Annotated in this window: 442 protein-coding genes, 5 tRNA genes, 1 other RNA gene and 6 pseudogenes (2 of these 454 cut by a window edge); 219 read left to right on the top strand and 235 right to left on the bottom strand. The window is 57.3% G+C overall.

Features of this window, described 5'->3' with window-relative positions:
- From cutA to thpR, 4 genes are all read right to left on the bottom strand, one after another.
- Positions 1–312, bottom strand: partial view of a divalent-cation tolerance protein CutA gene (cutA, locus tag ABWH92_RS04180; RefSeq protein ID WP_375572423.1) — the 5' portion only. 27 nt of this gene lie to the left of the window's left edge; 312 of the gene's 339 nt are visible here — the first part of the coding sequence; its start codon is at positions 310–312; the stop codon falls past the left edge of the window.
- Positions 313–653: 341 nt separating this feature from the next.
- Positions 654–1,076 carry a YkvA family protein gene (locus ABWH92_RS04175; protein ID WP_375572421.1) on the bottom strand — a complete coding sequence of 141 codons (423 nt, stop codon included), beginning with the start codon at positions 1,074–1,076 and terminating at the stop codon, positions 654–656.
- A gap of 65 nt (positions 1,077–1,141) precedes the next feature.
- A complete protein-coding gene (locus tag ABWH92_RS04170; RefSeq protein ID WP_375572419.1) occupies positions 1,142–1,426 on the bottom strand; it encodes a 4a-hydroxytetrahydrobiopterin dehydratase in 285 nt (94 codons plus the stop codon).
- Between the two features lie 12 nt (positions 1,427–1,438).
- On the bottom strand, positions 1,439–1,975 hold the full coding sequence (gene thpR / locus ABWH92_RS04165) for an RNA 2',3'-cyclic phosphodiesterase (RefSeq protein ID WP_375572418.1): 537 nt from the start codon (positions 1,973–1,975) through the stop codon (positions 1,439–1,441).
- Between the two features lie 831 nt (positions 1,976–2,806).
- On the opposite strand from thpR, the gene ABWH92_RS04160 reads away from it, so the two are divergent.
- A complete protein-coding gene (locus ABWH92_RS04160) occupies positions 2,807–3,532 on the top strand; it encodes a protein tyrosine phosphatase (RefSeq protein ID WP_375572416.1) in 726 nt (241 codons plus the stop codon).
- Between the two features lie 61 nt (positions 3,533–3,593).
- Here the strand turns inward: ABWH92_RS04160 and ABWH92_RS04155 are convergent, their stop codons facing one another.
- Together ABWH92_RS04155 and ABWH92_RS04150 are read right to left on the bottom strand one after the other, a co-directional pair.
- Positions 3,594–3,878 carry a hypothetical protein gene (locus tag ABWH92_RS04155; RefSeq protein WP_375572414.1) on the bottom strand — a complete coding sequence of 95 codons (285 nt, stop codon included), beginning with the start codon at positions 3,876–3,878 and terminating at the stop codon, positions 3,594–3,596.
- 142 nt (positions 3,879–4,020) lie between these two features.
- Positions 4,021–4,356 (bottom strand): hypothetical protein, encoded by a 336-nt coding sequence (locus ABWH92_RS04150; RefSeq protein ID WP_375572413.1) that lies wholly within the window; start codon positions 4,354–4,356, stop codon positions 4,021–4,023.
- A gap of 169 nt (positions 4,357–4,525) precedes the next feature.
- Here ABWH92_RS04150 and ABWH92_RS04145 point away from each other — a divergent pair, with 169 nt between their 5' ends.
- The 3 genes from ABWH92_RS04145 (at position 4,526) to ABWH92_RS04135 (ending at position 8,319) form a co-directional block, all read left to right on the top strand.
- The gene (locus tag ABWH92_RS04145; protein ID WP_375572411.1) at positions 4,526–5,737 is read left to right on the top strand and encodes a cupin domain-containing protein; all 1,212 of its coding nucleotides are present in this window, start codon (positions 4,526–4,528) and stop codon (positions 5,735–5,737) included.
- A gap of 234 nt (positions 5,738–5,971) precedes the next feature.
- Complete coding sequence (locus tag ABWH92_RS04140) at positions 5,972–6,607, top strand: hypothetical protein (protein WP_375572410.1); 636 nt, start codon at positions 5,972–5,974, stop codon at positions 6,605–6,607.
- Positions 6,608–6,630: 23 nt separating this feature from the next.
- Positions 6,631–8,319, top strand: coding sequence for a methyl-accepting chemotaxis protein (locus ABWH92_RS04135; RefSeq protein ID WP_375572408.1), 1,689 nt, complete (start codon positions 6,631–6,633; stop codon positions 8,317–8,319).
- A 136-nt stretch (positions 8,320–8,455) separates the two neighbouring features.
- Here ABWH92_RS04135 and ABWH92_RS04130 read toward each other — a convergent pair.
- Positions 8,456–8,530, bottom strand: a tRNA-Gly gene (locus ABWH92_RS04130).
- Positions 8,531–8,774: 244 nt separating this feature from the next.
- Between ABWH92_RS04130 and ABWH92_RS04125 the strand changes: the two genes are divergently transcribed.
- The 4 genes from ABWH92_RS04125 to ABWH92_RS04110 all read left to right on the top strand — a co-directional run bounded on the left by ABWH92_RS04125 (position 8,775) and on the right by ABWH92_RS04110 (position 11,280).
- Positions 8,775–9,308 (top strand): prolyl-tRNA synthetase associated domain-containing protein, encoded by a 534-nt coding sequence (locus ABWH92_RS04125; RefSeq protein WP_375572406.1) that lies wholly within the window; start codon positions 8,775–8,777, stop codon positions 9,306–9,308.
- A 76-nt stretch (positions 9,309–9,384) separates the two neighbouring features.
- Positions 9,385–10,308: a thioredoxin gene (trxA, locus tag ABWH92_RS04120; protein WP_375572404.1), complete on the top strand. Its 924-nt coding sequence runs from the start codon at positions 9,385–9,387 to the stop codon at positions 10,306–10,308.
- A 46-nt stretch (positions 10,309–10,354) separates the two neighbouring features.
- Positions 10,355–11,041 carry an LON peptidase substrate-binding domain-containing protein gene (locus ABWH92_RS04115; protein ID WP_375572402.1) on the top strand — a complete coding sequence of 229 codons (687 nt, stop codon included), beginning with the start codon at positions 10,355–10,357 and terminating at the stop codon, positions 11,039–11,041.
- Positions 11,042–11,058: 17 nt separating this feature from the next.
- The gene (locus ABWH92_RS04110; RefSeq protein ID WP_375572400.1) at positions 11,059–11,280 is read left to right on the top strand and encodes a Trm112 family protein; all 222 of its coding nucleotides are present in this window, start codon (positions 11,059–11,061) and stop codon (positions 11,278–11,280) included.
- A 57-nt stretch (positions 11,281–11,337) separates the two neighbouring features.
- Here the strand turns inward: ABWH92_RS04110 and ABWH92_RS04105 are convergent, their stop codons facing one another.
- Entirely contained in the window at positions 11,338–12,582 is a 1,245-nt protein-coding gene (locus ABWH92_RS04105) for a ubiquinone biosynthesis hydroxylase (protein WP_375572398.1), read from the bottom strand.
- Positions 12,583–12,696: 114 nt separating this feature from the next.
- On the opposite strand from ABWH92_RS04105, the gene tesB reads away from it, so the two are divergent.
- The 7 genes from tesB (at position 12,697) to ABWH92_RS04070 (ending at position 21,621) form a co-directional block, all read left to right on the top strand.
- A complete protein-coding gene (gene tesB, locus ABWH92_RS04100) occupies positions 12,697–13,596 on the top strand; it encodes an acyl-CoA thioesterase II (RefSeq protein WP_375572397.1) in 900 nt (299 codons plus the stop codon).
- A gap of 374 nt (positions 13,597–13,970) precedes the next feature.
- The gene (locus ABWH92_RS04095; protein WP_375572395.1) at positions 13,971–14,309 is read left to right on the top strand and encodes a P-II family nitrogen regulator; all 339 of its coding nucleotides are present in this window, start codon (positions 13,971–13,973) and stop codon (positions 14,307–14,309) included.
- A 27-nt stretch (positions 14,310–14,336) separates the two neighbouring features.
- Positions 14,337–15,710, top strand: coding sequence for an ammonium transporter (locus ABWH92_RS04090; protein WP_375572393.1), 1,374 nt, complete (start codon positions 14,337–14,339; stop codon positions 15,708–15,710).
- A 176-nt stretch (positions 15,711–15,886) separates the two neighbouring features.
- Positions 15,887–17,134, top strand: a complete 1,248-nt coding sequence (locus tag ABWH92_RS04085; protein WP_375572392.1) for an aminotransferase class I/II-fold pyridoxal phosphate-dependent enzyme — start codon at positions 15,887–15,889, stop codon at positions 17,132–17,134.
- A 14-nt stretch (positions 17,135–17,148) separates the two neighbouring features.
- Entirely contained in the window at positions 17,149–19,956 is a 2,808-nt protein-coding gene (locus ABWH92_RS04080; RefSeq protein ID WP_375572391.1) for a DNA translocase FtsK 4TM domain-containing protein, read from the top strand.
- Positions 19,957–20,061: 105 nt separating this feature from the next.
- Entirely contained in the window at positions 20,062–20,721 is a 660-nt protein-coding gene (locus tag ABWH92_RS04075) for an outer membrane lipoprotein carrier protein LolA (protein ID WP_375572390.1), read from the top strand.
- Between the two features lie 69 nt (positions 20,722–20,790).
- Positions 20,791–21,621, top strand: coding sequence for an exodeoxyribonuclease III (locus ABWH92_RS04070; RefSeq protein ID WP_375574180.1), 831 nt, complete (start codon positions 20,791–20,793; stop codon positions 21,619–21,621).
- Positions 21,622–21,631: 10 nt separating this feature from the next.
- Here ABWH92_RS04070 and ABWH92_RS04065 read toward each other — a convergent pair whose 3' ends face one another.
- A complete protein-coding gene (locus tag ABWH92_RS04065) occupies positions 21,632–22,084 on the bottom strand; it encodes a Crp/Fnr family transcriptional regulator (RefSeq protein ID WP_375572389.1) in 453 nt (150 codons plus the stop codon).
- Between the two features lie 40 nt (positions 22,085–22,124).
- Positions 22,125–22,808: a response regulator transcription factor gene (locus tag ABWH92_RS04060; protein WP_375572387.1), complete on the bottom strand. Its 684-nt coding sequence runs from the start codon at positions 22,806–22,808 to the stop codon at positions 22,125–22,127.
- A 199-nt stretch (positions 22,809–23,007) separates the two neighbouring features.
- Here ABWH92_RS04060 and ABWH92_RS04055 point away from each other — a divergent pair, with 199 nt between their 5' ends.
- Complete coding sequence (locus ABWH92_RS04055) at positions 23,008–23,526, top strand: L,D-transpeptidase (protein WP_375572385.1); 519 nt, start codon at positions 23,008–23,010, stop codon at positions 23,524–23,526.
- Between the two features lie 5 nt (positions 23,527–23,531).
- Here the strand turns inward: ABWH92_RS04055 and ABWH92_RS04050 are convergent, their stop codons facing one another.
- Positions 23,532–24,221 (bottom strand): YggS family pyridoxal phosphate-dependent enzyme, encoded by a 690-nt coding sequence (locus ABWH92_RS04050; RefSeq protein ID WP_375572383.1) that lies wholly within the window; start codon positions 24,219–24,221, stop codon positions 23,532–23,534.
- A 137-nt stretch (positions 24,222–24,358) separates the two neighbouring features.
- Between ABWH92_RS04050 and leuS the strand changes: the two genes are divergently transcribed.
- From leuS to holA, 3 genes are read left to right on the top strand one after another with little or no spacing between them, the layout of a single operon-like run.
- Entirely contained in the window at positions 24,359–26,983 is a 2,625-nt protein-coding gene (leuS, locus tag ABWH92_RS04045; RefSeq protein ID WP_375572381.1) for a leucine--tRNA ligase, read from the top strand.
- Positions 26,976–27,521, top strand: a complete 546-nt coding sequence (locus ABWH92_RS04040) for a hypothetical protein (protein ID WP_375572379.1) — start codon at positions 26,976–26,978, stop codon at positions 27,519–27,521. Before leuS ends, ABWH92_RS04040 begins: the two co-directional genes overlap by 8 nt.
- Entirely contained in the window at positions 27,521–28,555 is a 1,035-nt protein-coding gene (gene holA / locus ABWH92_RS04035; RefSeq protein WP_375572377.1) for a DNA polymerase III subunit delta, read from the top strand. Before ABWH92_RS04040 ends, holA begins: the two co-directional genes overlap by 1 nt.
- Before the next feature lie 16 nt (positions 28,556–28,571).
- On the opposite strand, the gene ABWH92_RS04030 is transcribed toward holA, so the two are convergent.
- From ABWH92_RS04030 to hemE, 8 genes are all read right to left on the bottom strand, one after another.
- Positions 28,572–29,459, bottom strand: a complete 888-nt coding sequence (locus ABWH92_RS04030; RefSeq protein WP_375572375.1) for a ParB/RepB/Spo0J family partition protein — start codon at positions 29,457–29,459, stop codon at positions 28,572–28,574.
- Between the two features lie 16 nt (positions 29,460–29,475).
- Positions 29,476–30,324 (bottom strand): ParA family protein, encoded by an 849-nt coding sequence (locus tag ABWH92_RS04025; protein ID WP_375572373.1) that lies wholly within the window; start codon positions 30,322–30,324, stop codon positions 29,476–29,478.
- Between the two features lie 4 nt (positions 30,325–30,328).
- The gene (rsmG, locus tag ABWH92_RS04020) at positions 30,329–31,045 is read right to left on the bottom strand and encodes a 16S rRNA (guanine(527)-N(7))-methyltransferase RsmG (RefSeq protein ID WP_375572371.1); all 717 of its coding nucleotides are present in this window, start codon (positions 31,043–31,045) and stop codon (positions 30,329–30,331) included.
- Between the two features lie 56 nt (positions 31,046–31,101).
- Positions 31,102–32,979, bottom strand: a complete 1,878-nt coding sequence (gene mnmG / locus ABWH92_RS04015) for a tRNA uridine-5-carboxymethylaminomethyl(34) synthesis enzyme MnmG (RefSeq protein ID WP_375572369.1) — start codon at positions 32,977–32,979, stop codon at positions 31,102–31,104.
- A 179-nt stretch (positions 32,980–33,158) separates the two neighbouring features.
- Positions 33,159–34,514: a tRNA uridine-5-carboxymethylaminomethyl(34) synthesis GTPase MnmE gene (gene mnmE, locus ABWH92_RS04010; RefSeq protein WP_375572367.1), complete on the bottom strand. Its 1,356-nt coding sequence runs from the start codon at positions 34,512–34,514 to the stop codon at positions 33,159–33,161.
- Between the two features lie 50 nt (positions 34,515–34,564).
- Entirely contained in the window at positions 34,565–35,830 is a 1,266-nt protein-coding gene (rho, locus tag ABWH92_RS04005; RefSeq protein WP_375572365.1) for a transcription termination factor Rho, read from the bottom strand.
- A 282-nt stretch (positions 35,831–36,112) separates the two neighbouring features.
- The gene (hemJ, locus tag ABWH92_RS04000; RefSeq protein WP_375572363.1) at positions 36,113–36,646 is read right to left on the bottom strand and encodes a protoporphyrinogen oxidase HemJ; all 534 of its coding nucleotides are present in this window, start codon (positions 36,644–36,646) and stop codon (positions 36,113–36,115) included.
- Positions 36,646–37,695: a uroporphyrinogen decarboxylase gene (gene hemE / locus ABWH92_RS03995; protein ID WP_375572361.1), complete on the bottom strand. Its 1,050-nt coding sequence runs from the start codon at positions 37,693–37,695 to the stop codon at positions 36,646–36,648. Before hemE ends, hemJ begins: the two co-directional genes overlap by 1 nt.
- 464 nt (positions 37,696–38,159) lie before the next feature.
- Between hemE and ABWH92_RS03990 the strand changes: the two genes are divergently transcribed.
- The 5 genes from ABWH92_RS03990 to dnaQ all read left to right on the top strand — a co-directional run bounded on the left by ABWH92_RS03990 (position 38,160) and on the right by dnaQ (position 41,865).
- Entirely contained in the window at positions 38,160–38,999 is an 840-nt protein-coding gene (locus ABWH92_RS03990) for a pyruvate, water dikinase regulatory protein (protein ID WP_375572359.1), read from the top strand.
- Positions 38,996–39,631, top strand: coding sequence for a Maf family protein (locus tag ABWH92_RS03985; protein ID WP_375572357.1), 636 nt, complete (start codon positions 38,996–38,998; stop codon positions 39,629–39,631). Before ABWH92_RS03990 ends, ABWH92_RS03985 begins: the two co-directional genes overlap by 4 nt.
- Complete coding sequence (locus tag ABWH92_RS03980) at positions 39,628–40,491, top strand: shikimate dehydrogenase (RefSeq protein WP_375572356.1); 864 nt, start codon at positions 39,628–39,630, stop codon at positions 40,489–40,491. Before ABWH92_RS03985 ends, ABWH92_RS03980 begins: the two co-directional genes overlap by 4 nt.
- A complete protein-coding gene (gene coaE / locus ABWH92_RS03975; protein WP_375572354.1) occupies positions 40,492–41,073 on the top strand; it encodes a dephospho-CoA kinase in 582 nt (193 codons plus the stop codon).
- Between the two features lie 81 nt (positions 41,074–41,154).
- Positions 41,155–41,865 (top strand): DNA polymerase III subunit epsilon, encoded by a 711-nt coding sequence (gene dnaQ / locus ABWH92_RS03970; RefSeq protein ID WP_375572352.1) that lies wholly within the window; start codon positions 41,155–41,157, stop codon positions 41,863–41,865.
- A 55-nt stretch (positions 41,866–41,920) separates the two neighbouring features.
- On the opposite strand, the gene secB is transcribed toward dnaQ, so the two are convergent.
- Together secB and ABWH92_RS03960 are read right to left on the bottom strand one after the other, a co-directional pair.
- A complete protein-coding gene (secB, locus tag ABWH92_RS03965) occupies positions 41,921–42,511 on the bottom strand; it encodes a protein-export chaperone SecB (protein ID WP_375572350.1) in 591 nt (196 codons plus the stop codon).
- Between the two features lie 144 nt (positions 42,512–42,655).
- On the bottom strand, positions 42,656–43,156 hold the full coding sequence (locus ABWH92_RS03960; protein WP_375572348.1) for an FxsA family protein: 501 nt from the start codon (positions 43,154–43,156) through the stop codon (positions 42,656–42,658).
- A 228-nt stretch (positions 43,157–43,384) separates the two neighbouring features.
- On the opposite strand from ABWH92_RS03960, the gene ABWH92_RS03955 reads away from it, so the two are divergent.
- From ABWH92_RS03955 to ABWH92_RS03935, 5 genes are all read left to right on the top strand, one after another.
- On the top strand, positions 43,385–44,062 hold the full coding sequence (locus ABWH92_RS03955; protein WP_375572346.1) for a Tim44/TimA family putative adaptor protein: 678 nt from the start codon (positions 43,385–43,387) through the stop codon (positions 44,060–44,062).
- Positions 44,063–44,171: 109 nt separating this feature from the next.
- The gene (locus ABWH92_RS03950) at positions 44,172–44,918 is read left to right on the top strand and encodes an MltA domain-containing protein (RefSeq protein ID WP_375572344.1); all 747 of its coding nucleotides are present in this window, start codon (positions 44,172–44,174) and stop codon (positions 44,916–44,918) included.
- Between the two features lie 18 nt (positions 44,919–44,936).
- The gene (locus tag ABWH92_RS03945; protein WP_375572342.1) at positions 44,937–45,257 is read left to right on the top strand and encodes a 3D domain-containing protein; all 321 of its coding nucleotides are present in this window, start codon (positions 44,937–44,939) and stop codon (positions 45,255–45,257) included.
- Positions 45,254–45,925, top strand: coding sequence for a Smr/MutS family protein (locus ABWH92_RS03940; protein WP_375572340.1), 672 nt, complete (start codon positions 45,254–45,256; stop codon positions 45,923–45,925). The genes ABWH92_RS03945 and ABWH92_RS03940 overlap by 4 nt, the downstream gene beginning before the upstream one ends.
- 9 nt (positions 45,926–45,934) lie before the next feature.
- Positions 45,935–46,378 (top strand): helix-turn-helix domain-containing protein, encoded by a 444-nt coding sequence (locus ABWH92_RS03935; RefSeq protein WP_375572339.1) that lies wholly within the window; start codon positions 45,935–45,937, stop codon positions 46,376–46,378.
- Here the strand turns inward: ABWH92_RS03935 and hslU are convergent, their stop codons facing one another.
- Genes hslU through hslV form a run of 4 tightly spaced genes read right to left on the bottom strand, consistent with a single transcriptional unit; the run spans position 46,379 to position 49,912 of the window.
- Entirely contained in the window at positions 46,379–47,695 is a 1,317-nt protein-coding gene (gene hslU / locus ABWH92_RS03930) for an ATP-dependent protease ATPase subunit HslU (protein ID WP_375572337.1), read from the bottom strand. It abuts the gene before it with no gap.
- 23 nt (positions 47,696–47,718) lie between these two features.
- On the bottom strand, positions 47,719–48,231 hold the full coding sequence (locus ABWH92_RS03925) for a GNAT family N-acetyltransferase (protein ID WP_375572335.1): 513 nt from the start codon (positions 48,229–48,231) through the stop codon (positions 47,719–47,721).
- A 3-nt stretch (positions 48,232–48,234) separates the two neighbouring features.
- Positions 48,235–49,341: a hypothetical protein gene (locus tag ABWH92_RS03920; protein WP_375572333.1), complete on the bottom strand. Its 1,107-nt coding sequence runs from the start codon at positions 49,339–49,341 to the stop codon at positions 48,235–48,237.
- Positions 49,342–49,351: 10 nt separating this feature from the next.
- Positions 49,352–49,912 (bottom strand): ATP-dependent protease subunit HslV, encoded by a 561-nt coding sequence (gene hslV, locus ABWH92_RS03915; protein WP_375574179.1) that lies wholly within the window; start codon positions 49,910–49,912, stop codon positions 49,352–49,354.
- Between the two features lie 171 nt (positions 49,913–50,083).
- On the opposite strand from hslV, the gene hisB reads away from it, so the two are divergent.
- The 9 genes from hisB to coaA are packed head-to-tail and all read left to right on the top strand — an operon-like array spanning position 50,084 to position 55,509.
- The gene (gene hisB, locus ABWH92_RS03910; RefSeq protein ID WP_375572331.1) at positions 50,084–50,677 is read left to right on the top strand and encodes an imidazoleglycerol-phosphate dehydratase HisB; all 594 of its coding nucleotides are present in this window, start codon (positions 50,084–50,086) and stop codon (positions 50,675–50,677) included.
- Positions 50,678–51,157 (top strand): DUF2628 domain-containing protein, encoded by a 480-nt coding sequence (locus tag ABWH92_RS03905; protein ID WP_375572329.1) that lies wholly within the window; start codon positions 50,678–50,680, stop codon positions 51,155–51,157.
- Between the two features lie 11 nt (positions 51,158–51,168).
- A complete protein-coding gene (hisH, locus tag ABWH92_RS03900; RefSeq protein WP_375572327.1) occupies positions 51,169–51,825 on the top strand; it encodes an imidazole glycerol phosphate synthase subunit HisH in 657 nt (218 codons plus the stop codon).
- A gap of 10 nt (positions 51,826–51,835) precedes the next feature.
- Positions 51,836–52,564, top strand: coding sequence for a 1-(5-phosphoribosyl)-5-[(5-phosphoribosylamino)methylideneamino]imidazole-4-carboxamide isomerase (gene hisA / locus ABWH92_RS03895; protein WP_375572326.1), 729 nt, complete (start codon positions 51,836–51,838; stop codon positions 52,562–52,564).
- Positions 52,564–52,890 carry a hypothetical protein gene (locus ABWH92_RS03890; RefSeq protein ID WP_375572324.1) on the top strand — a complete coding sequence of 109 codons (327 nt, stop codon included), beginning with the start codon at positions 52,564–52,566 and terminating at the stop codon, positions 52,888–52,890. Before hisA ends, ABWH92_RS03890 begins: the two co-directional genes overlap by 1 nt.
- A gap of 34 nt (positions 52,891–52,924) precedes the next feature.
- Entirely contained in the window at positions 52,925–53,407 is a 483-nt protein-coding gene (locus tag ABWH92_RS03885; protein ID WP_375572322.1) for a YtoQ family protein, read from the top strand.
- 6 nt (positions 53,408–53,413) lie between these two features.
- On the top strand, positions 53,414–54,190 hold the full coding sequence (hisF, locus tag ABWH92_RS03880) for an imidazole glycerol phosphate synthase subunit HisF (protein ID WP_375572320.1): 777 nt from the start codon (positions 53,414–53,416) through the stop codon (positions 54,188–54,190).
- The gene (locus ABWH92_RS03875) at positions 54,187–54,507 is read left to right on the top strand and encodes a phosphoribosyl-ATP diphosphatase (protein ID WP_375572319.1); all 321 of its coding nucleotides are present in this window, start codon (positions 54,187–54,189) and stop codon (positions 54,505–54,507) included. Before hisF ends, ABWH92_RS03875 begins: the two co-directional genes overlap by 4 nt.
- Before the next feature lie 42 nt (positions 54,508–54,549).
- Positions 54,550–55,509, top strand: coding sequence for a type I pantothenate kinase (coaA, locus tag ABWH92_RS03870; protein ID WP_375572317.1), 960 nt, complete (start codon positions 54,550–54,552; stop codon positions 55,507–55,509).
- Between the two features lie 195 nt (positions 55,510–55,704).
- On the opposite strand, the gene pnp is transcribed toward coaA, so the two are convergent.
- The 22 genes from pnp to hppD all read right to left on the bottom strand — a co-directional run bounded on the left by pnp (position 55,705) and on the right by hppD (position 79,031).
- Positions 55,705–57,831 (bottom strand): polyribonucleotide nucleotidyltransferase, encoded by a 2,127-nt coding sequence (gene pnp / locus ABWH92_RS03865; protein WP_375572315.1) that lies wholly within the window; start codon positions 57,829–57,831, stop codon positions 55,705–55,707.
- A 375-nt stretch (positions 57,832–58,206) separates the two neighbouring features.
- A complete protein-coding gene (rpsO, locus tag ABWH92_RS03860) occupies positions 58,207–58,476 on the bottom strand; it encodes a 30S ribosomal protein S15 (RefSeq protein ID WP_375572313.1) in 270 nt (89 codons plus the stop codon).
- A gap of 264 nt (positions 58,477–58,740) precedes the next feature.
- Positions 58,741–59,655: a tRNA pseudouridine(55) synthase TruB gene (gene truB, locus ABWH92_RS03855; RefSeq protein ID WP_375572311.1), complete on the bottom strand. Its 915-nt coding sequence runs from the start codon at positions 59,653–59,655 to the stop codon at positions 58,741–58,743.
- Complete coding sequence (gene rbfA, locus ABWH92_RS03850) at positions 59,656–60,054, bottom strand: 30S ribosome-binding factor RbfA (RefSeq protein ID WP_375572309.1); 399 nt, start codon at positions 60,052–60,054, stop codon at positions 59,656–59,658.
- A 54-nt stretch (positions 60,055–60,108) separates the two neighbouring features.
- On the bottom strand, positions 60,109–62,682 hold the full coding sequence (gene infB / locus ABWH92_RS03845; protein WP_375572307.1) for a translation initiation factor IF-2: 2,574 nt from the start codon (positions 62,680–62,682) through the stop codon (positions 60,109–60,111).
- Complete coding sequence (locus tag ABWH92_RS03840; protein WP_375572305.1) at positions 62,679–63,365, bottom strand: RNA-binding protein; 687 nt, start codon at positions 63,363–63,365, stop codon at positions 62,679–62,681. The genes infB and ABWH92_RS03840 overlap by 4 nt, the downstream gene beginning before the upstream one ends.
- 43 nt (positions 63,366–63,408) lie before the next feature.
- Entirely contained in the window at positions 63,409–65,028 is a 1,620-nt protein-coding gene (gene nusA / locus ABWH92_RS03835; protein ID WP_375572303.1) for a transcription termination factor NusA, read from the bottom strand.
- 33 nt (positions 65,029–65,061) lie between these two features.
- The gene (gene rimP, locus ABWH92_RS03830) at positions 65,062–65,685 is read right to left on the bottom strand and encodes a ribosome maturation factor RimP (RefSeq protein WP_375572301.1); all 624 of its coding nucleotides are present in this window, start codon (positions 65,683–65,685) and stop codon (positions 65,062–65,064) included.
- 134 nt (positions 65,686–65,819) lie between these two features.
- Positions 65,820–66,530, bottom strand: coding sequence for a tRNA (guanine(46)-N(7))-methyltransferase TrmB (locus ABWH92_RS03825; RefSeq protein WP_375572300.1), 711 nt, complete (start codon positions 66,528–66,530; stop codon positions 65,820–65,822).
- Positions 66,520–67,716: a methionine adenosyltransferase gene (metK, locus tag ABWH92_RS03820; protein ID WP_375572298.1), complete on the bottom strand. Its 1,197-nt coding sequence runs from the start codon at positions 67,714–67,716 to the stop codon at positions 66,520–66,522. Before metK ends, ABWH92_RS03825 begins: the two co-directional genes overlap by 11 nt.
- 189 nt (positions 67,717–67,905) lie before the next feature.
- Entirely contained in the window at positions 67,906–68,346 is a 441-nt protein-coding gene (locus ABWH92_RS03815) for a helix-turn-helix domain-containing protein (RefSeq protein ID WP_375572296.1), read from the bottom strand.
- A gap of 124 nt (positions 68,347–68,470) precedes the next feature.
- On the bottom strand, positions 68,471–70,111 hold the full coding sequence (gene lnt / locus ABWH92_RS03810) for an apolipoprotein N-acyltransferase (protein WP_375572294.1): 1,641 nt from the start codon (positions 70,109–70,111) through the stop codon (positions 68,471–68,473).
- Positions 70,112–70,120: 9 nt separating this feature from the next.
- On the bottom strand, positions 70,121–71,299 hold the full coding sequence (locus tag ABWH92_RS03805; RefSeq protein ID WP_375572292.1) for a hemolysin family protein: 1,179 nt from the start codon (positions 71,297–71,299) through the stop codon (positions 70,121–70,123).
- Between the two features lie 35 nt (positions 71,300–71,334).
- A complete protein-coding gene (gene ybeY / locus ABWH92_RS03800; protein ID WP_375572290.1) occupies positions 71,335–71,838 on the bottom strand; it encodes an rRNA maturation RNase YbeY in 504 nt (167 codons plus the stop codon).
- Entirely contained in the window at positions 71,835–72,899 is a 1,065-nt protein-coding gene (locus tag ABWH92_RS03795) for a PhoH family protein (protein WP_375574178.1), read from the bottom strand. The genes ybeY and ABWH92_RS03795 overlap by 4 nt, the downstream gene beginning before the upstream one ends.
- 5 nt (positions 72,900–72,904) lie before the next feature.
- Positions 72,905–74,314, bottom strand: coding sequence for a tRNA (N6-isopentenyl adenosine(37)-C2)-methylthiotransferase MiaB (gene miaB, locus ABWH92_RS03790; protein WP_375572288.1), 1,410 nt, complete (start codon positions 74,312–74,314; stop codon positions 72,905–72,907).
- A gap of 91 nt (positions 74,315–74,405) precedes the next feature.
- Positions 74,406–75,224: a lysophospholipid acyltransferase family protein gene (locus ABWH92_RS03785; protein WP_375572286.1), complete on the bottom strand. Its 819-nt coding sequence runs from the start codon at positions 75,222–75,224 to the stop codon at positions 74,406–74,408.
- Positions 75,221–75,661 (bottom strand): Fur family transcriptional regulator, encoded by a 441-nt coding sequence (locus ABWH92_RS03780; RefSeq protein ID WP_375572285.1) that lies wholly within the window; start codon positions 75,659–75,661, stop codon positions 75,221–75,223. The genes ABWH92_RS03785 and ABWH92_RS03780 overlap by 4 nt, the downstream gene beginning before the upstream one ends.
- A gap of 30 nt (positions 75,662–75,691) precedes the next feature.
- Positions 75,692–76,228, bottom strand: a complete 537-nt coding sequence (locus ABWH92_RS03775; protein WP_375572283.1) for a GNAT family N-acetyltransferase — start codon at positions 76,226–76,228, stop codon at positions 75,692–75,694.
- 10 nt (positions 76,229–76,238) lie between these two features.
- Entirely contained in the window at positions 76,239–76,967 is a 729-nt protein-coding gene (gene tsaB, locus ABWH92_RS03770; protein ID WP_375572281.1) for a tRNA (adenosine(37)-N6)-threonylcarbamoyltransferase complex dimerization subunit type 1 TsaB, read from the bottom strand.
- Between the two features lie 137 nt (positions 76,968–77,104).
- Positions 77,105–77,668, bottom strand: coding sequence for a NifU family protein (locus ABWH92_RS03765; RefSeq protein ID WP_375572279.1), 564 nt, complete (start codon positions 77,666–77,668; stop codon positions 77,105–77,107).
- A gap of 244 nt (positions 77,669–77,912) precedes the next feature.
- Positions 77,913–79,031, bottom strand: coding sequence for a 4-hydroxyphenylpyruvate dioxygenase (gene hppD / locus ABWH92_RS03760; RefSeq protein WP_375572277.1), 1,119 nt, complete (start codon positions 79,029–79,031; stop codon positions 77,913–77,915).
- A 138-nt stretch (positions 79,032–79,169) separates the two neighbouring features.
- On the opposite strand from hppD, the gene ABWH92_RS03755 reads away from it, so the two are divergent.
- Entirely contained in the window at positions 79,170–79,622 is a 453-nt protein-coding gene (locus ABWH92_RS03755) for an Lrp/AsnC family transcriptional regulator (RefSeq protein ID WP_375572275.1), read from the top strand.
- A 35-nt stretch (positions 79,623–79,657) separates the two neighbouring features.
- On the opposite strand, the gene ABWH92_RS03750 is transcribed toward ABWH92_RS03755, so the two are convergent.
- The 7 genes from ABWH92_RS03750 to mutS all read right to left on the bottom strand — a co-directional run bounded on the left by ABWH92_RS03750 (position 79,658) and on the right by mutS (position 89,608).
- Positions 79,658–80,401, bottom strand: coding sequence for a metallophosphoesterase family protein (locus tag ABWH92_RS03750; RefSeq protein WP_375572273.1), 744 nt, complete (start codon positions 80,399–80,401; stop codon positions 79,658–79,660).
- Entirely contained in the window at positions 80,401–80,640 is a 240-nt protein-coding gene (locus ABWH92_RS03745) for a DUF2164 domain-containing protein (RefSeq protein WP_375572271.1), read from the bottom strand. Before ABWH92_RS03745 ends, ABWH92_RS03750 begins: the two co-directional genes overlap by 1 nt.
- The gene (locus ABWH92_RS03740) at positions 80,637–81,131 is read right to left on the bottom strand and encodes a universal stress protein (RefSeq protein ID WP_375572269.1); all 495 of its coding nucleotides are present in this window, start codon (positions 81,129–81,131) and stop codon (positions 80,637–80,639) included. The genes ABWH92_RS03745 and ABWH92_RS03740 overlap by 4 nt, the downstream gene beginning before the upstream one ends.
- A 148-nt stretch (positions 81,132–81,279) precedes the next feature.
- A complete protein-coding gene (trpS, locus tag ABWH92_RS03735) occupies positions 81,280–82,314 on the bottom strand; it encodes a tryptophan--tRNA ligase (protein ID WP_375572267.1) in 1,035 nt (344 codons plus the stop codon).
- A 56-nt stretch (positions 82,315–82,370) separates the two neighbouring features.
- The gene (gene murJ, locus ABWH92_RS03730; RefSeq protein WP_375572265.1) at positions 82,371–83,957 is read right to left on the bottom strand and encodes a murein biosynthesis integral membrane protein MurJ; all 1,587 of its coding nucleotides are present in this window, start codon (positions 83,955–83,957) and stop codon (positions 82,371–82,373) included.
- Positions 83,958–83,960: 3 nt separating this feature from the next.
- Positions 83,961–86,876 carry a [protein-PII] uridylyltransferase gene (locus ABWH92_RS03725; protein ID WP_375572263.1) on the bottom strand — a complete coding sequence of 972 codons (2,916 nt, stop codon included), beginning with the start codon at positions 86,874–86,876 and terminating at the stop codon, positions 83,961–83,963.
- Positions 86,877–86,878: 2 nt separating this feature from the next.
- Positions 86,879–89,608 carry a DNA mismatch repair protein MutS gene (gene mutS, locus ABWH92_RS03720; RefSeq protein WP_375572261.1) on the bottom strand — a complete coding sequence of 910 codons (2,730 nt, stop codon included), beginning with the start codon at positions 89,606–89,608 and terminating at the stop codon, positions 86,879–86,881.
- A gap of 183 nt (positions 89,609–89,791) precedes the next feature.
- Here mutS and ABWH92_RS03715 point away from each other — a divergent pair, with 183 nt between their 5' ends.
- Positions 89,792–92,098, top strand: coding sequence for an NADP-dependent malic enzyme (locus tag ABWH92_RS03715; RefSeq protein ID WP_375572259.1), 2,307 nt, complete (start codon positions 89,792–89,794; stop codon positions 92,096–92,098).
- A gap of 111 nt (positions 92,099–92,209) precedes the next feature.
- Here the strand turns inward: ABWH92_RS03715 and ABWH92_RS03710 are convergent, their stop codons facing one another.
- The 3 genes from ABWH92_RS03710 to dnaJ all read right to left on the bottom strand — a co-directional run bounded on the left by ABWH92_RS03710 (position 92,210) and on the right by dnaJ (position 95,674).
- Entirely contained in the window at positions 92,210–93,439 is a 1,230-nt protein-coding gene (locus ABWH92_RS03710) for a GNAT family N-acetyltransferase (protein ID WP_375572257.1), read from the bottom strand.
- Between the two features lie 124 nt (positions 93,440–93,563).
- Positions 93,564–94,325 (bottom strand): extensin family protein, encoded by a 762-nt coding sequence (locus ABWH92_RS03705; RefSeq protein WP_375572255.1) that lies wholly within the window; start codon positions 94,323–94,325, stop codon positions 93,564–93,566.
- Between the two features lie 218 nt (positions 94,326–94,543).
- Positions 94,544–95,674: a molecular chaperone DnaJ gene (dnaJ, locus tag ABWH92_RS03700; protein WP_375572254.1), complete on the bottom strand. Its 1,131-nt coding sequence runs from the start codon at positions 95,672–95,674 to the stop codon at positions 94,544–94,546.
- 302 nt (positions 95,675–95,976) lie between these two features.
- Between dnaJ and ABWH92_RS03695 the strand changes: the two genes are divergently transcribed.
- Complete coding sequence (locus ABWH92_RS03695; protein ID WP_375572252.1) at positions 95,977–97,200, top strand: class I SAM-dependent methyltransferase; 1,224 nt, start codon at positions 95,977–95,979, stop codon at positions 97,198–97,200.
- 52 nt (positions 97,201–97,252) lie between these two features.
- On the opposite strand, the gene ABWH92_RS03690 is transcribed toward ABWH92_RS03695, so the two are convergent.
- From ABWH92_RS03690 to rsmI, 9 genes and pseudogenes are all read right to left on the bottom strand, one after another.
- Positions 97,253–98,176, bottom strand: a complete 924-nt coding sequence (locus tag ABWH92_RS03690) for an FkbM family methyltransferase (RefSeq protein ID WP_375572250.1) — start codon at positions 98,174–98,176, stop codon at positions 97,253–97,255.
- Between the two features lie 121 nt (positions 98,177–98,297).
- Positions 98,298–100,220, bottom strand: coding sequence for a molecular chaperone DnaK (gene dnaK / locus ABWH92_RS03685; RefSeq protein WP_375572248.1), 1,923 nt, complete (start codon positions 100,218–100,220; stop codon positions 98,298–98,300).
- 272 nt (positions 100,221–100,492) lie between these two features.
- Positions 100,493–101,179: a nitroreductase family protein gene (locus ABWH92_RS03680; protein ID WP_375572246.1), complete on the bottom strand. Its 687-nt coding sequence runs from the start codon at positions 101,177–101,179 to the stop codon at positions 100,493–100,495.
- A gap of 14 nt (positions 101,180–101,193) precedes the next feature.
- The gene (locus tag ABWH92_RS03675; protein WP_375572244.1) at positions 101,194–102,198 is read right to left on the bottom strand and encodes a GNAT family N-acetyltransferase; all 1,005 of its coding nucleotides are present in this window, start codon (positions 102,196–102,198) and stop codon (positions 101,194–101,196) included.
- Positions 102,199–102,396: 198 nt separating this feature from the next.
- A complete protein-coding gene (locus ABWH92_RS03670) occupies positions 102,397–104,145 on the bottom strand; it encodes an ATP-binding protein (RefSeq protein WP_375572242.1) in 1,749 nt (582 codons plus the stop codon).
- Positions 104,146–104,204: 59 nt separating this feature from the next.
- Positions 104,205–105,733: pseudogene (locus tag ABWH92_RS03665) on the bottom strand (YifB family Mg chelatase-like AAA ATPase).
- A gap of 445 nt (positions 105,734–106,178) precedes the next feature.
- Positions 106,179–107,120 (bottom strand): glutathione synthase, encoded by a 942-nt coding sequence (gene gshB / locus ABWH92_RS03660; RefSeq protein ID WP_375572240.1) that lies wholly within the window; start codon positions 107,118–107,120, stop codon positions 106,179–106,181.
- A gap of 16 nt (positions 107,121–107,136) precedes the next feature.
- On the bottom strand, positions 107,137–107,523 hold the full coding sequence (locus ABWH92_RS03655; protein WP_375572238.1) for a YraN family protein: 387 nt from the start codon (positions 107,521–107,523) through the stop codon (positions 107,137–107,139).
- On the bottom strand, positions 107,516–108,427 hold the full coding sequence (gene rsmI / locus ABWH92_RS03650; protein ID WP_375572236.1) for a 16S rRNA (cytidine(1402)-2'-O)-methyltransferase: 912 nt from the start codon (positions 108,425–108,427) through the stop codon (positions 107,516–107,518). Before rsmI ends, ABWH92_RS03655 begins: the two co-directional genes overlap by 8 nt.
- Before the next feature lie 155 nt (positions 108,428–108,582).
- Between rsmI and ABWH92_RS03645 the strand changes: the two genes are divergently transcribed.
- Complete coding sequence (locus ABWH92_RS03645; protein WP_375572234.1) at positions 108,583–109,821, top strand: penicillin-binding protein activator; 1,239 nt, start codon at positions 108,583–108,585, stop codon at positions 109,819–109,821.
- Between the two features lie 9 nt (positions 109,822–109,830).
- Here ABWH92_RS03645 and hemW read toward each other — a convergent pair whose 3' ends face one another.
- The 3 genes from hemW to rph are packed head-to-tail and all read right to left on the bottom strand — an operon-like array spanning position 109,831 to position 112,394.
- Positions 109,831–111,024 carry a radical SAM family heme chaperone HemW gene (gene hemW / locus ABWH92_RS03640; RefSeq protein ID WP_375572232.1) on the bottom strand — a complete coding sequence of 398 codons (1,194 nt, stop codon included), beginning with the start codon at positions 111,022–111,024 and terminating at the stop codon, positions 109,831–109,833.
- A gap of 2 nt (positions 111,025–111,026) precedes the next feature.
- Positions 111,027–111,674: an RdgB/HAM1 family non-canonical purine NTP pyrophosphatase gene (rdgB, locus tag ABWH92_RS03635; protein WP_375572231.1), complete on the bottom strand. Its 648-nt coding sequence runs from the start codon at positions 111,672–111,674 to the stop codon at positions 111,027–111,029.
- A gap of 3 nt (positions 111,675–111,677) precedes the next feature.
- Positions 111,678–112,394 carry a ribonuclease PH gene (rph, locus tag ABWH92_RS03630; protein ID WP_375572229.1) on the bottom strand — a complete coding sequence of 239 codons (717 nt, stop codon included), beginning with the start codon at positions 112,392–112,394 and terminating at the stop codon, positions 111,678–111,680.
- 150 nt (positions 112,395–112,544) lie between these two features.
- On the opposite strand from rph, the gene hrcA reads away from it, so the two are divergent.
- From hrcA to ABWH92_RS03615, 3 genes are all read left to right on the top strand, one after another.
- On the top strand, positions 112,545–113,633 hold the full coding sequence (gene hrcA, locus ABWH92_RS03625; RefSeq protein WP_375572227.1) for a heat-inducible transcriptional repressor HrcA: 1,089 nt from the start codon (positions 112,545–112,547) through the stop codon (positions 113,631–113,633).
- A 144-nt stretch (positions 113,634–113,777) separates the two neighbouring features.
- Entirely contained in the window at positions 113,778–114,458 is a 681-nt protein-coding gene (gene grpE / locus ABWH92_RS03620) for a nucleotide exchange factor GrpE (protein WP_375574177.1), read from the top strand.
- An 81-nt stretch (positions 114,459–114,539) separates the two neighbouring features.
- On the top strand, positions 114,540–114,935 hold the full coding sequence (locus ABWH92_RS03615; RefSeq protein WP_375572225.1) for a VOC family protein: 396 nt from the start codon (positions 114,540–114,542) through the stop codon (positions 114,933–114,935).
- 10 nt (positions 114,936–114,945) lie between these two features.
- On the opposite strand, the gene ABWH92_RS03610 is transcribed toward ABWH92_RS03615, so the two are convergent.
- On the bottom strand, positions 114,946–115,581 hold the full coding sequence (locus ABWH92_RS03610; RefSeq protein ID WP_375572223.1) for an alpha-ketoglutarate-dependent dioxygenase AlkB: 636 nt from the start codon (positions 115,579–115,581) through the stop codon (positions 114,946–114,948).
- Positions 115,582–115,714: 133 nt separating this feature from the next.
- On the opposite strand from ABWH92_RS03610, the gene ABWH92_RS03605 reads away from it, so the two are divergent.
- The 8 genes from ABWH92_RS03605 (at position 115,715) to ABWH92_RS03570 (ending at position 121,636) form a co-directional block, all read left to right on the top strand.
- On the top strand, positions 115,715–116,347 hold the full coding sequence (locus tag ABWH92_RS03605; protein WP_375572221.1) for a YceI family protein: 633 nt from the start codon (positions 115,715–115,717) through the stop codon (positions 116,345–116,347).
- Positions 116,348–116,374: 27 nt separating this feature from the next.
- Complete coding sequence (locus ABWH92_RS03600; RefSeq protein ID WP_375572219.1) at positions 116,375–117,640, top strand: cytochrome b/b6 domain-containing protein; 1,266 nt, start codon at positions 116,375–116,377, stop codon at positions 117,638–117,640.
- A gap of 157 nt (positions 117,641–117,797) precedes the next feature.
- Entirely contained in the window at positions 117,798–118,427 is a 630-nt protein-coding gene (locus tag ABWH92_RS03595) for a class I SAM-dependent methyltransferase (protein ID WP_375572218.1), read from the top strand.
- A gap of 18 nt (positions 118,428–118,445) precedes the next feature.
- Positions 118,446–119,009: an NADPH-dependent FMN reductase gene (locus tag ABWH92_RS03590; protein ID WP_375572216.1), complete on the top strand. Its 564-nt coding sequence runs from the start codon at positions 118,446–118,448 to the stop codon at positions 119,007–119,009.
- The gene (gene pyrF, locus ABWH92_RS03585) at positions 119,006–119,725 is read left to right on the top strand and encodes an orotidine-5'-phosphate decarboxylase (protein ID WP_375572215.1); all 720 of its coding nucleotides are present in this window, start codon (positions 119,006–119,008) and stop codon (positions 119,723–119,725) included. Before ABWH92_RS03590 ends, pyrF begins: the two co-directional genes overlap by 4 nt.
- Positions 119,709–120,107: a hypothetical protein gene (locus tag ABWH92_RS03580; protein WP_375572213.1), complete on the top strand. Its 399-nt coding sequence runs from the start codon at positions 119,709–119,711 to the stop codon at positions 120,105–120,107. Before pyrF ends, ABWH92_RS03580 begins: the two co-directional genes overlap by 17 nt.
- Before the next feature lie 78 nt (positions 120,108–120,185).
- Complete coding sequence (gene dapB / locus ABWH92_RS03575) at positions 120,186–120,995, top strand: 4-hydroxy-tetrahydrodipicolinate reductase (RefSeq protein WP_375574176.1); 810 nt, start codon at positions 120,186–120,188, stop codon at positions 120,993–120,995.
- A 23-nt stretch (positions 120,996–121,018) separates the two neighbouring features.
- Complete coding sequence (locus ABWH92_RS03570) at positions 121,019–121,636, top strand: 2,3-bisphosphoglycerate-dependent phosphoglycerate mutase (protein WP_375572211.1); 618 nt, start codon at positions 121,019–121,021, stop codon at positions 121,634–121,636.
- A gap of 94 nt (positions 121,637–121,730) precedes the next feature.
- Here ABWH92_RS03570 and ABWH92_RS03565 read toward each other — a convergent pair whose 3' ends face one another.
- Positions 121,731–122,621, bottom strand: coding sequence for a methylated-DNA--[protein]-cysteine S-methyltransferase (locus ABWH92_RS03565; protein ID WP_375574175.1), 891 nt, complete (start codon positions 122,619–122,621; stop codon positions 121,731–121,733).
- Between the two features lie 108 nt (positions 122,622–122,729).
- Positions 122,730–123,242, bottom strand: coding sequence for a DUF2244 domain-containing protein (locus ABWH92_RS03560; protein ID WP_375572209.1), 513 nt, complete (start codon positions 123,240–123,242; stop codon positions 122,730–122,732).
- 86 nt (positions 123,243–123,328) lie between these two features.
- On the opposite strand from ABWH92_RS03560, the gene nth reads away from it, so the two are divergent.
- Positions 123,329–124,075 (top strand): endonuclease III, encoded by a 747-nt coding sequence (gene nth / locus ABWH92_RS03555; RefSeq protein ID WP_375572207.1) that lies wholly within the window; start codon positions 123,329–123,331, stop codon positions 124,073–124,075.
- Here the strand turns inward: nth and ABWH92_RS03550 are convergent.
- The 3 genes from ABWH92_RS03550 to ABWH92_RS03540 are packed head-to-tail and all read right to left on the bottom strand — an operon-like array spanning position 124,072 to position 126,038.
- Complete coding sequence (locus ABWH92_RS03550) at positions 124,072–124,947, bottom strand: copper resistance D family protein (RefSeq protein ID WP_375572205.1); 876 nt, start codon at positions 124,945–124,947, stop codon at positions 124,072–124,074. The genes nth and ABWH92_RS03550 overlap by 4 nt on opposite strands.
- 8 nt (positions 124,948–124,955) lie before the next feature.
- Complete coding sequence (locus tag ABWH92_RS03545) at positions 124,956–125,315, bottom strand: copper resistance protein CopC (protein ID WP_375572204.1); 360 nt, start codon at positions 125,313–125,315, stop codon at positions 124,956–124,958.
- A 45-nt stretch (positions 125,316–125,360) separates the two neighbouring features.
- Positions 125,361–126,038, bottom strand: a complete 678-nt coding sequence (locus ABWH92_RS03540; protein WP_375572202.1) for a sulfate transporter family protein — start codon at positions 126,036–126,038, stop codon at positions 125,361–125,363.
- A 130-nt stretch (positions 126,039–126,168) separates the two neighbouring features.
- Here ABWH92_RS03540 and ABWH92_RS03535 point away from each other — a divergent pair, with 130 nt between their 5' ends.
- Positions 126,169–127,197, top strand: coding sequence for an adenosine kinase (locus tag ABWH92_RS03535; protein ID WP_375572200.1), 1,029 nt, complete (start codon positions 126,169–126,171; stop codon positions 127,195–127,197).
- A 3-nt stretch (positions 127,198–127,200) separates the two neighbouring features.
- The gene (locus ABWH92_RS03530; protein ID WP_375572198.1) at positions 127,201–127,692 is read left to right on the top strand and encodes a YbaK/EbsC family protein; all 492 of its coding nucleotides are present in this window, start codon (positions 127,201–127,203) and stop codon (positions 127,690–127,692) included.
- Here the strand turns inward: ABWH92_RS03530 and ABWH92_RS03525 are convergent.
- Positions 127,689–128,135 carry an Lrp/AsnC family transcriptional regulator gene (locus ABWH92_RS03525; protein WP_375572197.1) on the bottom strand — a complete coding sequence of 149 codons (447 nt, stop codon included), beginning with the start codon at positions 128,133–128,135 and terminating at the stop codon, positions 127,689–127,691. The genes ABWH92_RS03530 and ABWH92_RS03525 overlap by 4 nt on opposite strands.
- Positions 128,136–128,216: 81 nt before the next feature.
- On the opposite strand from ABWH92_RS03525, the gene ABWH92_RS03520 reads away from it, so the two are divergent.
- The gene (locus tag ABWH92_RS03520; protein WP_375572195.1) at positions 128,217–128,831 is read left to right on the top strand and encodes a LysE family translocator; all 615 of its coding nucleotides are present in this window, start codon (positions 128,217–128,219) and stop codon (positions 128,829–128,831) included.
- Here ABWH92_RS03520 and ABWH92_RS03515 read toward each other — a convergent pair.
- Positions 128,828–129,808 (bottom strand): aldo/keto reductase, encoded by a 981-nt coding sequence (locus tag ABWH92_RS03515; protein ID WP_375572193.1) that lies wholly within the window; start codon positions 129,806–129,808, stop codon positions 128,828–128,830. The genes ABWH92_RS03520 and ABWH92_RS03515 overlap by 4 nt on opposite strands.
- A 159-nt stretch (positions 129,809–129,967) precedes the next feature.
- On the opposite strand from ABWH92_RS03515, the gene ABWH92_RS03510 reads away from it, so the two are divergent.
- On the top strand, positions 129,968–130,810 hold the full coding sequence (locus ABWH92_RS03510; protein WP_375572191.1) for a LysR family transcriptional regulator: 843 nt from the start codon (positions 129,968–129,970) through the stop codon (positions 130,808–130,810).
- A 23-nt stretch (positions 130,811–130,833) separates the two neighbouring features.
- On the opposite strand, the gene ABWH92_RS03505 is transcribed toward ABWH92_RS03510, so the two are convergent.
- From ABWH92_RS03505 to mutM, 19 genes are all read right to left on the bottom strand, one after another.
- The gene (locus ABWH92_RS03505; protein ID WP_375572189.1) at positions 130,834–131,826 is read right to left on the bottom strand and encodes an aldo/keto reductase; all 993 of its coding nucleotides are present in this window, start codon (positions 131,824–131,826) and stop codon (positions 130,834–130,836) included.
- Positions 131,827–131,909: 83 nt separating this feature from the next.
- Positions 131,910–134,369, bottom strand: coding sequence for a DNA topoisomerase (ATP-hydrolyzing) subunit B (gene gyrB / locus ABWH92_RS03500; protein ID WP_375572187.1), 2,460 nt, complete (start codon positions 134,367–134,369; stop codon positions 131,910–131,912).
- Between the two features lie 201 nt (positions 134,370–134,570).
- On the bottom strand, positions 134,571–135,305 hold the full coding sequence (locus ABWH92_RS03495) for a TIGR03862 family flavoprotein (protein WP_375574174.1): 735 nt from the start codon (positions 135,303–135,305) through the stop codon (positions 134,571–134,573).
- Complete coding sequence (locus tag ABWH92_RS03490) at positions 135,256–135,777, bottom strand: NAD(P)/FAD-dependent oxidoreductase (RefSeq protein WP_375572185.1); 522 nt, start codon at positions 135,775–135,777, stop codon at positions 135,256–135,258. Before ABWH92_RS03490 ends, ABWH92_RS03495 begins: the two co-directional genes overlap by 50 nt.
- A 52-nt stretch (positions 135,778–135,829) precedes the next feature.
- Positions 135,830–136,453 (bottom strand): FMN-binding negative transcriptional regulator, encoded by a 624-nt coding sequence (locus ABWH92_RS03485; RefSeq protein ID WP_375572183.1) that lies wholly within the window; start codon positions 136,451–136,453, stop codon positions 135,830–135,832.
- A 105-nt stretch (positions 136,454–136,558) separates the two neighbouring features.
- Positions 136,559–136,891, bottom strand: a complete 333-nt coding sequence (locus ABWH92_RS03480) for a hypothetical protein (protein WP_375572181.1) — start codon at positions 136,889–136,891, stop codon at positions 136,559–136,561.
- Between the two features lie 9 nt (positions 136,892–136,900).
- Positions 136,901–137,686, bottom strand: a complete 786-nt coding sequence (locus tag ABWH92_RS03475; RefSeq protein ID WP_375572180.1) for an SDR family oxidoreductase — start codon at positions 137,684–137,686, stop codon at positions 136,901–136,903.
- A 10-nt stretch (positions 137,687–137,696) separates the two neighbouring features.
- A complete protein-coding gene (locus ABWH92_RS03470) occupies positions 137,697–138,629 on the bottom strand; it encodes a DUF5996 family protein (protein WP_375572178.1) in 933 nt (310 codons plus the stop codon).
- Between the two features lie 3 nt (positions 138,630–138,632).
- On the bottom strand, positions 138,633–139,046 hold the full coding sequence (locus ABWH92_RS03465) for a GFA family protein (protein ID WP_375572176.1): 414 nt from the start codon (positions 139,044–139,046) through the stop codon (positions 138,633–138,635).
- Entirely contained in the window at positions 139,043–139,657 is a 615-nt protein-coding gene (locus ABWH92_RS03460) for a LysE family translocator (RefSeq protein ID WP_375572174.1), read from the bottom strand. Before ABWH92_RS03460 ends, ABWH92_RS03465 begins: the two co-directional genes overlap by 4 nt.
- A 122-nt stretch (positions 139,658–139,779) precedes the next feature.
- The gene (locus ABWH92_RS03455; RefSeq protein WP_375572172.1) at positions 139,780–141,093 is read right to left on the bottom strand and encodes a PepSY-associated TM helix domain-containing protein; all 1,314 of its coding nucleotides are present in this window, start codon (positions 141,091–141,093) and stop codon (positions 139,780–139,782) included.
- A 74-nt stretch (positions 141,094–141,167) separates the two neighbouring features.
- On the bottom strand, positions 141,168–141,587 hold the full coding sequence (locus tag ABWH92_RS03450) for a hypothetical protein (protein WP_375572171.1): 420 nt from the start codon (positions 141,585–141,587) through the stop codon (positions 141,168–141,170).
- A gap of 54 nt (positions 141,588–141,641) precedes the next feature.
- Positions 141,642–142,769, bottom strand: a complete 1,128-nt coding sequence (gene recF / locus ABWH92_RS03445) for a DNA replication/repair protein RecF (protein ID WP_375572170.1) — start codon at positions 142,767–142,769, stop codon at positions 141,642–141,644.
- A 9-nt stretch (positions 142,770–142,778) separates the two neighbouring features.
- Positions 142,779–143,894, bottom strand: a complete 1,116-nt coding sequence (dnaN, locus tag ABWH92_RS03440; RefSeq protein WP_375572168.1) for a DNA polymerase III subunit beta — start codon at positions 143,892–143,894, stop codon at positions 142,779–142,781.
- Between the two features lie 294 nt (positions 143,895–144,188).
- The gene (gene dnaA / locus ABWH92_RS03435; RefSeq protein ID WP_375572166.1) at positions 144,189–145,688 is read right to left on the bottom strand and encodes a chromosomal replication initiator protein DnaA; all 1,500 of its coding nucleotides are present in this window, start codon (positions 145,686–145,688) and stop codon (positions 144,189–144,191) included.
- Positions 145,689–146,470: 782 nt separating this feature from the next.
- Entirely contained in the window at positions 146,471–146,947 is a 477-nt protein-coding gene (locus ABWH92_RS03430; RefSeq protein WP_375572164.1) for a hypothetical protein, read from the bottom strand.
- Positions 146,948–147,384: 437 nt separating this feature from the next.
- Positions 147,385–147,660: a 30S ribosomal protein S20 gene (gene rpsT / locus ABWH92_RS03425; RefSeq protein WP_375572162.1), complete on the bottom strand. Its 276-nt coding sequence runs from the start codon at positions 147,658–147,660 to the stop codon at positions 147,385–147,387.
- 211 nt (positions 147,661–147,871) lie between these two features.
- On the bottom strand, positions 147,872–148,645 hold the full coding sequence (locus ABWH92_RS03420) for an enoyl-CoA hydratase (RefSeq protein ID WP_375572160.1): 774 nt from the start codon (positions 148,643–148,645) through the stop codon (positions 147,872–147,874).
- A gap of 35 nt (positions 148,646–148,680) precedes the next feature.
- Positions 148,681–149,628: a bifunctional DNA-formamidopyrimidine glycosylase/DNA-(apurinic or apyrimidinic site) lyase gene (mutM, locus tag ABWH92_RS03415; RefSeq protein ID WP_375572158.1), complete on the bottom strand. Its 948-nt coding sequence runs from the start codon at positions 149,626–149,628 to the stop codon at positions 148,681–148,683.
- Positions 149,629–149,781: 153 nt separating this feature from the next.
- On the opposite strand from mutM, the gene ubiE reads away from it, so the two are divergent.
- The 15 genes from ubiE (at position 149,782) to trxA (ABWH92_RS03340) (ending at position 169,695) form a co-directional block, all read left to right on the top strand.
- A complete protein-coding gene (gene ubiE, locus ABWH92_RS03410) occupies positions 149,782–150,561 on the top strand; it encodes a bifunctional demethylmenaquinone methyltransferase/2-methoxy-6-polyprenyl-1,4-benzoquinol methylase UbiE (RefSeq protein WP_375574173.1) in 780 nt (259 codons plus the stop codon).
- A 3-nt stretch (positions 150,562–150,564) separates the two neighbouring features.
- Positions 150,565–152,112 carry a 2-polyprenylphenol 6-hydroxylase gene (gene ubiB / locus ABWH92_RS03405; protein ID WP_375572156.1) on the top strand — a complete coding sequence of 516 codons (1,548 nt, stop codon included), beginning with the start codon at positions 150,565–150,567 and terminating at the stop codon, positions 152,110–152,112.
- 11 nt (positions 152,113–152,123) lie between these two features.
- A complete protein-coding gene (locus ABWH92_RS03400) occupies positions 152,124–152,315 on the top strand; it encodes a hypothetical protein (RefSeq protein WP_375572154.1) in 192 nt (63 codons plus the stop codon).
- Positions 152,309–153,559 (top strand): bifunctional phosphopantothenoylcysteine decarboxylase/phosphopantothenate--cysteine ligase CoaBC, encoded by a 1,251-nt coding sequence (gene coaBC, locus ABWH92_RS03395; protein ID WP_375572152.1) that lies wholly within the window; start codon positions 152,309–152,311, stop codon positions 153,557–153,559. The genes ABWH92_RS03400 and coaBC overlap by 7 nt, the downstream gene beginning before the upstream one ends.
- On the top strand, positions 153,552–153,998 hold the full coding sequence (gene dut, locus ABWH92_RS03390; RefSeq protein ID WP_375572151.1) for a dUTP diphosphatase: 447 nt from the start codon (positions 153,552–153,554) through the stop codon (positions 153,996–153,998). The genes coaBC and dut overlap by 8 nt, the downstream gene beginning before the upstream one ends.
- A gap of 178 nt (positions 153,999–154,176) precedes the next feature.
- On the top strand, positions 154,177–155,166 hold the full coding sequence (gene cysK, locus ABWH92_RS03385; protein ID WP_375572149.1) for a cysteine synthase A: 990 nt from the start codon (positions 154,177–154,179) through the stop codon (positions 155,164–155,166).
- A gap of 192 nt (positions 155,167–155,358) precedes the next feature.
- Positions 155,359–156,120 (top strand): alpha/beta fold hydrolase, encoded by a 762-nt coding sequence (locus ABWH92_RS03380; RefSeq protein ID WP_375572147.1) that lies wholly within the window; start codon positions 155,359–155,361, stop codon positions 156,118–156,120.
- A gap of 115 nt (positions 156,121–156,235) precedes the next feature.
- The gene (gene ahcY, locus ABWH92_RS03375; protein ID WP_375572145.1) at positions 156,236–157,627 is read left to right on the top strand and encodes an adenosylhomocysteinase; all 1,392 of its coding nucleotides are present in this window, start codon (positions 156,236–156,238) and stop codon (positions 157,625–157,627) included.
- Positions 157,628–157,839: 212 nt separating this feature from the next.
- Positions 157,840–160,383, top strand: coding sequence for a PAS-domain containing protein (locus ABWH92_RS03370; protein WP_375572143.1), 2,544 nt, complete (start codon positions 157,840–157,842; stop codon positions 160,381–160,383).
- Positions 160,384–160,406: 23 nt separating this feature from the next.
- Positions 160,407–161,906: a tRNA (adenosine(37)-N6)-threonylcarbamoyltransferase complex ATPase subunit type 1 TsaE gene (tsaE, locus tag ABWH92_RS03365; protein ID WP_375572141.1), complete on the top strand. Its 1,500-nt coding sequence runs from the start codon at positions 160,407–160,409 to the stop codon at positions 161,904–161,906.
- Positions 161,906–162,616: a nucleotidyltransferase family protein gene (locus tag ABWH92_RS03360; protein WP_375572139.1), complete on the top strand. Its 711-nt coding sequence runs from the start codon at positions 161,906–161,908 to the stop codon at positions 162,614–162,616. Before tsaE ends, ABWH92_RS03360 begins: the two co-directional genes overlap by 1 nt.
- 23 nt (positions 162,617–162,639) lie before the next feature.
- Positions 162,640–165,252 carry a double-strand break repair protein AddB gene (addB, locus tag ABWH92_RS03355; protein ID WP_375572137.1) on the top strand — a complete coding sequence of 871 codons (2,613 nt, stop codon included), beginning with the start codon at positions 162,640–162,642 and terminating at the stop codon, positions 165,250–165,252.
- Positions 165,179–165,733 carry a PD-(D/E)XK nuclease family protein gene (locus ABWH92_RS03350; protein ID WP_375572135.1) on the top strand — a complete coding sequence of 185 codons (555 nt, stop codon included), beginning with the start codon at positions 165,179–165,181 and terminating at the stop codon, positions 165,731–165,733. The genes addB and ABWH92_RS03350 overlap by 74 nt, the downstream gene beginning before the upstream one ends.
- Positions 165,730–169,263: a double-strand break repair helicase AddA gene (gene addA, locus ABWH92_RS03345; protein ID WP_375572134.1), complete on the top strand. Its 3,534-nt coding sequence runs from the start codon at positions 165,730–165,732 to the stop codon at positions 169,261–169,263. The genes ABWH92_RS03350 and addA overlap by 4 nt, the downstream gene beginning before the upstream one ends.
- A gap of 111 nt (positions 169,264–169,374) precedes the next feature.
- Complete coding sequence (gene trxA, locus ABWH92_RS03340) at positions 169,375–169,695, top strand: thioredoxin (RefSeq protein ID WP_375572132.1); 321 nt, start codon at positions 169,375–169,377, stop codon at positions 169,693–169,695.
- Positions 169,696–169,793: 98 nt separating this feature from the next.
- On the opposite strand, the gene ABWH92_RS03335 is transcribed toward trxA (ABWH92_RS03340), so the two are convergent.
- Positions 169,794–170,603, bottom strand: a complete 810-nt coding sequence (locus tag ABWH92_RS03335; RefSeq protein WP_375572131.1) for a hypothetical protein — start codon at positions 170,601–170,603, stop codon at positions 169,794–169,796.
- Positions 170,604–170,713: 110 nt separating this feature from the next.
- On the opposite strand from ABWH92_RS03335, the gene ABWH92_RS03330 reads away from it, so the two are divergent.
- Positions 170,714–170,790 (top strand) — tRNA-Arg (locus ABWH92_RS03330).
- A gap of 62 nt (positions 170,791–170,852) precedes the next feature.
- On the opposite strand, the gene ABWH92_RS03325 is transcribed toward ABWH92_RS03330, so the two are convergent.
- The 10 genes and pseudogenes from ABWH92_RS03325 to ABWH92_RS03280 form a co-directional block, all read right to left on the bottom strand.
- On the bottom strand, positions 170,853–171,278 hold the full coding sequence (locus ABWH92_RS03325) for a hypothetical protein (protein WP_375572129.1): 426 nt from the start codon (positions 171,276–171,278) through the stop codon (positions 170,853–170,855).
- Positions 171,279–171,382: 104 nt separating this feature from the next.
- Positions 171,383–171,652 (bottom strand): hypothetical protein, encoded by a 270-nt coding sequence (locus ABWH92_RS03320; RefSeq protein ID WP_375572128.1) that lies wholly within the window; start codon positions 171,650–171,652, stop codon positions 171,383–171,385.
- A 97-nt stretch (positions 171,653–171,749) separates the two neighbouring features.
- A complete protein-coding gene (locus tag ABWH92_RS03315) occupies positions 171,750–172,253 on the bottom strand; it encodes a DUF1772 domain-containing protein (RefSeq protein ID WP_375572127.1) in 504 nt (167 codons plus the stop codon).
- A 98-nt stretch (positions 172,254–172,351) separates the two neighbouring features.
- On the bottom strand, positions 172,352–173,194 hold the full coding sequence (locus ABWH92_RS03310; RefSeq protein ID WP_375572126.1) for an NmrA family NAD(P)-binding protein: 843 nt from the start codon (positions 173,192–173,194) through the stop codon (positions 172,352–172,354).
- A gap of 204 nt (positions 173,195–173,398) precedes the next feature.
- Positions 173,399–173,686, bottom strand: a complete 288-nt coding sequence (locus ABWH92_RS03305) for a DUF1330 domain-containing protein (RefSeq protein WP_375572124.1) — start codon at positions 173,684–173,686, stop codon at positions 173,399–173,401.
- 120 nt (positions 173,687–173,806) lie between these two features.
- Entirely contained in the window at positions 173,807–174,811 is a 1,005-nt protein-coding gene (locus ABWH92_RS03300; protein WP_375572122.1) for an AraC family transcriptional regulator, read from the bottom strand.
- 144 nt (positions 174,812–174,955) lie between these two features.
- Positions 174,956–175,650, bottom strand: a pseudogene (locus ABWH92_RS03295) (alternative oxidase).
- A gap of 159 nt (positions 175,651–175,809) precedes the next feature.
- On the bottom strand, positions 175,810–176,706 hold the full coding sequence (locus ABWH92_RS03290) for an SDR family oxidoreductase (protein ID WP_375572121.1): 897 nt from the start codon (positions 176,704–176,706) through the stop codon (positions 175,810–175,812).
- Between the two features lie 25 nt (positions 176,707–176,731).
- A complete protein-coding gene (locus ABWH92_RS03285) occupies positions 176,732–177,322 on the bottom strand; it encodes an NAD(P)H-dependent oxidoreductase (RefSeq protein ID WP_375572119.1) in 591 nt (196 codons plus the stop codon).
- A gap of 29 nt (positions 177,323–177,351) precedes the next feature.
- Positions 177,352–178,056, bottom strand: coding sequence for a hypothetical protein (locus ABWH92_RS03280; RefSeq protein ID WP_375572117.1), 705 nt, complete (start codon positions 178,054–178,056; stop codon positions 177,352–177,354).
- 126 nt (positions 178,057–178,182) lie between these two features.
- Here ABWH92_RS03280 and ABWH92_RS03275 point away from each other — a divergent pair, with 126 nt between their 5' ends.
- Positions 178,183–178,785: a TetR/AcrR family transcriptional regulator gene (locus tag ABWH92_RS03275; RefSeq protein WP_375572115.1), complete on the top strand. Its 603-nt coding sequence runs from the start codon at positions 178,183–178,185 to the stop codon at positions 178,783–178,785.
- Between the two features lie 353 nt (positions 178,786–179,138).
- Complete coding sequence (locus ABWH92_RS03270) at positions 179,139–179,666, top strand: GNAT family N-acetyltransferase (RefSeq protein WP_375572114.1); 528 nt, start codon at positions 179,139–179,141, stop codon at positions 179,664–179,666.
- 353 nt (positions 179,667–180,019) lie between these two features.
- On the opposite strand, the gene ABWH92_RS03265 is transcribed toward ABWH92_RS03270, so the two are convergent.
- From ABWH92_RS03265 to ABWH92_RS03235, 7 genes are read right to left on the bottom strand one after another with little or no spacing between them, the layout of a single operon-like run.
- Entirely contained in the window at positions 180,020–181,282 is a 1,263-nt protein-coding gene (locus tag ABWH92_RS03265; protein WP_375572112.1) for an ABC transporter substrate-binding protein, read from the bottom strand.
- Between the two features lie 8 nt (positions 181,283–181,290).
- On the bottom strand, positions 181,291–182,265 hold the full coding sequence (locus ABWH92_RS03260; RefSeq protein WP_375572111.1) for a branched-chain amino acid ABC transporter permease: 975 nt from the start codon (positions 182,263–182,265) through the stop codon (positions 181,291–181,293).
- Positions 182,262–183,176: a branched-chain amino acid ABC transporter permease gene (locus ABWH92_RS03255; protein WP_375572109.1), complete on the bottom strand. Its 915-nt coding sequence runs from the start codon at positions 183,174–183,176 to the stop codon at positions 182,262–182,264. The genes ABWH92_RS03260 and ABWH92_RS03255 overlap by 4 nt, the downstream gene beginning before the upstream one ends.
- Positions 183,173–183,895, bottom strand: coding sequence for an ABC transporter ATP-binding protein (locus ABWH92_RS03250; RefSeq protein ID WP_375572107.1), 723 nt, complete (start codon positions 183,893–183,895; stop codon positions 183,173–183,175). Before ABWH92_RS03250 ends, ABWH92_RS03255 begins: the two co-directional genes overlap by 4 nt.
- Positions 183,892–184,659: an ABC transporter ATP-binding protein gene (locus ABWH92_RS03245; protein ID WP_375572105.1), complete on the bottom strand. Its 768-nt coding sequence runs from the start codon at positions 184,657–184,659 to the stop codon at positions 183,892–183,894. Before ABWH92_RS03245 ends, ABWH92_RS03250 begins: the two co-directional genes overlap by 4 nt.
- Positions 184,656–185,753, bottom strand: a complete 1,098-nt coding sequence (locus ABWH92_RS03240; RefSeq protein WP_375572103.1) for an aldo/keto reductase — start codon at positions 185,751–185,753, stop codon at positions 184,656–184,658. The genes ABWH92_RS03245 and ABWH92_RS03240 overlap by 4 nt, the downstream gene beginning before the upstream one ends.
- Positions 185,750–186,124 (bottom strand): TIGR04076 family protein, encoded by a 375-nt coding sequence (locus tag ABWH92_RS03235; protein ID WP_375572101.1) that lies wholly within the window; start codon positions 186,122–186,124, stop codon positions 185,750–185,752. The genes ABWH92_RS03240 and ABWH92_RS03235 overlap by 4 nt, the downstream gene beginning before the upstream one ends.
- Positions 186,125–186,297: 173 nt before the next feature.
- On the opposite strand from ABWH92_RS03235, the gene ABWH92_RS03230 reads away from it, so the two are divergent.
- Positions 186,298–187,752 carry an aldo/keto reductase gene (locus ABWH92_RS03230; RefSeq protein WP_375572100.1) on the top strand — a complete coding sequence of 485 codons (1,455 nt, stop codon included), beginning with the start codon at positions 186,298–186,300 and terminating at the stop codon, positions 187,750–187,752.
- A 637-nt stretch (positions 187,753–188,389) separates the two neighbouring features.
- Entirely contained in the window at positions 188,390–188,608 is a 219-nt protein-coding gene (locus ABWH92_RS03225; RefSeq protein WP_375572098.1) for a hypothetical protein, read from the top strand.
- 267 nt (positions 188,609–188,875) lie between these two features.
- Here the strand turns inward: ABWH92_RS03225 and ABWH92_RS03220 are convergent, their stop codons facing one another.
- The gene (locus tag ABWH92_RS03220; protein ID WP_375572096.1) at positions 188,876–189,553 is read right to left on the bottom strand and encodes a GntR family transcriptional regulator; all 678 of its coding nucleotides are present in this window, start codon (positions 189,551–189,553) and stop codon (positions 188,876–188,878) included.
- Positions 189,554–189,740: 187 nt separating this feature from the next.
- Between ABWH92_RS03220 and ABWH92_RS03215 the strand changes: the two genes are divergently transcribed.
- From ABWH92_RS03215 to ABWH92_RS03140, 16 genes are all read left to right on the top strand, one after another.
- Positions 189,741–190,544, top strand: coding sequence for a transporter substrate-binding domain-containing protein (locus ABWH92_RS03215; RefSeq protein WP_375572094.1), 804 nt, complete (start codon positions 189,741–189,743; stop codon positions 190,542–190,544).
- Between the two features lie 68 nt (positions 190,545–190,612).
- Entirely contained in the window at positions 190,613–191,275 is a 663-nt protein-coding gene (locus ABWH92_RS03210) for an amino acid ABC transporter permease (RefSeq protein WP_375572092.1), read from the top strand.
- A gap of 16 nt (positions 191,276–191,291) precedes the next feature.
- Positions 191,292–191,957, top strand: coding sequence for an amino acid ABC transporter permease (locus ABWH92_RS03205; protein WP_375572090.1), 666 nt, complete (start codon positions 191,292–191,294; stop codon positions 191,955–191,957).
- Positions 191,954–192,676: an amino acid ABC transporter ATP-binding protein gene (locus tag ABWH92_RS03200; protein ID WP_375572088.1), complete on the top strand. Its 723-nt coding sequence runs from the start codon at positions 191,954–191,956 to the stop codon at positions 192,674–192,676. Before ABWH92_RS03205 ends, ABWH92_RS03200 begins: the two co-directional genes overlap by 4 nt.
- Positions 192,677–192,766: 90 nt before the next feature.
- On the top strand, positions 192,767–193,726 hold the full coding sequence (locus ABWH92_RS03195) for a dihydrodipicolinate synthase family protein (protein WP_375572087.1): 960 nt from the start codon (positions 192,767–192,769) through the stop codon (positions 193,724–193,726).
- A 24-nt stretch (positions 193,727–193,750) separates the two neighbouring features.
- Positions 193,751–195,013, top strand: coding sequence for an NAD(P)/FAD-dependent oxidoreductase (locus ABWH92_RS03190; protein WP_375572085.1), 1,263 nt, complete (start codon positions 193,751–193,753; stop codon positions 195,011–195,013).
- Complete coding sequence (locus ABWH92_RS03185) at positions 195,013–196,014, top strand: 4-hydroxyproline epimerase (protein ID WP_375572083.1); 1,002 nt, start codon at positions 195,013–195,015, stop codon at positions 196,012–196,014. The genes ABWH92_RS03190 and ABWH92_RS03185 overlap by 1 nt, the downstream gene beginning before the upstream one ends.
- 25 nt (positions 196,015–196,039) lie before the next feature.
- Positions 196,040–197,140 (top strand): cis-3-hydroxy-L-proline dehydratase, encoded by a 1,101-nt coding sequence (locus ABWH92_RS03180; protein WP_375572081.1) that lies wholly within the window; start codon positions 196,040–196,042, stop codon positions 197,138–197,140.
- A 2-nt stretch (positions 197,141–197,142) separates the two neighbouring features.
- Positions 197,143–198,171 (top strand): proline racemase family protein, encoded by a 1,029-nt coding sequence (locus ABWH92_RS03175; protein ID WP_375572079.1) that lies wholly within the window; start codon positions 197,143–197,145, stop codon positions 198,169–198,171.
- A 42-nt stretch (positions 198,172–198,213) separates the two neighbouring features.
- On the top strand, positions 198,214–199,734 hold the full coding sequence (locus tag ABWH92_RS03170) for an aldehyde dehydrogenase (NADP(+)) (protein ID WP_375572077.1): 1,521 nt from the start codon (positions 198,214–198,216) through the stop codon (positions 199,732–199,734).
- Positions 199,735–199,805: 71 nt separating this feature from the next.
- Positions 199,806–200,201, top strand: coding sequence for a Cu(I)-responsive transcriptional regulator (gene cueR, locus ABWH92_RS03165; protein ID WP_375572075.1), 396 nt, complete (start codon positions 199,806–199,808; stop codon positions 200,199–200,201).
- A 146-nt stretch (positions 200,202–200,347) separates the two neighbouring features.
- Positions 200,348–201,982, top strand: a complete 1,635-nt coding sequence (locus ABWH92_RS03160) for a hypothetical protein (protein ID WP_375572073.1) — start codon at positions 200,348–200,350, stop codon at positions 201,980–201,982.
- Positions 201,979–203,613: a hypothetical protein gene (locus ABWH92_RS03155; protein ID WP_375572071.1), complete on the top strand. Its 1,635-nt coding sequence runs from the start codon at positions 201,979–201,981 to the stop codon at positions 203,611–203,613. The genes ABWH92_RS03160 and ABWH92_RS03155 overlap by 4 nt, the downstream gene beginning before the upstream one ends.
- Complete coding sequence (locus ABWH92_RS03150; RefSeq protein WP_375572069.1) at positions 203,570–205,246, top strand: hypothetical protein; 1,677 nt, start codon at positions 203,570–203,572, stop codon at positions 205,244–205,246. Before ABWH92_RS03155 ends, ABWH92_RS03150 begins: the two co-directional genes overlap by 44 nt.
- 122 nt (positions 205,247–205,368) lie before the next feature.
- Positions 205,369–206,025, top strand: coding sequence for an outer membrane protein (locus ABWH92_RS03145; protein WP_375572067.1), 657 nt, complete (start codon positions 205,369–205,371; stop codon positions 206,023–206,025).
- A gap of 148 nt (positions 206,026–206,173) precedes the next feature.
- Positions 206,174–206,839: an outer membrane protein gene (locus ABWH92_RS03140; RefSeq protein ID WP_375572066.1), complete on the top strand. Its 666-nt coding sequence runs from the start codon at positions 206,174–206,176 to the stop codon at positions 206,837–206,839.
- A 9-nt stretch (positions 206,840–206,848) separates the two neighbouring features.
- Here ABWH92_RS03140 and ABWH92_RS03135 read toward each other — a convergent pair whose 3' ends face one another.
- Positions 206,849–208,171: a GH1 family beta-glucosidase gene (locus ABWH92_RS03135; protein ID WP_375572064.1), complete on the bottom strand. Its 1,323-nt coding sequence runs from the start codon at positions 208,169–208,171 to the stop codon at positions 206,849–206,851.
- 288 nt (positions 208,172–208,459) lie between these two features.
- Between ABWH92_RS03135 and ABWH92_RS03130 the strand changes: the two genes are divergently transcribed.
- The 5 genes from ABWH92_RS03130 (at position 208,460) to ABWH92_RS03110 (ending at position 215,368) form a co-directional block, all read left to right on the top strand.
- Positions 208,460–209,818: an ABC transporter substrate-binding protein gene (locus ABWH92_RS03130; RefSeq protein WP_375572062.1), complete on the top strand. Its 1,359-nt coding sequence runs from the start codon at positions 208,460–208,462 to the stop codon at positions 209,816–209,818.
- Positions 209,819–209,916: 98 nt separating this feature from the next.
- The gene (locus ABWH92_RS03125) at positions 209,917–211,149 is read left to right on the top strand and encodes a carbohydrate ABC transporter permease (RefSeq protein ID WP_375572060.1); all 1,233 of its coding nucleotides are present in this window, start codon (positions 209,917–209,919) and stop codon (positions 211,147–211,149) included.
- Positions 211,149–212,300, top strand: coding sequence for a carbohydrate ABC transporter permease (locus ABWH92_RS03120; RefSeq protein WP_375572058.1), 1,152 nt, complete (start codon positions 211,149–211,151; stop codon positions 212,298–212,300). The genes ABWH92_RS03125 and ABWH92_RS03120 overlap by 1 nt, the downstream gene beginning before the upstream one ends.
- A 79-nt stretch (positions 212,301–212,379) precedes the next feature.
- Complete coding sequence (locus ABWH92_RS03115) at positions 212,380–213,483, top strand: ABC transporter ATP-binding protein (RefSeq protein ID WP_375572056.1); 1,104 nt, start codon at positions 212,380–212,382, stop codon at positions 213,481–213,483.
- Between the two features lie 91 nt (positions 213,484–213,574).
- Positions 213,575–215,368, top strand: coding sequence for an ABC transporter ATP-binding protein (locus tag ABWH92_RS03110; RefSeq protein ID WP_375572054.1), 1,794 nt, complete (start codon positions 213,575–213,577; stop codon positions 215,366–215,368).
- Between the two features lie 23 nt (positions 215,369–215,391).
- On the opposite strand, the gene ABWH92_RS03105 is transcribed toward ABWH92_RS03110, so the two are convergent.
- Positions 215,392–217,056: an alpha-glucosidase gene (locus tag ABWH92_RS03105; RefSeq protein ID WP_375572052.1), complete on the bottom strand. Its 1,665-nt coding sequence runs from the start codon at positions 217,054–217,056 to the stop codon at positions 215,392–215,394.
- A gap of 301 nt (positions 217,057–217,357) precedes the next feature.
- On the opposite strand from ABWH92_RS03105, the gene ABWH92_RS03100 reads away from it, so the two are divergent.
- Both ABWH92_RS03100 and ABWH92_RS03095 read left to right on the top strand, forming a co-directional pair.
- Complete coding sequence (locus ABWH92_RS03100; protein WP_375572050.1) at positions 217,358–217,948, top strand: hypothetical protein; 591 nt, start codon at positions 217,358–217,360, stop codon at positions 217,946–217,948.
- Positions 217,949–218,045: 97 nt separating this feature from the next.
- The gene (locus ABWH92_RS03095; protein WP_375572048.1) at positions 218,046–218,978 is read left to right on the top strand and encodes an AEC family transporter; all 933 of its coding nucleotides are present in this window, start codon (positions 218,046–218,048) and stop codon (positions 218,976–218,978) included.
- 12 nt (positions 218,979–218,990) lie between these two features.
- Here ABWH92_RS03095 and ABWH92_RS03090 read toward each other — a convergent pair whose 3' ends face one another.
- Together ABWH92_RS03090 and ABWH92_RS03085 are read right to left on the bottom strand one after the other, a co-directional pair.
- Positions 218,991–221,036 (bottom strand): M3 family metallopeptidase, encoded by a 2,046-nt coding sequence (locus ABWH92_RS03090; protein ID WP_375572046.1) that lies wholly within the window; start codon positions 221,034–221,036, stop codon positions 218,991–218,993.
- An 86-nt stretch (positions 221,037–221,122) separates the two neighbouring features.
- Positions 221,123–221,797, bottom strand: coding sequence for a DsbA family oxidoreductase (locus ABWH92_RS03085; protein ID WP_375572044.1), 675 nt, complete (start codon positions 221,795–221,797; stop codon positions 221,123–221,125).
- Positions 221,798–221,957: 160 nt separating this feature from the next.
- Between ABWH92_RS03085 and ABWH92_RS03080 the strand changes: the two genes are divergently transcribed.
- Positions 221,958–222,935, top strand: a complete 978-nt coding sequence (locus tag ABWH92_RS03080; protein WP_375572042.1) for a PfkB family carbohydrate kinase — start codon at positions 221,958–221,960, stop codon at positions 222,933–222,935.
- Here ABWH92_RS03080 and ABWH92_RS03075 read toward each other — a convergent pair.
- Positions 222,897–226,658: an EAL domain-containing protein gene (locus ABWH92_RS03075; protein WP_375572040.1), complete on the bottom strand. Its 3,762-nt coding sequence runs from the start codon at positions 226,656–226,658 to the stop codon at positions 222,897–222,899. The two genes, ABWH92_RS03080 and ABWH92_RS03075, sit on opposite strands and share 39 nt — an antisense overlap.
- Before the next feature lie 226 nt (positions 226,659–226,884).
- On the opposite strand from ABWH92_RS03075, the gene pgi reads away from it, so the two are divergent.
- On the top strand, positions 226,885–228,516 hold the full coding sequence (gene pgi / locus ABWH92_RS03070) for a glucose-6-phosphate isomerase (RefSeq protein WP_375572038.1): 1,632 nt from the start codon (positions 226,885–226,887) through the stop codon (positions 228,514–228,516).
- Between the two features lie 46 nt (positions 228,517–228,562).
- The gene (folD, locus tag ABWH92_RS03065) at positions 228,563–229,465 is read left to right on the top strand and encodes a bifunctional methylenetetrahydrofolate dehydrogenase/methenyltetrahydrofolate cyclohydrolase FolD (protein WP_375574172.1); all 903 of its coding nucleotides are present in this window, start codon (positions 228,563–228,565) and stop codon (positions 229,463–229,465) included.
- Here the strand turns inward: folD and ABWH92_RS03060 are convergent.
- From ABWH92_RS03060 to ppk2, 4 genes are all read right to left on the bottom strand, one after another.
- On the bottom strand, positions 229,462–231,990 hold the full coding sequence (locus tag ABWH92_RS03060) for a diguanylate cyclase domain-containing protein (protein WP_375574171.1): 2,529 nt from the start codon (positions 231,988–231,990) through the stop codon (positions 229,462–229,464). The two genes, folD and ABWH92_RS03060, sit on opposite strands and share 4 nt — an antisense overlap.
- Before the next feature lie 134 nt (positions 231,991–232,124).
- Positions 232,125–233,729: a peptide chain release factor 3 gene (locus ABWH92_RS03055; RefSeq protein WP_375572036.1), complete on the bottom strand. Its 1,605-nt coding sequence runs from the start codon at positions 233,727–233,729 to the stop codon at positions 232,125–232,127.
- A 35-nt stretch (positions 233,730–233,764) separates the two neighbouring features.
- Positions 233,765–234,799, bottom strand: coding sequence for a Gfo/Idh/MocA family oxidoreductase (locus ABWH92_RS03050; protein ID WP_375572034.1), 1,035 nt, complete (start codon positions 234,797–234,799; stop codon positions 233,765–233,767).
- 10 nt (positions 234,800–234,809) lie between these two features.
- A complete protein-coding gene (gene ppk2 / locus ABWH92_RS03045) occupies positions 234,810–235,676 on the bottom strand; it encodes a polyphosphate kinase 2 (protein WP_375572032.1) in 867 nt (288 codons plus the stop codon).
- Positions 235,677–235,896: 220 nt separating this feature from the next.
- Here ppk2 and ABWH92_RS03040 point away from each other — a divergent pair, with 220 nt between their 5' ends.
- The 8 genes and pseudogenes from ABWH92_RS03040 (at position 235,897) to phoB (ending at position 244,309) form a co-directional block, all read left to right on the top strand.
- The gene (locus ABWH92_RS03040) at positions 235,897–237,333 is read left to right on the top strand and encodes an ATP-binding protein (RefSeq protein ID WP_375572030.1); all 1,437 of its coding nucleotides are present in this window, start codon (positions 235,897–235,899) and stop codon (positions 237,331–237,333) included.
- A gap of 155 nt (positions 237,334–237,488) precedes the next feature.
- The gene (locus ABWH92_RS03035) at positions 237,489–238,508 is read left to right on the top strand and encodes a substrate-binding domain-containing protein (RefSeq protein WP_375572028.1); all 1,020 of its coding nucleotides are present in this window, start codon (positions 237,489–237,491) and stop codon (positions 238,506–238,508) included.
- Between the two features lie 150 nt (positions 238,509–238,658).
- Positions 238,659–240,044: a phosphate ABC transporter permease subunit PstC gene (gene pstC / locus ABWH92_RS03030; RefSeq protein ID WP_375572026.1), complete on the top strand. Its 1,386-nt coding sequence runs from the start codon at positions 238,659–238,661 to the stop codon at positions 240,042–240,044.
- Positions 240,037–240,534: pseudogene (locus ABWH92_RS03025) on the top strand (DUF3333 domain-containing protein); the annotation flags it as partial. The gene pstC and the pseudogene ABWH92_RS03025, both read left to right, overlap by 8 nt.
- Before the next feature lie 522 nt (positions 240,535–241,056).
- Positions 241,057–241,875: pseudogene (gene pstA / locus ABWH92_RS03020) on the top strand (phosphate ABC transporter permease PstA); the annotation flags it as partial.
- A gap of 167 nt (positions 241,876–242,042) precedes the next feature.
- A complete protein-coding gene (pstB, locus tag ABWH92_RS03015) occupies positions 242,043–242,789 on the top strand; it encodes a phosphate ABC transporter ATP-binding protein PstB (RefSeq protein WP_375574170.1) in 747 nt (248 codons plus the stop codon).
- A gap of 65 nt (positions 242,790–242,854) precedes the next feature.
- Positions 242,855–243,574, top strand: coding sequence for a phosphate signaling complex protein PhoU (gene phoU, locus ABWH92_RS03010; RefSeq protein WP_375572024.1), 720 nt, complete (start codon positions 242,855–242,857; stop codon positions 243,572–243,574).
- 18 nt (positions 243,575–243,592) lie between these two features.
- Positions 243,593–244,309 carry a phosphate regulon transcriptional regulator PhoB gene (gene phoB, locus ABWH92_RS03005; RefSeq protein ID WP_375572022.1) on the top strand — a complete coding sequence of 239 codons (717 nt, stop codon included), beginning with the start codon at positions 243,593–243,595 and terminating at the stop codon, positions 244,307–244,309.
- An 86-nt stretch (positions 244,310–244,395) separates the two neighbouring features.
- Here the strand turns inward: phoB and ABWH92_RS03000 are convergent, their stop codons facing one another.
- A complete protein-coding gene (locus ABWH92_RS03000) occupies positions 244,396–244,941 on the bottom strand; it encodes a GcrA family cell cycle regulator (protein WP_375572020.1) in 546 nt (181 codons plus the stop codon).
- A gap of 528 nt (positions 244,942–245,469) precedes the next feature.
- Between ABWH92_RS03000 and ABWH92_RS02995 the strand changes: the two genes are divergently transcribed.
- The 5 genes from ABWH92_RS02995 (at position 245,470) to ABWH92_RS02975 (ending at position 253,880) form a co-directional block, all read left to right on the top strand.
- Positions 245,470–246,705 carry an aspartate aminotransferase family protein gene (locus ABWH92_RS02995; protein WP_375572018.1) on the top strand — a complete coding sequence of 412 codons (1,236 nt, stop codon included), beginning with the start codon at positions 245,470–245,472 and terminating at the stop codon, positions 246,703–246,705.
- Positions 246,706–246,759: 54 nt separating this feature from the next.
- Entirely contained in the window at positions 246,760–247,674 is a 915-nt protein-coding gene (gene argF, locus ABWH92_RS02990; RefSeq protein ID WP_375572016.1) for an ornithine carbamoyltransferase, read from the top strand.
- A 132-nt stretch (positions 247,675–247,806) separates the two neighbouring features.
- Entirely contained in the window at positions 247,807–248,862 is a 1,056-nt protein-coding gene (locus ABWH92_RS02985) for an Hsp33 family molecular chaperone (protein ID WP_375572014.1), read from the top strand.
- Between the two features lie 159 nt (positions 248,863–249,021).
- Positions 249,022–250,386 (top strand): efflux RND transporter periplasmic adaptor subunit, encoded by a 1,365-nt coding sequence (locus tag ABWH92_RS02980; RefSeq protein WP_375572012.1) that lies wholly within the window; start codon positions 249,022–249,024, stop codon positions 250,384–250,386.
- An 11-nt stretch (positions 250,387–250,397) separates the two neighbouring features.
- The gene (locus tag ABWH92_RS02975; RefSeq protein ID WP_375572010.1) at positions 250,398–253,880 is read left to right on the top strand and encodes an efflux RND transporter permease subunit; all 3,483 of its coding nucleotides are present in this window, start codon (positions 250,398–250,400) and stop codon (positions 253,878–253,880) included.
- A gap of 55 nt (positions 253,881–253,935) precedes the next feature.
- Here the strand turns inward: ABWH92_RS02975 and ABWH92_RS02970 are convergent, their stop codons facing one another.
- Positions 253,936–255,387: a TrkH family potassium uptake protein gene (locus ABWH92_RS02970; RefSeq protein WP_375572008.1), complete on the bottom strand. Its 1,452-nt coding sequence runs from the start codon at positions 255,385–255,387 to the stop codon at positions 253,936–253,938.
- Positions 255,388–255,404: 17 nt separating this feature from the next.
- Complete coding sequence (apaG, locus tag ABWH92_RS02965; RefSeq protein WP_375572006.1) at positions 255,405–255,797, bottom strand: Co2+/Mg2+ efflux protein ApaG; 393 nt, start codon at positions 255,795–255,797, stop codon at positions 255,405–255,407.
- Between the two features lie 166 nt (positions 255,798–255,963).
- Between apaG and ABWH92_RS02960 the strand changes: the two genes are divergently transcribed.
- On the top strand, positions 255,964–256,572 hold the full coding sequence (locus ABWH92_RS02960) for a CDP-alcohol phosphatidyltransferase family protein (RefSeq protein WP_375572004.1): 609 nt from the start codon (positions 255,964–255,966) through the stop codon (positions 256,570–256,572).
- Here the strand turns inward: ABWH92_RS02960 and metZ are convergent.
- Positions 256,569–257,759: an O-succinylhomoserine sulfhydrylase gene (gene metZ / locus ABWH92_RS02955; protein ID WP_375572002.1), complete on the bottom strand. Its 1,191-nt coding sequence runs from the start codon at positions 257,757–257,759 to the stop codon at positions 256,569–256,571. The genes ABWH92_RS02960 and metZ overlap by 4 nt on opposite strands.
- Positions 257,760–257,919: 160 nt before the next feature.
- Between metZ and ABWH92_RS02950 the strand changes: the two genes are divergently transcribed.
- Positions 257,920–259,026 carry a 2'-deoxycytidine 5'-triphosphate deaminase gene (locus ABWH92_RS02950; protein ID WP_375572000.1) on the top strand — a complete coding sequence of 369 codons (1,107 nt, stop codon included), beginning with the start codon at positions 257,920–257,922 and terminating at the stop codon, positions 259,024–259,026.
- 145 nt (positions 259,027–259,171) lie between these two features.
- Here ABWH92_RS02950 and ABWH92_RS02945 read toward each other — a convergent pair whose 3' ends face one another.
- A complete protein-coding gene (locus ABWH92_RS02945; RefSeq protein WP_375571998.1) occupies positions 259,172–259,993 on the bottom strand; it encodes an ion transporter in 822 nt (273 codons plus the stop codon).
- Positions 259,994–260,170: 177 nt separating this feature from the next.
- On the opposite strand from ABWH92_RS02945, the gene ABWH92_RS02940 reads away from it, so the two are divergent.
- Positions 260,171–260,884: a cytochrome c biogenesis CcdA family protein gene (locus ABWH92_RS02940; protein WP_375571996.1), complete on the top strand. Its 714-nt coding sequence runs from the start codon at positions 260,171–260,173 to the stop codon at positions 260,882–260,884.
- 17 nt (positions 260,885–260,901) lie between these two features.
- Positions 260,902–261,324 (top strand): thioredoxin family protein, encoded by a 423-nt coding sequence (locus tag ABWH92_RS02935; RefSeq protein WP_375571995.1) that lies wholly within the window; start codon positions 260,902–260,904, stop codon positions 261,322–261,324.
- 76 nt (positions 261,325–261,400) lie between these two features.
- Here the strand turns inward: ABWH92_RS02935 and ABWH92_RS02930 are convergent, their stop codons facing one another.
- Positions 261,401–261,874 (bottom strand): YHS domain-containing (seleno)protein, encoded by a 474-nt coding sequence (locus tag ABWH92_RS02930; RefSeq protein WP_375571993.1) that lies wholly within the window; start codon positions 261,872–261,874, stop codon positions 261,401–261,403.
- 193 nt (positions 261,875–262,067) lie between these two features.
- On the opposite strand from ABWH92_RS02930, the gene ABWH92_RS02925 reads away from it, so the two are divergent.
- A complete protein-coding gene (locus tag ABWH92_RS02925; protein ID WP_375571991.1) occupies positions 262,068–262,643 on the top strand; it encodes a TetR/AcrR family transcriptional regulator in 576 nt (191 codons plus the stop codon).
- Between the two features lie 34 nt (positions 262,644–262,677).
- Positions 262,678–262,751 (top strand) — tRNA-Gly (locus ABWH92_RS02920).
- Positions 262,752–262,823: 72 nt separating this feature from the next.
- On the opposite strand, the gene ABWH92_RS02915 is transcribed toward ABWH92_RS02920, so the two are convergent.
- Positions 262,824–264,593, bottom strand: a complete 1,770-nt coding sequence (locus ABWH92_RS02915) for a glycosyltransferase family 2 protein (RefSeq protein ID WP_375571989.1) — start codon at positions 264,591–264,593, stop codon at positions 262,824–262,826.
- Between the two features lie 108 nt (positions 264,594–264,701).
- On the opposite strand from ABWH92_RS02915, the gene ABWH92_RS02910 reads away from it, so the two are divergent.
- A complete protein-coding gene (locus ABWH92_RS02910) occupies positions 264,702–265,739 on the top strand; it encodes a transporter substrate-binding domain-containing protein (protein WP_375571987.1) in 1,038 nt (345 codons plus the stop codon).
- Here ABWH92_RS02910 and ABWH92_RS02905 read toward each other — a convergent pair.
- Positions 265,699–266,514: a sterol desaturase family protein gene (locus ABWH92_RS02905; RefSeq protein WP_375574169.1), complete on the bottom strand. Its 816-nt coding sequence runs from the start codon at positions 266,512–266,514 to the stop codon at positions 265,699–265,701. The two genes, ABWH92_RS02910 and ABWH92_RS02905, sit on opposite strands and share 41 nt — an antisense overlap.
- 171 nt (positions 266,515–266,685) lie before the next feature.
- On the bottom strand, positions 266,686–267,096 hold the full coding sequence (locus ABWH92_RS02900) for a MarR family winged helix-turn-helix transcriptional regulator (protein WP_375571985.1): 411 nt from the start codon (positions 267,094–267,096) through the stop codon (positions 266,686–266,688).
- A 111-nt stretch (positions 267,097–267,207) separates the two neighbouring features.
- On the opposite strand from ABWH92_RS02900, the gene ABWH92_RS02895 reads away from it, so the two are divergent.
- Both ABWH92_RS02895 and ABWH92_RS02890 read left to right on the top strand, forming a co-directional pair.
- Positions 267,208–267,654 carry a hypothetical protein gene (locus ABWH92_RS02895; protein ID WP_375571983.1) on the top strand — a complete coding sequence of 149 codons (447 nt, stop codon included), beginning with the start codon at positions 267,208–267,210 and terminating at the stop codon, positions 267,652–267,654.
- 24 nt (positions 267,655–267,678) lie between these two features.
- Positions 267,679–268,335, top strand: coding sequence for a CDGSH iron-sulfur domain-containing protein (locus ABWH92_RS02890; RefSeq protein WP_375571981.1), 657 nt, complete (start codon positions 267,679–267,681; stop codon positions 268,333–268,335).
- A gap of 58 nt (positions 268,336–268,393) precedes the next feature.
- Here ABWH92_RS02890 and ABWH92_RS02885 read toward each other — a convergent pair whose 3' ends face one another.
- Positions 268,394–268,876 carry an SRPBCC domain-containing protein gene (locus ABWH92_RS02885; RefSeq protein ID WP_375571979.1) on the bottom strand — a complete coding sequence of 161 codons (483 nt, stop codon included), beginning with the start codon at positions 268,874–268,876 and terminating at the stop codon, positions 268,394–268,396.
- A 104-nt stretch (positions 268,877–268,980) separates the two neighbouring features.
- Between ABWH92_RS02885 and ABWH92_RS02880 the strand changes: the two genes are divergently transcribed.
- The gene (locus tag ABWH92_RS02880) at positions 268,981–269,319 is read left to right on the top strand and encodes a winged helix-turn-helix transcriptional regulator (protein ID WP_375571977.1); all 339 of its coding nucleotides are present in this window, start codon (positions 268,981–268,983) and stop codon (positions 269,317–269,319) included.
- 33 nt (positions 269,320–269,352) lie between these two features.
- On the opposite strand, the gene ABWH92_RS02875 is transcribed toward ABWH92_RS02880, so the two are convergent.
- Positions 269,353–270,243 (bottom strand): LysR family transcriptional regulator, encoded by an 891-nt coding sequence (locus ABWH92_RS02875; protein ID WP_375571975.1) that lies wholly within the window; start codon positions 270,241–270,243, stop codon positions 269,353–269,355.
- Between the two features lie 95 nt (positions 270,244–270,338).
- On the opposite strand from ABWH92_RS02875, the gene ABWH92_RS02870 reads away from it, so the two are divergent.
- The 4 genes from ABWH92_RS02870 (at position 270,339) to ABWH92_RS02855 (ending at position 272,295) form a co-directional block, all read left to right on the top strand.
- A complete protein-coding gene (locus tag ABWH92_RS02870; protein WP_375571973.1) occupies positions 270,339–270,623 on the top strand; it encodes a DUF2218 domain-containing protein in 285 nt (94 codons plus the stop codon).
- 28 nt (positions 270,624–270,651) lie between these two features.
- Positions 270,652–271,548 carry an MBL fold metallo-hydrolase gene (locus ABWH92_RS02865; RefSeq protein ID WP_375571972.1) on the top strand — a complete coding sequence of 299 codons (897 nt, stop codon included), beginning with the start codon at positions 270,652–270,654 and terminating at the stop codon, positions 271,546–271,548.
- A 67-nt stretch (positions 271,549–271,615) separates the two neighbouring features.
- Positions 271,616–272,110: a nuclear transport factor 2 family protein gene (locus tag ABWH92_RS02860; protein WP_375571970.1), complete on the top strand. Its 495-nt coding sequence runs from the start codon at positions 271,616–271,618 to the stop codon at positions 272,108–272,110.
- 35 nt (positions 272,111–272,145) lie between these two features.
- The gene (locus tag ABWH92_RS02855; RefSeq protein WP_375571968.1) at positions 272,146–272,295 is read left to right on the top strand and encodes a hypothetical protein; all 150 of its coding nucleotides are present in this window, start codon (positions 272,146–272,148) and stop codon (positions 272,293–272,295) included.
- A 17-nt stretch (positions 272,296–272,312) separates the two neighbouring features.
- Here ABWH92_RS02855 and ABWH92_RS02850 read toward each other — a convergent pair whose 3' ends face one another.
- On the bottom strand, positions 272,313–272,723 hold the full coding sequence (locus ABWH92_RS02850; protein WP_375571966.1) for a tellurite resistance TerB family protein: 411 nt from the start codon (positions 272,721–272,723) through the stop codon (positions 272,313–272,315).
- A gap of 130 nt (positions 272,724–272,853) precedes the next feature.
- On the opposite strand from ABWH92_RS02850, the gene ABWH92_RS02845 reads away from it, so the two are divergent.
- From ABWH92_RS02845 to ABWH92_RS02830, 4 genes are read left to right on the top strand one after another with little or no spacing between them, the layout of a single operon-like run.
- Complete coding sequence (locus tag ABWH92_RS02845; RefSeq protein WP_375571964.1) at positions 272,854–274,497, top strand: lysine--tRNA ligase; 1,644 nt, start codon at positions 272,854–272,856, stop codon at positions 274,495–274,497.
- 2 nt (positions 274,498–274,499) lie between these two features.
- Positions 274,500–274,910 (top strand): nuclear transport factor 2 family protein, encoded by a 411-nt coding sequence (locus ABWH92_RS02840; protein WP_375571962.1) that lies wholly within the window; start codon positions 274,500–274,502, stop codon positions 274,908–274,910.
- 12 nt (positions 274,911–274,922) lie between these two features.
- A complete protein-coding gene (locus ABWH92_RS02835) occupies positions 274,923–275,825 on the top strand; it encodes a rhodanese-related sulfurtransferase (RefSeq protein WP_375571960.1) in 903 nt (300 codons plus the stop codon).
- Between the two features lie 7 nt (positions 275,826–275,832).
- Positions 275,833–276,573 carry a sulfite exporter TauE/SafE family protein gene (locus ABWH92_RS02830; RefSeq protein WP_375571958.1) on the top strand — a complete coding sequence of 247 codons (741 nt, stop codon included), beginning with the start codon at positions 275,833–275,835 and terminating at the stop codon, positions 276,571–276,573.
- A 27-nt stretch (positions 276,574–276,600) separates the two neighbouring features.
- Here the strand turns inward: ABWH92_RS02830 and ABWH92_RS02825 are convergent, their stop codons facing one another.
- The 4 genes from ABWH92_RS02825 to ABWH92_RS02810 form a co-directional block, all read right to left on the bottom strand.
- Positions 276,601–277,047 (bottom strand): ABA4-like family protein, encoded by a 447-nt coding sequence (locus ABWH92_RS02825; protein WP_375571957.1) that lies wholly within the window; start codon positions 277,045–277,047, stop codon positions 276,601–276,603.
- A gap of 110 nt (positions 277,048–277,157) precedes the next feature.
- A complete protein-coding gene (arfB, locus tag ABWH92_RS02820; RefSeq protein WP_375571955.1) occupies positions 277,158–277,586 on the bottom strand; it encodes an alternative ribosome rescue aminoacyl-tRNA hydrolase ArfB in 429 nt (142 codons plus the stop codon).
- A gap of 12 nt (positions 277,587–277,598) precedes the next feature.
- Complete coding sequence (locus ABWH92_RS02815) at positions 277,599–278,216, bottom strand: thermonuclease family protein (RefSeq protein ID WP_375571953.1); 618 nt, start codon at positions 278,214–278,216, stop codon at positions 277,599–277,601.
- Complete coding sequence (locus ABWH92_RS02810) at positions 278,217–278,867, bottom strand: helix-turn-helix transcriptional regulator (RefSeq protein ID WP_375571952.1); 651 nt, start codon at positions 278,865–278,867, stop codon at positions 278,217–278,219.
- 281 nt (positions 278,868–279,148) lie between these two features.
- Here ABWH92_RS02810 and ABWH92_RS02805 point away from each other — a divergent pair, with 281 nt between their 5' ends.
- From ABWH92_RS02805 to ABWH92_RS02795, 3 genes are read left to right on the top strand one after another with little or no spacing between them, the layout of a single operon-like run.
- A complete protein-coding gene (locus ABWH92_RS02805) occupies positions 279,149–279,499 on the top strand; it encodes a DUF952 domain-containing protein (RefSeq protein WP_375571950.1) in 351 nt (116 codons plus the stop codon).
- 10 nt (positions 279,500–279,509) lie between these two features.
- On the top strand, positions 279,510–280,565 hold the full coding sequence (locus ABWH92_RS02800) for a quinone-dependent dihydroorotate dehydrogenase (protein WP_375571948.1): 1,056 nt from the start codon (positions 279,510–279,512) through the stop codon (positions 280,563–280,565).
- Between the two features lie 41 nt (positions 280,566–280,606).
- Entirely contained in the window at positions 280,607–281,977 is a 1,371-nt protein-coding gene (locus tag ABWH92_RS02795) for a glutamate--cysteine ligase (protein WP_375571946.1), read from the top strand.
- 115 nt (positions 281,978–282,092) lie between these two features.
- Here the strand turns inward: ABWH92_RS02795 and purD are convergent, their stop codons facing one another.
- A complete protein-coding gene (gene purD / locus ABWH92_RS02790) occupies positions 282,093–283,343 on the bottom strand; it encodes a phosphoribosylamine--glycine ligase (RefSeq protein ID WP_375571944.1) in 1,251 nt (416 codons plus the stop codon).
- 80 nt (positions 283,344–283,423) lie between these two features.
- Here purD and ABWH92_RS02785 point away from each other — a divergent pair, with 80 nt between their 5' ends.
- A complete protein-coding gene (locus ABWH92_RS02785) occupies positions 283,424–283,693 on the top strand; it encodes a DUF6460 domain-containing protein (RefSeq protein ID WP_375571942.1) in 270 nt (89 codons plus the stop codon).
- A 53-nt stretch (positions 283,694–283,746) separates the two neighbouring features.
- Here the strand turns inward: ABWH92_RS02785 and ABWH92_RS02780 are convergent, their stop codons facing one another.
- Positions 283,747–284,667, bottom strand: coding sequence for a histone deacetylase (locus ABWH92_RS02780; RefSeq protein WP_375571941.1), 921 nt, complete (start codon positions 284,665–284,667; stop codon positions 283,747–283,749).
- Positions 284,668–284,926: 259 nt separating this feature from the next.
- On the opposite strand from ABWH92_RS02780, the gene ABWH92_RS02775 reads away from it, so the two are divergent.
- The 4 genes from ABWH92_RS02775 to ABWH92_RS02760 all read left to right on the top strand — a co-directional run bounded on the left by ABWH92_RS02775 (position 284,927) and on the right by ABWH92_RS02760 (position 291,292).
- The gene (locus tag ABWH92_RS02775) at positions 284,927–286,957 is read left to right on the top strand and encodes a putative bifunctional diguanylate cyclase/phosphodiesterase (RefSeq protein ID WP_375571939.1); all 2,031 of its coding nucleotides are present in this window, start codon (positions 284,927–284,929) and stop codon (positions 286,955–286,957) included.
- Positions 286,958–287,292: 335 nt separating this feature from the next.
- Positions 287,293–288,984: a BCCT family transporter gene (locus ABWH92_RS02770; RefSeq protein ID WP_375571937.1), complete on the top strand. Its 1,692-nt coding sequence runs from the start codon at positions 287,293–287,295 to the stop codon at positions 288,982–288,984.
- 343 nt (positions 288,985–289,327) lie between these two features.
- Positions 289,328–289,894 (top strand): cytochrome b, encoded by a 567-nt coding sequence (locus ABWH92_RS02765; RefSeq protein WP_375571935.1) that lies wholly within the window; start codon positions 289,328–289,330, stop codon positions 289,892–289,894.
- Positions 289,895–289,912: 18 nt separating this feature from the next.
- Positions 289,913–291,292, top strand: coding sequence for an MATE family efflux transporter (locus tag ABWH92_RS02760; protein ID WP_375571933.1), 1,380 nt, complete (start codon positions 289,913–289,915; stop codon positions 291,290–291,292).
- On the opposite strand, the gene ABWH92_RS02755 is transcribed toward ABWH92_RS02760, so the two are convergent.
- Entirely contained in the window at positions 291,262–292,008 is a 747-nt protein-coding gene (locus ABWH92_RS02755; protein WP_375574168.1) for a 16S rRNA (uracil(1498)-N(3))-methyltransferase, read from the bottom strand. The genes ABWH92_RS02760 and ABWH92_RS02755 overlap by 31 nt on opposite strands.
- Before the next feature lie 55 nt (positions 292,009–292,063).
- On the opposite strand from ABWH92_RS02755, the gene xseA reads away from it, so the two are divergent.
- From xseA to ABWH92_RS02740, 3 genes are all read left to right on the top strand, one after another.
- Positions 292,064–293,647 (top strand): exodeoxyribonuclease VII large subunit, encoded by a 1,584-nt coding sequence (gene xseA, locus ABWH92_RS02750; protein WP_375571931.1) that lies wholly within the window; start codon positions 292,064–292,066, stop codon positions 293,645–293,647.
- Between the two features lie 462 nt (positions 293,648–294,109).
- Positions 294,110–295,090, top strand: coding sequence for a LuxR C-terminal-related transcriptional regulator (locus ABWH92_RS02745; protein WP_375571929.1), 981 nt, complete (start codon positions 294,110–294,112; stop codon positions 295,088–295,090).
- Between the two features lie 217 nt (positions 295,091–295,307).
- A complete protein-coding gene (locus tag ABWH92_RS02740; protein ID WP_375571927.1) occupies positions 295,308–296,198 on the top strand; it encodes an adenylate/guanylate cyclase domain-containing protein in 891 nt (296 codons plus the stop codon).
- 24 nt (positions 296,199–296,222) lie between these two features.
- Here the strand turns inward: ABWH92_RS02740 and nudC are convergent, their stop codons facing one another.
- Positions 296,223–297,182, bottom strand: coding sequence for an NAD(+) diphosphatase (gene nudC / locus ABWH92_RS02735; RefSeq protein WP_375571925.1), 960 nt, complete (start codon positions 297,180–297,182; stop codon positions 296,223–296,225).
- Positions 297,179–297,589 (bottom strand): HIT family protein, encoded by a 411-nt coding sequence (locus ABWH92_RS02730; protein ID WP_375571924.1) that lies wholly within the window; start codon positions 297,587–297,589, stop codon positions 297,179–297,181. The genes nudC and ABWH92_RS02730 overlap by 4 nt, the downstream gene beginning before the upstream one ends.
- 80 nt (positions 297,590–297,669) lie before the next feature.
- Here ABWH92_RS02730 and ffs point away from each other — a divergent pair.
- From ffs to ABWH92_RS02690, 8 genes and pseudogenes are all read left to right on the top strand, one after another.
- An RNA gene (ffs, locus tag ABWH92_RS02725) (signal recognition particle sRNA small type) lies at positions 297,670–297,767 on the top strand.
- A gap of 38 nt (positions 297,768–297,805) precedes the next feature.
- Entirely contained in the window at positions 297,806–299,614 is a 1,809-nt protein-coding gene (locus ABWH92_RS02720) for a DNA polymerase III subunit gamma/tau (protein ID WP_375571922.1), read from the top strand.
- On the top strand, positions 299,602–299,925 hold the full coding sequence (locus ABWH92_RS02715; protein ID WP_375571920.1) for a YbaB/EbfC family nucleoid-associated protein: 324 nt from the start codon (positions 299,602–299,604) through the stop codon (positions 299,923–299,925). Before ABWH92_RS02720 ends, ABWH92_RS02715 begins: the two co-directional genes overlap by 13 nt.
- A 97-nt stretch (positions 299,926–300,022) precedes the next feature.
- Positions 300,023–300,628 (top strand): recombination mediator RecR, encoded by a 606-nt coding sequence (gene recR / locus ABWH92_RS02710; protein WP_375571918.1) that lies wholly within the window; start codon positions 300,023–300,025, stop codon positions 300,626–300,628.
- 64 nt (positions 300,629–300,692) lie between these two features.
- Positions 300,693–301,862 carry a DUF418 domain-containing protein gene (locus ABWH92_RS02705; protein WP_375571916.1) on the top strand — a complete coding sequence of 390 codons (1,170 nt, stop codon included), beginning with the start codon at positions 300,693–300,695 and terminating at the stop codon, positions 301,860–301,862.
- A gap of 3 nt (positions 301,863–301,865) precedes the next feature.
- A pseudogene (locus ABWH92_RS02700) lies at positions 301,866–302,057 on the top strand (recombination protein RecR); the annotation flags it as partial.
- A 75-nt stretch (positions 302,058–302,132) separates the two neighbouring features.
- Complete coding sequence (locus tag ABWH92_RS02695) at positions 302,133–303,206, top strand: hypothetical protein (protein WP_375571914.1); 1,074 nt, start codon at positions 302,133–302,135, stop codon at positions 303,204–303,206.
- 23 nt (positions 303,207–303,229) lie between these two features.
- Positions 303,230–303,496 carry a DUF6161 domain-containing protein gene (locus tag ABWH92_RS02690; RefSeq protein ID WP_375571912.1) on the top strand — a complete coding sequence of 89 codons (267 nt, stop codon included), beginning with the start codon at positions 303,230–303,232 and terminating at the stop codon, positions 303,494–303,496.
- A gap of 40 nt (positions 303,497–303,536) precedes the next feature.
- Here ABWH92_RS02690 and ABWH92_RS02685 read toward each other — a convergent pair whose 3' ends face one another.
- Entirely contained in the window at positions 303,537–304,679 is a 1,143-nt protein-coding gene (locus ABWH92_RS02685; RefSeq protein WP_375574167.1) for a DNA recombination protein RmuC, read from the bottom strand.
- Positions 304,680–304,865: 186 nt separating this feature from the next.
- Here ABWH92_RS02685 and def point away from each other — a divergent pair, with 186 nt between their 5' ends.
- A complete protein-coding gene (def, locus tag ABWH92_RS02680) occupies positions 304,866–305,396 on the top strand; it encodes a peptide deformylase (RefSeq protein ID WP_375571910.1) in 531 nt (176 codons plus the stop codon).
- A gap of 7 nt (positions 305,397–305,403) precedes the next feature.
- Here def and ABWH92_RS02675 read toward each other — a convergent pair whose 3' ends face one another.
- Positions 305,404–305,796, bottom strand: coding sequence for a HigA family addiction module antitoxin (locus ABWH92_RS02675; protein ID WP_375571908.1), 393 nt, complete (start codon positions 305,794–305,796; stop codon positions 305,404–305,406).
- A 104-nt stretch (positions 305,797–305,900) separates the two neighbouring features.
- Entirely contained in the window at positions 305,901–306,491 is a 591-nt protein-coding gene (locus tag ABWH92_RS02670) for a TetR/AcrR family transcriptional regulator (protein WP_375571907.1), read from the bottom strand.
- 70 nt (positions 306,492–306,561) lie between these two features.
- Here ABWH92_RS02670 and ABWH92_RS02665 point away from each other — a divergent pair, with 70 nt between their 5' ends.
- Positions 306,562–306,987 (top strand): VOC family protein, encoded by a 426-nt coding sequence (locus ABWH92_RS02665; RefSeq protein ID WP_375571905.1) that lies wholly within the window; start codon positions 306,562–306,564, stop codon positions 306,985–306,987.
- A 55-nt stretch (positions 306,988–307,042) separates the two neighbouring features.
- Here ABWH92_RS02665 and ABWH92_RS02660 read toward each other — a convergent pair whose 3' ends face one another.
- The 6 genes from ABWH92_RS02660 to ABWH92_RS02635 all read right to left on the bottom strand — a co-directional run bounded on the left by ABWH92_RS02660 (position 307,043) and on the right by ABWH92_RS02635 (position 315,717).
- Positions 307,043–308,659 (bottom strand): ABC transporter ATP-binding protein, encoded by a 1,617-nt coding sequence (locus tag ABWH92_RS02660; RefSeq protein ID WP_375571903.1) that lies wholly within the window; start codon positions 308,657–308,659, stop codon positions 307,043–307,045.
- Positions 308,656–309,843 (bottom strand): ABC transporter permease, encoded by a 1,188-nt coding sequence (locus ABWH92_RS02655; protein ID WP_375571901.1) that lies wholly within the window; start codon positions 309,841–309,843, stop codon positions 308,656–308,658. Before ABWH92_RS02655 ends, ABWH92_RS02660 begins: the two co-directional genes overlap by 4 nt.
- A complete protein-coding gene (locus ABWH92_RS02650; RefSeq protein ID WP_375571899.1) occupies positions 309,843–310,892 on the bottom strand; it encodes a microcin C ABC transporter permease YejB in 1,050 nt (349 codons plus the stop codon). Before ABWH92_RS02650 ends, ABWH92_RS02655 begins: the two co-directional genes overlap by 1 nt.
- Positions 310,774–312,819: an ABC transporter substrate-binding protein gene (locus ABWH92_RS02645; RefSeq protein WP_375571897.1), complete on the bottom strand. Its 2,046-nt coding sequence runs from the start codon at positions 312,817–312,819 to the stop codon at positions 310,774–310,776. Before ABWH92_RS02645 ends, ABWH92_RS02650 begins: the two co-directional genes overlap by 119 nt.
- Positions 312,816–314,885, bottom strand: coding sequence for an extracellular solute-binding protein (locus tag ABWH92_RS02640; protein WP_375571895.1), 2,070 nt, complete (start codon positions 314,883–314,885; stop codon positions 312,816–312,818). Before ABWH92_RS02640 ends, ABWH92_RS02645 begins: the two co-directional genes overlap by 4 nt.
- A gap of 271 nt (positions 314,886–315,156) precedes the next feature.
- Complete coding sequence (locus tag ABWH92_RS02635; protein WP_375571893.1) at positions 315,157–315,717, bottom strand: c-type cytochrome; 561 nt, start codon at positions 315,715–315,717, stop codon at positions 315,157–315,159.
- 189 nt (positions 315,718–315,906) lie between these two features.
- Here ABWH92_RS02635 and ABWH92_RS02630 point away from each other — a divergent pair, with 189 nt between their 5' ends.
- The 3 genes from ABWH92_RS02630 (at position 315,907) to ABWH92_RS02620 (ending at position 318,579) form a co-directional block, all read left to right on the top strand.
- Positions 315,907–316,659 carry a 3-deoxy-manno-octulosonate cytidylyltransferase gene (locus ABWH92_RS02630; RefSeq protein ID WP_375571892.1) on the top strand — a complete coding sequence of 251 codons (753 nt, stop codon included), beginning with the start codon at positions 315,907–315,909 and terminating at the stop codon, positions 316,657–316,659.
- A gap of 61 nt (positions 316,660–316,720) precedes the next feature.
- Positions 316,721–317,599, top strand: coding sequence for a prephenate dehydratase (locus tag ABWH92_RS02625; RefSeq protein ID WP_375571890.1), 879 nt, complete (start codon positions 316,721–316,723; stop codon positions 317,597–317,599).
- Between the two features lie 2 nt (positions 317,600–317,601).
- Positions 317,602–318,579, top strand: coding sequence for a 2-hydroxyacid dehydrogenase (locus tag ABWH92_RS02620; RefSeq protein WP_375571888.1), 978 nt, complete (start codon positions 317,602–317,604; stop codon positions 318,577–318,579).
- Here the strand turns inward: ABWH92_RS02620 and ABWH92_RS02615 are convergent.
- From ABWH92_RS02615 to ABWH92_RS02605, 3 genes are all read right to left on the bottom strand, one after another.
- Positions 318,576–319,415 (bottom strand): C40 family peptidase, encoded by an 840-nt coding sequence (locus ABWH92_RS02615; RefSeq protein WP_375571886.1) that lies wholly within the window; start codon positions 319,413–319,415, stop codon positions 318,576–318,578. The two genes, ABWH92_RS02620 and ABWH92_RS02615, sit on opposite strands and share 4 nt — an antisense overlap.
- On the bottom strand, positions 319,415–319,798 hold the full coding sequence (locus tag ABWH92_RS02610; RefSeq protein WP_375571884.1) for a MarR family transcriptional regulator: 384 nt from the start codon (positions 319,796–319,798) through the stop codon (positions 319,415–319,417). Before ABWH92_RS02610 ends, ABWH92_RS02615 begins: the two co-directional genes overlap by 1 nt.
- Positions 319,799–319,865: 67 nt before the next feature.
- Positions 319,866–321,302, bottom strand: coding sequence for a M17 family metallopeptidase (locus ABWH92_RS02605; protein WP_375574166.1), 1,437 nt, complete (start codon positions 321,300–321,302; stop codon positions 319,866–319,868).
- Between the two features lie 176 nt (positions 321,303–321,478).
- On the opposite strand from ABWH92_RS02605, the gene ABWH92_RS02600 reads away from it, so the two are divergent.
- A complete protein-coding gene (locus tag ABWH92_RS02600; protein ID WP_375571882.1) occupies positions 321,479–322,291 on the top strand; it encodes a tetratricopeptide repeat protein in 813 nt (270 codons plus the stop codon).
- 147 nt (positions 322,292–322,438) lie between these two features.
- Here the strand turns inward: ABWH92_RS02600 and ABWH92_RS02595 are convergent, their stop codons facing one another.
- The 9 genes from ABWH92_RS02595 to ABWH92_RS02555 all read right to left on the bottom strand — a co-directional run bounded on the left by ABWH92_RS02595 (position 322,439) and on the right by ABWH92_RS02555 (position 331,332).
- Positions 322,439–323,422: a type II secretion system F family protein gene (locus tag ABWH92_RS02595; protein ID WP_375571880.1), complete on the bottom strand. Its 984-nt coding sequence runs from the start codon at positions 323,420–323,422 to the stop codon at positions 322,439–322,441.
- A gap of 19 nt (positions 323,423–323,441) precedes the next feature.
- Positions 323,442–324,452: a type II secretion system F family protein gene (locus tag ABWH92_RS02590; RefSeq protein ID WP_375571878.1), complete on the bottom strand. Its 1,011-nt coding sequence runs from the start codon at positions 324,450–324,452 to the stop codon at positions 323,442–323,444.
- Positions 324,453–324,467: 15 nt separating this feature from the next.
- On the bottom strand, positions 324,468–326,033 hold the full coding sequence (locus ABWH92_RS02585; protein WP_375571876.1) for a CpaF family protein: 1,566 nt from the start codon (positions 326,031–326,033) through the stop codon (positions 324,468–324,470).
- Between the two features lie 3 nt (positions 326,034–326,036).
- The gene (locus ABWH92_RS02580) at positions 326,037–327,356 is read right to left on the bottom strand and encodes a CpaE family protein (RefSeq protein WP_375571874.1); all 1,320 of its coding nucleotides are present in this window, start codon (positions 327,354–327,356) and stop codon (positions 326,037–326,039) included.
- On the bottom strand, positions 327,353–328,078 hold the full coding sequence (locus ABWH92_RS02575; protein WP_375571872.1) for a CpaD family pilus assembly protein: 726 nt from the start codon (positions 328,076–328,078) through the stop codon (positions 327,353–327,355). The genes ABWH92_RS02580 and ABWH92_RS02575 overlap by 4 nt, the downstream gene beginning before the upstream one ends.
- A 31-nt stretch (positions 328,079–328,109) precedes the next feature.
- The gene (locus ABWH92_RS02570) at positions 328,110–329,519 is read right to left on the bottom strand and encodes a type II and III secretion system protein family protein (protein WP_375571870.1); all 1,410 of its coding nucleotides are present in this window, start codon (positions 329,517–329,519) and stop codon (positions 328,110–328,112) included.
- Positions 329,520–329,575: 56 nt separating this feature from the next.
- Entirely contained in the window at positions 329,576–330,382 is an 807-nt protein-coding gene (cpaB, locus tag ABWH92_RS02565; RefSeq protein WP_375571868.1) for a Flp pilus assembly protein CpaB, read from the bottom strand.
- 169 nt (positions 330,383–330,551) lie between these two features.
- Positions 330,552–331,058 (bottom strand): prepilin peptidase, encoded by a 507-nt coding sequence (locus tag ABWH92_RS02560; protein ID WP_375571866.1) that lies wholly within the window; start codon positions 331,056–331,058, stop codon positions 330,552–330,554.
- Positions 331,059–331,164: 106 nt separating this feature from the next.
- On the bottom strand, positions 331,165–331,332 hold the full coding sequence (locus ABWH92_RS02555) for a Flp family type IVb pilin (protein WP_375571864.1): 168 nt from the start codon (positions 331,330–331,332) through the stop codon (positions 331,165–331,167).
- A gap of 298 nt (positions 331,333–331,630) precedes the next feature.
- Between ABWH92_RS02555 and ABWH92_RS02550 the strand changes: the two genes are divergently transcribed.
- The 5 genes from ABWH92_RS02550 (at position 331,631) to ABWH92_RS02530 (ending at position 335,676) form a co-directional block, all read left to right on the top strand.
- Complete coding sequence (locus ABWH92_RS02550) at positions 331,631–332,446, top strand: pilus assembly protein N-terminal domain-containing protein (RefSeq protein WP_375571862.1); 816 nt, start codon at positions 331,631–331,633, stop codon at positions 332,444–332,446.
- Between the two features lie 165 nt (positions 332,447–332,611).
- Complete coding sequence (locus ABWH92_RS02545; RefSeq protein WP_375571860.1) at positions 332,612–332,959, top strand: TadE/TadG family type IV pilus assembly protein; 348 nt, start codon at positions 332,612–332,614, stop codon at positions 332,957–332,959.
- Positions 332,904–333,227 (top strand): hypothetical protein, encoded by a 324-nt coding sequence (locus ABWH92_RS02540; RefSeq protein WP_375574308.1) that lies wholly within the window; start codon positions 332,904–332,906, stop codon positions 333,225–333,227. Before ABWH92_RS02545 ends, ABWH92_RS02540 begins: the two co-directional genes overlap by 56 nt.
- Before the next feature lie 11 nt (positions 333,228–333,238).
- On the top strand, positions 333,239–333,826 hold the full coding sequence (locus ABWH92_RS02535; RefSeq protein WP_375571858.1) for a TadE/TadG family type IV pilus assembly protein: 588 nt from the start codon (positions 333,239–333,241) through the stop codon (positions 333,824–333,826).
- Positions 333,827–333,978: 152 nt separating this feature from the next.
- A complete protein-coding gene (locus tag ABWH92_RS02530; RefSeq protein WP_375571856.1) occupies positions 333,979–335,676 on the top strand; it encodes a hypothetical protein in 1,698 nt (565 codons plus the stop codon).
- Positions 335,677–335,682: 6 nt separating this feature from the next.
- Here the strand turns inward: ABWH92_RS02530 and ABWH92_RS02525 are convergent, their stop codons facing one another.
- Positions 335,683–336,678 carry a phosphate/phosphite/phosphonate ABC transporter substrate-binding protein gene (locus ABWH92_RS02525; protein ID WP_375571854.1) on the bottom strand — a complete coding sequence of 332 codons (996 nt, stop codon included), beginning with the start codon at positions 336,676–336,678 and terminating at the stop codon, positions 335,683–335,685.
- 105 nt (positions 336,679–336,783) lie between these two features.
- Between ABWH92_RS02525 and ABWH92_RS02520 the strand changes: the two genes are divergently transcribed.
- Positions 336,784–337,413 (top strand): HAD family hydrolase, encoded by a 630-nt coding sequence (locus ABWH92_RS02520; RefSeq protein ID WP_375571852.1) that lies wholly within the window; start codon positions 336,784–336,786, stop codon positions 337,411–337,413.
- Here ABWH92_RS02520 and ABWH92_RS02515 read toward each other — a convergent pair.
- The 8 genes from ABWH92_RS02515 to ABWH92_RS02480 form a co-directional block, all read right to left on the bottom strand.
- Positions 337,390–338,439, bottom strand: a complete 1,050-nt coding sequence (locus tag ABWH92_RS02515) for a histone deacetylase family protein (protein ID WP_375571850.1) — start codon at positions 338,437–338,439, stop codon at positions 337,390–337,392. The two genes, ABWH92_RS02520 and ABWH92_RS02515, sit on opposite strands and share 24 nt — an antisense overlap.
- Positions 338,440–338,453: 14 nt before the next feature.
- On the bottom strand, positions 338,454–339,977 hold the full coding sequence (locus ABWH92_RS02510) for a phosphomannomutase/phosphoglucomutase (protein WP_375571848.1): 1,524 nt from the start codon (positions 339,975–339,977) through the stop codon (positions 338,454–338,456).
- A 91-nt stretch (positions 339,978–340,068) separates the two neighbouring features.
- Positions 340,069–340,584 carry a TIGR02281 family clan AA aspartic protease gene (locus tag ABWH92_RS02505; protein ID WP_375571846.1) on the bottom strand — a complete coding sequence of 172 codons (516 nt, stop codon included), beginning with the start codon at positions 340,582–340,584 and terminating at the stop codon, positions 340,069–340,071.
- 116 nt (positions 340,585–340,700) lie between these two features.
- Positions 340,701–341,750 carry a phenylalanine--tRNA ligase subunit alpha gene (gene pheS, locus ABWH92_RS02500; RefSeq protein ID WP_375574165.1) on the bottom strand — a complete coding sequence of 350 codons (1,050 nt, stop codon included), beginning with the start codon at positions 341,748–341,750 and terminating at the stop codon, positions 340,701–340,703.
- A 210-nt stretch (positions 341,751–341,960) separates the two neighbouring features.
- A complete protein-coding gene (gene rplT, locus ABWH92_RS02495) occupies positions 341,961–342,317 on the bottom strand; it encodes a 50S ribosomal protein L20 (protein WP_375571844.1) in 357 nt (118 codons plus the stop codon).
- 36 nt (positions 342,318–342,353) lie between these two features.
- A complete protein-coding gene (gene rpmI / locus ABWH92_RS02490; RefSeq protein ID WP_375571842.1) occupies positions 342,354–342,554 on the bottom strand; it encodes a 50S ribosomal protein L35 in 201 nt (66 codons plus the stop codon).
- 165 nt (positions 342,555–342,719) lie between these two features.
- Positions 342,720–343,217, bottom strand: coding sequence for a GNAT family N-acetyltransferase (locus tag ABWH92_RS02485; RefSeq protein ID WP_375571840.1), 498 nt, complete (start codon positions 343,215–343,217; stop codon positions 342,720–342,722).
- Between the two features lie 63 nt (positions 343,218–343,280).
- Positions 343,281–343,889 (bottom strand): NAD(P)H-dependent oxidoreductase, encoded by a 609-nt coding sequence (locus ABWH92_RS02480; RefSeq protein WP_375571838.1) that lies wholly within the window; start codon positions 343,887–343,889, stop codon positions 343,281–343,283.
- 105 nt (positions 343,890–343,994) lie between these two features.
- On the opposite strand from ABWH92_RS02480, the gene ABWH92_RS02475 reads away from it, so the two are divergent.
- A complete protein-coding gene (locus ABWH92_RS02475; protein WP_375571836.1) occupies positions 343,995–344,570 on the top strand; it encodes a TetR/AcrR family transcriptional regulator in 576 nt (191 codons plus the stop codon).
- Between the two features lie 131 nt (positions 344,571–344,701).
- Positions 344,702–345,286, top strand: coding sequence for a hypothetical protein (locus tag ABWH92_RS02470; RefSeq protein WP_375571834.1), 585 nt, complete (start codon positions 344,702–344,704; stop codon positions 345,284–345,286).
- Between the two features lie 130 nt (positions 345,287–345,416).
- Here ABWH92_RS02470 and infC read toward each other — a convergent pair whose 3' ends face one another.
- The gene (gene infC, locus ABWH92_RS02465) at positions 345,417–346,028 is read right to left on the bottom strand and encodes a translation initiation factor IF-3 (protein ID WP_375574164.1); all 612 of its coding nucleotides are present in this window, start codon (positions 346,026–346,028) and stop codon (positions 345,417–345,419) included.
- 144 nt (positions 346,029–346,172) lie between these two features.
- Entirely contained in the window at positions 346,173–347,282 is a 1,110-nt protein-coding gene (locus tag ABWH92_RS02460) for a glycosyltransferase family 4 protein (RefSeq protein ID WP_375571833.1), read from the bottom strand.
- Positions 347,283–347,373: 91 nt separating this feature from the next.
- Between ABWH92_RS02460 and ABWH92_RS02455 the strand changes: the two genes are divergently transcribed.
- Positions 347,374–348,162: an alpha/beta hydrolase gene (locus ABWH92_RS02455; protein WP_375571831.1), complete on the top strand. Its 789-nt coding sequence runs from the start codon at positions 347,374–347,376 to the stop codon at positions 348,160–348,162.
- 106 nt (positions 348,163–348,268) lie between these two features.
- On the opposite strand, the gene ABWH92_RS02450 is transcribed toward ABWH92_RS02455, so the two are convergent.
- The 5 genes from ABWH92_RS02450 to ABWH92_RS02430 form a co-directional block, all read right to left on the bottom strand.
- Entirely contained in the window at positions 348,269–348,919 is a 651-nt protein-coding gene (locus ABWH92_RS02450; RefSeq protein ID WP_375571829.1) for an ATP-binding cassette domain-containing protein, read from the bottom strand.
- Positions 348,920–348,921: 2 nt separating this feature from the next.
- The gene (locus ABWH92_RS02445; RefSeq protein ID WP_375571827.1) at positions 348,922–350,610 is read right to left on the bottom strand and encodes an ABC transporter permease; all 1,689 of its coding nucleotides are present in this window, start codon (positions 350,608–350,610) and stop codon (positions 348,922–348,924) included.
- Positions 350,611–350,633: 23 nt separating this feature from the next.
- The gene (locus tag ABWH92_RS02440; protein WP_375574163.1) at positions 350,634–351,860 is read right to left on the bottom strand and encodes an ABC transporter substrate-binding protein; all 1,227 of its coding nucleotides are present in this window, start codon (positions 351,858–351,860) and stop codon (positions 350,634–350,636) included.
- Positions 351,861–352,039: 179 nt separating this feature from the next.
- Positions 352,040–353,188 (bottom strand): LacI family DNA-binding transcriptional regulator, encoded by a 1,149-nt coding sequence (locus ABWH92_RS02435; protein ID WP_375571826.1) that lies wholly within the window; start codon positions 353,186–353,188, stop codon positions 352,040–352,042.
- Between the two features lie 110 nt (positions 353,189–353,298).
- A complete protein-coding gene (locus ABWH92_RS02430; RefSeq protein ID WP_375571824.1) occupies positions 353,299–353,574 on the bottom strand; it encodes a hypothetical protein in 276 nt (91 codons plus the stop codon).
- A 122-nt stretch (positions 353,575–353,696) separates the two neighbouring features.
- Between ABWH92_RS02430 and hrpB the strand changes: the two genes are divergently transcribed.
- The gene (hrpB, locus tag ABWH92_RS02425; protein ID WP_375571822.1) at positions 353,697–356,144 is read left to right on the top strand and encodes an ATP-dependent helicase HrpB; all 2,448 of its coding nucleotides are present in this window, start codon (positions 353,697–353,699) and stop codon (positions 356,142–356,144) included.
- Positions 356,145–356,154: 10 nt separating this feature from the next.
- Here the strand turns inward: hrpB and ABWH92_RS02420 are convergent, their stop codons facing one another.
- The 3 genes from ABWH92_RS02420 to ABWH92_RS02410 all read right to left on the bottom strand — a co-directional run bounded on the left by ABWH92_RS02420 (position 356,155) and on the right by ABWH92_RS02410 (position 358,616).
- Entirely contained in the window at positions 356,155–357,183 is a 1,029-nt protein-coding gene (locus ABWH92_RS02420) for an ROK family protein (RefSeq protein ID WP_375571820.1), read from the bottom strand.
- A 57-nt stretch (positions 357,184–357,240) separates the two neighbouring features.
- Complete coding sequence (locus ABWH92_RS02415) at positions 357,241–357,648, bottom strand: methylglyoxal synthase (RefSeq protein WP_375571818.1); 408 nt, start codon at positions 357,646–357,648, stop codon at positions 357,241–357,243.
- Between the two features lie 65 nt (positions 357,649–357,713).
- Complete coding sequence (locus ABWH92_RS02410) at positions 357,714–358,616, bottom strand: LysR substrate-binding domain-containing protein (RefSeq protein WP_375571817.1); 903 nt, start codon at positions 358,614–358,616, stop codon at positions 357,714–357,716.
- Between the two features lie 527 nt (positions 358,617–359,143).
- Between ABWH92_RS02410 and ABWH92_RS02405 the strand changes: the two genes are divergently transcribed.
- From ABWH92_RS02405 to ABWH92_RS02350, 12 genes are all read left to right on the top strand, one after another.
- On the top strand, positions 359,144–360,148 hold the full coding sequence (locus ABWH92_RS02405) for a BMP family protein (protein WP_375571815.1): 1,005 nt from the start codon (positions 359,144–359,146) through the stop codon (positions 360,146–360,148).
- A gap of 71 nt (positions 360,149–360,219) precedes the next feature.
- A complete protein-coding gene (locus tag ABWH92_RS02400) occupies positions 360,220–361,818 on the top strand; it encodes an ABC transporter ATP-binding protein (protein WP_375571814.1) in 1,599 nt (532 codons plus the stop codon).
- Positions 361,815–362,723, top strand: a complete 909-nt coding sequence (locus ABWH92_RS02395) for a hypothetical protein (RefSeq protein WP_375571812.1) — start codon at positions 361,815–361,817, stop codon at positions 362,721–362,723. Before ABWH92_RS02400 ends, ABWH92_RS02395 begins: the two co-directional genes overlap by 4 nt.
- 28 nt (positions 362,724–362,751) lie before the next feature.
- Complete coding sequence (locus tag ABWH92_RS02390) at positions 362,752–363,894, top strand: ABC transporter permease (protein ID WP_375571810.1); 1,143 nt, start codon at positions 362,752–362,754, stop codon at positions 363,892–363,894.
- A gap of 5 nt (positions 363,895–363,899) precedes the next feature.
- The gene (locus ABWH92_RS02385) at positions 363,900–364,871 is read left to right on the top strand and encodes an ABC transporter permease (protein ID WP_375571808.1); all 972 of its coding nucleotides are present in this window, start codon (positions 363,900–363,902) and stop codon (positions 364,869–364,871) included.
- Positions 364,872–364,873: 2 nt separating this feature from the next.
- The gene (locus tag ABWH92_RS02380) at positions 364,874–365,305 is read left to right on the top strand and encodes a cytidine deaminase (RefSeq protein ID WP_375571806.1); all 432 of its coding nucleotides are present in this window, start codon (positions 364,874–364,876) and stop codon (positions 365,303–365,305) included.
- 1 nt (position 365,306) lies between these two features.
- A complete protein-coding gene (locus tag ABWH92_RS02375) occupies positions 365,307–366,110 on the top strand; it encodes a purine-nucleoside phosphorylase (protein WP_375571805.1) in 804 nt (267 codons plus the stop codon).
- Positions 366,111–366,121: 11 nt separating this feature from the next.
- The gene (gene deoA / locus ABWH92_RS02370) at positions 366,122–367,450 is read left to right on the top strand and encodes a thymidine phosphorylase (RefSeq protein WP_375571803.1); all 1,329 of its coding nucleotides are present in this window, start codon (positions 366,122–366,124) and stop codon (positions 367,448–367,450) included.
- Positions 367,450–368,691, top strand: coding sequence for a phosphopentomutase (locus tag ABWH92_RS02365; protein WP_375571802.1), 1,242 nt, complete (start codon positions 367,450–367,452; stop codon positions 368,689–368,691). Before deoA ends, ABWH92_RS02365 begins: the two co-directional genes overlap by 1 nt.
- The gene (add, locus tag ABWH92_RS02360) at positions 368,688–369,695 is read left to right on the top strand and encodes an adenosine deaminase (protein WP_375571800.1); all 1,008 of its coding nucleotides are present in this window, start codon (positions 368,688–368,690) and stop codon (positions 369,693–369,695) included. Before ABWH92_RS02365 ends, add begins: the two co-directional genes overlap by 4 nt.
- Before the next feature lie 45 nt (positions 369,696–369,740).
- Positions 369,741–370,370, top strand: coding sequence for a uracil phosphoribosyltransferase (upp, locus tag ABWH92_RS02355; RefSeq protein WP_375571798.1), 630 nt, complete (start codon positions 369,741–369,743; stop codon positions 370,368–370,370).
- A gap of 290 nt (positions 370,371–370,660) precedes the next feature.
- Positions 370,661–371,143: a flavodoxin family protein gene (locus tag ABWH92_RS02350; protein WP_375571796.1), complete on the top strand. Its 483-nt coding sequence runs from the start codon at positions 370,661–370,663 to the stop codon at positions 371,141–371,143.
- Positions 371,144–371,156: 13 nt separating this feature from the next.
- On the opposite strand, the gene ABWH92_RS02345 is transcribed toward ABWH92_RS02350, so the two are convergent.
- Positions 371,157–372,038 (bottom strand): patatin-like phospholipase family protein, encoded by an 882-nt coding sequence (locus tag ABWH92_RS02345; RefSeq protein ID WP_375571794.1) that lies wholly within the window; start codon positions 372,036–372,038, stop codon positions 371,157–371,159.
- Between the two features lie 55 nt (positions 372,039–372,093).
- On the opposite strand from ABWH92_RS02345, the gene ABWH92_RS02340 reads away from it, so the two are divergent.
- Complete coding sequence (locus ABWH92_RS02340) at positions 372,094–373,044, top strand: DMT family transporter (protein ID WP_375571792.1); 951 nt, start codon at positions 372,094–372,096, stop codon at positions 373,042–373,044.
- Between the two features lie 9 nt (positions 373,045–373,053).
- Here the strand turns inward: ABWH92_RS02340 and ABWH92_RS02335 are convergent, their stop codons facing one another.
- From ABWH92_RS02335 to ABWH92_RS02325, 3 genes are read right to left on the bottom strand one after another with little or no spacing between them, the layout of a single operon-like run.
- The gene (locus ABWH92_RS02335; protein WP_375571791.1) at positions 373,054–374,490 is read right to left on the bottom strand and encodes an MATE family efflux transporter; all 1,437 of its coding nucleotides are present in this window, start codon (positions 374,488–374,490) and stop codon (positions 373,054–373,056) included.
- On the bottom strand, positions 374,491–376,365 hold the full coding sequence (locus ABWH92_RS02330; protein WP_375571789.1) for a monovalent cation:proton antiporter-2 (CPA2) family protein: 1,875 nt from the start codon (positions 376,363–376,365) through the stop codon (positions 374,491–374,493). It lies immediately after the preceding gene.
- Positions 376,366–376,419: 54 nt separating this feature from the next.
- Positions 376,420–376,926, bottom strand: coding sequence for an invasion associated locus B family protein (locus tag ABWH92_RS02325; protein ID WP_375571787.1), 507 nt, complete (start codon positions 376,924–376,926; stop codon positions 376,420–376,422).
- 382 nt (positions 376,927–377,308) lie between these two features.
- On the opposite strand from ABWH92_RS02325, the gene coxB reads away from it, so the two are divergent.
- The 8 genes from coxB (at position 377,309) to ABWH92_RS02285 (ending at position 383,813) form a co-directional block, all read left to right on the top strand.
- Positions 377,309–378,199, top strand: a complete 891-nt coding sequence (gene coxB, locus ABWH92_RS02320) for a cytochrome c oxidase subunit II (protein ID WP_375574162.1) — start codon at positions 377,309–377,311, stop codon at positions 378,197–378,199.
- A gap of 66 nt (positions 378,200–378,265) precedes the next feature.
- Positions 378,266–379,876 carry a cytochrome c oxidase subunit I gene (gene ctaD / locus ABWH92_RS02315; protein WP_375571785.1) on the top strand — a complete coding sequence of 537 codons (1,611 nt, stop codon included), beginning with the start codon at positions 378,266–378,268 and terminating at the stop codon, positions 379,874–379,876.
- A gap of 69 nt (positions 379,877–379,945) precedes the next feature.
- Positions 379,946–380,941: a heme o synthase gene (locus ABWH92_RS02310; RefSeq protein ID WP_375571783.1), complete on the top strand. Its 996-nt coding sequence runs from the start codon at positions 379,946–379,948 to the stop codon at positions 380,939–380,941.
- 2 nt (positions 380,942–380,943) lie between these two features.
- Positions 380,944–381,165: a hypothetical protein gene (locus ABWH92_RS02305; RefSeq protein WP_375571782.1), complete on the top strand. Its 222-nt coding sequence runs from the start codon at positions 380,944–380,946 to the stop codon at positions 381,163–381,165.
- The gene (locus tag ABWH92_RS02300; RefSeq protein ID WP_375571780.1) at positions 381,165–381,752 is read left to right on the top strand and encodes a cytochrome c oxidase assembly protein; all 588 of its coding nucleotides are present in this window, start codon (positions 381,165–381,167) and stop codon (positions 381,750–381,752) included. Before ABWH92_RS02305 ends, ABWH92_RS02300 begins: the two co-directional genes overlap by 1 nt.
- 48 nt (positions 381,753–381,800) lie before the next feature.
- The gene (locus tag ABWH92_RS02295) at positions 381,801–382,634 is read left to right on the top strand and encodes a cytochrome c oxidase subunit 3 (RefSeq protein WP_375571778.1); all 834 of its coding nucleotides are present in this window, start codon (positions 381,801–381,803) and stop codon (positions 382,632–382,634) included.
- Positions 382,635–382,712: 78 nt separating this feature from the next.
- Positions 382,713–383,105 carry a DUF983 domain-containing protein gene (locus tag ABWH92_RS02290; RefSeq protein ID WP_375571776.1) on the top strand — a complete coding sequence of 131 codons (393 nt, stop codon included), beginning with the start codon at positions 382,713–382,715 and terminating at the stop codon, positions 383,103–383,105.
- 6 nt (positions 383,106–383,111) lie between these two features.
- The gene (locus ABWH92_RS02285; protein ID WP_375571774.1) at positions 383,112–383,813 is read left to right on the top strand and encodes an SURF1 family protein; all 702 of its coding nucleotides are present in this window, start codon (positions 383,112–383,114) and stop codon (positions 383,811–383,813) included.
- 12 nt (positions 383,814–383,825) lie between these two features.
- Here the strand turns inward: ABWH92_RS02285 and ABWH92_RS02280 are convergent, their stop codons facing one another.
- The 6 genes from ABWH92_RS02280 to ABWH92_RS02255 form a co-directional block, all read right to left on the bottom strand.
- Entirely contained in the window at positions 383,826–384,305 is a 480-nt protein-coding gene (locus ABWH92_RS02280; protein ID WP_375571773.1) for a GNAT family N-acetyltransferase, read from the bottom strand.
- Positions 384,306–384,381: 76 nt separating this feature from the next.
- Complete coding sequence (locus ABWH92_RS02275) at positions 384,382–386,025, bottom strand: cisplatin damage response ATP-dependent DNA ligase (RefSeq protein ID WP_375571771.1); 1,644 nt, start codon at positions 386,023–386,025, stop codon at positions 384,382–384,384.
- Positions 386,022–387,065 carry a ligase-associated DNA damage response exonuclease gene (locus ABWH92_RS02270; protein ID WP_375571769.1) on the bottom strand — a complete coding sequence of 348 codons (1,044 nt, stop codon included), beginning with the start codon at positions 387,063–387,065 and terminating at the stop codon, positions 386,022–386,024. Before ABWH92_RS02270 ends, ABWH92_RS02275 begins: the two co-directional genes overlap by 4 nt.
- A gap of 39 nt (positions 387,066–387,104) precedes the next feature.
- Complete coding sequence (gene sbmA / locus ABWH92_RS02265; RefSeq protein ID WP_375571767.1) at positions 387,105–388,409, bottom strand: peptide antibiotic transporter SbmA; 1,305 nt, start codon at positions 388,407–388,409, stop codon at positions 387,105–387,107.
- Positions 388,410–388,458: 49 nt separating this feature from the next.
- Positions 388,459–389,079 (bottom strand): 2-hydroxychromene-2-carboxylate isomerase, encoded by a 621-nt coding sequence (locus ABWH92_RS02260; protein ID WP_375571765.1) that lies wholly within the window; start codon positions 389,077–389,079, stop codon positions 388,459–388,461.
- Positions 389,080–389,231: 152 nt separating this feature from the next.
- A complete protein-coding gene (locus ABWH92_RS02255; RefSeq protein ID WP_375571763.1) occupies positions 389,232–389,672 on the bottom strand; it encodes a MerR family DNA-binding transcriptional regulator in 441 nt (146 codons plus the stop codon).
- Between the two features lie 324 nt (positions 389,673–389,996).
- Between ABWH92_RS02255 and ABWH92_RS02250 the strand changes: the two genes are divergently transcribed.
- From ABWH92_RS02250 to ABWH92_RS02235, 4 genes are all read left to right on the top strand, one after another.
- Entirely contained in the window at positions 389,997–394,487 is a 4,491-nt protein-coding gene (locus ABWH92_RS02250; RefSeq protein WP_375571761.1) for a peptidoglycan-binding protein, read from the top strand.
- Positions 394,488–394,652: 165 nt separating this feature from the next.
- Positions 394,653–395,573, top strand: a complete 921-nt coding sequence (locus ABWH92_RS02245) for a sulfite exporter TauE/SafE family protein (protein ID WP_375571759.1) — start codon at positions 394,653–394,655, stop codon at positions 395,571–395,573.
- Entirely contained in the window at positions 395,570–396,379 is an 810-nt protein-coding gene (locus ABWH92_RS02240) for a TIGR02186 family protein (RefSeq protein WP_375571757.1), read from the top strand. The genes ABWH92_RS02245 and ABWH92_RS02240 overlap by 4 nt, the downstream gene beginning before the upstream one ends.
- Before the next feature lie 21 nt (positions 396,380–396,400).
- On the top strand, positions 396,401–396,865 hold the full coding sequence (locus ABWH92_RS02235) for a DUF3429 domain-containing protein (protein ID WP_375571755.1): 465 nt from the start codon (positions 396,401–396,403) through the stop codon (positions 396,863–396,865).
- 10 nt (positions 396,866–396,875) lie between these two features.
- On the opposite strand, the gene pdeM is transcribed toward ABWH92_RS02235, so the two are convergent.
- Positions 396,876–397,613: a ligase-associated DNA damage response endonuclease PdeM gene (gene pdeM / locus ABWH92_RS02230; RefSeq protein WP_375571753.1), complete on the bottom strand. Its 738-nt coding sequence runs from the start codon at positions 397,611–397,613 to the stop codon at positions 396,876–396,878.
- A 28-nt stretch (positions 397,614–397,641) separates the two neighbouring features.
- Complete coding sequence (locus tag ABWH92_RS02225; protein WP_375571751.1) at positions 397,642–400,167, bottom strand: ligase-associated DNA damage response DEXH box helicase; 2,526 nt, start codon at positions 400,165–400,167, stop codon at positions 397,642–397,644.
- Between the two features lie 94 nt (positions 400,168–400,261).
- Between ABWH92_RS02225 and ABWH92_RS02220 the strand changes: the two genes are divergently transcribed.
- Entirely contained in the window at positions 400,262–400,735 is a 474-nt protein-coding gene (locus tag ABWH92_RS02220) for a hypothetical protein (RefSeq protein WP_375571749.1), read from the top strand.
- Here the strand turns inward: ABWH92_RS02220 and ABWH92_RS02215 are convergent.
- Positions 400,729–401,607: a thioesterase family protein gene (locus tag ABWH92_RS02215; protein ID WP_375571747.1), complete on the bottom strand. Its 879-nt coding sequence runs from the start codon at positions 401,605–401,607 to the stop codon at positions 400,729–400,731. The two genes, ABWH92_RS02220 and ABWH92_RS02215, sit on opposite strands and share 7 nt — an antisense overlap.
- Positions 401,604–402,575: an alpha/beta hydrolase gene (locus tag ABWH92_RS02210; protein WP_375571746.1), complete on the bottom strand. Its 972-nt coding sequence runs from the start codon at positions 402,573–402,575 to the stop codon at positions 401,604–401,606. Before ABWH92_RS02210 ends, ABWH92_RS02215 begins: the two co-directional genes overlap by 4 nt.
- Positions 402,576–402,688: 113 nt before the next feature.
- On the opposite strand from ABWH92_RS02210, the gene ABWH92_RS02205 reads away from it, so the two are divergent.
- Together ABWH92_RS02205 and ABWH92_RS02200 are read left to right on the top strand one after the other, a co-directional pair.
- On the top strand, positions 402,689–403,021 hold the full coding sequence (locus ABWH92_RS02205) for a DUF1475 family protein (RefSeq protein WP_375571744.1): 333 nt from the start codon (positions 402,689–402,691) through the stop codon (positions 403,019–403,021).
- A gap of 197 nt (positions 403,022–403,218) precedes the next feature.
- Entirely contained in the window at positions 403,219–403,896 is a 678-nt protein-coding gene (locus tag ABWH92_RS02200; protein WP_375571742.1) for a response regulator, read from the top strand.
- A 154-nt stretch (positions 403,897–404,050) separates the two neighbouring features.
- On the opposite strand, the gene ABWH92_RS02195 is transcribed toward ABWH92_RS02200, so the two are convergent.
- Entirely contained in the window at positions 404,051–407,572 is a 3,522-nt protein-coding gene (locus ABWH92_RS02195; protein ID WP_375571741.1) for a PAS-domain containing protein, read from the bottom strand.
- A 308-nt stretch (positions 407,573–407,880) separates the two neighbouring features.
- On the opposite strand from ABWH92_RS02195, the gene mscL reads away from it, so the two are divergent.
- From mscL to ABWH92_RS02165, 6 genes are all read left to right on the top strand, one after another.
- Entirely contained in the window at positions 407,881–408,294 is a 414-nt protein-coding gene (gene mscL, locus ABWH92_RS02190; RefSeq protein WP_375571739.1) for a large conductance mechanosensitive channel protein MscL, read from the top strand.
- 144 nt (positions 408,295–408,438) lie between these two features.
- On the top strand, positions 408,439–409,653 hold the full coding sequence (locus tag ABWH92_RS02185) for a pyridoxal phosphate-dependent aminotransferase (RefSeq protein WP_375571737.1): 1,215 nt from the start codon (positions 408,439–408,441) through the stop codon (positions 409,651–409,653).
- 79 nt (positions 409,654–409,732) lie between these two features.
- Positions 409,733–410,953, top strand: a complete 1,221-nt coding sequence (locus ABWH92_RS02180) for a sensor histidine kinase (protein ID WP_375571735.1) — start codon at positions 409,733–409,735, stop codon at positions 410,951–410,953.
- Complete coding sequence (locus ABWH92_RS02175) at positions 410,953–411,588, top strand: response regulator transcription factor (RefSeq protein WP_375574161.1); 636 nt, start codon at positions 410,953–410,955, stop codon at positions 411,586–411,588. Before ABWH92_RS02180 ends, ABWH92_RS02175 begins: the two co-directional genes overlap by 1 nt.
- Positions 411,589–411,762: 174 nt before the next feature.
- Complete coding sequence (locus ABWH92_RS02170) at positions 411,763–412,101, top strand: response regulator (protein WP_375571733.1); 339 nt, start codon at positions 411,763–411,765, stop codon at positions 412,099–412,101.
- Positions 412,102–412,383: 282 nt separating this feature from the next.
- Positions 412,384–413,124 carry a Crp/Fnr family transcriptional regulator gene (locus tag ABWH92_RS02165; RefSeq protein ID WP_375571732.1) on the top strand — a complete coding sequence of 247 codons (741 nt, stop codon included), beginning with the start codon at positions 412,384–412,386 and terminating at the stop codon, positions 413,122–413,124.
- Between the two features lie 92 nt (positions 413,125–413,216).
- Here the strand turns inward: ABWH92_RS02165 and hemN are convergent, their stop codons facing one another.
- Positions 413,217–414,569 (bottom strand): oxygen-independent coproporphyrinogen III oxidase, encoded by a 1,353-nt coding sequence (gene hemN / locus ABWH92_RS02160; RefSeq protein WP_375571730.1) that lies wholly within the window; start codon positions 414,567–414,569, stop codon positions 413,217–413,219.
- Positions 414,570–414,884: 315 nt separating this feature from the next.
- Between hemN and ABWH92_RS02155 the strand changes: the two genes are divergently transcribed.
- The 6 genes from ABWH92_RS02155 to ABWH92_RS02130 all read left to right on the top strand — a co-directional run bounded on the left by ABWH92_RS02155 (position 414,885) and on the right by ABWH92_RS02130 (position 418,073).
- Complete coding sequence (locus ABWH92_RS02155; RefSeq protein ID WP_375571728.1) at positions 414,885–415,931, top strand: AbrB family transcriptional regulator; 1,047 nt, start codon at positions 414,885–414,887, stop codon at positions 415,929–415,931.
- 89 nt (positions 415,932–416,020) lie between these two features.
- Positions 416,021–416,575: a PleD family two-component system response regulator gene (locus ABWH92_RS02150; protein ID WP_375571726.1), complete on the top strand. Its 555-nt coding sequence runs from the start codon at positions 416,021–416,023 to the stop codon at positions 416,573–416,575.
- A 125-nt stretch (positions 416,576–416,700) separates the two neighbouring features.
- Complete coding sequence (locus ABWH92_RS02145; RefSeq protein ID WP_375571725.1) at positions 416,701–417,129, top strand: TIGR02594 family protein; 429 nt, start codon at positions 416,701–416,703, stop codon at positions 417,127–417,129.
- A gap of 26 nt (positions 417,130–417,155) precedes the next feature.
- Positions 417,156–417,650: a hypothetical protein gene (locus tag ABWH92_RS02140; RefSeq protein WP_375571723.1), complete on the top strand. Its 495-nt coding sequence runs from the start codon at positions 417,156–417,158 to the stop codon at positions 417,648–417,650.
- Positions 417,647–417,859 (top strand): hypothetical protein, encoded by a 213-nt coding sequence (locus ABWH92_RS02135; protein ID WP_375571721.1) that lies wholly within the window; start codon positions 417,647–417,649, stop codon positions 417,857–417,859. Before ABWH92_RS02140 ends, ABWH92_RS02135 begins: the two co-directional genes overlap by 4 nt.
- Before the next feature lie 40 nt (positions 417,860–417,899).
- Positions 417,900–418,073: a hypothetical protein gene (locus ABWH92_RS02130; protein WP_375571719.1), complete on the top strand. Its 174-nt coding sequence runs from the start codon at positions 417,900–417,902 to the stop codon at positions 418,071–418,073.
- A gap of 5 nt (positions 418,074–418,078) precedes the next feature.
- Here the strand turns inward: ABWH92_RS02130 and ABWH92_RS02125 are convergent, their stop codons facing one another.
- From ABWH92_RS02125 to ABWH92_RS02040, 18 genes are all read right to left on the bottom strand, one after another.
- On the bottom strand, positions 418,079–418,270 hold the full coding sequence (locus tag ABWH92_RS02125) for a beta-lactamase hydrolase domain-containing protein (protein ID WP_375571717.1): 192 nt from the start codon (positions 418,268–418,270) through the stop codon (positions 418,079–418,081).
- Positions 418,271–418,298: 28 nt separating this feature from the next.
- Positions 418,299–418,484 carry a beta-lactamase hydrolase domain-containing protein gene (locus ABWH92_RS02120; protein WP_375571715.1) on the bottom strand — a complete coding sequence of 62 codons (186 nt, stop codon included), beginning with the start codon at positions 418,482–418,484 and terminating at the stop codon, positions 418,299–418,301.
- Between the two features lie 257 nt (positions 418,485–418,741).
- A complete protein-coding gene (purU, locus tag ABWH92_RS02115) occupies positions 418,742–419,605 on the bottom strand; it encodes a formyltetrahydrofolate deformylase (RefSeq protein WP_375571713.1) in 864 nt (287 codons plus the stop codon).
- A 55-nt stretch (positions 419,606–419,660) separates the two neighbouring features.
- Positions 419,661–421,163, bottom strand: a complete 1,503-nt coding sequence (locus ABWH92_RS02110) for a CoA-acylating methylmalonate-semialdehyde dehydrogenase (RefSeq protein WP_375571711.1) — start codon at positions 421,161–421,163, stop codon at positions 419,661–419,663.
- Positions 421,164–421,227: 64 nt separating this feature from the next.
- Positions 421,228–422,127 carry a hypothetical protein gene (locus ABWH92_RS02105; RefSeq protein WP_375571709.1) on the bottom strand — a complete coding sequence of 300 codons (900 nt, stop codon included), beginning with the start codon at positions 422,125–422,127 and terminating at the stop codon, positions 421,228–421,230.
- Positions 422,127–422,609 (bottom strand): DUF2165 family protein, encoded by a 483-nt coding sequence (locus tag ABWH92_RS02100; RefSeq protein ID WP_375571707.1) that lies wholly within the window; start codon positions 422,607–422,609, stop codon positions 422,127–422,129. The genes ABWH92_RS02105 and ABWH92_RS02100 overlap by 1 nt, the downstream gene beginning before the upstream one ends.
- Positions 422,610–422,702: 93 nt before the next feature.
- A complete protein-coding gene (locus ABWH92_RS02095) occupies positions 422,703–423,491 on the bottom strand; it encodes a tellurite resistance TerB family protein (RefSeq protein WP_375571705.1) in 789 nt (262 codons plus the stop codon).
- A 183-nt stretch (positions 423,492–423,674) separates the two neighbouring features.
- A tRNA-Phe gene (locus ABWH92_RS02090) sits at positions 423,675–423,750 on the bottom strand.
- Between the two features lie 163 nt (positions 423,751–423,913).
- On the bottom strand, positions 423,914–425,920 hold the full coding sequence (locus tag ABWH92_RS02085) for a methyl-accepting chemotaxis protein (RefSeq protein ID WP_375571703.1): 2,007 nt from the start codon (positions 425,918–425,920) through the stop codon (positions 423,914–423,916).
- Between the two features lie 114 nt (positions 425,921–426,034).
- Complete coding sequence (gene yacG / locus ABWH92_RS02080; protein WP_375571701.1) at positions 426,035–426,262, bottom strand: DNA gyrase inhibitor YacG; 228 nt, start codon at positions 426,260–426,262, stop codon at positions 426,035–426,037.
- A 24-nt stretch (positions 426,263–426,286) separates the two neighbouring features.
- Positions 426,287–426,940, bottom strand: a complete 654-nt coding sequence (locus ABWH92_RS02075) for a Maf family nucleotide pyrophosphatase (RefSeq protein WP_375574160.1) — start codon at positions 426,938–426,940, stop codon at positions 426,287–426,289.
- Positions 426,941–427,016: 76 nt separating this feature from the next.
- Positions 427,017–427,235: a translation initiation factor IF-1 gene (gene infA, locus ABWH92_RS02070; RefSeq protein WP_375571699.1), complete on the bottom strand. Its 219-nt coding sequence runs from the start codon at positions 427,233–427,235 to the stop codon at positions 427,017–427,019.
- 188 nt (positions 427,236–427,423) lie between these two features.
- Complete coding sequence (locus tag ABWH92_RS02065; protein ID WP_375574159.1) at positions 427,424–427,843, bottom strand: low molecular weight phosphatase family protein; 420 nt, start codon at positions 427,841–427,843, stop codon at positions 427,424–427,426.
- A gap of 72 nt (positions 427,844–427,915) precedes the next feature.
- Entirely contained in the window at positions 427,916–428,437 is a 522-nt protein-coding gene (locus ABWH92_RS02060) for a UPF0262 family protein (RefSeq protein WP_375571697.1), read from the bottom strand.
- Between the two features lie 45 nt (positions 428,438–428,482).
- A complete protein-coding gene (gene hisD / locus ABWH92_RS02055; protein ID WP_375571696.1) occupies positions 428,483–429,778 on the bottom strand; it encodes a histidinol dehydrogenase in 1,296 nt (431 codons plus the stop codon).
- A 30-nt stretch (positions 429,779–429,808) separates the two neighbouring features.
- Positions 429,809–430,276, bottom strand: a complete 468-nt coding sequence (locus ABWH92_RS02050) for a DUF2948 family protein (protein ID WP_375571694.1) — start codon at positions 430,274–430,276, stop codon at positions 429,809–429,811.
- 6 nt (positions 430,277–430,282) lie between these two features.
- On the bottom strand, positions 430,283–431,572 hold the full coding sequence (murA, locus tag ABWH92_RS02045; protein ID WP_375571692.1) for a UDP-N-acetylglucosamine 1-carboxyvinyltransferase: 1,290 nt from the start codon (positions 431,570–431,572) through the stop codon (positions 430,283–430,285).
- Positions 431,573–431,695: 123 nt separating this feature from the next.
- The gene (locus ABWH92_RS02040; RefSeq protein WP_375571690.1) at positions 431,696–431,896 is read right to left on the bottom strand and encodes a hypothetical protein; all 201 of its coding nucleotides are present in this window, start codon (positions 431,894–431,896) and stop codon (positions 431,696–431,698) included.
- Between the two features lie 173 nt (positions 431,897–432,069).
- On the opposite strand from ABWH92_RS02040, the gene ABWH92_RS02035 reads away from it, so the two are divergent.
- The 3 genes from ABWH92_RS02035 (at position 432,070) to ABWH92_RS02025 (ending at position 434,753) form a co-directional block, all read left to right on the top strand.
- A tRNA-Thr gene (locus ABWH92_RS02035) sits at positions 432,070–432,144 on the top strand.
- Between the two features lie 100 nt (positions 432,145–432,244).
- The gene (locus ABWH92_RS02030; RefSeq protein ID WP_375571688.1) at positions 432,245–434,014 is read left to right on the top strand and encodes a hypothetical protein; all 1,770 of its coding nucleotides are present in this window, start codon (positions 432,245–432,247) and stop codon (positions 434,012–434,014) included.
- Positions 433,983–434,753 carry an abortive infection family protein gene (locus tag ABWH92_RS02025; RefSeq protein WP_375571686.1) on the top strand — a complete coding sequence of 257 codons (771 nt, stop codon included), beginning with the start codon at positions 433,983–433,985 and terminating at the stop codon, positions 434,751–434,753. The genes ABWH92_RS02030 and ABWH92_RS02025 overlap by 32 nt, the downstream gene beginning before the upstream one ends.
- 157 nt (positions 434,754–434,910) lie before the next feature.
- Here the strand turns inward: ABWH92_RS02025 and ABWH92_RS02020 are convergent, their stop codons facing one another.
- From ABWH92_RS02020 to ABWH92_RS02005, 4 genes and pseudogenes are all read right to left on the bottom strand, one after another.
- Positions 434,911–436,389: a hypothetical protein gene (locus ABWH92_RS02020; RefSeq protein ID WP_375571684.1), complete on the bottom strand. Its 1,479-nt coding sequence runs from the start codon at positions 436,387–436,389 to the stop codon at positions 434,911–434,913.
- A gap of 8 nt (positions 436,390–436,397) precedes the next feature.
- Positions 436,398–436,862, bottom strand: a complete 465-nt coding sequence (locus ABWH92_RS02015) for a hypothetical protein (RefSeq protein WP_375574307.1) — start codon at positions 436,860–436,862, stop codon at positions 436,398–436,400.
- 228 nt (positions 436,863–437,090) lie between these two features.
- Positions 437,091–437,309 (bottom strand): annotated as a pseudogene (locus ABWH92_RS02010) (HTH domain-containing protein); the annotation flags it as partial.
- A 117-nt stretch (positions 437,310–437,426) separates the two neighbouring features.
- Positions 437,427–438,062, bottom strand: a complete 636-nt coding sequence (locus tag ABWH92_RS02005; protein WP_375571682.1) for a recombinase family protein — start codon at positions 438,060–438,062, stop codon at positions 437,427–437,429.
- A 547-nt stretch (positions 438,063–438,609) separates the two neighbouring features.
- Between ABWH92_RS02005 and ABWH92_RS02000 the strand changes: the two genes are divergently transcribed.
- A complete protein-coding gene (locus ABWH92_RS02000; RefSeq protein WP_375571680.1) occupies positions 438,610–440,316 on the top strand; it encodes a hypothetical protein in 1,707 nt (568 codons plus the stop codon).
- 2,317 nt (positions 440,317–442,633) lie between these two features.
- On the opposite strand, the gene ABWH92_RS01995 is transcribed toward ABWH92_RS02000, so the two are convergent.
- Positions 442,634–442,978 (bottom strand): hypothetical protein, encoded by a 345-nt coding sequence (locus ABWH92_RS01995; protein WP_375571679.1) that lies wholly within the window; start codon positions 442,976–442,978, stop codon positions 442,634–442,636.
- The gene (locus ABWH92_RS01990) at positions 442,975–443,376 is read right to left on the bottom strand and encodes a hypothetical protein (protein WP_375571678.1); all 402 of its coding nucleotides are present in this window, start codon (positions 443,374–443,376) and stop codon (positions 442,975–442,977) included. Before ABWH92_RS01990 ends, ABWH92_RS01995 begins: the two co-directional genes overlap by 4 nt.
- 418 nt (positions 443,377–443,794) lie before the next feature.
- On the opposite strand from ABWH92_RS01990, the gene ABWH92_RS01985 reads away from it, so the two are divergent.
- The 4 genes from ABWH92_RS01985 to ABWH92_RS01970 all read left to right on the top strand — a co-directional run bounded on the left by ABWH92_RS01985 (position 443,795) and on the right by ABWH92_RS01970 (position 446,071).
- Positions 443,795–444,148, top strand: coding sequence for a hypothetical protein (locus ABWH92_RS01985; RefSeq protein WP_375571676.1), 354 nt, complete (start codon positions 443,795–443,797; stop codon positions 444,146–444,148).
- A 97-nt stretch (positions 444,149–444,245) separates the two neighbouring features.
- Positions 444,246–444,962, top strand: coding sequence for a L,D-transpeptidase (locus tag ABWH92_RS01980; RefSeq protein WP_375571674.1), 717 nt, complete (start codon positions 444,246–444,248; stop codon positions 444,960–444,962).
- A gap of 168 nt (positions 444,963–445,130) precedes the next feature.
- Positions 445,131–445,511, top strand: a complete 381-nt coding sequence (locus tag ABWH92_RS01975) for a hypothetical protein (RefSeq protein WP_375571672.1) — start codon at positions 445,131–445,133, stop codon at positions 445,509–445,511.
- Positions 445,511–446,071: a DUF3833 family protein gene (locus ABWH92_RS01970; protein ID WP_375571670.1), complete on the top strand. Its 561-nt coding sequence runs from the start codon at positions 445,511–445,513 to the stop codon at positions 446,069–446,071. Before ABWH92_RS01975 ends, ABWH92_RS01970 begins: the two co-directional genes overlap by 1 nt.
- Here ABWH92_RS01970 and ABWH92_RS01965 read toward each other — a convergent pair.
- The 9 genes from ABWH92_RS01965 to ABWH92_RS01925 form a co-directional block, all read right to left on the bottom strand.
- Positions 446,068–447,408, bottom strand: a complete 1,341-nt coding sequence (locus ABWH92_RS01965; protein ID WP_375571668.1) for an FAD-binding oxidoreductase — start codon at positions 447,406–447,408, stop codon at positions 446,068–446,070. The two genes, ABWH92_RS01970 and ABWH92_RS01965, sit on opposite strands and share 4 nt — an antisense overlap.
- Positions 447,409–447,523: 115 nt before the next feature.
- Positions 447,524–447,745 carry a hypothetical protein gene (locus tag ABWH92_RS01960; protein ID WP_375571666.1) on the bottom strand — a complete coding sequence of 74 codons (222 nt, stop codon included), beginning with the start codon at positions 447,743–447,745 and terminating at the stop codon, positions 447,524–447,526.
- A gap of 230 nt (positions 447,746–447,975) precedes the next feature.
- Entirely contained in the window at positions 447,976–448,311 is a 336-nt protein-coding gene (locus tag ABWH92_RS01955) for a hypothetical protein (protein ID WP_375571664.1), read from the bottom strand.
- Positions 448,312–448,460: 149 nt separating this feature from the next.
- Positions 448,461–449,996: an NAD(P)H-hydrate dehydratase gene (locus tag ABWH92_RS01950; protein WP_375571662.1), complete on the bottom strand. Its 1,536-nt coding sequence runs from the start codon at positions 449,994–449,996 to the stop codon at positions 448,461–448,463.
- A complete protein-coding gene (locus ABWH92_RS01945; protein ID WP_375571660.1) occupies positions 449,996–450,637 on the bottom strand; it encodes a regulatory protein RecX in 642 nt (213 codons plus the stop codon). The genes ABWH92_RS01950 and ABWH92_RS01945 overlap by 1 nt, the downstream gene beginning before the upstream one ends.
- A gap of 104 nt (positions 450,638–450,741) precedes the next feature.
- Complete coding sequence (locus tag ABWH92_RS01940; RefSeq protein WP_375571658.1) at positions 450,742–451,362, bottom strand: L,D-transpeptidase; 621 nt, start codon at positions 451,360–451,362, stop codon at positions 450,742–450,744.
- A 57-nt stretch (positions 451,363–451,419) separates the two neighbouring features.
- Positions 451,420–451,851, bottom strand: a complete 432-nt coding sequence (locus ABWH92_RS01935; RefSeq protein ID WP_375571656.1) for a hypothetical protein — start codon at positions 451,849–451,851, stop codon at positions 451,420–451,422.
- A 125-nt stretch (positions 451,852–451,976) separates the two neighbouring features.
- Positions 451,977–452,315 carry an EscU/YscU/HrcU family type III secretion system export apparatus switch protein gene (locus tag ABWH92_RS01930; RefSeq protein ID WP_375571654.1) on the bottom strand — a complete coding sequence of 113 codons (339 nt, stop codon included), beginning with the start codon at positions 452,313–452,315 and terminating at the stop codon, positions 451,977–451,979.
- Positions 452,312–453,820 carry a hypothetical protein gene (locus ABWH92_RS01925; protein WP_375571653.1) on the bottom strand — a complete coding sequence of 503 codons (1,509 nt, stop codon included), beginning with the start codon at positions 453,818–453,820 and terminating at the stop codon, positions 452,312–452,314. Before ABWH92_RS01925 ends, ABWH92_RS01930 begins: the two co-directional genes overlap by 4 nt.
- 351 nt (positions 453,821–454,171) lie before the next feature.
- Between ABWH92_RS01925 and ABWH92_RS01920 the strand changes: the two genes are divergently transcribed.
- Complete coding sequence (locus tag ABWH92_RS01920; RefSeq protein ID WP_375571651.1) at positions 454,172–454,675, top strand: MmcB family DNA repair protein; 504 nt, start codon at positions 454,172–454,174, stop codon at positions 454,673–454,675.
- A gap of 65 nt (positions 454,676–454,740) precedes the next feature.
- Here the strand turns inward: ABWH92_RS01920 and ABWH92_RS01915 are convergent, their stop codons facing one another.
- Positions 454,741–454,862, bottom strand: partial view of a BA14K family protein gene (locus ABWH92_RS01915; protein ID WP_375571649.1) — the 3' end only. 208 nt of this gene lie beyond the right edge of the window; the window shows 122 of its 330 coding nt (coding positions 209–330); its start codon lies beyond the right edge, outside the window — the gene reads right to left on this strand; the stop codon is at positions 454,741–454,743.

The following is a 454,862-nucleotide window of genomic DNA, read 5'->3' as shown; positions in this document are numbered from 1 at the left end:
TGCATAGCCGTTGCTGGCAGCAACTGCGGGTATGACGAGAAACTCCGGCTCATCGTACGGGTGATTGGCGTGGATGTAGTCTTCCAGATCACGAGCGCGCTGCATCGTGGTTTTGATGGTGAGCAGATGTTCCGCCTCTTCTTCCACCGCGCCTTCCCAGACGTAGGTCGATGAAATGCGCACTTGCTGCACGCAGGCGCCAAGTCGCTTCTCAACAATCTCTTTGGCAACCTGGCGGGCCTGTTTGGCATCAGCATAGGTCACCTGCACACAAACCAAGCGCTCGGGTGACTCATCTTGCATCAGTTTCATCGCATTTTCTCCCTTGCCAAGGCGTTGATTCGGCACCACTCTCATCATGTTTTCAACAACCGAAAGGAGGTGACTGATGTCGAGCGATTTTTATGGCCAGGTGAAAACTGGTGGTGAAGCGAGCGGGTCAGAGCAGCCTCTGAGCGCGCGCTAATCCATTACCTTGGCGGCGCGCCCGGTTGGGTTTGCCGTCATGACAGGTTCGATCCTGGATAAAAAACGCGGGGGTTGGCTCTATCTGGCCAACCCCTTTTTTTGTGGCCATGCCAAAGCCGTCATCCCTACCTTAGGCCGGGACCCATGCCCCAGCGCTGTAAGGTGACGACAGCAGGAAAACGGGCCTATCTCTTTTCTTTCAAAAGAGCCTTACGCGCTGCTTCGCGATGCTCATCGGTGATGTGCGCACGCATCAAGGCCAGAACACCCATGATAACCGCAGCATCATCGGTAAATCCGAGCCCAAGAATGAAGTCAGGAATACCGTCGAGCGGCAGCACAAAATAGGCCAGGGCGCCCAGCAGCGTACCGCGCACCCGCATCGGCGTTTCTCGGTCCAACGCGCAGTAATACGCCGCCACAAGCTCGTCCATAAAGGGAATGCTGCCCGCGGCTTTGCGCGCCGTCACCCAGAAATCACGGCGTACACGCGCCTCGTCCTGATCGAACTGGGTCCGTTCATCATCGCCAAGCACATCGCCATCAAGGCCGGACGAAGCTTGGCCAGGTTGTTCATCAACAGTATCGGAGACGGTCTCAGCGCTCATCGAATGTTTCCTGGTCGTTCCATGATGGGTGGCATGTGGGGATCAGAGCCGCCCAGAACAACGCCTTACGCGCACGCATCGAACGCTTTGGCCAAGGCAATATCCTTTTCGGTCAACCCGCCAGCATCGTGTGTGGTAAGCGCAACATCGACAGTTTTGTAAACGTTCGACCATTCAGGATGATGGTCGGCCTTTTCCGCTTCTAGGGCACATTTGGTCATGAAACCAAAGGCTTGCACGAAATTGGCAAACACGTAACGCTTGGCGATAGCCTTCTCGTCATTGACCAATACCCATCCCTCCAGCGTGGCAAGGGCGGAATCACGGTCAACATCAGACAGCAGTGGCATGAAGAGGCTCCTTTAGGCGACCAGGGGGTAATCTTCCTCCACCACATAGGGTCCGCCGCCGACAGAGTCCCGTGAAGAGTACAAAACAAAGCGTTCAGCCTCGAACGAAAGATCCATGATACCGCCACGCAGTGACAGCCAATGCGCCACCGCGCCAGGCTGCAGACCGCGGCAACGCGCCAGTGTGATGTGAGGAACAAACGTGCGCCGCTCGGCTTTAAGACCGAGGCGCTGAGCAACACGCTCCTGCTCGCTTTGTAAATCAATCAGCTCTTGCGTTGGAGCGATGCGCGCAAAAACCGAATGCGGCTTGTTTCCGCCAAACGACCCCAGCCCATCCAACGTCAGAGTCAAAGGGCCGTGACGCACCCTGTCCAGCGCGCTGACAACCTCACGGGCAACCCCATGATCAACATCGCCGATAAACCGCAAGGTGATATGGAAATTGTCTCTGTCGATCCAACGAGCCCCATGAAGCCCGCCCTGTAGCAAAGACAATTGGTCTGCAACGTTTCGCGGCAGCTCCAACCCGGTGAACAAGCGCGGCATTGTCCCTCTCTCCATCGGACGCGCGATCAGACAAATCAGCGCGTGCCATCAACCTGCAATCTGTTTGTTAATCTGACACGACAGTGACGGTATCGAGTTGGGGATACCCGCGGGCACGCGCAAGATGTGCTGACAAAGCTTTGGCAAGATTCAAGATTTTTTCCATACGCCCGTTGACTCAATCAGTAAGCTGAGTCGCACAGCAAGAAGAACAAAGGCGGACCATTTACTTGCCGTAACGTCAAGAAACAAACCACAAACGTTAATGTATCGAGGCCCCGGACCGAGCCAAGCTTAGCTGGCAAAGCGGTACACACGACCAGACATCAGATCCGAAACGCCAACATCCAAACCAAGGCATCTCGGTCAGGCGGCTGTCCCATTTTGGAACGGAAAACGATGTTGAGCAGCTCAGCGGTCATAACGGCGCTGTAACAACGCCTGGAACCAATGCCCTTCGTCAACTGGTTGGTTAAGAAGATCATACGCCTGTGCAGGCGCAGGGTTTACGCGTTGGTAAGGCGGCTACTGAGCGGGAACAAATTGAGGAATTATTCCGTCAAACAGAATGAATGTGAGTCCAAGAGGAGTCCAAGTATGAATCAAAATGCGAACAAAGCCGCAACGGCTGCAAGAATCGCGATTCGTTCCAGACACTGATTCTGCCAGGCGTCAGCGGTGATTCTCACGCAGATCGTTTGATTCTCGTCGGCCACCTCTCCATCTGAAACAAGCATTGCCCCCCGCACCGTCAGGCCGATTGCACTTGGTGCAGGTCCCCGATAGGAACGGGCCGTCTTTCGCTTTTGATCACCAGATACAGACAGCTGCGTGCCACCAACCCTCAAAGCCCTCTACCGTCGCGTCTTCCCATCCCGTCTTCAGGAACGCACGGCGTATTTTGAGCCACCCTTGATCGGTTGGCAGAGGCGCTGGCACGCCTGGTTCGATATGTTGGCGATGGATCACGGCTTCATCCGCTATTTTTACACCAACTTCCATAAGGTGGACGATCAGCTCTACCGCTCGTCACAGCCATTGCCGCATCAGGTCCGCAAGTGGCAGCGGATGGGTGTCAAGACGATCATCAATTTGCGCGGTGGAATGCAGTATGGCTCCTACCCGCTGGAGGTGGAGGCCGCTGAACAAGCCGGTATTGCCTTTGAAGGTCTTCAGCTTCGTTCTCGCGCTTTGCCCGATGTGGCACAACTGGAGAAGCTGGAAGCGTTGCTGAAATCCATCACCTATCCGGCGGTCATTCACTGCAAAGCCGGCGCAGACCGGGCAAGCCTTGGCAGCGCACTCTATTTCCTCATCCTGCACAATGATCACGAACGCGCACTGAGCCAGATGACGTTGAAATACGGCCACATCAAAGGCTCCAAAACCGGCGTGCTGGACGCAATGGTGGAAACCTATGTGCGGGACGGCGTGCCAAAGGGCCAATCATTTATGCAGTGGGTGCGTGATGGGTACGACCCCGATGCGATTGCCGCAGCCTTCAAGCCGAAGTTTCTAAGTTCGTTCTTTGGCGACACGGTTCTGCACCGCGAGTAGGCCAACAAAAAAGGCACGGGGGATATCCCGTGCCTTATGCATCTTGTCGAAAAGATCAGTTCTAGCAGTAAGGTGCGCCGCGCCCATATCCTGCTGAATCGGTGATATTGCCATTATCGGAATCGGTAAGATTGGTGTAGGCGCCACCATTGCCGCGAGGGCAGCTGCCCGAATCTGTCCAACTGCCATTGTCGATATCAGCCGCAGCCGCCTGCGTCGGCATCAAAGCCGCACCGACAGATCCTGCCGCCATGATGCCCAGAAAGGCCCGGCGACCCAAGCGGCGCTTGGTGGTGATATCAGTCTCACTAAGTGTTTTGGTGGGCTGCTTGGTCATCTTTGTCATAGGAAATCCTTATGGCGCCCGAAAGGGCAAGGGGCGGCAGATAGCAAAACCACGCAGCCGCATAAGAAAGGTCGCAGCTGAAAACTGCGCTGCGACCGCTGAAAATGAGAAAAGTCTGTTATGAACTGCTTAAGCAGATCGCTTAGCAGTAGGGCGCGCCGCGACCTCGGCCACCAATGTCGGTGATGTTGCCATTGTCCTGATCGGTGTAGCCCGTGTAGGTGCCGCGACCCGCTGGATCGGCACTCGCGCCGCCATCAGCATCCGTCAAGCCGCCTGCACGACGCCGTGGGCAGCTGCCAGAATCGGTCCAAGTACCGTTGTCCACATCGGAGGCTGCGACCTGTGTTGGGGCCAACGTGGCACCGACTGAACCAGCCGCCATGATTCCCATAAACATCCGCCGACCAACACCGCGCTTGGTGGTAATATCTGATTCCACCAGCGTTTTGACGCTGGATTTTGTCGTGTCAGCCATAGGCGTGACTCCCCCGATATGTTCATTTGGCTTGTCCGAGCCGGTGGCGATCCTAATCCCGTCAACCTCCAAGCGTCAATGCAAGCCTTTACATCGTGGCGTTGCATGACGGCTTCCAAGGGGCTACGGCTGCAGGCCGGACAACCAAAACAAAAAATCGGGGAATGCGATGCAGCACGCAACGCTGGACTTCGACTGGTCAATCGCACCGGTCTCTCGTGAGGCTTTTTTCTCAGACAGTTTTGAAAAGAAGCATCTGGTCGTGCATCGCAACGACCCAGCCTATTACAGCCAACTCGTTTCGGTGGACGATATTGATCGTGTGGTCACCACGATGGGCCTCAGCGTACCTGAGGTAAACGTTGTCCAAGCCAACGCCTCCATCACGCCCGAAGACTTTGCCTATGAGTCAGGGTTTGTGGACGCTGTGCGGGTGAATCAACTGTTCGCCGACGGCGCGACAATCATTATGTCCAACTTGCAGGAACGGTTGCCGACATTGGCGCGCTTCTGCCGCGCTTTGGAGAACGTTTTTTCCTCGCGCATTCAGACCAACATTTACCTGACACCTGCCCACTCCCAAGGTTTCCGAGCCCACTACGATAATCACGATGTGCTGGTGCTTCAGGTCGAGGGCACCAAGGAGTGGCGGATCTATGATCATCCAGTGGAGCTGCCACTGAACACGCAAGCCTTCGATCCGCACGCCGTGCCCATTGGCGAGCAAACCGATAGCTTCATCTTGGAACCCGGGGACATGTGTTACGTGCCACGCGGTCTCACCCATGATGCCGTGGCGACGGACCAAACCTCATTGCACATTACCACTGGCCTTATGACCCGCACATGGGCCGATCTTGTCACCGAAGCCGTGGTTGCCGCCGCTCACAAGGACCCTGCCTTCCGGGCATCCTTGCCACCCGGTCACGCTGGTGGCGATTTTGATGCAGCTGGCGGATTGGCAAAGATGGAAGAAACCTTTGCCGACCTGCTCAAACGCCTGCAGGACCAAGCCAGTCTGCCGGAACTGGTCGAGGACATTCGATCCGAGTTTATCGGCAACCGCGTCCCACGCGTGCCCGGTCAAATGCGCCAGCTTGCTCGCTTGGCGGAATTGACAGCAAGTTCAGACGTCGGTGCGCAGCCTCAGCTTATCTTCCAGCTGGCCGATCGCACCGATGCAGACGGCAACCCTGTTGTGCAGGTGAGCTGTCAAGGCGCCGAGATTTTCTTGCCGGCCCACACCAAGCCAGCACTAGAAGTCTGCTTGGCAAAGCCCCGCTTTACCGTGCGCGATCTACCAGGCGATCTGGACGAAGATGGCAAGTTGGTTCTCGTGAAGCGCCTCATCCGCGAAGGCTTGATGATCAGCCACGCCTAGATCAGAGCGACAACGCGGGCATGCGCTTTCGGCGACACCGTTAGGGCAGTCGAATGCGGTGACTGCAAAGCGTCGCAGGGTCGATCACCAACCTATTGTACTGAAACAGAACGAAAAGCCTATATTTTATAGATGCTTAGAGAAAATTCATTAGAGTTTGATCATTTAACGTCATCGTAACCTTAGCGCCCGAATAACTACGTACCGATAGGTTTACGTTTGGGGCAGGAGCCGATGATGGTGAGACGAACAGCAAGTGCATGGGCGATCGCCCTGGGGTTTTTGAGTGTAACGCAAGCATCGGGCGTGGCGATGGCCAACGATGCCAGTACACCGCCCAACCCACAGCGATTGATCAATGCGGCCTTTATCGCCGAAACGCGCGAATGGCTCGCCAATCCCATTGTCCCCATGATGGTCAGCGCGCAGTCTGAGCGGCACGAAGCGCTCACCCAAGCGGACATTGACGCGCTGGATCAGCAGTGGCGAGCGGAACGCGAAGTCGCCAATCAGCCACTCATCTCAGCGACGCTCTCAACACCGCTCTCCAGCTATCTTACCCGCATTCAGGCCGGCGCACTTGGCCTCTACACCGAGATGTTCATCGTTGATGCCAAGGGGCTGAACGTGGGTCAAAGCGCCATCACCGGCGACTATTGGCAAGGGGATGAAGCCAAATACGAAAACACGTTCCTCGTCGGCCCAGATGCTGTGTTCATTGATGAGGCCGAGTGGGATGAGGACTGGCAGATCTGGCGCGCCCAGCTCAATCTCAGCATTCCCAATGAAGATGGTACGCAGGCCATTGGCGCGGCGACAATCGAAGTCAACCTTACCGAACTGGCACGTCGCCAGGGCGCCCAAAGCTAAGCGCGACAGAAAGGATAAATGTGATGTTGAACAGTCTTTCTGTTTCGAAAAAAGGTGCCGTCGCTTTCCTTGGCTTGGCTGTTATCAGCATGCTGTGTGGCCTGGTGGTCTTCAACAGCGTGTCACAAGGCAGCCAGACCTCAAGCGCTTTGGCACAGTCCAATGCCTACGAAAAAGAGGTTGAGAGCGTACGAATTGACATTCTCGATCAGGTCCTCGCCGCACGGTCGTTCGCACTCACCGGCAATCCAGAAATGGTGCAAATCAGCAATAACTTCACGCCTGTCATCGAAGAAAAGCTGAACCAGCTTGAAGCGCAAGCAGCTTCCATTGAGCCTTCTTTTGCCGCACACGTCGGTGAAATCAGAGATGGCTGGCACAGCTGGCTTAGCCAACACACGCACGTTCAGTTTCGCCTTATGCGCAGCCCGCTAACCTTTGATCAGGCCCGCGCGATGGAGGTTACCGGCCAAGGCGATGCACTTCTGCAAGATGTTTTCACCGCCTTTGACAATTTCAAAGCCGAAGCCGCCGGACGCACAGCACAGCTCTTGGAATCCAAAAACGCGACGCTGTCGCGCGCTGAGTTTGTTGCGATTGGCGGCGCAGCTCTGGTCACACTGTTGGCTGTGCTGTTCGGATTCTTGAACCACACGCTCATCTCGGCACCGCTCAACCGCTTGGCGATCACCACCAACGAGCTTGCCGCTGGTGATACCGAGCAAGCGATCGACATGGGCAAGCGCAGCGATGAAATTGGCGCTCTAGCAAAAGCACTCGATGTTTTCCGCGTGAACATTCAGCGGACCCGTTCGCTGGAGGCAGAAACCGCTTCAGCCCGCGAACAGGCCGAGCAAGAGCGCCAAAACGCGATGGCTGACATGGCAGAGCGCTTTAAATCAACAGTGCTTTCTGTAACCGAAGCGATGATCTCTGAGTTCGATCAACTCAATGAATCAGCCACGGAGATGTCGAGCCTTGCCGAAGCGACCGCAGAGCGTTCGCAAAGCGTCGCCGACGCATCGGCGCATGCAACCGGCAACGTCAACACGGTGGCGAGTGCCACGGAGGAGCTGACAGCCTCCATTGCTGAACTCAATCAGCAGGTGCATGGCGTATCGACCGCCGCTGGCGATGCAGCAGGCGGGGTGGACCGCTCCAACCAGTCGGTGGCTCGCCTGCAAGATGTTGTGGCCCGTATTGGTGACGTCACCAAGTTGATCACCGATATTGCCGAACAAACAAACCTCCTGGCCCTTAATGCCACCATTGAGGCGGCACGCGCAGGTGAGGCTGGCAAAGGCTTTGCCGTTGTTGCAACCGAGGTAAAGGCGTTGGCAGAGCAAACGAGCAAAGCCACCGAGGAAATCGACGCTCAAATCTCTGAAATGCGGTTGGCCGCCGACGATTCCATCGAGGCAACCGCATCGGTCGCCGACATGGTCAAAGACATCGCCGAGCGCACCTCAGCCATGGCAGCGGCCACCGAGGAGCAAAATGCGGCAACGGCAGAGATTGCCCGCAATGTCACCGAGGCCGCCGATGGCACCTCAACGGTGACCAATGCCATGGGTGAAATGAGCGAGGCAGCGGCCAACACGGGCCAAATGAGCACAACGATGAGCACCTCGATCCAAGATCTGCATGAACGCTCACGCACCATGCGTGAAGCAATGGGCGAGTTTCTCTCAAAGGTGCGCACAGCTGCTTAGGAAGAACCGAAAAGTCTAACAGGGCAGTTGCGACGCTCTGGCGCTGGTAGAACCGATGGTCGGCCAGCTTCGGGGCGTCGTGCTTTTTTCAGCACCCGTACAACAGGCACAATATCAAAAACCAGCTTGGGAAAAATGGAGCGGGCGATGGGATTTGAACCCACGACCCCAACCTTGGCAAGGTTGTGCTCTACCCCTGAGCTACACCCGCTCATGAGACGACCAAGGGGTATCCCTCAACGAGGGCATTGCCGTCTGCGAGGCGCTTCTATGCAACAACCAAATGGCTTTTGCAACCATGTTTGTGGGGCGTTGATGCATTCAACGGATCGATAACACCACCCTAGGTTTGAACCCTGCGACCACCGCCAGCAAAACCGCCTTGTGGCGCCTGGTTTCAGCGTTTACCACCAAACAGATTTCTCGTCCCACCTCTGCTTTTGTGACCGTTTGCCATGTCTGCTGCCCACCACACCCGCGCCACACTGCTTGCTCAGTTGGAGGCGTGGAACATTGTGAGCAAGACGGTCGATCACGAACCGCTCTTCACCGTTGAGCAGTCGACCAAGGTCCATCGCGAAGTAGAGGGCGCTCATACCAAGAACCTCTTCTTGAAAGATAAGAAGGGCCGATTTTTCCTTGTCACCGCCGAGCACGCGACACAGGTGAATCTGAAGAACCTCCACAAGAAGCTTGGATGCGGACGTTTGTCATTTGCCAATGCCGACCTGATGCAGGAACACCTGGGTGTCACGCCCGGTTCGGTCACAGCATTGGCTGTCATCAACGATGTGGATCACACAGTAACGTTCGTGCTCGATCAAAACCTGAAGCAGGCCGACATCATCAACGCTCACCCGCTGGAGAACACGGCAACCACATCCCTTGCCCGCGATGACCTGCTGCGTTTCGTTGAAAAAACCGGTCATGACGTAAAGATCGTCGACCTTGAGAGCGATCTGGTCGACAGCACTCAAACTGCCTTGTAGAACGCGGGCGAAAGCCCATCTGAGATGGCAATGCCCATTATCGAGGCACGAAGATCGCAACGCGTAAGGACATCCCATGCTGATCGGAACCGGCTCGACGCCTCAATCTTCCCCGAGCTCTGCTGCCGGGGGCGGCGACATCATTGATGTTACGACCGCTGATTTCATGGCGCAGGTGATCGAAGAATCCAAAACGCGCCCAGTGCTGGTGGATTTCTGGGCCCCGTGGTGTGGCCCTTGCAAGCAGCTGACGCCAGCATTGGAAAGTGCTGTTACAAAGGCTGGTGGCAAGGTCCGTCTTGCCAAGATGAACATTGATGAGCATCCCGAAGTGGCTGGTCAAATGGGTGTACAGTCTATTCCAGCCGTTTTTGCGTTCGTTGATGGCCGCCCAGCCGACGGTTTCCAAGGTGCTCAGCCAGAAGCCCAAGTGCAGGCTTTCATCGAAAAACTCATTGGCCCACAAGGCCCGAGCCAAGCCGATGAGATGCTGACAGCAGCCGATGAAGCTCTCAGTGCAGGCGATCTGCAGGGCGCGGCCAACATGTACGCGCAGATTCTACAGATTGAGCCAGAAAACGCTGGCGCGATGGCTGGCATGCTCAAAGTCTATGTTGCCGCAGGAGAGCTGGAAACCGCACGCCAAGCGCTTGCCAGCTTGACCGATGAGATGAAGGCTAATCCCGCCATCCAAGCTGCGGAAGCAGCGCTTCATTTGGCCGAAAAAGCGGCAAGTCTTGGCGATGCCGAAGAGCTGACCGCACGCTTAGAAGCCAACCCCGATGATCATCAGGCGCGCTTCGATCTGGCGCTTGTTCACAATGCGAAAAACCATCGCGAAGCAGCCGCGGCAGCCCTTGTCGAGATCGTCAAGCGCGATAGGTCATGGGAGGATGATGGCGCCCGCAAAGAACTGCTGCGCTTGTTCGAAGCTTGGGGGCCGACCGATCCGGCCAGCATAGAGGGCCGCAAGAAACTGTCCCGGGTCCTGTTTTCTTAAAAAGCGCCGAGCCCGCGCCTGAACGGACAATGTATCAAAGGTTCTTATGGCACCCTCGCACAGCTCATTAGCGCAACGCATTCCGGCGATCATCCCAGTGTTTCCGCTCTCCTCGGCACTGCTGTTGCCACGTGGACAGATGCCACTGAACATTTTTGAGCCGCGCTATCTGGCCATGGTCGACTATGCCCTGGGTCATGAACGGCTGATCGGCATGGTGCAGCCAAAGTTTGAGCGTGATGGCTCGCCTGTGATGGGGCTTGACCCTGACACACCGCCGCTCTGCGATATCGGATGTCTGGGGCGCATCTCTGCCTTCCAAGAAACCGACGATGGCCGCTATTTGATGACGCTAACTGGTGTCTGCCGCTTCAAGATTGAGGAAGAGGAAACCGCCATCACCCCGTTTCGCATGTGCCGTGTGATGACCGAGCAGTACCACCAAGACTTTGAGCAAGGCGCAGGCGAGAAGCTCGTTGACCGCGACACGCTGCTCACCACCTTCAAAGCCTATCTAGAAGCCAACGATCTGGAAGCTGATTGGTCAGGCGTAGAGAAAGCCTCCAATGAGGCTTTGGTGAACGCGCTTTGCATGATGAGCCCCTATGGTCCACCGGAAAAGCAGGCTCTGCTTGAAGCTGATGATCTGCGCGCACGTGCTGATACACTGATTGCCATCACGGAGCTGTCACTGGCCCGGGACAATGATGGCGACCGCACAAGCTTGCAGTAGCACGAGGACGTTCACCGATGGCTGAAATCACCAAACGCCTGACGATTGATCGCAAGCTGCTCGACATCTTGGTCTGCCCGGTGACCAAGTCGGTGCTGCACTATGATCACGACAAGCAGGAGCTTGTCTCCTACGCAGCTAAGGTCGCCTACCCGATCCGCGACTCCATCCCGATCATGTTGATCGAGGAAGCCCGCGAGTTGGACGATGCGGAGCTAGCAAAGATCAAAGGCAGTTGACCCCGAAGCCGCACTTCCAAACCCCTCGTGGCCAAAGGTGACGGTCGGCGCCCAAAGCTAAATCGCCTCGCCTGACATCAACCTTGGACGGTCCTTGGCGATGCCCGCTGCCTCGTTGATGAAATAGCTTTTCAGCTTCGGCAGCCGATCCACGACGCCCAGACCAAAAGAGCGCGCCATACGCACAGGCGTCAAATCGTTGGAAAACAGACGGTTCAAAACATCGGTCACCACGCCCATCTGAGCGGTGTCGAACCGCCGCCAGCGCTGGTAGCGCTCCAAAACATCCACCGATCCAATATCAAGCCCAAGCCGCGCAGCATCGACCACTGCCTCGGCAAGCGCGGCCGTATCGCGGAAACCCATATTAAGGCCCTGCCCCGCAATCGGGTGCATACCGTGCGCTGAATCTCCAGCCAGCGCCAACCGCGGCGCGATGAACGAACGGGCAAGCTTCAGGCCCAGCGGATAGGCCACGCGGCGGCTTTCCAGTTTGAGCTCGCCAAACTGGGCCCCGAACCGACGTTCCAGCTCGAGCATGAACGTGAACTCATCGCCGTTGACCAAGGCATCGGCCGTTGCGGTTTTCTCCGTCCACACGATGGATGATCGCTTGCCAGGCAAGGGAAGCGTTGCGAACGGCCCTGCGGGCAAGAAATGTTCATACGCAATGCCCTCATGATCGCGTTCATGGCTCACCGTGCACACAATGCCCGACTGACCATACATCCAGCCAACCGTCTCGATGCCAGCCAGATCGCGCAAGCGAGACCGCACGCCATCGCAAGCCACGAGAAGACGAGACGACACCTGCCGCCCATCGCCCAGTACGATGTTCACATGTCCAGAGTGGGCCTGAAAATCTTCCACCGTCTGCGGCGCCTCGATAAAAACACCTTCTTCTTGGCATCGCGCGCGCATGCTTTTCGTCATCGCGCCATTAGGCACCATATGCGCAAACGGCTCGCCGTGTTTGGTTTCGCCATCAAAGGTCAAAAACACCGGGCGCACCGGATCACGCGTCTCTGAATCGGTAATAATCATCTTGTTGATCGGCTGGGCTTGATCCTCCAAACCCTGCCAGGCGCCAAGCGTCGTCATCATGGTGCGCGCGGCACTGGCAATCGCTGATGCACGGCCATCCTTGTCGGCAACGTCAGGCTCGCGCAAATCGACCACGGCAACGCTCAGATCGCTTGCCCCAACCTTGATCGCCAAAGCCAGCGACAAGCCGACATACCCGCCACCTGCGATCAGCACATCAACGGTTTGAGGAACTTGGGAAAGATGCGCGCGCGCCATTTGGGAAACCATAAGCTTGTTGTGATGGCGCTAGCATGATCCAACGGCAACAAAACACAAGCACGCACACTGTCTCACCCGGCCAGTGGCCGGGAGCAGAGAAAGGTTTTGACGATGACATCAGAGAAGGGCCATGCCTCCATGCAGGCGCTGATGCGCGTGCTTGATCTGGAAGTTCTCGAACAGAACCTCTTTCGCGGCATCTCGCCAGATGCTGGCTGGCAACGCGTTTTCGGCGGCCAAGTCATTGGCCAAGCCTTGATGGCCGCCTGCAAGACCGTGGACGTCGACCGCCACCCGCATTCGCTTCACGGCTATTTCATGAGGCCCGGCGATCCGTCTATCCCGATCATCTACGAGGTGGATCGTATTCGCGATGGGCGCTCCTTTACCACCAGACGCATTGTGGCGATCCAGCATGGCAAGGCGATTTTCTCCATGTCATGCTCGTTTCACGTCACCGAAGAGGATGTGTTTGAGCACCACAGCGCCATGCCAGACGTGCCGCCACCGGAGGATCTGGCCGATGAGTCCGATATGAAAGCGACATTCATGCAAGTCGCGCCGGAACCCATCCGCAAATACTGGGAGCGTGAGCGCCCCCTGGAATTACGCCCAACCAGCTTTGACCACTACACGTCCGATCAACCCCAACCGGCGGAGCAACATGTCTGGCTGCGCTCCACCGCTCCGGTACCAGAGCCGTTCGCCGATGATCCACGCGTCCACGCAGCCATTTTGGCCTATGCGTCAGATATGACGCTGCTGGACACCGCCCTCTTTCCCCATGGCCTGTCGATCTTCTCACGCGCCATCCAAGCAGCAAGCCTTGATCATTCCATGTGGTTCCACAGGCCGTTTCGCATCGAGGACTGGCTTCTCTACGCCCAAGACGCGCCATCGTCCCATGCTGCACGTGGGTTTGCGCGCGGCGCGATCTACAACCGTGCCGGAGATTTGGTCGCTTCCACGGCGCAAGAGGGGCTGATCCGTCCAAACAAGCCCAAGCCTTAAGCAAAGTCGGCCGTGAGATAAGCTGTCAGATTGGTATGCCTATTTCTTAGGCATTATGTTGCACTGCAACCTGCACAAAAAGCAGGCATGTCTTACCGATTTTTAAGACTCTGCTGTGTGCCTGTTCATAGCAGCTTACTAGCGAATCATTTTTTTTATATATTTCAATATTTTACACGAAAAATCTGAATCTGGCACGAAACTTGGATGAATTGTGGCGTTCGCAAGGCAGCGGCGTGCCAGCCCAGCCCTTGCGGCCCGGATCGTCTCCCCCTGGTGTCATCCGGTTTTAGCTTGCGGGCGGCGGGTGCTCATCACAGCAGCGCACATCGTTCGTGCAAGGCCAACGTGTAGAAGAATAGGACGACACGCGTATGAAAATCGTCATGGCCATTATCAAGCCGTTCAAGCTCGACGAAGTTCGTGATGCCCTGACCGCCATTGGCGTGCAGGGCCTGACTGTCACGGAAGTCAAAGGCTATGGCCGGCAAAAAGGCCACACAGAAATCTATCGCGGCACAGAATATGCCGTTTCCTTCCTGCCCAAACTGAAGATTGAAGTCGCCGTTTCGGCAGACCTCATCGACAAGGTGGTGGAAGCCATCTCCTCGGCAGCCAAAACCGGCCAGATCGGTGATGGCAAGATCTTCGTTTACGGCCTCGATCAAGCCATCCGCATCCGCACCGGCGAATCCGACGCGGCAGCGCTGTAAATCTCTCCCCAAGCAAAGGGTAATTTCATGTCCAAGCGTTATCTTCAGGTCGGGATGGCAGCCTCAGCTGCGCTTCTCGCCCTTTCAGCGCCGGCGCTGGCGCAAGACGCCACCGAAGCGATGGCCTCCTCGGAAGTGCCTGAATATTCGGTCTTCGTCTTCAACACGACCTTGTTCCTCATCGGCGGTTTCCTCGTCATGTGGATGGCCGCTGGCTTCTCCATGCTCGAAGCTGGCCTGGTGCGTTCCAAGAACGTGTCCATGCAGTGTACCAAGAACATCGGCCTCTTCTCCATCGCCGCTGTTGCTTACTATCTGATCGGCTACAACCTGATGTATCCGCTGGGTTCCTGGTCCATTGGCACCGACGAAACCGGCGGTTACCTCGGCGCGTTCGCCTTGGCGGCGCTTGAAGCTGTTGGCGTCTCCGCTGATGCCGCTGATGACATCGGTTATGCCTCCACTGGCTCCGACTTCTTCTTCCAGCTGATGTTCTGCGCCACCACGGCATCGATCGTGTCCGGTACACTGGCTGAGCGCATCAAGCTCTGGCCGTTCCTGATCTTCGTGCTCATCCTGACCGCGCTCATCTACCCAATCCAGGCATCCTGGAAATGGGGCGGTGGTTTCTTGGACAGCCAGTTCGGCTTCCTGGATTTTGCTGGTTCAACAGTTGTGCACTCGGTTGGTGGCTGGGCCGCTCTTACCGGCGCGATCATCCTGGGTGCCCGCAAAGGCAAGTTCGGTGCTGGTGGCGAAATCCACCCAATGCCTGGCTCGTCCATGCCGCTGGCAACGCTTGGCACATTCATCCTGTGGCTCGGCTGGTTCGGCTTTAACGGTGGTTCCCAGCTTGCTCTGGGTTCTGTTGGTGATGCCGCTGATGTCTCACGCATCTTCTCCAACACCAACACAGCCGCTGCCGGTGGTGCGATTGCCGCCCTGATCCTCACCCAGATCCTCTACAAGAAGGTCGATCTGACGATGGTTCTGAACGGCGCGCTGGCTGGCCTGGTTTCGATCACAGCTGAACCGCTGACTCCAGGTCTTGGCGCAGCAACTCTGATCGGTGCCGTTGGTGGTGTGATCGTGGTGATCACTGTGCCACTGCTCGACAAGCTGAAAATCGACGACGTTGTCGGTGCCATCCCAGTTCACCTCTTTGCAGGTATCTGGGGCACGCTGGCTGTGTTGCTCACCAACTCCGATGCGACGCTGGTCGGCCAAGTTGTGCCAATCATCATCGTCGGCGCCTTCGTGGTCGTCACCTCGGCAGTTGTCTGGTTCATCCTCAAAGCCACCATGGGCATCCGGGTGTCTGAGGAAGATGAGATGCTGGGTCTCGACAAAGCCGAGATCGGCGTCGAAGCCTATCCCGAGTTCGGTGCCGGCAAAGCCTAAACCGAGCATTTGTCTCCCAAAGCGGCTGTTTTCCCGCCGCATGAACTGGGCCCGGAGATCACTCTCCGGGCCCTTTTTCGTGGGCCGATTGTGAAGGCGAACCCCCACCAAACGTCCCATGCGGATACCCTCTTGTGACACTCCCCTTAAGCCAGATTTAACCATCCGGTGCGACGGTGAGCGCACATGTTTTGCGTTCCATCATCCGCCGAACGCTGGGGGTCTGCATCGTGATTGCGCATGCTGACATCCGGCGGTTTGTTTATGAGACAGGCTCACCGTTCAAACGGCTTGAAGCCCTGCTGGCACCCGTGCGTCCCAACCCTGATCTTGAACCGATCACCATGACGGTTGGCGAACCGCGCCATGCACCGCCCAAGGGCATGCTTCAAGCACTAAGTGCTGCCCAAGCCGGCTTTGCCAAATACCCAGCCAGCACAGGCATACCGGAGCATCGCCAATCCATCGGCGAATGGCTGATCCGTCGCTATAACCTGCCACGCGACCGACTTGATATCGACGCACAGATTTTGCCGCTCAATGGCTCACGTGAGGGGCTGGTTTTGGCCGCACGCACCGCACGCGACATGCGCCATGATGTCGAACGGCCCGTGATTGTAATGCAGAACCCGTTCTATCAGGCCTACGCGGCGGGCGCCTTGATGGCCGAGTGCGATGTGGTTCTGCTGGATGAAACCGACACGCGCGGACAGGGCATTCCAGAGGCTGTTTGGCGGCGTACCGTAGCCGCTTACATTGCCTCGCCAACCAACCCGCAAGGTCAAATACTCTTACACAGCGACTGGCATGCCTGGATTGAGCTTGCACGCCTGCATGGCTTCTACCTTTTCGCCGACGAGTGCTATTCCGAGATCTACCGCCACGATGCACCGCCGGGTGTGCTGGAAGTGGCTGCGCGTAGCGCTGGCGGGTTCCGCCATGTTGTGAGCTTCAACTCACTGTCCAAACGCTCCAATCTGCCAGGGCTTCGCACCGGATTCGCCGCAGGGGATGAGGCCTTTATGGCGACGTTCCTGAAGCTGCGAACCATGGGTGGGCCCCAGGTTCCTATCCCCTTGCAAGCCGCTGCAACTGAGGCCTGGAAAGACGAGGCTCACGTCATGGCGAGTCGCACGCTTTACGTCAAGAAATGGACTTTGGTCGAAGACACCCTTGGTGCCCATCTCAGCGAGGCCACACCGGGCGCAGGTTTCTTTCTTTGGCTGAAACTGCCTTCAGGACTCACGGATGTGGATGCAGCCCTACAGCTCTGGGAGAACCAGGCCCTGCGCACGATTCCTGGCTCTTATCTCGCCTATCCAACAACACCAACCACATGCCAAGACCGATTAAGGCTGGCCCTGGTTGACGACGAACCCACCACGGCCGAGGCGCTCTCCCGTCTTGCCACCTTGTTTGCGTAAGAACGGAAACCATCATGCGGACCAAAAACATCCGGACCATGCGCACTTTTGATACGCCCTTGCTCGACACGAGCTTGATCAAAGCGATGATGCGGCGCCAAGCGGCAACACTATCGGGCTTGGCACTGATTGCCTGTGCTGCTTTGGCGGTGCTTGCGCTTGCCACGTGGTCGGTGGCGGACCCAAGCCTCAGCCACGCCACCGCAGCGCCTGTGACCAACATGTTGGGCAGCCCAGGCGCGGTTTTTGCCGATCTTGTCATGCAGATTTTGGGTCTTGGTGCGGTCTTCTTTTTGGTTCCGGTGGTCATCTGGGGCTGGCACCTCATGACCTATGGTGGTTTGGAAGCCAAACCGCGCCGCATTGCCTACGCACTCGGCTTTACGGCGGCGTGCTGCGCTCTGTTGGCCTTGTTACCTTTGTCAGGCGCTTGGCCCCTGCCCATCGGCCTTGGCGGTTTGGTTGGCGATGGACTGATCGCCTTGCCACACGGCTTGATCCCCGTGCCCTTTATCCCGGGCCTTATCGTCGCCACCCTTGCGATCCCAGCGGCCATCATCACGTTCCGCCAAACAGCTGCAACGCCCGTTCTGCCAACCCCGCCTTCACCTGCCGACATGCGCATTGAACCACGCCGCGTGCACCGCGCCGACGGCGTGGAGGAAGAGTATTGGGAAGACGAGGACGAGGATTTTCAGGACGAAGATCGCCCTGGTCGCATGCAATTGGCCATGGGACATGCAACCCATCTGGGCTACTCGAGCCTCGCAGCGGTGAAACGCCTGCTGCCAGGCAGTCGCCGGGCCTATCCGCCGGTTCGCCCCGACCTTGGCACGCTCAACGCACGTCTGCGCGCCTCCGAAGAACCCGAGTTCGCGCAGGATGAGCCGGGCTATGCTGAGCAAACACCGCAAGCAGCTTGGGACCAACCGCAACTTCAGCCTATCGCGGCCGAACCTCAGATGGCGCATATGCAACAGGTTGCTCCCCACTCTGCACCGATGCCGGCGCAACAGCCCGCACCCATGGCTGAAGACGATTGGTCACAATTTGAACCAGCACCGCCTTACGAGGCAGCCATACCGGCCAACATGCCGCCGCTCGACAGTGAAAATCCCGCCGCATGGGTGGATCAACCGCGCCAAGCAGAGCCTGCATATGCACCACAGCCAGCACCAACGCGCGGCCCGGCTTCGCGATCCAACGCGCGTGTGGCTGAAGTTGCAAAGCCGAAACCTGGCAAGCGCGCTGCGCGCGAAGCGCAAGCCTCGCTGATCAAAGATGGCGAAGACTTTGAGCTGCCGCCGCTCCATCTTCTCTCTGAAGCCCCTTCAACCGGCCAGAAGGCACTCTCGCCACAAGCTCTGGAGCGTAACGCCGGGCTTTTGGAAGGCGTGTTGGAAGATTTCAGGGTAACGGGCGAAGTCATCAATGTGTGCCCAGGTCCTGTGGTCACGCTTTATGAGTTTGAGCCTGCACCAGGCGTGAAATCGGCCCGCGTCATCGGTCTCGCCGACGACATTGCCCGCTCCATGAGCGCGATCTCTGCCCGTGTGGCTGTGATCCCAGGGCGCAACGCCATCGGCATCGAACTGCCGAACAACACCCGCGAGACGGTCTATCTTTCAGAGATCCTGGCCTCGCAAAACTTTGAAAAAGCCAAAGGCAATCTCCCTCTGGCCATGGGCAAGACCATCGGCGGCGAACCGGTCATTGCTGACCTCGCACGCATGCCACACTTGCTGGTGGCTGGTACCACCGGTTCGGGTAAATCGGTGGCGATCAACACTATGATCCTGTCGATCCTCTATCGCTGGACACCCGAAGAATGCCGTTTGATCTTGATTGATCCAAAAATGCTGGAACTCTCGGTCTATGATGGCATTCCTCATCTCCTGACGCCGGTCGTGACCGATCCCGGCAAGGCTGTGGTCGCACTGAAATGGGCGGTCAAGGAGATGGAAGACCGCTACCGCAAAATGTCCAAGCTCGGTGTGCGCAACATCGATGGCTTCAACGCTCGCGTCAAAGAGGCTGAAAAGAAAGGCGAAATCATCAGTCGCACGGTTCAGACCGGCTTCGATGAGAACACTGGAGAGGCGGTCTACGAGCGCGAGGAACTGTCTTACGAGCCGATGCCTATGCTGGTCATCGTGGTCGATGAAATGGCCGACCTGATGATGGTTGCAGGCAAAGAGATCGAAGGCGCTATCCAACGTTTGGCGCAGATGGCGCGCGCTGCTGGTATCCATATCGTTATGGCCACGCAGCGCCCATCAGTCGATGTCATCACCGGGACGATCAAAGCCAACTTCCCAACACGCTGTTCTTTCCAAGTGACCTCGAAGATCGATTCACGCACCATTCTGGGCGAACAGGGCGGTGAGCAGCTGCTTGGCCAAGGCGATATGCTGTTTATGGCAGGTGGCGGGCGCATCCAGCGCGTGCATGGACCTTTCGTGTCAGACGAAGAAGTCGAACTGGTTGTCGATCACCTCAAAGCTCAAGGCGTACCGGAATATCTGCACACCATCACCGAAGAGAGCGATGATGACGAGGATCCGAACGCTGACCCAACGGAGAAATCGATCTCGCGGCTAGAAAAGTCTGATGACCCGTACGAACAGGCCATTGCTGTTGTCATGCGCGACAAGAAAGCATCCACCAGCTACATTCAGCGCCGTCTTGGCATCGGCTACAACCGGGCCGCCTCGCTCATCGAACGCATGGAAAAGGAAGGGCTGATCGGTCCCGCCAATCATGCTGGCAAACGCGAGGTTCTCATGCAGTTGGGTGAAGACGATGATCGGTTCGCCGATTAACGGACCGCTCAGCTGGCGTTAAGGTTGGGTTTGCCACACTCCGGTCGCAGTGATTCGCTTGTTCTGCGCCAACATCACTGATGGACCACCTTTAAGGATATGCCCGTGCCCGCCTTTTCATCCCGCCTCACATCAGGCCTTGCCGTTCTTGCCACATCAGCCGCGCTGACATTGGGTCTGTTCGCAGCGGTGCCTGCCAGCGCTGTGAACACTTTCCCAGGGGCTTTAACCGAGGAAGACATTGGCGAAGTGGAACGCCTTTCCGGTCACATCAATTCCCTTGAGACCATGCAGGGCCGGTTCATTCAAGTTGGCCCAACCGGTGAGCGCACCGAAGGCTATTTTGTTCTTCATCGCCCTGGGCGTCTGCTGTTCCGCTACCTGCCGCCATCACGGTTGGAAATCGTTTCCGATGGGACAGGCCTCGTGGTCCGCGATGCATCGGTGGGAACCCACGACCTCTACCCGATTTCCCAGACACCTCTGCGCTTCCTGCTGGAAGAACGGGTTGATCTGGTCGGTGATGGCAATGTTCTGGATGTCTCAACCTCAGAAGACACAGTTACCGTCATGATGCAGGACGAAACGCCGATCGGGCGTGGACGTATTGCGATCACGGCTACGCAGGAACCTCTGGAAATTCAGCAATGGACAGTGACGGACCCACAGGGGTTTGAAACCACGGTTGCATTGTTCGAGGTGGAGTATGGCCGCCCAACCGATCCAAACTGGTTTTACATCGACCACCTCAATCGCGGCGAGTAGAGCCAATAACAAGGGGATGGGTCGACGTCATTGCTTGCTCGACCCTCTCCACGAGCTTAAGCCTGCATGATGACCAAAGCTCACTCTGCTGCCTTCCGCCTAGCAACCTGGAACATCAACTCAGTGCGCCTGCGCATTGAGCAAGTGACACGTTTTCTCGACGAGCATCAGCCTGATGTGCTGTGCTTGCAGGAAACCAAATGTCGCGAGGAAGAGTTTCCGGCCAAAGCAATCCGCGCAGCGGGCTACGAGCACATGGCCATTCATGGCCAGAAAGCCTATCACGGCTCAGCTATCGTTTCGCGCTTGCCGCTCAGCGACATCGATCGGGTCGACTTTTGCGCGATGGGCGATGCACGCCACGTGGCAGCAACAGTGGCTTTGCCAAAAGCGCTGAGCAATGCCGACGCTGTTCGGGTTCATTCACTCTATGTACCCGCTGGTGGCGACGAGCCGGACGTTGTCACCAATCCGAAATTCGATCACAAGCTGCGTTTCGTCGCCGAGATGGGTGACAAACTTCAAGCCGATGCGTCTTTGCCCACCCTGATCGCCGGGGATCTCAACATCGCGCCTTATGAAGAGGATGTTTGGTCGCACAAACAGCTCTTGAAAGTGGTGTCACACACGCCTGTTGAGACAGAGCTGTTTGAGGCAACGCGCGAAGCGCTGGGATACACCGACACCATGCGTCGGCACGTCGCGATGGAAGAGAAGCTCTACACCTGGTGGAGCTACCGCGCCAAAGACTGGGCCGCCTCCAACCGTGGCCGCCGCCTAGACCATGTGTGGACGTGCCAAAAGTGGTCTGAGCGCTCAACGGGCATATCGGTGTACACCGACGCACGAAGTTGGACGAAAGCCTCTGACCACGCCCCAGTTATCGTCGACTACGCGTAAGGTTGGCCTGTCAAAGTGGCCGACGGCCGCTCACAACCACAGAAGCGCGCCCCGTAAGGGTGCGTAGCTCATCAGACATATCCGCATAAAGCTGAGCTGCCAGATCGGGAAACTCTGAGAGCATCCGCACAAAGAGCGACCGGCGGATCAACAGCACTTCCACGCGGGAAACAGCAATCGCGGAATGGCGACGCTTCGTGGGTGCAAGAAGCGCACGCTGCCCAAGCAAAGTACCAACCTTAAACCTCTCACCCTCGTCATCAGGGCTACCATCCGTCAGGCGAATCTGGCCGGAAAGGAGGACATAACCGCCTTCGGTTGGATCACCGACACGAAAAAGCGTCGCGTCGGCGTCGTGATGCTGGTTCTCGCCGCCAAAGGCGAGCAGGCGCAAATGCTCATCGCCAAACCGTTCAAAGAACGGGACGCGCCGCAAAACGGCAATGTCGGAGGCGAGGCTCATATGGCATCCCAAACAATCGCAGAGGTCCAGCTAGCATGGATCAAGAGACCAGCTTGTAACCACCCGCTTCGGTCACCAGGAGATCAGCACGGCTGGGATCGCTCTCGATCTTCTGCCGCAGGCGGTAGATATGGGTTTCCAGCGTGTGCGTTGTCACCGCAGCGTTGTAACCCCAAACTTCAGAGAGCAGCACATCGCGCGCCACCGGTTTGCCGCCAGCACGATGAAGAAACTTCAAGATCGAAGTCTCTTTCTCCGTCAGGCGTACTTTCTTGCCCTCACCATCCTGCAAGAGCTTGGCTGCTGGCTTGAACGTGTAGCGCCCCATCTGAAACACAGCATCTTCGCTCTGTTCGAACTGACGAAGCTGCGCGCGAATGCGCGCCAGAAGAACGGCAAAGCGAAATGGCTTGGTGACGTAATCATTGGCGCCAGCTTCCAAACCCAAAATCGTATCGGAATCGGTGTCATGCCCGGTGAGCATAATCACCGGCGCCTTGAAATCATTCTTGCGCAACAAGCGCACCGCCTCGCGACCATCAAGGTCAGGCAAGCCGACATCCATAATCACAAGATCGATATCATTGGCGCGAGCATACGCAATGCCCGCTTGTGCGCTGTCACAATGATGCGTGGCAAATTCATCATAGAGCGCAAACTGCTCCTGAAGAGCGCCTGCAAGCTCGGTATCATCGTCCACGATGAGCAACATACGTCGGCTCATAACCCTACCTTCAGTTTGGCTGACATCCAAAAGATGTGCGTCAGACCCCCACACGTGCTTTACGGCAAGGCCGCGCTTGCGCGCAAGCGCGCCAGACCGCACACTCGCGCGTATGCTAAACAGGCCAAGGTATAGAAAAGGTTGGGCAAAGCGACATTTTCATGCCGCAGCACCACGACCGAAGCGCTTCGCCATTGTGGTGCGTGCACCGCAAAGCCCGGCCACGCGGCACCTTGGTCGGTTTTTGCTGGATCGCAAAGCCTATGCCTGCGCCTTGGGAAAAGCGGGGATCACAGGCAACAAACGCGAAGGCGACAGCGCCACACCTCGCGGTCCATTGCCTATTGTAAGTGGGCGATTCCGGGGTGACAGGGCGCACAAACCTTTCGGCTACGAATCGTTCTGGCAGCGAATCAAACCGGAAGACGGTTGGTGCGATGCTGCTTTCACACCAACCTATAACACCCCAGTTTCGTTGCCCCACCCACACGCGCACGAGGTTTTGACGCGCGAGGATCATCTTTATGATCGTCTGATCATTCTTGATTGGAACATCTCGCGGCGCGCGCATAGGCGCGGTTCAGCCATTTTTCTGCACCAGGCCCGCATCGAGGACCATCAAATGCGCGAGACCGAGGGCTGTGTTGCTTTGGAAGCCAGAGTGTTTGCAAAACTGGCACCACGCTTGGCGCAGCTTACCGCTGTTCACGTGGTGTGATCGGCTTAAGCCACCGGCGCACGCGCCCCAAAGATAGCGCTACCCACCCGAACGTGGGTGGCACCGCAGCCAATAGCGACCCTGTAGTCTCCACTCATTCCCATCGACCGGACTGGTAGGTGGCTTTCATTAGCGAGCTTACCAAGCAAATCAAAATGGTTGGCAGGGTCTTGATCCACCGGAGGAATACACATCAAGCCTTCAATGGTGAGACCGTGAACCTCGCGGCAACGCGTCACGAAAGCGGTTGTGTCCTGAGGGGCGATACCGGCTTTTTGGGGTTCGAGGCCCGTGTTCACTTGGATGAGGCAGGGCAGGGCACGTCCTTGCTTGGCCATCTCGTTGGCCAAAGCTCCAGCGATCTTGTCCCGGTCTATGCTCTCGATGACATCGAAAGTGGCAACCGCCTCTTTGGCTTTGTTAGACTGTAGCGGTCCAATGAGATGAAGGACCAAAGGGTCGTCAGACTGATGTGCCCAGCGCTCGCGCAAGGCCGGCCATTTGCCCATCGCCTCTTTAACACGATTTTCGCCAAAAACGCGCTGTCCGGCGTCGATCACGGGCCAGATAGCATCACCGTCATAAGTTTTGGACACGGCAACAAGGGTCACATCCCCACTTGGCCGTCCGGCCATGCGCTCGGCCTCTTGGATTGTTGAGCAGACCGCCGTCCACCGTGTTACTGCTTCACTCACCCTACGCTCCTAGCTTTTCAGGCACGGTTGACCACATCCGCGCTTTCTGGTGAAGGTCCACCACCCAAGTTCTAAGCAAATCGTGGACGCACGACGTCCCTACCACCCCCCAAGTTTCCAGAGCGACGATTGCCTTCATGACCGGTCCTTCACGCCAAAACGCGCCTGAGCGCTACAACCCGCAAGCTGTAGAGCCGCACTGGCAGGCCAAATGGAACGAAGCGGCAGTGTTTGAGACGCAAAACGACGATCCGCGTCCCAAATATTATGTACTGGAGATGTTTCCCTACCCCTCTGGGCGCATCCATATCGGCCATGTACGCAACTACACGATGGGCGACGTGGTGGCGCGCTACAAACGCGCACGCGGTTTCAATGTGCTGCACCCAATGGGGTGGGATGCTTTTGGCATGCCAGCGGAAAACGCTGCGATGCAACACAAGGTGCACCCGCGCGACTGGACCTATCAGAACATCGACGCGATGCGCAGCCAGCTCAAAGTCATGGGCTTATCCCTGGATTGGACACGCGAGTTCGCAACCTGCGATGTTGAGTACTACCATCGCCAGCAGATGCTGTTCACCGATTTCTTGAAAGCTGGTTTGGTGACTCGCAAAACCAGTCGAGTGAATTGGGATCCGGTGGATCACACCGTGCTTGCCAATGAGCAGGTGATCGATGGGCGTGGCTGGCGCTCGGGCGCATTGGTCGAACAGCGCGAACTTGCGCAATGGGTGTTTAAAATCACCGATTACGCGCAGGACTTGCTCGATGGCCTCGATGAGCTCGACAATTGGCCGGACAAAGTCCGGACGATGCAGCGCAACTGGATCGGTAAGTCCCGCGGGCTTCACATGGGCTTCACGCTGACCGAAGCAACCCATGGCTTTGAAAGCATTGATGTTTTCACCACTCGGCCCGACACGCTGGCGGGCGCGAGCTTCATTGCTATTGCACCAGAACATCCGCTGGCCCAAGCATTGGCGGAAGACAACAAAGAACTGGCAGCCTTCAACACAGATGTGCGCCGTGCCGGGACATCGGAAGAGGCTTTGGAAAAGGCCGAAAAGCGCGGCTTTGATACGGGCCTGACCGTCCAGCATCCGGTTTACTCTGATCAAACACTTCCGGTTTGGGTCGCCAATTTCATTTTGATGGATTACGGCACCGGCGCAGTGTTTGGATGTCCAGCGCACGACCAACGCGACCTTGATTTTGCGCGCAAATACGATCTGTCCGTCACTGACACTTATTACGCATTGGACGACGATACGCCGGTGGCCAATGAGGCGTTCGTACCGCCAAAATCACAGAAAGTACGGTATGTGAACCAACCTGCTGGGATTGAGATAGCCACAGGCGACGAAGGCGTGGATGAGACCATTGCTTGGGCCGAAGAGCAAGGGTTCGGCAAGGGCCAGGAGCAGTTCCGTTTGCGGGATTGGGGCGTTTCACGCCAACGGTATTGGGGCTGTCCAATCCCGGTGATTTACTGCGAAGACTGCGGCGCGGTACCTGTTCCCGCTGGTGATTTGCCGGTTAAGCTTCCTGACGATGTGTCGTTTGATAAACCAGGCAACCCGTTGGATCACCACCCGACGTGGAAGCACACAAACTGCCCAAACTGTGGCAAAAAAGCCGTGCGCGAAACGGACACGATGGATACGTTCGTGGACTTATCCTGGTACTTCGCAAGGTTTACCGACAGCTCCGCGGAAAGCCCGACCATTCCAGGCACCGCTGAAGCCTGGCTGCCTGTTGATCAATACATTGGTGGCATCGAGCACGCGATCTTGCACCTGCTCTACTCTCGCTTTTTTGCTCGTGCGATGAAGGCCACCGGCCACATGGATGTGCGCGAGCCGTTCAAGGGTCTCTTCACCCAAGGCATGGTGGTGCACGAAACCTACAAAGGAGCCGATGGTTGGATCGAGCCAGCCAAGGTTCTCATTGAGGGCGAAGACTCAGCTCGTATCGCCAAACATATCGACACCGGCGAAGTGCTTGAAATCGGCTCCATCGAAAAGATGTCGAAGTCGAAGAAAAACGTCGTCGACACCGATGAGATCATTGCCAGCTACGGCGCCGATACAGCGCGCTGGTTCATGCTGTCAGATTCCCCGCCCGAGCGCGATGTAATATGGTCCGATGCAGGTGTAGAGGGGGCACACCGCCATATCCAGCGCGTCTGGCGTTTGGTGAACGATGTGGTAGCCGCAACACCGGATGGTTTCAGCGACGCCAAACCCAATGTGTTTTCCCAAGACGCGCTTGGCTTACGCAAAGTGATGCATCGTATGCTGGCCGCCGTTGCCGACGATGTGGAAAAGTTGGCCTTCAACCGCTCCGTTGCCCGCATCTATGACGCAACCAATGCGATCAGCAAGGCGCTTTCCAAGAAGAGCAACGACGCAGACATGATCTGGACGCTCCGCGAAGCCGTGTCTCTGCTGGTCGAAGCCATGCAGCCCATGACCCCGCATTTGTGCGAGGCGTGCTGGGCAGAACTGGGCAACGAACAGATGCTGGCAACCAAACCGTGGAGCGAGGTTGACAGAACCCTGCTTGACGATGACACAGTGGTGCTGCCCATTCAGGTGAACGGCAAAAAACGCGGCGACATCAGTGTTGCCAAGGATGCCGACAAATCTGAGGTCGAAGCCGCGGTTCTGACTGACACCACGGTGCAAAAGCTTTTGGATGGCCAGTCACCGAAAAGGGTGATCGTTGTCCCACAAAGGATTGTGAACATCGTTGTCTGATACAGCTTCCCCGTTGCGACATATGATTTCCCGCCGAGCTCTGCTTGGGGCGTTCGGAGTCGGGGCGCTTGCCCTTACCGGATGCCAGGTCAGCCCGCTTTATGGTGACCAATCGCCAGCCACCGGAGGTCGTTCGGCCACCGCATCCGCGCTAAGCGCGATTGCTATTGATGCACCGTCTGATCGCACAACCCAGCTTGTTCGCAACGAACTGTTTTTCGGTCTTGGGAGTGGTTCGACCACACCGCAATACCGTTTGGCTCTACGCGCTTCCAGCGGCGCGCAAACACTGGGTGTCGGTGGGACAGGGGCCGCCTTTGCACGCACTGTGCGCGTAACGGCAAGCTATCAGCTTTTTGTTATAGGGGCCGAAAGGCCAATCGCAGAAAACACAGTAATTTCAACAGCTTCCTATGATTCAGTCGATCAGCGGTTTGCCAACCAGAGAGCTTTGATTGACGCTGAAGCGCGCGCGGCGCGCGATGTTGCGCGGGTAATTGAAGCACAGCTTGCAGCGGCTTTTGCTGCTGGCCGTTGATGGCTGAAGTAAAGGGCCAAGCCATCGAACGCTTCCTTGAGCAGCCTCCAGCAGACCAACCCATCATTTTGATCCACGGCCCGGACCGCGGACGGGTTTCTATGCGGGCAAAGCAGCTTGTTGCCTCTTTGACCGGTCCCAATCCCGACCCGATGACGCTTGTCGACCTCGACGCCTCATTGCTGAACGAAGACCCGGCAAGGTTGGCCGAGGAAGCGGACAGCGTGGCGATGTTTGGTGGACAAAAAACAGTGGTAGCCCGACTTGATGATCCCAAAGGCCTGATGAAGCCAGTTGAGGCTCTTTTGGCGACACCACCGGCCGACGCGACCGTGGTTATTGTCGCAGGAGACCTGAAAAAGACGCACCCGTTGCGGAGCCGAATCGAAAAATCTGGCTCTGGCGCTGCGATCGCTTGCTATGCGGCCGACCGTCGCGACGTTGCCGCTCTACTGGTTAAAATGGTGAACGACCATGGGCTGAGTATCGATCGGGAAGCCCAAGATGATGTGCTTGCAATGCTCGGCGCTGACCATGCCATGTCACAGTCTGAAATCGAGAAGCTCTGCCTTTTCGCTCGTCATGATGGCACGATCACAACCGAACACGTACACGCTATTCTCGTCGATGGATCGGCGCACGCCATGAGTGATGTCAGCGATGCAGCCTTTGCAGGCCGCCGCAGCAGTGCGCTTGAAGCACTTGCGCGAGCCCTGGCCGAAGGCCTTGAACCGTCCGTCATCACGCAGATACTGCTACGCCATGGCCAAACACTGGAAAGGTTGAAAAGCGAGATTGAGCGAGGGGCATCACCAGACCGGGCACTGTCATCGGCGCGCCCACCGATCTTTTTCAAAAGGCGCGCAGCTATGGAACAAGCGCTTTGCCGATGGACCGCGCCTGGGTTGCGACGATGTGTTTCTTACTTGGATGAAGAACTGGTCGCTACGCGTCTCGATCAAACGCTCAAAGCCACGCGTTTGGAGCGCCAAGTTCTGCGTGTTGCCTCTGAAGCGTCGCGCGGCGCTCGCTGATCCCTAGGTTCAAGCGTTAAACAGCACCAATACGGCGCAGCAAATCATCAAGTTGCTCAAGGCTTTTGTAGGAAACGCTCAATGTTCCTGATCCATTGGCCTTGGCCTTCAAACGAACATCCAGCCCGAGATGTTCGGAAAGTTTTGCTTCAATCGCCCGCGTATCTGCATCGGCCAAACCGGTACGATCATCAGGCGCGCTGGCATGAGGCAGCATTCCATCCGAGAGCGGCTTGTCTTGAACCAGACGCTCCACATCGCGAACCGAAAGACCATCGTCGATAATCTTACGCGCAAGCTCCGCTGCATCATCGCGCCCAACAAGTTGCCTTGCATGCCCAGCGGAAAGGGCTCCCGAAGACACGAAAAGCTGCACGCCTTCGGGCAAGCGAAGCAAACGCAGCGTGTTGGCAATGTGACTGCGACTTTTGCCGATCACCGAGGCTAAATCTTGCTGAGTGTAGTCAAAACTATCGATAAGACTTTGATATCCTTGAGCTTCTTCCAAAGGATTGAGATCTGAGCGCTGCACGTTCTCAATGATAGCAAGCTCAAGCGACTCCTTGTCATCCACCTCGCGAACGACCACAGGCACCATATCAAGCCCTGCTCTCTGCGCGGCACGCCAACGCCGTTCACCAGCGATAAGCTCGAAGGCGCCCTCGCTCATCGGGCGAACCAAAAGCGGCTGAACAACACCTTTTTCACGGATAGACTTTGTCAGATCGTCCAGCGCGTCTTCGGCAAACGTCCCACGTGGATTGCGCGGATTGGGCGCTATTTGCTCAATTGGCAACCGTCGCGTGTTGCGGGATTGATCAACAGCAACACTTTCTGGAACCGCATCGCCCATCAGGGCGGCAAGTCCTCTGCCCAACCGGCGCTTGGATGCATCGTCCGCCATATCGATGTTCCTCACACTACGCGGCAACGGCGCGCAGCGCCCGCTCGCGCTCGATAATTTCCTGGGCGAGCTTGATATATGCTTGACTTCCAGCACATTTGAAATCGTACAAAATTGCTGGACGTCCATAGCTCGGCGCCTCTGACAGGCGGACATTGCGCGGGATCATGGTCGAATAGACTTTGTCACCCATGACCTCGCGCACATCTTCGACAACCTGGCTGGACAGATTGTTGCGCGCATCAAACATAGTCAGTGCGATGCCATGAATGATCAACTCTGGATTCAATGCGCCACGAACCTGATCCACTGTCCGCAGCAGTTGTGAGAGACCTTCCAGCGCGAAAAACTCGCATTGAAGCGGCACCAACACCGCATGCGACGCCGCCATGGCGTTGACCGTCAACAGACTAAGTGATGGCGGACAATCAATCAGAATGTAGGAAAGCCGTTTTGCATTCGGCAGTTCCATCTGCTTGGACTGGTAAGTGTGCAACGCAGACCGCAACCGCATCGCGCGCTGGGGATCCGACGCGATCTCCATTTCCAAGCTCGAAAGATCAACCGTTGACGGCACGATGGAAAGGTTTGGAACCGCCGTCGGCAAAACCGCCTCTGCAAGACCGGCCTCACCGGCCATCACTTCATAACTTGTGATGGTGCGATCTTGAGGACCAATCCCCAAACCGGTTGAGGCATTGCCCTGCGAATCGAGGTCCAAAATCGCAACTTGCTCGCCGATAGCAGCAAGAGCTGTGCCCAAATTGATGGCCGTCGTCGTCTTGCCAACACCACCCTTTTGATTGGCCACAGTGATAACCCGCGGGCGAGGATGGATGGGCGGTATGGGGGGCGTATGCATCATGGTGCTAGCCTTGGTCTCTGCGCATCCTTTTCGTGATCTGAAGGATGCGACTGTTTGGATCAACGACACTGACATGCTCTACCACGTCAAAAGCATCAGCGTCAGTCCATTCCTCGAGCTCCCGGGCATACTCCCCACCTTTATGAAAAAAAGCGGTTGCGTTCACGTCCAACCAGGGTTTGGCAAGCTCGATCAGTTTGGAAAGGGGTGCCAACGCGCGCGCGGTAACAAAGTCGGCAGGGATCGGAGCATCGCTATGAAGGGCTTCAATACGGTGGTTCAGGACGGCTACTGGGACCTCTGTTTCACGTGAAACCGTGCGCAAAAACGAAGCTTTCCGACCGTTCGCTTCAACCAACGTCATGTGCAGAGGACCTGGGGGTTGATGTTTGCGGTACAGTCCTTCTTCGCCGACCTTTGTTGCGCCTTGTCCGAGTGCCACAATCATGCCCGGCAAACCCGCGCCTGACCCGAGATCAACGCCATGCAAATCTTGATGGTCGCGCTCGGGACACCAGGCACCGATCAATGGTAGCAACTGCAACCCATCGGCGACGTGGCGGGTCCACACGTCATTCAGGGTATCTTTTGAAACAAGGTTTTTGGCGTTTTGCCAATTCCGCAGAAGTTCAACATACCGTACCAACTGACGCCGAGCGACATCTGGCACATGAACACCCGCCAGCTCTTCAGCTGTTTCGAGTCCGAATCGATCATCCATAGAACTAGTCTTGTACCTGAAGCGCCTTGCCGCGACCTAATAGAGTAGCGAAGCAGCTAAGCTGCGCGCTTGCGGACATGAACCAAAAGCAAAGCAAGAGCACTCGGGGTCATACCTTCAAGCCTGCGTGCTTCAGCCAACGTAGCAGGACGTGCAGCTTTCAGTCTCTGTTTCAACTCATTCGACAAACCAGGCAGACCATCGAAATCAATGTCTGCTGGGATAGCCACCGAACTTTCTTTGTTCAACGCCACAACCTCAGCATCCTGCCGATCCACGTAAACTGCATAGTGCGCATCAACGGCAACCTGCTGAAGAGTCTTCGTCCCGTGTTGTGTTAGCGATGGCCAAACACGCAGCACATCGTCCAATGATGTTGTTGGGAACCCCAAGACCTCAAACGCCGACCGCACACGCCCGTCTTGCTTAACGCTCAAGCCATGCCGGGCCAGCTCATGAGGCGAAGCTTTCACAGTCTCAAAGTCTGCGCGCGCATCGGTAAGCAAATTGATCTTGGTTTCATAGGCCTGGCGACGACCCTCGCCGACCAACCCAAGATCAATACCGATCTGTGTCAATCGCTGATCAGCATTATCGGCACGAAGCCGCAATCGATACTCGGCACGGGACGTGAACATGCGATAGGGCTCAGTGACCCCGCGCGAGGTCAAGTCATCGATCATCACGCCCAGGTAGCTCGTTTCACGTCCGAATCGAACCAAATCACTGTCATCGGTTCTTCGTGCAGCGTTCAGTCCAGCCAGAAGACCTTGAGCCGCAGCCTCTTCATAACCTGTCGTTCCGTTGATCTGGCCAGCCATGAACAAACCTGGCAAAGCGCGACACTCCAGCGTCGCATCCAGCGCCTGGGGATCGATATGATCATATTCGATCGCGTAACCTGGCTGTTCGATGATTGCCTCTTCCAGACCTGGAATTGAAGCCAACAACTCCCGCTGCACATCTTCCGGGAGGCTGGTTGAGATACCGTTGGGGTAAACGGTATCAACGTCTAGGCCTTCCGGCTCCAAGAAAATTTGATGGCTGTCGCGGTCCTTAAAACGAACGACCTTGTCTTCGATGGATGGGCAATAGCGAGGCCCACGGCTATCAATCCGACCGGAATACATCGCCGAACGGTGAATGTTGCGCCCAATGATCGTGTGCGTGTCAGCCGTTGTCCGCGTGATGTAACACGACACTTGGGGAGTGGTAATGGCTTCTGTCAGTGCAGAAAAAGGTACTGGGACCTCATCACCAGGCTGCTCTTCCAACCGATCCCAGGCAATAGTACGGCCATCAAGACGCGGCGGTGTGCCCGTCTTCAAACGCGCCATGGGAAGCTCCATAGCGCGTAGACGTTCTGCCAGTTTTTGCGCCGGCTCTTCGCCATGGCGTCCCGCTGGCCAACTCCTGTCTCCAAGATGGATAAGGCCGCCCAGGAAAGTTCCCGTCGTCAAAACCACTGCGCCAGCGGCCAAAGATCGTCCATTGGCCAGCATCACGCCAGACACTGCGCCACTACCAGCCAAGCACAGATCTGCAACCTCACCTTCCAAAAGATGAAGGTTCTCTATGCTTCGAAGAGCATTCTGGATCGCCGCCCTGTAAAGCTTGCGATCCGCCTGTGCCCTAGGACCTTGAACCGCGGGGCCTTTACGGCGATTGAGAAGGCGAAACTGAATCCCAGCTGCGTCAGCTGCACGGCCCATCAGCCCATCAAGCGCATCCACTTCTCGAACAAGATGACCTTTGCCCAGACCACCAATGGCTGGGTTGCAACTCATAACGCCAATGGATTCCACCTTAAGTGTCACCAAAGCCGTTTGCGCACCAAGACGTGCCGCTGCTGCTGCCGCCTCACAGCCTGCATGGCCACCGCCAACGACGATGACGTCAAACTGAGTGGTTTGATTGTCCAGTGATAACGCCATAGCGCGTTGACCCGTTTCAGTACGCGTGATTTTCCAAAGTGCTTGGTGACTCAGTTTGACCGACGGTTCAAGTCGCAGACATGAGCAAAACCAGAGGTGATCTGAAACGACGAAGGTGATGATGGGGTTTTGATTGAGTCACGTTTCACGTGAAACGCATGACAACGGAATGATCGACGTTACTTTCCAATACAGAACCGAGAGAAAACACGGTCCAACAACTGCTCGGCATCCACATCGCCCGTTATTGATCCCAAGGCACGCTGAGCCAAACGCAGTTCCTCAGCTGAATGATCAAGGGACCACGCACCATGTTCCAATCGGGCCAGGCCAGCCTCAAGGTGTCCGCGCGCAGATTGCAAAGCAACGCGTCGGCGCGCATCTAGCGCAAGACGGCCAACGCCAGCTTTCGTCATCTCGGTTAGCCCGTACTCCGTACGAAGAGCATCCGCGATAGCGCTTTTTAAGACACTGAGACCCTCGCCAGTCTTCCCAGATACCACCACATCTGCGTCGCCTTTTTCGATATTCATCTCAGGCAATAGATCTAATTTGGATCGGACCCGAATCGTTTTTGAGTCCGAACCGCCCTTGTTCAGCACCGAATTACTGTCGCCCCCCAAAAGCCAGACGACACAATCAGCCCGCTCAACCGCATGTTGCGCCCGTTCGATACCCATAGACTCGATATGATCGTCCGTCTCTTCATGAGCACGAAGTCCAGCCGTATCTGTCAGAATGACAGGTAGTCCCTCCAGATCTATGGACACATCAATCTGATCACGCGTGGTGCCCGCGATTGGAGACACCAGGGCGGCCTCTCGTTCCAGAAGAGCGTTTAAGAGCGTTGACTTACCGCTGTTCGGTGCACCGGCCAAAACGACACGAAAACCGTCTCGCAATCTTTCTGCAATGAAGGACGACAGTTCATTGTCCATCTCCACCAGTATCGCCTTTAGCTGTTCCGGTAGTGAATCGATCACTGATCCAGGAACGTCATCTTCATCGGAGAAATCAAGGTCGGCTTCGATCATCGCTCGCGCATCAGCGATTGCATCTTTCCAACCCATCAACTTACGACCGGCCCCACCACCCAGCTGATCTAAGGCTTGATCCAACTGGAGCGCCGTCGAAGCATGGATGAGGTCACCAATCGCTTCAACTTGTGTGAGATCCAGTTTCCCGCTGGCAAACGCCTGACGCGTAAAGTCTCCTGCCTCCGCGGGCCGAATACCGTCAAGCGACCACAAAGCCTGCAACAGAGCGCCAACAACTGCGCGACCGCCATGACAGTGGAATTCAGCAACATCCTCTCCGGTAAAGCTGTTCGGCTTTGGGAAAAAGAGGACCAAACCTTTGTCGAGAACGCGCCCTGTATCTGGATCCCGGAAAGGTCGAAGCGTTGCCAACCGCGCGTCGCTAACACCACCAGCGATCCTTTCGAGGGCGAATCGAACTTGAGGGCCAGATACGCGGATAACGGCAACGCCGCTTGGCACCAGTCCAGAGGAGAGCGCCGCAACCGTATCAGCCATCGTTTCTTATCCGAATCGATTCACGTGAAACATTCGGCCAAGACGTGCGCCTAGGTGTTCATCGTATCGAAGAAATCAGAGTTGGTTTTGGTTGCCTTCAGCTTATCAAGCAAGAACTCAACCGCATCCACGGTTCCCATTGAGGACAGAATTCGACGCAATACGAACATCTTGGCGAGATCACCTTTCGGAACCAGCAGCTCTTCCTTACGCGTGCCTGATTTCAAGATATCAATCGCTGGGAAGACGCGCTTATCAGAAACCTTGCGATCAAGAACAATCTCGCAGTTGCCGGTTCCTTTGAACTCTTCAAAGATAACCTCGTCCATGCGGCTACCGGTGTCGACAAGCGCCGTGGAGATAATGGTCAGCGACCCGCCTTCTTCGATATTACGGGCAGCACCAAAAAAGCGCTTCGGTCTTTGCAACGCGTTTGCATCCACACCACCGGTCAAAACTTTACCGGACGACGGCACCACGGTGTTATAGGCGCGGCCAAGACGAGTGATGTTATCAAGCAGGATAACGACATCGCGGCCGTGCTCGACCAACCGCTTAGCCTTCTCAATCACCATCTCAGCGACTTGAACGTGACGTTGCGCAGGCTCATCGAATGTTGAGGAGACCACCTCGCCGCGAACAGATCGCTGCATATCGGTAACCTCTTCTGGTCGTTCATCGATCAGAAGAACAAGCAAAAAACATTCAGGATGATTTGTCGTGATCGAGTGCGCGATGTTTTGCATCAACGTCGTTTTACCGGTACGCGGCGGCGCGACAATCAACGCACGCTGTCCTTTACCGATCGGCGCAACCAGGTCGATCACGCGCGCTGAACGATCTTTGAGCGTCGGATCATCCACTTCCATCTTGAAGCGCTCATCCGGGTAAAGCGGCGTCAGATTGTCAAAGTGAACTTTGTGGCGCGCTTTCTCTGGCTCTTCAAAATTGATGGTGATCAGTTTCACCAACGCGAAGTAGCGCTCACCCTCTTTCGGGCTTCGGATAATACCTTCAACCGTATCACCGGTGCGCAGAGAAAATTTTCTGATCTGCGTGGGCGAGACATAGATGTCATCGGGCCCCGGCAGATAGTTCGCCTCGGGTGAGCGCAAAAAGCCAAAACCATCTTGCAGAACTTCAAGAACACCTTCGCCGACGATCTCAACATCGCGTTCGGCATAACGCTTGAGGATCGCAAACATGAGCTCTTGCGTTCGCAGAGCGCTGGCGCCTTCCACCTCCAACTCTTCGGCCAAAACCAAAAGATCGGTTGGGGATTTTGCTTTAAGGGCCTGAAGCCGGATTTCTTCCATGAAAATACTATTTAGCCTGTGGAGGTCTGCTGGTCTGGTTCAAGCAGAAAGACGGAAAAAAGATCAGAAGTGATCGAGAAGGGGTAGGGAACGCCAGAACGCGAGGTGGTGAGAAACCTGCTTGAGCGCTGCCACGTATCACAATGATTCGCCACACCAGATTTGAGTAGATCACTCATGGTGCGCTGCAGCGCCCGCCTACCCTGCCGCATGTAAGACAGGTTTGTGGCTTTGACAAGACACCACAAGCCAACCGACGCACCAAGACAGCAAAAACCGGCTCTAGAACGGCTGCACGATCACAAGAACAACGATGCCAATCATGGCAAGTGTGGGCACTTCGTTCATGAACCGCCAGTAGCGACTGGATCTCTGATTGTTATCGCCGGCAAATCGGCGCACCGACGCCGCCAAATGCCCGTGCATGGCAAAAAGCACGACAATCAGCACCAATTTGGCGTGCAGCCATCCGCCCTGAAACCCATGCACAGCGATGGCAATCCAAAACCCGGTGATTGTGGATACAATCATCGCCGGTGTCATGATCGCTTTCATGAGCCGACGCTCCATGACTTTGAACGTCTCCGACTGAACCGAACCAGTCTCGGCATCCACGTGATAGACAAAGAGGCGCGGCAGGTAGAGCAGTCCGGCCATCCAAGCGATCACCGCGATCACATGCAAAGCTTTCATCCAGAGATATGCGCCAGTCGGCAACACATAGACCAGTCCGGCAACGACAAGCGCTAAAATCGCCAGGGCCAGCGCATGTCCACCATACTGTTTCAAAGCAGAAGGTTCAGCCAACGATGCCATTAGCCGTTCCCAGAGCGTACACGCTCAATGAAACGATGCACCTGGTCAATCTGCCCATCAGGCGTGATCCCGTGACCAAGATTAGCAACATGCGGCACACCAACAGCGCCCTCCACCATGCGATCCACAGCCTGTTCGAGCGCCATCGGCCCAGCCGTCATCAGCAGAGGATCAATATTGCCTTGCGTCACCATTGTTTCAGGCACCTGCTGACGCGCCGCGTCGACATCAATCGTCCAATCAAGACCAACAGCATCGATGCCCGTCGCTTCGCTGAACCTACCAAGAGCGTGCATCGCGCCTTTAGCAAAGCCTATAACTGGCGTCTCGGGATGTAAGGGGCGCAGCCCGTCTACGATCTGAGCGATCGGTGTCACGCTGTACCGAGAAAACCCAGCCGGGCTCAGTGATCCGGCCCAACTGTCAAAAACCTGGACCGCATCAGCGCCGGCTGTGATCTGTCGCGAGAGATAACGCACTGAAGCCCTAGCAAGACAGGACAGCAAGCGATCAAAAACCTCGGGCTCTTTCAACGCAAACTTCCGAGCGGCTGCCTGGTCTGGGCTGCCACGTCCGCCCACCATGTAGGTTGCAACGGTCCAAGGTGCTCCGCAGAAGCCAAGCAGAGTCACCTCTTCAGGTAATCTGGACCGCAACAGCCTGACGGTCTCAATCACCGGATCAAGATGCGCATCAAACTGCTCTGACTCTGATTCAAATCGATCGATCAACGCATTGATCTCAGAGCTATCAAGGGGTGGCAGAACTGGCCCCACACCTTCTTCAAACCGCACATCTTGGCCCAGCGCATGCGGCACAACCAATATGTCAGAAAACAAGATCGACCCGTCAAAGCCAAAACGGCGAATGGGCTGCAGTGTCACCTCGCACGCCAATTCTGGGTTGTAACAAAGGTCGAGAAACGATCCCGCTTCCGCGCGCGTGGCCCGATATTCAGGCAGATATCGACCAGCTTGGCGCATCATCCAAATCGGCATCTGTGGGCCCACTTTGCCCTTCAATACATCCAACAACAGCCGATTGCTCACGCTACATCATCCTTTGTACAGCCCTCAGGGCCTTAAATCGCTGATCATCGCCAGCGGGAAAACATGAGAAGGAAAAAGGAATCTCTTAGAGATTTTTTCTCTTCTTTTTTTTGCGCGTGGAAAAGACTCATAAGCCTCTGCCCGCCAGCACTGCATAACCCTATCCAAGGTCATTGCCATCAGGAACGCCACGCAGACCTCAAAGAGATCTTCCGCTCCCGTCTTCACCATTTGTAAACCTTAACAAACCGTTAACACTTCAAACGAGACGAAGGCAGCTCCATCATCAGCTCATACAACCCACCGACCATCCTTTTTTTTTCACACCTCATCAACAAGCTGTTCCCAATGGCCACCCCTTGGACAGTTTCGGCAAAACCGACCATAAGGCCTGACACATCATGCTTCCCGCGCGCATCACACCCACTTTGTCCACATAAGCGCGCACCAAAGGACACAGCCCGTTGACAACCGCTGCCTCGCGCTTCTTCCACCTACATCTTGTGTCTGACTCAACCGGCGAGACCTTATCGACCGTCGCTCGAGCGGTTGCTTCTCGCTATCCAAGTGCACGGGCTATCGAGCACAGCTATGTCATGGTGCGTGACCAAGCGCAGATAGAGCGGATCGCTGCCGCCATCGAACAAGCGCCAGGCATCGTGCTTTACACCATCGTTGATCCTGATTTAGCGGCCCGCTTGGCTGAGCGGTGCCGGGACCATGGCGTGCCGGCCATCTCAGTTCTTGATCCGGTGATCAACGTTTTCCAATCCTACCTCGGTGACTCCGCTGCTCTCACCATTGGTGCACAGCACGTGCTTGATGCTGACTATTTCCAGCGTATTGAAGCGCTCAACTTCACCCTCGCCCATGATGATGGCATGTTGCCGCCAAACCTTGATCAGGCCGACATTGTGATCATTGGCGTCTCTCGGACGTCCAAGACCCCAACCAGCATTTACCTTGCCCATCGCGGCTATCGCACGGCGAACTATCCTTTGGTGCCGGGCGCACCGATCCCCAAAATTCTAACCAAACCCACCAAAGCCTTTGTTGTGGGTCTGATCGCCAGCACCGATAGGATTGTGCAGATCAGGCTCAACCGCGTGTTGAGCGACTACAATGAGAACGCCGACACCGACTACACCGACAAGGCCCTTGTTGCCGCTGAGATCGCTGAATCCCGTCGGCTTTGCACCCGTCAAGGTTGGCCCACCATTGATGTCACGCGCCGGTCCATCGAAGAAACAGCAGCGGCGATCCTTTCACTTTATCGGCAACATCGCGAGGCGCAGGCCTCATGAGTAACCCAATGAACCCCGCTAAGCTTGTTCTGGCTTCTGGCTCGTCTGTCCGGCAATGGATGCTCAAAGGAGCAGGGCTCAACTTTCAAGTTCTAACCGCCGACATTGATGAGCGGGCCTTAGAGGCAGAGCGTGGTGGTCTGTCTCCCGAGGTCCTTGCTCAAGAGTTGGCAATTGCCAAAGCGCAAGCGGTCAGCGCTGTTGTTTCGCAAACGAATCCAAACGTTCTGGTCATTGGTGCCGACCAGGTTCTCGAGCATGACGGCGTGTTGCTTCACAAAGCGGCGAACAGCCAAGAGGCTGAGGAAAAGCTCAAACGACTTCAGGCAAGCACCCACCATCTGATCGCAGCTACGGCCCTGGTTCGCGATGGACAAACGCTTTGGAGCGGATCTGACCGAGCTAGCCTCACTATGCGCGCTCTCTCCGACAAAGAGCGCGCCGCCTATCTTGATCGAGCTGGTGATGCCGCAACGCAAAGCGTCGGTGCCTATAGGCTGGAAGAGCTTGGATCGGCCCTTTTTGAGCGTATCGAAGGTGACTATTTCACCATCCTTGGCCTCCCGCTTTTACCGCTGCTTTCGGCGTTACGCGCGCAAGGCATCGATCCACTGTTGGATACATCATCATGACCACGCATGCTGCCGTTCTTGGCTGGCCAATCAGCCACTCCCGCTCGCCTCTGATCCACGGCACATGGATTGCTGAACATGGATTGGACGCGACCTACACCGCCATCGCTGTTGACCCTGACGGGGCATCCCTTTGGTTTGAAACCTTTGCTGAGCATGGTCTTGTTGGCGCCAATGTCACCATCCCGCACAAAGAGACTGCGTTGTCAGCGTGTGATCACGTGGCCGACCACGCAGCTCGCCTCGGTGCGGTGAATACACTTTGGCTTGAAGAGGGAAAGCTACACGGGACGAGCACGGACGGCGAAGGGTTTATGGCCAATCTCGCCGATCAAGCACCGGATTGGGCCAAGCACGCTAAGGCAGGCACCGCTTTGGTGCTGGGCGCAGGTGGGGCCGCGCGCGCGATCGTTGATGCGTTGCTCATGGCAGGCGTTGATCGCGTCATCCTCCTCAATCGTTCTGTGGATCGCGCGGAGGCGCTCGCATCACACTTTCAGCGTCACTTTGGCAGCAGTCGGATCGTCCCTGGGCCGCTCTCACGCTTTGCTGATCATGCTGGCGAGGCAGGGCTTCTCATCAACACCACAGCGCTTGGCATGGAAGGCCAACCTCCGCTCGATGTTCCTCTCCAGAGTTTGGCGGGGGGCGCAACTGTTGCCGATATCGTCTACACGCCCCTCCAAACTCCACTGCTTCTTGCGGCGAAAGAACGTGAGCACCCAATTGTCGATGGGCTTGGCATGCTGCTTCATCAGGCGGTGCCTGGCTTTGAACGCTGGTTCGGCGTACGCCCGAAGGTGACCGACGATCTGAGGCAAAGTGTTCTTGCTGATATTCAAGAAAAATCAATATCTTAGATGATAAAACTCGGTCTCACCGGATCCATTGCCACTGGCAAATCGACCACTGCGAAACTCTTCGCTGAGGAGGGCATTCCGGTTCATGACGCCGATGAGGCTGTGCACCTTATCTATCAGAATGAGGGAATCGCTCTCGTCGGCGACCTTATTCCTTCTGCCATCCAGGACGGGATTGTGGACCGCAAAGCCTTGAAAGCAGCGCTCGCCTCTGACGCATCCCTTTTCCCCAGGCTTGAAGCCATTGTGCACCCGCTCGTTCACGCCCGCGAGGACGCAGCTTTCCAGAAGGCAAACGCTGCCGGCCATGCTGTCATGGTGTTCGACATCCCCTTGCTCTTTGAGACCGGTGGTGACGCACGTATGGATAAAGTCGTTGTCGTCCATTGCGAACCGGAAACCCAGCTGACCCGGTTGCTCGCTCGCTCAGACATGGATGAAGCGACGGCGCGCATGCTGATGGACCGACAAATGGCCCAAGAGGAAAAAAAGGCACGCGCTGATTTTTTGATCTCCACCGATCATGGCGTTGAAACGGCTCGCGTCGAGATCCAGCGCATCCTCCGGGAAATACGTGCATAAGACGCACAGCGCCGATTCCATCCGTCGCGCAACTGGTGCATGATTCCTCAGAACAAAGGGATCAAGCAGAAGGGGCCAAGTATGCGTGAAATCATCTTCGATGTTGAAACCACCGGCCTGCGCGCCAAAGACGGCGACCGCATATGTGAGATCGCGGGCGTGGAAATGGTGGACTATGTGCCAACTGGCGTTGAGTTCCACGAATATGTGAACCCAACCATTCCAATGCCGGCCAAAGCTGAAGAAATTCACGGGCTTTCCGATGCGTTCCTTGCCGACAAGCCGCTTTTCGATGCTGTGGCTCAGAAATGGGTCGATTTCATCGGTGATGCGCGCCTTGTTGCCCATAATGCGATGTTTGACTTCGGTTTCGTCAATGCCGAGTTGGAACGCTGCAATCTCGCAACCATGTCGTTTGAGCGCATGATCGACACGGTGGCCATCGCGCGTCGCAAGTTTCCAGGATCGGACAATTCTCTTGACGCGCTCTGCAAGCGTTTCGGGATCGATCTGTCGGCTCGCGAAAAACATAACGCCTTGCTTGATACGCAGCTTCTCGCAGATGTGTATGTCGAACTGATTGGAGCCCGCCAAAAAGCTATGAGTTTTGGCGACACCAGCCGCCAGCGGCGTACGCAGACAACGATTATCGAGCCGCGACCGTCTCCGCTTGGCAGCCGATTAAGCGAAGAAGAAAAGGCAGCGCATGCAACCTTTGTGGCGACTCTGGGTGAGGACGCGGTTTGGTCGCGCTATTCACACCTGGTGCGCAACACGACCGATGAAACGTAAAAAGCCGCGCTCTCTTCAGAGCGCGGCTTTCTAATTATCTTAGTGTTGGAAGCGCTTAGCTGGCGGCAGCTTGAGCGGCTTGTGCCTGGGCTGCACGCTGACGGTAAAGCGCCAGGAAATCCACTGGATCAAGCATAAGTGGCGGGAAGCCAGCCTGACGCGTGGCATTGGCGAGAATTTCGCGCGCAAACGGGAAGAGAAGGCGAGGGCCTTCAATCATAAGCGCGACCTGCATTTGCTCTTGCGTCATGTTCTCCGCGCGGAAAAGGCCAGCATAGGCCAGTTCCACGGCAAACATCATGTCTTTGCCCGAGCCTGCTTTGGCATCCAGCTTCAGCACAACCTCGTTGGTGCCTTCTGGTTTCGCGTTCACGCCAACCGAAACATTGATGTCGATCTTCGGCTGCTTGCCCGCACGCATCGACTCTGGGGAGTTTGGATTCTCAACCGACAAGTCTTTGATGTACTGACCAAGAGCTTGGAAGCGCGGCGCGGCACCGGCTGGTTTGGCAGCAGCCGCTGCGGCTGCCGCAGCAGCTGCGCCGCCGCCATTGGTTGCGGTGGTATCAGCTTTGGTCTCTGCGGCAGCGTCGTCAGCTTTTGTTTCCTCAGCTGCCGTCGTCTCAGATGCCTTCTTGCTTGCCATGGGGCTCATTATTCCTTGAGTTTGGGGATGTCTTCAGTGGCGTGCATGGGCTCATGCGCGCAAAACGTGGGCGGTGGCTACCATTTTGGTTGCTGGGCGGCAAGCGATGCACCCACAATAGGGCTTGCGAAACGACTCTTAGCCTTAAGAGCCCCAGGGATTGCGTTCTTTCTGCGAGCGATTGGGAGAACCATCATTGGGCTCAGCCTCCGCATCGATCACCACCGTGTCGTCCATGGACCGATGGTCCTGATTGGGCGATTGCCAGTGTCCGCCTCGGCCTACATTGGGCATGCGACCGGCCATCTGGCGACCATAGCGTGGCCAAACCAGCATCTGAATGGGCTTGATCAAAAAAGCAATGCCGATGAGGTCAGTAAGAAACCCCGGGACGATCAGCAAAACACCGCCCAAGAAGCCCAGAACCAGACCACCGAGCTCCTGGCCGACGGTCTCACCGTCTTGAGCGCGCTGTTGCATGCGCTGCACGCTGGCAAGGCCAATGGTGCGAATAATGAAGGCACCGGCAACGATGCCCAGCACAATAAGCGCAAAAACCCCCAAAAGGCCGACCGCTTCGGCCATTGCGACGAAGCCGGCAACTTCCAGGAAAATGAACAACAAAAAGATCAAAGCAAAAGGCATGATGGCCAACATGGGGCCATGATAGGGTGGTTACAAGCGCCAATCGGGGCAACTATGGCGACAGATGCGACGATGGGAGCGTTGCAGAACACGCTATCGTGCTTGCGCAGACCCCTGGATGCTGCTTGAAACGCACCTACATATGAGTACCAATTGAACCAACCCAACAAGAAGGTTCGGCCCGCGCGACATACTGTGCTTTTCCCAAGGGCTGAAACGTGGAAACCGGTGGATATTTATACCCTCTTCTTTCTGGCCATTGCGGTGGTCATCTTTTTCCGTCTGCGCTCGGTCCTAGGCAAGCGCACCGGCGAAGAGCGTCCGCCGTTTGATCCTTACACAGCCCGCGAGGAGGCTGAGACTGGCGGCGACAAGGTCGTCACATTACCAACAGCGCGCGCTCGCCAGGCAGCTGATCCCGATGATCAAATTGGCGGTGTGGTCAAACCTGGGTCTGCTGTTGAGGGAGCTCTGAAAACGCTGCTGTCTGCCGACCCCAGCTTCCATGCGCGTGAATTCGTCGATGGTGCCCGCCTTGCCTATGAGATGATAGTGACGGCCTTCGCCTCCGGCGACAAAGCGACGTTGCAGCCCCTGCTTGATGAAGAAGTTTATCAGGGCTTTGTTCAGGCTATTGATGAGCGCAATGCCGCTGGTGAAACCGTTGATTTCACGTTCATCGGTTTGGACAAGTCTGACATCATGGAAGCCGAGCTGGCGAACCAGATCGCGCAGATCACCATGCGCTTTAAAAGCCAGCTGATCTCGGTGACCAAAGACTCCGATGGCCGCGTCATCGATGGCGATCCGACCGAAGTGACGGAAATGACCGATATCTGGACCTTTGCCCGCGATGTCAGCTCCGGCGATCCCAACTGGAAGTTGGTCGCGACTGAAGCGACCTAAGCACCGGTTATCGATGCGATGGGCTGGCCTACACCATGCCGACAGACTGGCTTTGTTGGTGGTGGGCCTTTCCCTGGTCCTCGCCAATGCATGGATATCCCCGCAGGCGATGGCAGATAGTTTTCCCGCACATCTCACCCCCCTTGCCTTCGACGATCTGGAGGGCTGGGCCGATGATGATCATGCCGCTGCACTGATCGCTTTCCGACGCACCTGCGTGCAAAGTGCCGAGCGCGCGCCGCGCACGCGATCCAGCGGTGTTGACGGACAAGCGCTTGCGGCTGTCTGTGCGTCACTCCAAGACAATGCCACAGTCGATGCGCGCGTGTTTTTTGAAACGCATTTCACGCCTCATCGTGTTGAAGCCCAAGGATTGCTGACGGGCTACTTCGAGCCGCAAGTGCGCGCCTCGTTTGAGCGAACCGGAGCATTCCAGCACCCACTCTACGCGCGGCCGGTTGATCTGGTGGAGCTGAGCAGTTCCCCAGAGAGCCTTGGAATCGACGACGATGTCACCTGGGGCAGATCGACCGACAGCGGGTTTGAAGCTTTCCCTGACCGTGCCGCCATCATGAACGGCGCGCTGGATGGACAAAATTTGGAACTGGTCTATCTGCAAGACCCCATCGACGCGTTTTTTATCCACATTCAAGGGTCCGCCAGATTGGCTATGACCGATGGGTCGGTGCAACGCATCAACTTTGCCGGCAAATCAGGTCATCATTACACACCCATTGGGCGGACGCTGGTAGACTGGGGTGAACTGGCGCTGGAAGATGTTACGATGGACAGTTTGCGTAGCTGGCTGGCAGCCGCAAGCCCAGACGATCGCGATGCCGTTCTGGCAACGAATTGATCTTTCATCTTCTTTGCCATGGCCGAAGACTTTGATCCGTCAGCTGGTCCTGTTGCGGCTGCGAACGTCCCTTTGACACCCGGCCGAAGTCTAGCGGTGGATCGGCATTTGCACACGTTTGGCACACCGGTCTTTGTCCAGTCCTATGAGCGGTTGCCTGGTGACGAAGAAAAATTAAGCCGACTTATGATCGCTCAAGACACCGGTTCTGCCATTGTCGGCCCAGCACGTGGCGATATTTTCATTGGATCTGGGAACGAAGCCGGACGCATAGCTGGTGCGGTCAATCAACCTGTGAGCTTCACGATTCTTATGCCCAATGGCGCTGATGACTCATGAGCAAAAAGAAGGCCAAACCCGACGCCAACCAAGGAAGCGGTGAACCTGGCCTTTGGGATCGGGTGAAGCGTACTGTTGACCCGCTGGATGCCAAGCAGCGCGCACTCTACTCGCAAGCGTTAGCTGAGTATTTGGAAAGCGGTCATATCAACACGGGATCTGCCAGTCCTCAACCGGTGCATCCAAGCAGGGGCGCGATGAAGCACCACGCGCCAGGCCACCCCCAGGCCAGGAAAATGAATGCAACGCCTGTGCCTCAAACCCGGTCAAAGCCATCAGGTGCGGGCCAGCCTCCAATGGTGGACTTGGATCGCAAAACGCGCAGCCGGATTGCGCGGGGCCGCACGCCTATTGATGCGCGCCTGGACTTGCACGGTCTTCGTCAACACGAGGCTCATGACGTGCTGCGGTCTTTCATTTGGCGATCGCATGCCAACGGACATCGCACTGTGCTGGTCATCACCGGAAAGGGGACGCGGGTTCGCGATCCGCATCCCGATGCGCCCCCTTGGGCAGTGGGATCAGGCATTCTGCGCAAAGCCGTTCCAGGCTGGCTCTCTGCGCCGGATTTGCGCGCCGCCGTCCTCGGCATTGAGCCAGCCCATGCAAGCCATGGTGGTGAAGGTGCGCTTTATGTTCGCTTGCGCGCCAAGAAGACCAAGCTCTAGGATTGCGCGATGAAGGCGACGACCTTAACACCGCTGGGCGAAAAGCTCCGTCAGTTGCGCGATGCACGTGGCGTGACCCAGGCAGAGATGGCCGAAGCGCTTAGCGTATCCAGTGCCTACCTGTCGGCTTTGGAACACGGAAAGCGCGGCCTGCCCAATTGGGCTTTTGTCCAGCGTATCGTCGGCTATTTCAATCTGATCTGGGATGATGCGGATGAGCTGGAAACACTGGCGTTTTTGTCTCATCCCCGTGTTATCGTCGACACCGTTGATCTCAGTCCCAATGCCACACGTCTGGCCAACCTGTTCGCTCAGCGAATTGGTGACCTGTCGGCGGACGATTGTATCTACTTAGAAAACATCATCGCAATGCTGATTGAGGGCACTGCGCCAGCGCTCCAGCCTGCCACGCGCAACAGCGCGGGGCAGGTCGATGAATCCGAATCCAGCTAACTAAAGAATAAACTTCGACAAGTCGGTGTTTTTGGCCAGCTCGCCAATGTTCTCCTGAACGTGATCAGCGTCGATAACGATCTCTTCGCCAGCACGATCCGGCGCGGTGAAGGAAATCTCATCCAAAATCCGCTCCATCACGGTTTGCAGGCGACGCGCTCCGATGTTTTCCACCGAGCCATTTAAATCGACGGCCACATCAGCAATCGCGTCAATGGCATCATCGGTGAAGGTGATCGTCACATCCTCTGTGCCCATCAGCGCTATATACTGTTTGATGAGGCTCGCCTCTGTGTCGCGCAAAATTTGACGGAAATCCTCACGCGTTAGCGCTTTCAACTCCACTCGAATAGGCAGACGACCCTGAAGTTCCGGCAACAGGTCAGATGGTTTGGCCACGTGAAACGCGCCCGAAGCAATAAAGAGGATATGGTCGCTCTTCACCGGCCCATACTTGGTTGAAACCGTTGTGCCTTCCACCAGCGGCAACAGATCGCGCTGCACACCTTCGCGAGACACATCACCGCCACGCCCAGCGCTGGAGGCGATCTTGTCGATCTCATCAAGGAAGACGATGCCGTGGTTTTCGGTCAGGGCGATCGCTTCCTGCGTGATTTCCTCGTCATCCAGCAGTTTGTCTGACTCTTCGGCGAGCAGCAGATCATGGCTATCGGCAACCGTGACGCGGCGTTTCTTCGTCTTTTGCTGGCCAAAGGCTTTGCCAAGCATGTCGGACATGTTGATCATGCCCATATTGGCGCCCGGCATGCCGGGAATTTCGAACATCGGTGCGCCACCGGCATCACGAATATCGATCTCGATCTCCTTGTCGTTGAGATCACCCTCGCGCAGCTTTTTGCGGAAACTATCACGGGTCGCGGGAGACGCGTTTTCGCCCACCAAAGCATCGAGCACACGATCTTCAGCAGCGATATGTGCCTTGGCTTCTATCTTTTTACGGCGTGTTTCGCGCACCAAACCAATGGCCGCCTCCACCAGATCGCGCACGATCTGCTCCACATCGCGACCGACATAGCCGACCTCTGTAAATTTGGTCGCTTCGATCTTGATAAAAGGCGCATTGGCAAGCTTTGCCAGGCGACGAGAGATTTCGGTTTTACCGACACCGGTCGGACCGATCATCAATATGTTTTTCGGCATCACCTCTTCACGCAAGGCATCGTCCAGCTGTTGGCGTCGCCAACGGTTGCGCAAAGCGATGGCCACAGCGCGCTTAGCGTCATGTTGGCCAATGATGAAACGATCGAGTTCAGAGACGATCTCGCGGGGCGAGAAGGTTGCAGCAAGGTTGCTCATAAAAAGGGTGTGTCCAAAAAAGGTTAGGGTTGCGGCGGAAACATCTCCATCAGCAGCGTGATGGAGCCATCCGCGTTGGTGTATTGGTCGAAACGGGAGAAGCCCGCCTTTTCGTAGGCGCGCACGGCGCGTAAGTTTTTGGCATCGGGATCGATGATGAGGCGTGGCGCTCCTTCGGCGAAGAGCTTCTGGCAGAACTGCCGCACCACTTCGGTCCCAAGTCCTTTCCCAAGCAGATCGGGTCGACCGATGGTGATATCAACCCCTAAAGTTCCGACAGACTGTTTGGCGACCCAGGGTTCGTCTTTGATGGCCTCGGCTGGCTGCTTCTCGCATGGCCAAGATTGAATGTAGCCGAATGGTCCATCGTCACCGTGAACTATGTAGCCGCTCGATTCGCCGGTTTTTTCACCGTCAAAGATCAACCCGATCTCATGGTCAGGATCACCCCACCATTCGCGTGAACTTGGCGTGCTCAGCCAGTTGCGCAGCATGGGTGTATCGTCAGCTGTTACGGAAACGAATCGAAACTTCATGACCTAGCCGCCCAAGGTATCCGGACCAGCGGGATTGGGCAGGCGCGACGACAAACCGTTGGGCAACATGGCCAAAAAGGCCCTGCGAAGAGGTTGCCATCCAAGGGCAAGGCCAACCACAAAGAGGCCCAGCAAAAGAGCTGTCACGGCAAACTGAACGTTGGCAGGCATCCCTGATTGGCTGATTGTGTAGGCAATGGCTCCGGCCAGATAAAGCAGCGCAGCGACAATAAACGCCCGGCGGTCGATCATCAGTGCCACCAAGCCAAGAAAGAATACGATGGCAAACATCCAAACCGCAGAAGATGTCGACTGGATGGCCGCCTCATTCAGCCCGCCCGTCAATGCGAACACGATTAAGGGCGCTGCGATCAGATGGAGCCAAAATGCGTTTTCTGCCAGTCGAGTTGACCGCGTGGGATCCTTCAACTCGTAGATAAGGGCTGCGCAAAAAATCACGAAGCCGCTCGCGCCAGCAAAAATCTGCAAGGCCAGCGCGTTTGGTGCACCCAGCATAGCGCTGCTGATGATCTGGAAGACGTTGAGCGTTAGTCCCGCGGCCACAAGAAACAGAGCTGCGGGCAAGCGAAACCGAGCGTAAAACAACAATCCGCCAAGGGCAAACAACGCCGGTGCTAGCGTATCCAATGCAACAACCGATGTCGGGATCACTTGGCTGCGCTCTATGGCGGCAGCGAGCATCGCCATGAACGCCCCACTGAACGCGACGGCCAAAATCAGACTGGCCAACGGCATGCGGAGCCTTCGGGTTACCCACTCAGCGACCGCCCATGCGATGAGAGCCAAAACGGCCGCCATCGCCACATCGTCCCAACCAATGCGCAAATCAAACCGAAGGCCAAAAACTTCGCCGGCCACTCCGCCCAATCCGATGGCGAGCACGATGAGACCAAGTGCGAGAAAAACGTCGCGGAAGCCACGAAACAGCGCGAAGGGCTCATCGCGGGTTGAAACCGTGGAGAAGCGTTCCGGCCCCGAATCCAAAGGAAGCTGCCGCAATGCCAGCGCTTGGTCAGGGGTAATGATGCCCGCATCCACACCAGCGCTGATACGGTCATGCGTTTGTGGCATGGGGGGTGGCATAGCCATGGCCGTCATCCTAGGCTTCGTCGATGCACTCCAGCACCACATTGTGGTTGGTGTAAACGCAAATATCACCTGCGATCTTAAGTGCCCGCCGTGCCACTTCTTCGGCGTCATGATCGCTGTCAGCCAGCGCGCGTGCCGCCGCCAAAGCGTAGTTGCCGCCTGATCCGATGGACATGATGCCATCTTCTGGCTCCAGCACGTCGCCTGTGCCGGTTAAAATCAGGCTCTCATCCTTGTCAGCAACGATCATCATGGCCTCAAGGCGGCGCAGATAGCGATCTGTGCGCCAGTCTTTAGCAAGCTCAACCGAAGCACGTTTCAGCTGGCCGGGATACTGTTCAAGCTTGGCTTCAAGCCGCTCGAACAGAGTGAAGGCATCGGCGGTGGCACCGGCGAAACCGCCGATAACATCACCGCTGGCCAGACGGCGGACTTTGCGGGCATTGCCCTTGATCACGGTTTGGCCAAGGGAAACCTGCCCATCACCTGCAACCACAACTTTGCCGCCCTTACGGACAGTAACGATGGTGGTTGCGTGCATTGAAGGCAGAGCATTATCGGATGAATGCATGAGAATATCTTCGCTTTCAAAAGTTGTCTTTTTGCGCATGTAAGCGTCCGCGTGCCGATTGCAAAGCAATGGCTGGGTCTTTGGTGTTCACCAGGCGACAGTTCGGCGCTTGGATCGTAGCGCCCAGCCTGTTAGAGGGAAGCATCTTCCAGTGATGAGATAAGATTGACCATGCCTCGCACAGCCACGCTTGAGCGCACCACCAATGAGACGTCTGTCAAAGCGACGGTGAACCTTGATGGGACCGGCGCATCGCAGATCACGCTCAATGGGGCCGGGTTCTTCACACATATGCTTGATCAATTGGCCAAGCATTCGCTGATCGATATCACCGTCGAAGCGACCGGTGACATCCACATCGATGACCACCACTTGGTGGAAGATGTTGGCATCACGCTTGGCCAGGCATTGAACGATGCGCTGGGCGACAAGCGTGGCATCCGCCGCTACGCCTCTGCAGATCTGCCAATGGATGAAACGCTGTCACGTGCCGCCATTGATGTGTCCGGCCGACCCTTCCTGGTCTGGCGAGTTGAGTTCACAGCAGAGAAAATCGGTACGTTCGACACCGAACTGGTTCGAGAGTTCTTCCAAGCTTTCGCCATGAACGCTGGCATCACTTTGCACGTTGAAAGCGTCTATGGCGCCAACAGCCATCATATCGCCGAAAGCATTTTCAAAGCTGTCGCTCGGGCGTTGCGCGATGCGCTGGCTGTTGATCCGCGCGTTGCAGGTGATTTGCCGACGACAAAGGGAGCGCTCTAGATGCGAACCTATTCTGTCTTTGCGCCGCCTAGGATGGCCGGCACCCTGGAAGAAGATGCCCAAAGCCTGGTGTTCGTGCGCCATGGCTGGTCGTTGGCTGCATTGTTCGTGCCGCTTATTTGGATGATTGTTCGCCGCCTTTGGTGGGTACTGCTTGCCTACGTGATCGTGGTTGTCGCCATCCAACTGCTCAGCTTGGCCGTACCGGAATTGGTCACGACAGGACTGTCGGTTGCAGTTGCGATCATCGTGATGGTTGAAGCAGGACAATTGCGGCTGGAAAGCATGGCAGCCAAGGGCTTTCGAGAGATTGCTGTGCTTGAAGCGCGCAACCGCAATGAAGCAGAGCATATGTTTTTCGCTCAATGGCTGGCTGATCGCGATGCAATCGAGCCTGTTGATCGCCCGCGACCTTCACGCGGACCACTGCATCGGCCTTCCAGCGCTGCACCCCCTGCTCTTCCAGGTTTCTCTAGCTAACGAACTGTTTCATGAGCGAATCGATTGCCATCATCGACTATGGCTCGGGCAATTTGCGCTCGGCCAGCAAAGCCTTTGAGCGTGTTATCCGCGAACAAGGTCTGTCGGCAGACGTACATGTGACCGCTGATCCTGACCTTGTGCGCGCCGCTGACCGTGTCGTTTTGCCAGGCGTCGGCGCGTTTGCTGATTGTGCAGCGGGCCTTTCGGCTGTCGCCGGCATGCGCGATGCTCTGTTTCACGCGGTTACGCAGCGCGGCGTTCCGTTTCTCGGGATCTGCGTCGGCATGCAGCTCATGGCGACGCGCGGATTGGAGCACGGCACAACGCAGGGGTTTGATTGGATCTCTGGGGATGTCGTTGCCATCGAGCCGAAAGACCCGACGCTGAAAATCCCGCACATGGGCTGGAATGTGCTGGAAACCCTCAGCGATCATCCGATTTTGGATGGCATCGCCACGGGAGAGAATGGCCTGCACGCTTACTTCGTGCACTCCTACCATCTACAAACGGCCAATGAGAGCGATGTTATCGCGCGAGCCGACTATGGTGGGCCCGTCACGGCCATTGTCGGTCGCGACAACCTAGTTGGCACACAGTTCCACCCCGAGAAGAGCCAGACGCTCGGCCTGGCCCTTATTGGCAATTTCTTGCGGTGGAAACCGTGAAGGGCGCGCAATGATCCTTTTTCCCGCCATTGACTTGAAAGACGGTGTCTGCGTTCGCCTCAAAAAAGGCGAGATGGATCAGGCCACCATCTACAACACCGATCCGGGTGCACAGGCCGCTGACTTCGAAGCGATGGGGTTTTCCCATCTGCACGTTGTAGACCTCAATGGTGCCTTTGCCGGATCCAGCCAAAACAGCGCTGCGGTCGATACCATTCTTGCCAATGTCACCATGCCGGTGCAGCTGGGCGGAGGCATTCGCGATCATGCCGCCATAGACGCTTGGCTCGACAAAGGCATTGCCCGCGTGATCCTTGGCACCATCGCTGTGCGTGATCCAGAGCTGGTACGCGAGGCTGCAAAGCGCCATCCCGGTAAAATCGTTGTTGGCATTGATGCTCGTGGTGGAAAGGTGGCCGTTGAAGGCTGGGCAGAGACCTCCGATATGTTGGCGGTGGACCTTGCCAAAGCCTTTGAGGACGCCGGTGTCGCCGCTATCGTTTATACCGATATTGATCGTGATGGCGTGCTCACGGGTATCAATTGGGGCTCCACGATTGATTTGGCCAAAGCTGTTTCTATTCCAGTGATTGCCTCCGGTGGTTTAGCATCGTTGGATGACATCACCCGGATGATCCAGCCTGATGCTGCGATCCTAGAAGGTGCTATTTCCGGACGCGCGCTCTATGATGGGCGTATTGATCCGGCCGAGGCGCTGGCAATCCTGAAGGGCAAGTGATGGGTTTTCGAAGGGGCTCCAAAGAGCGGCTAAGCGAGGCTGAAGCAAAACGCTGGGCCTGGCGCTGGTCGATTGGCCTGGTGCTGGTGATAGGCCTTTTTCCGCTCGTTGGCGCTCTTGTCGGCGAGCTGATTGCTATCCTGCTTGGCTGCACCGTTGATATGCCCAATTTGAGCGACTGCACGCGGCCCAACGCGTTTCTTGAAAGCTTTTCGGCTTCGCTGATGAGCATGATCAACTGGGCCATCCTGACGGTGCCCTTAGCGATCGCCACGCTGGTTGGGCTTGCGATCACTTACACGATTATGAAAAAGCGCGGCGCTTAGCCCAACGCAACCTGCATCTGCAGAGGATATCTCGATGAAAACGTGGAATGTTTACCTGTCTGGCGAAATTCACACCGAATGGCGCGAAGATATTGAACGCGCAACGACAGCCGCTGGTTTGCCCGTGCAGTTTTCAGCTCCGGTCACAAACCACGAGGCCAGCGATGATTGCGGTGTTGCGATTCTTGGGGCCGAAGCGGACAAGTATTGGCACGACCATAAAGGTGCTATGATGAATGGCATCCGCACCCGCACGCTGATCGGTGACGCGGACATCGTGGTGGTGCGGTTTGGCGAGAAGTACCGTCAATGGAACGCGGCGTTTGACGCGGGTGTTGCATCCGCGCTGGGCAAGCCGATGATTGTTCTGCAACGCCCAGAGCATGACCATGCGCTGAAAGAAGTTGATGCCGCTGCCTTGGCTGTCGCCCGTGAACCGCGCCAAGTGGCTGAGATTTTGGCCTATGTGATCAATGGATCATTGCCAGGCGCGACCGCTGCTCAAGCAGCTGAGTAACGTCTGATGTCGCTGAAACCCCGTGTGATCCCTTGCTTGGACGTGAAAGACGGTCGTGTCGTCAAGGGCGTGAACTTTGTCGATCTGGTGGATGCTGGCGATCCGGTGGAAGCTGCACAAGCCTATGATGCCGCCGGTGCGGACGAGCTGTGCTTTCTCGATATCACCGCAAGCCACGAGGATCGCGGTATTCTGCTGGATGTTGTGCGGCAAACCGCTGAACACTGCTTCATGCCGGTGACCGTTGGCGGTGGCGTGCGGACGCTAGAAGATATCCGCGCCTTGCTGAAAGCTGGTGCTGACAAGGTCTCGATCATGACGGCGGCGGTGCATGATCGTGATTTCGTGCGCCGCGCCGCTGAAAAGTTTGGCTCGCAGTGCATCGTCGTGGCGGTTGATGCCAAGCAGTCGACGCGAGAAGACGGGTCAACCTGGTTTGAAGTGTTCACCCATGGAGGGCGCAAGCCGACGGGCATAGATGCGGTGGAATACGCCAAAGAGGTGGTGGAACTGGGCGCAGGCGAAATTCTGCTCACAAGCATGGATCGTGACGGCACCAAGATCGGTTTCGATTTACCGCTTACCCATGCCATCGCCGATGCTGTTTCGGTTCCTGTTGTTGCGTCAGGCGGCGTTGGCGCGTTGGATCACTTTGTAGAAGGCGTGCGCGATGGTCACGCAACCGCCGTCCTGGCCGCGTCTGTGTTCCACTTCGGTACCTACTCGATCGGTGAGGTCAAAGACCACATGATGCAGGCTGGCATTCCGATGAGACCAGCATGAGCGATTTCTCTCTTTCTGATCTGGAAGCCATTTTGGCTGAGCGTGCCAAGGCACCAAGTAGCCAAAGCTACACCGCCTCATTGGTTGAAGCCGGTATGCCCAAAGCCGCCCGCAAACTGGGCGAAGAAGCAGTTGAATCGATTGTCGCCGCTTTGGAAGGCGACAAAGACGAGCTGACCAAAGAAGCGGCCGATGTACTCTATCACCTGTTGGTCGTCTTGCGAATTGCAGAGATTCCGCTCGATAATGTGTTGGCTGAGCTTGCACAGCGTACGGGACAGTCCGGTCTGGCCGAAAAGGCCTCACGCGGCGCATAGTCGCCCGCAAATGGCGCAAAGAAGCATGAGAAGGCGGTCGCCATGGATCAGATGAACCGTTCCAATCTTTCTCCCTATCGCAGTTTTACCCGAGATGAGTGGGCAGCCCTGCGTGAAGGTGAGCCGATGGTCCTGGGTGTCGATGAGATTGATCGCCTGCGCTCGCTCAACGACCGGCTTTCCATGGAAGAGGTTGAGGCGATCTACCTGCCGCTCTCGCGTCTGCTTGCCATGTATGTTGCGGCCACGCAGCAGCTGTTCAAAGCCACCCGACGATTTTTGGGCTCCAACGGCAGCAAAGTACCCTTCGTTATCGGCGTGGCCGGCTCGGTCGCGGTTGGCAAGTCCACCACGAGCCGCGTGCTTCAAGCTCTTCTCAGCCGCTGGCCCAACACGCCGAAGGTGGATCTGATCACCACCGACGGGTTTCTCCTTCCCAATGCTGTGCTGGAATCTGAAGGTCTTATGAACCGCAAGGGCTTTCCGGAAAGCTATGATGTGAAAGCGCTTTTGACGTTCCTCTCAGATGTCAAAGCTGGCCATGAGCATGTTGAAGCACCGATCTATTCACACCTTACCTATGACGTGAAATCTGGCGAAACGGTCTCGGTTGATCGGCCTGATATTTTGATCGTCGAAGGCCTCAATGTTCTGCAAGCGCGCCAGCCATCTCCTTCTGAGGCAGACCGAGCCGTCCCCTTTGTCTCTGATTTCTTTGACTTTTCAGTCTATATCGATGCCGCTGAAGATACGCTGCGTACGTGGTACATTCGTCGTTTCATGCGTCTGCGTGAAACGGCCTTTACCGACCCACAAAGCTACTTTCACCGCTATTCAAAGCTGAAAGACGATGAGGCCATCGCTACCGCGACGCATATCTGGAATGGCATCAACCTGCCAAACCTACGCACCAACGTGCGCCCCACCCGCGCTCGCGCCGATTTGGTCCTCACCAAGGGTGAAGATCATATGATCGAGCGTGTGGACTTGCGGAAGGTTTAACCGAGCTGAAGCGGTCGGGCCGTAGGCTCGGAGCGAAACGTGAAAGAATCAGATACTGAAGCGGTCGGGTCGCGGGCTCGGAGCGAAGTGAATCCAGAGAATTTTGATTTCTCAGGAACCAGCCGCGCCTCAACCAAAAAGGGCGCTCAAGCAATATGCTGAGCGCCCTTCCTATTGGTTTAAAGAGTCAACGACTTAGTCGTCGTCACCCTCGGTGATTTCTTCACCGGTTTCCTGGTCGACCATCTTCATGCCGAGGCGGACTTTACCGCGATCATCAAAGCCAAGAAGCTTGACCCACACCTTGTCGCCTTCTTTGACGATGTCGGTGGTCTGCTTCACGCGCTCCGGTGCCAGCTGAGAGATGTGCACCAGGCCGTCTTTCGGACCAAAGAAATTGACGAAAGCACCAAAGTCGACGGTTTTAACAACCGTGCCTTGATAGATCGCGCCTTCTTCCGGATCATCGGTGATCGATTTGATCCACTTGATAGCAGCTTCGATCGATTTGCCGTCGGAAGACGCCACCTTCACGGTGCCATCATCTTCGATGTTGATCTTAGCGCCGGTTTTTTCAACGATCTCACGGATCACCTTACCGCCGGAACCGATCACATCACGGATCTTGTCGGTTGGGATGGAAAGCTGCTCGATGCGTGGAGCGAACTCGCCAAGCTCAGCGCGGGCTTCACCCAGCGCTTTGGCCATTTCACCAAGAATGTGCATGCGGCCGCCTTTGGCCTGATCAAGCGCGATCTGCATGATTTCTTCGGTGATGCCATCGATCTTGATGTCCATCTGAAGCGAGGTGATGCCGTTGGCCGTACCGGCCACTTTGAAGTCCATATCGCCAAGATGATCTTCATCACCCAGGATATCGGACAAAACAGCAAACTCATCGCCTTCCTTGATGAGACCCATGGCAATACCGGCAACCGGTGCTTTCAGCGGAACGCCCGCATCCATCAGTGCCAGCGATGTGCCGCAAACGGTTGCCATCGAGGAGGAACCGTTGGATTCGGTGATCTCCGACACCACGCGCAGCGTGTACGGGAACTCCGTTTTCGCTGGCAGCATCGGATTGATCGCACGCCAGGCAAGCTTGCCGTGGCCGATCTCGCGACGACCCGGCGAACCGATGCGGCCAGCTTCACCAACCGAGAATGGTGGGAAGTTGTAGTGCAGCATGAAGTTGCCATAGTGCAGGCCATCCAGCCCGTCGATCATCTGCTCATCATCGCCGGTGCCGAGTGTAGCGACAACGATCGCCTGTGTTTCGCCACGGGTGAACAGCGCAGACCCGTGTGTGCGAGGCAGAACGCCTACTTCACTTTCGATCTGACGCACCGTGACGAGGTCACGGCCATCAATGCGGCTCTTGGTTTTGAGGATGTTGCCGCGAACGGTTGCCGCTTCAACCTTTTTGAACACGGTTTTGACCTGCGTTTCGGTCCAAACCGGTGCGTCTGCCCCTTCTGGGAAGAACGTGGCCATCACCTTATCGCGTGCTGCGCCAACGGCAGCCTGACGCTCCACCTTGGTGGTGATCGCATAAGCAGCGGCCAGATCGTCAGAAACCATGCCGCTAACAGCGTCATAGAGTTCTGAGAGATCTTCCGGCTGGAAGTCGCGTGGTTCTTTGGCGCACTTTTCGGCCAGCTGGATGATCGCGTCGATCACCGGCTGGAAGCCTTTGTGACCAAACATCACAGCTTCAAGCATGGTGGCTTCGTCCAGCTCTTTGGCTTCGGATTCCACCATCAGAACGGCATCGGATGTACCGGCGACGACCAGATCAAGCTCGGTGTCTTCCATCTGATCGATGGTTGGGTTGAGCACGAACTCACCGTTGAGGCGGCCAACACGTGTGCCACCGATTGGCCCCATGAACGGCACGCCGGACAGCGTGAGCGCAGCAGAAGCTGCCACCATGGCCAGCATGTCTGGATCGTTTTCCATGTCGTAGGACATGCAGGTACAGATCACTTGGGTTTCGTGCTTGTAACCGTCCACAAATAGCGGACGGATCGGACGGTCGATCAGGCGGGAGACGAGCGTCTCTTTTTCAGTCGGACGACCTTCGCGCTTGAAGAAACCGCCAGGAATGCGGCCGGCAGCGTAATATTTTTCCTGATAGTTCACCGTCAGCGGGAAGAAATCGAGGCCCGGCTTGGGTGCGTGCGCCGAGACAACGGTCGCGATCACAGTGGTTTCGCCATAGGTGGCGATAACAGCGCCGTCTGCCTGGCGGGCGACCTTGCCCGATTCCAGCGTTAGTTCACGGCCGCCCCAATCGAGGCTGATTTTATGATGATTGAACATTCATCGTTCCTTGTGTCGGACGCCAATCCCTTTGGACGGACGTCCCGGTCAAATGGCCTGTTCCCCCATGGAGCAGACCCGGTAGAAGCCGTAAACAAGAAAGCGAAGGCCGCACGGTCGCCGATGATGGCGAACGAACTTGACCGCAAAGCGTACCAAGCTCCGTGAGATTACCGTCTGTGCCAATCTGGTGGCTCTTATGCCATCAGCAAGACGACGGACCATTGGGATGTTCCCACAAAGGGACCAATGCTCGGCAATCCTGCCAGTGACCAACGCGAAACCAAAAGTTGGCGTTTGGGTGGCCTTCGCCGCTTACCTACCGGCGAAAGAATAAAAGCGCGCCGAGAAGCTCTGGGCGCGCTTTATGTGGACTTAGCGACGGATACCCAGGCGCTCGATCAGCGAGCGGTAGCGGGCGTCATCACCACTTTTGACATAGTCCAGCAGCTTGCGGCGCTGGCTAACCATTTTCAGAAGACCGCGGCGGGAGTGATTGTCCTTACCGTGGGTTTTGAAGTGACCAGTCAGATTGTTGATCCGTTCGGTCAAGATGGCGACCTGGACTTCGGGCGAACCTGTGTCGCCGTCTTTGGTGCCATACTCTTTGATAAGCTCAGCTTTGCGCTCAAGCGTAATCGACATCGGGTTACTCCTTTTACGAGACTGGAGAAAACGGCCTGCCCGGGATGTCGTCCAGTGCAGGTCAGAAAAAGCGGTTGTGCCCCAGGCGGTTGTTCCAAAGGAAATGCAGGACAGAACCACGTCATTGCTCATCGATCTAACAACCAATGATGCCGGGGCTATAGAGGGTTTTGGAATGAATGGGAAGGGGTTCGACTGGTGTTACAAAAACACACCGGTCTCAGTGTTGTCGCTATCCCTTGCACCGACGAGGCGGGCGGCTCGTCAATCCGCCGACACAATCACGCGTTTAGGCAAAAACTTGCCATAGTCCATCACGCCGATGGCGATCAGTTCATCGCCATCCATCGCATAGGCTTCTTCGCCATTGGCCGGCGCGGTTGGCCCTCTAACGAGCAAGCTCATGCCCCGGCGAAGCTTGGCTGCATCGCCCGATACCACCTGAATTTCGTGCAGCTCGCCCAGAGCATCGGCCATGGGTGTGAGCAATGCATCACAATCCTCGGGGCTCTCCATGGCTTCCAATTGATCCAATGTCACGGTGCCGTGTTCATCGAACGGGCCAACCTGCGTGCGGCGCAGGCTGGTCACATGCCCACGTGTGCCCAATGCTCGGCCGAGGTCGCGGGCAAGAGCGCGCACATACGTGCCTTTGCCGCAATGCGCTTCAAACAGGGCGCGATCTTCATCCGGCGAGCCAAGATAGGCCAAATCATGGATTGTGATTTGGCTCGGTTCCAGCTGCACCACTTCGCCATCGCGCGCCAGATCGTAGGCCCTCTCGCCATCCACTTTCTTGGCGGAAAAGGCAGGCGGAACCTGATCAATGGTCCCTACAAAACGCGGCAGGATCGAAAGAATAGCCTCCTCATCGGGGCGCATATCGCTTGTTGCGACCGGCTCACCTTCGGTGTCATCCGTGGAGGTTTCAATGCCCCAGCGCACGGTAAAAAGATACCGCTTCTCGCCATCCATCACATAGGGAACGGTTTTGGTGGCTTCCCCTAACGCCAGCGGAAGAACGCCAGATGCCAACGGATCAAGCGTGCCAGCGTGACCTGCTTTCTGCGCGTCAAACAACCGACGCACGCGGCCCACGGCATGCGTTGAGGTCACGCCAACTGGCTTATCCAGGATGATCCAGCCGGATACTTTCCGGCCCTTTTTCCGTCTGCCCACTTAAGTCTCGTCCTCATCCTTCCCCCGGTGGGGGTCGGTGTCGCGGGCAACGTCAGGCGAACGCAGAATTTCATCGATGCGGCCGTAACTGTCGAACGACGTGTCGGGTTTGAAGCGCAATGTCGGCGTAAACCGAAGATTGAGCTGGCGACCAATCTGCATGCGCATATCACGCGCGCCCGCAGCAAGTTTCTTGGTCAGCTCTTTGGGATCTCCGGGCCCGATGGGCGTCACAAAGCACGTCGCGATTTTGAGATCGGGTGACATGCGCACCTCTGATACAGAAACAAGCGTGCCACCCAAATCGAGCCCGTGCACATCGCCGCGTGTCAGCACGTCCGACAGCGCGTGCCGGACCAGCTCACCAACCCGCAATTGCCGTTGAGAGGGAGGGTTCATGAAAAAACCTTCGTGAAAACGTGCCGATCAGAGCGGCGCGCTGCAGGTTGGAGCCTACAGTTTGCGCGCCACCTCTTCCACGCGGAAGCACTCGATCACATCGCCCTTGCGAATGTCTTCGTAGTTCTCAAACGCCATACCGCACTCTTGGCCAGTGGTGACTTCGGCCACCTCGTCCTTGAAGCGCTTGAGCGTTTTCAACTTGCCTTCGTGGATCACGACGCTGTCACGGATCAAACGCACGCCTGAGCCGCGCTCCACCTTGCCGTCGGTGATCGTACAGCCAGCCACCTTACCGACCTTGGTGATGTTGAACACCTCCAAGATTTCGGCGTTGCCAAGCATTGTTTCGCGACGTTCGGGGGAGAGAAGGCCTTCCATGGCCGCTTTGATGTCATCCACCAGATCGTAGATGATGTTGTAATAGCGGATTTCGATGCCTTCGGCCTGAGCCGTGTCACGCGCCTGCTTGTTGGCACGCACGTTGAACGCGATGATTGGCGCCTCAGATGCTGCGGCGAGCGCAATATCACTCTCCGTGACACCGCCAGGCGCTGCGTGAATAACGCGGGCTGCAACCTCTTCATTACCAATCTTTTCAACGGCTTGCACGATGGCTTCAACAGAGCCTTGCACGTCGCCTTTGACCAAAATCGGGAACTCGCGCAGGTTGGATTCCTGCAAACGTGTCATCATCTGTTCCAGCGAACCACGAGCTGTGCCGAGACGCGCAGCTGTTGTCTCGCGCAGCTGACGCTGACGATACTCGGTGATCTCGCGAGCGCGCGCTTCCGTTTCGACCACAGCAAACGGATCGCCTGCCGATGGCGTGTCTTGGAAGCCAAGCACCTCAACCGGTGCTGATGGACCAGCTTCATTCACCTGCTTGCCATGATCATCGATCAGCGCGCGAACACGTGCCCAAGCGCCGCCAGCAACAAGAATGTCGCCTTTTTTCAGCGTGCCGCGTTGCACCAGAACGGTGGCTACAGGGCCGCGGCCCTTATCAAGCTGGGCTTCAATCACAACACCTTCAGCCGCCCGATCTGGGTTGGCTTTGAGTTCCATGATCTCAGCTTGCAGCAGGATGGCATCGAGCAGATTATCCAGGCCCTGTCCGGTCGTGGCAGAGACTTCGACATCCTGCACTTCACCGCCCATGCCTTCCACTTGCACTTCATAGCGAAGCAAGTCGGTGCGCACGCGGTTCGGGTCAGCTTCTGGCTTGTCCATCTTATTGATCGCGACGATCATCGGCACTTCGCCTGCGCGTGTGTGATTGATCGCTTCAACGGTCGTTGGCATCACACTGTCGTCAGCCGCAACCACAAGGATCACAATATCTGTGGCCTTGGCACCACGGGCACGCATGGCCGTGAACGCTTCATGGCCCGGCGTATCGATGAACGAGATCTGCTGACCGTTCTTTTCAACCTGATAAGCGCCGATATGCTGAGTGATGCCACCGGCCTCGCCCTGCACAACATTGGCATTGCGGATGGCATCAAGCAGTGACGTCTTACCGTGATCGACATGACCCATGATCGTGACAACTGGTGGACGAGGCGCACCTGCTTCATCATCATCGGCGCTGTCAGTGGAGAAGAGACCCTCTTCCACATCGGCTTCAGACACGCGTTTGACCGTGTGGCCAAGTTCTTCGGCAATCAATTGAGCCGTATCGGCATCAATGATGTCGTTCACCGTCAGCATCTGGCCTTGCGTCATCAACACCTTGATCACATCCACAGCGCGCTCGGCCATACGGTTGGCGAGCTCTTGAATGGTGATCGCGTCCGGAATTGTAACCTCACGCAGAACCTTCTCGCGTGGACCACTTTGCTGTTGACCGCGACGGGCTTTTTCCTGGCGGCGACGCATTGCGGCCATAGAACGACCACGCTGGTTTCCATCATCATTGAGGGCACGATTGATGGTTAGCTTGGAACGGCGCCGCTCATCGGTACGTGGTGTGGGTTTGGCAGGCGACGGCGTTTCAGCGCGTTTGCGCGAATCGCCACCGCGTCCGCCGCGTGCTGGCGCGGCATCGTCGCTTGCACCGCGTTTGGGTGCAGCAGCGGCCACCGGCTCGTCTTCAACGACCGGTTTTTCTTTGACCTTTGGCTTGCGTGCTTCTTCCTCAGCGGCCCGCTTGGCTTCCTCAGCCAGACGTGCGGCCTCTTCTTCGGCTTCTTTCTTCAGGCGCGCTTCTTCTTCGGCCCGCCGCTTGGCTTCCTCAGCTGCAGCTTTGGCTTCTTCCACCTCGCGTTGCTGTGCCAGCTTCAACGCGTTCAAACGCGCTTCCTGTTCAGCGTTGGTAGCGCTGCGGGCGGTTTCTGTTTTCGCAGAACTTGCCCCCGCTCCCGCACCTGGTTTGATCACCCGGCGTTTGGTCTGGGTGACGACCTTTGGCGTTGGCTTGGGAGCCTCAGCACTTGTTTCCGCCGGCGCAGGTGTATCACCAGGCATGACAATACGGCGCTTGCGCTTCTCCACCACGACCGAATTGGATCGGCCATGGGAAAAGCTCTGCCGCACCGTCCCTGCGGATGGCTTCAACGACAGGGTGCGTTTTCCGCTTGCGCCTTCGCTTGCGCCTTTTTCGTCGGTTGTGTCTTGATCACTCATACTGTCGTCTTGTCTCCTAACACCGAGCCTTCCGCTCGCTGCGTTGATCCTTCAATGCTGTCACCTGACGTATCGTCGCCATAGCAATAGGCTTCAAGCCGCCGAAAGGGGGCGAGAAACCGCGCAGCACCCGGACCGTCTAGAAGGGCCGCATGTATCACATGTTCCAGCCCCAATGCCAAACCCATTTCGCCGTGTGGTAAAACGCGTAAAACCGGCACACCCACATGGCCTGCGAGCCGGTTCAGTTTCTTTACACCGTCAGCGCCAGCATCGGTGGCATGCAGAAGCGCCAGCACCTTGCCGTTTTTCAGTGCGCTTTCCACTTTTGAAAAGCCGTTTGTAATCAGCCCCGCCTTACGCGCCAGTGCTAAGGCACCGCGCGCTTGATGGCGCAGAACATGTTCTGTTCGCTCGATAATATCATCAAGTCCACCCGGCGCCATATCGGTTTTAAGCGCGCGACCAAAAGCTTTGCGCTTCACTGCCTCAGCAAGCACATCGCGACGCGCTGAAACCCAAGCCCCACGGCCTGGTAGCACGGCTTTTACGTCGGGAACTAGGACCCCATTAGGGTCCAGCACATAACGGATCAGATCAGTGTCATCGGCGCGTCGACGCGTGACGATGCACATGCGCTCGCGCGCAGCCTCGCCTGTCTTGGTCGCCTTGGCATTTGCCATTCTGTGATCTGAACCTTTGTGCTCATCACCGAAAGAGGCCCGCTTACGCGGGCGCTCCTTCTTCTTGGGTCTCTTCGCCCACATCCTCATCGTCGGCGTTCTGCGCCATCAACTCTTCGGCGGTGATCCAACCGGCAGCGACGCGCGCCTGCATGATCATGGCCTCAGCATCAGTTTTCGACACATCAAAGTCCGACAGTGCGCCGGGGAAGCGAACCACTTCACCATCCTTGCGCTCACTCCAACCCACCAGGTCATCGGTGGCACAGCCGGCAAAGTCTTCGATGGTCTTCACCTCATCTTTGCCCAGCGCAACCAACATGGGCGTCGTTAGCCCATCGATCTGGCGTAGCGTATCTTCAACACCAAGTTCACGGCGTTCAGAGTCAGCCTTGGCTTCCAGCTCTTCCAGATACTCGCGGGCACGTGCTTGAAGTTCGTCAGCCGTTTCATCATCAAAGCCTTCAATGGTCGCGATCTCATCGCGTTCCACATAGGCGATTTCTTCCATCGTCGCGAAACCTTCGGACGCCAGAAGTTGACCGACCACTTCATCGACGTTGAGAGCGCCAACAAACAGCTCAGAGCGTTCAGCAAATTCTTTTTGGCGACGACCGGACTCTTCGTCCTCCGTCATAATGTCGATATCCCAGCCCGTCAGCTGCGAAGCAAGACGCACATTCTGTCCACGCCGTCCAATCGCGAGTGACAGTTGGTCTTCCGGCACCACAACTTCGATGCGCTGCGCATCTTCATCAAGAACCACCTTGGCAACTTCAGCAGGCTGAAGCGCGTTCACAAGGAAGGTTGCCTCGTCTGGCGACCAGGGAATGATGTCGATGCGTTCACCTTGAAGCTCCTGCACCACGGCCTGCACGCGGCTGCCGCGCATACCGACGCAGGCGCCGACTGGATCGATAGAAGAATCGTTCGAAATCACACCAATCTTTGCGCGTGAACCAGGATCGCGGGCGACGCGTTTGATCTCAATGACGCCATCATAAATCTCTGGCACCTCCATCGTGAACAGCTTCACCATGAACATTGGGTGGGTACGTGAGAGGAAAATCTGCGGGCCGCGCTGTTCGCGACGCACATCGAGCACATAAGCCCGCACCCGGTCGCCATACTTAAAGATCTCGCGTGGGATCAGCTCATCACGGCGCAGCATCGCCTCGCCACGACCCAGGTCGACAATGACGTTGCCGTATTCAACGCGCTTGACTGTGCCGTTGACGATTTCGCCAATACGATCTTTGAATTCTTCAAACTGGCGATCACGTTCGGCTTCGCGCACCTTTTGCACGATCACTTGTTTGGCGGATTGTGCAGCAATACGGCCGAAATCAAGTGGTGGAAGAACCTCAGAAATCACGGACCCAACTTCAGCGTCCGGCAAAGTGTGCTTGGCATCCTCAACGGTCATTTGTGCGTCGGGGTTCTCCACCTCTTCAACCACATGAATGAGACGCTGCAGTTTCAGCTCACCAGTCTTCGGATTGATCGTGGCGCGGATATCGGTCTCTGACCCATAACGGGCGCGGGCCGCTTTCGCCATCGCCTCTTCCATGGCAGAAATCACGATCTCACGGTCAATCGACTTTTCCCGCGCAACCGCATCGGCGATTTGCAACAGTTCCAGTCGGTTAGCACTGACGGCCATGGGCCTTCTCCTTAGATCACCGGTGCGCCAGCTTTAGGCGCCATCTCCAGCGTTGCTGTCATTGTCATTTGTGTCGGCTGTTGCCGCGTCTTGGGCTTTTTGCGCCGCTTCAATCAAAGCGTCGGTCATAACCAATCGCGCATCTTCTATCGCATCATAGGGTAGAGCCACGGTAAGCGCTCCGCCCGTTGCATCGATGGTCAGCTCCACTGTCTCATCAAGCGCTGCATGGATGATACCACGATACCGCCTACGCCCTTCTCCGGTTCCAGTGTCAATGGGCCGTGACAGTTCAATTTTGGCCTCGTGGCCAACTGCTCGAACGAAATCAATGGGCCGTACAAGGGGGCGGTCGATGCCAGGCGAGGATACCTCAAGATGATAAGCCGTTTTCACCGGATCATCGACATCAAGAACGGGCGAGATGTCTTTGCTAACGAGTTCACAGTCTTCAATGGTGAACGTGCCATCGGCGCGCTCAGCCATAATCTGCACCGTGCAACCGTTCTGTCCAGAAATCTTCACTCGAACCAGGCGATAGCCCAAGCCTTCAATGGCCGGTTCGACAACGGCCGCAACACGGGCTGCAAGGCCCGTTTCACGCACCACACGGGCGGTGTGCGCATCGCTGGTTGTGTCGATATCAGTGGCTGTCATCACGATCCGATTGAGAATGCTTGCGCCAAACGAAAAGGGCGGGTCCGCAAAGGACCCACCCTAATCAGATGTCTGACGATGAAGGTGTTGTCGATAAGATAGGTCAAAAGGGCGCTTGGCGCAAGAGCTTTGTGTTATTGGGGCAACACTTTGGCAAAAAATGAGAAGTAGGCCGGTGTGCGGTCTTCGCGGATCGCTTTGGCTTCATACCGCGTTCGGGCCCAATCTTCCCATGGAACAGAGGTCTTACGATCGCTGGGTTCAAAGCCAGGGTGCTCGCGCGTAGCCTTCAGTGTGGTGGCTTTGTAAACATCGATATCGCTTGCGACCCGCAATTCGGCACCAAGCTTCATCTTGGGATGCAGCAAGTCCAACGTATCAGGCCCCATGAACCGTCGCTTTTCGTGCTTCAGTTTTGGCCAGGGGTCCGGATAGAGCAGGTAGACCATGTCCAAACAGCCTATGGGCAACCACGCAATGACCTCTCGCGCATCGCCTTCGTAAACCCGCAGGCGGCCTTGACCTTCATGCTCCTTGGCATCGTCCAGCAGCCGCGCCATTCCGTTCACGAATGGCTCGCAGCCTAAGAACCCTGTGTCGGGTTGACGGTCCAGTTGGTGCAGCAGGTGTTCACCACCGCCAAACCCGATTTCAAGTGCAAGCTTGCGCACCGGCACATCAAACAATGCGTACGGGTCGCCGCATGGCTCCGAAAGATCTAAGGCGTGACGTGCAAGGCCTGCCTCATAGGCTCTCGCACGAGCATCACGCAGTGTTTTGCCCTTGCGCCGACCATAAAGCAGGCCACGTGTGCGATCTTTGGGGGTGTTGGTGTTAGCCTGCAACGGCCGCCTTCAACTCATCAACCAGATCAAGTTTCTCCCAGGAGAAACCACCATCATTGTCGGTGTTGCGCCCAAAATGGCCATAGGCTGCGGTCCGCGCATAGATGGGTTTGTTGAGATCAAGATGAGCGCGAATCCCGCGGGGCGAGAGGTCCATAACCTGACCAAGAGCTTCTTCGAGCTTGGCTTCATCCACATTGGCAGTACCACCGGTGTCAATGTAGATCGACAAGGGTTGCGCAACGCCGATGGCATAGGAGAGCTGGATTTGCGCCCACTCAGCCAGTTCAGCGGCGACAACATTTTTGGCCAAGTAGCGCGCCGCATAAGCAGCCGAGCGGTCCACTTTTGTTGGGTCTTTGCCAGAGAAAGCGCCACCGCCATGGGCTGCCGCACCGCCATAGGTATCCACGATGATCTTGCGCCCCGTAAGGCCGCAATCGCCGTCGGGGCCGCCAATCACGAACGCGCCTGTTGGGTTCACGTGCCAAACCGTTTCGTCGGTAATCCAGCTATCTGGCAGAACCTCCCGGACATAGGGCTCAACAACCGCTTGCACGTCAGCAGACGTCATCGACGCATCCAAATGCTGCGTCGAAACGACGATGGAGGTCGCCCGAACGGGCATCCCGTTTTCATAGGCCAGCGTTACCTGGCTTTTCGAGTCGGGACCAAGCACAGCCGCTTCACCGGATTTGCGCGCCTTTGCCAGACGCTCCAGGATCTTGTGGGCGTAATATATCGGTGCTGGCATCAGGTCAGGCGTTTCGCGGCATGCATAGCCAAACATGATACCTTGGTCGCCCGCACCCTCGTCTTTGTTGCCGGACGCATCAACGCCCTGCGCAATATGAGCCGATTGGCCGTGCAGCAAGACTTCTACATTGGCCATGTTCCAATGGAACCCGTCTTGCTCGTAGCCAATGTCTTTGATCGCTGCCCGCGCTACGTCTTCAACCAGTTCTCGGCCAATCGATGCTGGGCCACGCGTTTCACCGGCAATGACCACTCGATTGGTGGTGGTAAGCGTTTCCGCAGCAACCCGCACTTGCCAGGGATCCATGCCCTCAGCGAGAGCGGTGCGAAAGAAAAGATCCACAATCTCATCGGAGATGCGGTCGCAGACTTTGTCTGGGTGGCCTTCAGAGACCGATTCACTGGTGAAGAGATAAGAGGAGCGCGCCATACACAAGACATCCCACGACAAGAGGAAGGGAAAGGGCGCAGCAAAATTCTGCGCCTGTGTTTTGCTAGAAAGCGTTCGATAAAACAAACGCTCGTTCGTCAAAACGGATCGGCGGTGTCATGCCATTCGGGCCGCTTGAAATCAAGAGATGAAGCCGTCGCGTAGGGCGCAGAAATCGTCAGATCAGTATCATCCGCCGTTAGACGCAGGTTTTTGGGCCACAATGCCGTCGCCATCCTGTCCAGCAATGGATTTTACCAAGTCGACGATCCGACGGCGCACCGAAGGGTCTTTTACCCTTAAAAAGGCGCGGGTTAGCTCCACTCCGTCCGATGATGTGAGCAGTTCTGAAACATAACTCATACCGGTTTCGGCGAAGCCCAAAGAAGGCTCTTCTCCGGGCAAATCATCGTAGAAGTAGGGAATGGGAACCTTCAGCTCATTGGCAATATCGCGCAAACGTCCAGCGCCGATTCGGTTCGTGCCTTTCTCGTATTTCTGGATTTGCTGAAAGGACACGCCAAGAGCTTCACCAAGTTTTTCTTGGCTAATCGAAAGCATCATACGACGCATACGCAAACGCGTGCCAACGTGCACATCAACCGGGTTAGGCGCTCGTTTATTTGCCATAGGGAGGATTTTAACCTTACACCTGCACGCCCTAACGGAAAGTGCCGGGCCTTTCTTTACAGATTCGCATCAATCACAACTGATTTGCGTGACACTATAAATGTATAAAGCAAGTCGCTTTGACTCAAGCCAAAACCGGTTTTTGCTTTCTTTGGTAGTAGAAACAAAGGCTTAAAACCAAAACGAGTATGCACAAAAAAGGTGCATCGCCAAAATGAACATAATATGACGGTGATTGTGCTTGTGGCAGAGGTGCATCCACGATGCCTTGTTGGTCAATGCCAAGCTCAGCAATAACCCGACCGTAAGGGTCAATTACAGCGCTAATGCCTGTATTGGCCGCACGTACCAAAGGCAGTCCTGTTTCTACTGCGCGAAGACGCGCTTGAAAGAAATGCTGGCGAGGGCCTGCGCTTGTCCCAAACCAGGCGTCATTGGTGAGATTGAGCAAGTAATCCGGCTCATGCTCGCGAACGCCAGCGCGCACAAAGCCGGGAAAAATCGCCTCATAGCACACCAATGCCAGGCCAACCGGTCCGCCGGACCCTTGCAATACGCCAGGGCCTGAGCCGGGCTCAAAGCCGGCTGGTGCTGAGACCAGTGGTCGAAGCCCAAGCCGATCAATTATGCCGTCAAATGGCAGCATCTCGCCAAAAGGCACCAGTCGGACCTTGTCGTATGCGTCGGTGATTTCACCACGATCATTGAGAGCATAGATCGCGTTGTAAAAGGCGCGATCTTGAGGCCCGCGTGGTTCAGCGCGAACAGCACCGGCAAGCATTTGAGCGCCAAGTGGCAAAGCAGAACCGATTGCAGCCAAAACGTCTGGGCGTTGCGTGAGCAAGAAAGGGAAGGCTGATTCGGGCCACACCACATGGCTGACGCCCAAAACGCCCAGTTGGTCTGCGCCGGCTTGCCGCGTTGTGAGATCGAGCAACGTTGCGACATGGTCTTCGCGCAACGCTGGGTCCCATTTGTCAGCCTGCGCGATATTGGGTTGAACAATACGGATGGCAACGCCGTCGACCATGGTCACGTCGGCGCCACCAAGGCGAAGAATGCCGAAGCCAGTCCAAAGCCCAAAAACCAAGAGAGAGACAAGCGCTGCAACCCGCGACCCGCGACCGGCCATTGCGCGAGGCCAAAGTGCTGCCGGTATCATAGCGACCAACAGCACCATAAAGCTGGCGGCCAGCGGACCAAACAACGACAAGCCTTGCAAAAACGTATCGTGAATTCCAAGCGCGCTGTGGAACCCGTTCCATGGAAACCCAGTGAAGAGCACGCCGCGAAGGGCTTCAGAACCGACAAGAAGGCCTGCAAGCAGGCCGACGCGACCAAATCCAGTGCTCCAGAAGCGCGCCGCAAGAGCGCAAGGAAGCGCGATAAACAGCGCCAAGCCGCCTGGTATCAGGATCAGAGCAAACGGAATCAGCCGAGCATGGGCGCTTGCATTGACGAGCAACGCCTCCACGATCCAATAGAGTCCAGCCAGAAAATAGCCAAAGCCAAACCACCAGCCAACTGCAAAGGAAGGCCCTAGGAACGCAAACACGTGTCGTCGTTTTCTTGCCGGTCTGGGGTCGGCATCAGCGCCGTCAAGCAGCAGCACAAGCACGGGCAGTGTAACTAAAAGAACCGGCGCAAGAAAAACCGGCGGCATTGCCAAAACGCTGGCCGCACCTGCAAAGAAGGCAACGCTCCATCGACGCCAGCCATGCAACAAAACAAGACTATCAGCCAGGGCGTGCAATCGACCTGTCATAGCCTGTTTCTAGGTTCCGGTGGCTTGGTTTAGCGGCTCATTCTGAGCGTCAGCTGAAGGTTTCTCATCCTCGTTGGCTGCGCCTGGTCGAATGGGGCGGCGTGGGGTTCGCGGATCACGCCGTCGTAGGCCAGCCGGATAGACCTTCACACGCTTGATGCGACGCGGATCAGCGTCAGTCACCTCGATATCAAGCCCGTCAACGGCATCAATTAGCTCGCCGCGGACTGGAATCCGGCCAAGTGCGGTAAACACCAGCCCGCCCATCGTGTCGATCTCTTCAGCATCTTCCTTGTCGATCTCAAACAGATGGCCGAACACTTCCTGAACATCCTCAATCGGCACACGCGCATCGGCGATGTAGCCCCCATCACCAATGGCATCAAAATGCGGCGCAACCTCATCATCATGCTCATCCTCGATGTCGCCAACGACCGTCTCGATAAGATCTTCCAGGCTGATCAGCCCATCGGTCCCGCCATACTCATCGATCACAAGGGCCATTTGCACGCGATTGGCTTGCATCTGCGCCATTAGGTCCGTGGCCGACATGGATGCCGGCACAAACAATAAGCGGCGCATGATGTCAGCGTTTTGCAAGCTCGTATCGAGATCGATTTTATGCAGATCGATACCGGCCGCCTCTGCGGTTTCGGCCGCGCGTCCGCTGCCCTTTTCCACCGCAGCTTTGCGCGCCTTCGCGCGTTTGCGCGGGGAGGTGTCTTCATAGCGAGCGCGATCAATCAGGTGAGACACCACATCTTTGATGTGCACCATTCCGACGGGGTGATCGAGCGAGCCGTCAAAAACCGGCATACGTGAGTGGCCGGAGCTGCGCAGCTTTTCCAGCACCAAGCCAAGCGGTGTTGTTTGGTCAATCGCAACAATATCGGCTCGCGGCACCATCACATCCTCGGTGCGCGTCTCACGAAGGCGTAAGATGTTGCGCAGCATGGCACGCTCTTCAGGTGAGAAGTCGTGTCCTGGACCTTGCTCTTCAGCCAGAGCGTCTTCCAAATCGGTGCGCAGATCATTGCCGTTTGTCGATGGTTTCAGCCAACCAAACACGCGATTCACCCATGTGGCGTCCGAGGGCGTCACACCGCTGGTGTCAGATTTGGGAGTGGAAGAGGCCGTCATCTGACGGCCCGTACTAGAGGGCTCTAAGCTCGAAGCGTCGTCGTTCATCAGCGTGCAGCTGATTTTGCCAGCTGCGATCCTTGTTACACGTTCGTTTGCGCACCGTTCCGATAAGGATCGGCGATACCAAGCGATGCTAGAATGCGCGTTTCCAGCGCTTCCATAGCCTCTGCCTGCAAATCTTGGTCATGATCATAGCCCAGAAGATGCAAAAAACCATGAACAATCAGGTGGCTCATATGGTGGTGAAGGCTGATTTGGCCAGCCTCGGCCTCCCTCTTCACCGTTTGCAGGGCGAAAACAAGGTCGCCGAGCAAAAATGGGCGCTTACCATCCAGCCCAGCAAGCATCGATGATTCAAGCGCTGGAAACGAAAGCACGTTGGTTGGCTTGTCTTGGCCGCGATGCTCTTTGTTGATCGCTTGCATGGCCGCATCATCGGTCAGAACGACACTGATTTCGCCGTGACGCAGGTTGAAGTCGGTGGTCAATGCGGCGCCTTGAATGGCCACCTCAAACCAACTGGTCAGCAGGGCCTCGTCAGGCCAATCGCCAGCCTCAATCACCAAATCAATGGATGGGTTCACTGGTCTCCGCCTAGAAGAGGAGCTTGTCGTTCGGCGGCTGCGCGTACGCGCCGCCGTGCCGCGTCATCATAGGCGGTGACAATCTTGGTGACCAAGGGATGACGCACAACGTCTTCCGCTCGAAACTTCAAGTGCACGATGTCATCGATATCACGGAGCATCCGATAGGCTTCGGCCAAACCGGACACTTGGCCAGGGGGCAAATCGACCTGACTAGGGTCTCCGGTTACGATCATCTTCGATCCTTCACCAAGCCGCGTTAGAAACATTTTCATTTGCATGCTGGTCGTGTTTTGCGCCTCGTCTAGAATCACCACCGCATTGGAAAGTGTACGTCCGCGCATGAAGGCCAGGGGTGCAATCTCAATGATTTGATTTTGCAGCCCTTTTTCCACTTTGTCAGCAGGCATCATATCGTAGAGCGCATCGTAAAGTGGGCGCAGATAAGGATCGATTTTTTCTTTCATATCACCCGGCAGAAACCCAAGACGCTCACCGGCTTCAACCGCGGGGCGCGACAGGATCATTCGTTCAACATCGCCGCGCTCGAGCAGGGCAGCGGCATAAGCCACCGCCAGATAGGTTTTACCGGTACCGGCTGGGCCAGTCCCAAACACAAGCTGCGCCCGATCCAGCGCGCGGATGTATGCGTCCTGTGCGGGATTGCGGGCGGTGATGGTTTTCTTGCGTGTGCCGATGGTTGCCAAGGCCAGCTTGCCACCGCGAGGTTCGATATCAGGCAAGTTCAACTGCGCTGAGGCTGTTTCTGCCATACGCACCGCGCCATCCACATCGCCTGGATGCAGCGTGTGCCCTTGCTGCAAACGTTGATACAGACTGTCCAACACCTGGCGAGCAAGTGCGCAGGCATCAGGCGTGCCTTTGATGGAAACCTTGTTGCCACGTGCAGCAGCATCAACACCGAGCTTGTGCTCAATGATTGCGAGATTTTGGTCAAACTGACCGTAAAGATCACCGACCAGCCGGTTGTCATCGAACTCCACCACGATGTGCGCCAAATCAGACGCGTGACCTTCCACGGGGGGTTGGGTCTCGGTGATATCGTTCAAGAGGCGGCCTCCAAGAGCGGTTCAACAGTGGAAGTTTGACCCGATTCGGTCAGGTCTGCGAACAAACTATTTGTGCCAGTGTGCGTAATTGTGACCGTTTGCATTGTCCGCAACATGGAGTCTGGCGCCTGCACATTGACCGGTTGTAGCCAAGGCGAGCGCCCAACCAACTGACCTGGATTGCGTCCCTTCTTCTCAAAAAGAACTGGGAAGCTGAGGCCGACGCGGCTTTGTTGAAACGCCTGCTGTTGAGAGGTGATAAGGGCCTGAAGTGCATGCAGGCGCTGCGTCATGACATCCTCCGGCACATGATCGTCCATCAACGCTCCAGGTGTGCCAGGGCGCGGTGAGTATTTGAACGAAAACGCGGCCGCATACTCGACATCGCGGATCAGCTGCATCGTGTCTTCAAAGTCTTGATCGGTTTCACCAGGGAACCCAACGATGAAATCGCCTGACAATGCCAAATCAGGTTGTGCTTGGCGGATACGGTCGATCAGGCGGCGGTATTCATCGCCCGTGTGACGTCGGTTCATCGCTTTCAAGATCCGATCTGAACCTGACTGCACTGGCAGATGAAGGTAAGGCATCACCTGCGGCAGATCGCGATGAGCATTGATGAGATCATCATCCATGTCGCGCGGATGACTTGTGGTGTAGCGCAGTCTCCAGAGACCATCGATCTCGGCGAGTGCGTGAAGCAACTTCGCCAAAGACCAAGGCTCACCGTCTGGCCCCAAACCATGATAGGCATTCACATTCTGGCCAAGCAGGGTGATTTCATGCACCCCAGCTTCCGCCATGGCGCGAGCTTCGCCCAAGATTTTTGCCACATCGCGTGAAACCTCAGCGCCACGTGTGTAAGGCACCACGCAGAAGGTGCAGAACTTATCGCACCCTTCCTGCACGGTCAGAAAGGCAGTCGGTCCGCGGCTGGCAAGCACCTTTTTTGGCGTCATGCCAATGGCATCAAACTTGTCCTCGTCAGGAAACTCCGTGACGACCACGCGCTCGCCTTGGCTGGCGCGAGCGACCATGTCAGGCAGGGCCTGATAGCTTTGAGGGCCAACAACCAGGTTCACAACGTCGGCGCGCCGGGCAATTTCTTCGCCCTCAGCCTGCGCCACACAGCCAGCAACACCAATCATCGTCTCCTTGCCCAGAGCTGCGCGCTCGCCCTTCACTTTGCGAAGACGGCCAAGCTCTGAATAGACCTTCTCCGCAGCTTTTTCGCGGATATGGCAGGTGTTGAGCAGGATGAGATCAGCATCGTTCTGATCCTGGGTCGCCGCATAGCCAGCCGGTGCCAGCGCATCGGCCATGCGATCAGAATCGTAAACGTTCATCTGGCACCCATAGGTCTTGATGAAGACCTTTTTGGTGGCGAGGGGTTTGTTCGAGCTCATGCGGGTGCGGTGACCTAAAAAGGGATTGGATCGGCGGTCTTTAGCGAAAAAACGCTGCTCCGCCTAGGGTTCGAACCATCACAGGTTGGCTCTAACTATCGCGCCCGCGCAACTTGACGGCCAGCGTTTGCCGCACTGTCTCTTCCATGGCCCTGGCTGCGCGCTTACGCCCACCAATTTCGGCAACGTTCATCGGCTTACCGAGCACCATCACCACATCCAGCGGACCACCGTGAATGATATCGAGCAGGCTCGGCAACAGATCAAGATCACCATACCAGCCCAAGGTTGCCCGTTGGCCACGCGATATTGGCAGACCATCGCGCCGCAGGTAAGCAATCGTGAAGGGCTGAACCATCACATCTTTGGCCTCATCGACCAGTGCGCCAAACAGGGCAGGACGAAACGGCAGCACCTGTCCGCCATCGCTGGTCGTGCCCTCAGCAAACAGCACCAGCCGATCGCCGTTGGCAAGCGCCTCACGCATGGTGTCGGTCATCTTGCCGGTGTCGGTCTTGCGCGTGCGGCTCACGAAAAGCGTGTTTTGCAGCCGGGCAAGCGTTCCAAACACAGGCCAGTCAGCCACATCATCTTTGGAGATGAAGCGAAACCGTCCACGCGCTCCGATCATCACAATATCAAGCCAGGACACATGGTTGCCAGCCAGCACCACCGGCCCCTTGGCCAAGGGTTCGCCTTCAAAGCGCACCCGAACGCCCATGCACCAAAGCGCGATGGCGTGGAACGCGATGGGCAAACGAGAAGAAACAGCTTTCAACCGCAACAGATTGGCCAGCCATTGCAAGGGCGCCAGCACGATGAGCGCGATGATCAGTGGGATCATCTTGATCGTTGCGCGAACGATGTCCCAGGTGCGTGGCCGCTCACCTGGGTGCAGATCGGCCATCATGATTGTTCTCGTTTTAAAGGCCGTCCGAACAATTCCAGCCGATGATCGACAAGCTTAAACCCCAGCCGTTCGGCGATCTTCTCCTGCAAAGCTTCAATTTCGGGATCTGAGAACTCGATCACTTTGCCGGTTGTCACATCGATGAGATGATCATGATGTTCATCCGGTGTCTGTTCGTACCGTGCACGGCCATCACCGAAATCAAGCCGGGCGACAATGCCGGATTCTTCAAACAGCTTCACTGTGCGATAGACCGTCGACATGGAAATGTTCGCGTCAATGGCCGACGCGCGCGCATAAAGCTCTTCCACATCAGGGTGATCATCGGCTGCATCAATCACCCGCGCAATCACACGGCGTTGATCGGTCATGCGCATGCCCCGCTGGGCGCACAAATCTTCCAGCGGCACGTCAGGATGGCGAGCGTTTTGCGGCATCAGAACTCCATCAAACCGGTGCCCGGCTGGCTACCCGTATTCGCGGCGCATGACAAGCGCGCGGCCCTTCGATCCATCGGCCAAGGTGGCGTAGGCGGGCCGTTCGCCAACTTGCGCAAATCCGCGTCGCCTGTAGAGCGTGATAGCGCTCTCATTGCCATCAGCAACCTCCAAGAACACTGCGCGCACCCCTTTTTGGCGCAGCGCCATCAGAGCGTCATCCAGCAGTCTGGTCCCATAGCCACGACCTTGGCAGTGTTGCGCAACAGCAAATGTCAGCACTTCGCCCTCGTCGCTGGCTTGGCGCACCATCACAAAACCCTCCACTGGACCGCGGCCAAACCAACTGAGCGGTCGGATCATACGTGTTGTGACAGCAGGATCGTCGATGAGGCTTGAAAGGTCTTGAGCATTCCAGCCGATGGGAAAGGCCGCATCATGCAGGTCTGCCAGAGCTTCTGCGTCTTCTGCGCTTGCATCCTCGACGATCCGCAATCGGCTAACGCTGGCGCGTAGCGGATCAACGGCCCAGTGGTACCAATCATCAAACGTGGAAGACTGCGACATGCGTTGAAGGTTACACCGCGCTGGTGTCCAGTCCAATACGTAACCCGGCGGGTTTGGCGGCTATGGCGTCGGCCGGTTTGAGATAAAGCGGTTTGGGTTTCTCGGTTACGTCACCGATGGCGGCCAGCTCAGCCAATGCCGCAGCGCTCGGTACCTGCGCTGTGTCACCAAGGGTAATGCGCTTGCCTGCTGAACGGGCCAAGGCGGCAATGATCGAGGTTGCCGGGCCAACCAGGCGGGCACCGTTGGTCACAGATGCGGCAAAAACCAAATCGGCCATCACATTGGCGGGCTCAAGCGCCACACCGTCAGCGCTAAAACGCTGGCCGTAGACCAACCCATTGCGGGCATCGATGGCAACGCATCGGACCGCATTGATACCACTCTCACGTTGATCAGACCGCGCCATGGCTTCAAGCGTGCCAATCCCAACCACGGGAATATTGAGCGTCGCTGAGTATCCGCGGGCTGCGGCCAATCCAACCCGCATGCCGGTGAAGGATCCTGGTCCGACCGTGACGCCAATGCGATCCAGGTCGTCATAGGTGATCGAAGCGTCGGTCAGCACCTGCTCAATCATCGGGACCAGTGCCTCCCCATGACCACGCAGCATCGCAACGGACTGTGCACTGATGACACCAGGCCCATCAGAAACCACCGCCTGGCAGGCTGGGCCAGCGGTATCAAGGGTCAAAATCAGGTGGGACGTTTCGGAAGGCATGGGAGGTTCAGTCGACATGCCTTCTACCTAGGCGGGCAAAGGCCGATACGGGCAGTCGGGGAAACCTCTAATCACGCGTCGATGGTGCAAAGTCTTTCGCACCATCTGTTCCGGCAGGGAAACAATAGCAAGGTCGAGACGTTGGTCTGTCTGCGTTAACTTGCGCGTACTTCTTCAACGCCAGGCACAAAGTGCCGCAGAAGATTCTCAATGCCGTTCTTCAGCGTCGCGGTGGACGATGGGCATCCTGCGCAAGCGCCGCGCATATTCAGATAGACCACGCCGTCTTGAAAACCTTTGAAGGTGATATCACCACCGTCCTGCGCAACAGCAGGGCGAACGCGAGTTTCAAGCAGTTCTTTGATCGTATCAACCATGGCACGGTCGTCCTCAGCAAAGAACTCAGAGCCATCATTCTCATCGGCTTCTTCGGCATCCTCAACGAGGATGGGCATCCCGGTGACGAAATGCTCCATGATCCCACCCAAGATTGCAGGTTTGATGTGAGACCAGTCTTCCACATCGGCCGTGACGGTGATGAAATCCTGACCGAAGAAAACACCGGTTACGCCGGGAATCGCGAACAGGCGCTGCGCCAGTGGTGATTTTTCGGAGCCCGTAGACGAGCGGAAATCAAGCGTGCCTTCTTCCAGCACAGTTTTGCCGGGCAGGAATTTCAACGTCGCAGGGTTTGGCGTCGACTCAATCTGAATGAACATGAAAACCTCCAAACGGGATGGCGCTAACCCTCATATGGGGGCGATCCACCACAAAGTCACGCCCCGCTCGACCGCTTTCTCAAAACGTTTTCGTTCGGGGCGTTCTTTGAGACCTGTTATGGCGCAAAAGCACTAGTTTGGAAAGGTTCTAAGTTGAGTTTTGGGGCAAAGTCCCACGCGCTGATGGCTTGATCACCAGTCTCAAGGCAACGAACAGGCTCAAGCCAAAGGAAGAGCGGAATGTCTAGGCGTCCACCACCAGTTCACCGGTGCGGAGCTGTTCTTCCTCAATGCTCTCAAACAGTGCACGGAAGTTGCCTTCGCCAAACCCTTCATCACCTTTGCGCTGAATGAACTCAAAGAAGATCGGGCCGATGACTGTTTTTGAGAAGATCTGCAACAAGATCTTGGTCATCCGGTCGCCATCGGCATCATCAAACACGCCTTCGCCATCGATGAGGATGCCATGCTTTTTCATCCGCTCAATCGGCTCACCGTGACCGTTCACCCGTGCTTGTGACATCTCGTAGTAGGTGTCTGGTGGGCCTGGCATGAAACGTAGGCCATTCTCGGCCAGGCTGTCGGTGCCGTCATAAATGTTTTCGGTGCCGACAGCGATGTGCTGAATGCCTTCGCCCTTATATTTGTGCAGATAGGTTTCGATCTGGCTTTTGTCGTCGGTGGATTCATTGAGCGGAATGCGAATCTTGCCACAGGCCGACGTGATGGCGCGGCTGACAAGCCCGGTCATCTTGCCCTCAATGTCGAAGAAATGGATCTGAGTGAAGCCGAACAACTCGCGGTAGAAGTCCCACCAGGTGTCCATGTTGCCGCGATAAACATTATGGGTGAGGTGATCGAGATAGTAGAAGCCGAGACCTTCGGGTTTCGGGTCGCGTTTGCCGAGCCACTCGAACTCAGCATCATAGGCTGAGCCCTTTTCGCCATACTGGTCGACGAAATAGAGGATCGAGCCGCCAATGCCGACAATGGCAGGCACATCCAGTGTGCGATCATCTTCCAGGTAAGGTGTAGCGCCTTTGGCAACGGCGTGATCGAAGGCGTGCTGCGCATCGACAACCCGCCAGGCCATTGATGGCGCGCAGGGCCCATGCTTATCCACAAAACGCATGGCATGGCTGCCAGGCTCCGCATTCACCACATAGTTGATGTCGCCTTGCCGCCAGATCGTGATGGCTTTGGTTTTGTGGCGCGCGACGGGCGTGTAGCCCATCTGCGTGAACAGAACGTCGAGCTTCTCCGGCTCGGCATGCGCAAATTCGACAAACTCAAACCCATCGGTGCCGGCAGGGTTGGTCGGTGTGATCTGTGCGGCAGGCGCATCGTGTGGAAACGGACCCAAAGCAGTTCTCCCGTATCATTTTTTTGAAGGCCAACGATATCACGGGAGCGATGCAAGGTTCTTGCAAATCATTCACAGATTCAAGAATCTATGCAGATTACTTGCATCAAGAAACAATAAAGCGCATGGAAATGAGAAATGAACGATAGTGATCGAAGAATTCTTGCAGCGCTGCAACGCGATGCCAGACTCACCAACAATGACCTTGCTGAAACCGTTGGGCTCTCACCCTCACAGTGTTCGCGTCGGCGTGCACAGCTGGAGGAGGAGGGATTGATCACCGGCTATCACGCGAAGTTGGATCGCGAAAAAACAGGCTTTGGATTGACCAGCATTATCTCCGTCACGCTGGCCACGCACAGTGAGGACAATTCCAAGCGCATCCGTGACCTGTTTGCGGCCCTGCCTGAAGTGATGGAAGCCCACGCCATGACCGGTGACATGGATTATTACGTCAAAATCGTCACCAAGGACCTGAAGTCACTGTCAGAGTTCATCAACGACAAGCTTCTTGCTCATCCCGCGGTTCAGCAGGTGAGAACAGCTGTTTCTCTTCAAACGTTGAAAGAGACGAACAGTCTTCCGGTGTAAGGCGCAGATGTGTTGATGGCGGACCACGACTCTCGTCAGAGCCAGCCGCTTTCCAGCCCCTTTGCCCAGCTCTCTCGGTTGTAGCCGCGCGCTTGGGCGGCAGCGCCATCGTGATCATAGGGAACTGAGCGAAAGGTAACGTCCCAAACACCGTTTGTTTTTTGCAGAATGGCGTAGCTGGCGTTGGGCGTTCCTGTCTGCATGACATGAGGTACGGGCACGACATCATCATAAGCAGGACAACCCACCGAGCCCGGATTAACCAGAAGAGCGCCGCTGGACAGTCGAACCAAACGCGGAATGTGTGTGTGCCCGCAAAGAAGAAGACGTGCTTCTGAAGAAAAGCCATCCAACTCAGCATGCAGTTCCGCCAAGGTCGCCTGCCGGATCATGCCGTCAGGTTCAACCCGCTCCATCCAATAGCGCTCGTCGGTCAGTGGTGTCGCGTGGCAGGCAAACACGCCTTCAAAAGGCACCAAACTGAATGGTAGCGTACGCAACCAATCGAAATGAGCAGGCGCTAGGGCTTTGTGGGTTACGGCGTCGGTTGGCCCCATCTGTGACGGGTTTTGCTCAAGAAGGTAGCGATCATGATTGCCACGCACCGTTGGCCAACCGAGCGGGATCAGTCGCTCGGCGACAGTGTGCGGGTCGAGGGGACCAGAAAGCACGTCGCCCAAATTGACAACGTCGGTGATGGCCTGCCGTTCAAGATCAGCAAGAACAGCTTCAAGTGCCAACGCGTTGCCATGAATGTCGGCAAGAGCGGCAAAGCGCATCACGTACCCTCATCAAGGGAAAATTCGATGTCGAGATCATCAAGCTTGTCAGAGAGAAAAGCCCGCGCATCCTGGATACCGGCATTGTAGAGTGAAGGTCCCAGCTCTTTCAGCATGAAGGTGAGCAGTTCCTCAGCGCGAAAGGCGCTCAAGGGTTCATCAAACTCATCGGAAAAATAGGCCTGGAGCCTTACGACCAGCTCGGCACGTCTTTCTGGCGAAAGATCAAGTTTGGTCATGCAATCGCTTCGATTGTTGCATCGTCCATATCGCCTGGAACGATCGTCACTGGGACTGGAAACCCGCCGCCGCGTGCGGCAATGGCGCTGACCAGGGGCCCCGGCCCCTCTTTGCCAAGCCCTGCTCCGAGCACCAGGATCGCGATGTCCTCATCATCATGAATGAGCTGGGTGATCTCTTCCAACGCTGTGCCTTCTCGCACCAGGCGTTCCGGCGTCAGCGACAGCCCGCGCGCGCGCAGTAGGCCAACATAGCGATCGACGGTTGCATCGGCCTCTGCCTGTGCTTCGGCGCGCATGATCTCTTCCACGCCCAGCCAGTGCTGAAACTCAGACGGCGGTACGACATAGAGCATTGAAAGCCCACCGCCGGTTCGCTCTGCCCGGCGTGCTGCATAGACAACCGCACGCTCGCACTCAGGTGTATCATCCAGAATGACCAGAAACTTGCGCTGGTGGCCTTCATCAAAGGCGCGGCGGGCCTTCAGCATGGGAGTCTCCTGCCATCGTACAAGCGGTCGGGCTCTGACCTGAAGCGCGTGTGCACGAACCAACAACGTACAAATGGCCAACAACAGGTCGGAGCGCGTACGCCGGGATCAAGATGTCAATCACGTTGGCTCAGCGCAAGGTCTGTTGTTAGCGGACCAGTCCAAGAACATCGTAGACCTCATCAAGCACCGGTGCAGCCACGGCCTGCGCTCGCTGTGCGCCCTTATGAAGGATCGAATCAATCTCCGCTGGGTCAGACAGAAGACGTTCCATTTCGTCGCGTAACGGTCCAAGCTTTCCAACCGCAACCTCCGCCAAAGCTGGCTTGAACGTTCCGAAACCTTTGCCGCCGAACTGAAGGATTACATCCTCTTTCGAGATGTCGGCCAATGCAGCAAAAATATCGACCAGGTTCTGCGCTTCGGGTCGGCCTTCCAGCCCTTCAACGGTTTCTGGCAACGGTTCGGGATCAGTCTTCGCTTTTTTGAATTTCTTGGCAATGGTATCGCGGTCATCGGTGAGATTGATGCGTGAAAGGTCCGACGGATCAGACTTTGACATCTTCTTCGTCCCGTCACGCAGGCTCATAACACGCGTGGCATCGCCCAAAATCAGTGGCTCGGTTATCGGGAAGACCTCCTTGCCCCAGTCGTGGTTGAACTTCTGCGCGATATCGCGGGTCAGTTCCAAATGCTGCTTCTGGTCTTCACCAACCGGCACGGCGGTCGCTTTGTAAAGGAGGATATCGGCTGCCATAAGCGTCGGGTAAGCATAGAGACCGACGCTTGCGTTTTCTTGATCCTTCCCAGCCTTCTCTTTGAATTGAGTCATCCGGTTGAGCCAACCGACACGCGCAACGCAGTTAAACACCCAGCCAAGCTGGGCATGTTGAGGAACCAACGACTGGTTGAACAAAAGGGACTTGTCCGGATCTACCCCGGCTGCCATGAACGCCGCCGCTACCTGGCGTGTTGCGTGTGCCAACTCTGTCGGGTCTTGCCATTGCGTGATCGCGTGCAAATCCACCATGCAGTAGATGCAGTCATGTGTGTCTTGAAGCGGCACGAAATTGCGTATCGCACCAAGATAGTTGCCCAGCGTCAGCTGACCAGAAGGCTGAACACCAGAAAAGACGCGTGGTTCGAAGGTCGTGCCAGCTGGGGTCCCAGATGGTTCACTCATGACGGTATGTCCTGCTTGATTGAGAAGCGGCCCGCCTTATCGCGGGTCTTCAGCCCCTAATCAAGATGGCCATCGTTGGCGACAGGTTTGCGCGTCAACAACCGTTTCATTTCGCTAAGCTTCGCCGCACCCGTTACGTGTGCAAGTCCGAAGAAAGTAATGATACCGGCAAACACTAGTGCGCCTAGCGCAATGACACGCACCCAAAGCGGGGCGGTAACCACGAGTTGCGGCTCCAAAACACCTGCCAGACTGATCAAAAGCGCACCCATCGCGATGGCGCACGCGAAAAGGATTGCAACTTTCAACAGAAGTGCGCGCTCCAAATGCCAATAGCCCCGTTTGGCAATGAGGTAGTAAAGAACCAATGCGTTAACCCAGCCTGCGATGCTCGTGGCCAGAGCTATCCCGACATGGCCGATAAGCGGGAACAGCGCCAACGAACAGGCAATGTTAACCGCGACCGAGAGACCACCAATGAGCATCGGCGTTTTGGTATCTTCGCGGGCAAAGAAGGCCGGTGAGAACACTTTGATCAAAACAAAGCTCGGTAGACCGATTGCGAAAGCTTGCAAGGCCGCTGCGGTTCCAAGGCGTGCTTCCTCTCCGAAAGCACCGCGTTCAAAAAGCACCGAAACCAAAGGAATTGGTATCGCAGCCAGCGCCACTGCAGCTGGCAGGGTGAGCAGCATGGCAAACTCTAGCGATCGCTCGCTTGCATCCTTCACACCATCGTCATCACCCGCTTTCAAACGTCGTGACAATTCCGGCAGCAACACCACACCAATCGCGATACCGACCACACCGAGCGGCAATTGGTAGAGCCGGTCGGCGTAGTAGAGCAAGGACACCGCGCCCGCCTGAAGCGAGGCAATCATGGTCCCAACCACGATGTTGATTTGCGTGATACCACCAGCGATCACCCCAGGCACACCGAGGGAAACCAGTCGTTTCATGCGATCCGACCAGCGCGGGCGCACAAGCTTTAACAAGAAGCCCGCGCGGTGCAGATCACCGATCACCATCGCGAGCTGCGCAAACCCGCCTATCACAACGCCGATGGCGAGCCAGATACCGGCTTCAGCTTCACCGGCCAAACCAGCGGCAAGCAGTACCCATAACACACCAATCAGGACAACATTCAGAAGTGTCGGCGCAAAAGCCGCCGCTGCAAAGCGTCCGAGCCCATTCAAAACGCCAGAAATCAAAGCCAAAATGGAGACAAGCGTCAGATAGGGAAAGGTGATCCGCGTGAGGAAAACCGTCAGATCGAACTTGTTTGAATCGCTGATGAAACCTGGCGCAAGTACCAGCATGAGGATCGGCATCGCAATCATGGCGACAGCGGTCACCAAAGCTAGAACGGTCAGCAATCCGGCCATTGCCTCTTGGGCAAATGCTTTAGCGCTCTCCTTGCCGTCGCCTTCCAACGTGCGCGCAAAGAGCGGCACAAAGGCAGAGTTAAAGGCCCCTTCGGCAAACAAACGGCGGAAAAGATTGGGAAAGCGGAACGCAACCACAAAGGCGTCAGCTACTGGCCCGGTGCCAAGAGCCGCCGCCATGAGAATATCGCGAACGAACCCAAGCACCCTGCTGGTCAGCGTTGCACCGCCAACAGTTGCAAAATTGCGCAGCAAACTCATCGGCTACGTGCGGGCTTTGGATTTGGAACGCCGAGCAGGACGCGGCGCGGGTGTGGATGGTGCATGTTCTGAGGATTCCGGCACAGCCGTGTTGCCGCGACCACGACGCGCTAAGGCAGCTGGCCGCGGTTTGGCTGGCGTCCCACCCAAGACCTCTTCCAGTCTCTGCTTAATGGTGTTCAGCTTGGCGCGACTGGTGACTTTTTGACCCATCAGATCGGTCACGTAAAAGACGTCGACCGCCCGTTCGCCAAAGGTTGCCACATGGGCTGAATGCGTGTCGAGGGAAAGATCCGATAGTGCGCTTGCCAAATCGTGCAACAGGCCGGGGCGGTCGCGTCCAGCCGCTTCGATCACTGTGAAACGCTCCGACCCCTGATTGTCGATCATCACTTCGGCAGGCACCTTGAAGGCGCGGACGCGTCCCTTTGCCTTTCCTTTTTCGGCCATCATCGGTGGCAGATGAACATCACCCGTCATGGCGCTTTCCAGCGTGGCGGCAATACGATCGGCCCGCCGCCGCTCATCAGCTTCTTGCTCGAACTCCTGCCGTATGAGGATGGTATCAAGCGCCTTACCAGTTGACGTTGTGTGGATTTGCGCACCGACAATATCAGCTTTGGCAGCCACGCACGCCGCTGCAATGGTGGAAAGAAGACGTGGGTGATCGGGTGTATAAAGCACGATCTCTGTCACACCCTCAAAACTGTGCACTGCCGACAGTGAGGCAAAGGCTTTTCCTGCTTCGTCAGCATCTTTGATCAGATGCGCATGAGCAATTTTGCGATCCAGATCAGTTCGCAGCCAGTAGGGAGCGTAATGCATGGCGGCATACGTCTTGCGTTCATCCTCGCTCCAATCCGGCAGAGCTTCGAACAGCATGGACTGCGCCCCTGCAACCCGCTGTTCACGTGCGCCTTCAGAGTGACCGCCGGTCAGGATGATCTCTGTTTCATAGTAGAGCGTGCGCAGAAGCTGACCTTTCCAACCGTTCCAAACGCCTGGACCGACCGCGCGAATATCGCAGACGGTAAGAATGAGCAGCAGCTTCAGCCGTTCCAACGTTTGGACACGGGCGGCAAAGGTCTCGATGGTGGTTGGATCGGAGAGATCACGCGACTGCGCGGTCATCGACATGACCAGATGGTCTTCGATCAGCCAAGCCACCAAAGCCGTTTCACTAGGGGATAGGCCAAAACGCGGGCAGAGGCGGCGGGCTATCTTCGCGCCTTCGGTTGAGTGATCCTGTGGGCGGCCTTTGGCGATATCGTGCAGAAACAGAGCCACATAGAGGGCCCGCCGGTTCTGGATGGTTGGCAACAGAACAACAGAAAGCGGGTGCTCTTCCTTCAGATGACCGGTTTCGATTTGCGCAAGGACGCCAACGGTGCGCAGCAGATGCTCATCCACCGTATAGTGGTGGTACATGTTGAACTGCATCATCGCTACGACCTTGCCGAAATCAGGCACAAACCGACCAAGAAAGCCGGTTTCATTCATGCGGCGCAGCGTTGCTTCAGGTCTATTTTTTGAGCAGATAATCTCCAGGAAAATCGCGTTGGCATCCGGATCGGTTTTCAAGGCCGGTGTGACCAGCTTCAGCGACAGGGTAACCAGTCGCGTGGCATCGGGGTGCAGCGCCAGCCCGTATTTGTCGGCCAGCTGAAAGAAACGCAGAAGGTTGACCGGATCTTCTGAAAACACCGTCTCGCGCGCGACATTCAGGCGCGATGTGTCCACCACAAAGTCACTGTTGGCCGGCAGCTTTTTCACATTGCGGCGACGCAGCGGTCCTAGCATCCGATCAAGGATCGGTGTCTGCTTGGCTTCATTTTCCTCAAGGCGTGCACACAGGATACGCGTCAGGTCACCAACATCTTTGGCCACCAAGAAATAGTGCTTCATGAAGCGTTCCACCGGCTGCATGCCTGGATGGTCGGTGTAGCCTAGGCGCTGCGCGATATCGCCCTGGAGATCAAACGACAGACGATCATCAGGACGGCGCATCAAGAAATGGATGTGACAGCGGGTAGCCCAGAGAAAGTCGCTGCCTTTGACAAAGGCGTTGTATTCGCGCCGCGTGAAAACACCTTTGGTGACCAATTCGGCTTCGGTGTCGACTTGGTAGACATATTTGCCGATCCAAAACAGCGTGTTGAGATCACGTAACCCGCCTTTGGACTCTTTCACGTTGGGCTCGACGACGTAGCGCGATGACCCTTGTTTTTTGTGACGCCCATCGCGCTCACCGAGTTTGGCGGACACGAACTCGGCAGCTGAACCTTTCACCACCTGGTCTTGAAAGGCGGTTTGAAAGGTTTCGAACAGCGGCTGATCGCCAAGAATGAAGCGCGTTTCAAGCAAGGCAGTACGGATGGTCATGTCCGTTTTGGCAAGCTTCACGCATTCATCCACAGTGCGGGTGGCGTGACCAACTTTGAAACCACAATCCCAAAGGAAATAGAGCAAGCTTTCGACCACCTGCTCGCCCCAAGGTGTCTGCTTGGCGGGCCGCAAAAAGAGCAGATCGATATCCGATTGGGGCCCAAGCGTGCCACGGCCATAGCCACCGACCGCACAGACCGTAATGCGTTCGCCTTGCGAGGGGTTCACTAGGGGATAGCGGTATTCAGTCACCACACGATAGAGCGTCTTGATGAGCGTGTCTTCGGCCAGAGAAAGACGTTGCGCGCACGCAAGGCCACCGCGATCCTCTAAAAGCAGTGCTTCGGCCGTCTGCAGGATGTGCACGACAGCGGCTTTTACGATGGGGATCAGCCGGGCGTGCGCATCATCGTAGGAGCCAGCCTCTTCGATCGTGTCGCGCATCTCCACATAGAGCGTTTCACTGTCCAAAAGCGGCGGAGCATCATCGCGGCGTACCAATTTGGGCATTGTGCGGGGGCGTCTGGCAGGCATGATCAGGCGGAATCTTTCAGCTGTTTGGCAAGATCATAGACGAAATCGAGCGCTTGGCGTGGGGTCATTTGGTCCGGGTCATGCCCTTCAAAAAGCGCCGAAAGCTTGGCATGAGCCGCTGCCTCTATCTGCTCTGGCGTTGGTTCTGTGCTGGCAGCGACCGGTTTTGCAGCGGAAAAGAGCGGAAGACCCTCAAACAAGCCGTCATCGCTGGAGGCTCTTTCGCCACTGTCTTGGCGTGTCTCCAGGTGATCAAGAACCGCACGGGCCCGTGCGATCACCGGTGATGGCAGACCGGCAAGCTTGGCCACTTGGAGCCCGTAGGAACGATCTGCCGCACCTGGCACCACCTCGTGCAGAAAGATCACATCGCCTTCCCACTCTTTGACCTTCAGGGTGCGATTGTCGACCCGGTCCAAACGTTCAGCTAGCACAGTTAGTTCATGATAGTGCGTGGCGAAGAGTGCGCGACATTGGCTTTGATCATGCAAATGCTCCACACACGCCCAAGCAATTGAAAGCCCATCATAGGTGGCCGTGCCGCGACCTATTTCATCAAGAATCACCAGGGAGCGCGGGCTGGCTTGGTGCAAGATGGCTGCCGTCTCCACCATCTCGACCATGAAGGTGGAGCGCCCACGCGCCAGATCATCGGCAGCTCCGACACGGCTGAACAACGCATCGACAATGCCGATGGTGGCCGAGGTCGCAGGCACAAAAGCGCCCGCCTGCGCCAAGACTGCAATCAAGGCGTTCTGCCGCAAAAAGGTGGATTTGCCGCCCATATTGGGGCCGGTAACCAGGTGAACGGCGCCATCATCCAAGGCGCAATCATTGGCAACAAAGCGTTCTTTGCCGTCTTGCTTCATCACCTTTTCAACCACCGGATGGCGACCCGCCTCAATCGCGAAGCTTTGATCATCGCGCATCTGCGGGCGAACATGGTTTTCGCGCACCGCTGTTTCCGCCAGTCCGGCAGCGACATCAAGTGTTGAGAGTGCATCAGCCACGCCTTGGATAGCGAGCCGGTTGTCTTTCACCGCCTCGCACAGTGCCTCAAAGCGTGCCACTTCGAGCGCTACCGCTCGCGCGCCTGCACTGGCGATCTTCGCTTCGAGCTCTGCAAGTTCCTTGGTGGAGAACCGCATGGCATTGGCCATGGTTTGGCGGTGAAAAAAGGTTTCCGCCTGATCCTGCAAAGGGCCAGCTTGTAGCGTGGGCACTTCGATGAAATAGCCAAGCACGCCGTTGTGCTTGATTTTCAGCGACTTGGCCTGCGTTTGGGCACTGTAGGTAGATTGCAGCCCGGCAATCACTTTGCGTGCATCATCGCGAAGAGATCGCGCCGCATCGAGATCTGGATCAATGCCCTCAGCGACAAAACCGCCATCACGGGCGAGCAAGGGCGGGCTATCGGACAGCTCGTCAACCAAACGCCCAGCAAGCGCGTTAGGGCGTTCAGCAAGTGCTTTTCTGGCCTCTGCGGCAAGAGACGGCAGTTCCTCACCAAGCAGGTCATGAACCATACCCGCCTGATCGAGCGCTGCACCCATCGCGACCAAATCGCGTGGCCCGGCCCGACCAAGCATGACCCGTGACAGCGCGCGTGAGATATCTGGTGCGCCCCTGAGGCTTGTGCGGATATCGGCGCGAATGGCCGGGTCGTCCGCCAACCATGCGATGGCATCGTGACGGTCGCTGATGATGCCCAAGTCTGTCAAAGGCGCAGACAGTTGGTCTGCCAGCCGACGCGTTCCAGCAGACGTTACGCAGGCATCAATGGCACTCAGCAATGTCGTGGCATTTTCACCAGAGCGTGAACGCACCAAATCAAGGCTGGCGCGTGTGGCTTCATCAATGGCCATGGTGCCGCCCGAACGCTCGCGTTGCGGCGCCTGTAGACTGGCAAAAGCCTGCTTTTGTGTGCGCTCCACATAGCCGATCAGGGCTGATGCTGCGCGCAGCTCACATCGTGAGAGTTCACCGAACGCGTCAGCTGATGCGACACCAAAGGCACGGGCGACTTTCTCGCCGGCCTGTCCACCGTGAAACACAGCGCCAGGTTGCGGCGACAGTGCGCCACCCAATCGGTGAAGCGCGTCTTGAAGAGGTCCGTCGGGATCAATTGTGTCGGGATAGAGTGTCTCCGCTGGTGCCAAGCGAGCAAGTTCTGCCTCGATGCGATCAGTTTCCATAGCGCTCAAACGGAACGTGCCGGTGGAAAGATCAAGCCAAGCCATACCTATGGTTTGACCACCCGCATCTGGAGCCAGCGACACCAACCAATTGGAGGCGCGTGGTGGTAAAAGCGTGTCTTCGGTTAAGGTTCCAGGCGTGACCAGCCGCACGACGTCGCGTTTGACCACCGCTTTCGAGCCACGCTTTTTGGCCTCTGCCGGGTCCTCGATTTGTTCGCAAACGGCAACTTTGTTTCCCGCAGCGATCAACCTTTGCAGATAATCGTCGGCGGCGTGCACGGGAACACCGGCCATCGGAATGTCTTGGCCTTGATGCTTGCCGCGCTTGGTAAGGGCGATGCCAAGCACCTGCGCAGCAATGGCCGCATCATCAAAGAACAGCTCGTAAAAGTCCCCCATACGGAAGAAAAGCAGGCTGTCCGCGTTCGCCGCTTTGATCTCCAGATATTGCGCCATAACGGGTGTTGCACCGGCCGTATCGGGCATGGTGGCAGTGTTCGCGTCTGCGCTGGAAGGAGGTGTGGCGGCGTCCATGGGTCTTTTCTAGCAAATGGGCGGTCAAACACCACAACCCGCCGTACCGAAAGCCGTGTATAGCCTTTGGGCGAAAGCTTCCGGTTTTTTGCTGCACTGCACTTCCTCTTCGCGCCAACCACTCCTAAGGTCCGTGCCCACCAACAACAAGAAACAAGACTTTCAAGGTAGGAACGCGCGCCAATGGCGAAAGAACCGATCAAAGATCCGCACAAATCTCGCAGTACATTTGGCAGCAAACGCCCAGCGATCACCGATCAAGATGCGCTTGATTTTCACGCCCAAGGCCGCCCTGGAAAACTGGAAGTTGTCCCCACAAAACCCATGGCCACGCAGCGGGATTTGTCGTTGGCGTATTCGCCAGGCGTAGCGGTGCCAGTGGAGGCTATTGCCGCCAACCCAGATGTTGCTTTTGACTACACCTCGCGTGGCAACATGGTTGCAGTCATTTCGAATGGCACGGCGATCTTGGGTCTTGGCAATCTTGGCGCGCTCGCTTCCAAACCTGTGATGGAAGGCAAGGCGGTGCTCTTTAAGCGCTTTGCTGATGTCGATTCCATCGATTTGGAAGTCGACACCGACGATGTGGAAGAGTTCATCAATGCGGTGAAGCATCTCGGCCCGTCGTTTGGCGGCATCAATCTGGAAGACATCAAAGCCCCGGACTGTTTCATCATTGAAAGCCGTCTGCGCGAAGAGATGGATATACCGGTCTTTCATGACGATCAGCATGGCACAGCCATCATCGCGATGGCGGGCCTCATCAATGCGTTGGACCTCACCAACCGTGACATCAAAGACACCAAACTTGTCTGCAATGGTGCAGGTTCTGCAGCCATCGCCTGCATTGAGCTGATCAAAGCCTACGGTATGCCAGCAGAAAACATCACGCTCTGCGACACCAAGGGCGTGATCTATCAGGGCCGCGAAGCCGGGATGAATCAGTGGAAAGCAGCCCATGCGGTGGCCACCAAAGACCGGACATTGGAAGAAGCTGTGAAGGGCGCCGATGTGTTCTTCGGCCTCTCAGTCAAAGGCGCGCTGACGCAGGACATGGTGATGACCATGGCCGACAATCCGATCATCTTTGCGATGGCCAACCCCGATCCAGAAATCACACCAGAGCAAGTGGCCGAAGTACGTGATGATGCCATCGTTGCAACAGGTCGATCGGACTACCCCAATCAGGTCAACAACGTTCTTGGCTTTCCTTACATCTTCCGTGGTGCGTTGGATGTGCGAGCGACAACGATCAACGATGACATGAAAATCGCGGCAGCCAACGCGCTTGCCGAGTTGGCACGCGAAGACGTACCCGATGAGGTGGCCTCAGCCTATCAGGGGGCTCGGCCGAGGTTTGGGCCGAACTACATCATCCCCGTTCCCTTTGATCCGCGCCTGATCGCAGCGATCCCAGCTGCGGTTGCCAAAGCTGCCGTTGACTCCGGTGTTGCCCGTCGCCCGGTGGTCGATGAGGGCGAATACCGCGCCCAGCTTTCCGCCCGACGTGATCCTGTGGCTGGCGTTCTCAACCGCATCTATGAGCGAGTCAAACGCCTGCAAAAGCACGTCGTTTTTGCAGAGGGCGAAGAAGAGCAGGTGATGCGCGCTGCTGTTTCGTTCACCAATCAGGGCCTCGGACAGGCGATTTTGGTTGGCCGTGAGGATGAAATCAAACGTGTCGCTGAAGAGGCTGGTATTGATCTGGCGGGCCTAACCATCGCCAATGCGCGTACCTCGCGTCGCCAGGAAGACTATGCTGAATTCTTGTATCAGCGCCTGCAGCGCAAAGGGTTCCTCTATCGCGATTGCCAGCGCATGGTGAACACAGACCGTAACTATTTCGGTGCGGCTATGGTGGCGATGGGCGAAGCCGACTCCATGATCACTGGCACCACGCGCAACTATTCGGTGGCGTTGCAAGCGGTGCGCCGTGTTGTTGATGTGAAGCCTGGTCACCGCGTCATTGGTGCTTCGCTGGCCTTGTGCCGCGGTCGGACGGTGCTGATTGCCGACACGGCCGTACACGACATGCCGACGTCAGAGGAACTGGCTGACATCGCCGAAGAGGCTGCTGGTGTTGCCCGTCGTCTTGGCTATGAGCCGCGCGTTGCGATGCTGGCCTACTCCACTTTTGGGCACCCATCAGGCGAGCGCTCGGATCGGGTGCAGGAAGCGGTGCGTATCTTGGACAAGCGCCGTGTCGATTTTGAGTATGATGGTGAGATGAACGCTGATGTGGCGCTCAATATGGATGTGATGGAGCAGTACCCGTTCTGCCGCCTTACCGCGCCTGCCAATGTGCTTGTGATGCCAGCGTTTCACTCGGCATCCATCGCCACAAAAATGCTTGAGGAACTGGGCGGATCAACGGTGATTGGCCCGCTGCTGGTTGGCCTTGATAAACCGATCCAGATTGCCCGCCTCGGCGCGCGCGATACCGAGATCGTCAACATGGCAGTGCTGTCGGCCTACAATGTGAGTGTATAAACCTGACAAGTGGTTGTGCCTGAGACACAGAGCGGGCTGGAAAGTTGATCATGGTTCACGCGCTTGTTCCGAAGGAACGAGCGCGTGCCAAAGACGGGAATGGCCCGCCCGCTAGCCATTTCCGATGGATTTGAGAACCAAGCCTCGCAGCGAGGCTGGCATAGCAAGCAAGGCCGACTTCATGGCCGGCCGCATCTTGCGCAGATAAAGAGACCGATAGAGACGACCCCAAGCGCTCGTCGGGACCATGTAGTCACAAACGCCAATGGTTGTATTGGACCACTCACGTTTGAACTGCGCCATCGGCGCTAACATGTCATAGGTGGTCCAACCCTCAGCAAATCCATGGCTAGCGGTTGATTCAACGCGAACTTTCCCGACGCTTGTTGCCTCAAGAGCTGGGTCGTAAGTGCCAATATACATCGCATTGCCAACTGGGCCGACCAGTCCAATCTCAATCGCGGCTGGTTTGCCATCGATATGCTGTACAAAGACTTGAAACGGGTTTGTTGAGGCTTCTTGGCCAACGGCAGCCTTCAGGCAATCGAGCGCACGTTTGTCCATAAAGGCGCGGCTGGACAGCTTGCGGGCATCCAGCCAAGCAAACTTCCATTCCAACGCCAAGGAGCAGAGGGACTCAGCTTTCGCGCCAGCTTTCACGACCTCAAAGGACAGATCGCCTGTTTTCTCCAGATTCTTGCGATTGCGGCGTCGATTGCTCCGCGTTTTTCGAGATTGAGACGCGAAGTAATCATCCACGGTCTCAAAGTTGGAAAAGTCGATGGCTCCGGCTTCACGCGCTTCTCCGACCATCGCGCCGCCTAAGTCCAGCACCTGCCCGATCCGGCTATCGGCCCGAATGTTTCGCAAGTGAAGCCCGTGGGTTTTCCATGACCGCAAAGCGTCTGAAAGCGCAATTTTCGTTGCCGTTTTGTCGGCAAACGGATGCATAAGAATGTCGCCGTATTGAATAAGCGGCTCGCCAACCCATTCAACGGTTTTCACCAAGCCACCGGTCTTCTGGGCAAAAGGAGCCAGGGCGACCAACACGCCTGCCTCATCGTAAAACGTGATAATCTGAGCACGATGTGTCGGTGTTTCGCAGAACACATAGGCATCGAACCACGGCATGCAGACATCAAAGGCTTGAAAAACAGCGGTTCCCTCGCAGACCTGCTCCAAACGTTGCCATTCGTCTTTGAGGGCCAAAATGGCCTCTCGCGTGCTCAAGCTGGCAGCTGAATAGCGGGGAGTTGCAACGGTGGTCTGAGAGGCGGCGTCAGATAGGTCACGCGGTGCAACGACGCTATCATCAAACGAAAGTTCTGCATTGAGACTCATTAGGGTGCCCTTGCGCGGCCAGATTGGAAACGAACTGCAACCCTAGGTCTACTTCTTTAAAATTCGAACAAACCGCAGCCTTTTCAGAAGGTTAATGCGATCGTTCAAAGCCTATCGTTTTCTCCTATCGGCAGTAAGTGCTGGACCTCAGCGCATTGTCGAAATGGATATGGTCCTGGTGGTGACCATCAGAGCCTGGTCCCAAAATGGTGTTGAATGGCCCGCAAGCCGCTTGCCGGATGGCGCGTTGAAACCGAGCTGCAGGATCATCCGAGCCCTGCGCATGCGGTTGAACCGACCATGTTTGACCATCTTCAAGGGAGATCGCTCTGATATCGATGGCACGACCAAAACCATGCTCACTCAGTCGAGCACCAGCGACATTGTTGCGCCCACGGCAGGCATAGGATGCGGCGACAAAAATCCGCTCAGCATCTGAACCAAAAGCGGATCGTGCTTCAGGCGCCATGGTTCCTGACCAAAAGCGAGAGAAGGCTAACGCTGTTGGGCACGTCAGAAGCGCACCGGGCTGCAAAGGCACACCACCAATAGCGGTGAGCTCCACCGCATCATCGATGCCGCACCGACCAGACCCTTCATGGCGACCGCGAACCTCAAACATCGCGCCGGCGGCTCGCAGATCCGCCAGACAGGCTTGGTCATTCATACCTGAAGGGATATCTGCCGCTGTTTCTCTTTCAGGCCGCACCGTTGGGTTCGGCGGCAGAACCACTGCACTCGGATCGGCTGATTCAACCGTCGGCGTGCGGACATCAACACTGGGTCGAGCTGACGGATTGGGAGGTAGGACAATGTCGCTGTTGTCTTGCGCAAAGACAGGCAACGACCAAGAGGTCAGAAGAAGCAAAGCGGAGAGAAGTCGCACAGGTCATAGCCCTTGAAGACAACGATGTGGGCCCGTGCCGCAGCTTCGTGGTCAAAAGGTGGCGCCCATGCGCCCCCTGATACCAATGGAGGCTCGTCCGCCGAAGAAGTCTTTGACCTTGGTGAAGAACCCACTCATCTCAGGGTGCCGGTGTTGCCCGCAGCGCCAGTTGGCGTGAGGACACGCGATGAAAGGCGGATCACCCCGAGGTAAACTTGTTATCCGCCGAAGAAGTCTTTGACCTTGGTGAAGAACCCACTCATCTCAGGGTGATTATGCTCGCCACCTTCGGCTTCAAATTCTTCAAGAAGCTCACGCTGGCGTTTGGTCAGTTTCTGTGGCGTTTCCACCTGAACCTGCACATACATGTCGCCGAAATCACGCTGCCTAAGGATTGGCATGCCTTTGGTTTTAAGGCGGAACTGTTTGCCGGTTTGCGTGCCCTCAGGAACTTTCACCCGCGTGCGTCCACTGTCGAGCGTTGGCACTTCAAATGAGCCGCCCAGCGCTGCTGTCACGACAGAAATAGGCGCGCGGCAGAACAGGTCCGCGCCATCACGCTGAAACAGCTCGTGCGGCTTGATTGAAACAAAGATGTAGAGATCGCCGGCTGGAGCGCCACGCATACCGGCTTCGCCTTCCCCAGCCACGCGGATGCGATTGCCATCATCAATGCCCGCTGGAATGTTGACCGATAGCGTGCGCTCTTGAGTTACGCGGCCAGCGCCTGAACAGGTGTCGCATGGATCTTTGATGACTTCGCCACGACCACCGCAGGTTGGGCAAGTGCGTTCCATGGCAAAAAAACCTTGGCTCATGCGCACTTTGCCCATACCGCCACAGGTCGAACAGGTCGACGGGCTTGTGCCGGGTTTCGCACCGGAGCCCGAGCACGTATCGCAGGCAACTGATGTGGGCAGAACCAAGTCGACGGTTTTGCCCTCAAAGGCTTCTTCGAGCGAGATCTCCAAATTGTAGCGCATGTCGGAGCCACGCTGCGCCCCACCGGAAGAGCGACGGCGACCGCCGCCCATGAACTCGCCAAAAATTTCTTCGAAAATGTCGCCCATTCCGGCGCCACCCGCCCCAGCTCCGCCAAAGCCGCCGCCGCCCATACCGCCTTGTTCAAAGGCTTGATGTCCAAAGCGATCATAAGCCGCGCGCTTTTGCTCATCACGCAGCACTTCATAGGCCTCATTAACGGCCTTGAAGCTTTGCTCGGCTTCCGCATCATCGGGATTGCGGTCTGGATGATATTGCATCGCCTTCTTGCGGAAGGCGCTTTTCAGCGTTTTCTCGTCAGCATCACGTGAAACACCGAGAAGCTCATAAAAATCGGGCTTGGCCATAAATCACGGACTTCTTTGAGATGCGAACTGCTTTGCAACGGGTGATCATTGGCGGCGCTTACCTTATCCTTGAAAAGGCAAGTGCTGCGGTGGAGTGCGTTGGCAGCTTGACCGCGGTCTGTCAACCGAACCAACGAGCCAGGGTAGAGCATCGCACCAGGTGACGATGCCAACGCATGGCAGCATGTAGGAAACGTGTGACCGCATTGCCAGGGCCTGTTCAGCTTGCCGTGGTGTTCTTTTTCAAGGTGCGCTAGAGAGCGCCGGGGCAATGGCGCGTTTGATTGTGTTTGTGAGGATTCATGCGTCTCTTATCGGGCTTGTTGAAGAAGTTTGTGCGCAAAGGCACGCTGCGCGTAACGCATGCCAACGGACAACAGGTTGTCTATGGCGGTCAGGAACCGGGCCCTGACGTTAGCCTGCGTTTCCACGATGCCACCGCCGAGCGCGCGATTTTTTTCAATCCTGAACTGGCCGCAGCAGAAGCTTACATGGATGAAAAATTGAGCTTTGAAGATGGCTCAGACATTCATCAGTTTCTGACGCTGTTTTCGGTCAACCGCGCCCCCCTCTCCCAACATCGCGTGCAGGGTCTTCTGCGCCGAACCTGGAAAGCGATGCGCCGCCGCCAGCAGGCCAATGATGTGGCAAATGCTAAAAAGCAGGCGCGCAGCCACTATGATTTGTCCACCGAGCTTTATCGTCTCTTTCTCGATGAGGGGATGAACTACTCATGTGCGCTCTACACCGATGAACATGAGAGTCTGGAACAGGCGCAGGTCAACAAGCTTATCCATATCGTTGCCAAGCTGAAGCTTAAGCCAGGTATGCGCGTGCTTGAAATTGGCGGCGGCTGGGGATCGCTGGCTATCATGTTGGCCCGAGCGGGTGCTCAGGTCACCTCGCTCAATGTTTCACCTGAGCAGGTGAAGATCGCGCGTGAGCGTGTGACCGCTGCTGAGCTGGACGACAAGGTTGAGTTTGTCATCGAAGACTATCGCGAGCATCAAGGAACCTACGACCGCATCGTCTCCGTCGGCATGATGGAACATGTCGGTGTCTTCAACTTTGATGACTATTTCAACGTCGTGCGCGACCGGTTGACAGATGACGGGTTCGCTATGATCCACTCGATCGGTCGCATGACGCAACCGGGCACAACTGGCCCGTTCTTCCGCAAGTACATTTTCCCAGGCGGTTATGTGCCGGCGTTGTCAGAAACATTCGCGTCTCTGGAGCGGTGCGGTCTTTGGGTTTGCGACACTGAGATCCTGCGCCTGCACTATGCATACACGTTGCGAGATTGGCGCGTGCGTTTCCAAGAGAACCGTGAGCAGGCCAAAGCGTTGTACGACGAGCGCTTCTGCCGCATGTGGGAGTTCTACCTTTCAGCTGCCGAACTGGGCTTTGTCGATGGCTCCAACATGGTGTTCCAGCTGTTACTCTCCAAAGAGCGCGATACTGTGCCTCTAATCCGCGACTACATCACGACCGATGGAAAGAAGCTGAAAAAGAAACTCAGCTAGAGCGCGTTGAGCAAACGTGGGCACGGGTTTTAGGTCCGAACGCGCGATAAAACTAACGCTCAAACACGGTGTCCGATCGCCCATGATGGGTGACGTGATAACCAGCGGCAATGATGAGCGCTGCAAGCTTCGCATTCGTGTCGTGTTTGGTCTCTGCCAAAATCATGCGGGGCAACAGATGAGCTGGTGCTTCACGCAAAAACGGCGCAAGCGCTGGAATCTCATGGCCTTCAATATCAATCTTGAGCAAGTCAATTCTGTTAAGGCCTACCTCGTTGACGATTGAGGACAGGGGGCGTGCTGGTACGCTAACAACTGTCTTTTGCATTTGGCCAACACGTGCATCGGTCACCTTGACCGACCCAAGATTCCATTGGCTGGTGTCCAGCATCACGCTGCCCGGCGCATTGCTCACGGCGCACGCTACCAAGTGCGAGCAATGCTCCAAGCCGCTAAAGTGCAGATTTTCCGCCAGCCGAGCTTGCGTTTTTGGATTGGCTTCAATGCAGACAAGGTTTGTGCTCTTACCAATACGACGTGCGAGATTGGCAGCAAGCACCGAGTAAGTGCCAGTGTTGGCACCCACATCGACAACAATGAATTGATGGTCTGGGCTGGAGACAGCGCAGCGCGCAATAGCGCGCTCTTCAGGCAGGTCACAGAGGGCTGCACGCGAGAAGCATTTTGTGTCTGCATGGTTTTCAAGCGGGTAAAGCCTAAGACGAAAGCCAGGGAAAGGCTCAAGATCCACTGCCCCCGGGCGACCAAGCAGCGACAAACGCCAGATCGGCCAAGTGATGATGGAACCCAAGCGCGGATAGCGTCGCGGGTAAAGCCGTGGCCCCAATGATCGACACGCCTCGCGCCAAGGGCTCAGCGTATAGTGACCAAAGGGAGCGTAACGGGCGTCAGCATCGTCGTCCCAGACGGGGTGGGTAGGCGCGTTGCGCGAATCGTGAACGGACAGATCAGCCATGGCTGACAGGCTATGCGCACTGTTCTTTGCGGTTTCATGACACCAAAGCGGTGATTTCTTGCAAAGAAAAAGCCCGACGCGAGGCGCCGGGCTTTTTACAATGCGTTGTCAAAGGAAAGGTCTAGGACGCTTTCTTCTGGTCTTCGTCATCGACATCTTCAAAGTCGGCGTCGACAACATCGTCGTCCTGAACAGGCTCTGCGCCGTCATCCATGTCCATTTCTGGCTCGCCTTCAGCTTGGCTGTCGGCGTACATAGCTTCGCCCAGCTTCATGGATGCCGTTGCGAGGGCCTGTGACTTTTCTTCGATGGCAGCTTTGTCGTCGCCTTCAAGAGCAGTCTTAAGCTCAGCGATAGCGCCTTCGATGGCAGCCTTGTCCTCATCGCCAACCTTGTCGCCATAGTCTGACAAAGCTTTCTCCGAGGAGTGGACCAGAGCTTCGCCTTGGTTTTTGGCTTCCACCACTTCGCGGCGCTTCTTGTCCTCATCAGCATGGCTTTCAGCGTCTTTGACCATCTGTTCGATGTCATCGTCGCTGAGACCACCAGAGGCCTGAATGCGGATCTGTTGCTCTTTGTTGGTGCCTTTGTCTTTCGCCGACACGTTCACAATACCGTTGGCATCGATGTCGAAGGTCACCTCAATTTGCGGCATGCCACGCGGTGCCGGTGGGATACCCACCAGATCGAACTGGCCGAGGATCTTGTTGTCCGCCGCCATTTCGCGCTCACCCTGGAAGACCCGGATGGTTACAGCTGACTGATTATCATCAGCGGTCGAGAACACCTGGCTCTTCTTGGTCGGGATCGTCGTGTTACGGTCGATAAGGCGCGTGAACACGCCGCCCAGCGTTTCGATACCTAGCGACAGCGGGGTCACGTCGAGCAGCAGAACGTCTTTAACGTCGCCCTGCAAAACACCAGCTTGAACGGCAGCGCCGATGGCCACAACCTCATCGGGGTTCACACCCTTATGCGGTTCTTTGCCAAAAAACTCTTTGACCGTTTCCTGCACCTTCGGCATGCGGGTCATACCGCCGACCAGAACAACCTCGTCAATGTCACCGGCTTTCAGGCCGGCGTCTTTGAGGGCTGCTTTCATCGGGTCAACCGTGCGCTTCACCAGATCATCGACCAGGCTTTCAAACTTGGCGCGCGTCAGCTTCATAGTCAGGTGTTTTGGACCAGACGCATCAGCGGTGATGAAGGGCAGGTTGATCTCGGTCTGCGTGGCCGAGGACAGCTCGATTTTAGCCTTTTCAGCGGCTTCCTTTAGGCGCTGAAGCGCAAGCTTGTCGCCCTTCAGGTCAACGCCCTGCTCTTTCTTGAACTCGTCAGCCAAATAGCCAACCAAGCGCATATCGAAGTCTTCACCGCCAAGGAACGTATCGCCATTGGTGGATTTCACTTCGAAGACGCCATCGCCGATCTCAAGCACCGACACGTCAAACGTACCGCCACCAAGGTCGTAGACAGCAATCGTCTTGCCGTCATTTTTCTCAAGCCCGTAGGCGAGGGCAGCAGCCGTTGGCTCGTTGATGATGCGAAGCACTTCAAGACCGGCGATCTTACCGGCATCTTTCGTTGCTTGGCGCTGCGCGTCGTTAAAGTAGGCAGGAACGGTGATCACCGCTTGTTCAACGGTTTCGCCAAGGAACGCTTCAGCGGTTTCCTTCATCTTCTGCAGAATGAAGGCCGAAATCTGCGAAGGGGAATAGTCGGTCTCTTCAACCCGAACCCAGGCGTCGCCGCTCGGCGCCTGAACAATCTCGAAGGGAACGAGCTCTTGGTCTTTCTTCACCGCTGGATCATCAAAGCGACGACCAATCAGGCGTTTGACAGCGAAAAGCGTGCCCTCTGGGTTGGTGACAGCCTGGCGCTTGGCTGGCTGGCCAACCAGGCGCTCACCATCATCGGAAAACGCAACCATCGACGGCGTCGTACGCGCGCCTTCGGCGTTCTCAATCACTTTTGGGGTTGAGCCGTCCATAACGGCTACGCAGGAATTGGTGGTTCCCAAATCAATACCAATGACTTTCGCCATGGACGATACCTCATTCAGTTATCGGCAGATCGCCCGGACCCGATTCGTATCGGCGTTCCGGCGAAGCGCGCGCTTATAGCAAATAGAAAGCCGCGCTGCGATCCCCTTAGGGGGGTTGGAGAACAAAATTCGACAGACAACCCACAGATAGGGCGTCCCGATGGCGGCTATATAAGAAGCGCATTTGCGCCCTGCAAGGCACAGCCTAAACTTGCCCAACGACAGGCAGGAGCATGAATGAGCGTAGGACGTCCCAACGGCAGCGACCAATCCTACTCGACAAAGGAGAGAATGGTCTCCAGTGGTTTCTTCATCTTCGCCGCTGCCGGTACAGTGGCACTCTCAGCCGGATGACCGACTGCGATGATCATGATGGGCTTTTCATTGTCGGGGCGGTTCAAAAGACCGTTTAGAAATTTCATCGGATTGGGCGTGTGAGTCAGGGACACCAGACCGGCATGATGCAGCGCCGTTAGCAGAAAGCCTGTCGCAATACCGGTGCTTTCAGGCACATAATAGTGTTTGAAACGCGTACCATCCTCATACTCTCCCCATCGCTGTGCGAACACGATGATCAGCCAGGGCGCATCCTCTAGATGTGGTTTGCTGGCACCTGTGCCAATGGGCTCCAATGCTTTGAGCCATTCATCACCGGCGGCGCCATCGTAGAAGCGCTGCTCTTCTTCTTCTGCGGCCTTGCGCACCTTCTTCTTGGTGGCTGGGTCAGAGATGGCCACGAAGTGCCAGGGTTGGTGATTGGCACCTGAAGGCGCCGTACCTGCTGCACGGATGCACTGCTCAATAACCTCGCGCGAAACAGGACGGGGCGCATAGTCGCGCACCGAGTGGCGGCGCTTCATTCGATTAACAAACGCCATGGCCTCGGCAAGCATCTGAGCATCGGTGAGCTCAGAACGATCTGGCAGGTCGAGCGGTTGATAGGAGACGTTTTTATGCATGAGAGGGTTTGACGCTAATTCGCGCGGCGCGAGGCGTCCTCGCCATAATAGCTGATGTAGCGTTTGGAGATTTTTTCAACGGGTAAGAGAATTAGAACATCGGTTGTGCCGAATTGATGATCCACCACCGCACCGTCGCCAATCATGCCGCCCAAGCGCAGATATCCTTTGATCAGTGGAGGCAGAGACCGCAGAGCTTGCTTCTGATTGATCTGATCCTTCGCAATCAAGTTCATGGGCGCGTAGCGTTCATCCACAGCTCGCACACTCCAGGCAGGGTCCGCGCCTGCAAAGTGATGAAGGAACGAAAGCGGCAGTGCCAGTGCTTCCGGGTCCGTTCCATCAAGGCTGGCGCAGCCGAACAGCACGTCGATCTTGCGCTGCACCACATAGCTCCAGATACCATGCCAAAGCAGCTCTACCGTGCGTTTGGTACGGTACGGCTTCAACACGCATGAGCGGCCAAGTTCCAGAAACTTTAGATCAGGTCGCGCCGATACCAGCTTGTCGATCTGATATTCGCCAGCGGTGTAAAAACCACCATTGGCCTGGGCCACATCCTGACTGAGCAACCGATAGGTACCGACGATGGCTGGACCGCCGGTGCGCGGGTCAGGGGGCGCATCATGATCGAGAACAAGCAAATGATCGCAGATCGCATCATAGCGATCAAAATCGCGCCGCAGCACTTTGTGCATCACGGTCGGTTTGGCCGACATTTCCTGGTAAAAAACAGCGTACCGCAATCGTTGGGCGCGGTGAATATCGCGTTGGTTTGATGCGAGCCGAACTTCAAGCGACCCAATAGCCCCCAATGTTGTCGACTGATCAGAGGTCGGGGCTGTGCTTTCGGGCAGATAAAGCGGGGTTCCAGGCAGAGGCGCTACGCTTACACTGCGCGTAAACGGGAAGACCTGTTCCATCACACGTCTAGCGGCACTCGGTACGGTTGCCGAACGCCCAGCCCGCTGATGATCAGCATCGGCCCAACGTTTGTCAGACATGTCATGGTCAGCCATTCAACCCTCTTCTCAGCGGCCCGTCGTGAGCGTGCCACATGTATTAGCGCCAGCTTGACCTGAGCGTCGAACACAGTTTGACGACGCTTGCATGACACCCGCTTTGACAGGCCCGCAGAGCAGCTTGGGTAGCCTATCACGCCCAGTCTCAGATGGCATGTCGCCAGACTGGCCGCAAGGGCAGTGCGGTGCGGAGGCTTAGGCAGCCGGAGGGTCGGTGACCAGCGCCTGCAGTGCGTCAGGGGCTAACGGTTTGTGGGCGAACCCGTCGAAACCGGCGGCTTTCACCTGATCGATCAGAGCAGGATCGGTGTTGCCAGAGTAGGCGATGAGACGTCCACCAAACCCGGCATCACGAAGTTGGCGCGCGGCTGCAAAACCATCAAGAACGGGCATGGCAAGATCAAGCAGTATGAGGTCGAACGGCGTCTGGGCGGTTTGAGTGTCGCCAGCCAATGCGATGGCGCGCGCGCCATCGCCAACAACGGTTACGTCATGGCCTTCTCGTTCCAAAGCGGCCTCTGCAAGGCGGGCATTCACCGGATTGTCTTCGGCGATCAGAATACGTTTGCCGGGGTTTGGCTGTTCAGCGCGCTCAGTGTCGGCCGGATCGGCCAAAAAGAGCGTATCCACATCATCATCGAAGCGATGGGTAAGCATCGCGACCAAGGATGACTGCCGCAGGGGGCGGATCAGGTAGCCAGAAAAACCAGCTTCGCGAAGATCCTCCAAGAGGCGGCGATTGTCCGGCCGAAGCAAAATCACAGGGCGCAAACCCACTTGCGGCAGACAAAGGCGCGACCAAAGCATGGCATGGTCAAAACCCGCATCAACCAAAACGTGATCGATGTTTTCAGGGGCGCCGTTGAGTTCATCAGGTGCGCTCAGAAGCCGTGTTTGTGCGCCCAGTTGGTGCAGCGTAGACGCAAGAGCGTCAGCTTCTGGCGAGTTTGCAAGCGACGCGTCGAGCACCATGAGAACACGTTGACCTGCCAGTGGCAGGTTGTCCTGATTGGAGCTTCTCTCAACCAACCCTTCAGGCAGCGGAAGCACCAGACGCATATGCGTGCCTTGATTGGGTATGGAGCTGACCAGCTCAAGCGAGCCTCCAAGCGCTTGAGCCAGACCACGGGAGAGCGGTAGGCCAAGGCCGGTGCCTTCGGTTGCAGAAACCTGCGCCGTTTTTGTTCGACCAAAAGGTTGAAACACCAAAGCATGGTCCTGTGGCGCGATGCCATGGCCGGTATCTCGAACATCAAAAACCAGCTCAGTCTTGGTCACGGGTGCGCCTGTCGGCGCGTAGGGGGCCAAACCGCTTGCTTCCACGGGAGCCCGCAAGCCAACCGATAGCTGGACGCCGCCGATATCAGTGAATTTAATGGCATTGGAGAGAAGGTTGGTCAGGACCTGCCGCACCCGTGCGGAATCTAGCTCGAGCAATGGCCGGTCCTTTTGCCAAGCGCAAAGCAACGGGTCGATCACAGCTCCGACGGCAAGGCCTTTGGCATGCGCCCGTGGGGCCGCAAGTTCGATCGATTGATTGACCAAGTGGGTAACATCTGTCGGCCCGGTGTTGGGCTCAATCGCTCCATTTTGAAGGGCGGTCAGGTCAAGAAGATCATTGACGAGCGTCAGCAAAACCTCGCCGCTGCTCGATATGCCATCAAGATAATTGCGTTGTGTGCTATCAAGCTGCGTCTCGCCCAGAAGATAGGACATGCCGATGATGCCATTGAGCGGGTTGCGCATCTCATGGCTTACGGCTCCGATAAGCTTGAAGGCCGATCCGTCCTGGTCATGAGACAAAGACCGGTCGGCAATTGAAGATGCAGCCGGGGGGAATGGGCCTGCCGTTCGTGGTGCACCCGATTCAGGTGCACCTCCAGACAACAATTCGCCAGTAACGTCTTGCACAAACTGGCCTTGGGAAAGTTTGGTGTTTTGCATGGCGCTGATCATACGCCTTGGCCGTTAACAACCACTCACCGCGTTGATCACAAAGCCTTTCAGGCAGCCATCAGTGTGGCTGCATCCATACCACGATAGGTCAACGCTTCGGCAAGATGAGCCCGTTCTACCCCGTCTGTTCCTGCAAGATCAGCAATGGTACGTGCTACGCGCAAAACTCGAAAATAACCTCGCGCTGACAAGTTGGCTGTGCCCGCCACTTGCGACAGAAGGGCGAGCGCACCTTCATCAAGCGCACCATGTTGCTCGATAGAGCTTTGATCAGCGCGGGCGTTGAGCGGAGCGTTTTGGTCTTTGCTATAGCGTCGCTGTTGACGATTGCGTGCTTCTGCAACCCGTGCGGCCACGTCGGCGCTTGTTTCCCTGGGTGATGGGTCTGACAGATCACGCGCCGTGACAGCTGGGACGTCGATCCGCAGGTCAATGCGGTCCATCAGAGGCCCGGAAACGCGTGCCTGATAATCGGCCGCGCAACGCGGGCCACGGCTGCAGACATGACCAGGCTCGCCGGCATGACCGCACCGGCAAGGGTTCATTGCGGCCACCAATTGGAAGGCAGCTGGATAGGTCACGTGATGATTGGCGCGGGCAATGTGGCACTGGCCGGTTTCCAGGGGTTGCCGTAAACTGTCGAGCACTTGGGGGAGAACTCCGGCAGTTCGTCTAAAAACAGCACGCCGTTGTGTGCCAAGGAGATTTCACCGGGTTTGGCGCGTATCCCGCCGCCGACCAACGCAGCCATTGAGGCCGAATGGTGAGGTGCGCGGAAGGAGCGTTTGTCCGACAGGGCTCCGGCCTCCAATTCGCCAGCAAGCGAGCAAACAACGGAAAGATCCAGCATTTCTCGGGGGGAGAGTGGTGGGAGCAACGATGGGAGACGGGCTGCCAGCATGCTTTTGCCCGACCCAGGCGGTCCAACCATCAGAAGATTGTGACCACCGGCTGCCGCGATTTCCAGTACTCGCTTGGCGCTTTCCTGGCCACGCACATCCACAAGATCGGGCAGACTAGGTCCGCGCGCCAGATCCACACCAGGTCGTGGTGGTGTGAGCATCTGACGACCGGCAAAATGATTGGTCAGTTCCAGCAGTGAGCCTGGCGCCAACACATTCAGCGTCTCGCCTGCCCAGGCTGCTTCGGGCCCACAGTCCTTTGGACAAATCATGCCCTCATCGCGGCTAACCGCCATCATCGCAGCAGGTAGAACGCCAGAGACGGGTGCCAATTGGCCGTCGAGCGACAGTTCACCAAGAACCACGTGACCGGCAACACTATCAGCAGAGATCGCGCCCATAGCGGCCATGACCCCAAGAGCAATGGGCAGATCAAAATGGCTGCCTTCTTTGGGCAGATCGGCGGGAGCAAGATTCACCGTGATGCGTTTGGCGGGCATCGCCATACCAGAGGCAACAAGCGCTGAACGCACACGTTCGCGACTTTCAGCAACCGCTTTGTCCGGTAACCCAACGATGGAAAACCCAACCAGACCCGGTGTGATATGCACCTGAACGTCCACAGGTCGCGCTTCCACGCCTTGAAAAGCTACCGTCGTGACCCGCGAAACCATAATGCGCCCTCTTTTCCACAAAAGAGGCAAGCATATTTTGAGTTTAAAATCTAGAACAAAAAAAGAACAATCAGTTTAGACGTCTATGTAACCACCGTCCTATGTCCAATCCCAAGAAAACGACGCCTATTCCAGCCAGTAGTAACGGAATTCCTGTAAAAACACTCAAATAAAGGATGGTGAGCCCAAAGTCGGCGATAGTTTGAAGTCCGACGCTGTCACAGGCGATACCTGGTCCGTTTGAGCGGCAAAGGTCAGATGCGGGCAGCCCGAACGCTACCAAGAACCCGCCAATGACGATGAAGAGACAAAGATAGCCAATCAGTCGCAAGGGAAGCAGAAGCCAACCAAAAATGCCGCGCCGCTTTGTTGCAACGACGGTTGGCTCTGGTGGCGATGGGTGAGGAAGGTCCGGTGGTCTGGTCATCCTCGCCTCACTATCGTGCTAGTGCAGCTTGCTTTCAATAGCATCCCACATCGCCGCTGCGGCGTTGCCTCCGCCTAGCTTTTCAAGAGCGCGAATGCCCGTCGGCGAGGTCACGTTGATCTCGGTGATGTAGGGTCCGATCACGTCAATGCCGACAAACAGGAGGCCAAGTTCCCGCAAGGTCGGTCCGATGGCTGCGCAAATCTCACGATCACGCTCTGTCAGCGCAGAAGCTTCAGCGCGGCCACCCACCACCATGTTGGAACGCACATCACCTTCGGCGGGCACACGGTTGATCAGTCCAAATGGTTCGCCCTCGACCAAAAGAATGCGCTTATCTCCCTTGGCGATATCAGGCAGGAAGGCTTGAGCAACCCAAGGCTCGGGGTAAAGGTCGCGGAAAAGACCAACCAGTGAGCCAAGATTTTGATCCTGTTCGCGCAAGCGAAACACACCTTTGCCGCCGTGGCCGTAGAGTGGCTTCAGCACAATGTCTTTGTGCGCAGCGCGGAAGGTTTCAATGGCTGATACATCCTCGCTGATCAGCGTTGGCGGCATGAGATCGGCAAACTGCATCACCAATATCTTTTCCGGCGCGTTGCGCACAGCGGCCGGATCGTTGATCACCAGCGTCTTACCACCAATGCTTTCCAGCATATGCGTGGAGGTGATGTAGCGCATGTCAAAAGGCGGATCCTGGCGCAGCAGGATGACATCGAAGCTTGCAAGATCAAGCCGCTCGGCTGAGCCTAAGTTCACGTGGTCGCCGACAACATCGCGAACCTCTGCCGATTGAACGCTGGCGGTAACCACGCCGCCCTCCAATGCCATAGACTGAGGTGTGTAAACCGACAATGCAAACCCTCGCGCCTGTGCTTCCAGCATCATGGCGAAGGTGGAGTTGCCGGCAATGTTGATGGATTGGATCGGGTCCATCTGGACGGCGACATTCAAGGTCATAGCGTGTCTCTATCAGCTAAAAGCCACCATCCTCGGCGGCAGGAAAGGCGTTGGGGATATGGAGCGGATCATGACCAGGCGCAACCACGATCACATCGCAACGCACACTCTTGGTCGCCATGCGCTGGCCATCGCGATCATGAGCTGAAAGCCAGGCGCGCAAGCCTGAACGGATGCGAGCTTGTTGCCGGACACTCACCGCTTCCACGCCATCGGTCAGGGTCGCACGCGCCTTCACTTCCACAAAAACCAGTGTTTCGGCGTCCTCAACCACCAGATCGATCTCACCACCGGGCATGCGCGCCCGTCGGTCGACTTCGTCCAGGCCAAGCGAACGCAGGAAGCGTGCGGCAAGATCTTCGGCGTCCAAGCCTAGCTGATAGGCCTGTCTGCGGTCAGCCATCCTTGGAAAGCTCCAGTGCGCGCTGGTAGAGATCGCGCCGCGAAAGTCCGTAAGCTTCAGCAACCAATCCTGCGGCATCTTTCACGCGCTCGGTTTTCAGCGCCGTGCGTAAGGCTTCATCCACATCATCTTGCGTTGTGGTTGCTTGCTCAGCCGGCCCCAGGATGATCACGATCTCTCCGCGAGGTTCTTCGGTTTCGCTATAGTGCTGGCTGAGCTTGGTCAGCGTGCCCGATTGAACAGTTTCAAAGCGTTTTGTGATTTCGCGGCAGACGCTTGCTTGGCGTTCTGGCCCCAGCCCATCGGCCAAGGCTTCCAAAGTGTTTGTGAGACGTGACGGTGCCTCATAGAGACATACGGTGCCTGGCAGCTTGGCAAGATCGGCAATGGCGTCGGCGCGTGCCTTGGACTTACTGGGCAAGAAGCCGGCAAAGGAGAAGTGGTCGGTCGGGTGCCCGGCGATGGAAAGTGCAGCCACCACCGCGCTCGGCCCAGGAATGCTGACCACGCTGTTTCCAGCCTCGCGGGCGGCAACGACCAGCTTGTAGCCAGGATCCGCGATCAGTGGCGTTCCTGCATCGGAGATAAGCGCCACTGCCTCGCCCTCAGCGAGTTTCTCTAGGATGATCGGGCGCGCCTGCGGACCATTGTGATCATGATAGGCCATTAGCTGGGTTGAGATGCCATACCGATCCATCAAGACCCGCGAGTTGCGTGTGTCTTCACAGGCAACAACGTTCGCTGCTGCAAGCGTTTGCAAGGCGCGCAGCGTGATGTCGGCCAGATTGCCGATGGGTGTGGCGACCACGTAAAGCCCTGGCACCAGGGTCGGTGCTTGAAAGCTTTGTCCATCGATTGAGTACCGCGTGTTGATCTCGCGATCTGGCAAGCTTCTGTTAATCATGTTTTTAACCCTCGCCCGTCATCATGACGGTGTAACGGTGTTTTGTCGCTGATGCCCACGCGCTGGCTGTTTTTTTCCTGCGTTTCCAGTTAAAGACCAGATGGGATGGGTGAAGACTATATGTGCGGATGCGTAAGCTGAGGAGGATCGCGATCATGAAAGCGATCACGGGGACGAAAACAACACAGGGCCAAACGCCTGCTAAAAACCAAGGTTTGGGCCGCCGCAAGGTGGTACAGGGCCTGGGCGTAAGTGGTCTACTCGGCCTCTCAGCCTGTGGCCCGCAAGGTTTTACAACCATTGGTGGACCATCGCTCTCGGTCAACACGCCGAGCATTCAGCCACAAGGTGAAACCCTCGGCACTGGCGCAGCACGTGTTGCGCTGCTTTTGCCTTTGTCGGCAACCGGCAATGCCGGTCAAGCCGGGCCGAGTTTCCGCAACGCTGCTGATTTGGCCGTGGCCGCCTTAGGCGGATCGGACATCACGGTCATCATCAAAGATACGCGCGGCACGCCAGAAGGGGCGGCGGCAGCGGCCAGTCAAGCGCTGTCTGAAGGCGCGCAGATGATTTTGGGACCTATATTTGCAGCTGAGGTGCGCTCGGTTGCTGCTGTGACTCGTCCGGTTGGTGTTCCGGTTATTGCCTTTTCTTCAGACGCGAGCGTCGGTGGCCAGGGCGTTTACCTGCTTTCCTTCCTTCCATCTTCCGATGCGCGCCGGATCATCACCTACGCAGGTCAACAAAACCGCACGACGCTTGGCGCGCTGCTGCCAAACAACGCCTATGGGCAGATCATGGAAGCGGAAATGCGCCAAGCCGCAGCCACCGCTGGCCTGCAAGTCGCGACGGTTGAGCGCTATGATCTCACCACCATCGCCATCCAGGCGGCCGCCAGCGAGCTTGCCACGCAGCGTGCGCAGTTCAACGCGCTCTTTGTGCCTGAGGCTGGTGATGTGATGGTGTCCATTGCACAAGGCTTGGCCGCTGGTGGTCTGACACCGCAGAACACGCTTTTCCTCGGCTCCGGCCAATGGGAAGATGCCCGTGTGCAGAATGCGACCGAGTTGCGTGACTCGGTTTATCCAGCGCCACCGCGGGCCCAATATCAAGACTTTGTCAGCCGCTACCGTGCCCGCTATGGCGGTGAACCGGTGCGGATTTCTTCGCTTGGTTATGATGCCGTGACCTTGGCAGCCGCGCTTGCCCGCGCAGGCTCTGGCCGCATTGACCCTCAAATGCTGGCGGCCTCGTCCGGCTTCTCCGGCATCGATGGGATCTTTCGGTTCTTGTCGAATGGCGTCTCACAGCGCGGTTTGGCGGTTTATCGCGTGACGGGCTCAGGAACAGAAGTTGCCTCAGCTGCGCCGCGGTCATTCCAGGGCATCTTTTAGGCCACCGGACTAGGCCGCCAAGTCGGCCACCACGGCGTCCAGAAGAAACGAGCCTTCGCGTGTTGCGCGCAGGCTTGACCCATCGCTATCCGTTTCGATGAAACCCTGCTCCACCATCAATGCCACCTGCTTCTCAGCGAAGGTGCGCCCCGAAAGGGCCTCATAACGCGCGCGAGAAATCCCCTCGCGCAGACGTAGGCCCATCACCAGATATTCATCGCCCATCTCTTCCAGCGTTAGCGGGTCGTCAGCGACAAGCCCGTGACCAGTGGCCTCAACGCGCTCCAACCACTTTTCTGGATAGCGCTCAGTGGATGTTGCAAAGCGCTGGGCGTAGGGGCTCGCTTGGTCGACCAAGCGCCCATGGGCACCTGGGCCAACGCCGACATACTCGCCGTAGCGCCAATAAACGAGGTTGTGCTGACACACGGCATCATGCGCGGCATGGTTGGAAATTTCGTATGCCGCCAGATCACGTCCAGTGGTCATCGCCTGCGTTGCTAGGAACATATCGGATGCGACTTCGGGGTCCGGTACTTCCAGGCGTCCGGCTTTGTGCAGAATCTCAAACTGGGTGCCTGGCTCGATGGTCAGCTGATAGAGCGAGAGATGATCGGCGGCGAAATCAAGCGCCTGGCCGAGCTCATCCTGCCACTGAGCAACGCTTTGGCCTGGTCGCGCGTAAATAAGGTCAAACGAGATGCGCTCAAATGCGTCACGGGCGATCTCCACCGCGCGCAGAGCATCAGCGACCGAATGCGTGCGCCCGAGTGCCTGCAAATCTTCATCTTTCATCGCTTGGACACCGAGTGAAACCCGGTTGATGCCTGCTTTGCGAAAACCTTTGAAGCGGTCGGCTTCAACGCTCGTTGGGTTGGCCTCCAGTGTGATTTCAGCGCCGGGCGCGATCTCCCAATGGCTGCCGATGGCATTGAGGATGGCGCCGACCGTTGCTGGTTCCATCAAGCTTGGTGTGCCACCCCCAAAGAAGATGCTGGACACAGTGCGTCCCGGCGTACGCCTCGCCATGGTCGCAAGTTCTGCCTGAAAGGCTCTCACAAAGCGTGGCTGATCAATCGGCGCCTTGCGTACATGGGAGTTGAAGTCGCAGTAGGGGCATTTGGAGGCACAAAACGGCCAGTGCACATAGATGCCGAACCCGGCCTCTCTATCAGACGTTACTGGCGCAAACGCGTGATCCAAAGTCAGGCCGGTCCTGCGGATACGATGGCGTTGAAGAATTTCTCAAACGCCCGTGCCCGATGGGAAAGACCAGTGCTTTCTCCATGTGTCCAGCCGTGTTTCTCATCCGCCACCATCTCTCCGAACGTGATGTCGTATCCGTCAGGCTGGAAGATGGGATCGTAGCCGAAGCCTTTGTCGCCGCGTGGCGGCCAGACAAGTGTGCCTTCCACTTCACCGCGGAAAGTCTCTTCTGATCCATCGGTGTGAATAAGACCAAGAACGGCGACGAATTTGGCGCGACGTGCATCAGGCGAGTTCGCGCCAGCAGCTTGGAGTTTCTCTTCTACCGTGCGCATGGCCATGGCGAAATCCCGATCTGGGCCTGCCCAGTCCGCGGTGTAAACGCCGGGGTCACCATTCAAAGCCTCAACGCATAGGCCTGAATCATCGGACAAGCTGGCCAGCTTGGTCGTCTCGTGGCCGGCGCGGGCTTTCAGAAGGGCATTGGCTTCAAAAGTTGTGCCGGTTTCCTCTGGCACATCCAGTTCAAGGTCCGCAGCCGACGTGACAGGCATGCCAACTGGCTCCAGTAGCGCGCGCAACTCATCGATTTTGCCGCGATTGTGGCTTGCGATGAGCAAGCGATCACCGAAACCTTTCAGCTGCATGCCTTATGCTCCCACCGCCTGGTTTTGCAGGTCGAGCAGTTCGCCAATGCCTTTTTTGGCAAGGCCCATCATGGAGGCGAGCTCATCCTCGCTAAAGGGCGCGCCTTCAGCCGTGCCTTGAATTTCGACCATGCCGCCAGAGCCGGTGAGCACGAAATTGGCATCGGTCTCGGCGGCGGAGTCTTCCAGATAGTCCAGATCCAGCACGGGCTTGCCCTTGTAGATACCGCAGGAGACAGCAGCGACTTTGTCTTTAAGCGCAGGACCTTTAAGCATCGACCGGCCTTCCATCCATTTCAGCGCATCGTAAAGTGCAACCCAAGCGCCGGTGATGGAGGCAGTTCGGGTGCCGCCATCAGCTTGAATAACATCACAATCGACAGTGATCATCACCTCGCCAATGGCTTTCAGGTCCACCACAGCACGCAGAGACCGGGCGATCAGACGTTGAATTTCAAGCGTGCGGCCAGACTGCTTGCCTTGGGTAACTTCGCGGCGCATACGCTCATGGGTGGAGCGGGGCAGCATGGCGTACTCAGCAGTCACCCAGCCAGAACCCTTACCGCGCATCCAGCCTGGCACGCGATCCTCCACGCTTGCTGCGCACAACACTTTGGTGTTGCCAAAGGAAACCAGACAGGAACCCTCGGCGTGGCGGGCAAAACCACGTTCAAGAGTGACGGGGCGCAGTTGATCGTTGGCGCGATTGGATGGGCGCATGAGAACAAGCTTTCTTATCACGAGAGATTTGGCTCTGGTTACGCTGGGCTTTCGCAGCATGCAAGGGATGTTCGAGCCAGAAGTCGCGCCCGCGAGCCCTCAAAAAGGATAAAGGTGGAATCCGCAGCGAAGTGATTTTAGATAGTGTCTATGAACGCGCCAACGCCTCGGCTTGATGATCTTGATGTGCGAACCCGCGACATTTTTCGTCGCGTGGTCGATCACTACCTCACGCAAGGTGAGCCGCTTGGCTCAAGGACGCTTTCGCGCGATCTAACACAGTCTAACGCCATGCCCACGCTGTCACCGGCCACGATCCGCAACGTGATGAGTGATCTGGAAGCGTTGGGTTTGGTGTTTGCCCCTCACATCTCTGCCGGTCGTCTGCCAACAGAGCTCGGCCTGCGCTTCTTTGTCGATGCTTTTATGGAAGTGGGCGCCATACCACCAGAAGCGCGAGCAGCCCTTGACGACAATCTTGATCCGGCACGCCAAAAGGGGTCGGTTGAGGACACGTTGACGGAAACATCTTCGCTCCTATCCGGGCTCACATCGGGCGCCGGACTTGTTCTTGCTTCCAAGAGTGACACGCGGCTCAAGCACATTGAATTTATCCGCTTAGAGCCAACCAAAGGGTTGGTCGTGCTTGTCGGTGAAGATGGCAATGTTGAGAACCGGTTGATTGACTTGGCAGATGGTCTGCCTGCCTCAGCGTTGACGGAAGCGGCCAACTTTCTCAATGCGCACCTACGCGGCAAAACACTTGGTGAGGCGCAAAAAGCGTTGGCCGAACGCGAGCAAGCTGTTGCCGCCGAACTCGATCGCCTAACTCGTCAAGTAGTTGATGCTGGTATCGCCAGCTGGGCGGGCGCCGAAGAGGGCAAACCAAAACAGCTGATCGTGCGTGGCCGTGCCAACCTCTTGGAAGACGTGTCAGCGCAAGAAGATCTTGAACGCATTCGCCTGCTTTTTGAGGACTTAGATTCCAAGAAAGAGCTGGCAAGGCTTCTCTCAGCCACAGAAACAGCCGAAGGTGTGCGCATCTTCATTGGGTCTGAGAATAAGCTTTTCTCACTGTCTGGGTCGTCAATGATCGTGGCCCCCTATCATGATGATGCCGGCTTGATCGTTGGCGCCGTTGGCGTCATTGGTCCAACGCGGCTCAACTATCAGCGTATTGTGCCGGTGGTGGACTACACCGCCAGCCTGGTGAGCAGGCTGGTTTCTCCGAGCAGATAGCCTTGATTTTTGGCCCAAAGGCCCTGATATGCGCATCACGAATTTGTCCCCCCACATCCTGTATGAGGTTTGACCATGTCCGGTGCTGGCAAAAGTGCTGAAGAAATGGCTGCAGAAGACGCAGCGGCCGCCATGGAACGTGAAATGCGCGCCGAGGAAGAGGCCGAAGCCGCCGAAGGCGCTGGCGAAAGCGAAGGTGACGCAGCAAGTGCTTGGGAGAACCCACCCGAAGGTGAAGGTGAGCCCAACTATGAGGCTGTGATCGGTGCTCTGCAGGACGAGTTGGAGCAGGCGCGCGATCAACGCATTCGTGCCGCTGCTGAGATGGAAAATCTGCGCCGCCGCACGGCCCGTGAAGTGGCTGATGCCAAGAAGTTCGCCGTTTCATCTTTCGCGCGTGATCTGCTGTCTGTTTCGGACAATCTCACACGCGCTTTGACCGTTGTGACAGACGATGAAAAAGCCGCCGCTGGAGAGGTCTGGAAGAATCTTCTTGAAGGCGTGGAGATGACGGAGCGCGAGCTTCTCTCCGTATTCGACAAGAACGGTGTGAAGAAGATCAACCCCCAGGGTGAGCGCTTCGATCCTAACCAGCACCAGGCGATGTTCGAAGTGCCCGACCCAAACCAACCCTCTGGTTTGGTGGTGCAGGTGGTTGCACCGGGCTTTATGATCGGTGAGCGTGTGCTGCGCCCCGCTATGGTTGGCGTCACAAAAGGTGGCCCTAAGCCAGCCAAGCAAGAGGACGCAAAACCAGAAGGTGCAAAGCCGGCAAACGATACCGTTGAAGCGGAGCCTGGCGAGAGCATCGACAAAACGGCCTAGTCTGGACTCGTAGCCGAGCCAGAGTCATCATTTCCGTCTTGAGCGTTTCGGGGGTAAACGCGCTTTTCGGGAGATAGCAAGATGACGCCACATGGCCACTTCCATTGGAATGAGTTGATGACCCGCGATGTGCCGGGTGCGCAGAAACTTTATGCTGAGTCACTCGGCTGGACGTTTGAAGAGATGCCCATGCCTGATGGGACCCTCTACCATCTCTGCAAGTCTGGTGGAGAGATGGTCGGCGGCATGTTCGACATCTCTAAAAGCCCGCAGTTTGCTGAGGTTCCGCCAAACTGGATGGCTTACATCGCTATAGACGATGTGGATGCGGCGCTTGAAAAAGCCAAAGCCAACGGTGCCATTGTGATGGGCGAGCCTTTTGACGTTCAAGGCGTTGGCCGCATCGCGATGGTGCAGCAGCCCGACGGTGCAATGGTCGGCTGGATGACGCCCTCCGACGAGCCTATGGAGAACTAGGGCTGCTGTCCTAGGGATTGACCCGGCGCAGTGTCAGATTGATCCGCCCTGGCGCGTCGAGCAGCGTCGATGTGCCGGGGTAGATGTGCGTGACACCGTGATAAGCAAGGCGTGCTTTACCGCCGAGAACCAGCACATCGCCGGATGCTAGGCGGATGGTTTGGGTCTTGCCGCCACGCTCTACACCACCCAAACGAAACAAGGCTTCATCGCCGAGCGAAACTGAAACAACCGGCGCGTCGAAGGTCTGTTCGTCACGGTCTTGGTGCAATCCCATTTTGGCGTTTGGGCCATACCAGTTGATGAGACAGGCCTCAGGCTCGCGAGCATTGGGGGCTACCAGTCTCCAAAGCTGCGTGAGAGCCTCTGGGATGGGCGGCCAAGGATTGTCTGTGACAGGATGGTTCGGCTGATAGCGATAGCCTGCTTTGTCCGCCACCCAACCCAATGGCCCGCAATTGCTCATGCGCACAGAAAGCGGTTTGCCTGTGCGCGGCATGACCGGTTGGAACAGCGGTGCTGTCGCCAGAACGCCGCGAAGGTCTGCCACCAAGTCCTGTTGAAACGCGGCATCCAATGCTTGCGGGTAGAGCACTGCCCCCTCTTGACCCAGTGGCACTGGGTTAAGGGCAAAACGATTGTTCATGCACACTCCAAGGGGCATTGATCACAAATATCGAACGATATGTTTGGCACAAAGGGGCCTCTCACCGCGCACAAACCTGCCTACTTCTTCGGTCATCATTTCCAAGCATTCATCGTTCATCCGGAGAAAACCCATGACACTCACCAAAGTCATCGCAGGTCTAGCCCTATCCACTGCCCTTATCGGTTCTGCTGCCGCTGAAGATCTTTCCATTGGGTCTGGTACCTATCAGTTGGATCCAACGCACGGGTCTTTGTTCTGGTCCGTCAACCACTTCGGTTTGTCGCAGTACACAGCGCGCATCAATACGTTCGAGGCCACCATCGAGCTTGATGCCGACGACATCAGCCAGTCCACGCTGACCGCCACCATCGATATGGCCAGCGTCGATACTGACTTTCCCAACCCAGATGCTCACGATTTCAACGCCGAACTACGTGGTGAGAACTGGCTGAACACCGATGCCTTCCCACAGGCAACCTTTGTTTCAACCGGTATCACCAAAACCGGTGATACGACCGCTGAGATCGAAGGTGATCTGACTTTCCTGGGTGTGACACTGCCCGTTACACTCGATACCACCCTGATCGGTAGCATGGGCAAACACCCGTTCGCCGACGGCGCAGCCTTCGGCATTCAAGCTGTCGGCACAATTGACCGCACTGAGTTTGGGTTCTCGACGTTTGCGCCAAACGTCGGTGCTGAAGTCACCATCGAGATCAACGCTGAGTTCATCGGCGACGCCTCGACGGCCAACCCCTCCTAAACAGCGCAAAGCGTCGGGCTGATCATCATGACGACCCTCCCTGTCGATAGCATCGATACGTCTGCAGCCCGGCGCTACACCACCGTCGCAATTGTCCTCCACTGGGTGATTGCTGCGGCGATTGCCTTTCAACTGATCGGCGGCAAGTGGATGGTGTCCGCCGGTGCAGCCGCAACGGGTTCTGTTTTCACGGTTTTTCAGATCCATAAGACCGTCGGCCTTACGATCTTAGCGCTCACTTTGGCGCGCATCATCTGGCGCGTGGCCAATCCGGCGCCCGCGCTGCCAGAGGGTATGAGCCGGTTTGAGCGTCTCGCTGCAAGTGTCACGCATCTCGGGTTTTACGCTTTCCTCATCGCTGTGCCGCTCTCAGGCTGGGCCATGGCATCGGTGTCGCCGACCGGAGTTCCGACCTTCTTTCTGCTTCTGGAAAGCCTGCCGTTCGCCCATTTGCCTTTGCTAGGCGATGCGGGCCTCACCGAACGTCATACCGCTGAGGCGTTTTTGAAAGGCGTGCATGACAATCTAGCGTTGGCGATGGGCTTGCTGATTGCACTGCACATCGCAGCCGCGCTGAAGCACCAGTTCATCGCCAAAGATAACTTGATCGCTCGCATGCTCATCTCTGCGCGAACCGCACCCAACTCCATCGCCAAGGCAAGTGTTGCTGGTTTGGCGGCTGCGGCATCGCTGATGTTTCTGATCGGTGGCATCGCATGGGGCATTAATCAAACCGTCAGCTATCAAACGGCGAGCACCGAGCCCAACGTCACTCAGAGCGATGCGCCAGCGCCAGATGGCGCTTGGGTGATCAATCACGAAGCATCGACGCTGGGTTTTACCATCACTTACACTGGCAATGCTGTTGAAGGCAGTATCGGTAGCTGGACAGGTGATGTGGTTTTCGATCCTGAGGATCTGGGCAATGCAAGCGCGGCAATCACCGTTGATATGACCAGCGTGACGCTCGGCGATGCCACTTTGCAGGCGCAATCATCGGGCGGTGACGGCTTCGATCTTGCCAATCATGCCACCGCTACCTACCAAGCCGATGGCTTTGATCGAATGGACGACGGTGGTTTCATCGCCAATGGAACGCTGACGTTACGCGGAACGACTGTGGATGTTCCTCTCACTTTCACGTTCGACGAGGCCGATGGGAGCGCGACCGTTGTCGGGCAAGGGTCTCTCAACCGCTTGGATTTCGGCATCGGCGCTGTGGGAGCTGCCAATGAGGCTTGGTTGCTCTACGATGTTTCCATTGCCTTTCAAATTTTCGCCACACGTCCCTAAAAGTCATGTCTCGTCTTTGAAACCGGTTGTCTTGCGACGGTGGCGAGAAAACACGCTATTGGCGTTGCAGCATTTGACCAATCCTGTCATCTCCCTGTCATTCTGACGCGTAGGAAATTGCGCAGTGTTTCTTGGCTCACCAAAGGATGCCCGTTTCGTGACGCCTTCCCGGTATTCCAATCATGAGCCATCAGCGCCGAGTCCGGCCCGACAGTCGTTTCTCTCCAAAGTGATGGATGAAGGTCGGTTTTTGCGTCAATGGGCTGGCAATCCGCTTGCCATCGGCGCCATAACACCTTCTGGCCCACAGCTCGCACGTGCCATGGCGAGTTACCTTGACCCAGAACGCGCTGGACCTGTGGTTGAACTTGGCCCGGGAACCGGTGTGGTGACGCAGGCCATTCTAGAGCGCGGGATCGCGCCGGAAAACCTTACATCCATTGAGTATTGCAACACCTTTGCCGGTTTGTTGCGGACCCGGTTTCCAGACATCAAGGTCGTGCAGGGTGATGCCTATGATTTGGCAACAAGTCTCGGCGATCATGAGCCTCTGGCAGGTCTTGTTTCCAGCCTTCCGTTGTTCACTAGCCCAAGTGAAAAACGACGCGCCCTGATCCTCAGTGCTTTGGATCGCTTGGTGCCCGGCGCACCCTTCATTCAGTTTTCTTATGCTCTGGTCCCGCCTGTGCGCGAGGAGGCCGGGTTGTTTTCACTCTCCAGAAGTGGCTGGATCTGGAACAATGTGCCGCCGGCGCGCGTTTGGGTTTATCGCAAAGCCTCCCCCTAAAACCCCCAAAGGCCCCATATGTCCGCTGTCAAACTTCTCATTTTTTCAGGATCGACCCGTCAAGGGTCCCACAACACCAAGCTCGCCACGGCGGTTTCAGCCCTGGCGCGCGATCTAGGAGCCGACGTTACGCATATCTCGCTCTCGGACTACTTAGCCCCTTTGTTTGATCCCGACTGGGAAAAAGAAAATGGTGTCCCGCAGACCATCATCGATTTGGGCGCGCTGATGACCGATGCTGATGCAGCCTTCATTGCCTCACCGGAATACAATTCCGGGCAGACGCCGCTGCTGAAAAACACCATTGATTGGCTGAGCCGCCTGAAACCGCACCCCTTTAAGGAAACTCTGTTTTCTTTGGGCGGTGCATCTCCTGGCGCTATGGGCGGTATCCGCGGCATGTTTTCCTTGCGGACCACTTTGGTCGGTCTCAATGCCATTGTGATGCCTGAGCAGTTAACGGTCGGTGGTGCAGCGTCCGCCTTCAATGACGATGGCAGCTTTGCCAATGAACGCTCGGCTGACTTTGCGAACGTGCAACTCGCAAGGACATTGGACGTTGCAAGAAAGCTACGCGCATGAGGGGTAATCTCAGTGCAAAGGATCGGTTGGCGGTTGCCCTAGACGTAACGGGGCGTGACGCCGCCATGCGCATGCTGGATCTGGTGAGCGATGAGGTTGGTGTCATCAAGATTGGCCACCGACTGGCCTATTCCGGTGGTTTTGGCTTGATCGAAGAGCTGGCCAAGGCAGGCAAACAAGTTTTCGCCGATCTCAAGCTGCTGGACATCGATCAGACGGTTGCAGAAGGCGCCCGCAGCGTGGCGGCCACTGGCGCGGCCTATTTGACAGTTCATGCCTATCCAAAGGCCATGCATGCTGCGGTTGAGGCGCTTGGAGCTGATCCAACCATGAGGTTGCTGGGCGTCACGGTGCTCACCTCGATGGACGATGAAGATTTGCAAGAAGCAGGATACGCCGTCCCGGCCGATCAACTGGTGATGACGCGCGCATTGCAGGCCCAACAAGCAAGCATGCCCGGGCTTATCTGCTCGGCTTTGGAAGCATCGTCTTTGCGGGCCGCACTTGGACCAAACATGCTTTTGGTCACGCCGGGCATTCGGTTTGCTGGTGGCGAGGCGGGTGACCAAAAACGTGTCGTCACACCGCAAAAGGCCATCGCCGATGGCGCGGATATTCTCGTTATGGGTCGGCCGATTACAGCAGCAGATGATCCCAGAGCCGCTGCGCGCCGTGCAGTTGAGGAGATTGAGGCAGGCCTTGCCGAGCGAGGCTAGCATTCGTGCCATCACTGCTGACGATCTTTCATCGCTTGCCGCCCTCGGGCTCGATCAAACAGTGGCTATGCGTGCCATGGCGCAGGATATGGGCTGGGTGCTTGCCGATGGCGAGACTTTTGTGGGTGCCGCAACTGCTTATCTGGCCGATGGCACCGTGTTTCTTGATAACGTTGTTGGTGATGAGCGCGCCCAACTCGCCCTGATTGATCACGCCTTAGCCTACGCACGCTGGAGTTACGCTCCGGCCCTCACTGTACTTGAAGGCTCGCACAGCGAGGCCCTTCAGGTTCTTGGTTTCGTTGGCATTGACCCTGAACGATTGCCACCAGGTCTTCGCGATGCGGCTGGCGACACCAAAGTTTTGATGCGTCGGCTTTGATAGGCCACCGACAGTTGCACGCAGGCGTTGCGCTGGGCTAGATGCGGACAACGCAGAGGAGGCGAACAAGTGGCAGACGTGCGCATCGCAGTTGTTGGAGCTTCGGGTCGGATGGGCAAGGCATTGATTGCCGCCATTCTTGACACTGATGGCGCTACACTCAGCGGTGCTATTGAGCGCGAAGGCGCAGCAGCGCTTGGCCAGGATGCTGGGAGCTTGGTTGGTCAGCCCTCTATGGGAATCGCGCTCACCGACGACCCCCTGCCTGTTTTTGCCGCAAGTGACGCTGTATTGGATTTCACGGCGCCCGAGGCAACACTCCACTATGCCGAATTGGCCGCGCAGGCCCGCATCGTGCACGTGATCGGCACTACCGGTATGAGCGAAGATGACGACCAAAAACTCAACGCCGCCGCGCGCCATGCAGCCATCATCAAATCGGGCAACATGAGCCTTGGCGTTAATTTATTAGCCGTCTTGGTAAAACAGGCCGCGAAAGCGCTAAGCGCTGATTTCGATATCGAAGTTTTGGAGATGCACCACAAAGCCAAGGTGGACGCGCCCTCCGGTACCGCCCTGTTGCTGGGGGAATCGGCTGCCGATGGCCGGGGCTTGAACCTTCAAGAAGATGGGGTGTTTACCCGCCATGGCATCACGGGGCCACGACCTGAGGGTGCCATCGGTTTTGCGACAATGCGCGGTGGTTCAGTGGTTGGCGATCATTCGGTGCTGTTTGCTGGCCCGGCTGAGAGGATCACGCTTTCGCATCACGCCGAAGATCGCAGCCTGTTTGCCCGTGGCGCTGTGAAAGCTGCATTGTGGGGTTACGGAAAAAAACCAGGTCGCTACACCATGCAAGATGTTCTTGGTCTTGCAGACTCAAACTAATTATCCGGCAAAGGAAAAACCTTATGGAACGCCTTCTCGTCCTGGTCCGTCACGGACAAAGCGAATGGAACCTGAAAAACCTTTTCACCGGTTGGAAGAACCCTGACCTAACCGAACAAGGTGTGAAAGAGGCCCGCACGGCCGGGCAAACGCTCAAAGAAATGAAGCTTGAGTTTGACGAGGCCTTCACCTCGGATCTGCTGCGCGCCCAAAAAACGCTGGACCTGATGCAGGAAGAGATGGGCACCGATCTGCCGATCACCCGCGACCAGGCGCTGAACGAGCGTGACTACGGCGATTTGACGGGCATGAACAAGGATGAGGCACGCAAACAGTTCGGTGAGGAGCAGGTGCATATCTGGCGCCGTTCATTCGACGTACCTCCACCAGGCGGTGAAAGCCTGAAAATGACAGCTGAGCGGGTGCTTCCCTACTTCGATACGGAGATTTTACCGCGTGTCTTGGCAGGCAAGCGCATCTTGGTCTCCGCACATGGCAATTCACTGCGTGCCCTGATCATGCAATTGGAGGGTTTGACCCCTGAGCAGATCTTGAAGCGTGAACTGGGCACCGGCACACCCATCATCTACCGCTTGGACGAAGAAGGTGGCATCGTCGAGAAGATCGATCTGGCGGAGTAGCGCTCCAAGTTCCCGATAAGCGCTTTGCGCGACCGGGACCTTAAAAACAGACCATGAAAAGCCCCGGATTCTGTCCGGGGCTTGGTGTTTGGTTCTACTCAAACAACTCAGTCTGTGCTTCTGGCTTAACCTTACCAATGCTTGCCGCTTCCCAGCCGAGCATTGCGCGCTTGCGGGTCAAGCCCCAATGGTACCCCGTGAGAGCGCCGGTAGACCCAACGGCCCGATGGCAGGGCACAACGAACGAAATCGGGTTCTTGCCCACAGCAGCGCCAACGGCACGTGACGCCTTGTGCCGACCTATCGAATCAGCAAGCTTTCCATAGGTCGTGATGCCTCCAAGTGGGATCGACAGAAGCGTCTCCCACACCTGTACCTCGAAGTCTGTCCCGATCAGCGTAATACGCAGCGGAGTGTCCGCTTGCCAGTGCGTCGGGTCAAAAATGCGCCGCGCGGTCAATGCTGTTTTTTCAGGCGTGCTCACATAGTGGGCATTGGGCCATCGCCCAGCCATATCTTCAAAGGTTTCAGTCTCTTGGCCGGGGTCACAAAAGGCCAAACCCACCAAACCATGCTCGGTTTCCATCACCAAGGCGGTGCCAAAAGGCGACGGATGGAACCCATAATCGATTTGCAAACCTGCACCTTTGGCGCGGTAGGCGCCCGGTGGCATGGCGTGATGGGTCACAAAAAGGTCGTGCAGACGGCCGGGCCCGGAGAGCCCAGTGTCCAATGCCGCGTCCAAAACGGGCTCGCCATGCTCCAAAAGCATCTTGGCCTTATCGAGCGTGACGGCTTGCAGAAAGGCCTTGGGTGTGAGCCCGGCAAAGGCGCGAAATTTTCGCGTTAGAATGGCTGGGTGCTCGCCAACAGCCCTAGCAATCGTATCGATGTCTGGCTGATCGAGATAGCGCTCTGAGATGTAGGCAATCGCCGCGCGCACGCCATCATAGGCATCGCATCGCTCTTCATAGGGCGCTGTCATTGCTGGTTGAAGGGGAGCGGGTGTGGTGTTTGTCTGTAGCATCATGGTGCCAGTCTTACCCAAAGCAGGAGGTGGCGACACCCGAAACCGGACCGGAACTGTGGAGTGTCAGGCTGGCGCGCCGCGTTTCAGCCGCGCCAGAACCTCGCCAAGAGCGTTGGCAAAGCTTTCCTTATCATCGGGGTTCATGAACGCCCCAACTGGCACTTGTTTGCCCTTGCTTTCCAACTTGATGGCCAGCACGCGTTCCTCTTCTTCGTCATAGGCCGTTTTCAGCCGTGTCCAGACAGGATGCAATTGATCAACCGATACCCGACCCCACGGACTGACCCGTCTGATGGTGAGCAGGTCAGGGGTAACAGTCACTTCCTCATAGGCCCGGCCTGAGCGATAGGAGAGGTGAAAGGCCAGAAAAACAATCGTGACATCAAGGATCAGGAACGCCACAATGGGCCAAGCACCGATGGCCAGGAACATGAGCCCGGTGGAGATGGTCAGGCCTCCAATTAGCAGCATCAGCAAGACGAACCCATTTCTGGGCAGCGAGCGATGTGGCGTCAAACGCGCAGCAAACAGCGGCTCTTCATCTTTCAGGTTCGTGATCGGGTTGTTGTCACTCATGGCTCTCTATAGGACTGAAACCATGGATTGGATGACCGGTTCGGGCACCAATTGAATGTGACAAAGCAACGCTGCATTTGAGGGTCATGGCTTCAAAATCTTCCAAACCTGCTCCAAAAAAACGTGTTGGCCGTACGCGCCTGAAGCGAGAAGAGATAGAGCAGCTGTTCGCCGCATTCCATGCCATCGAGCCTGAGCCTAAGGGCGAGCTTGAGCATGTGAATGCTTACACGCTTCTTGTGGCGGTCGTGCTTTCTGCCCAAGCCACCGATGCTGGCGTGAACAAAGCAACGCGCGGCCTTTTCTCCAGAGCTGACACGCCAGAGGCTATGCTGGCACTGGGCGAAGATGCCGTCCGCGAACAGGTCAAAACAATCGGTCTTTACAAAGGCAAAGCCAAAAATGTGATGGCCTTGTCCAAGCGTCTTCTTGATGAGCACCCAGAGCTTGCGCCCGGCGATGTGCCCGAAGATCGCGATTATCTGGAAAGCTTACCCGGTGTTGGACGCAAGACCGCCAATGTGGTGATGAACATGGCGTTCGGCCACCACACCAATGCTGTGGACACCCATGTGTTTCGTGTTTCCAACCGCACAGGCTTGGCGCCGGGCAAAACCGTGGATGCGGTTGAAGCTATCTTGGATCGCGTGGTGCCCGAGCAGTATGGCCTGCACGCGCATCACTGGCTCATCTTGCACGGCCGCTATCTTTGCAAAGCACGAACACCTGAGTGCTGGCGTTGCCCGGTGATCGATATCTGTAAGTTCAAGGACAAGGTGCCCAATCCAGCCGATACGCCGAAGAAAAAGGCAAGATCAGCCAAAGCGGCTTAGTGTGCTGTGCCAGGTATTGCCGTCAGCGTGGTGAGCACAGCCGTTGTTACAAAAATCAACGCAAAACCAACAGCTTCCCAACCAATAGAGCGGCGTAGTTTTGCGGCTGATCCGAAGGTTCCAGCAAGCATTGTAGGAACGATTGCGCGCCGGTTTTTCAGCGCCAGAGCAAGCAGGCCTGTGACAATCACGAGCTTGATGGCAAGCATCCAGCCATAGGGCGACGTCAGAAGCGCAGAGACTGGGTCGATGCGCAGAACCGTGAACAGCGTGCCAGCGACCAGCAATGTTGGAACCACGAGCATCGCTTGATTGCCGAACCGATGGGCGAGGTCAGCCGCATTGCCCGGTGTTGAAAGGCGTGTTGCCTGATGAAGCGGCCAAAGGGCGCCAATCCAAAAGCTGATGCCCAGTACGTGAAGCATGATAGCGGCTGACAACACCAAGCGCGGATCCGCAGTCGCGTGGCCGGAAAGGGCAAAAGAGGCGGCAACCAACAGAGCGCCAAGCAACGTACCTGGCACCTTGAGCACTGGTACAGCCAAAGCAAGACCAATCAGCACCAATCCGACAAGGCGAGCAGCTGCCGCATGACCAAGTGGTCCATCAACAACCAAGTTCAACGCGAACGGGTCAACCATACCGGCCAACCCATCATCCATCAGATATCCAGCTTGAAGCAGAACAAAGAGGGCCGTGGCCATAGCCCCGATGGCTCCGGCGATCAGTCCAGCGCGCCGCGCCTCTGCCGCAACGCTGGGTTCAGGGCGAAGGGCTACCAAAAAAAGCGCTGATCCAGCAGCTACCAAACTGCCGCCATAGATCAGCGTCTTGGCGGCAACAGCCAGAACGCCCCAAAGGTCGGCCTCCATCGCTTTGCCTAGTTGCCGGTAACCGTGAAGGAGAAGCTGCCATTCACCGCATGGCCGTCAGCGCTCATTGCGCGCCATTCTACCGTGTAGAGCCCTGGACCAAGATCGGGTGCGTCCAAATGGGTCATGTCCATCGCTTCGCCAGGAGGCATGAGGCGGGTTTCTTGCGTTTCACCCTCATTGCTGTGGACTAGTTCAACCCGGGTCAGTGTTGCTGGCTCATCAAATTGGATCATCACCTCGCTCGGCGCTGCATCGAGTGAAGCTCCATCCTCCGGCACGGTGGCTTCCTTCGTGGAGTGAGCCAACGCGCTACCGAGCCCGAGAATGCTTGCGAGCAACAAACTGCCGAGAAAACGAACCATCATCTTTCCTTTGTTGGTATCAGAAATCAGCCGACCAGGCACGCAACGTCAAGCATGAGGAGCGCGTTCTGCTTGCGAGATGCTCTTATGCAGATGCACCATCAATGCGGTTGCAAACAAAGGGGTCAACAGGTTGATGATGGGGATGGCAACAAGCCCCGCGATCACCAATCCAGCCAGGAACACTCGTCCACCATGACGGCGGCGCAGGGCTTTCACCTCTGATTTTGGGCGAAACCGCAGCGCGGCAAGTTCAAAATACTCTCGACCCAGCAAATAGCCGTTCGCAATCAAAAAGATGATGGCGTTGATACCAGGCACCAGCAACAGCATCAAAGCGCCAAGGTTCACCACGATCACCACCAATGTGAAGCCAATCGCCTCTTTCAACGCCATCAGCATCGGCAAAGGACGACCGGTTGGCTCTCCCGGATAGTGTGTGGCTTCCACCACTTCGGCGATGTCATCAAGGAAGAGGCTGGCGACCAGCGCGGTAACAGGTACCACCAGGAAAACCGCCCCGACCAATAAGGCAACGCCTGAAATGACCTGCACCAGGTCATCAAGCCATCCGCGCTCCAGCGTGACAAAGGTATCGATCAGCCATTCCAGACCAAACCACACAGCGATCAACGCAAGGATTGTCAGGCCGAGTGACTTGAACAGCACGCCGCGAAACGGGGGTGAAAGAACATCACGGGCGGCTTGGCGCACAAGAGCAAACATTGCAGGCAGGGTTTCCGGTGATTGTGGGCAATGGCTTGGCTGAGATAGGCAGTTGATGGTGCCTTCACAATGGTCCAAGAGGGTCTTCGGAGATTTTACCCTTTTCTACAGCCCGCCGTGAAAGCCATCCATGACCAACACGCCCCTTGCTTCACCACGCTATGACGTGGTTGCCATTGGCAACGCCATTTTCGACATTCTTGCGCATGTGGAAGACGATTTTCTGGTGCATGAGAAGCTCGCCAAGGGCTCCATGCGTTTGGTTGATGTTACCGAGTTGGCGCGACTCTACAATCGTATTGGACAGGCCACGCGTATGTCGGGTGGGTCAGCTGGCAACACAGCTGCTGCCATCGCATCGTATGGCGGCAAGGCCGCCTACATCGGCAAAGTCTCCGATGATGACAATGGTCGCGCCTATGCCCACGATATGCGCGGAATTGGCGTGTTTTTTGATGTCTCGCCGCTGCCGCGCACCCAGGATGTGCGCACGGCAACGTCCATTATTTTGGTCACCCCCGATGGCGAGCGCACAATGAACACCTCGCTGGCGGCCTGCCAGGAGCTGACGGTTGATGATATCGATATCGACCTCATCCGCGATTCTGCCATCACCTATATGGAAGGCTATCTTTGGGATCCGGCCAAGGCGAAGGAGGCATTTCGCCTAGCAGCCCAGATTGCCAAAGAAGCCGGGCGCAAGGTGGCGCTCACGCTGTCAGATTCATTCTGTGTTGATCGCTATCGCGGTGAATTCCTTGACCTGATGCGAACCGGCAAAGTCGACACGTTGTTTGCCAATGAGCATGAGCTGCGCTCCCTTTATGAAACCGCTGACCTGCCGACAGCTTTGGATGCTCTGGCCAAGGATGCCGAACTGGGCGTGGTGACGCTGGGCGAAAACGGGTCAATCACGGTATCAGGTGATCAACGCATCGAGGTTGGCACACCGAAGGTGGATGACATCACCGACCTGACGGGCGCTGGAGATGTGTTTGCTGGCGGCTATCTTTATGGGCTTGCCAATCAGATGCCGCTTTCCACATGCGCTGAGCTGGGCCATTTGGCAGCTGCCCATGTCATCGCACAAATGGGCCCGCGTCCGCAGACCTCGCTGAAACAATTGGCGTTTGACGCTGGGATCTTGGTGGAGGGCTGACACGTGTCCATCAAGCCCAAGCCTGGTTCTTCGATGGCGCGCGTTGTCGATGCAGCTGAAGCGATGGGCCTGCCCATCACGCTGAAAACGATGGACCAATCCACCCGTACAGCTGAAGAGGCCGCTGCCGCGTGCCGATGCACGGTTGGTCAAATCGTCAAATCATTGGTTTTTCGCGATAGGGAGCGCGATGCCCTGGTGCTGATGTTGGTCAGCGGTCAACACAATGCTGATCTCGACCACATTGCACAAACGTATGGGCCAAAACTGGAACGCGCTGATACCCGCCGGGTGCGTGATGAGACCGGCTTCGCAATCGGTGGTGTGGCACCGATTGGCCATAAGCAAACACTGCCGATTTATATGGACGAGGCACTGCTGACATATTCTGAAGTGTGGGCGGCCGCTGGCCGCCCTGACAGCGTGTTTTGCACCGATCCAAAAGCGCTTGGGGCAGCGATCAACGCCACACACATTGCAGTGCGCAAAGACTAACCCCGCTCGTCCTTTGGGCTTCCCATAACGAAGTAGCTTGTTATCGACGCCACCTGTTCCACGGTGCCCAGCACTTCGGTGTGGAAGTATTTGTAGGCCGCAAGGTCGGCGACTTCCACATGGAGAAGGTACTCAATGGTGCCTGAAACATTGTGGCACTCGCGCACCTCACGCGCTGTCTTCATGGCACGCTCAAATGCGTCCTGGTCTGCCTTAAGGTGGCGCGAGAGGCCAACAGCCACATAAACCTTCAGGCCACGACCAAGCTTGCTGCGATCGAGCACCGCACGATAGCCTTTGATGACACCGGATTCTTCAAGCGCTTGCACACGCCTCAGGCAAGCCGATTGGGATAGGCCAACCTTGTCGGCCAGAGCTGTGTTGGAAAGCCGTCCATCCAGTTCCAAAGCGCGCAAGATCGTGTGATCCATTTCATCTAACATGGTGAAATCTTGCTCATTCGTGATCCAAAACACAAGAAAAGCAAACTTCTTGCGAGGAAAAGTCAATAGCTTTGTGTGGCTATGACCGATCTGATCCTCACTCTTGCCGCTTTTGCTTTTCTGTCTGCGGGTACGCCTGGCCCGAACAATGTGATGCTGATGACCTCTGGCATGAACTATGGGTTCCGCCGTTCTCTCGGCCACATCACCGGTGTTGCCTATGGCTTTCCGTTGATGATTGTGGCGGTCGGTCTTGGCCTCTCGCAGCTTTTCGCCTTGGTCCCGTTGCTAGAGCTAGCGCTGAAATACATCTGCGCAGCTTATCTGATCTATCTGGCCTATAAGATCGCCACCGCCCGACCCAAGATTGCTCAAAGCGGCGACTTGGAAGTTTCCGGCAAGCCGCTCACATTTCTGCAGGCGGCCGCTTTTCAGTGGGTGAACCCCAAAGCCTGGGTTATGGCGACGACGGCGCTGACGGTCTACGCTTTGCCGCTCTCAAGCACGGTCAACGCCTTTGCGGTGGCGGCTGTTTTTGCCTTCGCCGGCACGTTCACCGCCACGGGTTGGACAGCGCTGGGTGACTATCTGCGCCTTTTCTTTTCCGATCCAACACGCTTGCGCGCTTTCAATGTCGTGGCCGCGATCTTACTGCTTGCCACGTTGATCCCGGTTTTCTGGCCAAACGTGCTTTAGCGCTCACGCGGGGGACCTTCAGCTGGTCTGGTAAGGACTGTCTCTATCTCTTCTATTGCGGACGCAGGCAGCGGACCGAAATCCAGGGCTCTTGCATTGTGCGTGGCTTGCTCGACGGTGCGAGCCCCTGGGATCGGAACTGTGTTGGGAGATTTGGCAAGCAGCCAACCCAAGGCCCCTTGTGTAGGGGAGCGACCCCCAACAGTTAGCAGATCGCGCACGGCCTCCAGCATCGCCACGAAGCTCGGCTCTACTTTCCCGTCTTTGAAATAGTCCATCCAGCCAAAACTGTTATGGCGGATATCATCGGGCGCCATGGATTGGCCAGCGGTGAATTTTCCGGTCAACAGGCCCATTGCGAGCGGTGATCGATTGAAACTGAGAAGACCATGTTGGCGGGTCACATCCATCATGGATGGCGCGTCAAAGAAGACGTTCATCGCGTGCTGAACAGCGACAAAACCCTCACGTTTGGCCATGGCACGGGCGCTTTGTGGAAAATCAGTCGACCAGCCATAAGCGCTTATGATGCCTCGTGTTCGCGCATCCTCAAGCGCATCGAACAAGGGGGCAGCGAGCTGTGGCGGCAGGCTGTTGAGATGCAAGAACACGAGGTCGAGCACATCGCGATCAAGCCTCTTGCGAGACGCATCGAGCGCCATCTCTACATCGGCCGCATCAGTGCGTTCACCGATCACCTGCTTGCTTGTTTCATCAAAACCAATCCCGAACTTGGTTGAAATCACGACATCGTCGCGACCTTTAAGCGCTTGACCAAGCAGGCGTTCAGAGTGCCCCGCGCCATAAACATCGGCCGTATCGAACAGCCGAATGCCTGCCTCATAGCTTGCTTCGATCGCAGCCAGTGATCGAGCATCATCAGTGTTGGCGTAACCGAGCGGACCGTCCCCGGCGAAGAACGGCCCACCAATGGCCCAGCACCCCATGCCGACACGTGATTTGGGTTCAAAACGCATGATTGTCGGCCTCTTTTGCGGCGACCAGCTGTCGGTATTGCATCTCTATTGCTTTATCCTATACCTATGCACATCGTTGCACTATCGTGACAATAGATTTGAAAAACGATAGAAAAGAATAGATTAGCCTTTTCAAATTTGAAAAGAGAAGATAATTCAATGAACTGGGATGACCTTCTCGCGTTCTTGATGGTTGCTCGTCACGGCGGCTTATCGGGGGCCGCACGGGCCTTGAAAACCAGCCCGGCCACGCTTGGCCGCCGTATGGATCGTTTGGAACAAGCTCTCGGCGCACGTCTGTTTGAACGCTCGGGAAAAGGCTACACGGTCACGGATGATGGCAAAGCGCTTGTCGTGCGAGCTGAAGCGATGGAAGAGGCCGCGCTTGGCGTTGATCGGTGGCGCGCCGGGCTGCAAGAGGCCCAAACCGTGCGACTCTCGGCAGGCAGCTGGATGAGCTTCTTTTTCGCTCACCGAATTGAGGCTTTGGTGGGTCCGCGTGACCCGTTTCGCCTTGATTTTGTCAGCGGTGAAGCTCAGCTGGATATTGCTCGCCGGGAGGCTGATATCGGCATTCGCAATGCACGTCCCGTCGAGGCCGGCCTCGCCGGAAAGGCCTTGGGTGAGTTTGCCTTTGCGGCCTATCGAGCACGGCAGAGCACAGTAAACAGGTGGATACGCAGCGCGGCCAACACACCATCGGCACGCTGGGTGGAGAGCCACCATGCCAACGAGATAGCGGTGGAAGCGAACAGCCCCCGCCTGGTGATGGATCTTTGTGAGGCAGGCGCTGGTCTTGCCGTTTTGCCGTGTTTTGTGGGCGACATGAATTCACGCTTAGAGCGGGCGTCCGGACCGATTGAAGCCCTCACCCACCGGCAATGGTTGGTGCTTCACCACGAAACCCGCCACCAGCGACACATTCGTCTGGTGGTGCGAAGGCTCGAAGCATTGCTCCAGGAAAACCGCGAGCTGTTCGGCTGGGGCCAGATCCGCACTTAAGAGAACGTTGCGACTGAACTCTTCTACCAGCGATGGTGGACGAGTGGTGCGATGCGTTCCTGATACAGTGCCCGCACACTTTGCATGGTTGTCGCGCTAAGAGGCTCAAGGCTGCTGGCAGCCGCGTTGGCCGTGGCTTGTTCGGGCCTGCGGGCACCTGGGATGACCACGGACACCGTGTCTTCCATCAAGATCCATTTCAGTGCGAACTGTGCCATCGTCGCGCCACCTGGTACCAGTGCGCGAAGTTCCTCCACGGCACCCAAGGCAACGTCAAAAGGCACACCGGCAAACGTCTCCCCGACATCAAAGGCCTCACCATGACGGTTGAATGCGCGGTGATCATCCTGCGCGAACTGTGTGTCAGCTGTAATCTTGCCAGTCAGCATACCGCTTGCCAGCGGCACCCGGACGATAACGGCGACGTTGCGCTTCTTGGCTTCAGCGAAGAACAGATCTGCCGGTCGTTGGCGAAAGATGTTGTAGATGATCTGGACCGACGCAACGCCTTCATAGTCCAGCGCTTTCAGACCTTCTTCGACCTTTTCAACTGAAACCCCATAGTGCTTCAGCTTGCCTGCACGAACCAACTCGTCCAGGCCGCCAAACATTTCAGGCTGATAATAAACATCGGTTGGCGGACAATGCAGTTGAACCAGATCCAGACAATCAACGCCCAAATTCATCAAGCTGCGATCAACAAAGGCTTCGATGTTGGCTTTGGTGTATCCTGACGCGATATGCGGATCGAGCCGCCGCCCGGCTTTGGTTGCAACGACAGGCCGTGAGCCCGATCGCTCGGCCAACACGTCACGGATCAGGCGCTCTGAGCGACCATCACCATAAACATCGGCCGTATCGAGAAACGTAACGCCAGCATCAAGGCCTGTGTGAAGTGCGGCTTTGGCTTCACTATCATCAACATCACCCCACGAGCCGCCAATAGCCCAGGCGCCGAAGCCGATCTCGGAGACTGGCCAACCGGTTTTGCCAAAGGTACGCGTGGATAGGGTCATGGAGGCATGGTCCTTGTTGGGCGAGGGGATCTTGGAAACCAGTATGGAGCTTTCATGGCCGAGTTTGACCCGGCCATGAAGGCTTAGATATCCAAGTTTCCAACAGTCAGCGCATTGTCCTGAATAAAGGCGCGGCGCGGATCGACATCATCGCCCATCAGGTCAGAGAAGATCCCATCGGCCTCATCGGCTTCTTTGATCTTCACTTGCAGAAGAGTGCGCACATTGGGGTCGAGTGTCGTTTCCCAAAGTTGATCGGGATTCATCTCGCCCAGACCTTTGTAGCGCTGAAGCGACACACCTTTGCGGCCCATCTCCATCAGCGCGGCCACCAGTGCTCGCGGTCCGCGGATATGCAATTCGGTGTCCTTGCGCCGAAGCACAGCTGCTTTCCCATAGATCTCTTGCAGATGCGTGGCAAAGCCGTCCAAACGCAAAGCATCAGCACTATCAAGCAATGCCGTATCAATGGTCACCACATCGGTGACGCCGCGCAATGTGCGGGTAAAGCGCAAATCGCCAGTGTCAAGGCGCCTGCCTTCCCAGCCCTTTTCAAACTCATCGGCCAGAATATCGATCCGCCGCGCGACATAGGCGGCAGCCTCTTCAGCCTGCTCAGCGTTGGAAAGCAGAGCAGCATTCAGCGCACCAGCGATGGCGGCTTGCTCCACCACGTCACGGTTGTAGCGGTGATGTAGCCCGTCCAGAACGGAATTGATCCGTCGCGCCTCATTGACGGTGGCTAGAAGATCTTGGCCGGAGAGAACTTCCCCTGACGCAAGCGTAAGGCTTGCGCCCTCCAAACCGCCGTCCAGCAAATAGTCCTGCAAGGCTGCTTCGTCTTTCAGATATTGCTCAGAATTGCCGCGCTTCATTTTGTAAAGCGGCGGCTGCGCAATATAGAGGTGCCCACGTTCTATCAACTCTCGCATTTGGCGGAAGAAGAAGGTGAGTAGCAGCGTGCGGATGTGCGAACCGTCCACGTCAGCATCGGTCATGATGATGATCTTGTGGTAGCGCAGCTTGTCCGGGTTGAATTCTTCAGCCCCAATGCCCGTGCCCAGCGCGGTGATCAGCGTGCCGATCTCATTGGATGACAGCATCTTGTCAAAGCGCGCTCGCTCAACATTCAGGATCTTACCGCGCAGCGGCAGCACAGCTTGAAAATCGCGCACACGGCCCTGTTTGGCTGAACCGCCAGCGGAGTCACCCTCCACGAGGAAAAGCTCAGACTTAGCCGGATCGCGTTCCTGGCAATCGGCAAGCTTGCCTGGCAGGGAAGCCACGTCGAGCGCGCCTTTGCGGCGGGTCAGTTCGCGAGCTTTGCGCGCCGCCTCGCGGGCCGCAGCGGCTTCAATAACCTTCGACACGATGCTCTTGGCGTGGGCCGGATTTTCTTCAAACCAGATGGAAAGCGACTGATTGAGCACGTTCTCAACCACGGGACGCACTTCGGAGGAAACCAGCTTGTCCTTGGTCTGCGAGGAGAACTTCGGGTCTGGCACTTTCACTGAAAGCACAGCAGTAAGGCCCTCGCGGCAATCATCACCGGTTGGGTTCACCTTCTCTTTTTTTGTGAGGCCTGACGCATCCGCATAACCTGTCACCTGACGCGTTAGCGCCGCGCGGAAGCCTGCTAGATGGGTGCCACCATCGCGTTGCGGAATGTTGTTGGTGAAGCAGAGCACATTCTCGTGGTAGCTGTCGTTCCACCACATCGCCACTTCCACTGTGATGCCGTCTTTCTCCGCCGTCACGAAGATCGGTGCTTCCAACACGGGCTTCTTCTTGCGATCCAGGAAGGCAACAAACTCCTTCAGGCCGCCTTCATATTCCAGCGTCACAACGCGATCTTCCACACCGCGCTTGTCGGACAGCAAGATCTTCACGCCGGAGTTCAAGAACGCCAACTCGCGCAGGCGGTGCTCTAAGGTGTCGAACGAAAATTCAATGTTCGTGAAAGTGTCTGGGGACGGTGTGAACGTCACTTCAGTGCCGGTCTGTCCACCGGCATTGCCAACTGTTTTCAACGGCCCATCGGACACGCCATGCGAAAACGACATCCAGTGTTCCTGGCCAGCGCGCCAAATGCGCAGTTCCAGTTTGGTGGAAAGCGCATTCACGACCGAAACACCCACGCCATGCAGGCCGCCGGAGACCTTGTAGGAGTTCTGGTCAAACTTTCCGCCCGCATGTAGCTGGGTCATGATCACTTCAGCGGCAGAAATGCCTTCTTCGGTGTGGATATCGGTCGGAATACCGCGTCCATCGTCCCGCACCGTCACCGATCCATCGGCGTTGAGCGCAACTGTGACTTCACTTGCATGGCCAGCAAGAGCCTCATCGATGGCGTTGTCGACCACCTCATAGACCATGTGATGCAGACCAGACCCATCGTCGGTGTCACCAATGTACATGCCAGGGCGCTTACGCACCGCATCCAAGCCTTTGAGAACCTTAATGGAATCGGCGCCATAGTCGGCGCCATTGGCCACTTCAGGATCATCGGATGAGGTCGGTTCACCAGCGGGCGTATCGGTCAAGGTGAAATCCTTTGGTCATGGTCGATAAGGCGTATCGGAAAAAGGGCGCTAAACCCGGAGAATCACTCTGGTTTTTATATCACCAAAGGAGCGGGAAAAGCGAACCGCTGGGCGGCATTCGTTCACAGCTTCATATGGGGATGAGGATGCAGGAATCCCAGGGCGAAACTCTGTTCTGAAGTCGCTTCAGTATAGTTGTTTTTAACGGCTGTGCTCTGTCGCAAGCGACAACCGCTTCAGCGCGTGCTCACCGGCCCATTTGCCCGTGGCAAGACATCCGGTGATCAAATAGCCGCCGGTCGGGGCTTCCCAATCCAGCATTTCTCCCGCGCAGAACACGCCTGGCTGGTTACGCAGCATAAGCCCCTCATCAACAGCATCCCACGCAACGCCGCCTGCTACAGAGATCGCTTCATCCAAGGGTCGCGGACCTTGATGAACAATCGGCAAACGCTTGATCAAGCGCGCCAACTCGTCTGGGTCATTGGGCAAAGGTCTCCCAAACTCCATCAACAACGCGCGCTTCACAGGACCAAGTTTCAGAGCTTTGCGCAAATGGTTGGCCATGCTGTTGCCGCCACGCGCCTTGGAAAGACGCAGAGCCGCCTGCTCATGCTTGGTAGCGGGTAGGAGATCAAGATGCAGTGGCGCGCCATCGCGCACAGCCCGTGAAACGGCGTAGATACCGCTGCCCTCCAAACCATGTTTGGAAACCACACACTCTCCGACAATCCGCTCCTCACCCGCAACAAAGGCAACGCTCTTCACTGGTGTGCCAAAGTGCGGCTCCATGTGTGAGGACCACTCAACCGACAAACCCATGTTGGCTGGCTTAAATGGGGTGACTACTACGCTATGATCGGCCAGGATATTGGTCCAAGCTCCATCAGAGCCGAGCCGTGACCAGCTCGCTCCGCCAAGGGCGAGAACCGTGATGTCCGCGTGCAGAGTTCTGAAGGCCTTCTGGTGTTTCGAAGTGCAGATTTTTCAGGGACTCGCAGGCTCCGTTCCCGTCGGAACGATCGCTTGGGTCCTCGACTTCTTGAAACCCTATCCATCGCCAACGGGTTCGTACCTCCACATCTTTTTCGGCCAGGCGCGCCAGCCAAGCACGCAACAGTGGAGACGCTTTCATCGCTTTGGGAAACACGCGACCGGACGACCCGGTAAAGACCTCCTGGCCGAGATCGCGTGTGAACCGCTTCACCGCACTGGGGCCCATCCCAGCCAACATAGGTGCCATCTGTGGTGCTGCTTCATAGAACCCGCGCAGAAAGGCCGCATCCGGCTCGTCTTTGGTGAGGTTGAGGCCGGACTTACCGGCCATCAAAAACTTCCGACCGACGGATGGCTTTGCGTCAACAAGTATGACCTTTACGTCCGCGTCAGCTATGACATCGGCAGCCATGAGCCCAGCCGGACCGGATCCAACTACTACCGCAACAGGTCGAGACTGGGTGTTAGGCATCATCCGGGTGTCGCATCATCGCGCTTAGGGGTGTTGTTTCAAGGCCGAGGCCAGCCTCCGCAACCCCATCGGCAGCGCGAAGACGCACATCGTCGGGTTTGTTCTGTGACAGTTTCCACGTGCCATCGATATGCGCCACATCAAGCATCACGGGCACGATTTGCCGCTGCATCTTGGTGTAGATGTCCTGGTTCATCTTGTCAGATGTCCATGGCGTCTTCGGCAGCAACTTGGTTTCCTGATGCGCTGAAAGCCGCGTCAACACGCCATGCAGATCCTCTTGCGGCAAACGCCTCAGCGTGCCGCGGACGTGGACAGCGACATAGTTCCAGGTCGGCACCTGATCATCGACAGCGTACCAATCCGGCGACACATAGGCATCACCGCCTGAGACCGCCACCACAGCAGCCAGAGGCGTTTCCAACGCGCGCACAATGGGGTTGGAGCGCACCAGATGCAGTTCGGCTTGAGAACCATCATCGCTGAGCACCAGAGGGATATGACTCATCAGTGGTCCGTCATCGGCATTGACAGCCAAGACACCGAAAGCCCGCTCACGGACAAAGGCGATGTTGCGGGCGGTGCCCGGCTTGCGAAAAGTGCGGTTGGGATGCATGGCAACAGGTCTCAGGGTGAGGCTTGATCCGAGGGGACCAGCAGGACGCGGCGTTTGTGCCTCAAAACACGCCCAAAAAATGGCCGAGACCTCGGTTTCAGGACCTTAGAGGCTTTGCACGAAGCGACGGGCCTCATCGGCGAGCTCTTCGCAAGCATCCGGCCGGTGACAGGGAACAGCAATCCATTCGCGCATTGTACGCCGCTTCTCGCCCTCCCCCATCGTCATCCGCTCACCAACACCATCGCTGACCAATTCATCAATGCGTTCTTTGGGAAGCTTCATCACAATCGTATCACCGGTTGCGAATGCAAAACCCTTGCCGGCAACGCGAAGCGCCTCAGCGTGAAGCATCTTGCCGATGTCCACTTGCGGCTTGTCGCGTTGCTGGCTGATGAGTCTGGAAAACACAGCCTTTGCGGTTTCGCTAACGCCCATGGCTGATGCCTACTGCCCTGGTGAGGCCGACGACCCAGCCAGAATGCCACCGTCGATGGTGAGCTCCGTGCCAGTCATGAAGGTGGCTTCGTCCGATGCCAAGAGAACGCACAAAGCGGCAACCTCTTCAGGTCTTCCGAAACGGTGCAAAGGTGTGCCTTGTGCAACCTTCTTCTTCTTCTCCTCAGCCTCATCGCCATGACCAATCATGGTGTCCCAAATGTCGGTCCAAACGGCGGCTGGGTGAACGGAGTTGCAGCGAATTTGCAGGCCTTCCTGAGCGCAGTGCAGGGCAACGGTCTTGGTGTGGTTGCGGATGGCAGCTTTAGACGACGCATAGGCTGCAGCGCCTGGAACCCCAACAATACCTGAGCGCGACGACATGTTGATGATCGAGCCTTTGCCATCATTTTTGCGCATCGCTTTGATGGCGTACCGACAGCCAAGAAACGTACCATCAAGGTTCACAGCATGAACACGCCGCCAATCGACCAGATGCGTACGTTCAGGGTCATGATGCTCATCCCCACGCTCATGGCCTGTGATGCCTGCATTGTTCACCAGGACGTCGATCACCGGATAGCGCTCTTCCAAAGCGCGCCAATCTTCTTCATCAGCGACATCGAGATGAAAGTAGTCAGCGCCAATCTCCTTGGCGAAGGCTTCGCCAACAGCATCATTGACATCCGTCACCACCACATTGGCGTTTTCAGCGGCGTAGGCACGGGCAATGGCCGCACCAATGCCTTTGGCGGCGCCGGTTACAATACAGGTTTTATCGATCAATCGGTTCATCAGGTCTCCGTCACATAGCGATAGGTTTGAGGAATTGGTGTTCGAAACTCGGTTTGTCCCAGTCTGCCTTTTCAGCCGCGCCGTCATAGACACTTTGAAGAAAGCTCAGAATGGCGGTTTGCGGATCGCTTTCAGCACGCATTGCCTCATAGGTGAGGACGGCCAACGCACCGTTGCGATCCACCCATTGCGCTGATGTTGGCTGAAGCGCGACCGTGTTCAATCCGGCAGGTTCCGGATAGGCGTAGGCATAAAAAGCTGCGTGAGGAAACGCATCATCGCCGGGCCAGAACCCGAAAGAGATAACCTCATGCGAATAGGCTTCCTTGTCCGATGCTGTCCCACCTTCCAACGGTGCGGCTTTGCCGGAAAAACGGGTCGTCACAAGATCGAACGAGTGCCAGTAAAGTTGCACCGGTGTCTGCTTGCCGACAAAGCGTGAGCGGAAGGTCTCAAACACGGAGGCAATGGCGCACAAAGCACGCCAAAACTGTGTGACTGCCGTCCCATCATAAGTGCGCTTCGCGTGATCGTTCGGGAAAGGCGTGGTTGACTTGTTCTCGTACGGCTTGGCGACAATCACCACGTCGATATCAAGCGTTTGAAGCGCTTCGAACAGGGCGTTGTAGAACTGCGCAACCGTCTTGGCTGTTCCATCCGGGCCCGTCACCGCAAAGGCTTTTTGCCCGCCATCATTGGTGGTGACGTGCACAACATGATCAACCATATCGTAGTCGATCTGAAAGGATCGTCCCTGATAGGGTATTCGACCCGTCGTCAGTCCGCGCGTGTCGAGATAAAGCGTGACGTGCCACCAATGGTTCAGCTTGGGATGCGCCTTCATGCGCACCTTACCAATGATCTGCAAAAACAGGTGCAGCGTGTCGCGGGTCTCGACCCAATCGCCATACGGCAGTGGCGGATAAAGGTCGTCAGCGCTCATCGGTCAGTCCTTCTGCGGTAGATCATCGGTGGTGGCGTAATAATCGCCCTTATCTGCGACAAAGATATGTTTCTCCAACCGCAGACCCGTTGGGCTGTTGAGCGATCCTAAGGAGAAGGACGTTTTGCCTTCGCCATCCAAAGCCCAAAAAAGGAAGGATCCGCAGGCCGAGCAAAAGCCGCGCTTGGCCGTCGGCGATGATCGATACCAGGAGAGGGTGTCACCAGTGATGATGAGATCGTCATCCTTGCACTGAGCCGAGGCCCATTGATGGCCTGATTGGCGTCGGCACTGGGTGCAATGGCAAACCGAAAAACTCTCCGACGGGCCTTGCATTTGGTAGTGGATCGAACCGCAAAGGCATTGGCCCTGCAATGTTTTTCCCGATGAAGGTGCGCCTTTAGAAGCCTGGCTCATCGTGTGGCGACGAGGCCTGCCGCTCCGGCCAGACCAACCGCACAGGCCTTGTTGATACGGCTCATGCCAAATGTGCCCAGCAGCGCGCCACGTGCCCGATCAAACACCAATGCATAAACCATCAACACCGCTGGCAGGCAGGTGGCAATCACCAGGCCAATCTCGATAAAGCCCAAAGTGGTGAGCGTTGCCAAATCCACCACAGTTGGCAGGATGGCGAGGAAAAACACCATGGTTTTGGGGTTGGACAGAGTCAGAGCCAACCCAGCCAGCAGCATCGACCCATTGGTATCAGCTGAGAGTTTGGGCGCTTTCGCATTTGGGTCAGCAGGCGCGGTCCAAAGCTTGTAAGCAAGATAGAGCAAATAGGCGACACCGGCATATTTGATCACCAGGAACACCCCTTGCATGGTCTGCGCGATCACCGCCAGACCCGCTGCCGCGAGCGTGAACCAAACAAGATCACCAATCGCACAGCCAGCGATGAAGCCGACAACACCTTGCTTTCCACGTGCCAACACACGCGCCGTCAGGGCCAGAACGGCAGGTCCAGGGGAGGCGACGGCAGCAATGTAGATGCCGGCGAAGAGTGCAAGTGCGGTAAGGGTCATGGTTTCAATCCTACCGAAAGTGCGCCGCCAGACAATCAAAATCGGAAGTGATACCGATCCAAGAGCTGCGCTGAACAAAACTGTCCAGCGCAGCGCAGTCTCGGCTCTCAAGGAGCCGGGCTTTAGTGCCTGTCGGCAGGCTCAAACCATCCCAGATGCCGGAGGATCAGCCAGTCGAGAAGCAAGACAAGGATCAACGAGGCACCCATCAAAGGAAAGAGGATAGCCAGAACAACGATAAGAACACCAAGACCCCAGCCCACCGAAAAACGCTCCGGTACCTGGGGCACGCCCAGCGAACCTTTGGGACGTCGCATCCACCAGGCAACAAATCCGGAGACAGCCAGCAGGACGCCAAGCGTTGCCGCAATGAGGTTTTGCACCAGGTTCAGCGTCCCGTAGAGGCGACCCTCATGGAAGGCGATGCCGCCGGAAATCAATGCGGCCAATGTCGGATAATCCTCAAAGCCAACACGGCTGAGCACGGCGCCTGTGTACTGATCAATATGCACTTCCACCCGCTCCATCGGCACGTCTTGGCGTGAGCGAATGAAGTAGACACCATCGGCTCCACGCGGTGGGCGCACCTCTATCGGCCCTTCAACGCCCTGTGTTGCCGCCATCGCCAGGGCAGCTTCAACGCCAATCGGTGTGCCTTCACCGGCCGATGATCGGATCGGAGGGCCGCCAAAGGCGCGCGAGGGCGACTCTTGGTTTGTGAGGCTTTGAACCTGAGAAAGGCCACCGCCCCAAACATCTGTCCAAGGAAGGCCGGAGATTAGGATCGGTGTAATGAGGATCGCTGCAAAGATCCCAACCGTACGGTGGATGTCACGCCAAAACGCCCGGCCTCTTTGTGAGAAATCTGGCCATAGCGCACGTGCCAGCGAGCGGTTGCCACGCGGCCACCAGAGATAGACGCCTGTGATCAGCAGGACGACGGTCCAATGAGCTGCCAGTTCGACAACTTTGGTGCCGGTCGAGCCAAGCAGAAGCTCGCCGTGAAATTTCCGCACCATGCGCATCAATGTGGAGTCGCGCTCCTCCATCGCCAGAACGGTCGGCCCATAAGGGTTCACCCAAACATAAGAGCGCACCCGATCAGCGTCCTGTACTTCAAAGACGGTGGCGCGGGTTTCATCGGTGGGCAGAAGAAAGGATCGAATGCGTCCGCCATCAAGCTCTGCCTCGACGAGCGCGCTTTGCGCTTCAAAGCTTGCCGGCTCCCCGATAGGGGTCACGTTGAGGCGATCCTCGTAGATGACCTCTTCGATCTGGCGATCAAAGAGATAGATGCCGCCGGTCAGCGAGAGCATCGCCATGAAAGGCAGGACAAACAGGGCAGCGAAAAAGTGCCATTTCCAAACGGCGCGATAAAGGCCGCTGGCGCGCGGCGAGGCAGACGCGGAGGCGCCTGAAACAGTGATATCGGTCATGAGTCACCTGACAATAGGTCCGCAGCGCACGAATATGTTTGGCAGCGCTCGGACGATAACAAAATGTTGGAAATTCAGGCTGTCAGATGAGGGGGTGCACGCTGGCCAAGACTGGTCAGGAAGGTCAGTTCGTTGGGGCGGTCGGCATGCGCGACCGGCTGAAAAGCCGTTGAGCGCTTCTCAGCCAGCCAGGCCGGCTCTGGCGCTGTCGGCCCGATGGAAAGCGCAAAGCCAACGCAGCCCGGGCAATCCCGGCTCGGTTCTGTGCCATCGCCCAATGCGTTGATGCACAGCCACATCAGCGAGCCATCGACAAAACGCACGCCGCGCAGCCACTGGCCATCCGCGTTCTGTGTGGTGGAGATTTCATTGTCCAAGGCCACACCAAAAGCACCATGCGCTGAGCTATGGACAAGCGTTGAGGCGAGCAAACCCAACGTGAAAAGCAGGCAAACGGCCAGCCGAACATCAAAAAGGCGCAGAACTTGGAACATACGTTGGGCAAACCAGGCTTGCTGAGGCGATGCAAGTCTTACGTGCATAGCCCTTTACGTAAATGACCATGGTGTCGCAGTTCCATCGCGCACCTCAAACTGGTCAGCATCATCAGGCAGGCTCTCGAACAAGGCTCTGTCGGTGCCTGTCATGAAGGTCTGCCCGCCCAGATCGGTGCAAAGAGCAAACAAGGCCGTGCGCCGACGTTCATCCAGATGGGCCGCAATCTCATCAAGCAGCAAAATGGCCGCGCGTCCGGTTTCGCGCTTTACCAGGCGCGCTTGGGCGAGAACCAGCCCGATCAACAGCGCTTTTTGTTCACCTGTAGATGCGAGCTTGGCCTCAACATCTTTCGGCCCATGGCGCACGAGAAGATCTGCCCGGTGTGGTCCCTCAAGGGTTCGTCCAGCGGCCCGATCCCGGTGGCGCCCCTCTGCCAGTCTGGCGCGATAGACTTGCTCATCACTGATATCAAACCCCGCCAGATCAAGCACCGCGTGGGGGAACGCCGAAACGGCCCCGCGTGCCTCCTCGATTGCCTGTTTGAGCAGGCTGAGCGTGGAAAGCCGGGCTGCTTGCATGGCCGCTCCAGCTTCGGCCATCTGAGCCTCAACACCCTCGAACCACACCGGATCGGTCACCCCTTCATCCATCATCTTGTTGCGCGCGCGCATGGCCGTTTCAAAACGCGTTGCTGTGCGCCCATGGGTCGGGTGTAAGGCCATGACCATGCGATCATAAAAGCGCCGCCGATCACTCGTCCCACCGGTAAAAAGGCCGTCCATCGCTGGTGTTAGCCACAGACAGATAAGATGCTCCAACAAAGCATCGGATGATTTGGCCGGCACCTTGTCGATACGCACCTCGCGGCTGCTTGTATCGGGCGCAGTGATCCCGGTTCCGATGGTGATCGGATCATCACCTTCTTCATGATCCATCGGTACCAACTCAGCCGAAACCGCAAAACCACCAGCGCCGTCCGATGAACACATGTCGGCAAGCTTCGCCCGGCGCAAACCTCGGCCAGGCGAGAGCAGGCTTATGGCCTCAAGAATATTGGTTTTGCCCGCGCCGTTAGGCCCGGTGAAGGCGACCAATGGTTCTGTGAAACGAAGATCGGTACGCGCGTGATTGCGAAAGCTGGTCAGCGTGAGCCGCGTGATCCGCGGCCCGGCCTGCATGATAGGGCCCTAAACGCGCATGGGCATCAGAACGTAAAGCGTGTCTGACCCATCAGCATCTTGGACCAGGGTCGGCGCGCCTGCATCGGCAAGCATGAAACGCGCATTGTCAGTTTCAAGCTGCCCAGCAATGTCCATCAGGTAACGCGCGTTGAAGCCGATCTCCAGCGGATCACCGGAATAATCGACCACCAGTTCTTCGGTCGCCGAACCTGAATCCGGATTGGTGACTGTCAGGGTCAGCTTGCCATCGCCCATGGCCAGTTTCACCGCACGACCACGTTCGGAGGCAACGGTCGAAACGCGATCCACCGCTGCGGAAAAGGCAGGACGATCCACGTCCAGCGCCTTGTCATTGGCCTGCGGGATCACGCGCGCATAATCGGGGAACGTCCCGTCGATAAGCTTAGAGGTCAGCACGACGGCATCGATGGTGACGCGGATTTTTGTCTCGGAAAGCTCAACGGAGGCTTCGCCGTCATGCCCTTCCAACAGCTTGAGCAACTCGCCCACTGTTTTGCGTGGCACGATAATGCCAGGCATCCCATCAGAGCCGGACGGCGCTTCGGTTTCGGTCTTGGCCAAGCGGTGACCATCGGTTGCAACGGCGCGTAGCTTCAAGCTGCCATCGACATCAATCGAGTGCAGGAAAATGCCGTTCAAATAATAGCGCGTTTCTTCGGTTGAGATCGCAAACTGCGTGCGCTCGATCAAGCGGCGCAGATCACCCGATGCGACCTGAAACACATGGGTGAACTGGCCCGCGGTCAAATCGGGGAAGTCAGACTTCGGCAGAGCCTGGAGTTCAAAGCGCGCCCTGCCCGCTTGAACCAGAAGCGTGGTTTCGCCGCGCATATCCACTTCAACCTGCGCCCCATCTGGCAGCTTGCGCACAATATCATAGAGCATGTGCGCGGGCACGGTGGTGGCACCAGCCTGCTCGACCATGGCGGGCAGGCTTTCTGAAGCTTCGAGGTCGAGGTCGGTAGCCTTTAGCCGCAGCGCGCCATCAGCGGCATCCAGCAGGACGTTGGCAAGAATGGGGATCGTGTTGCGGCGTTCCACCACACGGTGAACACGCGCCAGCGCGCGCAAAAACGGAGTGCGATCAAGAGAGAACTTCATAGCCCGGACCCATCATACCAACGAAAGCAACACACGATGTGTCTGGGCCGGAGCAACGAACGCTCAGCTCACCAGACACCAAAGCCCTCGCTGCCCGAGAGGATCCAAAGCGCATCCATCCCAAATCAAGCGAAGGGCCTTGCGCCTATATGGGAGCGCTTCAGGCCACATTGCAAGCCAAACGGGCCGTTGGGCAGGCTGGCTTGTCCACTCTTGCACAGATGCTGGCCGTACATCGGTTGGGACAAGCGCACACAGTGCACATCCGCCAGCGGATGGCGGGAGAACTGAGCTCTAGCTTTGCGATAGAATCGCACTTTTGAGCGCTTCAACCACCTTTTGCAGGCTTGCATCGGTTTGCAGTTCTTTTTCGATCTTGCGCACCGCATGCAGAACGGTCGTGTGGTCTCGCCCGCCAAACCGGCGCCCAATGTCGGGCAATGAGCGCACGGTCATCACCTTGGCAAGATACATCGCAATTTGACGCGGCCCGACGATTTGCTTGGTGCGGCGGTGGGAGAGCAGGTCGGTCTTGGTCAGACCAAATTGTAAGGCGGTGGCTCGCTGAATATCTTCGATTTTCACTCTTGGCGTTTCAGCGTTGGAAAGCAGAAAGCCAATGCAGGAGGCCACGCTTTGCTCTGTAACTGGCGCGTTGTTGAGGCCGATTTCAGCGATAATTCGATTGAAAGCTCCCTCAAGGTCGCGTCCATTGGTGGTGATGAGATCGGCAACTTTGTCCAGCACCGCATCGGCGATATCGGCCTGACCGCCCTCGGCCTGGTAAGTGGCGCGACGGCGGTCAAGCAGCGCTCGGCGCACAGCGCGGTCCATGGAGGCTATTTCAACCACAAGCCCTGAAGAAAGGCGCGACTGCATGCGCACATCAATGCTGTCGAGGGCTGCCGGCGCCCGGTCGGCAGCCACCACAAGAGTCTTGCCCGCATCGATCAGCGTGTTGATCACATGACAGAATTCACCTTGGATCACCGGACCGGAGAGAAATTGAATATCGTCCACCACCAGCACATCAATGGCCGCCAGCGCTTCTTTGTAATCGACGGCTGACCGTGATTTCAGCGAGATGACGAAATCTCGCATAAACTGCTCAGCTGTTAGATAGAGCGTGCGTTTGCCACAATCATGCAGTTCAGCGGCCACGGCCTGGCAAAGGTGTGTTTTACCAAGACCAACGCCACCGCGTACAAACAACACCTTGCAGCCAAGAACCGAACCTTCACGCGCCAATTCGCGGGCCGCCCGGAACGCAAACTGGTTGCTTTCGCCAACGGCAAACGAGGCAAACGTGTAGCGCGTGTCGAGCGGTGTGCCATTGGCGCCATGATCACCTGTCTCATTTACGCCAGCATCGCCCACAGGTCGTGTTGTTGATGTCAGTGTCGCCCGTGTCGATGTTTTGCCACCAAAGCCACCATCGCTGGCGGTGGTTTTGGTGTGCTGAGTGCCCATGTGCCCCGATGCTGTCAGCTCGGCAGACGAATTTGGGGCAGCGGAGCCACCCTGCGCAGCCTTTGTTTCAGCGGTGGAGCCAAGCTTGGCAATCCGCCGGGCGCCATTGGTGCGCACGTGAATGGTGTAGCGTTCAATCGCCTCGTCTTCGATCGTCCAAAGTTCCAGCAGGCGTTCGCCGAAATTGTGCTCAATCCAATGCTTCAAAAACCGTGTGGCGACCGACAATTCCACGTGACCGTTTTTGGCCGACTCGAACATCGCACTGGAAAACCACGACGAGTAAACATCCTCACCTAACTCAGCGCGCAAGCGCGCCTGCACACGCTGCCAGTGACGCTTGCCTCGCTCATCCTGCTCACGCGCATTAGATGAGTTCAGGCAAAACGGTCATGGATTGAATGTCCTTTTGATTGAGATGGTTTTGGGAGGCGACGCTAGCAGTCGGCGACAGCAAAGACGCATTTGATGAGGTGGAAGAGTGAGAGGATGGCAGGGTCATCGGTCGGTAAAGTCCAGCGTAATCATGGTCGTTGACGTTGAGTGCAGACGGTCTGGGCGCGCTGCACTCGCAAACAACAAGGGGGGGGGAGTATCGGAGAGGGGGGTGATCAGGTCACCGCAGGCTTTGCGCAAGCAGGCTATCGTGCCGCGAGCAAGCGGCCTGCAAGCCGTCCCTGCGGTGCTCTGCTTGCATGCGTATCATCGGGAGGCACACTGTTGATGTGGCTGGCGACGCGATGGTTGGCTGCTGCACAAGGTGATGTCGGGAAGAACGAACACGTAAGCGCCGGCGAGGCGCTAAGACAGGGTGTCGGGATAGAATTTTGAACACAGAGTTCCATGCATGCCATCGTTAAGGTCCCTCCATCGGCCGCCGCGGCCTTGTTGTTCAAGACTTGCCGCGCCGACAACCGATGGAACGTTTGAAAGCATGGTGGCCACATAACCACCTGCCTCACCTCACGCACACACCGGCCAAACGATACCGCCAAGCCAGGTCTTCAGGTTAGGACATGAACATCAGAAGGCCTTCATCAGCGAGCACCCCTCATGGTGCTTCTGCTCAGACCTTCTTACTCACGCCCCTTGTCGCAGCCGTGCCCCTACGGCCAGCGACCAACCCATCGACAGTTCTTCGCTGATTGTTTTTTTCGCCATCCGCTCACCTTAGAAAGATGCGCTTTGGTCCCTGACCGTGTTTTGGACGATGTGTTGGCCCAGTCCTCGGTCATTGCTGCGAGCATAGTTTCTAAGGCATCGTCTTGTTCACCTTCACCTAAATTGCCACTGACATTCAGTCGAATGACCAATTTGGTCGAGGTTAGAACAAAGGAATATAGCCTCAAAATTACTGCACGCAGCAGGTAAACAATCACGACAACCGCAAACATATATTTTGGCAATAAAGTATCATTCTTCGAACCGGAGTTTGAAGAGCAGCAAATCATTGCTTTGTTCTGCGGATGGTCTTCGGCGAGTGCCGTCGATAAAACTTTTCTAGACCTTGCTAGGGCTCCAGCGCAAGGCTGAAAAAATGACTCTTTTCGCTTGACTCGTCTGGCTGCTGGCGTTCCAGGCAAGCCTTTTTCAGGCCATCATTTGCAAACGCTTTGACTCTACGTCTTTTTTTCCTGGCAGGGTCTTCGAAGGAGTTTTTTCGGCGATTGGCAGAGGGCCCTTTTTTTCTCAAAAATGGTGCTGAATCAGCCTTATATTACACTTTTGTGATGAAAAACAAAAAAGGGTCTATGATTCATCATATTGAAATTAATGAAAAAAAATCTAGAGTTGGTCAAAACGTTGGAGGTTAAACGCCAACAAAAGTTAAAAAGCCGGCTTACGAAATTTTGCACTCCAAACCGGTTTTTACTGACAGGCAGCCTAGAACACAATCGACATGGCGTTGCGTCAACCAAAAGGGTCATAGAATGAAAAAAGGGGCCGCTTGTATTAAGCGACCCCTTATTCTCGTCAAAAGAGCAAAAATGCATTCAGAACAACCTAAGGATGTTGTCCTTTACGCGTCCGCCGATCCCATCGCTTTTACTTGTTTGGCGAGGCGCGAAACTTTGCGTGACGCTGCGTTTTTATGAACGATCCCGCGATTGGCAGCACGCATAATCAAAGGCTGTGCGTCCTTCAGGGCCGCTTCAGCAGCAGCCTGGTCGCCAGCGGCGATGGCTTCATCAACGCGGCGGATTTGGGTGCGCATGGCGCTTTTACGGTCACGATTGATCGCTGTTTTGCGCGCGATCTTGCGCACCGCCTTTTTGGCGGAAACGGTGTTGGCCATACTGTCCTCGTGTTTGGCACGGTGTTGCGCTGAAAATCCCGGCTGGCTCTTGCTGTCCATTGCGGGGGACGCGGCTAATAAAGCTCACATCCAGCGATCCCGAGGCGGATGTGCCAAGGGATGCGGGCACCTACGGCTTTGAGGGAGAGAAGTCAAGAGAACGGCCGTTGTTCGGCAGGAATGGAGCCAACGCGTATGGTTCAAACAAGGTTTAGCGTTGTTTGAATTGCGCGGAACGCTTTTCGATGAAGGCCTCCATACCTTCTTTCTGATCCTCAGTGGCAAAGAGGCTTTGGAAAGCGCGACGCTCAAACCGTAATCCTTCTGCCAATGGCACCTCAAAAGCGCGGTTCACGGCCTCCTTGGCCATCATCGTGGCAGCGTTCGACATCTCACCGATCTTTTCAGCCGCGTCCAACGCTGTGTCGAGCAGATCGTCGACGGGCACCACACGGGCAACCAAGCCTGCACTTTCAGCCTCCTCGGCTTCCATCATTCGCCCGGTCAGCACCAAATCCATTGCCTTGGCTTTGCCCACCGCGTGTACCAGGCGCTGCGTGCCGCCAATGCCGGGGATAATGCCGAGTGTAATCTCCGGTTGGCCGAACTTTGCGGTGTCAGCGGCAATAATGATGTCGCACATCATCGCAAGCTCACAGCCCCCGCCCAACGCATAGCCCGCAACGGCTGCGATGATGGGCTTGCGGGTCTGCGCGATGGCCTCGTAGCTGGCGGCATAGTCTTCCACGAAGCTTTGCGGGAAACTCAGCTCGGCCATTTCTTTGATGTCGGCACCAGCTGCAAAAGCGCGCTCTGAGCCAGTGACCACGCTGGCCCCGATACGCGGATCCCCATCGGCCTCAGCAAGAGCCGCTGATATCTCACCCATCATTTGTGCATTCAGCGCGTTGAGCGCCGAGGAGCGGTTGAGTGTGATCAGCAGAACATGGTCGCGCTTGTCGACGAGAATGGTCTCATAGGCCATGGATGGGTCCTTGCGTGATGGTGGAAGCAGGTTCGTTAGCGCTGGCAGGTTGGGCAATAAAAGGTTGAACGTCCTGATTGAACAATACGTTTGACTGTCCCGCGACAGGTGGGCGTTGGGCAGGCGGCATGCTCGCGGTCATAAACCGAGAAGCTGTGTTGGAAATAGCCCAAAGAACCGTCAGTTTGTTTGTGATCGCGCAAACTCGACCCTCCGGCGTCTATTGCCTCGCCAATAACATCGCGGATGACTTGGGTCAGGGTCACCAGCCTTTGGGTTGGCACGCCCTTCTTGGTGACAAGCGTTCCTGCCAGTCTTTTGGGCGACAGATGCGCGCGCGACAGCGCCTCGCAGACATAGATGTTGCCAAGCCCAGCAATGTTCTTCTGGTCAAGCAGGGCAGCTTTAAGTGGCGCGCGCTTACCAGCGAAACGGTCCGCCAGGTGCTCGGGTGTCAGCGCGTTGCCCAGCGGCTCTGGTCCAAGATCGGCCAGAAAAGGGTGTTCATGAAGCTGCGCTGTGGGCGCTGCGAGCACAAAACCAAAGCGACGTGGATCATTGTAGATCACCTCTGCTGGGCTAACGGCTCCGCCCTCGACCTCAAGCACAAGATGGTCATGTGCGCCAAGCGTTGAGCGCTCGTGATGGAAGATGCCAGGTATAAAATCCTTCTTTCGCGCGTCCGCTCCGTTCCCCATCTTTCCAATGTCTGAAGGAACGACCGCTTGACGCGCGACCACCCTATAACTCCCCGACATGCCCAGATGCGCGATCAGCGTGGTGCCACGGTCCAACTCGATTAGAAGATACTTTGCGCGTCGCGTGAGTGCGGTGATCTGCGCGCCTTCAAGGAGAGCTTTCAAGCCATCGGGAAAGGGGAACCGTAGGTCCGGCCGCCGCACGTCGGCTGATATGATCCTGGCACCTTCCAGCGCCGGAGCGAGGCCCCGGCGAACGGTTTCAACTTCGGGCAATTCAGGCATACATCACCAGGCGATCGGACAGCTGACAGAGTAAGGATTCATCATGCGGCAATTGAGCCATCTCTTGGCATAGCGCTCGCCAGCGCCCTTGGGTATGAAGTGGTGGAGTATAGTCTTTGAGCGGTCGTTCCAAGAGAACGGGGCGAAAAGACCATCGCAACAGTCAAGGAAACAGTCGTGAGCGATATAGGCTCAAGCTTCGGTCACCGCCACGTTGAGGTGGATGAAAAACAACCACTCGTCGACGAAGTCTTTCACAAGGTCGCCGGTCGCTACGACCTGATGAACGACCTGATGTCGGGCTTTCTTCACCGTGCCTGGAAAGATGCGATGGTGGCGCGCATTCGTCCACGCAAGTCCGGCCGCCCTTGGCGCAGCATCGATGTTGCTGGCGGCACAGGTGATATCGCGTTTCGCTTGGTTGAAGCCTCCCGCAAGCATGCACAGGTCGATGTCGTTGATATCAACGCCTCGATGCTGGACGTCGGGCGCGAGCGAGCACAGAAGCGTGGGCTGGCCGACAATGTGACCTTCCTTGAAGGCAATGCTGAGGAACTCGCCCAAGAGTCCAGCGCTTACGACGCGTACACAATCGCTTTTGGCATTCGCAACGTGCCACGGATCGACAAGGCCCTTGCTGAGGCCTATCGCGTGCTCAAGCCAGGTGGGAAGTTTGCGTGTCTGGAGTTCAGCAAGGTCGATGTGCCCGGTTTGGATGCGATTTACGACGCCTACTCCTTCAATGTGATCCCCAAGCTGGGCGGTCTCGTGAGCGGAGACCAGGAAAGCTATCAATATCTGGTGGAATCGATCCGCAAGTTCCCCAACAAGGTGCGCTTTGCTCGCATGATTGAGGATGCTGGGTTCGCGAAGGTCGAAGCCACGCCCTATTCCGGTGGCATCGCCGTCTTGCACACAGGTGTGAAGCTCTAGCGTATGTTTGGCACTGTTGCAGCCCTTTACCGCCTTGCCCGCGCTGGGTTCGTTATGGCGCGCGAAGGCGTTTTTTCCGGCATGGAGATCGAGCTAACGCCGCCGCCCGCGCACCTGCCATTGCGCTTGGCCAATATGATCGCGCGTCGCAATCAGGCGGCCACCCGCGCCGATCGCATCTCGACCGCTCTGGCACGTCTCGGCCCCTCTTACATCAAGCTCGGCCAGTTCTTGGCGACCCGTCCCGATTTGGTTGGGATGGCCGTCGCCCGCGATCTGGAAACCTTGCAGGATCGCCTGCCGTCCATTCCGCTCGACGAAGCCAAGGCACGCATCACCGAAGCGTTGGGCCGACCGCAAGATGAGGTTTTTGAAAGCATTGAGCCTGCGCTTGCTGCTGCTTCCATTGCGCAAGTGCACAAGGCGATGATCCGTGATCCAGATACCGGCAGCATCAAGCCCGTCGCCGTCAAAGTGCTGCGCCCAAGCGTCCAAGCCCGGTTCGCCCGCGATCTTTCCACCTTCTATGTCGCCGCAACATTGCTGGAACGCACCACGCCCGCGCTGCGCCGCCTTCGACCCGTCGCGGTGGTCGACACATTGGCTGCGTCGGTGCGGTTGGAGATGGATTTGCGTCTGGAAGCCGCGGCGCTCGCCGAAATGGCCGAGAACACCAAAGATGACGAAGGATTCCGCGTTCCTTCGGTCGATTGGGATCATTCCAGTTCGCAGGTCATGACCATTGAATGGATCGAGGGTCGCAAGCTTTCCGATGTCGATGGCATTCGTAATGATGGCCATGATTTGGAAAAACTCGGCGCATTGGTGATGCAGTCTTTCTTGCGCCACGCGATGCGCGATGGGTTTTTTCATGCCGATATGCATCCCGGCAATCTGTTCGTGGAACCCGACGGCACGCTCGTCGCGGTGGATCTTGGCATCACCGGACGCCTTGGCCAAGCAGAACGCCGGTTTTTGGCCGAGATTCTTTTTGGCTTCATCACCCGCAACTACCGTCGCACAGCCGAGGTTCATTTTGAGGCTGGCTATGTGCCTGCCCATCACGATGTCGACAGCTTTGCGCAAGCTCTCAGGGCAATTGGCGAACCGATCCATGGTCGCAATGCGTCGCAAATTTCCATGGGTCGCCTTCTGACCCAACTCTTTGAGGTCACCGATCTCTTTGACATGCGCACCCAGCCGCAACTGATCTTGCTTCAAAAAACTATGGTGGTGGTTGAAGGTGTGGCGCGATCTCTCGATCCGAACCTTGATATATGGAAAACCGCCGATCCTGTGGTTTCCGGCTGGATCCGCAGCAACCTTTCACCGGTACGCCAGGCTGAGAATGCCGCCAAAGCAGTCTCGACCTTAGCGCGCCTGGCGACCGATGCACCCGATGTGCTGCATCGGGTGGAGCGGGTGTTAAAAGCACTTGATCCAGCTGACCCAACCACAGTCGCGACCCATGCCAAAACCAAAGTCGATGCTTGGCCGATCATCGTTACGCTTGGCATCATCGCCTTCACGATCGTGGCCATCGTGGACTGAGGCTTGTCGTCATGGCCGGTGACAACACCAAACGATCTGGCTACACCTCACCTATGCTGATTGATCAAACCCTTTCTGGCCGGACCATTCTCCTTGTCATCACCGGTGGCATCGCCGCTTACAAGACACCGGACCTGCTGCGTCGGATGCACGAGCCCTGCGGTTGTTCCAAAGGAACAGAGCAAAAAGACAACCCATGCTAGTTGAACAAACCCTTTCTGGCCGGACCGTTCTCCTTGTCATCACCGGTGGCATCGCCGCCTACAAGACACCGGACCTGGTGCGTCGGATGCGCGAGCGCGGCGCTCGCGTGCGCGTGGTGATGACCAAGGGGGCCGCCAGCTTCATCACCCCTATGACACTCGGCGCCATTTCCGGCGAGCCTGTTTTCACCGAGCTTTGGGATCGCGACGCCGAGCAGGATATCGGCCATATCCGTCTGGCCCGCGAGGCTGACCTGGTGGTTGTTGCGCCCGCCACTGCTGACTTCATGGCCAAGATGGCGCATGGCTTGGCCGACGATCTGGCAAGCACCGTGCTGCTCGCAACGACCGCTGATGTGCTGATTGCCCCGGCGATGAACCCCAAAATGTGGGATCACCCCGCCACCAGGCGCAATACCCAAACGCTTCAAAGTGATGGCATCGCTTTTATCGGCCCCGAGGCCGGCGAAATGGCTGAGACCGGTGAAAGCGGTGTTGGACGCATGGCCGAGCCGATGGACATCGCCATGGCTGTTGAAGCGCACTTTGCGCCTGACCGTTCCAAAGGGCTGCTTGCTGGCAAACATGTGGTTATCACGGCTGGCCCGACCCATGAGCCGATTGACCCGGTGCGCTACATTGCCAATCGATCCTCAGGCAAACAGGGATATGCGCTCGCCAAAGCCGCCTATGAGGCCGGGGCAAAGGTGACGTTGGTCTCAGGGCCCACCAAACTTGAAGCGCCCACGGGCGTCGACCGGGTGAGTGTGCAAACGGCGCAAGAAATGCTGAAGGCCACCCAGGCCGCTCTGCCTGCTGATATCGGCATTTTCGCCGCTGCCGTCGCCGATTGGGGTGTTGCGGAACCCAGCAACGGCAAAATGAAAAAAGATGGGTCAGGCCCGCCAGCACTGAAACTTGTCGAAAATCCTGACGTTTTGAAAACCATCGCGATGGGCGCCAACCGTCCGCGTTTGGTGATGGGCTTTGCCGCCGAGACCGCCGACATGGAGACGCATGGGCGTGACAAGCTGGTGCGCAAAAACGCCAACTACATTGTCGCCAACAATGTCGCGCCACCCGAGGGCAAGGCATTGGGTGGCGTGATGGGAGGCGATGCCAACACCGTCACGCTTCTTACCCGCGATGGCTCTGAACCCTGGCCAACCATGAGCAAACACGATGTGGCGAAGAAGCTGATTGCGCGTTTGGCAGACGATTTGACAGGCATCGTTCATGCCTAACGTTCTCGTTCAGCGCTTGCCGCATGCACAAGACTTACCTCTGCCCTCCTATGAAACCTCACTGGCCGCCGGTGCTGATCTACGGGCCGCTGTTGAGGCCGAGCATGTTATCGCGCCTGGTGCACACGCCCTCATTCCAACGGGGCTGCAGATCGCTTTGCCCTCAGGGTTTGAAGCGCAGGTGCGTCCACGCTCAGGTTTGGCTGCCAAACATGCCGTCACCGTGCTCAACACGCCGGGGACTGTGGATGCCGACTATCGCGGTGAGATCCACGTTATCCTCATCAATCATGGTGCCCATCCCTTCACCGTTGAGCGGGGTATGCGTATCGCTCAGATGGTTGTTGCGCCGGTGGTGCAGGCTGTTTTTGAATCTGCGGATACGCTGACACAGACAGACCGTGGTGCTGGCGGGTTTGGGTCGACTGGCACCCAATAAAGTGCACTTGGCAGCCACAATCTCCCTATCGCGCGCAGTATCGTTTTGCGCATTAGGCGTTCGGCAGAATGATCTTCTAAGGCTGTTCTTAGCCATGCATGGCTATCCCTCGTAGCAAGGGATCAGCGACGGTATATTGCGGCCAATCGAATTCAGGATAGCTGCGAAGGAACCCGTCATGAGCGTGACCGCACTGAAAACCAACGAAACTGAAAGCCACACACCCGGTCGGGGCCGCATTTTTGGCTCCATCACCGACACCATTGGCGATACGCCGCTGGTGCGCTTGGATAAGCTTGCTAAGGACAAAGGCGTTGGCGCCAACATTTTGGCCAAGCTTGAATTCTTCAATCCCATCGCCTCGGTGAAAGATCGTATTGGCGTTGCCATGCTCGACAGCCTTGCTGAGCAGGGCAAGTTGAAAGACGATACGGTTCTGGTGGAACCAACGTCTGGCAACACCGGCATCGCACTGGCCTTTGCTGCGGCGCAGCGTGGTGTACGGCTGATCCTGGTGATGCCAGAATCCATGTCTATTGAGCGTCGCAAAATGTTGGCCCTGCTCGGCGCGGAACTGGAACTGACCGAAGCGGCCAAGGGCATGAAGGGCGCCATCGCTCGGGCTGACGAATTGGCAGCTGAAATCCCTGGGGCGCTCATTCCGCAGCAGTTTGAGAACCCGGCCAATCCGCAAATTCACCGTGAAACGACGGCTGAAGAAATCTGGAACGACACCAAGGGTGAGATCGACATCCTGGTCTCAGGTATCGGCACCGGCGGCACGATCACTGGTGTCTCCGAAGTGCTGAAACCACGCTTGCCCAACCTGCATGTCGTTGCCGTTGAACCGGAGGATTCTCCAGTGCTTTCCGGCGGCAATCCTGGCCCGCACAAGATCCAGGGCATCGGCGCTGGCTTTGTACCAGGTGTGCTCAACACCAGCGTCTATGATGAAGTCGCCACTGTTTCCAACGATGAAGCGCTTGAAACCGCGCGCCACGTTGCGCGCCTGGAAGGCCTGCCGGTCGGTATATCCTCTGGCGCTGCTCTGGCCGCCGCCATTCGCCAGGGGCAGAAGCCAGAAAACGCTGGCAAGAATATTGTGGTGATCATTCCAAGCTTTGCAGAGCGCTACCTATCGACGGCGCTCTTTGATGGCCTAGCTTAAACCCCAGCGATCATCGCGGCGGACCTGAAATCAGCCCGCGCTCTGGAAACGGAGCGCGGGTTTTCTCTTGAACATGGGCTGAACAAGTACAGCGCCGTCATTATCTGGCGGTCGCCATCTATGGGCGTGGCTGCTCCCAAAAAAGCCCCAATGTCATCGCCAAGGAGGCCAAAGATGTAAGGAGCCAAACGCGTGCAAACCGACAGCGTTGTGATCGACGGGGTAAAGCAATCAACGGCCTCTTCCCCTCTGTTTGCTTACCCCAGCATTTGGCTACATGGAGCGGGTATGTCGGCCTCCACCTTTCGATATGTTGTCAAAGGGCTTCCAAAGGCAATCGCACTTGATTTGCCTGGCCATGGATCAGCCGCCCCCGTTTATCCGCCCCGTGTTGAGAGCTACGCAGATCAGTTGGCCCCGCACATACCAAGGGGCAGTGTTTTGATCGGACATTCGCTGGGTGGGATGGTCGCGTTGGAGCTAACGGCACGCCGCGAGCTTCAAGTCGCTGCTCTGGTGATGGTCGAATCTGTGCCAACAGTGCGAGACCGGATTTCAGGTAGGCTAACCGCAATGCTTGCCAGTGGACTTATGCGTGTCTTGCCAATGTCGCTTCTAACCTCGCCTGCAGGCCAAAGCCAGAAAGCTGCCACCAAACAAGAAGTCAAAAAGCAACTGAGCCAACATAGCCGCGCGGGATTGATCGCGGCTATGCAAGCAGCCGGGCACTATGACGGGCGCCGTCATTTGAACACAGTGCTGGTGCCGACGCTGGTTGTTGTTGGTCAAGACAATCGCGCCACGCATCATGGAGCCAAGCTTGCGGCCCGCCATATTGCAGGCAGTGAGTTTGCAACGCTGCCCGGTGGACACATGTTGCATTTTGACAGCCCCGACTTGCTGCGCGAGGCGATTGATCGGTTCCTTAAACATCGACTAACCACGCCAGGCTGATAATATAAAGACATCTTTATATCTGCATTGCATCGGTAAGGGCTTGGTGCTACACGCTCGCCATGATGGCTCGTCAAGCGGGCCGTGCCGATTTCCATCACCTGCAGGATTCTCCATGACCGATTACATCGTCAAAGACATCAGCCTCGCCGATTGGGGCCGCACCGAGCTCGATATAGCTGAAACCGAGATGCCGGGTCTGATGGCCTGCCGCGAGGAGTATGCCGACGCGCAGCCGCTGAAAGGGGCGCGCATCGCAGGTTCGCTGCACATGACGATCCAGACGGCAGTTTTGATCGAAACGCTTGTGGCGCTTGGCGCTGAAGTTCGCTGGGCTTCCTGCAACATCTTCTCCACCCAGGATCATGCGGCCGCCGCCATCGCGGCGAAGGGCATTCCGGTGTTTGCGACCAAAGGTGAGACCCTGGAAGAGTATTGGGACTATGCCGATCGCATCCTCGACTGGGGCAATGGCGAAACGGCCAATATGATCCTCGATGATGGCGGCGATGCCACCATGCTGGTGCTGCTCGGCGCGAAGGCTGAGAACGACCCATCGGTGCTCGATAACCCGCAAAGTGAGGAAGAAGAGTACTTCTTTGCCCAGATCAAGAAGCGTCTTGCCAAGGAGCCTGGCTTCTACTCCAAGGTCAAAGCCAACATTCAGGGCGTGTCGGAAGAGACCACCACTGGCGTGATGCGTCTTTATCAGCTCCAGGAAAAAGGCGAGCTGCCTTTCCCGGCCATCAACGTCAATGACTCGGTCACCAAGTCAAAATTCGACAACAAGTATGGCTGTCGCGAGAGCTTGGTGGATGCCATCCGTCGCGGCACCGATGTGATGTTGGCAGGTAAAGTGGCCATCGTCTGTGGCTATGGCGACGTCGGCAAAGGCTCTGCCCAGTCACTAGCTGGCGCTGGAGCCCGTGTTCTGGTCACAGAAGTCGACCCGATCTGTGCTCTCCAGGCCGCTATGGACGGTTTTGAAGTGGTCACCATGGAAGATGCGGCCCCACGCGCTGATGTTGTGGTGACGGCCACGGGCAACAAAGATGTACTCACCGTCGATCACATGCGCGATCTCAAAGATATGGCCATCGTCTGCAACATCGGCCACTTCGACAATGAGATTCAGGTGGCGGGTCTGAAGAACTTCAAATGGAAGAACGTCAAGCCGCAGGTTGATCTCATCGAGTTCCCCGATGAGAAACGTATGATCCTGCTCTCAGAAGGCCGTCTGGTGAACCTCGGCAACGCGACGGGCCATCCAAGCTTTGTCATGTCGGCCTCGTTTGCCAACCAAACGCTCGCTCAGATCGAGCTTTGGACGCGTGGCGATCAATATGAAAACAAAGTCTATGTGCTGCCGAAGCACCTCGACGAGAAGGTGGCCAAACTCCACCTCGGCAAGCTCAACGCGGAGCTGACAAAGCTTTCTGACGAGCAAGCCGAATACATCGGCGTGAAGCCTGAAGGTCCGTTCAAAGGCGAAGCCTACCGGTACTAAAGTTCACACCTGACCTAAGCGTCAGCACGATGGAATACAAAATCCGTCGCCACTTTTGTGGCGGCGGTTTTTTTGTTTTTGCTTTGTTCACTCCCCACAGGAGTCCACCTGCTTGTACCTTGTCAGTGATTCGACGGCACATGCCGTGGGTCACGAGGGCTGAGGCGGGTCTTTAAGACAGCCAGAACGAGACAGGCCAAGACAGGACAAGCATGGCGGGTCAACACACCAGTGCAGGGATTTTGCGGTCAGCAACTCTGCGTGCAACCACGGCCATGTCCACTGTGCTCCTTGCTCCAATTGGCTCTGCTCTTGCGCAAACGCCCAATCTGGATGGTGTTCCCCATACGCATGCCTTTGACGGCCTGACGACCGCCCCGATGCTGGCCATTGGCGGTGCGGTCATCACGGGCTTATCTCTGTTCGTCGGCGTCATGCTGATCTCGGCATTCGTCAGCCTTCGCCGCGCCCGCCGCAAGGCCAATGAGAGCCAAGCCGTGGTTGCCCGTTTGCGCGCTGAGTTGGATGTTACCCAAAGTCTGGTCGATACCTCTGGCGACGGGCTCTTGATGCTCAGCGAGGCTGGTGTCCCCATCGTTCTTCACTGTCCAGCAGATCAGTCGGCCATGCCTGAGCATCCCGACGACTTGCCCAACTTCGACCGTTGGGTCGAAGAGGGTGATCTGGCAGAGCTTAACGTGGCTGTTGACCAGTTGCGCCAAACGGGCAAACGCATTGATCTGGATGTGCGTACCAAGGGCGGCACGCTGATCAATGTGCATGGACGGCCGATTGGTGCTCGGCTGGTTATCCGCCTGCGCGATCTCTCGCGCCTGCAGCGCGATTTTGCCGATGCTCTGCACCTTTGCGCCAATTTGGAAGCTGAAAGCGATCATCTGAAACAGCTTCTCAATGCGGTTGATTTTCCCGTTTGGACGGCCGATCAGGTGGGCTTGGTGTCATGGTCGAACGATGCGTTTAAGCAGCGCGGCGTGAAGTCAGCCGCTGATGGCATCGTTTCGGCGCGCAGCGTTGTGGGCAGTAAGACACAATGGAGCGCTGTCGATGACATTCATGCCAATGGCGCCCGCATCGCTGACAGTCTTCCTGCCGATGCTGGGCAAACCAGCGACGGCGACCGTTTGGTCCATTTGCGCTCAACCACGAAAGCTGGAACGATTGTAACCGCTGGCTACGCGATGCCGCTCAGCGATCAGACCCGCTTTGAGCAAGCCTTGCAAAATGTGCACGCGATCCAAGGCCGCATGCTGAACGCTCTCAACACCGCCGTGTGCGTGTTCAACGCTGAACGGCATGTGGCGTTCTACAACGCAGCGTTTGCCGAACTCTTTGGTTTTCAGCGTCGCGTCTTGGATGAGCACCCCCATGAATCCACCGTGCTCACCTACATCAAATCCACGCGCCAGATGCCCGAAAGCGGCAATCATCGCGGTTGGCGCGAGCAGTTCACCTCCGCTTACACGGCCAGCGAACCGATCACCGATGATTGGGAATTGCATGATGGCAGGTTCTTGCGTGTGATCACGGCGCCCAACGCCGATGGCGGGGCTATCTGGTTGTTTGAAAACGAAACGGAAAAGGTGGAGCTAAAGTCACGCTTCACCGCGCTTACCCAGGTTCGTGCCGCCACGCTGGATGCTTTGCGCGAAGGCGTTGCCGTGTTTGGGTCCAACGGACGGCTTCAGCTGGTAAACCCCGCCTTTGGCCAGCTTTGGCAACTCTCCCCGGACGAGGCCAAAATCGGTGCCCATGTGAAAGACATCACCGGGCCAATCCGCGACCTGGCGCGCGACCGTCGCGTGATCGATCAATTGGTGGGGCTGGTGGGATCGCTTGGTCAGCGACGTGAAGGTATCATCAGTCGCATGAGCCTTACCGATGAGCGGGTGATCGACCTGGTGGCCACGCCGTTGCCTGGCGGTGCCACAATGCTGACAGCCAACGATGTAACCGCCTCGGTCGCGATTGAAGACACGTTGCGCGAAAGCAATGCGGCGCTGGAAGAGGCTGCACGCATCAAAACCACGTTCATCAAGCATGTGTCTTACGAGCTGCGCTCTCCGCTGACATCCATCATCGGCTTTGCTCAGCTGTTGGATGACAAAGAAACCGGGCCACTGAACGAACGCCAGCGCGACTACCTGAACTTCGTGCTCTCTTCCACCCAATCGCTGGTCGCGCTGGTTGACTCCATTCTCGATCTGGCGACGGTCGATGCGGGCATCTTGGCGCTGTCGCTCGATACCATCTCGCCGATGAAGCTGGTCGAAGATGCTGAGCTGGGTCTGAAAGACCGCTTGCTGGACGCTGGCATCACCATCGATCATGCGCTTGATCCAAACGTGGCAACACTGGTGGTTGATGAGACGCGCATGCGTCAGGTGCTTTACAACTTGCTTTCCAATGCGGTGGCGTCATCGCGCCCGGGCAGCAAGGTGCGCGTCAAAACCCGCCTTGAAAGGGGTGGCGAGAATGGCCGCGTCGTCGTTTCGGTCATTGACCAGGGCAGGGGCATGAATGCCGCGCAGGCCAAAGCGGCGTTTGAGCCGTTTGAAACAGGACAAAACACGGTCGGCAGCGGCGCTGGACTTGGCCTGACACTGTCGCGTGCGTTGGTCGAACTTCATGGCGGCACCATGCAGCTTTGGTCACGCGAGGGCATCGGCACCGTGGTGCGTTGCGTGCTGCCGCTCGACCCGGAAGAAACCGCACCGCTGGACCAGGCTGCCGAGTAAGCAGCCGTGATAAGTGATCTGGCATGATTGGCCCTCTCACGCTTATCGGCGACACCGCAACCGAGCAATTGGCGCAGGACATCGCGATGGTTGCTGCGCCTGGCTGGGTGATCCGGCTTGAGGGTGATCTGGGCGCCGGTAAAACAACGTTCGCTCGCAGTTTCATCCGGACGCTGGCCAAAGATGTGAGCCTGGAAGTTCCCTCACCCACTTACACGCTTGTCCAGCGCTATGATGAGGCCGATCCAGCGGTGCTCCACGCCGATCTCTATCGTCTCACCGATCCTTCAGAGATGGTGGAGCTGGGTCTGGATGATCCCGATGATCCTGCCATCCGTTTGGTCGAGTGGCCTGGGCAAGCCGGAGAGGGTGCGTTCTCAGGCGCAATCACACTGACATTTGACATGCGAGGCGAGGCAGCCCGCCAGGCGACGCTATCCGGGCCGCAAGACATGTTGGATCGACTCAGTCGCAGCCTCGACATCCGTGCATTTCTGACGGCTGCCAACCATCAAAGCGCCGATCGCCAACGCCTGCTCGGCGATGCATCCACCAGACGCTATGAGCGATTGATCGACACGCCTCTGATTGTCATGGATGCGGCCCGCCAACCCGATGGTCCCATCGTGCAGCCAGACACCGGAGCGTTGAAGCAGGATGCTAAACCCTACAGCCAGTTGGTGCATCTGGCCGAAAGTGTCCACGCCTTTTCCGCCGTCGGCACGGCCTTGCGCCAAGCAGGCTTTGCGGCACCGGTCACGCATGCCTCTGATCTCGACTATGGCTTGCTGCTGATTGAGGATCTGGGTGGTGACACCATCCTGCATGCTGATGGCTCGCCTGATTCAGAGCGATATCAGGCGGCAGCTGAGTTGCTTGGCGCACTTCATGATGTTGATTGGCCGGAAGAACTATCGGTTCCTGGTGGTGGCACCCATCACCTTCACCGCTATGACACCGGCGTTCTTCTCACCGAGATTTCGCTGTTGCCAGACTGGTACGTTGCGCATCGCGGCGTTGAGGCCGCCGATTTTGACAGGGCAGGCTTTTTCGCCGCCTGGCAAAGGGCCTTGGCATCGCTGGAAGAGGAACCGACCACGCTTACACTGCGCGATTATCACTCACCCAACATCATCTGGCGCGATCAGGAAACGGGCTTGGCGCGTCTGGGTCTCATCGATTTTCAGGACGCGCTGCTTGGTCCACTGGCCTATGATGTTGCAGCCCTGGTGCAGGATGCCCGCGTGACCATCCCCGCCGATCTTCAGGAGCAACTGATCAAGGCCTACATCCGAGCCTCTGACGCGAACACTGACTGGCTGCGTGCGCGGGTCGCGCTGATGGGCGCCCAGCGCAACTCGAAGATTCTGGGTATCTTTGCCCGCCTCAACGCCCGCGACGGCAAGCCTGGCTATCTGAAACACTTGCCGCGGGTAGAAAACTATATGCGCCAGTGCCTTGCACACCCATCGCTGGCCGAGCTGAAGCCTTTCTACGATCAGCTTTTGCCGGAGGTGGCGTGATGTATCCGGTGATGGTGCTCGCCGCCGGCCTTGGTACGCGTATGCGCCCTATCACCGACACCTTGCCCAAGCCGCTGGTGCAGGTCGGCGGTCAAACCATGCTGGACCGCGTGCTCGACACCTTTGTCAACGCGGGCATCAGTCAAGCGGTGATCAACACGCATTACCTGCCTGAACAGATTGAAGCCCATTGCAAAGCACGCCGAGGTGCACCTGAGATCACCTTGTCACCAGAGATTGACGAGCGGCTGGAAACCGGCGGCGGCATAGCTCGCGCCTTGCCACTGCTCGGTGAGACCTTTTTCTCAACCAATGCTGACAGCTTTTGGGTTGCGGACGATAACGCCGCCAGAGCGATGCAAGCCGCGTTCGATCCCTCCGCCATGGATATGCTGCTCTTGGTGGCACCGTGCGAGAAGAGCGTTGGCATGGGCAGCCATCCTGGCGATTTCTCATGCAACGAAGCAGGTCAACTCGCTCGCCGGGGTGCGGAACCTGCGCCTTACAATTACACCGGAACGGCCATTATGAGCGCGTCTATCTTCACGGACCTGCCCGATGGCCCTTTTTCGCTGAACCTGTTGTTTGATCGTGCCATCGCCTCAGGTCGCCTTTACGGGCACGTGCTGGAGGGACTTTGGCTGACCGTAGGCACGCCGCAGGCCATCACCGAAGCTGAAACAGCGCTCAAACAGGCTGGACACATCTAACGGCCTCGCGCCACATGGCGCGCATGACGTCACGCGTGAATCTCTTCACCATCGGGTCGCATAGGCCCTTTCTGGCGCAGCTGGCACAAAGCTGGCTGGCCGGTGATTTGGGTATCGGACCCATGGATGATCCGCTGGCGCGCATCGACACCACGTTCTATCTGCCCACCCGCCGGGCGGCCCGAGCCTTCGCCAATGTGTTGACCGCCGAACTTGGCGGAACGGCGCTTCTGCCGACCATCCGTACCCTGGCCGATGCAGATGAAGATGAGTTTTTGGTTCCCGAAGGTCTGGATCCCGAGCAATTGGCCGTCCAGCCCGAGGCGCTGGAACCACCAAATCTTGCGACAATGCCCAGCCTGAAACGCCGTTTGATCCTCATCCGGCTTGTGGGTGCGGCAGGCGAGGCGATGCGCCGGGCCATGACAGCCACCGAAGTGTCACAGCAACCTGTCTTCCCGCAATCTGTGGCCGAGAGCGCCCATCTGGCCAAAGCCTTGGCCGAGCTTATCGATCAGGTCGCGACCGAGGAAAGCGATTGGCAAGCACTGTTCGAGTTGGTGCCCGATGATCACGCCGCCTATTGGCAGCTCACGCTCACTCTACTGACGCTGGTCACCCAGAACTGGCCTGCAATCCTAAACGAAGAGGGCGTTGTCGATCCGGCCACCCGCCGCCGTTTGCTGCTCGATGCCCGCACGGCACGCATTGTGGCGGGCTGGCACACTGGCCCCGTTGTCGCGGCGGGCTCGACAGGTTCGATCCCGGCCACTGCGCGGCTTCTTTCAGCCATTGCACGAGCTGACAACGGGGCTGTTGTATTGCCGGGGCTCGATGTCGCGCTGTCAGATACGGCGTTCGCAACACTTGGTGAGGATACGCCGGAAAGCGCCAGCCACCCCCAGCATGGCCTGTTCAAGCTGCTTGATGTGATGCAGGCGAGCCGCGCGGATGTCACCGATCTCAGCGGCGAAATCCCAACGCGCCAAACGCTGATCTCTGCGGCCTTTCTGCCTGCCAGCGCCACCGGCGCTTGGCCAAGCCTCCGCCCTCAAGACACCGAAGCTTTCGAGAACGTCACAGTACTTGAGGCGGGCAGCGAGGGCGAAGAAAGTTTGGCGATCGCCATGGCCATGAAAGCCTCGCTGGCGAGCGATGAGACGGTCGCGCTGATCACACCGGACCGCAATCTTGCCCGCCGGGTTCAACTTGATCTGGAGCGCTTTAATCTCACCAGCGATGACAGCGCGGGCACGCCCTTGCGCGAAACAAGCCCTGCCCGTTTGATGCTGCTCGCGGCAGATGCCTGGCAGAGTGGCTTTGCTGCCATCCCACTCTTAGCGCTGCTGAAACATCCGTTGACGGCTCTATCACTGACACCGGCGGTCACGCGCGCGGACGCGCGCCTTCTGGAACGTTTGGCCTTGCGTGGTTTGGCGTTGGCCCCTGGTTTCCAGGCGCTGCGCGAGGTCATCCATCAGCGGGCGTTAGAACGGGACGATGAAGCAATCCGGGTGCCCGCAATCCGGGCAAATCTCGACCCCAGCGATGATACACGTGCGTTGGCTTTGATCGACCGGCTGGAAACCGCCTTTGCCCCGCTCGCTGTACTTCCGCCCAAAGACACGCCTTTCACCGCTTACACCGAAGCGCTGTTTGCTGCCTGCGAGGCGCTTACCGAGGCCGGCGATCCAACCGGTCCCAATCCGCTCTACGCGGGTTCTGCCGGAGATGCCGTGGCCGCACTGCGCTTGCAATTGCGCGAGGCTGACGATGTTGGCCTCACGACACCCATGGCCGAGGCGCCAGCTCTTCTTGAAGCCTTGCTGGCTGAAGCTGTCGTGCGCCCAGATCGGCCCGCCGATCCGCGCTTGCACATTTGGGGGCCGTTGGAGGCACGCTTACAGGCGGTGGATCATGTGATCCTAGGTGGTCTCAATGAAAAAGCTTGGCCAAGCCTGCCATCGGCGAGCCCGTTCCTTTCCCGTGCGATGATGGCAGGCATGGCGCTTGAAATCCCTGAGCGCCGCATCGGTCTGTCTGCCCATGATGTGGAACAGGCGCTTGGCCAACCGAAGGTGATGCTCACCCGCGCCCAAAAGGTGGATGGTGCACCAACCGTTCCCTCGCGCTGGCTGCAAAGGCTCTCGGCTTTTTTGCCCGAAGAGACCGGCCAGCAGATGCGCCAGCGCGCAACACCGCTTTTGGCCGCTGCAAGCACATGGGAAACCCCGCCAAAGATTAGCCCGAGACGACGCCCTGAGCCCAAGCCGAAACATCCGCCCAAGCGGCTTTCGATCACAGACGTCGAAACGCTGATCCGAGATCCCTACACGGTCTATGCCCGCAGGATCTTGAAGCTGGAAGAAGCGCCGCAGCTTGGCTTGCCACCAGGCCCAGCCGAGCGCGGTACGCTGTTCCACGCTTTGTTTGAGGCAATCGCCCCAACGCTCAATGACACACCACCTGAAGAATGGCCCGCAGCGATGCAGGCTGAAGCCACCCGCCAACTGCAAGCGCTTGATCCCTTCCCGGACATTCAGGCGCTTTGGGCGCAGCGCATTGCCCGAGTTCACACCACCCTATTTGGAAGCCGAGCGGAACTGGTCAGAGGGTTTAAGCACGCGCGTTCCTGAGCGCGGTGGCTCTTTGGATATCAGCATTGCTGGCCATGAGTGCCGCCTGACGGGTCGGGCGGACCGTGTCGATCTTTATGCCGATGGCACGGCAGCGATCCTGGATTTTAAAACCGGCAATCCGCCAAGCCTTGCTCAGGTGAAGACTTTCGCGCCGCAACTTGCCTTAAGCGTGGCCATGCTGCACGCTGGGGCTTTCCAAGATGTCGACCCGCATCCAGCGCGCGCCGCGAGCTATGTCCAGACCGGCGGCAACCGCGATCCGTTTAAGATCACGGCGCTGGATGACCCCAATGAGTTGATCGAGCTGGCGAACGAGGCGCTGGCTCAGCTTCAAGCGCTTTGGGCAACGTTCTTGATGGGCGCACCGTTTACGCCGCTGCTGCGGCCTGAGCGTGCCCGCGATCAAGGCCCCTACCACCAATTGGCCCGTGTCAAAGAATGGCGCGCTGCTGATGAAGCTTCCGGTGAGAGCACATGAGTACCCAAGCACAGGTGCCAGAGGCAACGCAGCTTGCCCAAGCCAAAGCGTCCAACCCTCGGGGGTCAGCCTGGGTGGGGGCGAATGCCGGTTCCGGCAAGACGTTCGTCCTCACCCGCCGCGTGCTGCGCTTGTTGCTGGATGGTCAGGATCCAGCAAGCTTGCTTTGTCTCACATTCACCAAGGCTGCCGCCGCCGAAATGGCAAGCCGCGTCTTCAGCGAGTTGGCGCGCTGGACCCGCCTGGATGACACTGATCTCGCCGAAGTTCTTTCCGATCTTCAAGGCCGTGTAACGGCTCGTGATTTGGCCAATGCCCGCAGCCTTTTTGCCCGGGCTCTGGAAACGCCTGGCGGCCTCAAAATTCAGACCATCCATGCGTTCTGTGAGAGCTTGCTGCATCAGTTTCCTCTTGAAGCAGGCGTCGCTGCCTCGTTCACCGTGCTGGATGACCGCGATGCCGATGCGTTGATGCAGGCGGCCCGCGCCGATGTCATTGCGCGCGCCGCGCGGGGCCAAGACCCAGCGCTCACCCAAGCTTTTGAGGGTATGGCCGCCCGCTTTGCCGACAGCACGGTGAGTGATCATCTCGATGCTGTTCTGCGCGCCCGCCACGCACTTATCCGAGCTTTTGATGCGGCAGGCAAAGAAGGGTTGCAAGCGCGTCTCGCCCACCTTACCGATCTGCACGCAGCCATGCTGGGGTTGGATGATGGCGATGTCAGCACGGCCCGAGCGGTCCTTGCCGACCCGATCAAATCCTCTTTTACCTTGCCCCAAGGCCGCGTTGAGACCATCGCCCAAACCGCTCTGGATATTGGCACCGCCAAGGATGCTGAAAAAGCCGAGTTGCTGGTCCGCGCTTGGAAGGAAGCGGACTCGGACGCTGCACGGGCCCTCTGGGACGAGGCCTTTCTCACCAAGCAGGGCAAGCCACGCAAGGTGGAGGGCAGCTATTTTGCCGCCAAGGTACGCGCGGAGCTTCCTGATATTGGTCTTTGGCTAAAGGCCGAACAGGAGCGCGTGTTGGCCCTGCAAACCCATGTTGGGTTCGCTGACCTTATGCGTGTGGCGCTTGCCGTGTTGGAGCGGTTTGAAGCGTTGAAAACCCAGCGCGGCGCGCTCGACTTTGGCGATCTCATTGCCCGCACAGCCGCCCTTCTCAACCGCTCAGAAGCGCAGGCTTGGGTGCGTTACAAGATCGATCAGCGGATCGATCACATCCTGGTCGATGAGGCTCAGGACACGTCGGCTCAACAATGGGCGATTATCCGTGCGCTGGCCGATGATTTCTTCGATGGCGAAGGTCGCCGCCCGGACGGTGCCACGCCGACCTTCTTCGCCGTCGGTGACGACAAGCAGTCGATTTACTCGTTCCAAGGTGCCGACCCGCGCCAGTTTGATGGCACGCGTCGGGCGCTCGAAACCAAGGCAGTGCAAGTCGGCGGCGCTTTTGAAGGGCGGCTCTCTCTGCTGCTTTCTTTCCGCTCCACGCGCGACATCCTTTCCGCTGTCGATACGGTCTTCTCGCGCAACGAAGCGCTCCAGGGCGTTACGGGTGATGAAGGCTTGGTGCATGAACCTTATCGCGCAGATCGCGGGCAGGTGGAGCTATGGCCTGTCATCAAGGGCAAGAAGGAGCCGGAACCAGAGGACTGGACCGCGCCGATTGATGCGCTGCCCGCGCCGCATTTGCAGCTTGCCGAAGCCATTGCGAGCCGTGTTGAGGGCCTGGTGGCAGCGGGTCAGAATCCCGGCGATATTCTGATCTTGTTGCGCACACGCGGCGCTATGGCCGATGCGATCAATAAGGCACTCAAAGCCCGCGCTATCGCTGTGGCTGGTACGGACCGGCTGCTGCTCACCGAACACATTGCGGTGGAAGACATGATGGCGCTCATGCAAGTCGTGCTGTTGCCAGAAGATGATCTGTCGCTGGCCTGTCTCCTCACCTCGCCACTGGTTGGGCTGTCCGATGAGCAGCTGGAAAACCTGTGTGCTGACCGGCCTGGCTTGCTGATCGATGCGCTGAATGCCTCAACCGACGATGTGACGATCCATCAAGCCGCGCAGGATGTGCGGCATTGGCGCGCGATGGCTGATTTCGCCTCGCCCTTCACCTTTTTGTCCACCGTGCTCGGTCGTGATGGCGGCCGCAAAAAGATGCTGGCGCGTTTGGGTGAGGATGCCCGCGATCCGCTTGATGAGTTACTCCGCCTTGCCCGCGCTGAGGAAACGCGCGCCGGGTCTGGCCTTGCCAATTTGGAAGCCTTTCTCGACACGCTACGCCGCCTGAAACTCGACATCAAACGCGATATGGAAGCGCGCGCCGACAAGGTGCGGATCATGACCGTGCATGGCGCTAAGGGGCTGGAGGCAAGCACGGTGTTCTTGGTCGACACCTGCCGGGTGCCGCGCGCACCGTCTGGTATCGTTGAAACCGTGCCGGAGGAGGGGTTGTCCAACACCGCAATGCCACCACTGGTGCTGCTTGCCGGCGACACCCACGCCCCGGCCTATCAGGAGATCAAGGAGGCTGGCAAAGCCCGTCAGCTCGAAGAGTATCGCCGCCTGCTTTATGTGGCGATGACCCGCGCTCGCGATCAGCTCATCGTCACCGGTCACATGACCAGCGAGGCCGATGCGCCTGAGGGGAGTTGGTATAATCTGATCGACAAAGCGCTTGGACCAAATGCGCGCGATGTCGGCGATCTGGATGGTTTGGCCAAAGGAGAGCCGGTGCGCGTTTGGCGTGCTGACCCTTGGCCTGATGAGGGTATCGCCAAGCAGACGGAGCAAGAGAACCAGTCACCGCCTATCGACACAGCGCCCTTGAAAGCCCTGCTCGCCACGCCGACGCCCGCCCCTCAAGTCATCGCGCCGCTGCGTCCTTCCAAGGCCCATGCGGATATCGCGGTGGGTCCAGAAGCCTGGCAGCAGCAAGCGGAAGTCGAGCGCCATGCCAAAACCGTGGAGCAGTTGGAAGAGAGCGATGAAAACCGGGCGTTGCTGTTCGGCACCCTGGTCCACTGTCTTTTGGAACCAGCCCAACTGCCGAATTTTGACCAAGCCGAAGCCATCGCAAACGCGCTCGACCCCCTGATTGATCCAGCTCTCGTCAGCAAAGCCCTCGATCAAGCCAACGCCGTTCACCAGATGGATGTGGCGAACACACTTTTTGGACAAGCGTCACGCGCCGAAGTGCCGTTGCGCGGATCGATCACCGATGCCGAAGGCAACCAGCGGATTGTCAGCGGGTCGATCGATCGGCTGGTGATTTTGCCGGACGAGATCTGGGCAATCGACTTCAAAACCAACGCAACCGTTCCGGAACTTGGCAGACTACAGGCGGACGGTCTGCATTATTTGGCGCAAGTTTCGCTCTATTCCGCTCTTTTGAGCAGACTGTTTGCGGACCGTCCGCTGCGTTCTGGCCTGCTTTGGACATCCAAGCCGCGACTGGACTGGATTACATCGGGCGATCTGCGGGTCGCTGAGGAGAGCCTAGGCCTCTCGATCAGCAAAGCGTGATGGCCGCTCTGGTTGACGCACCTCGCCACCGTTCATACGTTCAATCCATGAAACCTATCTGATTCCGCGTGAGCTCAGAGAGCCTGCGGATCACAACCGGAGAAAGTGCCAATGGCCACCGTTACCGTCACCGATGCGACCTTCGAAAGCGAAGTGTTGCAGTCCGATGTTCCTGTTATTGTTGATTTTTGGGCTGAATGGTGCGGCCCGTGTAAAATGATCGCGCCACACCTGGACGCCATTTCTGAAGAGATGGCCGACAAGGTCAAAATCGTTAAAGTCGACGTCGACAACAACCAGCAGACCGCTCAAGCGCTGCGCATCATGTCGATGCCTACGCTGGTTGCCTTCAAGGATGGTCAGCCTGTCGCACAGAAAGTTGGCGCTGGTTCCAAAACTGATCTTTCCAATTGGATTTCGAGCGCGATTTAGCGCCACGGACCAGATTCAGTTCGCATAGTCACGCCGCATTGGGCCACCAATGCGGCGTTTTCTTTTGGGCTCGAACCCATAGTGAAAAAGCCTGGCCATCACATTGTCAGCAGAAAAAACAATGGGATGGGTGCGACCGCTATCAGCAATGTGGCGAAGAAGGCGGGGAAGCGAAACAGACCGCTCATGCCGGCTGCGAGAGCTAGCCCACCACCACCTCCGACCAACGAGTTGCCCGGCAGATTGAGCAGCAGCATCAGCGCCAGATAGCGATTACGCAGAAGCATCGGCACCCATCGTGGCGGCGCATTCTCCATCAGATAAGCAATGCGGCTTTCACGATTTCGCACCGCCAGCTCTTCAACCATTTGGGTTGCTTTGCTGAACCCCAGATAGCGAAAAAACTGAACGATCCATGCCGACGGAACCAGCGCTCCGACGAGATAAGAAAGCGTCAGCGCGCTCACCATCGCACCGTACACCAAGAGCGCCACCTTGCTGCCAAAGATGACCATCAGCCCGAAGCCGATCTCCGCGCCGGGAATGAAGGGTATGGCCGACGTCAGAACGAACACGATGAGAGCAACAGCGATGATTTGAAACATCATCGCCGGGTCCATCGCGCTGACTTGCGTATCCTCAAGCCGCTCCCATTGCATACTGATCCACCAGCCCAAAAGAATAAGGCCGCCATAGAGGCAAAGCACAACGAGCCGATGTCGGTGGCGCGAGCTCAAGGGCAAGGGTGCATGCTCAACAAGCGAACAAAAAAGCGGGTAAGGCGTGGCGTCATAGAAATTGCGGATCTGTCGATCCAAGCCAAGATGCGCGGTGCGAAGCATCCAGTTTGGACCCGAAGGAGAAAAGATTGCACCCTCTAGCACACCCAGCGCCGTGCGCACATGCATAGCGAGTGGTCGATGATCAAGCGGTTGATCGGCCTTTGTCGGCGGCAGGAATAAAGGGATTGCCAGCGCTGTTGAACGCCTTTGGAGGATCAGCTAAATACGATTCCGCTGCACCCGTAGCTCAGCTGGATAGAGCGCTGCCCTCCGAAGGCAGAGGTCAGAGGTTCGAATCCTCTCGGGTGCGCCATTTTGCACTCTGGAGTGCAAATATCTCCTAAAACCTTGAAGAGCAAAGTGGTTTTTGGCGTTCTATAACCGTTGTTTCGGGAATAGGCCAAAGGCTCGCAAAACACCAATCTCAGCACTGTTTTCTTCAAGGTTAGATCGCCTGAAGCCCATACTTTGCGGGGGCTTGCGAGGAAGGTCAGGCAGAGTTCCAGCATCTGCTCGGAGGTCGCCTTTGGATGGGTCTGTTTTTCCAACTTTTCGGCCAGCAAAAAGCCGCTCCTTTTCAAGCCGCTCGATCTTACGCTCATGGGCAGCAACCGTGGCCGTGCTGGTGGACTCCACGATGCGGCCGAGCAATAGATCGATTTGCTCGTCAATCTTCTTCGCGCTTTGCTTCAGCGCCTGACGCATTTCACAGGCTTGTGCAATTCGCTGGCCCCAGGCATTGCACAGTATGTCTTTGACCACGACAAAGAGGCTTTTGGTCGGCGAGAGCTGCTTGAGCATCGCGGCGAAGCCCTCTTCCAGATCATCAGGTCGTGCCCATCAAATCCGTAGCCCGTGATGGAGATGAACGCTGAATCCTGCGACACCCGCCAGATGCCGACATGCTACTTGCCATCAACCTCATAGGCACAGGTCCAAAGGCCCTTCAGAAAACGGCCGCGATGATAGAGCGCCAAGAGCGCACTGGAGCTGGTGATCACCCAGTAGACCAGAACGATGAGGATGCGGAACAGGCCAACGCTTGTCAGGAAGGTGATGAACCAGCGCATCTGGGTGGGCAGGTCGCTGAAACCGGCCAGCACTTTATCGATGGCGATGACGTAGGAAATGGTGGCCAGAAGGATGGCCATGTTGATCTTTTCCAGGGCGTTCATGGCTCGGCTCCTTTCCTTTGACGCGCGGCGCTGTGGGGGTGGAAAAGCGGCGGGGCATGTCGCCATGCCCCGCTGTCGCGTTGGTGAGTGACCGGGTTTACTGGTGCTGGCCCTGGGTCAGCCAAAGCAGGCCGAACATCAAAAGCGCGGAGGCAAGGGCGGCAGCGCCGGAGCGCACGGAGTTCCAGAACGTCCAGCGCGGCACATAGGTTTCCAGCCAGTAGGTCCGCGTAACCTCCGAGGCGAGTTCCATGTTCGCCAGCGCCTGGTTCATCGGCACGTTGAAGCCAACGGTCACGCCGAAGCAGCCGAACAGATAAACCAGCGCGCCGAGCATGATCATCGTGCCTGCCGGGCTATCAAGGTTCACCCAGGCATAGCCGGCGATCAGCAGTGACAGGGCGGCCATGCCGAGGAAGAGCGCCATGAACACCCAGCGGAAGACTTCGCGGTTGATGACCTGCATGGCCTCCACACCACCGACACCGCCGGTGAGCGCCAGCGAGCGCATGATGAAGTCGGAGAAAGCGAGGAACACGCCCGCGACAAGGGCGTAAGCGAGGATGGAAAGTTGCAGAAACAGTGAGAAGGCGATCGACATGAGAGTGGTCCTTTTGAGGTTTGAGAGAGGGGTCGCGGGAGGCGGGAGCCTCCCGGACCTTTCCGTGATGGTTGGTGTGTGAGGGGAGACGCGAGCCGTTAGGCAGCGACCGTCCAGGCGCCGGATTGGGCAGCCTTGCGGGCATACTCAGCAAAGCTGCGTGGCTGACGGCCCAGAGCGCGCTGAACGCCATTGGCGAGGTGCGCGTTGCGGCCATCCAGTGTCTCACGGGCAATGGCCGTGAAGACATCGGCAACAAAGCTGCCGCCGGACTGCGCGACGTTGGCGTGGAAGTCGTCAAACGAGATGGGCAGGTGCTGGATGGGGCGGCCTAGCTCGGCGGACAGAATGCCGGCCATATCGGCGAAGGTCAGAAGCTCTGGACCCGTCACCTCATAGACTTCGCCAAGGTGGCGGTCGTCTGTCAGTGCGGCCACCACGACATCGGCAATGTCATCGGTATCGATGATGGGCTCGACCATGTTGCCGCCCGGCATGGGCAAGACACCGCCCAGGATCGGGTCGCGCAGATAGCCTTCGGAAAAGTTCTGGGCGAACCAGGCCGCACGCACGACCGTGAAGGGGATGCCGGAGGCTTTGATGACGTCCTCGCCGCGGCCGGCATGGTACTCGCCACGGCCCGACAGAAGGACGATCTTCTTCAGGCCAACTTCTTTGGCCGTCTGGGTCAGCGCTTCCAGCTTTTCAACCGCGCCGGGGAACGCAAGATCCGGGAAGTAGGTGACATAGGCCGAGGCTACGCCTTCAAGAGCCGGCGCCCAGGTTTCTGGGTTTTCCCAGTCAAAGGGAATGTCCGCACTGCGCGAGCCGCGATGAACGGGCAGACCCAGCGCTTCAAGCTGGGCGGCAACGCGCGATCCGGTTTTGCCGTTGGCGCCGATGACGAGGATGGGTTGGGTGTCGGATATCTGGGTGATCATGGAAGTTCTCCTTGGTTTGTAAGACACCCAAGGAAGTAGCCAGCCTGCCGACGACGGTATTGACCTGTTCAGCCAGCGTTTTGACCGTTGTTGCCAACCTGATCGGCCAGAGCTGGTAGGGCCATCAGACGACAAAAAGGGCGGCGCCGGATGAACCGGCACCGCCCTTTGTTTGGGACTAGCTGTGGTTTGGGTGCTGGCCGCTCAAGCCGCTTCAAACAGCGCAAAATCCATGTCGGCAGCAGAGGACCGCATGTCCTTCAGGGCCTGATATTCGGGCGAGCGGTACCAGGTGCGGGCGGCATCGACGCTCGGGAAGCGAACCATGGCCACGCCTGGAACGGACCACTCGCCCAGCAGGGTTTCTGTGTGGTTGGCGTGCATGATGAACTCGCCGTCATAAATGTCGAGCGTGGGGCCAGCAGCGGCCGCATAGGCCTCCATCTTTTCAGCATCCCGGATGGTAATGTTAGCGATGAGATAAACGGTCATGTTGGGTCTCCTGATTGAGCTGTGCGTTTCAAGTGCAAGACCCAATTCGCATTCCCACAGCGCGGAAGCTTGACCGTCCTCGCCAGGCTTTTGACCCTCGTCGCCAAACAGCGGCGACCTCTAAAGACCGGCAGCGGTCTTGCGATAGCTCGCAGGTGTGTGGCCGACCCAGCGCTTGAACGCGCGAGTGAAGGAGCTTTGCTCCGAGAACCCTGTCAGGAAGGCGATGTCGGCCAACGAGTATTGCTGGTCGCGCAACAGACCCTCGGCCAGCTCGCGGCGGGTCTCTTCAGCCAGCATTTGAAAGGACAAGCCGTGATCGGCCAGGCGGCGGTGAAACGACCGCGCGCTGAACCCGAGCCCGCGGGCAATGTCCTCCATCTTCGGCGGACCTTCGCTGAGCGCCTTGGCGATGGCCTCTTTGGTTCGATCACCGAGGGAGGGTTCATCACGAAGGCCCTTCAGCTCGCCCTCAAGATGAGGCATCAGGAACTGCGTGATGCCTTCATCGCCCAGCTTGTTGGGCTGATCGAGCGCCTCGTTGGAAATGAGCAAGGCATCATGCTCGCAGTTAAAGTGCACTGGGCAGCCGAAATAGGCCTCATGATGCTGAAGCGTTGCTGGCGCCTTGTGCTTGAAGTAGACCGCATCGGGCTGAAACGGCACTGGCGAAACCTGGCAGCTTATAGAGACCGCACTTGCCATGTCGGCCTCGACGGACAAGCGCATGCCCAGCCGCCGTTCCCCGGCGCGATGTTCGATCCATAAGATGCCGCCATCCCGCGGCTCAATTTCATAGGCGACGATGCTGGTCCAAATGCGGGCAAACCGTTCTACCCGCATGTAGGATCCGCGAAGCGTCGGTGCGGCCTTCCAGGCCAGGCCTAGGGCACCATACTCGTCGCAGCGCATGGAATCGCCGACCCGCAGCGGCAGATCGGTGATGTCGATCTCTTCGCCCATCCTCTCAAGCAGGTCGTAATAAGCCTCGTCGCTTATCATCTGCTTGGGATCCCATTGGCCGTCGGGATCGATGCCGACAGACCTTAGATAGGCCGCCCCATCAATGCCGGGTTCCGCACCGGCGACCATTTTGCGAACGAAGAGAGATGTTACCGAGCCCATCAGGCTAGCTTATCGTCAGCTAACCCAACGTAAAGCCTCGATGGCTTCCACTTGGCGGGTACATTCACACGCAGTCGTTCGAATGGCTCTGTGAACGCAAATCTGAAAAGACAAAGGCTGGCGGCGTTGAAGACTATAACCACGTCAGACAGCCCAAGGAGTACGCGAGGAATACGCCCACTCGTACCAGACGCTTGAGCTTTGGTTTGTCAAACCAACTCCTGTGTTGGATTGGGCGTCAACGAAGCCACCGTCAGCGGTCAGCGCGTCGGCCATCCCGTGGTTGCAGTCGCGGTGGCCGGCTTCATCCTTGCGGACAACCTTAACGACATCTCGTAGTTGGGCGTCCGGTTCGAGCTTCCAGTAATCAGTGGCGATCTGTGAGGCGGGGACGTTCTCGAGCTCCTTTCGTTGATGACTGCAAGGTACTGGGTGTAGCTGACGACCGCTTCTTCCTCGAGATAGCCAACGACCCTGTGCGCAGTCTTCAGCGCGAAGAGGTAGAGCAGGAAGTGCAGGTTGAAGAGGACCCCCTGTGCGACCAAATTAAGAATGCGCTCAAACACGGAAGGCTGTGCGATGTTGACAAACGTCATCAGGTGCATGCGCTCGTTTTCTGCTTCGTCAAGCAATTCAGCCTTCATCGTCCCGGATATGCCAAATCGATTTGAGGTGCTGTAGCAGGCCACCGACCATGCGGGGACGGCTGCCACCATTTCCAACACTACGGCCCGCTGACCGTAGCGCTTACGGAAGAAGGCATCGGCAAACATCCGCATGAACTTAACGAGACAGTAGGCGAAACGATCGCCGAAGTTTTGTGGTTCACGGTGTTCCACGGCGCGATCAGGAATGTTGGCTTTGCGCGTAAACACGGCTTCGAACTCCTCTTAAAACCCGAAAAACACTCACGACCGAACATGGTTAGGAAGAGGGTCAGAGCGAAGGGGCAGGTGCGCCGTATGCCGCAGCGCGCGACGTTTTGGTCCATCCCCGCGTTAGGCAGCAGCGCCGCTTGGCTCGGCCCGTGCCGTGCTTTCGCCGATACCAGTGGAAAGCGTGCAAAAGTGATCTCCGAGGCGGTGCTTGCCGTACGCCTCGCCTACCATGTCGATCCCCAACGCGGTTAGGAAGAACTGGGCTGGTCCATGCACATGGATCGGAGTGACGTGTGGCAGCACCGCGATCGCTGCTTTGCGTATCCAGTCTGGCACATGGCAAATCTTGGCAGGCGTCCCGAGGACTTCAAAGGCTAGCTGTGCGAGCTCAGCCTGTGTGAAGGTGTCAGGGCCACCCACATCGAGCCAGGCTTCTCCGCGCTCAATCGCATCAGCGGCTGCTGTGGCGAGGTCAGCACCATGGATCGGGTTGAGGCGCTTGGACCCATAGCCGAACACCCAAGCCCGCCTCGCTTTGGCGCTGTTTAGGATCTCGGCCATATCGGAGAAGTAGCCCGACGGTGCGATGATGGTTGAAGGAATTGGCGAGCACTCAAGCTGATCGACAAAGGCTTGCTTCGCCTGCACCAACGGGACGCCCATCATTTGGCGGGCACCCAGCACATGAACATAGGCGAAGCGCTTGACCTTGGCTCGTTCGGCTTCCCGGAGCAGGTTGAGGTTCGCTTGATAGTCTACAGCGCGGTAGGTGAGCCCATCCTTCTGGCGGGTGATACCCAAGGCAGAAATCACCAGATCAGCGCCCTCCATGCACCCTTTCAGCGTATCAGGCTGTGTTGCTTCGGCGGTCACATAATCATGCGCACCCAGGCCTGATGCTGTTGCGCTCTCAGCGTTGCGGACAAGCGCCCGCGCATGCCAGCCGCGCTGGGCGTACTCTTTGACAAGATGGCGGCCGAGATAGCCGGTGGCGCCGGCGATGAAGACGGTTTGCATTTGTCTGTTCCTTTCAATGTGTGCGTTACGCGCCAAGGGTGCCCAGACGCTCCATGCGCCTGAACCAGCGGTCGAGGGTTTTGAGTTTGGGGTGGCTTGCGCCGATCAGGTGCGTGATCTTCGTCGGTGAGATGCCGACAAAGCTGAAGATCTGAGAGCGGACCTGCCGAAACAGGGCATTGCCATACAGACAATGCATGTAGAGGCCAGGCGTGTCGGACGTCAGAATGAAGCGCCCCGTGCGCCCGGCCAGCATTGGCTGAGGGAAGCCCAGCCAGGTCTTGCCGCGCGTTGAGAACGTGCGACCTGGCAGAAGGATACGATCGAACAGCCCCTTCAGCTTGGCTGGCAAGCCGCCCCACCACATTGGCGCGGCAAGCACCACATGCTCCGACCAGTGAAGGTCGTCGAGGAACTGCTCGAGCGCAGGTTCAAGCGGCTTGGTAGCTTGATAACCACCCTCGCCAAAGTCGCTGTCGAAGCGCAGGTCGGGCAGGTGCGCTATACGGACCTGGTGTCCGGCCCTCGTGGCCGCATCCGCGTAACGCTCGGTGAGGTCTTTAGAAATCGACGCCGTGCCGGGGTGACCATTGATGATGAAGATGCGCTTGGTCATCGTCTTCGCTTTCCTTCGGAGCGTCTGGGTCAGCGAGCTACTTGAGCGACGACCATCTGCGTTGCCGCGGCATAGGGCTCTTCTTGGACGGCGTGGCCCAGGACCATTTTTATGAAGAGGGCGGGGATGACCCATTCAAGGCCGGTTCCCAGCGGCAACCAGATCTGATGGACGAGGATCGCCACCATCACGAGCGCGGTGGCCGCGGCGCGGCGCAGATAGAGCGGAGCCGCAAGGGTCAGCCAGACGGCCACTTGAAGCGCCAGGTACCAAATCACTGAGTTGGACAATGATCCACCCAGCGTTGCTGCGATAATGATCGGGTGGACATGGATGCCGGTGAAAACGCGAGCGTCCTTCAAAGCGGCCAGTAGTGGGCCTTCTGTTGGCTTACGCGATGAATGGTAAAGCCGCTTGCAGGAGTTGAGCATGTTAGCAACCGCGCCACCGGCGATATCATAGGCAAAGAAGGCGAGGATGCCGATCTGCCACCATGTGGCGGCCAACGAGCTGCCACGCATCATGTCCGCGCCGACAATGATCGTCGTCAGTAAAAGCGCCGTGCCGTAACCCATGAGCCGTTCGGCGTTTGTTGCACCTGTTCCGACCAGCCCATCGGTGTGACCTTCGTAATGCCAGGTCACAGTACTCGCTCCCATCGCGTCGGCTGTGCGCGCGGTTTGTGGGCCTTGTACGAGAGTTCGAGCTTGGGATGTATCGGTGGTGAAGGTCATGGCTTGGTTCCTTTCATTAGAGCCTATTATATATGACCGAACGGTCAGTCATATATAAAGAGTATGACTGGACGTCCAGTCAAAAAAAGCCTACGACGTTAGAAAAGTAGTCAACCAGGAACGCGCATGCCCAAGATTGTCGATCGAGAAGAGATGCAAAGCGGGATACTCGATGCCGCGATGCAGGTATTCACCGCGCGCGGCTATCACGCCGCCACCATCGCCGATGTCGCTAAAACGGCCGGCCTCGGCAAAGGCACGCTCTATCTGTATTTCAAGAACAAGGAGGCGATGACAGAGGCTATGATAGAGCGGCACTTTGCTGGCCTGGAGACCGCCTTCATGGACGCTGCCATGCCCGATACTCTTGAGACGTTCACGGCTTCCCTAGACGCAACAATGAATGTGCCCGACGAGCACGCGAAATTCATCCCGGTGTTCTTTGAGGTGTTCGGCCCAAGCTTTGCCTCAGAGAGCTTCAGCCAAAAAGTCGCAGCCTTCTTCGAGCGGCTAGGCGTGCACTACTCTAAGTGCCTCAGCAATCTACAGGAACAGGGTGAAATACGCCGGGACATCGATACCAAGCTGTTTGGCCGCATGCTCGCCAGCACCATCGACGGCATGATCCTGCACCGCGGTCTTTTCGGCCTGTCAAAGGCGCGCTACGCCAAGATGCGTAAGCAGATGCTTTGTATGATTGCAGAAGGGTCAAGACTCCACAGCCAATAACCTTCCCGCTCACTCGTTGGGTTGAGGACCAGCGGCGAACCTTATTGGGTTCGGCATTTCTGTAATTGGTCGCAAAGCGTGCATATCCAGCAAGTCAGCAACTTGGCTAAAAACGGCCGTTGTTGGAGTGTCCAAAAAAGTACGTTTCTGGCGCTTCTTGCCCGTGATGGGCGGCATGTTACTAAGAGCGTGCTTTGCGAGGCCCACATTTGAGCAGCAACGCGCTCAGTCCAAAGGTGCGTATCCAGAGGTTCACGATGGACTAAAGCTGGACCAAGGCGAAGCTGTAACCGCGGCTATCCACAGATGTAAGCCCACCCTGAATACACTTAAAAACAAGGCTAGCGGGGAAGATGCAAGAGACCGGTAAGCACATTTCGGTTCGCCGGGGGCATACCGATGAAGCTACAGCACTCGCCAAACTTCATGTCGATGTTTGGAGAGCGACGTATCGCGATTATGCGCCGAAGGCGGCTTTCGAACTTCTGGATGAAAAAAAGCGACGACCTTACTGGAACGGTGCTTTGGCCATAACCGAGCCCGGGCGAGGTGTTTGGGTTTCAATGGGCGCTGAATCCATTCTCGGTGTTGTCAGCATAGGAATGTCAGATCACCCGGCCTTCGAGGGTCGGGCTGAGATTGAGCACCTCTATGTTTCACTTCGTGCGCAGGGCCACGGCATCGGAAAACGCCTTTTGCATAATGCTATTGATGAAAGCAACAAAGCTGGTGTCCGGGGTTTGGGACTCGCCGTTGTGCGACAGAACGAACGGGCACGGGAGTTCTACCGAAAAATGGGTGGTGTGGAACTAGGAAGTTTCATCGATCCGGGGCCTCTATGGCGTTCAGACAACATTTTAATGGCGTGGGATTTTGCTTAAGCCACTTCCATAAAGCTGTCGCTCATTCATGGTGCATTATCTGTAACTCTGGGCTCAGAGTTGCCATTCAAAATTCGGCCCATAGTGGCAGCACAAAACCCATTGCGCTGGCACAGTCTGGTCGATGAGATCAAACCATCGCATCTTCGCGGGAGAGCGTTATCCCAGCGGCAAGCCTCTCATTTATCGCCGTGATTGCGCTACCGCTCGATGCATACTCTTCGCTGGTGGTTTGGCCAATATGAAGGCAGCCCTGGGAGTGTCTGAGATCGTCATCTAGCCGTCGGGTGCCAGCCTGGTTCAAGACAATCGGCCCCGGCCCTTCCAGTGGGCCGGGACTAAGTTCAACAAACTCAGTTCATCGACGCCATAAACGCTGCGACTTCTTCGAGCGAGATGTAGCGCTCCTCAGATGGGCCCGCTTCCGCAAAAACCCAGGAGACGGCGGGAGCCGACACATTGCCGTTCGCGTCGAACGTCACCGCACCCGTCGCACCCTGATAGGAAACCGTACCGCCTTCGGACAGCACTTCCATGGCACGGGCAAAGCCCTCAACCGTGGCGGGGATCGCTTCGCCCTCAGGATCGGTCACGGCCGTCACTTGGGCCGCAATGTCCGCGCCTGTCGCGTCTCTTCCGGCAGCGTGATAGGCAAGCAGCGCGATCGCGGCTGCATCAAACGAGTTGGCCAGGCCCGGTCCGCTCGGCGGGCCTTCGAACTGGGCGGTGTAGGCGTCCACGAAAGCATCCGCGCTTGCCACCCGAGGGCTCGATGTATCGGTGCCGACGAACGCGGTGAGATTATCAAGCCCGACCGCAGCGCGGAAATCGTCCGACTTCAATGAATTCGCACCGATCATCGTCGAGGTGCCGCCAAGACCGATCCACTCACGCACGAACGAAATGCCTTCGGTGGGGTAAAGCGCGAGATATAGCGCTTCGGGTTGATCGCGTAGTGCCTGGGTTGCTTCGGCGCGGTAGCTCGGTTGGGCATCGTTGATAGCAATGGACTCGTGCACCGTGATGCCTACAGCCTCGAAGGCTTCAGCAGCAATGCGGCCGATATCCTGGCCCCAATCATCATTCTTGAAGAGAACCGTCACGCTTTCAATACCAGCGTCCTGCGCCAGCATCGCGGCGACGGCCGCCTGAACGTCAGCGGTGGCAAACGTGCGGAACCACAAACCATTGGCTTCGCCCGATGCTGCGATTTCGGTGAGGCGTGTCGATGATGAGCAGCATGACATCTGCATCACGCCAGCAGGAGCCGTCACCGAGGTGAGGATCGGGATAGAAATGCCCGATGACACCGTACCGATGAGGAGCTGCACGCCATCGAGATCGACCAGCGCGCGCGCCGCGTCTACGCCGACTCGGCTGTCGTTCTGGTCGTCGCGCAAGATCATGTTCACCTCGCACCCATCGACGCCGCCAGCTTCATTGATCATATCGCCTACCCACAGCGCGGTCTGGGCAATGGGTTGCCCCCAATCGACGGAGGTGGGGTACACGGTGCCAACATCGACCGTGCAATCCTGGGCCATCGCCGGTGCAACCTGGAGGCCGACAGTCAGCGCGATCGCACCAGCCAGCCCTAAAAGCGTTCGTTTCATCATCAACTCTCCTACTGTTTCGCTTCAAGCGCGGCCTTGTCGGCCGTTTTGGTTGGTTCCTGAGATATCCGCTCCGGCAGAAGCCCCTCAGGACGCCACAGAAGCATGGTAACGATCAATGTGCCAATGAGAATGTACTGGATGGAACCAGCATCGAGCTGCATCGAGTCCGGGGCGAGCCGCGTGAGGGCAAATCCAGACAGGGTCCAGACGCCCCAGATGAGCACCGCGCCCAGCACCGCCCCGCGATTGTTGCCGGCGCCGCCGACGATCAGCATAGCCCAGACCTGGAAGGTGAGCACTGGCAAAAGATCCTGCGGGCTGATGAAAGCGGTGTAGGACACATAGAGCCCTCCGCCAGCACCCATGATGGCTGAACCGATCACCAACGACCAGAGCCGCAACCTTGCAGGGTTCTTACCCAGAGCCCGTGCAGCGGTTTCGTCTTCGCGAATGGCCCGCAGAGCCCGCCCAAAAGGGGAGTGTACAAGCCGCTCGATCCCCCACCAAACAAGGGCCAACACCACCAGAACGATGGCGAGAAACACCAGACCATAGGTGAAGGTATCGCCAACCAAATCCTCAAACGGCCGGGGGAAGCCGCGCAATCCACGCGCGCCGCCGGTCAGCCACTGCGAGTTGCGCACCAAGGATTCAAGGGCCACCGCCACACCGAAGGTGGAGATGGCAAGGTAGTCATGTTTAAGCCGGAGCGTCAGGACGCCGACGACCCAGGCAAGCGCAGCAGCAAAAAGAACACCGCCGGTAATCGCCACCAGCCATGGCAGGTCGAACCCGCCAAACTGGTCGGGCTCGGCCCCACTGCCAAGGATCATCGTTCCATACGCGCCAGCGCCGAAGAAAGCGACGATCCCGCCATTGAAAAGCCCCGTGTAGCCCCATTGCAGGTTAAGCCCGAGCGTGATGATGGCCATGATTCCGGCCATCGTTAAAAAGAAGGCAAGGTAGGAAACGAGTCCGATCATCGCGGATCCTCGCCGAACAGTCCCTGCGGCCGCAGGATCAGCACCGCGAGGATGATGAGAAACGGCATCGCCGGCGCGTAGCCTGGGGGCAACAGCATTAGCGCCAGGCCCGATGCGATTCCGACGATAAACCCGCCGAGCACGGCGCCGTAGACACTGCCAATGCCGCCCACAATCGTCGCTGCAAACACCGGCAAAAGGAACACGTGACCAATCAGCGGGTTAAGCTGATTGGTCAGTGCGTAGAGTGTGCCTGCCGCGGCGGACAGGCTGCCGGCAATGATCCAAACCGCAACGATAACGGTCGACAGGCGAACGCCCGCGACCTGCGCGAGCGTCGGATTCTCAGCCACTGCCCGGATTGCGAAACCAAAAGTGGTGCGCGTCAGGATGAGGTGCAGAGCCAGCATCAGCACGAGTGCAAGGCACAGAACAAAAACCTGATCGGGCTTGATAAGGATCAGCGGATCGAAGCTCAGCACATGCGCGCGGGCAATCTCTTGGCTGTAAAGCTGTGCATGGTGGCCGAAGATCAGAACGATCACATTACGGATGACGAGCGCCACACCGAAGCTCGCAAACACCATCGACAATGGATCGGCATTTTGGCGAATGCGTCGGAAGACCAGCCGATCGATGATCACAGCCGAGACGCCCGTCACCAGCATCGCGATCACCATCGCGAGCGCCAATGCGCCGGTGAGCGTCAGTGGCGCAAAGGCCTGATCGAGCACCGGCACCAAGGCCGAAAAAAGCCCGTCGAACACCAGCGACGCGTAGGCACCGATGGCGAGCAGCTCGGCATAGGAGAAATTGGCAAAGCGCAGCATGTGCATGATCAGCGTGAGGCCAATGGCCCCAAGCGAGATGATCGCGCCTGTAAGCACGCCGTCGAGCAAGGCCTGTATCATGCGGCGCTCATTCGCTTGCCGCCGAGATAGATCTCGCCCACGACCGGATCCTTGGCGATGTCCGCAGCCGGCCCATCGATCTGATTGCGCCCTTCAGCAAGGATGTAGCAATGGTCAGCGACGCGCAGCGCCTGCTTCACGTTTTGCTCGACAAGAAGGACCGTGACACCCTGATCGGTGAGGCTGCGCACCAGATCGAGTACCTCGGTTGCGATCTTCGGCGACAGGCCCGCTGAAGGTTCGTCGAGCAACATCACCGTGGGTTTGCGCGTCAGCGCCATGGCCATGGCGAGCATCTGCCGCTGGCCTCCGGACAGCCCGCCTGCCTTCTCGCGCTGCTTTTCACGCAGGGCAGGAAAAAGCTCATACAGTTCAGTGATCCGAGCACGCACTCCGGCCTCGCCTCGCAGCGTCAGCGCCAAGTTCTCATCAATGGTTAGCGTGCGGAAGATATTGTCGGTCTGCGGCACATAGGCAAGGCTGTGCTGGCCCATCAAATCGGGGCGCAAGCCGGTGATGCTTTGCTCGCCCAGTACTATGCGACCGGCGCTGATCGGCACCAGCCCGGCAATGGCTTTGATGAGGGTCGACTTGCCTGCGCCATTCGGCCCGATGATCGTGGTCAGCCTGCCAGACTCAGCCACCAGATCAACATCAGTCAGGATCGGCAAATCGCGAACATAGCCGGCTTCGAGGCCCACTACACCTAGGCTCGTCATGCAGGCGCTCCGAGATAGGCGTCGAGCAGCTCGGGGTTCACGCGCGCCTCCTCCGCCGTGCCCTCGAAGAGGACTTTCCCTTCGGCGAGCGCGATCACCGGATCACAATGGCGCATCACGAAATCCATGTCGTGCTCGATGATGACGAAGGTCATGCCGCGCCGGTTCAGCTCTTCGATGCGGTCGATCAGGATCGCCGTAAGCGTGGGGTTCACCCCCGCCGCTGGTTCATCGAGCAGGATCACAGTCGGGTCGCCCATCAAGGCGCGGCCAAGCTCAAGCAGTTTCATCTGCCCGCCGGAGATCTTACCCGCCGGATGCTCAGCAAGATGGTCGAGCGTCACGAACTCGAGGATTTCCTGCGCCTTCTCGCGTAAAGCACGCTCCTGCTCAGCGACCCGCCCACGCCTGAACAAGGCCCCAGGCACGCTCTCGCCGATCTGGGCAGGCGGTGCGAGGAGCAGATTGTCAATGACGCTCATGCGCTTGAAGGGGCGCGGTATCTGAAACGTCCGCGCAAGCCCCATCCTGAAGAGCGCTTCGGCCGAACGGCCGGTCACATCCTTGCCATCCAGCGCCACTGTGCCGCTCGTTGGCTTCAAGGTGCCGGCGACCATGTTGAACAGCGTTGTCTTTCCAGCACCATTGGGGCCGATCAGCCCGGTGATGCTGCCGCGCCGAATGAAGAGCGAGACACCGTCAACGGCGCGAAACGCTCCGAAATCGCGGGTGAGGCCAGTAAGTGTGAGGATGCTGTCGTTCACGCGTCCGTCACTTCAGGCGTGCCCGCACCATGCACAGCGTCCGCCGGGTTGGTGTTCAGATTGTATTTCATGATCCGGCCGTGACGGCTCGTGCGGTCGCCCTCCAGACCGTAGACCGGCCCACCTGGTCCCTTCGCTTGGGCGTGAATGCCCGCGATGGCCTGCCGATCCTCATCATCGAGGGTGAGCGAAAACACGTCCAGCGTCTTCGGCAGATGGCGGGCGTAGCGCGCGCCGACGATGGCCGCCGCCACTTGCGGCTGATCGAGCACCCAGCGAGTCGCAACCGAGGACAGCGACACACCGTGTTTGTCGCCAATGGAGCGCAGGGTCTGCAGAAGCTCCTGGAACAGGTTCCATGTCCCGAACTCGTCGATGATTAGGCGGTATTTGATGAGGCTGCGGTTCTCGAACGAAAAGCCGGGATCGGGTTTTCCCAGCCAGGCAGGCGTCAGAAAGCCGCCCGCGAGCGTGCCATAAGCGAGAATCTGCACGTCCCGCCGTGCCCCCCAAGCGCTGAATGCTCCCGCCGCTCGCCGGTCCAGGACGGAAAATTGCACCTGCGCGGACACCACATCGAAGCCGGCATCGCAGAACCGGTCCATTACCGGCGTGTCCCAATTCGTCGTGCCCAGATTGGCGATCTTTCCCTTGGCCTGACACGCTTTGAGCACGTCGAGCGCTTCAACAGCGTTCCCTAGGCCCATGTCCCACCAGTAAAATTGCACCAGCGGGATACGCTCGATTTGCAGCCGTTGAAGTGAACGATCGACAATAGCCTCCACTTCGTCAGGACGAATGTTGGCCAGGCGTGTGAGGTCCGGCACGAGCTTGGTTTGAACCACCACCTTATCCGCTACGTCTGCTCCGCGCCGGTTACGGACATCAGCAATGAACGTGCCGATCATCTCTTCGACACCGGTGTAGATGTCCGCGCAGTCAAAGGTCGTGATCCCCGCGTCGAGGAAGGCCTCCATATCTGCGATGGCCGCATCGGGTCGTACCTCGCCATGGTCGCCGGCGAGCTGCCAGCCGCCCTTGATAACGCGCGAGATGGTATGGCCCGGTCGAAGGTTAGCCGTCTCCACGCTCATGGCGTCTCGCCCTGCCAGTAGGGTGTGGACCGTTTGTCCGGCAGGCCGGTGGTTGCGGCATGGGAAAACCAGCGCTTGGCTGTCCGGGTGACCTTGAACCGCCCACCACAATGAGGGTCCGGGCAGGCGAATTCTGCGTCCGTACTCATCCAGTCGTCATCATCGGTGATCCGCTGTTTGGCGGGCAGCAGCGGCAGAAGCGCCGCAAGCGCGTACATCGACACTTTCTGCTGTTTGTCGAAGACCAGGGTCTCGCCGATGACCTGAAAGCTCTCGCCCTCGATATGCCGACAGACGGGCGTACGCCCGTCAAGGACCGTTTCGACACGCAGATCGTAGAGCCAGAAGCCAGGCTCTCCATCCTTTTCCATCACACAACCTTCCGCACGACCGAACCTGAAACTCCGCAGGTCGCTCGGTGTTGCCGACCATTTTGGGATATGGAATAGCACGTTCCAAAGAAGCGGCGGTCCTGTCAAGCGAAGGCGCAAGCCTTTCCAACAGTTTGGTTGCCGGCGCTTTCCAGCAAGAGATACCCTAACACATGACCATCGCACCCGACCGTTTCCGCCTCTCCGACACTCTGACCATCTCACGTGCGCTGACCGGGCTATGGCAGGTCGCTGATATCGAGAAGGATGGCGAACGGATCAGCCCTGAGGTCGGCGCGGACTGGCTCTCCGCCTATGCAGATGCAGGCTTCGATACCTTCGATATGGCCGACCACTATGGCAGCGCAGAGGTCATCACTGGGCGTCTCCTGGAGCGGGATCGCTCGCCTCGGCCGCTCGCCTTCACCAAATGGTGCCCCGCGCCAGGGCCGATGACCGCCGATGTGGTGCGCGCGGGCGTTGAGGAACGGCTTACGCGGTTGGGTGTTGAGCAGATCGACCTCCTGCAATTCCACTGGTGGAGTTTCGAACACCCTGGGTGGCTCGATTCACTGCACGAACTCGCCCGCTTGCGTGATGAAGGCCTGATCAACGAACTAGGCGTGACAAATTTCGACGCGGCGCATTTCAATTTGGCACTGTCCGATGGCGTGCCACTGTTGACCAATCAGGTGAGTTTTTCTCTGATGGATCGCCGAGCCGCTGGCGATCTCACCAACGTTTGCGAAAAGCACGGCGCCTGGCTCCTCGCCTATGGCACGCTCAATGGGGGGTTCCTGTCTGAGAAGTGGCTCGGCCTGCCGGAGCCGACCGACATCGCCGACTGGTCGAAGATGAAATACCACCGCTTCATCCAAACCGCCGGTGGATGGGACGCGTTTCAGACGGTGCTGCAGACCGCCGCTTCCGTCGCCGACAAGCATGGCGTGTCCGTCTCCAATGTGGCGACGCGCTGGGTGCTTGAACATCGCCGCGTCGCCGGCGTTATCATCGGCGCACGACTCGGCGAGGCGGTCCACACTGCCAACAACAGCCAGCTCTTCTCGTTCGAACTCGATGATGAGGACAGGATTGCGCTCAACGAGGCCTTTGAAGCGACCCAACCAATTCCCGGCGATTGCGGTGATGAGTACCGTGTGCCGCCCTTCCTGACCGCGTCCGGCGATCTCTCTGACCACCTTGATGCCTTGCCGAAACCCTTCGAACCGCAGGCCAACGACACAGGCGCGACGCAGGTCCTGACCGGTTCATACTGGGAAGACGTCGCGGGCTACTGCCGCGCCCAGCGGATCGGCGACCGGATTCTGGTTTCCGGCACCACCGCTGTTGCCGGGGCCGACCGCGCCGTCGCGCCGCATGATGCCGCCGCCCAAACGACCTACATTCTCGACAGGATCAGCGCTGCAGTCACTTCGCTGGGTGGAACGGTGGCGGACATTGCCCGAACGCGGGTCTACATTACCGATGAAGCTGACGTGGAGGTTATCGCCCGCGCCCACGGCAGGGTGTTTGGCTCCATCAAACCGGCAAACACGCTCTATCGTGTCGCTGGCTTGATCGGGGAGCATCGGGTCGAAATCGACGCTGAGGCCATCGTTCGGCCGTAGCTTTCGCTTTTCTTTTACTGTGAGATGATTTGGGCGTGGCAGACAGTCACTGTGGTTATTCAAACGCGGTAAAAGCAACCAACGGCTTGGGGCTGCTCATCGCTAAAGCCTTGAACAGGTTCAAGCCAGGCGCTGGCGAGCAACATTCGCAGCCAGTGTCCGGTTCCAGCCCACACTACACCTTCAAAGCGACACGGCCTATGTCTGCTATGAGGGAGATTGCGATCGCCAACATAGTCGGCAGCGAGTCGCTTCGGACGGCCTATTCTTGATAGTGACCCATGTTGTTAAATCGACGCCCCGACTTTTGAAGGCGAACGGGCTCGCGTAAACCGAACCTGTCTTTAGGCCGGTTTCTGCCCTTTGGGCTTTGATCCCTGGCGCGCTTAGGGCGCTGCCCTTGCCGCACTTATCGCAGAGCATGGCGAGCCAGGCGCGGAACTCTTCAAGCACTAAAGCGATATCGAGACCGCCAACGCGGCCAAAGAAGAGGACTATCGCGGTGAATATCGCTCTCTTGCCGACTATGCGGAGCAACTCACGAAGAGATGACATCCATCCCTGAGAACTTGCGGTTTTATATCGATTATGAGGACATGGCGATCAGTGATGTGCAGGTCATCGAAGCAGGCTTCGAATGCGTCCATTTGTTATGGAGGCGCAAATCTACTCGCTGACGTGGCACGACGACGTTTCTGACATTGAAATCGAGATCACGCTAAAGCTCGACTATTTAAAGATGTGGCGCATCTGGAAATCCGAAGCATCGCTCCAGAGCGTGCGCCTCTGCCGATCACTGCGACAGGCCATCGCTCACACTTTTCTCTACAGAAGGTATGGATTTGAGTGGCTTTGATGCAGCGGGAGATGTGCGCAGCTGGATTGAGAGAGAGGCCCAAACGCCAAGATGTAACGCATCCGTTCTCGCCAATCGGCAAAAATCTCGAACTATGCGTTCAAGGTTTCTCTGTCCGAGCGCGCCATTGCAAGTGGCCTGAGATTGGCGAAACAAGCCGTCGGATTTCACTGAGGAAACGCTGAGAACGACAGGTTTTCCGTTAGAAATGAGCATCTGAACACGGTTGAGACGTTTGCCAACCGGGTCAGATGAATGTGCTCTGTCCTACGCGTTTTGCCGGTCTCTTTCCAAAAACTCGATCAGCGATTGACTGGCGCCAAGAATGTGGGCGCGGGTGAGTTCCGATGCCGCCTGGCTGTCGCGATGGATGGCGGCATCAAGAATGCCCGCGTGCTCTTTGCGGGCGCGCTCAATGCCTGACGTCAAAACAAGCTGGGCGCGCAGGTAGCGGCTGACATTGTCCAAAGCGTTGGAGACGACCTGCAAATGGTATGGTTTCTTGCAGTCCTTGTAGAGCGTGTAATGGAACTGTCTGTTGAGGTTGCCCCAAAGGCTGCTGTCGGTCACGCGGGCAAACTGATCGGCATAGTCTTTGGCTTGAGCTAAGGTGTCGTCGCTGATCACATCAACCGCTTGGCGGATGATCTCGCCCTCAAGCAAAGCGCGAAATTCGAACATCTCTGAAATCTCATCCAGCGACAGCGACGTTACCACAGCACCTTTGTAGCGTTGGTTGGTCACCAGGCCTTGCTCTTCCAGGCGCGCCAAGGCCTCCCGCACGGGAATGCGGCTCACATTGAACATGGTCGCGATCTGATCTTGGCGCAGCAGGTCTCCATCCCGCAGCGTGCCCTCTACAATCGCCTCGCGCAAAGAGTTGAAGATGACATCGGCAGCGGACGACGCAGCGCCTAGATCAACAGTTTTCAAGTTCAACGACATGGTTTTTGTTTTCTCGGCTGGTGTCCATGGCCAGATGCACGAACGCTACGGCGCGCTGGCTTAAAAGCCTTTCTGTCGCGCGTCCAATTTCTTCACCATAGCATATTGTAGATTGTATCCAATATGCTATCGTCGAGCAACGCCGACCGCACAAAGTGGCAGCGTCAAAAACAAAGGAGTTGAGGGAATGAAAAAATTTGTACTGGCGGCCGCAGGATTTGCAATCACACTTGCCGCCGCGCCAGCGTCTGCAGATACGCTTGATGATGTCATTGATCGCGGCGTGCTGCGCTGCGGTGTTGTGCTGGACTTTCCGCCTATTGGTTTTCGCGATGCCAACAACGAGCCGGCCGGGTTCGATGTCGACTACTGCGCAGACCTTGCCGCTGCGCTTGATGTCGAGCACGAGATCATGCCGCTGACCTGGGCGGAGCGTCTGCCGGTTATCGTGACCGGTCGCGCTGATGTTGTTTTTGGCGCAACGTCGGACACGCTTGAGCGTGCACGCACGGTTGGTTTCACCATCCCGTATGCGATTTACTACGCGCAGGGCGTTGTCGGTGTCGACAGCGGTATCGAGACCTTTGAAGACATCCGCGGCAAGCGGGTTGCGGCAGCCGTTGGCACGGTGCCTGAACAAGAGTGGCTCGAGATTGCTGCTGAGTGGGGCGAAGAAGATCTTTACCAGGGCTATCAGTCTGAGAACGAAGTGTTCTTGGCGGTCGCGCAAGGGCGCGCTGATATCGGTATCACAACCAACACAGCCGTCCTGCCGATCACGCAGCAGTACGACACCGTGATCGCCGGTCCGCGCATGCCCTGGACGACCGACTATACATCTGTCGTGGCCGAGCGCACGGACGTCAGCTGGCTGAACTATCTCAACCTGTTTGTGACCCATCAGGTCCGTTCGGGTCGCTATCAGGAACTCTGGGGTCAGTATGTCGGTGGTGAAGCACCGGAACTGCGTATCCCAGGCGTCATGTACTAAGCTTCCCGCACTCTTGAGAAGGCCTCTCCTACACCGCTCGTGCGGGGGAGGCCGAGATTGTCTGGCTCGTGTTTGACTACAACTTCCATTGGCGTCCGGTTTTCCGCGACCTGCCCGACCTGATTGCGGCGAGCCTCGTCACGCTTCAGGTGGCAGCGCTCGCGATGATCCTGGGCATAATTATCGGGCTGGGGCTCGCTCTCATCCGCATGCACGGGCGCGGCCCTTTGCGCTGGTTTGCCACCACTTGGGTGGAACTGGCGCGCAACACGCCGGCATTGATCCAGCTGTTCTTTTTCGGTTTCGGTCTGGGCGCCTTTGGTATCTTTCTGTCACCCTTCATGATCGTGCTCATGGGCCTGACCTTTAACTGCGCAGGCTACCTTGCAGAGAATTTCCGTGGTGGCTTTCAGGCTATTCCCGAAACGCAGCTGCGCGCTGCAAGATCCTTGGGCATGACCGCCTGGCAGGCTTACACCCGGATCATCATCCCGCAGGTCCTGCGTATCGTCTATCACCCGATCACCAACCAAATGGTATGGGCTGTGCTGATGTCGTCGCTCGGCATGCTGGTCGGGTTTCGCGAGCTGTCGGGCGAGACCCAGTTTTTCGCATCGCGAACCTTCCGCATCTTCGAATACTTTGCCGTCACAGCAGTGCTTTACTACGTGATCGTCAAAATCATCCTTTTGGCATCGCGCCTGCTTGCGCTCCGCCTTTTCCGGTACTGAGGCAGAGGGCGAGGATATGGAACCAACCGTTCAATTCTTTAGTGGGTTTGCCCTCAGCGACATGTGGTTCATGGCGCAGGCCGCATGGCGCACATTGGTGATCTCGGTTGTCTCAATCTCGCTGGGCACACTTCTGGGCGCGTTCTTCGGCTGGGTACTTTATGAGGGAAAGTTCTGGGCCACAGCGGGGCTGGCGGCCTTCCTCGATGTCTTTCGGTCTGTGCCCCTGCTCATCCAGCTTGTGCTGTTCTTCAACCTGGCGCCGATTGTCGGGCTCAACCTGGATGCTTTCGCATCCGGTGTCGTCGTCCTGACGATTTACACAGCCGCGCTGGTTGCCAACGTGGCGCGCGGTGGTCTGGAAGCCGTTGGCACGCCCATGCGACGGGCTGCACGCAGCCTTGGCATGAGCTATTGGCAGGCTCTGCGGCATGTCGTTTTTCCCATCGGTGGACGCGCCGTTTTTCCATCATGGATAGGTGTCGCCCTGGGCGTGATGAAAGACAGCGCTCTGGTATCGGTTCTGGGTTACGTGGAGCTTCTCAGGGCCAGCCAGATCCTGATCACGCGCACCCAGGAACCCTTTCTGATTCTCGCCATTGCCGGCGCTTTCTATTTTGCCTTGTCCTTCCCCGTCGCCCGGTACGCAGAAAAGCTTGAGCAAAGGTGGGCCATACGATGATCGAAGTTCGCAACTTGCATAAAAAGTTCGGGCCACTTCACGTGCTCAAAGGTATCGACCTAACTGTTGCAAACGGTGAAGTGGTTTCAGTTATCGGTGCGTCAGGGTCCGGCAAGTCCACCCTTCTTTATTGCATCAACCGGCTTGAACCGATCAACGAAGGCTCCGTTGTCGTCGATGGGGTCGATGTGCATGCCAAAGGCACTGACATCAACAAGCTTCGCCAGAAGCTCGGCATGGTGTTTCAGCAATGGAACAGCTTCCCGCATCTCACGGCCCTTGAGAATGTTGCGCTTGCTCCGAAAATCGTTCGTGGCCTGCCCAAGAAGGAGGCCAATGAGCTGGCTGCGGCGCAGCTCAACCATGTTGGTCTCGGCGATAAGCTGACGGCGTTCCCCAGTGCCCTTTCCGGCGGACAGCAGCAGCGCTTGGCCATTGCACGCGCCCTGGCGATGGAGCCGCGCTACATGCTGTTTGACGAAGCGACATCAGCGCTCGATCCCGAACTGGTTGGTGAAGTGCTCGATACGATGCGCCTTCTTGCTGAAGAAGGCATGACGATGATCTGCGTGACCCATGAAATGGGGTTTGCCCGCGATGTGTCGGATCGTGTCGCCTACTTTCACGATGGACTGATGGAAGAGATCGGGCCCCCGTCCCAGATATTCAGAGACGCCGTTTCCGAAAACACACGAAAGTTCCTGGCAAAGGTTCGCTGAGGCGGTTTTCAAGCCGCCTTTGGTTCTCGGTCAAACAAGAAAAACTGGCAGAAAGCCCGTCGCTTTCCGCCGCTAAGGAAGGAGACTCCCATGCATCCCTCACTGTTTTACGGCTGTGTTCCTGCGTTGATGACGCCCTGCCATGCCGATCGAACGCCCAATTATGATGCTCTGGTACGCAAGGGCAAAGACCTTGTCTCCAGGGGGATGTCAGGTGTGGTGTATTGCGGGTCCATGGGCGATTGGCCCTTGCTTAGTGATGAGCAGCGCATGGAAGGCGTGGCTCGCCTTGTGGAGGCCGGTGTGCCAACGATGGTTGGTACCGGAGCGATCAACACGGGTGCGGCTGTGGAGATAGCAGCGCATGCAGCCCAAGTGGGTGCAACTGGCCTCATGGTGATCCCGCGGGTTCTCTCGCGCGGCACATCGGCGGCGGCACAACGGGCGCATTTTTCGGCGATTCTAGAGGCTGCAAACGGGCTCCCCTGTGTGATCTACAACAGCCCGTACTATGGCTTTGCGACCCGGGCAGACCTGTTCTTCGAGCTGCGTCGGGATTTTCCGAACCTGATTGGGTTCAAGGAGTTCGGCGGCGCCGACGACCTGCGCTATGCAGGCGAGAACATCACATCACAAGCTGATGATGTTCTGCTCATGGTTGGTGTCGATACCGAGGTCTACAATGGCTATGTTCATTGTGGGGCGCAGGGTACGGTTACGGGCATCGGCAATGCATTGCCCGATGAAGTGCTTCACTTGATTGCCTTGTGCAAGAAAGCCGCTGCCGGCGATGCCGTTGCGCGGGTCAAGGCACAAGAGCTGAGCAATGCTCTGCACGTCCTCTCAACCTTTGACGAAGGACCGGACCTCGTCCTGTTCTACAAGCATCTGATGGTGTTGAACGGCGAGCAGGAGTATGCGCTTCATCTGAACGAAGCAGATCGGCTTTCCGACAGTCAACGCAACTATGTTGAGGCGCAGTACAGGCTTTTCCGTGCCTGGTATGCGCAGTGGAACGATGAAACGCCAGCGCTTGCCAAGTCCGCCTGAGGTTGCGGTTCAGGGCTTGGGCAAATGGGCGAACAGGTGACCCAGGTAACCTATGACCAATGCGTCATCGGCGCAGGGATTATCGGTCTTGCGATAGCCTTCAAGCTAACGCGGGCCGGTCAATCTGTGCTGATCCTTGACAAGGGTGGCATGGGCGAGGGCGCAAGCCGTGGCAATGCTGGGGCGTTTGCCTTTGCCGATGTCGAGCCTATGGCATCACCCGCCATGTTGCTGAAGTCTCCACGCTGGTTGCTGGACCCGATGGGTCCGCTTTCTGTGCCGCTCTCGTACGCACCAAGAATGGCGCCCTGGATGGCGCAGTTTGCCCGTGCCTGTTTGCCGACGGCTCATGCCGCCAGCACCAAGGCGCAAGCGGCACTGATGGAGCTTGCCAAGCGCGAAACCGAACTGATGTTCGAAGACGCGGGGCTTTCCAACCATCTGCGCCATGAGGGCGCGCTCTATCTCTATGCTGGGCAGCGGGCGTTCGATGCGGCAGCTGACGTTTGGCGTGTGCGAGCCAAACATGGGGTGGCCTTTGAGCCGGTGACCGGTGCTCGTCTCGCCGAACTGCAACCGGGCCTCGGGCCGCGCTACACCCACGCGATGTTCGTGCCCGATTGGATGATGGTGTCCGACCCGTTTGAGATCACCAGGGCGCTGGGCAATCAGACAGTGACCGAAGGGGCTGAGTTCCGACAGGCCAGAGTGGTGCGCCTTCAACCCGGTGGGGAGACAACCACCATCACGATGGATGATGGGGAAACCGTCACCGCGCGCCAAACGGTCGTCGCCGGTGGAGCTTGGTCAGGCAAACTTGCCGCCCAGCTTGGTGATACCATCCCACTGGAGGCCGAGCGTGGTTACAACACGACGCTTCCCACCGATGCGTTTGACTTGAAACGCCAGCTTGTTGTGCCAGCCGATGGCTATGTGATCACGCCGCTTGCCAGTGGCATTCGCGTCGGTGGTGCCGCTGAGTTTGCGGGGATGCAGCGCCCGCCAGATTATCGCCGCTCGGCGATGATGCTGAAGAAATCTGAATCCGTGATGCAGGGCCTCAACACGTCTGGCGGCAAGCAATGGATGGGCTTCCGGCCATCCTTGCCGGACACGCTGCCAGTGATCGGTCGCTCATCCACCAGCTCGCGTGTGATGTATGCGTTCGGCCACGGCCATCTGGGCCTTACCCAGTGCGCCGCGACCGCAACCCTCGTGCGCGATCTGGCGCTCGGTCAAGCACCGTCCATCGACATGCATCCCTATCGCGCTGAAAGGTTCTGCTGATGGCCTCGCACACCTTCTTCTGTATCGACGGCCACACATGTGGCAATCCGGTGCGTCTGGTTGCTGGCGGCGCACCACCCTTGCAGGGTGCAACCATGCTGGAAAAGCGCGCGCATTTTCTGGCCGAGTACGACTGGATACGCTGTGGTCTGATGTTCGAGCCGCGCGGTCACGATGTCATGTCCGGCTCCATTCTTTACCCGCCAACACGCGAGGATTGCGACACCGCAATCCTTTTCATCGAGACCTCCGGCTGCCTGCCCATGTGCGGCCACGGCACCATCGGCACCGTCACGATGATGATCGAGCGGGGGTTGGTGACACCGAAAACGCCCGGCATCGTGCGTCTTGATACGCCTGCCGGCCTGGTGGTGGCCGAATACCGCCAAGAGAGCGACTATGTCGAAGAGGTGAAGCTCACCAATGTGCCCGCCTTCCTGCATTCTGAAGGGTTAAGCGCAGAGGTGGACGGGCTGGGTGAGGTGATCGTGGATGTTGCCTATGGGGGCAATTTCTACGCCATCGTCGATCCTCAATCGGCCTTCCATGACATGGCCGATGTTAGCGCTGGCGACCTGCTGCGCTGGAGCCCGTTGCTGCGCGCCGCGCTGAACGAAAAATACAGTTTCGAACACCCCGAACAGCCCGACATCAAAGGGCTCAGCCACATCCTATGGACCGGCAAACCCATCGCCAAAGGAGCAACTGCGCGCAACGCCGTCTTCTATGGCGACAAAGCGATTGATCGCTCGCCTTGCGGCACCGGAACGTCGGCCCGCATGGCGCAATGGGCCGCTAAGGGCAGGCTGAAGCCCGGCGAACCCTTCGTCCATGAAAGCATCATCGGTTCGACCTTCACCGGACGGATTGAGGGCGAAGCGCGTGTCGGTGACCGTGATGCCATCATCCCGTCCATATCCGGCTGGGCCCGTATGACCGGGCTAAACACCATCTTCATCAATGATCGCGACCCATACGCCCATGGGTTTGAAGTCAAATAAGGCTAAGGCCCTCAGGAGTAACACCATGAAAATCACCGCCATCCGCGCCTACCAGGTGGATTTGCCGCTTAAAGAAGGGCGCTACAGCTGGTCCAACGGCAATTATGTCGAGGTTTTTGACAGCACGGTGGTAGAAGTTGAGACCGATGCTGGCATCACCGGCTATGGCGAGTGCTGCCCTTTGGGTTCAGCCTATCTGCCTGCCTATGCGCTGGGCGTGCGGTCTGGCCTCAAGGAGGTGGCACCGCAAGTGGTTGGGCTCGACCCGCGGGACCTTGGCGTGCTCAACCGGCACATGGATGCGGTGCTGCGCGGCCACCCCTACATCAAAGCCGCAATCGATGTGGCCTGCTGGGACATCTTGGGCAAGTCGGTGGGCTTGCCGGTCTATCAGTTGCTGGGCGGTAAGGCGCAGAAGGAGGTGAAACTCTACCGCGCGATTTCGCAGATCGAACCGACCGCCATGGCCGCCAATGTCGCGGGTTATCGTGACGAGGGTTACACCAAGTTTCAGCTAAAAGTGGGTGCCGACGCTGACAGCGACATTGAACGCATCCGGCTCTGCGCCAAAGAGATGCGCAAGGGCGATATTCTGGTCGCTGATGCCAACACCGGCTGGACCATGCATGAGGCCGCCCGCGTGGTGAACGCAGTCAGCGATATCGATGTCTATATTGAGCAACCCTGCCCAACCTATGAGGAGTGTTTGGTCACCAGGCGCCGCACCACGCTGCCCTTCGTGCTCGATGAGGTGATCACCGGTGTCGACAGCCTCACCCGAGCGCTTGCCGATGGCGCGATGGATGTCATCAACCTCAAGATCTCAAAGGTAGGCGGCCTGACCAAGGCCCGGTTGATCCGTGATATCTGCATCAACGCTGGTGTGCCCATGACCATCGAGGATACATGGGGCGGCGATATCGTCACAGCGAGCATTGCGCATCTGGCGCAATCCACGCCGGAAGAATTTGCGTTCTCTGCAACCGACTTCAACTCCTATGGCACCGTGGACATCGCAGCCGGTGCGCCCAAACGCGTCAACGGCACCATGAAGGCAGCAGACAAGCCCGGGCTTGGCATTGAGCCGTTGATGGACGTGCTCGGCGCGCCTGTGCTGGAAGCTTAGTTATGCGCAGCACCAGCAGCATTCACATCATCGGATGCCACGCAGAAGGCGAAGTGGGTGATGTGATCGTCGGCGGTGTCGCGCCGCCACCTGGCGAGACGCTTTGGGAACAGTCGCGTTGGATCGCGCAGGATGATCGGTTGCGCAACTTCGTGCTCAATGAGCCGCGCGGGGGCGTGTTTCGCCATGTGAACCTGCTTGTTCCACCCAAGGACCCGCGAGCGGTGACCGGCTGGATCATCATGGAGCCGGTGCACACACCGCCCATGTCGGGGTCCAACTCTTTGTGCGTGGCGACGGTTCTGCTCGATAGCGGCATCGTTCCGATGCAGGAGCCCGAAACGCGTTTCACCATGGAAGCCCCGGGCGGGCTGGTCGATGTGGTGGCCACTTGCAAGGATGGCAAAGCCCAATCGGTGCGTGTCACCAACCATCCAAGTTTCGCCCAGCATCTGGATCGACAGATCGAAGTGGAGGGTTTGGGTACCCTGACAGTGGATACAGCCTATGGCGGCGACAGCTTTGTGCTGGCAGACTCGCAAGCTTTGGGCTTCGCGTTGACCGTAGATGAGGCGCGCGATCTTTCGGAAACCGGCATGAAGATCACCAAAGCCGCCACCGAGCAGATCGGATTTTCGCACCCGACCAATCCTGACTGGTCACACATCTCGTTCTGTCAGTTCACCTTGCCGGTGACCGAAGAGGCTGGCGTGAAGACCGGACGCAATGCGGTGGCCATTGAGCCAGGTAAGATTGATCGCTCGCCGACTGGCACAGGCTGCTCGGCGCGCATGGCTGTGTTGCATGCGCGCGGAGACTTGGCGGTCGGAGAACCCTTTGTTGGTGTTTCTATCATCGACAGCCGGTTCAACTGTCGGATAGAAGAGACCACCGACCTTGCCGGTACCCCCGCCATCATTCCATCGATCAGTGGCCGTGCCTGGATTACCGAAACCAAGCAGTTGATGCTCGATCCGTCCGATCCTTGGCCAGAAGGCTATCGTGTTGGCGATACTTGGCCGATGGATTAGATCGTCGATCGGTCCACCAAGATTTTAAGAAAGACAAACGCCATGCTCAAAGAAAACACCCTCCACGGCCGCCATTTGATTTCGGGCGCATGGGTTGAAGGATCATCGACCTTTTTGAACATGCCGGTTGGTGGGCAAGCGGATGCGTTTGCGGTTGGCACGCCTGATCTGGTTGGTCAGGCGGTTGAGGCGGCTGAGGATGCGTTTACGAGCTATGCCGCGACGAGCCGGGCGAAGCGGGCAGCGTTCCTGCGCACCATCGCCGATGAGATCGATGCACGCGGTGAGGCCATCACCGCCATGGGCATGAAGGAGACCGGTCTTCCGGAGATGCGCCTCAATGGCGAGCGTGGTCGCACGGTGGGTCAGCTCAAACTGTTTGCCGATCATATCGAGCAGGGTGACTATCTTGATCGCCGCCATGATGAAGCCCTGCCCGATCGTGCGCCTCTGCCACGGCCAGACCTGCGCCTTTGCCAAGTGCCCACAGGCCCGGTGGCGGTGTTTGGTGCCTCCAACTTCCCGCTGGCTTTCTCTGTGGCCGGCGGTGATACCGCATCCGCTCTGGCTGCTGGCTGCCCTGTGGTGGTGAAGGGTCACTCGGCCCATCCCGGTGTCAGTGAGCTGGTGGCCCAGGCCATTGAAGCTGCCATCAAGGCCCATGACCTGCACCCCGGCGTGTTCTCCCTGATCCAGGGCGGTAACCGCTCAGTGGGCGAAGCGCTGGTCCAGCATCCGCTGATCCGCGCTGTCGGCTTCACCGGGTCCCTGGGTGGCGGTCGTGCGCTGTTCAACCTTTGCGCGGCGCGTCCTGATCCGATCCCGTTCTTTGGTGAGCTTGGCTCGGTGAACCCGATGTTCCTGTTGCCCCACGCCATGGCCGGTCGCACCGAGCAGATCGCATCGGGCTGGGCCGGATCGTTGACCATGGGGGCAGGGCAGTTCTGCACCAATCCAGGCATCGCGATTGTGCTGGATGGCCCTGATGCGGATTCGTTCACACGGGCCACGCAGGCAGCGCTTTCAGACGTGTCGAGCCAGACCATGCTGACCGCTGGCATGGCAGAGGCGTTTGCCTCGGGCAAAGACACCATTGCCAGCCAGAAAGGCGTGAAGGAAGTGCTTGCCATGGGCTGCGCTGAGCGCCAGGCTTCACCATTCCTCTACGAGGTTTCAGGAGATGATTGGCTGGCCAATCACCAACTGGGTGAAGAGGTCTTCGGGCCACTGGGTCTCATTGTGCGGGTCAAAGATACTGACCAGATGATCGCCATTGCCAAGAGCCTGCAAGGTCAGCTGACCGCCACGCTGCACATGGACAATCAAGACAGTGAGCTTGGTCAAGTTCTGATGCCGATCCTGACCCGCAAGGCTGGCCGCATCCTCGCCAATGGCTTCCCCACCGGCGTGGAGGTCTCTGACGCCATGGTCCATGGCGGGCCATATCCCGCTTCGACCAACTTCGGCGCAACCTCCGTTGGCACCATGGCCATCCGCAGATGGCTAAGACCCGTCTGCTTCCAAGCCATCCCAAACAACCTCCTGCCAGAGGACCTGAAGTAGCGCTTGGTCATCGATCATCCTTGCTTGCCCGGCAGCGCAAACGCTAAGTTGGGCAGGCAAGGAGCGAGCCCATGAACATCGGTGAAGCGGCGGAGCGCACGCAGCTGCCCGCCAAAACAATTCGATACTACGAAGAGATCGGCCTGGTGCGCCCTGGCCGCGCGGAAAACGGCTATCGCGACTACGCGGAAGACGATGTCCACAGGCTGGCTTTTCTCCAGCGGGCTCGCAGTCTTGGTTTCACCATCGATGAATGCCGCCAGCTTCTCTCGCTCTATGATGACAAGCACCGGGCAAGCTGTGACGTCAAAGCACTCACGGTAGAAAAGCTTGCCGAGATTGATCGCAAACTCAGCGAGATGCACGCCCTTCGCGATACGTTGGCGACACTTGCTGACAGCTGTGTCGGCGATGATCGCCCTGATTGCCCCATCTTGAACGACATGGCGCGGCAGCCTCTGGCCTAAGGCAGAGAGACCACTCACCCCGTCAGCTGCACAAATGTGACGGTCATCACGGAAGGGTGTTGACCCGATCGTTAGCCTGCTCTTGACCTTAGGGTTGCACCAGCCATCAATCTGCAATCTGCTGGAGACATATCGGGGTGGGGATCATGACAGGAATTTTTGGCCGCTTTGCCAAGCAGCTGACCTATGCGGCACTGGTGTGTTCGATGCCCGGATTGGTGCAAGCGCAGTCGTTGCCGACACTGGCAGGCCATGCGCCTGAAGAAACCATTTGCCGCGACCTGGAAGGGTTTCCAGCCAGCGCTGTGACGGACGGTGACCTCGAAACGCTCTGGCGGACGGAAGGGCAGGTTGCCCCTTGTCACTTTGTTTTCCGGTTTGACGATGCTGTGGCCGTTGCGTCGGTCACCTTGCACAATCGCTACGGCAAAGGAGCTGGAACGCCAGCCCGCCGGGCGACACTCTGGGCCAGTCACCAGGGTTTTGGCCACTCGTATTTCCGCATCGCCCATGAACAGTTGAACGATGAAGGCGCGACGGTCTTTACGTTCGACGAACCGATCCTGATGCGGACGTTGAAGGTCGCCGTGGAGAACTCTTCACCCTTTTCAGGTAACCGGCTGACCGCCTCATTGGCCGAGATCGAGTTTGACACGGTGGCACCAGAAAACGCCTCGCGCTGGCCCATGCCTCGGCCCGAGCCATTGCCCGGCGGTGATGCCATCACGCCGCAAACAGCCACGCGCTGCGATGACCTGGCGGCGAACATCTTCAACCCTGACAGCTATGGCTACGGCCTTGCAGCCCGCGACATTGACGTCAGCGAAGCGCTAGGCGCATGTCGTGCAGCGGTGGCTGAAGCACCAGAGAGCCGACGCCTTGCCTTCCAACTGGCGCGCGTGGACGGTTTGGCTGAAGAGGCTGTTCAATCGGTAGCTCGACTGGCCAGCCCATTACTGGCCGACTACCCGCCTGCCATGTTGGCGCTGGCCGATGCGTTTGAGAACGGTCGCGGTGTCGCCGTCAATCAAGAACGAGCTGATGCGTTGCGCCTAGAAGCGGCTGAGGCTGGCTACGCGCCTGCAATGATGGCCGTCGCCCGCGCTGCTGAGGACGCCTACAACGACGCCATTGTGAGCGGAGAAGCCAGTGTAGACGTGGAAGGTCAGGTCCTTCACACCATGCTGGAACAGCTCTTGGAGATTGGCTATGTGCCGGCCTACGACCTCCAGAACGCGTACATCTTAAGAACAGACACATCAGCGCTTCTTGGCTTTATGCCGCGTTTGGAGGAGTTAGCCGAATTCGACCTGTCGGGCGCTCTGGCGCAGCATCTCTATAACCAGCAACATGGCATTCCCAGCGACCGTGATCGTGCCTTGCGCTGGATACGCGCCCATGTTGCGCGTGATGACGATCCCGACAGCTTGGGCAATCTTGCAGTCGGTTCGTCCTTCCATGAAGGCGACTCCAGAACCGCCACGCGAGTTGCACGCCGGGGCTCCTATTCGGGCGACACATGGCCGGTGGAGCAATATGCCAACCGGCTTGGTGGAGCTGACGCACAGCGCCTCTACGTGTTTGCCTACAATGATGCCTTACGCGGGGCTGAGGGTGGCAATCCTGAAAACATGTTCCATGTGGCCGAAGCTCTTATTGAGGGCCGCGGCGTGGAAGAAAACCGCGAGGAAGGCGCGCGCTGGATGCGCCTTGCCGCTGCATCAGGCGAACCCCGCTCCATCACTTACCTACAAAACAATCCTTGGGCGCGTGAGCAATGAACACTGATACCGCTGAAACTTCCCCTTCGAACCGCTCCGCTTTTGTTCGGTTCGCAATACCGGCCATCGTTCTCGTTGCCGCACTGCTTGGATTGTTGGCTTATTGCCAGACGACCAGCGATCCACGGACGTTGCGCGAGTTAATCGTACAGTCACGCGATGCCTATCACGAGCCCTGGGCAGACGTGGAGGAGGCGGCAGCCGCTTTGGCAACACCAGAAGCCGCCCTTGCATTCGTAAGCGAGCGTATTGCGACCAGCGTGTATGAAGGCCGCCTTCAAACGCCCGAAGCGGTGCTTGAAACACGCACCGCCAACCCTGCCGACAAAGCCATGCTGTTGAAGGCTTTGCTCTCAGCGCTTGATGTCACCACCACCGCTCACGCAGCGCCGTTGCAAGGCGAAGAGCGGGCAACCGTTCTTGCCGATGCGGGCGCCACTGGTATCGCACTACCTGAGCCAATGGCCGCCCTAATGGAGCGGATCGGCTATGAAGACGATGCTCTGGGTGCCGATCAGCTTGCCGACGATCTGGCAGCGGCTTTGCTGTTTGACGAGGCCGAGCGAACCGTTGAGACAGCCCTTTCTCACGCGCAGAATCTCTTGGACTTAGATGGGCCTTCCAGTGCGCCGATAGCCTATCTCGATTGGGTATGGCTGGAAGCCGAAGACGGCACCATCTACGACCCAGTCTTGCCGGAGGCGGAGCGATCAGAACTTGCCCGCCTTTATGGCGAACCTGTCGTAGCAACGCAGATTGCCATCTCGGCGCGTGACCGGTTCGGCCGGACCCAGGAGATTGTGCGTTGGAGCGGCGATGCCTTCGGCACAGATGTCAGCCTTGCCTTCTACCCAACGATCAACACCCTGGAACGCCTAATCGGTGATCCTGATCTTTCCGATGTTACAGTTTGGACGCCGGGTATTGTCGTCGGCGGGGAACTGACCAGCGAAGCCGCGGTCACGTTGGATGGCGATGTGGTACCGCAAAGCATTGTCAGCACGCTCTCAACCGATGACAGCAACAGCGTTGACGTATCGGGCTTCACGGCGCCGGAGATTGCCAGCCTTTCCATCGCGAGCACCGATGCAAGCACTTTCCCGCGTGTTGAAGTGGGGCTGAACGCGGCAGTCCAAAACTTACCCAATTGGCATGGCGCTCACTTCCGCTTGACTGTCGATGGTGAGCCTGTGCCCGTGCGCATTGAAGAACCCTTCTCCACCGCGACCCATGTGATCGCGGTCCACGATCAAACCGGGTCCATGCGCCGCGATGAACGATTTGCCATGGCCCGGGCGTTCAATCAGACACTGGTTAGCGGTCTTTCGGTTGGTCAGCGTCTTGCAGTCATCAGCCACAACAACCGTATTCGTGTGCAGCGCGTGTTGGATCCGATCGAGGATGTGGTGAGCCTGGTTGAGGCACCCTATTGGGAGCAATCGGTGCGTGGGCGCACCGAAATCCTTGATGCGCTCGATTACGCGCTCAACGCGGTGGAAATCGAATTGGGTGTCGGCAGCGCCGAGCGCACATCCATCGTACTTGTAACGGACGGCGATCCGTCATCGACGGCCATCGAGGCGATGAATGATCGTATCGTGGCTCAAGCTGCGCGTGCTGAGAAGTCTTAACATCGCGGTCTATCCTGTGATTCTCTCTGGTGCACAGACCCTGGACTTTGCCAGCCTGGCCGATGCCACCGGCGGTCAATTGATCCGCGTGCAAAGCCCCGATCAGATTGAAACGGCAGCGCACGCACTCGCCCGTCGTCTGTCGGGCGGGATGGCCATCAGCTTTGAAGCGCCCAACGATCCGGTGCCGGATGCAGGAACCGTGTTCGATTTCACTCTCGAAGTGGCCGGGTATGACGGTCTAGAAAGCAGTTCGTATACGGTACCTGATGACATCATCGCCAGTGATCCCGGAGTCTTTGTCGAGATCAGCGCCGGTGAGCACCGCACCGTCCGTCCGTTGGTGGCGCTCGGTGCGGCCTATGATGTCAACGCCATGACTGGCGGTCATGCGCTCTACCTGTCACCGGGTTCCTACCCATCAGATCGCATGACAGCACAGCGCCTCAATCAATGGCTTTATGCCCATGATGCTGCGGTTGACGACACAGATGCCGTCACGGCCCACTTGGCAGATCCGGCTTTCTCTACTGCCCATGCCGGCATCATGAATGGCCTTGCCAATATGATGTCTGCGGCACTGCCGGATGAACAGTCTCTGCTGTTTCCTTTGGCTGCGCTTTCACACACCCAGGTCGTTAATCCCCTGGTCGACTTGGTCGGGCAGAGCGACAATGAGGTCAGCCTTGCCACCACGCTGGACGTGCCTGCTTGGTCGACATTTCTAAGTGAGCCGGCAAGCCGCGAAGATGTGGCGCGCATGGGTTTGGCTCTCAATGACGCCGAAGCGCGGTTGCTTGGCAACGGGCTGAACCTAACCGCAATTTTTGCCAACGAGGCCGGTGAAACCTCACAAGGTGATCAGTACGTGCAACTGGCCAGCGCGTCTCACGACGATCGCTATTGGTGGCACGACCCAGAGACGGGTAGCTTGTTTGGCTACCTCCAAACCGATGGCTTGGAGGCCAAGGGCAGCCGCGATGTAGCGATTGCGCAGCAGTTCAAAGACATCAACACGGCCATCGACTGGTATCTCTATGCCGTTCAGCCGGCAACGGGCGCAATGCCTGCCAGTGCTATCTTCTCAGGCTTTGTGGGTTTCAAGAAGGAAGAGCTGAAGCTCTGGTGCTTCTCAACCATCATGCTGAACTATGTCAGCGAAAGCATTGCTGGTGAGCCGGACGCCATTTTGAACCAGAGTGCGGCTGCGGCCGAAGCGCGTGCAGCGCAGCTTTGCGAAATTCAAGGTGATCCACGTGATGTCGGAGAGCGTCTTTTCCGCGCGGCTGCCACGGAGATCGGCAAGGCGGTGTTCGAGGGCGTGCGTGACCAACTGCCTGCAGGCCTCGGCGGCCCACCGGACGTGCCAGCCTGGATCAGCGATCAGCTGGGCGGCAACAATCTGACCGACTGGATTTCCGACCCGACGGTGCGAGCCTATGCCGAGCAACTGACTGAAAGCGGCCGAAACCATGTGGCCGGTCAAGTCAAAGACTATGCTGGACGTGGGTTCAACGAGGTGTCTGAGGCTCTTCAGCGCCACGGTCTAGGCGGGGGGCGTGGCACTGAAGGTGGAAGCCCAACAACAGCTGGCTTCAACGCGGCCATGCAACAGGTGATCGAGGGCTTGTAATACACAGTGTGTTCGATAGTGAAGCAATATTACAAGTAAACAATCACACAATATTAAGGTTAATAACGTCAAATCGCCGATAGAAACGTTCGGAAATCGAACGTAAAGCTTGGGGCGATTCGATGAAAAAGAATATCTTTGCAACCATAGGTTTTATCACGGCTCCGTTGCTAGCGACAACCGCATATGCAGCCGATCTTGGTGCAGTAGACTACAGTGTAGCACCAGATGTCATAGCTTATGAGGATAGTCTCTGGACCGGTTTCTATGCCGGCTTGCACGGTGGTTTTGGACTTCTGGATACGCAAGGTTCAGACGGCCTTGATGGCGAAAACTATCGGACACCTATCGGCGGTGCTCACGTCGGCTTCAACTATCAGGTTGGCAGTTTCGTATTCGGACTGGAAGCCGATGTCTCGGCAATCAATGTTGATGAAGATCTAGACAACCCTTTTGCCGATGTAAAAGCTGATTGGATTGGATCTGCCAGGGCCCGGGTTGGGTATGCCTTTGACCAAGTGATGTTTTACGCAACCGGTGGTGGCGCTTTGGCTCACGCTGAGGCGATCTCGAACACCAACGGCTCCAGCGACGACAATATTCACAAAGGTTACGTTCTGGGCGCGGGCGTTGAGTTTTTTGTCTCGCAAGACTGGGCAATCGGCGCTGAGTATTTGCGCTATCAACTGGGTGAAGAACCATATCAATTTGCCACCACCAGGGTGCGGTCTCAAGGCAATTTCGATGCCTTCCGGCTGCGGGTGTCCTACGCGTTCTAGCATCATCTAAGCGTGTTCTGTAACCCGACCTTGTTTCGTTACGGCACGGGCGCTTTTCCGCGCTTTGAACGGTCCATCAAGGTGAATGAGGCTTTATCACCGGCTCTTGCTGCGCGTCGTGCGCAGCTTAGCCGTGGGGCCGTCTACCTTGTATCGTTCACTTCTTTCGCTTGCGCTGGCTTCAACAGCCTGTCTGTCTACGCCAGCACTCGCCGCTGATCCCATCACTTACCAACAGGCAGCGCCCCAACAGGGGGCTGCGCAACCGCGTGTCGTTTATGACGAGCCACCACGCTGGACCGGGTTCTACGCTGGTGTGCATGCTGGTCTTGGCTTTGTAGACAGTTGGGACAATGTGGATGGCCTTCTGGAAGACGAGCAAAGCTTCTTGGGCGGTGTGCACGCTGGCGGATCACTGCAAATGAGCAACATTGTACTCGGTGTTGAGGGTGATGCGTCGCTGACCAATTTCACCCGACCACGGGTTCGGGCGACATCATTGGAAATCTCCATGCCCTGGACTGCGTCGGTACGCGGTCGTGTCGGTTACGCGTTTGGACATCTAGTGGTCTACGGAACTGGTGGACTGGCGGTCGCTGGTGTCGAGACCGTCTCGGCAACAGCAAGCGCCACAGATACGCGCTACGGCCATGTGCTCGGTGCAGGCGTCGAGTGGGGTCTCACCCGCCACCTCGCATTGGGTGGCGAGTTTTTGCGCTACGACTTTTCGAAGGAAGATCTCACTCTGGGCGCATCCTTCCAAAGCGAGCACAGCCAGGATGTTCTGCGCGCCAGACTGTCTTTCAGATACTAGCGTTCAAACCTACTTCGCCAGCGCATCCTTCAGCGTGTGCCAACTGGCTTTGGGCGTGCGAGCAAGCGTTTCGAAATCCACATGGACCAGGCCGAAACGCTTCTCGTAGCCCAGTGCCCACTCATAATTGTCCAGTAGCGACCACACGGTGTACCCGCGCACATCAATGCCTTCGGCGAGCGCCTGTTTCACCCGTGCAAGATGCTCTGAAAGATAGCGGATACGCTGCTCGTCTTGCACCGCACCGTCTTTGAGCACGTCGTAGGATGCCAAGCCGTTTTCGGTCACATAAATCGGCAAATCGGTGTAGCTTGCCGTGTGGCGGATGAAGTGCAGCAGACCGTCTGGATAAATCTCCCAATCCATTGCCGTTTTTTCCAGCGGCCCTTCACGCTCTTCTAGGAACGGAAACTGGTCTGAGCCATCCGGCCCAATCAGTTTGCGCGTGTAGTAATTGATCCCAACCCAGTCGAGTGGCTGGGCGATGGTGTCAAAATCATCCTGCCAGCCTTCGGGCATATGCGGGCTTAGGTGCTTCAGCACGTCCTCTGGGTAAGCTTTTCGGAGGATGCCACCGAGGAACCAGCGATTGTAGATACCGTCATAGAGCTGCGCGAGCTCCTTTGACCTTTCGGAGCTATCGGCCGGTTCGGCATATTCATGGTTCATGACAGCGCCAAGCCCTGTCATGCCCAGCGCGCGCATTGCTTGTGTGGCTTTGCCGTGAGCAAGCATAACATGATGCATCACTCGCGCTGCAGCCCGGATATCGCGCAAGCCTGGTGCGTGATGGCCCATAAAGTGGGAGAGCCAAGCAACGCACCACGGTTCATTGATGGGCGCGGTGCGATGCACACGATCACCGATCTTGCCCATGATACAGGTGGCAAAATCAGCAAACCGGTCAGCAATATCGCGATTGCGCCAGCCACCAAGATCAGCCAGCGCAGATGGCAGCTCCCAGTGGTAGAGCGTGGCCATCGGCTTGATGCCGCGCTCCAGCATGCCGTCGACAAGCCGGTCGTAGAAATCAAGACCATCTGGGTTGGGCGTGACCCCATCGGGCATCACCCGCGCCCAGCTGGTTGAAAAGCGATAAGCATCCAGATTTGCGCCAGCAATCAGATCGAGATCATCGGTCCAGCGATGATAATGGTCGCAGGCAACAGCGCCGTTCTCGCCGCGCACCACATTGCCAGGTGTTGCTGCAAACGTGTCCCAATGCGTCTGACCGGCACCACCAAAGCTGTGGCCTTCGATCTGATAGGCGGACGTCGCCGTTGCAAACAGAAAGTCAGCAGGGAAATCAGCGCGGCGATGAGCGAATGTCATGAGCAACCTCACATGCTGGGATGAACGATGTTTGCCGCCCATAGGGCGGGACTGATGGAAACGCAAGAAAAACCAAGTCTATCCCACACTTCCACTTGAAACCGTTTTGGAAATCGGCCTGATCTCGGACAAATGGCATGGATCGAACCGCTTTTGTTTCGCGCAATTGGCTTGACAGAAGCAAGAAGGAGCGGTTGTGTGCGCATATCCGTAGCGGAAGCGCTTTCAGTGATCTTTCGCAGGACGATTTTTAGCCGGTCATCAGAACCGGCCCAAAGGGAGAGACCAATGAAAAAACTGCTTCTGGCAGGCGTAGCCTTGTCCGTAATGGGTGCCACCACAGCGAGCGCGCAAGACCTGCTGTTTGAGCCGGGCACCGGCGATTTTAGCTGGTCGAGCTACGAGACTTTCGCGGCGGCGACGGATTTGTCCGGAGAGCAGGTCACAGTCTTCGGACCATGGCTTGGGCCAGATCAGGAGGCCATTGAATCTGTGCTGGCTTATTTCGCGGCTGCATCCGGTGCTGATGTGCGTTACGTTGGCTCAGACAGCTTCGAGCAGCAGATCATGGTCGACGCCGAAGCCGGTTCTGCTCCGAATGTCGCCGTGTTCCCGCAGCCAGGTCTGGCATCCGACATGGCAGCCCGCGGTTTTCTAACGCCGCTTGGCGAAGACACGGCCTCTTGGATGGCCGAAAACTATGCAGCTGGCCAGTCTTGGGTTGATCTCGGTTCTTATGATGATCCAGACGGCAACAGCAACTTTTACGCCTTTCCCTACAAAGCAGACGTCAAGTCGCTGGTCTGGTATCTGCCGGAGAACTTCGAGGATGCTGGCTACGAAATCCCGACCACGATGGAAGAACTCAAAGAACTCACCGACCAGATTGTCGCTGATGGCGAGACGCCTTGGTGCATCGGTCTGGGTTCAGGTGGTGCCACAGGTTGGCCGGCCACCGACTGGGTAGAAGACATGCTTCTGCGCACCCAGGCACCAGAAGTCTACGATCAGTGGGTCACCAACGAGATACCTTTCAATGACGAGCGTATCGTCGCCGCCATTGAGGAGTTCGGCTATTTCGCCCGCAACGATGACTATGTTGCTGGTGGCGCTGGCGCCGTTGCATCCACCGACTTCCGCGACGCGCCAGGAGGTCTGTTTGACTCTCCACCGCAATGCTACCTGCACAAGCAGGCAAGCTTTATTCCGGCCTTCTTCCCAGAAGGGACTGAAGTGGGTGTTGATGCCGACTTCTTCTATTTCCCGGCCTATGAGTCGCAGGATCTTGGAAGCCCTGTTCTGGGTGCTGGCACCTTGTTTGCCATCACCAACGACAGTCCAGGTGCTCATGCCCTCATCGACTTCCTTCAAACGCCGATCGCCCATGAAGTGTTCATGGCTCAGGAAGGCGGCGGGTTCCTGACGCCGCACACCGGCGTCAACTCTGATGTGTATGTGTCCGACACGCGCCGTGCGCTGGGCGACATTCTGTTGAACGCCACCACCTTCCGGTTTGACGGCTCTGACCTGATGCCAGGCGGCGTCGGTGCTGGATCGTTCTGGACCGGCATGGTGGACTATGCAGGTGGCGATGACGCGGAAGCTGTTGCCGCTGAAATACAGGCATCTTGGGAAGCGCTGCAGTAAGCAACCGCCTCATATGACCAAGCATTAGGACTGCCCGGCGGCATCAACCGTCGCTGGGCAGCCCCCATAAAAACCAAAAACATCGGGGAGGGGGAGCCATGAATCCGGCCATACAGGGTCTGATCACGATCATCGTAGGGGTGGGTGGTTGTGTCGCTTACTTCTATTTCTCCAACCAATTTCTGGACAGAGTCATCTTCCCGGCAACGGGCAAGAATGCGGGGCGCAACATTTCGCGCGCCAACATGGTTCGGCCTTGGTTGTTTCTGTTTCCGGCGATTTTTGCGCTCGGCCTTTACCTCGCCTATCCGGTTGTTGAAACGCTTCGTCTGTCTCTGACAGATCGAGATGCCGGCGGCGCCTTTGTCGGCCTTGCCAACTATCAGCAAATGATGAGCGAGCCGAAATTTTGGGAGGCGTTGACCAACAACTTCCTCTGGCTTCTCGTCGTTCCTGCCTTCTCGACCGCTTTTGGATTGCTGGCAGCGCAGCTGACCGACCGTCTGGCTTGGGGCAACATTGCCAAGTCGCTCATCTTTATGCCGATGGCGATTTCCTTTGTCGGTGCAGCTGTGATCTTCCGCCTCATCTATGTTGCACGCCCCGAAGAGCAGGCGCAGATCGGTGTACTCAACGCCGTTTGGCTGCAGTTCGAAGGCGGCTCAGGCAGCTTCATCATGTTGACGGTCCTGCCAGCGATCATCCTTCTTTGCTTTGCAGGCCTGTGTCTCTACGTGGCCTACATTCTGGTGAAGCCCTATTTTGATGGCGGGAAGACTGGCGGCATCTTAATGCAATTGCTGCGCCTCATCTTCGTGGTCGGCGGTCTCTATTTGGCCTTCCTAGCACTGCGTTCAACGCTCGCCTTGTTCGGGGCGGAGTTGCCCTATGGAGAGCCGCAGCAATGGCTGACCATTCCGTTCTTCAATAACTTCTTCCTAATGATCGTGCTGATCTGGATTCAGACCGGGTTTGCCATGGTCATCCTGTCAGCTGCCCTTCGCGGGATCCCGGAGGAAACCATCGAAGCGGCCATCGTGGATGGTGCAAACCCGTTTGAAGTTTTCTTCAAGATCAAAGTACCGCAGATCATGGGCACCATCGTTGTGGTCTGGACGACCATCACACTGGTTGTCTTGAAAATCTTCGACATCGTGTTTGCCATGACCAACGGTCAGTGGGAGACGCAGGTTCTTGCCAACTACATGTTCGACAAGCTGTTCCGCGCCAATGATTGGGGCGTCGGCTCGGCGAGTGCCATCATCATCATGCTTCTCGTCAGCCCAATCCTTATCTGGAACGTCTACAACGCCCGCAAGGAGATGCGCTGATGGCCGCTATTGCAGGAACCAAGTCAAGCCTCACATGGGCGGTTCAGCTCTCAACGATTGCGCTCGTCCTTTTGTGGATCTTTCCGACGGTCGGGCTGCTTGTTTCGTCCTTCCGCACGGTTGACCAAATCAACAGTTCCGGTTGGTGGGCCTCGCTCACCGCTGCCGAACAGAACGAGGTCTATCGCGCCGCAGACCCTGATGAAAACCGGGTCGCCGATGGCACCATGTTCGTGGTGTCCGGCAACGTGTTCGGCGAAGCGTCAGAAAGCACTGTCAGTGTCTGGGGCACGTCTTCGCGCGCCATTGATGCTTACCAAGCTGGTGACACGGCCGATCTTGGTGACGGCGAGACGATTTCGCTAGAGGCGAACGGTGACTATGTTTGGCAAGGCAATGATGACCAAATTTCTGGCCGCGGCCAACGCCTCTTTGCGACCGTCACCGCCCCGCCCGACTTCACGCTCGACAACTACGAACAGGTCCTCCTGTCCGGTGATAGCACCAACTCGATGGCCAAGGCGTTCTTCAACACGCTGACCGTCACCATTCCAGCCACCATCATTCCCATCGTGGTGGCAGCTTTTGCGGCCTACGCCCTGGCATGGATGGATTTTCCTGGCCGCGCGCTTCTTATCGCGATGGTCGTCGCGCTGCTCGTGGTGCCGCTGCAACTGGCGCTTATTCCGCTGCTGCGCCTCCATCTGGAGATCGGCATCGGCAAGGGATACCTCGGGACGTGGTTAGCCCATACCGGCTTCGGCTTACCGCTCGCGATCTATCTCTTACGCAACTATATGGTCGGCCTGCCCAAGGACATCATTGAGAATGCCAAGGTCGATGGCGCGACAGACTTCCAGATCTTCACCAAGATCATTCTGCCGCTGTCCTTCCCGGCACTCGCCAGCTTCGCCATCTTCCAGTTCCTGTGGACCTGGAACGATCTTCTCGTCGCTAAGGTGTTCCTGATCGATGCGACCGGTGAAACCACGGTGATGACCAATCAGATCGTGGAGTTGCTGGGCACCCGTGGCGGCAATTGGGAAATTCTGGCAACCGCCGCTTTCGTCAGTATCGCCGTCCCGCTTGTGGTGTTCTTTGCGATGCAGAAATACCTCGTACGCGGACTTCTCGCCGGTTCGGTCAAATGATGATCGGCGAGACGTCAAACGCGCGCTCACTGGGCGCGGACGCAACAAAAGATAAGAAAGTTTCAGGGGGAAGAGTATAATGGCATCGCTGCTCCTAAAGGACGTCGCCAAATCCTATGGCAAGGTGGAAGTCCTCAAAAACATCGACCTTGATATCAAGACAGGCGAACTGATCGTCTTTGTTGGGCCGTCAGGTTGCGGCAAGTCCACGCTGCTGCGGATGATCGCGGGTTTGGAAAGCATCACCAGCGGTGATTTCCATATCGATGGTGAGCGCATGAACGAAGTGCCGCCATCCAAGCGCGGCATCGCGATGGTGTTCCAATCCTACGCGCTCTACCCGCACATGACCGTTTACGACAATATGGCGTTTGCGCTGAACCTTGCCAAAATGCCCAAGGATGAAATCGATCAGCGCGTTCAAAAGGCTGCCAACATCTTGCAGCTTGGCGAGTACCTAGAGCGCCTGCCAAAAGCTTTGTCCGGTGGTCAACGCCAGCGTGTTGCGATTGGCCGGTCGATTGTTCGCGACCCAAAGGTCTATCTCTTCGATGAGCCGCTCTCCAACCTCGACGCAGCGCTGCGTGTCGATACCCGTATTGAGATCGCGCAGCTCAAAGAAGACATGCCCAACTCAACCATGATCTACGTGACGCACGATCAGGTTGAAGCCATGACCTTGGCGACACGTATTGTGGTGCTCAACAACGTCACCCACACCATTGGTCAGGTCGGCACACCTCTCGAGCTGTACGAGAAACCCAAGAACACGTTTGTGGCCCAGTTCATTGGTTCGCCAAAAATGAACTTGATGAGCGCAAAAGTGGTCAGTGGCGGCGACAGCACCACGATCAAGCTCGATCATGGTGAGGAGGTTACGCTGCCGATGGCGTCTAAGGATGCTTCGCCGGGCGACAGCGTATCCTTCGGCATTCGTCCTGAGGATTTCGTGGTTGCTGGTGATGGCGACCCCGTCATTTACTCCGGTACAGCGCTCTACACTGAGAAGCTTGGTGAAGTGACGGTGGTTTACTTGAAGCCCGCAGCGCAGGGTGAACCATCCTATATCGCCAAAATTCCTGGCATTGCCCATGTGAAGAAAGGCGAGACGCTGAACCTCACTGGCGCAGCAGATAAGATGCATCTCTTCGACGCCGCTGGTGACAGCTTCCTCTACAAGTAGGCGCCTGGCCGCTTTATCGCGCCACGCTCTGATACACTGTTTGACCAAAGCAAACTTGCGCTAAGCGGCCAGTGGCCCTAATCGGAGCGGGATGAGTTCTTCCGCTCCCAACACGCGCCTCTCGGTAGCCTCCGACGATGGCCAGAAAGTGCTGCAACGGCTGCTTCTGGACACCGGGCGGCAGTATATCGGCCGCTATGCGTTGGCCTTTTTCTTTATGGCGGTGGCGGCAGCTGCGACTGCGCTGACAGCCTACATGATGCGCGACCTCATCAACGAGGTTTTCATCAACCGTTCGCGGGAATGGCTGATCATCATTGGATCAGCTGTGGTGGTGATCTACCTCGCCAAGGGCGCCTCCATGTATTTCCAGATGGTCATCATGGCCAGGATCGGAAACTCTATCGTCGCCAATGTGCAGAACCGCATGTTCAAGCGCCTGCTTGAAGAGGATGTCGGCTTCGTACAAGGCCAGCCATCGGCTGAAATTGCCGCCGTTTTTGCCAACAACGCCAACGCGGCGCGCCAGGTTTTGCACCTAATCGTCACTGGCGCAGGCCGCGATGTGCTCTCTCTTATAGGCCTTTTGATCGTGATGATCATTCAGGACCCGGTTATGTCGCTGTCCATGATCGTGGGGCTGCCGGTGATGGCCTTCCTGATCGAAAAAATGATGGGACGTGTGCGCCGTATCGCCAAGCGTCAAGTCTCGCTAACTGCGGAGATTGGCAACTATGTGCGCGAAACGGCACAAGGGTTTCGCATCGTCAAAGCCTTCCGCATGGAAGACGAGCTGGGCGATCGTATCGGCGACACAATCGATGATCTGCGAAAGACCGCCGACAAGATAGCGATCTATCAGGCCCGTCCTGTGCCGTTGGTTGAGACGATAGGCGGCATCGCAGTGGCGATTGTTATTTTTTACGGCGGCTATCGCGTGATCGAACAGGGCCAGTCGCCTGGCGAGTTCTTTTCCTTCGTAACGGCCTTGCTGCTCGCTTATGAACCCGCCCGCAAGCTGGCAAACCTGCGTGTGCCGCTGGAGGCAGGCTTGGTCGGTGTGCGTATGATGTATGGCTTCCTCGATCGACCGCCATCCAAACGAGAAGCAGGCAGCGGCGAGGCCTTTGTCTTTGATAAAGGCGATATCGCCTTTGAGGATGTGAGTTTTGGATATCACCCAGGTGGTGATGCGGTTCTGCAAGGGCTTAGCTTCACCGCCCCGGCAGGTAAAACCACAGCGCTTGTCGGTGCGTCTGGCGCAGGCAAGTCAACTGTCATGGCGATGGTGCTGCGGTTCTGGGATCCAGATGGCGGGCGCATCCTCGTCGACGACCAGGATCTGACATCCCTTTCAACCGCCTCGCTGCGCGCAACCATGGCCTATGTCGGCCAAGACGCCTATCTGTTCGACGGCACAGTTGCCGACAACATCCGCGCTGGCATAAGCGGTACCAATCAGAGCGATATCGAGGAGGCGGCACGACGGGCCGAAGCGCACACCTTCATCACCGCGCTGCCGCAAGGTTATGAGACGCCCGTGGGTGAGCTTGGGTCGCTGCTATCTGGCGGTCAGCGCCAACGCATCGCCATTGCCCGCGCATTTCTGCGCGATGCTCCTATTCTTTTGCTCGATGAGCCAACATCCGCGTTGGATGCTCATTCTGAAGATGCGATCCAGGCAACTCTGGCGAGGCTGTCAGACGGGCGCACAACACTGGTCATTGCCCACCGCCTGTCCACCGTGCGTGATGCTGACCAGATCATCACCATGGATGGCGGCAGGGCCGTTGAAAAAGGCACCCACGATGAGTTGGTTGCCGAGGGTGGCCTTTATTCCAAACTCTACGAACTTCAGTTTGGCACCGAAAAGCTGACCGCCTAGGAGGTCAGCCTGTCGATGCCGGATCAATCGTAGGTGGCGTAGAATGCATCCAGCGGATCAAGAGCGATCCCCATGCCTTCCAGCTTGCCGCCAAACCCGTGCCCGCCCAATGGGCTGATGGGGCCAAACCCGCCGGTGGCGAAACTGCCGGGCGACGTGCCAAGATTGAAAACACACAAAAGGCGCTCGCCTTCATAGTCTCGGGTAAAGGCGACCACATCGCCTTGTGTATCGTGAAACTTTACTGAGCCGCGGCGCAACGCCATCTGCTCCCGTCGCCAACCCAAGAACCGGCGAACATGACGCAGTGGCATGCGGTCATCAGCTTCTTGAACCGAGACAGCCCGCGCCACATGCTCAGGTGGCACCGGCAACCAAGGCGTGCCTTCAGAGAAGCCACCATTGGCGGCGGCGGGATTCCAAGGCATTGGCGTTCGGCAGCCATCGCGGCCCTTAAACTCTGGCCAAAAGCGAATGCCATAGGGGTCTTTGAGCTTTTCAAAGGGAACAATCGCCTCAGTGAGGCCAAGCTCTTCGCCCTGATAAATGCAGGGCGTGCCTTTCAAGGAGGAAAGCAGGGCAATCAACAAAGGCGCCGCGCGGTCAGCATCTGCGCCCAGTTGCCAGCGCGACAGCACACGCTCCACGTCGTGGTTGGAGAAGGCCCAACTTGCCCAGCTATCACGGTTGTTTTCCATCCGCTCAGCCACCTGGCGAATAAAATCAGCTGAAAAATCGCGATCCAAAAAGTCGAACGAGTAGGCCATGTGCAGGCGTTTGCCAGCCTCGGTATAGTCGGCCAACGTGGAATACATATCGAGCACCGCGCCCACCTCACCAACGGTGGTGGTGGCTGGGTATTCATCCATCAGCGCGCGCAACTGCTCCAAGAACGCCAGATTATCCGGGCGTGTGATGTTGTAGATGGGTTGCTGCAGTCCATACGGGTTCTGCTCGGGAATGCCGTTGACTTTCATGCCAGGCTCAATGGCGGGATTGTCCCGCAACTCGGCGTCATGGAAATACATGTTCACCGTATCCAGGCGGAAACCATCCACACCACGCTCCAACCAGAAGCGTGCGGCATCGAGCACGGCGGCTTGCACAATCGGGTTGTGGAAGTTGAGGTCTGGCTGGCTGGTCAGGAAATTGTGCAGATAATATTGCCGCCGCCGGGAATCCCACTCCCAGGCTGAGCCACCAAAGATCGAGAGCCAATTGTTGGGCGGTGTGCCATCTGGCTTCGCATCAGCCCACACGTACCAATCAGCCTTGGAATTGTTTTGATCCACCCGGCTTTCACGGAACCAGGGATGACGGTCGGAGGTGTGCGAGATCACCAGATCGATGAGCACGCGAATCTCACGGTCGTGCGCGGCGGACAGAAGCGCATCAAAGTCTTCCAGCGAACCGAACATGGGATCGACATTTTTGTAGTCGGCCACGTCGTAGCCATAGTCGTCCATTGGCGAGACGAAGAACGGTGAGATCCAGATCGCATCGACATTCAGGCTCTTGATGTAGTCCAGCCGAGACGTAATGCCCGACAGATCACCAATGCCATCTGCATTCACGTCCAGATAGGAGCGCGGATAAATCTGGTAGATGACACCACCGCGCCACCAATCAGGATCGCCACCAAGCTGACGACGGGTATGGGTGCTGGATGAGAGAGGTGAAACGAACATTGGTTGATCCAATTTGAAGGTATCTGATTGGTACAGCAGAGCGCTGATGTGGCCTTTTGGCGTTGAAACCTGCGTCAAGCTGAACCCCCTGTCAAAGGGTTTCCGGTAGCGCTTCCGAAATGTTCACATAGGCTATTGGTCGAACCCACCCAATCATTGTTACGGACAGTTTGAATCATTCAGAAAACAGGAGGGAAACCCTATCGCCCATTAGGGCAATCTTAACCGTACATGTCAGGCAAATCCTCGCCGAGACAATGGCAGGGTGCCGATCAACCAGTCTGACCGGGACAAGACTTAGATGGTCACCCTTGAAAGCGCATCTCTGGGCTATCAGGCCGCCAACGATACCTTGCATGATGGCAACTCAGTGCATGCTGCGCCGCTCAATCAACCGCTAGTGATCGACCTGGATTTTGGGCTTTTGCAGTCTGGTCGTTTGGTCGAGCTGGCCAAGCGTGAGGCCAGCCGCGGACGCCGCGTGTTGCTGGTAACAGCTTCGCACCGACAGGTTGCCGGTCGCGTGATGAAGCGCTTTGCTTTTGCTAGCGAGGTCTTGGCTCTCAATGGGCTGCACGGCATGAAGGACGCCGCCAAAGCACGGCGTTTGACAGATTTGTTCCCACAAGGGTTTGTTTTTGTTGGCGATCAAGCTTCCGATCTCAACGTTTGGCAAGATGCGCAAAGCGCTGTGGGTGTGAACCTTGACGCCAAAACAGCCATGGCATTGGCTGGTCTGGGCAAGCCAATGCTGCTGCTTAACGACTCCAGCCATCCCACCCGGACACGTACCAATGTGGAGCGGTTGAAGGCATGGGTGAGCAGCGCGCGCTTCCTCGTGCCTCTCTTTTTGATCGGCCTTACCCGTCGGGTCAGGCAGGTCAAGCGCTGACACAACACCTTGCATGCACACTTGATCGTACAGGCCTAAGCACACCCCTAACACGCGCGCATTTGCGCTTGTCCGGCGCATCGGTTAGGGCGGAGCCATGTCTACCTCTGTGGTCGGTTCGGCCCTCTTCCCTGTCATGTTGGTGATTGCGCTTGCCTTCCTCGTTCGGCGTGTCGGCCTCGTGTCCGATACGCATGTCGCGGGGGTGGAGCGCGTGACCTATGTGGTGTTCTTTCCTACGCTCCTGTTCTCCAATCTTTCCACTGCAAGCTTTGATGATCCATCAGTGTGGACGCTGGCCCTGTTGCTTGCCGGCACCCATTTGCTGGTTGGCGCCATCACATGGGTTTTCTACACCCGCTCAAGCCTGGATGGGCCATCGGCGACCAGCGCTTTCCAAGGCGCCAATCGCTTCAACAGTTACATCGTTCTGGCTCTGGCTTTTGCGGTCTATGGCGCGACGGGGGTGCAGCAGATCACCGTGCCGATGGCTCTGATGATCATCACCATCAACATACTGTGCGTCTCCATCCTCGCCCGCTATGGCGCACCAGAGGAAGGGGTTGAAGCACCCTCGCTCGTGCGCGCGTTGGCAACCAACCCCTTGATTCTGGCCTGCGCGGCTGGTCTTGCGGTCAATCCCTTGGGAATCGATTGGCCAGGACCCGTTGACACCGCATTCGGGTGGTTTGGCACGGCCGCCATTGCTTTGGGTCTGTTTGCAGTGGGCGCAGGCCTGCGTCCGATCTCCGGCAAGGGCTCGCTGTTTGCGATTGCCTCTTCGAGCATCATCAAGTTGGTGGCGCTACCAGCGCTTTTTTTGCTGGTGGCTTATCTGGCAGGACTGCCGCGAGACCTGGCCGCGCTTGGGCTTATTGCCACCATCGTGCCGGGTGCAACGTCCTCTTACATCTTGGCGCGGCAGTTGGGCGGCAATGCACCGCTCATGGCTCAAAGCGTGACCGTTGGTACTGTGCTTTCAGCAGCAACGGTCACGCTATGGTTCGTCCTCTGGCCGTACCTGCTTTAGGCCGCCAGCATACTAGGCTGCTTTGTCGAGACCACGCTTGGCAAGCAAAGCATCCACGGTGGGCATGCGCCCACGGAAGGCGGTGTAGAGCGCGGCAGGATCAGTTGCGCCGCCGGCCGAATAGATATGTGTTTTCAGCTTGGCAGCTACATCAGCGTCGAACGGCGAACCAGCCTCTTTGAAGGCGGCAAAGGCATCGGCATCCATCACCTCAGACCAGAGGTAGCTGTAGTAGCCAGAGGCATAGCTGCCACCGGAAAAGATGTGCTGAAAATGCGGTGAACGGTGCCGCATCGTGATCGCACTTGGGATACCGATCCGCTCCAGTGTTTGCGCTTCGGCCGCCAACAGATCGCTTGTCCCGTCAGTGGTACCGTCATGCATGTCGAGGTCAACCATGGCAGAAGCAACATACTCCACCGTCGCAAATCCCTGATCATATTTCGAGGCAGCCGTCAGTCGGTCGATCAAATCATCGGGGATCACCGCGCCAGTCTGTGCATGGCGCGCATGGGTGCGCAGAATGTCAGGCACCATCAGCCAGTGCTCATAAAGCTGCGAGGGCAACTCAACAAAATCGCGCGCCACTGATGTTCCTGCCACCGAAGGATAGGTGACATCAGACAGCATGCCGTGCAGCGCATGACCGAACTCATGAAACAGTGTGCGGACATCATCAAGCGTCAAAAGCGCTGCCTCGCCTTTGGGAGGTTTGGCAAAGTTCATCACGTTGACGATGATCGGACGTACATCCTCACCAAGTTTCCGTTGCCCGCGAAACGCGCTCATCCAGGCGCCCGAGCGCTTAGACATGCGGCCATAATAGTCGCCCAGAAACACGGCCATATGCTCTCCTGAGGGACCAAGCACTTCAAAAGCACGCACGTCAGGATGGTAGACCGGAATGTCATCGCGTTGCTTGAAGGACAGCCCAAAAAGCCTGTTGGCAGTCGCGAAAGCTGCATCGATCATCGCATCCAGCGTGAAATAGGGTTTCACCTCATCATCTGAGATCGCGAACTCCGATTGGCGGCGTTTCTCGCTATAGTGACGCCAATCCCAAGCTTCCAGTTTGATGTTGGCACCTTCGCTGGCAGCCAGAGCTTCCAATTTGGCCTGATCTGCGAGCGCCATCTCACGGGCTGGTGCCCAAACGTCAGTCAGCAGTTTGCGCACAGCCGATGGATCTTTGGCCATCTCATTTTCAAGCTTGTAGTGGGCATAGGTTTCATAGCCTAGAAGCTTCGCCCGTTCCTGGCGCAGCTGAAGCGTCTCTTCGGCGATGGCCCGGTTGTCGGTCTCACCGCCACGCTCTCCGCGTGAGGTCCATTGGCCAAAGGCTGCCTCGCGCAGGTCACGGCGCGTTGATTGAATAAGGAAGGGCTCGATGAGCGAGCGCGACAACGTGATCACCCAGCCTTGCTTGTCACGCTCTTTGGCAGCCTCTGCCGCAGCCGCCACCAGCGAAGGCGCAAGCCCTGCCAGATCGGCTTCGTCCGTTAGGTGCAGTGCTTCGACCTGTTCGTCCGCCAGCACGTTTTGGGAGAACTGGGTGGCGAGCACGGCAAGCCGCTGTCCGATCTCTTTGATCCGCTCTCGGGCGTCACCTTCCAGCAACGCGCCTGCGCGCACAAAGCCCTTGCGGGTAAGATCAAGAACGCGTGCCTGCTCGGAGGTAAGGTCCAGCGTATCCTTGATCGCCCACAACGCTTCGATCCGGGAAAAAAGCCCCTCATGCAGACTGACCGCTTGGCTGTGCTTGGCCATTTTCGGCGCAAGATCACGTTCCAACGCTTGCAGGGCATCGTTCGTGTCTGAGCCCGCCAGGTTGTAAAAAACCGAGGCCGTTTTGGTCAGCAGAGAACCAGCCAGTTCTAGCGCATCGATGGTGTTTTCAAATGTCACCGGATCGGTGTTGGCAGCAATGGTCTCGATCTCTGCCAAATGGCCTTCAAACGCACGATCAAGTGCTGGACCGATATGGTCCGGTGTGATGTCGTTGAAAGGTGGAACCTCAAACGGGGTCTTCCACGTTTGAAGAAACGGATTGCTGGTCATGACGGCCTCGTGGTGCTGAACGTTGTTAGCGATGTGGGCCGCCAGGTGTTTGAAACAAGAGCGTGAAACACCTTCCGGACGGGCAGCTACCCAGCCGCCTTCTCCACAATTCCGATCGCTTCGGGGATAATACGCACCAGATCATCGGTGGGTACGGCACCGGAAATCAAAAAGTGTTGATCGAGCAGCAAAGTTGGTACGCCGCTCACGCCCTGTCCAGCCAACCCATCAGCAAGATTGTTGGTGGCTGAGCGCAACTCTTGATCATTCAGCGCCGCCACGGCCACGTCACGTGGCAGGCCGGCCTCTTCGGCAAGATCCACCAACACGTTTTCTTCGCCTATGTCCTTGCCATCAACGAAGTAGGCTTTGAACAACAGGTTGGCCAATGCCAGCGAAGCGTCGCCCTCGCCACTCTTCAGGCTTGAGGCCATGGCCATCACCATGTGCGCCTTGATCGTGTTGGGCGTGCGTTCCATCTTGTCGTGATGGATCGCAATGCCACTGTCTTCTGCGGCTTGGCGCACTTGGGCATCCAGTTCATTGGAGTGTTCAAGCGACCCAAATTTCTGTTTGCGATAGTCAACTCGCGCCATGCCCTCCTCGGGCATTGTTGGGTTGAGCTTGAACGGCAAGTAACGCACCTGTGGTCGCTCTTCGGCGGCCATATGCTCCAGCGCGGCATCCAGTCGTGCCTTGCCGATAAAACACCAGGGACAAACAAAATCTGAAACAATCGACAGCGTGTGCGAGGGGGACATCACTATAAACTCCTGGGAATCTTTGGACCCGACCCTAACGGTGCCCCCGGCAAAAGCCCACCCGTCGGCAGCATGGCATCAATGAGGCTCTTGCACTCCGTCCTGCGAAGGTTAGAAGGGCTGCCAACCAGGCGAGCACCTGGCGTAAGGAGACAAGTCTTTGATCACCATTGCTGGCGAGGCGCTTTACGATGTGTTCCCCAAAATGGGAGCCGCGCAAGACGCGCAGATCGGTCTCGATGCCGTGACCGGTGGTTCACCGTTCAATGTTGCCTGCGGGCTTGGTCGCCTGGGGTTTGCGCCATTGTTCTTTGGCGGCATCGCTGAGGGTCAGTTGGGTGATCGGCAGGCAAAGATTTTGGTCGATTCCGGCGTACGCTCTGAGGCCATCGTTCGCAAAGCCAATCTTGTCCCGTTGATGATGATCGCGCTCGCCGAAGATGGCCAGCCGACCTACAGCTATTACGGCCAATCAACCGCTGATGTTGACATCACGTTGGATGATCTGTCGGCTTTGCCACAGATGCCTGATCTGCTGCATGTGGGATCGTATAGTCTGGCGATGCCGCCTTTGGCTGACACGCTTGCAAACCTGGTTGCCAAGCTGCCGCAAACCAGCCTGCTAACGCTCGATCCCAATGTTCGCCCTATGGTTGAGCCGAGCGTCGACATTTGGCGTGCGCGTCTGGAGCCGCTTTACCGGCGAGCTGACATCATCAAGCTGTCTGATGAAGACATTGCCTTTCTGGAACCCGGCACTGATCCACGCTCCTATGCACGTGATCTCACCATGATCAGCGGTGCACCGGTTTTTCTCACGCTTGGCCATGAGGGTGTGATTGTGTTCATGGGCGAGGCGTCAGAGATGGTTGTCGCGCCTAAAGTAGATGTGGTCGATACCGTTGGTGCGGGGAACTCGTTCCAGACGACGTTGATCGCCTGGGCCTCACGCGCCGCAAATGCCAAGGCCATCCGCCAGCGTGATCTCTCGTTTCAGGCTTTGGTGGAAATCGCGGAGGCGGCGGTTGCGGTGGCAGCGCGCATTTGCGCCCAGCAGGGGCCGGTCATTCCGCAAGCCGATGCGTTGGAAGCAGCTATCTCAACCGGTTTGTTTCAGCGGTTCGCGAGCAACTGGTAATGTGTTGGCGGATGCCTCAGCCAAGCTGAACTCCAACTGCTCAGCACACCGCAGAGCTTCGTCAGCAACCTCCGGGCGCATGTAGGCAAAGCCTTGCACAAAGTCGCAGCCATACGCGCGTAGAAGGGCAATTTCGCCATCGTCCTCCGCGCCTTCACCGATCACGCTCATGCCCAAGCCGCGTCCGAGTGCGATAATACCTTGCAGCAATCGTGCTTTTTCAGGGGCCTGGTGCACACCGGCGATAAAGCAGCGGTCGATCTTGAGCTCGTCAAAGGGCAAATCATTGAGATAGCCAAGGGATGAATAGCCGGTTCCAAAATCATCAACAGCTAAGCGAATTCCGGCTTCCTTGAAGCGAGCTAGAGCCTTACGCACACGCCCTTCGCCATGATCGGCGAAGACGCTCTCGGTCAGCTCCAAGCAGAGCAGTCGTGGTGGGTACCCGGTTTCCTTGATGATGGCGATCACATCATCCTCAAAGTCTGATTGCCAGATTTGAGCGGCTGAGACATTCACCGAGATCATGCGCTCGGGTTCTCCAGCATCCAACCATGCCTTACCGGTCTGGCAAGCATCACGTAGAACCCACAAGCCAATATCGCAGATGAGGCTGGAGCTTTCGGCGACGGGAATGAACTCGGCAGGCGAAATGTAGCCCCGTGTGGGATGCTTCCAGCGCACCAAGGTTTCAAAACCTGCAACCCTGCCTGTGGTTAGATGGACCTGACCTTGATAGCGCGTTTCAAGGTCATTGTTGTTGATGGCCAGACGCAGATCACGTGCAAGGTTAAGGCGGGCCTGAACCGAATGGCTCATATCAGGCGTGAAAAACAATGCCTTACCGCGACCCTCATCTTTGGCCATGTAGAGCGCCAAATCAGCATTTCGAAGCGCCTGCTCCGCATCGCCACCATCTTGTGGGATCAGCGCGATGCCAAGACTGGTTCCGGTCATGACCTCACCGCGTTCCAGCTTCAAAATGCCAGTCATTCTATCGATGATGGAATTGGCAAATCGCTCCAAACACTCAACGCTGTAGTAATCGCGGATGATAACGGCGAACTCATCGCCGCCCAAGCGGGCAACAAAACCACGGTCATCAACATGCTCTTTGACGATGCGCGCAATGGTGCGCAAAAGCTCATCGCCAGCCGCATGGCCGAGCGTGTCATTGACCTCTTTGAAATGGTCCAGGTCCAACAACAACAGAGCCGCTGAGCCGCCCGATGTTTGCACGCCATACATCACATCACGCAGCTCGCGCGAAAAGAGCGCCCGGTTGGCAAGGCCTGTTAGCGGGTCGAAAAACGCGAGGTTGCGCAGCTGCTTTTCGGAATGCTTTCGGTCGGTGATGTCCTGAAGTGTGCCAAACAAGCCTGTGATGGTGCCTTGCTCGTCAAACAGCGGCTTGGTCATCATCGTGTAGTAGCCAAACGTTCCATCGCCGCGGCGAGCCTGAACATCAATGCTGGATGATGGCTTGCCTTCCAACGCGGCGGTGTGTTCGGCGCGTATCGCCTCGCGATCCTCGTTCGCACAAAGAGACAGAAACGCTTTTGAACTGGGAACGAAGTGATCCGGGTCGAGCCCGAGAATGGTGTAGAGATGACGTGACCACGTCACTTCTTTGGTCGCCAAATCAAACTGCCAATCGCCGATGCCGCCCATTTCTTGGGCCTCGCACAGAGTTGCGCTGCGCTTTTCAAGCTCGTTCTGCGCTCGTTTGAGGTCGCTGACATCCTGCGCCACGCCCATCAGCTGGGCCCCGTGACTGGTTGTTGCTTCCTTCAAGCGCATCATGATGCGGAAGTGCCGGGCGTCACGGGCACCTGGTAGGAAATAGCGAATATCCAAGGGCTCAACCGTCACGCCAGCGGCGGCGCGACGCAGGCAATCGTTGAACGTGATCCGATCAGACCTGTGAATACGCGCCAGCAGCTCGCGCCAAGATGGCATTTGGAAGGTGCAGTCTTCATCGGGACGCGCGTTGGCTTGTTGGGCTTCGGTTGCGCGCGCCTGCTCACATTCAAAACCCAACAGCGCAACGAGCCCGTCTGACCAACGGGTGGACCTGCTGTTAAGATCAGTTACCCAGTGACCGAGTTTTGCAATGGACTGAGCCGTTTTGAGTGCGAGCTGGTTCTCGCGGTTCTCGTTTTCCGATTCCACTTTGTCTGTGATGTTGCGCGCAATCCCGCGATAGCCAAGAAAGGTTCCATCGGCGGCAAAACGCGGTTTGCCCGCAATTTGCAGACTGTAAACGCCCCCATCTTCTTCTTCGGAGTTCATCCGGTAGACCAGTTCACTGAAGGGGCGACGGGCCTTCAGATCTTCAAAGTGAGCTTCGATGATCGGACGGTCTTCCTCGACCACATTCAAGTCGAGGCGGGTTTTGCCAACATAGTTGGCTTGCAGGTTTTGGCTTGCAGGATCTGTGCTGTTGGTGAACTCAACGAACCGATGCTGTTCGTCTGTCTCCCAGCACCAGTCGCTGGCTGAGGCGGCAAAATCGCGGAACCGTTCTTCGCTTTCGCGCAGTTGCTCGCGTGCTGCTTGTTCAGCGGAGATATCTTGAACCAAGCCAAACAGGCTGATGACACGCCCAGCCTCATCACGCATTGGGCTGCCAGAGATGCGCACCTGAAGGTGCTGCCCATCGCTGCGTGTCATGCCGCCCTCGACAACGTAGCTGGTTCCATCTTGCCAGCAGGCTTCCACTGCCTTTTCCGTTTTTTGCCGCAGCTCTTCGTCGTAGTGCTGGCGCAACTCTTTCAGATCGACGAGGCCATCGCGACCGATGGCGACACCCATCATGGTGGCCAGCTCGGGCGCGATGCGGAACCTGCCATCGCCGCGACCGGAGTTGATCCAGGACCCCAGGCGGCCCAGCTCAAAACTTGCTTTCAATAGGTGCGTTGTTGAGCGCAGCTGTTCATTGGTTTGCGTGGACGCTGTCGCGTTGAGGATGACCAAAAACGGCGCGGTAAATCCATGGACAATGTCGAGAATAACACAGAGCGCCTCGCCATATTTGTCAATGATTTCAAGTGATTGCGTTGCAATCAACGTCCCAACGGATGGCGTCTTCTCAGGGGTAATGACCAATTCAACAAAGGTTTCTATGAGTGAAATATCTGGAGCATCAAGGTACCGATCTATCGGCTCGCGCGTTGCCAGAGCGTAGCCATTCTTGGCTTCCGCGGCACGCAAGGGCACCACACACACCGCGACATCGTCACGTCGCGCGTGGATGGTATCGAGCGCCTTGTACAACGGCTTGACCATGGTGAGCATGTGAGGCCCACTGTCGAGGTCAATCGGATACACCACCCGCTGCCAACTGTTCACCGCCGAGCCAGGTGCAGCCTCCATCACAGTGCTCAGAGCAATGCCGCTTTCCTGGGTGGCCTGAAAACTGCGCTCGATATGATTGCGCGTGATAGTGTCGAAGTCTGCAGTGGACTTGCCGGTCATATCGAAACCAGCATCGTCGGCCAAACGCGAGCCGAAGTGGCGGTACTGGTAGTTACCATCATCGCGCTCAAAGGCGATCGTTACCTGATCAGCTTGGTCACCGAGGGCTTCTAGAAAGGCTTCGAGCTTTGGTGGTGCGCTCTCTGCATAGGCTTCAATAGTCGCACTGATGCGTGCCAACTCCGGGAAGCGGAGATGGTCTCGTGGCCCCAATTGCCGCACCAGCGAAACAAGCGTATCGGTCAAGCATCCTCCATCAGCCCAACACCCATTCCATAGAAGTCTTAGGGACTGGTGAACGTTGGAGGAAAAACGGGCGATTTCATAGGTTTACGCAACGTCATCAGCAAGCCGAAAATTTTCGAACGAATGTTCGCAATTGTGAAGTGTTGCCTGCTGTGCTGCTTGCTCTCATCTTACTCTCATGCAAACACGCCTTGGCCAATGTTGATCAATGAGCTTTGCTTGCTTCATGCCTGAACAGTCTTCTCTCACCGCCCAACTAAAACCACACGCGGACCGGATGCGCGTAGCCCATTTGCGCGACCTTTTGAGTGCCGATCCTGAGCGGTTCGAGCGCTTCAGTCGCACCGGCTGTGGGCTATTGCTCGACTGGTCAAAAGAAAAGCTCGATGCAGTTGCCTGGGAGAGTTTGCTTCACCTGGCGCGTGAACGAGGGGTGGAGAATGCGCGCGATGCTATGCTGCGCGGTGACCTGATCAATGGCACGGAAGGCCGAGCTGTTCTGCATACCGCGCTGCGCGGAGGCAATTGGGCGCCAACGCAGGCTCTGCAAGAGATTGCGCTTGAGAAAACGCGCTTTCTGCGCTTCGCCGATGACATCCGCGCCGGCGCCATCGCAGCCAGTGATGGCGCGCCGTTTGAACACGTGGTCAACATCGGCATCGGTGGGTCGGATCTTGGGCCTGTTATGGCGGTGCGGGCCTTGGCGCCTTTCTGTGACGGCCCGTCGATGCATTTTCTCTCCAATGTCGATGGTGCTCACGCCATTGATGTGTTGGACGGTCTTGATCCAAGGCGCACTCTGGTTCTGGTGGCATCCAAAACATTCACAACGCTTGAAACCTTGACCAACGCGCAGACCGCTCGCGCATGGTTGGCTGAAACTCTCGGCGAAGGTCAGGTCGGCCAGCATCTTGCTGCCCTGTCTACCAACGCGGACGCCACAGCAGCCTTTGGCATTCAGAGTGATCGCGTCTTTGGTTTTTGGGACTATGTCGGTGGGCGTTATTCGCTTTGGTCAGCGATTGGACTACCGCTGGCCTTGGCCATCGGCGCAGAACGTTTTGAGGCGTTTTTGGCTGGGGCGCACGCAATGGACGCGCATTTTGCCGACGCACCGCTTGCAGACAATATGCCGGTTATCCTCGCGCTGATCGGCATTTGGCGGCGCAACGCGCTCGCACTGGTCGGCCACGCGGTCATTCCCTACGAGGAGCGTCTAGCTCGGTTCCCAGCTTATTTGCAGCAGATGGACATGGAGTCCAACGGTAAGAGTGTGCGGATGGATGGAAGCCCCGCCCAGGATGCGACGGGCATGATGGTGTTCGGTGAGCCCGGTACCAATGCTCAGCATTCCTTCTTCCAACTCTGTCACCAAGGCCACGATGTCGTTGCCCTGGATGTCTTGATTGGCAGGCGCGTCGTTGGTGAGGCCGTTTCTGGCCGCGCAGGCGTGCATCATACCCATCTGATGGCCAACGCTTTGGCGCAGACACGTGCGCTTGCTCTTGGCCGGACGCTCGAGGAAACACGGGCAGAGATGGCTCATGAGGGCATCGCGCTGGATGAGATTGAGCGCCTCGCACCTCATCGCACTTTCCCTGGCGATCGACCCTCGACAACGATCGTCTATGATCAGCTTGACCCCGAAACATTGGGCAAGCTGATTGCGCTCTATGAGCATAAGGTCTTCGTGGAGAGCGTGCTTTGGGACATCAACGCCTTCGACCAATGGGGCGTTGAACTGGGCAAACAATTGGCCAAACAGATCACGCCAGCGCTTGCTGATCCACGCCTTGCCGCCGCGTTCGATCCTTCAACGCGCGGTTTGATCGAAGCGCTGCTGCAAAAGGAAGAGTGAAGCCTTGAGCCAAGAAACCCAAAATAAAGAAACCCAAAACCGGCAAATGCCTCGTCAGGCAGTCCTCATTGATGGCAAAGCGTTGGCTAAAAGCGTAACCGATGCGGTCGCCGATGTGGCGGCTCGGTTCACCGCTGCTCAAGGGCGCCAGCCTGGTCTGGCCGTTGTTTTGGTTGGTGAAGACCCAGCCAGTCAGGTGTACGTCCGATCAAAAGGCAAGATGGCTGCAAGATGCGGGTTTCATTCCGTCACAATCCGGCAGTCGGCAGACCTTTCGCAAACCGATCTGTTGGCGGTTGTCGATCGGCTCAACAATGACAGTACAATTGACGGCATTTTGGTGCAGCTGCCCTTGCCCACCCACATCGATGCAGACGCTGTGCTTAGTGCCATTGATCCAGGCAAAGATGTTGACGGCTTCCACCCCATCAATGCCGGACGGTTGGCATCCGGCGATGTCGACAACCCGCTTCTGCCGTGCACGCCAGCGGGAATCATGCATATGATCCGCACCATCCATGGCAAGGATTTGTCGGGATTAAACGCCGTTGTTCTTGGCCGCTCAACCATTGTTGGTCGCCCGATTAGCCATCTCCTTCTGGCAGCCAACGCCACCGTGACTGTTGCCCACAGCCGTACCAAAAACATCGAGGCGCTTGCACACACTGCCGATATCTTGGTGGCCGCCGTTGGGCGTCCGCAAATGGTAGGTCGCTCGTGGATCAAACCGGGCGCAACTGTGATTGATGTCGGCATCAACCGGATTGAGGATCAAAATCTCGGCACCAGCCAGCTTGTGGGGGATGTCAATTTTGACGAGGCGATGGACGTTGCCGGTGCTGTAACTCCGGTTCCCAAAGGGGTTGGTCCGATGACCATTGCCATGCTCATGGCCAACACGCTGAAAGCTGCCGAAGCGCGGGTCAAACGCGAGGCGGTGCCAGCCTAAGCGGCGCTCTTACTCTTAGAAGGCTTGCGATCCTCAAGAACCGTGGACAGGCGTCGACGCGCAGCATCGATCAGGTAAAGAGGCAGATCCTCGGTCGGTATGGGATCCCCAAGAAGAGGGCCTTGTAAAGCGGCAAACCCTAAGTTTGCCAAACGTGCCGCATGGCGAGGGTCAGCCACACGGCTTGCCAATATGTCGATTTCCAACACTGAGACCATAGCCACAAGGCCGCGCACAAGGCGATCCTCTGCCTGGGGATCAGCCAACGGATCGGTAAGAGCTGGATCAAAACGAACGGCGTGCACACCAAGCCGTTCCAGATTCGCCAGTGATGATGCGTGCGAGCCGAAATTGTCCACCGCAACACGGTAGCCATGCTGGCCAAGCGTCAAAAATGTTTCTTGAATGGCGGCGGCAGACCTGTCGATCAAAGCGGCCTCGTCCACGGCAAAGGTCAGGGCACTGGCTTCCAGGCCGTGGGTTAGGCGCAGCCTTTCAACCGACGAGACAAACGGCGCGAGTTTCATGTGATCGGTGCTGGAATTGATCCAAAGCTGTCCGGTGTCCGCGCCACGTCCCTGTGCATCGCCGACAGCGATCATCGCTGTTTCCAATCCGCACTTGCACAGCTTTGTGATTTGACCAGATTTCTGCGCCAGCTCTTTTAGTATTTGGCCCTCATAGATGCTGCCCTCGAAGGTCCATGAAGGTTCCACCGAGAATCCTAGTGGCTCAGCGTCATGTGCCCCAGCGATTGGCAACAGTGTGAAAGCCAGGTCTCCTTGATTGGCCGATAGAGCCTTGCCCAGTTCGTCTGCCTGTTGAAGTTTTGCAGCGTCGGCAGCTGCAAACCAATACCATTGGCCCCGCCCCTCTTCCTTGGCGCGATACTGGGCCAAGTCGGCATACTTCATCAGGCTGCGGCTATTGGGTTCGATGCCTTCGAACTCAACCAGGCCCAGTGAAATGCCGGTGCTGACTTTGCCGGCCATGGTCATGATGGGTTCGCGCATGCGTTCGAAATACTCGATGATCACGTCTTCGTAGCCGGTTTGGCCATCGCGGTCGGTGAGAACGAAAATGAACTCATCGCCACCCAAGCGCGCTGCGAAATCATCGGGTACGAGAACGGCACTCAATCGTCGGGCCAGTTCCACCAAAACCTCATCGCCAACATCATGACCGTAGGCATCGTTGATCGGCTTGAAGTGATCGATATCGAACAAAGCCACACAGCCGCCAGTCCTGGCGCCAGCTGCGAACTCTTCCAACGCAGTATCAAGGCGCAGATTAAAGCTCCGGCGGTTGAGGAGACCGGTCAACTGATCTGTTTCAGCATAGCGGCGCAGCTCCGCCTCGGCACGCTTGAGGTTGGTGACGTCCGTGCGAACGCCGACCGTCGAGCCATTGGCTGACACATGTTCGCGAACCTGAAGCCAAGTGCCGTCATGCAGTTTCTGCGTCAGATGCTCAGGAGGGTTGCGGTGATCCTCAAGCCGTTTCTTCAGCCAAGCTTCTTGGCTTTCAAGGTCTGGGCCCGCATCGCTGTATTGGCCACGCGCAAGACCAAAGCGGATGATGCTTTCAAATGTTGCTCCCGGAGTGATCGCCTCGGCTGAAGCCGCATAGGTCTCAAGATAGGCAGAGTTGCAGACGATCAGGCGGTCCTCATCATCATATGCGGCAACAGCGTCTGGTAGTGTCTCAAGAACATCCCGGAGGAGCTGTTCAGCGGAATGGCGCTGGGTCACCTCATCGCGCAGGACGTCCTCTTCAAGCTTGCGCTGGGTGATGTCTTGAAAAGCGCCTAGAAGACGCACGGCCTCTCCGTTTTCAAAGACCGCATGGCCGACTGCTCGTACCCAGATTGAGCGCTTCTTTGCCGTGAGAAGCGGCAGTTCGAGGTCCCACTTTTCGCCACTTCTCATCGCTGTTTCGACCGCATTGGTGATCGCAGCACGCGCCTCAGGGGCATAAAAGTCGATGGCTTGGGCCAGCTCTGGCTTGTAGTCGAGTGGCACGTCGTGAATGCGCTTGGTCTCATCGGACCAATAGAGCTCGCCGGTTTCTATCTCCAGCGACCATCCGCCGACGCACGCTATTTCAGAAACACCAAGCAGGAACTGCTCACTATGCTCCACAAGCGCTTCGGCGTCCTTGCGCTTTGTGATGTCTTTGCGCACGCTGAGGTGGCCTGTGACGGCGTCCTCATCATCGTACAACGGCACCACGATGTTATCGAACCACAGTTCCTTACCGTCTTTGGTGCGATTGCAAACCTCACCGACCCAGCTTTCTCCGCCATTGACGGTCGCCCAGAGTTCTTCAAAGAATCCGGCTTCATGGCGGCCGCTGTTGACGAGGGAATAGCTCTGCCCGATCAGTTCAGAGAGGTCATATCCCATGATCTGACAGAACTTGTCGTTGGCGTAGCGAATGACGCCTTGTGTGTTGCTCACGGACACAATCGAATGCGAATCCAAGGCACGCTTATAGGCGTCGGACAGAGCGTCCGGCGAAACCATTGCAAAAAGATCAGGGCCTGTTTGGCGCATAGGGCGGATGTCGATACATCAACTTAAGGATGCATCAAGCCTAGCCCTTGGGGGTTCCGAAAGCGTTAAGTATGGCCGCCACAGCCAAGCGACGTCGCTAATAGTTAGGCGGCTATTCCTTGGCGCTGATAATCCTTCACATCGAAGAACTGAACGCTAGGAAACCGGTCGCCTTCATAGGTCAGGTCAAACTCCGAAGCGGCCAAAAACACCATGGCGCCGTCAAGATCAGTGGCCAACGATCCACGATGGCGTGTTTCAAATTTGGACAGTTCAGCCTTGTCCTCGCACACAACCCACCGTGCGAGAGAAAAACGCGCGCTCTCAAAATCGACAGGTAACTTGTACTCGGCCATAAGCCGGTCTTTCAAAACGTCCAGTTGCAGCGCGCCAACCACACCCACCAAAGCCGGTGAACCGTCGACAGGAGTAAACACCTGGGTCACGCCTTCTTCAGCGAGCTGTTGCAGAGCCTCTTTCAGCTTCTTCGCCTTCATCGGATCGGCCAATCGAACGCGGCGCAAAATCTCCGGTGCGAAGCTTGGGACTCCGCGAAAGGCCAGCACTTCGCCCTCGGTCAGCGTATCGCCAATCCGCAGCGTGCCATGGTTGGGGATACCCACCACATCGCCAGCAAAAGCCTCTTCGGCCAAAGCCCGGTCTTGCGCGAAGAAAAACTGCGGCGTGTGCAGACCAATCATCTTACCAGTGCGCGCCAAACGCGCCTTCATGCCGCGCGATAGCTTGCCCGAACACACGCGCATAAAGGCGATGCGATCACGGTGATTGGGGTCCATGTTCGCTTGAATTTTGAACACGAAGCCGGTCATCGCAGGTTCGCTTGGAGCGACCTCGCGCACATCAGCTTCCAGTCCCTGAGGCGGCGGGGCGATGGCGCCCAGCGTGTCAATCAAGTCTTTAACGCCAAACTCGCGCAGCGCCGACCCAAACAAAACCGGCGACAAATGGCCTTCATTGAAAGCATCCGCATCGAAGGGTTTGGAGGCCTCAAGCGCCAGCATCAGATCTTCAACGCCAGCCTCGCGCTCATGTTCGTTGAAAAGCTCAGCGACCTTGGGGTCTTCCGGACCGTTCACCTTTTCCAGCTCACCAGAGGGGTTATCGATACGGCGGATGGCGCTTTGGCGCATGTCGTAAAGGCCAGCAAAGTTTTTGCCCTGGCCGATGGGCCAGTTAAACGGCGTCAGGTCCAAAGCCAGCGTGTTTTCGATGTCTTCCAGAAGCTCAAACGGATGCAGGCTTTCCCGGTCCATCTTGTTGATGAAGGTGATGATAGGGATGTCGCGCAGGCGGCACACCTCAAAAAGTTTGCGGGTGCGCGCCTCAATACCCTTGGCGGCATCGATCACCATGATCGCGCTGTCGACAGCTGAAAGCGTGCGGTAGGTATCTTCGGAAAAGTCCTCGTGCCCGGGTGTATCAAGCAGATTGTAGATATTGCCCTGGTAGCGAAACGTCATCACCGAGGTCATGACCGAGATGCCGCGCTGCTTTTCAATGTCCATCCAGTCGGAGCGCGTGCGTCGGCGATCACCTTTGGCTTTCACCTCACCGGCAAGCTGAATGGCACCGCCGAAAAACAGCATTTTTTCAGTCAGCGTGGTTTTACCGGCATCTGGGTGAGAGATGATCGCAAAGGTGCGCCGCTGATCGATCTCATCGGCGTAAGGGGAAGCTGTTTTGGTCATGCCGCTCGTTTAGCGCAATTGGGCTCGTGTGCAAGCTAGAGCGCGACGCGACGCCCTGTTTCGCCCGACTGTACCACCGCCTCAATCACTTTGAGCACATCGCGAACCTCTTCGCCTGTCACCGGTGGTGGCGTACCGTTTTGGATCGCCTCGCGCACAAGGCGGTAGAAAGTGTGGTGCTCGCCATTAAGCAATGGCGCACGTTCCACCGTTTTCGCCCCGTCCGGATAGGTTGTTAGTGTCCCGTAGTTCTCGGGAGGTTCCACGCCAAACCCGGGATCATGGGCTTTCATCCCACCTTTGAGCTGCGCTTCTTGTCCATCCATAAAGTCTTTGCGCCAGCCAGCCTTTGTTCCTTGGACCACGAAACGTGGGGCGTGCTCTGGTGAGAACATGTCAGCCTCGGCAATGGCACGAACACTGGGGTAGCCGAGCCGTGCGTGCAGCCTGTCGGGCACACCGCTGTTGGGTCGCCGGGTGAGCACTTCGCCTTCTACCCAGTCGGGCATGCCAAACAGCTGAACCAGTTGATCAAGCAAATGCGTGCCAAGATCGAAATGAATGCCAACGGCGTTGAGCGGTTCGTTGTGCCAGCTTGTTGGCGGCTCGGGCTTGAAAAAGGAAAAGGATGAATGGATGTGATGCACATCGCCCAGAACGCCGCGTGCCATCAAATCCTTAAGTGTGAGAAAGTCGCTGTCCCAGCGCCGGTTCTGAAAGCAGCTGACCAGTTTGCTGGCGTGTTTGCCAGCATCAATGACCCGATTGGCCTCTTCCACTGATCCAGCAAAAGGCTTGTCGACCACAACATTATGCCCAGCTTGCAGCGCCTCAATGGCCAAGGCGCCATGTGTTGGCGATGGCGTGGTGATGATCACAAGGTCCAGCGAGCGATCCTCAAAAAGTGCGTGGGCCGTTGGATAGGCTGTGGCATCAGGAAAGTCGCGCGCGATCTCTTCTGTGCGGCTGGAGGCAATTGCCGCCAGTTCGATGCCTGCGGCGCGCAAAAGGGGCGCGTGAAAGATACGCCCGCCAGCGCCATAGCCGACAAGGCCTGCTCGAAATGTCATACCGTTGGTCCTAAGCGTGTGTCAGATCAGAAGGGTCAAGCCCGATAATAGCCGGGTCGGGAGCACCCAAAATGCCGTCATTGCGCCCTTCATAGTCAAAATGTGTAAGCACATGACGGATGATCTCCAAACGACCACGACGCTTGTCGTTCATGCGCACAATTGTCCAGGGCGCAGTGTCGGTTGACGTGCGCACCAGCATTTCGTCGCGCGCTTTCGTATAATCGTCCCATTTGGTCAGCGCCTTCAAATCAATGGGTGAGAGCTTCCAGACTTTCAAGGGATCGTGGCGGCGATCATGAAAGCGCTTGATCTGCGTGGTCCGTCCGATGTTGAGCCAGAATTTCACAAACACGATGCCATCGCGCACCAATGCTTTTTCAAACGACGGCGCTTCGGACAGAAACTGCTCATGCTGCTCGGGTGAACAGAAGCCCATAACTGGTTCTACACCCGCCCGATTGTACCAGGAGCGGTCGAACAGTGTCATGTTACCTTCGGTCGGCAGATGGGTGACGTAGCGCTGAAAATACCACTGGCCCTGTTCGGTCTCGGTGGGTTTGGCCAACGCCGCAACGTGGGTGTGTCGAGGGTTGAGGTAGCGGCGGAAGTTGAAGATCGAACCGCCTTTTCCGGCGGCGTCGCGTCCTTCAAAAATCGCCACCAAACGCTGGCCGTTCTCCCGCATGTGTCGCTGCAGCTTGACCAGCTCAACCTGCAAGTCTTCCAGCCGCGCCTCGTACTTTGAGCGCTTCAATTTCTTGGCATAGGGATAGCCACCATCCTGCATTTGGAAATCATCCAGAGCCTCTGGGAACTGCGGATTATCAAGATCAAAGGCGGCAAGCGCTGCGTCTACTTCGCTAGGATAGGACATGGCAAATGTTCCAGAAAAGGCAGCCATGGGATGGCTTGCGATAAGGGCGAGCGCCCAAACTGCCTGGGGTCAAGAGCGATGACAAGCGTGCTTACTTAGAAACGCCGCATTTGCGTCACGCGCCTGTCACCGACTAGACGTTAGTGACGTTCATTCAAAGTCACGTCCAATGATTCGTCTTTTTCTTGGGGCGAACAGCATGACAAGGTCGCTTGGAAGCATGGTCAGTGAGACAGACAATACATCTGCGCAGACATCTGGCAACGCCAGCCAATCTGGCTCGTTGGACCTGCCGATCAGCTTGGTGGAGCGCTACATGGCGCAAATGCGCCGTGTGCGATGGATGGTCGTGGCGGTGGCTGTGGTTGTTTGTGTGCTGTTGGTGTCTGGACGGATTGATCTGCCGGAAGCAGCTTTCACATTCATCTTTTTGGCCGCCACCGCAATCGTCACCGGCACCGTTGCAGTCCAACGCTCGCCTAAGGCTGGTGCAACCAAGGCACCACGCAAGCTCTTAAGACCAAGCTATGAGCAGTTGATCCGCGCCTGGCCTCAGCCAGTGATTTTGGTGGATCAGCGCATGATTATCCGTACCATCAATCAGGCGACCACTGATTTGATGGATATACGCAAAGCTGGCGATCCGCTGTCCTTCCGGCTGCGCGAGCCCGATGTGTTGGCTGCTGTTCAGGCCGCTCTTGATCAAGGCCGCGAAAGCACCCGAACAATTCTGGAGAAAGTGCCATCAGAACGGGTTCTACGACTGCATATCGGTCCTTTCTCCTACACCGGTTCGTCCGACATGCCTTATCCCGGCGGTCGGCGCGAGGCTGGCCCGGCGCGATTTGTGCTGATTGTTATTGAAGATGACACGGCCACTTACCGCTCTGAGCGTGTGCGTTCGGACTTTGTCGCCAATGCCAGCCATGAGCTGCGGACCCCGTTGGCTTCGATCACCGGCTGCATTGAGACCTTGCAGGGCCCCGCACGCGACGACCCTGCCGGACAAGAGCGGTTTCTAGCCATTATGAGTCAGCAGGCTGAACGCATGACGGCGCTGATTGATGACCTGCTCTCCCTCAATCGTATCGAAATGCGTGGTCACCGCACGCCAACAGACTGTGTGAACCTTGAGGCCACCGTGCGTGAGGCGATTGATCTGGCCAAGCCAGCTGCCGAGACTGCCAATGTCACATTCAACTTAGAGCCCTCTCAGTCCCCCGCCACGGTGCGAGGCGATGCCAGCGAGTTGCGCCAGATCGTGACCAACCTATTGCAGAACGCCATCAAGTACGCCGCTTCTGGCGAGCGGGTTGATCTTTCCCTTCGCGATGCCGTTGAAGGTGGTGTTCGCATGGTGGAATTGCAGGTGCGCGATTACGGCCCCGGCATCGCTCAAGAGCATCTTCCCCGCCTGACCGAACGGTTCTATCGCGCCCACGAGGACACCAACCCCGTGGCCTCTGGTACCGGTCTTGGTTTGGCCATCGTCAAACACAGCGTCGCGCGTCATCGTGGACGCCTGATTGTTGAGAGCACAGTGGGTGAAGGTGCGACCTTCAGCATTCGCCTGCCTTACATGACAGATTCCGGGTCGAAATCCGATAATGCGGAAAAAGCGATTGAAAAACAGTCGGTTAAACTGTCACACGACTGATACATCACTGTCATAGAACCCTCATGCCGAAGGACTACGGTCCGCTCGCATTCAAGCTTTGCACCCCCAGTCGTGCAGCGCGATTTTCGAATGGTGGTTCAGTCAGATCTGCCCGCGCTGTCACGATTTTCTGCATCAATCAGGGAGATTGACTCGTGAAAATTGCAACTCTTACCAGTGTTGCCGCACTTGCTATGGCTGGCGCCATGGTGGCTGCGCCAGCTCAGGCACGCGACCAAATTCAAGTTGTTGGTTCGTCCACTGTTTTCCCGTTCACCACTGCTGTGGCTGAGCGCTTCGGTCAGCAGACCGACTTCGGCACACCTGTTGTTGAATCAACTGGTACAGGCGGTGGTATGCGCCTCTTCTGCGCTGGTGTTGGTGCTGATACGCCTGACTTCACCAACGCTTCGCGCGGCATGAAAGCTTCTGAGCTGGAAGACTGCACCGCAAACGGCGTGACGCCGGTTGAAATGCGCGTTGGCTTTGACGGCATCGTCATCGCTAACTCGGTCGACGGCCCAACCCTAGACCTCACCCGCGCTCAGCTGTTCTTGGCCCTGGCCAAACAGATCCCAGGCGATGACGGCGAACTGATGGACAACCCAAATGTTTCTTGGGCTGACATCGATCCAGGCCTGCCAACAGCGGACATCGAAGTGCTTGGTCCACCACCAACCTCTGGCACGCGCGATGCATTCCTTGAGCTGGTTATGGAGCCTGGTTGCGAAGAAGCTGGTTTTGAAGGTGACACCTGCGAGGCGATCTTTGAAGAGCTGCGCGAAGATGGCGCTTATGTTGACGCTGGTGAGAACGACAATTTGATCGTTCAGCGTCTGCAAGCCAACCCAGATGCTGTTGGCATCTTCGGTTACTCTTTCCTCGCCGAAAACGGTGATGTCGTGAAGGGCGCTCGCGTTGATGGCGTTGACCCAACCTTCGACAACATTGCATCTGGCGAATACCCAGTGTCTCGCTCGCTCTACGTTTACGTGAAGGCTGAGCATGTTGGCGTGATCCCGGGCATGGAAGAGTTCATCGCTGAGTACACCTCAGAAGCTGCTTGGGGCGACGAAGGTTACCTCGCTGAGCGTGGCCTTATCCCGCTTCCAGCCGATGCGCGTTCCGAAGCTGCTGCTGAAGTGCAGTCGCTGACACCGTTCACCGCTATGTAATCCACGTCTGTGGATTGGCAGCGCGCGCTCTAAAGTGCGCGCTGCCAATCTGTTGCTTTTCGAGGCTTAGCCCCGGCTTGCAGATCTTCCGTCAATCGCGCTTGCAGCTTCGAAGCTCGCGCGTGGGACCAATCGGGGTGGTGTGTTTTCGTGTTTTGGTTGCTTCTCTTAGCGTTGATTGCCCTGTTCGCCGGGTCTCTCTACATCGGCGCAAAACGCTCCCGACAGGTGGCTGGTACAAGCACCAGTATTTTGCATTCGCGGCCCAGCTACCACGGTGGCTACCTCGCGATCATGTCCACCGTCCCAGCACTTGGCGTATTGATCTTATGGTCAATCGCCCAGGGTCCGATTATGAACTCGTTGGTTGTTGGTCAGTTCTCCGATCAGTTTGCCGCTCTTTCCCTGCCTGAAAGGGAGGCCTTTTTGCGCGATGCCCGTGCTTTGGCGTTTGGCGGTATCGCCGGCTTTCCCGATGAGCTGAAAGAAGCTGCTGCCGAAGTCTATGCGCGACTGCAAACCATGTCGCTGATCGCGATGACGGCAATCATGGCCGCGCTCGCTCTGCTTGGTTTCCGCGCTGGCTACCGCAATATCGAGCCCCAGCGCCGCACGCGCCATTTCGTCGAACGCGCCGTGATGCTGTTGCTGATTGCCTGCTCAGTGGTTGCGATCTTCACCACGGTTGGCATCGTGCTTTCGCTCATCTTTGAGAGCATTCGCTTTTTCACGATGATCCCCATTCACAATTTCCTGTTTGGCCTGCACTGGTCGCCACAGTCGGCCTTTGCTGGTGCTGGCGAGGTGGTGGACGCAAACCCCGAAGTGTTTGGTGCCATACCACTGATTGTTGGCACCCTTTTCATCACATTCATTGCGATGTTGGTTGCTGGGCCAGTTGGCCTGTTTGCCGCCATCTACCTCTCTGACTATGCCTCCAAATCAGTGCGCGCGATTGCCAAACCGGTGCTGGAAATTCTCGCCGGTGTGCCCACCGTTGTGTACGGTTTCTTCGCCGCGTTGACGGTCGCTCCCTTTATCCGGGATACCGGCCAAGGGTTCGGTTTGGACGTGTCGTCAGAATCCGCACTGGCGGCTGGCGTGGTGATGGGCATCATGATCATCCCATTCGTTTCATCGCTGTCTGATGATGTCATCACGGCGGTTCCGCAATCACTACGCGATGGCTCGCTGGCGCTTGGCTCAACCAAGTCTGAAACCATTCGCCGTGTGGTTCTGCCTGCAGCGCTGCCAGGCATCGTCTCGGCGATGATCCTCGCCATTTCGCGCGCCATTGGCGAAACCATGATCGTGGTGATGGCTGCTGGTCTGGCCGCCAATCTCACCGTCAATCCGCTGGAAGCGGTGACGACCGTGACCGTTCAAATCGTGACATTGCTTGTTGGTGACCAAGAGTTCGACAGCGCCAAAACGCTGGCAGCCTTCGCCCTGGGTCTGCTGCTCTTCTGTGTCACGCTGACCCTCAACTTCATCGCCCTGCGCGTCGTGCAAAGGTACCGTGAACAGTATGACTGATATTGCCTCTGCTCCCTCCGGCGGTTCTGTCGCGCCCGGCCTGCACACCTCCGATGCAGCCCGCCGCCGCCTAAAGGCAAGATACGCCTCCGAATTTCGGTTCAAGCTCTGTGGCATTGCTGCCGTGCTCACCGCTGGGTTCTTTTTGGTTTTGCTTCTGTCGACAATCGTCGGTCAGGCCCTTCCAGCTTTTGTGTCTCATCAAGTGACAATCCCGGTGAACCTTTCGCAGGAAGTGTTGGATCCGAACAATGAGGGCGAAAGCGTTCTGCGTCGTGCCAACTATGATGCAGTTGTGCGTGATGGCATTCACAGTCTCTATCCGTTTGCTGCAAGCCGCGATGACCGTCGCACAGTGTCCGGTCTTATCTCATCAGGCTCTGCGGTGCGTGTGCGTAGCGCGGTGCTGACCGATCCTGACGGAACTATTGGGCAAACTAGCTTCACCGTGCCGCTAGATGACACCGCCGACCTCTATTTTAAGGATCAGGTGTCGGAGGAACGCCGTGTGGTGCCAACCGGCACGGCAACACCCACTGGCACAGAAGGTACCATTCAGGTCCTTTCCACCGCCAATGATTTCCGCGAGCTTCTGGCCGACGTGAAAGACTTCCTGGCCGAGGAAGCAGAAGGCGTGATGCGAGAGCTGGAAGGCAAAGAACGCTCTCTGGAACGTGCTCAGCTGGACCTCACTTCCTACCAAACACGCTTGCCAGATGTTGCTGAAAGCCGTCGCAACTTCTTTGAAGACCAGATTGAAATTCTGGAGCGCGGCATCGTCTCGCTGGGCCGTGATATCGAGAACCTCACCGCTGAGCTAGCAGACCTTCAAGCCCGTTCGCAGACAGCAGGGGCTGAGGAGGCCCTTTCAACCGCACTTCCTTCCATTTTGGTGGAAATCAATGGTGGCGTTGTCAAAGCCACGCGCATCAGCGCCACGGGCATTGAGGGCGAGGTGATCATTCCATTGCAAAACACGGCATCTGCGGTCGGAGAGGAATGGTCGATCCGCGAGATCGTTCTGCCGGAACGCAATCGCAAACTGAACGATCGATCCATTGTTTATCTCGACCTGCTGGCCGAGCAAGATCGTGTGGAGCGCACATTCAACACCGTGTTCTTCACATCTGGCGCCAGCCGTGAGGCTGAACTGGCCGGTATCTGGGGCGCGGTTGTCGGCTCCTTCTTTACGATGATCGTTACGCTCTCCTTGGCCTTCCCGCTGGGTGTGGCAGCCGCCATTTATCTGGAAGAGTTTGCGCCAAAAAACCGGTTCACGCAGATCATTGAGGTCAATATCAACAATCTGGCTGCGGTCCCTTCCATCGTGTTCGGTCTTTTGGGTCTGGCTGTGTTCTTGAACGTTTTCGGCATGCCGCGCTCTGCCCCCATCGTCGGTGGTATGGTGCTGGCTCTCATGACACTGCCAACCATCATCATCGCCTCCCGCGCTGCCCTTAGAGCTGTTCCCCCATCTATCCGTGAGGGCGCCTTGGGCGTTGGAGCTTCGAAATTGCAGACAGTGCTGCACCACGTGCTGCCACTTGCCATGCCAGGTATTCTCACCGGCACAATCATCGGCATGGCGCAAGCGTTGGGTGAAACCGCACCGCTGCTGATGATCGGTATGGTGGCCTTCATCGTGGATGTACCGTCCACACCGCTTGATCCTTCCACGGTGTTGCCGGTGCAAATTTTCATGTGGGCTGACTTCCCAGAAGTGCTGTTCCGGCAGAAAACTTCGGCAGCCATTTTGGTGCTGCTGGCCTTCCTTATCACCATGAACGCTCTTGCCGTGATCTTGCGCAAGCGCTTTGAGCGGCGCTGGTAAGCGCGCCTCGTATCGAGTAAACGGCACCCCAAGGAGACATCGCCATGTCGACCACGCAAACCGTCCGAGAAAGCAACACTGCGCCCACTGCGCCTGTTGCTGCTCCCACTGGCGATGTCCTGCCAGGAGGAACCACCATCACCGACGCTCCACCAGAATCCGTCAAAATGAAGGGCGTTGATGTCAATGTTTTCTATGGTGACAAGCAAGCTCTGTTCGACATCAACTTAGATGTTGGCGAACGCCAAGTTACATCGCTCATCGGGCCATCTGGCTGCGGCAAGTCAACCTTTCTGCGCTGCCTCAACCGCATGAACGACACCATCGATATCGCGCGGATGGAAGGCACAATCACGATCGGTGAGCAGGACATCTACGACCCTTCCATTGATGTGGTTGAGCTGCGTGCCCGCGTTGGCATGGTGTTCCAAAAGCCGAACCCATTTCCAAAATCGATCTTTGAAAACGTTGCCTATGGTCCTCGGATTCACGGGTTGGCGGACAACAAGAACGATCTGGAAGAAATTGTGGTCACGAGCTTGCAAAAGGCAGGCTTGTTCGATGAGGTCAAGGATCGCCTCGAAGCGCCTGGCACCGGTCTTTCGGGTGGTCAGCAGCAGCGCCTTTGCATCGCCCGCGCCATTGCAACATCACCGGAAGTGTTGCTGATGGATGAGCCTTGTTCAGCGCTCGATCCAATCGCGACGGCTAAAGTGGAAGAGCTGATTGACGAACTGCGTGAGAACTACACCATCGTCATCGTCACCCACTCGATGCAGCAAGCTGCGCGCGTTTCTCAGCGCACCGCGTTTTTCCACTTGGGCATTTTGGTTGAAGTCGGTGCCACCGATCAGATCTTCACCAATCCGCGTGACAACCGCACCCGCGACTACATCACCGGGCGTTTCGGCTAAGTGAACTGTTCTGCTGTATAGTCAGAACACCAATGCTTTTGGATGGCTCTAAAGGAGCTTCTTGAATGACCAAACATATCGTTACCGCGTTTGACACCGACTTGCGTGACCTCTTGCTGGAACTGGCGCAGATGGCCGGTTGGGCCGAGCGCTCTGTGGAGCTTGCCGTCGACGCCCTGATGACCGGCGCACGCGATGAAGCCGAACGTGTGATTGCCGATGATGATCGCGTGGATGAAGCCGATCGCAAGATTGAAAGCGATGCCGTTCTGCTGATTGCCCGTCGCCAGCCCATGGGCGATGATCTGCGTGTGATTGTTTCATCAATGCGCGTTAGCCAAGACTTGGAACGCGTGGGCGATCTGGCAAAAAACATCGCCAAGCGCGCGCTCATCATTGATGGCACGATCCAACAGCGCACCTTGGCGCATGGTGTCGATAGCCTCTCGCGCCTTGTGCTTGGCCAGTTGAAACGGTCCATTGAGGCGTTCGTGGAACGCGACACCGCCAAAGCGGAAGATGTTTGGCGCCATGACGCGGAAATCGACGCGCTCTACACCTCTCTGTTCCGCGAGCTTCTGACTTACATGATGGAAGATCCGCGCAACATTTCCTCCTGCACGCACTTGCTGTTCTGCGCGAAGAACCTTGAGCGCATCGGCGACCATGCCACCAACATTGCCGAACGGGCGATCTACACGCGGACCGGCGAGATGATGGCGGTAAACCGACCCAAGCAGGATGAGCTCGGCACGGCAGTGTCCGAGCCAAACCGGCCCAACTAAGCGACGTTGAGGTAGCCCGTGCAACCGAGCATTCTGATCGTTGAGGACGAAGCACCACTTGTGGAGCTTCTGAAGTACAACATCGAAGCACTTGGCTACGATGTTGATGTGGCTATGCGCGGCGATGACGCTGAAACGCGTCTACAAGAGCGCACATTTGATCTCATTCTGCTCGACTGGATGTTGCCTGGACTGTCGGGCATCGAGCTTTGCCGCCGCATCCGTTCACGGGCGCAAACCAGCTCAACGCCCATCATCATGCTCACCGCCCGCGGTGAAGAGGCCGAGCGTGTGCGCGGCCTGACAACCGGTGCCGATGATTATGTGGTCAAACCGTTCTCGATCCCAGAACTGGCGGCGCGGATCAAAGCGCTTCTGCGTCGTAGCAGCCCAGAGCTCATCACCAATGCTTTGACGGTTGGCGACATCGAACTTGATCGGGAAACCCATCGCGTTCGCCGTCAAGAGCGAGAAATCCATCTCGGTCCGACCGAGTTTCGGCTGTTGGAGTTTCTGATGCGCACTCCAGGCCGCGTGTTTTCACGTGAGCAACTGCTCAACGGCGTCTGGGGTCATGATGTCTATGTCGATGATCGCACCGTCGATGTGCATATCGGTCGTTTGCGCAAAGCCATCAACAAGGGCCGTGCTCGCGATCCCATCCGTACCGTGCGTGGCGCAGGCTATGCCTTTGATGATCGGTTCCAAGAGAACCCAACGCGCCAGTCTGCTTAGAACTCAGCAGACCAGAAACGAAAACGCGCCCCCTCGGGCTTTTGCCAAACGAGAAGGGCGCGCTGTGTGAAGCAATGCTGGGAGTTTTATCGGTTCCGGTCGCGCCGTCGTTCATTCGGCGCTTGGAAGGCTACCCCGCAGTGATATTCGCAATAAGGCTGTCCATCGAGCGCTGAACGGCCACAAAAGTGGAAGTCATCATTCATCGGATCACCAACTGGCCAACGGCAGGTGTCTTCTTTCAGTTCTTGAATGGAAAGCTTTGGGCTTTCACCAACCAACACCAGATCAACATTGCCGCGAGCGACGGGTGCTTGCTCAAGAGTGGCAACGGCCATCTCATCGGATTTAAGCGCTGTTGCCCCAACTGAGACGCCAGCCCCGCCGCCAACGCGTGCGGTTGTCGTGCTGCGCCTTGGGCGTGATGTGCCAGACGAAGGTGCGCGTGGCTTGCGTGCGCGCGGCGTTGCTGTGGATGTTGGCTTGCCGCGACCCGATAGGCCCAACCGATGCACTTTACCGATGACGGCGTTGCGCGTGACATCGCCAAGAGCAGCTGCGATCTGGCTCGCACTCGACCCACCCAGCCACATTGTCTTCAACACTTCGACACGTTCATCTGTCCAAGCCATCGATCGTTTCCTCCGCACATGTGCAGCGCAACTCTTCTGGAGAACCGCGCAAACCCGCCCCAAAACTCAAAACTTACCTTCGTCACGAACTGGCAATCGGCAAAAACCAACGGCACGCGCCAGAGTGCTCTCACTCTGCAGGCACGGCTCACGTGATTGCCAGGTCCATGATAAACAGCCACCACATCTCGTGGCCCTCGCCATTAGAGCTACACCAGTGGTTGAATCGGTGACAAGAGTCAGAGGTTAAAAAAAAGTGAACAAGATCCGCCGTTTCCGGGGAAAACCTCTGGTTTCTTGAGTCGTTAGAAGGACTTAGAAATTTGACAGGGTAGCGAAAAAAAATGCTAGACAGCAAGGGCTCGGCCCGCATAGGGCCGTTTCTTTTTTGGGTCGACATTGGACCTGCCCTAAGGTCAGGCAAAATTCAGCTGTTGTCGCCCCTTTCGTTCGCAACAAAACGGTACAAAAACGCATCTTTGATGCGCTGACCGTTTTTTCGATGGCCCACAAAGGGGGCACGTATCCATGGCGCAGTCACTGCCCGTCGACCAGACATCATCCACGAACAGCTCGGACGACAATCCACTGTTTGGTACCTACAACCGCACACCGCAGACGTTCGTTCGCGGTGAAGGTGTGTGGCTGTTCGATGAAGATGGCCGACGCTACATGGATTTTGTTGCCGGCATTGCCGTCAACGCACTTGGCCATGCGCATCCCCATCTGGTTGATAGCATCAAGAGCCAAGCGGAGAAGCTGTGGCACACATCGAACTTGTTCCAGATCGATGGTGGCAAGCGCCTCGCACAACGGCTTTGCGATGCAACGTTCGCCGAAAAAGTGTTTTTTACCAACTCTGGGGCTGAAGCTCTGGAATGCGCGATCAAGACCGCACGGCGCTACCACTTTGACCAGGGCCAGCCTGAACGGGTGAACATCATCACGTTCCAGGGGGCCTTTCATGGCCGGACGTTGGCCACCATCGCTGCGGGTGGCAACCCGTCTTACCTTGAAGGGTTTGGTCCGGCGGCCCCTGGGTTTGAAAACCTTGGTTTCGGTGACCATGATGCGCTCAACGAGGCCATAGCGCGCGAGGATTGTGCGGCAGTTTTGATCGAGCCCATTCAAGGGGAAGGTGGTGTGCGCTCGGTGCCGGACCAATGCCTACGCGGCTTGCGTGAAGCATGCGACAAGCATGGTGTGCTCCTTATCCTTGACGAGGTGCAAACCGGTGTTGGTCGATCTGGCCATTTGTTCGTCCACCAGCGGCTTGGCTTTGAGCCAGACATCATGGCGGTGGCCAAAGGCATTGGCGGTGGTTTCCCGCTCGGAGCGTGCCTTGCGACAGCTAAGGTTGCTGCGGCCATGGTTCCAGGTACCCACGGTACCACCTATGGCGGCAATCCCATGGCCATGGCGGCTGGGAACGCGGTTCTGGATGTTGTGCTTGAAGAAGGGTTTTTGGACACTGTGCAAGCGAGGGCGCGCGATTTGACTCAAAGCCTGGGTGCACTGATTGACCTCTATCCCGACATTTTTACCGAGGTACGCGGCGAGGGCCTTTTGATGGGCCTTAAATGCGCAATCCCCGTTGGCGACGTTGTGGCCGCTGCGCGCAACCAGGGTCTGCTTTTGGTAGGCGCTGGCGACAATGTGGTGCGTTTGCTTCCGCCATTGATCATCACACGCGATGATATCGCGTTTGCCATGGATGTGCTGGAAGAGACCGCCCGCCAGCTGGATGATGCGCGCCAGTCCTAACAAGCGCGCCCAACGCCTAACCCTTCGTTTTCTCTTGCAACCGGGCTGACACCTATGACCCGTCATTTCCTTGATATTGATACGCTTTCCAACACCACCTTTGAGGCGGTTCTTGCCGATGGCCATGCCCGCAAGCGTGCGCTGAAAGCTGGCACCGCCGACAAGCCATTGGACGGCAAAGTGCTGGCGCTTGTGTTCGAACAGCCTTCACTGCGCACCCGCGTGTCGTTTGATGTCGGCATGCGCCAGCTCGGCGGACAGACGCTTATGGTCACTGGCGCTGAGATTGAACTTGGCAAACGCGAGAGCGTACACGACACGGCCAAAGTGCTTTCGCGCATGGTCGATGGCATCATGATCCGTACGCTCGACCATGATCTGCTTACCGGTCTCGCCGAGCATGCCACAGTGCCGGTGATCAATGGACTGACCAAGATCTCGCATCCTTGCCAGGTCATGGCCGATATCATGACCTATCAGGAACATCGGGGCTCACTGGCGGGCAAGCGCGTCATGTGGTCCGGTGACACCAACAATGTTTTGACCAGTTGGATTCACGCCGCGGCTCATATCGATATGACCATTGTGGTCGCCTCGCCACCCGAAATGGCTCTGGGCGACGATGTGGTTGCCAAGGCCCATGCTGCAGGGGCCAAGCTGGAAGTCACAACTGACGCGGATGCCGCCGCTGAGGGTGCCGATCTTGTCATCACTGACACCTGGGTTTCCATGGGTGATGACCAGGCGCAGCGTCGCCACAACCTTCTCTCGCCCTATCAAGTGAATGACCGCTTGATGGCCCGCGCCAACCCTGACGCGCTCTTCATGCATTGCCTTCCTGCCCATCGCGAGGAAGAGGTGACAACCAGCGTCATTGATGGTCCACAGTCGGTCGTGTTCGATGAGGCAGAAAACCGCCTGCACGCCCAAAAGGGGGTCCTGGCTTGGTGTTTCGGTCTGGTCGAGTAGCGCAGACACAAGATCGCCCCTGGTGAGCGGCTTCAGTGATGTGGCTTGGATTCTGGACCTGCCTCACTATCTTATCGGATAACAGGGCGTCGCATGGTTTGGCGCCTCCTTTCTCCCATGATGAGACACCCCATGACACCGAACCCACCTTCTTCCGGCGGGACCGATCCCACCGGGCAGCCCAACCTGTTGTCCCAGCCCACGTCACGTGCGCCAGCGAGTTTTCACGCCAGCGACGATGATCATGTTATGCCGTTTGCGGTAGAAGAGCTGGATGTGCGCGGCCGCGTCATCCGCCTTGGTGGCGCCATTGATGATCTGTTGGATCGTCACGACTACCCACAGCCCGTCGCCCGCTTGCTCGCAGAGATGGTTGCACTCACGCTGCTCTTGGGCACAGCTCTCAAATTTGATGGTCGCTTCATCGTCCAAGCCCAAGGCGATGGCCCGGTATCCCTTCTGGTGGTCGATTTCCAAACACCCGATGCGGTGCGTGCGATGGCACGGTTCGATGATGCACGTTTGGAAGAAGCCGTTGCTGCCGGTCTAACCGAGCCCTCAGAGCTGCTGGGCGCAGGCCATCTGGCGCTGACGGTTGATCAGGGCGCCCACATGAACCGCTACCAGGGTGTGGTGGCCATGCAGGGCAAGAGCCTTGAGGAAATGGCGCAGGCCTACTTCCTGCAATCGGAACAGATTCCAACGCTTGTGCGCCTAGCTGTAGCGCAGACGGTGGATCGCGGCGATGCAGGCAAAGCCAAATGGCGGGCCGGCGGATTTCTCGCCCAGTATCTGCCACGCGACACAAGCCAACTTCCAGTGCAGGACTTGCATCCTGGCGACGATCCAAATGGCGAAACGGGCACCGACATGTCTGTTGATCAGCCCGACCATTGGCGCGAAGCAGAGGCATTGATCGGCACCATCGAAGCCGCTGAACTGGTTGATCCGCAAGTCGGTTCCGATCAGTTGCTCTACCGTTTGTTCCATGAGCGTGGGGTGCGCGTGTTTGAGGCCATGCCGGTTCGCGAGAGCTGCACCTGCTCCGCTGAGCGCGTGCAAGCAACGGTTAAGACCTTCGGAGACAATCCCGATGAGGGCATGATCAAGGATGGGGCCATCGAGGTGACCTGCGAGTTCTGTTCCAAGCAGTATCGTTTCGATCCCACCACCTACGAAGCGATGTAACGGCACCAGTAATAAGGTCGGTCAAAACCAACGGTTTGGCCGACCTTTTTGCATCAACACCAAGATGACCAATCTTTAACTCTCGCTTTGAGAGCATCTGTGGCACGGTTGGCATCGTAAACGGACACCAGCCCTTTTTTGCGCGATGAGCTTAATGCCATGCTGAATCCGGATCTTAATCCGACCCGTGATGACGAGACCGAGCTTGTAACGGTGGAGGAGCCGCAAGCAACGCGCGCCACTTCTCCTTTGTGGGTTGCTGGCAAGACGATGATTTCGGCAGTGCTGGCCATTGCCATTGTTGCAGGCGCAGTCACGGTGATGCAGCGCTTGATCGATAGCAGGCCAGAGGTGCCGCAGCGCCCGGCTGTTGAGCGGCAAGTGCCGGTGCTGACCCAAACAGCGCAGGTGGCCACCCACAGCCCCACCATCCGTGTTTTCGGTGAAGTGGTAGCAGGTCGCTTGGTCGACCTTCGCGCCCTTGTTGCAGGCGAGATCACAGGTGTGCACCCCAATCTGGAGGCCGGTCGACGCATCGATGCCGGCGCGCCATTGGTTGAGATCGACCGCTTCTCTTATGAGGGCGCAGTTGTTGAGGCAGAGGCCAATTTGGCCGAGGCGCGCGCCAGCCGTGCTGAGTCCGAAGCACGATCCGGTTTGGAGCGTGATCAGCTAGCCCGTTCTGTTGAACAAGTTAACTTGGCAGAGCGGGATCTTGCCCGTGCAAGTCAGCTCGTCGAGCGCGGTCAACTCACTGAGCGTGATCTTGAAGCTCGCCAGCTTACGCTTTCTCAGCGCCAACAGGCCGTGGATCAGCGCGAAGCCAATCTGCGCGTTGAAGAAGCACGTCTGGACCAGCTACGCGCCCAGATCGCGCGGCTGGAATGGCGCCTACAACAGGCCGAACGCGATCTTGAACGCACCACGCTTTTGGCTCCATTTGCCGGGGTCATTCGATCTGAAAGCGTCGAAATCGGTCGTCTCATCTCCGTCAATGACGCTGTCGCGACCATTTATGATGACAGTGCACTCAATGTCCGTTTCACCCTTTCCGACAGCCAATTCGGTCGTCTGACCGGTGAGGTCGAGCCACTAATCGGGCGTCCCATCACGGTCACCTGGTCGACGGGTGGCCAGGATGTGCAGCTGGCAGGCACCATTGATCGCTTAGACTCCGATATCTCTGCGGCCTCCGGTGGGGTTGCCTTGTTCGGTCGCCTGGACACCGAACAGATGACGGCTAACCTGCGACCCGGTGCTTTCGTATCGGTGTCACTCGCCGATCAGGCCTTCTCCAACACAATACGCATACCGGAAACGGCTCTCTACAACACAGATCATCTGTTCACTGTTGTGGACGACCGCTTGCAGCGCCGTGATGTGGAACTGGTTGCCTGGGATGGGTCGCATGCCCTGGTTCGCGCCGTCGACGATATCAGCCTCGATGGTGCAGAAATTGTCACTTCGCGCTTAACCGATGCTGGCGATGGCGTTGCCGTGCGTCGCGTCCAGCCAGCCTCTTAAAGGGCGCCGCGATGAGCAAGCAGCCCCTTTCTCGTTTACGCCAAACCCGCATCACGGCAGGCAATCGTCTCAATGAAGGGCCAACGGGCGCACGCGGGGTGATCCGGCTCTTCGTTCGCCATCCCAATGCTGCAAACTTGGTTATGGCGCTGATGGTGTTGTTCGGCATCTATGGGTTGGCCAACCTCAACACACAGTTCTTCCCCGACATTGAAACCAACTCGGTGACGATTTCGATCAGCTGGTCCGGTGCCAGCGCTGAGGATGTGGAAAGCAACATTCTAACGATTGTTGAGCCAGAAGTGCGCTTTATCGATGGCGTCGATGAAATCGTGTCTTACGCCCGCGAAGGGTCGGGGTCGGTTCTTCTCGAGTTCACCGATAGCACTGACATGGTGGAAGCGCGGGCCGATGTGGAACAGGCGGTTTCCGGGATCACCTTGCTGCCAGACGGATCAGACACGCCGGTGATCACAACCAGCAACTTTGCTGATCGTGTGGGTCGGATTGCTATCTCTGGACCGTTCTCTGAAGACGCGCTGAAAAGCTATGCGCGCGATCTGCGCGACCGTTTGATCAACAATGACATCGATCTGGTCAGCTTCTCAGGCATGCGCGACACCGAATATGAAGTGACCATCGATCCGGCAACGTTGCGCCGCCTTGATCTGAGCATCGGTGACGTTGCAACGCGCATCAGCGAAAACAGCCGCGACCTGCCGTCTGGCAATCTTGATGGTGATTTGGAACGTCAGATCCGCACGCTCAGCCAGGCTGATAGCATCGAGTCGCTGGGTCATGTGGTGGTGCGTGGCGAAGCCTCCGGTGAGCGGATCGAACTGCGCGATATCGCCGATATCCGCCAGACTTATGACAGCAGCCAAAGCCAAGGGTTCGTGCAGGGCGAGCGCGCCATCCGCATGGATGTTTCGCGCTCAGCGTCACAAGATGTTTTGGCAGTCGCCGATGCAATGGTGGCCACGGTTGAACAAGCACGGCTGGAATATCCCCAGTCGCTGAACCTTGCCATCTACGATCTGCGCTCCACGGCGGTGGAACAGCGTATCCAACTGCTGGTCACCAACGGCCTGTCTGGCCTCATTGTCGTGGTGACCATTCTTTTCGTTTTCCTGAATATGCGTATCGCCTTTTGGGTGGCTGTCGGCATTCCAACTGCGGTGATGGCAACGCTCGGCCTCATGTTCGTTTTCGGCGAGTCCATCAACATGATCTCGCTGTTCGCGCTCATCATGACGCTGGGGATCATCGTCGATGATGCGATTGTGGTGGGCGAGCACACGGCCACGCGTCTCGACATGGGTGATGGGCCTTACGAGGCTGCTGAAAACGGCGCCACCCGCATGATGATGCCGGTGATTGCCGCCATGCTCACCACCACAGCTGCTTTTGGCCCCATCTTGTTGGTTGGATCGACCATTGGCCAAATCATGGGCGTACTGCCCGTCGTCGTGGTTGCGGTTTTGATCGCCAGTTTGGTGGAAGTGTTCTTCGTCTTACCCGGTCACTTGGCCCATTCGCTTGGAGCAACGCCGCGCCGTGGCACCAATTGGACACGCCTTATCCTGACCGCTCTTCTGTTGGCGGCGCCCATGGTTTTGGTGCTCTATCAGGCACCGCTTGCTGGCGCTATTGGTTTGGGCGACGTCGCTGATGTGATCAATGCACACCCATTGGCTGCGACCCCGGCCTTGGCCGTCGCGATTGCGGTTTTGGCGTTTGTCCTGGCCGGTTTGATTGAGCTGTGGCGGCTTCATGGTGAGCGTCGACGCGACCGTTTGGGTTCCGCAACAGAGGTCAATCACAAAAGCTGGTTCCGACGTGGCTTTGATGGTGGATTTGCCTGGGTGCGCGACAATCCCTTCCGTATCATCGTCAAAACCGCGGTGGCCTGGCGCTATGTAACGCTGGCGCTTTGCGTCTCCGCGCTGATCATGATTGTTGGCGTCGTGCGCGGCAACCATGTTGGTTTCGTCTTCTTCCCCTCGCCGGAAGCTGAAAACATCACCGCCTCGATCACGTTTACGCCCGGCGTGTCGGAGGCAGGGGCGCTGGAGACTCTGGCACGGGTTGATCGCGCGTTGCGCGCTGCTGATGAGCAGCTAACCGCCAACCTTGAAGGCGAAGACACGTTGGTGCTCTCGGCCTACGCGGTTTACGGCCAATCCGGTCGCAATCAGGGCGATAATTTTGCCCGGATCGACGTTGAACTCACCTCTTCCGAGGCTCGCTCCATTCGCACGCCTGAAGTTGTAAGGGCATGGCAGCGCGCTGTGCCCGATTTACCGGGGGTTGAGCGCATATCCATTTTCGAGCGTCGTGGCGGTCCGCCAGGCCGCGACTTAGACATCCGCCTGCTGGGCGACAACGCGGCAACGCTGAAAGCTGCCGCTGCTGATCTACAGGATGCTTTGACGCAGTTTCCAGGCGTTTCCGGCGTTGATGATGACCTGCCCTACGGCAAGCCGGAAATCATTCTCACGCTGACAGAACGTGGGGAAGCCCTGGGTTTCACACTTGATGGTGTTGGGGCGCAAATCCGCGATGCTGTTGGTGGACGCACAGCGCGCAACCTGCCTTTCCCGGATGAAGAAATCGCCATTGTTGTGCGCCAGGATCTTGGCCAAGGCGGCACGGGGTCGCTGCGCACGCTTGATTTGCGTTCGCCGTCCGGCGTTTACGTTCCGCTGACTGAAGTCGTAAACCTGGAGGATCGGCAGGGCTTCTCGGTGATCCAGCGTCGTGACGGGCGAACCACTGTATCGGTCACCGCTGACGTTGATATTGAGGTGACAACCAACGGAGAGATCGAAGACGCGCTGCGCGGCGGTGATCTTCAGCGCATTGCCGATACCCATGGGGTTGATTTCACTTTCTCAGGTCGCGCTGAAGAACGTCAGGAAGCCTTTGATGATTTGGGCCTTGGCGGAATTCTGGCGCTCGGCATCATGTACATCATCTTGGCATGGGTCTTCGCCAGCTATTGGCGCCCCATCGCAGTGATGATGATCATCCCATTTGGCATCGTTGGCGCGATCATGGGTCATTGGCTGATGGGCTTCCAGCTCACCATTCTGTCCCTGATTGGATTGCTGGGCTTGGCGGGGATTCTGGTCAACAACTCCATCATCTTGGTGTCTCGTTTTGACGATCGCTTGAAGGAGGGCATGGCCGTTGCCGAGGCCGCTGTCCAAGCAACGCAGGATCGCTTCCGCGCCATTCTTCTTACGTCACTCACGACGGTTGGCGGGCTTTCGCCGCTGCTCTTTGAGACCTCGCTTCAGGCGCAGTTCTTGCTGCCCATGGCAATCACGATCACTTTCGGTCTTGCGACCGCAACACTGTTTGTCATGGTGTTGGTGCCGTCGCTGCTCAAGGTGGGCGATGATATCGCTCTGGTGTTGCGCACCTTCTTTGGGCGCCGGCTAGCTGATGATGGTGAGAGTGACAGTCGGGCGCTGACACCGGCTGAATAGGCAGGCCTCTCTCCGGTTAGGAAAGAGCCAAATTCAAGCCAGCGGCTGCTCGCCGCTAGCGCTGCCAGAAGCGCGGCAGGATAAGCACCAGAACGGTGAAGAGTTCCAAACGGCCAATCAACATCGCGAGCGCCATCAACCATTTGGCCAGATCAGGTAGCGTGGAGAAATTGCCCGCTGGCCCGATCACTGTGCCAAGCCCTGGACCGACATTGGCAATGGTTGTTGCCGCGCCGGAAAAGGCGGTCAGCGGATCAAGGTCCATCGCCATTAAGGCGACGGCCAGCAAGCCGATGAGCAGGAAGTAGAGGAAAATGAAGCTCATCACGGCAGAGACGACCGTCCCGTCTATCGGGCGGCCATTGTACCGCATGACAAAGACGCCGTGCGGGTAAGCAAGGCGTCGCACATGTTGGGTGACGGTCTTCAGCGCCACCTGCACCCGGAAGATCTTCATGCCGCAAGCGGTTGAGCCGGCGCATCCACCAATCAGCGTCAGGACCAAAAATACCATGACGGGCATCGCACCCCACTGCCCGTAATTCTCCGATGCGTAGCCCGTGCCGGTCATGATCGAGACCACGTTGAAGGTGGCGATACGCAGATCGGCAATGACGCCGCGCTCGGCCGTTAGTGGATCAAGCGCCAGTGCGACAATCATCGAAAAAACGATAAGCAGCGCCAGAAACACATGGACTTGGCTGTCGCGCAGCAGGCCCATTGGGCGCCCTTGCAACGCCTGTACATAGAGCAGAAACGGCAAGGACCCGAGGATCATGAAAACAATCCCGATCAGTTCCACCGCGCCGGATTGAAAATAGCCGATGGACGCATCGCGGGTGGAGTAGCCACCGGTTGCCACTGTCGTCATGGCGTGGTTGACGGCATCGAAAAACGTCATTCCCGCCGCGGTGTAAGCCATGGCGCACAAGAGCGTGAAGACGGAGAACACGCCGATCAGCGAGCCTGAAATTTGTGTGGCGCGAGGCAGAATCTTGTCCGGCGTATCAAAGGCTTCGGTTTTGAAAAGCTGCATACCACCGACACGCAGCATAGGCAGGATCGAAACCGCCATCACGACCACACCCAAGCCGCCGAGCCATTGCAGCATGGAGCGCCAGATGAGGACACCCGGTGGTTGGTCGTCCAGCCCAGAAACAACGGTCGCACCGGTCGTGGTGATGCCGCTCATCGCCTCAAAGAAAGCATCGGTGTAGCTCGGGGTCGCGCCGGACCAGAGCAAAGGAAGAGCGGCAAAAGCTGGCAGCACCGTCCATGCGCCAACGGTCATCAAAACGGCTTGGCGAGAAGAAAGAATAGCGGGTCGTCCGCGCCCGGTTTGCGCCAGACCCAGCCCAACCAGTGTTGTCACCAGTGAGCTGGCCGCAAACACCACCCAATCATTGTTGGCCTGCGCCAAATCCACCAGCGCTGGGATCATCATCGCGACACCAAGCGTTGCCAACAGCGCGCCGATAATCAGAAAAATCGGTCCAGGATTGAACATAAGCGGGTGTGTGCGACCTAGTTCAGCGTGCGCTCATAGAACGGCGCATCAAGCGAGAAGGCGGGAATGTCGACGTTAAAGCGTGTGCCTTCCAACGTTTCCACGCCATAGTGGCCGACCATGATGCCCGTCGGCGTATCCAGCGGACAGCCGGATGTGTAGCGAAAACTTTCTCCAGGGTGAAGAATGGGCTCCTCGCCAACCACGCCATCGCCGTTGATTTCTTGCACGCGGCCCAACCCATCGGTGATGTGCCAGTAGCGCGTCCGCACTTGAACAATAGATCGGCTGAGATTGGCAATCTCCACGCCATAGGCAAAGAAAAAGCGACCCGCATCAACATCTGACTCATCGGGCAGAAACTGCGGTTCCACCGTCACTTGGATGTTTTTCGTCACCGCCTGATACATCGCGCAACCCTGTTCGGGCCTTTCCTGGCTAGATGCTGTCAGTTTCCCATAAGGGGCTTGGCGTGTCACGCATGTTCACAAGCTGCTGAGTTGGATGCCTGACTGCTTGCGTCCCTTGGGCCAAGCGCCTAACCGAAAGCCGACGAAACATTGAAAGCTTTCCGCCATGCTTGATGGCCAGATGCGCACCTTGATTGACCCGCCGCTCAACGCTTTGGGCCGTGCGATCGCGCGTGTCGGCTTGACCGCTGATCACATTACGCTTCTTGGTTTGGTGCTGGGCTTGGCCGCTGGCTTGGCCATCGCGTTGCAGGCGTTTTGGGTCGGGCTTGCTTTGGTACTGGCAAGCCGTCTTGCTGATGGGCTGGATGGGGCAGTTGCCCGCGCCACACACAAGACCGACCGAGGTGGCTATCTTGATATCGTCTGTGACTACGCGTTTTACGCTGCTGTGCCACTGGGTTTTGCCATTGCCGATCCGGCCGCCAATGCAGTGGCCGCCTGCGTTCTGCTTTTCAGCTTCTACATCAATGGCGGCTCGTTTTTGGGTTATGCGATCTTGGCGGAAAAACATGGGATGAGCACGGATCGGCGTGGCTCCAAATCGCTCTATTTTACTGGCGGTTTGGCCGAGGGCACCGAAACCATCGCGGTTTTTGTGGTCGCCTGTATCATGCCAGCTTGGTTCCCTTGGCTGGCCTACGCCTTCACCGCGCTGGTCATGCTCACGGCCATCGCGCGTATCATCATGGCGTGGCAGACGTTTAAGCCCTAGCGCAGAGCCGAGCTGAGATCATCCCACAGGTCATCCACATGTTCCAAACCAACCGATAACCGCAACAGATTTTGGTGGATACCAAGATCAAGCCGGTCAGCTTCTTCCAACCGTTGGTGGGTGGTCGTAGATGGATGGGTGATGAGGCTCTTTGCATCGCCAAGATTGTTGGAGATTTTGATGATGCCCAGCCGGTTCAGAAACGAAAAGGCTTCGGCTTTTCCACCGTCCACTTCAAAGGCAATCAGCGTTCCACCGCGCGTCATTTGCCGTGAGGCAACCTCGAAATCGGGGTGATCGTTGCGATGCGGATAGAGCACGCGGGCCACATCAGGGTGTGCGGCCAAGAGATCTGCCAGGGCTGTGGCGTTGTCAGCTTGCTGGTTCACCCGCAGCGCGAAGGTTTCAAGGCTTTTTAGGATCACCCACGCGTTGAACGGTGAAAGGCTTGGCCCGGTTTGCCGCAAATAGTTGTGTAGGTGGTCGTTGATCCACGTCTCATCGGCCAGCACAGCACCGGCCAAACAGCGGCCTTGCCCATCCATATGCTTGGTCGCCGAATAGATCACCACATCCGCGCCAAACTGCATCGGGCGCTGGTAGAGCGGCGTGGCAAACACATTGTCCACGTAAAGCTTGGCACCGCCTTCATGGGCGATATCGGCCACCGCTTGCAGATCGATGACTTCCAGCGTCGGATTGGAAGGCGTTTCGAGGAAAAACACCTTGGTGTTGGGCCGCCTTGCAGCTTTCCAAGCGTCCAGATCACGGCCGTCAACCAGCGTGGTCTCGATACCAAAACGCGGCAGCAAGTCTTCCACCACATAACGACACGACCCAAAAAGCGCCCGTGCGGCCACCACATGGTCGCCAGCCGACAAAGAACAGAGCATAGCTGCTGTTACCGCTGCCATGCCTGAGGCCGTCACCCGGCAGGCTTCAGCGCCCTCCAGCAGGCAAAGTCGGTCTTCCAGCATCTTGATGGTTGGGTTGGAAAAGCGCGAATAAATGAATCCTGGTTCATCACCTTGAAAGCGCGCCTCAGCCTGCTCGGCGCTGTCATAGACAAAACTCTGGGTGAGAAAGAGCGCTTCGGATGTCTCGCCAAAGCCAGAGCGCATCGAGCCGCCATGAACGAGATGTGTCTCAGGGCGCAAGGCGTGGGTTGGCTTTGAAGTGTCGTTCATCGGAAAAATCCCAGAAGTGGCTGCTCGACCGACTATCACAGCTGTATCGTTCGTCAAGACGAACGTTTGTCCGGTTTAACGAACAAAGGTCGTAAACCAGCTGTGTATGGTTGTCTTGCTGAGATGGACTCAAGCATCGCTTTACGAAAACAGTTTTGCCATGAGCACATCTCTTCCTTCTTTCGGTCCGACGGACGGTATCCTGCCTGATCATGACATTGTCGCGATGGTTGAAGCCGGGGCGATCAGCCATGCCACGCCTTTGGATGAGGATCAGGTCCAACCGGCCAGCCTCGACCTGCGGCTGGGTCAGACGGCCTACCGCATCAAGGCGAGTTTCTTGCCCGGTGCTAATCGCACGGTGGCCCAGCGGCTCGGTGAGATTGCCTTGCACCAGATGGCGCTGGAAGACGGCGCGGTGCTTGAAACCGGCTGTATCTATCTGGTGGAGCTGAACGAGGCTCTGGCGCTACCGCCAGAAGTGAGCGCGGCAACCAACCCGAAAAGCTCCACCGGTCGGCTCGACATTTTTACCCGCGTGATCACCGATGGCGGCGCAGTGTTCGACCAAATTTCGGCGGGTTACACAGGCAAACTCTATTTGGAGATCGCGCCGCAGAGCTTTCCCATCCTGGTGAAACCAGGCTCGCGCCTGTCTCAGATCAGGTTTCGCTGCGGCAACACGCTGTTGTCCGACAAGGAGCTCAAAAGCCTGGACCAGCGCTTGGGCCTCGTCTCCGGTGCACCAGCCCAGTTCCAGAACGGGTTGGCGGTTTCCATTGACCTGAAAGGCGGGAAAGACGGCTTGATCGGCTATCGCGCCAAACGCCCTGGCGGCCTTGTGCGTGTTGATGAAAAGGCAGCGCTTGATCGTGAGGCCTATTGGGAGCCGCTCTATGCCGATGCGACCAACTCGCTGATCTTCGATCCAGCGGCTTTCTACATTTTGGTGAGCCAAGAAGCTGTGCACGTGCCAGCTGACTACGCCGCCGAGATGGTGCCGTTCGATCCACTCGTGGGCGAGTTCCGTGTGCACTATGCTGGCTTTTTCGATCCAGGCTTTGGTGCGCCTGAGGCCGATGGTGTTGGTGCAAGGGCAGTGCTTGAAGTGCGCTCGCGCGAAGTGCCGTTTTTGGTTGAGCACGGCCAGATGATCGGGCGGCTGGTGTTTGAGACCATGCGTGAACGCCCGACCACGCTTTACGGCGCAGGGGGCGTTTCCAACTATCAGGCGCAAGGCCTGAAGCTCTCAAAGCATTTTCGGTAGAGACGTGTCTCTCGATCGTCACCCTCGGCCTTGTGCTGGGGGTCCACTTCAATGGACTTTCCTGATGCCGCAATGATTGCAAGAACAGTGTGAGGCATGGATCCCCGCCACAAGGGCGAGGATGACGCTCCTGGAAGTTCGGCGACTACCCCTTCTTCATCTCCGCCACCTCTGAGCGCAGCGCCCGTAGCTCGCTCAAAATCACTTTCTGCTCTTCATGCAGATCGGCGCGCTCCTGTTCAGCGGTTTCCTCGTGTTCGGCCTGCATCGCCGAAACGATGATCCCGATGAACAGGTTGAGCACGGTGAAAGTGGTGCAGAGAATGAAGGGGATGAAGAACGCCCAGGCGTACGGGTGGACTTCCATGACCGGGCGCACGATGCCCATCGACCAGCTTTCCAGTGTCATGATCTGAAACAGGGAATAGGCCGAGGCTGGCAGCGTGCCAAACCACAGAGCCAACTCCTCGCAGCGCCCGGCAACGACTTCGCAGGCGCCTTCGCCTGTGCCGTAAAGTTTCGTCGCGATGACCGAGAAAACATAAAAGATCAGGGTCAAAAGCACCGTGATCGAGCCCATGCCAGGCAGGGCTGCAATCAGCCCGCCGACCACACGGCGCAATGAGGGGACCATGGAAACCAAGCGCAGCACGCGCAAAATACGCAGCGCGCGCAGAACCGAGAGTGCCCCGGTGGTGGGCATCAGGGCGATGCCGACAATTACAAAATCAAAAATGCGCCAGGGGTCGTGAAAGAACTTCGTGCGATAGACGTAGAACCGTAGCGCCAGCTCCACCACAAATACCCAGAGCACCGCTTCGTCGATGAACATCAAGATCGATCCGAACTGTGCCATCACAGCTTCAGAGGTTTCCAGTCCGAGTGTAATTGCGTTGAGCACGATGAGGGCGGTAATCGCCACCTCAAAGCGACGGCTGGTGATAAGGGCTTCAACCTTTTCGCGCATGGGGGGTCCTTGCTGGCGGGCGGAATCAACATCAGCCTTATGGGTAACCGATATGGTTGGTTCAAGGTCTTGATTGGTGATCGTTGGACTTCCTATCGACCTGCTTGCAGGGCTCAGTAAAGCAAACGTGACCGCAACCGGCTTGATCGCTGCTCTTGATGCTTGCAAAGGAGCGATATGGAGCTGATTTTCGCTTATGCTGCTGGATTGCTGACGCTGATAAACCCCTGCGTTTTGCCGGTGTTGCCCATCGTGCTCGTGGGTGCCTTGAACGCCTCCCGGTTTGGGCCGCTTGCGCTGGCTGCCGGGATGAGCCTTTCTTTTGTGGTGTTTGGCGTGACCGTCACGGCTTTTGGCAATGCGATTGGCCTAACGCCTGAACTGCTGGCGCAGATTGGTGCCGTTTTGATGATGGCGTTTGGTGCTGTGTTGATGGTGCCGGCTTTTTCCCGACGCTTTGAACTGGTTGCTGCCGGACCGGCCGCCAGCGCGGGCGCGCGCATGGGGGAAACGGATACTTCTGATGTGCGTGGCCAGTTTATTGGTGGCGCCTTGCTTGGCATGGTCTGGTCGCCATGTATCGGTCCGACGCTTGGCGGCGCAATTGCGCTCGCCTCACAAGGTCAAAGCCTTGGTTATGTGACGCTTATCATGACGTTTTTTGCAGCGGGCGTTTCAACGCTCATCGTGGCGCTCGGCTATGGCGCTCGGGAAACCATCCGCGCCCGCGCTGATAGCCTGCGCGGACTTGCTGAACGCTCCAAACCCATCATTGGCTTCACCTTCATTGCCGTTGGGCTGATGCTGTTTTTTGGCCTGCACCATATCATCGAAGCCTGGGCATTGGATGTCATGCCCATCTGGCTGCAAGACCTTTCTGTTGCGCTCTAACACGTGGAGACACTGCCATGACCCAACCGCTGAACCGTCGTCTGTTTTTAACCTCCGCATTGGCCTTGGCTGCCTCACCGTTGCTTGGTGTCACTGCAGCTCAAGCATCCGGTTTCGTGGAGTACACGCCAGGCCTTATCGATGAAGCGCTGGCCGAAGGGCGCACCGTGTTCGTGGATTACTCCGCCACCTGGTGTGGTACCTGTCGCCGCCAAGAGCGCGTGGTCAACAATCTGCGGGCGAGCAACCCTGCCTATGATCAGGCGATGACCTTCGTGCGCGTTGACTGGGACACCTATCGCACCCACGAAGTGGCCGTGCGCCGTTCTATTCCGCGCCGCTCCACGCTGCTGGTGCTGAAAGGCAATCAGGAGCTTGGTCGCATCGTGGCCGGCACGTCAGCAACGGAGATCAGGCTTTTGATGGACAAAGGGCTTTAGCGGGGCGACCACCAGCCCGCATGGAACCGTGGCAGTCCAGGCCGCCACGGTCGGTTATCACGGAGACAGAAGCTGTTTACTGCTGAAGAGCAGCCGGTTCGACATCAACAATGGTTGGCCAGTTTGAATCGGCTTGTTCGATGTAGCCGGGGACATCTTGCAACCAACGTTCCTGGATATCGGCGGAGATGTTCAGATAAAGCTCGCCATCCACAATGCGCCACTGCTCGGGGTCGCCATCGAACTTGAAGCCCATGGCGGCGCCAAAAGCACAGTAGCCACCATACTCAGGCAGGAAGGACTCAGGATCGGCTTCAAATGCGGCTTTGTGCTCTTCGCTAGAGAAGCGATAGGTCGCATCTTGGTAGCTCGCAGTAATCCGCCAATCGCCTGGCGTTGCTTCACCTTCCGTGAAGTAGGCAACAGGATCATAGCCTTGCAGCGCGAGGCCGGTGGACGAGGCGTTGAGTTCAACGCCGGCAGCCAAAGCGGAAGAGGCCAGGGCAACAGAGACGGCAGCACCGGCTAGGAGAGATTTGACGTGTTTCATGAAAGGTTTCCTTGTTCATCGGGGCGAGCAACACGCATGCCCCGGGTTTGCGAAAGTTCGCGGCGCTTTCGCGCGTCGAATGGGCAAATCCTTTCATTAGGAACCAATTGGTACAAATCAACAGTCTGTGATAGTTAGCGAGCAGACCGTGAGCACGTGATGCTCACTCTCTCACCTATCCAGTGGAGCAGTCATGGCACGGCCTCGATCCTTCGATTTGGACACCGCCCTTGATGGTGCAATGGAAATCTTCTGGCGTCAGGGCTACATGGCCACCAACCTGCCAGATCTTCTCAAGGCGATGGGGCTGACGCGCGGCAGTTTCTACAAAGCCTTCACTGACAAGGAGAGCGCCTATCTGGCGGCACTCGACCAGTATGACAAAAAGGTGGTCGACCGGACGTTGGAAGCTTTGGCAGACTGCAAAGGGTCTACATCCGCTGACTGTCTCAGCCTTTTGTTCTCCGACTCCAAAGACCCTGGTCGTGGCTGCTTCATCTGCAACGCTATGGTGGAACTTGGACCCGTTCAGAGCGAAGTAAGTAGACGCACAAACCGCATGGCGTCTAAGTTGCGCGATGGGATTGCCGAGGTGCTGCATCGCTATGATGGCGAGATGGGGGAGAGAGCAGCGGTCCAGCCTGTTCAAGAAAAAGCCGATCTGATTTTGCATCTCTACTTTGGCCATCAGGCGATGGGCAAAGCATCGACCGAAGGGCAAGGTTGGTCACTTCAACTGACACACATTCTTGGCCAGAACGGCGCTTGATGGAAACGGCAGGCTCTGCCACAAGCAGATCAAAGCGGGTGTAGCTCAATGGTAGAGCAGCAGCTTCCCAAGCTGACGACGAGGGTTCGATTCCCTTCACCCGCTCCATGTTCGCACCGCCCTGTGCCTTTGGCACAACCGCGCGCTGGCCAACCGCTTACTGGCCCATTCTGAAAGCAATCAGATCGCTTGGTGCGGTGTCTTGTTCCAATGGTGAGGGCGGCGGATTAGCTCCCACAACGCCAAAAAACCCGCCGCTGACAGGCAAATCCAATAGAGTGGGATAGACAGAAGAACCGGCACAATGCCCTTCATGCTGCGTCTGTTTGCTCCCGCTCCGCTCAGCATCACCACCGACAGGTAGCCCAAACTGAAGTTGACCAAATTAAGGGTGATGAGGACCTGTCCGGTCCCTGTTGCAGCGGCGTAGAGCGGTCCGCCCACGCCGCTCATTGCCCAGAGTGTAGCCCCCAGGAAGAACGGGTGAATCAGAACGGACACAAGCACGCCAAGCATGATGGTTTGAAACACGAGAAAACCACCAAACCCAAGTTCGTGCATCAGCCGTATTGGGTGGCGCATATGCACCAGCCAAGTCTGCCACCAGCCCTTAAACCATCGCGCCCGTTGTTTGATCCAAGGTTTGAAGGCGGTTGGCGCCTCTTCAAAGGTTGTCGAGTTGATCATCTGCGTGGTGTAGCCAAGGCGTGCCAAGCGGATGCCAAGGTCTGCATCCTCCGTCACATTGTAGGGGTCCCACCCACCGGCCTCGATGAGCGCTGAGCGGCGAAAGTGATTGGAGGTTCCACCCAAAGGAATTGGCAAGTTGAAGCGCGAAAGTGCCGGCAAAAACGCATCGAACAAGGCCATATACTCAAGTGCAAAATGCTGAGTAAGAAAATTCACGCGCCCATTGGTGACGTGAAGCGCGGCTTGAACGCACCCAAGTTTTGAGGCGTGTTTGGACTTGGATACCTCAAACATCGCCACTGCCTTGCGCAACTGGTCGTGTTCGGGCCGATCTTCAGCATCATAAATGGTGATAAACGCACCGCGTGTGAGCGGTAGCGCGAAGTTCAGCGCTTTGGGTTTGGTTCGTGGTTTGCTTGGCGGCACACGGATCACGGCCATGTGGTCAGGCAGCTTCTGCTTGGCCAATGCTTGCAAGGTAGCGCCGTCATCGGCTTCGGTCAGAATCAGGATTTCCAGCTTGTCTGGCGGGTAATCGAGCGCTCGCATGGAAGCAATGAGCTGTGGCACCATGGCTGCCTCGTCGTAGATCGGGATCAGCACCGAAAACATTGGCAGAGCATCATCCAAGGCGCGGTTTGCCATTGGTTTGTAGCGAGCAAGCCGAGGCATGGGTGTGAGCACCGCCAAAATCCGCGCGATGCCAACCGAGAAGTAGAGAGTGCCAAACACACCGTTCAGCATCACCAGCAGACTCGGCGTGGCGAGCAAGGCCCAAAGACCAAGACAGAGCGTTATGGTCGCCAAGGCAATGGTTTGGCTGCGGACAAACGTGTCCCGCGCGCTCATCTCCGGTTGCGTGGTGGAGAGGTGTGTTTGCGAAAACGCCGTGAGATCGGTGCCCAAGGCATCTGCCCACATCGCCTGCACCGTTCCGCGCGGAGCAAGGAAAAGCAGATCAGCGGCCTTGGGATTCGTCGCACGAAGTCTGGCAATTGTGGCGCGCGCCGATGGTGTATCCTCATAGACAGCGCCACGTGCCCCATTGCGGTGCCGCAATGGCATGTAACGAACTTTGTTCACAAGCGCGCGCAACCGAGAGGATGGACCAAGCAGGTCTGGCATCCAGCCTTCAGGTATTGGACCTGATGTTACGGGAGGTTTGTCAGGTTTGATGGGCAAACGCGCTGCCGCCTGCGCATCGGCATAGCGCGGTGGCGGCGCCACCCGCATGCTCTGCTGACTGGAAAGGCTGCCCATGCCTGCTTCCCCCAAAAAGCTGATCTGATCCAGGCCCCACCCCGGTCAGCCCGCTAGCCTCTCGCCTTTCTTACCCGAGCGCTATCGGGGTCTCTGCCTAGGTGCGCGATGGCCGGACGCTATACTTTGCGCAATTCCCGGTTTGAGCTTGCTTCAGAGAGCGCTATACCCAAGCCTGATCTCGACCATTCTGACGTGCGGATGCCTGTGCGAATTCTTCATCACCCTTTTTGCATGGCGTTAGTCAGCCCTCTGCTGCTAGCCGCCCTTTTGCTGCTGCCTTTGGCAATGGCAGGGCCAAGTTCAGCGCAAGACGGTGAAGGCGCCAGCGAAAGCACCGCCCAGGAAGAGGGTTCAGAGGCGCCAGCAGGGCTGTCCGATCTTCGCTTCATCAATCCGCGCGCGCGCATCGCACTGCCTGAACCAATGCCTGGGCCAGTGTTACGCTTTGTGGTCGCTGACGATTTCCCGCCCTTTGCCTTCCTTGACGGGTCGGGACGCCTTTCAGGCGTGCATATCGATCTGATCCGTGCCGTCTGTGACACGCTCGATCTGCCGTGCACGCTGCAAGCGCGCCGGTTTGACCAGGTGATGGCTGCCGCGCAGGAAGACCCCAACAATCTTGTTCTCGCCGCCGGTCTTTCCATCACCCGACAGAATGCGGAGCGGTTCACCTTTTCCTTGCCCTATTATCGGTTTGCCGCCCGTTTTGTTGGCGCACAGTCCGCTGTGGCCGAGACCAGTGATAGCGCAGACTGGCTGAACGATGCTCGCATCGGCGTGGTGGAAAACACCGCTCATGCCGCCTTTTTGCGTGATGCCTATGCCGATACTGAGATTGAAACCTTCCCCAACGCACAGGCGATGCTGCGCGCGTTGCGGCGTGAGGATATCAGTCACGCCTTTGGTGACGGCATTGACCTGGCCATTTGGCTTGCAGGCAATCAGTCAGGTGACTGTTGCGCCTTTGTCGGTCAGCCAATCTTCTCGGTTAGCTATTTCGGCGAGGGGTTAGCCTTTGCAGTTCCCCGAGGCCAGTCGCAGCTTGTTCAGGCGCTCAACGCGGCACTTATTCGCTTGGAGTCGTCCGGGGAACTGGAGACGATTATGCTGACGGCGTTTCCACTCGATCCGTTGGGGCTCTAGCCGCTTCGCCTTCCATCAGCGGATCGGGCGCATTGACCTTTTGGTAGGTGCGAAACGGCAGCAAAAGGCTCCAGATGAGGCCGGTTGGCTCGCGGTTTTGATGCTCGGCAAGCCCGATGGTCATGCCCTGCTGGCCCATCACCGGATCCTGCGTGTAGACGCCGAACAGACGGTCCCAAATGGAGAGGTTGAAGCCGTAATTGGTGTTGGTTTCACGCTCAATGATGGAGTGGTGAATGCGGTGCATGTCAGGTGTGACAATGGCGGGACGCAAAACACGATCAATTGAAAGCGGCAGCTTCACGTTGGAATGGTTGAACATCGCCATGCCGTTCAAAATGATCTCAAAAATCAAAACCGCGATAGCGGGCGCGCCCAGCAAGGCCACCAAGGCGCCCTTCCAAAGCATGGAGATGATGATCTCCAGCGGATGAAAGCGCAGCGCGCTGGTCACGTCCAAATCCACATCGGCATGGTGCACTTTGTGGATGCGCCAAAGCCAAGGCCAATGGTGTGAGACCACATGCTCCAGCCAGACCGCGAAATCGAGAAACACGATCACAAACAGAACGACCAGGATCATCGGCACGTCGATGATATTGAAGAGGCCAAAGCCCGCCCCTTCGGCCCACAGCGCAACGCCCACAGCGGCGGCTGGGAAGAGGATGCGCAACACGACGGAGTCGACGATGAGCATGCCCCAATTGGTCAGCCAGCGCCGTCCGCGCGCTGGAAAACGCTCCCGGCGCGGCAAAAACTGTTCAAACACCGCCATCGCGGTGAAGATGCCGATAAAGGCGGTCAGGCGAACGGTGGCTTCAGAAAACTCTGGCACACGATCCTCGTGCTGATGTGAATGTCACACCGATATAGGCTAGCGCGCGCTCACCGTCGCTTCAAATGGGTGTGAGGTCGCAGCCGCCGCGCAGATCCCACCAGCAACGCACTACAAGCGCCGCAGCAGGGCTCGCAACGTTTCCTGCTCCTCGTTTGAAAGCGGGGTGAGGATGTCGGCCAGCACCTGCGCAACTGCTTCCTGTATGCGCAAAACGGCCTCTTGCCCCTGTGGTGTGAGCAGCAGCACGTTCACACGCGCATCCGCGGGATCCACCTGCCGTTCAATCAAGCCTTTGGCTTCCAGTCCCTGAACAGCTCGCGTCATCTGCGATTTATCGCGCTGCATAGCACTGACGAGTGCGTGCATTTTCACCGGGGCCATATCAGCCAGAGTCAGCAACAAGATACCGCCAGACGGCCCAACCTTGTGGCTGTCAAACTGCTCAGCACGCGCGCCCAGCTGGGCATGAATGCGACGCATAAAACGGTCAGTCAGTTGTGCGGTCTCAATATCTGGCATGGTTTATTTTGTTGACATAGTCCACTTTATGATAGTTGATAAAGTCAACTTACCTCCTCAGCGACGTGTTCTGCCGCCTCGCTTTAGGCATCACAGAAAGGGGTTTTGACCATGACAAGGAACCAAATGCTAGCGCTTAAAGCTGCAGCCATCCTGTGGGTTGTATGGGGCTTGGTCCATATGTTCGCTGGGGTGATGACCATCACGCAAGACACCGCGGGGTCGGTCGCTGGCATCGCCGATGCTGTGGACCCAGCCCTTCTGGCTGGCGATTACCATCCCGCCGTTGGCGCTGTCCTCAATCAGCACGGTTTCAACCTGCTTTGGATTGGTACGTACACACTGATCGCAGCCATCTTTATCTGGCGGGCCAACCTCACCGCCATTTGGACAGCAGCCATTGTCGGTGGCGTTACCGATGTTGGCTACTTCATCTTCATGGATCTGGGCGGCTTCGTGAACTTTGTCCCTGGCACCGTCATGACACTAGTCTCCGCCTCAGCCATACTGCTCAGTGTGCCGCTATGGTGGATCAACCGATCCGAGGCAGCCGGATAAAGCAATGTATGGCGGATGAGGGCGATGACTGACACCCCAACCATATCCTTGAAAGAAGATGGCCCACTGCTGGTTGCCAATGGCCCTGGCGTTACCGATGCGACGGGCGAAACGTCACAGCCCAAACCGATGATAGCGCTGTGTCGCTGCGGAGCATCAGCCAACAAGCCCTTCTGCGATGGCAGCCATTCCAAGGCGGGCTTCAAAAGCGCGCCAGATCACAGCAATCTACGCAATGCTGCGGTCACCTATTCAGGCGTTGCCGACGGCGTTGATGTTACCATCAGCTACACCCCTGTTCTGTGCACCCATGCCGCACAGTGTCAGGCTCGTGCCGGATCGGTCTTTGATCCGCGCGAGAAGCCTTGGGTCCAACCCGATGGTGGAAAGCTCGACGAAATCCTTGATGTGATGGCGGCCTGTCCGTCGGGGGCTTTGCGCGTTTCTGTTGGGAACGCACACGAACAGCATCTGACCACCGGTGATGTGTCGATCAGCATAGAGCCGAACGGTCCCTATCACGTAACCAATCTGGCCCTTGAAGCCGAATTCAACGGTGTTGGCGCAAGCAAGACCAAATACTCGCTCTGCCGATGTGGATTGTCGAAGAACAAACCATTCTGCGATGGATCCCATTATGACGCCAGATGGACCGACACAGGTGACCAGCAAAGCAGCTAACGCCATCGACGAAGCCAATTTCGGCGTTGTCTAGATTTCAATTTCGCGATGGCCCGCACTACGGGGCGCTGTGTGGGCTAGGTTCTGCACCATCCAAGAACGCCTTTAGACTGCTCTTGAAAAAGTGGTTCCAGCCGTCCTGGCAGATGTCCCAACACGCTAGCTGTGGCGTGAGGCCATCATGGGTCATCGAAATCTGTGTACCGGTGTCTGTTGCATCAAACTGCCAATGGATCAGCGTTCCCATCCATTCCTGTTCAATCGTTTCAGGCTGCCCCTCAACGCTGTGGCGGGCATCGACACAGCGCATCGTGATCAGATTTGGATGCTCAATCGTGACGGCCTCAAAGGTCCAAAAACCGAAATGTGGTGGGAAGATCACTTTCACCCGATCACCGATGCTCTCAAGCTGTCCTTCGGTCGTCTTGGTCCACCACTGATCCATCTCCGTGGCGATGGCCTCAAAACTGCGCGCCGGTGAGGCGGCGACGTCAATCGAGGCGGCATAGTTTTGTATGTTGGGGTGCAAGAGTGTTTGCATGTCGAAGCCTTTCTTGATGAGCCTGACACACTAAGCAATGCATAGGGTTTGAAAAGTAGGCAGTTTTTTCGTACTAAAGTATCAAAAAGATACTATTGGATCATATGATGGACACCAAGACCCAAACCGACCTCTGCCCAGCGCCGCTCGTGTTTGCGATGATCGGTGGCAAATGGAAGCTGACCATTCTCCAAATCTTGATCTTTCACGGCACCAAACGGTTTGGGGAGTTACGACGAGAGATCGACGGCATCACCCAGACCATGCTCACCAAGCAGCTTCGTGCGTTGGAGGACGATGGTTTGGTCCAGCGTCAGATCTATGCCGAGGTGCCGCCACGCGTGGAATACAACGCAACCGATGACGCCTTGGCACTGAGACCTGCTTTTGAGGCGATGCACAGCTGGTGGGTCGGCAGGAGAGCGCCTTCGACCTCAAAATGAAGCGAGCGATGACGGTGATGCCCTAGAAACTGATCAGCTTGGCGACTTCTGCGTTGCCGTTAAGAAATCCACAAGCCTGCGCGTTAGTTTCTTTTGAGCACCGGTATCGGGCCAAACCGCATACACACCCAGCTCTGGCGGACGCCAACCCGGTAGCACTTCGACGAGCGCGCCGGTCTTCAGCTCTGCTTCCACCTCACTGTGGGGTAGGCGCTGAATGCCAAGTCCGGCCAAAATAGCAGCCTTGGCGGCTGCCACCGTATCAACTTCAATGCGGATATGCTCCGGTTCAAGGATCACCTCTTCGCCCTTTCTTTGCAGCGCCACTGAGGTGGGCAGCATGGTCATGGCGATAAACGCGCAATGCTTCAGGTCATGCGGTGTCGCCAGTTTCTCCAGGCTTTGAAGGTAATCGGGCGAGGCCACCATGGTGCGCTGGAAGGTGCCGATGCGCCGGCTCATCAGGCTGCTATCGGCAAGAACGCCTAGGCGAATGCCAAGGTCAAACCCCTCCCGTATCAGGTCGACCTGGCGATCAACGCTGTGTAATGTCAGCGCGATCATCGGATGCTCAAGCGCAAACGCCCAAACCGCCTGATGAAGCCGCGTGTTGATGCCAAAGGTAGGTAGGGTTACGCGCAGAGCCCCAACCAGATGGTCCAGATCATCGGCCAGAAGATCCAACGCATCTTCAGCGGATGCCACCATCTGCTGTGCCGCTGGAAGCACCTTCTCGCCCTCCAGAGTCAAGGAGAGCGAGCGCGTGGACCGATAAAAGAGCGAGGCGCCGAGCCGCGCCTCTAGTTTCGAGATGTGGTGGCTGACCACCGACGTGGAAAGCTTGAGCCGACGCGCCGCGCCACTGAAACTGCCTGCCTCGGCCACGGCAGCAAACGCAGCCAGCCCTTTGTAATCATCCGCCATATTTCGATTTTTTCGAACAGTGATTGAGATATTACATGGGTAATCAAAAAAACATGCCTCGTCTATCTCTGTTGGCCAGCAACAGGATAGTGGCCATGAAACACGCGACAGCAACGTTCCAGACACCCAACGCCAGCCGGTATCTCCAGCAGCTTTGCAAGCACTTTGGGCACAAAGTGCCAACCACGTTCACCGCGAGCAAGGGGCGCATCACCTTTCCGTTCGGCGAGTGCGAGCTCTCCGCTTCAGAAACAGCTCTGACGATGCGGGCGAGCGCAGGTGCGTTCAAACTGCGCAAGCTTGAGCGGGTGATCACCGATCACCTCGCCCGCTTCGCATTTCGCGAAACGCCCACGCTGACCTGGCAACGCACCTCTTAAATCACCTAACCCCAAGGGAGTATGATTGATGACCCATTCCACCTCGCCAACCTTATCGCGACGTACCCTGCTTAAAGGGGCAACGCTCTCCATCGGCGCGGCTGCGCTGCTGCGCGAAACACTGAAACCCTTGCGCGTTAGGGCCCAAGGCGGAGATTTGCCCGCCGGAACGGTGCACACCTTTTCCAAAGGCGGTGTTACGTTTCACACCTATGTGTCACCCTCTCAGGCGGTGAACGTCACGTCGCACATTGTGGAGTTTGACGACCAGCTTCTGTTGGTCGATGCGACCTTCATTCCACCAACAGCAATGGAAGTCGCCGGCACCATCGCCGCAACGGGCAAACCGGTGGGCATGGCCGTGCTCAGCCATGAGCACCCCGATCATTGGAGCGCCGCCGATGTCTTTGAAGGCGTGCGGTTCTCCACCCTGCCTGCCATTCGAGAGGCCGTGATCGCTGAAGCGGCTGCCGGTGATGGTCAAGCCCCTGCCAATGTGGTGGAGGGCGCCGATATTGCGATTGGCATGACAGAGATGTCGGGCGTGCCTGTTGAGTTCCGTCACTATGAAAACACCGAAGCGCCGCACATCATCGCCACGGTCTTTCCCGAACAGCAGGTCGCGATCGTGCAAGACCTTGTTTACAACGGCGTCTTCTTCGCGCCGGGCGTTGATCGTGCCAACTGGATTGCGACGTTGGAAAGCCTGCGTGACGATCCGGCCTGTGAGACGCTTTTGGTCGGTCATGGATTGCCGACAACACGTGGCGATCTCGATACCGCGATCGCCTACATCAAAGTGATGGATGAGGCGATGAACACCGCCGCGTCTCCTGATGATGCAGCCGCCAGCATCAAGGCGGCCTTTCCTGGCTATGGCGGAGACTTCTTGCTCAGCTTGATCCCCGAGTACTGGACGCGGTGATCGCCGGGGCGGCCGCTAAGCGCGTCCCCCGGTATTGCAAGCCACACCCCCGATTGGAGTTTTAACGATGGACCGCAGAACTGTCCTCAAAGCATCGCTTGGCGCCGCCCTGGCGCTGACATTGGCAAAGCACGCAGGAGCACAAACAATGGACGCAACCAGCCAATCCTCCTTTGATACTGTCATGGCTTTTATGGGCGCCATGGGCGGCGGCGACATGGACGCCATGAGCGCGCTGATGGCCGACGATATGGTGTGGCACAATGAGGGTGACGCCACACTGCCATGGATCGGCGAGAGCGTCGGCAAAGAGGCGATCTTTGCCTTTTTGGGCGTGTTCTCGTCCAACCTTCAGACAACACTCTGGGAGAACACTGATGCGTTCGCCTTTGGCGACACTGTTGCTGTGTTCGGCAAAATGAATGGCATGACAACCCAGTCCGGACAGGAAATTGGCGAGTTCTCTTTCGCTCTGCGCGCCAAAGTCCGCAATGGCCAGGTGGTGCTTTGGCACTGGTTTGAAGACAGCTTTGCCGTCAGCCAAGCCTACCACGGGCGCTAAACCAGGTTCAGGTAAAGCCATGGCGTTCGGCAGATATGCCGGGCGCCAACCCACCGCCTTCAATTGGATTGCTCGGTCAGAAACCGCCGGTGCCAAGCGCCAAAGACAGTCCGATTAGCCTTTATATGGAAGGCATCAAAGACGGGCGTGTCTGCGAGGCGGTGACCAAGTACACCGGCACTTAGAGGCAGATGAAAACCACTCAGATTCCGCGATAGCGAGCCATGGCGCTGCGCTCCAGTGCGGCCACGGTTAGCTTGTCGAGCTCCAGTGCATCACGCAGCATTTGAAGCACGCGCAGCTCTTCTTGGCGCAGCGACAGATCGGCCGCTGCCACCTCCACGCCGCACGCATAGGCCGTATCGCGCAGCCGCTCTGGGATTGCTTCTGCAATCGCTTTGACCACCGAGTCCAACCCACCCTCTTCTGACAAAGCAAGGCTTGCTGTCTCCGATGTCGCCACCAGGCGATCATGCGAATAGCCGTCAAACACCGGGAAAGAGGAGACGATCTGACCGATCTTGGCCAGTTCTTCGTCTTTCATTGCGCGGTCGGATGCCGAAACCAACACCATCAGCATAACAAGGGCGTCTTGGGCGGTGATATCAGACATGGGCAATCCTTTGGCAGTCTCGGCGGTGCTGGGTGGCTAGCCGCCAATTGTGTTTCGTCAGGCCTCAAGCTAGGAACGCGATCACCGCCGCACAAGATGTGCCGGCCCTAGAACTTTGGAAAAACCCCCAATGCCGACGCTTGCTCCCGCCGATCTTGATCCCGACCTCTTAGATGCTGCCACACGCGCCAAAGCCTGGCCATTTGAAGAAGCGCGCAAGCTGGTCAAACGGATTGAGAAATCGGGCAAGACCGATCCAGTGGTTTTTCAAACCGGCTACGGTCCTTCTGGCCTGCCACACATCGGCACCTTTGGCGAGGTCGCCCGCACCACCATGGTGCGCCACGCCTTTCATGTGCTGACAGGCGGCAAGGTTGAAACGCGGCTGATCGCCTTTTCTGATGACATGGACGGCATGCGCAAAGTGCCAGGCAATGTGCCCAATCAGGATATGCTGGAGGCGCATCTCGGCAAGCCGTTGACGGTTGTTCCCAGCCCGTTTTCCAATGAGCATCAGAGCTTCGCTCACCACAACAATGCCAAGCTGCGCGCCTTTCTCGATGGGTTTGGGTTCGACTATGAGTTCGCCTCGGCCACCGACTATTACAAGTCCGGCAAGTTCGATGACATGCTGGTGCGCACGCTCGAGCGCTACCAGAAGATCATGGACATCATGCTGCCAACGTTGGGCGAGGAGCGGCAGGCGACCTACTCACCCATCCTACCCATCTCACCAACCACGGGCCGTGTGCTCTACGTGCCGATGAAAGAGGTGAACCCAGCTGACGCGACGGTCACCTTTGAGGACGAAGATGGCCGCGACGTCACGCTGGACGTTCGCGGCGGCAATGTGAAGCTGCAATGGAAGCCTGACTTTGGCATGCGCTGGGCGGCGCTGGATGTCGATTTTGAGATGTTCGGCAAAGACCACCAGAACAATTCTGTCATCTATGACCGCATCTGCAAAGCGCTGGGCGGCACGCCGCCGGAGCATTATGTGTTTGAGCTTTTCCTCGATGATAAGGGCGAGAAAATCTCAAAAACCAAGGGCAATGGTATCTCCATCGATGAGTGGCTGAACTACGCTTCGCCGGAGAGCTTGGCGCTGTTCATGTTCCAAAAGCCGCGCACGGCCAAACGGCTCTATTTCGATGTGATTCCGAGGGCGGTGGACGAATACTTCCAGCATCTGGGTGCTTTTGAGCGTCAGGATGCCAACCAGAAGCTCGGCAATCCCGCCTATCACATCCATGCCGGTGATCCGCAGCCGGTAGAATTGCCGGTGAACTTCTCCATGCTCTTGAACCTTGCCAGTGCTGCCAATGCTCATGATGAGGATGTGCTTTGGGGCTTCATCTCGCGCTATGCCGAGGGCTTGAAGAAGGGCGACAATCCCACCTTCGACGCGCTGGTCGGTTCAGCAGTGCGCTACTTTGAAGATCGGGTGGCACCGAACAAAAAATATCGTGCGCCAAGCGATGAGGAGCAGGCGGCGCTTCAAGACCTTGATGCCAAGCTTGCTGATTTGCAGGGTGCAGATGCCCAAACGCTGCAAGGCGCCGTGTACGAAGTGGGGCGCACACACTTCCCCGACCCGAACAAGCCCAACAAGGATGGCACGCCGGGTGTTTCCGTCACCTGGTTTTCCGCGCTCTATCAAATCCTGCTTGGCGAGGAAAAGGGCCCGCGCTTCGGTTCCTTCGTGGAGCTTTATGGGGTGCCTGAGACCCGCGCCTTGATTGCCAAAGCGCGAGCCGGTGACTTGGTGGGATAGCTATGCCGCTGATCAAACTGCCCAAACTGCGCAAAGGCTCCAAACTGCCGCCCATGGTGGTGGACTTCATCGAAGCTTACAACGCTCGAGATGTTGAGGGGATGCTGGCTGACGTTAGCGATGATGTCATGTATCGGCACTATTGCGATGCGGGCGTGCTTTTCAAAGCCGGTGACAAGGATACGTTTGAAGCGGCCCTGCACGATGACTTAAGCGCCTTCAAGCAGCGCACCCAGATGGTGAAAACATCCATGACCATGCTGGGCAGCACCGTGTTGACCACCCAGTTTGATGCTGTCGTGGCTAAAGACCTGCCCAATGGCTGGACGGCGGGCCAATCTATCACGCTGCCAGCGGCAGCGGAGTTTCAGTTTCGCGATGACAAGATCGCCAACATTACACTACGTACGTGACGGAACTTGCCCATGCATACTGTCGTTGCCCTCTATCATTTTGCCAAAGTACCTGATCCGCAGGCCGTGCAGGCACCTTTGAAAGCCCTGTGCGATGAGGTGGGACTAAAGGGTATCCTGCTGATTGCCGCGGAGGGCATCAACGGCACCATCGCTGGGCCGCGTTCTGGTATCGACGCCGTGCTTGCTAATATTCGTGCACTGCCTGGCTTTGCTGACCTGGAATGGAAGGAAAGCAGCGCACAGGACAAGCCGTTCAAGCGGATGAAGGTGCGGCTGAAACGCGAAATCGTCACCATGGGCCAGCCGGATGTCGATCCGACCTGTGCTGTTGGTCGCTATGTTGAGCCAGAGGACTGGAACGCCTTTGTCAGCCAGCCTGATGTTGCGGTCATCGACACGCGCAACAGCTATGAGGTGTCGATTGGCACCTTTGAGGGCGCCATTGATCCAGGCACGCGCACCTTCGGCCAGTTCCCTGCATGGTGGGAGGAAAACGCCGAGCGCTTCCACAACAAGAAGATCGCGATGTTCTGCACCGGTGGCATCCGCTGCGAAAAGTCCACCGGCTATCTCATCGGTCAGGGTGTTGAAGAGGTCTATCACCTCAAGGGTGGCATCCTAAAATATCTGGAAACTGTGCCCGCCGAAGAAAGCCTATGGCGCGGCGACTGCTTCGTGTTCGATGAGCGCGTCTCAGTGGGTCACGGCTTGGTTGAAGGTCAGCACACGCTGTGCCGTGCATGTGGCCGTCCGCTGGATGAGGCGGAACGCAATCACCCAGCCTATGAAAAAGGGGTGCAGTGCGAGCATTGCGTCGACGAGTACACAGACAAAGCCCGCGCCCGCTTCCGCCAACGCCAACAGCAGATGGATCAAGAGGCAGCGCGCCTATCTGCCGTCGCCGCCGAGTAGCGCGCTTATGACGTTTTGGATTGTTGCGGGCCTGGCGGCCTTTATCTTGGGTCTTTCCAAGGGTGGCATGCCCGTTGTTGCAATCCTTTCTGTCCCGCTTTTGTCGCTCCTTATGGACCCAGCCTTGGCAGCGGGGTTGTTGTTGCCGCTCTATCTCATTGCCGACTGTTACGCGCTCTATCTCTTCCGCAAGGCATTTTCCGTCCGCAACTTGAAAATCCTTATTCCAGCCGTCGGCGTCGGCGTGGTGATCGCAACCTTCGCGGTGTCATCGGTTCCCGCTGACGGGGTGAAGCTGTTGCTGGCCCTCATCGGCTTTTCCTACCTCTTCAATGCCATTCGCAAACGCTTGGCGCAGCGTGAGGTGGAGCCAAAGCCAGCCGATGTGCCACGTGGCCTCTTCTGGGGCACGCTGGCCGGTATCACCAGTTACATCGCCCATTCTGGCGGCCCGCCTTACCAAGCGTATGTGCTGCCGCAAAAGCTGGAAAAGATGAGCTATCTGGGCACCACGGCCATCGTCTTTGCATGCCTGAACTGGATGAAAGTGCCAGCCTATATCTATGTCGGGCAAATGCATTGGCAGAGCATTCAACAGGCGCTCTGGCTTGCTCCGTTCGCGCTTTTGGGCGCCTGGAGCGGCGCCCAAATCAGCCGTTTGCTGCCCGAAAAGATCTTCTTTCTTCTGATCGAGATCGCCCTGGGGCTGGTCTCGGTGAAGCTGCTTTATGAAGTGCTGTTTCAATAGCGCTTACAAGCAGCAGGCCACCGGCTCTTACTCAATCAAGCTCAGGTGGTCTTTTCCCTGGAAAAAACGGATCGCCATGTACACCAGCAAGCCGAAAGGGCCGAGCAGGAAGGTTAGCAACATGGCCGGGGCTGCAAGCCAGTGCGAGATGCCGCGACGCAGTGCATCGCGCCCGGTCCAAGCGCCAACGAACAGGTCAAACGCCAAATAGTGGGTCCATCCCAGCAGGATACCATTTGGATGATCGAAAAGGCCCATCACACCGCCTAGAGAGGTGAAGCTCGCATCAGCTGACGCAGCGCCCAGAAACAGGTGATTGAACAGAAAAACCGCATAGATGGCGCAGTAGATGGTGGGATAGATGCCACCATGAACCAGCGTGCGGGTAACCTGCCACCGCGGTGCAAGAAGGAGCATCAGCCAGGCAGGGACAGCGGCCAAGTTGATCACGGTGAAGGCGGTTTGGTAGAGCATGGGGTATCCATATGGTGGGGGGAAGGGATTGGCCGCCAGGATAAAACAAAGCGTTTTTAATCACCTGAGATTCTAGCCGTCATCGCTGCGCTTTGGCGTCGCAGATACGCTCAATCCAAGCTGATCTTGCCACTGCGCGCTTTCTTCACCGCCCCACGTTTGGTCTTGCTTTCAAGCCGTCGCTTCTTTGAGCCCAGCGTCGGTTTAGTCGCGATGCGTCGCTTGGGCACGTGAGCTGCCTTACGGATAACGCCAAACAATCGGTCCCTTGCATCTTTGCGATTCATCTCCTGAGTGCGATGGCGGTCTGCCAGGATCACCAGCACGCCGTCTTTGGTCAGACGGCTGTCGCCAGAGCTCAGGATTTTGTCGCGCACCCGCTCAGGCAGGTTGGGAGACTGGCGCACATCAAAGCGTAGCTGCACCGCGCTTGAAACTTTGTTGACGTTTTGCCCGCCAGGTCCGCTGGCGCGCACGAAGCTCTCGTGCAGTTCATCATCGAACAGTGAAATGGAGTTGGTGACAGAAAGAAGCGCCATGGCGATTGATCTCTATCGCGCTGTGATGCTCGCCCACAAGCCGCGCTGCTCAGCGCGTGCTGTGGTTTCAGCCGCTCGCAACTCTGGGCTCGCCGTTCCATCGGCAAAGGCCCAACCTTGTGCCACCACCCAGAGCGAAAGGTCGTTGTCGCCAGCGGTGCAGACTGCGGTGTGGTCGTCTCCTGCATCCTCGCGCAAACCCAGTGTGCAAGAAACAGATCGGCGGCCTACAAACCGCCGCATGGCCGTACGTGCCAAAACCTCGCATGCTGGTGTGCGGCCATCATCAAGGCGGCAGACAGCATCCGCAGCGACGCGTTGCGTGCCCGCCAAGGTCACCATGCCGCGACGGGTGCGCAGCCTGTTGACCTCTTCAACCACCACGATGCCAAGGTTCACAGGGCGAGGCGGTGGCGGCGCGACCACAGGCGCTGGCAAACGTTCCAGTGTCGCGCCCGGTTCAGGCGCATGAACTGCCGACCCCGGGATGACCTGACGGACGTCGGGCAGTGTTTCTATGATCACAATTGGTTCGGGAGGTGTGCTGCCCGCCTCTTCCTCTTCAGGCGGTGCGTCCTGCGGTGAGCAGGCGGTGACGAACACAACGCCCACCATCAGAAGCCAGCGCACCTACTGGCTAGCCCACACAATGCGCGCAATCCACTCAATGTCATCTCTGGCGATTTTGCGATCAGGGTGCTCATTGTTCAGCGAGTGCAGTTCCACATGGCTGTTGGTTTGGCGCTGAAGAATTTTGGCCAGCACCTCGCCGGACTTGGTGCGCACCACCACGCGATCATTGCGGCGCACCTGTCCGTTGGGCGACACGACGATGATGTCGCCATCGCGGTAAAGCGGCAGCATGGAATCGCCAGAGACCTCCAGCGCATAGCATTGGTCATCGCCAAGATCCGGCACAGAGATCGCATCCCAGCCGTGGCCAGCGGGAAAACCGGAATCATCGAAAAAGCCACCATCACCAGCTTGCGCAAAGCCGATCACCGGCACCACATCGCTGATCCGGCGTGACGGACGCCCCTTGGTTTCCAGCGCACCGCCACCGAACAGTTCAGCGAAACTGTCAAAGTCCTCACCAGTGGCATCAAGCACCTTGAACAGCGACTCCGTCGACGGCCAGCGAGGGCGTCCATCTTGGGCAAAGCGTTTGGAGCGGTTGAAGGCCGTAGCATCCAGTCCCGCTTGTTTGGCCAGCGCCGATACCGACAAAGCGTGACGACTGGCCAACGCATCGATGGCTGACCAAATCTGCGTGTGCGACATGGTGATGGGGTCCTTGAATAGGAAAGAAGACCTATTTTTTGGTAAGTCAGGCATGTGTTCCTGTCCACGTCCGTAAAATTGCAAACTCTAGGAATACAACCTTAACGAGATGATGGCGCTTCGTGCAGCCTCTTGTTCTTGAAACGTTCCGTTTTCTGACAGCCCATGCATTTCTGCATCACTGATAAAACGTTGCCACTCTGTTTCTTGCACTTGGACACCATTGACCCTGCTTGGTGCTGGGCCTACCCCGTGGCCAGCAGAGTGATGGAGCGGCAAACGTGACGACGTTGGTTTTCAAGATTGAATCCGAAGAGGTTTGGCATGCCGCGCAGGCCGCGGGCGTCTACACTGGTGCGCCGGTCGATCATGCCGATGGGTTCATCCACCTCTCAGCGGCTGATCAGGTGCTGGGCACGCTGGAAAAGCACTTTGCCGATCGCGCCAGCCTCGTGCTGATCGCTTACAAAGCCGAGGCGTTGGGGTCTGACTTGCACTGGGAGGTCTCGCGTGGTGGTGCCCTGTTCCCGCATTTGTATGCCCACCTTGATCCAGGCCTCGCGCTGGCAGTGCGGCCGATCCCCGACCCACATGATCTTTCAGGCTTTGCCGATTTGGGGATCGAAGCATGAGGGGAGATACATGAGTTTTGACCCTTGGCCCCTGGCGCGCCGTTTGGTCTTCGCCCGGCCGCCCGAGGAAGCCCATGGCTTGGCCATAAAGGGTTTGCGCGCGGGGCTAGTGCGCCCATCGACCAAGGCGACGAAGCCACGACCTCACCTTACCCGGATCGTTGCCGGTCTTACCTTCAAAAACCCGATCGGCATCGCCGCAGGGTTCGATAAGAACGGTGAGGTGCCCCTGCCAATTCTCGATCAGGGATTTGGCTTCACCGAAGTCGGGACAACCACACCCTATCCGCAAGCGGGTAATCCCAAGCCGCGCGTCTTTCGCCTGGTTGATGATGAAGCGATGATCAACCGGCTTGGCTTCAACAATGAAGGCCATGATGCGATGGCTCGACGGCTGGAAGCTTTGCCACCAAAAGGCCGTCGACCTGGAATCCTTGGCGTCAATATCGGCGCCAACAAGGACGCTGAGGATCGTATCGCCGATTATGTGACCGGGATGCGCCGCTTTGCGCTGCTCGGCGACTACATCACCATCAATATCTCATCGCCGAACACGCCTGGTCTGCGCGATCTTCAGGGCAAAGAGGCGCTGACCCGCCTGCTCAATGAAGCCCTGAATGCGCGGGAGGCAATATTGACCGCTGGCCAGACCTGCCCCGTGTTTGTGAAGATCGCGCCTGATCTGGATGAAGAAGGTCTTGCCGACACAGTTGAGGTGATTGAGGCCAGCCCAATTGAGGGCGTGATCGTTTCGAACACCACCAATGCCCGCCCGGCAACGCTGCGCTCGGGCAAGAAGAGCGAAACGGGTGGGCTTTCCGGCAAACCACTCTTTGAACCCTCCACCACCATGCTTGCGAAGGTGAAAGCCGCACTTGGTGACAACAAAGCGCTCATCGGTGTGGGCGGTGTTGATAGCGCGGCCACCGCACAGGCCAAGCTTGATACAGGGGCTGATCTTGTGCAGCTCTACACTGGCTATGTGTTCAAAGGGCCGGGATTGATCGGCGACATCTTGGCAGGCCTTGAAAAGCGCCCACTCGACACGACACGCGAACCGGCTTAATCGTCATTCAACGATAGACACAGCCCAAAAGGCTTAAACGATTGGCACGTGATAGCGACGACGCGACACCGCTTGGCGGTCGCGATGCGCTCGTGGCGTATCTGGCAGGGGGCGAGAAACCTTCGTCTGCCTTCCGCATCGGCACCGAGCACGAAAAATTCCCCTTTGCTCTCAACAATCATCGACCCGTTCCCTATGAGGGTTCAGGCGGCATCGAGCAGCTCTTACGCGGCATGGAAGGCTTGCTTGGCTGGGAGCCGATTCTCGATGAGGGTCGGATCATCGGTTTGGCCGACCCAACAGGTGGTGGGGCGATCAGCCTAGAGCCTGGCGGGCAGTTTGAACTCTCCGGTGCACCGCTGGAAAATCTGCACCAAACCTGCTCGGAAGTGCATGCCCACCTTGCCCAGCTTCGCGAAGTGGCCAATCCGCTGGAGATCGGGTTTTTGGGTCTCGGCCACTCGCCCACTTGGACGTTGGCAGAAACGCCGCAAATGCCCAAGTCACGCTATGCGATCATGTCCAATTACATGCCGAAGGTCGGCAAACGCGGGTTGGATATGATGTACCGCACCTGCACCATTCAGGTGAATCTGGATTTCAAAGACGAAGCCGACATGGTGCGCAAAATGCGTGTTGGCCTGGCGCTACAGCCAGTCGCTACTGCGCTCTTTGCCAACTCGCCCTTCACCGATGGCAAGGTGAACGGCATGCAGTCGGCCCGCGCCCATATCTGGCTGGATACCGACAACAACCGCGCTGGTGCTTTGCCGCAGGCCTTTGATGATGATTTCGGTTACGATGCCTACGTCGAGTGGGCGCTGGATGTGCCGATGTATTTCATTAAGCGCGGCTCCACCTATCACGATGTCACGGGCTCCAGCTTTCGCGATTTGATGGCAGGAACCCACGCCGCGGTTCCGGGCGAAAAAGCGACCCTGTCCGACTGGACCAACCATCTTTCCACACTGTTCCCGGACGTGCGGCTGAAGCGCTACATTGAAATGCGCGGCGCCGATGGCGGGCCCTGGGCGCGCATCTGTGCGCTGCCTGCCCTCTGGGTGGGGCTGATGTACGATGAGGCCGTGCTTGCCGAAGCTGAGACACTGGTGACGGACATGAGCGCTGAAGAGCGCGAGGCCATCCGTCAAACCGTGCCTGTTCATGGGCTGAAAGCACCGTTTCGCAACGGCACCGTGCAAGACCTTGCCCGCCAGATGGTAAGTCTTGCCAAGAAAGGCCTGACTGCTCGACAGAACATGAACCCATCGGGCAATGATGAAACGATTTTCCTGTCAGCTTTGGAGGAAGTCGTCGAAACAGGGCGCACCCCAGCCGACGTGCTGCTGGACCGCTATCATGGCAGCTGGAAAGGCGACCTGGATCGCATCTTCAAAGAGTTTGCTTACTGACCCCCACCCCTAACCCCTCCCCACGAGTGGGAGGGGAATAGATGACGAGCCACCACTGCCAACCCTCCCCTTGATGGGGAGGGTCGAAGCAAAGCTTCGGGGTGGGGTGTCTAAATCACAACGCCCGCCAGCCGATATCGCGGCGGCAGAATCCCTCCGGCCAGTCGATGGCATCCACGGTGGCATAGGCCTTGTCACGGGCCTCCTGCAGCGTTGAACCACGCGCTGTCACATTGAGCACCCGTCCGCCGATGGCGCGTAGTGTGCCATCATCATCACGCGCGGTGCCCGCATGAAACACCATCACATCTCCGTTGCTCTGCTCGGGTAAGGTGATTGATGATCCCTTGGCGTAGCCACCTGGATAACCTTGGGTGGCCATCACGACACTCATCACCGGATCCTCGTTCCAAGGCATGGTGACGCCGGAAACATCCCCGTTGGAGCAGGCCATCAACACCTCAGCCAGATCACCAGCAAAGCGCATCATCAGAACCTGGCATTCTGGGTCGCCAAAGCGGGTGTTGAACTCAATCAGTTTCGGGCCATCATCTGTGATCATTAATCCAGCGAAAAGCACGCCTTTAAACGGGGTGCCCCGCGCGGCCATACCGTCCACGGCTGGTTGGACGATCTCTGCCATGGCCCTGGCGGTCATCGCGTCGCTCATCACCGGAGCGGGTGCATAAGCCCCCATGCCGCCGGTGTTGGGGCCCGTGTCGCCCTCTCCAACGGCCTTGTGGTCTTGCGCTGAACCAAAAAGCACGGCCCGTTCTCCGTCGCAAAGGGCAAACAGACTTGCCTCCTCGCCCACCAGACACTCTTCGATGACAACGCTTGCGCCAGCGGCACCAAGTGAGCCTTCAAAGCATGCGGTAACAGCCGCCCGCGCTTCATCGCGTGTTTGCGCGACGGTCACGCCTTTGCCGGCTGCCAAGCCGTCTGCCTTCACCACAATCGGCGCAGAGTGCGCGTCCAGATACGCCAACGCCGAGGCTTCGTCGGAGAAGTGTGCGTAGGCAGCTGTTGGGATGTTCATTTCATCACAGAGCGCTTTGGTGAAGGCTTTTGAGCCTTCCAGCTGCGCGGCCGCCTGGCTTGGCCCAAAGGCCGCCGTGCCACTGCCTTCCAGATCATCAACAAGCCCCGCCACAAGCGGTGCTTCAGGCCCGACCACCACCAGATCAACAGCTTCGATGGCGCAGAAATCCGTCACCGCTTCAAAGTCATCAATGTCGATATCCACCGAGCAATCGATGCCGCCATTGCCTGGCGCGCACCACACCTCTTCGCAGCTCGGTGCGCGTTGCAACGCCCAAACCAGGGCGTGCTCGCGGCCGCCGCTGCCGATCACCAAGACACGCATTTTCTGATCACCTTGCAAGTTGGCGGTTAGCTTGCCACATGCTGGCAACGCTTATTTTCGTCCCATAGGGGAGACCAAACATGTCCAACGCCGTCAACCGATTCCTTGGAGGATCGCCGATAGGTGTGTTCATCAAGCTGCTGTTGATCTCGCTGCTTGTGGGTGTGGTTCTCTCAGCCTTGGGGCTGACACCGCTGAGTCTTGTTGAGTTCGTGGTCGATTTCTTCCAACGGATCTGGAACCTCGGCTTTGAAGCGCTGGGGCAATTTGGCGATTGGATCCTGCTAGGTGCGACGCTCGTGATCCCCGTCTGGTTCATTATGCGGTTGCTTGATCGAAGCAATCGCTAGTCAGAAGCTTTCACAGGAGAAGTGGGAACCAGTTTTCCATCCGACGAAAGTGATCAACAATGGGTATCCAAAAGATACTGGACCATCGCTTTGTGGATGGTTGCGTGGCGCACACCCACAGCATCATGATCCGCGCCATAGCCACCACCAATCACAGCGGCCAGCGGCAGACCGCGTCTGCGTACCTGATCAATGACAAAGAGATCGCGGGCCATAAGCCCGTCTGACGAAAGGCTAAGCCGACCGAGCTTGTCCTCGCGATGCGGGTCGACCCCAGCATTGTAGAACACGATATCGGGATGGAACCCATCCAATGCGCGCGGGATCGCAGCCTGAACAACATCCATGTAGGTCGCATCCTCTGTGCCATCGTCCAGCGCGATATCCACATCGCTCACGGCCTTTGTGTCGGGATAGTTGCGCGCACCGTGCACCGAGAGTGTCATCACACTTGGGTCCTGCGCAAAAATGCGCGCGGTTCCATCGCCCTGATGCACATCCAAATCAATGATCAACGCCTTGCTGATCTCCCGGTCCGCCTGCATCACACGGGCGGCAACAGCCACATCATTGAAGACGCAAAACCCCGCCCCTTGCTCAAAGCGCGCATGGTGCGATCCTCCCGCCGTGTTGGCCGCCATGCCGTGTTCCAGAGCCAGTTTGCCGGCGAGCACTGTGCCAGCGGTCGCAAGCCGTCCGCGTCGCCCAACATCAGCGGTGATCGGCAAGCCGATATCTTTCTCAATCTGCCGCGGCACCGAGCCATTGTTCACCCCATCCACATAGGCGGCGCTGTGCGCGAGCCTTAACCAGCCATCGGGTGCCTCGCGCGGTTGGTGAAAGCCGTCGGGCACCAGCCCCTGCGTCTTCAGGTGCGCCGCCAGCGCCCCGAACTTGCGCATGGGAAAGCGATGCCCGTCGGGCAGCTCTGCGACATAACCAGGGTGATGAACGATGGGAAGGACAGGTGGCATCCTGGCCGATATAGGCGGCAGAGAACAAAAAGCGAAGGGAGTTGGAGGTGGCCGTCACTTGCCGCCGATTTCATTTCGATTGCGCGCAATGCTGTTAACGAGCGATAAGCCAAAATCCCATGTAACCGGGCTGAAAGTGCCGGAAACTGGGGCCGACAAAGCCTTCATTAAGGTGGCCATTGTACCACGATAGCGCGTTCTGAACGAGAAGAAGACGGTTCAATCATTCCCGGCAGGGCGCTTTGAGGGGACGCGGATTGTGGCAAGCAAAGACAACGCATCGAACAAGACGGATGATCCGTTTGCGCTTGCGCGGCGGTTAAAAACGCCTGTTTGGGTGTATGATACAGACAACACCCGCATCGCGTTCGCCAATGAAGCAGCTTTGAGCATCTGGCAGGCCGACAGCGAAGAGCAGTTACGCACCCGCGACCTCAGCGAAGGCATGTCCTCGACCGTCGCCAAGCGCTTGAAGCAGTATCAGAACGATTTTTATGCCAGTGATGCTGAGTTCAACGAGATCTGGACGATCTATCCCGGTGGCGTGCCGCACACGTTGAACATCTCCTACACCGGATTCATCATGCCTGATGGTCGCATGGCCATGATGTGCGAGGCCAAAGGCGAAAGCGAAGAGCGGTCCGAAGCGCTGCGCAGCGCTGAAGCCTTGCTGCACACGGATGTCATGATCACCCTATGCGCGTTGGATGGACGGCCTCTTTATATGAATCCGGCGGCGCGCAATGCCGTTCCGGCGACCATGACAACCTTCAAAGACCTATTTGCGCTGAGCTCTGACTTCAAACATGTGACGCGCAGCTGGCAAAGCGAAGGAGAGTGTCGCCATGTGGCCCAAGTGCGCACCGCTCAAGGTTCGCGTTGGTTCGACTTCAGCGTCAAACGGTGCCTGGACGCTGCCACCGGCGATCAGGCGCTGCTGGTTACCGCTATGGACGTTTCGGAGCTGAAGAATGCCCGCGACCACGCCCGTTACTTGGCCGATAGGGATCAGCTGACGGGGTGCTACAATCGTTCCGCCATTCAGCAGCATATGGACGGGTTGCGCGACAATGCCGAGACATCCTGCCAAGACTATGCACTGCTCTTTCTCGACATCGACAAGTTCAAGCAGGTCAACGACACCTTTGGCCACGAGGTGGGCGACACGATCTTGATTGCCTTTGCAACGCGCGTTCAACAGCAGCTGCGAAGCTCCGATATCATGGCCCGCATGGGCGGCGATGAGTTCGTGGTTTTGCTCAATGATTTCAGCGATGTGGACGTACTGCGCCGACGGTTGGATGAGATTTGCACCCATGTGCGTGCGCCGGTTGACTGCGGATCGGTTCAGCTCGACATCACCACCAGCATCGGCGCTGCGGTCTTTCAGCTAACCCCTGATATGAGTTGGTCGGCCATCATGAAGCAGGCCGATATCGCACTCTACCATTCCAAACGTGTTGGCAGGAACGCTTTCACCATTTTCGATGAAAGCCTGGGCGCAGAGGCCGATGAGCGCATCTGGCTTGAGAGCGAAATCAAAAAGGCGCTCGCCAGTGATGCGTTCACGCTGCACTACCAGCCAAGGTTCGACATCCGCACCCAGACGATCGTTGCCGCTGAAGCGCTGATCCGCTGGAAGCACCCTGATCGTGGCTACATTCCACCCAATCGCTTCATCCCTGTTTGCGAGGAGATGGGCGTGATCGATCAGATTGGTGACATGGTCTGCCGCAAAGCGTGCGAGCAACTGAATATTTGGCACCGTCAAAACATCGCAATCGATGTGTCGGTGAACATCTCACCCAAACAGTTTCAATCCCCAGGCATAGTCACGCTGTTTGAAGAGGTGGCGGCCAAGGCTGAGTTTCCAACCCGGTGTCTGGAACTGGAAATCACTGAAACCTCTCTGTGTGGCGATGATGCGGAGGTGGCCGAGAAAGTGCACCGCATCACTGAGCTCGGCTTCCGTCTGGCGCTCGATGACTTTGGCACTGGCTATTCCAACCTCGTGCACATCTCCCGCTTTCCGGTGCAGTGCGTGAAACTCGACATGAGCTTTGTGCAAAAACTTCCTGAAACCGGACCGTTGCTGCAATTGATCTTTGCCCTGGCCAAGCAGATTGGCGCTACCACCGTGGCCGAGGGTGTAGAACGGTCCGAGCAGTTGGAGTGGCTGAAACACCACCACTGCGATGAGGTCCAGGGCTTTTTGTTCAGTCAGGCTGTGCCCGCCGACGAACTGGCCAAGATGTTACCGGTAGGTTTTATCGAAAAATCAGTGGCGTAGAAGAAGTCTATGCGTCCTTGCATGATGACTGCTGTTGGTCAGATCAAGCACGCTTACCGGCCATTCGAAAGATCGGACGAGCCCTTCATCAAAGATAGCCTGACTGATCTCACTGGCCTGTCAGACGGTCCCACCGCGCCGCGCCCGCCGTGCCAGATTTGCTGGATGAACAAAGCCCAATCCAATCCCGTTTGAGCTCGGCCCTTGGGGCTTTTTTGCAATTACCCAAAGCGCCTGCTACCTAAGGTCGCCGACATCGTTCGGTAAAACCAAGCCCAAACAGTTTTTATTCGGTCAGCCAAACTTAAGGTTGTTCGTCAGACCCTTGAGGATTCATGGCTATTAAACCACCCATCACCGACCTTCCCATCCGCGTTGCCAAGTCTGGCTTTTATCGTGGTTTCACCAAAGATGTGACCATCACCGCCAAGATCCTTGTGGGTGGTTTGATCCTTTGGGCCGTCGCCTTCCCCGACCAGGCTGCCGGCGTTCTCGGTGCGCTGAACAGCATCATTCTGGCTTCATTCAACTATTGGTACGTCTACTCCGTCGCTTTCTTTCTTGTGCTCTGTTTTGCCTTGGCGCTGTGGCCAGCAGCCGGGCGCATGAAGCTGGGTGTTGACGAAGACAAGCCTGAATTCACCAACTTCTCTTGGTTCTCCATGATGTTCGGCGCTGGTATCGGCATCGGTATGCTGACCTTCGCAACCGCCGAGCCGATGTACCATTTTGCGGCAAACCCTGCGACCATTCAGGGTCTCACCGAAGGCAGCACAGCAGGCAATGTGCGCGATGCCTATATCTGGTCGTTCACGCATTGGGGTTTGGCTGCTTGGGCCTGTTACGCCATTGTTGGCCTGGCGTTGGCATTCTTTTCGTATCGCCGGGGTTTGCCGCTGACGATCCGCTCAGCTCTGACGCCAATCTTTGGCCAGAGGTTGTCTGGTCCCGTAGGCCATGTGGTTGATATCGTCGCTGTGGTGGCCACTGTTCTTGGCGTTGCTCAGACCCTGGGCTTCGGTGTCGAACAGTTTATCTCTGGCCTGTCACGCATTGGATTCGGTGACTGGCTTTTCAGTGTGAACGAGGCTGGCGAGCGCTCATCATCAACGCTTGGTATCATCTTTGCGCTGATCATCATTATGGGCGCATCCACCCTTTCCGCCCTGTCCGGTGTTGGTAAAGGCATCAAGTGGCTGTCCAACATCAATATGGGTTTGAGCTTCTTCATCCTAGCCTTTTTCCTGCTGTTCGGATCGACGTTCTTCGGGGCACAGGCCCTTCTGGTCGGCCTCTTCGACTATCTGGTGTCGATCCCAGGCAACTTCCTGACCGTTTGGGCCGCTGACGGCACCGAAACCGGCGATGCTTTGGCCAGTTGGCAGGGCGGCTGGACCATTTTTTACTGGGCTTGGTGGATTGCGTTTGCACCGTTTGTCGGTGTGTTCCTTGCCCGCATCTCCAAAGGACGCACAATTCGTGAGTACGTCCTGGGCGCGATGATGATCCCAGCGGTCATGTGTTTCGTCTGGTTCGCCTTGGTTGGTGGTACTGCCATCGATCTGGAGCTAACCGGAATCGCCGATGGCGCAATCGCTGGCGCAGGCCAAGCCGACCAGCTGTTCGCGATGCTTTCGGTCATGCTCAGTGACGGGCTTGCTTACATCATGTCCGTCGTCGTGGTGATCTTGCTTCTGACCTATTTGGTCACCTCTGCCGACAGTGCCGTGTTGATCATCAACACGATCAACGCTGCTGGCGATGAAGGGCCCAAGGCGCGGCCGCACATCCTCTTTTGGGGTGCAGCGCTTGCCTTCGTGGTTGGCGGCTTGATCATTGCTGGGGGTCTTGGGGCCATTCAGACGGCCATGGTGATCGGTGCTCTACCCTTTAGCCTTGTGATGGTGCTGATGGGTCTTTCGCTGATCCGTGCCATCTACAAGGATGGGCAACGCGAAAAGCTTGGTCTGCCGACCACATTTGTGAGTGACGAGGAGACCGGCCCGGCGACCGCTCCTGCGGAATAGTCAAGCTGAGTGTTTCCAACAAAAGCAGCACGCCTCGGCGTGCTGCCCCCATCTTTCCAATTGGCCAGCTTGCTCCACGCTATCCTTTGATCGGTGTTCGCCATAGCTGTGCGGCTGTGAGCCAAATCTTGCCCGCGCCGGTCGATTTTTCCAAAACCAAGGCAACGAAACGCTGTGTCACAGGTGAAGCTGTAAGGCTGGGACCAACTAACCAAAAGCGGGTTTAAGGGCACGGGTCCAGGCGTCTTCTAGCCTATCCCGTTGAGTAGTTTTCCTTCCCGTCGATTCCGGTATAGCGTCCCGGTTTTGGTTGACCGCAAATGTGCGTGAGGGGGGTGAAAAGTTGGGTCTTAGCAACACGCAGGAGGGCTATGGTGCCCTCACCAAGCTTTTCCATTGGCTGATCGTCATTCTGTTCGCGCTCCAATATGTGGGCGGCAACATCATGACCGACATGGCGCGCGGGGAACTGGTTCTCGGGTTAACGCAGGCCATCTATTACAACTGGCACAAATCCTTGGGCCTTTTGGCCTTGGCCATTGCCATACCCCGCCTCATCAACCGCAAGGTCGGGCAGCTGCCGGACTGGGCTCCAACACTGTCACAAGGTGAGCAGCGCTTCATTCACCGCGCCGAGCAGGTGCTCTATGCGGCGATGTTCATCATGCCTGTCTCTGGTTATCTCTATGTGATGGCGGGCGACTTTGGAGTGAACCTTTTTGGCGTGTGGCGGATGCCAAATCCCATTGGCAAATGGGAAGAACTGGCGTTCATCGCCAAATGGACCCACATCATCTCAGGCTATGTGCTCCTAGCTGCTATCATCGGTCATGTCGGTCTTGTGTTGCGGCATCAGCTGTTCCTCAAAGACGGACTCTTGATGCGGATGCTTCCTCAGAAGAAATCCTAAGCGACTGCCTTACTTGAAATGACAGAACGGTCCGCGACACAGACCGAGGATTTCTCGGTCACCCACCGCTCGGTGTTCGCCATCGCTGCGCCGATGACACTGGCGTTCATCTCCACGCCCCTGGTGGGTCTGGCCGACACGTGGACCATCGGTCAGCTGAGTGACGCCGCGCTCATCGGCGCCATCGCCATTGGCGGCATCATCTTCGATATCCTGTTCGCCACCATGAACTTTCTGCGCTCGGGCACCACGGGCCTGGTTGCTCAGGCATTTGGTGCCAGGCGTAGCCGCGAGGAAGCGGCCATTCTCGCCCGCGCGTTGATCTTGGCATTGGGCATCGGCTTGCTGGCCATCCTGCTCCAAACGCCGCTCCTTCAAGCAAGCCTGTGGTTCATTGGTGGCACCGAGCGCGTGCAAGAGGCGGTGATCGTCTATTTCTCCGTGCGCATTCTGGCAGCGCCACTCACGCTCTCCAACTATGCCGTGCTCGGCTACTTTTTGGGTCGTGGCGAAGCGATGACGGGTCTTGCACTGCAAACGGTGCTCAACCTCACCAACATCGCGCTCAACATTCTGTTCGTGCTGGTCTTCGACTGGGGGGTGGCGGGTGTCGCGTTCGCCAGCGTTTTGGGCGAGCTGGTGGCTTTGCTGCTTGGGCTGGTTCTGGTTTGGCTGCGCCTTAGAAAATCTGCGCTTGAAAATGGGGGTTGGCCGACCCGGGCCGAGGTGCTCGATCGCGCTGAGCTTGTCCGCATGATGGGCGTCAATCGCGACATCATGATCCGCTCTTTTGCGCTGCTGTTTGCGTTTGCCACCTTCACCCGGCTGTCAGCCCAACAGGGCGAGGTTGTGCTGGCAGCCAACGCGATTTTGGAAAAATACTTCCTTTTGGCGGGGTATTTTTTGGACGGCATGGCAACAGCTGCTGAGCAGCTTGTCGGACGCGCGGTCGGTGCACGGCGGCGCAAACCGTTTGTGCGGGCGGTGAAACTTTGCGCTTTTTGGTCGATCATCTTTTCAGGCTTTGCCACCGGCGTCTTTTTCCTGGCGGGTGGAGCTTTGCTAGACTTCATGACGCCTGCGGAAGAGATCCGCGAGGTTGGGCGTCAGTTCCTGGTGTTCGCATCGCTCACGCCCATTATCGGCATGGGCGCTTTCCTGATGGATGGCATCTATATCGGCGCCACCTGGTCACGGGATATGCGGAATATGATGCTGGCTTCGCTGGCGCTGTTTTTGGTTGCCGCCTACACGTTGACGCCCGCCATGGGGAACACCGGTCTTTGGTTGAGCTTGCTGTTGTTTCTAGGCGCGCGCGGCATCACGCTCGGCCTGATCTTGCCGCGCCGGATGGATGAGACGTTTCCTCAGGTGCGCCAGTCGCCCGCCACCAGCTGAATGACTGTCAGCGCGGCCACCGCTGCAGTGTCGGCGCGCAGAATCCGAGGACCAAGTGAGATGGCATGGGCAAAGGGTTGCGCCAAAAGCAGTTCGCGTTCTTGCTGGCTGAAGCCACCTTCTGGACCAATCAAAACCGCCTTGGGCTGGTCGCGATAGTCCGCCAACAGTCCGGACGGAGACGATACGAAAGCGATTTCGTCACACCAAAAAAGCGGACGGTCCGCTTCCCAAGAGCGGACTAACGCCTCCAATGAGCAGACCGTCTGCAGGGTTGGCACCGCCAAAACTCCACATTGCTCCGCCGCCTCAATGATGTTGGCGTTGAGTTTGTCGGTCCGTATTTTCTGGTTCTGGGTGTGCTCGGTGATCACCGGGCGGATGGTTCCGGCACCCATCTCGACCGCCTTCTGCACCATCCAATCCATGCGCTCTTTTTTGATGGGAGCGAAGAGCAATGTCAGATCATTGAGCGGGGTTTGCGGTCGCGTTTGGCTGAGCACGCGCAGCGATCCCGCCCGCTTGCTTTGCCGAGTCACTTCCACCCGCCATTCGCCGTCTTTTCCATTGAACACCAACAGCGTAGCGCAGGTCTCCATGCGCAGAACGGTCAGCAGATAGTGCGCATGTGCCTCTGACAAAGCGTGCTCTGCGCCTTCTTGCAGGTCGTGCTCCACAAAGAGCCTCTGGCTTTTGAAATCCACTCTGGGGGGCATCAACGCATGCTCCGAAACCCTTGCTCCGAATCGATGGGCGCGGCAGGGTGCTCGCATGAGCGAGACCCCATCCAACACGCCCGAATACTCCGTCAGCGAGATTTCCTCCGCCGTCAAGCGCACCGTTGAAGATGCGTTTGGCTATGTGCGGGTGCGCGGAGAGTTGGGACGGGTCAGCCGACCTGCATCAGGGCATATCTACACCGATCTGAAAGATGATCGCGCTGTGCTTTCCTCTGTCATGTGGAAGGGCACGGCCAGCAAGCTGACCTTCAAGCCTGAAGAAGGTTTGGAGGTGATTGCCACCGGACGCATGACCACCTTTCCGGGGCAGTCGCGCTACCAGCTGGTAATCGACCGGATCGAGCCAGCAGGCGTCGGTGCGCTGATGAAACTGCTGGATGAGCGCCGCAAAAAGCTCGCCGCCGAGGGCCTTTTCGCTGAAGAGCGCAAACAGCTTTTGCCTTTTTTGCCAAAGGTCATTGGCGTGGTGACGTCACCCTCCGGCGCCGTGATCCGCGATATCTTGCACCGCCTGTCAGATCGCACGCCCGCCCATGTTCTGGTCTGGCCGGTACGGGTGCAGGGCGAGACCAGCGCTAAGGAAGTGGCGAACGCCATCCATGGCTTCAACGCACTTGAGCCGGGCGGGCCGATCCCCCAGCCGGACGTGCTGATCGTTGCGCGTGGTGGCGGCAGCTTGGAAGATCTTTGGTCGTTCAATGAGGAAGTGGTTGCCCGCGCTGCGGCTGAAAGCATGATCCCGCTGGTCTCAGCGGTTGGCCATGAGACCGATTGGACGCTGATCGACTATGCCGCCGATGTGCGCGCGCCCACACCAACTGGCGCTGCGGAAATGGTGGTGCCGGTGAAGGCCGACCTGGTGCTCACCGTTGATGATCTTGCCCGCCGCCTGACGGCCTCAGCACTAAGAGGCGTCGAAACCCGTCGCCGCGATCTGCGCGCGCTGGCTCGAGCTCTACCCCAGCCGGACGCGCTTCTAACAACGCCGCGCCAGAGGCTGGATCAGGCGAGCCTACGCTTGGCCCAAGCGCTGACACGCGGGACATTAACCCAGCGTGGCAGGCTGGACCGCGTGGCAGGGAGGCTTACTCCGCGCATTATCACGCAAGGCATTGCCGAGCGGCGTCAGGGTGTTCGTGTCCAGGGCGACAAGCTCACCCGCGCCCTGGATCAGCGTCGCCAACGGCAAAAAGATCGGCTGGCCAATCTTGGCAGCCGCGTATCTCCACGCGCTGTGGAACGGCTGGTGGGTGAGGGGCAAAAGACGCTGGCCCGCTTAGACGCAGCCATGTTGCGCGCCATGCGCCAGCAGCTAACCGTGAAGTGGGACAAGGTCGCCCAACGCGCGAAGCTGCTTGATGCGTTCAACTACCGCCGCGTGCTGGACCGTGGCTTTGCGGTTATCCGCGATGAAGCGGGCACTCCCCTCCGCCAGGTCGCAGCGCTGGATGCGGCGGGCGCGGTGCAGATCGAACTGGCCGATGGCACCCGCGATGCGATTGTTGGTGAGGCGACAGGCGGTTCGCCGCCTAAGGTTTCCAAGCCCAAATCGGCCAAACCTAAGCGCGTCGTCGATGCCCGTCCGACACCCAAGCAGGAAAGCTTGTTTGATTAGACTGCTGCCTCGACGTCTACAAAGAGCGGAAGTGGAGATTCGAGAGTTCAAACAATTGGACCCACAGAGCCGTTGCCTCAGTAAGCAATAAAAATCAAATTGATCGTAGCAGATTGCAAAGTTTGTCATCCCTGCGGGTGACTGCCCTTGTTCCTGACTGGGGTTAAGCCTTCTCCAGAAAGAAGTTCGTCATGGAGATGGCTGGAATGTCGGATTGGGATAGGCTGCGCCGCAACAGCAACAAAGTCGGCCATTTTGCCGGAGTTACGGTGGAGGACCAGGACGCCTATTTTCATTTTTTTGGAGGCGCGTCCAAAACCAAGAGGTCGCGGGTGAACGTGTATGTCGTGAGGTTGCGTGCGACGATAAAGAACACTTGGGTCAGATGGTTTTCGAACGGAGCGGCAGCCCGTCAACATACCATCCGGTTGCCCAGACCCCTGTAAATGGCGTCAATATACAATGGAACAGAACTCTCAATTTTCAGCTGATCAGCGCGAGATACTCGATGTCATAGAAGCGGATCTTGATAGCTACATGGCTCGCGACAAAGATCGCTGGCTAGAAAATTGGGTCACCAACGAAGAATTTCATAGTATAATGGAGTGTGGAACGCTCCAGATTGCCAATGGATTTGCCACTTTCCGGGACAACATTTTCGAGGCAATGGAAATTGAGCCTGAGGAAATCAAGGCGAATGTTACACGGGAAAACATCAGGATATGGGTTCGCGGCGATTTAGCCTGGGCCACCTTTGATCAAGTCATCGTCGAAACACAAAATCCACGCGCCCTTGCTAGTCTTTCCAACAATTTTCGTTTGTTGGAGCGACGTGACGGGCGTTGGCAGATCGTTTTCCACGGCGTATGGTCGCAACCCCTGCGAGATACGGCCTCTCCGACACTGGAAGTTACCGCTAACTGCAGTGTTGTTTGGATGAACCAGGCGGCTTCAATGGCTCTAGAGAGCTTTCGAGCGCTGAGGTTAAGTCAGGGCACGCTGCGTGCTGCAAACCTGGACTGGGATCGTGAACTCAGACGACAGGTTGCGAGAGCACACGAACTAACAGCCTTTGCAAAATACAACCGCGCTGCCTCTGCTGGCGGTGGCTCTGTTACACTGCCCGTCGTCCTGGGAGAAAATGATGAGGGCGCCTCGCTGGTTTGTTGGGTGAAGGTTGCCGACGGGCGCGTCTACGTCCTCTTTGGCAACCATCCAAACCTCGACCAGCAGATTGATATCGCACGCATCATCCATGCGCTATCAGATGCGCAAGCTGAAACCATTAGGATGATCGCAGCTGGCTTTGACGTGGCAGGCATTGCTGAAGAACTCGGCATATCGATCAACACGGTGAAAACGCACCTCAAAAGGGTCTTCGAAAAGGTTGAGGTCAGCAGCCAGGTGGAACTTTTGAGAAAGCTTGTGAGCTTTAGTGTCTAAGGCTTATGAGCAGCGAGAGTGTCTCGTGCGCTTGGCGAGTGGATCGTACAGCAGTTCACAAATCCTCATATGGCACAGCATATATTGATGGGAGAGCAAACTGCTGTATTGGCCAACCGCTTTCTACCCGCGCACATAGGTCGACTCTTTCCATTATTGATCAAACCTGCAAAGCCTTTTCAGGTCAGATATCAGGACGTTCGAGGATTCCGCAGCCTTGGATCACGCAGATTCAACCAGCTCTGAGAGCAAGACAGGTGCCGTTCTTTTCGCCGATGTATCTGGAAGCACGCCGCTCTACCAAAAGGTGGGCAATCAACAGGCGGCCGCCATCATCGGCGCTTTTCTGGAGCACCTGAAGGCCATCGTTGCACGTCACGGCGGTACCTTCGTGAAGTCCGCCGGTGACGACATATTGTGTTGGTTTTCCTTACCCAACGACGCTCATCTGGCCGCATACGAGATGATCCAGGCCACCGGAGAGGGCGACCTTAAAGTGCATGCGGGCTTGGAGTCGGGCACGTTTGTTTGCCTCGACAGCGACATTTTCGGGGACTGCGTAAACGCCGCAGCTAGGTTGTGCGCGCTGTCCAATTCACGTGAGGTGCTTGTTGGCGAGGCCTCTTTCAAGAATCTGGCTCTGGTGAGCAAACGACACTATGTCAGCATCTCGCCTTTTCGTTTGAAGGGACGACGTGAAGCATCGCGCGTCTACTCGTTGCAAATTGAAGGCGATGGGGATCGAACCCAGATTCTGGATCCCGATCACAAGGAGAATGCCGCACCCAAAGCCGTGATCGACTATGAAGGGCGGCGTTGGGAGATCAGCGAAGGCGAGCCACTGAGTGTCGGGCGTCTGCCCGAGAACGCCCTTCAGGTGCTTGTTCAAACTGTCTCTCGACAGCATGCGACGATCCGGCTGGCAAACGGCCTGGTGGAGTTCGAAGACCACAGCTCGTCAGGAAGCCTGGTGGTAAGCCAGTCTGGCGAACAACTGGTTGTGCTGCGCCGAACCGTCGTTCTCAGCGGTGCTGGAACGATAGCTTTGGGAGTGAAGTCCGACGACCCACAGGCGCCCCGCCTGTTCTATGAGATCGAGGCGCCTTGAGCGGCCTCATTGGTGACAGGCGCCTCACACCCCCAAATAGTCATCCAACAACGCGCGGGCGATGGCGAGTTTTGGGGGTATGGAAATCAGCCCTGCGTCACGCGGGTTGGGCGCATAGGCATGCAGTTCGTCTTTGGAAAACCAGCGCGCTTCGACAAGCTCGGCCTCATCCAACGTGATGTCGCGCGCCAGTGCTTCACCCTCAAAACCCATCATCAGCGTTGAGGGGAATGGCCAAGGCTGCGAGGCTTTGTAGGTGATGCGGCCCAGCGGAATGCCTGCTTCTTCCAGCACCTCGCGCCGCACCGCATCTTCCAGAGTCTCGCCCGGTTCCACAAACCCGGCAAGGCAGGAGAACATGCCCGCTGCAAACTTTTCCTGACGGCCCATCAACACATCGCCGGTTGCCGGGTCCACCACATTCATGATCACCACCGGATCGGTGCGCGGAAAATGCATCGTACCGCAGTCATCGCAGCGTCGCCGCCAGCCAGCCTGTTCATTGCGCGTGATGCCGCCGCATTTGGCGCAGAACTTATGCCGCAAATGCCAGCCCGTCAGTGAAGCGGCTTCTGCGAGCAGCCCAAGATGATGGTCCAGAATGTCGAAGCTTTCGGCGAAAGGCCGCAACGGTTGTTGCGCGGGCGGCGTGGTGGCAAGACCGCCAACATCTTCGGTGCTTTCGGATGCTTTCAGCGTGTAGGCGTAGACCGGCCCGTCGGCATCCTCACCGCAATAGACGCGTGTTTCAGCGTCGACATCGGCCGAAAGCTTGGCGTGGTACATGCGGTTCGGACCGTGATCGCCCTCCACCAGTGCCGCGCCATCAAACAAAAGGAAGCGCGCTTTGGCCTCCTGGGCATCCAGGAAAGCATCATCATCACGCCGGTCGCCATGACGATCGGTGCGCCCGCCGGAAAAGCCGGTCTTGGCGGCGAGTTCCGCGCGTGGCAGGCTGGCAAAAAGGGCGGCCACACTGCTCATGCTGACCACCCAAGACTTGCCCGGACGCTCTGCGCCCAGTCAGGCAGAGTATCAAGTGGTTCAGCTTCGCCGACACCCCATATTGGGCCTGGCCAGGCGGCATCGTCTTCAAAGCGGGCGATGATGTGCACGTGCAGCTGCCGCACCATGTTGCCCAGAGAGGCGACATTCAGCTTGTGGCATTGGGTGACTTCGCGCAGGGCCAAAGAGGCCGCGCGTATGTCGGCCATCACGCGGGTTTCATCGTCCGGCGACAGGTCCACCAGATCGGCCAGATCATCGCGTTTTGGAATGAGGATAAGCCAGGCAAAGCGTGCATCGCGTGAAACGCGTAATAGGCTCATATCGGTCTGGCAGAGGGGAAGGCTGTCGGCGGCAAGCCGCGCGTCTAGGTTGAAGTCCGTCATGAACGCTCTCTAGCACCTTCTTGGGTAAGGTCCAGCACGGGAACTGGACAAAGCCAACCCCGCATACGATATAGGGAGTGGAAGGTTGGCGGCGGACGAGCCGCTCGCCAATCGGGTCAGGTCCGGAAGGAAGCAGCCCCAACGAGTTTTCCGGTTCGGGTCGCCGTTCCAGCCTTCCACCCTTTTTCCTCGCAGGATCAGGACCACCGGGCGCGCATGGCCGACAGCACCACCACCGCTGAGACGCATGAGAGCGGATACCGCGTTCTCGCCCGCAAATATCGTCCCGCCAATTTTGATGATCTGATCGGCCAAGAGCCGATGGTGCAGACGCTGCGCAACGCGTTTGAGATCGGTCGTATCGCCCAGGCCTATATTCTGACGGGCGTTCGCGGCGTGGGCAAAACCACCACAGCGCGCATTCTGGCCCGGGGCCTCAACTATGAGACCGAGGCTGGCGATGGCGCGCCGACGGTTGATCTCTCTGCCATGGGCATTCACTGTGAAGCGATTATGGAAGGCCGCCATGTCGACGTGATCGAGATGGATGCCGCCAGCCATAACGGTGTCGGCGACATTCGCGAGATCACCGATGCGGCGCGTTATTCACCGGTGTCAGCGCGTTTCAAAGTGTACCTGCTTGATGAGGTGCACATGCTTTCCACTGCAGCGTTCAACGCGTTGCTAAAGACGCTGGAAGAGCCGCCTGATCATGTGAAGTTCATCTTCGCCACCACTGAGATCGGCAAAGTGCCGGTGACCATTCTTTCCCGCTGCCAGCGGTTCGATCTGCGCCGCGTGGAAGTGCCGATGATGATGGCGCACCTGGCCAAAATCACTGAAGCCGAAGGCGCATCAGCTGAAGAGGATGCCATCCGTCTGATTGCACGGGCATCCGAAGGCTCGGTCCGTGATGGTCTGTCGCTTCTCGACCAAGCGATTGCCCACACCGGCGCCAGCGCGGATACGCCAATCACCGCTGAATCCTTGCACGATCTTCTGAACCTGGCCGATCAAGCAGCGACGCTCACGTTGTTTGAAGCGGTCATGAAGGGCGACAGCCAGGCCGCGCTCAGCCAGCTTGCCGAGGCTTATGGACGTGGTACGGACCCAGCGGGATTGATCGCTGACCTAGCGGAGATTGTGCACGCGGCAACACGCGCCAAAGTCATGCCGGATCACCCGTCTGACGCACTGACCGGCGACAATCAGGCACGACTGGCCGAGATGGCCAAGAATCTCTCTGTGAAGGTGCTCTCGCGCGCCTGGCAGATGCTTTTGAAGGGTCTCGACGAACTCTCACGCGCGCCCAAACCGCTGATCGCTGCGGAAATGATCCTGGTACGGCTCTGCTATGTCGCCGATCTGCCAACGCCCGACGAAGCGATCAAAGCGCTGGGTGACGGCGCGCCCTCCGGCACCAGCATCCCGCAGCCGTCCGCTCCTTCACCGTCGAATGGCGGTGGCGCACGCGCATCCCTGGCTCTGGCACCGCAAAGCGAGTCACCGGCACCTGTTGCCGTTCAGGCTCCAAAGGCCGAGGCCAAGCCGCAGCCTGTCGTGCTGCGCGATTTGGATGCTTTGATCGCGCTCGCCGAAAAGAACGGCAACCGCGCGCTGCCACCGCTGATCCGCGCCTATATCCGTCCGGTCTCATTTGGCGAAAACCAGCTGGAGATTGGGCTCGCCGCAGGCGCGCCACAGGCTTTTGTGGGGGACCTCGCCGAAGCGCTGAAGGGCTGGACCGGCACGCGCTGGATGATCTCGGTGAACAGCCAGGCCGACGCACAAACGTTGAACGAGCTGGCCGCTGAGCGCGAAGTGGCGCGTAAGGCCGATGCCAGCCAACACCCAACGGTGCAGGCCATCATGGAGGCGTTTCCTGGCGCAACCATCACCGGCGTACGCAGCATCAAACAAGACGAGACAGGTGATGTGCCGGTTGAAGACACCGGTGACGCACCCGATATCGACGACACATTGAACGACATTGACGATGAGGACGAGCCGCCATGGACATCATGAAAATGATGAAACAAGCCAAGGACATGCAGGAAAAAATGCAAACCATGCAGGCTGAGATGGCCGACGAGACCATTGACGGGTCTGCAGGCGGCGGCATGGTCACGGTCACGTTGTCAGGCAAGGGCGAGCTCTCTGGCCTCAAGATCGACCCATCCTTGCTGGTACCTGACGATGTTGAGATTTTGGAAGATTTGCTCATCGCCGCACACAGCGATGCCAAGATGAAGGCCGATCAGATGATGGCTGAAAAAACCCAAAGCATGATGCAGGGCATGGGTCTGCCACCCGGCATGAAACTGCCAGGGATGTAAGAAGCAATGTCAACAAAAGGCCTGCCCCGGACGCGATCCGGGGTTGCAGACTTGTGCGCTCGCGACAGCGCGTTGTGAGAAAAGCGTTCGATAATCGATGAGCGATCATACTGTTGGCCCTGAGATTGAGCGGCTTATTCAGCTGCTCGCCAAACTGCCGGGCCTTGGGCCACGTTCGGCCCGCCGCGCCGCCCTGCATCTCGTCAAACGCAAAGACCAATTGCTCGGACCCTTGGCCGAGGCGATGGCCATCGCGCGTGACAATGTGATGGAGTGCGAACGCTGCGGCAACATCGATACCGTCAGCCCCTGCACGGTGTGCACTGACCCGCGCCGCGAGGATAGCGTGCTGGTGGTGGTCGAGGATGTCGCCGATCTCTGGGCGCTGGAGCGCGCCAAAGCAAGCCGGGGTCGCTACCATGTGCTCGGCGGCGTGCTGTCCCCGCTTGATGGTGTCGGGCCGGATGATCTTTCCATTGAATCCCTGGTGGAACGCGCCACGGCTGCTGACGTGCGCGAGGTGATCTTGGCCATCAACGCCACGGTGGAGGGCCAATCAACGGCCTACTATCTCACTGACCGGCTGGTGAACTGCGGCGTGTCCGTCACACGCCTTGCCCATGGCGTGCCCGTCGGCGGTGAGCTGGACTATCTGGATGAGGGCACCCTTGCGGCTGCCATGAAAGCCCGGACAGAAGTATAGCCGTCGCTTTGCCAAGGGAACACACAGGGCCGTCGCCCGATCAATCGACCTGTAGGGTGAGCCAATGAGCACACATGATCGCGCGCTGATGCCGGATTATCTCCGGCTCATCGCCTTGTTCGGCATCGTGATCGTCAACGTCCAATACATCGCTTTTCCCGCGCTGGGAGACTTTGCTGAACCCCTTGGCGAGACCACCGCTGACAGCGTTGCCCTTTGGCTGGTCAACGGCCTGGCGCTGCTAAAAACCTACGGCTTGTTCTCCTTCATGTTTGGGGTGGGTCTCGGGTTTTTGATGCGATCTGCGGCACGACGTGATTTGCCGTTTGGGCCGCTTTATCGCAATCGTATGATCGGCTTGCTACTCCTCGGCCTTGCCCATGGGTGCTTGTTCTATCCCGGCGATATCCTGGTCATCTACGCCGTGACGGGCTCGATCCTCTACGTCTTGAGGGACTGGACAGTACGCCACCTTGTTCAGGTCGGGGTTGGACTTCTGGTCTTACAGACGGTTGTTGGCACGCCGTTGTTTCTCGCCCCGTCCTCAACACCGGCTGATGTGATTGAGCTCGAACGCTTGATCAACACAGGAGGCAGCTTCCTTGATGCGTTGACGTTTAGAAGCATTGGCTTTGCCCTTTTCCTTCCGGTTTTCTTGATCGCGCAGGGCATCTCCGCACTTGGCTGGTTCTGCCTTGGGCTGGCCGCGGTGAAATCGGGCATGATCGATAACGCCGCCCACCCGCTTTGGCAGCGGGCACGACGGGTGTGTCTGTTACCTGGCGTTTTGCTTGGCCTGTTGGGGGCAGCTTTGTGGCAATGGGGGCCAGGTGGTTTTGGCAGTTGGGGTGGTTTTAACGGCGCTGGAACACTTGGTGCTGCGCTCGTCATCATAGCGGCGCCCATTGCAACGTTCGGCTATCTGGGCGTGATCGCAGCGCTTGCTCGCCCACCTGGCCCGATCCTCGGGCGAGTGTTGGCCGCCGGAGGATCAAGCCTCAGCATCTATCTTGGCCAGTCGATCATCCTGACAACCATCTTTTCCGGCTATGGGTTGGGGCTATGGGATGAGGTTGATCGCGTAGCAGCCACCGCAATCGCCGTGTTGGTCACCATAGCGTTGATCGCTACGCTGTCGGTTTGGCGTATCTGGTTCAAAACCGGACCATTCGAATGGGTGCTTCGGCACGTAACCTATGCTGGGGTGAACAGGCAGGCATCAAAAAGCACCTGAGCTATCGCTTTGCGTTCATTCGTTGAAGGACTGGGTTACCAGTCAACGTCCTGCCACCTCACCGACCGGCTGGTGAACAGCGGCGTCGTGGTCACCAGCCTCGCGCACGGCGCGCCGATGGGCGGCGAGCTGGACTATCTGGATGAGGGCACCCTTGCGGCTGCCATGAAGGCTAGGACGCAAGTGGAGGGGTAGGGTTTCCGTTTACTTTTTACTACTGATCAATAATGCTATCAAAAACTCAGTATTCACGGGGATTGTTGATAGCTAGTGTCAGATAAAAAGCGCTTCACAATTACCTACTCGGCTTCGAACAACATTGAGTTTTCGAGCCGAAGCGCGTTAACGGCGCATTTGTCGCGGCAAGAAAAAATTTGGCAACCGTTTTTGGCTTCCCTGCCCAACCATGGAATTCTCCAAAACGTTGGGCTTCAAAGCGGCAGCACCAGCGGCCAAACGATGGCCAACGTCTTTGAAGTTCTGAAGGAGCAATCTGAGAATTCTGAAAAATTCAACCGCTCAATGAAGATGTTTGGGGGACGTGTTGCCATTCCGCCGTCAGACGACTCGATTGAAGGTCAGCTTGTTCTCGGCCTCTTTGCCAACAGTCGCCTCGACGATGCCATCTCGGCGTACCTATGGTTTGTGAACCACGACATTCGCATCAATGCGCGAGGGAACAAGACACTGGAGCAGGCCATCGGGCGCGGTCACAGCTTGGCGACCGCAGCTTATGCCAGCGCAGCTCTCCCATTTCAAAAGACAAGCTCTCAGAAACTTGCAGGTGCGGCAAGGACTGCAGCTTCTCATGCATCTGCCTTGTTGGATGAGGTTGAGAAAGCGCAGCAAATAAATGCCAGTCATTCGGATCGGTTGACCGAATTTCGCGAGTCTTTGGTTACTCGATCAAAGCGTATTGAGTCTGTCTTTGTTGACCGCGAGAAACGACGAAAGCGGCGTTATTCCCATTGGTTGGAGGAGGCAGAAGATGACGTTTCTGCTGCCATCCAAAACGCTGAAAAGCAGATCTCGGTTCTGGATCACAACGCGCAAGTACAGAACAGTGAGCGCGATGCGGAATTTGAGCGCCTCAAGGAATTATTTTTTCAGCAGCTTCAGTTCAAGGCTCCCGTAGCGCTGTGGAACAAGCGAGCAGCGGAGCACAAGAAACAATCAAAAAGTGCACTAGTACTGTTTGCGATCGGCACCTTGATCGCAATTGGCGCTGGGACAATCGTTCCGTTTTGGGGGGCGACTACATTGCCGACAGTTTTTTCGTTGAGATCTGCCGAGGACCCGAACCAAGCAACTGCTCGCGGGAATTCTCCGCCAAGGGACCGCTGACCGTTTCTGGTCTTTTGGTTGTGATGTCGCTCATTCTGTGGGCAATTCGTTTGCAGTATCGTGTCTATCTGAGCGAACGCCACTTGGCATTGGATGCCAGCGAAAAGAGGGCTTTCGCCGAGACCTTTCTGGCCATGAGGGAAGGAAACGAGTTCGACGGCGAAAATGAAGCGATAGTTCTGGCTTCTCTGTTTAGACCGACCCAAGATGGGATAATCAAAGATGATGATGGAGCCTTAGACTTGTCAGCTGCCGCTCTCATTGCACGACAGCTTGGACGAAATTCTTAGAGTTCATGAGGTCATTAACTCCGAAAACCTCTTGATTATCCTACTCCCCTGCCAATGGTAGTCTCGGCTCTGGCGCGTCCACCTCTCCAACTTCCCCCGCATCCGGTGGCTGCCCGACGTCGAGGTTGCCGATGCGGTCACCACGCTTGGTGATTTTGCCAGTTGAGGTTTGGATCTGCTCGATGTCCCTCTGGGCTTGACCAAAGTGTGTGGCGAGCTTGGCAACACGATCATCCAGCCGCACAATGTCATCCACCAGGCGGCCCACTTCATCCTGAATCAGATGCGCCTGTTCGCGTAGGCGGGCATCGCGCAGCACGGCCTGCACAACCTGAATGGAAAGGGTGAGCAGCGAGGGTGAGACGATCACGACCCGCTGACGGGCAGCCTTTTGCACGACATCCTCAAAACGCTCGTGGAGATCGGCAAAGATCGATTCAGACGGTACGAACATGAACGCTGTCTCGTGCGTCTCTCCGGGCAAGAAGTATTTTGCGGCGATGTCCTGCACGTGCTTGCCGACATCCTGGCGGAAGCGCTGAGCGGCTTGGTTCGCGATCCGCTCTTCGGGCGCATCGCGAAAGGCATTCCAGCCCTCCATCGGAAACTTGGCATCAATCACCAAGCTTGGCGCGCCATTGGGCAGATAGATCACGCAGTCGGGCCGCTTACCATTGGTGAGCGTGTGCTGAAACGAGTAGGCGCCGCGCGGCAGGGCATCCTGCACGATGGCTTCCATCCGCCCCTGACCGAAAGCACCACGCGTTTGCTTGTCGGCCAGGATAGATTGCAGCTCCACCACGCCTTGGGAAAGTTCAGTGATGTTCTTCTGCGCCGTGTCGATGGCTGCCAGTCGCTCGTGCAAGCTGCGCAGCGTCTCGTGGGTCTGGTTGGTCTGCTGGCTCATCGATTGGCCAAGCCGGTGACCCAAGCCATCCATCCGCTCGGACATCACGCGAGCGAGCTCCGCCTGGCGATTGCCCAACATCTCCGTCATGCTTTGCACGCGGCCTGTCAGCTCAGCTTGTGCGCCCGCCATGGAGGTGAGTTTTTCGGTAAGCGCAGCCTTTTCCGCCTCGGCTTTCGCTTCGATCTCAGCGGTTTGACGCTTCATACGCGCCGTGGACGACCACACCCAAAGCACCAGCAGAACGATAAGTGCCGCCACCGCCCAAAGCAGCATGGCGAGGGTCACAGGCGTGCCCTGAAGCGTGAAAAGCACGGTGGAGAAGTGCAGGTCCAAAAGGAGAATCCAAACTCGAATCGGGTCCGTTACGATGTTAGATCAAAGCGCGAACAAAAGCCATGGAAGGCAGGCACTCACGCCCTTCGCCTTGACCGGATGTTTCGCCACCCTTAAGTGCCGTGCATGGCTATTCGCGAGATTTTGGTTATCCCCGACAAGCGCCTGCGCGAGGTGTCGAAACCCGTCACCGCAATCACCGATGAGGTGCGTGCGCTGGTGGAGGATATGTATGAGACGATGTACGACGCGCCAGGCATTGGCTTGGCCGCGATCCAGATTGGCGTGCCTCTGCGGGTGGTGACAACCGATTGCTCAGCGCGCGAAGAGGAAGCCGAGCCGCTTACCCTGATCAATCCGGAAATTCTGGAACTGTCCGGCGAAGACGTGCCCTATGAAGAGGGCTGCCTGTCGATCCCCGACTATTATGACGAGGTGGCGCGCCCGGCCCACGCACGTGTGCGCTACATGGATATTGAGGGCCAGACGCACGAGATTGAAGTTGATGGGCTGCTTTCCACCTGCATTCAGCACGAGGTGGATCACTTGGATGGCAAGCTCTTCATCGATTATCTGTCGACGCTCAAGCGTTCGCGCGTGATGACAAAGTTCAAAAAAGCAGCGCGGTTGCGCGAAAAGGCAGCCGCCGCCGGTTAGAGCGCGCTTAGCTGGCTGCCGTCACGCGGAAATCATCAACATGCGGCATCGGCGCGTCCGAGCTTTGCTCCCGTGGCTGCGGCTCATCCACCGGCTCGTAAGGGCGGATACGCGCCTCAATGCGCGGCCAATCGCTGTCGCGCAGAACCGCAATCTCGTAGGCCGCTTGCAGCTTCATCCAAAGCTCTGGCTTGGTGTCGAAATAGGCTGACAGACGCATCGCCGTGTCCGCCGTGATCGCCCGTTGCCCCGCCACGATCGCCGCGATGCGGCTCACCGGCACGTCGATGTCGCGTGCCAAGCGGTTCTGGCTGATGCCGAGAGGTTTCAGAAATTCCTCCAACAGGAGGATGCCAGGGTGAATGCAAGATGGGTGCGGGGTGGTGTGGTTTTCGCTCATGCCATCACTCTATTCCTTTTGCCGGGACAGGGCAAAGGGAATGGCGCGCGTTGATGAATTGTTAAGGTTAACGCAGTCTCACCGAAGGCTTTTGCGACCTCAGCCTACCTCAGCGTGGTCAGCAAGGCTTCGAGCACGGCCAGATGATCATGCTCGTCCTCTCCAGCTGACACACCCAGTGCCGCCCGCTCAAACATGGCCGAGAGCTGTGCAGTGAGTGGACCCAAGGGCAAAGACTTGATCTCCCCAGCCTCCATCGCCGCTTTCAACCCCAAACGCAGGGAGTCGGCGGACGTTTCCTTATCGATTGCATCGAGTGTCAAACGCCCCAAGACAGCTGGCCCGTCGAGCAAAAGGAGCCGGACACGCCCAGGCGCGCGCATGGCCTCCATATACGCTTTGCTGCCAAGCATCAGCGCATCGATCGTGTCCTTTGGGTTGCCGGTCGCTTGTGCGGTGATCTCCTCTTCCACCGCCTCAAACTCTGCGCGCACGACGGCCTGAAACAGCGCCGTCTTGTCATCAAAGTGATGGTAGAGCGCGCCGCGTGTGACGCCGGCCGCCTTCACGATCTCGGGGGTTGCGGTGTCCGCATAGCCCTTCTCGACAAACAAGGCACGCGCCGCGCCGATCAGCGCCTCGCGTGTTGCCTTAGTGCGAGCGGCATTGGAGCGTCGTTCATTTTTCTCTTGCATACATACAGCCTGTATGTTTATAGGAAAGATACATACAGATTGTATGTTTTAATGCGAAAGGAGACAAGCCATGAAAAGCACGCAGTACTACCCCGTCATCCAAACCATGGATGTTGCCGGCACAACCGCCTTCTACGTCGAGAACTTCCGTTTCAAACCGACCTTTGAGAGCGACTGGTATTGCCATCTGCAGTCAGCTGAGGATGAGAAGGTCAACATCGCCGTGTTGCACGGTGACCATGAGACGATCCCTGAGGAGGGGCGTGGCACAGTCAATGGCCTGATCCTCAACTTTGAGGTTGAGGACCCCGACGCTGTTTATGAGACCGCGCAGAAAGCTGGTCTGCCGATCTTAAAAACCTTGCGCGACGAACCTTTTGGTCAGCGCCATTTTATCACCAAGGATCCCAATGGCGTTCTGATCGACGTGATCAAGCCCATCCCACCGTCGCCAGAGTTCCTGGCCCAGTATGCTGCTGAAGCGGTGCCGAGCTGAGGACGTGAGTTTTTTGCTGAGCATGGACGACCGTCATGAAGGCGGTCGTCTTTGGCTACTCCGCCGCCAGCATCGTCTCATCAAACGCAGCGGCGATAAGCTCGCGTGTGTAGGGTTCTTTGGGGTTTTCAAAGATGTCTTCGCGCGACCCTGACTCCACCACCTTGCCGTCTTTCATCACAAGAATCCGATGTGACAGTGCGCGCACGACTTTGAGGTCGTGGCTGATGAACAGATAGGCCAGATTATGCTTTTTCTGAATGTCACGCAGCAGCTCCACCACTTGCGCCTGCACGCTCATATCAAGCGCTGAGGTCGGCTCATCGAGCAGGATCACGCGGGGCTTCAACACCAGGGCACGCGCAATCGAGATGCGCTGGCGCTGACCGCCGGAGAACTCGTGCGGATAACGGAAGCGCGTTTCTGGATCGAGACCCACCTCTTCCAGCGCCGCGATGATTTCCCGATCTCGTTCCTCAAATCCCATCGTCGGCTGATGGATCAAGAGGCCCTCTTCAATGATGTCTGACACCGACATGCGCGGTGAGAGCGAGCCGAATGGGTCCTGGAACACGACCTGCAGATCGCTGCGCAAAGGACGCATCTGCTTGGTGCTGTGCTCGGTGATGTCCATGTCCTTGAAGCGAATGGCACCTCTGGATTCTGTCAACCGCAGCAGCGCAAGACCCAGCGTCGTTTTGCCGGACCCGGACTCGCCAACAATGCCAAGCGTTTCGCCCTGACAGATCGATAGATCGATGCCGTCCACCGCTTTGATGTGGTCAACGGTGCGGCGGAAGATGCCTTTCTTCACCGGAAACCAGACTTTCAGTTCATCAGCGGCCAAGGTTACATCGTTGGCATCGGGCTTGGAGATCGGCGCGCCAGAAGGCTCGGTGGAGATCAGCATCTGTGTGTAGGGGTGTTGCGGGTTTGAAAACACCTCACGCACTGGGCCGTGCTCAACCACTTTACCGCCTTGCATCACATTCACCCGACTGGCCAAGCGGCGCACAATGCCAAGATCATGCGTGATGAAGAGCATGGCCATGCCGAGTTCTTGCTGAAGTTCCACCAGCAGTCTGAGGATCTGCGCTTGCACGGTCACATCAAGCGCTGTTGTCGGCTCGTCAGCAATCAGAAGCTTGGGTGTGTTGGCGAGCGCCATCGCGATCATCACGCGCTGACGTTGCCCGCCGGAAAGCTGATGCGGGTAGCTCTTCAGGCGTCCTTCCGGGTCCTTGATGCCGACCCTATCAAGCAGTTCCAATGTACGGGTGCGGGCGGCTTCATCGCGCAGACCCTGATGAACTTTCAGCACCTCGCCCACCTGCCGTTCTACCGTATGCAGCGGGTTTAGCGAGGACATCGGCTCCTGAAAGATCATCGAAATCTCGTTGCCGCGCACCGATCGCAACTGCTTGTCGTCAGCGCCCAAGAGCTCTTGTCCGTCGAACTGGATGGAGCCAGAGGGATGCGAGGCGGCAGGGTAGGGTAGCAGCTGCAAGACCGAGAGAGCGGAGACCGATTTGCCGGAACCGGACTCGCCTACAAGAGCTACTGCTTCGCCTCCTTTCACATCGAACGAGACGTTGTGCACGACTTGGTTGATCTGATCGCCGGAGCGAAAAGCAACCGAGAGATCGTTTACCTGGAGCAGAGGAGCGCTCATCCCTCAACCTTCCTGGGATCAAAGGCATCTCGCACGGCCTCGCCCACAAAGATAAGCAGCGAGAGCATGATGGAGATGGTGAGGAACCCGGTCAGGCCAAGCCACGGCGCATTGCGGTTTTCTTTGCCTTGCGCCAGCAACTCACCCAGCGACGGCGCATCGCCTTGCAGGCCAAGACCCAAAAAGTCGAGCGCTGTCAGCGTGGTGATGGAACCTGACAGAATAAAGGGTAGGAAGGTGATCGTCGCGACCATCGCATTGGGCAAGATATGACGGAACATGATCCGCATATCAGAAAGGCCTAGCGCCCGTGCCGCCCGTACATATTCAAGATTGCGCCCGCGCAGAAATTCCGCGCGCACCAATCCCACCAAAGCCACCCAGCTAAAGAGCAGCAGGATGAAGAGCAGCGTCCAGAAACCGGGAACAAAGAAAGCGGAGAAGATCAGCAGCAGATAAAGCGAGGGGATCGAGGTCCAGATCTCGATGAAACGCTGGAAGAGAAGATCGGTCCAACCACCAAAATAGCCCTGCACCGCACCAGCGGATATGCCGATGACCGACGAAATGATGGTGAGGGTCAGCCCAAACAGCACCGACAGGCGGAACCCATAGATGAGCCGGGCAAGCACATCGCGTCCCTGGTCATCCGTACCGAGCCAGTGATAGCCGCTCGGCCCGCAAAACGCGTCCTCGGTTCCGTTGGGTAGGTTGGCACACGCCACGTCCGCGTCCAGCGTCCATGTCGGCGCGATGGGATAGGGCATCTGCGAGGCATAGGAGCGGGTGGTGTGATCATAGCGGATAGGCGCGTGGAGCATCCAGCCATTGGCTTCGATCTCTTCACGGATAAACGGGTCGTAGTAGCGGGTGACCGCATAAAACCCGCCAAACTTTTCTTCCGGGTAATCGACCAGCACCGGGAACAGAAGCTCACCCTTGTAAGAGACGATCAGCGGTCGTTCATTGGCCACCAGTTCGGCAAACAGGGTGAGCAGAAAGAGCGCGAGAAAAATCCAAAGTGACCACCAGCCGCGGCGATTGGCTTTGAAATTGTTGAGCCGCCGCACATTAAGCGGCGAGAGCCCCTTGCGTTTCATCTGCACCGGCTGCGCATCGGTGACGGCTGGCTGCTCGATCACATCGGCCTCGCGAACTGCATCAGGGGGCGTACGCGCATCCATCAGGTTCGCCGCGCCTCAAAGTCGATGCGGGGGTCGACCCACATGTACACAAGGTCGGAAAGCAGCGCGACGATGAGGCCCATCAGCGAGAAGATGTAGAGCGTGCCGAACACCACCGGATAGTCACGGCCAAAGATGCTCTCAAAGCCCAGCAGGCCAAGCCCATCGAGCGAGAAGATCGTCTCAATCAAGAGCGCTCCGGTGAAGAAGGCCGAGATGAAAGCACCGGGAAAGCCGGCGATGATAATCAACATCGCGTTGCGAAACACATGGCCGTAAAGCACTGTGCGCTCATCCAGGCCCTTGGCGCGCGCGGTGGTGACATATTGCTTGCGAATTTCATCCAAAAACGAGTTTTTGGTGAGCAGTGTTGTGGTGGCAAACGCGCCAACAGCCATGGCGATCAGTGGCAGTGTGAGGTGCCAGAAATAGTCGAGAATTTTCTGCCACCAGGGCAACTCGTCCCAGTTTTCTGACGTAAGACCAGAAAGCGGGAAAAGATCCCAGAACGAGCCGCCAGCAAACAGAACGATGAGCAGAATGGCGAACAGGAACCCTGGGATGGCGTAACCCACGATCACGATGCCGCTGGTCCACACATCGAACCGGCTGCCGTCTTTTACCGCTTTACGGATGCCGAGCGGAATGGAGATGCCGTAGGACAGCAGTGTCATCCAGAGGCCGAGGGATATCGAGACGGGCAGTTTCTCGATGATCAGATCGATCACCGCCACATCCCTGAAATAGCTCTCGCCGAAATCAAACCGCGCATAGTTCCATATCATCAACGCGAAGCGCTCAAGAGGCGGTTTGTCGAACCCAAATTGGCGCTCAAGCTCAGCGATGAACTCCGGGTCAAGGCCCTGCGCCCCACGATAGACACCGGTGGCCTCGTTGCCCGAGCCAAGGTCCTGCTCTTGCCCGGAAAAGTCACCGCCGCCTCCTGTGAACCGCTCGGTGGCGCTGACATCGGTTCCTTGCAGCTGCGCGATCACGCGCTCGATTGGGCCTCCGGGCGCGAATTGTACCACCGCGAACGACAGCGCCATGATGCCCAAAATCGTGGGCACCATCAAAAGAACGCGGCGGATGATATAGGCGAGCATGCGTTAGCTCCCCTCCATCCACCAGTGCGTTTCGATGGGCAGCGAGTAACGGGGAACCGTCTCCGGTCGGCGAATGCGCGAACTCATGCGCGATCCAATGCGCGCCGGAGTGCCATTGCGGTATCCAGAAATGATAGGGTCGCAGCACCCGGTCCATGGCGCTCATGATTGTGTAGAGCTCGTCCAGCGTATCGGCGCCCTCGGCCATTTCGATCAGTGCATCAATGGTCGGTACGGCGATGCCAGCAACGTTCCAAGCGCCAGGCTGGTTGGCCGACCCAGATCCGTAAATAGCGCGCATGCTGCTGCCTGGCGTAAGATTTGGCGCGAGGTTGAGTCCAACCACATCGAAGTCGAAAGTGTTGATGCGAGACTGATACTGGGTCGGATCGACAATGCGTAGCGAGGCGTCGATGCCTAGCCGCTGCATGTTTTGAACCATAGGCGAGTAGATGCGCTCAAAGGCTTGCGAGGCCAGCAGAAACTCCACAGCAAGCTGTTCGCCGTCGGTATTAACGCGCCGCCCGCCATCCAGAGTCCAGCCGGCCTCACGCATCAGGCGGTTGGCCTCACCCAGCAATTGCCGGTCAGAACCCGAACCATCTGATGTGGGCGGGATATACGGTTCTTCAAACGTTTCAGGCAGCAGGTCAGCGCGGAAAGGCTCAAGGATAGCCAGTTCCGCGTCGCTGGGCATGCCTTCGGCCATATAGGGCGCGTTCTGGAACATCGACTGGGTGCGCTTGTAGAGCCCAAAGAAAATGCGCTCATTGGTCCACTCAAAGTCGAACAGAAGTCCGATGGCCTGGCGCAAACGACGATCAGCAAACTTGTCCCGGCGGGTGTTGAAGAACGCGCCTTGCGCGCCGCGAGGTGTCTCATTTTCGATGGTTGATTGAATCACTTCGCCGCTTTCGACGCGCGGGAAGTCGTAGGCCGTCGCCCAGAGACGCGAGACGGACTCCTGCCGGACATTCATCTCACCGGCTTTGAAGGCTTCAAAAGCAACGTCGCGGTCGCGGAAATAGTTGATCCGGATAGTGCCGAAGTTGCTGGTGCCGCGCGCAAAGGGCATATCCGCCGCCCAATAGTCTTCCACGCGATCATACTCGATGAAACGACCGACCTCGAAGTTGCCCACTTGATAAGGACCCGAGCCAAGGATGGGCTCGAGCGTGGAGGCTTCAAAGTCTTTGCCTTGCCAGAAGGCCTCGCTGAACGTCGGTAGCCCCAAAATAGCCAGATGAGCCGTGCGCGGTCGCCCTTCGGAAAAACGAACCCGCAAGAGATCCTCTTCCAAAGCTTCTGCGCTTTCCACTGGGGCAAGGCCCGGTTTCAGTGTCTCATGGCCCTGCTCGGCCAGGGTCTGCATCGACCAGGCTATGTCGGAAGCCATCACGCGGCTGCCATCATGAAAGCGCGCCTCTGGTCTGATTTTGAAATCATAGGTCAGACCATCGTCAGTGAACTCGACCCACTCGGCGAGTGCACCATAAAAGGAGTCCACTTCATCGCCCGAGGCGGTCATTAGACCATCAAACCCCAGCTCAACGCGCAGCGCTCCATCGCCACGGTTCACAAAACCGTTGAGCGTGTTGAAGGTGTTGAAGTTCTGATTCATGAACCGTGTGCCAGGCTGGAAGCTCAGTGTGCCGCCCTTAGGAGCATCCAGACTAACATGCGGAAAGTGGGCGTAGTCGGCAGGCAGGGCCAACGCACCAAACGAAGACAATCCATGGCTACGTGTGATCGACCCCTGGGCAAATGCCGACAAAGGCAGGGCGGATGTGGCGGCCAGAACCCCTGTCGATTTCAGCACGGTGCGTCGGGTTACGGATCGCGAGATGAACGACGGCGTTTTCAGGCTCATTGGTCAGCTTCCCCAGTGATGGCGGCACGCTCTTCATCGTACCACCAGATGGTTGGAAACCCGATGGCATAGGTGGGCAACTGATCTGGGCGATCAAATCGGTCCCAGCGCGCAACGCGCGCGGCCGGTAAGCCCCAGCCTGGGATCACATAGTGGTTCCAGAGCAGCACCCGGTCCATCGCGCGTGTCGCGACTTCCAGTGCCTCGCGATCTTCAGCAAAAATGATGCGTTCGATCAGCGCATCCACGGCCTCATCTTGGATGCCAGCGGTGTTGCGTGTGCCATCAACGGTCGCCGACTGTGAGCCAAAAAAATCGCGCTGCTCATTGCCGGGCGAGGAGGACTGCACCCACCCCGAATAGATCATATCGTAGTCACGCGAGCGCTCGCGGTTGGTGTATTGTGAGGAGTCGGCGATGCGGATGACCAGTTCAATACCGACCAGTTCCAAAGACTGTGCCAATTGGTTTGCGCCCGGTTCTTGGGTTGGACCGTTAAGCAGAAGCTCAATCACCACGGGCGCGCCAGACGCATCGCGCATCACACGGCGCGTGGGGTCGGAGCGCAAGCCGATGGCCACAAGAATGCGATGAAAAAACCCGGTGCCCGCCTGCTCTGGATCAACCTCTTCGCGGACCGTCCAGCCACCGGCTTCAAACAAATCAAGCGCTGTGCGAATGTTTTCCCTGCGCTCTTCCGGTGACCGGTTGGCGGGGTTGAAGTGCGCGGTGGTGAACACTTCCTCAGGAAGCGCAGTGCCCTCCGCGCGCAGCTCTTCCAGCAACGCCAGTTCAGCCCCTTGCGGGAGGCCCGAACTCGCCAGCTCGTCCAAACCGGTGAAGTAGCTGTCATACTGGCGGTAGCTGTCAAAGAAGAGGCCGCGATTAAGCGCTTGGAAATCAAAAACATAGTTCATCGCGCGGCGGATGTTGCGGTCAGCGAACACAGGGCGTTGCGCATTCATCACGAAGCCGATCATCAGCCCGCGGCTGCGATAGGGCTCGACAAACTCTTCCAGAACGATCCGGCCATCCTCGACAGCTTCGATGTCGTAGCCGGTAGCCCAGTTGCGCGCCCGGTTCTCAAGCCGAAAATCAAACGCGTCAGCCTTGAACGCTTCAAAGGCAACGTCGCTGTCGCGGAAAAACGTATAGCTGATCGTATCGAAATTGTGGTGGCCGACATTCACATTGAGATCAGCTGCCCAATAGTCCTCCACCCGTTCGTAGGTGATGCTGCGCCCGGCATTGACCGAACTGATGCGATAAGGGCCTGAGCCAAGTGGTGGCTCCAACGTGCCGCGCGAGATGTCACGTGTGTTGCCGTCCGCATCAGGTTCAGTCCACCAGTGGGCCGGTATCACCACCAACTGGCCGACGATGAGCGGCAGTTCGCGATTGCCAGTCTGATCAAAAGTGAAGGTAACCTCGCGCTCGCCGCTGATTTGCGCGCTCGTGACGTGCGAGTAGTAGGCTGCCTGTTGCGGGTTGTGCTCGACCAGCGCATTAAACGAAAACACCACATCAGCAGGTGTAACCGCCACACCATCATGCCAGCGCGCGCCTTCGCGCAGGCGATAGGTGACCGACGAATAGTCGTCAGGATAACGCATGGCGTCGGCCAAAAGCCCGTACTGAGTCGAGCGCTCGTCCTGCGAAGCTGAGGTCAGGGTGTCATAGACCAAGCCAAGACCGAGCGGTGTGATCCCGCGTGGCGGCACGAAGTTGAGGCTGTCAAACGTGCCCAAATCGGCAAGGCGCACAGAACCGCCTTTGGGTGCTTCAGGGTTCACGTAGTCAAAGTGTGCAAAGCCCTCAGGGTATCTTGGTGCGCCTTCGTTGAGCGTGATGAAATGCTGCCAGTCATCAAAAGTGGGCGTGGTGTCGGCATCGTTGGATGTGATGTTCTGAACGGCTTCGCTGGTCGGAGCGCCATCGACCGTTTGCGCATGGCTCTGCCCAACGCCACAAAACGCCAATCCCGCCGCCAAGCAGAGCACAAAGCCGGTTATCCGGCTGGCGGATGTTGGCCAGCTTGGCTGGCCTCGCAGCTCAACAATGGTCACGAAACACGACCTTCATGCATACTCCATCAACTGTTTACGCATCCGACTGGCACCAAGCTTTGCAGGAACAATGCCAATGCAGGTGCAGGGTGTGTGATTCGCAACCAAACGTGATGGGGAATATGGCGCAGTTGCGGCGCTGCGGCGAGGGGAGCCCATTCATCACGCCAACTTGATGAGACGTGTTGCCACTGTCGTGGCCGTTATCAGATGCAAAAAAGCGCCGGACCAAGCCGGCGCTTTGATGAGAAGAGCAGCAAGTGCAGCCCGCCTATTGGGTTGCAGCAACCGTCGAAAGGTCAATCGGTTCAGCTTGCAGCGTGTTCAAGTAAGCCAGGATATCAGCGCGATCTTCAACGTCACGAATACCGGCAAAGCCCATGGTCGTGCCTTCTAAATAGCCGCGCGGGTCGGCGATAAAGCCATCAAGCTCCTCAAAGCCCCAAACTTCGCCCGCAGCGCCAACGGCCGCCATGGCATCGGAATAGTTGAAACCGCCAACTTCGCCCTTGGCGCGGTTGAGGATGCCCCAGAGGTGTGGGCCAACGCCATCGGCGCCGCCTTCTTCAAACGTGTGACAGGAGGCGCAGCGACGCACAGCGCTTTCGCCAGCAGCAACATCAGCGGTGGCAAGAAGATCAAGCACAGAGACCATCTCTTCTTCTTCAGCACCTGCATCGGCAACTTCCACTTCCGGCACATCAATGGAGTAGCCAGCAACCTCGGGTTCATCGACGTGGTACGCAAGCTCGGCAACAAAGCCGATGAGCATGACAACGAGAACTGATCCAAGAAGTGCACCAACAATCTTGTTGAGCTCAAAACCGTCCATGTCGAAAAATCCCAATCTATGCTGCGTCCAACAGAAATGCCGGGCGTTTGCGCGCCTGCAATTGGTCGCGGTGATAACCCCATAACTGGCTGCCTTGCAATAAGTGCAAAGGGATGACAGGGGGGTCTTGCGACCATTTGCCCAATCTATGGGCCATAAACACTGAACAATGTCCAAAGGCTTGCGAGCATGAGCGAAAAATCGACCCGCGCCCTGGTGCTTATTCCAGCGCGGATGGCGTCCCTGCGCCTGCCAGGCAAGCCGCTTGCGATGATCGGCGATAAACCAATGATCGTGCACGTGGTTGATCGGGCGCGCGAAGCGGGTTTGGGTGAGCCAGTGGTGGCCACCGATGATGCCACCGTGTTGCAGGCGGTCGAAGCGAATGGCGGAAAAGCCATCACAACGCGCGATGATCACCCTTCAGGGTCTGATCGCATCTATGAGGCGTTGCAGAAGCTTGATCCCGATGGCGATGTGGAGATCATTGTCAATGTGCAAGGAGATTTGCCAACGCTTGACCCCGCGATCATCCAAAAGGCGGCCGCGCTGATGGATAACCCAGCGGTGGACGTCGCCACCCTCACTACGCCGATCAAGGTTGAACACGAAAAGACCGATCCCAACGTGGTGAAGGTCATCGGAACCCCAATCGGCGAACGGCACTTGCGAGCACTTTACTTCTCGCGCGCCACAGCACCGCACGGCGACGGCCCGCTCTACCATCACATCGGTCTTTACGTTTACCGCCGGGCCGCGCTTGAGCGTTTCGTCAGCTTGCCGCCCTCGACGCTGGAAAAGCGCGAAAGGCTGGAGCAACTGCGCGCACTGGAGGCTGGCATGCGCATTGATGTTGCCATCGTGGATGGTGTACCGCTGGGCGTCGACACACCAGAGCATCTGGACGAAGCCAGACGGCAACTTTCCTCCAGCAACATGTAAGGATCGGTGCGAACAAGTGGTCGTTCGGAACGAACGGAACGGTTCGCATCAAAAAAGAAAAATGAAGATTGTTTTCCAGGGCGAGCCTGGTGCCAACTCGCACATTGCCTGCAAAGAGGCCTATCCCGACGTCGAGCCCGTGCCCTGCGCGACGTTTGAAGACGCGTTCGCGATGATTGAGGACGGGAAAGCCGATCTTGGCATGATCCCGATTGAAAACTCCGTCGCTGGCCGTGTGGCCGACATTCATCATCTGTTGCCAACGTCACCGCTGCACATCACTGGCGAGCATTTTCTGCCCATCCACCATCAATTGGTGGCCTTAAAGGGTGTCACGCTCGATCAGGTCAAAAGCGCGCAAAGCCATGTGATGGCGCTCGGCCAGTGCCGCAAGTTCTTGCGAGAGCACCGCCTGGAAGCTGTCATTGGTGCTGACACAGCCGGATCGGCCCGTCAGATCGCTGAACGTAGCGACCCTGCACAAGCAGCCATCGCGTCGTCCTTGGCTGCCGACGTCTATGGTCTGAACGTTTTGGCTGAAGACATTGAGGATGAAGACCACAACACCACCCGCTTTATCACGCTCGCTCGTGAGCCGGTGAGCGTACCAGCGGGCAATGGCCCGGTGGTGACAGCCTTTATCTTCCGCGTGCGCAACGTATCGGCAGCGCTGTTCAAAGCCCTGTCAGGCTTTGCGACCAACTCGGTGAACATGACGAAGCTGGAAAGCTATCAGACCGGCGGTCAGTTTTTCGCCTCGCAATTTTATGCCGAGATCGATGGTCATCCCGACGACAAGCACGTGGCGTTGGCGATGGAAGAACTGCAATTCTTTTCCGCGGAATTGCGCGTGCTTGGCACCTTCGCCGCCCATCCTTATCGGGCCTACATCTTGGAACCTGAAGAAAACCGGGCGCTGCGTCCTTCACCGGGGGTCTAGGCATGACGAAACCAGATCTTGGCAAACTCGTTTTGACCGTCGGCGATTGGTCACCGGAAGGTTGGATTGCGCATTTGGGGCAGCATGTGCCGCGCGAAGACATCATCTTCTCCGATGGTAAAACCCCGCCGTCACCCGACATCTGTGCGCAGGTGAAATACGCTGTTGCCTGGCAAACGCCGGCTGGTTTTTTTGGCCATTTTCCGAAGCTGGAGGCGATCCTCTCGACTGGTGCAGGCGTTGATCATCTGGTGCGCCGCGACGATCTGGCTGACGATGTGGCCATTATTCGCGTGATCGATCCAGATCTGACGGGCCGTGTGACCGCGTGGACGGTGATGAATGTGATCGCCCACCACCGTCAGGCATTGGCCTATCTGGATTCTCAGAACCGCGCCGAATGGAACCCATTGCCACAGACTTCCGCACCGGATGTGCGTGTTGGGATTATGGGTTTTGGCGAGTTGGGTCAGTCGGTTGCCGCCGTGCTGAAACTGCTCGGCTATGATCTTGCTGGTTGGGCACGCAACCCAAAGCCTGATGCCGACATTCCAGTGTTTGCCGGGATGGACCAGCTGGATGCGTTTCTTGCGCGCAGCGACATTCTCATTTGCTTGCTGCCGCTCACCGATGAAACGCGTGAAATCTTGAACGCTGATCTTTTCGCCAAGCTCCCGCAAGACGGTGTCACGGGTGGACCGTTTCTCATCAATGGTGGGCGCGGCGGCCATCAAAACGAGGCCGTGCTTTTAAAAGCCTTGCAGGATGGTGTGCTGAAAGGCGCGTCGATTGATGTGTTTCACGAGGAGCCGCTGCCCAGTGACAATCCGCTTTGGAAAGCGCCCAATATCCTCATCACACCACACACGGCTGGGATGAGTGCGCCGGAGGCTTTGCTCGGGCGGATGGTCGAGAACCTGATCGCCTTCGCCTCAGGGGAGGCGCTGGACAATCTGGTGGACCGCAAGGCCGGTTACTAGAGCCGCTTGATGGTGCGGGCTGCGCCAGCTCGCTCTTCGACAGTGCTCAGCGGTTCAGGCACCGTCGACATCGCAAAGGCGTTGGCGTGAAACAGCGTGGTGTCGTCCAGCATGATGCCAACATGCCCAGGCCAGAACACCAGATCGCTGCGCTGTAAGCCGTCCTGCCGTTCCATGACTTGGCCCATTTCCGCTTCCTGCATGTCGCTGTCGCGGGGGCAGAGGATGCCAGCCTGCTGCAACGCCAACTGCACCAGCGCCGAACAATCAATGCCGAGGGCTGAGCGTCCACCCCAGACATAGGGTGTGTTGGCGAAAAGCTCGGCGACATCCACCCAGTCGGAGGTCATGTCGTCCAGCGACCGTAGGTGGGCTTCTGGAATAGCGCCAGCATCACATTGGGCAAACGACGCAGATGATCCGCCAACAGAGATGGAGGGATCGGAAAGACGAAGCTGCGCACCCATCGGGATCGGCCCATTGCCCAGCACTTTGATGCTGTCATTGGTCGCGCGGGTGAGCGGCACGCTGACCAGATGGGTCGCATCGATGTCATCACTTGCAACCAGGCTGAGTGCGCTAACCCAGCCGACATAACCGTCGGTCATCAACTGACCCCAGGCCCAATAGCCTTCAGTCTGATAGACCGTGAACGTTTCGCCGTAGAGCGCCTGAGACGTCCGTGCCTCTCCCATCTGATCGCTCAAAATGTCGGTGATCGGTTCGGTTACCCTATGCGGTTTGCCTTCGACGAACTGATCGGCCTCAACCTGGCCTTCAAGATGGGCGGCAGCGATGTCGGGCTTGTAAGGATGGAGGCGCGGGTCGAGCGCCATCAGCGCAGATCCTCAGCATGGCCAACAATGGTTTCGGCCAGCGCTTCTACATACAGCGCGCCATCCACGGTGCGCTGGATGATCACGTTGCGCTTGTCAGCCTCATCGCGCTTGCGGCTGACAAGGCCCATGGAACCCATCGTATCAAGGGCACGGGTGATCACCGGCTTGGTGACTTGAAGCTTGGCAGCCAGGCCACGCACCGTGTGCGGCGGCGTCTCCAGATAAATAGTCAGCAGGATCAACATCTGGCGTTCAGTGAGGTCACCAATGTTGCCGCGCACACGCGTCAACGCAACATCGTGCCAAAGCCGCAACGCCTTTTGCGGCGAGAGGCTGACCCCACGACCGGTCGAAAACCCAGTTGATGCGAACCCACTCAACGCCACACGCGCTCCGCATACCAATTGTTTCGGAAGCGCAATTGATACTGCCTTTTGGGGGGCTAGATCAATCCATCTTGGGGTAGCGCTTGGCAACAAGGTTAAACAGAGCACGGATGGCCTGGGCCTCACCACCTTCCGGGCGACCCGGTCTGTTCGATGGCGTCCAGCCGTAAATGTCGAAATGCGCCCAGCTTTTGGCGTTTGAAACGAACCGCCTCAGGAACAATGCCGCCGTAATGGCGCCGGCAAAAGGCATATTGCCGGTGTTGGAAATGTCCCCCACCTTCCCGGCAATTGCGTTGTCGTAGCGGTTCCAGAGCGGCATGCGCCACACAGGATCGTCATGCGCTTGGCTTGCAGTTTCAATCTCGCCAGCCAGCACATCGTCATCGGTGAAAAAGGGCGGCAGATCAGGACCAAGGGCTACGCGGGCCGCGCCTGTGAGCGTGGCCATGTCGATCATCAGATCGGGCGCTTCCTCGTCACCCAAAGCGAGCGCATCACCCAGCACCAAACGGCCTTCGGCGTCGGTGTTGCCGATCTCCACGCTCAGACCTTTGCGGCTGGTGATCACGTCGCTCGGGCGGAAAGCCTCTGAGGCGATAGAATTCTCAACACACGGGATCAGAACCCGAAGCCGCACCGGAAGCTTGGCCTGCATGATCATGAGTGCCAGGCCAAGCACCGCAGCCGCGCCGCCCATGTCCTTCTTCATCAATGCCATGGAGTTGCCTGGCTTAATGTTGAGCCCACCGCTGTCAAAGCACACGCCTTTGCCCACCAGTGTGAGCTTGGGTGCGGTGTCGTCGCCGCCGTTCCATCGCATATCGAACAAGCGCGGCGCATCCTTGGCGGCCGCACCGACCGTGTGGATCATGGGGAAGGGATTGTCCGAGTTGAGCAGGTCATCGCCAACAATGACCGATGCGTCGGCTCCAAAAGCATCCGCCAAACCAAGAGCACTTTCGGCCAGCGCAGCAGGACCGAGCAGATTGGCCGGTGTGTTGATCAATTCGCGTCCAAAGATAACACCACGGGCCTGGATCAGCGCCCGCTCTCGCCCAGGGTCATTGGTCGCCAGATGAACCGGGCCGCGTTTGTATGGCTTGAAGGCGGTGTAGGAATAGGCGCCGAGCAAGAAAGCTGTAAGCGCGGTCTCGGAGTTGGCAAGGCCAGTTTCCAAGACATAGGTGCCTGCTGGTAGTTGGCCCGCCAATGCACCCATCGCAAAGCCTGGGTTGGGTCTGCCATCGTCGCCAGTTTCGCATCCCAAGAACGCTGCAACAATGGCCCCATCGCCGTTCGGTAGCACCAGCAGTTGCCCTGGCTTGGCCTCAAACCCTTGCGCCTTGGACCAGTTTGCAAGCGCTTCGCGATGGTCAGGTACCACCGACCCGGCCGCGTCAAGCGATGTCACACAATGGAGCGGTATCGTCGCAGTATCGTCACCCAGACTATCAGGCAGAGGAAGCTGGGCGTCGAGCGCATCAAAATCAGGCAGGGAAACAACCAAAGGGGGCCTCAAAGCGTGGTGGTTCAGCGATGACAAGTCGCTGATTTCGGGCGGGTTTAAGGGTTCATTAGGGTTAACGGAGTATTGCTTCCACCAACCAAGTGGCAAGGGCAGATGGAGCATTTGCATCGCGCCAACCACGATTTTTCGGTGCGAAGTACGTTATGAGCAACAACGCTGTTCCTTCATCATCTCCATCGCGCCGTTTGCGTAAGCTGGCCAGTTTAGCCCTTGTTGGCACAGCGCTTGTGGTTGCAGGTTGCAGCACGTCGGCTGTTTCAACGCACGGTACCGCTGTTGAGGGCAGGGCCGAGCTTCTCTCTCAAGATCAGTTGCGGGGCGCCGCCAACCAGTGGGAGCAGCGCTACGACCGTGACCCAAATGATCGCACCGCTGCGCTCAACTATGCAGCGGCTTTGCGTGGCCTTGGGCGCCATGACCAAGCGGTTGCTATCTTGCGCCGTGCGGTGATTTCGAACGAAGGTGATCGCGAGGTTCAATCCGCTTATGCGAAGGCCCTAACATCAGCAGGGCGTTTCGAAGAGGCGTTACAGGTGATCAGCCAGGCACATAGCCAAGCGCGGCCTGATTGGCGGCTGCTTTCGGCGCAAGGCACCATTCTTGATCAGCTGGGTCGCCATAGCGAGGCGCGTCAAGCCTATGCAAGCGCGCTGCGGATTGTGCCCGATGAACCGACAGTGCTGAGCAATCTTGGCATGTCCTATGTGCTGGAAGGCAATCTGGTAGAAGCCGAACGCACCCTGCGCCAGGCACTTGCCGGTGGTCGCCAAGTCGATCCGCGCGTGCGTGGTAACCTGGCCCTGGTGGTGGGTTTGCAGGGTCGTTTTGACGAGGCCATGCAGATCGCCCAGCAAGACCTCCCACCACAACAGGCTCAGGCCAACATTGCCTATTTGCGGCAAATGCTTTCAGAAGCTGACCGCTGGGGCCAAGTCGCTGCGGTAGACGGGCAATAGGCAGAAGTGCCGTAAAGCTGAAGAAACCAAGAACTGGCGTCTCAGCTGTTGAGCGGCGAGTTTACCACCCCCAAGAACTGCAACTGTCCTGATCTTCGCCTCTGCTAAGGGAATGTCGAAGTCCGGCAGCGTGCAATGCGTTTGCGTCTAGTCGACGCCCATGATCTGAATAACTGTCGGGCCGATAATCACGATAAAGAGGCAGGGCAGAAAGAAGACGATCATTGGCACTGTCAGTTTTGGCGGCAGACCAGCGGCTTTCTTCTCGGCCTCAGCCATACGCATATCACGACTCTCCTGCCCCAGGACGCGCAAGGCTTGTCCAACAGGTGTACCGTAACTATCGGCTTGAATGAGCGAGGTCATAACGGATTTGACCTGCTCCAATCCTGTCCGCCGCCCAAGATTCTCATAAGCTTTGCGACGGTCATTGAGATAGGAAAGCTCGGCGTTGACCAACGCCAACTCTTCGGCCAGCGGTATGGACTGAACCGCAACCTCGTCAGCAACTTTTTTAAAGGCCTGCTCAATCGACATACCGGATTCAACGCAGATGAGCATCAGATCCAACGCGTCAGGCCACGCCCGACGGATGGAAAGCTGTCGTTTTTGAATTCGATTTTTCAGCAGAACATTCGGCAGGTAGACACCGACAGCGCCGATCGCGACGGCTATCAGAATGCGGATCAAAGGCGGCTGGTCGAAGTCGCCAATCCCAAACAGGTAAACCAAAGTGAAGAGAAAAAGCGCGATCGGAATGACAAGCCGCGAAAAGATGTAGCGGACCACTGCGGTCTCGCCACGTTCACCAGCTTGGGCAAGTTTGTCTCGCGTCCCGTCTGCTAACAGACGCTGCTTCAAGTCAAACTGGTCGACGATGTTCTGCATGTACTGCTTCGGTTGTTGCCGAAGACTGGGACGTGGCCCGTGCTGGTTTTCTCGGGCCAAGGCCGCTCTTTCGCGCGCGCGGATCGATGACCGTTCAACCGCCATGCGCTTTTTACGAGCGGCAAGATCGTTCTTGGCTAACAGAGGCACGGCCAGTGTGAACACAGTCGCTGCCACCGCAATGGCACTGAACATCGCAAACAGGAATTGCGGATTGGTGAGTGTGTAGAGAAGCTCGACCATGGGATCGATCCGTTACCCGTTAGATGTCAAAGTTGATCATTTTGCGCATGACGAGGACACCCGTGAGCATCAAAACCACACAGGCACCGAGCAACAGGTTGCCAAGCAGATCGGTAAACAAAAGCATGATGTAGTTGGGTGAGGAGATGTACAGGAACGTGATCACTGCCAGAGGAAGGCAGGCGATAATGGCCGCTGACGACTTGGCTTCCATCGACATGGCGTCAATTTTTGCCTTCATCTTTCTACGATCACGAACCACACGAGCAAGATTGCCTAGCGGTTCCGACAAGTTGCCACCTGACTGGCCTTGAATGGCCATCATGATCGACAGGAAATTCACCTCTGGAAGCGGCACACGCTCATACATCTTGGCAATTGCTTCGTTGAGCTGAACGCCCAGTTGCTGTTGCTCAACCACATGTTTGAATTCCGAGCGCACAGGTTCTGCCGCCTCGCGGGAAATGATCATCATGCAGTCGTTCAGCGGAAGGCCAGCTTTCATACCGCGCACAATGACATCAAGAGCGTTGGGAAACTCGATCAAGAACTTCTTCATTCGGCTTTTGCCTTTGAAGTTCACATACCAGTTAGGCAAACCAAACGCGCCCGCCACGCCACCGGCCAAAGCAGCATAGACTGGTGCGCCGACACTGATGAGCCCGGCATAAAGCAACACCCCAGACGCTATGCTGATGATCCAAAAGGTGCGCTTGGTCCATGTGAGACCGGCCCTTGTCATCCGCACATCCAACGACGCGCGGCTTGAACCGTTTTTCTTGGTTTTCTCGTCTATCAGCTGTTGCTGTTGTTTTAGCTTGGAGGCAATGTTCTTGCGTCGACTGGCAGCATCCTCAGCTGAGGCTTGGCGCGCATGCGCAGCGCGGCGGTCAACAACAGAAACCTTGTTGATGCGGTCTTTTTTGTCTTGCTTGTCCATCAGCGGCGATAGGAGCGCGTAGGCCAACCCGCCTATAGAAAGCGCGGCCAGAATTCCCACAGCAAGCGTTACAGTTTGCGGGTCAAACATGACTAGTTCTCACCCTCATGCCGAAAGGCGCTCATCATCAATCGCTGACGCATCAAGCGCAGCGGCCAGGCGGTTTTCTTCGTTGTAGTAACGTGCCCGATCCCAGAAATTCGGACGACCGACACCCGTCGACTTATGACGGCCAATAATCTTGCCGTTCGCATCTTCACCAAGCAGCTCGTAGACAAAGAGATCTTGGGTGGTGATGACCTCACCTTCCATGCCCATCACTTCAGTGATGTGGGTGATCCGGCGCGAGCCATCACGAAGGCGGCTGGCCTGGACAATGATGTCCACCGAGGATGTGATCATGTCTCGGATTGTACGCGAGGGCAGCGAGAAGCCACCCATCGTGATCATCAATTCCATACGGCTGAGCGCCTCACGCGGTGAGTTGGCGTGCAGTGTGCCCATGGAGCCATCATGGCCGGTGTTCATTGCCTGAAGAAGATCGAAAGCTTCAGGGCCACGCACCTCACCGACAATAATCCGTTCTGGCCGCATACGCAGACAGTTTTTGACAAGGTCACGCATCGTCACCGTGCCTTCGCCCTCAAGGTTGGGTGGGCGAGTCTCAAGACGCACGACATGCGGCTGTTGAAGCTGAAGTTCAGCAGCATCTTCGCAGGTGATGATGCGCTCGTCCTGTTCGATGAACGCGGTCAGGCAGTTGAGCAGTGTTGTTTTACCTGAACCGGTACCACCAGAGATTACAACGTTGCAGCGCGATTTACCGATGATTTCCAGAACCGTTGCGCCTTCCGGCGTGATGGAACCAAAATTGACCAGCTGCTGAAGGGTCAGCTTGTCTTTCTTGAACTTACGAATGGTCAGTGTGGGACCATCAATGGCCAAGGGTGGCGCGATCACGTTGACACGTGAGCCATCCAGCAAACGTGCATCGCATATCGGCGAGCTTTCATCCACGCGGCGACCAACCTGGCTGACGATCCGCTGGCAGATGTTCATCAACTGCTGATTGTCGCGAAACTTCACGCTCGTCAGCTGAACTTTACCATCAACCTCGATAAATGTGTTGTCCGAGCCGTTGACCATGATGTCAGCGATGTCATCGCGCGCCAGCAAGGGTTCCAGTGGTCCAAAACCCATCACATCGTTGCAGATGTCTTCCAGGATCATCTCCTGGTCCGCAATCGACATCGCAAGGTTTTTCAGCGCGATGATTTCGGTCACGACATCGCGAATTTCCTCGCGTGCTGAATCATTGTCCATCCGCGTCAGCTGGGCCAGATCGATTGTATCGATCATGGCCGAGAAAACGTCGGTTTTGATGTCGTAATAATCTGAGCGACGTGCCTTGGGTGCCGGCTCCGCCTGCACTGGTGGTGTTGGTGCTGGGGTTGGTTTCGGAGCTTCGGGAACTGCGGCAGGTGATGGTACTGCTGGCGCTGCCTGCGAAGGTTGAGCCGCCGAAGGCGCTGCCGCTGGAGGGGCCAAGTCCGTTGAAGGCGGAGGACTGGTTGCGGGCGCTGGGCTTGGTGCAGGATTTGGCGCAGGGGCTAAGCCCTGCGCGGAACCAGATGTAGATGTGGGACCAGATACGCCGCGACGCCCGAACATAGTCTACGAAGCCTTTTTGCGTTGCAGGAGTTTCTGCATGAACGGTGGCAAAGTTGATTTCTTCTGCAGTCTTCCAGTGTCTCTGCCGCTGATCGCAGCAGCGATTGCTTCAAAGGCCGCAACCGCCTCGTGCTTTGGCGCGGTTTCTTCGATCATGTGGCCAGAGTTGGCTGCATTGCCAAAAACTTCGGCGTCAAATGGAACAACTGCAAGTGGCTCAATGGAGAGCGCATCGGCAAAGTCTTTGGCCTCAATCTCTGGGCGCTTGGGCATGCCGGCCATGTTCAGGACCAACCTTGGCGGACCGTCATTGGGGCGTGCTTGTTTCACCGCGTCGATGAGGTTCTTTGCGTTGCGCAGGCTTGCAAGATCAGGAGCGGCAACAATCACCAACTCATCTGCATCAATCAGCGACTTGCGCACCCAGCCTGACCAGTGATGTGGCAAGTCCAACACAGAAGCGGGCACCGACGCGCGCAAGATGTCGATAACCTGTTCAAACTGGTGTTCGGGTAGGTCCGTGACCCTATCGAGTGTTGATGGAGCGGCCAACAAACTCAAACGATCGGAACACTTAGCCAGCAGGCGATCAACGAAGGTTTCATCGACCCTGTCGGGAGCGTTCACGACATCTCCAATCCCCGTTGGTGGGTCTTGGTTGAAGTCAAGATTGGCGGTTCCAAACGGCAAATCAAAGTCTGCCATCACCGTGTTTGTTTCCAGCGATGTCGACAGAGTCCACGCCACATTGTGAGCGATGGTCGAGGAACCACAGCCACCACGCGCGCCGATAAAGGCACAGGTTTTACCAAGCGCTTTTTCTGCTTGAGAGGCATAAAGCTCTGAAATCAGGCGGACCACATCCATGGGACCAAGCGGTGCGACCACATAATCGCGAACGCCAAACCGCACCAGTTCACGATAAAGCAGCACATCGTTGACGTGACCGATGATCACCACTTCCGTTCCTGGATCGCACACTTCGGCAAGCTTGCCGAGCTGGTCGAGAAGCTTGTCGGCTGGAGCCTGGTTCTCAAGCAGCAACAGATTGGGTGTTGGTGACGCTGCATAGAACTCCATAGCGGCTGCTATGCCGCCCGGATGCGCCCGAACGTGAGCCTTGGCCATGCGGCGATCACGAGACGCTTCTTGGACCGCGTCAATCAGAGCAGGGCTTTCGCAGAAAGCCTGGATGGATATACGGGGCACCGGCGCGATATCGCTGTTGCCTTGCGCGGTTCCTCCACCGTCTGCTGCCATTGAGCTCTCTGGCAAAGCCGGCGGATTGGCTTGAAACCCATCAGAATGATCATCGTGCATCATTGACCCACCTCTGAGACGGCGGCTTGTGCTTCCTCAGAAACCTGTGTCGCCGTGGGCTCACCGCGGCGATAAGCTGCCAGGACTTCAGCGCGCCGACCTGCATCTGGATAGCCGACGCCACGAGGACGAACCAAGTCACGAGGATCTTCCAGCATCGCGCCAAGGTTGGACTGACTAGCGCAACCAAAATTGTAGAAATCACTTTGCTCCAACGGTGGGTTGATACGATCGCCCCAGTAGCCACACTCGTTGGTCACCGCCTCCAAACGATCAAAAATGACCATGATAGGTGCGTGTGCGGTTGGATTCCCCACATGATAGCGTTCGACCAATACGGCACTGGGATTGCCGCCTGCTTGAGAAACCACATCGTGGATCTCGCCAAGAGCTTGAGATGCAGCATGTGCGTTCTGTGAGCCTTGCGGCACGCGAATACGCAAAGCGCCTTCGCCTTGCGATGCATAAGACTGCATGAAGCCCGAAAGGGCTGTGCGGTCACCTCGGGTCAGACCGTTTGCATTCTCTCCGACAAGAAGCGGCAGGCTGTGCTCCTGTTGGCGAAGCATCAGCGGGTGCCGCTCGTCATAGTTGAGATAGCGCGGATCGCTCTGGCTTTGATGGGCACTGGTGCTGCAAGCGGCAAGCGCCACAGCCGCAACCCCGATTAAACCCAAGCGCAGTGGCAAGGTGCGCTGAAATGGAAACTGTGATCGACGTGTCATACGCAAACATCCTCGGCGCAAGCGCCAGCTATCAGGGAACGATAAACCCGGCATGGCCATGATAGTTGCCTTCAGGGGCCTGGCCGCTGACGCCGTATTGCTCAATCAGGCGATTAAAAAATAGAACGGATAGGTCGCCAGAGGGGCGTAGATTTTGATCCGGGCGCACAAGGTCCTGCCTTGCCACCGGTTGGGCCAGATAGGGTGTGATAAAAACCGCAAGCTCGGTCTGTGAGCGCTGAAAATCGTTGGAGCGAAACAGCTGACCCAATATCGGCAGATCCATAAGCCCAGGAATGCCGTCGACGCTCTGGCGTAAGCGCTGATCAACAAGCCCAGCCATCACGATGGAGCCGCCTGATGGAAGTTCTAGCGTCGTGGAGGCACGACGAACGCGCAAGCCAGGAATAGTTAGAGACTGGCTGTCCGTGCCTTGCAGCGTGAACGCTCCTTCGGCCGTCAGTTCAGAAACCTCTGTTTCAATCTGCAACGAGATACGATTTTCTGAAAGGACCACTGGCGTGAAGCCCAGACCGACACCAAAGGGTCGATACTCCACAATGACATTGCCTTCATTGTCTCGACTGATCGGCACTGGAAATTCGCCACCCGCCAGAAACTGGGCTGCCTCGCCGGATATCGCGGTGAGATTCGGTTCGGCCAGGGTGCGCACCAAGCCGTCTTGCTCTAGCGCCCGAATGCGAGCAGAAAAGCCGTTGGAGATGATATCGAATGCAGAGTTGGCAATTGGCTGACCTGCGACAGAGAAGGGGTTTTGAACAACCGCCCGGAACAATGTGTCGCCAATTGACCCGGTAACAGCCTCACCATTGACGAAATCACCAATGTTCACCCCAAGCTGGCGTAAAGCTGTGCGCTGTACTTCGGCAATCACGACCCGCAGATGCACCTGCTCACCACCGGCAATCTGAAGAGCGTTGACCACGCGGCTTGCTTCGCCGACAAAACGCGTTGCCACATCCACCGCAGTCTGCGCCTGCGCAGCGCTGGCCACCAAGCCTCGTAGAATGACGCCATCGTTCACCGGCTCGACAGCGATATCAGCGCCCGGCATCAGATCGGCAAGTGTTGCCTGAATCCCGGTAATATCGCGCTGCACGGTAATGTTGAGAACAGCAATCTGACGGTCAGCACCATCGAAGAGGAAGATATTGGTGTCACCAGCGGCAACGCCAATAACAAAGACACGCCGTGCCGTTCGCACAACAGCATCGGCTACGGCTGGATTGGAAACGAGCACATCGCGCACATCAGCGGGCAGCTCAATCACCATGCTTTTATTGATACCCAGGGAGAGCGTGCGTGTTTCGCCGAAGCTTGCGATCGTGAGAGCGTCCATCCCCGTGGCGCGTGCGGATTGCGTCGGCAACAGGGCTGCAACAAGCGTGAGGGCAAGCGCACACAACAGCGTCCAGCGCATGAGACGATCCTTTTGGGAGAGATTTAGATGGTCAAGGGCTTTGTCGGTCATGGTCCTCAACCCCCTTGGATGCCGAAGCGGATCATGCGAACTGAGCCGCCTTGTCCGCCACCGCCGCGCAGACGACGCGCTACATCATCGTCTATTTCGCCGTCACCCTCTTCCAGATCTGCAATGGACCGCAGTGAAAGCGACAGAGCGCCCATTTCATCGGCGAGAGCAATCAGTTCAGCGTCACCCGGTGAAAGTTCCAACGTTGCTATTTCACCGGTGACAAATTTCTCGCCATCACGCTCTTCAAAAGTTTGGTCGATGGCCAAAACGCGCACGTTCTGCAAAATTGTTTCTGATGTGAACAGGTCACCGCCATCGCGCGAGTCGCCTCGCTCAACGCGTGTTAAGATGACATCGATACGATCGTTGGGAAGGATGAACCCTGCGGCGCGTGCCTCGGCCTCCACACGCACAGAAACAGCACGGCGACCCGACGGTAAGATCGCGGACATGAACCCTCTTCCAGATGTTGCAATCACTGGAGATCGGATCGGTTCACCAGAGTAGATAGGCGCCGTTACGATGCCTTGGTCGTATTCACGAAGCGCATCAGGCTCAGAGTCTTCCGATATAAAGGCTTCGGCAACATTGGCGGCGGGCCATTCCTGCCATTCCATTGCAGAGGGGCTAAGCCGCTCGCCGATGGTCAGATCATAGCGCGCCACAAGCACGCGTGTAGCTGGGATGGTTGGTTCGTCTGCGGCCACTTCTGCTGGCGGTGGAGGCGCCGTCATGTTGCTCGCCACCAGCCAAGCCAGACCACCGGCCAATGCGGCAACACCAAACACGATCACTCGTGAGGACTTCATAACGCTATCCCTTCAACGCAAGGGCGCGCCACGCATCATCCGATGGGGTCAGACTCCGACCAAAGGCACGCAAAACTCGCCTATAGAGTGCGCTGTAAAGGTATAGGTAAGGTTAACCGAACGTGAGCGAGTTGAAGGAATGCGTGTCCTTATTCAACTCATTGCTCGATTAGGCAGCTATTGCAGCAAGAAACCACGGGCTGCTGGTGAAAACGATCATGGCTGCTGTCGATAGCGCAATGCCATAGGGGATTCCGACATCGCTAGACAGAAGCCTTACGGCCCATGGGCTGTTAACCGCTGGAGCATAGGTTGAGAGCGAGCGCATAACCAAAAAGCCAGCCGTTAGGATTCCACCAAGCAGAGCTGCTAGAAGAGCAAAATCCAGTGCGAGTGTTGGGCCGAGCCACAAAACGATAGCTGCAGTCAACTTCGCGTCGCCTCCGCCAAACACCCCCGAGGCAAACAGCAAAAACGTAATGCCCAGAGCAATCAATGCGGCTGCAACATGCCAACCAATCACTGGCAATGGCAGTCCGGCGATTCCAGCCGCTACAAAAAACACTGCCACGATCGCCAAACACAGCTTGTTTGGAATGGTCATCGTGAACAGGTCCATTGTCCCGGCCAAAACAACAAGCCCTGGAAAAATGACGAGCATGAAAAGTTCAAGCATTACCCAATCCTGATCGGTAAGTCGGCCGCTGCATACCGACAAAAAATGGCAGCGTGCTGGTAGAGCACGCTGCCATCGCTATTCTTTGCCTTGATCCAAGCGAAGCTTATGGGGCAAGAGCAGTCGAAATTTCAGCCCAAAGAGCACCGAGGTTTGTCTCGATTGCTGGCAGAGTTGCGATGATAACGATTGAGATACCAGCAGCGATCAAACCATATTCAATCGCTGTCGCGCCGGATTCGTCCTTGGCGAATTTCGCGAGAAACTTTTTCATGTCCAAACTCCATACACACTGTGTTTTGTTGCTTGCCACGATGCTTTGTTGCTCGAAGCACGATGGACACTAAGCTCGACCCCTTAAGGCAGGGTTTTCGAATAGCCGCACATTTCGTTTATTTCTGTTCATACTTTCAGCAGGTCGTGTGTGTCGTAGGGTCAGAAACCCCTTGTTAGCTATCTAAGTTGCTGAAGAATCGAGCTTTTTCTCAACCAAGGTAGAACGAAATTTGGGTTTAACGCGCTGTTCACCAAAACAATGCATGGTCAAAATCAGTCATTTTGGAGGATGTATTGTGCGTATCGGCTCCCATTCTGTTCCTTTTCGCGTGGTTTTGGCGAGCGTTTCGCTTGGTGGGTTGGGTTTGGCCGCGGTGTTGCCAACCATCGCCAATGAAGTAACGCGCAATGGCGTCGATCCCATCATCACGCAGTCCATCACCAAGGTTGATGATGCCGAACCGACGCAAACCGAACTTCCAGACCCGCTTTCGGCTGAACAATCCGAAGGGCCCCGTCAGATCTTACCGCATGCGCCCGAAGCAGCCACGGATTCGGCGATCCAGATAGATGCTGCGCCCGATATCGCAGCAGAGACAGTGGATGACCCGGTTGTCTCGCCTATGATGGATGATGAGGTCGGTGAGATGGAGGTTGCATTAGTTGGCGACCAGCCTGCGATCGGTATGACAGCTAGTCTTGCTGGCGAAGCGACCGATGCCGGCGGCATTGTGCTTGCCCTTGATCACGCTCGTGTCATGCGGGTCGTGGGCGGAGTAACAACCATCATCATAGGCAATCCTGCCATCGCCGATGCATCGATGCCTGATCCAAGCACGATCATTCTTACAGGCAAGAGCTATGGCGAAACCAACATGGTGATGTTGGATGCCAACGGAGATGTGTTGGCTGAGCAAACACTTCGCGTCACCGTGCGAGGCCAAAGCCTGGTTTCAGTTTATCGCGGTGTTCAGCGCACAACGCTGTCTTGCTCTCCAACATGTGAAATTCGTCCAACGCCAGGCGATGCGACAGAAACAGTGCAAGCTGGTTTGGATGCTTTTCAAGCACGCAATCAGGCTGCTTTGGAGGCTATTCGCGGCAGCGAATAAGTCTGACTATTTGCGGATCGCTCACATGCACATGCGCAAGTCTTAAATGTCCCGGCAATGCGGTTAATGCGTTTTCATCTCTTTTTTAAGGTCTCAGACAGGGTCCGTTTACCGTCTCATTGAGCTAAGGCTTTACTTTTTCCTGCCTAAGGTAGAGCCGCGCCGATGTTGTTGTGTGCTTTTCAGCACGCCGTTGGCGAGCGACTGCAAGAGGCTGGCAGCATGATACAGGCATTGGGAAACCGAGTTCGTGGCTTGGGCGAACTGACGAAGCGGTTCATTCAACAGCCATCAGGAACGACGGCAGTTGAGTTTGGGTTGCTGGCGGTTCCTTTCTTCTTTTTGAAGTTCGCCATAATCGAAACAGCCATTGTTTTTTGGGCTGGTCAGCTCCTGGAGTCCGGTGTGACCGACGCGAGTTCGACAGATTCGAACCGGCCAGGTGCAGACACAAAATATGGACCAACAAGGGTTTCAAACCATACTCTGCAACGAACTTGGGTTGCTGTTTGACTGCGACGATCGCTTGGCTATCGATGTTCAACGTGTTGATCGGTTCGATGAGCTTGAGCTGCGACCACAACCCGTTGACGGCGAGGGCAACTTCAACGGAACGTTTGGCTTTGATCCGGGTGCGGGTGGGGAAACTGTTGTTGTCCGGGTGTTTTACCGGTGGCCGCTGTTTTTCAACATCTTGGGCATGGATGCGTCTGACATCGCAGGGCGGCAGCGCCTGCTCATTTCCACCACAGCCTTTCGCAACGAACCATTTGACAATTAGTGAGCTTCACGATGACGCAAAAACAGACGCTTTGTGCAAAAGATGCCGATCGGTTTGGCCTTCTTCGAGTAGCTCGTCGTATCGCCAGTTTCAGACGAGAGAAGCGCGGCGTGGCGGCGGTCGAATTCGCTATGATAGCGCCATTCATGATCGCCCTGTGGCTCGGTTCGATCGAGCTTAGCCAGGGCGTGAGTGCTGATCGCAAGGTTGCGCATGCAGCAAGTGCCTTAGCAGATCTGATCACTCAACAGACCAATCTCACCGGCGATGAGATGGATGACATAATGGATGCAACGCAAGCCATTATCTCGCCTTTTGATCCCGACAACCTGACAATTCGTGTTGCTGGCATCCAAATTGATAGCGATGGCGCAACAGAGGTCAGGTGGTCTGAAGCACGCAACGGTACCGCGCCGGCCCAAGGAGGCACGTACGCAATACCCGATGCGCTTCTGATTCCTAACAGCTTTCTTGTTGTGGCCAACCTCAGCTATATGCATACGCCGGCTGTCGCTCATGCGATATCAGGGTCGATTGAGCTATCCGATGCCTTCTTCCTGCGTCCGCGCCGCTCAGAAGAAATTACTTACAACCCCTAATACTGCGCTTGGTATTGCCAGTCCTAGGGAAGAAATTCTTCGGAATCATTGGGGGATACTACTTGCTGTTAGCGACTTTGCGCGAGCGAAAAGCGTTCCTTAACGAATTTTGTGCCAGGCTGGCGTAGTATTTCCCTTTGATGAGGATGCCTGTGGCTGTCGCCGCGCATAGCAAAACATCGTGGTTGGCCAAGCTTTGGCCGAAGCAGCTGACGTTCGGCTTTGGCGTTGCTGTCTGTACAGCTGTACTGATCACCGAGATCATCTTCCTCATCCCGGCAGGCTATTTTTGGTACAAATCCAACGAGTCCAAAGCCGTCGAAGAGGTTCGGCTCGCTTGGTACCATGCGTCCGATCCAGCAGCTTTTCTAACACCAGAGCACAAAACACGCCTTGGCGAACGGATGATCCGCGATGGGTTGCTCCTAGGCGGCGTCGTCTACGACAGCGCCGGTGCGCCGCTGTCGGTGTTTGGTGAGCGTCCCGTGCTCGACCTCAACATTGCGCGCTTGTCAGGTATGAGCGTTCAGGAGAGCCCGAACTCCCCGGCAATCGATGTGCATCTGTCGCCGGAAGAAACCGGCCTTTCCCATCACATGGTGGTGCGCCTGCCAACCGGTCCCGTTGAAGCCGAAACGTTTATGCAATTGCGCAACTTTGGGCTCAGCGTTTTGTTTATCGCTGGCCTGACGGCTGTTTTGTTCATTTTCGCATCCATGCTGCTTGTTATTCGACCGCTCAGGGCGATCAATGCCGCCCTGCGTCGAGCGGTGGACAATCCAGACAAAGCCGATGCGTACCAGCTCAACATGTTGCGGCGCGATGAGATTGGGCAGATCTCAGCGTCACTCAACATGCTGCTGACATCTGTCTCGGTGGTGTTTCAGGATGAGCTATCTTCTTTAAAAAAAGCCAATGAGGACTTTGGCTTTGGCATCCTGCAGTACGATTATGATGACCGCTTGATCGCTGCCAACTCCATGGCAATTGAGCTGTTTAAGCAGGATGATTTTGATGGCCTGCGCCGTATGAACCGAAACTGTGCCCAAGCACTTGGTTCACGCGGTCAGCGGCCGCAGCCCATCGTTGATCTGCTCGGCGAAACACGTGAGCCAATGCTTCTCACCTTGCACACCGATACCGGGTTTTTCACCGCGATGGCGTTTTGCGCTTTGGTGAAGCGCCCCGATCAATCGGTCCATCATCGCTTCGTTGCGATCATGCCGATGGATGACATTTTGGAAAAATCGCGCTTGGCTATGTCAGGTGCGCAGAAAGCCAAAGAGGCGCAACGCGCTGCGACGATCGAGGCCAAGGAGATGCGGCGTTTGTTGGAGTCGTGTCTGTGCCTCCTCGAGCCGCCCACTCAAGGCGATGATGCTTTTGAGTATAGCTTTTTGCCAGATCGTATCCTCAACGATTGGTATCAAGAGGCTGCTCGTGATGAGCTTGTGGAAGGCGATCTAGAGCATGGCTTCTTGCCGCCGCTCTCAGGGGATCGCTCTGCAATTCGGCGCGTGCTGCGCCAAGCCATGTTGCTGGCCTACTCACAAACCAAGGCGGAAAAACCAGTTCTAAAGGTGGATGCGACTGTGAAGTCTGAGGGTCGCATTCGCTTCTCCATCGCTGACGTGTCCGCTGAGCGGCAGGACACAGGAGCTGCGGTGCGAGAAAAAAGCGTTGACCCAACCCTGCCGCGCGCGGCTTTGCAAAGCGCGCTCAAGCAGGCTGGTGGTGCCTTTGATGCCATGGAAATCACCGATGGATCGGTGCGTGTGGCCTTTACGCTCGCTGCCGCCAAGCCGATGGGCATGACGGAGGTTGACTTCAAGATGGCAAGATCAGCGTAACATGGATCACTCGGCAGCTTGGCTCGCCTGATCCCAATACGTGTAAGCATCGAGCAGGGGATCGTAGTCACTCATCTCTTGGGCAACGAACCCACGGCCACTGCCGAGATCAATCGCATCAAACGCGTCGCCGTCACGTCCTGTCAAATCAAGCAGCATGGATTGAAGCGTCTCGCCCAGCGGTTCGGGCAGGCCTGTATGGGCAAAATGCGTGACACTGGGCACGGGGCGTGAGCGCCAAACCATACGCAGGCCAGATCGCACCTCTTCGCTCAAACCGCTGGCAGGTTCTTGATCAAACACCACACTGCCCTCACCTTGCCGAGACCAACTAAGGATAGCGTCAGCCTGCCCAGTTAACACCGCGTCAGCAGCGTCTTGCAGTGTTGCGGAGAAGAGCAGGCCATCCTCGTTAAGCCGAACCTCATTGCGCCAGATTTCCGACAAACCAACCCGGTGCGCCACAACGCTGCCTTCGCCGACGATCGCCACGCGGGCATCCTCCAGATCGCCAAGCCCACCAATCGGGCCGTCTTCAGGGGCAATCAGCACACTAAAAAGCCCAACTGATCCATCGCGGTTGGGTTGTGTGCCCAGGGGTGTTACGCACCCACACAGCCTGTGTGCCGCCACGAAAACACTGCTGGGTGCCATAGCGTAGCCAATGTCTTGGCGTTGCATGGCCGTCATTAGTCCACGTGCATCGCGAAAGGGAACCAATTCAACCGGTCGTGACAACACCGCTTCCAAATGCGAGCGAAAGGGCAGATAAAGTGTACGTTGATGGCCTGGTGCGGCATCGGCCAAGAACCCGACCCGGAAAACCTCACCTTCAGGGGTGGTCCGACCTTCTACGTTCAACGTGATGTTGGCTGGTGGCGGGCCCAGGGGGCGCGATGTGACGGGTGCTTCGTTGGATTGCGCCTGAGCAGCACTGGCGCTTGCGGCAAGCAAACCGGCGCCAACCAGGCCTGCTCTCAACGACCTAAAAACGGGTGTCACGATACTGCCATCACGTTTGGTCTACCCACTTTGATTGCACATGCGCCGTGCAGCATCTTGCATGCCGTCGTGCAGTTTAAACACTTTGTTTGGAGAAAGATTTTCATGACCGATCCGACTATCGACGCCGTAGTTTTCGACATTGGCAACGTGCTTTTGGATTGGGATGCGCGTCGCGTGTATCGCCCTCTTGGCATGAGTGATGATGAAATTGAGGCGTTTTTTCAACGGGTCGATTTCTCGACCTGGAACTTGGAACAGGATCGAGGCCGCTCATTTGCTGATGGCGTAGCCGAACTGGCCAAGCACCATCCCGCCGACAAAGAGCTTATTGAGCGGTACGATACGCACTGGATCGAGTCCATTGCCGGCCCAATCCACGGCACAGTTGAGATCCTACAGTCTTTGATTGATCAGGGAGTGCCGGTTCATGCGATCACCAACTTTTCCGCCGAAAAATATGGCGGTGAGCGCGAGCGCTTTCCCTTCCTCACCCATTTTGGCGTAACAGTGGTCTCCGGCGAAGAGAAACTGGTCAAACCAGACCCAGCGCTCTATCGCACGCTGCTGACCAGAACCGGCCTGCAAGCCGACCGCACCGTTTTCATTGACGACAGTCCTAAAAACGTTGACGGCGCACGCGCTGTTGGCATGCACGCCATTCACTTCACGACGCCATCGGATCTTCGCGAAGCGCTGCGCGGCTATGCGCTACCGGGTGGTGTGACCGTCTAGAAAGCCGGTCAGTGTGTTGACGGCATTCACGGCCAGATCGTCAACTGCGTAGCCACCTTCAAACACGATGACGGTGGGCACAGTAGCGCCACCTAGTGCTGCACCGAGTGTTTTGAAATCATCGTTTTTCAATGCGAACTGTGAAATTGGGTCACGCTCAAACGTATCAAGCCCAAGCGATATCACCATGGCATCTGGCTTGAACGCTTCGATCTGCGCCAAGACGTGGGAAAGCACGTTGGCATAGTCCGGCCACAAGGTGCCGATCGGGAGCGGCAGATTGAGGTTGAAGCCTTCCCCATCGCCTGCACCGATCTCATCGGCATGCCCGAGAAAGTAGGGATACTCATCCATCGGGTCGGCATGGATGGACGCAAAAAACACATCCGAACGGTTATAGAAAATCGCCTGCGTTCCGTTGCCGTGATGATAATCCACGTCGAGCACGGCGACCGTCTCGGCACCACCATTGCGCAGCGCTTGAGCGGCGATAGCGGCATTGTTCAAAAAGCAATAACCGCCATAGGCATCGGGCATGGCATGATGGCCAGGCGGACGACAAAGCGCAAAAGCATGCGGCAGCCCTTCTGAGACTTTAATCGCAGCGGTTTGAGCTGTGGCTGCGCTCGCCGATACAGCCTGCCACGTACCAGATCCCATTGGCGTGCCAGCGTCAAAGGAGTAGCGGCCCATCAACCCATCAAGATGGCGGGTTTCGACCTTCCGTAGGCCAGGTGTGGGCCAGACAAAGGGGAAAGTGTCATCGACGTTTGGGTCGCGCCCTGCATCCAGCCACCGCTGCCAAAAGCTTTCCAAAAATTGCACATAGCTCGCATCATGAACCTGCTCGACCAGAGCACGATCCAGCGGATCGGGCGCGATGATCTCGCCCAGTTCGGCTTCCAGCACAGCAAAGTGGACCATCTCTGCACGGCGCGGAATTTCCACCGCAGGCACAAGCTTGCCGTCAGCCATCTCCACGTGTGGATCATGGCGGATATGATCAGGCGAGAAGACGGTGAGCATTCTGGTTGCTCTGCTTAGATGGTCTGGTTGTAGGCGCCGACTTCCGGGTTCTCGCGCAGCACACCGTCCATCGCTTTGAACATCTCGTGCATACGCGCCTCGCTCACCGGGCTTTCCACCACCACCACCAGTTCCGGTTTGTTGGAAGACGCGCGGATCAGGCCCCACGTGCCGTCTTCGCAGACCACGCGCACGCCATTGACGGTGATCAGCTCGCGAATGGTGTGACCTGCGATCTGTGCACCTTCAGCCTCCATGGCTTGGAAGCGAGTAACCACCTTGTCGACAACGCCATATTTGGTTTCATCGGCGCAGTGCGGGCTCATTGTCGGGGAGCCCCAGGTTTTGGGCAGATCACGGTAGAGATCAGCCATGCTTTTGCCCGGTGCGCGCTCCAGCATTTTGCAAACCGCGAGCGCTGTTACCAAACCATCATCATAGCCGCGGCCAATGGGGTCATTGAAAAAGAAGTGGCCGGACTTCTCAAAGCCCGCTAGCGCACCGGTTTCGGCCACCCGGCGCTTGATGTAGCTGTGGCCCGTCTTCCAATAGTCTACCCGCGCACCATTGGCTTGCAGAACGGGGTCGGTAAGGAAAAGGCCGGTCGACTTCACATCCGCCACGAAGGTGGCATTAGGGTGCTGCGCAGACAGATCACGAGCGAGCATCACACCGATCTTGTCGGCGAAAATCTCGTTGCCCTCATTGTCCACCACACCGCAGCGGTCGCCGTCACCATCGAAGCCAAGCGCAACATCAGCGCCATGTTCGGCGATGGCATCGGCCATTGCGTGGAGCATTTCCATGTCTTCTGGGTTGGGGTTGTAGCGCGGGAATGTATGATCAAGTTCAACATCCAGCGGGATGACCTCGCAGCCAATACGTTTCAGCAAATGCGGCGCAAACGCCCCCGCCGTGCCGTTGCCACACGCGCACACGACTTTCAGCGGGCGCTCGATCATCACGCCACGTGTCAGATCATCCAGATAGGTTTCGGCAAAGCTTGGAACATAGACATAGCCGCCACCTGCCCGTGCTTCTGATGTGTTTTCCAACACAATATCGTGCAACCGACCCATCTCGTCGGGCCCAAAGGTGACCGGTGGGTTGGTGCCCATCTTCACACCCGTCCAGCCATTGTTGTTGTGGGAGGCCGTGACCATGGCCACAGCTGGCACGCCCAGCTCGAACTGCGCAAAATAGGCCATTGGCGACAGCGCCATGCCAATATCATGAACCTTGATCCCTGCTGCCATCAGCCCGGAGATCAGCGCGTACTTGATCGATGCTGAGTAGCTTCGAAAGTCATGGCCAACGACGATTTCGGTGCCTGTGCCCTGTTCGTGCATCAGTGTGCCGAGGCCAGCGCCCAGCGCCTGCACGCCCATGAGGTTTAGTTCTGGCGGCACATCTGAGCCAGGATGACCAAACCACCAGCGCGCATCGTACTCACGAAAGCCGGTTGGCTTTACCAGCGGTGTGGTTTCGAAGGCATCGGTGTTGGGCGCAAGATCAGGAACAGGGGTGGGGAACAGCATGGACACTCACGTGTGGGAGAGAAGGGTCAAACACTTTCATAGCTTGCGCGCATGACAGTTCCAAGCGCACGAACACTGGGTCAGCCAAACACTAGTTCTCTAGGATCAGTTCTTGGCCTTCAAAACGAAAGCTTTCCAACTGGCTGAGGAACGACATGCCAAGCAGGTTTGCGCTTAAGTCTTCATCGCGTGCCACCAGTGCCTGCACATTGCGCACGCGGATTGAACCAAGTTCCACCGAGCGCAAAACGATGGGCGCAAAGAAAGCCTGACCGTTGGCGGTGTTGACCGGAACTGTGAAGTCGGAGCGGTGAGGGCGGTGCCCAGCACGGCGCGCGTCACTTTCCCGCAGCACAACGGCGCTGGCGCCGGTGTCGACCAGAACAGCCATGCCTCGACCGTCGATATCGGCGGTGGCCTCTACATGACCGCGGGCATCGGTGAGAAAAACCTCACGCCCCGATGAGCGGGCATTACTGGCGACCTGTTGCGGTCCGCCGTCGCGAGCAGAGCTTTGCGCTATCTGGTCAACTGGCTGTGGGTTGGTGGCGATGGCCGTGGCGTAACCCGCCGCAAAAGCAACCAAAGCAAAAAGCAAAGCGCGCATGAGAAACGATCCATCCGTCGTCAAGATGGAGCGATGTTAGCAAGGCCACGCCAACAAACGGCTAAGCGAAGGCACGGATTTCCCCGTGTCTGAGAAAGACTCCGTTAAGCCGTGGCTTAACGGCTCAGCCCACCCACAAGGCTCGGCATGTCCAATGGGCGGAAGCCATAATGCTTCAGCCAACGTACATCGGCTTCAAAGAAGGCGCGCAGGTCTGGCATGCCATACTTCAGCATCGCCAGCCGGTCGATGCCCATGCCCCAGGCAAAGCCTTGATAGACATCGGGGTCCAGGCCGCAATTGCGCAGCACATTGGGGTGCACCATGCCGCAGCCGAGAATCTCCAGCCAATCATCGCCCTCGCCGAGCTTCACCTCATTGCCGGAGCGGTCGCAGCCAATATCGACTTCCATCGAGGGTTCGGTGAAAGGGAAGTAGGATGGCCGGAAACGCATCTTGACGCTCGGCACCTCGAAGAAGCTCTTGCAGAACTCTTCAAGAATCCATTTCAGGTGGCCGATATGGCTTTCCTTGTCGATCACCAACCCCTCCACCTGATGGAACATCGGCGTGTGGGTTTGGTCGCTGTCGCAGCGGTAGGTGCGGCCTGGAATGATCACGCGGATCGGCGGTTCTTGGCTGCGCATAGTGCGGATCTGCACCGGTGAGGTGTGCGTGCGTAGGAGCAACCGTTCGCCGTCTTCCTTTGGATTGAAGAAGAACGTGTCATGCATCTCGCGCGCTGGGTGGCCTTCGGGGAAGTTGAGCGCGGTGAAATTCAACTCATCAGTCTCAATATCCGGCCCTTCGGCCACGGCGAACCCCATGTCGCCGAAGATCACAGTGATCTCATCGATCACCTGCGTGACCGGGTGGATACGCCCCTCAGCAGTGGGTCCAACCAGCACAGGCTTGGTGACGTCCAGTGTCTCGGCTGTGAGGCGTGCATCGAGCGCTGCGTCTTCCAAGACCATCTTTCGAGCGTTGATCGCATCGGTAAGCTTGACCTTCAGCCCATTGAGAGCAGGGCCCATGACCTGGCGCTCTTCCGGCGTCATCTTACCGAGCGTCTTCATCTGCTCAGAGACAGAACCCTTCTTGCCGAGCGCACCAACACGGACGGCTTCCAACGCGGCCTCGTCAGCAGCGCCGTTGATGGCGCCCATCACATCGGCTTCCAGCGTGTCGATGGCAGAAAGGGTTGCGGCTTCGCTCATAGGTCAGATGTCCAAGGTGATAAGGGCTGCGGGCGTTGTAACGCCGGGATAGAAATTGGCAAGGCAAGGGTTCGAAAGGCGCCAACGAAAAAGCCCCGCCAACATGGCGCTGGCGGGGCTCTTCAAAGAGAAGTCAGAAAGGCTTGCGCCAAACAGCCCCTAAGCCAAAGCGCCTTTGGCTTGATCGACCAGCGCGGTAAAAGCTGCCGGTTCATTCACAGCCAAATCGGAGAGGACTTTGCGGTCCACTTCCACACCGGCTTTGGTCAGGCCGTTGATGAATGAGCCATAGGTCATGCCCTGCTCGCGCACAGCAGCGTTGATGCGCTGGATCCAAAGCGAGCGGAAAGCACGCTTTTTGTTGCGGCGGTCGCGGTAGGCATACTGGTTTGCCTTTTCCACGGCCTGCATCGCAACGCGGATCGTGTTCTTCCGGCGGCCATAATAGCCTTTGGCTTGCTTGATTACTTTTTTGTGGCGGGCGTGATTGGTAACGCCGCGAGATACGCGTGACATGGGTCAGGCTCCAAACTGTAAGAGGTTAGACGGCGATTATCCGTTCGGCAGGAAGTGTTTGCGGATTACCCGAGCATCGGGTTCAGCCATCACCATGGTGCCACGGGCTTGGCGGATGAACTTGTTCGACCGCTTGATCATGCCGTGCTGTTTACCGGCCTGGGCAACTTTAACTTTGCCGGAGGCTGTGAGTTTGAAGCGCTTTTTCGCGCCCGAATTGGTCTTCATTTTGGGCATTTTGCTCGTCTCATGTTGGCCCGAGCAAAAGAGGTGCGCGGGCGAAGGTTACGCAGCCTGATAAAATCTGGCGTGAGCGGTTCAGCAACCACGGCAGCCCAACACTGGCCGGCTCGCTGATGAAGGCGGTGCTATAACGCTAAATGTGAAGGCGTGCAAGCTTTCTCAAGCGCCTGGATTTTCAAGCGCAAAATAGGCGCTATCCACCCACAGATCCCCCAGTTTCAGGGTCTTCTCTTTGGTGCCGGTAAGCTTGAAGCCAAGGCTGCTCAGCAGGCGGCGCGAGCGATCATTGCGCGGGTCAATCTCCGCGACAATTTTTGGCCAGTTGTGATGCTCAAAGGCTCGTTGGATCAGAACACTCAGCACTTCCTTGCCGAAGCCTTTGCCCCAATGATCAGGGTGGAAGATGTAGCCAATCTCTGGCTGACGCCAGAAGCCAGCTTTGCCGATCAACGCGCCACCATATTCAACCACGAAGTCATCGCTGGTCTCAGGGTTGGCGTTGACCATCTCGTCGAGAAACTGCTTGGTTGTCGCCAGGTCTTTGTGGGGCAGCGTATCCCAATAGGCCATGGCATCAGCGTGACTGAAAATGGCGTGCATCGCCTGAAGGTCATCATGGCGTGCCCTGCGCAATGTCAGGCGCTCAGTGGTGATCATCTGGTGTACCTTTGTTTTTGCGCACTTTTCAGGCGGAAAACCGCACACACTTTTAAAAGTGCTCTAGATACCTTTTTGCGCGAGTCCTCTCACCTTTGTCAGCCAAAGTGCAACCTTTTGCGCATCTGCGTGGCCAGCGGGGGCAAAATGCGTGATACGCGCTGGCTTGATGCCTGAAAACTCAAAGATCTGCCCCTTGATCTGACGTAGCAGTGCTTTGCGATAGAGCAGCCCGAAGAAGACATCTGGCGTGTCTGAGTTCACAAAAACCCGCGCTGTTTTGCCGGTCAGCAGAGGCAGCGGCATGCCAATCTTTGTGCGTTGGCGGCTATCGAATGCCCAGCCTGGAAGGAAAGTCCGGTCGATCAGCCCCTTCAACTTGGCAGGCAGGCCACCCCACCACATGGGTGCCGTCATCACGATATGGTCTGCCCAGTCCACATCCTTGCGGAAGCTGACCAAACACGGCTCAAGGGGTTTGTGCTGCACGTACCCAGCAAAGCCATGGTCAGGGTCGAAGGGAAGGTCGCGCAGATGCGTCAGGCGCACCTCATGACCAGCTGACTGGGCTGCGTTGGCATAGGTTTCTGCGATGCTGCGAGACAGAGAGGTTTCACCAGGATGACCGTTGAGGACAAAGATTTTGCGGGCAGATGGGTTGGTAGAGGACATGGATTCAGACACTGATCAGTTAAAGTTGACCGCGGTCATATTATTGAAAGTGACCATGGTCAATATCAATTTTGACCATGGTCAAGAATCTTGTAGGATGCCTCTATGGCGAAGACGGTTCAAAAACGTACTTTGGAAACACGGGCCAAACTGGTCGCTGCCGCACAGGAGATCATCGCAGCGGAAGGCTATGGTGCGATGCGTGTGGAGCAGGTGGTGCAAAGAGCAGGTGTTGCCAAAGGCACCTTCTTTGCCCACTTCGCGGACAAGGATGCGTTGATGGAGCGTATCATCGGGGCGCGGATCGATGCGTGCTTGGATGACATCGAAAAGCTTTCAACGCCCAAAAACGTGGAAAGCCTGGTGTCCCACTTGATGCCATTGCTTCATCTGATGACGTGTGAGCGATATGTCTTTGATGTCATCATCCGGCATTCGGGCGCTGCGGTTAGAGAAGAGTTGGGTCCCATCGCCCAGACCTTTACGCGGCATATTGAGGTGGTAGCCCGCTGGTTGGACGATGGTCCGTTTCGCAATGATGTGCCCGCTGAGCTTTTGGCCGAAGGTGTTCAGGCCTTCTCTATTCAGGCGGTCGCTCTGCACTTTTGCGCCGTAAACAGCGAGCAGCCCATGGCATCGCGATTGACCAGCTATCTGGAAGCTTGGTTGAACCCCAACTAGGCGTTGCCTTGAGATGGGATGATGAAAGCTTTCGTCCCCAGTGTCCGCATTGTGCGGGCGTGAACGGTTCGGCAGACGCGGACGTTCGCCATGACTTGACAGTCAAACCTGCCCCCGTCAGCTTTTCAAGCATGCATCTAGTCTCGATCGTTGCCATCTTCTTCACCCTTGCCAGTCCCGCAATGGCGGACAGCTGTGAGACCGATGCACGTGCGGCGATGCTCGATGTCAACCACCCGGTGCCCATGCGCCAGGATGTGACCACAGAAATGGCGGGCAATGAAATCAAGAGCGCCGTCTTGTCGACGCCCGACCAGCGCGGCATGGCGCTTGGTGCCAACGAAGCACCGACAAGTCTTTGGGTCGGAGGACGGTTTTACACAACAAGCGACGCCGGAGAGACGTGGTCGCTTGTCAGCGAGCAGACAACCGAACAACTGGCGGAACAGGACGCCAACCGACAAGAACAAGCCGACTTAGCGACAGATTTTTCCTGCGACTTCGGCATTGACTTGAACGGTGTGGCCGTAGACAGGCTGCAGCTTTCTTATGTGATGATCCCAAGCGGCACAGCAGTCACCAGCACCTATTGGGTTGATTCTGCTACTCGTTTCCCTTGGCAGGTTATTCACGAATTCGCAGGGCCGGTGCCGAGTGTGATCACCCAGCGCAACAGTCCGATGCCGGAGCTGACCATCGCTGACCCCGACGGCTAACCTGTTACCGGACAACCGCCGGTTTTGTCTCCACTCAAAGGTCACCGATAAGCACGACGCGTCGAGGTTCGCCAACAAAAAACCCCGCTTCAGCGGGGTTTCTTTATTCTTTGGCGCTTAAGGAAACAATCTAGTCCTCGGCGTCGTCCGGACCGTCATTTTCCTGCTCGACTTCGCCTTTGACGTCGATCTTACCGACCATCGCAGGGATTGGAGCGAGCACCATCATCATCTGACGCCCTTCCATCTTCGGGTAGGCTTCCACCTTGGCGTAGTCTTCGGTCTCGCCTTGCACCTTCTTCAGCACTTCCATGCCAAGATTTTGGTGGGCCATCTCACGACCACGGAAACGCAAGGTGAATTTCACCTTGTCGCCGGCGTTGAAGAAACGGCGAGCGTTGCGCATCTTCACATCATAGTCGTGCACATCGATGTTCGGCCGCATTTTGATCTCTTTGACCTCGACCGTCTTCTGCTTCTTCTTCGCTTCGGCAGCTTTCTTTTGCTGCTGATATTTGAAGCGGCCATAATCCATAATCTTGCAGACAGGTGGATTGGCGTTTGGCGAGATTTCTACCAGGTCCAGCCCGGCAGATTGGGCAAGTTCTAGAGCCTCGCGCGTATCGGTCTCTCCGCGATTGTCCCCTTCAGCATCGATCAGCTGGACGGAGGGAACACGGATTTTGTCATTGATGCGCGGGCCTTCTTTGACAACGGCTTGTGAACGGTGTGGACGGCGAATAGCGAAGTCTCCTAGGACGTTTTGGTTCAGGGTGAGGAGTTGTGCCGCAAGCACGCGCCTGTGGCAAGATTGCACCTGGCGTTGATTGCCAGTTTGAAAGCGGTTTTGGGGCTTGAAACGCCGTTTTTTGTACCTTTGGAGCGTTTAAGGCACCAATTGGCGGTAGACGGCAAGGGTTGTCTGGCACATGGCGGCCAGTGAGAAACGAGCATGAACATGCTCGCGTGCCCGCCTGATATGAGCATCGCGCACCCCACCTTCAAGGGCCAAGGCCTGCCGGACACCATTGCACAGCGACATTGGATCGCCCGGTTTCACATGCCAACCGGTGCGCTCGTCTTCGCTGACAAGCGGTGGAACGAGCACTGTTTCCGGCACCGCACCCAGCTTGGAAACCACAACGGGAACCCCGGCCGCCTGAGCTTCAACGGCGGCGCGGCCAAAAGCCTCTGGCTGCGTGGAGGGCACAATGCAAACGTCCGAAGACGCCAGGGCGCGCGGCGCATCAACATGACCGACCAAATGCATACGGTGGGCGACCTCAGCCCTGTCGGCCAGGCGCACGAGGCTTTCACGATAGTCCGTGCGTCCTTGATCATCGCCCGCCAGAACCAGATGGACATCCTCTGGCAGACCTGCCAGCGCACCGATGGCAACGCTTTGGCCTTTCCATTCGGTGAGGCGAGCGATCTGCACCACCACGCGTGCGCTGTGCGGCAAGTGCCAATCATAGGGCTCTGCCGATCCATCATAGCGCGCAAAGTCTGTGCCGCGAGGGATCACGGACAGCTTGGTTTTGGCAAACGGGTATTGGGCAGCAATGCTTTCAGCGGTGAATTGCGAATTGGCGATCACCACATCGCCCCGGGCCATGACGGAGTTGTACCAACGCTTAAACGCATTCGAGGCTTTGTACGCACCGTGATAGGTGGTCACAAAAGGGATCTTCAGTGAACGCGCCGCCAGCAACCCTGACCATGCAGGAGCGCGGCTGCGTGCATGAATAAGATCGATTGCGTGCCGCTTGCAGAGTGCCTTGATCCGCCGAGCATTGGCCCAGATCGTAAGGGGGTTTTTGGACGCAACCGGCAATGTGATGTGCGTGACCGCTTTGGGCAGATCAGCGACCATGCGCCCGCCTTGGCTGATGACAAGCGCCTCGTGCCCAGCATCCACCAAGGCCTGGGCAATGTCGACGGTGGTCAGCTCCGCGCCACCGGTTTCAAGTTCGGGAACAAGTTGCAAAACGCGCAAGGGCAAAGAGCTTTCAATCGGCCATCAGGGCTGGCGAAGACGGTTGCGCTTGCTATACCGCGCGAGAGCGAAACACAAAATGGCACATCTTATGTCTCCATCCTTCCTTGACCGTGGCACCCACCAGCTTGCCTTTGAGAAAACTGATGGTGATGGACCGACGTTGGTCTGGCTCGGCGGATTTCGTTCCGACATGACGGGCTCCAAAGCGATGAAGGTCGAGGAATATGCCAAAGAGCGCGGTCAGGCTTGCTTGCGTTTCGACTATGCCGGTCACGGCCAGTCCAGTGGAGCTTTTGTTGACGGCACCATCGGGTCCTGGCGCGATGATGCGGCGGCGATGATTGAAGCAGAAGCCTCAGATGAGAGCATCTTGGTCGGTTCGTCCATGGGTGGCTGGATCGGGCTTTTGCTGGCGATGGAAGAAGCCAAGCGCGCCAAAGTTGACGGTCGTGCCAGCCGCATCAAAGCCTTGGTGCTCATCGCTCCCGCCCCCGATTTCACCCAAAAGCTTATGTGGCCGAAATTTTCGGAAGCTGAGCAGAAGACCATTGTGGAAGAAGGACGCTTGGTTCAGCCTAGCCCCTATGATCCCGAGCCAACCATCATTACGCGCAACCTCATTGAAGATGGCAAGAACCATCTGATCTTGGATGGGCTGATCGAAACCGCCTGTCCTGTGCGCATTCTACAAGGTGTTGCGGATCCTGATGTGCCGCACACCCATGCTTTGAAGCTTATGGAAGCGTTGGCCGGCGAAGACGTGGTGATGACGTTGATCAAAGATGGCGATCATCGCCTGTCGCGCGAGGATGACTTAGCCGCTCTGGTAAGGGTCTTGGATGCATTGCCAAGCCAAGCACGTGGGCCGCTTGTTTAGCCGCTAGAGCAAATCCACCAAAAACAGAGTAACAAAACGCTTGCTTTCGCTTACGCTCAAACGCCTTTTGTGACGCACGAGTGATCCGGCGTTTGGTGGAAACGCTCTAGGTAAGCGTAAACACCTCACCGCCTGCAGCCTCTGCGTCTGCAGGGTCGTGGGTTACCAAAATCACTGGCAGGTTGCGAGCACGGGCGTGGTCAAACACTAGCGCACGCATGTCTTGGCGCAGCGCGGCATCCAACTTGGAAAAGGGTTCATCGAGCAGGAGTGCGCGCGGCCCGGAAAGCAGCGTACGTTGTAAGGCAACACGTGCAGCTTGGCCGCCTGAAAGAGTGGCTGGATCGCGTGGACCATACCCCTCAAGGCCGATGGCGGTCAGTGCGTCCTCGGCCAGATGCTGACGCTCGCCCCGGGCTTTGGAAACATCGCGTGGGATTGCGATCATCACATTGCCGCACACTGAGAGGTGTGGAAACAGCAGCGGATCTTGAAAGAGAAGGCCCATACGCCGCGTTTCAGCGGGCAGAGACAGCACATCAACATCGCCCAACCGCACCGAACCAAAAAGGTCAAACACCGGTGCAAGTGAACCCGCCAAAGCGTGCAACAGGGTCGACTTACCCGAACCAGACGGCCCCATCACGGTCAGAACGTTGCCTGGCGCGACACGCGCAGAGATATCAATAAGGGTACGTCCATCCAAACGGATGGCGACTTTTTCAAGGACCAATGCTTCGGCGTGGTTCGGCTTCATTCTCATCGGATTTGCATGCCCCGGCGTCTGCGCGCAAGAAACGACGGTACCGCCAGCGCAATCCAGAACGCCACAAAAGGCAACAGCGCTTGCAAGGTTGCAGCCACGGCCAGAGCGCGTCGATCACCTCCGGCTGAAAGCGCAACCGCCTCGGTGGTAAGTGTTGGCACACGACCTGCGCCGATGAGCAGCGTTGGCAGATACTGACCGATGGAAACCGCAATGCCCATGGCGAGCGTTGTGAGGATCGGACCAATCATCATCGGCAATCGCACTTGAAACAATCGGCGCCAGAAGCCCATGCCGAGACCAGCTGCAACGTGCAAGATGCGCGGATCAAACCGTCGATAAGGGTCGGCAAGTGAGAGGAACATATAGGGCAGAATAAACACCAAATGAGCGAACATGACCGACACCATCATGCCATCGACACGCAGCACCACGCCCAGAAATTGAAGGCCGAACAGGAACGTCACCTGTGGCACGAGCAAAGGAACATACAGGATAAGAAGCGAGCGCTTTCCACCGGTGCGACCAGTCGCGTGCTCCACTTCCAAACAGCCTATGATCAAAACCGCCGCAATGATGGTTGGAACAATCGCCACAACAAGCGATGTGGTGGCAAGTTCCATGGCACCGCTGCCGAGCTGCTCCCAAGCGCGAAAGCTCCAACTGGCCGGCAAAGTGTCAGGGAAGCGCCAACGCCCGGCAAATGACCAAACGATGAGCAGGGCCAGCCCAAAGGCGATGGTAAGCATCGGCAGCAGTGAGATCGTAAGTCCAACGATCCGGGGCAGTCGTCCGCCACCGGAGCGCACGCCAGAGGTGACGAAGGTCATCCAGAGATGCGCGACAAGTTTTTCACCGATCACCCAAACCCCAAGCAGGCAGAGGGTCAGCGCGATCTGGATCAATGCCGCCGCCGCTGCGGTGAAGCGTGTTGCAAGCTCAGGGTCAGATGCCCACTCCAAGATACGCACTGACAAGGGAGCAGGTGTTGTGGGGCCGAGCACAATAGCCACATCGGCCACTGAGGATGCGTAGGCAATCACGGCAAAAACCGGCAGGCGGATCAGCCGGTAGAGTTGCGGCGCGACGGCGACGAAGAACCCCGTCCCACGACCGTAGCCCATCGACGCCATCACCATGCGTCGCCGGGAGCCGTCCAAGGCTGGCAGGGCGGCGAGCGCCATCAAGAGCAGAAACGGCATCTCCTTGGCCACAAGCCCGGCCATCATGGAAAGGCCCCACAGATCATTGACGATCAGGAGATCGGGCGGTCGCTCCCAACCGGTGAGCTCCGGCGAGAGAAGCCGAAAGAGAAAGCCCGACGGGGCGATGAGAAAAGCAAGCCCGACCGCTGCAGCGGCATGGGGAACCGAGAGCAGGGGCGCCACCATGCGGCGTACTGCAGAAAGACCTTTGGTGTCCCAGACACAGGCAAGCAGCAGAAAGGTAAGGGTTAAGGCTATGAGCGGTGAAAGCAGGCCGACAAGCGCCGCCAATCCGATAGACCGACCAATGCCTGGCGCTGCAAACACGTCCATCAGCGGTTCTATTGAAAGGCTGGTCCCGCCAAGTGGTGGGAAAAACCCAAACGCTGGCAAAAGCGCCGCGATCAGCCCGGCAGCCACCGGTACGATAAGAAGTGCAATGGTGAACCCCGGCGCGAGGCGCAGCCAAAAAGGCATTGTCTCGCTCCTCGTCTCGCGCACTAACCGCCTTGGTAACGCGCAGCCCACATGTCTTCGATGGCCGTTAGCCAGCTTGTGTGAGGTTCGGCGATGGCTGGGCCAAGCTCGGTGGGCGTGAGTGTTGCCGCGCCAAGATCAAGCGCTGCAAACCCATCTTGGACGTTTTGATCAAGCGCTGAGATGTCCAGCACAGTGAAGTCGCCCCACACAGCTGGGTCCTGTTTGCGCAGCTGGGCAACCGGGCTCATCAGAAAGTTGGCGACCACGAGTGCGGCTTCCGGCGCGTTGGCATTGGCTGGGATGGCAACAAAGTGCGAGTTGGCGATCATGCCGTCATCGAAAACAAAAGAACGTGTCGATGCGGGGAACTCATCACGTGCAACCGCACCAGAGGCCTCAGCGGGATTGTTGGCAAAACCAATGACCAACTCTCCGTCTGCATAGAGCTGGCGTAGCGCGGCCTGGTTGGCGGGGAAGGTGCGCCCAGAGCGCCAGAGATGCGGATGAAGTTCGTCCAGATAGGCAAACAGCGGCTCCAGCGCAGCGTCCGCTTCTCCTTCGGGCAGAGGCGCTCCCAACCGTTCACGATCATCAATTGTGTAGGCAAGCAGCAGCTTCAGGAAGGTGGAGCCCAGGAAGTTGGGTGGTTGCGGATAGGTGAAGCGACCAGGATTTTCTTCAGCCCAAGCGAGCAGTTCATCCAGGTTGGACGGCGTCGTCTCAAGCTCTTGGCTGTCATAGTAGAAGGAAAACTGAACCGTGCCCCACGGCGCTTGCAGACCTTCCACCGGCACGGTGAAATCAGTGGTCAGTGACGGGTTGCCGGCAACATCCACAACGTCCCAATTGGGCAGACGGTGCGCCCAGCCCTCGTCACCAGGCGCGTAGAGCAAGCCAGCATCTTTCAGCGCAATGAAGTTCTCGCCATTGATCCATACCAGGTCTACAGATCCGCCTGTGTCACGACCTGCGGCCGTTTCCGCAAGCACGATACCAACCACATCGGCGGTGTCAGTGACGCGCACATGCTCCAGCTCTATGCCATAGCGCGCTTCAATCTCATCGCCCGCCCATTCGATGTAAGCATTGATGGTGGGATCACCTGACCAAGCGTGGAAAAACACGGTCTCGCCGCGCGCTGCCTCTGCCAAGGCGTCAAAATCAGCCAGGCTATCAGCGGTCGCAAGATGAGTAGACCCCAGCAAGATGGTGCTGACGAGCAATGGTCGAAGAACAGTTGTTGGCATCATGGCAAGACCCTCAAAAAGTCATAGAACGCGCTGGCGCAAATGGATTGGCCGCACTCATGCCTGCGCACGAACACACATGCACATCACAAATGCTTGACAGCACTTTTGCAAGATAGGTCTGGGACGTTGATCAGAAAGGCGCCATGGTCTGCAAACGTATCGTTCTGACGTCAAAATCAGGCGATACGCGGTGCCGGACCATGGCTGGAGCGCGCCAGGAACTCTGCCTCAATGCCAGCATTGAGATCGGGCGAAGCCGTGCCCTCCACTTGTGCCAGCACACAGTCGGCGGCAAGGCGCCCCGCTTCGCTCAACGACCAACTGACCGTTGAAAGTCCGCCTGAGAGCCAAGATGCCAGCGAGCTTGAGCCAATGCCGATGATCGAAAGCTCTTCGGGAACGGAAAGCCCACGATCACGTGCAGCCATGTAAAGTGCGACCACGGTGCGCTCACACCCGCAAAAGACTGCGGTCGGCCCGCTTGGTTTGTTGTCGAGAATGCGGGTTGCACGTTCGGTCAGCGACGTTGCCGTTTCAGTTTCCAAAAGCAGCGTTTCCGGTGTTTTCACTGCGTCCACCGGGGATCGGATGCTGCGCACAAAAACAGCGTTACGGTTGCTGCACGAGGCTGCCAGCGTTTCGCTGTGCAACTCTTGAATGGTTTGCGGTGCATCACACCCAAAATAGGCAAATGCCTCATGGCCAAGTGAATTGAGATAGTCGACCAAACCATCCAACACGGCGCTGTCATTGATGCCGATGGTCGGCAAGGCGCCTGTGTGTGACGATCGCATGGAAGCTCCGCCGATTACCGCAGCGGGTACACTGTGTTCCAGCGCCAGAGAAATGCGCCCGTCAGATGGGAATGCGGCACTCAGCACAAAACCGTCACAGCGCCGGTCCTCGATCAACTGTCGCATCGTCGTCTCGGCGTGATCCATCGTGTCGGCCAGCGACACCATCAAGCCATACCCGCGCGAGGACAGCGTGTTGGAGAGAGCGCCCAAAAAGGACCGCTCCACCGTCATCCAGTCTGACCCAACACCAATGTAACTGACCATTTCATTGCGTCCCGTCGCCAAGCGACGGGCGGCCCGGTTGGGTTTATAACCCAGTTCGGCGGCGGCTTGCAGAACCCGCGCACGGGTGCGGTCAGCGATTTCAGGGTAACCGTTGAGAGCCCGCGATATGGTGCCTTTGGATAGACCCAAATGCTGCGCAAGCGCCTTCAGATCGACATTGCTTGACCCGGTTGCACTATGGGTATCAGCCGTAACTGGCTGGTGCGACGGAGGCGATTTTGGCTTGTCAAATGTAGACGACATGGTTGAGCTCCTCACCCAACTTATCGCATTTTTGGAAATAAACCAGAGGATTATTGCCCAATGGGGATATTACGACATGCAAACGCTCGGCTCACTGGGCCGATGAAAGGCTATCGTAGCGTCACATTCGCTGGATTTTCCGTGCGCGCAGCCACTTGCATCCGATCAGCGCGTGCCTGAGCCGATTCAACAGGTAAGCTGAGACTTGAAGGAGCCACGCGGGCATCAGATCGCAAAGTGTCCGGGGAGCCGAACCGGGTGACATTTTCCATCAGCCCGATGATCACAAGGCCGGCACAAAGGCCGAGCAGTCCAGCGCGAAAAAGCATCGGACGAGCGAGCGACAGGCGCGCGCGAAGAGACGGTGTTTCAGCGCGATGGGCCATGTCGTTTACTCCCAGGCATACTCTACAAAACGCAACTTCTAAGCACCGTCAGTGTAGCGACGGCCGTTTAACGCTGGGTTAAGGTTGACAAAGATTGAGCGGACGCGAATGCCAAGCCCACCATGTCTGCTGATACCTCACCTTCCTTGCCCATCGATGAGAGCGTGCCTGCTGTTCAGCAGGCGCTTGCTGACCGTTCGCATGTGGTGCTGATAGCGCCGCCAGGTGCTGGTAAATCCACCCGTCTTCCGCTGGCGCTTCTCGATCAGCCATGGCTTGCCAATCAAAAAGCCATCCTGGTGGTTCCACGGAGACTGGCGGCCCTTGGAGCAGCAAGACGCATGGCTGACGAGCTGGGAGAGAAGGTTGGCCAACGAGTCGGGCATCGGGTGCGGTTCGATACCAATGTGAGCCGTTCCACCCAACTGGAAGTGGTCACCGATGGTGTTTTCACGCGCATGATCGCGGACGCTCCAGAACTTCACGGTGTTGGACTGGTGATGTTCGATGAGGTGCATGAACGCGCCTTGGCGGCTGATCTTGGTCTTGCCTTTGCGTTGGAAGCGCACACTGTATTACGTCCGGATCTGCGTCTGATGGCGATGTCGGCCACCGTCGACGGTGCGAAGTTCCAGAGCCTTTTCGCTGATCACGGTCGGTGTGAAACGATCACCAGTGACGGCGCCATGTTTCCCGTCACAACACACCACGAACCGACAAGCTTGCCCGCCGTCGATGGTGTGGTCGAAGCGGCGATCAAAGCCCTGAAGCGTTTTGAGGGTGATGGGCTGATTTTTCTGCCTGGCCAAAGAGAAATTGAAGCTGCTTGCTCGGCATTACGCCAAGCGGTGAGCGATCAGGTCGCCGTGCATGCCCTTTATGGAGCGGTATCAAGACCAGCGCAGGACGCCGCTCTGAAGCCTGATTCTGAAGGGCGTCGTAAACTGGTTGTTGCCAGCGCTATCGCGGAAACCAGTCTCACCATTCCCGGCGTTCGTATTGTGGTCGACTCTGGCCTTGCTCGACGGCCAACCTATGACCCGGTGCGTGGTGTCACACGGTTAGAAACCAAAGCTGCCAGCCGTGCGTCCATCGATCAACGGCGCGGGCGCGCGGGTCGCTTGACACCTGGCCACTGCATCCGGCTTTGGCGGCGGGAGGAGGAAGGTGGTCGACCGGCGCAAGATCGTCCTGAAATACTCGATGCGGACCTTTCCAGCGCGCGCCTTACCATGGCGCTTTGGGGCGCCTTGGAGCGTGATGCAGTCCCTTTTCTTGATCAGCCACCGCAGCGCGCATGGGATGAGGCAGGACTTTTGCTACAAAGTCTCGGAGCCCTGGATTACAGGGGAGCTGGGACCCAGTTGGGCGCACAGATCGCAAGCCGACCCACCCATCCGCGCCTTGCCGCGATGCTGGAACGTGCACGCAGCAACGAACAAAGCGATGCGGCATGGACCGCCATACTGGCAGGTGAACTCGCCGAACGAGGCGTCCTCAACGGGGCACAGCGTCTTAAGTCGGCCTTGCAGGATCGACACATCGCCAAGCGGCTCCGATCGCTGCATGCCAGGTTCTTAGGCAAGGCACAGTCTCATCCGATACCTGACGAGGCAACGTTCGCCCTGCATCTGCTGCGTGCTTATCCAGATCGGCTTGCCAAGCGTCAAAAAGATGATGGCCAGCGTGCAACGTACAAGCTCGCCCAGGGCATGCAGGCCACATTGGAAACCCATCAGCCACTCGCCAACGCGCCTTACCTTGTGGTGGTCGATCTGGGCGGCGGTCGTAAAACCGGAACCGCACGCGTTCCAGATATACGCCTTGCTGTGCCTGTTGCGGAGGACGTGGTGCGTGATGAACTTGCTGCGCAGATCATCGAAGACGAGGTGAAGACCTTCGATCCCACCAGTTGGACCGTACGCGTTCGCAAAGAAACAAGACTCGGCGCGATTGCCCTTTCTTCTGAAGCGCAACCACGCAAAACCGGCATGGATGCATTGCCGGAGATCATCGCGCATGTGCAAGCCAAAGGTCTTGCAAGCTTGGCTGAACGGGACAAAGCAAAGCTTGCTTTGCTTGCCCGTCATGAGGCTTTTCACGCTGCACGCGCCGCACCCAACGCGCTGATGGATCGTCTCGATATGTGGCTGCCTACGCTCCTGGAAGGCACCAGCGCACCGCCATTTTCCGTTGAACGTCTGCACAAGGCTTTGGAGGCTGCCCTTGATTGGGATGAACGCCAGGCCTTTGAAAGGCAGTGGCCGTCTTCGGTCGGGTTAAGAGGTGATCAGCGGACACGCATCCTCTACGATCATCCTGCAGGACCAGCGATCTCGGTGCGGCCTCAAGCGCTCTATGGCCTGGATTCCCACCCAACCTTTGGCGTGGATGATCAGCCTCTTTTGATCGAAATGCTCTCGCCCGCGCAGCGTCCCATAGCGCTGACATCCGACCTTTCAGCTTTCTGGCGTGCTGGCTGGAAAGATGTCCGCAAAGATATGCGTGCCCGCTACCCGAAGCATGATTGGCCTGAGGACCCTTGGAACGGACCAGGCAAACAACGTTAGGGGCAGCGCGCTAGCTACGTACCCACATCCGCTCACCCACATCGACCATAAAGCGGGTTGGTGTGCGGGCAAAGCTACCAAGGCCAGCAAGGGCCGGGCGCTCATGGGTTACGACGACGGTGGCAAACTCGCGCAGATTCTCTTCGTGCGGATATCCAGCTTCAAAAACGGCGCGAAAATCAGAACGGTCAATAAACGGCAGAATGCGTGGTGGGATGCCACCGGCGATAAACACGCCACCGGTTGGCATAACCGCCAAGGCCAACTCGCGCGCGACGCGCGCAAGATAAACCACGAAGCGTTCAACCGCCTTGATCGCCAGAGCATCACCTGCATTGGCCGCTTCGGTGATGTCAGCGGCTTTGACCAGTGGGGCGTCGACGCCATCAACAGCCCCCAGGCCGTGATAGAGCCTTTCTAGACCCTCGCCGGATACCAATTGCTCGCCGCCAAGTCGGCGCTGCTCACCTTGTGTGAGGTGCGCGAAAAGGCGATCATCCTCGTCATTCTCCGGTGTGATGGCCACATGGCCACCTTCTCCAGGGACTGTGATCCACATGCCCATCGAGTCGACCAGCGTTGAAGCGCCAAGACCGGTACCAGGGCCAAGCACCAGTTTGGTCCCGCGGCGGGACGGTGTTTTGGTGCCAATGACATGCCAGTCTTGTGGTTGAAGATCCGGCAGCGCCAAAGCTTGTGCCTCAAAATCATTGATCGCAATCACGCAATCAAAGCCCAAACGGTCGATAATGCGCTTGGGGTCGATTTCCCAATCGGCATTGGTCAGCTTGAACGTGTCGCCAAGTGTTGGGCCAGCAACTGCTAAGATAGCCGTGCGCGGGATCAGCGAGGTTTGGTCGAGCACCCCGGTTTGAATGGCCGATTCCACATCTGGGTGTTCGCGTGTACGAACCTGCGCAAACCCCTGTTCCCTGGCATGCGCATCGCTCACCAGAGCAAAACGAGCATGAGTGCCGCCGAGATCAGCGATCAGCACAGGGAATGGGGTAACAAGCTCGGGGCGACGACGTTCAGCCATGGCGTGGGCCTTGAAAAAGAAATGAAGAGAGCGACGGAGCGTCGCGGTCAAACCGCTTTAACGGTCGGGAACCGTGGCGACAAGGTCCGTCAAAAGCGCTTCCGCCGTCGCAAGGTTAAGCGCCATGGGTACATTGTAGACAAGTGCCAACCGCATCAGCGCTTTAACATCCACATCGTGTGGCATCGGCGAGAGCGGGTCGACGAAGAAGAACAGAGCATCAATCCCACTTTCCGCGATCAAGGCACCGATCTGCTGGTCTCCGCCTAGAGGGCCGCTTTTGAGAAGCCTCACAGGCAGGTGCGGGGCAGCCTCTTTCACTTTACCACCTGTCGTGCCGGTGGCCACGATACGATGGCCGCGCAGCGCTTCAGCATGGCGTTTGGCAAACTCCACCATCTGATCTTTTTTGGCGTCATGGGCGACGAAGGCGAGGGTGAGGACGGGTGTGGTCGGGCTTTTCATGGCCGCGCCTTAGCAGGTTCCAGTCGCGGGCCATAGCGCCGAGGCATCTTTTTATGCGTGTTCGTCTACCAATCGACCGCATCACCAAGAGAGCCGCGTAACTCGTCGATCAGCCACGTCTTGAACTGGTTGATCGCACGACCTTTCAGTGCGCCCGGTCGTTCCAGAAGCTGGTAGGTGTATGGCGTTGCAACTTTGCGCTCAAACGGCGCCACCAGCGAGCCAGCGGCCAGTGCGTCGCAGGCCACTGTATCCCACGCCAGAAAAACACCTTGGCACGCAATGCATGCGTCCAAACACAACGACGCATCGGAAAAGGTTGGCCCATTTTGCAGCTCAGCATCACGTGGCTCATCCTCGTTAAACCAAAGATCCCAATCAAACATGGAAAGCTGGTCGCGGACGACGGGAACGTTGAGAAGGTCACGCGGCGTTTTAAGCTGCTGCGCAATCACCGGGCTGCACACCGGAAAAACGCGCTGACGAAGCAAGCGGGTTGTTTTCACATCAGGTGAAGATCGCTCGCTCACCCGGATACACAGGTCAACATCTGAGGTTGGCATGTCAACCAGTTTCATCGTGGCATCAACGCGAACCGTCACATGGGGGTGTGCATCGTGAAACCGCCCCAGCCGCCAGACCAGCCATTTTGCGGCAAATACTGGTGGTACGGAGAGGATGAGCCTGTCATCTTGATCGCCGCGCATGAGCGCTGCACCTGCGGCAAGGTCGCGCATACCTGACGTCAGATAGGGCAGGGCTTTGGCACCCAACGCTGTTGGTTCCAGCCCGCGCGCCGTGCGTTCAAAGAACCGGCGGTCCAACTGTTTTTCAACTTTGAGGATTTGTTGGCTGACAGCGCCCGGCGTCACGCCAAGTTCGTTGGCCGCGTCAGAAAGGTTGCCATGCCGGCCAACGGTTTCGACGGCACGCAGGCCGTTGAGGTGAATGAGGTTAAGAAGGTTCATATAGAAAATCTATATCAAAGTGATGAGGATATCCATGGATTTCTGAGAAGGCGAGTTTATGGATAGAGGTATGCTAAAACCACTTTACCAACTGTTCAAACACTCCATGCACCGATATCAGGATCAGCAGGTGCGCTATCATCATTGCCAGAAACTGAGGGAGCGGCGACGCTATCGCGCAGATCCGCTCTCACACCCGGCCCTTCAAGCAATGGACCAGCGGCAACTTGGCGATCTGCCTTTTGACCCTGGATGCTTCAGCGGCGACCACCGAAGCTAGCCTACATCCGGCCTCCTGACTTAGAGAACTGACAGTCGCCCACAGAATGTCGGTTCTATTCCGTTGCGACAAAACCCACACCCTCTTGCTCTCTGTGCCCAATGGCTTAGGGTCGCTGTCAGCTTTTAGGAAGAATGCCTTTGTGCAGCTTTCAAAGCTGAACAGCTTAACGCCCGGCCGGTGTTGTAAGAACCAACAAAACCACCGGTAAGGGCAGGCCCAAAAGGGTCTCAACGGAGGTGAATACATGATCAAACAACTGCTCGCCACAGCGGCTCTGGGTGCACTTCTTACTGTCCCAGCCATTGCCGACGATATCAATCCGGCCATTGTTTACGATGTTGGTGGCCGTTTTGATGAGAGCTTCAATCAGTCAGCCTATACCGGCGCAGAGCGGTTCTCCGAGGAAACCGGTATCGAGTATGCCGATTTTGAGATCCAGAACGACGCGCAACGCGCACAGGCTCTCCGTAACTTCGCGCGTCGAGGTCTTAACCCGATCATCGCCATCGGCTTCCTGCACGCTACGGCTGTCGAAACGGTGGCAGCCGAGTTCCCTGACACGCAGTTTGCGATCGTGGACAGCGTTGTCGATCTTCCGAATGTGCGCTCAATTCTTTTCAAAGAGCACGAAGGATCGTACCTGGTTGGCATCCTGGCAGCGATGGCCTCAGAGACAGGCACAGTCGGCTTTGTTGGCGGAATGGACATTCCACTGATCTCAGCCTTCCAGTGCGGATACGCCCAGGGGGCGGTATCAGCCGATGAAGATGTGGAGGTGGTTTGGGCCATGACCGGCACCACACCGGCGGCATGGAACGACCCGGTGCGTGGCGGCGAAATCACCCAAAGCCACATCTCATCTGGAGCTGATGTTGTGTTTCACGCAGCCGGTGGTACAGGCATCGGTGTGCTGCAAGCTGCTGCTGACGCTGGCGTTTTGGGCATCGGTGTGGACTCCAACCAAAATGGTTTGCATCCTGGGTCCGTGCTAACGTCTATGCTCAAGCGCGTTGATGTCGCCGTTTATGACTATTTCTCAGACGCGATGGAGACAGGTGGCGATGTTGAAGATGGCATTGTCGTTCTTGGTCTGGCCGAGGGAGCAGTCGGTTGGGCTGATGATGATAACAACGCGGCCTTGATTTCAGATGAGATGCGTGTCGCAGTCGATGAAGCTGCTCAGGCAATTGCTTCCGGCGAAGTTGTTGTCCATGACTACCGCTCTGATTCAACCTGCCCTATCGAGTAAGCCATCAAGAGACATCGGCCGGTCCCCTATAGTGGGACCGGCCATTGTTCCAATCGGCAGGGCAATAAGCCGTGACAGAAACGACCAACGCTGAACCCATACCTTCATCAGCTGCTTCATCGAACACGCTGGCGATTGAGTTGCGTGGCATCGACAAGCGCTTCGGCGCGGTCCATGCCAACAAGCACATTGATTTGAAGGTCGCGCGCCAATCGATCCATGGGATCGTGGGGGAAAATGGCGCCGGCAAGTCCACCCTCATGTCCATTCTGTACGGCTTTTACGAAGCCGACGATGGCGACATTTTTGTCGGTGGCCAGAAGGTTTCCATTCGCTCCTCCAACGATGCTATCGCCCACGGCATTGGCATGGTCCATCAGCACTTCATGCTGGTCGACAACTTCACCGTTATTGAGAACGTCATGTTGGGCGCTGAGGGCGCAGCCCTTTTGCAAGCCGGGCGAGAGAAGGTTCGCAAAGACCTCAAACACCTCAGCGAAACCTATGGTCTGACCGTCGATCCAGACGCCATCGTGTCGGAGCTTTCGGTCGGCCTGCAGCAACGCGTGGAGATTTTGAAGGCGCTCTATCGTGGTGCTGATATCCTCATACTCGATGAGCCGACAGGCGTCTTGACGCCTGAAGAAGCTGATAATCTCTTCAAAATCCTGCGCCAATTGCGCGACCAGGGCAAAACGATTTTGCTCATCACCCACAAGCTGCGCGAGATCATGGCTGTTACCGATGAGGTTTCGGTGATGCGACGTGGCGCGATGGTGGCCACGCTTCAAACCGCTGATACCAACCCATCGGAGATTGCCGAACAGATGGTCGGTCGCCGGGTGTTGCTGGAAGTCGACAAAGGCGAGGCCAAGCCCGGCGAGGCGGCCTTGGAAGTGAGGAACCTCACCGTCACGGACAAGTTCGGCGTTGACCGCGTGAAAAACGTCTCCTTTGACGTGCGTCGCGGCGAGATTGTTGGCATTGCCGGCGTCTCAGGCAATGGCCAGTCGGAACTGCTTGAGGCGGTTTCAGGCATTGTTCCACCAAGCGCCGGATCAGTTGTCATCAATGGCAAGACGCTGTCCCGCACCGGCGACCCAGCTGAAGCACGACATCTCGGCATGGGCCATGTGCCCGAAGATCGATTGCGCATGGGCCTGGTTAAGAGCTTTGAAGAAAACGAAAACGCTGTCCTTGGCTATCACGACCATGATGATATTGGCGGCAAGTTCGTGCTGGATGTTGATGCTGTGCGCGATCATGCCAAAGCGCACATTGAAAAGTACGATATCCGACCGCCCAACTGCCGCCTGAAAACAGCGAACTTCTCAGGCGGCAATCAGCAAAAAATCGTTATCGCTCGCGAAATGGAGCAGGACCCTGACGTCCTGCTGGTCGGTCAACCAACGCGCGGCGTGGACATTGGTGCCATTGAGTTCATCCACAAACAGCTCATCGCCATGCGTGATGCAGGTAAAGCGGTGCTTTTGGTTTCGGTGGAGCTTGATGAGATTTTCGGTCTCTCCGACCGGATTCTGGTGATGTGCGGTGGCGAAATAGTAGGTGAACGTATGCCGCAAGATACCGATGAAAATGAGATTGGTCTGATGATGGCTGGCATCGACGGTGCCGCTAACCAGGGCCAAGCTGTGGAGGCTGCACAATGAACCGTGCTTTTGTCGTTTGTGCAGCGTTTTGCCTTATTGCAACGCCGACCCTTGCCCAAAAAGGGCCAAGCGCGGCACCGTCCACCGAGCCCGATCCGGTGCTGGGGATCACCCTGGATGAGTACAGCGAAACAGGCCCAAACACGCTGACCTTGGGTGGCATCACCGCGCGGATCGAAGCGCAAGCCAACAGCGATGACACAATAACACCGGTCTATGTGCTTGAAGACGCCAACGGCGAGGTTTTGCGTTTTGAGGGTGAGCCAAGCTTCTTCCCCTTCCTGCCCGCAAGCATGCAGCTTGTGAACATCGATCCATCGACACCTGAGCCAGAACTCATTGCATCGAGCTACACCGGTGGCGCTCATTGCTGCGACCGTATTCAGATCGCCGCTTTGTCCCCTGGTGGTGTTTGGCAAGTCCACGAGCTTGGTCTGTTCGATGGCGGTTACACGGTGTGGGATGCCGATGAGAACGGTTTTGGAGAGATAGAAGTTGCCGATCAAAGCTTCCTCTACACCTTCGATTGCTATGCGTGCTCCGCGCCACCGCCGAGGTTCTTCACTGTGCGCGATGGAGAGCCGGTGGATGTTTCAGACAATCCCGACCTCATCCCGACATATGAAAGCCAACTGACACAGTTTGACAGCCCATCAGCCATGAGCGGTGAGCCAGGCCGTTTGGCTGGTTGGGCGGGCATCGAAGCGCGCCTCGGTCGCGGTGAAGAGGCACTTGCCACACTGGAACAGATCAACGTTGCCAGTGATGTCGTTTATGAGGTCTGCGCTGATGGTGGCCCCGTTTGGGAGTGTGCCGATGCCGATAGGCGCGAAGTAGGGTTTGTACCGTTTCTACGCGATCACTTGGTGCAGGAAGGCTATCTTGAACGGCGGGGCAAAGGATGAGCCAAGAGTGCGATGAAGCGAGGGTGCGATGAGCAGAGGTGAACTTCCTCGTTGGGTCGATTTTGGCCTGATCCCACTGTTGAACCTGGCCGCTGCTTTTCTGGTCGCCGGTCTGGTGGTGATCGCCGTTGGTGAGAACCCACTCGAAGCGGTTGAGCTGATGCTGTTCGGCGCTTTCGGGTACGGCGAAGGGCTTGGCTTCACGCTCTACTACGCAACCAATTTCATCTTCACAGGGCTCGCTGTGGCGGTGGCTTTCCATGCGGGGTTGTTCAACATCGGTGGCGAGGGTCAAGCCTATGTTGCTGGTCTCGGCGTGGCATTGGTCTGCCTGTTTATGGACACATTAGTGCCTTGGTGGATCACAGCACCCTTCGCCATCATGGCCGGCGCGGCGTTCGGCGCGTTTTGGGCTTTTGTGCCTGGCTATCTACAAGCCAAGCGTGGCAGCCACATCGTTATCACCACCATCATGTTCAACTTCATCGCGGCTGCGCTGATGACCTATATGCTGGTCAACGTTTTCCGCCAGCCAGGGTCAATGGCACCGGAGTCGCGCACCTTTGAAGAGGGCGGCCGTATTCCACGCATCGATTGGTTCTTCGACTGGTTCGGCATGAACCTTGGTGGCGCGCAGACCAACATTTCGCTCTTCCTAGCCCTCATCATGGCGTTTTTGGTGTGGGTGCTGGTCTGGCGCACCCGGCTCGGATACCGGATGCGTACGCTAGGACAGAACCCAACGGCCGCCGTTTATGCAGGCATGCGCCCCCCGCGTTTGATCATGATCGCCATGGCCATCTCCGGTGGCTTGGCTGGCATGATGGCCATCAACGAGATCATGGGCGTGCACGGCCGCCTGATCTTGGAGTTTGCCGGTGGTGCCGGTTTTGTCGGCATTGCTGTTGCCCTCATGGGGCGTGCCCACCCGATTGGTATTGTTCTGGCCGCTCTTCTGTTTGGCGCACTTTACCAAGGTGGCGCGGAGCTTGCCTTCTCCATGCCTTCGATCACGCGCGATATGATCATCGCCATCCAAGGTTTGGTGATCCTCTTCGCCGGTGCCCTTGAAGGGCTGTTCCGCCCCGCCATCGTCGGGTTCTTCAACGCGCTCTATGATCGCCGCAAAGTCCGTGAAGCGTCTGCCGCGGCTGGCCAGGCAGCGGAGTAGAGCCCATGGAGAGTTTTCAAAGCTTCATTCTGCTTCTCGATTCCACCGTACGGCTTTCTATGCCGTTGCTGTTTGCGGCCCTTGCTGGCCTCTACTCTGAACGTTCCGGCATTTTCGACATCGGGCTTGAGGGCAAGATGCTGGCAGCCGCCTTTGCTGCTGCTGCTATTGGTGCGGTCACAGGCAATGTATGGCTCGGGCTTGGGGCAGCCATCTTGGTCTCGGTCTTGCTTGCGCTTGTTCATGGCTTTGCCTGCATCACAGCGCGCGGCAATCAGATCGTGTCGGGCGTTGCAATCAACTTTTTGGCCGCCGGTCTCACAGCTCTGATCGGCCATGCCTATTTCCAACGCGGCGGACGCACACCCGGTTTGGATGATGAGGCGCGGTTCACGCCGATCACCTGGCTTGGCGCCGAAAGTCTGCAAGACGTGCCGATAATTGGGCCGATCTATTTTGATCTGATATCCGGCCACAACTTGCTGGTTTATATCGGTTTCTTGGCCGTACCGGTCACTTGGTTTGTGGTGTTCCGCACGCGCTTTGGCCTGCGCCTGCGCGCCGTTGGTGAGAACCCAGCAGCTGTTGATACCGCCGGTATTTCGGTGACTTTGATGCGGTATCAAGCGGTCATCATTTGCGGCATGCTTTGCGGGCTCGCAGGCGCCTATCTCTCCACGGCGCAATCTGCAAGCTTTGTGCCCAACATGTCTGCCGGTAAGGGCTTTATTGCCTTGGCCGCGCTCATCTTCGCCAAATGGAAGCCCGTGCCAGTTCTCTATGCTTGCCTGCTGTTTGGCTTCCTCGAGGCGCTGGGCATTGTGCTGCAAGGCCGTGACCTGCCCTTGATCGGAGAAGTGCCGGTGCAGATTGTGCAGGCGCTGCCTTACATTCTCACCGTCGTTCTGCTCGCTGGTTTCATCGGTCGTGCTGATCCGCCCAAGGCCGGTGGCGTGCCCTATGTGAAGGAACGCTAGGCATGGACGAGGCACAAAGAACGGCCTTGGTCGATGCGGCCCGCAAGGCACGCGAGACGGCCTATGCGTCCTATTCGAACTATCGCGTGGGCGCGGCAGTGCTTGCCGAGGACGGTTCGATCTATCCTGGCTGCAATGTCGAAAACGCAGCCTATCCCCTTGGCAGTTGTGCCGAGGCCGGCGCGATCGCGGCGATGGCGTTAGCGGGTGCCCGCACAATCAGGGCTGTAGCGGTCGCCGGCGGTAAAACGGACACGCAAGCCGAGAGTGAGCCATGGGGCCTCGCCTCGCCTTGCGGTGGCTGCCGACAACGCCTGGCTGAATTTGCGCAAAACGCTGCCGTACCGGTGATCATTGTTTCCCCGCATGAGATCATGTTGGAAACCACCGTTGGCGATCTTCTGCCCCACGCGTTTAACCTGAAAGACGACTAGTATGTCCGATGCAGTTTCCGTCATCCGCGCGCGTTTGCCGAACGCTGCGCCCAAACTCGGTTTGGTTCTGGGGTCAGGACTTGGCGGACTGGTGGATGAGATCGAGGATGCGGTTCGTATCGCCTACACTGATCTGCCGCACTTCCCACACTCAACCGTATCGAGCCACGCAGCTGACCTGGTGATAGGCAAGCTGGCAGGTGTTGAAGTCGCTGTTTTAGCAGGCCGTGTGCATGCTTATGAGACCGGCGAGGCTGACGCCATGGCGGTGCCGATCGCAACGCTTAAGGGCCTTGGTGTGGAGAGCCTCATCCTCACCAATGCGGCCGGCAGCTTGCATGAAAAGATGGCTCCTGGATCACTGATGCTGATCAACGATCACATTAACTTTTCTGGTCGCAATCCGCTCATTGGCGTAGAGGGTGATGCTCGGTTTGCCAACATGGTCGATGCCTATGACCCAGCCATGCGCGCCCGTGCCAAACAGCTCGCTGAGGCCGAAGGCATTGCACTTCATGAAGGCGTTTATGGGTGGTTTTTGGGCCCGAGCTTCGAAACACCCGCTGAAATCCGCATGGCCCGTACGATGGGTATGGATGCGGTCGGCATGTCGACGGTGCCTGAAACCATCCTGGCCCGCTTTCACGGGCTTAATGTGCTGGCCATCTCATCCATCACCAATCTCGGTGCCGGTATGACGGGTGAAGCTCTCTCACACCATGAGACCAAGGACGTTGGCGCAACCATTGTGCCAAACCTCACCAAACTCATCCGCGCTGTGGTTGCCGATCTGGCTGAACACTGACAAAGTCGCGCATGGCTTACCTACCCCAAGAACTGATTGCCAAGAAACGCGATGGCGGTACGCTAACGTCTGAGGAAATCAACTTTCTCGTCCACGGCATGACCAATGGTGCCGTGACCGATGCGCAGATCTCCAGCTTTGCCATGGCAGTGTTTTTCCGCGGCATGGAAATGGACGAGCGTGTCGCTCTCACCCTTGCGATGCGCGACTCTGGCGATGTGCTCGATTGGAGCCATCTGGACGGCCCGGCACTCGACAAGCACTCCACTGGCGGAGTGGGCGACAATCTCTCGCTGATGCTTGCGCCCATTGTGGCAGCTTGTGGTGGCTATGTGCCGATGATTTCCGGGCGCGGCCTAGGTCATACCGGTGGCACGCTGGACAAGATGGATTCCATTCCCGGCTACACCACCCAGCCAGACAATGAGACGTTTCGCAAAGTCACCGAAGCCTGTGGCTGCGCCATCATCGGACAAACGGCGTCGCTTGCCCCCGCCGATAAGCGTTTTTATGGCATCCGTGACGTGACAGCGACGGTGGAGAGCATTGACCTCATCACAGCATCGATCTTGTCAAAAAAGCTTGCTGCTGGTCTCGATGGCTTGGTGCTCGATGTAAAATCTGGCTCTGGCGCTTTCATGCCGAGCCATGAGCAATCGGAAGCGTTGGCGGAAAGTCTGGTGGCAGTCGCCAATGGCGCTGGCACCAAAACATCAGCGCTTCTCACTGACATGAACGAAGTGCTTGGCCACGCTGCCGGCAACGCGGTGGAAGTGGCAACGGCAGTGGAGTTCCTCACCGGCGAAGCCCAGGACCCGAGGGTTCGAGAGATCACGCTGGCTCTATGCGCGGACATGCTCGTTCTTGGCGGACTGGCCCCTGAAGCTGAGAGCCTGGCAAAAGTCGCTGAGGCTTTGGATTCCGGCAAAGCGGCGGAAAAGTTCAGCGAGATGGTGACACAGCTCGGCGGGCCTGGTGATTTTGTTGACCGTTACCAGGATCATCTGCCCACCGCGCCGATTGTCATTGATGTCCCAGCACTGGCCACCGGAACGGTGAGCGCGATGGACACACGCGCCATCGGCAATGCGGTGGTCGCGCTTGGCGGTGGTCGCACAAACCCGGCGGACCCCATCGATCACGCGGTTGGTCTTACGCACATTACCGATGTTGGCGCACTGATTTCCAAAGGCGATCCGCTGGCCCGTGTGCTTGCCCGCGATGAGGCAACAGCGCAGGAGGCAGCGCGCCGAGTCACCGCTGCGATCAACTTAGGCGATGCGCCTGCATCGCGCGCCAACGTCTACCGGCGTCTCGCCCCTTCCGCTGGAGGTGTCTGATGCCCCGCGTTTTTCTGGTTGTGCTCGATAGCGTCGGCATTGGCGGCGCGCCGGATGCGCATCTTTTCTTTAATCACGACACACCAGATACCGGCGCCAACACGGTCGGTCATATCGCTGAAGCTTGCGCGAACGGTACCGGTGACAAGGAAGGCCTGCGTGCGGGGCCTCTCCACCTTCCTAACCTCACGCGCTTGGGTCTTGGGAAAGCAGTGGAACTTGCATCTGGCGCTGTCCCGCCAAACCTTGAAACAGAAAGCGTTGCAGGGCGCTACGCCGCCGCCAGTGAAGTCTCAAATGGCAAGGACACGCCGTCGGGTCACTGGGAGATTGCCGGTGTGCCCGTGCCGTTTGACTGGGGCTATTTCCCTGACACCAAGCCAGCCTTTCCAGATGATCTGATGCATGACTTCATCAGCCAAGCGGGCCTACCGGGTACACTCTGCAACGAACATGGTTCAGGCACGGTTGTGATCGCTGAGTATGGCCTTGAGCACATCGCAAGCGGCAAACCCATCGTCTACACGTCAGCGGATTCAGTTCTTCAAATCGCAGCACACGAAGAGCATTTTGGCCTCGAACGGCTCTATGAGATCTGCAAGGTTGCGCGCAAGCTGATCGACCCGCTGAACATTGGCCGCGTGATTGCACGCCCCTTTGTTGGTGAAACGGTTGAGACGTTCAAGCGCACCCCCAATCGCAAAGACTATGCGGTGCCACCACCTGAACCCACTGTGCTCAACCGGGTGCAGGACGCAGGCAACAGGGTTATCGCCCTCGGCAAGCTGGGAGATATCTTCGCCATGCACGGCATTGATGAGGTTCGCAAAGTGCCGGGCATCGAGCCTTTGTTCGATGTGCTGATGGGCACGCTCGAAGGCGAGAAAGCTGCACAGGATGGCGATTTGGTGTTCGCAAACTTCGTGGAATTTGACTCTGAGTTTGGGCACCGTCGCAACATCCCGGGCTATGCAGATGCGCTGGAGCGGTTTGATCGCCAACTGCCTCGTTTCATGGACGCCATGAAAGAAGGCGACCTCCTGATGCTCACCGCCGACCATGGCAACGACCCAAGCTGGGTTGGCACGGACCATACCCGTGAGCGTGTTCCCGTCCTCATGCTGGCAAAGGATTTGGAGCCAGGCTCTGCTGGGGTACGAACCACCTTTGCCGATATTGGAGAAACGGCAGCCAAATGGCTCGGCCTGCCAGCTGGCAAACATGGAACATCGATCCTTTGACCCAAACGCCTTCCCCAATCCCACTGGCTGAACTGCACTGTCACATTGAGGGTGCAGCACCAACTGATCTGGTGCGCGAACTCGCCCATCGTAACGGCCAGGACATCACCGGTTTGATCAACGGTGAGAATGGCTACATCTGGTCGGACTTTGACAGCTTCTTAAGTGCCTATGATCGGGTGGCGAGCGTTTTCACGCGGGCAGAGGATTACAGCAATCTTGCTTACGCTTATGCATCAGGCCTGGCTGCGCAAGGAGCCATTTACTCCGAAACCTTTTCTTCTACCGACCATGCCGAGCAAGCTGGCGTTGAGCCGATGGCCTATCTGAATGCGTTGGCTGATGGCATCAAACGGGCTGAGGTCGATCATGGCATTGTTAGCCGCATGATCCCCACCGGGGTTCGCCATTTCGGCACCCAGGCGATCAATCGCGCTGCTGATATCGCGATAGAGGCAGCCAAGACCAATCCGTTGATCGCCGGTTTTGGTATTGCTGGTAGTGAAGTGGCAGGCTCGCTTCTTGATGCCAACGATGCTTTCGCGCGCTGTGCTGGTGCAGGTTTGGGTCTCACGGCACATGCTGGCGAGTGGACTGGACCGCCGACTATCCGCGATGCGATCTCCTTGGGCGTCACACGTATTGGTCATGGTGTTCGCGCCGCCGAAGACGAGGCCCTGATGGCCGAGATAGCGGCCAAAGGCATAACCCTAGAGGTCTGTCCGGTTTCTAATGTGGTGCTCAACGCAGTTGACGGTCTGGATGCGCATCCTGCCAAACAACTGCACAATGCAGGCATTAAGCTGACAGCCAATTCCGATGATCCGCCGCATTTCCACACGACGCTTGCCAAAGATGTTGAGACAATGGTGCATTTGCTTGGCGGTGACGAAACGGCGATGCGTGCCATGCTAACGCGCAATGCACTGAACGCGGCTTTTGTTGACGAGCCAACGCGGCAAAAACTCTTGGGCAAGTTGGAAACCGCGCTTGCCAGCGCCTGACCTGTTGGGCATGAACAGGGCGCCGCACAAAACAAGGAGCCCCGCATGCAAGGCGTAACCGTTGTCGATCACCCGCTGATCCAGCACAAGCTCACCTTGATGCGGGATAAGAACACCTCCACCGCGTCGTTTCGCCGGTTGTTGTTCGAGATCTCCCACCTGCTTTGCTACGAGACGACACGCGATCTAGAGACCGAAGAAGTCGAGATCGAAACGCCCATTCAGCCGATGATGGCACCCAAGCTTTCTGGCAAGAAACTGGTCTTTGCCTCTGTCCTTCGTGCTGGAGACGGCCTTTTGGAAGGCATGCTCGACTTGGTGCCTGCTGCCCGCGTTGCCCATATCGGCCTTTATCGGGACCCTGAAACCCTTCAGCCGGTGGAGTACTATTTCAAGGCGCCAGAAGACCTGTCGGACCGTCTTGTCATCGTTCTTGATCCCATGCTCGCCACGTCCAATTCTGTGTCAGCGGCCGTGACAAAGCTGAAAGAGCGTGGTGCTCACAACATTCGCTTTGTCTGCTTGCTCGCCGCACCGGAAGGGGTGGAGCGTTTCACCAAAAACCATCCTGATGTGCCAGTGGTGACCGCTGCCATCGATGAACGCCTCAACGATCACGGCTATATCGTGCCAGGCCTGGGTGATGCGGGCGACCGGATGTTCGGGACGAAGTAACGTTCCAATCAAACGGCGGCGACACGTGTTTGCAGGTGCTGTCGCCGCTGTCTGCGCCGATAGCTGATTTCTCATCTTTGTGGGTGGCCGCAATCCCGTTGACCGCAGTCAATGGCGAGCGGCTCAAGATGGGCGATCCTTCCGTGGCCAAGTGAAATGCATCGTGGTTGAGGAGTGGTGCCGGTCGAACGCGTACGACCTCCGGTCTTTTCACTTCTGGCCCTGACCGCTCATGCAATTGACGCATCACGGCAGGCAGGTTGGGATTTCAATCGGAGCAGCGTTCAAAGATGAAATCCTTGGTTCTCTACTACTCCCGGACCGGCACGACCGCGAAAGTTGCGCACGCGCTCCAAGCTGCGCTTGGTGCTGAGATCGACGTGATCACATGCCCGCGCTACCAATCTGGGTGGTTGCGCTATCTGTTGGCTGGCTATGACAGCGTGAAAGGTCAGTTGCCAGCGATCAACGTGCCGGACATTGCCTTTGGCGACTATGATCTGGTTATCTTGGGCAGCCCGATTTGGACGAGCTATCCAGCGTTGCCTCTGCGGTCTTTTCTGGCAAAGAAGCCGCAATTGCCAGAACGGACTGCTTTGTTTTTCACCTGTGGAGGACACTCTCCTCCAGAAAAGGCGGTGGACTGTGTGAACGATCTTCTGCCTGTACCGTTGGCAACGTCGTTGGCCATCGCGCAAGAGGATGTGGCTGAAGGGCGCTACATTGATGCTGTGGATGCCTTTGCTGCAAAGTTGAGCGCAATCCAGGGCTGATTGGCAGCTCGTCTTACGCGTCCACTTCTCGTGCCATCCACCGCTCTACTGCCACGCTGATGTCGCGCTTGATGGTGTCACGCTCTGCATCGGACGCGGCCAATATCTCTTTCGTCTTGAGGAAGTCGAGCACTTGAAACTCGGCAATGGGTGGCGTGATCAGCACATCGGGCGGTCGCAGTTCGAGCAGTTTGCTGGTGATGGTCTGCATGCCGATCTGCATGGAGCCAAAGATCGAATCCATCTGGGATGGAGGCGTGTCCAAACTGCCTCCGCCATTTTCGCCATCTGGTTTCGGGCCGCCAACGACATCCACGGCGACGACCAGATCGCACGTTTCAAGAGCATCTGTTGGCAGCGGGTTTACCACGCCACCATCCACATGAACCCGCCCGTCAAGCACCACGGGTTTGAAGACAAAAGGGATCGCGATACTGGCGGCAACCGCCGGAGCAATGGGCCCGTCTTTGATCACCTGCGCGTGCCAACCATAATAATCGGTCGCAACAACCGCCAGCGGAAGAACCAATTGGTCAAAGCTTGCCGCCAGACCATCGGGCATGAAGGCGTCCAGCACCGCTTCAGGTTCAAGCTGCAACTCAAACCATTTTGAAAACTCGTTCCACCCTTTCGGGCGCATTTTCCAGGCCCGCGCCGCAACCTCGCGGGCCTCGGCGGTTTCTAGAACAAACGCGCGCATATCGCCCGCAGAAAGACCGGATGCAACACCCCAACCAATGATCGACCCAATGCTGGTGCCCGATACGCAGGCGATGGGTAGGCCCAGCTCTTCGACCACATCCAAGATGGTGATATGCGATAAGCCGCGAGCACCGCCGCCGCCCAGCGCTAGGCCAAGGCGGGGAAGATCGGTCGTCGCGCTCTGGGTGGTCATAACGGCTCGTTCATGAGAAGGGAGGCTTTGTTTCCTCCCAATGTGGCCTCTTTTTGTGACAACGCAATCCACCACCCCTGCGACAAGCACAGGTGATACCGCCTTAGAGCGGTATGACTACTCGCTTTATGTCATCACGTGCTTTGTGTGGGGCACCAGCTGGTTGGCCTTGCGCATGCAGCTCGGCACCATCGCGCCCGAAGTTTCGCTCGTTTGGCGGTTCGCCCTCGCCGGTGTTCTGGTTTTTGCCTGGGCGCTCTGGGCGGGCCAGCGCATGCGGTTTTCGCTGCGTGATCACATGCTGTTTGCCGCAATGGGCTTCTTCATTTTCTCCACCAATTTTCTGTTTTTCTACTATGGCGGCATTGAGATCACCGCGGGCCTCTTGGCAGTTGTGTTCTCACTTGCGTCCATTATCAATTTCTTGATCGGCATTACGTTTATGGGTCAGCGTGCCGAGCCACGTCGGTTGGTGGGCGCTCTGTTGGGTGCACTGGGAATTGGGTTCCTGTTTTGGCCGGAGATCACGGGCACCACGCTCAACCGCGATGTGCTTTTGGGCTTGGGCCTTTGCATCTGCGGTACCTTGTTCTTTTGCACTGGTAATGTGCTCTCCGCACGGGCACAAAAACGAGGATTGCCAATCCTCGCCACCAACGCCTGGGGCATGCTCTACGGCGTGATTTGGTTGTTCGTGTTGGCGTTCGCGCAAGGTCACACCTTCGCCATTGAACCAACCGCTGGGTACATCGGCTCTCTGGTTTGGCTCGCTGTGTTCTCCTCAGTGATCGCGTTTTGGAGTTACCTCACCTTGCTGGGCAGGATAGGCGGCGCGCGTGCCTCTTACGCCACGGTCATCTTTCCGCTGATCGCCTTGGCCTCGTCCACGCTGTTTGAGGGTTACCAATGGACCGTCTTCGCGTTCATTGGCGTGGCATTGGCTCTCTTCGGCAATGTCCTGGTGCTCGGCGGTGGCAAGCGGCAGCCAGTCAACAAAGGCGGGTGATCAGATTGCCTAGCTGGCAGCCTTACCCGACGCGAAGGGTGCTGGCTCTGGACGATGCGTGACAACGGGCGCATCGCCTTTGGGTGGTTCCAGTTTTTGCATCACTCGATAGGCGGTGATCACCGCCGCCAGACCAAAAACCACCGAGCCCAGCGCTTGGCCGATCAGCACACCCTGCGCACCGCCGCCACCCCATTCCATCTGGGCGCCTAGCCAAACGAAGGGCAGGGTGCCGATGGTGGCTTTGCCCCAGTTGAAGACGGTGGAGTAAGTGGCAAAGCCCAAATTGTTGAAGGAGGCATTGGCCACGAACAAAGCGCCATTGAAGATGAAGCTTGCCGCAACATAGGTGCAGAACAAGATCACCAGGCCTGCTGCGTTGCCTTCAGCGTCGAACAGCGCAACGATTGGATCGCGGGCAAGGAACAAGATCGCCCAAACCACAACCGAGTAAGCCAGGATTAGGATGAGAGCGTCCATAAAGGCGCGCTGAACCCGGTCAATTCGGCCAGCACCATAGTTCTGGCCAAGGATGGGCCCCACGGCCCCCGACAGGGCAAAGATCGCTCCAAACGCGACAGGAATGATGCGCCCGACAATCGCCCAGCCAGCAACAGCATCATCGCCAAAAGGTGCAATAGCGCGGGTGACAATCGCATTGCCAACCGGTGTTGCAACATTGGTGAGAATGGCCGGAACGGCAATGGCCACCAACCCGCCCAGATGCATGCGCAGAGCCTCCTGGCTCGGCACGGTGACCAGATCATGCACCTTCATCGCGCCATAGACGCCCATGCCAAGCAGAGCAAAGCGAGAGAGCGTTGTGGAGACTGCAGCGCCGTTCACGCCCATATCCAGCGCGAAGATAAAGATCGGGTCCATGATGGCAGCCGCGACGCCGGCACCAAGCGTTACATACATGGCCCGCTTGGCATCCCCCACGGCGCGCAACAGGCCGGACATGGCCATGCCGAGCGCAAGCAACGGCATGGATGGGATGACGATCTGAAGGAAGCCAATAGCCACCTCTAGCGTGCGATCGGTGGCACCCAAGCCGGAGAGAAGCGATTCCAGAAAAAGCCAGCAGAAAAGGCTAAGCACGCTGATGAGCGCAAAGATGAAAATGAGACCTGTGCCGGCTGTCTGTTTCGCACGATCCTTATCGCCCGCACCCAGAGCGCGGGACACCAGCGCGGTGATACCAATCGTGGTGCCAATGGCAGCTGAGGTGATGAAAAACATCAGCGTACCGGCATAGCCGATGGCGGCAGCAAGCTCGGTTTCACCCAGCTGCGCAATGTAGAACAGGTTGGCGAAATCGACGATGAAAATCGCCACCAGACCAATCGACCCGGTGGCGGTCATGACGATGGTGTGACGCATCGTGGAGCCGGTTACGAAGCGCGGTGCCGTGTCATCATCTTCGCGTGCTTTGGCCTCAGCCATCTATGTGTCGTCCTTGGTGATAGCTTCGGTTTCCGGCGACAGGGCTTCTGCCTCGCCATCGGTCTGGATAAGTGGCTCGGGAACGGGGTCAAACATCGGTTTGGGTTTGGGAACCTCTTGGCCCGTTGGAAAAACCAGATCGACCCCAGCCAAAATGCCGTCTTCGGCCTGCATGGCAAAACGTTTCTCATCGCGCGCCCGCACATCGGCCACGCGGAAATCAGCTTCATCTTCTGGAATGCCAAGCTCAAGCAACACCTGCCGCCCCATCTCAATCGATGAATGGAACGTCTCGCGGACAGCTTCCGTCGCCCCAATTTTGAGCAGTTCCAAAGCATGGCCGCGATCGTAGGCACGGGCATAAATCGGCAAATCAGGATAAGCTTCGCGCACCGCTTCGACGATCCGTGTGGTGGTCGCCCGACCGTCGGTACAAACCGCCAGAATGTCAGCGCGTGCCAAGCCCGCCGCGGCCAAAATGTCGAGCCGTGTGCCGTCACCATAGTAGATGCGAGCCTTGAAGCGCTTGGCATCACGGATACGGTCAGCATCGGTGTCAATAACGGTCACACGTTCGCCACCAGCTTGCACGGTCTGCGAAACGAACTGACCAAAGCGGCCAAAACCAATGATCAGCACCCTTGCCTGCGCTGAGGAATAGTCTTCCTCCATTGTTTCGCTGGTTTTGTTTTTGGTCAGTGCATAGGCAGCATTGATGAGAACCGGTGTCAGTGCCATGGAAAGCGCCACCGCACACGCCAGAATGCTCTGTGTTGGTCCATCAACCAGGCCGCCAGCCAAGGCGACGCCGAAGACAACGAAGCCAAATTCACCAAACTGGCAAACATAGGCAGTGGTTTTGACGCCAGCGGCGTGATCCTCCCCCATCATCCGCATCACCGCATAGGTAACGCCGAGTTTGATGATAAGGCCGAGCAGCGTAATGGCCAAAATCACCAGGAACTGGTCAGTCAGAACCCCAAGATCAATGGAAAGACCGACAGCCAGGAAGAAGAGACCCATAAGGAGGCCGCGAAATGGCTCAATGTCAGCTTCCAGCTGATGGCGGAAATCGCTTTCTGAGAGCATGACGCCCGCGATAAGTGCGCCAAGCGCTGTCGACAAGTTAGCCTGTTCCATCACAAAGGCGGCGCCAAGCACGATCATCAGCGCGCCGGCGGTCATCACTTCGCGCACACCTGTCTTGGCGAGAATGTGAAAAAGCGGATTGAGCATAAACCGCCCGATGACCACCAACGCGACCACGGCGCCAAGCGCTATCCCAGCCTCAGTCAATCCCATGCCACCATCACCGCGCGGGGCAAGAATGGAAGCCAATGCGAGCAGTGGCACAACAGTGAGGTCCTGGAAGAGCAAGATGCCGAATGTCGCTTTACCGTGCGGTGTCTCGCGCTCATGCCGTTCATCGAGGATAGCAAGGGCAATCGCCGTGGAGGAGAGCGCAAGGGCCCAACCAATGATCAGCGCACTTTGCCAGGAGAAGCCAAACATCATGGCCGCGCCCGAAAGCAGCAAGGTTGAGCCCAGCATCTGTCCGCTGCCGGAGCCAAAGATAGACTTGCGCAAGCTCCAAAGCGTTGTTGGCTTCAGTTCCAGACCAATAATGAACAGGAAAAGGACGACGCCGAACTCAGCAACGGTAGCGACCGCGTCGATATCTGAAACCAATCCTAGCGCGGGGCCGATGGCCAGTCCTGCAGCCAGATAGCCAAGCACCGCCCCAAGCTTAAAGCGCTGGAAGATCGGAACTGCGATCAGCCCTGCGGCCAATAGAATGAGCACCAGGACAATAGGATCGGAGCTATAGGCCGCCCTGTCGGCAAGCGTTTGGAGCGTGGCTTGAGCGTCTTCCATCCACGGCCAAGTGGACCTTCACCCGCTAGGCGTCAAGCATCTGATGGCAAGCTTCTATTGAAGCGCAGCAAAACCTTCGGCAAAGCCAGGCAGTTCGATGGGGATGCCGATGCCCTCATCGGGTGTCTGAAAGATGACAAACCAAGCTGTTTGGCCGCTGGAGAGCGTGGTCACCAGCTCATCATCCATGATCATTTCGACATAGCAGCCCGAAGGCAGACAGCGAGCAAAGTCGGCTGTGCCAATGTCGGTGTCATCAATGCGCAGGCCAAGTCCGCCATCAAGCAACACGCCCAGCGGTACCGCCACACGTAGAATGTGCGCACCGCCATCAAGCGTTCGCACGATTGTCACGCGAAGCTCCACATTGGGCCGATCCACGGCCGCAACATTTTGCACCAGTGCGCACAGTTCTGTCGGTGAGCCATCGGGCGTTTCGCATTGGATCTGCCAGGCCTGAAAGCTCTCTCGTACCACCGGCTGGGCAGAGGCAGGGGCTGGCAGCACAAAAACAGCCGCCATCAGAGCGAGGAACGGAGAAAAACGGAAAAAATGGATCATTGACTCAAGCGGCTTGGTGATTCGCATCAGCGATGGCCAAACTCTAGCAATGGGGCGGCGGTATGACGAGAGTGGTCTTCGCTAGGGCCACAGGCGTTTGGGCATTGTTGTCAAAAAGGTATGATCGTTGCGCATTGCCCTAACGACAGTGGGCTTTCAAAACTCTCTCTACGACCAAGGGATAAGAAGTGCGGCGCTAATATGACGCATTTCAACTCGGCCTGCGCTCTTCCCATCAGATGGTCAGTCAGATAGGTAAGGCTTCGATTAGGAGGAGGGCTTGTGAGCGCCCGTGTCAGCGGACAAAACCGGTTGTTTGCCAACCGGCTTCATGACACGCCCGCACATTTTCGGCCCTGATCGCTCGGAGACCTGTATCAGCATGACGATAGCGCACCGCATCGCCACCACCATCACCGCAACCATGGCTACACTTCTAGCGTTGGCGGCACCGGCTTTAGCCGCGCAACCGACACCATGGGCCGTGGGCTTCCAAGACGCCGCGACCATCGTGATGGAGCACATACACTGGTTTGAGACCTTCACTTTGATAATTATCACGGCCATCGTAATTTTCGTGCTGGCGCTGATGATTTATGTCTGCTGGCGCTTCTCTGAGAAGAACAACAAGACGCCATCGAAGACCACGCACCACGCGATGCTCGAAGTGGCATGGACTGTCGTGCCGATCATCATTTTGGTGGTGATCGCTGTACCGTCCTTCCGACTGCTTTACGAAGAGGCTGTGGTTCCACCCGCTGACATGACGATCAAGGCGACGGGCTACCAGTGGTATTGGGGCTATGAGTACCCTGATCATAACGACATCGACATCCTGCAGATCATGCTGCAGGACGATGAGCGCTTGGCGCGTATGGAAGAAACCGGCGGCACAGAAGAAGACTTCCCGCGTCTGTTGGCCGTGGACAATGACCTTGTGGTGCCAGTGAACGCCACCGTTCGTTTGCAGGTAACCGCGGCTGATGTTTTGCACGCGTTCGCAATGCCAGCCTTTGGCGTGAAGATGGATGCTGTGCCGGGCCGTCTCAACGAGACATGGTTCCGCGCTGATCGTGAAGGCATCTACTATGGTCAGTGCTCAGAGCTTTGTGGCACCGACCATGCTTTCATGCCCATCGCGATCCGCGTTGTAAGCCAGTCTCAGTTTGATGCTTGGGCTGCTTTGGCTAGCGATGATTTGGGTGCGGCCAATGAGATGTTGGCGCAGATGATCCGCGACAATGCCGACGGCACTGAACTCGCACAGAACTAACACTTTTTGAGGTCGCGGTTTGCGCCGCGCCCACACCGGACACTTTTGATGAGGATTTGAGGCACCATGGCAAGCTACGCAGACGCGACAGCGCATGACGATGTCCCCGGATTTTGGGCACGCTGGTTTTATTCAACCAACCATAAGGACATCGGTGTCCTCTACCTGATCTTCGCGATTATCGCGGGCATCATCGGTGGTGCACTTTCCATCGGTATTCGCCTGGAGCTCCAAGAGCCGGGCATGCAGATATTTGCCGATGGCCATGCCTACAATGTCTTCGTGACAGGCCACGGCCTGATCATGGTGTTCTTTGTGGTCATGCCAGCCTTGATTGGTGGTTTTGCCAACTATTTCGTCCCCATCATGATCGGTGCGCCAGACATGGCGTTTCCGCGCATGAACAACATTTCCTTCTGGCTGCTTCCACCTGCGCTGATCCTGCTGGTCATCTCCATGTTTGTTGAGGGACCTCCAGGCGGTTTGGGCGTTGGTGGTGGTTGGACCATCTATCCGCCGCTCTCTACATCTGGCCATCCAGGCCCAGCGGTCGATTTTGCGATCTTGTCGCTTCACATTGCCGGCGCGTCATCGATCTTGGGGGCGATCAACTTCATCACCACCATCTTCAACATGCGCGCGCCTGGCATGACGTTGCACAAGATGCCGCTGTTTGCTTGGGCGATCCTGGTGACAGGCTTCCTGCTTCTTCTGGCGCTGCCAGTGTTAGCCGGTGCTATCACCATGTTGCTGACCGACCGTAACTTCGGCACCACCTTCTTTGATCCGGCAGGTGGCGGGGATCCAATCCTCTTCCAGCACCTGTTCTGGTTCTTTGGTCACCCGGAAGTGTACATCATGATTTTGCCGGCCTTCGGCATCGTCAGCCACATCATTTCCACCTTCTCCAAGAAGCCGATTTTCGGGTATCTCGGCATGGCCTACGCAATGGTGGCTATCGGTGTGGTCGGCTTCATCGTTTGGGCGCACCACATGTACACGGTGGGCCTCTCCGTTGAGACGCAGGCTTATTTCGTGTTCGCCACAATGGTGATCGCGGTGCCAACAGGCGTGAAAATCTTCTCTTGGATCGCGACGATGTGGGGTGGTTCCATCCGCTTCACTACGCCAATGATCTGGTCATTGGGTTTCATCTTCCTATTCACTGTCGGTGGTGTGACGGGCGTTCAGCTCGCCAATGCTGGCTTGGATCGCGCGTTCCATGACACCTATTACGTGGTTGCTCACTTCCACTATGTGCTCTCGCTAGGCGCTGTCTTCGGCATCTTCGCGGCTTGGTACTACTGGTTCCCGAAAATGTTCGGCTACATGTACTCTGAGTTCCTTGGCAAACTGCACTTCTGGGTCACGTTTGTTGGTGTGAACCTTCTGTTCTTCCCGCAACACTTCCTGGGCCTCAACGGGATGCCGCGTCGCTATGCCGATTATCCTGACGCCTATGCTGGTTGGAACTACATCTCCTCGATTGGGTCCTACATTTCCGCTGTCGGTGTGATCATCTTCCTTGTGGGCGTGGCACATGCCTTTGCCGCCAAGCGCAAAGCGGGCGACAACCCATGGGGAGAAGGTGCTACGACACTGGAGTGGACGCTGACCTCACCACCACCGTTCCACCAGTTTGAAAAACTGCCACGGGTTACGTTCGACAAGCACTAAGAGCGAAATCCTAAAGTTTGGCGCGGCGAGTTTCTTGCCGCGCTCCCTCTTTCAGCATGACGAGTTTTGATGAGCCTAACGGACGCCACTTCTGACGCTGCCAATCCCAGCCTTGCCCTTCGTGAGGCAGGGCTTTCGACAGCGTCTGCGCGCGATTACATCAACCTGTTGAAACCACGGGTGATGTCGCTGGTCGTGTTCACAGCGCTTGCAGGTCTCATCGCCGCACCTGGCACCATTCATCCGTTTGTTGCGCTTACCGCTGTGCTCTGCATTGCTATTGGCGCAGGGGCCTCTGGTGCTCTCAATATGTGGTACGACGCCGACATCGATGCCGTGATGGGTCGAACTGCGCTGCGCCCCATCCCTTCGGGTGCGGTGACGCCACGGCAAGCTTTGAGTTTTGGCATTCTTTTGTCGGTTGGCTCGGTCGGTGTACTTGGTCTGCTGGTGAACTGGCAGTCGGCCGCCATGCTGGCCTTCACCATCTTCTTCTACGTCAACATCTACACCATGTGGTTGAAGCGGTGGACGTCGCAGAACATCGTCATCGGTGGTTTGGCAGGTGCGTTTCCTCCAGCCATTGGATGGCTCGCCGTCACAGGGTCGCTCAGCCTTGAGCCGATCTTGATGGTGCTCATCATCTTCATGTGGACGCCACCGCATTTCTGGGCACTGGCAATCCTGAAGGAAGAAGACTACGGCCGCGCTGGCGTGCCAATGCTGCCGAACGTGGCCGGTGACAAAGTCACCCGTCAGCAAATCCTACTCTATTCAGTTCTGCTTGCGCCTTTGGCGGTTCTGCCCGCGTTTTTGGGCTACGCAGGTATTCTTTACGCGCTTGTAACAGTGGCTGGCGGTGTTGGCTTTATCCAACACGCTCTGCGCCTGTCCCGGGCCGTTGATATCCCAGCGCGCAACAAAGCTGCTGGTAAGCTGTTTGGCTTTTCCATTCTTTATCTGTTTGCCGTGTTTGCCGTGATGCTTGGCGAAGATATCGTCGAGCGCTTGACCGGGTTCGCCTTGGCCATGCCGCACGCTCTTACCTTCATGGTGGGGGGCTGATCATGGCAAGCGACACACATCAGGTTCGCCAAGCACCTGAGGCGCCAAAGCCTGTTCCGACCAACACCGAAGAGGTGAAAATGTCGGACACGGACCGAGATTTCTATTCCAAGCAGCGCCGCTCGCGGTCCATTGCCATGGCATTGGCACTCGGCGCTGTGGTGATTGTGTTTTATGTCGTCAGCCTCATTCAGGGGCCTGGCATCATTTCAAGGCCGTATTGATGGCTGGACAAAACACCACGACCCGCACGTTCTCTCGCCCCGTCAAAACGGCGATGGCACTTAGCGTTTTTGTCGGCTGCATGGTTGGCGTCGCTTACGCAGCCGTGCCGCTTTATGAGCTTTTCTGCCGGGTGACGGGTTTTGGCGGCACAACGCAAGTTGCCGACGTGGCGCCTGAGGCCGTGTCTGATCGCACCATCAAGGTACGCTTTGATGGCAACGTGGCAGCTGGCCTTGGCTGGGATCTCGATCCTTTGGTCAATGAGGTTGAGGTTCCCATTGGCCAGGTAACGGAAATTTTCTATCGCGCCGATAACCTCACCGATCAGGACACCTACGGCACGGCTACTTTCAATGTTTCACCGCCCCAGGCTGGGATTTACTTCCACAAGATGCACTGCTTCTGCTTTGAGATGCAGCATCTGGAGCCGAGCCAGGGCATCGATATGGGCGTTGTCTTTTTTGTTGATCCAGAAATCTTGGACGACCCAGACAATGATCGCATCGACACCATCACGCTAAGCTACACCATGTTTGAAGCCGACGCCCCGCAAGAGGCGGAAACGGCAGCACTCGATACCAATTAGGGGGACGCACCGGCCTTGGTCGGTGCATCGCATATTAGGAGATCATCGATGGCCTCAGGTCACGCAACAGATCACGACTATCATATCATTCCACCAAGCCCTTGGCCGTTCATCGGGTCGGTCTCAGCGCTTGTCTTGGCCATCGGCACCGTGACCTGGTTCCACGGTGGAACTTGGATTTTCTTCGCGCTCGGCATGCTGGGTGTGCTCTACACCATGGTTATGTGGTGGCGTGATGTGATCCGCGAGTCGATTGCAGGCGATCACACACCGGTCGTTTCCCTGCATCTGCGCTACGGCATGATCCTTTTCATCGCCTCAGAGGTGATGTTCTTCGTTGCCTGGTTTTGGGCCTACTTTGATGCAGGCTTTTTCCCAGGACCAGCAGAACAGCCTATGCGCGCTGAATTGCTCGGCGGTGTTTGGCCACCGATGGGCATCGAAACCTTCGACCCTTGGCACCTTCCGCTGATGAACACGGTGATCCTGCTGACATCGGGCACAACGGTTACATGGGCGCACCACGCGATGATTCACGGTGACCGCGAGGGCGTGAAACAGGGCTTGGCTTTGACCATCGCTCTTGGTGTTCTGTTCTCCATTGTGCAGGTCTACGAGTACACCCACGCGCACTTTGATTTCTCCGGCCACATCTACGGCGCAACGTTCTACATGGCGACCGGCTTCCACGGTTTCCATGTGTTCGTTGGCACGGTTTTCCTGGCTGTCTGTCTGTTCCGCGTCTTGCAGGGCCAGATGACGCCGAAGAAGCATTTTGGCTTTGAGGCGGCTGCTTGGTACTGGCACTTTGTTGACGTCGTTTGGCTCTTCCTGTTCGTGGCCATCTACGTTTGGGGCTATGGTGGCGGCGGCAACTTCTAGGCCGACTGCTTTGCTCTAAATCCATCAGCGGGCGGTCCGATAGGGTCGCCCGTTTCTCTTTTTAAGGACCATACAACCATGACCATTGTTCCGCACACATCGCAGCCATTGATGGCTGGTTATCGGGGCAAGTGCCCCCGCTGCGGACAAGGTAAGCTGTTCAACGGTTGGATCACGCTGCATGAGCGCTGCAATGTGTGTGATCTCGACTATGGTTTTGCCGACTCCGGCGACGGGCCAGCGGTTTTCATCACTTTCTTTGCGGGCTTCATTGCTGTTGGTGCCGCACTCTGGCTGGAGATTGCCTATCAGCCATCCTTCTGGGTGCATGCAGCCGTTTCATTGCCAGTTATCTTGATCACGTGTCTCTTGCCTCTACGCCCTCTGAAAGGCTGGCTCATCGCGCGTCAATACCAGATGGATGCCACCGAAGTGCGCAACGATGATGTCTCCGGCGGGCACCACGGGTAACCTGTGATGAAGCGCTTTTTCGCCATTGCACTGATCCTTGGCGCGTTCGTCACGCTGCTGGGCCTTGGAACGTGGCAGATGCAGCGTCTGGCTTGGAAAGAAGGCTTGATCGCCCAAGCAGAAACACGGCCAACTTTACCGGCTGTTCCGCTTCAAGCGTTGGTAGATGAAGGCCTGGAGGATGCCGACTATCGCCGTGTGTTGTTGATCGGGGAGTTTTTCGGCGAACCGGTCCGTGTTTTCACAACCCTTTCCGATGCCAACGGACCATATGAAGGGCCCGGCTATTGGGTCCTACAGCCTTTCGAAACAGACGGTAGCCAATCCGTTTTCGTCAATCGGGGTTTCATTCCTTTCGAGTTGGCGCCCGATGCTTTGGTTCGAGACGCACCCATAGGAACCATTCGTTTTGAAGGGTTGGTGCGACCGGACGATCCACCAGACCGGTTCACGCCCGATCCCGACTTGGACGAAAACATCCTTTATCGTCGCAGCATTGCCCAATTGATGCAGGCATCAGATGTAAGCCGTGCTCTACCCATCACGGTTGATATGCCCGCTGGTGCCGTTGGTGGCCTGCCGCAAGCTGGAGAAACGAAGTTCACCTTCTCCAACCGGCATTTTGAATACATGCTCACCTGGTACGGATTGGCGGCTGTTTTGCTGACCGTGGTAGGCACGGTGATGATGCAGCGTCGCCGACGCTAAACAAACCTGCTATCAGGTCAGATCGAACCGTTTTGCGCATGCTTCGTCATACTGGTGGTAGTCTACAAATCCCATGCGACTGTAGTAGGCGAGCCCGCCCGTGTTCTCGTGGCGGATTGTGGCATCAATTGTTTTTACACCTGCAGCTCTGGCGGCTTTGATCGTTTCTGAAAACAACATTCGTCCGATCCCCTGGCCATGGGCCGCTTGCGCTACATAGGTGGCAATGACGGTCCAATCGGCTGGAAGAGCATGGTCACCTGTCCAGTTCGGGTCACACCATTCCAACGACTGAAAGCCGAGAACATCCTCGCCCTCAGTTGCTACGGTACACGCAATACCAAGCGGTGCCTCAATGTAGAGCGCGATCATCTTCTCTTCGGAGAAGGCTTCGCGATGGGCCGTCGTTCCCCCTTCACGAATGATAGCATTGAGAAGCTGGCACATCGCTGGTGCATCGGGGCGCCGGGCAGGTCGGACAACGATAGGCATGGACGATCATTGGTCTGGATGTTGGCGAGGTAGAGTGCTGTCATACGCGATCTGGCCAAGCTGACAATATGTCGGGTCAGTGCCGCTCGCTCTCTGGGAGCAACGCCATCACTGTTTCCAGCGTGTCGGCTTCGCGTGGCGGCTTGTCCCAGCGAAGCCGCGATATGCGGGGAAAGCGCATCGCGACGCCGCTTTTATGGCGCGTGGAGCGTTGCAGCCCTTCAAAGGCCACCTCGAACACCATGCCAGCATCCTCACCGTGGACGACCTCTCGTACGGGGCCAAAGCGATTGACGGTGTGTTTGCGCACGAAGCTGTCGATTTTTTTCAACTCCTCGTCGGTGAAACCGAAATAGGCCTTACCGACTGGTACAAGCAACGGGCCGTCCTCACCTGGTTTCCAAACGCCGAACGTGTAATCAGAGTAGAGGCTTGATCGCTTGCCATGGCCTCGCTGGGCATACATCAGAACCGCATCGATCAGCATGGGATCGCGCTTCCACTTCCACCATGGCCCTTTCGGTCGCCCTGGCACATAAGCGCTGTCCGCCCGTTTGATCATCACGCCTTCCACAGCGTCAGCGTCCTCACCTGCGCCGTGCGAGGCTGGATCGCCGCGCGCCTCGCCAAGGGTCTGCCAATCCTCAAATGGCACCATAGGAGAGATATCGAGACGCGGATGATCATGTTTGGAGATGAAGTCTTCCAGCAACGCTCGCCGTTTAACAAAAGGCAGGGCGCGTACATCCTCGCCATCAAGACGCAGCACATCATAGGCACGCATATGGGCCGGATGGCTTTCCAGGAGCTTCTTCGACACCGTTTTGCGGTTGAGGCGCTGTTGCAGCGTGTTGAAGGTTTGCACGCGCCCATCAATCAACACCAACAGTTCTCCATCCAGTGTCGCGTTGGCGGGTAGGGCCTCAATCAGATCTGGAAAGGCGCGCGAGATGTCATCGCCCGTGCGCGAGTAAAGTCGTTGAACGGACGCGCCGTCCTGGCCTGTTCCGCCAGCTGCTTGCACGCGAATGCCATCCCATTTCCACTCGGCCAGAAACTCGCTGGCATCGAGTTTGTCGAAATCGCCATCTTCAATGGGGTGTGCCAGCATGGCAGGCGCAAAGGGCGCTGGATCATCATTCTCCGGCCTTTCGCCACGGCCCTCTGCCCAGGCGAACAGGCCCTCATAGGGTGGCAACAGGCCGTGCCAAACCTCTTCAATATCGTTGGGTTTCAGATCGCCAAGCCCGGCCACCGCCGTCTTGGCAAGGCGTGCTGAAACGCCGATGCGCAAGCCACCTGTGATCAGCTTCAAGAGCGCCCAGCGCCCTGTTTCGTCCAGCGTGTCAAGCCAACGGGTGATCAGTGCGGGCATTTCAGCTTTGCCGGTCGTTGCCAGCGCATCCACCACGTCTTCCAGCGCTGGTGGCGGCGTGTTTACACCATGATCGGCTGGCCAGATCAGCGCCACAGTTTCGGACATGTCGCCCACATAATCGTAGGACAGCCGGAAGAGCACAGGATCAGTGTGCGCTTCCACCAAGCCGCGAATGAGTGCTGGTTTTGCGTTCTTAAAGTCCAATCCACCGGTAATGGCAGCGAGTGCTATGCCGCGTTCTGGGTCAGGTGTTTGCTGGAAATAGGTGATCAGAAGCCGCAGCTTGCCATTGCGGCGTGGCTCATAGGCAAGGCGGTCAAGAAGCTCAGCAAAGGCTTTCACGACGATGCTTCCACAGCTTGCTCTGCGCCTTCATCCCCTTCATCGCCATAGCCGATCATGTTGAGCGGTTGCGCATCGATCCCTTGGGTGCCGCACCAATGCACCAGCCCATCTTCCTGACCATGGGTAACCCAAATCTCATTCGCCCCGGTGTCGAGGATTGTCGCGCAGAGATCATCCCAGTCGGCGTGATCGGACATCACCAATGGAAGTTCCACGCCGCGCTGACGGGCACGGGCGCGCACCCGCATCCAACCTGAGGCAAAACAAGTGATGGTTTCACCGAACTTCTGCGACCAGCGATCAGCCATTGAGCCCGGTGGGCAAAGCACGATCTGCCCGGCAACGTCTTTGGCTTTCAAGCCAGCGACGGGTACCAGAGCACCCAAATCCACGCCTTGGCTTTGGTAGAAGGCGCAGAGCTTTTCCATCGCGCCATGCAGATAGATCTGTGCATCATAGCCCGCGGCGCGGATCTCAGCGATCACCCGCTGGGCTTTGCCAAGCGAATAGGCGCCCACCAGATGTGGCGTTTCAGGGAATGTCTCAAGTGAGGTGAGCAGCTTGGCCACCTCATCCGCGCCGGGTGGATGCCGGAACACCGGCAGTCCAAATGTCGCCTCGGTGATGAAGGTATCGCAGGATACAACCTCGAACGGTGTCACCGTGGGGTCACTGTGGCGCTTGTAGTCGCCGGACGCCACCAACCGGTGGCCATCATGCTCCACCAGCACTTGCGCTGAACCAAGCACATGACCTGCCGGGTGAAGGCTAATCCGGGTATCGCCAAGCGTGATCACGTCACTGAGGTCAGCACTTTGCGTGGTGCCAGCAAAATTGGCGCCGTAGCGTACCGCCATGATCATAAGGGTTTCGGCGGTTGCCAAAACCGACCCATGGCCTGGTCGTGCATGATCAGCGTGCCCATGGGTGATCACAGCACGATCAACCGGTTGAACGGGATCGATAAAGAAATCGCCCGGAACGCAATAGAGGCCTTCCGGGCGAAGGGTCATGAACTGGTCAGCACGCGTGATCATGGCCCCTCATGTGGGGCACAGCGTGTCGATGCCAACCACCTACTCAGCCGGTGAGGGAACCTTCGTATCTGTTCCTGACTCCGGTGTGGCCAGTGCCGCCTTCTCAAAGGCGTTGAGGCGTTTGTAGACCGACATCAGTTCCACAATCGTGGTCCAGGAGTTCACCAAGTACTGGAACGAGCCTTCAACGCGACCAAAGGCCCGCATGATTTGCTGCATCGTTCCCAGTGTGATGGTGCCTGCAATAATGGTTGGCCCCAGCGCAATGAACGGCACCAGATTACCGATTTGTAGATAGAAAATCCGAACCACGTTGAAATACATGTAGTTGAAATAGAGCCGGAAATAGTTGCGCCGGACGTCGGAAAAAAGCTCCGTCAGCGATTGCGGTTGCGCCCGTTCGGTGAAGTCCTCGCCCATGACGAGTTCCTTGCGATAGGCGGCTTCAACCTTCTGATTGTTGAACTCCAAGCCTGGCAGTCTGATACCGACAACCGCCAAAAGAACCGTGCCAAGTATCGACCAGACGATGGCCACAAAAACCAATCCTTGGCTGACCTCACCAATCAAGGGAAGTTCCGTAACCGCCGCTGAAAGCCCCCACAGCAGGGGCAAAAAAGCAATCAACGTCATCACCGAGTCAAGCAGTGCAACGCCCAGACCCTCGGTGATCGACGCAAAGCGCATTGTGTCTTCCTGCACGCGCTGTGAGGCGCCCTCAATCTTGCGCACCCGCTTCCACATACCGGTGTAGTAGTCGTTCATCGCGGTGCGCCAGCGGAACACATAGTGGCTGACAAAGAAGCGGAAGATCACCGCCACAAAAACGTAGACAAGCGCAATCTGCAGAAAGGTAGCAATGCCAAGATAGTAGTCGCGCCCATCAATGGATCCCGGTTCAGCAAGCGCTTGCTGGATCAGATCATAGAACCCGCCAAACCATTCATTGATCATCACATCCAACTGCACCAAGAACCAGTTGGTGAAGAAGATGAGCGCCGATCCTGCCACCGACCAAAGCTGCCAGGGGTGCGGCGCGTACCACATCCAAAAGCCGACAAAGAGCGCAATGGCTGACAGCATGTACTGGTAGAACCAGAAGGTTTGCGGGTCTGCCCAGCCTTCTTCAACCTCGGCGGGCGCCGTTGTCTCTTCACTCGGCACCTCGACATCAGGCGCAATGCCCGGCTCCAACGGCGCCACACTTTCCACCCCGAACACCGGGCCGATGGAAAGAAACTGCAATCGGTCGCCAAAGGTGTACCAGCCGATGACCAATGCCAGGGCGTAGACAGCAAAAGAGAGAAAAAACAGCTTCGGCTTAGGAAAGAAGGAGTGAAACATCGGGGCAGCTTCCGTTTAGGCCGTCAGCGAGTGCGCTAACTGTGGCCGATCAACCTGGTGTGTAAGGGCCTCGGCCAGTGCTCAGAGCGTGATCGAGATAGTCAATCCTATCTTGCCCCCAGAAAGGTTCGCCTTGCAGCACATAGGCGGGCGCGCCGACAGCGCCAGCAGCAATGGCTGCCTCAGTGTTCTCAGCCATGGTTGCCACGACCTCTTGTGATGAAGCGGCTGCGATGATGGCTGTTGCATCATGACCGGTGGCCTCAAGCAGCTCACGCACCGTTTCAGGTTGGCTGATGTCGCGTTCATTCGCCCAGCATGCCTGGAAGGCTTCGAACATGAAGTCCGCTGGATCGCCGCCTGCAGCGCCAATCGCAGCAACAGCGCCGTTGGCAAGGGTTGGATTGGTCGGGAAGTGCGCCGGGCGAAGCGTCAGTGGCAATCCGCGAAAGTCCGCAATGCGTTGCAGTTCAATCAGTCGATAGTTCTGGCGCGACACGGGACGTTCAGGAATGGGCACCACGCCGGATGTTGCAAACACGTCAGCCAAGTTCATCGGCTTGAAAGCAATGCTCGCGCCATGCTTGTCGGCGACAGCCAACAACGCTTTGTGCCCCAGATAGGAGAAGGGCGAGATCAGGGTGAAGTAATAGTCGATCGACGGGGCCATTGGCGGATCCTTTGCAGATGAGCGGGCAAGGTGTTGCCCAGTGCATCAAAGGGTCCCGATCTAGGCTGCAACGCAAGGCTGTGCAAGCGCTGCACACGTCCTATCGCGCGTTCGTGAGGCTCCGTGAGAAGACCGGTTAGTGAGAAAGGGCTCTAGTCGGTGCCCGTCGCAGCCAGCGGCATGGCGCTCTCATCCATGTCTTGCTGCTTTTCTTTCAGCATTCCGGTGACAACCTCCACCGTGCGCTCAAGCTCAACAATGGCTTGCTCAATGTCGCTCTTCTGCTGATTGAGAACCGCGATTTGCTCCAAGAAGCGGCTGCGCGCAACCGTCAGTTGGCTCGCCTGACCATCTTTAAGATCGTAGAGATCAAGCATCTCGCCAATTTCTTGCAGTGAGAAGCCAACGCGCTTGCCCATCACAATGAGCTTCAGTCGGGCTTTGTCGCGACGCGAGTAAATGCGCTGCATGCCAACCCGGCGGGGCCGTAGAAGACCCCGGTCCTCGTAGAAACGTAGTGTGCGTAGTGTTAGATCGTATTCGCGTGCCAGTTCGCCAATGCTGTATTCGGTCTCACGTGTTGAAGTATCCATGCTCGCCTCTACCGCTTAGCGTTGTGCCATTACATGCAACAACGAATCATTTCACATCATGACGTGCCAGAAAATCTAGCCGAAGGGCAAGAGATTATCAACTTTAAGTTGTATTCACGTTAGCCACTCTCGCAAGGTGCTTTCCGGTCGTGCTCACGCCTTAAGCGCGGTGTCTCAAAACCAACCTTTATCAGCTTGGGTCGTTTACCGTCCGGTTATCTTTACCGCTCGTTTACTATGTTTGGTCCACTGTAGCACCAAGCGAGAAAGGGCCGGGGTGCGCCGTACCTTGCGCGTACGCACCAGAGAGTAATTGGGGTCGGGATGGCTCAACAGTCCCAAAATGCGTGGCAGTCGCCCACGAACCATCAGCCAGACTATGAGGCGCCCGGTAGAGAGGCCGCACCCAGCGTTGGCGAGTGGATGCAAGATGTGTTGGGCCAAAGAATGCCCAGCCCGGCTGTCGATCCAAGCCGCGCATTTCAGCCCAGTCCTTCCGCACAGCCGACAGCGCCTGCTCCCGACCTTCAGTCGCGCCTGGCGGCAATCGCCAAAAACATCGAAACCTTGGAATCGAGGGTTGCTGGCGCACCCATGCCAAGCGCGCCAGCACCGTCTTCCGCACCTGTGACCAGCCATGTCCAAGCCAGTGCTCAAACCGCCGCGACGCCTACCAGTCCGCTGGATGCGCTGCGGCGGCGCAAACAAGAATTGGAGCAAGGCATAGCCCCGCACGCGCCTAATGCGGCGCCTGTCCTGGCCGACCCTCAGCCGATGATGGTCGATGCATCACAGCAGCAAGACGTTGAGCAATCTGCTGATCAAGGGCTAGGAGATGTTGGGTTCGGCTCTGCCGGATTGGACCAGTTGGTGGCACGGCTTGATGATCAGTTCGCCCGGCTGACAGATGCGGTCAGCGATGTACGCTCGCTTGCCGAAACCAGCGCTGCCGACCAGCGAGGTCTCCAAGCCCAAGTTGAAGCCCTTCAGTCTCGCACACACACGTCCCATCAATCCGCGCCTGAGGAGTTGGGGCTAAACGAACAGGGGGCAACGCCCCTTCACCCAACTGGTGCTGATGAACCGAATTTGGCGCAGCTCAGCGATCAAATCCGTGCCGTCCAAGATACCATTGCTGCGATGCCCAAGCCTGAAGCGATCAAATCGCTGGAGGATGGCTACCATCATGTTCTGGCCAGGCTTGATGACCTGAAAGACGTTGGCACAAGCGAGGAAAAAATTGACGCGCTCTATGGCGAGGTCACCAGCTTGCGTGAGGTGCTGGACAACTTAGGCGAGAACACCCCCAGCGCGCTCGTTGGTGAGATGCGCTCAATGATCTCACAGCTGGAAAACGACCCCCATGGTGATGCAAACCGCATCACCGAGGCACTGGAAAGCGTCAAGGACATGGCCCGCAATGCGGTTCAGGACCCTGGCAGCATGAACGAGGCCATCGGCGCGGTTGTTGAACGTTTGGTGGCGCTCGAAGCGCGTATTGAAGCGTTGGCAAATGGCTCCGATGACAGTTCTGTCACCCAGCGCTTGGACGCCATCCAGTCGGAGATGGAACGCCTCTCAACCTTCCAAGATGAAGCGCGCGGTCTCACCAGTGCTCTTGATACGATCCGTGAAGAAATGCGCTCTGCTGGCGGTCCAGCGGTCACCCTAAGTGGGATGGACCAGCGCTTCTCAGCACTTGATCGTATCGAAGAGATGACCGGCGGGTACGCTGAGCAAGTCGCCGAGCTCTCCCAGCGGCTTAATGCGCTCGATAGCCGGCTTGCCAACCAAGCGGATATGGCAAGCGAAGTGGCAGCTTTGTCACGCCAGATGAATGCCTTTGGCACCGCTATGCCAGTGCATGAGATTGAGCATGCTTTGCTTGATCTCACAGGCCGGGTAACGGCCCTTCAGGAAGATACCGCCACTGAGCGCCTTGGTCTTGCCGTGCGCGAGCTCGGCGAGCGTGTGGAGTCTTGTCTCAAATCCATTCCCAAAACCGAAGCCATCATCCAGGCTGTTGAAGCCAAGATCGACAGCCGGGTCTCGGGGTCGCTTGACCCTGTTGTGGCCCGTCTTGATGGCGTTGATGAACGCCTTGATGGTATTCAACGTGCCATTTCAGCTGCCGATGCACCGCTGATCGACCATATGTCGAACCGGCTGGAAAGCTTGATTGCCGCCATGCCGACGCCGCAGGCCGATGTTGCCTTGGCCTCCCTGGAGAGCCAGCTGGTCGAGCTCAACAAACGTCATGCAGATGCCGGTGTGGTTTCGCGCGATGATGTCACGCGTTTGCACAATGAACTGGCGCGTGCACGCGCCAGTGTTGAGCTGGGCTCCAACCGTGATCTTCAGCGCTCTATTGTCGATCAGGTGCGGCACCTTGCCGGTCGCTTCGATGAGGCCCGTGCAACTGGCGATGCAGGCATTTTGCCCGAAATCGAAAGCCAGATCGATGATCTGGCCAACCGCGTGCAGTCGCTAGGCCTGTTTGACCCCCAAACAGAAACCCAAGACATGTTGGGTATGCAGGCCCTGCAGAGTGAATTGGTTTCCTTGCGCGAGCACGCCAGCGACCAAGATCAGCGCATGCTGAGCACGCTGGAGAGCGTTCAAGGCGCGCTGGAAACGGTCATTGGGCGCCTCGATGCCTTAGAAATCGATGACAAAGCTGCCCGTTCGCTGGCCGCTGATAGCGCACACGATACCCGTCCAAGTGCGCCGGGCGGGTCAGAGCCATCACCGTCGCTAGAAGAGATGGCCAAGGCATTTGAGGCACGCACGTCTGTGCCAAAGCCTGACCCAAGTTTTGATGATTCCGCACCCAAACAGCCAGCGAGCAAACCTCAGCCAGGAAGCACGGACTCGGCAACGGTCAGCAACGAGCGGCCTTCGTCGACCGATGATGTCATTCCGGCACCAGGGGACGCGCAAACGCTTCTGCGCCAGCTCTCTGGCGCGATCAACGCGGCGCCTGAGCGTTCCGCTCGTATGCCTGAGCCGGATCGCGCGACCGATGAGCCGACACACTCCGAGGCTATGCCATCGTCTGGCGATAGTGCCAATCAGCGTGCAAACTTTATTGCGGCGGCACGCCGCGCGGCCCAGGCCGCGGCCCTGCAGGCAGGAGGTGGCAAGCCCGCCGCCGATCCCAATGTAGCGGGCACCAAGGCCAGAAAAGCCGGTGTCTTTAACCGTCCGGCAAAATCCTCCAGCGGACCCGAAGTTCGTCGTGAGCCCGACTTGGAACAGCGGGACGGGTTGGCTCGCCCGCTTGCTGGTGAGGTCGCTGAGAATCCGATGGATGTCTTGGCTGACGCCAATGAAAGCACCCGCCAGCAGAAAAGTGAAAAGCAAGCGGACGACGCCAAGCACCAGCGCTCGCTCTCCCGCGCGATGATCATTGCTCTGGTGCTGTTCACTGTTGGGCTCGGCTTGCTGGTGGTCAATTTGATTTTGCCGGGTGACCGCGCATCCGACGCCGTTGTTGCGCCGTTGGCGCCAACCGAAGCACCTGCCTCGGACCCAGCCGCTGAGCGCACCGAAATCACCCCCGATGTTGGGACTGCTCCAGATGAAGCAGTACGGGTTGTGGGCGATGCGCCAGAAGTCGCAGACGCTGCTCCTGTCTCCCCCGCGCCTGTCGTGGAAGATTTTGCATCAACGCCGGCTTCATCAGCACCAAGTGCGCCCGTTTTGACGGATGAAGTGGTGACCCGTGATACAGCGCTTGGAAGCGGTTTTGAGCGCGATCGCGGACCTGTCATGGCCGCAACGCCGCAGCTGAGCGATCCTGGAAACGATCCTACGGTAGACGGAACGGTTTCAGGTCCTGCATCAACCTCGCTTGCAGGTGATACGGCTTTGCCGCCACCGGCCAACGACCTTGGCCCACTGCTGAACCTTCCTTTGCCGCCGTTACCCGCAGCAACAGCCGATGCACTGCCTGAAGCCATTGGCTCGCCGCGCCTTCGCGTGGCTGCGGCCAGCGGTGACGCATCCGCAGCCTTTGAGATCGCCTCACGCTTTATGGAAGGCCGTTTTGTCTCGCAGGACTTGGCCGCCGCTGCCCACTGGTATGGGCGTGCTGCTGACCAAGGTCTCGTTCCAGCCGCCTATCGTCTCGGTAGTTTCTACGAGCAAGGCCGTGGAGTTGATCGTGATCGCGATGCAGCACTGGCTTGGTACGAACGTGCTGCCCTTGGCGGCAATCCACGCGCCATGCACAACTTGGCTGTTATGGCGGCTGAAGGCGCCGGACAATCACCTGATTTTGCACGTGCAGCTGGGTGGTTCATCCCAGCTGCCAACCGTGGGCTTGCCGACAGTCAATTCAATCTTGCTGTTCTGTTTGCGCGCGGTATGGGCGTCGAACGTGATCTGATGGAATCCTACAAATGGTTCGCATTGGCCGCCAATGGTGGTGACAGCGAAGCCGTTGGGCGCCGTGATGAGGTCGCTGGTGTTCTTGGCGAACAGGCTTTGGCGCTCGCGCGTGCACGCGTCGACAATTGGCGGCCCGTTCCGGTTGAAAACGCCGCGGTGGTCGTTCCAGGACCTGCAGGCGGTTGGGATGACAGTTCGGTGCGCGCCAGCGCGTCACCGAGCGCTAACACAACGCAGCAGTTGGTCGCCGAAGCGCAAGCCTTGTTGGCCGAGCGCGGGTACAATCCTGGACCCGCCGATGGCTTGCTTGGCCCACGCACCAATGAGGCAGTCCGCGCGTTCCGCCAGTCTGTCGGCTTGGGTGATAGTGAGATCATCGATCAAGCCTTGCTCGATGCCTTGCGCCAAGGCGTGAGCCTGTAGCAGGTCTATCTCGTACCCACCTTTAGTCGAAGGTTGGCCCTATCTTTCCAAGGCTTTGATTGACCCTTAGGCAATGCAATGGTCTTAGACTAAGAACCAGACTGCGCTACTGAATAGGCACAGCGCTGGTTTCAACGCTGTTCTGCCTGAAAGTCGCCTCGTCCCATGCAGATTTATCTGCCCATCGCCGAACTGGCCGTCAACGTGTTCCTCATTTTGGGCATGGGCGGTGCGGTGGGCTTTGTCTCGGGGCTTTTTGGTGTTGGCGGCGGCTTTCTTCTTACGCCGCTTCTCATCTTTTCCGGCATTCCGCCTTCCGTGGCGGTAGCAACCGTGACCAGCCAGGTGGTGGCCTCATCCACCTCCGGTGTTTTGAGTTATTGGCGCAAGGGCGGCGTTGATTTCAAGCTCGCCACCATCTTGCTCTGCGGCGGCATCATTGGATCGTCACTCGGCGTCTGGCTGTTTTCTATTCTGCGGGCCCTCGGCCAGCTCGACCTCATCATCTCCGTCTCTTACATGCTGTTTTTGGGCACGATTGGCGGGATGATGTTTTTTGAAAGTGCCCGTTCGGTGTGGCGTGGCGCGAGGGGCAAGGCGGTTTCCACGCGCAAGCCGGGCCAACACACCTGGGTGCACGGCCTGCCATTGAAGACGGCGTTCAAGAAGTCGCGTCTCTACATCTCCGTTATTCCGGTCATCACTCTTGGGCTGCTCATTGGTTTCGCTGGTGCCATTCTTGGCATTGGTGGTGGCTTCATCATGGTGCCTGCGCTGATCTACCTGCTTCGGGTTCCGGGCAATGTGGTGATTGGTACTTCGCTGTTGCAGATTTTGGTGACCATGGCGGTTGCCACAATCCTGCACGCGCTGACCACGGGTTCGGTCGATATCATCTTGGGGCTTATCCTGATGGTTGGCGGCGTTCTGGGCGCGCAGTTTGGCGCGTCAGCCGGCCAGAAGCTCAAAGGCGAGCAATTGCGCCTTCTGCTTGCCTTGCTCATCCTAGCGGTTGGAGCACGGTTTCTGTTTGATTTGGCCATCGAACCCACCGAACTCTTCTCTGTGACGGGATTGGGCGGATGATCAAACGCCTCATCCTTGTCGGACTGTTTGCGCTCTGCGTCATTGGAAGCGCCCGCGCGGAGTCGCTCATCGTCACCCTGTCTGAGCGCACGGTTGACATCACCTCAAACTTCACCGGTTCGGCTATCACGGTTTTTGGTGCTGTGCGCCGCGATGCCTCCACTGTGCCCAGAGCATCTGACTATGACGTGGTGGTTACCGTCACCGGCCCACAAACCGACCGCGTGACCCGCCTGAAAGAGCGTTTCTTGGGGGTCTGGGTAAACCGCAGTTCCCGAACGTTTGAAGACGTGCCAAGCGCCTACACAGTGCTTTCCAATCGTCCGGTTGCTGAGATCGCGCACTCCTCGCTTCTGCGACGATTCCAGATTGGCATCGACCATGTTCTCCCCGTGGCCGAAGAGGCGCCCGCGGAAGTGGATGAAGAGGGTGTCGTCGTTGAAGACACGCAGGACACCAGGCTCGGCGATCGGGTGTTTGAGCGCGCGTTCTTACGCTTGCAACGCCAAGAGCAGATTTATCAGGAAGACCCAGACGCGGTGGCGGTGATTGACAACACCCTCTTTCGCGCGCGGGCAACCTTTCCAGCTGATGTGCCGCTTGGGCTTTTTGACGTCAATGTCTACCTCTTTTCTGGCGGCGTCTTGCTCGCGGAAGAACGGGTGGGCATTCTGGTGCGCAAGACAGGATTTGAGCAGTTCATCTTCCGCATGTCGCAGCAAGATCAGCTCATGTATGGCGGACTGGCGGTTTTGCTGGCACTGCTAACCGGTTGGTTGGGGTCGGTGGTTTTCCGCCGGTCGTAAACACAGTTCAAAGGATGCCTCATGCGCGTGCTGACCGCCCTTAAAACCGTGCCCAAAATGCCGCTCTGGCTGGGATTGACCGGAGCACTGCCTTTTGTGTTTGGCTTGGTCGCCTACGCGTCCGGTGGCATTTGGATCGTCAGTGCTGACTTGGCATTGCGCGCCACGGTGGCGTATGGCGCCGTTATTCTATCGTTCTTGGGTGGCGTGCGCTGGGGCATGGGCCTGTTGCTTTCCAACCCGGAAACACGTGATGCACGCTTTGCGCTTTCAGTTATCCCATCACTCATTGGCTGGGTGGCGGTGCTGCTGCCAGCCTTTCCAGCGCTTGTGATGCTTGCGGTATCCTTTGCTGCGCAGGGAGCCTGGGATGTTGGCGATGCTGAGGATGATGGCGCGCCACCCTGGTTCGGCCATTTGCGCACTATGCTAACGGCGCTTGTGTGCTCGCTGTTGAGTGTGATGGCCGTGCTGACGATCGTTTGATCGGCAAGGGTCAGCGCCAACCCAAGATGCGGTTGCCGGGCACGGTGAACATACGCGTGCGACCGCAAACCGATGCCCGCATGGCTGACTTCCTAAACAACAAGCGAAACGGCTCAGCTGAAAGACAAAGCCCGCCTGCATAGGCGCCGAACGCAGGCAAAATGAGCCGCTGCCCATCATGGGCAAAAGCTGGACGGCGCGTTGACCCACCTTTGCCGATTACCCGGGCAGCTGGATGCAAGTGTCCAGCTACTTCGGCCTGACCGCCGGCCAAATCTCCACCAGGTTCATGACGAAAGATCAGTGATCCAATAGCAAGCTCTTGCGCGCTGCGCCCTGGAACGCCCGTGGGCGGTTCTGGATCATGATTGCCAGCAATCCAAATCCAATCCTCAACGCGTTGGCACAGAGAGATGAGTGTGTCGCGGTCGGGCTCTCCCAACCGATCCCAGGCCGAGCGATCATGCACACTGTCGCCAAGTGCGATCAACCGGGTGGGTTGATAGGCCTCAATGACCCGCCCAAGCTGGCGTAGCGTGGCGGCGGTGTCATAAGGCGGCAAATGGTTTCGGAACCGGGCGAAGGACGAACCTTTCTCCAAGTGCAGATCCGCCACCACCAACGTGGCTTCATCGGGCCAGTAAAGCGCACCGCACTTATCTGCCACCAACGCTTCGCCCGCCAGGGCGACGGGCGCACTGGTCTCTTCATCACGCGTTGTAATGCTTTGGCTTAGCCAGGCAGACACAGGTGGATTTCCGTCCTTTTTTCGCCGCTTAAGACGCGCTCATCGCTTCTTCGATAAGGCTTTCAGCATCCTCAAGCACTTGATCACGAGCCTCGCCAAACACCGGCTCTTTGCCGATCTCCAACATCACCGGTACGGCGAGCGGAGAAATGCGATCAAGCCGCTGATGGGTGATTCGGCCTTCGATTCGCGCCAGCATAGAGCCGACACGGGCGATGTCGAGCAGCCCGGACGCCGCATCGGCCCAAGTCGATTGCATCAAAACATGGTCAGGCTCGTGCTGCCGAAGGACATCGTAGATGAGATCTGAGGAGACGGTCATTTGCCGGCCGGATTTTTCCTGCCCTGGATGACGGCGTTCGATGAGGCCTGAGATCAACGCGCAGGCACGGAAGGTTCGCTTGAGGAGGTAGCTTTCGCCCATCCACTCTTCCAGATCATCACCCAGCATGGATTGTGCGAAAAGTTCACCCAACGGCATCGACCCATCAGCGATCTTTTGGCCAAAATCCGCCAAACCCCAGACGCCGAGCACATAGTCGGTTGCAACAAAGCCCAACGGTTTGGCCCGTGCGCGCTCCATGCGCCGGGTGAGCAGCATGCCGAGGGTCTGGTGGGCGAGGCGCCCCTCGAACGGGTAACACACCATGTAATGTCGGTTGCCACGCGGAAATGTTTCCACCAGAAGTCCATCGCGACCAGGCAGCGATGACTTATCGCGCTGCATGCGCAGCCAGTCGCCCACTTGATCGGGCAGATCGTCCCAGCTCTCAGGGTTGGCGAGCATGCGGCGCACCTCATCGGCCAGATAGGTGGAAAGCGGAAACTTACCGCCTGCGTACGAAGGGATTTTCGGTTCTCCCGATTCGGTACGCGAAACCAAGGCATCTTGCTCGCGAATGCCTTCGAACTTCACCACCTCCCCGCCAAATAGAAAGCTGTCGCCGGGCACCAAAGTTTCCAAAAAATACTCTTCCACCTGGCCGAGGATGCGCCCGCCGCGCAGCGCGTTTGAGGATCGCTGGGCGGCCTGTTTGGCCGAGACCAAACGCACTGTGAGCACGGGCATCTCGATGATCGTGCCAACATTCAGGCGGTATTGCTGCGCCACATCAGGATTGGCCACGCGCCACAACCCATCCTTGCGTTGGCGGATGCGGGCATAGCGCTCATAGGTTTTCAGAGCGTAGCCACCGGTCGCAACAAACTGCACCACGCGCTCAAAGCTTTCGTGGGTGAGCAACCGATAAGGATAGGCCGAGCGAACCTCATCATAGAGGTCCTGGATAGCAAAGGCATCTGAGCAGGCCATGCCAAGCACGTGTTGGGCAAGCACGTCCAGCGCACCATCGCGGATTGGCGGTGTGTCCTGGGCACGATCATAGTTGGCATTAAGCGCCGCTCGGCATTCGAGAACCTCAAAACGGTTGGCAGGTACCAGGATCGCCTTGGAAGGCTCATCCATCCGGTGGTTGGAACGGCCGATGCGCTGCGCCAACCGGCTGGCGCCTTTGGGGGCACCGACATGGATCACAAGATCCACATCGCCCCAATCGATCCCAAGATCGAGGGTGGACGTAGCGACCACCGCGCGCAGCGCGTTCTTGGCCATGGCCTCTTCCACCTTTCGCCGCTGCCCCACATCCAGCGAACCATGGTGCAGGGCGATTGGCAGAGAGTCTTCATTGATTGACCAAAGCTCGCGAAACACCAGCTCGGCTTGCGCCCGGGTGTTGACGAACACCAGCGTCGTGCCATGGGCGGCAATCGCCTCTAGCACCTGCGGGAAGGCATAACGGGCCATGTGCCCAGCCCAAGGCAGGCGTTCTTCGCTTTCCAAAATGGTGATGTCAGGCTGCGCGCCACCAGCGACCGTAACAATGTCAGCCCTGTCAGGCTCTTCGGTGTTTTGCGGGGCAAGCCATCCGGCCAATGCATCAGGGTCAGCCACTGTCGCTGATAGGCCGGTTGCGACAAGATCGGGCGCATGTTTGCGCAGCCGTGCCAGGCCAAGGGCAAGCAAGTCACCGCGCTTAGAGGTCACCAGCGCATGCAGTTCATCGAAAATCACCCGCTTCACACCGCCAAACATACGGTCAGCGTCGACATGTGAAAGCAGCAACGCAAGTTGCTCCGGCGTGGTGAGCAGAATGTCCGGCGGGTTGCGTTTTTGCCTTTGTCGCCGTGCTGCAGGTGTGTCGCCGGTGCGCGTTTCAATACGGATCGGCAGACCCATCTCCTCAGCAGGCGTGGTGAGGTTGCGTGCAACGTCCACCGCCAAGGCCTTCAGCGGCGAGATGTAGAGGGTGTGCAAACCGCCAGGTCGGTTGGTGCGCCGGACGGTTTTTCGTCCTGCCAAATCAACCAGGGATGGCAAGAACCCTGCCAAGGTTTTGCCAGCGCCAGTTGGTGCAATCAACAACGTGTCACGCTTGGCATCCGCACGTGCCAAAAGCGCCAACTGATGCTCACGCGGGGCCCACCCCTTTTCCTCAAACCAAGCAGAAAAGGCTGGTGGAAGCTCGGGGACCGGAAGGATGGATTGGACGTTCAAGGAGCACCGAACTTGTATGGGCAATGGTCATACCTTTGCCCTCAGGCTATGAAAGTAAAGGGATCAACCCCGCTGACCACCAAGGGATACTGACATGCGCCTGCCCCTCGCTCTCTTTCTGTCTGCCAGCGCGATGGTAATGCCCGTGCTCGCGCAGCAAGCCAACAGTCCCATTGATGGCGACCAATACCATATTGTTGAGCTGGAAGAGGGCGTATTGCGCATTGATCGTCAAACGGGCGACATCAGCGAGTGCAATGAAACGCAAAATGGCTGGGTTTGCCGACTGACCGCTGATGATCGTCTGGCGTATGAGGCTGAAATCAACCGGCTCGATGCTGAAGTCGATAGGTTGGAAGAGGAACTTGCCATTGCCCGCGATGCCCTCGGTTACGACGGGCGAGACTTGTCGCTTGTACCCGATCCAGACAGCGTGCGTGAGCGCCTTGATTTGCCGACGGATGAAGAGCTGGATGCGGTAATGGACACAGCTGAAGAGGTCATGCGCCGGTTCTTCGGCATGGTTGAGGATCTGCGCAACGACCTACAGTCTGAGCGCGCTCAGTAGGCCCCTTCAAACGCTCTGATCTGCGCATCGAGCGCGTCAAGCTTCTCGTCTGGCCATGGCATGGCCCGCCGCGTCTCCAGATTGAGCATCAAAGATGTGATATCCGCAATCGCGATCAGTTCCTCGGTCATCACATTCACCACGTGATGGCGATAGCTGATGGTTTTGGTCGAGCGGGCTCGTAGGCCGGTCTTGATAACGACCACATCGCCAGCCGTCGGGCGTGCGCCATAGGAAAGCTGAAGCTGCACAGCAGCACGCCCCCATCCGCGTGTGCGCAGCCAAGCATCGTCAGCTCCAGCCAGCGCCCAAGCGTGAGTCGCAGCATCGGAAATCATACCCACAAGGTGCTCATCTCGCAGCATTGCCCCATTGGCGCTTTCAGCCTGTGCACCAAAGGCTGTCGTTGGGAGAACCCCGCGATAGGTGGTTGCTAAACTGGCGAGCGTGGTCACATCGATCATGGTGACAAAGGCCAGATCACCTGCCTTAGGTAGGACCTGTTCGCGTGGCGCAGGCAGATTGAAGGCCGACAGATCATCCCGTGAAACATCCGGCAAGACGTCTAGCGCTGTGGCGCTAAGCGGTGTTCCAGGGCGCTGGCTTGCAAACAGGTGATGCTCCAGCGCGACTTGCCCATTCTCGAGCGCAACCATGCCTGTCGTTCCGTGCACTGGCTCACCGCCGCGTAGCTCAGCATGGTAGCGGATCAAACGACCAATGCGGTGCGGCACCTGCCAGCCAGCTTCCACCAGAAAGTTACGCACGGCGATATCAAAGCGCGCCGCGTACGACTTCACATTGATATGGTCGTTCTCATCGCACTCCCAGCTGTTGGCTGTGTCGCGGATAGTTTCAAGAGGGCCGATCATAGGTCGTTGTCCAGAACCCGGTTGAGGAAACTGTGTGTGGCAGCTTCCGCCTCGCGGGCGATTTGCAAGTCGAAAGCTTGAAACACGTGGCAGCCTCCCGGCGCGATGGCAAGGTCACTGCGCACACTGGCTGCAAGCAGGCGCTGATGCAGAAACAGGCTATCGTCGACCAATGGATCGTTTGTTCCAACGCTTAAGAAACAGGGCGGGAGCCCATCCAAATGAGCGTAAAGCGGAGACACAGTCGGCGCCCGCGTGTCCATGAAGCCTGGAACACAGTGGTGCACAAACATCTCAATATCGCGCGTGTTGAGGATCAGTTTCTGCGAACCCCAGCCGCGTACCGACGGTGTAAAGGTTAGGTCGTAGCAACCAGCGGTCAGCACCAAGCCAGACGTCTCGATGCCTGCATCGCGCATGGAAAGCGCGGTCAGCAGAGACAGGTGCGCGCCAGCGGACTCGCCGCCCAAGAACACCGGCCCGCCTTGCGCATAGGCAAAGCTGGCTGCCGTCAAGCAGTCGCTTGGTCCTGCGGGAAAGGGGTGCTCTGGCGCAAGGCGGTAGTCGACACTGATGGCGGCAAGACCTGTTGCCTCGGCAATCCGGGCCAGCATCGGGTCATGAAAGTCAGCTTGGCCAAACACCCAGCCGCCGCCATGGATGTGCAAGAAGATGCCGCGTGTATCACGCGTCTGTGGTTCGAGAATCCGAAGGCGCACACCTTCATGCTCTTCCCAGCGGGCATGATCGAGTTTTGGCTCCAGCGGGAAGGGCCCATCACCTTTGGCTCGTGCCTTGCGGATCATATGTGGCGGGACCGACCAGCTGTCCGGAAGCTCAGCGAACATCTCCAAGATCTTGGCATTCAATGCCTCGGTTTCTGGCAGCACCAACGCCGGATCAAAGGGGTTGATGGCTGCCTCTGCACCGTGGGCATCGCTGTAGGGAGTGAAAAAAGAAGAGGTCATCAAACACCTGGTTGTGTAAGCGATTGGGTTCCGAGTTCACGGAGCGAACCAATCACTGGTTCACTCGTAAACAATGCAACCCTTATGGAAAACCGGCAAAAAGGCTTCTTCTCGTGGAAAATCAATCGTCTTTGCTTTGGCGTGTTGTGTTTGGCGCTCTGGGCATTGGCCTGGCGGCTTTGATTGTTTGGGCTTCGCTCAACGCCAATTTTGGGCAGAGCTTCAGTGCCATTGTTGCTGACCCATGGGGTGTGGTTTCCCTCGCTGACCTTTATCTTGGCTTCTTCATTTTTGCTGCCTTCGTCTTTTTGGTCGACGGCGCGCGTCCGACCAGTTTCGTCTGGGTGATCGCGCTGATGTTCCTTGGCAATGTCTTGGCGGTGGTCTGGTTGGTTCTGCGCTGGCCATCATTGATGCGACGCCTCTCAGACAGAGTCAGCCAGTAAGCGTGCCTGATATTTGCGCTTTCTTGCTTGTAGAACCAAACTGACTTGCGTGTTTTTCATAAGGGATACACCTACCAATTGCGCATATGACTTGAAAAAACTGTCACAATCCTGAGTATGACCATACCGGTTTCGGTGGCGGAGCCGACGGACGCCCAACTTTTGGGCACGGGTTTTAAAAAGAGGGCAGCGCATTCATGGCATCCACGCACCACTTTATCATCGCTGATGATCACCCCTTGTTTCGCGATGCTCTCAAGACCATCGTCGCCTCGCGTTTTGAACAGGCCCGCGTCTCTGAGGCCGGCGATATCGACGAAGTAACGGCTCAGCTCCAGACGGACGCTGATGTTGATCTCGTTCTGCTCGATCTCAATATGCCGGGCGTGCGCGGCTTTTCGGGCCTTATGTATCTGCGGGCGCAGTATCCGGGTGTTCCGGTCTGCATTGTATCGGCGACCGAAGACCAGGCGATCATCCGCCGGGCACTTGATTTTGGCGCGGCTGGCTTCATGCCCAAGTCTCTACCAGTGGATGACATCACCGCGGGGATCGAAGCGATCTTGGACGGCGATATCTGGACGCCAGCGGACATGGATTTGGCCAATGCGCCCGATGATGATGAGGCCGCAGCGCTTGCTAAGCGGCTTTCTTCGCTCACACCGCAGCAGGTGCGCGTCTTGATGATGCTAAGCCAGGGCTTGCTCAACAAACAAATCGCTTATGAGCTGGGTGTCTCGGAAGCCACCGTAAAAGCACATGTTTCTGCGATCTTGCAGAAGTTGAATGTGGAAAGCCGCACCCAAGCCGTCATCGCTGCCTCGCGCATTGAAATGGGCAACTGGCAAGAAGCTGTGGCAGAACTCGCGCACTGACCAGACGATCGTCACGGCCGGGCTTGACCCGGCCGTCCAAGTCTCTCGGTCGCTCATCTCAGCATGAACGCCGCAGGTTGAAGTTGGATCGTCGGTTTACAGGCATGGCGCTTGGTTCACGGAGCCCAGGCTAGACACCCTCTCTTTAGAAACGCTACTCCGCCGCCTCCGGCACAACGCGGAACTGCGCCACCATCGCCCTGAGCGCAGCCGGTTTGACGGGCTTGTTCAAGATCGCGATGCCCGCAGCTTCAGCCCGCTCCTGCATCTCAACGGAACGATCGGCGGTTACCAAGGCGGCTGGCAGGCTGGCGCCGAACTTCCAGCGCAGCTCTTTCACCGCTTCGATGCCAGTGCCTTCATCCAGGTGATAATCGGCAAGCACCATCTCCGGCTCCACGCCCTGTGCTTGCAGCTCGCGGCCAACCTCGGCAGCGGTCGCACCAGTGATTGCCACGGCACCCCAGCGAGAAAGCAGGCCACGCATGCCTTCCAGGATCGTTGGCTCATTGTCGATGCAGCAGACGATAACACCGGTGAGGTCTGTTTGATGGGCTCGGCTCGGTCGGCCGCTTGCTTTGCTGTTCATAGCCATAGCTGCGTCCACGCTGGCGCGAGCAACATGCGGCACACTCACACTGAAGCAGGAGCCGGAGCCTGGTTGTGAGGCAATGCTCACCGACAAGTCCAGCACCCCGGCGATACGATCAACTATGGACAGACCAAGGCCCAACCCGCCAGCGGTTCGTGCGCCATCATCGAGGCGCTTGAATTCATCAAACACCTGGCGCTGTTCACGCCGCCCCATGCCAATGCCTGTGTCATAAACGGCAACACGGTAGCCTTTGCCGTCGCGACGCAAACCCACAACGACCCCGCCAGAACGTGTGTACTTCACGCCATTGGACACGAGGTTCTGCAACAGGCGCTTCATGAGCTTGCGATCAGAACGCACCATCACGCTGGTTTTTACAAAGCGCAGATCAAGACTTTTTTCAGCCGCCGCCGGGCCGAACTCCACCTGCAATTGTTCAAACAGTTCTTGCAACGCGAACACCGAGGGTTCGGGTTTCATTGCACCGGCATCAAGGCGGGAGATATCGAGCAGTGCCCCAAGAATATCCTCCACCGCTTCCAGTGACCGGTCGATGTTAGCGGCATACTTGGTCGCGTCTGGCGGCATCTCGGTTTCATTGAGGGTGGACGCATACAGTCGAGCAGCGTTGAGCGGCTGCAAAATGTCGTGGCTGGCAGCCGCTAAGAACCGCGTCTTGGAGATATTGGCATTCTCGGCCACCTGACGCGCCAGTTCCAGTTCCTGGTTCACGCGGGTCAGCTCTTCGGTGCGCTCGCGAACCCGCTGTTCCAACTCTTCGTTGATCTGCGCCAGCTCTTCAGCAGCGCGTTCTCTGTCGGTGATGTCTGTGTAGGTGGTCACGATACCGCCATCAGGCATCGGGTTGGTGCGCACCTCAAGCACAAGACCCGATGGGTGCAGCGTCTCGGTGAAGGTGGACATGTCAACAACCATGCGCTCCACCCGTTCTGCCACCTGGCCAGAAGGGCTGCCTTTGCCGAAAGCGCCGCGCTCTGCGTTGTGCCGTAGGATCGTGTGCAGCGATGTGCCAACTTGGCCGAACTCCGCAGGCAGATTGAGGAGATCGCGGAACTGCCGGTTCCAGCAGATCAGGTTGAGGTCGCGGTCGAACACGCTGATCCCCTGACGCACCTGATCGAGTGCAGTCTGCAACAGGTCGCGATTGTATTGAATGGCCGAGGACGCCTCATCGAGCAGCTTCATCGCTTCGCGTGAGGAGGTTTGGTGACGTCGCAGCATCAAGGTCATCACCAGACGTGACGAGGCTGCACCAATGGCGCTGGCCAGCAACTGTTCGGCAAAACGCAGGGCGTGAACGTCGGCTTCACCTTGGTTTTGGATCGGCTCACCGCGTTCGCGCGCAAAGCGCTGGAACGAGCGGTCGGTACGCTGCTCGCCAAGATAGCGCGCCACAGCGCTTTGCAGTTCGGCGAAGGTCACACGCGTGCGTGACATGCGCAGCGCTGGGGTTGGCGTAAGATCGGTCGGCACAAAAACCTGGGCCTGAAGCCGCTCAATCGCCTCTGGCTGGCGCGCAATAGAAACAATGAAATAGGTGGCGATGTTCGCCATCAGGCTCCAGAACACGCCATGGGTCAGTGGTTCGAAGTCGAGGCCAAACAGTCGTTCGGGCTGCAAAAGCACGATCCCAAACAATCCATCAGCCAACGTGTCGGCCGGTAGAGCGCCCGCCTTGATGAGGTTGGGGATGAGCAGCGTGTAAGCCCACACGCCAAGCCCGGCCAGCATGCCTGCCACAGCGCCGCGTGCGGTGCCGCGCTTCCAGATGAGGCCAAGGAAGAACGCTGGCGCCATTTGCGCAATCGCTGCGAACGAGAGAAGCCCTATCTCAGCCAGTGCCGCAGTACCGGCTGCTGCACGGTAGTAGAGATACGACAGGAGCAGGATAGCGAAGATTGCCACCCGGCGAATGTAGAGAACCAGCCGCCCAAGCTCTTCTGGAGCACCTTCGGCACGCCGTCGCACGATAAACGGCATGATGAGATCGTTCGAAATCATGATGGAGAGGGCAACACTGGCCACGATAACCATGGCAGTGGCAGCTGACAGACCACCAATAAACCCAATCAGTGTGATCGCTCCGGCATTCACGCTCATCGGCAGTTGCAGCACATAGGTGTCAGGCTCAACCTGTCCGTTGAGCAGCACTTGGCCGGCCAGTGCGATGGGCACCACAAAAACATTGATCGCAAGCAGATAGGCAGGGAATAGCCAGCGTGCTCGGCTCAGCTCAGAAGGATGGTTGTTCTCCACCACCAGGATGTGGAACTGGCGCGGCAGCAAAATGATTGCAAAGGCGCTGAGCAGCGTCATGGCGATGAAGGAGCCACCGCTAATTGACCCAGTCACAACGTCCAAAGCGCCAGCGTCAGCAGCTTGAGTGAAAAGATCACCAAACCCATCGAACATGATGAAGGTGACGAAGAAGCCGACAATGACGAAAGCGACAAGCTTGACGACTGATTCCGTGGCCACAGCAAGCATCAACCCGTCTTGATGTTCGCTTGTATCGACGGTGCGCGTGCCGAACAGCACCGCGAAGGCTGCCATCGCTATTGCAACAATGAAGGCGATATCGGCGACAAATGTGGGATTGAGGGGCACAGAAGGCGCTTCGACGAACAGCTCCACTGAGATGGAGACGGCCTTCAATTGCAGCGCGATGTAGGGAACAACGCCAACCACAGCGATCAGTGCGGCAAGAGCGGCCACCCGTTCATTTTTGCCGTAGCGAGCCGACAAGAAATCGGCGACCGATGTGATGCGCTCAGCTTTTGAAAGCGCAATAATATGGCGTAGCAGCGGTGCCCCTAGCGTCAGAATAAGGATCGGGCCGATATAAATTGTCAGGAAATCCAAGCCGCTGACCGCCGCCAAGCCCACAGATCCAAAGAAGGTCCAGCTGGTGCAGTAGATCGCCAGCGCCAGTGCGTAGAGGGTTGGGCGTGGCGGGCGCACCGGAGTGGCCATGGCCCGTCGGTCACCATAGCTGGCGATCCAAAAGAGGGCGCTAATGTAGAGAAGGGCGGCGCCAAGCGCGAGCCAACTGGGAACCACGCGATGTCACTCCTGCTGCAACCGAACGGTGCGGGCATCAAACATTAGCGCCCGGAAAGGCGCGCGTGCAAGCGGTGGTGCACGATGTGCCACCAATGGCCGATCTGATAGTGGCACAGCCGGTTACAAAACGCTGCTGATCTATGAAAGCAAATGTGCTTTTCCTGTTTCACAACCTTGGGTTACCCATCGCGATGGGCTCGCACGCCGTGGGCCTCAGAAACACTCTGAGACAGAGATACTCAACGACACTTTTTATGCGCCACACATCAGTGGTCCGTGCTTGAGCCTTTAGGAGGGCCTTTATCGTGCTTAAGGAATTCAAAGAATTTGCCATGAAAGGCAGTGTGCTGGACTTGGCTATCGGTGTGATCATCGGCGGTGCTTTTGGCACGATCGTCTCCTCCATGGTCGATGATGTGATCATGCCCATCGTCGGTGCGATTTTCGGTGGTCTTGATTTCACCAACTATTTTGTTGGCCTGTCGTCTGCAGTGGATGCTGGCACACTGGAAGCCGCACGCGAACAAGGTGCCGTCCTCGCCTATGGCTCGTTCATCACAGCCGTTGTCAATTTTACCATCATTGCGTTCATCCTGTTCCTTGTTGTCAAAGGCGTGAACAACATGAAGCGCAAAGAGGAAGAGGCACCTGCTGCCCCGGCAGAGCCGCCCAAACAGGAAGTGCTCCTGGAAGAAATTCGCGACCTCTTGAAAAAGTAGTCAATCTGCTCGACAGAAGGTGTCGTCACCAGACTATGGTGATGCGCTACAAAACAAGGCGAGTGCTGGCAGGATAACCTGTTCGCTCGCCTTGATTTTGTTGGCCTCCTTGCCACGCTGTGGCACCCCAAAAGGTTGCTCTTTATGTCGACGTCCTCACCAACATCATCCACACCCACACTGTCCGATATCGCCTTGCGCGCGCCTGAGAGCGGCATTGTCGACATCATGAATTATGGGCGTCGCAAAGGCGGGGTGATGCCGCTTTGGGCTGGTGAGGGTGATCTGCCAACCCCGGCTTTCATCGGGAAGGCTGCCACGCAAAGCCTGGCCGAAGGTGAGACGTTCTATACTTGGCAGCGCGGGCTGCCCGAGTTGCGCGAAGCGTTGGCCGCTTACACCCAGCGCTTAACCGGGCAAGCGCTGGAATCCGAACGATTCTTTGTCACCGGCTCTGGTATGCAGAGCATCCAAATCGCGCTTCAAATCGCTCTCGATCCAGGTGATGCGATCATCGTCCCTTCTCCTGCATGGCCCAACATCGTTGCGGCATCAGGGTTGCGAGGCGCTGATGTGCTGGAAATTGCCATGCCTTTCGTTGATGGGCGGTTCACGCTTGATATGGGCGCCATTGAAGAGGCGGCCAAAGACGAAAAAACCAAAGCAATCTTCATCAACTCGCCGTCCAACCCGACTGGTTGGGTTGCCGACCTGGAAACCCTCAAGGCTGTCCATGATCTGGCCGAGCGCCATGATCTGTGGATCATCGCTGATGAAATCTACGCCCGCTTCGTGTTTGGTGAGGCTGGCTTGCAGGGTTCCAACCCCAAGCGTGCGCCGTCCTTCAAGGACGTGGACCCGCTTTCATCCCGCGTGATCTATGTGAACACCATGTCGAAAAACTGGGCCATGACCGGTTGGCGTATTGGTTGGATCGAGGCGCCTGTGGAACTGGGGCAGGTCATTGAAAACCTCATCCAGTATTCAACATCCGGTGTGGCTGCCTTCATGCAGCGCGCTGCTGTTGTTGCGCTCAATGAAGGTGATGCTTTTGTTGACGAGCAGATTGCGCGCGCAACGACCAATCGCGACTTGCTGGCGGAAACCTTCGCGCCCTTGAACCGCCTGCAAGTGAGTGCGCCTGATGGTGCCTTTTATTTGTTCTTCAAAGTGCTGGGCGAAACGGACACGCGACAATTGGCCCGCACGCTGGTCGATGAGATCGATGTTGGGCTGGCGCCCGGCACAGCGTTTGGCCCAGGTGGAGAGGCGTTTTTGCGCATGTGCTTCGCCCGCGATCCTGAGCAAATTGCTGAAGTGGCTGAGCGTATTGCTCGGTGGATCAGCATAAGTGCCTAGCGGTTTCTCCCTAGATCAATGTTTTCAAACCGGTTTGAATATGCCAATTTCTACGTAGTAAGGCGTGGACGAGGCATAGATGCCCAAGACTGTTTCCGAAGTTCGGCTTGATAGCCTCCTCAATACCGCCGTCGATGGAATCATCCTGATTGACGATGCGATGCGCATCCTTGTGTTCAATTCAGCCTGTGAACAGCTGTTTGGCTATGCCGCTGAAGAGGTTATCGGTGAAAACGTCTCCGTCCTCATGCCGCATGAGTATGCCCACGAGCATGATGACTATGTGAACCACTACATGGAAACCGGCGAACGTCGGATCATCGGCATCGGGCGCGAGGTCCGCGGAAAGCATCGCGATGGCAGCGACTTCCCGTTGGAGCTATCCGTGGGTGAAGCTCTCACACCTGCCGGCCGCCAGTTTGTTGGTATCGTGCGCGATTTGCGCCCTCGCAAAGCCGTCGAACGTCGCCTCAATCAGCTTCAAGCCGAGCTTGTGCATCTGGCCCGCGTTTCGGCCATGGATGAGATGGGCTCAGCGGTTGCCCATGAGCTCAACCAGCCTTTGACAGCCGTGATGCTGTACCTTCAAGCGGTTACCCGTCGGATCAGTGCGCTCAATGGCGATGGCCCGAAAGATCACATGATCACCGAGACTATCGAGAAAGCCAAACGAGAAGCTGAGCGCGCCGGTAACATCATCCAGCGCATGCGCCATTTTGTTGAGAAACGCGAGCCAGACCGCCGGTCTGTCGCGCTTGCTCCATTGATCGACGACACGTTGGAGTTGACCAGCGTTGGGACCAACTCCGAAGGCATTGCAACATCCGTTGACCTGCCGGAGAAATTGCCATCCATCGAAGCCGATCCGGTTCAGGTGCAGCAGATCCTGGTCAACCTTTTGCGCAACGCCTTTGAAGCTGTGCGCGGCAGCACCAATCCAAAAGTCGTTATTCGCGCCGCCCATTCGTCAGAAGCGGTGACCATCAGCATTGAAGACTCGGGCCCCGGCATCCCCCAAGAAGTGCACGAACGGCTCTTCAAAGCCTTCTCCACCTCCAAACGGACCGGTATGGGGCTTGGCCTGTCGATCAGCCGATCGATCGCCCAGAACCACGGTGGTGATCTCACAGTTGATCCAGGTGGCAATGGCAAAGGGGCCACGTTCAAGCTCACCTTACCGCGCAGCGCTGAGAATTCTGTTCCGCTCATGTCGGCTGGCGAGTTTGCTGGTTCGACCAAGCAACCCGTGCCGCATTCTTCCAGTCCAACTCAAGACTTTGACAAAGGAGACCGCCAATGATGGCCCGGTCCATGAACCCTGATCAGGCAATTTTTATTGTCGATGACGATCCCGCAGTGCGCGACGCGCTTTCGGTTGTGTTCTCGCTGGAAGGCTTCGATGTTGAGACATTCGAAAACGGCGATGATTTCATCAATGCGTTGCCCAACTTACCCAGCGCCTGTGTCCTCCTAGACGTTCATATGCCGGGTCGCTCTGGCATGGACACGCTGAAAGCACTCGATCCCGACCACTATCCGGCGCCGGTCTTCATCATCTCCGGCCAGGGCGATATTCCTATGGCCGTTGCGGCAGTAAAATCAGGCGCCTTCGATTTCATCGAGAAACCGTTTGACGCTGAGACCGTGGTGGCGCGCGTGCGCGAAGGCATTGCGGTGGTTAAACGGCGGTTGGAAGCAGGTGACAGCGATCATGCAGAGCACCCTGACCTTCAGCTTCTCACACCGCGTGAGCGAGAAGTGTTGGAGCAGATCACTGCGGGCGCTTCCAACAAGGAGGCCGGTCGTACGCTCGGTATCTCGCCGCGTACCATCGAGGTTCACCGCGCACGCATCATGGAAAAGCTAGGTGCCAAGAACGCTGCTGATCTGGTGCGGATCGTCCTGTCGGGCCCTGACCACATGGACGCTCGTTAACCAACGCCACACGGCAAAAACCCAACAAAACCGGTATGGATGAGCCCGTAAGCAGTCTCTGTTACGGGCTCGTGCTTATACCGCTTGGCGGTGATCTGCCCCATACTTAAGCTCGTAACAAACGAGCGCGCCACCGATCCACCGGTGGTATGGCGGTTTTGAAGGCATCTGGCATTGACGGTCTATATTCTCGAAGACGATGCAGCGGTCTGCGATGCGCTCAGCCTGTTTGTTGAGCAGCTGGGGCATTCGGTACGCACGTTCAGCGACGCGGAGAGCTTCTTTGCTGCTGGCGTCCCATCGGGCAAAGACACCGTCATCATCGATATTGGTCTGCCTGGCATTGATGGCAGCAAAGTCATCAGCTGGATTCATGCCCTTGCCGATGCGCCTCGCGTGCTGGCCATTACGGGGCAATCGCACACCATGATCCGCGACTTCCTGGAAGGCATGCCGTCGACAGAGTTGCTGCGCAAGCCTTTGTCCGCCACCGAGCTGGCGCCTTACCTCTAGTCCCCTAATTTTCCGGCCGTGATCGTCTTGCGTCACCTGATGGTGCATCGCACCAGTGCGTTTGCGCTGCAGCGCTACGATCTGCCGCATGGGGTCTAAGTGGTTGAACTGAGCGGAAACGAGCGGACGTGATTTATGTCAAAGCAGTCATTAGTGTGTGCTTATTCGGTGCGGCGCAGCACGAAACGTTAGTCGGCAGACTGAGCCGATGATCGTGCATTGCCAGGCTGGGTGAGAAAAAAGAGACGGCGCGGTGTTCGTCTCGCTGTTGGAGGGAACGTTATGGCATACACAAGCTTCCGTGAAGATCGTGCAGAGCAGGGACGATCCAGCGCCAACAGCCGTTCCACAACGCCAGGTCCTCGTGGCGATGATGCTTGGGAAAGTCTGCGCAATGCACAGGGCACCCGCCGCCAAACCTATGCTGCTCATGACGTGATCTATTTCGAGGGTGACGAGGCGAAAAACCTCTACGAAATCGTTTCAGGCGCCGCGATGCTGTACAAGCTGCTCCCCGATGGCCGTCGCCAGGTGGTTGAAGTTCTTGGGCCAGGCGATCTGTTCGGCTTCGACATGGACACTTACCATGATTGTTCAGCAGAAACCTTGGTCTCAACGACCGCTTTGGTGTTCAGCCGCCGCGATGTGGAAGCCTCGACCGCCGCGCAATCTCATCTGACACGCTGCGCCATGCAGCAGGTCTATGCCATGCACGATCATGCTGTGCTGCTCGGTCGTAAGTCGGCCTATGAGCGCGTGGCAAGTTTTCTGATGCGCTTTGTGCCCGATCGTGGAACGGTTCATTGCCAGGGTCCAAGCGATGAGGACAATGATCAGGGCACAGTTCAGCTGAATATGACCCGTCAGGAAATGGCGGATTATCTCGGCTTAACCATTGAAACGGTGAGCCGCGTGATCTCCGACATGAAGCGTAAGGGCGTCATCCGCCTTGAAAAACATGACAAGGTGATCATCAACCGCATTTGCTCGCTTTGCCAACTGACAGGCGCGCACGCTGATTAAGTCTGCTTCCAAAAGGCAGGTTGAATACACAAAGGGGCCATCACGGGCCCCTTTTTGATTTCTTTTCGGACAGCGGTTTGGCTCGATAGCCCTCAAACGGCTACCGAATGACGCGCTTTGCTCTGTTCGGCAAACCCATCAAAGCGAGCAGCAACCAGCCGCGCCAGGAACCGCGCATCGTGCGGAATGCGCACCTGCGTTCCCAGAACCTCACAAAGACCGTCTTCTGCCAGATCATCAAGGCTGATCAGCTGCTCATTAATCCAGGTTTGGCTGGGCACGACACCGTGGCGCGGTTCGGCGATATTGGTGGAGAAGGCTGTTAAGAGGTCTTCAATGATAGCGCCGCGCAGGCGATCCTCGCCCGTCAGTGCGTAGCCGCGTGCTGCAGGAAGCTCGCCGGCTTCAATGGCACGAGTCCAGGCACCGATATCTGGCACCGTCTGGACGTAGCCTTGTTTCAGCTTGCCGATAGAGGATGCACCAAACCCAATCAGCGTGGTGGCAGTATCGGTGGTGTAGCCCTGGAAGTTGCGTTTCAGCGTGCCGCGACGCATGGCTTGCGCCATGGAGTTGTGAGGCTTGGCAAAATGGTCAAAACCAATGCTTACATAGCCCAGATGCTCCAGCGCCTTATGCGCCGCGCGCACCTGTTCAAGACGGGCACCGGCGCTCGGTAGCTGCGCCTCATTGATCATCTTCTGGTTCTTTTTCATCCACGGCACATGGGCATAACCAAACAGAGCAATCCTGTCGGCACCCAGCGCCGCGCAAGCCGCAACCGAGCGACCAACATCTTCCAATGATTGCTGCGGCAGGCCGTACATCACATCCATGTTGATCGCATCAAGGCCTGCCCCGCGTAGGGCATTCACGGCACCCTCAACGACTTCCAACGGTTGCACCCGGCCAATTGCTTGCTGAACCCGAGCGTTCAAGTCCTGAACGCCTAAGCTCACCCGGGTGACACCATAGGCTTTGAGATCAGCTGCCAGCGCTTTGTCGACAACACGTGGGTCCAGCTCAATCGCGTGCTCATCAAGTGCGCCGAGATCAAAACGTGCCTCAACGGCTTTCAGCAGATTGGCAAAGCCTTCACGCGGCATGAGGCTTGGTGTGCCACCGCCCCAATGCATATGCGTCACACGCAGCTTGCCAGGCAGATGGTGTGCCACCAGCTCGATCTCTTTGGCCATGGTCTGACCATAGGCCAGGATTGGCGCATCTTTGCGGCTGGCCTTGGTGAAACAACCGCAATAGGCGCAGATCGAACGGCAATAGGGCACGTGAAAATAAAGCGAAGCCGCATCGCTTGGTGAGGTCTCTGAGAGCCATTTTGTATAGGTTGGCCCATCCACATCCGTGGTGAAGTGAGGCGCTGTGGGATACGATGTATAGCGCGGCACGGTGACCGTGGCGTAGCGTCCAATATTGTGCACTGTCATGGCTCGGTCAGCCTTCTTTTGCGCGCCACCCAAGCGTGTTTTGCTAGGTGGGCACCGGTTTGCGTCCAAGAACGCGAAAAGCAAAAGCCTAGAGTGCAAGCGGCGCTGAGAGGGCCACCAGGTACCCTCTAGGGTGCCAAGGTTGACTATGTGTCTCAGGTTTTGACCGGGCTGAACTTGATGGGAATCAAGCTTAAGCTAATTCACTGACTGACCTGCTCTCGATCAGGTTTACCGATGCTTGCCGACTTGGCAGTTCCTGGCACCATCGGTTAGACCAGCGACATGAAACGCTCATCCCCTTGGCGCTGAGGTTTGTTGGCGCCCCTTTCACCTCCTGATCTCATCAAACTGCGCAGTCTTGCCATAGCGGCGGCTGGTGGCGCGGCACTCGGTTTGGCTGGTATTCCTGGCGGTTGGATCGCGGGGTCCATGCTGGCAGTTGCCATCACAGCGCTCTCCGGCATAGCGGTGGACCTGTCTCCAAGCGTGCGTAATCTGGGCTTTGTTGCCGTGGGCATTTCCATGGGCTCGGGCGTCACCCCCGACATCATCGCCCGCCTTTCCAGCTGGCCGATCACCGTTGTTCTTGTGGTTTTATCGATCCCGTTGATCGCGGGCGTCTTGACTTTGTTTCTGATGCGCGTCGCACGTTGGGATCTCGCCACCGCTATGCTGTCTGCCATGCCGGGAGCACTCAGCTATTTGATTGCATTGGCGCCAGAAACCAAAGCTGATGTGCCTCGCGTGGCCATCCTGCAGACCACGCGCGTTGCGATCCTTGTGGCGATCCTACCGCTCGCAGCGCTTTGGCTTTCCGACCCTGTGCCACCAGCCGCCTTTGTTCCGCTTGGCGGCCTTGACGATGCTATTCTGCTCTATACAGCTGGCATTGGTGGGGCGGTTTTGGCCTACCTTGTACGCGTGCCCGCAGGACTTCTGGTGGGTGGGCTTTTCATCAGCGCCGTTCTGCATGGATCAGGTCTGGTGGTTGGTCGCCCCCCACAATGGATTGCCATTGTAGGCTTCATCATTCTTGGCACACTGATCGGAACACGCTTTGCTGGCACGCGGTGGCGCGAGCTTGGTGCGGTTCTCGGGGTATCGCTGGCAAGCTTTGTTCTGGGCTCATCCATTGCTGTTGCGATGGCAATCGTGGGGTCAGCGCTGACCGGCTTCCCAGTGTTGAAGCTCATCATAGCCTTTGCACCAGGCGGGTTGGAAGCCATGGTAGTGCTGGCCTTCGCGATGGATTTGGACCCAGCATTCGTGGCTGCGCATCATTTGGTGCGCTTCCTGCTTATCGCTCTTGCAGCGCCTTTTGTTGTCCGCTGGTTCAAACTGGCGGCCCCGAAAAGCTGAGCGCTGGACCGCGAACAAGGGTATAACTGTTTATTCAAATGTTCGCGCTAGGGTGGTGGCTTCTTCGTTCCTTGAGGTCAAATGGGCCCATGCTGAGCACGACAGCCTACGACTACTCACAAGTGCGTGTGCTTGTGGTCGATGACAATGTGCATATGTGCCGCCTTGTGCGTGCCATGCTCAACGCGTTCGGCATTCGTCAGGTCGCTGATGCAGGTGATGGCGCCGAAGCATTGGAGCTTATGGAACAAAACCAATTCGATGTTTTGGTGGTGGATTGGGAGATGCCTGTCCTTGATGGGGCAGAGTTGGTGCGTCTCATCCGAAACCCCGAGCACTCTTACTGCTATGCGCCGATCATCATGATCACGGGGCATTCAACCTATCGGCGTACACAGCAGGCCTTGGCCTTGGGCGTTAACGACGTTTTGTGCAAGCCCTTTTCGCCCAAAGCGCTTTACATGCGGTTGGCTGACAATGTTGCCACCCCACGGCCTTTTATCCGCTCACCAGAGTATTTTGGCCCCAAACCACGTGTGGATAAGGCTGAGCGTGATCCGCTCGCGGTCAGCACCAACCCACCTGCGGCTGAGCCCGCCGGCGACCTCTCCATCGATTTGGATGCCATCGCCACCTTCGAATAGTCACGCACGTCCCTAAAAGGGGACAGCTGCGCGTCTTATTCACGCCGACAGTTCGCACACAAACACTGGTCCCTATGAGCCGACGCCACTCGGGCGTTTGGCATGACAATAGGGAAGGGCCAGGCATGTCCGATCCAGTCTGGTTGCAGCAGGCACAGCGTCATCTAGGGACGCGTGAATGGCCAGGGCGCCATCACAACCCATCCGTTCTTCGTTTCTTTGCTCGCGCTGGTTTTTCCAGCGTTCGCGATGATGAGACACCTTGGTGCGCGGCCTTTGTAAATGCCGTTTTGGCCGATGCGCATCTGCCGACCAGCGGCAAGCTCACCGCCCGCTCGTTTCTGAAGTGGGGAACGCCCATTGAGACAACCAGGCGCGGCGCGATTGCTGTCTTTCGGCGCGGACGCTCCACCTGGCAAGGCCATGTCGGCTTTGCGCTTGATGCCGATGCCACGCACATCACGCTGCTTGGTGGCAACCAGTCCAACGCCGTCACCAAGGCGCGTTATCCGCGATCCAAACTGCTTGGCTTGCGCTGGCCCTCCACCGCTTGATCCACCCCACACAGAAAGAGCATTCCATGAACGAGAAAATCTATCTTTGCCTGCCACTGGTGGCAGCAGGCCTTACCCTTGCCACGCCTGCCCATGCTGACACCGTGGATTTTGGCTGGGTCATCGATCTGACGGCACCTTATGTGGAAACCGCGGCCATTGCCCTGGCAGCCGCACTGGTTGGTTGGCTGATCTCGCGCCTTGGTCGCTGGGTTGGGCTGGAAATAGAGCGCGACCATGCTGAAGCGCTGCACGGTGCTGTCGCCCGTGGGGTGCGCCACGCCATTTCTTTGGTGCGTCGCGAGGCCAAGGATCACGCAAGCGTGGACATTGAGAGCCGGTTGATCGCTGAAACGGCCATTTATCTGGAAAAGCTGATGCCCGATGCGCTGAACCATTTTGGTCTGACTGATGAGGCTCTGGACCGTTTGATCCGCGCTTACCTCGGCCCTGATGTCTTGCACTGGGCAGAGGTGCCGCCTTCAGCCAATGCAACCATTCCACGGGATCGCGCCAGATGATGGCTGAGCTTCTCGCCAGCCTTGTCGCCGCACTTCTTGGTGTGTTTCTCGACAGGCTGGCTGAATGGCAGAGAGCGCAACGCGCTACGAAGGTAGCGGTAGATCGGGCCCGTCTTCGCCGCTGGCGGGACGTGAACCGGGTCAATCGTCAGATCGATGGGGACATAGCCGGTGAAGCCGATCTTGGTGCCATTGTTGATCGGCTCTAGCGTGTTGGCTGCGTGCCAGACATTGCAGCCAAGACAGGCTGTGTTGCAGGATGACGCGCTGTGCACATTGCGCCCGATTGCGGTGAGTGAAGAGGTGCGCGACCACTTGCGCGTCGCCGTAACCAGCGAGCCGTTACTGAATGGCTATGCACGGTTTCTGCGCGACATCGCCGCCCACAACGCCAAAATCCGGGAGCACTGCAGCGCCCATTGAGCACGTTAAAGCTGTTGGGAAAGATCGTAGCCAGCGGCTTCTGTGAGCGCCAAGACCTCATCGCGCGGACGCTTGGTCACTTCCTGAAAGGCCCACAGCATGATCGAACGTGTGCCAGAGCGGCAATAGGCGACCACCTTGCCGGCATCATTCTCAACCAGTTCAGCCATTTGCGTGACATGTTGAGGGCCAAACATGCCGGACGCGATTGGAAGGTGATAGAATTCAAGACCGAGAAGTCTTGGCTTTGGCTGCGACAGCCTCAAACAGCGGTTGACCGAACTCTTCATCATCCGGTCGGTTGCAGATGATGGTTGTGTAGCCCTCATCAGCCAAGGCCTGAACGTCTTCAGGTCGAATTTGTGGGCTAACGGCAAAACTGTCGGTAACCTTGCGAATATCCATCATCATGTCTTTCTTTCAGCGCGGCAGGCAGGCGACGCGCCAAACCAGTCTCTCTGAATCGTCCATGCCGCACCGCGCCGTCGGGCAACATGACATAGATCAGTGTTCATGCTGCATCGCACAAAGCTTTGCTGCAAATGCTCACACTGGGACACTCAACACAACAAGGACTATCTAATGTATACGAAAGGCGCAAGGCAGCGGCCCTGCAGAGCGCGCGTGGAGGTTGCACTGCGCTGGAATTTCAACTGAAATTGGCGTGTTTAACTGAAAACGACCGTCTTCATGTCATTGATCAAAATGCGCCGCTCGAGGTGATAACGCACAGCGCGCGCCAGCACCTGGCTTTCCACATCGCGGCCGGCAGCCACAAGCTCTTCTGATGTCATGGAATGATCAACGCGAATTACATCTTGTTCGATGATCGGGCCTTCATCCAATTCAGGCGTCACATAATGGGCTGTCGCGCCAATAAGCTTCACGCCGCGATCATGGGCCCGGTGATAAGGCCGCGCGCCTTTGAAGCTGGGGAGGAAGGAATGGTGGATGTTGATCACCCGGCCTTCCAGGCGCCCTGACAGACCATCAGACAAAATCTGCATATAGCGGGCGAGCACCACCAGATCGACCTGTTCACGCTCGATGAGCGCTTCAAGCTCGGCCTCTTGCTCGGCCTTATTGTCCTTATCAACTGGCATGTGGATGAACGGGATATCCTCGCTCTCCACGCGCTTGCGCCAGGTTTCGTGGTTGGAAACCACGCCGACCAATTCCATGGCCAACTGACCGACCTGCCAGCGATAGAGCAAATCGTTCAAGCAATGGCCCGTTTTTGAGACCATGATGATGACGCGCGGTTTCACCGACACATCGCTCACCTGGAACGTCATGTTGTAGGCGGTGGCGACCGGTTCAAAGCCTTCAGAAAACGATGCGGAGTCTTTGCCCTGTGGCGGTGTTAGGCGCACACGCATAAAGAACCCGCCCGACTTGGCATCGAAGAACTGCGCGCTCTCAACGATGTTGCAATCTTGTGCGGTGATCGAATTGCCGACGGCCCCCACAATGCCTTTGCGGTCGGCGCAGGAAATAGTGAGGATGAGGTCAGATACGGTTGGAGAGGTCATCGGTACGCAAGACACTTAAGAGAGGGGCAGGCGAGCCTGCCCCACATCGGCCAGGCTAACCCAAAGTTGGCATGGTGAACTCTGGATCGGTCCGCATGCCGGTGGGCCAGCGCGCTGTAACCGTTTTAAGCCGCGTGTAAAAGCGAAAACCTTCCATGCCGTACATGCCATGGTCACCAAACACCGAGGCTTTCCAGCCGCCAAAGGAGTGGAACGCCATCGGCACTGGGATAGGAACATTCACGCCCACCATGCCCACTTCTATGTCCTGAGCAAAGTTGCGTGCCACATCGCCATCACGGGTGAACACCGCAACGCCATTGGCGTAGCTGTGGTTGTGGATGAGGTCGACGGCATCCTGATAGGAGTTTCGACGCACCACAGAGAGCACTGGACCGAAGATCTCTTCCTTCCAGATCGTCATATCCGGCGTCACATTGTCGATCAGCGTGCCACCCATATAGAAGCCGTTTTCATACCCTTGCTTGGATTGCGTAAAGCCTCGCCCATCGACAACGATCTTCGCGCCTTCGCTCTCGCCCTGATCCACATAGCCTTTGACTTTGGCCAGATGCTCTTTGGTGACCAGAGGTCCCATCTCGGCAGTTGTGTCGGTTGACGGCCCAATTTTCAGCGCTTCGATCTGGGGGGCAAGCTTGGCCACCAACGCATCGGCCACCGCATCGGTGACGGGCACGGCCACAGAGATCGCCATGCAGCGCTCCCCAGCTGACCCAAAGCCGGCACCCATCAGCGCCGAGGCTGCCATATCGAGGTCAGCATCGGGCATGATGACCATATGGTTTTTCGCACCGCCAAGCGCCTGCACACGTTTGCCGTGCGCGGTGCCGGTGGAATAGATGTATTGAGCGATCGGCGTGGAACCCACGAACGACACCGCCTTGATGTCGGGGTGTTCAAGGATCGCATCCACCACAGGCTTGCCGCCATGCACGACATTGAAAACGCCATCAGGCAGGCCTGCTTCGTTCAGCCACTTGGCAAGCAGCAGCGAGGCTGAAGGATCACGCTCAGATGGTTTCAGGATGAACGTGTTGCCGGTGACGATAGCAATCGGGAACATCCACATTGGTACCATGGCCGGGAAGTTGAACGGCGTAATACCTGCCACCACGCCCAAAGGCTGGCGAATGCCATAGCTATCAACGCCTGTGCCAACGGCCTCGGAAAACTCGCCTTTCATCAGGTGCGGCGCGCCAACGGCAAACTCCACCACCTCAATGCCGCGTGTCACTTCGCCCAGCGCATCATCATGGGTTTTGCCGTGCTCGGCGGAGATGGCGCGCGCCAATTCATCTGTACGCTCCCAAAGGATCGTCTTAAAACGGTCGAGAATACGGGAGCGCCGCAAGGTCGGTGTCTTTGCCCAGGCAGGAAGAGCAGCCTTGGCGGCATCCACGGCGGCTTGAACATCAGAGACATCGCCGAGAACAACTTGGCTCGGCGTTTCGCCGGTCGCTGGGTTGAAGACCGGCTGATGGCCAGCCGCCGAACCCTCGGTTAGAGCGCCCCCGATGTAGTGATGGATGGTTTCCATAGTGCCTCTCCCAGTGGATTTTTGACCATTTGGTACACTTTGTGGCCTGGCATGTGAAGACGTTTTAGCGTTGAACAGACACGATGTTTCCATCGGCCAGTCCTGTCACAAACCGCGCATTCTGTCCTTGACCTTCGCTCAGAACCGCTTGGCGCACCGGGGAGGGTAAGGGCACTGACGCGAGGGTTTGAATGCGCCCACCGGCAAAGCGGATCAGTTCCAAGCTTGTGCGGCGGGCGTTGGGGACTGCGAGATCAACCACGCCGTCGCCGTCTATGTCTGTAACCGCTGAGAGGCGCTGTTCGCGCGAGCGGATTTCATGGTTGGAAAAGCCGCTTTGTCGCGCCACCACACGCATGGACTGCCCGTCAAACACCGCAAGTTTTAGCGTGCCGCCAATGTGCGGTGTCTCAACAAACGCCACCTGCAAGTCCCCACGACCCAAAAAATCGGCAATGCCAGCAATGTTCAGCCAGCGGTTTGAGCGCCCGATGAACGGCGTTGCCCCAAGCTCTACAATCGCTTCGCCGCGAACACCATAAACGGCAACCGAGCCGCCCGAACGGTTGGACGAACGAATGGTGATGATCTCGGTGCGTCCATCTCCATCCAGGTCCGCCAGACGTGGCGTTCGATCTTCAAACACCAGGTTCTCCGGCAGCACGAAATCGGTCTGCGCCCCACTCGCCAGCCTTACCCGTAGTGCACCACCTTCGATGCCGTCACCAAGGATAGCGTGAGCGTAGCGGCTGGTTGGTTGCGTGTACCAGGCTGCTCGCACATCACCCGAGCCAGACGCCACACACCCATCGGGTAGGCCTTCGGGCGCCCGTTGGCAGCGCTCGGCAAACAAAGAAGGTGAAGCAGCACCGACGGAGCGCACCTGCCAATCCTGCGCGGAGGCCGGCAAGACGATCAGACAGGCAAGAAGCGCAAGACAGGCTCTCATATCAACCAAACCCATCACACCAGCCATCCGAGTGTTAGTATGCCCCAAAACGTCATGAAATAGTGCGTGTGCTGGGTCGCCTTGTGCGAGACCCAATAGTGGAACCAGTTGCCGCCCACCAAAAACAGGCCCCAGATCAGAATGAAGCCGAGCACCGCCCAACCGGCAAACAGTTGCGCGTAGGCCGCATCAACTGCTCCAAAGATGGCAAGGCCAAGCATCACAGTGCCCAGCACCAGACCTGCTGCTACCAATGTTTCAAACGCAACAATCAGTCGAAAAAGCCCGTTCTGCAAAGCTTCTGACGTTACGCGATTGCGTTTCACCATCTCATAAACGCCAGGCATCTCTTCGGCGATGGCATCCATGGAAAAAACATCGCGCACCAGCGCCAAGTTCACCTCCGGCGCACGGATGTTTTCATAGGCGCCGATAACCAGCCAACCGCCCAACAGGCCGACCAGAACGGTTTGAGAGACAAGGGTGAGAAGTTCCATCAAAAAGGCCTTAGCTGCAGATCAACACGCCGTTGTTTTCATGGGCGTGCGAGCCTGGCAAGGCCAATTTAATGGCAGGTGTTAGGGTGCGGATTAGGCGTCAACCAACAGCTTGTCAGCGTTGGCGTGCAAATGCTCCACCAGTTTGGGGTCAAGGCCAAGTCGAGCGGCCAGCATTGCTAGATAGCCTTTTTCAGCCGGGCCGTCTGGGTCAACGGCAATAAGCGATGCGGCGTAAATCTCCACCTTGTGCTCTTCCGATGAGGCCATGCTCGCGATGGCGCCAACGTCAAGCGGCTTGGAGAGTTCTTCTTGGATGAACGCGCGTTGGTCACCCTCAATGGTCAGTTTCTCCAACGCACTGCCGATGCGCGTGCGTTCTTCCTCGGTCACGTGACCATCAGCCTTAGCGGCGCCGATCATAGCGGCAATGAGGGATTGGCTGAGCCTCTCCTGCGCACCAGCATCATCGGGTAGAAAGCCGGTGCCGGACGCATCTTCAATCGGCAAGGGTGCTGCTGATCCACCGCCACCGCCCGCCGGAGGATTGGTGGGGGGCGTGGCTCCAGGGTTCTGCCCTGCCTGATAGTCTTTCCACGCCTTGTAAGCGAGGCCACCAACAAGTGCTGCGCCACCAACCTTAAGCGCGCCTCCTGCCAACTTGCGCCCCTTCTTGCCGCCCAACAACAGTCCAGCCAAGCCGCCGGCAACAGCGCCGGTAGCCAGCCCACCACGACCGGACAAAAGGCTGTCGAGGTTCAGCCCACTGGTCGCGCCACCCTGCTGAGCCGAGGCATCACCAGAGCCTGGCTGTTGGCCGGTCACACTGGACAGGTCCACCTGGCCTAGAAACTGGTCAAGAAGGGCTTTGGCGTCGCGCATACTGGTCGTCCTCATCGGCGGTTTACGTAGAATGTCGTACCGGCGATATGGCGATGCACTGGCCTGGTTCAAGTGATCCCGCGATTGTTCGGAAGGAACAGAGCCAACGGGTATGCGGTTGTTCGGAAGGAACAGAGCCAACGGACATGCAGTTGTTCAGGAGGAACAGGGCTAGCTGAGAGATGGTGCCCAGGGGCGGGTTCGAACCACCGACACCGCGATTTTCAATCGCGTGCTCTACCAACTGAGCTACCTGGGCGCGTGGTGCCTTTGGGCGCAAGCGCCAACCATCAGCATCACGAAGCGGCCTTATAGGCAATGGCCCGGGTCAGCGCAAGCGGGTTTGCCGCAACTATTCATTGGATGAAAAAAGCCGCCGCACTTTGAGTGCGGCGGCCAGGTTTGGCGCGAGTCTGGAACTGTTAGGCAGCGCGCACATTGCTCAGGAAGTCGGCGACATTGTCGCGCAGGCGTTCAGCCTCCTTGGCCAATTGAGAGGAAGCCGCAAGCACCTCTTCGGCCGCTTGGCCGGTTTCCTGAACGGCTGTGGAAACCTGTGTGATGTTGGAAGAGACTTCGCGTGTTCCGTCGGCAGCTTGTTGCGTGTTGCGGGCGATTTCTTCCGTCGCCGAATGCTGTTCTTCCACCGCTGCGGCGATCGAGGACGAGGTGCCGTTCAAATCTTGGATCATGGTTCCAATTTTATCGATGGAATCGACCACCGCGTTGGTGTTCTCCTGCATGCCAGTGATCTGCGCTGAGATCTCCTCTGTCGCCTTGGCGGTCTGATTGGCAAGGCTCTTTACCTCGCTGGCCACCACCGCAAAACCCTTGCCAGCCTCGCCCGCACGGGCAGCCTCAATGGTGGCATTGAGCGCCAACAGGTTGGTTTGCTCGGCAATGTCCGAAATCATTGAGATCACATCACCGATGGTTTGAGCGCTGGTGGAGAGCTCTGCCACGGTCGCGGTTGTGTGCTCTGCCCCGCGCGCGGCTTCGTCGGTCATGCTGGCGGTATCGCCGATGCGCTGAGACACTTCTGCGATGGAGTTGGTCATCTGTTCAGAGGCTGCCGCCACTGTTTCCACATTGGTGGACGCCTCCTCTGATGCTGCGGCGACGGCTGTGGACCGTTCTCCGGCGCGTCCAGCGGCCTCTGACAGCATCTTTGATAGGCCCACCATTTGCTCCGCTGCGCTGGACACAGCCGAGACAACCCCTTTGACGTCAGCCTCGAAGGCATCGGCCATGACATGCATGGAGCGACGTTTTTCTTCCTCTGCTAGACGCGCCTGTTCTTCCTGGCTGGCTTCAAGGCGTACCTTCTCTCGAGCGTTTTCCTGAAAAACCAATAAGGCACGGGCCATGTCACCCAGCTCATCCCTGCGGTCCTCACCCTCGATGGTGATGTCCAGCTCCCCTTGCACAAGGTGGTTCATACGAGAGACGACGTTGGCAATGGATCGTGCGATCAGGCGGCCAATGATAAACGCAGCGATGGCACCGAGAAGCACCGCAACGACGGCAATGATCATCGTCGTGCGACTGACACTTGCCACTTCGGCAGCTGCACGGGGCCCAACCGTGTTTTGGGTATCGATCACGGTTTGCAATGCTGTTTCGTAGCCGGTGGCAAGTTGCGGGCCGATAGCGTCGAGCTGGTTGGAAAGGATGTCGTTGCGAGTGATGATGATGTCGGTGATGGTAACGAACAAGCGTTGAAATTCATCGGCGTGCACTCGATACGTTTCCAAAAGACCTGCAAATGAAGAACCGCGCGTAAAATGTTCCAGCGATTGCACAGAAGCAGCTGCAAGGTTCAGCTCTTCCAAAGTGCGCTCTTGGTCGGACGGCCTGTTCTCAAGCAGATATTTCTCACCATAATAGCGGGCGAGCATTAGGTGTTGCTGGACGACACCGGCGATGTAGGCGGCGTCAGCATTGCCGCCATTGTAAGCCTCGCCCATTAGTTCGCTCATGACCGATCGCGCCTCGCGACCGCTTTCATTAAGCAGTGGCACAAGTTCGTTGCGCTGCGTTTGGGCGGCAACCACTTGTTCAAAACCCACCTCATAGGCATCCAATAAACCGGACAGGTTGGAGATTTGTTGGGCCTGGGTGTCATCGACCATGAAGTCGGCAAGTTCGTTCTTAAGAACGCCGAGCGCGGCGACACCCTGGCGAACCTGATCAGCAAAGTCTTGGCTGTTATTGATGCGGTACTGCATGACGCCCAATCGAACGGAAAGCAGAGTTTGGGTCGCCTCGTTGACCAACAGGCTTTCGCGAGCCGCCTGCCGATAGTCAGTGAAGTCGTGGCCAATCGTGTTGGTGCCACGCAGCGATATAACGGACAAAACGATCAGCAGCGCTAGGACCAATCCAAAGCCTGTAAAGATCATTTGTTTGAGCGAAAGTGCTTTGTTCATTCCAATCGTCCCCCATTGCATAAGCAAACGATAACACAACCTAAGCGTGTTATTTTCCGTTAATATGCAGAGAGGAAGGATAAGACTTAGTTAAATTGCGTACGTATAAGTCCGTTAGTGGCGGGTCTTGCCAGGTGGGAAAGAATCGTTCGCATTTTCCGCGAAGTCAGCATTCTCAATGCCTTCGCTGCTGTCGTCGGCGGTTCCAGGAATGGCGTACCCGCCACTCAACCAACGGTTGAGATCGACATCCTTGCAGCGTGCCGAGCAGAAAGGTTCAAAGGCGTCCTCGGCAGGTTTGCCGCAGACGGGGCAGTCTTTGTTGGTGCTTCGTGCGCTCATACAGGGCCTACCATGCGCAGCGCATCAAGCCGACTGCGCTTCGGGCGCTGTTTCTTGCCAGGCTTCGATAACCGGCAGGCCATTGCCCGTCAGCATTTGCGCGGTCTCGTAAAGCGGCAGGCCAACCACACTGCTGTAGGAGCCGACCATTTGCACCACAAATGCTCCGGCACTGCCTTGGATCGCATAGCCACCGGCTTTGCCATCCCACTCCATGGTGGTGAGGTAAGCGGCCACATCGGCACGTGACAGGCGCTTGAAGCGTACCCGCGTTTCCACCAGACGGCTGTGGACATTTTCCTTGGTATCAACCAGCGCGATCGCGGTGTAGACCCTATGCGCCCGCCCAGACAGCAGCTCCAAACAGCGTTGCGCCTGTTCGCGGGTTTCCGCTTTGGGCAGAATGCGACGCCCGACAGACACCACGGTATCGGCCGCCAGCACCAGCGCGCCGCGAAAGTCATCTTCCACTGCCATCCGGCGCTGGGCGGTCAACGCTTTGGTGCGCGCCAGACGAACCGCCAAATTACGCGGCAGTTCCATGCGCTGCGGCGCCTCATCCACATAGGCTGGCTCCAACCGGTCTGGCACAAGCCCAATCTGCTCGAGCAATGACAGACGTCGCGGCGAAGCCGAGGCGAGCACCAATTTGGGACGTGAGGGTTCCGAAGGCGACAGCACGTGGCGTTCCTGTGTGGCGGTTTATGGCCTGTGCCGATCTCGGCTCTATGGCTCGATGGTCGGCAAAGACACGTTACTTGTAGCGATAGGTAATGCGGCCCTTGGTCAGATCATAGGGCGTCATTTCAACAAGCACTTTGTCACCGGCAAGCACACGAATGCGGTTCTTGCGCATGCGACCAGCGGTGTGGGCAACAATCTCGTGCTCATTTTCGAGCTTAACGCGAAACGTCGCGTTTGGCAGGAGTTCGGTGACGACACCTGGAAACTCCAAAACTTCTTCTTTTGTCATGCGGTTCCTGTTTGTGCGGCGGGGAAAGAGGGCCAATCGCCCGTGAGGACGCACGGCCATGCGCCGATCTCTACGCGTATGTGCCGGGCGATGTAGCTGAAAAGCAGCAACAAGTGAAGGCTTTGCGCCAGCTAAGCTGGGGTTTGTTGCTTGGTTGGTGGCTGAGCGGTTTGTGAAAGATCAGACGCCTAGGGCGCGCCAAACCGTTTTTTTATGCGCATAGCCAGCCCATCGCGCATCGAACGGTAGGCTTCTAAGATATGCTCGCGCGAGCCCTGGACAAGGGTGGGATCGACCGTTGGCCAATACTCCACCTCAACCGCTTGGTCGCGCGTCATCTCCAGCGCTCGGTGGTGCGCCTCGGGTGCCAGCGTGATGATAAGGTCGAAGAAACTGTCCTCTATATCTTCAAATGTGCGTGGCCGATGTTTGGCCAAATCAAGCCCAATCTCATCCATAATGGCGACGGTAAAGGGGTCAGCTTCACCAGCGCGAACGCCTGCTGACTGAATATAGAATTTGCCAGGTATCAAGTGTTTGGCAAGCAGCTCGGCCACGGGGGAACGGACCGCGTTCATCGAGCAGACAAACAAAACCGATCCAGGCATGGAGCGCCCCGGCGAACCGGGGAGCAGGTCAGGGGAGGGGCCGCCTGGTACACTCTCGGCCACCGGTCAGCCTCAACCCTTCCAGTGCAACACGCAGACGAGCGTGAAGAGCCGCCGCGCCGTTTCAAAGTCGATCTCAATCTTGCCGTCCAACCGTTCCATCAGCAGGGTTGAGCCATCATTGTGCAGCCCCCGCCGACCCATATCGATGGCCTCAATCTGGCTGGGTGTGGCGGTTTTGATGGCTTCATAATAGCTGTCGCAGATAAGGTGATAATCCTTCACCGCCCGCCTTAAGGGCGACAGAGCCAGCATGTGCGCTGCCACCGGCTCATCAGATGCTGCTTCGCGCACATCAAAAACCAAGCGGCGCTCCACGACGGCCAAATTGAGAAGGTAGGGGCCGCGATCATGGCCCGGTAGCGCGAAGCTGTTCTCTTCGATCAGATCATGAACTGCCACTTGGCGTTCATGGTCGATGCTTGGGCTCGAACGGCCAATCGAGACCTCATCGATCACAACCGACACAAGCCGGTTCGGCCCCTTGTCTGTGTCATCGTGATTTGATGTGGAAAGGTCCGACTCAGGCAGCATGGTGTCCTCAAAAGGCCCTAAGGCGTGGTGGACCGCCGCCTACGCCTAGGTTTGGTTGGATCGTATGGCAACGGAACGCGCGTGCGCCGTCAACCCCTCCGTACGCGCCAGTGTTATGGCCGCTGGTCCAAGTTTTGCCAACGCATCGGGCGTGCACGAGAGCACCGAAGTGCGCTTGATAAAGTCCATCACCGAAAGACCGGAGGAGAAGCGCGCCGAACGCGCGGTTGGTAGAACATGGTTGGAGCCACCAACATAGTCACCGATGGCTTCAGGCGTATGGTGGCCAACAAAGATCGCGCCCGCATGACGAATGTCATCCATCAACGCCTCTGGCTCATCGACGGCCAGCTCAAGATGTTCAGCGGCGATTCGGTTGGCCAGCGCCACAGCTTCGTCACGGCTTTGCACTTGGATGATGGCGCCATAGTCGCGCCAGCTGACGCTCGCAATGGGTCTGCGTTCAAGCTCGACAAGTTGGCTGCTCACAGCAAGTGCAATGGCATCACCCAATTCATCATCCAGCGCGATAACGACGGACTGTGCGGCTTCATCATGTTCAGCCTGGGCCAGGAGATCGGCAGCCACCCATTGCGGGTTCGCGGTGTCATCGGCAATGACCAGTACCTCGGATGGTCCAGCGATCATATCGATGCCAACCGTGCCAAAGACGGCTCGTTTAGCAGCGGCAACATAGGCGTTACCTGGACCTACGATCTTGGCCACCGGGGCGATTGTATCGGTCCCATAGGCCAAAGCGCCAACGGCCTGCGCGCCGCCAATGCGGTACACCTCATTCACGCCCGCGCGCTTGGCCGCGGCCAGGACCGCTGGGTTGGTCTCACCATCTGGCGTTGGTACCACCATCACCACGCGCTCAACGCCGGCAACTTTGGCCGGGATAGCGTTCATGAGAACCGATGAAGGGTAACTGGCGGTGCCGCCCGGCACATAAAGGCCAACAGCATCCAAGGGTGTCCAACGTGATGCCAGCGTGACGCCAAGCGAGTCCGTGTAGCTGTCATCCTTGGGCATCTGACGCGTGTGATGCGCTTCGATGCGCTGCGCCGCCAAATCAAGCGCAGCGCGCACATCCACCGCCACCTCATTGGTGGCAGCGTCCAACTCGTCTTCGCTCACCCGCATGGTTTCTGGCGTCAGTGCCAGACGGTCATATTGCTCTGTTAGCGCGCAGACGGCTTCATCGCCACGTTCGCGCACATCCACCAAGATCGCATCAACCGCCTCGCGCACATCGGCAGCCTCTTCACGCTTTGCACCAAGCAGCGCGGTGAAGTCCGATTCGAAGGCATCATCGCGCGTGTCGAGGCGCTGGGGCATAAGGCAATCTCGTTGGTTTCAGGGACAGGTTCAGGCGTCGTTTGACGCATCACTGTCCGGATGTTGGGGCAGAGCGTCGGTTGTCCATGCACCGCCGAGATCGGCCATGGCAAGCTCCAAGCATTCAACATGAAGTCGCACCGTTGCGCCGCCGGAAAAGGCTAACGTTACGGCGCCCGCAGGTTCTTCGCTGGCTTCAAAGCTTATCGAGAGCAGCTCCAAAACATCATCGGGCCGCCTAAGATCAAGACCAGCCAACTCCGCTTTCAACACCCGGGTTATCTGAAGGCCGGTGCGGCGACGCTCATAGGGTGGTTTGGAACGCTCAGCATTTACCTCCCAGGCAAACCGATTGGCCACCATGGCAAAACGCTTCTCGCCCGCCAGGTAGGTCATATCGCCAGTTTTGACGATCGCATCCTGCATAGAGGCCGAAACAACCGCCAGATCATCGGTATCAAAAGCAGCAAGCTTTAGAAGTTGGGGGGTATCGGTCATGGCAGATCAGGCCGCCAAGCGTTCAATCTGCGCGCCGCAAGCTGACAGCTTTTCTTCCAAATTCTCAAAGCCGCGATCCAGATGGTAGACGCGACCAACGGTCGTTTCACCCTCGGCAGCAAGACCGGCAATCACCAGCGACACCGAGGCGCGCAGGTCGGTTGCCATCACTTCAGCGCCTGTCAGCGAAGGCTGTCCTTCCACATAGGCATTTTGTCCGTCTAGGCGGATGCTTGCACCAAGTCGGGCCAATTCGGCCACATGCATGAAGCGGTTCTCAAAAATCGTTTCTTTGATTGTCGAGGTGCCTTGCGCCATGGTCATCAGCGCCATCAACTGCGCCTGGAGATCGGTAGGAAACCCTGGGAATGGTTCGGTGCTTACCTCAACTGGCATAAGGCCGTTGCCATTGCGCGAGATGGTTAGGCTGTCCGCGCCTCGCTCGATGGAAACACCGGCCTCTTCCAGCGTATCGAGTGCAGCACCGAGATGCTCAGCACGGGTGCCTGTAAGCGTCACGTTGCCGCCGGTCATAGCGGCAGCCATCGCGTAGGTGCCGGTTTCAATACGGTCTGGGACAACGGAGTGTTCAGCGCCGTGCAACACATCAACACCTTGAATGCGGATGGTGCGCGTGCCCGCGCCTTCGATTTTTGCGCCCATGGCGTTGAGGCAGCTGGCGACGTCGACAACCTCCGGCTCACTGGCAGCATTTTCGATCACGCTTTCGCCCTTGGCGAGCGCAGCAGCCATCATTGCAACATGGGTCGCGCCAACGGAGACGCGCGGGAACGCGATGCGGTTGCCGACTAGGCCGTTGCGCGTCTCAGCGACCGCATAGCCTTGTTCGATATCAATGTCAGCGCCCAGAGATGACAAGGCGTCCAGGAAGAAATCCACCGGGCGCGTGCCGATCGCACAACCACCAGGAAGGGAAACTCGTGCTTGCCCCATACGCGCCAAAAGTGGGCCAATCACCCAAAAGCTTGCACGCATGCGACGCACCAAATCATAGGGGGCGGTGGTGTCGACAATTTCACCTGCCGTCAGCTTCACCGTGGAACCGTAGCCGCGCTTGGCGCCAGACCGACGTCCGGCCACCGCGTAGTCTACGCCGTGATTGCCCAAGATCCGAGAAAGGGTCACCACATCCTGCAAACCGGGAACGTTGTGCAGTGTCAGCGTCTCGGCTGTCGCAAGGCTTGCGATCATCAAGGGCAATGTTGCGTTCTTTGCGCCTGAGATCGGGATGGTGCCGTTGAGTGTGTTGCCGCCGACAATGCGGATCTTGTCCATGGTGAACTCTCTTTTAACAAGCAGGCCGCTCGTTTACGGCCAATCGCGGCAAGACACAAGAAACGCGGCACCAACAAGGCGAACCGATTGCATGCACAGTAAATGGCGATCAGCGGAGAGCGTTCATCCTCTTTCTGGCTGCTCGCTGTCTTTCAGCGTGTCGAACACCGATGTTTCTTTCTTGCCAACCGCCTTGCCACCGCGCCGTGCGCTGGCCTGTTGTTTGCGCTTGGCAAGATTGGCGCGCAGCGCCGCAGCGCGCGGGTCATCTGGTGCGCCAGGTTCAGCTTTGCTGTTGCGGTTTTTATCTGCATCGTCAGGCATTGCATCCATCCCATATGATGGTCATGGCAGTCGGTATAGGCGCCCAAACCGCGCGGGCCAAGATCATGGTGGTACTCGGCAAGCACATCCTTGGTTCCTTCGGCACAAAAGTGTCTTGACCGGCCCCCTTGCACGCCCGTATGGGCTGTGGCATCACGCGCGCCTTGATGATTGCTGCCGTAGCTCAGGGGTAGAGCACTCCCTTGGTAAGGGAGAGGTCGAGAGTTCAAATCTCTCCGGCAGCACCATAATTTGCAAGTAACTCCAATAACATAGCGGTTTTCTTGGCTTTGTGCAAGGCAAAGTGTTACAGAAAGCTGTTACTGGATGAGATACAGGCGATGGCGCATGAAGGGTGTCCACACCCGCAAAGGCTCGAAGAAAAAGTACTGGAGGCGATCAGTTCCCTCTGCACTTTGGCAGCGCCGGGATGAATTAGTTGCCCTGGGTATAAGGGTGCAGGGCACCGTATCCACTTCATTATCTCTCGGCACAGAGGACCAAAACGAAGCAGAGCGACGTGCGTTAGACTTGGAGGCCAGCTGGCGGGATGAACTATCCAGATGGGAGGATGCACTCAGGCATAAGCCCACACCACTGACGGTTCCGGAGCGCGATGGTCTGCTGAAAGTTGCGTCAGCGCTTATCGACAAACGCTACCCAGCAGGTAGCGAGCCCAAACGGGTGTGCCTTGAGCAGCGTTACAGTCCTGAGATTAGGCAGGCATTCTTAGACTTCACCGACAAACACCCCGACTTCCCCATTCCATCGGACCCACAAGAACTTGTCCAAGGTGAAGACGGCGAACTTTACAGCCAAGGCGTAAGAGCACCCAAAGGCTTCAGCCAGCTAGTGAGGGCGATGCGTGCTGATACCCTGACACTGCATATAAAAGCCGTGGCCGGTCCTCTGCTTCAAGAGACACTAGAGCAATCGGGTATTCAAACTCTGCACCCGAATGATCGCTTACCGTTGCTGGTGGATATCGCCAAGCAAGTAGACCGATACCGCATCGCCAACAAACAGGTCGCAGAAAAGAAGGACTACCGGGTTCTTCTCGATGTGGTCGAACACTGGAAGGCACTCCCCGATTTGCCAAAGGCGGCTAGTGCGCAAAAAGGCGAGACCGTCTGGGACTGTTTTGAGCGATGGAAGATTGAGCACGCAGCAAAAGGTGGGGCTCCTAAGACTGTCACTAAGTACAGGGGAATTGTTGGCGCTCTTGTCGAGTACCTAGGTACAGCAGAGCTAAGCGCCATCACCGATACCAGACTGCGTGAATGGCGGCAGGATTTGATGTCCCCAAGAGACGGCACCAAACCGCGGTCGCTGAAAACTATCGACGGCGGCTATGTTGCGGCGATCAAGTCGATCCTGGAGCAACGGTCTCGCGGTGTTTTTGTTGACAATCCGGCTGCCGCTCTATCAACGCGAACGCCAGAGCCCATTAGAAATCGGTCGCCAGCCTTTACCAATCAAGAGGCTATTGCGATCTTGCGAGCGTCCAGAAGGGCAGATGATAGCTTTTGGGGAAGGCTGGAGACAGACGCACGTTTTGCATGTCGCTGGGTACCTTGGATGCAAGCGTTTTCGGGAGCGCGTGTCTCTGAAATTGTGCAACTCCGTAAGGAGGACCTGCTGAACGAAGATGGTGTCGATTTCTATCGGATCGCTCATCAGGCGGGCTCCGTAAAGACGCGGAAATATCGTATTGTTCCACTCCATCCTCAGCTTCTAAAGATGGGCATTCTAGGCGAGCTAAGGTCGCGTCCAGGGCCTAGAGTTTTTGTGCCTCCGAGCGCGTCCAACTTGGCGGGACGGGTGGAGTCTATTTCAGGCTCAGTCGGCGACTTTGTTCGTCACCGCGTTGGGATCGTTGATAAAGAGCTTCGGCCTACCCACTCATGGCGACATCGTTTTAAAAACATATGCCGGAAGGTGGGGATTGAAGAACAATATGAGTTCGCGATAGCAGGCCACCTAGGGGCTCCTCAGGGCAGGAAGTATGGCGACTTTGAAGCCGAGGAGCTCTTCCGCGAGATAAAGAAGCTGCCTTGGATAGAGCTTGAAAGTGACTTAGCTCATCATGGCGTTGGAGCTGATGATGCATCCAAATGAAGTTCCAAGTGGCCCACTCGAGCTAGTCCTCGCGCTTCAGGACCTGTTGCTTCCGGTTGCCGAAGGTAATCGCCTAGACGAGCAGATGTACCGAGAGGTCCGGGAGCGGCTCATGAAGCTACCTCAGTTTGATAAGTTCCCCGCTTTCATTCGCCACAGCAGGGGACACGATCAGGTCTGGGGCAACTTGAAGTCCCATGCGTCTGGCTCAGGCTCCTGGGCGAAACGGCGGCAATACGTCTATGATTCTCTGGCACCGATGATCGCGGAGATGGAAAGACGGGACACTCAGCCCTTAGACGAGGCAGTATCCGATAGCCTGGCGAACTTCGACACTCAGGCCGCTCAGCAAGCATGGTCCCGTGCCCTGGCGAGGAGAGAAGAGGACCCGGAAGGGGCGATCACCTCCGCTCGCACACTTTTGGAGAGCACTTGTAAGCACATCCTAGACGAAGCTGGGGAGGCATACGAGAACAACGACCTGCCAAAGCTATACAAGAGGGTGTCGGAGCTGCTGAATCTAGCACCCTCTCAGCACACTGAAGAGACCTTCAGAGCCATCCTTGGCGGTTGCCACTCGGTTGTTCAAAACCTTGGCACTCTGCGCAACCGGATGGGCGATGCTCATGGTCAAGGTAAGAACCCGGTGCGCCCCGCGAAGCGACATGCAGGACTGGCGGTAAACCTAGCGGGAGCCATGTCTGTGTTTCTCTTAGAGACATGGGAGGTGCGACGTTAATAAATGATGCGTGATATCCTTAGTCTGAACGATCACTGCCAATTCGACCGAGTTGGGCTTTGTTGATCGATTGGATTGGTTCGATGGCCCGAACGCCACAAGGGCCTGAAAAGCTCATGCGCAGGGACCGATGCTTATCTCACGCCAACACCCAGGCTTAGATCAAATAGGGCGCGACCTTCTCCCATATCCCCGCGATCTTTGTGATGTCGCCCCCAAATTTGGCCAGACCTTCTGTTCCGGATGTGATGGTATCCCAAGACCTTCTTAGAGCAGACCGTTTCTCTTCAGACGGGTTTTCGGCAGTATCTTCGATCAGCTTAACAAGATCACTCAACTCGGAGGTTTGACTGGGCAGGGCCTTAAGCTCGCTGGCCAAGTTGTGAAGGTCGACCTTAAACTGCGGGATTTGGTTCCCAGTTAGGCTGTTTGTGATGTTACCTTCCGACTTGGCATCCCCACCTAGCGAAACTGCACCACCTTGTATGACACCTATGTTGTAGTTGTTTGTCACTTGGATGTCTCCGTTTCGCTCCAGTGTAAGTGCTTCGAAAAGGTCCCCGTCACCCTTAATCTCCAGCCTCTTCATCTCCGCATAAATCCGCTGCCCCCTGGCCGCTTCAAACATGCGCCTGCGTAACTCGCTGTTCGGGTGCTCCGCCTCAAACACCTCTAAGGCAAGTCGACGATACTCACCACAACGAGCAGACTGGCGGACCATATGGACAAGAACTTCCTCGCCTACCTCGGCATTTGGCTCGTCCAAAAACCAGCCGCAGGTTACTTCTTCGATTCCGTCGTAAAACCTCGCCTTTATGCCACGCGCAAGGTTTAGCCGGGCCTCGGGCTCTACATCGACCGCCCCCTCAGTAATAACTTCATGTCTGAGAGCATCGTCAATTTCAGCGTCTCCATACAACCTGTAGGTCCATCCGCGAACATTAGCGGGCTTGGTTGTAAGGTCCCTAATATCGAATCCCAGATTCTGGACCGTAAGAGTTGGATTTTCAGTGATTGCCCACACAGCATATTGGGCGACATTCGTGTGATCATGCGTCGAAAGCTGTCGAACAAGTTCGCCATTGGCAAAGCGAGGATCAAACAGGTTTTCTGGCGCTCTTCCAAGTCCGACTGCGACCAATGAGCTCTTTAGGATTGGTGTACCTTCGGTATCGATATTGATTGTTGTGCCATCATCTCGAATGCGTGCCCCAAAATTTCCGATATGTGCGGCCAGTTTGATCTGCTGAGGACTCAGGTAACTTCGGCCGCTCAATTCGCCGAACGCACCCTGCTCTACCTTGAAGTAAGCGGTCAGTGCAGAGGCCATAGTGTCTGGATCGTTGTGATAGTTCTGGATCACTCTTTCAATTGTGCTTTTCGAACGTGAAGCCGTCCCTATTAGCGCCAGCACATTCAGACACCATCGTCTCAACTTGCGATCATCAATGTTTGACTCGAGCTGGCCTAAAACGACAACCTCCATACTCCCACAGGCGCTTGAAGGAAGTCGCTGTTCGCGGGAGTAAAGCCAACATATTTCCTGCAACGCACGCTTGGCTCGGACCGGGCACGCCCCTCCAGCTTGATTCCTCAAGTACTCGGCGTACAGCAGGTCTATCACTGCGATCTGCATGAGTTTGCCTACTCCCAGGCAAACTTCGTTTTGACGAAGGCTTTAGTCCAGTTGTCGAAGTCATCAAGGTAGTTGGGCGGAACCCGAAACGGCAGCCACTTTAGGTCATTCATCGACAGGCGTTTGGTGGTCGGTTCAAACCATGCGGGGCATTTGGTGTCAAAGGCTAGCAGGACAGCCGTTACATCAACTTGATCGCCGATAATCACTAGTGCCGGGTCTCTACTTGTTTGCGCCTCAAGCGTTTCGACGCCGAGTGGGAAGTCGAGGTCCATTGAGAGAGCTGTTACACCTGCTTCTAATACGCCAAGGTCAGAGTGATTGAAAAGTGTTTGCTGGTTTTCGGTGATTAAAGAGGTAAAGCCGACAGTCCGTTTGCCTGCTAAGCTGTCATTATCAGTCCGATATCGACCTATTCTATAAGTTAGGATTGAATCGTCACGGTATAGACTGACAAAAGTCCAAATCGGCACGTGGTCAGCCGGAGTCCTTTTGTACTCAAAGTAAGCTAAGTCACCACCATCTCGGAGGCGCTCCAGCGCAGAGTGTTCGCGGTGTTTGCAGACTAGGGCCAGTCTATTGAGGCTGCTCTTCCGAATGCACAGGACAGGCTCTGGAGTGAGCTCCCGTTTCCGACGCCTAGCCGTCATTGTGCGTCGAAACTCACTCGGTATGCTTTCATCGGTCAGTAATGAGCGGAGGAAGAATTTTCCCGGTGAAGTTCGTACAAACCTGCTCCGGTCCCGACTGCGGATGATATCTTCAGCGACCCGGGCATGAAGTGTCTTGTGTTGAGTCTCGCCATGCAGGTGAGTTGGCACCAAATCCAGGAGGTATGCCTCCTTTAGTATAGCATGTGCTCCCATTGGCCGCTTGCGCAGTTCCAGCACTTTCTCTGCAATGTCCAGGTAAGAGCTCAAAGCTGCCTCGGTATGCCATCTGAACTATCGGTTTTCGCGTTCGCGGGGCTTAAGCTATACTGCGAACAACCGACTGAATCAGCTTTGCACAGCAGTCCGGCTCCACCAATCACTGAATCACGATACTTCGGTCTCAGTGACTTTCTTTAGTCGTTTTGATAGCTTGGCGAGCGTGCTGCGGGACACACCAGTAGCATCAACTATCGACGCCCAGCTCTGCCCATCACTGAGCATCTTCATGAGCGCGTTGTTCCGCTTGGTATCTTCCGGTCTCCCTCGGTAACGTCCCTCATCTTTGGCGCGTTCAATGCCTTGGGCTTGGCGGCGGCGGCGGTCCTCATAGTCCTTGCGAGCGATAGCGGCGAGCATATCCAGCATCATCCCGTTGATGGCGTCTAGCATCCGTCCATGAATGTCATCACGGGAGGTCTCGAGCATCTGCCAGGAGGTCGGAAGGTCCAGCGCGACAACCCGAAGGCGGCGCTCGGCGATCTCTGCCTTGAGGCTATCCCAGTCCTGGGCATTGAGACGCGATAGGCGATCTACCTGTTCAACCAGAAGCACGTCCCCGGCCTCGCTGTCAGATAGCAAGCGGAACAGCTCGGGGCGCTTCAGAGAGGCCCCACTCTCGTTCTCTCGGTAGGTCGCCGCGATGGTGAGGCCGCGCGACTGGGCAAAGTCCTTGAGGTCTTGTTCCGCGCGGTTGGCGTCTTGGTCCTTGGTAGACGCCCTCAGATAAGCACGAATGAACATAGCAACCTCCATGCGGTTCGTTTTGCATGGTCTTCTATATGTTGGTTCGTTTTGGATATATCAAGCGCATTATCGAACCAATCTATGGATGCCATCCACGCGATTCCCTAGAGGTATACCCAAAGCGAATCAGCTAATTAACCGAATACACGAGGAATTTTCTATAGAATTTCCCGTCCACAGATAGGCATTAGTTGGTATTGCAAAACAAACTCTACCGGAAAACAGTACAAATTTATTATGGCAGAGCGCTGTGGAGGCTTAGACAATGATCCGATTGATAATATCTTTAACAATCTGGGTAGCGTTGTTAACTCATGCCTATGCAGAGGTGCGATGGGAGCTTCGTCATCCTTTTCGGACCTTTTCTCCTATGTCGCCTGCATCGGAGTCATACTTTTCTGACCCTAGTTCGATTCGCGGTGATTGGGCCTACCGAGAGCAACTTTATGTAGACCCAAATTGTCGAGATAGCGATCTGCCCATACTCTGCTCCGAGGAAAGGCGTGGACCGAGACGACGGCAAATAGCCGAAGGGCTACTGAGGTTGCCATCGGAGAATCAAGAGCAAAGCTACGGTCGAGAAATCTCAAGCCGATGGCTTGCCGCTGCCTTCACAAGCACAGACACTTACTATGATCATAACTACCTGAGATATCAAGGATTCGAAGTCCCTCTAGTTCGGCGTTTACTTCAGCCAATACCTGAGCCTGAGGGGCCATGGGAGGGCGATGTTGGCAAGCGCCGTGCTTATGTTTGGCTCGAAATACCTTCGGCTGAAAATCTCACCTGCAACTGGAATATCGACGGCTACACAACTACTCAGAACTGCGATGAGCGGATTTCGGTTGGTATGCGACGTGGAGAAAGCACGACTTCAATCTCGGTATTTGTTCCCGAGAGCAACACGGAATACTCGTTATCCGGGGTTGATACATTCATTGAAGAACGACTGATTTTAACCTTGGGGGATTCATATTCGTCGGGCGAAGGAGTGCCTGATTTTGCCGCCCTCACAAGATTTGATTTTCGAGACCGGCGTGGAACTGATTCAGCCACCTCATCTAATCCCCCAATCAGAATAGAGAGAATCCCGGCTTTGGGGGCACAAAACACGCTCTCCCCAAATGCCGCATATTGGATGGACCGCACCTGCCATCGATCATTCCTTTCTGCGCCATCTCGGGCGGCCATACATTTTGCGTCATACAATCCTCGAGTTGAGGTAGTTCACATAAATCTCGCTTGTTCCGGAGCAGAGGTGCTCTCTGGTGTCTTGGGAACGTATAGCGGTACCTTGGAAACCAGTGAGCCCAAGAGAATTTTGGAGAGAGAGATCAACGGCGATAGGCCAGATCTCTGGAGAACAAACTTATCACAAATTAATCAAGCCATATTACTACTATGTGCGAACCCAAAAATTGAAGAATACATCGAAGAATTTAATGCTTATTATGAACAGCACGCCAATTACTTTTCCGAAAACTTCAATCGGTTCCCCGATGATGATCCATTTCTGAAAGTGATCGAATGTGAGTCTGAACTTGCTTATGATGTCGATCTAATCACACTTTCAATTATCGGTAACGACGTTGGATTTATGGGAAACGTCCACTGGTTCATGCAGAGTTGGTTTGAGTGTCGCGGATCGGGGCTTTGTCAGGACCCCGAAGAAACCGCAGAACAGGCAGCCGAAATAACCATTCCTTTGTATGAGCGGCTCAACGAAAGTTTGACCGAGCACCTAGGTGTTTCCAGTGAGCAAATATTGGGTACAACTTATCCCATCGGCACCCAAGATGATGATGGTTCTTATTGTTCTGGGGGCTACCGGATGCAAACTTTTAATGTTTTTCAAGGGGCTGGGCCATTGATTAGCCGACGGGAGATGCAACGGGTAACTGAGATCGCTGCAGAGGCTGTAAACACAAAGATCGAAGAGGCAGGTCGCTTAAACCGCTGGCAAATTCTAGAGGCGAGCAGTTTGTTTGATGGGCACGGTTGGTGTGCTGGTGAGGAAGAACTGTACACGGGGGGAAATCCTCTGAATGCCTATACATTCACGACTAGGAGAATTCGTACTTCGGACGATGCAGTAGCTTCCCAAAATCAATCGGCGGTCGACTATGAGCGCCAGAGAGGAAGGAGGGTGAGTAGAATGCTATCCACCTATGGCGTTATGCACCCGAACGGCCTTGGGGCTGCGGCTTGGGCCGATCTTTACTTGGATGCTTACGAGGAGATGCTCAACTGACTTGTTCGCGATAGCAGGACGGGGCGACTCGTCAGATCAGGAACACTCCCTGCCACCCCATCAAGAAAACGTATGTGCCGTCGCATGTACGTATCATTGTGTTTGGTGAGTGGTCCCGCAAAAGATGCCGAAGAGGTAAAACGTTAACTCTGAGCATACCGCTTGTGCAAAATCTCCTGCGCACACTTATTGCAACTGCCGACGGCTTTTGCTCTGCGACCATGTTCTTTCAGCATCGGGCTAGGGAGCGTCCTTAGTCTGGTTAAATACCTCGCCTGGGAGGGGCAAATGGGGTTTAAGCACTCTTCATACCCCCCCCCAGCCGGTATCAGTGAGAGGCGCACAAGGAGTGCACTTGTAGACTGGGCTAATGTGAACGACTTGAGGCAGATACGCCGAAGCTTGGCGTTCTCTGAGTTTGTAGAAACAAGGGGTCAAATAAGTCCTAGAGTAACTTGGCAGGTCCAACTTACCACGTTGAAAGTCCCCTCCAAACCAATGAGTAGTGGCGGGAGTAATGCCAAATCCACGCTAGGCTCTGGACGTATACCCAAATAGAATCAGGCGACATGCCGGTCTGGATGGCCTCGCGCTGACCCTGAAGCAGAGAAGCGTAGGGATATCTTCCCTCTTCCCCTCTTGTCCTTGATGACATGTGGCAGGCTAATCACCGTGCGGCTGGACCCAGGGCAAGCACAGGTTTGCAACCAGGAGAGCCATAGGGGGCTATTAGGAGGGCTTCTACACTTGGGGTGAGGAGGCGCCCAGGATGGTAGCTTGAAGGGGGCTGGTGACTCTCTGATTGGCTCCTGGAGGCAAGGGCCCCACCCGGGGGGAACTCAAAGCGTTGCGCTTACGTATCAGGATGTCGCGTGTGTGACCCCCTGAAAGGTCTCGGCAAAGGCGGTGGACTAAGTGCTGGTCCTCGACCGATATGCGGCGCGGCGTTCTACGAAAGCTAAATCGCCTTCGCTCCTCACATTGACCAATGCGGACCTTATCCACTGACGCTCTCCGTTCGCCAATATCCGTTCATGGGCGCGGCGGAGGTGAGGCCTGGGGCTAGACCGCACTCCCAGCTTGTTCTGTCCAGAAGTCTGACCTTGAACCGCTGTGAAGTATTCCGATGTATCGACGTTATAGCGTGCCGGTATCGGCCTCTTCCCCTGCCTTTTCCGCCTTGCGTTCAGCACCCTCGGCGCCCGAATGAGATCGATACTGCACCCTCGAGTATTGAGCACAGCAATCGCTGCCGGATACAAAGAGCCAGCGGCCCGGTCCTTGAGATCGACATCGCCAAATCGATCCTTTGGAACAGTTATCACAGTGCCATCAGGTGTGTGGTCGAAAACATATTGCCCAAGTAAACGCAGACTTTTCGGCCTTACAACGTGGTCTTGGACAAAAACCCGTCCATCAGATTGCGGATAAACAACGCTGGCAACGGGAACCTTTGGACCAACGCCGTCATAGAGCCGCGTGGATATTTGGAAGGTGAAAGCCCAAGGCTTCGTTTCGAATGGCTGACCGACATGATCTGTCAATCCATCAACGACATCACTGACCCGCCCGTGGAGTTCCTCACTGTTCTCAAAGACGCCTAACGCAAAGATTCGACCCTCGTCCAGGACATCGCGCGGAACGAATGCGTCTTGGGAGGGATGCGAGAGAATTTCAAGAATACGTTGGAGCTTCATAGAGAATAGCTTGAAGCTAGATGCACTCTGATATCAAGGCCGAACCGGGGATTGATGATTGCAGTAAGCTATCTGCCGTTACGGTGGACGGGCCTGAAACAAGTCTGGTTTTGTTTTCCCGATCTCATTAAGCGCCCTCGTTCGACACAAGTTGGCGCGACGGCTTTGCACCCGTTCACTGATCCGCGTAGCCGAGCGACCATCCTGCCAGCTTGATTCAAATTGGTGCAGGAAATGGGTTTACACAGCCGCCACTGACTTGAACGCTATGGGGCTGTGCCTGGAGCTGACTCAATGCTTGGCATTGCATTGAAGACCGTTTGGTAAAGGGGTGGTGATCTTCACCCTCTCCCCTTTAGCTCGGAGGGAACATAAGGGGGTGCTGTATCTGGTCACTTTAAGTACTGGCTCAAGGTCGTGATGCTTTGGGTGCCAAGTGGGAGAAGGAATGGTCTATCCTCTCCTTGCGAGGGTCACTATCAGTATCAGCTCCAGGAGTTAGGGTGTCACAGGGGATGTATATCTTAATACAAATTTTGTGTTCTATACTGTGTACTATTGCATCCCTATGATTTCAAAGGGAAATTTCACCCTAACCATCAGCAGTTTTTGTACACGCTTTATAGCCTGGGCGTTGGCTTAACCTTTGTAAGTAGCTTGCCGTCAATCAGCCTGTAGCGCTTGGCCCCTCCGAAGCCTCCGCGGTCAACGAGCTCCAGATTGCCATTTGCGTGCTGTCTCTTCATCCACCCTGCAACCCGGTTCACGTTGCCCCGCTTGTACATCTTCTTCACACGCGCCGGCTTGTCTTCCTTGCCGCGCCAAGATGAGTACCAAGCTTCGGTGACATCTCTTGCAGATTTTGGGGAGCGCACGCGTTTCATGTAACCAGCCGTCCAGCGCATAAGGCCATCGGCCCCTTGGACCATCGGGAAGTCTCTTGGTTTCTTCCAGTGCTTCTTCATGAGCTGGCCGCCCCGCCTGGTTGAGAGGGTGCCCAGCGCCAGCCATCAGTCCCGGGATACTCGGTTCCGATCATGTCCTTAACCCGCTCGACCAGACCTCGCTTGTGCTGTTTACGTAGCCAGTCTCGTACATAGGAAACCTGGCGCTTCCTCTGGCTCGCCGAGATATCGGTGACGCCTTTCGAGGCCAGGAACTTGTCAGCCAAGCTTGGTGCAGTGACGTATCGGTCTTCCTTTGTTGCTTGCTGGAGCTCTCCAGCCAGGAAGTCAGCACGCTCTGCCGGATTGGATACCAGAGCACCGGCGGGGAGCGCTGCTTCAGCTGGTGAACGTCTGGGTGTTGGTTTGGGCTCGACGTAACCCTCTGTTACGCCGAACGAATAGCGTGATTTTGTCATGAATTTTGTCCTTAACACTGTTACAGTCTTGTGTTACTGAACAAACTATCGAAAGCCAGAAAAACGCTTGAAAATCAGCGGATTGCGGACTATGCAAGAGAGTTCAAATCTCTCCGGCAGCACCATGTTTTCCTACTCGACAACTTTGGCATGACCGCACCACAGCGAATTATGAAGCGATGGGCGGAACGCAGGCGGACGGCTTGCGGAATTGGGCGGACTGGCTAGCGGACGAACGGCGGAATTCAGTAGACGAACGGCGGACTAAGGCGGACGGTCCGCTCATTTTTCTCCATCCAACTGTCAGCATAAACCTGGTGTGCTTTTTGTGTCACGCTTGCTTAACCATCATGGACGATCCTTATCGGCGACGGCCGCTGCCCCATGTTGGCCGCAATTGTGAGGCGTGACACGCTGCATGCGAACCGTGATTGCCCTTTGCTGTGTTGTTTTGATCTCTGCCTTCAGCGGCGGAGGCATTGCGCTTGCCAAGAGCATTGATGCATCAACGCCGATGCTGTCTGAGCACACAGTCTCGGCAGCAGAATGGACCGAGAGCGAAGCCATTGCGCTGCTGGAATCCACACCAAAGCGTACCGCGAGCGCATCGCCTGCCGCACCCTCCGGTCCTTGCAGTTCTGCCGATTGCAGTTGGCTGATCCCGACAGCTGCCGGAACAACGGGGCTTGCAGGCACAGCCTCCAACACCAATGACGCCAGCATTCTTCTGGCGCTTGCTGAAGCGCTTCAGCTACCGCCGCCGCGCCTCTAAATCGCTGCCATCTTTCTGTCCGATGAACCAACATGCCCTTGCGGCGTTGATGGATTGCGGACCTGTTGCACGATTTGAGTACCGCTGGAGACTTTCCATGACTGCCCCCACCCACCAAGCTGATCGCTTGGCATCACAGATCAAACGCCCGACCCGCCGCCAGTTTCTGGCAGGCGCAGCCACCCTGTCGGGTTTAGCCGTTTCCGGCTGCATGACCACGCAAGTGCCGCAGGGCCAGCTGGTCCCGAATGCCGAGGTGCGTCCTAGCCCCTACCTTTCGATGTATGCCGCTCTGCCTCAGGAGCAGTTCCCTGTTCCGGCAGTCGACCTGACCCAGGTGCCAGAACAGTATTTACGCCGCATGGTGGATTACCCCACCAGCGAAAATGTCGGCACCGTTGTGGTCGATACGAACAGTTTTTACCTCTACCATGTGATGGAGAACGGCAAAGCCATGCGCTACGGCGTTGGCCTCGGCCGTGCTGGCTTTGAGTGGTCTGGCCGTGCGCGCATCGCCTGGAAACGGCCCTGGCCACGCTGGACGCCACCTGATGAGATGGTGGCGCGTCAGCCAGAACTGGAACCCTTTTCCATCGCCAATGGCGGCATGGATCCAGGCCCTGAAAACCCGCTCGGTGCCCGTGCCCTTTACATTTTTGAAGGCAATCGCGACACGCTTTACCGTCTGCACGGGACCAATGAAGTTTGGTCTATCGGCAAGGCGGTGTCTTCAGGATGTGTGCGCCTGCTCAATCAGGATGTCATCCACCTCTATGGGCGCGTGGCAAGCGGTTCAGCGATCCTGGTCACCTAGTTTCTCGCGGTCAGAGCACACCCTCAGTCTTGGGCTCCATGCTCCGATCACGCGCGCCTTGCCACACTGTTGACGTGAAATGGTCTCGTCATTGCCACGTAAGGGAATGAACCGATGGGAGGTTGGTCCGTATGCTCGGTATCTGCCTCCCAAACCTTGGTGAACCTTATGCGCTTTTTTCTTGTTCTCTGTGCTGCTTTGCTGGCGCTGCCCGCTCAAGCCTCGTCCTTCTCAGCGAGCGATATCCGCTCTGAGATCATTGGCAAAACCATCTATTTGGCCACGCCCTTTGGAGGTGAGTTCCCGCTAAACTATCGCTCCAGTGGCCGCGTTGATGGCGATGGTGAAGCGCTTGGTTTGGGCCGCTGGGTTCAGCCGCAAGATGCCGGTCGTTGGTGGATTGATGGCAACCGTCTCTGCCAACAGTTCGAGAACTGGTACAATGGATCGCCCATGTGTTTTGATCTTACCCGCACCGGTGCGAATACGCTCAACTGGGTGCGCGACAATGGTGAAACCGGCACCGCTCGTATCGGTAGCGCCCTCTAGTGGGCGCATCGACCATTCCAACAGGGCTGACACGACGATCCTTGCTGCTTGCTACGCCACTGGTCGTGGCGGGTTGCGCCACGGTTCCGCCGTCCCCACAAGGCGAGGTTCGCTCGATCAGTCTGGTGGATGCGTTTCAAGGGCGTACGGTTGGGCGCGGTCTGTTCTCTGTGCCGATTGCAGGTATTGAGCGCGGCTTTGACGCGCGCTTGCAAGGCACTGTACGACGACGCGGTGGCGTGGAAACGCTGACGGTTGTTGAAGACTTCTCCTTCGATGATGGCGAGACAGACAGGCTCACCTGGGTGTTTGCGCGCACCGGATCCGACGGTTGGACCGGCGTGCGAGAAGACACGGTGGGAACCGCCAGCGTAGTGGAGACCGGCGATGAGGTACGCCTGACCTACGTGGCTGACGTGGAAAGTCGTGGTGAAACAACCCGCCTTGGCTTTGCCGATGTCATCTATCGCCGTGCTGACGGTGTGGTCATCAACGAAGCGGTTGTGACCCGCTTCGGCCTGCCGATTGGCACAGTGCTTTTTGAGCTGCGCCCCGCCTAGCAGGTGATGGTTTGGACCCCGGTAAAGAGGCCGTCGGGGTCAAAGCGCCGCTTGATGGCACGCAGCCGGGTGACATTCTCTCCCCAATAGGCATTTTCAAAGTCTTCAAGCGATCGGTCCCGGTAGTTCGCGTAGCCTTTCGCGACCGCGTGCTGCCAGAGCTTTTGGCCGACATCATCAAGGTCAGGCCGTGCAGCTTCCAACAACTCTTGGCTCATCGTACCGTAGCTGGCTGTCGCCAGGAAAGCTCCATCACGGTGCGGGAATGCGGTTGCATCGCTGGGCGTATCAGCAAGCGCACCACCCATCGCTTCGATCAGAAGACTCACCGATCCTGTCTCTCTTCTTGAAGCAACAATTGCCTCAAGTATCGGTGAGAGATCAGTGGCCGAGAGGGCGTTGTTCCAAACCGCTGTGTGCGATGCTGAATGCAGGTAGAAATGGGGTATGGAAAGAACAGCATCTTCCATCACGCGTTCGAATGAACCGGAGATAAGCGTTTGCTCGTCAACGGGTAGAAGTCCCCCGCTAACACCGCGCAAGGCCCTAAACACTGTGTCGCGCGGTTCGCTGGAAAGCCCTGTCACGCGCGCAAAAAGTCGGCCATCGGTCATAGTTGCAACCGCTAGTTGGCTCGATGTTGCACGCGGTGCGTTTCCACTCCACCTCATCCAGCGTTCGACAAAAGCTGGCATGTCTGAGGGCTCAATGCCACCAAACAAGCGAAGCGCATGCATGTCTTCGACAGGCTGCAAGACTATGTTGAACTCGGTAGCGATACCAAAACCACCACCTCCACCACGGCTCGCCCAGTAAAGGTCTGGGTTCTCTTGTGAGGAGCATCTTCGCGCCTCTCCTTGCGCATCGATGAGAGTCAGCGACTTGAGGTGATCGCAAAGAAGTCCATTGGCGCGTGCCAGATACCCCAGGCCGCCGCCCAGAACGTGGCCGCCTACACCCACATCGCCACACCAGCCTGCCGCTGGAGTCAGTGCATGAGGAAAGCCCGCACGATAAAGCGCATTGAGTTTGGTGCCCGACTGGGCGGTGGCTATGCGCGATGTGGCATCCACCGAAACCGCGTTCAGTTCGCGCAGATCAATCACCAGGTCGGGGTGGCTACTGGTACCGCCATAGCAATGACCGCCGCTGCGGATCGCAAAGGACGTGTTGGTTTCGCGTGCCCAGCGCAGGGTGTGTGCAACTGCATCGCTGGTTTCGCAAACAGCCCGCAGCCTTGGCGGCTGGCTGTAAGTAAGATTGTATTGAAACGCCAGACGTTCTGCTTCGCCACTGTTTGCCTCAACAAAAGTGACGCCTTGAGTAGGTCTGGCCATCGCTGACCGAATGATGCCAGGTGTCATTGGAGCAACAGCCACCGAAAGGGCGGCAGCGGACGCCTGGCGCCTCGTCAGGCCTTTCCGTTGCTTTAATTTGTCAGGCAGTGGCGGCTTAGGGCGTCGGATCGATGCCAAACTCCTCGCGCAACAAGCATCCCAAAGGAATGGCACCAGAAAGCAACGCCTCTTCAAGTGTCATCTCGCGACCTTCTTCAGCACCGACAATCATTGCGCAAGCGATAATGGAGGCAACGGATATGACCAGGCCACCAACGATCCAGCCACCAGATGAAGAGCCGCCGCCGCCGACAACGCTGGTAACGGTAGGACCCATGACCATGTCGCCTGCTTGACTTGATGTAGCGGTCAACGAGTGACTGGCTAAAAGCAACGTGGCAGACGCAGCCAGGACACCAAGTCTCTTGGAAATTTTCATAGCACACCCCATAACTCAGCCCGCACTTCGTTAACGAAACACAAATGCACTGGTGATGCAATCATAGGTAGCGTTTGCGGAAGCTCGACCGGAGGAACCGATCGAGCTCTTATTATCGTAAGGGTCAGCTATTCACCTGCGAGATGTTCGCGGAAGAGGCAACCCAAAGGAATGGCACCGGAAAGCAGAGCTTCTTCCAGGGTCATCTCACGGCCCTCTTCGGAGCCAACAATCATGGCACAAGCAATGATAGAGGCCACGGAAACAAAGATGCCGCCAACGATCCAACCTCCTGCCGACGAGCCACCGCCACCGCCTGTAATAACGGGGGCCATCATCGGAGAGGAGTCATATCGAACCGCGTGCGCATCGCTGGCTGTCATCACCGAAGCGAGCGGTTGAACGGCAAGGGCCATGGCCAGTGCGAGGCCGAGCAGGCGGGTTTTGCGGAGAAGAGTTTTCATGACGTTTCCCTTGGTTTGCGCAGACGGCTATCCGTCCTTAACAAACCGTAAACACGCGGGAATTCTCATGAAAATCAGAAGCTTGTGGTAAGCTTAAGCAGCAAGGTTAGCCGGTTTAGTGAACGTGTATAGTAAACCTGTTTGGCCAATCAGCCTTGGACCGCAATGAACTGTGATGGCGACACGCGTTGTAAAACGGTCTGCAACGCAGCTTCCAGATCAGTTGCAACAAGCGCAGGGCCACTTGGTTGGCCTGCTTCTCCGTGCAGCCAAACACCAAGCGCAACGGTGGCTGTTTGGTGCTGGGGGTCGTTATGCGCTGTATCAGGTTGCGCCAGCAGTCCAGCAACAATGCCTGCCAAGACATCACCCGATCCGGCGGTTGCAAGCCAGGGCGGCGCATTTGCGTTCACATAGGTGCAATCGGCGCGGCCATTGGGGTGGGCGATCACTGTGTCGGCGCCCTTGAGTACCAAGATCGCTCCGCTGCCGCGGGCAGCCTTTTGGGCTCTCTCAATTTTGGAGAGATTCGTTTCGCTGTCTCCAAAGAGCCGTTTGAACTCACCGGAATGCGGGGTGAGCACGGTCGGCGCCGAACGCGCCATGATGCGCTCAAACAAAGGGGTGACCATGCCCGCAAACGCGGTAATCGCACCGGCATCGAGAACGAGAGCCGTTTTTGAATCCAAGGCCGCGTAGACCATCTGCCGCGTTGCTTCATTGGGCGTGAGGCCAGGCCCAAGAGCACAGGCAGTCAAACGATCATCACGGAGCAGTCGTGCCAAATCTCTGGCATCAGCACAGCGCGCGCGCATTAGGGCCGGATATTGCCCAACACTACCTGCCATCGTCTCCGGCGGCAAAGCGAGCGTCACCAGGCCGGTACCTGCACGGAGGGCAACACTAGCGGACAAGAAACCTGCGCCTGCTTTTTCTGGCGGGCCGCCAATCACCAACACATGACCCCGTGCATACTTGTGAGCGTCTGCCGACAGGTCGAACAGGTGTTCTGTCAGATAGGCACCGGTAAGCTGAGCAGTGAACCCCGCCGCGCTGATTGCATCATGATGAATTCCGATGTCCGCCACACGGATCGCACCACACAGCGCGCGACCGGGATAGAGCAGGTGGCCCGGTTTCAGACGGTGGAAGGTGACGGTGGAGGTGGCCTGGACTGCGGGGCCAAGGGCTTGACCCTTTCGCCCATCAAGGCCGCTAGGTAGATCAACAGCCAGAACGGGCTTTTCAGCGTGATTGACCGCCTGAACGAGCGCCGCCGCCGCACCATCAAGGCCACGCGTCAGCCCGGCGCCGAACAGAGCGTCAAGAATGAGGCCGTAGGCGGCGAACTCGGATGTATCCAACTCGGTTGCTGGCAAGACATCTCCATTCCAGCCATCAAACGCCCATTTGGCATCCCCTTCCAGCTTCCTTGTATCGCCGAGCGCGGCAACGCGTACATCGTAGCCAGCTGAGGCAAGCAAACGCGCGGCAACATACCCATCGCCGCCATTCTTGCCAGGGCCTGCTAGCACAAGGACCCTGCCGTTTTTAGGCGTCATTGCCTTGGCAACATCCGCCACAGCTTGGCCAGCACGTTCCATCAGATCGATGCCAGGCGTGCCATGATTGATCGTGAAGGCATCGCAGGCACCCATTTGGGCTGGCGTTAAAAGCTCACGCATCAGCAGGGCTCGTCTTCAAGACTGCCGTCAATCACTTTTGCAGCCAGCGAAAAGCCAAAGCCTGCCCGGCAAAGAGCAGCCATATCGCGCTCACGTTTCTCTGCTCGGCCTTTGCTGCGATAGGGCCCAAGTCGCCGCCGTCGCGCATAGCGCCAAGCCGCTGCATGATCGTCGCGTTCATCGCTTTCCAGGGCATGGTCGATCAAATCATCGGCCACGCCTTTGGCCTTCAAACGCGCCTGGATGGCCCGGGCCGATGCCCCGCGTCCACGCTGCTGATAGACTTGGTTCTCTGCAAAGCGTTTGTTGTTGATGAATCCAGCGGAGACGGCCTTTTCTACCTCGGCATCCACCATCGGTTGGAACGCTGAAGGGTCCTCTTTGTGCGCACGGGCTGCTTTGTAGACACGGCGCTCCAAAACAGCGCGAAAGCCAGCTTCACTGGCTTCATAGCGATCAAGATAGGCCAGCGCGATGTTGTGAAGCCGTTTCTCCGTCATCTTGCGTGGCAGGCGGCGTTTGGCGCGTTTTGCGTCACGCATCGACCCATCATCGCCTGATTCCAGAGCGTCATCATCTGAGGCATTAGAGCCCAAGTTGGTCCAATCCTGTTCGCCACTTTCCATGGGATAAAGGGTCACCAGCGAGGGCTTTGCCTGTCAACATCTTCAGCGCCGACGACACATAAAAAACGCCCGGCGATCATGTGATCACCGGGCGCTTCAAAATGGAGGCAATATGAGTGTTAGGCAGAAACCTGACGCACAATCACCCGTGAGCCAACGCGCACGCGCTCATAAAGCTCTTCCACATGTTCGTTGACCATGCGGATGCAGCCCGATGACATGGCCTGACCAATGGTCCAAGGCGCGTTTGTGCCATGGATGCGATAGAGCGTGTCGCGGCCACCGCGATAGAGGTAAAGCGCGCGGGCGCCGAGCGGATTGTCAACGCCACCAGGCATGCCACCAGCCCATTCGCGCAGCTCTGGCTGACGACGGATCATAGCAGCAGGCGGGGTCCACGTTGGCCATTCAGCTTTGCGGCCAACAACAGCGGCACCAGCCCAACGGAAGCCATCACGGCCAACGCCAATGCCATAACGGCGCGCGGTGCCACCTTCTTGCACGTGGTAGAGATAGCGAGAAGCGACATCGATAACGATTGTGCCCGGGCGCTCACGGCCCGAGTAGGACACATCCTGTGGGAGCCACTGGCGGTCGATGCGGAAGCCCTGCTGGGCAGCTGTGGTTGGGTCAAGACCAACTGAGTCCAAGAACGCGTCAATGGCGCTATCGGCTTTGGCGGTGGAAGCGACCGCTGCTGTACCGGCGGCACCAAGCAGCAAAGAACGACGTGAAATCATTGGAGGTTTCTCCGAAGTGGTTTGGATTATTCAAAGAGGAAAGGAAATGCTTTGGCGTCAGGCCATCGCTCGCGGCGGGCCACGCAGAGCGGGCTGGTCCAGGCCGACAGGTGAAGTCTGAGAGATGAGGAATCCAATGATGTGGCCGCAAGGTGGTGTGTTGCTCGCAACACTGGGCAGCACAGTCTTGTCCATGGCGCAGGAGCTTGGCAGCACAGCTGTCGTCTCCACGTCACTTGGCACTGCCAGCACAACAGGCAACATCGGCGCTTCAGGGCTGACATAGAGCGATGCGAACCCGCTGATAGCTGCAACCCGTGCATCATACCCGCCATACTGGGCCAAATGATCTGCGTATTTTTGGGCATACGACAATGACGGGATCACCGTGCTTGCCGCAACAAGCATGGTTATCATCACAAGCGCCACCGCGCGCGTCATGTATCGAATGTCAATCATGGCCGGACCATGGCGTGATTTGGGCGGCATGGCCATACCCCTTGGCGGCGCCAGAGGGGGATGATCTGCGCCTTGCAGCCACTCTTTGTGGGATTGTTGCGCGAGCGCCACAAAATTTTCACTGCGATGGGGTGCTTTCGCCAGAGCGCTTGTCATCAGCTCGCTCCCGCCGCACCAGAAGATGATGCGGTATGGTTCCGCCGGGCGTGGAGCACCCAACTGATCACTTCAGCGACAGCTTGATAAAGCTCTTCAGGGATCGGTTCATCCAGCGGCGCATTCTCTAACGCACTGGCGAGCATGGGGTTTTCATCAATAGCGACGCCGGCCTCTTGCGCAGCGCTGATGATCCGTTCGGCCAAAGACCCTTTGCCTGAAGCAACCACAATGGGCGCGGTCCCATCCTCATCATAGCGAAGCGCCACCGCAATGGTGGGCGGCTCGCTCGGCATGGCTTGGGTGTTCGACGCCTGGGTTTGGGGTGTATTGCTCATGAGGAAAGATCCACCCGGTGCGTCTGCTCATAATCAGGCACAAGATCGGGTTTGGGTAAATCATCGGTTGGCGCGATCGTTAGACTGTCGATCTGCAAGCCTTCCGTTTGCAAGCGTTTGACAAGATCAGCCCGCGTTGCGTCGAGCCGCGCCAAGACGTTTGGTTCACTGGCCCAAACAGCAATGTCCAAATGGGGATCGGCATCGGCTTTCAGGGTCTGCGTGTGCATAGCGACCAAGCCTTCCACACCACCGAGAGCCTGGCTTTCAAAGGCAAAGCGAAAGCGCCAGCTTTTTAGCGGCTCATCAGCACCTGTCTCAGACCCATCATCCTGATCGATCACAACGCCAAGCACGGCTGCTTCCTGGCCGATCAGGAATGGAACATCCCAGCGCAGCGAAGGTCCGGAATCACCGGCCCGCGTAGCGGTCTGATCGGCAGCTTGAAGCAGATTAAGGCGCGACAAAGCAGCCTCCGTCTTGCCTTTCAAAGCTTGCAACACAGCCGGATCAGAAAGGTCGGGTGCATCGGGCGCCAAAGGGTGGGCGAGCAAGCGGCTTGGCTGCGCGCCATCGGGCAGCGGCGGTGCCAAGGGTCGTGCTGCGCTCTCGCCTTGTGGTGAGCCTTGCTGTTGACCACCTGGTTGTGGCGTCTTTTGCGGCGCGTGTTGTTTTCCTTGCGGTTGAGCTTGGGCATCACTATCGGGCACAACGGGTAACGCCATACCCAAGGCACGCGCAAGCGCGCCTAGAGCTGATTGCATCGGAGTTTGTGGCGACAAACTCTGAGGCGCTGCTGACCCAGAAAGCATTCCACTTCGCGCGCCTTCAATGGCTGATCGTAAAGTGCTGGCATCAAGCGGTGCATCTGCATCCAAAGAGAAACCAAGCAGACGTCCTAGCACCGCATCCAAGCTCTTCGCAGCGCCTGGTTGGGCTGCCGTGTGAGACCCTGTCAGTTTGGCAACATCGGCAAGCAGCGGCGCCAATGAGGACTGCCGCGTCGCATCAGCGCGTAGGCTTTCAGCCGATGTGGGTGCAGCGCCTGTTACTGTTATGCCGATGCGCGGTGCGCTGGCATTGCCCTCAGCCTGAACGGTCACCGGTGTTCCGGCCGGTGGTGCTGAGCTTCCTGCTGGCAAGGGCAAAGATGTGGAGACGGTGCCGCCAGTGGCAGATGTGGCTGATTGGGGGACGGTCAGTGTTAGTGGCAAAGAGGTGGTCCCAGGCCCTGCGCTCCCGCCAGCAACACCTTGTGGGGCCTGCGCAACAGTACCGGGCAGCGGTTTGCCGAGCGTCTGAAGAAGGGTGAGAAGAGCTTGCGTGCTAATGTTTTGCGGTGCGCCCATTGTCGGCGCACCCAAAGCAACCGCAGGTGCTCCGGTCGACACGCCTGATACACCAGCGGCCACTGGTACCGGCGCGACACGCGCACCGCTGCTGGCCACTGTCTGGCCAGTTGAGGCTGCTTGCGGGGCAGCGGAGGCGGAAGAAACCGGTGCCATCACCATAACCAATGTCTAATGCCCAGGCGTTAAAGAATGCCTGATTCGCCCCATAAGCGTCACGGCAGTTCGTTCAGCAGGTCTTAAAGTCTGGGTTGCAAACCCGCTCCACACCGATTGCGAGCAATCCATGCGGAGCGGGGCAGAGCGGCAGCGAGGCCGAGGCGGTGGGGCTTGCACCCGACCCGTAAGCCATCTCTACAACTTGGCGTGATCATCACGAAGGTGAGCGCCGTTGTCGCAACGGCTTGATGATGCGCGTTTGATCGGCGCCAAACTGTGCTCTGCGTCACAGTCTTGACGCTGGCACAGCTTTTCAGCTTCGCATTTCACGCTTTATAATGGTGGCCGATGGAATCTCCTAAGTTGCCAACAGTTGGCCCGCCTCCAACCGCCTCGCCCCTGGTCGATGGCCGACAATCAGATCGTGCTCTGGCCATTCGGCGTGGTGCCGCGCGCTTTTTTGCGCAAATGGGTGCGACTTGTCTGTTTGAGGCGAGTTTGGCCAATGGGCGCCGCGCCGACATCGTAGCGCTTTCGCCCGATGGCCTGATCACCATTATTGAGGTGAAATCATCGCCCGCTGATCTGCGCGCCGATACCAAATGGCCGGACTACATTGATTTCTGCGACCGCTTCACCTTCGCCACGGCACCTGATGTTGCCCAAGACATCTTTCCAGAAACGGAAGGCTTGATGATCGCCGATGGGTTTGGGGCGCATGTCATCCGCGAGTCACGGCTAATCAAACTGCACGCCTCCCGCCGTAAAGCGCTAACCCTGCGCTTAGCGCGTCACGCCATTGGACGGTTGCACCGATTGGATGACCCAACTGGTGGAGCGCCAGAAGCCTGATACCAAACACGAAAAAACCCCGCCTGCGCCAAGCAAGCGGGGTTTTTTGGAAGGCTGTGGCTAACTTACTGGCAGAACGTGTAGTTGCCAGAATAGGCCAGGAAGTAACCGGTCTGCGGGTTGAACGAACGATAGCGGTTCGAGCAGTAAGAGTACCAAGCTGGGGTCCATGGTGCAGGGCGAGCGT

The organism is Ahrensia marina, from assembly GCF_042140245.1.
In the GTDB taxonomy this organism is placed as follows: Bacteria; Pseudomonadota; Alphaproteobacteria; order Rhizobiales; family MH13; genus MH13.
Note: the sequence above shows the minus strand (reverse complement) of the source record. Positions and strands in the feature narration are given on the sequence as shown.

What these genes read in the sequence shown, in the direction of transcription:
- ABWH92_RS04175 (WP_375572421.1), bottom strand. Translation starts at nt 1,076, where the DNA reads ATGAGCGCTGAGACCGTCTCCGATACTGTTGATGAACAACCTGGCCAA.
- ABWH92_RS04170 (WP_375572419.1), bottom strand. Translation starts at nt 1,426, where the DNA reads ATGCCACTGCTGTCTGATGTTGACCGTGATTCCGCCCTTGCCACGCTG.
- thpR (WP_375572418.1), bottom strand. Translation starts at nt 1,975, where the DNA reads ATGCCGCGCTTGTTCACCGGGTTGGAGCTGCCGCGAAACGTTGCAGAC.
- ABWH92_RS04155 (WP_375572414.1), bottom strand. Translation starts at nt 3,878, where the DNA reads ATGACAAAGATGACCAAGCAGCCCACCAAAACACTTAGTGAGACTGAT.
- ABWH92_RS04150 (WP_375572413.1), bottom strand. Translation starts at nt 4,356, where the DNA reads ATGGCTGACACGACAAAATCCAGCGTCAAAACGCTGGTGGAATCAGAT.
- ABWH92_RS04145 (WP_375572411.1), top strand. Translation starts at nt 4,526, where the DNA reads ATGCAGCACGCAACGCTGGACTTCGACTGGTCAATCGCACCGGTCTCT.
- ABWH92_RS04140 (WP_375572410.1), top strand. Translation starts at nt 5,972, where the DNA reads ATGATGGTGAGACGAACAGCAAGTGCATGGGCGATCGCCCTGGGGTTT.
- ABWH92_RS04135 (WP_375572408.1), top strand. Translation starts at nt 6,631, where the DNA reads ATGTTGAACAGTCTTTCTGTTTCGAAAAAAGGTGCCGTCGCTTTCCTT.
- ABWH92_RS04125 (WP_375572406.1), top strand. Translation starts at nt 8,775, where the DNA reads ATGTCTGCTGCCCACCACACCCGCGCCACACTGCTTGCTCAGTTGGAG.
- trxA (WP_375572404.1), top strand. Translation starts at nt 9,385, where the DNA reads ATGCTGATCGGAACCGGCTCGACGCCTCAATCTTCCCCGAGCTCTGCT.
- ABWH92_RS04115 (WP_375572402.1), top strand. Translation starts at nt 10,355, where the DNA reads ATGGCACCCTCGCACAGCTCATTAGCGCAACGCATTCCGGCGATCATC.
- ABWH92_RS04110 (WP_375572400.1), top strand. Translation starts at nt 11,059, where the DNA reads ATGGCTGAAATCACCAAACGCCTGACGATTGATCGCAAGCTGCTCGAC.
- ABWH92_RS04105 (WP_375572398.1), bottom strand. Translation starts at nt 12,582, where the DNA reads ATGGCGCGCGCGCATCTTTCCCAAGTTCCTCAAACCGTTGATGTGCTG.
- tesB (WP_375572397.1), top strand. Translation starts at nt 12,697, where the DNA reads ATGACATCAGAGAAGGGCCATGCCTCCATGCAGGCGCTGATGCGCGTG.
- ABWH92_RS04095 (WP_375572395.1), top strand. Translation starts at nt 13,971, where the DNA reads ATGAAAATCGTCATGGCCATTATCAAGCCGTTCAAGCTCGACGAAGTT.
- ABWH92_RS04090 (WP_375572393.1), top strand. Translation starts at nt 14,337, where the DNA reads ATGTCCAAGCGTTATCTTCAGGTCGGGATGGCAGCCTCAGCTGCGCTT.
- ABWH92_RS04080 (WP_375572391.1), top strand. Translation starts at nt 17,149, where the DNA reads ATGCGGACCAAAAACATCCGGACCATGCGCACTTTTGATACGCCCTTG.
- ABWH92_RS04070 (WP_375574180.1), top strand. Translation starts at nt 20,791, where the DNA reads ATGACCAAAGCTCACTCTGCTGCCTTCCGCCTAGCAACCTGGAACATC.
- ABWH92_RS04065 (WP_375572389.1), bottom strand. Translation starts at nt 22,084, where the DNA reads ATGAGCCTCGCCTCCGACATTGCCGTTTTGCGGCGCGTCCCGTTCTTT.
- ABWH92_RS04060 (WP_375572387.1), bottom strand. Translation starts at nt 22,808, where the DNA reads ATGAGCCGACGTATGTTGCTCATCGTGGACGATGATACCGAGCTTGCA.
- leuS (WP_375572381.1), top strand. Translation starts at nt 24,359, where the DNA reads ATGACCGGTCCTTCACGCCAAAACGCGCCTGAGCGCTACAACCCGCAA.
- holA (WP_375572377.1), top strand. Translation starts at nt 27,521, where the DNA reads ATGGCTGAAGTAAAGGGCCAAGCCATCGAACGCTTCCTTGAGCAGCCT.
- ABWH92_RS04030 (WP_375572375.1), bottom strand. Translation starts at nt 29,459, where the DNA reads ATGGCGGACGATGCATCCAAGCGCCGGTTGGGCAGAGGACTTGCCGCC.
- ABWH92_RS04025 (WP_375572373.1), bottom strand. Translation starts at nt 30,324, where the DNA reads ATGATGCATACGCCCCCCATACCGCCCATCCATCCTCGCCCGCGGGTT.
- rsmG (WP_375572371.1), bottom strand. Translation starts at nt 31,045, where the DNA reads ATGGATGATCGATTCGGACTCGAAACAGCTGAAGAGCTGGCGGGTGTT.
- mnmG (WP_375572369.1), bottom strand. Translation starts at nt 32,979, where the DNA reads ATGGCGTTATCACTGGACAATCAAACCACTCAGTTTGACGTCATCGTC.
- mnmE (WP_375572367.1), bottom strand. Translation starts at nt 34,514, where the DNA reads ATGGCTGATACGGTTGCGGCGCTCTCCTCTGGACTGGTGCCAAGCGGC.
- rho (WP_375572365.1), bottom strand. Translation starts at nt 35,830, where the DNA reads ATGGAAGAAATCCGGCTTCAGGCCCTTAAAGCAAAATCCCCAACCGAT.
- hemJ (WP_375572363.1), bottom strand. Translation starts at nt 36,646, where the DNA reads ATGGCATCGTTGGCTGAACCTTCTGCTTTGAAACAGTATGGTGGACAT.
- ABWH92_RS03985 (WP_375572357.1), top strand. Translation starts at nt 38,996, where the DNA reads ATGAGTAACCCAATGAACCCCGCTAAGCTTGTTCTGGCTTCTGGCTCG.
- ABWH92_RS03980 (WP_375572356.1), top strand. Translation starts at nt 39,628, where the DNA reads ATGACCACGCATGCTGCCGTTCTTGGCTGGCCAATCAGCCACTCCCGC.
- coaE (WP_375572354.1), top strand. Translation starts at nt 40,492, where the DNA reads ATGATAAAACTCGGTCTCACCGGATCCATTGCCACTGGCAAATCGACC.
- dnaQ (WP_375572352.1), top strand. Translation starts at nt 41,155, where the DNA reads ATGCGTGAAATCATCTTCGATGTTGAAACCACCGGCCTGCGCGCCAAA.
- secB (WP_375572350.1), bottom strand. Translation starts at nt 42,511, where the DNA reads ATGGCAAGCAAGAAGGCATCTGAGACGACGGCAGCTGAGGAAACAAAA.
- ABWH92_RS03960 (WP_375572348.1), bottom strand. Translation starts at nt 43,156, where the DNA reads ATGCCTTTTGCTTTGATCTTTTTGTTGTTCATTTTCCTGGAAGTTGCC.
- ABWH92_RS03950 (WP_375572344.1), top strand. Translation starts at nt 44,172, where the DNA reads ATGGCAGATAGTTTTCCCGCACATCTCACCCCCCTTGCCTTCGACGAT.
- ABWH92_RS03945 (WP_375572342.1), top strand. Translation starts at nt 44,937, where the DNA reads ATGGCCGAAGACTTTGATCCGTCAGCTGGTCCTGTTGCGGCTGCGAAC.
- ABWH92_RS03940 (WP_375572340.1), top strand. Translation starts at nt 45,254, where the DNA reads ATGAGCAAAAAGAAGGCCAAACCCGACGCCAACCAAGGAAGCGGTGAA.
- ABWH92_RS03935 (WP_375572339.1), top strand. Translation starts at nt 45,935, where the DNA reads ATGAAGGCGACGACCTTAACACCGCTGGGCGAAAAGCTCCGTCAGTTG.
- hslU (WP_375572337.1), bottom strand. Translation starts at nt 47,695, where the DNA reads ATGAGCAACCTTGCTGCAACCTTCTCGCCCCGCGAGATCGTCTCTGAA.
- ABWH92_RS03925 (WP_375572335.1), bottom strand. Translation starts at nt 48,231, where the DNA reads ATGAAGTTTCGATTCGTTTCCGTAACAGCTGACGATACACCCATGCTG.
- ABWH92_RS03920 (WP_375572333.1), bottom strand. Translation starts at nt 49,341, where the DNA reads ATGGCTATGCCACCCCCCATGCCACAAACGCATGACCGTATCAGCGCT.
- hslV (WP_375574179.1), bottom strand. Translation starts at nt 49,912, where the DNA reads ATGCATTCATCCGATAATGCTCTGCCTTCAATGCACGCAACCACCATC.
- hisB (WP_375572331.1), top strand. Translation starts at nt 50,084, where the DNA reads ATGCCTCGCACAGCCACGCTTGAGCGCACCACCAATGAGACGTCTGTC.
- ABWH92_RS03905 (WP_375572329.1), top strand. Translation starts at nt 50,678, where the DNA reads ATGCGAACCTATTCTGTCTTTGCGCCGCCTAGGATGGCCGGCACCCTG.
- hisH (WP_375572327.1), top strand. Translation starts at nt 51,169, where the DNA reads ATGAGCGAATCGATTGCCATCATCGACTATGGCTCGGGCAATTTGCGC.
- hisA (WP_375572326.1), top strand. Translation starts at nt 51,836, where the DNA reads ATGATCCTTTTTCCCGCCATTGACTTGAAAGACGGTGTCTGCGTTCGC.
- ABWH92_RS03890 (WP_375572324.1), top strand. Translation starts at nt 52,564, where the DNA reads ATGGGTTTTCGAAGGGGCTCCAAAGAGCGGCTAAGCGAGGCTGAAGCA.
- ABWH92_RS03885 (WP_375572322.1), top strand. Translation starts at nt 52,925, where the DNA reads ATGAAAACGTGGAATGTTTACCTGTCTGGCGAAATTCACACCGAATGG.
- hisF (WP_375572320.1), top strand. Translation starts at nt 53,414, where the DNA reads ATGTCGCTGAAACCCCGTGTGATCCCTTGCTTGGACGTGAAAGACGGT.
- ABWH92_RS03875 (WP_375572319.1), top strand. Translation starts at nt 54,187, where the DNA reads ATGAGCGATTTCTCTCTTTCTGATCTGGAAGCCATTTTGGCTGAGCGT.
- coaA (WP_375572317.1), top strand. Translation starts at nt 54,550, where the DNA reads ATGGATCAGATGAACCGTTCCAATCTTTCTCCCTATCGCAGTTTTACC.
- pnp (WP_375572315.1), bottom strand. Translation starts at nt 57,831, where the DNA reads ATGTTCAATCATCATAAAATCAGCCTCGATTGGGGCGGCCGTGAACTA.
- rpsO (WP_375572313.1), bottom strand. Translation starts at nt 58,476, where the DNA reads ATGTCGATTACGCTTGAGCGCAAAGCTGAGCTTATCAAAGAGTATGGC.
- rbfA (WP_375572309.1), bottom strand. Translation starts at nt 60,054, where the DNA reads ATGAACCCTCCCTCTCAACGGCAATTGCGGGTTGGTGAGCTGGTCCGG.
- infB (WP_375572307.1), bottom strand. Translation starts at nt 62,682, where the DNA reads ATGAGTGATCAAGACACAACCGACGAAAAAGGCGCAAGCGAAGGCGCA.
- ABWH92_RS03840 (WP_375572305.1), bottom strand. Translation starts at nt 63,365, where the DNA reads ATGGCAAATGCCAAGGCGACCAAGACAGGCGAGGCTGCGCGCGAGCGC.
- nusA (WP_375572303.1), bottom strand. Translation starts at nt 65,028, where the DNA reads ATGGCCGTCAGTGCTAACCGACTGGAACTGTTGCAAATCGCCGATGCG.
- rimP (WP_375572301.1), bottom strand. Translation starts at nt 65,685, where the DNA reads ATGACAGCCACTGATATCGACACAACCAGCGATGCGCACACCGCCCGT.
- metK (WP_375572298.1), bottom strand. Translation starts at nt 67,716, where the DNA reads ATGGCGCGCTCCTCTTATCTCTTCACCAGTGAATCGGTCTCTGAAGGC.
- ABWH92_RS03815 (WP_375572296.1), bottom strand. Translation starts at nt 68,346, where the DNA reads ATGGCAAATAAACGAGCGCCTAACCCGGTTGATGTGCACGTTGGCACG.
- lnt (WP_375572294.1), bottom strand. Translation starts at nt 70,111, where the DNA reads ATGACAGGTCGATTGCACGCCCTGGCTGATAGTCTTGTTTTGTTGCAT.
- ABWH92_RS03805 (WP_375572292.1), bottom strand. Translation starts at nt 71,299, where the DNA reads ATGAACGACGACGCTTCGAGCTTAGAGCCCTCTAGTACGGGCCGTCAG.
- miaB (WP_375572288.1), bottom strand. Translation starts at nt 74,314, where the DNA reads ATGAGCTCGAACAAACCCCTCGCCACCAAAAAGGTCTTCATCAAGACC.
- ABWH92_RS03785 (WP_375572286.1), bottom strand. Translation starts at nt 75,224, where the DNA reads ATGATGGCCGATCTGCACCCAGGTGAGCGGCCACGCACCTGGGACATC.
- ABWH92_RS03780 (WP_375572285.1), bottom strand. Translation starts at nt 75,661, where the DNA reads ATGCCGCAAAACGCTCGCCATCCTGACGTGCCGCTGGAAGATTTGTGC.
- ABWH92_RS03775 (WP_375572283.1), bottom strand. Translation starts at nt 76,228, where the DNA reads ATGTCGCAGTCTTCCACGTTTGATGATTGGTACCACTGGGCCGTTGAT.
- tsaB (WP_375572281.1), bottom strand. Translation starts at nt 76,967, where the DNA reads ATGTCGACTGAACCTCCCATGCCTTCCGAAACGTCCCACCTGATTTTG.
- ABWH92_RS03765 (WP_375572279.1), bottom strand. Translation starts at nt 77,668, where the DNA reads ATGTTCATTCAGATTGAGTCGACGCCAAACCCTGCGACGTTGAAATTC.
- ABWH92_RS03755 (WP_375572275.1), top strand. Translation starts at nt 79,170, where the DNA reads ATGAACGATAGTGATCGAAGAATTCTTGCAGCGCTGCAACGCGATGCC.
- ABWH92_RS03750 (WP_375572273.1), bottom strand. Translation starts at nt 80,401, where the DNA reads ATGCGCTTTGCCGCTCTTGCCGACATTCATGGCAACGCGTTGGCACTT.
- ABWH92_RS03745 (WP_375572271.1), bottom strand. Translation starts at nt 80,640, where the DNA reads ATGACCAAACTTGATCTTTCGCCAGAAAGACGTGCCGAGCTGGTCGTA.
- ABWH92_RS03740 (WP_375572269.1), bottom strand. Translation starts at nt 81,131, where the DNA reads ATGCTGAAGGCCCGCCGCGCCTTTGATGAAGGCCACCAGCGCAAGTTT.
- trpS (WP_375572267.1), bottom strand. Translation starts at nt 82,314, where the DNA reads ATGAGTGAACCATCTGGGACCCCAGCTGGCACGACCTTCGAACCACGC.
- murJ (WP_375572265.1), bottom strand. Translation starts at nt 83,957, where the DNA reads ATGAGTTTGCTGCGCAATTTTGCAACTGTTGGCGGTGCAACGCTGACC.
- ABWH92_RS03725 (WP_375572263.1), bottom strand. Translation starts at nt 86,876, where the DNA reads ATGCCTGCCAGACGCCCCCGCACAATGCCCAAATTGGTACGCCGCGAT.
- mutS (WP_375572261.1), bottom strand. Translation starts at nt 89,608, where the DNA reads ATGGACGCCGCCACACCTCCTTCCAGCGCAGACGCGAACACTGCCACC.
- ABWH92_RS03715 (WP_375572259.1), top strand. Translation starts at nt 89,792, where the DNA reads ATGGCGAAAGAACCGATCAAAGATCCGCACAAATCTCGCAGTACATTT.
- ABWH92_RS03710 (WP_375572257.1), bottom strand. Translation starts at nt 93,439, where the DNA reads ATGAGTCTCAATGCAGAACTTTCGTTTGATGATAGCGTCGTTGCACCG.
- dnaJ (WP_375572254.1), bottom strand. Translation starts at nt 95,674, where the DNA reads ATGGCCAAGCCCGATTTTTATGAGCTTCTCGGTGTTTCACGTGATGCT.
- ABWH92_RS03695 (WP_375572252.1), top strand. Translation starts at nt 95,977, where the DNA reads ATGCGTCTCTTATCGGGCTTGTTGAAGAAGTTTGTGCGCAAAGGCACG.
- ABWH92_RS03690 (WP_375572250.1), bottom strand. Translation starts at nt 98,176, where the DNA reads ATGGCTGATCTGTCCGTTCACGATTCGCGCAACGCGCCTACCCACCCC.
- dnaK (WP_375572248.1), bottom strand. Translation starts at nt 100,220, where the DNA reads ATGGCGAAAGTCATTGGTATTGATTTGGGAACCACCAATTCCTGCGTA.
- ABWH92_RS03680 (WP_375572246.1), bottom strand. Translation starts at nt 101,179, where the DNA reads ATGCATAAAAACGTCTCCTATCAACCGCTCGACCTGCCAGATCGTTCT.
- ABWH92_RS03675 (WP_375572244.1), bottom strand. Translation starts at nt 102,198, where the DNA reads ATGGCTGACCATGACATGTCTGACAAACGTTGGGCCGATGCTGATCAT.
- ABWH92_RS03670 (WP_375572242.1), bottom strand. Translation starts at nt 104,145, where the DNA reads ATGCAAAACACCAAACTTTCCCAAGGCCAGTTTGTGCAAGACGTTACT.
- gshB (WP_375572240.1), bottom strand. Translation starts at nt 107,120, where the DNA reads ATGACCTTGAATGTCGCCGTCCAGATGGACCCGATCCAATCCATCAAC.
- ABWH92_RS03655 (WP_375572238.1), bottom strand. Translation starts at nt 107,523, where the DNA reads ATGGCTGACCGCAGACAGGCCTATCAGCTAGGCTTGGACGCCGAAGAT.
- rsmI (WP_375572236.1), bottom strand. Translation starts at nt 108,427, where the DNA reads ATGATTAACAGAAGCTTGCCAGATCGCGAGATCAACACGCGGTACTCA.
- ABWH92_RS03645 (WP_375572234.1), top strand. Translation starts at nt 108,583, where the DNA reads ATGAAAGCGATCACGGGGACGAAAACAACACAGGGCCAAACGCCTGCT.
- rdgB (WP_375572231.1), bottom strand. Translation starts at nt 111,674, where the DNA reads ATGCAGCTGAAAGGTTTCGGTGATCGCTTGCTCATCGCAAGCCACAAT.
- rph (WP_375572229.1), bottom strand. Translation starts at nt 112,394, where the DNA reads ATGCGCCCATCCAATCGCGCCAACGATCAACTGCGCCCCGTCACTCTT.
- hrcA (WP_375572227.1), top strand. Translation starts at nt 112,545, where the DNA reads ATGAACGCGCCAACGCCTCGGCTTGATGATCTTGATGTGCGAACCCGC.
- grpE (WP_375574177.1), top strand. Translation starts at nt 113,778, where the DNA reads ATGCGCGCCGAGGAAGAGGCCGAAGCCGCCGAAGGCGCTGGCGAAAGC.
- ABWH92_RS03615 (WP_375572225.1), top strand. Translation starts at nt 114,540, where the DNA reads ATGACGCCACATGGCCACTTCCATTGGAATGAGTTGATGACCCGCGAT.
- ABWH92_RS03610 (WP_375572223.1), bottom strand. Translation starts at nt 115,581, where the DNA reads ATGAACAATCGTTTTGCCCTTAACCCAGTGCCACTGGGTCAAGAGGGG.
- ABWH92_RS03605 (WP_375572221.1), top strand. Translation starts at nt 115,715, where the DNA reads ATGACACTCACCAAAGTCATCGCAGGTCTAGCCCTATCCACTGCCCTT.
- ABWH92_RS03600 (WP_375572219.1), top strand. Translation starts at nt 116,375, where the DNA reads ATGACGACCCTCCCTGTCGATAGCATCGATACGTCTGCAGCCCGGCGC.
- ABWH92_RS03590 (WP_375572216.1), top strand. Translation starts at nt 118,446, where the DNA reads ATGTCCGCTGTCAAACTTCTCATTTTTTCAGGATCGACCCGTCAAGGG.
- pyrF (WP_375572215.1), top strand. Translation starts at nt 119,006, where the DNA reads ATGAGGGGTAATCTCAGTGCAAAGGATCGGTTGGCGGTTGCCCTAGAC.
- ABWH92_RS03570 (WP_375572211.1), top strand. Translation starts at nt 121,019, where the DNA reads ATGGAACGCCTTCTCGTCCTGGTCCGTCACGGACAAAGCGAATGGAAC.
- ABWH92_RS03565 (WP_375574175.1), bottom strand. Translation starts at nt 122,621, where the DNA reads ATGACAGCGCCCTATGAAGAGCGATGCGATGCCTATGATGGCGTGCGC.
- ABWH92_RS03560 (WP_375572209.1), bottom strand. Translation starts at nt 123,242, where the DNA reads ATGAGTGACAACAACCCGATCACGAACCTGAAAGATGAAGAGCCGCTG.
- nth (WP_375572207.1), top strand. Translation starts at nt 123,329, where the DNA reads ATGGCTTCAAAATCTTCCAAACCTGCTCCAAAAAAACGTGTTGGCCGT.
- ABWH92_RS03550 (WP_375572205.1), bottom strand. Translation starts at nt 124,947, where the DNA reads ATGGAGGCCGACCTTTGGGGCGTTCTGGCTGTTGCCGCCAAGACGCTG.
- ABWH92_RS03545 (WP_375572204.1), bottom strand. Translation starts at nt 125,315, where the DNA reads ATGATGGTTCGTTTTCTCGGCAGTTTGTTGCTCGCAAGCATTCTCGGG.
- ABWH92_RS03540 (WP_375572202.1), bottom strand. Translation starts at nt 126,038, where the DNA reads ATGTTTGCTCTTGTGCGCCAAGCCGCCCGTGATGTTCTTTCACCCCCG.
- ABWH92_RS03535 (WP_375572200.1), top strand. Translation starts at nt 126,169, where the DNA reads ATGACCAACACGCCCCTTGCTTCACCACGCTATGACGTGGTTGCCATT.
- ABWH92_RS03525 (WP_375572197.1), bottom strand. Translation starts at nt 128,135, where the DNA reads ATGTTAGATGAAATGGATCACACGATCTTGCGCGCTTTGGAACTGGAT.
- ABWH92_RS03520 (WP_375572195.1), top strand. Translation starts at nt 128,217, where the DNA reads ATGACCGATCTGATCCTCACTCTTGCCGCTTTTGCTTTTCTGTCTGCG.
- ABWH92_RS03515 (WP_375572193.1), bottom strand. Translation starts at nt 129,808, where the DNA reads ATGCGTTTTGAACCCAAATCACGTGTCGGCATGGGGTGCTGGGCCATT.
- ABWH92_RS03510 (WP_375572191.1), top strand. Translation starts at nt 129,968, where the DNA reads ATGAACTGGGATGACCTTCTCGCGTTCTTGATGGTTGCTCGTCACGGC.
- ABWH92_RS03505 (WP_375572189.1), bottom strand. Translation starts at nt 131,826, where the DNA reads ATGACCCTATCCACGCGTACCTTTGGCAAAACCGGTTGGCCAGTCTCC.
- ABWH92_RS03490 (WP_375572185.1), bottom strand. Translation starts at nt 135,777, where the DNA reads ATGGCTGCCGATGTCATAGCTGACGCGGACGTAAAGGTCATACTTGTT.
- ABWH92_RS03485 (WP_375572183.1), bottom strand. Translation starts at nt 136,453, where the DNA reads ATGCATCCCAACCGCACTTTTCGCAAGCCGGGCACCGCCCGCAACATC.
- ABWH92_RS03480 (WP_375572181.1), bottom strand. Translation starts at nt 136,891, where the DNA reads ATGGGCGTTAGCGAAACCGCAAAGGCTGTGTTTTCCAGACTCATCAGC.
- ABWH92_RS03475 (WP_375572180.1), bottom strand. Translation starts at nt 137,686, where the DNA reads ATGAACCGATTGATCGATAAAACCTGTATTGTAACCGGCGCCGCCAAA.
- ABWH92_RS03470 (WP_375572178.1), bottom strand. Translation starts at nt 138,629, where the DNA reads ATGAGCGCTGACGACCTTTATCCGCCACTGCCGTATGGCGATTGGGTC.
- ABWH92_RS03465 (WP_375572176.1), bottom strand. Translation starts at nt 139,046, where the DNA reads ATGAGCCAGGCTTCTAAAGGCGCACCTTCATCGGGAAAAACATTGCAG.
- ABWH92_RS03460 (WP_375572174.1), bottom strand. Translation starts at nt 139,657, where the DNA reads ATGACCCTTACCGCACTTGCACTCTTCGCCGGCATCTACATTGCTGCC.
- ABWH92_RS03455 (WP_375572172.1), bottom strand. Translation starts at nt 141,093, where the DNA reads ATGACCGATATCACTGTTTCAGGCGCCTCCGCGTCTGCCTCGCCGCGC.
- ABWH92_RS03450 (WP_375572171.1), bottom strand. Translation starts at nt 141,587, where the DNA reads ATGTTCCAAGTTCTGCGCCTTTTTGATGTTCGGCTGGCCGTTTGCCTG.
- recF (WP_375572170.1), bottom strand. Translation starts at nt 142,769, where the DNA reads ATGCAGGCCGGGCCGCGGATCACGCGGCTCACGCTGACCAGCTTTCGC.
- dnaN (WP_375572168.1), bottom strand. Translation starts at nt 143,894, where the DNA reads ATGAAGTTCTCTCTTGATCGCACTCCGTTTTTGCGCGCGCTGGCGCGT.
- rpsT (WP_375572162.1), bottom strand. Translation starts at nt 147,660, where the DNA reads ATGGCCAACACCGTTTCCGCCAAAAAGGCGGTGCGCAAGATCGCGCGC.
- ABWH92_RS03420 (WP_375572160.1), bottom strand. Translation starts at nt 148,645, where the DNA reads ATGGCCTATGAGACCATTCTCGTCGACAAGCGCGACCATGTTCTGCTG.
- mutM (WP_375572158.1), bottom strand. Translation starts at nt 149,628, where the DNA reads ATGCCTGAATTGCCCGAAGTTGAAACCGTTCGCCGGGGCCTCGCTCCG.
- ubiB (WP_375572156.1), top strand. Translation starts at nt 150,565, where the DNA reads ATGTTTGGCACTGTTGCAGCCCTTTACCGCCTTGCCCGCGCTGGGTTC.
- ABWH92_RS03400 (WP_375572154.1), top strand. Translation starts at nt 152,124, where the DNA reads ATGGCCGGTGACAACACCAAACGATCTGGCTACACCTCACCTATGCTG.
- coaBC (WP_375572152.1), top strand. Translation starts at nt 152,309, where the DNA reads ATGCTAGTTGAACAAACCCTTTCTGGCCGGACCGTTCTCCTTGTCATC.
- dut (WP_375572151.1), top strand. Translation starts at nt 153,552, where the DNA reads ATGCCTAACGTTCTCGTTCAGCGCTTGCCGCATGCACAAGACTTACCT.
- cysK (WP_375572149.1), top strand. Translation starts at nt 154,177, where the DNA reads ATGAGCGTGACCGCACTGAAAACCAACGAAACTGAAAGCCACACACCC.
- ahcY (WP_375572145.1), top strand. Translation starts at nt 156,236, where the DNA reads ATGACCGATTACATCGTCAAAGACATCAGCCTCGCCGATTGGGGCCGC.
- ABWH92_RS03370 (WP_375572143.1), top strand. Translation starts at nt 157,840, where the DNA reads ATGGCGGGTCAACACACCAGTGCAGGGATTTTGCGGTCAGCAACTCTG.
- tsaE (WP_375572141.1), top strand. Translation starts at nt 160,407, where the DNA reads ATGATTGGCCCTCTCACGCTTATCGGCGACACCGCAACCGAGCAATTG.
- ABWH92_RS03360 (WP_375572139.1), top strand. Translation starts at nt 161,906, where the DNA reads ATGTATCCGGTGATGGTGCTCGCCGCCGGCCTTGGTACGCGTATGCGC.
- addB (WP_375572137.1), top strand. Translation starts at nt 162,640, where the DNA reads ATGACGTCACGCGTGAATCTCTTCACCATCGGGTCGCATAGGCCCTTT.
- addA (WP_375572134.1), top strand. Translation starts at nt 165,730, where the DNA reads ATGAGTACCCAAGCACAGGTGCCAGAGGCAACGCAGCTTGCCCAAGCC.
- trxA (WP_375572132.1), top strand. Translation starts at nt 169,375, where the DNA reads ATGGCCACCGTTACCGTCACCGATGCGACCTTCGAAAGCGAAGTGTTG.
- ABWH92_RS03335 (WP_375572131.1), bottom strand. Translation starts at nt 170,603, where the DNA reads ATGCATGTGCGCACGGCGCTGGGTGTGCTAGAGGGTGCAATCTTTTCT.
- ABWH92_RS03325 (WP_375572129.1), bottom strand. Translation starts at nt 171,278, where the DNA reads ATGCTCAAGCAGCTCTCGCCGACCAAAAGCCTCTTTGTCGTGGTCAAA.
- ABWH92_RS03320 (WP_375572128.1), bottom strand. Translation starts at nt 171,652, where the DNA reads ATGAACGCCCTGGAAAAGATCAACATGGCCATCCTTCTGGCCACCATT.
- ABWH92_RS03315 (WP_375572127.1), bottom strand. Translation starts at nt 172,253, where the DNA reads ATGTCGATCGCCTTCTCACTGTTTCTGCAACTTTCCATCCTCGCTTAC.
- ABWH92_RS03310 (WP_375572126.1), bottom strand. Translation starts at nt 173,194, where the DNA reads ATGATCACCCAGATATCCGACACCCAACCCATCCTCGTCATCGGCGCC.
- ABWH92_RS03305 (WP_375572124.1), bottom strand. Translation starts at nt 173,686, where the DNA reads ATGACCGTTTATCTCATCGCTAACATTACCATCCGGGATGCTGAAAAG.
- ABWH92_RS03300 (WP_375572122.1), bottom strand. Translation starts at nt 174,811, where the DNA reads ATGGGCTCGGTAACATCTCTCTTCGTTCGCAAAATGGTCGCCGGTGCG.
- ABWH92_RS03290 (WP_375572121.1), bottom strand. Translation starts at nt 176,706, where the DNA reads ATGCAAACCGTCTTCATCGCCGGCGCCACCGGCTATCTCGGCCGCCAT.
- ABWH92_RS03285 (WP_375572119.1), bottom strand. Translation starts at nt 177,322, where the DNA reads ATGACCAAGCGCATCTTCATCATCAATGGTCACCCCGGCACGGCGTCG.
- ABWH92_RS03280 (WP_375572117.1), bottom strand. Translation starts at nt 178,056, where the DNA reads ATGACCTTCACCACCGATACATCCCAAGCTCGAACTCTCGTACAAGGC.
- ABWH92_RS03275 (WP_375572115.1), top strand. Translation starts at nt 178,183, where the DNA reads ATGCCCAAGATTGTCGATCGAGAAGAGATGCAAAGCGGGATACTCGAT.
- ABWH92_RS03270 (WP_375572114.1), top strand. Translation starts at nt 179,139, where the DNA reads ATGCAAGAGACCGGTAAGCACATTTCGGTTCGCCGGGGGCATACCGAT.
- ABWH92_RS03265 (WP_375572112.1), bottom strand. Translation starts at nt 181,282, where the DNA reads ATGATGAAACGAACGCTTTTAGGGCTGGCTGGTGCGATCGCGCTGACT.
- ABWH92_RS03260 (WP_375572111.1), bottom strand. Translation starts at nt 182,265, where the DNA reads ATGATCGGACTCGTTTCCTACCTTGCCTTCTTTTTAACGATGGCCGGA.
- ABWH92_RS03255 (WP_375572109.1), bottom strand. Translation starts at nt 183,176, where the DNA reads ATGATACAGGCCTTGCTCGACGGCGTGCTTACAGGCGCGATCATCTCG.
- ABWH92_RS03250 (WP_375572107.1), bottom strand. Translation starts at nt 183,895, where the DNA reads ATGACGAGCCTAGGTGTAGTGGGCCTCGAAGCCGGCTATGTTCGCGAT.
- ABWH92_RS03240 (WP_375572103.1), bottom strand. Translation starts at nt 185,753, where the DNA reads ATGAGCGTGGAGACGGCTAACCTTCGACCGGGCCATACCATCTCGCGC.
- ABWH92_RS03235 (WP_375572101.1), bottom strand. Translation starts at nt 186,124, where the DNA reads ATGGAAAAGGATGGAGAGCCTGGCTTCTGGCTCTACGATCTGCGTGTC.
- ABWH92_RS03230 (WP_375572100.1), top strand. Translation starts at nt 186,298, where the DNA reads ATGACCATCGCACCCGACCGTTTCCGCCTCTCCGACACTCTGACCATC.
- ABWH92_RS03225 (WP_375572098.1), top strand. Translation starts at nt 188,390, where the DNA reads ATGCGTCCATTTGTTATGGAGGCGCAAATCTACTCGCTGACGTGGCAC.
- ABWH92_RS03220 (WP_375572096.1), bottom strand. Translation starts at nt 189,553, where the DNA reads ATGTCGTTGAACTTGAAAACTGTTGATCTAGGCGCTGCGTCGTCCGCT.
- ABWH92_RS03215 (WP_375572094.1), top strand. Translation starts at nt 189,741, where the DNA reads ATGAAAAAATTTGTACTGGCGGCCGCAGGATTTGCAATCACACTTGCC.
- ABWH92_RS03205 (WP_375572090.1), top strand. Translation starts at nt 191,292, where the DNA reads ATGGAACCAACCGTTCAATTCTTTAGTGGGTTTGCCCTCAGCGACATG.
- ABWH92_RS03200 (WP_375572088.1), top strand. Translation starts at nt 191,954, where the DNA reads ATGATCGAAGTTCGCAACTTGCATAAAAAGTTCGGGCCACTTCACGTG.
- ABWH92_RS03195 (WP_375572087.1), top strand. Translation starts at nt 192,767, where the DNA reads ATGCATCCCTCACTGTTTTACGGCTGTGTTCCTGCGTTGATGACGCCC.
- ABWH92_RS03190 (WP_375572085.1), top strand. Translation starts at nt 193,751, where the DNA reads ATGGGCGAACAGGTGACCCAGGTAACCTATGACCAATGCGTCATCGGC.
- ABWH92_RS03185 (WP_375572083.1), top strand. Translation starts at nt 195,013, where the DNA reads ATGGCCTCGCACACCTTCTTCTGTATCGACGGCCACACATGTGGCAAT.
- ABWH92_RS03180 (WP_375572081.1), top strand. Translation starts at nt 196,040, where the DNA reads ATGAAAATCACCGCCATCCGCGCCTACCAGGTGGATTTGCCGCTTAAA.
- ABWH92_RS03175 (WP_375572079.1), top strand. Translation starts at nt 197,143, where the DNA reads ATGCGCAGCACCAGCAGCATTCACATCATCGGATGCCACGCAGAAGGC.
- ABWH92_RS03170 (WP_375572077.1), top strand. Translation starts at nt 198,214, where the DNA reads ATGCTCAAAGAAAACACCCTCCACGGCCGCCATTTGATTTCGGGCGCA.
- cueR (WP_375572075.1), top strand. Translation starts at nt 199,806, where the DNA reads ATGAACATCGGTGAAGCGGCGGAGCGCACGCAGCTGCCCGCCAAAACA.
- ABWH92_RS03160 (WP_375572073.1), top strand. Translation starts at nt 200,348, where the DNA reads ATGACAGGAATTTTTGGCCGCTTTGCCAAGCAGCTGACCTATGCGGCA.
- ABWH92_RS03155 (WP_375572071.1), top strand. Translation starts at nt 201,979, where the DNA reads ATGAACACTGATACCGCTGAAACTTCCCCTTCGAACCGCTCCGCTTTT.
- ABWH92_RS03150 (WP_375572069.1), top strand. Translation starts at nt 203,570, where the DNA reads ATGATCGTATCGTGGCTCAAGCTGCGCGTGCTGAGAAGTCTTAACATC.
- ABWH92_RS03145 (WP_375572067.1), top strand. Translation starts at nt 205,369, where the DNA reads ATGAAAAAGAATATCTTTGCAACCATAGGTTTTATCACGGCTCCGTTG.
- ABWH92_RS03135 (WP_375572064.1), bottom strand. Translation starts at nt 208,171, where the DNA reads ATGACATTCGCTCATCGCCGCGCTGATTTCCCTGCTGACTTTCTGTTT.
- ABWH92_RS03130 (WP_375572062.1), top strand. Translation starts at nt 208,460, where the DNA reads ATGAAAAAACTGCTTCTGGCAGGCGTAGCCTTGTCCGTAATGGGTGCC.
- ABWH92_RS03125 (WP_375572060.1), top strand. Translation starts at nt 209,917, where the DNA reads ATGAATCCGGCCATACAGGGTCTGATCACGATCATCGTAGGGGTGGGT.
- ABWH92_RS03120 (WP_375572058.1), top strand. Translation starts at nt 211,149, where the DNA reads ATGGCCGCTATTGCAGGAACCAAGTCAAGCCTCACATGGGCGGTTCAG.
- ABWH92_RS03115 (WP_375572056.1), top strand. Translation starts at nt 212,380, where the DNA reads ATGGCATCGCTGCTCCTAAAGGACGTCGCCAAATCCTATGGCAAGGTG.
- ABWH92_RS03110 (WP_375572054.1), top strand. Translation starts at nt 213,575, where the DNA reads ATGAGTTCTTCCGCTCCCAACACGCGCCTCTCGGTAGCCTCCGACGAT.
- ABWH92_RS03105 (WP_375572052.1), bottom strand. Translation starts at nt 217,056, where the DNA reads ATGTTCGTTTCACCTCTCTCATCCAGCACCCATACCCGTCGTCAGCTT.
- ABWH92_RS03100 (WP_375572050.1), top strand. Translation starts at nt 217,358, where the DNA reads ATGGTCACCCTTGAAAGCGCATCTCTGGGCTATCAGGCCGCCAACGAT.
- ABWH92_RS03095 (WP_375572048.1), top strand. Translation starts at nt 218,046, where the DNA reads ATGTCTACCTCTGTGGTCGGTTCGGCCCTCTTCCCTGTCATGTTGGTG.
- ABWH92_RS03090 (WP_375572046.1), bottom strand. Translation starts at nt 221,036, where the DNA reads ATGACCAGCAATCCGTTTCTTCAAACGTGGAAGACCCCGTTTGAGGTT.
- ABWH92_RS03085 (WP_375572044.1), bottom strand. Translation starts at nt 221,797, where the DNA reads ATGTCCCCCTCGCACACGCTGTCGATTGTTTCAGATTTTGTTTGTCCC.
- pgi (WP_375572038.1), top strand. Translation starts at nt 226,885, where the DNA reads ATGCCTGAACAGTCTTCTCTCACCGCCCAACTAAAACCACACGCGGAC.
- folD (WP_375574172.1), top strand. Translation starts at nt 228,563, where the DNA reads ATGCCTCGTCAGGCAGTCCTCATTGATGGCAAAGCGTTGGCTAAAAGC.
- ABWH92_RS03060 (WP_375574171.1), bottom strand. Translation starts at nt 231,990, where the DNA reads ATGGTTTCGCCGGACGCTCTGTCCGACGCCTATAAGCGTGCCTTGGAT.
- ABWH92_RS03055 (WP_375572036.1), bottom strand. Translation starts at nt 233,729, where the DNA reads ATGACCAAAACAGCTTCCCCTTACGCCGATGAGATCGATCAGCGGCGC.
- ABWH92_RS03050 (WP_375572034.1), bottom strand. Translation starts at nt 234,799, where the DNA reads ATGACATTTCGAGCAGGCCTTGTCGGCTATGGCGCTGGCGGGCGTATC.
- ppk2 (WP_375572032.1), bottom strand. Translation starts at nt 235,676, where the DNA reads ATGTCCTATCCTAGCGAAGTAGACGCAGCGCTTGCCGCCTTTGATCTT.
- ABWH92_RS03040 (WP_375572030.1), top strand. Translation starts at nt 235,897, where the DNA reads ATGGTCAGTGAGACAGACAATACATCTGCGCAGACATCTGGCAACGCC.
- pstB (WP_375574170.1), top strand. Translation starts at nt 242,043, where the DNA reads ATGAAGGGCGTTGATGTCAATGTTTTCTATGGTGACAAGCAAGCTCTG.
- phoU (WP_375572024.1), top strand. Translation starts at nt 242,855, where the DNA reads ATGACCAAACATATCGTTACCGCGTTTGACACCGACTTGCGTGACCTC.
- ABWH92_RS03000 (WP_375572020.1), bottom strand. Translation starts at nt 244,941, where the DNA reads ATGGCTTGGACAGATGAACGTGTCGAAGTGTTGAAGACAATGTGGCTG.
- ABWH92_RS02995 (WP_375572018.1), top strand. Translation starts at nt 245,470, where the DNA reads ATGGCGCAGTCACTGCCCGTCGACCAGACATCATCCACGAACAGCTCG.
- argF (WP_375572016.1), top strand. Translation starts at nt 246,760, where the DNA reads ATGACCCGTCATTTCCTTGATATTGATACGCTTTCCAACACCACCTTT.
- ABWH92_RS02985 (WP_375572014.1), top strand. Translation starts at nt 247,807, where the DNA reads ATGACACCGAACCCACCTTCTTCCGGCGGGACCGATCCCACCGGGCAG.
- ABWH92_RS02980 (WP_375572012.1), top strand. Translation starts at nt 249,022, where the DNA reads ATGCTGAATCCGGATCTTAATCCGACCCGTGATGACGAGACCGAGCTT.
- ABWH92_RS02975 (WP_375572010.1), top strand. Translation starts at nt 250,398, where the DNA reads ATGAGCAAGCAGCCCCTTTCTCGTTTACGCCAAACCCGCATCACGGCA.
- ABWH92_RS02970 (WP_375572008.1), bottom strand. Translation starts at nt 255,387, where the DNA reads ATGTTCAATCCTGGACCGATTTTTCTGATTATCGGCGCGCTGTTGGCA.
- apaG (WP_375572006.1), bottom strand. Translation starts at nt 255,797, where the DNA reads ATGTATCAGGCGGTGACGAAAAACATCCAAGTGACGGTGGAACCGCAG.
- ABWH92_RS02960 (WP_375572004.1), top strand. Translation starts at nt 255,964, where the DNA reads ATGCTTGATGGCCAGATGCGCACCTTGATTGACCCGCCGCTCAACGCT.
- metZ (WP_375572002.1), bottom strand. Translation starts at nt 257,759, where the DNA reads ATGAACGACACTTCAAAGCCAACCCACGCCTTGCGCCCTGAGACACAT.
- ABWH92_RS02950 (WP_375572000.1), top strand. Translation starts at nt 257,920, where the DNA reads ATGAGCACATCTCTTCCTTCTTTCGGTCCGACGGACGGTATCCTGCCT.
- ABWH92_RS02945 (WP_375571998.1), bottom strand. Translation starts at nt 259,993, where the DNA reads ATGCGCGAAAAGGTTGAAGCCCTTATCACCAGCCGTCGCTTTGAGGTG.
- ABWH92_RS02940 (WP_375571996.1), top strand. Translation starts at nt 260,171, where the DNA reads ATGGAGCTGATTTTCGCTTATGCTGCTGGATTGCTGACGCTGATAAAC.
- ABWH92_RS02935 (WP_375571995.1), top strand. Translation starts at nt 260,902, where the DNA reads ATGACCCAACCGCTGAACCGTCGTCTGTTTTTAACCTCCGCATTGGCC.
- ABWH92_RS02930 (WP_375571993.1), bottom strand. Translation starts at nt 261,874, where the DNA reads ATGAAACACGTCAAATCTCTCCTAGCCGGTGCTGCCGTCTCTGTTGCC.
- ABWH92_RS02925 (WP_375571991.1), top strand. Translation starts at nt 262,068, where the DNA reads ATGGCACGGCCTCGATCCTTCGATTTGGACACCGCCCTTGATGGTGCA.
- ABWH92_RS02915 (WP_375571989.1), bottom strand. Translation starts at nt 264,593, where the DNA reads ATGGGCAGCCTTTCCAGTCAGCAGAGCATGCGGGTGGCGCCGCCACCG.
- ABWH92_RS02910 (WP_375571987.1), top strand. Translation starts at nt 264,702, where the DNA reads ATGGCCGGACGCTATACTTTGCGCAATTCCCGGTTTGAGCTTGCTTCA.
- ABWH92_RS02905 (WP_375574169.1), bottom strand. Translation starts at nt 266,514, where the DNA reads ATGGCGGTGTTTGAACAGTTTTTGCCGCGCCGGGAGCGTTTTCCAGCG.
- ABWH92_RS02900 (WP_375571985.1), bottom strand. Translation starts at nt 267,096, where the DNA reads ATGCCAGATATTGAGACCGCACAACTGACTGACCGTTTTATGCGTCGC.
- ABWH92_RS02895 (WP_375571983.1), top strand. Translation starts at nt 267,208, where the DNA reads ATGACAAGGAACCAAATGCTAGCGCTTAAAGCTGCAGCCATCCTGTGG.
- ABWH92_RS02890 (WP_375571981.1), top strand. Translation starts at nt 267,679, where the DNA reads ATGACTGACACCCCAACCATATCCTTGAAAGAAGATGGCCCACTGCTG.
- ABWH92_RS02885 (WP_375571979.1), bottom strand. Translation starts at nt 268,876, where the DNA reads ATGCAAACACTCTTGCACCCCAACATACAAAACTATGCCGCCTCGATT.
- ABWH92_RS02880 (WP_375571977.1), top strand. Translation starts at nt 268,981, where the DNA reads ATGATGGACACCAAGACCCAAACCGACCTCTGCCCAGCGCCGCTCGTG.
- ABWH92_RS02875 (WP_375571975.1), bottom strand. Translation starts at nt 270,243, where the DNA reads ATGGCGGATGATTACAAAGGGCTGGCTGCGTTTGCTGCCGTGGCCGAG.
- ABWH92_RS02870 (WP_375571973.1), top strand. Translation starts at nt 270,339, where the DNA reads ATGAAACACGCGACAGCAACGTTCCAGACACCCAACGCCAGCCGGTAT.
- ABWH92_RS02865 (WP_375571972.1), top strand. Translation starts at nt 270,652, where the DNA reads ATGACCCATTCCACCTCGCCAACCTTATCGCGACGTACCCTGCTTAAA.
- ABWH92_RS02860 (WP_375571970.1), top strand. Translation starts at nt 271,616, where the DNA reads ATGGACCGCAGAACTGTCCTCAAAGCATCGCTTGGCGCCGCCCTGGCG.
- ABWH92_RS02855 (WP_375571968.1), top strand. Translation starts at nt 272,146, where the DNA reads ATGCCGGGCGCCAACCCACCGCCTTCAATTGGATTGCTCGGTCAGAAA.
- ABWH92_RS02850 (WP_375571966.1), bottom strand. Translation starts at nt 272,723, where the DNA reads ATGTCTGATATCACCGCCCAAGACGCCCTTGTTATGCTGATGGTGTTG.
- ABWH92_RS02845 (WP_375571964.1), top strand. Translation starts at nt 272,854, where the DNA reads ATGCCGACGCTTGCTCCCGCCGATCTTGATCCCGACCTCTTAGATGCT.
- ABWH92_RS02840 (WP_375571962.1), top strand. Translation starts at nt 274,500, where the DNA reads ATGCCGCTGATCAAACTGCCCAAACTGCGCAAAGGCTCCAAACTGCCG.
- ABWH92_RS02835 (WP_375571960.1), top strand. Translation starts at nt 274,923, where the DNA reads ATGCATACTGTCGTTGCCCTCTATCATTTTGCCAAAGTACCTGATCCG.
- ABWH92_RS02830 (WP_375571958.1), top strand. Translation starts at nt 275,833, where the DNA reads ATGACGTTTTGGATTGTTGCGGGCCTGGCGGCCTTTATCTTGGGTCTT.
- ABWH92_RS02825 (WP_375571957.1), bottom strand. Translation starts at nt 277,047, where the DNA reads ATGCTCTACCAAACCGCCTTCACCGTGATCAACTTGGCCGCTGTCCCT.
- arfB (WP_375571955.1), bottom strand. Translation starts at nt 277,586, where the DNA reads ATGGCGCTTCTTTCTGTCACCAACTCCATTTCACTGTTCGATGATGAA.
- ABWH92_RS02810 (WP_375571952.1), bottom strand. Translation starts at nt 278,867, where the DNA reads ATGTCGCACACGCAGATTTGGTCAGCCATCGATGCGTTGGCCAGTCGT.
- ABWH92_RS02800 (WP_375571948.1), top strand. Translation starts at nt 279,510, where the DNA reads ATGAGTTTTGACCCTTGGCCCCTGGCGCGCCGTTTGGTCTTCGCCCGG.
- purD (WP_375571944.1), bottom strand. Translation starts at nt 283,343, where the DNA reads ATGCGTGTCTTGGTGATCGGCAGCGGCGGCCGCGAGCACGCCCTGGTT.
- ABWH92_RS02785 (WP_375571942.1), top strand. Translation starts at nt 283,424, where the DNA reads ATGTCCAACGCCGTCAACCGATTCCTTGGAGGATCGCCGATAGGTGTG.
- ABWH92_RS02780 (WP_375571941.1), bottom strand. Translation starts at nt 284,667, where the DNA reads ATGCCACCTGTCCTTCCCATCGTTCATCACCCTGGTTATGTCGCAGAG.
- ABWH92_RS02770 (WP_375571937.1), top strand. Translation starts at nt 287,293, where the DNA reads ATGGCTATTAAACCACCCATCACCGACCTTCCCATCCGCGTTGCCAAG.
- ABWH92_RS02760 (WP_375571933.1), top strand. Translation starts at nt 289,913, where the DNA reads ATGACAGAACGGTCCGCGACACAGACCGAGGATTTCTCGGTCACCCAC.
- ABWH92_RS02755 (WP_375574168.1), bottom strand. Translation starts at nt 292,008, where the DNA reads ATGCCCCCCAGAGTGGATTTCAAAAGCCAGAGGCTCTTTGTGGAGCAC.
- xseA (WP_375571931.1), top strand. Translation starts at nt 292,064, where the DNA reads ATGAGCGAGACCCCATCCAACACGCCCGAATACTCCGTCAGCGAGATT.
- ABWH92_RS02745 (WP_375571929.1), top strand. Translation starts at nt 294,110, where the DNA reads ATGGAACAGAACTCTCAATTTTCAGCTGATCAGCGCGAGATACTCGAT.
- nudC (WP_375571925.1), bottom strand. Translation starts at nt 297,182, where the DNA reads ATGAGCAGTGTGGCCGCCCTTTTTGCCAGCCTGCCACGCGCGGAACTC.
- ABWH92_RS02730 (WP_375571924.1), bottom strand. Translation starts at nt 297,589, where the DNA reads ATGACGGACTTCAACCTAGACGCGCGGCTTGCCGCCGACAGCCTTCCC.
- ABWH92_RS02720 (WP_375571922.1), top strand. Translation starts at nt 297,806, where the DNA reads ATGGCCGACAGCACCACCACCGCTGAGACGCATGAGAGCGGATACCGC.
- ABWH92_RS02715 (WP_375571920.1), top strand. Translation starts at nt 299,602, where the DNA reads ATGGACATCATGAAAATGATGAAACAAGCCAAGGACATGCAGGAAAAA.
- recR (WP_375571918.1), top strand. Translation starts at nt 300,023, where the DNA reads ATGAGCGATCATACTGTTGGCCCTGAGATTGAGCGGCTTATTCAGCTG.
- ABWH92_RS02705 (WP_375571916.1), top strand. Translation starts at nt 300,693, where the DNA reads ATGAGCACACATGATCGCGCGCTGATGCCGGATTATCTCCGGCTCATC.
- ABWH92_RS02690 (WP_375571912.1), top strand. Translation starts at nt 303,230, where the DNA reads ATGTCGCTCATTCTGTGGGCAATTCGTTTGCAGTATCGTGTCTATCTG.
- ABWH92_RS02685 (WP_375574167.1), bottom strand. Translation starts at nt 304,679, where the DNA reads ATGCTGCTTTGGGCGGTGGCGGCACTTATCGTTCTGCTGGTGCTTTGG.
- def (WP_375571910.1), top strand. Translation starts at nt 304,866, where the DNA reads ATGGCTATTCGCGAGATTTTGGTTATCCCCGACAAGCGCCTGCGCGAG.
- ABWH92_RS02675 (WP_375571908.1), bottom strand. Translation starts at nt 305,796, where the DNA reads ATGAGCGAAAACCACACCACCCCGCACCCATCTTGCATTCACCCTGGC.
- ABWH92_RS02670 (WP_375571907.1), bottom strand. Translation starts at nt 306,491, where the DNA reads ATGCAAGAGAAAAATGAACGACGCTCCAATGCCGCTCGCACTAAGGCA.
- ABWH92_RS02665 (WP_375571905.1), top strand. Translation starts at nt 306,562, where the DNA reads ATGAAAAGCACGCAGTACTACCCCGTCATCCAAACCATGGATGTTGCC.
- ABWH92_RS02660 (WP_375571903.1), bottom strand. Translation starts at nt 308,659, where the DNA reads ATGAGCGCTCCTCTGCTCCAGGTAAACGATCTCTCGGTTGCTTTTCGC.
- ABWH92_RS02655 (WP_375571901.1), bottom strand. Translation starts at nt 309,843, where the DNA reads ATGGATGCGCGTACGCCCCCTGATGCAGTTCGCGAGGCCGATGTGATC.
- ABWH92_RS02650 (WP_375571899.1), bottom strand. Translation starts at nt 310,892, where the DNA reads ATGGCGCTGTCGTTCGCGGTGGTACAATTCGCGCCCGGAGGCCCAATC.
- ABWH92_RS02645 (WP_375571897.1), bottom strand. Translation starts at nt 312,819, where the DNA reads ATGAGCCTGAAAACGCCGTCGTTCATCTCGCGATCCGTAACCCGACGC.
- ABWH92_RS02635 (WP_375571893.1), bottom strand. Translation starts at nt 315,717, where the DNA reads ATGGACGGTTTTGAGCTCAACAAGATTGTTGGTGCACTTCTTGGATCA.
- ABWH92_RS02630 (WP_375571892.1), top strand. Translation starts at nt 315,907, where the DNA reads ATGAGCGAAAAATCGACCCGCGCCCTGGTGCTTATTCCAGCGCGGATG.
- ABWH92_RS02625 (WP_375571890.1), top strand. Translation starts at nt 316,721, where the DNA reads ATGAAGATTGTTTTCCAGGGCGAGCCTGGTGCCAACTCGCACATTGCC.
- ABWH92_RS02620 (WP_375571888.1), top strand. Translation starts at nt 317,602, where the DNA reads ATGACGAAACCAGATCTTGGCAAACTCGTTTTGACCGTCGGCGATTGG.
- ABWH92_RS02615 (WP_375571886.1), bottom strand. Translation starts at nt 319,415, where the DNA reads ATGGCGCTCGACCCGCGCCTCCATCCTTACAAGCCCGACATCGCTGCC.
- ABWH92_RS02600 (WP_375571882.1), top strand. Translation starts at nt 321,479, where the DNA reads ATGAGCAACAACGCTGTTCCTTCATCATCTCCATCGCGCCGTTTGCGT.
- ABWH92_RS02595 (WP_375571880.1), bottom strand. Translation starts at nt 323,422, where the DNA reads ATGGTCGAGCTTCTCTACACACTCACCAATCCGCAATTCCTGTTTGCG.
- ABWH92_RS02590 (WP_375571878.1), bottom strand. Translation starts at nt 324,452, where the DNA reads ATGTTTGACCCGCAAACTGTAACGCTTGCTGTGGGAATTCTGGCCGCG.
- ABWH92_RS02585 (WP_375571876.1), bottom strand. Translation starts at nt 326,033, where the DNA reads ATGTTCGGGCGTCGCGGCGTATCTGGTCCCACATCTACATCTGGTTCC.
- ABWH92_RS02580 (WP_375571874.1), bottom strand. Translation starts at nt 327,356, where the DNA reads ATGATGCACGATGATCATTCTGATGGGTTTCAAGCCAATCCGCCGGCT.
- ABWH92_RS02575 (WP_375571872.1), bottom strand. Translation starts at nt 328,078, where the DNA reads ATGACACGTCGATCACAGTTTCCATTTCAGCGCACCTTGCCACTGCGC.
- ABWH92_RS02570 (WP_375571870.1), bottom strand. Translation starts at nt 329,519, where the DNA reads ATGCGCTGGACGCTGTTGTGTGCGCTTGCCCTCACGCTTGTTGCAGCC.
- cpaB (WP_375571868.1), bottom strand. Translation starts at nt 330,382, where the DNA reads ATGAAGTCCTCACGAGTGATCGTGTTTGGTGTTGCCGCATTGGCCGGT.
- ABWH92_RS02560 (WP_375571866.1), bottom strand. Translation starts at nt 331,058, where the DNA reads ATGCTTGAACTTTTCATGCTCGTCATTTTTCCAGGGCTTGTTGTTTTG.
- ABWH92_RS02555 (WP_375571864.1), bottom strand. Translation starts at nt 331,332, where the DNA reads ATGAAAAAGTTTCTCGCGAAATTCGCCAAGGACGAATCCGGCGCGACA.
- ABWH92_RS02545 (WP_375571860.1), top strand. Translation starts at nt 332,612, where the DNA reads ATGTTGTTGTGTGCTTTTCAGCACGCCGTTGGCGAGCGACTGCAAGAG.
- ABWH92_RS02540 (WP_375574308.1), top strand. Translation starts at nt 332,904, where the DNA reads ATGGACCAACAAGGGTTTCAAACCATACTCTGCAACGAACTTGGGTTG.
- ABWH92_RS02535 (WP_375571858.1), top strand. Translation starts at nt 333,239, where the DNA reads ATGACGCAAAAACAGACGCTTTGTGCAAAAGATGCCGATCGGTTTGGC.
- ABWH92_RS02520 (WP_375571852.1), top strand. Translation starts at nt 336,784, where the DNA reads ATGACCGATCCGACTATCGACGCCGTAGTTTTCGACATTGGCAACGTG.
- ABWH92_RS02515 (WP_375571850.1), bottom strand. Translation starts at nt 338,439, where the DNA reads ATGCTCACCGTCTTCTCGCCTGATCATATCCGCCATGATCCACACGTG.
- ABWH92_RS02510 (WP_375571848.1), bottom strand. Translation starts at nt 339,977, where the DNA reads ATGCTGTTCCCCACCCCTGTTCCTGATCTTGCGCCCAACACCGATGCC.
- ABWH92_RS02505 (WP_375571846.1), bottom strand. Translation starts at nt 340,584, where the DNA reads ATGCGCGCTTTGCTTTTTGCTTTGGTTGCTTTTGCGGCGGGTTACGCC.
- pheS (WP_375574165.1), bottom strand. Translation starts at nt 341,750, where the DNA reads ATGGGCGCCATCAACGGCGCTGCTGACGAGGCCGCGTTGGAAGCCGTC.
- rplT (WP_375571844.1), bottom strand. Translation starts at nt 342,317, where the DNA reads ATGTCACGCGTATCTCGCGGCGTTACCAATCACGCCCGCCACAAAAAA.
- rpmI (WP_375571842.1), bottom strand. Translation starts at nt 342,554, where the DNA reads ATGCCCAAAATGAAGACCAATTCGGGCGCGAAAAAGCGCTTCAAACTC.
- ABWH92_RS02485 (WP_375571840.1), bottom strand. Translation starts at nt 343,217, where the DNA reads ATGATCACCACTGAGCGCCTGACATTGCGCAGGGCACGCCATGATGAC.
- ABWH92_RS02480 (WP_375571838.1), bottom strand. Translation starts at nt 343,889, where the DNA reads ATGTCCTCTACCAACCCATCTGCCCGCAAAATCTTTGTCCTCAACGGT.
- ABWH92_RS02475 (WP_375571836.1), top strand. Translation starts at nt 343,995, where the DNA reads ATGGCGAAGACGGTTCAAAAACGTACTTTGGAAACACGGGCCAAACTG.
- ABWH92_RS02470 (WP_375571834.1), top strand. Translation starts at nt 344,702, where the DNA reads ATGCATCTAGTCTCGATCGTTGCCATCTTCTTCACCCTTGCCAGTCCC.
- ABWH92_RS02455 (WP_375571831.1), top strand. Translation starts at nt 347,374, where the DNA reads ATGTCTCCATCCTTCCTTGACCGTGGCACCCACCAGCTTGCCTTTGAG.
- ABWH92_RS02450 (WP_375571829.1), bottom strand. Translation starts at nt 348,919, where the DNA reads ATGAAGCCGAACCACGCCGAAGCATTGGTCCTTGAAAAAGTCGCCATC.
- ABWH92_RS02445 (WP_375571827.1), bottom strand. Translation starts at nt 350,610, where the DNA reads ATGCCTTTTTGGCTGCGCCTCGCGCCGGGGTTCACCATTGCACTTCTT.
- ABWH92_RS02440 (WP_375574163.1), bottom strand. Translation starts at nt 351,860, where the DNA reads ATGCCAACAACTGTTCTTCGACCATTGCTCGTCAGCACCATCTTGCTG.
- ABWH92_RS02435 (WP_375571826.1), bottom strand. Translation starts at nt 353,188, where the DNA reads ATGTCGTCTACATTTGACAAGCCAAAATCGCCTCCGTCGCACCAGCCA.
- ABWH92_RS02430 (WP_375571824.1), bottom strand. Translation starts at nt 353,574, where the DNA reads ATGGCCCATCGCGCTGAAACACCGTCTCTTCGCGCGCGCCTGTCGCTC.
- hrpB (WP_375571822.1), top strand. Translation starts at nt 353,697, where the DNA reads ATGTCTGCTGATACCTCACCTTCCTTGCCCATCGATGAGAGCGTGCCT.
- ABWH92_RS02420 (WP_375571820.1), bottom strand. Translation starts at nt 357,183, where the DNA reads ATGGCTGAACGTCGTCGCCCCGAGCTTGTTACCCCATTCCCTGTGCTG.
- ABWH92_RS02415 (WP_375571818.1), bottom strand. Translation starts at nt 357,648, where the DNA reads ATGAAAAGCCCGACCACACCCGTCCTCACCCTCGCCTTCGTCGCCCAT.
- ABWH92_RS02410 (WP_375571817.1), bottom strand. Translation starts at nt 358,616, where the DNA reads ATGAACCTTCTTAACCTCATTCACCTCAACGGCCTGCGTGCCGTCGAA.
- ABWH92_RS02405 (WP_375571815.1), top strand. Translation starts at nt 359,144, where the DNA reads ATGATCAAACAACTGCTCGCCACAGCGGCTCTGGGTGCACTTCTTACT.
- ABWH92_RS02395 (WP_375571812.1), top strand. Translation starts at nt 361,815, where the DNA reads ATGAACCGTGCTTTTGTCGTTTGTGCAGCGTTTTGCCTTATTGCAACG.
- ABWH92_RS02390 (WP_375571810.1), top strand. Translation starts at nt 362,752, where the DNA reads ATGAGCAGAGGTGAACTTCCTCGTTGGGTCGATTTTGGCCTGATCCCA.
- ABWH92_RS02385 (WP_375571808.1), top strand. Translation starts at nt 363,900, where the DNA reads ATGGAGAGTTTTCAAAGCTTCATTCTGCTTCTCGATTCCACCGTACGG.
- ABWH92_RS02380 (WP_375571806.1), top strand. Translation starts at nt 364,874, where the DNA reads ATGGACGAGGCACAAAGAACGGCCTTGGTCGATGCGGCCCGCAAGGCA.
- ABWH92_RS02375 (WP_375571805.1), top strand. Translation starts at nt 365,307, where the DNA reads ATGTCCGATGCAGTTTCCGTCATCCGCGCGCGTTTGCCGAACGCTGCG.
- deoA (WP_375571803.1), top strand. Translation starts at nt 366,122, where the DNA reads ATGGCTTACCTACCCCAAGAACTGATTGCCAAGAAACGCGATGGCGGT.
- ABWH92_RS02365 (WP_375571802.1), top strand. Translation starts at nt 367,450, where the DNA reads ATGCCCCGCGTTTTTCTGGTTGTGCTCGATAGCGTCGGCATTGGCGGC.
- upp (WP_375571798.1), top strand. Translation starts at nt 369,741, where the DNA reads ATGCAAGGCGTAACCGTTGTCGATCACCCGCTGATCCAGCACAAGCTC.
- ABWH92_RS02350 (WP_375571796.1), top strand. Translation starts at nt 370,661, where the DNA reads ATGAAATCCTTGGTTCTCTACTACTCCCGGACCGGCACGACCGCGAAA.
- ABWH92_RS02345 (WP_375571794.1), bottom strand. Translation starts at nt 372,038, where the DNA reads ATGACCACCCAGAGCGCGACGACCGATCTTCCCCGCCTTGGCCTAGCG.
- ABWH92_RS02335 (WP_375571791.1), bottom strand. Translation starts at nt 374,490, where the DNA reads ATGGCTGAGGCCAAAGCACGCGAAGATGATGACACGGCACCGCGCTTC.
- ABWH92_RS02330 (WP_375571789.1), bottom strand. Translation starts at nt 376,365, where the DNA reads ATGGAAGACGCTCAAGCCACGCTCCAAACGCTTGCCGACAGGGCGGCC.
- ABWH92_RS02325 (WP_375571787.1), bottom strand. Translation starts at nt 376,926, where the DNA reads ATGATCCATTTTTTCCGTTTTTCTCCGTTCCTCGCTCTGATGGCGGCT.
- coxB (WP_375574162.1), top strand. Translation starts at nt 377,309, where the DNA reads ATGACGATAGCGCACCGCATCGCCACCACCATCACCGCAACCATGGCT.
- ctaD (WP_375571785.1), top strand. Translation starts at nt 378,266, where the DNA reads ATGGCAAGCTACGCAGACGCGACAGCGCATGACGATGTCCCCGGATTT.
- ABWH92_RS02310 (WP_375571783.1), top strand. Translation starts at nt 379,946, where the DNA reads ATGAGCCTAACGGACGCCACTTCTGACGCTGCCAATCCCAGCCTTGCC.
- ABWH92_RS02305 (WP_375571782.1), top strand. Translation starts at nt 380,944, where the DNA reads ATGGCAAGCGACACACATCAGGTTCGCCAAGCACCTGAGGCGCCAAAG.
- ABWH92_RS02300 (WP_375571780.1), top strand. Translation starts at nt 381,165, where the DNA reads ATGGCTGGACAAAACACCACGACCCGCACGTTCTCTCGCCCCGTCAAA.
- ABWH92_RS02295 (WP_375571778.1), top strand. Translation starts at nt 381,801, where the DNA reads ATGGCCTCAGGTCACGCAACAGATCACGACTATCATATCATTCCACCA.
- ABWH92_RS02290 (WP_375571776.1), top strand. Translation starts at nt 382,713, where the DNA reads ATGACCATTGTTCCGCACACATCGCAGCCATTGATGGCTGGTTATCGG.
- ABWH92_RS02285 (WP_375571774.1), top strand. Translation starts at nt 383,112, where the DNA reads ATGAAGCGCTTTTTCGCCATTGCACTGATCCTTGGCGCGTTCGTCACG.
- ABWH92_RS02280 (WP_375571773.1), bottom strand. Translation starts at nt 384,305, where the DNA reads ATGCCTATCGTTGTCCGACCTGCCCGGCGCCCCGATGCACCAGCGATG.
- ABWH92_RS02270 (WP_375571769.1), bottom strand. Translation starts at nt 387,065, where the DNA reads ATGATCACGCGTGCTGACCAGTTCATGACCCTTCGCCCGGAAGGCCTC.
- sbmA (WP_375571767.1), bottom strand. Translation starts at nt 388,409, where the DNA reads ATGTTTCACTCCTTCTTTCCTAAGCCGAAGCTGTTTTTTCTCTCTTTT.
- ABWH92_RS02260 (WP_375571765.1), bottom strand. Translation starts at nt 389,079, where the DNA reads ATGGCCCCGTCGATCGACTATTACTTCACCCTGATCTCGCCCTTCTCC.
- ABWH92_RS02255 (WP_375571763.1), bottom strand. Translation starts at nt 389,672, where the DNA reads ATGGATACTTCAACACGTGAGACCGAATACAGCATTGGCGAACTGGCA.
- ABWH92_RS02250 (WP_375571761.1), top strand. Translation starts at nt 389,997, where the DNA reads ATGGCTCAACAGTCCCAAAATGCGTGGCAGTCGCCCACGAACCATCAG.
- ABWH92_RS02245 (WP_375571759.1), top strand. Translation starts at nt 394,653, where the DNA reads ATGCAGATTTATCTGCCCATCGCCGAACTGGCCGTCAACGTGTTCCTC.
- ABWH92_RS02240 (WP_375571757.1), top strand. Translation starts at nt 395,570, where the DNA reads ATGATCAAACGCCTCATCCTTGTCGGACTGTTTGCGCTCTGCGTCATT.
- ABWH92_RS02235 (WP_375571755.1), top strand. Translation starts at nt 396,401, where the DNA reads ATGCGCGTGCTGACCGCCCTTAAAACCGTGCCCAAAATGCCGCTCTGG.
- ABWH92_RS02220 (WP_375571749.1), top strand. Translation starts at nt 400,262, where the DNA reads ATGCGCCTGCCCCTCGCTCTCTTTCTGTCTGCCAGCGCGATGGTAATG.
- ABWH92_RS02215 (WP_375571747.1), bottom strand. Translation starts at nt 401,607, where the DNA reads ATGATCGGCCCTCTTGAAACTATCCGCGACACAGCCAACAGCTGGGAG.
- ABWH92_RS02210 (WP_375571746.1), bottom strand. Translation starts at nt 402,575, where the DNA reads ATGACCTCTTCTTTTTTCACTCCCTACAGCGATGCCCACGGTGCAGAG.
- ABWH92_RS02200 (WP_375571742.1), top strand. Translation starts at nt 403,219, where the DNA reads ATGGCATCCACGCACCACTTTATCATCGCTGATGATCACCCCTTGTTT.
- ABWH92_RS02185 (WP_375571737.1), top strand. Translation starts at nt 408,439, where the DNA reads ATGTCGACGTCCTCACCAACATCATCCACACCCACACTGTCCGATATC.
- ABWH92_RS02180 (WP_375571735.1), top strand. Translation starts at nt 409,733, where the DNA reads ATGCCCAAGACTGTTTCCGAAGTTCGGCTTGATAGCCTCCTCAATACC.
- ABWH92_RS02175 (WP_375574161.1), top strand. Translation starts at nt 410,953, where the DNA reads ATGGCCCGGTCCATGAACCCTGATCAGGCAATTTTTATTGTCGATGAC.
- ABWH92_RS02165 (WP_375571732.1), top strand. Translation starts at nt 412,384, where the DNA reads ATGGCATACACAAGCTTCCGTGAAGATCGTGCAGAGCAGGGACGATCC.
- hemN (WP_375571730.1), bottom strand. Translation starts at nt 414,569, where the DNA reads ATGACAGTGCACAATATTGGACGCTACGCCACGGTCACCGTGCCGCGC.
- ABWH92_RS02150 (WP_375571726.1), top strand. Translation starts at nt 416,021, where the DNA reads ATGCTGAGCACGACAGCCTACGACTACTCACAAGTGCGTGTGCTTGTG.
- ABWH92_RS02145 (WP_375571725.1), top strand. Translation starts at nt 416,701, where the DNA reads ATGTCCGATCCAGTCTGGTTGCAGCAGGCACAGCGTCATCTAGGGACG.
- ABWH92_RS02140 (WP_375571723.1), top strand. Translation starts at nt 417,156, where the DNA reads ATGAACGAGAAAATCTATCTTTGCCTGCCACTGGTGGCAGCAGGCCTT.
- ABWH92_RS02135 (WP_375571721.1), top strand. Translation starts at nt 417,647, where the DNA reads ATGATGGCTGAGCTTCTCGCCAGCCTTGTCGCCGCACTTCTTGGTGTG.
- ABWH92_RS02125 (WP_375571717.1), bottom strand. Translation starts at nt 418,270, where the DNA reads ATGTTTGGCCCTCAACATGTCACGCAAATGGCTGAACTGGTTGAGAAT.
- ABWH92_RS02120 (WP_375571715.1), bottom strand. Translation starts at nt 418,484, where the DNA reads ATGATGATGGATATTCGCAAGGTTACCGACAGTTTTGCCGTTAGCCCA.
- purU (WP_375571713.1), bottom strand. Translation starts at nt 419,605, where the DNA reads ATGACCTCTCCAACCGTATCTGACCTCATCCTCACTATTTCCTGCGCC.
- ABWH92_RS02110 (WP_375571711.1), bottom strand. Translation starts at nt 421,163, where the DNA reads ATGGAAACCATCCATCACTACATCGGGGGCGCTCTAACCGAGGGTTCG.
- ABWH92_RS02105 (WP_375571709.1), bottom strand. Translation starts at nt 422,127, where the DNA reads ATGGGTTTGGTTGATATGAGAGCCTGTCTTGCGCTTCTTGCCTGTCTG.
- ABWH92_RS02100 (WP_375571707.1), bottom strand. Translation starts at nt 422,609, where the DNA reads ATGGAACTTCTCACCCTTGTCTCTCAAACCGTTCTGGTCGGCCTGTTG.
- ABWH92_RS02095 (WP_375571705.1), bottom strand. Translation starts at nt 423,491, where the DNA reads ATGCGCGACGCCAAAGCCCTTCTTGACCAGTTTCTAGGCCAGGTGGAC.
- ABWH92_RS02085 (WP_375571703.1), bottom strand. Translation starts at nt 425,920, where the DNA reads ATGAACAAAGCACTTTCGCTCAAACAAATGATCTTTACAGGCTTTGGA.
- yacG (WP_375571701.1), bottom strand. Translation starts at nt 426,262, where the DNA reads ATGAGCGCACGAAGCACCAACAAAGACTGCCCCGTCTGCGGCAAACCT.
- infA (WP_375571699.1), bottom strand. Translation starts at nt 427,235, where the DNA reads ATGACAAAAGAAGAAGTTTTGGAGTTTCCAGGTGTCGTCACCGAACTC.
- ABWH92_RS02065 (WP_375574159.1), bottom strand. Translation starts at nt 427,843, where the DNA reads ATGCCTGGATCGGTTTTGTTTGTCTGCTCGATGAACGCGGTCCGTTCC.
- ABWH92_RS02060 (WP_375571697.1), bottom strand. Translation starts at nt 428,437, where the DNA reads ATGCTGCCTGAGTCGGACCTTTCCACATCAAATCACGATGACACAGAC.
- hisD (WP_375571696.1), bottom strand. Translation starts at nt 429,778, where the DNA reads ATGCCCCAGCGCCTCGACACGCGCGATGATGCCTTCGAATCGGACTTC.
- ABWH92_RS02050 (WP_375571694.1), bottom strand. Translation starts at nt 430,276, where the DNA reads ATGACCGATACCCCCCAACTTCTAAAGCTTGCTGCTTTTGATACCGAT.
- murA (WP_375571692.1), bottom strand. Translation starts at nt 431,572, where the DNA reads ATGGACAAGATCCGCATTGTCGGCGGCAACACACTCAACGGCACCATC.
- ABWH92_RS02040 (WP_375571690.1), bottom strand. Translation starts at nt 431,896, where the DNA reads ATGCCTGACGATGCAGATAAAAACCGCAACAGCAAAGCTGAACCTGGC.
- ABWH92_RS02030 (WP_375571688.1), top strand. Translation starts at nt 432,245, where the DNA reads ATGAAGGGTGTCCACACCCGCAAAGGCTCGAAGAAAAAGTACTGGAGG.
- ABWH92_RS02025 (WP_375571686.1), top strand. Translation starts at nt 433,983, where the DNA reads ATGGCGTTGGAGCTGATGATGCATCCAAATGAAGTTCCAAGTGGCCCA.
- ABWH92_RS02020 (WP_375571684.1), bottom strand. Translation starts at nt 436,389, where the DNA reads ATGCAGATCGCAGTGATAGACCTGCTGTACGCCGAGTACTTGAGGAAT.
- ABWH92_RS02005 (WP_375571682.1), bottom strand. Translation starts at nt 438,062, where the DNA reads ATGTTCATTCGTGCTTATCTGAGGGCGTCTACCAAGGACCAAGACGCC.
- ABWH92_RS01995 (WP_375571679.1), bottom strand. Translation starts at nt 442,978, where the DNA reads ATGAAGAAGCACTGGAAGAAACCAAGAGACTTCCCGATGGTCCAAGGG.
- ABWH92_RS01990 (WP_375571678.1), bottom strand. Translation starts at nt 443,376, where the DNA reads ATGACAAAATCACGCTATTCGTTCGGCGTAACAGAGGGTTACGTCGAG.
- ABWH92_RS01985 (WP_375571676.1), top strand. Translation starts at nt 443,795, where the DNA reads ATGCGAACCGTGATTGCCCTTTGCTGTGTTGTTTTGATCTCTGCCTTC.
- ABWH92_RS01980 (WP_375571674.1), top strand. Translation starts at nt 444,246, where the DNA reads ATGACTGCCCCCACCCACCAAGCTGATCGCTTGGCATCACAGATCAAA.
- ABWH92_RS01975 (WP_375571672.1), top strand. Translation starts at nt 445,131, where the DNA reads ATGCGCTTTTTTCTTGTTCTCTGTGCTGCTTTGCTGGCGCTGCCCGCT.
- ABWH92_RS01965 (WP_375571668.1), bottom strand. Translation starts at nt 447,408, where the DNA reads ATGGCCAGACCTACTCAAGGCGTCACTTTTGTTGAGGCAAACAGTGGC.
- ABWH92_RS01960 (WP_375571666.1), bottom strand. Translation starts at nt 447,745, where the DNA reads ATGGGTCCTACCGTTACCAGCGTTGTCGGCGGCGGCGGCTCTTCATCT.
- ABWH92_RS01955 (WP_375571664.1), bottom strand. Translation starts at nt 448,311, where the DNA reads ATGAAAACTCTTCTCCGCAAAACCCGCCTGCTCGGCCTCGCACTGGCC.
- ABWH92_RS01950 (WP_375571662.1), bottom strand. Translation starts at nt 449,996, where the DNA reads ATGCGTGAGCTTTTAACGCCAGCCCAAATGGGTGCCTGCGATGCCTTC.
- ABWH92_RS01940 (WP_375571658.1), bottom strand. Translation starts at nt 451,362, where the DNA reads ATGATTTCACGTCGTTCTTTGCTGCTTGGTGCCGCCGGTACAGCAGCG.
- ABWH92_RS01935 (WP_375571656.1), bottom strand. Translation starts at nt 451,851, where the DNA reads ATGCCGCCCAAATCACGCCATGGTCCGGCCATGATTGACATTCGATAC.
- ABWH92_RS01930 (WP_375571654.1), bottom strand. Translation starts at nt 452,315, where the DNA reads ATGAGCAATACACCCCAAACCCAGGCGTCGAACACCCAAGCCATGCCG.
- ABWH92_RS01925 (WP_375571653.1), bottom strand. Translation starts at nt 453,820, where the DNA reads ATGGCACCGGTTTCTTCCGCCTCCGCTGCCCCGCAAGCAGCCTCAACT.
- ABWH92_RS01920 (WP_375571651.1), top strand. Translation starts at nt 454,172, where the DNA reads ATGGAATCTCCTAAGTTGCCAACAGTTGGCCCGCCTCCAACCGCCTCG.